Genomic DNA, 415,048 nt, shown 5'->3' with positions numbered 1-415,048 from the left:
GCTGACGCTGCTCGACAGGCTTGGCATAGCGCTTGAGCCAAACATAGATGCTGTGCGTTGAGACTCCCAGACGTTGCGCAACATCAGCCACCGACCTCTTGTATTCGGTCACTTGTTTGATGGCTTCTAGCTTGAATTCTTCGGTGAATCGTACATGACTCATAATCTTCTCCTCTGTGAGTATTATGAGGCTAAAGAGTATCTACTAAACCCTGGTCGATTCAATTCGGGATGATTTTCAACGTAAAGCGCGGAATGCTGATTATGAGGGTATTGAGTTTTTTACAGATCGGCATTTAAGTTTTCTGAGTGAGGGTGTTGGGTTTGGGGATTACACGGTGCTGGGTGCTACTTTTGAAGGAGGCGGCGGCCCTGCAGCGGCGGTTGCAATACATGGTACTTTCAAAGGCCAAGGCGGGGCTGTGTGGGTGGAGCATTTTGTTTCCGATGATACGGAGCGTAATGTGGGTACTGTGGGTGGAAAATACCTTCAGGCTGCGGGGAAGTTGGTTCTGCGAGCACGGCACGCCCCGGAGATGTTTGGTAATGATAAGGCGTTGCAGAGTTTTGCGGCAGATGTGGTTGCGTTGCATTATCCGGGTTTGGGGAAGAGTAAAGAGAGGCAGATTTATCATCACGTCGCTCTTATGTATCAGTTGCTTACAAACCGTCTTTGAGTAATGATGCTTACAATGTAATTGATTGCTTTTGGGTGTATAGAGTCATAAAAAAGACGAAAAAAAGACCGCTTAAAAAAGCGGTCTTTTTTAGTGTTCTTGGTGCCCGGGGCCGGAATCGAACCGGCACACCTTTCGGTATCGGATTTTGAGTCCGACGCGTCTACCAATTCCACCACCCGGGCAACTTCTAGGCGTGGATGTTTCGTTTGAAACATGTGCTAGGAAAGAAAAGAATTATAGCGCAAATTCCAAGATGATCAAGAGCCAAATGCAAAATAGTTCATTTTTCTTCAAAAAAATAACGTTTGGGCTTTTTGAGGGGTAGTTACAAGGGCGTATGGTCAAGTCATAACGATAAAAGTCACGACCCACTAGAGCCAATTATCGTTAAGGGTATAGCCGCTAGAAAGCGTGTAGCAGTGATATTGTTCTAGGGTTTGGCGACTACGTCAGGCGGTAAGAGTAAGGACTAGAGATACATGAGCATGAACAGCAGCCTAGAAACCCATGTAGCGCCTGTGCGCAGACCCATCGCCGCCACGTTGGGTGTGGTGTGTAAAGACGGTCAGGTGTTGATGATTCGACGACGCAATGCACCCGACGTAGGGCGGTGGAGCTTTCCGGGTGGCAAGATAGATTTTGGGGAGGCGGTGTTAGTGGCGACGGAGCGCGAAATTTCTGAGGAAACGTCCGTACAAGCGAAAGCTTTGCAGGTGGTGACGGCGGTAGATGTGCACGATATAGACGCTGATGGAGCGTTGCGCCAGCACTATTTATTGATTGCCGTAGCGTGTAGTTGGATAGCTGGCGATGCCTATGCCGGGGACGATGCCCTAGAGGCAAAGTGGTTCGATGTAGAGCAGTTAGCACACAGCGATATTGCTCGCAGTTTTGATGTGGTGGCGGTAGCGAAGTTGGCCTACCAGCGCTATCTGGAAGCCAGCTAATAGCATGGCTCTTGATATTTGGTTATGTGTCCCCAGTTACTAGATTAATGCGCTGGCGGCAGATGCCGCTATAGCTTGTTGATGACAACTGAGTAAATACGTAACCATGAGCCAAACCGAGAATAATGTTCAGGCAGCCGAGACCCTAGGTTTTCAGACTGAGGTCAAGCAGTTGCTGCAGTTGATGATTCACTCGCTGTATAGCAACAAAGAGATTTTTCTGCGCGAGTTGGTATCCAACGCGTCTGATGCTTGCGATAAGTTGCGCTTTGAAGCCATAGACCGACCCGAGTTGTTGGAAGGCGATAGCGAACTACGTATACGTGTCACCTACGACAAAGAAGGTAAGACACTGACCATTAGCGATAATGGTATTGGTATGAACCGCGACGAAGCGATTGCCAACTTAGGTACTATCGCGCGTTCGGGGACCAAAGAATTCTTTACGCAATTAACGGGCGACAAACAAAAAGATGCCCAGTTAATTGGTCAATTTGGTGTGGGTTTTTACTCCTCCTTTATCGTGGCAAACAAAGTATCGGTATTGTCACGTCGCGCTGGCGATGTGGAAACCGACGGTGTGTTGTGGGAGTCCGAGGGGTTAGGTGAGTTCACCGTGAGCCCTGCCGAGAAAGCCGATCACGGTACCTCCGTTACTCTGTACCTGCGTGATGACGCCGACGAGTTCCTAGACGGCTGGCGCTTGCGCGCCGTATTGCGCCGTTACTCTGACCACATTTCTTTGCCCGTGCAAATGCTCAAAGAAGAGTGGGACGAGAAAGAGTCCAAACAAATTACGCTTAGCGATTGGGAAACTGTTAACCAAGCTAATGCGTTGTGGACGCGCTCGCGCTCAGAAATCTCTGATGAGCAGTACCAAGAGTTCTACAAACACATTGCCCACGATTACGAAAACCCATTGGCGTGGACACATAACCGCGTAGAGGGTCGTAGCGAATACACGCAATTGCTGTATGTGCCTAAGCATGCGGCCTTTGATTTATGGGATCGCGATGCCAAGCACGGCGTGAAGCTGTACGTAAAACGCGTGTTCATCATGGACGATGCGGATCAGTTGCTGCCTAACTACCTGCGTTTTGTGCGTGGTGTGGTGGATTCTGCTGATTTGCCATTGAACGTGTCGCGTGAAATTCTGCAAGAAAGCCGTGATGTACGTGCGATTCGCGAAGGTAATACACGCCGCTTGTTGGTATTGCTGGAAGACTTGGCTGAAAACCGTAAGGAAGAATACGCTGAGTTCTGGGCTAACTTTGGCCAAGTGCTGAAAGAAGGTACAGGCGAAGATCAGGGCAACAAAGAGAAAATCGCGGCGTTGCTGCGCTTTGCCTCTACGCACAATAACAGTGCGGCACAAGATGTCTCGTTTGCCGATTACATTTCGCGCATGAAAGAAGGCCAAGACAAGATTTACTACGTCACGGCTGATTCTTACACCGCAGCCGCGAACAGCCCGCATCTGGAAGTGTTCCGCAAAAAAGGCATTGAAGTATTGTTGATGTCTGACCGCGTGGACGAGTGGATGTTGTCGTACCTGCATGAGTTTGACGGTAAAGCACTGGTGTCTGTAGCTAAAGGTGGCTTGGACTTGGCGAGCTTGGAAGACGAAGCCGAGAAAAAACACCAGGAAGAAGTCGCTGAAAACTTCAAACCTTTGGTAGAGCGTCTGCAAACAGCGCTGGGCGAAAAGGTCAAAGAAGTACGTGTGACATCGCGTTTGGTGGATTCCCCAGCGTGTGTGGTAGTGGATGAGAACGAACTAAGCCCACACCTGATTCGCATGTTGCAGGCGGCAGGCCAAGAAGTACCTACGGTTAAACCTATCTTAGAACTGAACCCCGAGCACGCGTTTGCAGCACGTCTGCAAAGTGCTGACGATAGCCAATTCGAAGATTTGGCGTTGGTGCTGTTGGATCAAGCCTTGTTGGCTGAAGGTGCGCACGTAGAAGACCCTGCGGCTTTCGTGAGACGTGTAAACAAGCTGCTGTTGGGCTAAGGTTTACCAGTCATAGCACCTACGTCAGTAGGTGCTGCAAAACGCCCCAAAGACTATTGCGGTCTTTGGGGCGTTTTTGTGTGGAACGCGCTTAGGCCTTACATGTGCCCGTGATAGGGTTTACGCACCAAGGAGTGGTATACGTAATCAATCATGGTGATGAAGTCGAATACGGGCAGTTGGGTGTCACGTTGTACGGCATGTGCGTAGGGCGGTAAATCGCTGCATTCCAGTAAAATGGCCCCTAAGTCTGGGTGTTGCGTCAGCATGTGGCGGGCAACGCTAGTGACTTCAGACTCAATGGTAGTCGAGCATAGGCTACCTTTTTCCTCCAAGATAGCGCTGCTGAATTCGGGTTGCTGTTCCATGCCCGCGATCACCACGGGAATACTGTCAGCAATACCTAATGCAGAAAAGTGCATGGGGCCAAGCTGGCAGGCATTGGCCGTAATAATGCCCACCGGCTTGCGTGTTAGGGCATGAATAAAGGGGATTTGCATCAGGCTAGATAAAAACACGGGAATGTTCACCGAAGCGGCCACTTCTTTTTGAAACAGTGCCATAAAGCCGCACGCACCAGTAATGGCTTTTATGCCACGGCGTTCTAGTTCTTGAGCGGCTTCTATAAAGGGCTTGATCAGTTCAGGGTCGCGTTGGTTGAGTAGCCTGTCTATAGACGCGCCGCGTACCTCTTGGTAGCACACGGGGTAGTCGAAGGTGGTGGCGTTGCCTACGTTGCCTGGAATGCAGGGGTAGGCTGCATCTAAAATCAAAATCCCTATGCTTTGGCCATACCAAGATTGGCTGGCTTTTTTGACGTGATACATGAAGCCGTTGTCTCCGTAATTGTTATGTTTCCAATGGGAAACTTTATGTGCGTAACCTGCTTTATGCCTAAATGCTAAGTAGCGCATTCCATAGCAGCTACGTTATAGTGCTTATTATCTCTTAAAAATTGAAAAAATCTACGATGGTGGAATCTACAAGCGACACAGTGGTGTCTAGGGCAGCAAAACATAACCCGCTGATTGAGCCAGCAGCGCCAATCAGTCGTAATGCTTTTGGCGAACGTTTGCGACATTTGCGCCGTGAGCAGGGTTGGACGCTGGAGCAAGCCAGTGCAGAAACTGGGGTAGCAAAATCTACGCTATCCAAAATTGAAAACGGTGGTATGTCGCCCACTTTTGATCTCATTCAGAAAATTGCAGCCGGTTTACGGCTGGATTTGGTGGACTTGGTTGGGGCAGGTGGTAGTAATCAAGGTGCGGCAGCGCGTCGTAGCCTAATGCAGGGCGAGCAAGGGCCATTGCTGGAAGGCAAAGCCTATGTGCATGAGTTGTTGGCTTCTGATTTGTCGCACAAGAAAATGCTGCCATTTCGTACGGTGGTACGGGCACGTAATTTGCGCGATTTCAACGGCAAGCTGATTCGTCATTTAGGCGAAGTGTTTTTGACCGTGCTGGAAGGCAGTGTGATGTTTATGTCAGAGTTCTACGGTCCTGTGGAACTGCATGCAGGTCATTGCATTTACTTCGACGGGCAAATGGGGCATGCGCTGATTTCTACCTCAGAACAAGATGCCGTCGTGATGTGGGTAAGCGATAACCACAGCTCCGTACCTAGCAATATAGGCGTGTAAGCAGGTTAGTCTAGTTCGAGTAAGTCTGGAAAATGCCGGCGTGGCCATGGGCTGTTGCTGGCATAGGACTCCCAATCAAAAAATGGGCCGGGGTCGGTTTTGCGGCCCGGTGCAATGTGCTCGTGCCCGCGTATGGCGTGCAGGTCGTGGCGTTCAGCCAAGGCTTGTGAAAGCTGGTTTAAGCGCTGGTATTGGGCGGCTTCAAAAGGGCAGGAGTCGCTACCTTCCATTTCTATACCAATAGAGAAGTCATTGCAGACTTCGCGGCCGTGGTGGTTAGAAACCCCCGCGTGCCACGCTCTATCTAGGGTAGAGACAAACTGCACAATCTCGCCATCACGGCGTACTAAAAAGTGTGCCGATACGGTTACGCCGCGTATGTTCTCGAACCACGGGTGGCTACTGATATCTAGCTTGTTTTGGAAGAAATCAATAATTGCGTTGCCTTCAAAGACATTGGGCGGCAAGCTGATATTGTGAATCACCAATAAATCTATAGGCCCACCTTCTGGGCGCGTATCGAAGTTGGGTGATGGTGCGCGTGTAACCCCCTCGGCTGGGGCTAACCAGCCGTCGGCTTGCAGGTGCAGTGCGTTATTACTTGCGGGGGCCATGTTTAGCGTGGTCCAAGCTGCACCAAGTATGGCCGTCGCTCATCAAGGCTTGTGAGCGAGGCAAGTGCACACCGCAGTGCTCGCAACGTACCATAGGCTCTGCTTTGCCTTTTGATGGCTGCGAACGATTGTGTTGAGACGTGCGGTTCTGTTGGTTCTGTCTGAGTTTTTGTGCAGCGATGACGCGCATCACCAGAATAACGGCCAGAATAACAACGACCCAGAGTAAAACCTTAACCAAGTGCGCCTCGCTGCAAAATAACGTCTAAAACAAAACGGGTACCGGAGTACGCCAAAATTAAGAAAGCTGACCCCGCTAGCATCCAGCGTAAGGCTGTGCGGCCGCGCCAGCCCCAAATGCGGCGTCCTAATAGCAAACCACCAAATGTGAGCCACGAGAGCAGCGTGAAGATGGTTTTGTGGTCCATGGGTAAGAGCTGGCCTACTAGATGCAGGTTGACGGCGCTACCGGAAACGATAGTCAGCGTCAGCATCACGAAGCCTATGCGTATTAAGCGAAACAGCAGCTCTTCCTGTACCAGCAGTGGTGGCATGGTGTCCAGTGCACGGTACAGTAGGGTAGGGGTTTCAGAGTGCGCAGCAGGGCGGTGCAGTTGCCTGTCTAGTGCCGTCATTAAGATGGCATGCAAGGCAGCTACAGTCATTAAGCCGTAGGCAGCAATCGCAATTAATAAGTGTATGCGCAGCCATTCGCTATCCCCGTGGGGGATAATAGAGCCGCCAGGCACCAAGGCGGCTAGTAAGCTCGCGATAGTTGCAACAGGCAATAGAATCAGCAGTAGGCTGTCTAAGCGCAAAAATAAACTTTCAAACCAGAACACCACCATTCCCAGCCATATGGCGGCTGAAAGTGCCAATGCCCACCCTAAGTGCAGGCCTTGTGGCAATATAATGGTGAGCAAGAGCCCGGCGCCATGTAGTACGATGGCAGCAAGCAGGGCGATGCGACATGTCCCGCTGAGTACAGGTTGCTGGCTGCCTCGAGTAATAGGACGCCATAAGACAATCGCTAATACAATATAAGCCAGAGGGGCCAGCAAGTGAAATACAATGCTTGCAGACATAAATATCCGACAGACGATTAAAGCTTTACAGGGCGCTTGGCCCTGAACCGGGTAGTAACCCCGACGAATCACTAGTTTAAGCGAAACCAGCCATATGTTCGAAAATCTTACTCAGCGCATGGCCCGTGTTGTAAAAACAATGCGTGGTCAGGCGCGTCTTACCGAAGCCAACACACAGGATATGCTGCGCGAAGTGCGCATGGCGTTACTTGAGGCTGACGTTGCGTTGCCCGTGGTGCGGGAGTTCATCGCAAAGGTCAAAGAAGAGTCTCTGGGCAGCGATGTTGCCGACTCCCTGAACCCTGGTCAGGCATTGGTGGGGGTGGTGCACAAGCAGCTGACCTCGCTGATGGGTGCCGACCTAGGTGAAGAAGCCAGTGAACTGTCCTTAGCCACACAACCACCAGCTGTAATTTTGATGGCTGGTTTGCAGGGTGCGGGTAAAACCACCACCACTGCCAAGTTAGCGAAATGGTTAAACGAGGGGGGGCATACCCAGCACGGTCGCAAAACAGGCAAGAAGAAAGTATTGGTGGTCAGTGCTGACGTGTACCGTCCAGCCGCGATCGAGCAGTTGAAGACCGTTGCCGCCCAAGTGGGTGTGGACTTCCTGCCTACCGACCCGTCTGAAAAACCAGTGGATATCGCGAATCGCGCGGTAGATCACGCCAAGCGTCATCACTACGATGTGCTGATTCTGGATACGGCGGGTCGCCTGGGTGTAGACGAAGCCATGATGCAAGAAATCCAGCAGTTGCACCAAGCGGTGAAGCCGGTGGAAACCTTGTTTGTAGTCGATGCGATGCAGGGTCAGGATGCGGTCAACGTCGCTAAAGCCTTTGGTGAAGCACTGCCGCTGACTGGTGTGGTGCTGACCAAGTTAGATGGTGACTCCCGCGGTGGAGCGGCGCTTTCCGTGCGCCACATCACAGGCAAACCTCTGAAGTTTGTTGGGGTATCGGAAAAAGTTGACGGCCTAGAGCCTTTCCACCCAGAGCGCATGGCGCAACGTATTTTGGGGATGGGCGATATCGTTTCGCTGGTAGAGCAAGCGCAACGCAATATTGATATCGCTGAAGCCGAGAAAATGGCGCAGAAGATCAAATCGGGCGACCGCTTTGATTTGAACGATTTCCGCGATCAGTTGCAGCAAGTGAAAAAAATGGGCGACATGGGCTCATTGCTGAAAAAACTGCCTGCGCAGTTTGCGCAAGCGGCTGAGCAGTTGCAAGGCGGCGAAGCCGAGAAACAACTGCGTCGTACCGAAGGTATCTTGAACTCCATGACTCCTCAAGAGCGTGCGAAGCCCGAGTTGCTGAAAGCCTCTAGGAAGCGTCGTATCGCAGCGGGTTCTGGTGTGCCGGTGCAAGAGGTCAATCGTTTGCTGAATCAATACGATCAGATGAGCGGCATGATGAAGAAAATGAAAGGCGGCGGTATGGCCAAAATGATGCGCGCCATGAGTGGTATGGGCGGCATGGCTAACGGCATGCGTAATATGATGGGCGGCTTTGGTGGTGGCAGTGGCAAAAAAGGCGGTTCTAAACGCCGTTAAGCTACAGCCGCAAAAAAGCCCTGCTTGTGTGTCCATGGTGGCAACAAGCAGGGCTTTTTTATATGTGCTGCGTTTAGAAACCGTACAAACGTGCTGGGTTGTCTACCAAGATTTGGTGGATGATTTTCTCGTCGTGGTTGGCCCAGGTGAAGAAGTCTTCCAAGAGTGTGGTGTCGTTAGGCATAGGCACACGTATGCACACGTGCGGCCAGTCGGTGGCCCACAGCATGCGCGACGCGTTGGCTTCTATCAGCGCGCTGGCGTAGGGGGCTACGTCTTGATAGGGCGTTGTGTCTTGGTTGGTGAAGCGATACGGGCCAGATAGCTTCACCCACACTTTGTTTTCGTGCAGCAAGCGTAGCAGCGCTTGGAAACCGTGGTGTGCAGTGCCAATGCTGGCAGGCATGTGGCCCATGTGGTCAATCACTACCTCTACAGGCAAGTAGGCCAAGGTGTCGTATAGGTCAGCAAACTCCGAGATATCTACCAGCAACTGCAAGTGCCACCCCAGTGGGGCGATGCGGTAGGCAAGGCTGGTGACGTCTGATACCTCTACGCCGCTCTTGTACAACAAGTTGATACGTACGCCTCGTACCCCTAGTGCGTGCATACGCCACAGTTCTTCGTCGCTGGTTTGTTGGCTAATCACCACCACGCCACGGTAGTTCTCGCCACCTTCTTTTAAAGCTTCTAGCAGCACGCTATTGTCGTAGCCGTACACGCTAGGCTGCACAATGACGCCACGGCTAAGCCCCAGTGTTTGCTGTAGGGCTTTGTAGCTTTCAAGTGTGGCCAGTGGCGGGGTGTAAGAACGGTGCGCCGTGAAAGGGTGCACAGACGAGTCGCCAATAATGTGGAAATGGCAATCGCACGCACCTTCGGGTAGCGTAATCGTCGGGGCGGTGTTGACCGGTAGTGGCGCAGGGCAGGGTGGGGCATAGGTTTCACCCAGAGAAGTCATGCGAGTGATTTCCCAGCCTTGCAGGCCTTGTAAACCGTTACGTTCAGCCGAATTAATCACTTGTTGCCAAGTTGCACGGCGCGCTAAGTCAGGGTCGCCCAACAAGATGGCATCAAAGATGGCTTGGTACTCTTGCAGCAGTGTTCGTTTCAGTGTGCTGGAGTGTTCTACGCGCCGTTCCAGAGCCGCCACTTCAAAGATGTGGGCGGTCAGGAATAGGATGAAGTTCTTGAAGTATTCGTTCGCAGTAGCTTCGGCAATGGCACGCTTAAAGGCCAAGCTTTTTTCAATCAATTCTTGGTTAAGGTGCAGGGCTTCGCGCAGTTCTAAGAAGGCATTTTGTATGGCTTCTAGCTGGCTGCGGGTGCGACGTCTAGCGGCCATGCCGGCGGCAGACACCTCTAGGTCTAAACGCATCTCATAGAGCTGGCGCAGCTTTGAGAGGGTTTTGAGCTCTTCATGATCTATCTTGAAACTGTTGTGTAGCCCGCGCTCGGACACAAAAGCGCCTAACCCCTGATGGCTTTCTACTAAGCCGTCAGATTTAAGCCGTGCTACGGCTTCGCGCACCACATTACGGCTGACCTCGAACATGGTGGTCAACTGTGATTCTGTGGGGATGCGATCGCCAGGTTTAAGGCGGCCTTGAGCAATCTCGGTTTCTAAATAACGCGAGATGTCTTCCGATAGCTGACGTCTAGAGGATGCGGGGCTTTTTTTCATGTGGCTATCATAACATCGGAGCTTGTTACTTGATAACAAGTTACCGTTACTTGTCTATTCGGCCCTGAAAAGTACCAGATTCAGGTCTTTTTTATGGAAGTTGCTACGCTTCTTGTTGGTCAAGTTGTCTGTTTTTTGAGTCTTTTTTCCTTGTTTTTACTACTTGGTAAACAGGTTTTATATAGGGTAAATCTATTTATTTTGTTTTGTGGCAAGGCTTTTGGTTGCAAAGCTCTATGTTTTAAATGTTATGATAAAAAAACTTGTAGTACAAGTAGGGTGTGCAAAGAGGAATAAAACCAGCACACGACATGAATATTTAGGAGCGATGTAATGATTGGAAGCAAACAGGGTAAATGGCGCGTAGCGCTGGCTTGTGCATTAACACTGGGTGTGGTCGGAGCAGCACAGGCTGTTACCAACATCCGTTTAGGTTGGACTACATCTGACAGTGCGGTTGATCCTTATGCGATTACTGCACATTACTTTCAAGAAGAGCTGGAAGCCGCTGCACCAGGTCAATTCAGTGTGAAGTTTTTCCCTAGCAACCAGTTAGGTAACGACACTGAAATGCTGCAAGGTATGCAAATGGGTACCTTGGATGCGGGTGTTATCACTGGTACACAAGTAGGCACGATTGAGCCTGCATTCCAGCTGACTGACTTGCCGTTCTTGTTTGCCAACAAACAGCAAGCACACGAGGTATTGGATGGCGAAGTGGGCCAAGACTTGTTGCAACGCTTGGATGCCAAAGGGATCGTAGGTTTGGGCTTTGCAGAAGCGGGTTTCCGTCACGCGATTAACAACCAACGTCCTATCACTGTACCTGCCGAGTTCAAGGGTTTGAAACTGCGCGTACAGCCTAGCAGCTTGTTTTTGACTAGCTTCAAAGCATTGGGTGCTAACCCAGTGGCACTGCCATGGAGCGATGCTTTCACCGCTGTACAACAAGGTACGGTAGATGGCTTGGAAATCCCATTGGCGGTGATTTACGCCAACAAATACGCCGGTGAAGTGAAATACCTGTCCTTGACTAACCACACCTACAACGCGTTGCCATTGTTGATGTCCAAACGTGCTTTCAACCGCATGAGCGCAGAAGAACAAGCCATTGTTCAAGCCGCTGCGCGTAAAGCGATTGAGCGTCAACGTGTTGCCGTAGCCCAGAACGAAGTGGACTTGCTGGAGCGTATTGCTGCTGAGGGTATGCAAGTGAATGAAGTGGCTGATGCAGCGGCATTCCGTGAAGCCGTGAAGCCTGTGTACGACGAGTACCGCGACAGCATCGGTGGCGACGTGTTTGATCGTGCTTTGGGTCAAGTGACTCAATAAGTCACGTAGCTAGTGTGATGTCTTTTTTCTCGTGAGCGGCGACATGAACAAGTATCTTGAGAATGTCAGCAAGTGGATAAGCAGAGGCACGGCCGTTCTGGCCGCGCTTTGCTTGTTGGTCATGGTTTTTTCCTTGCTGGATGGTGTGTTTTTCCGTTATGTGCTGAACGCTTCTCTGGCGTGGTCAGATGAGGTGGCGGTATTGGCATTTAGCTGGAGCATCTTTTTGTTTTCTAGTGTGATGGTGCAAGAACAGGGGCACGTACGTATTACGTTGCTATTGTCGGCACTGCCACGCCCACTAGAGGTTAGCCTGGAAAAAATCAGCTGCATATTGGTGCTGTTGTTTGGTGCGCTAATGGTATGGGCGGGTTGGCAATTTGTAGGGTTCACCGCTACACAGGTGTCGCCTGCATTGCGTTACCCGCTGTGGCTGCAAACGGCCGCGATTCCTGTGAGTGGGGCCTTAATTGTGCTGCATTCTGTGGTGCTGTTGTTTCAGCCCGTGCCTGCTAAAGCTTCCGAGGAGAAAACATCATGAGTGAAGTCGGCATCGTACTGATTTCAGGGCTGTTCATCATGCTACTGATGGGTGTACCCATTGCGTTTACGCTAGGGATACTGACCGCAGTGGGCTTGTGGATGGCCGATTTTGACCAGATGATTCTGGTGCAACGTTTATTGGCCGGTAGTGCCGTTACCAGCTTGATTGCTATTCCTGGCTTCATTCTGGCTGGTGACTTGATGACGGCGGGTGGCTTGTCACGACGTTTGGTGCGTATTGCCTCGTCGTTGTTTGGCCACTTCACGGGCGGTTTATCTATGTCCACCGTGGCGGCGGGTACGTTTTTTGGTGCGATCTCCGGTTCGGCTCCTGCTACCACTGCTGCCGTGGGTTCCATCATGATTAACGAGCTGGAGCAACGTGGCTATTCACGTGGCTACGGCGCGGCATTGGCTACCTCTATTGGCCCACTGGGGCAAATGATTCCACCGTCTATCCCTATGATTATTTGGGGTGTGTTGGCCGAGGAATCCATTTCCAAACTGTTCTTGGCAGGTGTAGTACCCGGTTTGTTGGCGGCAGGTGGTTTCTGCGTGGTCAGTGTGCTGTACGCCCGCAAGCACAAAATCCAACCCGAAAAACGTCCAAGCGGTAGTGATGTATTCAAGGCACTGCGTGAAGGCTTCTGGGCCATCATGGCACCAGTGGTGATTTTGGGTGGTATTTACGGTGGTGTGTTTACGCCTACCGAAGCCTCGATGGTAGGTGCGTTGTACAGCTTGATTATTGGCTTGTACGTGTACAAAGACCTTAAGTGGAAAGCATTGCCCGCTATTTTGATGGGTTCGCTGCGTACCACAACGGTCATCATGTTCATCATCGTAGTGGCCTACGGCTTTGCGTGGGTGATTGCGAGTGAGCAAATTCCATCACAAATCAGTGATGTATTGCTAAGCCTAACCTCTAACCCCTTTGTATTACTGTTGCTGATCAACCTGATGTTGTTGGTGTTGGGTGCCATCATGGACACCGTATCCGCCATGGTGATTCTAAGTGGTGTGCTGATTTCAGTAGGTTTACAGATTGGTCTAGACCCCATTCAGTTGGGTGCCATGGTGGTCATTAACTTTGCCGTGGGCATGGTGACACCACCTCTGGGGTATTCCTTGTTTGTGGCGTCTAGTATCAGTGGGTTAACAGTAGAGCAAGTAGCGCGTCACTTGTGGCCGTTCTTGGTAGTGTTGCTGGCAGTGGTGGCATTGGTGGCCTACGTGCCAGCCGTGACACTGTGGTTGCCAGGCTTGGTAGGTTGAACATAGATGGTTAGTTTGGTTGTAGAACAGGCAGCAATTGCTGCCCCCACCGTGCCCGGTCCTATAGTGGCGAGTCGCTTGCCCAATGAGGCGCTACCAATGGGGGCATGCGATTGCCACGCGCATTTGTTTGGGCCGCAAACGCAGTACCCGTATCAGGTAAATCGTAGCTATACACCACCCGATGCCAGCGAAGTGTCCTACCGTACGTTGTTGCGCCGTTTAGGCTTTCAGCGTGCTGTGTTGGTGCAACCTAGCGTATACGGCACAGACAATAGTTTGATGCTGGATACGTTGGCGCACTTACCCGCAGATGATGACATTGAATGGCGTGGTGTAGCGGTGGTGGATGCGTCAGTTTCAGACGCCGAGCTAGAGCGTATGCACCGTCTGGGCGTGCGCGGCGTGCGCATCAATTTGGTATTCCCCGGTGGTATTACCTTTGATGATGTACGCAGCTTGTCTAACCGTTTGCAAGGTTTGGGCTGGCACATACAGTTCTTAGTAGATGTGTCACGATTTGAGCATTTGGTCGATAGGCTGTCGGCATTGCCTACCCCTAGTGTGATTGATCACATGGGGCATGTTTCTACCGCCAACGGCACGCAAGAGCCGGGTTTTCAGGCACTGTTGCAACTGCTGGAAAACGATAAAACCTGGGTGAAATTAACCGGGCCTAATCGTATTTCTACATTGCAAACAGCACCGTTTACCGATGTGGATCCGTTCTTTCAGGCCTTGGTGAACAAGCGTGCTGATCGCTGTGTATTTGGCACAGATTGGCCGCATGTGCAGTTGCCTACACCCATGCCGCGTGACGAAGATTTGGTCAATGAGCTTTTGAGATTGCTGCCCGATGCGGCGTTACGCCAGAAGATCCTAACGGATAATCCGGCGCAGTTATACGGGTTTTAGTACTACACAATCGCCGCTGCATGCGGCGATTGTTGTAATAGCCATTCCCTAAAAGCGATGAGCGAAGGCAGCGATGCATTGCGGTTGGGGTAGACCAAGTAATAGCTGCGTGGGCTGATTAGCGCTGGGCCTACGGTTTGTAGTTCACCGCGTTGCAGTTCGTCTAAGATCAAGGCTTGAGGTACTAAACCTGCACCAATGCCCGCTCGCACTGCTTGAATTAAGTGCGACGTGAGTTCAAAGCTTGGCCCCATACGCATTTGAGTGTGGGGTAAATCGAAGTGTGAAAACCAGTCGGCCCAGGCTTGTGGGTTACTGTTAATGGTAAGCAGCATTTGTTTACCCAACCACTTCGGTGTGACGTCGTTTTGTTTGGCAACGTCAGGGTTAAGGATAGCAACCAACTGCTCATTTAACAGAGGGTGAGCCACACAGTCGGGCCAATAGCCGGTGCCAACGGTAATGGCGGCATCTAAATCGCCTTGGTCAAAGTTCAGATCACCAATACGCGAATGTAGGTGTATGGTAATACCTGAATTGGCGGTGTAAAACTCATGAATACGGGGTAGTAACCACTTAGAGCCAAAGGTAGGTAAGGTGGCTAATCGCAGGGTGCTACTACCGCTTTGATGCGACATGGCTTGTAGGGTAGCGCTGCGTATAGAACCCAACGCGTGAGTGAGCTCTATGTAGTATCTACGGCCCGCATCGGTTAGGCGAACAGAGCGGCCTTCACGCCTAAATAGCTGTAGTCCCAAATGGCTTTCCAGCGCCTGTACTTGTTTACTGATGGCGCTTTGGCTAAGGGATAAGTCTTCAGCGGCACGGGTATAGCTTTCGTGGCGTGCGGCTGACTCAAACACCAACAGCAACGACATGGAAGGAGTGAGATGTCTAGCGTTCATGAGTTTTGTTCACCATTAGGCGGTGAATATTTCGTTTGTAGTCTAGCCTGTAATCATTGAAACTATAGACTAGCCCTTTCTTATTAGTTTACATGAGTAAAACTCAGGAATCTGTGGTTTTGTTTTTATGAATATTGCTTCCGTCCAGACCCTTGATCCAGTAGCCCCCCGTTATGCCGATTTTTTGAAGGCGCTGGCGCAGCGTGGCTTCACGGGTGAGATTCAAGCCGACTACGCACACCGTACGGTGTTGGCTACAGATAACTCCATTTACCAGCGTTTGCCTCAAGCTGCGGTGTTTCCGCGCTCTATCGAGGACGTGCGCCGTGTGGCAAGTTTGATGGGCGAGAAAGCCTATAGCAACATTACGCTCACACCACGAGGTGGTGGCACAGGCACCAATGGTCAGTCGCTCACAGACGGCATTGTGGTGGATCTGTCACGTCACCTGAATCAGATACTGGAAATCAACGTTGAAGAGCGTTGGGTGCGTGTACGCGCAGGGGTAGTTAAAGACCAATTGAACGCGGCACTGAAACCGCATGGTTTGTTTTTTGCGCCAGAATTATCCACCTCTAACCGTGCCACCTTGGGCGGCATGATTAATACCGATGCCAGCGGGCAGGGTAGCTGTAAATACGGTAAAACGCGCGATCACGTCTTAGAGCTAGACATGGTATTGCTGGGCGGCGAAGACCTGCACGGCGAGCCTTTAGATAAAGAGCAATTAGAACAAGCCTGTGCGCAGCCAGGTCGCGTGGGCGATGTATTTAGGACTGCGCGCCAAATCAGCGAAGAGCGCGCCGAACAAATTGAAAAGGGCTTTCCTAAACTCAACCGCTGTTTAACCGGTTACGACTTGGCCCACCTGTGGGAGCAAGATGGTCGTTTCAACGTAAACAGTGTGCTGTGTGGGGCTGAAGGTACCTTGGGTTTTGTGGTTGAAGCCAAGCTCAATGTGCTTCCCATTCCTAAGTTTTCTACACTAATTAACGTGCGCTACGGCAGCTTTATGGATGCGCTGCGTGATGCGCATGCCTTGCAAGCACAAAACCCCTTGTCCATTGAAACGGTGGATTCCAAGGTGCTGATGCTGGCGATGAAAGATTTCGTCTGGAACAGCGTGTCGGAATACTTCCCCCAAGACGAACGCCCAACCTTGGGCATTAACTTGGTGGAATTCAGTGGCGACAGCGAAGCCGAAGTAGACGAGCAGGTGCAGACCTTTATTGCACATTTGCAGCAAGACCAAACGGTTACTCGGTTAGGTCATACCATTGCGCAAGGCTCTGAAGCCGTCACTCGCGTGTACGGCATGCGTAAACGTGCAGTGGGCTTGCTGGGTAACGTAGAAGGCGAAGCCCGCCCACAACCCTTTGTGGAAGATGCAGCCGTACCACCCGAAAATTTGGCCGACTTTATTGCCGAATTCCGTGCGGTATTGGATAGCCATAATCTGGAATACGGGATGTTTGGTCACGTGGATGCCGGTGTGTTGCACGTGCGTCCAGCGCTAGACATGAAAGACCCAGCCCAAGCGGCCATGATCCGTCCGATTTCGGATGCGGTAGCTGAATTGGCCCAGCGTTACGGCGGTTTACTGTGGGGCGAGCATGGTAAAGGGGTACGTTCTGAATATGCGCCTGCTTTCTTCGGTGATTTATACCCGGCATTGCAGCAGCTTAAAGCCGCGTTTGACCCGCATAACCAGTTAAACCCCGGCAAGATTGCTACGCCCGCTACTCAGCCTGAAGCGGCTTTGCTTAAGATCGACAAAGTGACGCTGCGTGGTGAATACGACAGGCAAATGCCGCTGCGCACGTGGCAAAGCTTTGGTACGCCCATGCACTGTAACGGTAATGGCGCGTGTTTTAACTACGACTTAAACGATGCCATGTGCCCGTCGTGGAAAGCCACGCGTGAACGTACCCATTCCCCTAAAGGGCGTGCATCGTTAATGCGCGAATGGCTGCGCTTGCAAGAGCAGTCTGGGGTAGATGTGTTGGCGGTAGAGCAAGAGCCACAATCGTTCTGGAAAGGGCTGTGGAAAAAGCGTGCGGCTAAACAAGACCCACGGGAAACACCCGATTTCTCGCACGAAGTGTACGACGCTATGTCAGGGTGTTTGGCCTGTAAGTCGTGTGTGGGGCAGTGTCCTATTAAAGTGAATATCCCTGAACTGCGCTCGCGCTTCTTGGGGCTATATCACCGTCGTTATGCACGCCCCATGCGTGATTATTTGATTGCCTCGCTGGAATACAGCATGCCTTACCTAAGCAAAATGCCGTGGTTGTATAACGGCATGCTGCGCCAGAAGTGGGTAAAAGGCCTACTGGAAAAACGCATAGGCATGGTGGACAGCCCGTTGTTCAGTTCTATGGATTTTGCTAAGGTATTGCAGCAGTGGAATGTGCGCCCGGCCACCCCATTGGCGTTAACAGCCCTGACTGCAGAGGAGCGCGCTCGTAGCGTGATCCTTGTGCAAGATGTCTTCACTCGTTATTTTGAAACGCCGGTGTTGGCTGCGCTAATAGAGCTGGCTTCACGGTTGGGTTACCAAGTCTGGTTAGCACCGTTAAATCCTAACGGTAAACCGTTGCATGTACAGGGTTTCCGTAAGGCTTTTGCAAAGGCTGCCATACACAATACACGCCAACTGCAAACGGTAGCGGGCTTTGATATTCCATTGGTGGGTTTAGACCCTGCCATGACCTTGGTGTACCGTCAGGAATACACCTCGGTGCCAGACATCGGTATCGTGCCGCAAGTGCAGTTGCCGCAAGAATGGCTGCTGAATGCGTTGCCGGAAGATGTGGCAGTGGCGTCTACCGAACAGCTATACCGACTGTTGCCGCACTGTACCGAAAAAACCAACGCGCCTAACAGCATTCAGCCGTGGGCACAGTTATTCAAACGTTGTGGCTTGTCGCTGACTATTCCAGCGGCGGGGGTTGCGGTATGTCGGGTACCTACGGGCATGAAAGCCGTAACCAAGAAACCTCTAAGACTATTTTCAGCCAATCGTGGGCTAAGCATTTAGAAGCACCTGCGGAAAAAGGCGAGGTATTGGCGACAGGGTATTCGTGTCGTAGTCAGGTGAAACGCTTGAACGAACAAAGCTTGCGCCACCCATTGCAGGTGTTGTTGGCACACATAAGCCAGCACGTTAAATAAGAAACCGCCGCAAGCATAAGGCTAGCGGCGGCTTACTTATACACAGGCCGTTTACGTAGTAATGCGTAAACGGCCTTGTTGTGTAGGCTTAGAGTTCAGGAATACGCAGAACTTGGCCTGGGTAGATTTTGTCTGGGTGAGACAGCATAGGTTTGTTGGCTTCAAAAATACGGTTGTATTCGTTGCCTTTACCTTTGCCGTAAACGGTTTCCGCAATTTTCCACAGCGTGTCGCCTTTTTGTACGGTAACCATACGGGCAGCCGTAGCAGGGGCGGTAACAGTCAGTTTGTTATCCACACCTGCAACACCCAGTGTGTTACCTAGGGCAAGTACGATTTTTTCAGCGGCTTCAGTGGTGGCAGCCGTACCGGAAACGGTCACGGTATCGCCACTAACACTAATATCCAGCCCGTCGGCATCCAGTTGGTGTTTGGCCAGTTCTTTATGTAATTCGTCTGGGGTAGCGGCTTTGGCATCGCTGGCACCCAGCAGTTTTTCGCCTACACTTTTCAGAAAGCTTAGTACGCTCATGGTGTCTGTCCTTGTGGTGAATAATGCAAAGAGCCTTCATTATTCACCACAAATGTGTAACAGACATGGCGCTGATTGTTAACGATTGTGAGAGCGGCTTAACCTCCGCCTACAGCCACCACAATTTCCAGCTGATCGCCGGCGTTAACTTGATGGGTTGCGTGCTGGCTTTTAGGCACGATGTCGCCGTTGATCTCAACAGCAATACGCTTACCAACGTAGTCCAGCTCTTGCAGCAGTTCTAGTACTGTGCAGGGAGTCTGTAACGGGCGGGTTTCACCATTTAACGTAATATTCATCGGTGTAGCTCGTCAAAAAGATGCGCATTAAATGCGACGGAAAATCAGATCCCACACACCATGTCCCAGTCGCAGACCGCGTGCTTCAAACTTGGTGAGGGGGCGGTAATCGGGCCTTTCAGCAAAACCGTCGCTAGTATTTTGCAGCAGCGGCTCGGCAGACAATACTTCCAGCATCTGGTGAGCATAATGTTCCCAGTCTGTTGCGCAGTGGATGTAGCCACCTTTAGCCAGACGGGTGCTTAGCAGATTGATAAAAGGCGATTGAACCAGTCTGCGCTTGTGGTGACGCTTTTTGGGCCAAGGGTCAGGGAAATAAATATGTACCCCAGCGAGACTGTTGGGTTCGATCATATCACGCACCACTTCCACAGCATCATGCTGGATGATACGGATATTCGAGACTTTACTGTCATCAATACGACGCAGCAGCGAGCCCACACCGGCGTCGTATACCTCTACACCCAAGAAGTCATCTTGAGGGCGTTGTTGTGCGATGCTCAGTGTGGTTTCACCCATACCAAAGCCGATTTCTAAAATCAGCGGTGCTTCGCGCTTGTACACAGAAGCGGGTTGCAGGATGTCGTTGCGGTAGTCTATAGACCAAATAGGCTTTAGGCGATCCAGCGCCAATTGCTGATTGGGCGTAATGTGAGAGCGGTGGTGTACAAAGCTCTTGATGTGGCCATAAGGGGACTCAGGCTTATCGTTATCGTGGGTATCTTGTGTCATGGTGTTCGGTATAGGGGGTAAGCCAGCACTAAAAAAATCTTGGTACTTTGTCAGTGCGGCGGTATACTTTGCTGCTTAGACAAAGTCTCTATTTTACGCAGCATTGCGTCATATCACCATGCGGGTGTAGTTCAATGGTAGAACGGCAGCTTCCCAAGCTGCATACGAGGGTTCGATTCCCTTCACCCGCTCCAGAATTCTGAAAAAGGCCCAAACGAAAGTTTGGGCCTTTTTCTATAGCGCGGTGCTCAATCGCTTGCATCGTTGTTGCTGCTATCTTCAAAAGCGGAACGGATAGCATCCAGGATACGTCCTGATCGGTATTCATTATCTAGTTGAGGGTACTGCTTTTTGAGCTTGGTTGAGATTTTCCAGCCATTTTCTCTTACGGAGCGGATGATACGATTGGCATCCAGATCAGGCATCTCCAAAATCTCTTTAAGTCGCTCCTGAGCTAGCTGGAAAATTACCAGTACTCTGGCTTCCTCAGCCATGTCTGTCTGAACTGTATGTGCGACAACCTTCGAGGTGTATAGCACATGCGAAGTAAGGTCTGGATAGTTCCAGGCAAATCGCGCGTCCTCGTAGTCGTCGAAGACAAAGTTGCTGAGTGTCCCATCTTCGTAGGTTAGCATTTCACCGAAGTGATAGGAGGTGGCGTATCGCCTCATAAAAGAGCGTGAGAACCCCTCTAGGGTACGGTCATAGCCAGCGCGGAACTCGGTCGAACTGGTGATAGTGGCCGAGACAGGCAAGATTACGCCGTCTGGCACGGCCTTGTCTCTGGCGAGGGTGTCGTTAATCAGGAAGCGGTGGATTCGGCCATTACCATCCCGCATCGGGTGGATATAGACGAAACCGAAAGCGAGTACAGCGGCACGAGCTAGTGACTCGGTTCCTCGGGTTGTTTGCTCAAATACGTTTAGTCCTTCAAGCATAGGTGCCAGATCGTCGAAGTGTGGTGCGATATAGTGCACAATGTCTTCGCGCATTGTGGCTTGCCCCACGAAAACGGGGGAGCGGCGCAGCCCCAACCCCAAAGCGTCGTTCCCTAAGATGGCAGCTTGCAAAGTATGCAGGCTCTGGTCGCTTAGCGGGTCTTGGACATGGCCGCAGTATTGTGCGATGACATGGGCAAAGCGTTGGATCCGATCAGTTTGGTCCGCCTCTTTCTCTATTAGAAAACTTGCGCGAGATTCCTTGAACGTTAACCAGCTAGCAGTCCGCATGAGAATATCAGCGCCGTAAGTGCGATCCAACTCGTTTAGTGCAGCGCCGAGATTGAATTGCAGTGCCTCCTGAATTTCAACTGTGCGGCGGATAATAGGGCAGAAGTTTGCTGTGCCGGGCAAATTATTGTTAATTCGCCAGCGCCGCACGCGAGTCGGTTCGGTGCGGGTGAGGTATTGATCTGAGGAGATCGCATCGATGTAACCGCCATTGGTAACGTCGGGGACGTCCAATTGTTTTCCTGTCAGCCACTCGTAGAGGAAACCTGTGCGGCGTGCGTACTGGCCGAAAGGCTCGTTTCTGCACCACGTCTCGATCAGTGCTGGATCGAGCGCAGCGAACAAGCGCGCAAAGAACTCCAGGTGGATTTCTTCGTACTTTAGGCCAAACTCGAAATGACCAGCGAAATCGTCAGTTGGTCTATAGGCAGGGGGGTAATGGTTTTCTATCTGCTCCCCAGTGTCGCGGCTCGCTCGCCCCGTACCGATTATTGAATCGATGCGCAATGGTTGCGCCAGCGTGATGCTGTGCTGTTTGGCAAGAGCTTTAAAACCAACCTGCATGACAAAAATCCTTTAACGGATAGCCAAAAATAGTAATATTTGATGGGTTTTAATATAAAACGATAATTCACATACTATCTTAAAAATGCTAGCGTCACCCATAAAACGTTAATAAAATGATCAAACAAGAATAAAACGTTAATATTTTTTGGTTTCCCGTGTTGATGAGGGCAGCATAGTTAAGCACCAAATTATGGTTGGTACATGGATGCTAAGTGCGGGTTTACTACGCTTACTACGGTCTGAGTTTCATTGGCGAAAGGCACGCGTACCGAGGTCGCTATGTCGTCTAGAAAACGTGAGACTAGTTCTACAGTGGTCGATATTTCCAGCTTGAGATAGGCATTTTTTCGATGTGTTTTGACAGTCTCGGTACTGATTTTGAGTTTCTCAGAGATTTCCTTAGAGCTGTAACCTTTAAGGATGAGTCCTACGATTTCAGCTTCTCGAGGCGAGAGAAACTCGCTGAGACTATGTATCCCCATTCGGTATAGACGCTCCCGAGGCGATGATTGCCGGTTAGCTAACCATGTACTCAGATAACGAGTGAGTAGCGACTGAACTAGTGGAAATAAGCCCGCTAGTTTTGACACCTCGTCAGATGTGAATGTCGCGTGGCCATGGCGGTATATCCCCACTTGAAGCGTCCGTTCAGCATCGAGTTGCAAGGTGATGTCCAACTCCGTGAGCGAGTTAGGAAAGCCCTGCGTGATATACCCGATTTCCTCATTTCCGCAGAGACGAATGCTATCGGATTCGTGCTCTGGTCGTTGTAGGAATGCGGATCGACTGAGCTCGCGCATGAAGTAAATACCGTTGCTTATACCCTTTAGATGATGTTGATAGAAAGGGTGGTAGCGGAATGTGTCGCTAGAGAAACGGTGTAATGATCGTTCACCCACCTCGGTGGGGAAGTTACTGCAAAGGTAAGTAGGGGCTGTGGTCTTGTCATAGAGGAACAAGGCATATAGGTCAAAGGAGACAATCGTGTTTAGGCAGTCCAACAGCAAGGTTGGTAAGTCCTCGTGGTCGAGTGCGTCCACTAACTGGCTCATTTGCATCGTTGAAATTGCGGCAGACATGCAGAACCTCTAGCGTATGGCTGGTTAGATACCCAGTGAAAATAGCAAATCGTCCTGTGGTGAGCAACGATATACCCGCTGATCGGTCCGAACCGAGGGTATTCTCTAGCACTAATGATTACTGCTAACAACGCGTGCTGTAACGGCGCATTGTTGAATGCTCCTTCCTCCCCCAAAGGGGGGATAGTCGACTTTGTAGACCTATTGTTACTTTAGGCCTGATTAATTAGAAAGTTAATAACAGGAGGAGAGACATGAGAACAATCTGGAGAGCATCGGCAGCAGCGGCCATTTTATCTTTGGTGTCCGCAGCGAGCCTGGCGGCAGATATTCGGGTAGCGGTGAATCAGGCCAACCCGCCATATGAGTTTGAGGACCAAAACGGGGTGTTGACTGGTTTTGAAGTTGAGGTTGTTAACACCGTGGCGCAGCGTCTGAATAAGTCCATCGAGTATTCATCGATGCCGTTTAATATGCTGTTTGCTGCTGTTCAGTCCGGCAGAGCGGATATTGCCCTTGGTGGTATTACTATTACGCCGAAGCGCTTAGAAAGCGTGGCCTTTACCCAGCCTTTTATCGATTCTAACCAGTGCGTCACCGCACTGTCCAAGGGAGATATCACACATATTGAACAGCTAGCGGGACACGAATTAGGTGTCATTACCGGTACTGTGGGCGAAATATGGGCCAGTAAGGCGTTGGAAGAAAACGGCTTCAAAGAGATTCGACGCTACGACGGCAACATCGAGCCAATGATGGATCTGGCCTCGGGACGAACCAGCGCGACAGTGAACGACTGCCCGATCACAGCTTGGTACATCCGGGACAAACCGCAGTTCAACATCATTTATGAAGTCTCTACGGGCGACAAGAATGCCCTGATGTTACCTAAGAATAGCCCCATTCTGACTGAGATCGACGGTGAGCTTGCCAGCATGAAGGCGGACGGCACCTTAGCGGCCATCTACAAAAAATGGTTCAACGTTGATGCAGGGGCGGACTCCAGCACGGTGAAGGTCGAGCCCATTCCAAAACTATAAAAAGAATGTGCTGAGCCACTCTGGCGCCTGTTGCAGGCGCCAGAGACATGCTGATGATGCGGCAATGTCGTGTATAGACTGGAGTTGTACATGGGTTTGATTGAGACATTTTTTAATCTTGAGGTATTGGCTGATTCCATCGGCTCGCTGCTGAGCGGCTTCAAGTTGACCATTCTTCTAGGTTTCACCAGCTTGATACTGGCGACTGTCATGGGGCTGATTTTGGTCGTGGTGCGGCTCTACGCCATCCGACCGTTGCAGTACGTGGCGATTATCTTGATTGATGTGCTACGCGCGATCCCACTGTTGGTGCTGCTGGTCATTGTTTACTACGCGTTGCCGTTTGTGGGGCTGCGGCTACCGCCATTCTGGGCGGCGACTACGGCGCTATCGTTGGTGGCTGCAGCCTATATTGCCGAGACGTTTAGGGCGGGTATAGAGGCTGTGCCAGCAGGGCAGATCGAAGCTGCCAAGGCGCTGGGTTTTTCGTGGTGGCGAATGATGACTGACATCGTGCTGCCACAGGCTGTGCGTTTCACCATTCCGCCGGGTACTGGCATTGCCATTAGCTTGATTAAGGACACTGCACTGGCTTCTGTTGTGGCTATGCCGGATCTGTTGAAACAGGCTACTCAGGCGCAGGCCTATTTCGCCAACCCCTCGCCCCTCATTGGCGCTGCGATTCTCTATTTACTGTTGCTGCTGCCGCTGGTGCGGGTGGTCAGTGTTATAGAAGCCAAACAGAAGAGACAGGGGGCACGGTAATGCACGCATCACAACATAGCTCGCCGCTGATCAGTATCAAGAACTTAGATAAACATTACGGCACTTTTCAGGCGCTGACTGATATTAACCTCGACGTGGCCCGTGGCGAGGTGATTGCTTTGATTGGTCCTTCGGGTTCTGGAAAGTCTACGCTGGTGCGCTGTATCAATCTGCTGGAGGAATACGAGGGTGGCTCGATTGATGTGGGTGGGGTGAGGGTATGCAATGACAGCAACCTTGCCAAAGTGCGCGCTGAGGTCGGCATGGTCTTTCAGCAATTCAATCTATTTCCGCATATGAGTGCGTTGAAAAACGTAGCATTGGCCCCCGTGCGTGTACGCGGTCTGTCTTGGGGGGAGGCCAATGCACGGGCCGAGGTGTTGCTGGAGCGCGTGGGCTTAAAGGCGCACCAGCATAAGCGTCCAGGACAGTTGTCGGGAGGGCAACAGCAGCGTGTGGCCATTGCTCGGGCGTTGGCGATGAAGCCTGAGCTGTTGCTGTTCGATGAACCTACGTCCGCATTGGATCCTGAGATGGTCCAGGAGGTGCTGGATGTGATTCAGGACATCGCAAAGACAGGCGTTACCTTGTTGATCGTGACCCATGAAATGTCGTTCGCCAGACAGGTGGCTGACCGGATCGTCTTTATGGAAGAAGGACAAATCGTTGAAATTGCGCCACCCAGAATTTTTTTTGAGAGCCCAGCATCGGATCGCGCACGAGCCTTCATCCGTACCTCGACGAGAGCATTGCACTCGCTTTCAACTTGAAATTTAGGAACTGTTACGATGACTACCAATTTTCAACTACTGCATGCTCGAGCCACCACTCAGTCTCTAGGTGCTTCGCCTATACGTGAAGTGGCCAACGCCGCCATGGGACGCAGCGATATACTGCCATTTTGGTTCGGTGAGTCGGATCAACCGACGGCGGCGTTCATTCGTCAAGCAGCCAAAGAAGCACTCGACCGAGGTGAAACCCGTTATGCGGAGAACCTTGGCCGCCCCTATTTGAGGCACGCCTTGTCCGACTATTTGAGTAAGCTCCATGGCATGGAGATTGGTGTTGATCGTCTGGCTATCTGTGGCTCTGGCGTGTCGGCAGTGATGCTTGCCGCCCAGTTGTTGCTTGAGCCGGGGGATCGTGTCGTAGCCATTACTCCGCTTTGGCCGAACCTGACCGAGATTCCGACGATTTTGGGGGCGAGAGTCACGCGGTTCCCGCTGTCGGTTAGCAATGATCGCTGGAGTCTGGATGTCGAGAGACTGCTGCAGACCTTGACTCCAGACACGCGGGTACTGTTACTGAACTCTCCGAACAATCCCACGGGTTGGAGTATTGATGAGGCGGAGATTGCTCCTATACTCGCCCACTGTCGCAAGTATGGCATCTGGATTATTTGCGACGATGTTTACGAGCGCCTTGTTTATGACCTGAGTGTGCCCTCTGCTCCTTCGTTTCTGCGGCATTACGAACCGGGTGATCGCATTATTTCGGTGAATAGTTTCTCGAAGGCTTGGTCGATGACAGGTTGGCGCATGGGCTGGCTGGTGGTCCCGCCAGAGCTTATTGCCGATTTGTCCAAACTGATCGAGTACAACAGTTCTTGCGTATTTGATCCAGTGCAGCAGGCTGGTAGGATAGCGTTGTCTCAAGGAGAGGCGGAGGTGGCGGCGTTGCGGGTGCGCTTGGTGGAAACCAGAAGCATGTTGGTAGGCGCTTTGCAAGTAATCCCCGAGATAGAGGTACCAGATGCTGGTGGAGCTATGTATGTGTTTTTCAGAATTGCTGGGTATGAGGATTCGAAGGCGTTAGCGCATCAACTGGTAGAAAAAGTCGGGCTAGGTCTTGCACCTGGTATTGCGTTCGGCACGGAGGCTTCAAGCTGGCTACGTTGGTGCCATGCCACCACGCAGGAGCGCTTGCAGGAGGGGGTTGAACGGCTGCGGCTATTTCTTTCTAGATAGTCGACAAAGGCAGGCAAGCCCAACCCTGATACCTCTTTAATATACTTCTTGCCTGTCCGCTATAGCAGGGATGCTGTATGGTAGTACCCAAACTTCATTCCGTATTTATAACCAGTATGCAAGACGATCTTTTCGGCAATGCGCTGCCGTTGCCCGAGGCTCCCGCCGCTACGCAGGCGACTTCACGTAAGAAATCTACGACTGCCGCACGCAAAGGCACAGCCAAGGTGCAGTTAGCTCCGGCAGCTCAAGAGTGGGAATCGCTTGCACAGCAGCTTCCAGAGCAATTGCGTTGTGGTGTGTCTACGTGGTCGTACCCCGGTTGGCAGGGGTTGATATGGGGTGACGAGTACGATCATAGCGTGTTGTCTAAGCACGGTTTAGGGGCGTATCATCAGCATCCGCTGTTACGCACCGTGTGTGTAGATCGCACTTTTTGGCGTCCGTTAACGGCTAGTCAGTATGCGGCGTATGCTGGGCAGGTGGATGATGATTTTCGCTTTGTGGTGAAATGCCCAGCCAGTATTACCGATGCGCAGGTGCGTAGCGAGGAAGGGCGGTCGCGCGAACTTAACCCCCGATTTCTTGATCCAGCGTTAGCCATACAGGATTTTGTGCGGCCTACCCTAGAGGGCTTGCGGGATAAGCTAGGCGTGTTGGTGTTTCAGCTAAGCCCACTACCTTTGGGGTGGCTAACTAGGCCCGCAGAATTGTTTGAAAAAATGGGCATTATGCTGGCGGCTGTGCGAGAGGCCTTGTCTGACGATGAACAGGTAATCATCGCGGTAGAGGTGCGAGACCCTGAACTTTTAGGGCAAGCTTTGGTGGACACATTAAAGGCGCATGGCGCCACGTTCTGCTTGGGGCTGCATGGAAAAATGCCACCCATAGAAGCTCAGTTGCCCATATTGCGTGCGCTATGGCCGGGGCCGTTGGTCTGTAGGTGGAGCCTGAACCGTATTTTCGGTGCCTACGGTTATGCTGATGCGCAGAAAAAGCACGATCCCTTCGATACTATTCTTAGCGAGGATATTGCTACGCGCGAGGTGTTGGCGCGTACGATCCGTGGGATTACTGGGGCAGGCCAGCCAGCGTATGTGACCATCAGCAATGATGCCGAGGGCAGTGCGCCGCTGTCTATCCAAAAGCTGGCGCAGGCTATTGCGACATAGCGTTAGCCGCTAGGCCAGAGCGATGTGTTGTATCCCTAAATGATGCGATAGCTCGCGCACGATCAGCAGATAGCTAAAGAAATTCTTATCGTCGGGAAACTCGCCCTCACGCATAGGGCTACCCGATACTACATCGGCCATCCTATTAAACAGGCGCTCTAACTCTAGTTGGCTAAGTGCCTGTTCGCTACCCACCCTACGAGCTATGTCTTGCAGATAAGCATCAGCACACACTTGATTTGAGGCTAGCTGTTGTAGCTCAGGCATGGCCTCAATGTAGTCTTCTACCGTTGCAATCGCCATTTCTACTTCGTATGGCGTTGGGGGCGTGTGATGAAAACAGTGCTGTGCAAGTGTGCGGTAGCCAATGGCTAAGGATAGCGCTGGCTGTGCGAACCTAATGTGATCTTCGCCAATAGAAAACATGGTATTTCCCATTTATTAGCGCTCTTTTTTCGATAGCGACTTTAGAAACTCAGAAAACTCATCTGCAGCGGGTGACGGTTTGACCTTGGGGCGTACAGTAGGCGGGTTATAGGGGTGAGGGGTTGGAGTATCGAGATGGAAATCAACAGGTATTGCAAAGGCTACGCTGTCTTTATCAGCCATTTCCTCAGGGAAGGGGGGGAAGTGCCTAACTCGTCTAATGGCGTTTAGTACAGCACTGTCCAAGTCTCGGCTTCCTGCGGATTCAACTATCTCAAGTGACTCTACAGAGCCATCACGCTTTAACGTTAGATGCACCACTACCTTACCCGACGCACCTTCGATGCGGGCGTTAGGGGGGTAGACTACATTTCTAGAGATAAGAGAGCGCACCTGATGTTGCCACCTCTGCTCTGCTGCAGATTCTTGGGGAGCAGTGGCGTGTGCTGCAGACGAAAGCGTGCAGAGCGAGAGGAAGCAGGCGTATAGCCAATGTCTGATTCGTGTAGACGCGTTGCCCATGGCTACCTTCAGAATAAAAACGGGGAGAAAGTACGATAGCTTACTTTCTCCCCGTTTAAAAATATAGCGTTGTGATGCTTCATTCACCTAACACGATGGTGAAGTTTGCGTTTGTTTACCAGCTATACCCCAGCTTCAACATGCCACCATAACCACGCTGGCTATGGTTTCCAGTTTGCCCAAACAGGTGAGCGGATACAGCGATGTTTTGGCTAACCTGTCCTTGTACGCCTACTTTTAGTTCCAGAGCATTGCGGGATGGTAGGGCGTTAAGGGTGTTGGTGCCCATTTTGACTGATGCGGTGTCGCCACTGTAGAGCCAGTTAGCCTCTACAAAAGGCAGCAAGCTAGGTTGATCTGTACCGGGTTTGGCATGTGGGTAGAGCCTGACGCCAACACGGGTGTCTACAGTGTTGTCTTTGCCACTGCGCAGTCTAGTACCGGCTAAGGTAGCGTCTTTGGCATCGTAGTGGTTATAGATAACTTGTGCATTGGGTTCCACGACTACGTTACCTAGCGCTGAATCAGCCGAGAAAGGCATAAAAGCATAGCCAGACTCTATGGATGCAGACCATAGGTTTGAGCGGTAGCTTTCAGAGCCCAACTCGCTACTGATGCGATTAGAGTAGCGTCCATATTGCAGCCACGCATTACCGTAAGCGCCTAAGCGGGTGCTGTCGTTTTGGTAAAGCGTGCCATACACGCCTAAGGAAAAGCCCGAGACTTTACCGCGTGAGCGTACCGTTGAACTTTGTCCAGAACCGGGGGCGTACATGGTAGAGGTTGAACGTGTGCTGGCATCACCATAGCCTGCCATAACGCCAGCATACAGCGCTGCATCAGTACCTACTGCGCTACGCACTACCTCGCCACCCAACTGCAGCACGGTGCTATCGGTTTTGACGCGTACATTACCTTCTGTCATACGTAGGCCGCTGTCGTGACGGCTTTCGGCGCGTGCCCACATGTTGCGACCATCGCTTAAGGCCGCAGAGTCGCTAGTCATTGCGGCGCGATCGTGCAGGGAGTGCCTGAACATTCGTGTTGTGGCGCGTACGTTACCTATATAGGCACCGCTTTCGGGCGATACATTTTTGAACGCGGGGCCTACGGGGGGAGAGATAACCGGTGGTTCAATTGGTGGCTCTACGGGTGGTTCGGGATCCACAGGTGGTTCTGGGTCTACAGGCGGCTCAGGATCAACGGGTGGTTCTGGGTCTACTGGCGGTGTGTACTCAGACGTTAAATACCAGTGGTCTTCAGTACCGCCGTTACCACCACGAATCAGACTGTAGTCATAGCCATTTACGGCAACGGTGGTGGTGCTAGACCTATATCCGGTGGAGCCACTGTCTAAGTGGAATGCATCGGTAGTGGTGGTCCCGCCGTTGATGGTTTCTACCAGTTTGATGCCTTCTACGGTTTGGCCGCCAGCCCCACCGGCGTTGATCACACGTAGAGCGGTGTTGCCCGAGGTGGTACCGCCATCAATGATGAGTTTGTCAGTGGGTGAGCTGTCATCCCCCAGTTTGGTGTTCATGACTAGTGTGCCGCCACCCACGTAGTCCTTGACGGTTAGGGTTTTGAAGTGGCCGCTCGCACCGGGCGACACAAAGGCCACCACGCCAGCGTTATTAAGCGAATCTACCGTTGAGTTACCACGAACATTCCATGTGCTGGATTGATCCACGGCCAAGCTGTTAACGCGACCACCATTGCGCTCGCGTAATGCGCCAGTGAGTACAGAGTTGTCGTTAAGCCTAATATCAACAACGCCGCTGTCCATGAGCACATCACCAGTTAACGTAGCTTTAGTGGCATCTATATTCACCTGCTCAGTGTCCAGTACGGTTTCTACACCGCCGCTAGTAATGGTCACTGCCCGGGCATGCAGTAGTATGCCGTCATCGTCTACGCCACCTGTGCGGGCGGTAATGCTCGCGTTGTCTAGCGTGATAGCATGACTACCACCGGTCAGTAATAAGCCAGCACCGTCTTGGGTGCTAATACTGGTACCGTTAGTGAGAGAAAAAGCATTGCTCACATTAGCAGCGGTGACGTAACTCCATATACCGCGTGCATCGGCACCCGATACATCAATGTGGGTGTTATCCAAGTTGATGTTGGTACGGTTACTCATATTAAGACCAGTGGCGTTATCACCATAGGTGGTGATGCGACTGTTGCGGGTGGAAAGTTTAGAGCCAATACCGCTTGCGAATAAACCATAGGCACCCTGGCCGTGTGTAGTGATGGTGCTGTCTTCCAAGTGAATTTCTGCACCAGATGCACGTGTAAGTGCTCCTACGGCGCTGGAGCCGAAGGTTTCTATCTGTACATTCTTGGTTTTGATGGTGGCGGAAGAACCGTACTCACGGGATACATAGAGTGCGTAGCCGTTTGTGTTCTGGGTGGTGATTTTTCCATCTTCTAAGGTGACATGGCCAGCACGGTTGTCGATGGCGATATCGGAAGAGTGAAGCTCGAATTTTTTGGCGTTTAACGAGGTGCCTACAGCAGGTAGCCATACACCGGTTCCGCTGGAGGTTCCCGTAGCTGACACAATCACGTTGTCTAAGGTAACGGCGGCATTGTTCGAATTGATATTGATACCGTAGATAAATTGGCCTGTGGCAGATAGCGTAGTATTGCGAAGGTCTGCTTTGCCATTGCTGCCGAGGTGAAGCGCAGTGCCTGCTGTGGAGGTAATGGAGCCGCCATCCATATACAGTTGTCCGGCGGTGATCCTCACACCTGCGTTGGCGTCGGTAGTGATGTGGGTGTTTGTGAGCGTTGCTACAGCGGTAGGGCCATCATAGATGTTAAGGCCGATCGCGTGGTTTGTACCGTTGATGTTGACGTTTTCTAGAGTTAGGTTGCCACTCTTTACATAGGCGCCATAAGAAAAGCTTCCGGTGACGGAAATATCTAGATTCTTGGCGATAATGCTTGAGCCTGCACCCTCAGAGCTTAAGCCGTAAGCACTGTTACCGGTCGTGATAGAGCCGCCCTCTAGCTCAATGAGACCACCATTGTAGGCCACTGCACCATGCGAGTAGGGGCTATCCGTAGAAAGCTGGGTGTTGGTTGCACGAATAAGGCTGTTTTTGCCCGTGGCATGTAATCCATGCATGCCTTGGTTGGGGCCTGTGGTGCTAATAGAACTGTTAGACAGCGTGACGGTACTACCTGCCTGAGCACGTACGCCCACGCTGCCGTTAGCTCCTTTCACGGTAATTTGGTCTGCACTTAAGCGGTTGCCTGCAACAGAAACGTCTATCGCGGCACCATAGCCAGAAAAAGTAACGGTATCACCGGGGTTAAGGGTGTGGGTTGTGCTGCCCGTGGGGTCATCAACAATGATTTGGCCGTAATCGGCTGCCCACGTAGTCGCAGGAACAGACGGCAAGAAAGCAGCAAGCAAACCCATCATGATGGGGCTTAGTCGTAGTGGCATAGGGTATCTTTAGTGAGTGAGCGGCACATGATCCAGATGGGCGTATTGCCTTATTGCCGTATGGCTTGGATGAGCTGCTCGAAGTTGTGTCGTGGCCCTATGATCTAAAAAAAAGAGAGCTTGAAATCTAAGACATTTCCTAAACGCTATCTACCTTGACGAAGGTTTACGTTTGTCGTTAGGCGACAATGCGGGCCATTTCGCTGGGGATTTGTTCGGATTGTGGCTGTTTGCTAGAAGGGCAGAAATAGGGCGCTAAATGCGGGTTGGTGTTGTAGGGATAGAACGCCGATGGCTTGATGAGGGGTGTTGCTCACTGTTGTAAATTTACTTTACTTGAAAACAGGAATGAGAATGATTGTTAATATATCGCCTTTGTCCGTTTAGCAGTCGTTTACTATGTCACGCTCCTTCACGCCTAAAAAAGGTCGGCTTGCTCACTATGGTGAGCTGGTGGCCGTGTGAACAAAATGGGCAGGAAACAAGCAGGATGCCGAGGACGCCACACAAGATGTGATGTTGCGTACTTTAGAGAATGAAGCCGGTACCTTAGTGAATACACGCGCGTATTTGCATCGCAGTGTGCATAATCGGTTGGTGGACGGCTACCGACGTGCCACTGTGTTGGATGTGGTGCCGTTACATGAGCTAGATGAAGCTGAGCACCCATTACTGACCGATCCCGATGCACAGGCTAGAACAACCGAGTTATTAGCTGCATTGAAAGTGGCCTTAGGAGCATTGCCGTTAAAGTGCAGGCAGGTGTTTTTATTGCACCGTTTAGAAGGTTATACCCAAGAAGAAATTGCAACAAAGCTGGGTATTTCAGTCAGCATGGTTGAAAAATACATGATTAGAGTTAGCCGGCACCTTAGGAAAGAGTTACAAAATCATGCGCCACATTAAGTCAGGGTTTTGCTCTTCTTGTACGTCTTACTTAATGAAGGGGTGATAGTTCTACTGATGGCGTTCCATCGGCTTCTTGCTTGTTATGCATACAGAAAACACGAATCTTCCAGATACTATTCCAGATGCTGCCGCTTATTGGTTTGCCCGTGTGCATTCCGGTAATTTGACGGCGGCCGAGCGTGAGCGCTCTATAGCGTGGCGTAGTGAGCATCCGCGCCACGAGCAAGAATATAGAGCGTTGGATCAGATTTGGCAGGCAACTAGCCTGCTGCCGGAAGACGACTTGCGTGAACTGCTAGAAGCGTCAGATACCGAGGTGTCTATACCTAACCCAACCCGACGACGATGGATAGTGGGGGCGGGTGTGGCCTGTAGTGCAGCGGTGGTGGGCGGTGTAGCGTTGTATGGGCACAAGTTAGAAACGGCAACTTCTGTCTTGCACTACGCCACTACCCAAGGGGAACAGCGGGATGTGGTGTTGCCTGACGGTTCGGTTGTAGCTATGAACGTACACAGTGAAATCACAGTACGTTATTACGAGAGTCGTCGCGTTGTAGAACTACTGCGTGGCGAGGCGGCGTTTGAGGTGGTGTCTAATCAGGGGCAGCCTTTTATTGTCGAGGCAGATGCCGTCAACGTTAGGGTAACGGGTACGGTTTTTACGGTACGTCGTGATCCTAGTGTAGTGACGGTGGCGGTGCAGTCTGGTTCGGTAGAGGTGTCTGCAGGGCAATGGTGGAGTCGCGACAGGGCGATGCTGGGTGCCAACATGGTGGCCAGTGCGTCCGAGGGCAAACCCATTAACGTGACACGCGCCGATGTGGCCATGATGACAGCCTGGCGTCAGGGCAAGGTGGTATTTAATGACCAGCCTTTAGATGAAGTCGTGCGCGAGATGAATCGCTACCTACAGCACCCCATTCGGTTAACTGACAGCAGGCTGAGGGCATTGCGTATGGCTGGGGTATTTACGATTCAAGATGCAGAAGGCTTCTTGCAAGCCTTGCAAACACATTTGCCTGTAGTGGTGGTACAGCGTCCAGATGGTAGCGTGAGTGTGTCGTTGCTGCGCTAAGTGCAGCGTGATGTCGCAGAGTATTCCTAATAAATAATAAGAATCGTTGTTGTTACAACTTTTTTTACGATTTGATTGAGGGTTTTCCTAGACTCGTCCGTCTTACTGAATAAGGGGGCTTCACATTGTGAAGAGGGCCTCATCAGGATCCTTTGGCCAAAGGGATAGGGCGTTCATACGCTAGGCATGTGTACCAAGAACAATTCTCGTGATTGATAGGAATACCACTACTGCTGCCCACGCGCACAGTAACCACCACCGTTCAACAGCGGTGCATTCTGCACGCTTACGCTGCGTAACCGTTGCTGTGTCTTTGGCCTTGTTGGGCGCATCGCCATTGCTGTATGCGCAATCTACGGCTGTTCCCATATCTATTCAGCAGCATTCGTTAAGTGATGCGCTGTTGCAATTAGGGCAGCAAACCTCGTTGCAGTTCATTTATACCTCGGACTTGGTGCGAGGGTATTCTGTGCAACCTATTACAGGTCGTATGTCGCCCGAAGAGGCCTTACGCCGTTTGTTGGCTGGCACAGGTATAGAGTATTCGCGTGATGGCAACACCATTAACTTATGGCGACCAGCCGATAGCGCCGCGCAGCTAGGTCCTATCACGGTAACGGGGCGTTCTCTGGCGACTACGGAGGACTCAGGCTCGTACGCGGCGCGTGATGTCACCATTGGTAAATCGGCGCAGTCGTTGCGTGAGATTCCGCAATCGGTGTCGGTCATGACCAGAACGCAAATGGATGACCAGGGTTTTACCCGAGTAGCCGATGCGTTGAACTACACCACGGGTATACGTAGTAGTAGCTATTCGGATACCGAGCTATTCACCAGCCGAGGCTTTAACACCAACATTCAATACGACGGTGTGCCTACGCAGCAAGGGGCATTAGGCCCCGGCGTACCGCATCACGATTTGGCTATCTATGATCGGCTTGAGGTGTTGCGTGGGCCATCGGGCTTACTGTCAGGTTCGGGAGAGCCGGGCGGTGTTATTAACTTAGTGCGCAAACGTCCTACGGATGAGTTTAGGTTTGAAGGGGCCGTCGGGGTAGGGTCCTGGGACAACTACCGAGTGGAAGCGGACATTGCAGGGCCATTAACCGAGGATGACAAGTTACGCGGTAGGTTGGTGGGTGTTTATCAAGATAAAAACCAGTTTTACTCATACGGTAAAAACAACCCACAGTTGTTGTACGGGGTACTGGAGTACGATCTGGGCGAGAACACGACGCTGGGCATTACTGGCTTATATAGCAAGATGAACTTCCGCGTGTTTAATGGTTTGCCGTTGTATGACGATGGCAGCTTACCCAGCTACGATACTTTTTTGGGCACGACCAAGCTTTCCGGTCATGAAACCTTTGAGCTGGGTGCAGACATCAAGCACCGCTTTGGCGATGGTTGGGAATTTAAAGCAAATTACAGCCACAAAGAAAACAACTACAAGGGTTATAGCGCGATGGCATTAACGCCCGTTTCAGTGGAAACAGGGCTCACCAGTGGGTGGGCAGGGCGTATTCATAACACCTTTACGTGGGATCAAATGGATGCCAATGTCAGCGGACCGTTTACGTTGTTAGGCCGTGAGCATTCGGTGACTGTGGGGTATAACTGGGCGCGCTACGACACCACCAGCAGTTCTAGATTTGGAGCTTTCCCTGATTGGGATGCCTACAATAATTTCAACTATGGTTCGGCGTTAGACCAGCCCTTATTGAATAAGAGCCAAGACATCACCACGCAGTCGGGCTTGTACGCGTCTACCCGTTTATCGTTAACGGACAACCTGACAGCCGTCTTGGGTGGTCGTTGGAGCAACTACGATCTTAAAAGCAGAGACCTAAAACCCGCCCGTTCGCCATGGCAGAAAAGCGATGCCAAAGCAGACGGCAAGTTCACGCCTTTTGCTGGGTTGGTGTTTGACGTTAATGAGCAGATCTCGGTGTACGGTAGCTATGCCGAAACCTTTGTGCCTCAGTCAGACAGTGATTACAGCGGTAAAACGTTGGAGCCACGTAAAGGCTGGCAGATGGAAGCCGGTATTAAAGGCGAGTTTCTGGATGGCCGTTTGAATACCTCGTTGGCGGTGTACCGACTACGTGATACCAACCGAGCCGTCGTGGATACAGATCATGTGGGTTGCGGTAACTCGGCAACCGGAACGTGCTACCGCGCGTCGGGCTTAGTACAAAGCCAAGGGTGGGAATTCGAGGTAGTGGGCAGCCCCATTGTGGGATGGGATCTAGGGGCAGGTTATACCTACACCGATGTACGCGTACGTGAAGACAGCGATAACGACGTCAAAGGCCAGCGTTTTAATTCCAACTTAATCCCCAAACATTTGTTCCACGTATGGAGCCAATACAAATTTGGTGCAGACGATTTTGGAGGTGGTTTGCGTGGGTGGTCGGTAGGGGCGGGTGTGCAATCCCAAAGCAACCTGTATACCAATTCGGTGTACCAAGGCGGCTACACCACGGTATCGACCAAGCTAGGTTACAAGCCTAACGAGCATTGGGAGGCCATTTTTTGTTAGGCCTGTCGCAGTGCCTCTACGTCACGCTATAAGTTTGACGCTGGCTTTGTGTGTTTTCAGAATGTTGGCTGCTTTTTTGTCGAAAGAAACAAAGGTTTTGCCACCTAGGGTCGTCCCTAGATGCCATAAAACGCCATCAGCAAAATCACCTCCGCTATTCATGAACATCAAGCCTGCATCCACTGCCAAGGCATCTGTGCATACGTTAGCTGCACTAACCAACCCTCGAATCGCAGTTTCAATGTCTGCGTCAGGTACCTTATACGCTCTGCTCAATACCCAATATAGTTCACACAGAGCAATAGGGGATACAGCGACTAGGCTTGCATCAAGCAATGCCTTTTGAGCAACTGCCGCTTGTTTAGGATCGTCAGCAACGATTGCACGAACCAACACGTTGGTGTCTGCAATGATTTCCATTACTTTTCACCTGCCCAGCCTGCGGCTACTGCCTGATTCATATCTTCTAGGCTGACTACCTTGCCGGAGGTCTTATCTTTGAGTAGGCCAAAAACGTTACTGATGGGCTGTATTTGCTGTTTGGCCTTAATGCGCAACTCACCATCAGGCAGCTTTACTACTTCAACTTTCTGGCCTTGTTGAATACCAATGTGCTGTAGCAAATCCCGTTTTAGGGTGATCTGGCCTTTTGCTGTCACGGTTAACGTTGTCATGCTGTCCTCCTGTAGAGTGTATCTATAAAGTAATGTTGATTTCCATTACCGTCAAGAGTGAAGGGACTATTCCATGACGCTACTTATTCGTCTTGCTCTAGACAACCAGCATGTTGGCAGTGCTTAGCGCAAGGCTTGAATGCTACGCACCGCTTTAGCCCCCACACCAGAAACTTGATTGTGTGTATGCGCGGCGCACAGTTGAGCAATGGATAGTAGGTGGGCAGCAGGGCGTTTGATGATCTCGTTTGCCAGCGCTTCACCTAGGTAAAAGTTATCACTGGTGGCGAGGCGTTGCAGCAAAGCAAGGTCGTTTAAGTCTATAGACGGTAATAGCGAGGGCAGTAGGTCTTCTGCTTCGTCATCGCCTGAATCCAGTAACTCAGTGATCAGCCCACTTAGCGCACGCTGGTCGTTTGCCAAAGGACTAAGAGCGGGGTGCAGTTCGCAAATCTCTTGCTCTGTTTCGTGCGCTTCTAATACCGCAGCCAAAAAGTCACTGGCGGAGGCAAACACCACGCGAGAATCATCGTCGTGCGACAAGTAATACACGCTGCTCGCCAATGGGCCAGTGGTAATCGATAGGTGATGGTTGCTGGTGTCTAGGTCGTCTACTACGTACCCACCTAATTGCCGCACCGCTGGATGAAACGAGAATTCGTCGCTGTACTCTTGTACTGCAATAGGGGACAGCAAGGCGGTCTGGCTGTAGTCGCCGTCGCTTAGTTGGTGGAAGTAGTCTTTAAGAATGGCGTTGTACGACATCAGCGGCAGTTATTACATACGTAAAAGAAGCATTGATTATACGGTGGTGATTATCGTGCTCTATATGTACAGCCAGAAAAAAGGCCCCATTGCTGGGGCCTTTTTAGCACCACTATTTATTCGTCTTGCGCTAAGAAACCGCCGCTTTGGTGGTGCCACAGGCGGGCATAGACACCGTTTAGTTTCAGCAGTTCGGCATGGCTGCCTTCTTCGATGATGTGACCTTGGTCCATCACGATCAGTCTATCCATAGCTGCAATAGTAGATAAACGGTGAGCAATAGCGATTACCGTTTTACCTGCCATGACTTCGTTCAAGCTGTCTTGAATGGCAATTTCCACTTCCGAGTCCAGCGCGCTGGTAGCCTCGTCCAGTAATAGGATGGGGGCATTTTTCAGCATGACGCGGGCAATCGCAATACGCTGGCGTTGTCCACCAGACAGTTTTACACCGCGTTCACCTACCATGGTGTCGTAGCCTGTTTTACCGTTTTGGTCGCTAAGCTGCTGGATGAATTCGTCTGCTTGGGCGCGAATGGCGGCCGCGCGTACGTCTTCGTCTGTAGCGTCAGGGTGACCGTAGGCAATGTTGTCGCGTATAGAGCGGTGCAACAACGAGGTGTCTTGCGTCACCATACCGATGGCGCTGCGCAAACTGTCTTGTGTAACGGTAGCGATATTTTGGTTATCAATACGGATCTGACCACTGTCCACATCGTAAAAGCGCAGCAACAGATTAATCAGCGTTGATTTACCAGCACCGGACCGCCCCACTAAGCCGATTTTTTCACCGGGTTTAATGTTTAGCGACAGGTTGTCTAGCACTTGGCGCTCGCCGTTGTAGTTGAAGCTCACCTGATCAAAGGCTACTTCACCACGCGTAACGTCTAACGATGTTGCCTTGGGGGCGTCTTGTACAGAAGCCGCACGGGTAAGTGTGCCCAGACCATCTTGCACCGTACCAATGTTTTCAAACATGGACGCCATTTGCCACATAATCCAGTGCGACATGCCGTTTACACGCACGGCCATCGCTGTTACTGCTGCCACAGCACCCGTACCGATTTCACCGGTATGCCAGAGTAGCAAGGCATAGCCACCGGCGCTGGCAATTAAGGCTGCAACCAGTATTTGGTTAACGATCTCAAAACCACTGATCAGGCGCATCTGCCTGTAGCCGGTCTCTTGAAAGTCTTCCATTGCAGCACGCGCAAATAGGGCTTCACGCTTGGTATGCGAAAACAGTTTGACTGTCGTGATGTTGGAGTAGGCATCGGTAATACGGCCCGTCATGGAGGATCTGGCATGGGCTTGTTCAGCACCTACATCACCCAAACGCGGCACGAAATACCACATGGTTAAGCAGAAGGCGATGATCCAAACCACAAAGGGAATGATCAGGCGTATATCAAAGCCTGCCGCCAAGGCCAGAATGGTTAAAAAGTACACCCCTATGCCCAGCACGATCTCGATGAAGGTGAATAGCACCTCTCGTACGGCTAACGCTGTTTGCATCACTTTAGTCGTGACGCGGCCCGCAAACTCGTCCGAGAAAAAGGACATGCTTTGGCGCAGCATCAGGCGGTGGAAGTTCCAACGCAATCGCAGCGGGAAGTTAATGGCCAAGGTTTGATGCTGCACGAAGGTATGTAGCGCAACCAGCACCACGCTGCCCGCCAGCACGCCACCTATGCTCCATAGCACGGTTTGTTCGCTGCCAGATAGGGGCTCGCCGGCTTGCCATACCGACAGTAAATCTACAACTTGGCCTAAGAAGGCAAACAGCCACGCTTCAAAAATGGAAACGCTGGCGCTGAAGATGGCCAATAAGGCGAGGTATTTGCGCGAACCCTGCGTGCAATACCAAAGAAACGGAAGTAATCCCTTGGGGGGGACGGCACTTTCCATTGGGGGAAAAGGGTCAACTAGACCCTCAAAGCGACGTAACACAATAACGCTCCGAAAGGGTAAGACGGAATTTTCAACAGCAGCGATCACCGAGTTGTGTGATGGCGTAAATGGTTGGTTTCAACCTAGCTGGTTAGCCAGGTTGGTGACATAAACGATGAAAAGATGGGCAGCCTGGAAACATACCGCGAGGGGGTACGGACTGCAGGGGCTCAGTAGGCCCCTAAAAAGGGATTATTGAAATTAGACTAAGTAGTCTATATCCGGATGCATGAAAGACGCAAAAGAAATCCGCAAAATGTCGTGTTTTCGCTAAGCCTAAAAGATGGGTGTACAGTACTGACGGCGGAGAGTAAAAGAGAGAGACGTTACATGAAGAATTGGTCGTTGTCGGCATGGGTAGCCGGCTTTTTGGCTGTGCTGATTTCCTATTGCGGGCCGCTGGTTATTTTTATACAGGCGGCAAAGGTCGGTGGCTTCTCGCAAGAAATGTTGAGCTCGTGGATTTGGGCAATTTCCATTGGCGCTGGGGTAAGCGGTTTAGCTCTAAGTTTGTGGTTGCGTATGCCGGTGATTACGGCATGGACAGCACCCGGCACGGCATTGCTGATTAACCTGTTTCCCGAGATTTCGATGGCAGAAGTGGTGGGGGCCTACTTTAGTGCGGCCTTGATCACGGCTGTGATTGGCGTGAGCGGCTACTTCGAGCGCATAGTGCACTACATCCCCAAAGGGATTGCTGCGGCCATGATGGCAGGAATTTTGTTCCAGTTCGGGGTGCAAGCTTTTCAGGCAAGCATGGAATTGCCATCGGTGGTGTTTGCCATGTTAGGCGTGTACTTAGTTAGCAAACGATTGTGGCCCAGCTATACGGTGATCTTGGTAGCTATTACGGGGTTTGCTATGGCATACCTGCAAGGCCATACGCAGTTAGATACCTTAAGTTTGCAATGGGGTACCCCCATTTTCACTATGCCCGAGTTTTCACTGAAAGTGTTTTTCAGTTTCACCATACCATTGGTAGTGGTAAGCCTGACGGGGCAGTTTTTACCCGGTATGGTGGTCATGCGCTAGGCGGGCTACAACATGCCGTCGCGTGCGGTGGTAACCGGTACCGGCTTGGCGTCTATGGTGGTGGCATTTTTTGGTGGTATTACGGTGGTCTTGGCCGCGATTACTGCCGCGTTATGTACGGGAAAAGAAAGCCATGCCGACCCCGAAAAACGCTATGTGGCGGGTATTGCCAATGGCGTGATCTATTTAATTGGCGGCACCTTGGCAGGTAGTATTGTGCTGATCTTTAATGCGATTCCGGCGGTGTTGGTAGCCGCGTTGGCTGGCCTAGCGTTAATAGGGGCGATTGTGGCCAACATACGGCTGTTGGCGGATGATCTAAGCTATATAGAACCCTCGGTGATTACCTTTTTAGTGACGGCGTCAGGCATGTCGCTAGGTGGTCTAGGTTCGGCATTTTGGGGTGTGGTGATAGGCTTGATTGCATACTGGGTATTGCGGGTAGGGCGGGTGACCAAGCGCACCACTCCTTAGTCGGCAACAGTAGCGCTACCGTTTTGTACAGATACCGGGGTTGTGCACGTACGCACAATATTATTTAGATTTCTTTGATGGTTTTTGCGTTGAAAAACACTACTGCATCGCCTGTTTCGGTGCCTTTATTTGCGATTGGTGTGTTGTTGGTGGCGATGGCTTCGCTGCAGTTTGGGGCAACGCTGGCGAAAAGCATGTTTCCTATGGTGGGTGCCTTGGGTACGACCACCTTGCGTCTGGCTGTGGGCGCGATGTTAATGATGCTGGTACTGCGGCCGTGGCGTACACCGGTGTCGGGTAGAGGGCAGTTTAAGGCTTTGCTGGCGTATGGCGTGTCCTTAGGCATGATGAACATGCTGTTCTACACCTCGCTGTCTACTATTCCGTTGGGCATTGCCGTTTCGCTAGAGTTTTTAGGGCCGTTGATTGTGGCATTAGCAGGCTCTAGACGAGTACGGGATATTGCGTGGGTCATTATTGCAGCCTGTGGGTTGATTTTGTTATTGCCCAGCGTAAGCGGCGTAGACCTAGATCCTATTGGTATGTTGTTTGCGTTGGCGGCGGGTGGCTGTTGGGCGCTTTATATTGTGTTTGGTAAAAAGGCGGGGTCCGCCTATGGCACTTCAACGGCGGCATGGGGTACCTTAATTGCGACCTTGGTGGTGTTGCCTGTCGGTATAGGGACGGCAGGCTCAGCATTGTTAAATGCGTCGTTAATTCCAGTGGCGTTGGCCGTGGGCGTACTGTCTACAGCGATTCCTTTCACCTTAGAGGTGATGGCCCTAACGCGTATGCCCGCTAGTGTGTTTGGCATGATGCTGAGTTTAGAACCCGCCTTTGCGGCACTATTTGGGCTGCTCTTTTTGCATGAGCAATTACAAGGCTTACAGTGGTTAGGTATTGCCGCTGTGATTTTAGCCTCGGCTGGCGCCGCCATGAGTTCTAGGCAATAACACAGTTTTTTTGCATCTACTAGATGGGCAATACCCCTAAGGGCTAAAAAACGCAGAAAAACGTGGTGTATATATCACGGTCACACCACGCTAAGCCCCATTTCATCGGCTTTATCAGCAAACGCAAGAAAACGCCCACAGGCTATAAGCGTTTGCATATTCCACTTATCAAACCGTACCACCTTTCGGTGATATCCCCCTTCCTTTAACTTTATGCGTGTGCTGCTAGACATCGCAGCATGTGCAGGCTGTGGTTGTGGTCATCGCAACCTTATAAGGGACTACACAATAAGCCCCATAGCCTGAACGACTCTCTATACCTGTTTGACTGCAATAGGCCATTCCTGGATTTGTTGAGAGTACGAAACATATATTAAAAAGGAGACCCTAGATGTCAGCTCAAACAGAGAAAAATCAGCCTGTTGACTGTGGTGGTGTAGATGAACGATTGCCGCTAGGTAGTCTGGCTACGCTGGGCATTCAACACGTGATGGTTATGTACGCTGGTGCGGTAGCGGTGCCATTGATTATTGGTGCGGCGCTGGGTCTGACCAAAGAGCAGATTGCTTTGTTGATTAATGCAGACTTGCTGTGCTGTGGTTTGATTACGATTATTCAAGCACGTGGGGTAGGCGTGTTTGGTATCAAGCTTCCAGTGATGATGGGTGTATCGTTTGCGGCGGTAAGCCCCATGATTGCCATTGGTTTAGATCCCAATCTAGGGTTGACGGGGATTTTCGGGGCCACAATTTTGGCCGGTATTTTTAGCGTGCTTATTGCCCCTATTTTCAGTCGCATGATGGGGTTATTCCCGCCTGTGGTCACGGGCATCATCATTACGGTGATTGGTATTACCTTGATGCGCGTGGGGTTAGAGTGGGTAGGAGGCGGTAAGCCTCAAATCCTAGACCAAGTGACGGGCCAAATGATCGCTAATCCCGAGTATGGCTCTATGCAAAACTTGGGGACCGCGCTATTGGTGTTGCTGATTATTTTGGGTATTACCAAGTTTGCTAAAGGCTTCTTGTCTAACGTTGCGGTATTGATTGGCTTGCTGGCGGGTTTTTTTATTGCATTGGTGCAAGGCCGCATTAACTTTGACGGTTTGGGCGATGCCAGCTGGGTTGCTATTGTTAAACCGTTTGCCTTTGGTGTGCCTACATTGAGCTGGAGCCTGTTGGGAGCCGCCGCGGTTTTGTCATTGATTATGGTAGTGATTATGGTGGAGTCGCTGGGTATGTTCCTAGCGTTGGGTTCCATCTGTGGTCGTCCGCCTAGCCGTGAAGACTTGGTACGCGGTCTGTCTACCGACGGTCTGGGTACTTTGATAGGCGGCATTATGAATACCTTTCCGCACAGCTCATTTTCGCAAAACGTGGGTTTGGTGAGTGTGACCGGTGTACGAAGCCGTTGGGTGTGTGTGATGGGCGGTGTATTTCTGATCACGTTGGGCTTGTTCCCCAAACTGGCATTCATCGTGGCTTCTATCCCTAACTACGTGTTGGGCGGCGCTGGGATTGTGATGTTTGGTATGGTGGCGTCCACCGGTATCAAAATCTTGATGTCTGCTGATCTGAACAGCAACCGTTACAACCCTTATATTGTGGCGATTAGCCTGGGTATGGGCATGATTCCTCTGGTGGCAGAGCACTTGCTGGACAAAATGCCTAGCGTGTTAGCCCCCTTGCTGCACAGTGGTATTTTGTTGGCGGCGGTATCGGCTATTACCTTAAACCTGTTTTTCAATGGCATTGCCCGCCCAGAGCGTAGCAAACACGAAAGCAGTGCACCTGCTACGGTTGCAGCCACGACTGAAACCGGACCTAGACTGGTCACTCAGCAGGATACGCCTGCGACTCAACAGCTGGCATCCCAGCACTAAACGAAAACACACAGAAGGCTGTCCGGTGGGCAGCCTTCTTGCTTTGCTGCGTACCCCGTCTACGGGTTAATGCCCAGTCAAAGTGAGAGTAGTCATTAAAGGAAGGTGAACACGACAATTTTTTTACACCAAAGGCGTGTCTAGAACGGACAAAGATCCAAGGCACGTTTATAACGAAGGGGAGACAATAATGAAAAAATTAAGCACGACGCTACTGGGATCATCGGTTCTGGCGATGGCAGCGTTTAGCACATCAGCAGAGGCGATCACGTGGAGCGATAACTTCATTAGTTACCGCTACGGCACACAGTTTCACGAGCCCATGAACGATAAGGATGTGACTAAAAACATTCTTAGCTTCACGCACGTAAGCGGCTATACCTACGGGCAAAACTTTCTGAACATAGACATGTTGCAGTCCAGTAAGGCGGATCCCTCGAATGGCAGCGGCAACAATGGGGCCACAGAGTTCTACGCTACCTACAGGCATCAATTGTCCATGGGCAAAGTGTTTGATACGGACTTAAGCTTTGGGCCAATTAAAGATGTGGCCTTAACGGCTGGTTTTGACCTCAACACTAAAAATACCGCCTTTGCTCCACGTAAGCGTTTGCTGGTGGTGGGGCCTACCTTAAAGTTTGATGTGCCACGCGGGTTCTTGGATTTGAGCTTGATGTACGGTAAAGAATGGAACCATTGCGGTTTGGGGGCGCCAGCGTGTCCTGATAGCAATAGATCATTTGATCCGCAGTTCATGGCTAGCCTAGCGTGGAACCTACCTTTCGATGTGGGTGCCGTGCCGTTCAAATTCCAAGGCTTTGCGAACTACAACAGCCCTAAGGGTCGTGATTACGCAGGTATTAGTACCAAATCCGAAGTGTTGGTGCGGGCGTCGCTGATGATGGACGTGGGTAAGGTGATGTTCGACACCAAGAACACCTTCTGGCTAGGTGTAGGCTACGAGTACTGGCATAACAAGTTTGGTAACCGCTACATGGCCAATGGCAACCTTAAACCCGGTATCAAAACTACCGCACCTATGCTGCAGGCCGAGTGGCACTTCTAAGGTAACAGCGTTACACACGTGGATAACGCAATGATTGACGCCCCATACACACGATAGATTCGTGTGGTGGGGTGTTTTTTATAGTGCTTACGTTATAGGTGGTGGCAGTCGTCCTGCGGCATCTAGCTGCGAGAGGCGTGTGCGGCAGAAATCTAAGAAGAGCTGTGCAGGCTTCGTGATCTGTGTGCGTTTTAAGCGTGCGCACACCAAACCAGAGCGGGCTACAGGCTCTTTAATGTCTACACACACAATACGTTTGCCATCGTAGGTGCGGTCTACCACGGGGCGCGTGACCAGCAACGAAAAGCCAAAGCCTTGTGCCACCATGCCGCGCACCATTTCTATGGAAGGTGACCCAAACACAATATTGGGGGTAAGGCCCAAGTCGTGAAACAGGCTGACAAAGAACGTACGGCTAGGTTGTATATCCAGCAAGATCATGGGTTCGGCACACAGATCAAACATAGAAATGCTTTCTTGTTGTGCAAAACGGTGGTTTTCAGGCAGCAGCACATACGGCTTTTGCGGCGGCATCAGTGGTTCTGTTTCAATCGTCCCGTCTAGTTCGTGCTCGTATAAGAACACCAAATCGAAGGAGCCAGCCGTAAGCCCTTGCACGAGGTCTTGCTGGTCGCCATCGCGTAGCCGCAAATTTAGCCCTGGATGGCGTTCTCTGAATTCCGCCAAGAGCATGGGCAGATACAGCGGTGCCACGGTTTCAAAACAGCCAATGTCTATTTTTCCGGTGACCACATCGTTGTCGGCCAGCGCGTTTTGTTCAAATTCGTATGACAGTCGTAATAGCTCTTCGGCTTTGCTGTAGAAGCGCTCGCCACTAGAGGTAAGTGATACGCCTTGGGCGTGATGGCGAATAAAGAGCTGCACCCCAAAACTGTCTTCCAAGTTCTTGATGGCATTGGAAATAGAGGGTTGTGCAATATGCAGTTGGCGCGATGCGCCTGCGACGCTACCGGCTTGCACGGTGGTCACGAAGTATTTGAGTTGTCGTAGTGTGTAGAAAGCCATACGGCCCTCCTGCTGGTGGTGCTTGTCCGGGCACCGGTGTACTTGCCTCTATTGTAGGGGCTGAAAAGCAATGCGTGAGGGCTTTTTACGTTAAATACCAGCAATTACAGGCTCATAACGCCCAGTTGAGGGCGGTTGTCAGTGCTGGGGTTTTCCCTAGAAGCCTAAAAGATCACGTTTTTTACATCTGCCTGAAGGCCAATCGTGGCGCGGCTTAGCGTGGCTAACGATATTTAGTTTATGGCTTGACAAGCTTTTTAGTAGTTAAGGATTCAAGCATCCCTGCGCTAGCATCACAACCTCATCAAGTCATCACACGAGGAGGGGTCATGACAAGACGTTTCTTGAGCCTACTAATAGGGCTGATCATTCCCTATGCCAGCATCATGCTGGGCATCTACCATTTTCGCTTTAGTACCGAGTTCATCTTAGGTTTTCCGCCTTTGTATTTCTGGGTGTTCTTGTGGTTCTTCCTGACCACCATCTGTATTTCCACAGCATGGTTCTTGGATAAAAAAGACTACCAAGACGAATAATAACGATCGCTAAGGAATACTCATGGCAGCTTTTATTTTTATTTCTATCATCCTGTTCTCGCTGTTGTTGGCCTTGATGGTCAACCGCAATGCCAAAAAAGGGGACGTGGCTGATTTTCTGGTGGGTGGCCGTTCGTTTGGCGTGATCATCCTGTTCTTCTTGGCGGTGGGTGAGATTTACAGCGTGGCGACCGTGATTGGTTTGCCCGGCAGTATTTATGCCAAAGGTGTGAACTACGGTATTTGGTTCATGGCGTTCTTGCTGTTGATTTACCCCGTAGGTTATTTCTTGGCCCCCAAAATCTGGCAAGCCGGTAAGCACTACGATGCGATGACTGCGCCTGATTTGTTTAAAAGCCATTTCAAAAGCCGTACCTTGGAGTTGGTAGTGGCCGTGTGCTACTTGATGTTCCTGATCCCTTGGGCACAAATGCAATTCCAAGGTTTGATCGTGGCGTTGAATGCCTTGGGCTACGAGATTGAGCCTGTGGTGGCAGTGATTATTGCTGGTGCGATTGCGTTTATCTACATCTCGATTTCTGGTGTGAAAGCGCCCGCCATGATTGCAGTGTTGAAAGACATCTTGCTGTTTGGCGCCATTGTGGGTGTGGGTTGGGCAGCGTTCCACAAAATGGGTGGTGTGGAAGAACTGTTTATTGCAGCACGTGACCAAGGTGCGTCTATTGCTTACGCCAACCAAGATGAAGTGGTGTTCTCTATGTCCACCATTGTGTTCCAGTCCATGGCGTTCTACTGCTTGCCATTCATGATCACGATTTTGTTCACCAGTAAGTCTGCGGGTGGTATTAAACGCGCCAAACGTTTTATGCCGCTGTACATGCTGATGTTCCCGTTCTTGATCGCAGCAGCCTACTACGCCATGGTGAAGATCCCGAATCTGCCAAGCCCTAACCACGCCTTCATCGCCACAGCGATTGATGTATTGCCAAGCTGGGCGGTAGGTTTCGTGGCCGCTGGTGCAGCACTGTCTGGTCTGATTTTGATCTCGGTAATTTCGTTGTCCGTAGGCGGTATCTTTACCCGTAACTTGGTGAGCAACGTACCACTGCAGTCACAGAAACGTTTGTCGCAGATCGTGATTCTGGTGTACCTGATCATCTCTATGATTTTGACCGTGGTGTTGCCAAGCTTGATGTTGAACCTGATGAACACCGCTTACGCTGGTTTTGGTCAGATGTTGCCAGGTTTGTTGTCGGTAGTGTTCTTCAAGCGTGCAACGGCAGCAGGTGTATTGAGTGGTTTAGTGGTAGGTATTGCAGCGGTATTTGCGATGTACTTCAGCGAATTCAACCTGTACGCCCTCAATATTGGTTTGATTGCCTTGGTACTGAACTCTATCACCGTGTTTGTGGTGAGCGCGTTGACCCAACGTAGTGCTGTGCCAGGTCTGAGCACCAAAACAGCGTAATTGTCCTCGCTAGTCGGGCCATGACTTCGCTCTGGCCTGACAGCAAGCACTGATAGAGCAGTGCCTACACAACTCTAGTTTTGACATTTAACGCAGCGCAAACATATACCGGGCAGGTGTGGTGGCAGCTGTAGCAGCGATAAACCGCTGCCGGACTATATCCGTTCAGAAGGAAACAGAAAAATGACTATTGAATCCATTGATACGCTGGTGATTGGCGCCGGACAAGCTGGTGTTGCGGCCAGTGAGCATTTGAGCAAATTGGGTGTAGCGCACGTGGTGCTAGAGCGTGACCGTATCGCCGAGCGTTGGCGCACAGGTCGCTGGGATTCGTTGGTAGCCAACGGCCCCGCATGGCACGATCGCTTTCCTGGTTTGACGTTCCAAGGCATTAGCCCTGATGCATTTGCCAGCAAAGACCAAGTGGCCGACTACTTTGAAGCCTACGCTAAACAAATCGATGCACCAATTCGTACTGGCGTGGAAGTGAAGAAAGCCGTGCGTAACGAAGGTCGCCCTGGCTTTCGCGTGGAAACCTCTGCAGGTGTGTTTGATGCTTTGAATTTGGTAGTAGCAACTGGCCCGTTTCAGTGTCCTGTGATCCCTGCTATTGCGCCTAAAGACGAGCGTTTGCATCAGATTCACTCGGCCGCTTACATGAATCCTGCGCAGTTGCCTGAAGGTGGTGTGCTGGTGGTCGGTGCGGGCTCGTCCGGTGTACAGATTGCAGAAGAATTGCTGCGTTCAGGCCGTGATGTCTACCTGTCAGTAGGCCCGCACGACCGTCCGCCCCGTAGCTACCGTAACCGTGATTTCTGCTGGTGGTTAGGTGTGTTGGGTTTGTGGGATGCAGAAAAAGTTACCCCCGGTCGCGAACACGTCACCATCGCGGTAAGTGGTGCGAACGGTGGTTACACCATCGACTTCCGCAAACTGGCTGCCCAAGGTATGAAGTTAGTAGGTCTGACTAAGTCTTTTGAAGAGGGCAAAGTCACTTTCCAAAACGATTTGGGTGACAACATTCGCGCTGGTGATGCCAACTTGATGGCCTTGTTGGATGCCGCTGACGAGTACGTCACACGCAATGGCTTGGATCTGCCTGAAGATCCAGAGGCGCGCGCGTTGTTGGCTGACCCAGAGTGCATGGTGAACCCCGTGTTGGAACTGGACCTGATCAAGGCGGGCGTACGTTCCATTATCTGGGCTACCGGCTACGCGACCGACTACAGCTGGTTGGAAGTGGATACCTTTGATGAAAAAGGCAAACCATTGCATCAGCGTGGTGTGTCTACGGAAGAGCGCGGCGTGTATTTCTTGGGCTTGCCGTGGCAGTCCCGTCGTGGCTCATCCTTTATTTGGGGTGTATGGCACGACGCTAAACACGTGGCTGGCCACATTGCTACCCAGCAAACCTACCGTGCTTATCACGAAGAAAACCCAACTGCTCAGGCTGTAACGGCTGAGTAAGTTTACTAATAGTGCATTCCATTGATGAGGAATAACGCAATGCCTACACATACTCGTATTCGTATGTTCAATACCAAAGACACTTACCCTAACCAGACGTTGGATAACGATCTGTGTCAGGCCGTACGTGCGGGTAACACGGTTTATGTTCGTGGCCAAGTAGGTACGGACTTTGACGGTAATTTGGTGGGTTTGGGCGACCCTGCTGCACAAGCAGAACAAGCCATGAAAAACGTGAAGCAACTGCTGGAAGAAGCCGGCAGCGATCTGTCACACATTGTGAAAACCACTACCTACATCATCGACCCGCGTTACCGCGAGCCGGTGTACCAAGCCGTGGGCAAATGGCTGAAAGGCGTTTACCCCATTTCTACGGGTTTGGTAGTGGTAGCACTGGGTCAGCCCCAGTGGTTGATGGAAATTGATGTAATCGCTGTAATCCCTGAAGGTTGGGAAGCCAGCAAAGCCTAAGTAAGGAGTCAGACCATGACCTTCTCTATTATTGGACGTTGTGCAGAAACCGGTCAGTTGGGTGTGGCCATTAGTTCTTCCAGTATTGCTGTGGGTGCGCGATGCCCATGGGTACGTGCTGGTGTGGGCGTGGTGGCTACACAGAACGTGACGTTGCCAGCGTTGGGGCATCGTGTGTTGGATCAATTGCAGCAGCATAATCTGAGTGCAACGGATGCGTTGAAGCAGGCGCTAACCACGGATGACTGGAACGACTACCGACAAGTGACGGTAGTGGATGCGCAAGGGCGTACGGCCTTGTTCAGTGGTAGTGAAGCATTGGGGATTTATCACGCCGTTGAAGGGCAGCAGTGTGTTGCTGCAGGCAACCTGCTGTCCAGCAAGGCAGTGATTGAAGCCATGACGGCGGCCTTTGAAACTACCACAGGTATGTTGGCAGATAGACTGCTGGCTGCGATGCAAGCGGCGATGGCTGCTGGTGGTGAAGCTGGCCCTGTGCATTCTGCCGCGATGAAAATTGCAGGTGACGTAAGCTGGCCTATGGTGGACTTGCGCGTAGATTGGGCGGATGAAGCTCCCATCGACAAGTTAGAAGCACTGTGGCACGCCTACAAACCGCAAATGCAAGACTACCTAACCCGCGCCTTGAACCCTACCGCAGCACCTAGCTACGGGGTACCTGGGGATGAGTAATCTCTCTAGCCGGGACGTGTTGGAGCGACTGATTGGCTTTGCGACCGTCAGTCGTGACTCCAACTTGGAACTCATCACGTTTGTGCGCGACTACTTAGCGAGTCATGGCGTAGAAAGTGAACTGTTTCACAACGCTGAAGGCACTAAAGCCAGTTTGTTTGCCACCATTGGCCCCAAAGACAGGGGTGGGGTGGTGCTGTCTGGGCACACGGATGTAGTGCCAGTAGATGGTCAAAACTGGACAGTAGAGCCCTTTCAGCTCAGTGAGCACGACAGCAAACTGTACGGGCGCGGCACAGCCGACATGAAGGGCTTTATTGCCTCGGTGTTGGCGGCTGTACCGATGTTCGTACAAACTGACTTGAAAACGCCCATACATTTGGCGTTTTCCTACGACGAGGAAATTGGCTGCTTGGGCGTACGCCCCATGTTGGCTGAGCTGGCAAAACGGCCTTTAAAGTACAGTTTGTGTTTGATTGGTGAACCTACCGAAATGAAACCCGTATTGGGTCATAAAGGTAAGTTGGCGATGCGCTGCTGCATTAAAGGTGCGGCCTGCCATTCCGCCTACGCGCCTTACGGTGTGAACGCGATTGAATATGCTGCTCAACTGATCAATCGTTTAGGTGAAATGGGTAAGCGTCAGGCGCAACCAGAATTGCACGATACGCGTTTTGATCCTCCGTACTCCACCATTCAAACTGGCGTGATTAAAGGCGGTAGGGCCTTAAACATCGTTCCTGCCGAGTGCGAGTTTGATTTTGAAGTGCGTGCTTTGCCCGACTTTGATGCCCAAACGGTGGCCGATGAGTTGCAGCAGTACGCACAAACTGAGTTGGTGCCGGCCATGCAAGCTGTGCAAGCGGATACCGGCATAGAGATGCAGCCGTTAAGCGCGTACCCAGGTTTGGTCACGCCGCCAGACAGTGCTGCAGCACAATTACTGGCCCTAATTAGTGGGTCGGACGATTTTGGTACGATTGCTTTTGGTACCGAAGGTGGGTTGTTTGAGCAAGCCGGAATCCCCACCGTGGTCTGCGGTCCAGGCAGTATGGACCAAGGTCACAAACCAGACGAGTTCATTCATGTGCAGCAGCTAGCCGCATGTGATGCCATGCTGGTGAAACTGGCAAATCACCTTGCCCAACATAGCGTCTAAACAATAAGTGGTGTTGTTGTGAAGAAGGGGGCCCTGAGGTGCTGGTGATGCGGCAATACCTCAGGGCTGCTCTATTTGTAGGGCAGTAGCAGTCTGCGCTAGGTTTTAGCGGCGCTGTAACCCCGTAAACGAAAACACAGGGGCAAGAGTAGGGTCGTCGTATACCGACCAGTTCAGGTTGGGGCCTTCAAACACAAAATCGGCGGTTGCCATGGTGTTTTCATTGTCACCATCGTTGGCTTGTCGTCGGTAGATAGGGTAAGTGTCGTGATTGCGGTTACCCAAAATGGCCAGTGCATCAACCGTGCTCGCGGCATGGGTACGCGGTTCAGCTAGCAGCTCTTCACCCTGTAGTTGCCTGTAACCCGATGAACCGGTGATTATCTGTGGATAGTTCCGTTGGGTGGCATGAATAGCGTGGTTAGCGTGAAATCCCAAGTGCTCTATCGTTTCTACGGATACCTCGGCGCGGTTGAACTCCACACTTTTAATCGCACTATATGGATCGCATAGGTTCAGGTGAAACGCGCCAGCGCGTTGGTGCGTTTTCAACAACCGAATAGCGAGTGCAACGGTGGGTTGGCTAAGTATCGCTCTACACAACACCATGCGAGGAATGCCAGGCTTTGCATCCAGTGAGCGAATATTATTCACTGTCATCACCAACTGATGGGCATTGGTTGCAAAGGTATGGCCGGGTATAGAGCCGGGGTAGGCAAAGGAAACAAAGGCGGTGTCGTCATTGGGTGAGGCATGAACAACAGCACAGTGGCCGTAGAAGCCAGGGTCGCCATCTTCGTTATGCGTGATACGACGTTGAGGGGGAGTGGCTTGCAACACCGTAGTGCAACCATCGGGTGCCATGGCCCATAGGTCGCCCCTACAGTTCCACATGAAGGTTTCTTCCACAGACAACTGTAGGCCTTCGGCTAAGCCTTCAATTTCTTGCCAAATAGTGGGGAAGTGAGTTTGCACCTGCTCTTGCATAGAGCGCAGCTCAGGCGAGCCTAACCATTTGCGCAGGTGCAGCCATGCATCGCTGTGTAGCAGATGTTGATGTACGGCCTGCGCACCAAATTTTCCAAGTTGCACACCAATATCATGGTGTGACCCGCTGATCTGAAGGTAGTGAAGACTAGGCATAATTCTGGTTACTAATAAAAGTGAGGGAGGGCTAGAACAGTGCTACAAGGCGATATCAGTGCTTAGCCCAGTAAGCACCCGTGTGATGCAGTTGTTGTTCCGCTTTAGCGATGTCGCTTACCGCGCGCATCCCGGTGCGAGCGAGTAGCTGTTCGGCTAGTACCTCTACCAATGCCGAAGCGGCGGTAATAGAGGGAAAAAATGAGGAGGTTTCGGTGTTAAACAGCAGCAAACCATTAGCCTCTAGGGCAATGGGGGCAACAGGGCTGTCGCACATGGCAACGATTTGGCTACCTGCTGCTTTAGCCGCCTCATACACACGCACAATTTCTTGAGAATACGGTGCAAAACCTATAAGCAGCACGACATCGTTAGGCCCTAGACTGCGCAATTCCATTTCCAATGTGCCGGCATCGCTGCGCAGCATATAGACGGATGGGCGAAATAACCGGTACAGGTAATGAAAGCCAAATGCAGGGGGGTAGGAAGCCCTAAAACCCGCCACATACACGCGCTTGGCTTTGTGAATCATATCGGTAATAGCAGGCAGCTTTTCGGTATTCAGGTTTTCTAATGCTTGGATGTTCAACATTTGTGCATCCAGCATTTTTTGCTGCTTGTTGGGCGAGCGTTTATTGCGCACAACGCGTTGAGCCTGTTCAGCATAACCCTTTACCACCGTTTGTGGCAGCGAATGCACAAACACGGTTTTTAGCCCCGCCCAGCCGCTGTAGCCCAACGATTGTGCCAAGCGCACCAGTGTTGCCGGTTGCACGCCTGCTTGGCTGGCAACCGTACGCATAGAGACCACAGGCACTTCCGCCGGATGGTCTAGCAAATAGCGTACAGCGACTTGAAATTGCGGCGGCAGGCTAGAGAATTCGGCCTGTAGGCGCTCTATCAAATCATCGAAAGTCGTAGGGGGAACAAGGTGTTTGCGCGTCATGAGCAAAGTATATCTCAACTGGCCTGCGGCAAAGAGGCCACAGAAAAAAGGCTTTTATGGGATTATGCACAGCAATTGATTTATTTGTTGTATTGTAATTATCATATTCAACAAATGTTGTTTTTATTGGTGCTGTTCCTATTACGGATTTAAAGGTAGCCGCTATGACTCACGTATTTCATCGCAACCCCAAAACACAGCTGCCACGTGCTGTGCGCGGTGAGGGTATATATCTTATTGATGCTGACGGTAAACGTTATTTGGATGCTTCGGGTGGGGCGGCGGTATCGTGCCTAGGTCACAGCCATCCTGATGTGGTGGCGGCTATCAAAAACCAATTGGATGTGTTGCCATACGCACACTCGGCGTTCTTCACCAACGATGCCGTAGAAGAACTGGCCGATTTCCTCGTTGAGCGCGCCCCTGGCGATTTACAGCATGTGTACTTTGTATCTGGCGGCTCGGAAGCGGTAGAAGCAGCGCTAAAACTCGCTAGACAGTATTTTGTAGATACGAATCAGCCCTCTAAACACATTTTCATTGCTAGACGTCAAAGCTATCACGGCAATACCTTGGGGGCGTTGGGCATAGGTGGTAATGCATGGCGTAGAGCGCCTTTCTTGCCACTCTTGACCGAGTCCTACCATGTGTCGCCTTGTTATGCGTACCGTGACCAGTTGGCCGGTGAAAGCGAAGACGCGTACGCACAGCGCTTGGCCGACGAGCTAGAAAACACCATCTTGGAACTGGGCCCAGAAAATGTAGCCGCCTTTGTGGCAGAGCCCGTAGTGGGGGCGACGGCAGGGGTATTGCCACCGGTGGCTGGTTACTTGAAGAAAATCCGCGACGTGTGTGATCGCCATGGTGTGCTGCTGATTTTTGACGAGGTCATGTGCGGTATGGGGCGTACAGGCCACCTGTTTGCCTGCGCCGAAGATGGCGTAGCACCGGACATTATTACCATTGCTAAAGGCTTGGGGGCTGGTTATCAACCTATTGGTGCGATGCTTGCCAGCGACAAAATTTACCAAGCGATTTTGGCAGGCTCTGGGTATTTTCAACACGGCCATACCTACATGAGCCATGCCACGGCATGTGCGGGGGCATTGGCCGTACAGAAAGTCATTGAGCGCGATAACTTGCTGCAAAACGTGCGTGAACGTGGTGAGCAATTGCATAGTGAATTACGTACTGCTTTGGGTTCACACCCTAACGTGGGCGATATACGTGGTCGTGGTTTGTTCACCGGTATTGAGTTGGTGGCTGACAAGCAAAGTAAAGCTACCTTAGACCCTGCGTTAAAAACCCATGCCAAAATGAAGGCAGTCGCGCAGTCGTTAGGTTTGTTAATGTATCCCGGTGGTGGCACGATTGATGGCGTGCAAGGTGATCACATCTTGTTGGCGCCACCGTTTATTTGTACCGCTGAAGATATCAGCCGTATTGTTGAACTGTTAACGCAGACCATTCATCAGGTACTGCCGGTTCATGCTTCTTGATGCACGGAGGAATATTGCATGGCTCGTATTGAGTACGCCGATTTACAAGATCCTGAGGTAAGCCCGCTGGTAGAACAGATAGTTGCCGAGCGCGGCAGCGTACTGCACTTGTATCAAATGCTGTTAAACAGCCCACCCATTGCCAAGGGCTGGTTGAATCATTTAACAGGCATACGTTTGAATAGCAGTTTGCCAGGCGATTTGCGCGAGTTAATTATCATGCGAGTAGCGGTGCTCAATAAAGCACCCTACGAAGCGGATCAGCACGCACCTATCGCCCTCAAAGAGGGGGTAAGCCAAGCGCAGCTCGACGAATTACACACGTGGAAAAGCTCAACACTGTTTGACGATCGTACCCGCGCCGTGTTGGCGTATACCGATGCGATGACACGTGATATTCAGGTAGATGATGCAGTCTTCGAGGCTATACGTTCGCATTTCAGCAAACGTGAAGTGGTAGAGCTTACGGCGACCATTGCCACCTACAACATGGTGTCGCGCTTCTTAGAAGCCCTGCAAATTCATAGTGATGACCACCGCTAGGCCGTGGTTTTTCAGTATGACAAGTCGTAAAAGAAGCATCGTTTGTATCCCGTAGGTTGGGCACTATACCTGCGTATAGTGAAGTGATGCTTTTAGATGCCAGACCTATGCCAAGGCAGTCTGGCTGTGGGTGTGGGGCGATGCGAAAATACGGGTAGTTCGTGCTACTTGATGGCTACGTCATTAAATAGCCTCGTATTTTCGCATCACTTGCAGGACAGACCCATGCAACATGTATACCAATCCCCCATTTTCTTCGACGGTTCCGCCGCTACGCCACTGCGTACTGTGCGTAGAGCCGACTGTCTGCTGTCCACCTACGCACACTTGTCTTTAGCGGCTGTGCTGAAAAAGTTGGATACGCAACATCAAGGGCTGTCTTTCTCTGACGTGCTAAACAGGCTAATGAAGCAGGGCCTAAACCGTGTGGCGGTGAAAAAAGGCAGCGCCCCAGACTTAGCGGCTTACGCAAAACTGATGTCACAGCAAAGCTGTACTGTGCGTAGACAAAACCCAGTGGCGGGTCACGAAGGCAGCTATCAAGGCAAAGTCTCTGCTAGCTTGCTGGTACCTGGCGATATGGTGTTATTGGCGGCAGGTGATTGGGTGCCCGCAGACGTACGATTAATTAACCAAGACAACTTGGTGCTAGAACGCATGGTGTTGCAAGCATGGCCTGATAGCTGTGCCATGGGCGATAAAGTGATTGCTGGGACAGCACAAGCTGTAGTGGTGGCTACCGGAGAACAGACGTTGTTGAGTTTATTAATGCAGATGCCGGCGCAGCAGTGCCGCGAGCAAGAGAATCGTGCATTGCTGGCAAACTGGCGTCATAGCTTGCTGCGCCTTGCAGGTAGTTGTGCCCTGATGCTTGCAGCAGGCGGTTTGGCCTTGCATTCCGCCGCTAGCCATGCCGAAACCGAGCTATCACTGTACGGTACTTTGGATACAGGCATGAGCTGGACGCGCATTTCAGGCCAAGGGCATCGCACAGGGTTAGAAGAGGGTGGTCAAACAGATTCACTGTGGGGCCTGCGTGGCCAAGAAGATTTGGGTGGCGGTACCTATGCCAACTTCAAATTAGAAGGAGGCCTGAATCTGCTAACCGGTTCGGCCGAGGAGCCTGATCGCTTGTTTAACTACCAATCGTGGTTAGGGTTAAGCAATGAGCAATGGGGTGAGCTGCGCTTTGGTCGCCAGTACACCGTGGGCCAAGAATTTGTGTCGGAGTTGGAAATTGCGGGTTGGAAAGATTTTGGGATGGGGGCGTTGATGCGTGCCTCGGACAACTATCAAGTATCCAGCGCGGCGACATGGGTTAGTCCTGAATGGTCTGGCTTCCAACTTGGGGTGACACACAATCGAGATGTGGGTGAGCGCGACTGGGAAAAGAACCGCAAGCAACTGTACAGCGTCGCCGGGCGCTATGAGAATGGGCCATGGCAAGTTGCTGCCAGCTTCGAACGCTTGCAACGCGTAAGCGTGAATAACAGCGATAAAGCCCGCGCACCGCAAGCTACGCAGTTAGCGTTGAGCTATGACTTCGGCAGCGTGCGCTTGGCTACGGCATGGAGTCGTCAACAAAACGGCTTTGTAGGTCGCAACGGTGAAGAAGCTCCGGCAAGTCTAGAAGACATTGGGCTAGATGGCTTAGGGCCAGAGGAATTCATTAACGGTGGCAGGCTAGACACATGGTATCTAGGCGCCGCGGTAGAGTTGGGTGGCGGCGAAGTGCAAATGCAGTGGGCACTAGGCAAACCCAACTGGACATGGGAAGACACTGGCAGCAAAGCCAAAAAAATGCAGGTTATGTCGCTGGGTTATGTGTACCCCTTGTCGCCACGTACCAGCCTGTATGCTTTTGCGGCACACGGTAAACGCTACGATCCAGAAAATGTAGTGACATCAGCCGAGCCAAGTTCAAACCGTGTGGCCGTAGGTTTGACGCACCACTTCTAAGCGCTTTGCTCGCGTTGCAACAGTTGTTGTTTGCGAGCCAAGCCCCATCGGTAACCGCCTAGCTCACCATTGCTGCGAACAACGCGGTGGCAGGGGATAGCAAAGGCTAATTTATTAGCGCCGCAGGCATTGGCAACTGCTCGAACCGCTTTGGGCGAGCCTATGCGTGTGGCCAGTTCGGCGTAGCTTACCGTAGTGCCTGGCGGAATTTCGCGCAGAGCTTGCCACACGCGTTCTTGGAAGGCTGTGCCTTGTACATCTAAGGGTAGGTGTATGCCTATGTTGGGTTGCTCTATAGCCCCCACAACGTGAGCCACCAACAGATCGAAGTCAGGGTCATCGCCTATCAGTTGTGCCTTGGGAAACAAGTCTTGCAGTTGTTGAAGCACAGTTTGTGGGTCGTCATCCAATAAAATGGCACAGACGCCATGCTGACTTTGTGCCACAGCAATGGCACCCAGCGAACACTGTCCTAATGCAAAACGAATATCAGACCCGGAGCCCCCGGTTTTGTAGTCTTTGGGTGGCATGCCCAGCAGTTGTTGTGACTGCTCATAAAAACGACTGTTGGAGTTAAAGCCTGCTTCGTAGATGGCGTCGGTCACGGTGTGCTTGGGGTCTTGCAGCGCAGAGCGTAGCCGTTGGGCTCGGCAAGCAGCGGCGTAAGCTTTGGGGGTTAAGCCGGTTTCCGCTTTGAAAACACGGTGAAAGTGGTAGGGGCTCAGCCCTGCGGACGCTGCCAGTTTTGCCAAGTTGGGGGCAGGGTCTAGTGATTGCAGTTGGCGGCAAGCCTCAGCAATCAGAGCAGTATGGTGTGTAGTAGTACGCATGGCAGAGCTTCATAAAAAGTCCTATGAGCCTTTAGCGTAAAGCCAAAGGCAGTTGGCCACACTCCGTTTCTTGCTGTGTATGGGCGTATTCATGTTGCAGTAGCCACTGTTTACGTGGCAAGCCGCCACCATATCCCGTTAAGCGCTGGTTACTGCCAATCACTCTATGGCAGGGCACCACAATACTAATAGGGTTTGCGCCATTAGCTAAACCTACCGCACGTACCGCTTTAGGGTTACCAATGCGGTTTGCCAACTCGGCATAACTAATGGTTTGCCCACAGGGAATAGTGAGTAAGCACGTCCACACTTGCTGCTGAAAAGCCGTACCGCCTGTTTGGGTGGGTAGTTGCTCAATGGCTTGCATGTCGCCCTCGAAATAACGCAGTACAGCACGCGCGGCATCCGAGCGTATGTGTGTGTTTTGCAGTGTGTAAGGCTGGTCTTTGTATTGGCGTTGCATCAGCGTCTGCAGACGCTCAGCATGATCTTCCCAGTCTAGCGCGCGTAAGCGCCCTTGTTCGTCAGTCACCACTAGCATTTCACCCAGCGGTGAGGCGGCGCGTTCGAGTAGAAAAAGGGTAGACATAAGGACAGCCATGCAAAAAATAGGTAGTGAGATAGTGTAGAGTTTTCGCGTCTGATTCGCATCCGCTTTAGGAAAAATACGCTGACGTATAATGACAGCCGGTGCCATTACGACCACACAGGAGAGGGTATGCAACAGCCAGAAATTCAGCAAACTAGGCCATCGTTGGTGCGTTTTGCTGTGCTCTCCATTGTGGGTGCTATTCTTACCATTGCCTTGAAAGCGGGGGCGTACGCCTTAACCGGTTCAGTGGGGTTGTTGTCTGACGCACTGGAGTCTATTGTCAATTTAGTCGCTGCTATTTTGGCGTTGATTGTGCTGATTATTGCGGCTAAACCTGCCGACGAAAAACACCCGTACGGGCACGAGAAAGTAGAGTATTTTTCCAGTGGAGCAGAAGGGATGCTTATCCTCTTAGCTGCACTGATGATTATCGTGACAGCCATCGATCACCTGTTGAACCCTACCCCGCTAGAACAACCCGGTTTGGGTATGGGGTTGGCGGTATTGGCGTCTATTGTGAACTTTGTATTGGCGCGAATCTTGTTGGGGGCCGCACGCCGTCATGATTCCATTACCCTAGAGGCTGATGCCCAGCATATTCTTAGCGATGTCTGGACTACCGGCGGTGTGCTGGTGGGCGTTGGGATTGTGATGCTTACCGGTTGGTTATGGGTGGATGCTGTGGTTGCCATTGGGGTGGGCTTGCATATTATCCGTACCGGCTGGGGCTTGGTGAAACGCTCTATTAATGGGCTGATGGATGCCGCCTTGGCTGACGACGAGATCGCTCAAATTACCTCTGTGCTAGACACTTACTGCGAACAAGGTGTGCTGTACCACGCCTTGCGTACACGACGCTCGGGCGCACAGCGCTTCATGTCGGTACATATCTTGGTCCCTGGCAGTTGGACAGTGCAAAAAGGGCACGACTTGCTTGAGCAAATAGAGCAGCGCATTGCCAATGTGGTGAGCCCCATCCAAATTGATAGCCACCTAGAACCTTTGGAAGACCCCGCTTCATGGGATGATGGCGAGTCTATGCCAGCTGAGTTGCGGCGGTGTGCTCGTCCATAAGGGCTGACAGTATTATCAGTTGGTAATTGCTGAGTTGTCAGAACACCGAATTGTGGACGATTTAGGCTTTAACTACAGTACATCCATGTTTGTAATGCAGGCATTCATGGAGGTAAACGATGAAAGATCCCATCGATTGTGCGGTAGTAAGGCTAGACGAAACGCATGAAAGGGCTCGTGCTTTTGTGGGGGAACATGCGCAGGGTAAACTACGGGTACAAATGCTAGAGCGTCATGATTCAGTCTTGGCGCAGCAGGTTGATGACACACAGGTGTTGCGTGCATTGGCCATGCCAGCCAGACGGTTCGATGCTTGTTTGTTATCCGTTGGTCAGCACAACTTAGCGTTTGTGCGCAAAAGCCTGTTTTTTGCACAACAAAGCTTTCAAACTCCGCTGTTTTGTTTGGTGGAAGATTTAAAAGCCACCGCCATGGGCGACTTGTTAACACTGGGTGTGGCGGATTTTCTACGAGCTCCCATGTGCCTAGAAGAGCTGCGTACGCGTATCTACATGTTGAAACGGGTGCGGCAGACTACCCATGCTTTGCACGATAAGGCAACTACTGCCTACTATGCGATGGATCTCGATAAGGTAGGCGCAGGCCACAGTGTCGAAGAAGACCATTTATGCGCTACCATATTGCAGCAGAGCGGGGCCACTCTTGAAGCCTATGCGGCGGCGGTTGCTACCCGGTATGCCACCTCGCGAGAGTCCTTCCAAGAAGCCAAAAATATTGTGGTTTCGCGGTTTGAAAAAGCGTATATACGTGCCGCATTGGGGCGTAGCGCTGGGAACATCGCCATGGCGGCGCGTTCAGTGCAAAAGCATAGGCGTGCATTTTGGGCTTTGATGCGTAAACACGATATCAAAGCCGAAGGCTTTAGGAACCCACCAGGGCCTCCAGTACACACCGACGATTAAACGTCGGGCATTTTTCTTATAGGGATTGCTGTGTCTTTACCACAACTTAAAAACGATATTCTGTTGCGTTCATTATTACGTGAGCCTGTGCCATATACCCCCGTTTGGTTAATGCGCCAAGCAGGTAGATATTTGCCAGAATACCGAGCAACTCGTGCTGAGGCCGGTTCTTTTATGGGGCTGGCGCAGAATCGAGAGTATGCGTGTGAGGTCACATTACAGCCGTTGCGCCGTTTTGATTTGGACGCAGCAATTCTGTTCTCCGATATTCTGACCGTACCCGATGCCATGGGCTTGGGGTTGGGTTTTTACGAAGGTGAAGGCCCGCGATTTGCCTCGCCTATTCGTACCGAAGCAGATGTAGATAAACTGCATGTGCCCGATATGGCCAAGCTGCAATACGTTTTTGATGCAGTAGAACTCATTCGCCAAGAGCTTGATGGTCGCGTACCGCTAATCGGTTTTGCTGGTAGCCCCTGGACCATCGGCTGCTACATGGTAGAGGGCCAAGGGTCGTCTGACTACCGCATGATTAAAAGCATGCTGTATGCCCGTCCCGATCTGTTGCACCGTATTTTGAAAATTAACGCAGAAACCACAATCGAATACCTGAATCAACAAATTCGTTCGGGTGCGCAAGCGGCCATGATCTTTGATAGCTGGGGTGGTGTGCTGGCCGATGGTTTATTCCAAGAGTTCTCACTGCACTACACAAAAATGGTGGTAGACGGTTTAATCCGCGAACACGACGGGCGCAAAGTGCCAGTAATCGTCTTTACCAAAGGCGGTGGCCAATGGTTGGAAACTATCGCTGAGTGCGGTTGTGATGCCATGGGCTTAGACTGGACAGTGAACCTGTCGCAAGCGCGTCAGCGTATTCAAGACAAAGTGGCCTTCCAAGGTAACTTAGATCCAATGACTATGTTTGGTGGCGAAGAAGCCATTCGTCGCGAAGTACGCCGAGTTATTGATGACTACGGTGTAGTGGGTAACGGTGGCCACGTCTTTAACTTTGGTCATGGGATTTCCCGCTTCACGGATCCCGACATGGTTAAAGTCTTGGTAGACGAGGTACATAGCTACAGTGCAGCCATGCACAAGTAAGCAAATAAGGGCCTCTGGGCCCTTTTTCACGGTTGGCCTACTGTGGTTGTGCACAGTTTTACAAAATAGCCAACTTAGAAGTCGTTGTTCATGGTAAGTCTTTGGTTTTTATCGTAAGTTATTGAAATTAAACTAATATACTTATTTTTCAACAGGGACTGTTTATTTTCACAGTAGGTTGTCCACATCAATCCCCACAGTTTTCTGGGCTTTTTCCCCAAAGTTATCCACAGGCTGGTGGCCATAGCATGCTAGACAACTTACTTCTCCCTGCGAGTCATCATGTCTAATCCAATTCCCGCACAGGTGGAGCCTAAACAGAGCACTGAGCCGGCTTCTAAATACTGGTTGCGTGTGGCATTGGATGTGCCATTGGATGACCTGTTTGACTATTACCATGATGCAGCAGTAGTCATAGGTAGTAGGGTGCTAGTACATTTTGGCCGTCGCCAAATGGTGGGTGTGGTGGTAGAAACGCCAGCACAACCAGTATTCGAGGCCAAACACGTCAAAGCCATCGATATGCTGCTAGACGACACGGCCCCACTCAGTGCTGCTAGCTTACAGATGGCACATTTTGCCGCCAGCTATTACCAGCGTCCTCTAGGCGAGGTGTTGCTGCCAGTACTGCCGTTAAGCTTGCGTAAGCCCGCAGCGTATACCGGTAAGCGAGCCGCTGGTGGACCTGTGGCCAGATTACGTAAACGACGTAAGGCCGCCGCGAAGACTGCTGTAGCTGATCCTGAGATCATTGTGTTAAATGCCGAACAGCAAGCAGCTGTACAGCATATTCACGCTGTTGATGGCCACCAAACAGTGCTGTTGCATGGTATTACGGGCAGTGGCAAAACCGAAGTGTATTTGGCAGCGGCCTTGAAGGTGCTAGAGCAAGGAAAGCAAGTCTTGTTCATGGTGCCCGAGATCAATCTAACGCCTCAGTTTGAGCAGGCGCTGCGTCGCCGTTTACAAAAAGATGGCGAAGCCTATCCAGTGGCTGTGCTGCATAGCGGGTTGTCTGAAGGCGAACGTTTACGCTCGTGGCTGTCCTTAGAGCAAGGTGAAGCACGGGTATTGCTGGGAACACGCTTATCCATTTTTGCCCCCTTAGCGTCATTGGGGCTGATTATTGTGGATGAAGAGCACGACACCTCGTATAAGCAGCAAGAAGGCTTACGCTATTCAGCGCGTGATTTAGCCATATGGCGAGGCCATACGGCGCAAGTACCTGTGGTATTGGGGTCAGCAACGCCTTCCATGGAAAGTTGGGCACACGCTAAAGAAGGGCGTTATCAACTGTGCTCGCTAACCCAGCGTGCTCGCACGCAGTCGTTGCCAGAAATACGATTGGTGGATACACGTAGGGCGCAGCTTGAAGAGGGATTCTCGCCGCAGTTTTTAGAAGCCATGCAACACTGCTTAGATAACAAACAGCAGGTATTGGTGTTCTTAAATAGGCGAGGTTATGCGCCAGTACTAAGCTGTACATCGTGTGGCTGGTTAAGTCAGTGCAAACGCTGTAGTGCTTACACGGTATTGCACCGTAGCAAGGGAGGCAGAACCTATTTGCAGTGCCACCATTGCGGGTATCAGGCGGCGGTGCCGCGTTATTGTCCCGACTGTAGAGACCAAGATCTTAAAGCCATGGGACGCGGCACACAGCGCGTAGAGGAATTCTTAGCTGAGCACTTTACGGGCGCGCGGGTCATGCGTATTGATGCCGACAGCACACGCTTAAAAGGCAGTGCCGAGAAGCTGTTTTCAGAAGTGCACGCGGGCAATGTGGATATCTTAGTCGGCACGCAAATGGTGTCTAAAGGGCATGATTTCGCCAACTTGGGCTTAGTGGTGGTGCTCAATGCTGACTCGCAATTATTTGCTCAAGACTTCCGTGCACCAGAGCGTTTGTTTGCACAATTAATGCAGGTGGCGGGTAGGGCTGGTAGGCACACGGCGGGGGCGCGGGTACTGATACAAACGGGTTATCCAGAACAGGTGGTGTATCAGTCATTATTAAGGCAAGATTACGCAGGTTTTGCGCGCGTCACCTTAGAAGAACGCAAAACGGTAGGGTTACCGCCGTACTCGTATCAGGCGTTGCTCACGGCAGATGCGCCAGAACTTGCGCGGGTGTTAAGTTTTTTAACGGTAGCCAAAGAGCAAGCGCAAACGTTAACGGGCATACAGCATGTGCAATTGTATGATCCTGTACCGCTGCGTATTGTTAGGGTAGCCAATAGCGAACGCGCGCAACTGCTGGCCGAAAGCCAGCATAGGCCTGCGTTGCAGCAGTTTTTACGTCATTGGCGTCATGTGCTGACGCCGTTGGCCAAAGAGTATCGGGTACGTTGGGTACTGGAAGTAGACCCCTTGGAGATTTAAGGATAACCCCCTATGACCGTGAGCAATCAAGTACCCACGGATTTGAATGCAAAACAGCGCGAGGCCGTGCTGTATCTAGATGGACCTGCGCTGGTATTGGCCGGTGCAGGTAGTGGTAAAACGCGCGTAATTACGCAGAAAATGGCGTATTTATTGCGTGATTGTGGCTATAGCGGGCGTAACGTTGTGGCGCTGACCTTTACCAATAAAGCCGCACGCGAAATGCGCGAGCGCTTAGAGCAAATTGTGGACAAGCGCCTGATGCGCGGTATTACGGTCAGCACGTTTCACTCATTAGGTTTGAAGTTTTTACGTGAAGAGTCTAAATGGGCAGGGTTAAAAACCAGCTTTTCCATTATGGACTCCAATGATTCGTTGGGCATTATCCAAGAGTTGTTGGCGACCACCGATAAGGGGCGCTTGCGTGCGGTGCAGCAAGAAATATCGCTGTGGAAAAATGCGTTGCTGGGGCCAGACGAGGCAGAACGCAGTGCGAGTACGCCCAGCCAAGTAGAAGCCGCGCGGGTGTATAGGGATTACTGTGCCACCTTGGCGGCGTACCAAGCGGTGGATTTTGATGACTTGGTACGTTTGCCTGCACAAATACTGCTGGATCACGCCGAAGTGCGTGAGCGCTGGCAAGCCCGAGTGCATTATTTGTTAGTAGACGAATATCAAGACACCAACCAATGCCAGTATCAGTTTTTGCTCAGCCTTATAGGGTCACGAGGCATGCTGACGGCAGTGGGCGATGATGACCAAGCTATTTATGCGTGGCGCGGTGCTACGGTAGAAAACTTAGAGCGCCTAGGCATAGACTTTCCCAACTTGCAGTTGATTAAGCTTGAGCAAAACTACCGCTCTGTGCAGCGTATTTTGTCGGCCGCTAATAATGTGATTGGTCACAATCCGGTGGTGTTCGGGAAGAAGCTGTGGTCAGACTTGGGCATAGGCGAAAGCATTTCTATCAAGGCGTCAGAAAATGAACTGGCCGAAGCGCAGTGGGCTGGCGTTACCATCTCGGCTGAGCGCTTTGACCGCAAAGCGCAGTGGAAAGACTTCGCCATTTTGTACCGCAGTAATCACCAAGCTCGCATACTGGAGCAAACATTACGTGATATGCGTATTCCGTATGTGATTGCGGGTGGGCAAAGCTTTTTTGATAAAGCGGAAATTCGCGATATTTTGGCGTACCTACGCATTATGGCGAATGATCAGGACGATCCTGCTTTTATTCGTGCTGCCACTACCCCTAGGCGAGGCATAGGCCAAACCACCTTACAAAGCTTAGGTGAGTACGCCGCTGCCAGCGGACAGTCGCTGTATGAGGCGGTGTTTGAAATAGGGTTAACGGATCGCTTGGCTGAGCGTCAATTACAACCACTACGTACCTTTGCTGACTTCATCCAACGTGTACGCGATAGGTCCGAGCAAGAGGGGGCAGATGCGGGCGAGCTGTTAGACGAAATGCTGCATGCCATTGATTATGAGCGCTATCTGTACGACATGTTTGATGAGCGCCCAGCACAATTGCGTTGGACCAACGTGTTAGAACTGATTGGCTGGTTAAAACGTAAGGCTGAAGAAGACGGGATGGGCCTGCGCGAACTAGTACAACACGTGGCGCTGATTACCATGCTTGAGCGTGGTGAAGACGACGAAGAACCCGATGCAGTACGCTTATCTACCTTGCATGCCTCTAAAGGTTTGGAGTACCCGCATGTGTTGCTCATCGGGGTAGAAGAAGGGTTGTTACCGCACTTAGGCCGTGAAGACGAAGATATCGTTGGCGATGAACAAGAAGTGCTGGCTAACCGCGTGCAAGAAGAGCGTAGGTTGATGTACGTAGGTATTACGCGGGCACAGCGTAGTTTGCGCTTAAGCTGGTGTAAACGCCGTAGGCGTGCACGTGAATACGTAGTGCGTGAGAAATCACGTTTTATAGAAGAAATGGGTTTAGAGGCTGTGCCTGAAGAAAGCCCTGAAGATAAAGCCTTAAGTCCCAAAGAACGTTTAGGCCGTCTTAAGGATTTACTGAACAAACCTAGCAATGCCTAGTCGAGTGTACGTGGGCTAGGCAGGCTACTTGCGCACAAAAAAAATCCCAAGCCGAAGGGAGATCGATTTGGGATTTAAGCGAAGTGATGCAATTTGCGGTAACTACATTACTGCCGATAACCGCAGGTATCGTAAAGCATTAGTACCAATGAGAGCGGTAGCGTGGGTCACGCATACGGGCTTCATGGATAGTATCTGCCAACGTCCACAGCATATGAACAGCGCCGTAGGAACAACGTTTCAATGTATGCAGTGCAGTTTTCATGGCAAATATTCCCCTAAATCAGTGGTACGGAATTCTGTAGGCTTATGCAGCCTGTCGTTTTACAAGATGGTGTCTTGAGCGGCTTGAACGCGTGCGTCTTTGATAATACGTTTCAGTGCAATCAATAGTTTTTTCATGGTGGATCTCTCTACGTAATGGGTGGGTGTAGAAATGTGCTGCAGTTTTGCTGCGTATCCAGGCTGTACATCATTCCAGCGCTGGCTGTATAGGTAAGACATTGCAGGAATCATGTACGTCTCTTCTTCATATCAGAGCAGATAAGTTAATTATAGGGTTTACCCTATGGTTGATGCAAGGGTTTACCCTAGGTGTCTCTAAAAGGTGTTGTTTTTCGTGTGCTTACGAGGTAATGCGGCGTAAACCCTGAGCGCTATTTGCACAATGATGTGTCAAAAAATAAAGAAGTATGGCGAGCATTGATGCTAACGTATGACTCTACTTCCCCTTATTTTTGGTAGGTTGTTTACCCCTTATGTCTACTCGCTTAGCTCCATTGGCAGGGATCCGTGTACTGGATTTGACTCGTGTTTTGGCGGGGCCGTGGTGTACCCAAAACTTGGCTGACCTCGGTGCTGAAGTCATCAAAATTGAGCGCCCAGGTTCTGGCGATGACACCCGTGGCTGGGGGCCACCATATCTGCGTGACGAGGCTGGTAACAACACCAGCGAAGCAGCGTATTACATGGCTGCTAATCGCAATAAAAAATCCGTAACCGTAGATATGGCTACTCCTGAAGGAGCCGAGCTAATACGTGATTTAGCATTGCGTTCTGATATCGTGGTAGAAAATTTCAAAGTAGGTGGTTTGGCTAAATATGGCTTGGACTACGAGTCACTCAAAGCCATTAACCCGCGTTTGATTTATTGCTCGGTGACGGGGTTTGGCCAAACAGGTCCCTACGCCCCACGCCCTGGTTACGATTTCATGATTCAAGCCATGGGTGGTTTGATGAGCGTAACTGGCGAAAAAGACGACATGCCTGGTGGCGGCCCACAAAAAGCAGGTGTGGCTGTAGCCGACTTGATGACTGGCATGTACGCCACAGTAGGCATCTTGGCCGCCTTACGTGAACGCGATCGTTCCGGTTTAGGCCAGCATGTAGATATGGCCTTGTTAGATTGCCAAGTGGCGATGATGGCTAACCAGAACATGAACTACCTGACCTCAGGCAAAGCACCGCAGCGCGCTGGTAATGCCCACCCTAACTTGGTGCCTTACCAAGTATTTGCTACTAGCGATGGGCACATCATTGTGGCGGTAGGTAACGACAGCCAGTTCCGTAATTTCTGCCGTGTAGCGGAATGTACCGAATTAGCGGAAGACCCACGCTTCATGACTAACCCACAACGCGTGATGAACCGTGAGGCTTTGATCCCCGTGTTGGCCGACATCATGCTGACGCGTTCATGTGCAACGTGGTTAGAGCAATTGGAAGCGGTAGGAGTGCCTGCAGGTCCAATTAACACATTGGATCAAGTGCATGACAACCCGCAAGTCTTGGCTCGCGGCATGAAAATCACGATGCCACATCCCACAGCAGGGCAGGCAACCTTGGTGGGTAGCCCTATTCGTTTGTCTGACACACCAGTGGAGTACCGTAATGCACCACCGATGTTGGGTGAGCACACGGAAGAAGTGCTGCGTGATGTACTAGGGTTAGATGCGGCGCAGATTGCTAAATTTACGGGCTAATGTTTGATAAGCCCACTGATCAATCACTGTCTGTCGTAGCCTAAGGCTGCGAAAGTATTTCCTTTGTTGCATGCCACGGTTTGTATGCAGAGGTAGCTGTTAGCTGTGTGTACTTCTGTGGCGAAGAACGCTGCTGCTAAAGAAAGGGCGGTAAGCCTATTCATTGAAATGCCTCAGGGGAGGCGGAGGAAAACTTTTTTGATTTGGTGTCTCAAATCACAAAAAGTTGTTCCGCAGTCCCCCAGCGAGAGCAATGGAAGCAGCCTATCTAGTTCAACGGATACCCGTTAAATAAGTGCTCTGCAGTGGCTGTAGAATACTTCTCAGCAACAACTCACTTACGACAGCCAGTTAATAGGCTCGTGATTCTGGCTAATCAGCCAATCATTGGTCTTGCGGAAATGCCCATTACCCATAAAAGGCACAGGCGGACGCAGAGCAGATAAAGGAGAAGGGTGGTTAGAGCACAGAATCTCTATAGGCCCTTTTTTCGCATGGCGCTGAATCAACGGTACCTTAGCTTGGGCATGATTGCCCCACAGCAAAAATACCTTAGGCGTATCGAAATTAAGCAGATGCAACAGCAATGCATCGGTAATGCTTTCCCAGCCTTGCTTCGCATGTGAACCCGCCTTGCCGTTCTCAACCGTGAGCGACGTATTCAACAACAACACACCTTGCCACGCCCAATGACTCAAATCATTGGTGGGGGGAGTGGTGATGTCGGGGTATTCCGCATGTAGCTCCTTGAACATATTACGTAGGCTAGGTGGCGTACGTACATGGTCGGGTACTGAAAACGATAAGCCTTGGGCTTGTTCAGGCCCGTGGTACGGGTCTTGCCCCAAAATCACCACCTTCACTTGCTCTGGTGCACTAAGCTCCAACGCCTTAAAGGGGTGTTTGGGGTAAATGGTGGTACCCGCTGCTACCTGAGGAATGAGCCAGTCATCCAACGCTTGCAGTTGTTTGTGTATGGCGGGTTCTGCCATGACCCCTTGCCAGTCGGCATGTAGGTGCGGCAGCTGCGTAAACAGACTTTGCTGTAAGGTGTTGGATGGCTGCATAGGCGTGTGTTAAGCAGTGAAGAACAGTTCTTCTAGGGCGACACCAGGATCAGGTTGGCGCATAAAGGCTTCGCCTACCAAGAAGGCATTGACGTTGTGGTCACGCATGATGGTGACGTCGTCACGCGTCAGAATACCGCTTTCGGTAATCACCAGTTTGTTGTCAGGAATGTCTTTCAACAGGGACAGGGTGTTATCCAGAGAAACATCAAAACTGCGCAGGTCGCGGTTGTTAATGCCCAGCAAGTCGGTTTTCAGTTCTAAGGCGATGTCTAGTTCGTCACGGCCATGTACTTCTACCAAGACGTCCATGCCCAGTTCCGTGGCTAGGGCTTCGTATTCTTTGAGCTGGCTAGCTGACAAGGCTGCCACAATCAGCAAGATACAGTCGGCACCAATCGCGCGTGAATGGATGACTTGGTAGGCATCCACAATAAAGTCTTTGCGCAGTACGGGCAGTGCACATGCGGCACGTGCTTGGCGCAGGTAGTCGTAACCGCCTTGAAAGTACTGCACATCGGTTAGTACAGATAAGCAGGCAGCGCCGTGGGCAGCGTAGGAGCTTGCAATCTCGGCGGGTTGGAAGTCTTCGCGAATCACACCTTTTGAAGGTGAGGCTTTTTTGATTTCAGCAATCACTGCCGATTTTCCATCGGCGTTTTTGTCGTGCAAAGCACGGGAAAAGCCACGTAAATCTTTGCGGTTTTTGGCTTCACGCAGCACTTCTGCTTCACTGCGCAGCTGGCGGGCCGTGGCAACTTCTGCTTTTTTAGTTTCCAGGATTTTGGCGAGAATATCGTTCATGGCGTTCAGCGTGTTCCGTCAGGTGGATGACGTCATTAAGAAAATTTAGGGCTACGATAGCATGAGCCGCCAGTATATGGCGACCATGCCTTGGTCGTAGCAGGTTAAACAAAGCGTTTGGTGTAGCGACAGAACTCTTCCAGTTTGTCGCGCGCTGCACCACTAGCCAATACTTCAGACGCTTTTTCTAAACCGGCTTTGATGCTGCTGGCACCGTTACCTGCATAAATGGCTAATCCCGCATTGAACATGACAATGTCACGTGCCGGGCCAGCTTGGTTATCCAGCGCTTGGTAAATCATGTCGCGCGACTCTTCGCTGTTATTCACTTTGATAGAGCGGTTGGATACCATGCTTAAACCGAAGTCTTCGGGGTGGATGTAGTATTCGCGTACTTCATCGTCTTTCAGTTCGCCTACCAACGTGCTAGCACCTAACGAGGCTTCGTCCATGCCGTCCATGCCGTGCACGATCAACACATGTTTGGAGCCTAAGCGCTGCATGGCGCGTACCTGAATACCCACCAAGTCTGGGTGGAATACCCCCATTAATTGGTTGGCCGCATTGGCGGGGTTGGTAAGTGGGCCCAAGATATTGAAGATAGTACGTACACCTAGTTCTTTACGTACTGCAGCGACGTTTTTCATCGCGCCGTGGTGGGCCGGGGCAAACATAAAGCCTATGCCTATTTGCTCAATACACTCGGCCACTTGTTCAGGGTTTAGGTTCAGGTTGGCACCCAAGGTTTCCAGTACGTCGGCACTGCCCGACGAACTAGAGGCACTACGATTACCATGTTTGGCGATTTTGACGCCAGCGGCAGAAGCCACAAACATGGATGCCGTAGAAATATTAAAGGTATTACTGCTGTCTCCGCCTGTACCACACATATCTAATAGATCAGAGGTGTCTGGTAGTACTACAGGGGTGGAAAACTCACGCATGACCTGAGCCGCGGCGGTAATTTCGCCTATGGTTTCTTTTTTGACTCGCAACCCTATTAGCAGTGCGGCAGCTAATGGCGCAGGCATTTCGCCACGCATCAACATACGCATTAGGTGCAGCATTTCATCATGGAAAATCTCACGATGTTCAATGCAGCGCACTAGGGCTTCGGTTGGCGTAATGGTTGTCATGATGGTCCTTTTTCTTTTTTCAAATTCAGAGGGTCAGGAAATTACGCAGCAAGGCGTGGCCGTGTTCGCTTAGTACCGATTCGGGGTGAAATTGTACGCCACTGATAGGCATGGTTTTGTGACGTACACCCATGATTTCACCGTCTTCCGTTTGAGCGGTGATTTCTAAGCAGTCAGGAAGGCTGGCGCGTTCTATCGCCAGCGAGTGATAACGGGTCACGTTAAAAGGGGAAGGTAGGCCAGCAAACACATCGGTGTTGGTGTGCGTGATAGGCGATACCTTGCCGTGCATGACGCGCTGCGCATGAACAATGTTGCCGCCAAAGGCTTCGCCTATGGCTTGGTGCCCCAAGCACACGCCCAAAATGGGCAGTTTGCCTGCGAAGTGACGAATCAGCTCGATGGAAATCCCGGCCTTGGCGGGCGTGCTAGGGCCAGGGGAAACGCAGATGCGCTCGGGGCGCAGAGCAGCGATTTCTTCAATCGTAATCTGGTCGTTACGTGCAACCGTGACCTCTTGTCCCAGTTCGTAGAAATACTGCACGAGGTTATAGGTAAAAGAGTCGTAGTTATCGAGCATGAAAATCATGGGGCACCTGATCTAAAAAGAGAACGTATGTAGTGGAAACTGAAATGAATTAAATGGGATCATCCAAGCCCAGCTGTACTTGCTCGGCTGCACGCAGCAAAGCACGTGCTTTGGCTTCAGTTTCTTGCCATTCCGCTTCAGGGCTAGAGTCAGCCACTACACCTGCCGCGGCTTGTACGTACAACATGCCGTTTTTGATCACACCGGTACGAATGGCAATGGCTAAGTCCATCTCGCCGCTGTAGCTCAGGTAACCGGCGGCGCCACCGTAGATGCCACGACGTACTGGTTCCAATTCATCAATGATTTGCATAGAGCGCACTTTAGGAGCACCCGTGAGCGTGCCGGCAGGGAAGGACGCGCGCAGCACATCCATAGATGACAAACCTTCTTTCACTTCGCCGCACACGTTAGAAACCAAGTGTTGTACGTGTGAGTAACGCTCAATTGTCATGGTGTCAGTCACTTGTACGGTACCGGCTTCGGCAATACGGCCAATGTCGTTACGTGCCAAGTCAATCAGCATCACGTGTTCTGCACGCTCTTTAGGATCGGCTAACAGCTCATCGGCCAACAGCTTGTCTTCTTCAGGGGTAGAGCCGCGTTTGCGTGTGCCAGCCAAAGGACGAATGGTAGCCACTTGTTTGTATTCGCCATCAATCATTTCTTTCTCTTGGCGTACCAAGATTTCAGGCGAAGCACCTACTACTTGGAAGTCACTGAAGTTCCAGAAGTACATGTAAGGCGATGGGTTTAACGAACGCAGTGCACGGTATAAGGACAGCGGCGCATCGCGGAACGGCTTGGCGATCACTTGGCCAACTTGCACCTGCATGATTTCACCGTCAGTGATGTACTCTTTGGCTTTTTCTACCGCTTTGATGTAGTCGGCCTTGTCGAAGTCGCGGCGCTCTTTGGTTTCCAAGCTGGCGTAAGCGTAAGGAATCACCACAGGCGTACGCAGTTTTTCGCGCAGGTCTTTCAGACGGCGTTTCGCACGTGAGTAGCTTTCTGGTTGGGTAGGGTCGGCGTACACAATCAGGTAGGTGCGACCCGCCAGGTTATCCACAATCACTAGCTCATCAATGTGCAACAACATGATGTCTGGCGTGCCTTCTTCCTGACCGGCAGGGAAGGGTTTTGTGGGTTGACCTAATGAGGGCTCAATGTGGCGCACGGTGTCGTAGCCAAAGTAACCAGCCAAACCACCTGCAAAACGAGGCATACCGGGGCGAATCGCTACTTTGTAGCGCGCTTGGTATTGTTCGATAAAGGTCAGTGGATCGCCTTCGTAGCGTTCGATCACTTCGTCGTTGTGCAGTACTTCGGTGACGTTGCCGGTGGCACGGATTACCGTTTTGGCAGGTAGACCAATAAAGGAGTAACGGCCGAAACGTTCTCCACCTACTACGGATTCCAACAAGCAACTGTTACGACCGCCTTCTGGGCCGTTGTGCGCAAGTTTCAAGTAGATGGAAAGAGGAGTGTCCAGATCAGCATAGGTCTCGGCAATGAGAGGAATGCGGTTAAAACCTTCTGCGGCAAGCGCTTTAAACTCAATTTCTGTCATGGTACGGCCTTTTTTAAAAGTTCTGTTGGCCGGGCCCTGAAAACAAAACAGCCCGGCTGTCATAGATTCCGGGCTGGTTTGACTGGGTGGTGTAGGTGCTGAGACGTTATAGGTACAACAGTATGCTCAACAAAAACACCGGGACAGTATGTTAGCTACCCGGAACACAAACGCCACCAGCGCCAATAGGCGCCGATCTGTGCATTGTGTGTCAAGGTTGCAAACATCATCTGTTAATTCGTCGTAGTTAACATTTAATCCGCTATGGAACTGCGTGTGGTTGCCCACTCAGCAGCGTGCTTAATGCTGGACACTATAGCATCAGCATCCAGAGTTTGTATATCTATTCCTTCGTTGTAGCCGTAAGGCACTAACAACACATCCATCTGTGCGCCGCGTGCAGCTTGTGCGTCGTTAATGGAATCTCCAATGACCAAACACTGTGCAGCTGGCACATGTAGTGTGTTGCTGGCGTGTATAAAAGGCAATGGGTGGGGCTTTTTCTGTTCTGTGGTATTCCCGCCAACCATCAGTTCAAAATAGGGCGACAAGTGCAGAGCATCCAGCAAAGGAATGGTGAACTCTATGGGTTTGTTCGTCACTACGGCGAGCTTGCAGCCAGCCGCTTTAAAGGCTTGCAAGCCTTCTACTACACCGGGGTAAATCGTGCTGTGCTGGCCGTTGCTTTGTGCGTAGTGATGCGCAAAAGAGGCTTTGGCGCGTTCGTACTCTGCGGGATCTATGTGCTCATTTTCGGAGGTATGGCGTAGCAGTCGCTGCACCAATACGTCGGAGCCTTTTCCAACAAAAGAACGAATCACATCTTCAGGTAGTGGGGCACGCGATAGGTCGCTTAAAACGCCATTGGCCGCGGCAGCAATATCAGGGATGGAGTCAACAAGAGTACCGTCTAGGTCAAAAAGTACAGCGGTGTATTGCATGATGGGCTCTGTTAGAAAAAGTAAAGCATTGCTTGGCATTGTAGAGCAGTTATGGCATGACAGTTGTTTTCTTGCATCAGCTGTCATCTTTGCTCTTTCAGGTAATTTTGTTGAGGTATGGTGTTGCTTGTAGCATAACGTGTCGATGATACAAAACGATACAGACAGGAGACGGCAGCGTTAAGGTGGAGAACATGCTGACTGCTTTTCAAGAAGTACTGCAGAATAAAAAATTAACACCTTTATTTCAGCCCATAGTTGAACTGCGACATGGCGCCATAGTTGGATATGAGGCATTAATTCGAGGGCCAGAAAATACGCCCTTGCATATGCCGTTAGCGCTATTTGAGCTTGCTGACCAACATGGAAAACGTTGCGAATTAGAATACTTGTGTTGCGAGTTACATTTAGTCCAGTTCAGAGCGCTAGGGCTGACGGGGAAATTGTTTCTAAATACTAGCCCCAGTTTGCACCAGAACGGCGAGAACGCATGTAGTTTAAGCACGCTATTTTCTACGTTGCATGACAGAGAATTCGAGCAAGTGGTCGTAGAACTAACAGAGGATTGCTCTGTGGGTTCGATGAATATGTTGCACGAGGTGGTGAATCAGTATCGTGCAACCGGGGTGCAACTTGCTATTGATGACTTAGGTCAGGGGTTTTCTACCCTTAAATTGTGGACAGAGCTGCGCCCAGAATACGTCAAAATTGATCGTTTTTTTATATGCGGCATACATGAAGACCCTATGCGTCAGCAGTTGGTGCGGTCTATCTGTGAAATTGCGTTTCAAGCGCAGTCTACGGTGATTGCCGAGGGTATAGAAACTCAAGAGGAATTGCAGACATTACGCCGACTAGGGGTGATGTGTGGGCAAGGCTTTTTCTTGGGTAGGCCCGAGAAAAATCCCAAAACCTGCCTTGATACGGCGACGTTAGCGTTATTTAGAAGCCCCTTTGGCACATCTACCTTAACGTCATTAGGGCGTGCAGATAAGCCTGTGACTGCGCATCGTTTGGTGCGGCAGGTTCCGGTGGTAGCCTTTGATGTGCCCACGAATGTGGTGTGTGAACGCTTCCAAAAAGATGCGTCGCTAAACACCTTGGTGGTGCTGCGAGGCGGCATGCCGGTGGGGCTATTACGTCGCGATAAGTTATTCGATAGATTGGCGAGGTTGTATCACCGCGAGCTGTATGGCAATCGCGCCTGCGGCGAGATGATAGAAAACACACCGTTGATTATCGATAGGAAAATGCCGCTGCAAGAGCTGGCTGCGTGGGTAACAGAAGGGCCTGAGCATTACATGACCGATGGCTTCATCATCACACGGGATGGTAGCTATTTAGGCGTAGGCTCTAGCACCGACTTAATGCGAGAAGTATCGCAGCTACAGTTACAAGCGGCTCGCTATGCCAACCCACTGACGCAGCTACCAGGCAATGTGCCTATTAATGAGCATCTAGAGCAGTTGCTGCGCGGGCAAAATCCGTTCGCGGTGTGTTACGGCGATCTGGATTACTTCAAGCCTTTTAATGATCTCTATGGTTATCGCAAAGGCGACGAGGTCATTCAGATTACCGCCGGCTTGTTAGTAGAGGCGAGCGACCCAGAACATGATTTTGTAGGGCATGTGGGTGGCGATGACTTTATTGTGATCTTCACCAGCCACGACTGGGAACAACGCTGCCAGCGAATTATTCAAAATTTGCCGTTGGCATTAAGCCATCTTTATAGTGCCGAGCACCTGCGCATGGGGGCTACTACGCTGAAAATCGCCAGCAAGTCGAAGAGTTCCATTCGCTCGTGGCGCTATCGCTAGGTGTGGTGGATGTCAGCCCAGTGCATCTGTATAACAGTAGCTTGGTGGCTGAGATGGCCGCTTCGGCCAAGACAATGGCGAAGAAAACCTTAGGTAGCTCGCTATTTATTGAGCGGCGTAAACCGATGTCGCCTGTAACGTCAGGCGACAAAGGTCAACGTGGTAACTGGTTGATGTAGTGCGTTTAGGCTTGGGAATCGACTTTAGCGATTTCCTGACGCATGGCATCAATCACGGCCTTGTAGTCGGGCTGGTTGAAAATAGCAGAACCGGCTACAAAGGCATCGGCACCGGCTGCGCGGATGGCACCAATATTTTGAACGTTTACGCCGCCATCAACTTCTAGACTGATGGGCTGGCCGCCTTCTTCTACCCAGCGGTCAATTTTTTGACGTGCTTGGCGTAATTTTTCCAATGCGTGAGGAATGAACTTTTGGCCACCAAAGCCAGGGTTCACGGACATGATCAGTACCAAGTCCAGTTTGTCCATCACGTGGTCCATCCATTCCAAGCCCACGGCAGGGTTGAATACCAACCCGGCCTTACAGCCTTGATCACGGATCAACGACAAGGTGCGATCGATGTGGCGCGAGGCTTCAGGGTGGAAGCTAATCAAGTTGGCACCCGCTTTCGCAAAAGGCTCTACTAAAGAGTCTACTGGCTCAACCATGAGGTGCACATCAATAGGTGCTTCAGTGTGTGGACGTAGTGCGCTACAGATCATCGGACCAAACGTCAGATTCGGTACGTAGTGGTTGTCCATAACATCAAAATGCACCCAGTCGGCTCCGGCCAGGACTACATTTTTGACTTCTTCACCCAAACGGGCGAAATCCGCGGATAAAATACTGGGAGCAATGCGGGCAGCTTGTTTGTGTGACATAGATCAGTGTGTAAGTTGGTTTGTGACGTAGATACTGCAATTGTGTCATGATTAGGGGTGATGTTCCATGACCCTGCAGTTTTGCAACTGATTTTTGAGGGAGACGGGTTTGAAGTCAGAACAGGTAGTGGTGAAAGTGGTACCACGCTATTTACCCGAGCAGTCTGAGCCAGAGCGCCAGCAATACGTATTTGCGTATACCGTGCAGATCACCAATCATGCTGAGCAGCCTATACAGGTCGTTAGCCGACATTGGATTATCTCGGATGCGAATCAAAATGTACAAGAAGTACGCGGATTAGGCGTGGTAGGGCAACAGCCGCTATTGGCTCCAGGTGAAACATTTGAATACACCAGCGGCTGTCCGCTCACAACCCCTGTTGGTACGATGAGAGGGTTTTATCATTGTGTCAGCGAAGATGGCATTCCCTTTGATGTGGCGATTCCTGAATTCGTCTTGGCTATTCCACGCACTCTGCACTAAACAACTATGACCGTAATTCATTTGACTGTGCTGGCTTCGGCGCTGGCTTTGCTTTCTGCATGCTCCTCTATAGACCTAGGGTCTTCTTCTGGTAGCACGGCGAGTTCAAGCAGCAGCGGTAGTAGCTCTGCTCCCGCAGATGATGTGGCGTTACGCCCCTTACAGGTGCCCGCGCTATCTGCTTTGCCCGAAACGTCAGCACGCCCTTTAGCGGGTCGCTATGTGGCTGTGAATTGGTCTATTTTGCCAGGCTGGCAACAAGATAATTTAGAGCATGTATGGAAAGCCTTTATCAATAACTGTAAGGGCTTGATGCGACCTGTGAGCGGTTCGCTGACTATGCCTGCGCGTGCAGCGCCGCGTGCGTGGCAGGGCGTGTGTTCGGCTGCAGCAAATAGCAATATTTCAGGCCAAGACACGGCGGCAGTACGTCAGTTCTTACAGCAACACTTACAACCATGGCGTGTGTTAGATGCCAATGGTGCCGTAGCGAGTAATACCGTTACTGGCTATTACGAGCCCTTGATTCAAGCCTCTACGACTCGCGGCGGTACCTACCAATGGCCGCTGTATGCTACACCCGACGATTTGCTGACCATTGATTTGGGCTCGGTATACCCGGAGCTGGCCGGTAAGCGCGTACGTGGCAAAGTACAAGGCAACCGTGTGGTGCCTTATGACACCCGCGCAGAAATTGCGGCTAATTCGTCCCGCCAGCCTCCAGCGTTGGTGTGGGCTGCTGATCCTGTAGAAGCCTTTTTCTTGCAGATTCAAGGTTCAGGCCGTGCGATTTTGCCAGATGGCTCAGCGGTGCGTTTAGCGTACGACGACCATAACGGTAGACCGTATGCCTCTATTGGTCAGTGGTTGGCTAAACAAGGTGAAATGCCGTTGGCACAAACCTCTATGCAGAACATTAAGGCATGGGCTAAACGTAACCCTAATCGTGTTCAGGAAATGCTTAATGCCAACTCGGCCATGGTGTTTTTCCGTCAAGAAACGATTACTGATCCGTTATTAGGACCTAAAGGGGCTTACGGCATCCCTCTGATAGCAGAGCGTGCTGTAGCAATCGATCCTACCTTTGTGCCATTGGGTTCACCTGTGTTTTTAGCAACTACCTATCCAGGTAGCCAAAAACCCTTGCAACGACTGGTGTTTGCGCAAGATACCGGTGCGGCGATTAAAGGTGCAGCGCGTACGGACTTTTATTGGGGTACGGGTGACGAGGCCGGTGCTCAAGCGGGTCGCATGAAGCAACGGGGCGAGATGTGGGTGCTATGGCCTAAATCAGCAGGAGCTCCGTCGGCACGATGACTCAGCAATCAATCCTAGTCTGTGGCGCAGGCATTGCAGGTATGGCATGCGCTTTGGGTTTAGCAAAAAAAGCATTTGCGGTAGAGGTGCTGGCGCCCGAGATGGTGCGCCAGTCACCACGTCGTGACGAGTATCACCCACGGGTGTATGCCATTTCTGGGGCTAGCCAGAAGTTTTTGGCATCGCTGGGGATTTGGGACTTAATGGATGCAGAGCGCATCACCCCCGTGCAAGCCATGGAAATCTATGGTGACGGTGGTGGGCGCTTGGCTTTAGATGCCTGGCAAGATGCACGCCACACCTTAACGTGGATCGTAGAGTCGGGCGAAATGGAACGCGCACTACGACAAGCCTTAAAAGTGTATGGGGTGCGATGGCATGACGACCAATTAGCCTCACGCGAGGGCGACACCATACACACGGCATCGGGTAAAAGCCTGCAGGCGCAGTTGCTAGTCGGTGCTGATGGTGCAAAATCAACAGTACGCCGAGTGGCTGACATCTGGCACGAATTTAAAGCCTATGGCGACAGCGGCTTAGTTACGCATCTCACCACCGAATTACCGCATCAAGGTGTGGCGTTGCAGTGGTTTACCGGTGATGCCGTGGTAGCGCTATTGCCCATGCCAGATACGGAAGAGGGGCCACAGGTGTCACTGGTGTGGTCAGGCCCTACTGAGCAAATTTCAGAGTTGATGGCGTTAGATGACGCGGCCAAAGTAGAGCGTTTGCAGACATGGCTGATGGGTGTCACGCAAGGACGTTTAGGCGCATTGCGCGTACGGTCCAAAATGTTTGCCTTCCCGTTGACCTTTGAGCGTACGGGAATGGTGGCTGAAGGGGTTGCGTTGGTGGGCGATGCAGCACACCGTGTGCACCCTTTGGCCGGTCAAGGATTGAACCTAGGTTTGGGTGATGTAGAGGAACTTATACGTGTTCTGGCAGCCAAACCTGTTCATCAGTCAGTAGGGGCATTGTCCATGCTGGAGCGGTATAAGCGGCGACGGGCAGAACCCATTGCCGCAATGCGTGTTGTGACAGACTCCTTACACAGTTTGTTCATGGCGCCGCAAGCCCCTGTTGTGTGGGCACGTAACGCAGGAATGTCCGTCGTCAATCAACTGCCTTTTATCAAGCGACGTTTAATCGCTAATGCAGCGGGAGAGTGGTTAGTTTCGCTATAACCCTGTCGCTTATTAATGGAGTCAACATGCAAGTAAAAACCACGTGGTCAAGCTGTCTTATTACTGCACTGGTATTCAGTGTGGGGTTAGGTGTGGCAGGTACCGCGCAGGCACAATCTACCGATTACCCCGAGGTGCGTCAGAAGCTGGAAGCGACGTTTGTCGATATTGCTATAGACGAAATTCGTCCTACCCCTTTTCCTGGTCTGCTGGAAGTGCGTATAGGCAACGAGTTGGTATACGTGAATCCCGAGGTGGACTTCCTGATGCAAGGGTCGTTGGTGGATGTAAAACAGCGTATTGATTTGACGTCCCAACGCAAAGAAGAATTAAACAAAGTCGATTTCTCGCAGTTGCCATTGGATAAAGCGATTAAAACCGTGAAAGGTGATGGCAGCCGTCAGATGGTGGTATTTGAAGATCCGAATTGCATTTACTGCAAAAAATTGCATACGGAAATCAAAGACATGGATAATGTCACGATTTACTCCATGATGTACCCCATTTTGAGCCCAGACTCTGCGACTAAAGCAGAAAGTATTTGGTGTGCAGAAAACCCCAATCAAGCGCTAAGTGACTGGATGTTGTCTGGCACCGAACCAACTGCCCGCACATGTGAACACCCTATCAAAGATATTTTGGCGGCAGGGATGAGCATGGATATTCGTGGCACACCAGCGATTATTTTTGAAGACGGATCGCGTATCAGTGGCTTTTTACCCAAAGCGCAGCTTGAGGCAAAATTGGCACAAAGCAGCAAGCCTTAAGCAAGTAGTTACACAGCGAACAGCACTGTTTTTTACAGTGCTGTTTTGCTACCTGTCGCCAATGCATGCAGTGGCGTAAGGTGGTTAAAAAATGGTGAATATCAGGCGCTTAAGAAACGACCGAAGTTGTAAATTGACAATGCTTGTCTTTGACTAGATGTGTAAAACGTTAACAATCTGAAAAGAAGAAGTGTATTGATGTAACGGTAACTCCTGTTGCCTACGCTAAGGCAGGGTAGAGATGAAGCACGCAAGGAAAGTAGTGGTGGTGTTTGATGACACCGCACAATGTCAACGGATGGAAAAAGAGCTGGCTTTGCTGGGCACCTCTGTTCAAGCAATGACGCAAGGCCCCTCTGTTTTCAGTACCACATTTGAAAGTCTAGAAACATCAGTGGACGTGGTTCTACTGGTGAGTGAACGCGCGCACCTTGCGTTGGTGGTGGCGAACTTACGTTCCATATTGCCTTATAGCGGCATTATTGTGATGTGCCAGCTAGGGGCCGAAGCGCAACGTACCGAACTCTTATTAGCCGGAGCGGATAGCCTGATGCCGCTGACGAGCAGCGCAACAGAACTGGCCGCGTACCGGCATGCGTTGCGTCGCCGAGTTGACCGTTTTCTGAGTCATACGGCAGAGGTTGCAAGCAGCGTCACCGAGCAACAGCCTCCCTCTTTTCAGGCCGATAGCCCCTGGGTATTGCAGGATAAAGGCTGGAGCATGGTGTCGCCCTCGGGAACGGTTATTGAGCTTACCTATGGTGAAAAACAGCTGATTGAACTGTTTAGCCAAAGCAGTGACGGCCGGGTCAGTCGCGAAGACTTCATACAGATTAAATCGGGCGGACTGCAAAGTAAGCGTGCTGTGGATTCGCTCATCAGCAGATTAAAGCGCAAGGCAGCAGAACTGCGCGTGGATTTGCCTATACGCTCTGTACATGGCTGGGGCTATAGCTTTGCGGGCCGTATTAACCGTGAAGAGCGTAATGCCGAGGTCTTGAGCGCACAAGAAGAGCAAGCGCAGTTACAGCAGCAAATTGAAGCCGCTTGGCAAAGCCCAGCGGGCATAGAAGGCCGCTTAAGCCTGCAGTTTCAAAGTCGCATACAGTTAAAAGATGCCGTGCAGCAAGGCGTGGAAATGCAGCTGTATTGGGATGGCACGCAACGTATACGTTCTGCGTTGCTAGAGCAGTTAGATACTCCAGTAGCGGTAGCCTTGCTTGAGCGCAGTATTCGTATGTTGTGCGAAGACATGCGCGAATGGCAGCAGGTGTACAGATTAAGTACTTCAGTGCAGTTAAGCATACCGGTAAATGTGCTGCCTACATTGCAGCCCATCCTGCTGAAATTACTGACGTTGTTTGCCGCTGAAGCGCGTAATCTAGAGTTGGTGTTACGTGCTACCGATCTGAAGGTAGAACGGGACTGGATCACGTTGTGTGAGCCGCTGCGCATCTTAGGCGTGAGCTTATGGTTAGAGCACGATGTGGAAGTGCCTAGTGCCCAGACCTTTGGGTTAACCATGTTAGAGGGCTTGAGATTCTGTTATCCAGATGACGATCAGGTCTTGTCGGATCAGGTGCAGCAAACATTGCTACAGGCCTGTGCAGTAGCCAGTGAGCATGGGTTTAAAACTATCGTGGGTAATGTATGGAATAAAGCCAGACGCGATGCCGCGATGCGTGTAGGAACGACCTACGTGCAAGGCGAGTTTATGGGCAGTCCCATGTCTAGGGATGGGGTGTTGCTGGGCTTGGCGAGCATTGAGAGTATGTAGCCAGAGTGGTGTTGTGTAGGCGGGGCCTAGTCAGTAAGGGGTGACGTTTGAAGGCTGTGTTCATCGCACACGCTGGGGAGACTGCGGAACAACTTTTTGTGATTTGAGACACCAAATCAAAAAAGTTTTCCTCCGCCTCCCCCGAGTGAGCCACTACTGGCAGATTTACAGCCCTTCTTTATGCGAACAAAGCCTGCACGTCTAGAAGGCAACCTTTTTGTAGCGCGTAAGCCGGTGTTTATTGATCTAGCGTAGCGCCGCCATCAATACGTAAATCATGCAGGGTGATGTGGCTGGCTTGGTCAGACAGTAAGAACAGTACGCCGTTCGCAATTTCTGCCGGTGTCGCAATTTTCTGTAGTGGAATGCCCAGTCGGTAATGCGGGCCTGAACCGGCAATCACGGTTTCGCGTGAGCTGCCTTGTTGCCACATGGCTTGTTGCATAGGGGTGTCGGTAGAGCCAGGAGAAACTACGTTTACACGCACGTTGTAGGCGGCAAGTTCTAGGGCTAAGCAACGCGACATTTGGGTTACGGCAGCTTTAGATGCCGCATAAGCACCCATGCTCATGCGTGGTGAGGTGGCTGCGTTGGAGCTGATGTTCACAATCGCACCGCGCTTTTGCGCTTTCATGCGCAAGCCCACGTGGTGACATAGATTAAACACACCGTTGGTGTTGGTGCTAAAGGTTTGTTGCCACTGCTCAGCAGTTAGGTCGGTAATATCACCCATTTGTAGACGGCCTGCTGCACACACCAGTTTGTCTATGGCGCCAAAACGAGCTTCGGCTTGGGCCACTACGTTGGCAACGGCATCAAAATCACCCACATCACAGCCTAGCGCTAGTACCTGCTCGGGGTATTGTGCGGCTAACGCATGTAGTGCGTCAGCATGTAAATCAATAATGGTGAGGCGCGCGCCTAGTGCGAGTAATTGTTGGGCTACTGTTTCGCCAATGCCACTGGCTGCACCGCTAATCAGTACGTGTTGCTGTTGAAACTCGGGGTACATCACTCTGCTCCTAATTGGGTCAGTAAGCGTTGGGTGTTCAGTACCACACCGCAGCGTTGGGATACATAGCGCAATGCCATGCGGTGTTCTTCTTCAGAGAAGTCAGCCACAGCATCGCTCACCATAAAGGCTTGTACGCCTTGCATGAATGCATCCAATGAGGTGGTCATGCAGCCTATGTGTGCGTAGATGCCGGTAACGATTAGTTGGTCGCGGCCCCACGCTTGCATTTGCTCGCGCATGGGCGAGCGGAAAAACGCACTGTAACGCCATTTGGTTTGTTCAATGTCGTTAGGGCTGGGGGCGAGTTCATCAATAATGGCTTCTTGACCAGCGTGCTCGGGTGCGCTTAAACCTAGGCCCCAGAAGTCGGTTAATAAGGCACGGTCTTCAGGGTTTTGTTCGGTAGGTTGGGCGGTGTAGATAACCGGAATGCCTAGCTTCGCACACTGCGCTTTAATGGCTTGTATGTGACGAATCAAGGAGGGAATGGGCTCGGCCTGCATGTCATACTTATTCAGAAAGTAATGCTGCATGTCGTGAATTAGCAGTACGGCGCGATCTGCCTGCACTTCCCATTTCACACGATTAGGCACAGAGACGTCTGGCATGGTGTAGCTGGGTAGTTGGTGTATGTGACTCATAATGTGATGGCTCCTTCAATCGTTGCTGGCTCAATATTCAGTGCATTGAGCATCGTTCGTAATTTGTTGCCCGTTTCGCGGCGTTCGCTGGCCGGGTCTGACGCGGCCACAATGCCTGCGCCGGCGTAAAGGCGTATCTGTTGTTGCTGGTATAGGCCACAACGTATGGCCACAGCCCATTCACCATCGCCCTTGTCGTCACACCATCCTGCAGCACCAGCGTAAAACTGCCGCTCGAAAGGCTCTAGCGTTTCAATCACATCGCGAGCCGCTAAGGTGGGGGTGCCGCACACAGCAGGGGTGGGGTGCATGGCTAAGGCTAACTGTAATGAGCTGGCATAGGGGGCACGCAACGTACCGTGAATGGGGGTAGATAAATGCCACAGCGTGGCAGTTTTGGCGAGTTCAGGGCCATCAGGAACATGCAGTTCACTGCAGAAAGGGCGCAGGGCTTGCACCACGCTTTCCACCACAATAGCGTGTTCGTGTAGGTCTTTGGCCGATTGCAGCAAGGTTTGTCCAATGCGGGCGTCGGCTTCTGGGTCGGCAACGCGGGCTGCCGTACCGGCCAAAGGGTTCACACTGACTTCTGAGCCTGAACGTCGTACCAGTAATTCGGGGCTGGCGCCAAAGAAGCAGGGGTTATCGCCTTCTTCGTCAGCCAAGTTAATGCCAAAGTTATACCCGTGGGGGTTAAGGCGTATGAGGTTGTGCAGCAGGTGCTGGCGCTGCAAAGGCTGTGCCAATTGCACATCCATGGTGCGAGCCAACACAATTTTGCTGATGGGGTTGGCATCTAGCAGGGGTAAGGCACGTTGCACGGTGTCTGCATAACCAGCGCCATCGGGAAAAGGCTGCAAGGTGGCGTCGGGATGCGGCTGTGCTGTGGTGGCCGTGTGGCTTGGCAGTATGGGGGCGCTGCGCAGTACCGAGTGCGGGACAAATAAATGGGCAGGCTGCGTGGTGTTAAAGGGAATGACCCCCATTAACAGAGCCGGCAGACCTTGTTCATGCGCTTGGGCAAGCAACTGTGTTGCGTGGGCATCCAAGTCATTGTTGGCGTTACTGGCCTGGCATTGTAGGGCTTGGCCATGCGCCATCAAAGCAATCGTAGGGGAACAAAAAAGACTACTACGGGAACGATGCGCCTTCAGCCAGTGCTGTAGAGGGGAATCGGTGCGGGCTGTGTCAGCGTTGTTATCAAGTAGAGAAGTAGGCGTCACGACAGTGCAGTAAGTAGCGGATGAATGACGCCCGGCCACGAGGAGGTAGCCGGGCGGGTAGGCACAGCTTATTTCACGTGCAGACGTGTTACTTGGTCTACAGCGTTTTTGTCAGTGCTTGCCGCTTTGTGAACGACAAACAAGTTACCTTTACCATCGGTGCTGATATGGTTAGGTTGACGGCCAGCTTCCAAATTAGCGACGGCTTCGCCTTTGGTGTTCAGTGCAGTTACTTGACCGTTAGCACGAACAGCCACAAACGCCAGTTTGTCTTTGTCGTCCCAAACGATGTTCAGTGGACCAGCACCCACTTTGATGTCTTTCACAACATCGCCGCTTTTCAGGTCTATCAACAGTACGTTGTCAGTACCTTGGGAAGCTACCCACAGCAATTGCTCTGTAGGGGCCACAGCAATACCGCTACCGGAACGTGTGCCAGGCAAGCTGATCACGTTTTCTTGTTTCTGCTCTTTCAGGTCAATCACAAACGCTTCACCTGTGTTGATGCTAACGGTGTAGAGCTTTTGGTTGCCTGCATCCAAGCTCAAGCTCATTGGCGATGGAGCCTGACGGCCTTTGGAGTTCAGTGCTATGGATGGCAATTGCTCCAGTGTTTTGGTGTCAAACACGGCCACTTCACCAGCGCCAAAAGCAGAAGCGTAAGCACGGTTGTTAGCCGCATCAACCACTACATCGCGGGCGTGAGCCACGGTGTTGTCATCAAACTGTTTCACCAAGCTTAGGTCGGACTGTTTGTACACGGCTACGCTGTTGTTGCGTGTGGTGGTTACCCAGATATTGCCGTTTACGTCATCCACACTTACGCCGTACAGCGCGTACACGTGGTTTTCACGGTTAGGGTCAGCAGCAGGGGTGATGCGTGCTTCAATTGCTAGCGTTTCTGGGTTGACTTTCAACAGCTCAGATTGCTGTACGGGAGGACGACCAACGGAAGACACCACGTACAGTTTGTTTTCTTTAGGGCTGTATGCACTTTGGTACAGGCCACGAGTCATAGGCGCAGACTGCTGTGTGAATTGCTCTACACCGAAGATTTCTGTTTTAGGAGAGATTTTCAGGTCAAACACGGCCGCTGCAGAAGGCTTAGCGGCTTGAATCACTACAGGGTGCAAGCCCACAGCAGCATTGGCTGGAATCGCTGCTTTGCTCACAAATTCGCCGTCTTGGTTAGCAACCAGTTTTTGGTCGCCCACAATGGATTGACCATTGCTTAGCAACAGAATTTCTTGGCCAGGAGTAAAGCCGCGACCTTGTAAGGTGGCTTCGCTACCGGGGGTGATCACACCCATGCTGGATACGTTGCCTTTAAAGTCTATGTCGGCTTGGTCAAAAATGCCTTGTGCATGTGCGCTACCCATAGCAACAGCTACGGCTAGTGCAATTTGCGATACACGTTTAAATGCTTTTTTATTACTAATGCAAAGAGTATTGATTTGCATTATGGCTCCTTGGTTAAAGTGAGCATGGGCTTTCCATGCTGTTTGACTCGTCATACGAAGTGTGGGATTCCAGCCCTAAGGGCTGGAAAGCGTATTGTGTTTAGGTACTGTTGGCGCTTTTCAGAGCGTTACGACGCAGCGCGAACAGGCCCGCACAGGCACTACAGGCTGCTCCGCCAATCAGTAAGGCGGTAGAGGGGCTAAACCAACGAGAAACGGCACCCATTTGCATATTCCCTAAGGCGGTTCCCATTGAGGATTGGGTCATCCACAGTGCCGACATACGGCCTAGCAGATGGTCAGGCGTATGACGCTGTACTAAGGTCATGCGCAACATTTTGGAAATGGTATCGGCGGAACCCATCACGGCTAACGCCACCATGGATGGGTACAGGTGTGTGCTAAACGACAGCGCTACCACGGCTAAGCCCCATACCAGCACCGCGCTGATAATGGTAATGCCGGGGCGTTCTAAACCACGAATCCAACCGCTGCTTAAGGCGGTAATAGCTGCGCCAATCGCGGGTGCTGCATACAGTGCACCGGTGACTTCGGCACCTTGCCCCAGCACTTTGTCGCCCCATTCTGGTAACAAGGCCAGTGGTGTGGCAAACACGACAGCACCTAGGTCAATCAACAACAAGCAACGCAGCAGCGGTGTGGTCAGCATGTAGCGAAAGCCTTCAATAAAGGCATGGTGCACACGGTTATTAGGCGTGGCAGCACCTGGGCGCTGTTGTGGTGGCAGTGGCGGTAAGGTAGACAGCAGGAAGGGGGTAAGCAATACACCCACCAACACAATGCTGTAGCAGGCTACTAAGCCTGGACCTGCAATCAATGCACCGGCAAGCAATGGCCCTAACACACCACCCAACTGCAGTGATAAACCCGATAAAGCTGCCGCTGCTGCCAGATTTTCGCGACCCACCAAGGCGGGTGTGGCAGACATCATGGCAGGTACGCTAATACCACTGGCTGCACCACCAATCATCGCCGCTAGGTAAATAACGGTGATAGAGGGGTTGGCAAATAAGCTGTTGATCAAGAACATCAGCACACTGATGACGTACACACTGCGTGACCACATCATGAGTTTGCGTCGGTCCATACGATCGGACAACACGCCACCTATTAACAGAGCAATAACCATTGGGGCCGACATGGCGACGCTAAGTGCTGCCACAGCCACACTGGATTTAGTCAGTTCGTACAGATGAATACTGGCTGCCACCAACATCATGCCGGTAACCAGTACCGAGGCAGTACGCGCCATATAGGCAAAGCGAAAGGCTCGGCTTTGCTTTAGTGGGGTGATATCGATAACAAAACGCTTCAGTGACATAGTTATTTTTATACCGTTTGTGCAGCGACGCTGCCTTGTAAGGCTGTTTGCAGCACAGGAAGTATGTGTTTCAACGCATCAGCACCGGTTAAATGGGCGTGCAATGAGGGCACGTCATGCACTTGCAGGCTACTGACCCATGGGTTCCACATAGCGGGTTCAAGGGTATCGCCCACATGATCCAAGGCAGCACGGAAGTACAGGACGGGGTGGTTCAAGGGTTGGTGCCAGTGTTGACGTACCAAGCGGTTGTTTAACTCTACCGAGCGAAATACCCCTTGTAACTGAGCATCACTTAAGGTGCCCAATGCATGGCCACTTTGACGTAAGAAACCAATCACGCCCTCTTGGGTAAGCGGTACATTCAAGCTGTCAGGGTCGTAACCGGCGATGTACAGCAGGGCTTTGTAGCTGGCCTCTAAGGCGGGTTCTTCGCGATTGCGCCAGACATCACTAGGGTACGCATCCAGCATAGATACTACGCCTAGTTCGGCATCGCGTGATTGCAAAATGCGAGCAATTTCATGCACCAACAAACCACCTACCGACCACCCCAGTAAGTGATACGGGCCATGTGGTTGCACGGCTTGGATTTGATTGGCGTAGTCTTCCGCCATGTCATGCAAGCTGGTGGGCACAATATTGGCGGCATCTAGGCTGCGTGATTGCAAGCCATATACCGGTTGGTCGCTGCCGCATTGGCGGGCTAGCAAGCTATAGCACCAACTTAAGCCACCCGCAGGGTGTATGCAGAACAGCGCAGGCTGTGCGGGTTTACCGTGTGCCGGTGGACGCAGGGTAAAGATGGGGTTAAAGCCCGCATTGGCGTCTTGTTGGCCTTCCAGTAAACGCTGCACATGGTTGGCTAATCTATCAATAGTAGGGTGCTCGAAAATAGCCCCTAACGTTAAGGTGATCTGGTAGTGCTCACGCAAGGTAGCGGCTAATTGTGCGGCTAACAGCGAATGCCCGCCCAATGCAAAGAAGTCGTCATCGGCATAGGGTAGATGTTGCAGTTGTAGCAACTGCTGGTAAAAATGGGCCAGCTGTTGTTGTACCTCGCCACGCAACGGTGCGCCCTCTTGGCGTTCACGTGTAGGGGCGGGCAGGGCTTTGCGGTCTAGTTTGCCATTTGCATTGATGGGTAAATCGTCCATCCAGACCACGGCGCTAGGCACCATGGCTTCAGGTAAGTGGGCGCGCGCAAAGGCTAATAACGCATTGCTATCAGCCTCTGCCTCTGTGCGAGCGACTGCATACACCGCAATGTAGAGGTCGCCGGGTCGGTCTTCACGCGCAATCACCGCTAAGTCACGCAAGCCGGGGTACTGCGCCAAGCAAGACTCAATTTCACCCAGTTCAATACGCTGTCCACGTAGTTTGATTTGATGGTCGGCCCTACCCAGATACAGCACCGCGCCGTCATCGCGCCAACGGGCTAAATCACCTGTGTGGTACAGACGTTGTTGGGCATCAAAGGGACTAGTGATAAAGGCTTTATCGGTCAGGTCTTGTCGGCCCAAATAGCCATCAGCGAGCTGTATGCCACCCAAGTACAAGGCACCGGCTACGCCTGGCGCAACCGGGCGCAAGCAATCGTCCAGAATGTACAGCTGGGTATTCCAAACGGGTAAACCAATAGGGATAGGGTCGTCTGGGTGTTCTTTGCTGACGGGCCAGTAGGTTACATCCACAGCGGCTTCTGTAGGGCCATAGAGGTTGTACAGGCTGCCATTCATGCGTTCGTAAAAACGGGCGGCCAAATGGGCGCTTAGCGCTTCACCACTACAAAATACGTGGCCAATGGTGAGCCCTTGGCTCTGGGGTTCGTTCAAGAAGGCCGCCAGCATAGAGGGCACAAAGTGCACCACACTGATGTTTTCTTGAAGAATAAGCTGAGCCAGAGCGTGTGGGTCTTTATGCTGATCAGGCTCAGCAACCGTGAGCGAGGCACCGCACAGCATGGGCAAAAACAGTTCCCACAACGACACATCAAAGGTGTAAGGGGTTTTCTGCAAAAAACGTGACGCTTCGGTAAAACCGTAATGGGTTTTCATCCACAGCAAGCGGTTCACAATGGCTTTTTGGCTAACCACTACACCTTTGGGATCACCGGTAGAGCCAGAGGTGTACAACACATAGGCAGCATCGTCTGGCTGTGTTTCAGGTAAGGCAATGCTGGTGTCGGGGTCTGTGCTGAACAGTTGTGTGGCGTTATAGGCTGGCACAGAAAACTCAGCGTTGGCGGTGCACAAACTGCTGTCGTGAATCAGTACAGCCGGTTTGGCTGACCCTAAAATACGGCAGATACGGTCGGCCGGTTGGGCAGTGTCTAGCGGCAAGTAGGCGGCACCTGCAGCCATCACGCCGTGTAAACACATTACCATCTGATCGCTGCGTGCCATACCTACGGCCACAATACTACCGGGGGTGACGCCAAGTGCGATCAAATGTTGGGCAATGCGCTGAACTTGAGTATCAAAACTACCAAAATCGGTGCTTTTACCCTTATAGGACAAGGCTTCTGCTTTGGGGCTGCGCAGGCTTTGTTCGCGTATCAGCTGCGTCAGCGTCGTAGCAGGAATAGGGTGTGCGGTGCGGGCTTGCCCGTCTACCCAGTGCTCGTACTCGGCGGGCGTGATGCTGGCCACCGTTTCTAAGCTGGACGCTTGCAAGGCTTGCTGTAGAAAGTACTGAAAGCGCTGCAAATGGGTTTGCAGGCCTTGTTGTGTGTACAGCGTAGGGTTAGCTTCAATTTCCAAACGCAGGTTTTGGCCATCAGGCGCTGCTCGGAAGTTAAAGTTCAGGTCTTCTACCGGCCCCGCACACAGCACACGCTGTTTGGCTTCTACGTCAGCAATCGTATAGGGCACATCAAAAGGCAAAATATTAATCAGTGGGCCATGCAAACGGCGTTGTCCGCCCAGTAAGCCTAAGTCTCGGCGCAGTTGTTCGCTACGGTAGCGGCCATGACGGCGCGCTTTAAGAATGGCGTGCGAACCTACACTCAGCACTTCACTTAGCGGTGTATGCTGCGGCACGGTCAGGCGCAGTGGGGCCACGTTCATGACCGTTGCAACACTGCGTGCACTCACATTACCCATGCGACCCATCCATGGCATACCGACTACTACATCGCTTTGGCCAGTATGGCGTTGAATGTAAGCGGCACTTAGCAAGGTCAGCAAGTCAGGCCAACTGATTTGCTGCTCGGTCTGTGTGGCGAGTAATAGCGCTAAGGTGTTAGACGCTATGGGGGCGTCTGCGCGTAGAAAATAGGGGGCGCTTTGGGCCACACCGCTGGTCAAACTACCTACATCGCCAATAGAAGCCAAGGCTTCGTGCCAGTAGGCGGCATCTTTTTGGCGTTTCTCGCTGTGTCGGTAGCGCTGATCGTCGGCCACTACCTCGGCAAACGAGGTCAGTGCGGCACTGGGTGTTTCATCGCTATTCAATTGTTCACGGTATAACGCTAAGGCACGTGATTCAATTAATGACATGCCATAGCCATCGGCGGCCAAATGGTGCACGCGCTGGTACCACTGGCAATGCGTGTCTGATAGCAAGAACAGAACTTGTCTAGACAGCGGGGCTTGCGTGGGGTCTAAGGGGTGGTTGTGATCCGCATGCATGAGTTCAGCAGCGTGCTGAATCGCATCAGGCTGATGGCGCAGATCAATCACCTCTAGCTGTACCCGGTGGGTAGCATCGAAGTATTGCAGTGGCCCCTGATCGCTATCAATCATGTGCAACGACAAGGCGTCAGCCTCTAGCAAGGCTTGATTAATAGCGTTTTGCAGCGCGGCCAGTTGTAAGGTGCCGATGAAGTCTGTGCAGTGTGCTGTATTGAAAATCGGGTTATCCGGCGATAAGCGCTGGGCATACCATAGCCCCTCTTGGGCTTCAGTCAGAGGAACAGCTTCCTCTGCCGTATGCATGCGAGGAATAACCAGAGTTGAATCATAACGAGCAGTAGACTTCATGAGTGGGTAACAACAGCGTGAAACAAATCAGGATGCAGTGTGGGCGCTAATCAGCGACCACCAGTGGCTTAGCGTGGCATCTTCTGCCATCTGGGAAAACTCGATGCGGGCACCCGCATCACGCCAGCGCGAAGCCAAGGTCATGGCGCGCATAGAATCCAAACCCCAGTCCATCAGATTGTCGTCATCGGCAATCTCGCTAGGATCTTCGTGTAGCATGGCCGCAATATCGGCACGCATGCGTTCTAAGGTAAGAGTTGTGCTCATGATTGAGAAAGTTGAGTGTGAAGTTGTGCTTGCAACTGTGCACGTAACGCCTTGCGGCTGATTTTGCCCGCAGCAGTTGCCGTAAACGCATCAACAAAGATAATTTGATCGGGTACTTTGAATTCGGCTACGCCACGCTCACGCACCCATTTTTTAAGGTCGATGGCGCGTGGTTTTTGTTCGCCTTTGGCGATCACAAAAGCGCAACTGCGTTCGCCCAAGTATTCGTCTGGAATGGAGACGACGGCGGCATCGAACACCTGTGGATTTGCCAGCAAATGGTCTTCAATTTCTTCCGCCGAGATTTTTTCGCCCGCACGGTTAATGTGATCGCCCGCGCGGCCCTGTACTACCAAGTAGCCTGCATCGGTTAAACGCACAATGTCGCCAGTACGGTAGTAGCCGTCTGCGGTAAAGGAACGCTCGTTTGCCGACGGGTTGTTGTAGTAAGCACGAATGGTGTAGGGGCCACGTGTGAGTAGGTGGCCAGCTTCGCCAGGCGCAACAGGTTTGTCGTGATCGTCTACCAGCAGGATTTCGTCGTCTGGGCTGATGGGGAAACCTTGGGTTTCCACGATGGTGTCTAGGTCATCGCCCAAGCGGGTGTAGTTCACCAAGCCTTCGGCCATGCCAAATACTTGTTGCAGGGTAACGCCTAGTGTGGGGTGTACGCGTTTGGCCACTTCGGGAATCAGCTTGGCACCACCTACTTGTATGACCTTCAGCGTTGATAGGTCAGGGGTGGAACGGCCTACGGCTTCCAACCACAGCAACAACAAGGGTGGTACTAGGCTAGTAAAGGTGACGCGTTCTTGTTCAATTAAACTGAAGCAATCTTCGGCACTAGGCGAGGGGGACAAGACCACGCGGCCACCTGCGTACAGCGTACCCATAAAGCCGGGTGAGCTCATGGGAAAGTTATGTGCCAAGGGCAGGGCACCCAAGAAAATACTGGTGTCGTCTAAGCCGCAAATGCGTGCGCTTTCACGCAGGGTGTAGATGTAGTCGTCGTGTGTACGCGGAATCAGCTTGGATAAGCCGGTGCTGCCACCCGAAATCTGCAAGAAGGCCACATCTTGGGGGGATGAGACGTTCACAGGGAAATCGCTAGGCACAGCCGTTTGCAGCAAGTCAGCAAAGGGTGTGTAGTCGCCAGCATCGCCCACTACAACGATGTCTTGTAGTTCGGGGTAACGTTGTTTTAGCTCTGCCGCGAGATCACGGTAATCAAAACCGCCATGGTTATCGGCACATAGGTAGGCTTTGGCCCCACCTGTTTTAGCAAAGTGCTCGATTTCGGTAATGCGGTGGGCAGGTAACGCATACAGCGGTATCAGGCCAGCACGGAATAAACCAAAAATCGCGCTAATAAACTCAGGGATGTTAGGCAGATGAACAATGACTCTATCGCCTTTTTTTAACCCTTTTTGTAGCAGACCGGCAGCAATGGCAGAGGCCTGTTTATCAAGGTCAGCGTACGTTAAACGCTGTGCACCACCTACTACGGCTACGCGATCAGGGTATTGTTCGGCGCGTTGGCGCAGCATCGCGCCAAAGGTTTCGCCGCGCCAATAACCGGCTTGCTGGTAGCGTTGTACAAATTCGGAAGGCCAAATCTGGGTAGGTAGGCTGTGACTCATAACGGTATCAGTGCAATAAACGATGAAGCTGTTCGGTCTGGAGGCAGGTGGCCTGCAACAGAGGGGCAGCTAGGGAAGAGGCTACCGCGCAGCAATAGCTATCGGGCGCTGGGCACAGGCTAACTTGATGTTGCTGCAAGCCTAGCGCGGGTGGGCTGCGTCGTAGCGATTGAAAATGTGATGCAGGTGGCAGAAGTTGTAGCTCAGCCGGGTCAGTGCGTAAGCCATTGCCATGCGCTTTAAGCACCGCCTCTTTACTGGTCCAGTACGCAAAGAAGCCAGCACCTTCTACGGCCGTGGCGTCGGCCTCTGGGCAGAAATGCTGTGCTAGTAGCGTGGTATCCGCTGCAGGGGATAGGTGTTCAACGTCTACGCCCACCGCTTGGCTGGAGACAGCGATGCTAATTAACTCGTGCGAATGGCTAATATTGAAGTAAGGCAGGGCAACATCACGATTAAAGCGCGCTTGTGGTTTGCCATAGGCATCGGGTTGTATCTGTAATGCAGCAGGGCTTAGCTGATTGTGGTGTGCCAACAGATGGTAGGCCGAGGCATACGCCAATTGGCGTATCTGTTGTTGTGCTGGTTGGCGTGCCGCGTGTATATGCGTCCAGTCCTGATCACGCAGACACGCAAAGAAGGACGATGGTAGCCCCTTCGCTGTGTGAGTGTGTAGGTGATAGACGTAAATGGTGTTCATTGCAGCAATGCTTACTACCGCCACGTGTAGATGCGTCCGTGCGGGATGCCCTTATAAATGATGTCTATATGGAATGAGGAAATGCATTCCATTTAATAATCATTCTCATTCTAAAGTGCTTTTGTAGTGAAAGCCAGTGCCAAGCTCGTAATTCGCGCTATAGCCGCATCACTTCAAAGGCGATTGTGGCCGAGTGGGCCAACATGGGGCCATGCGCCAGTTGCGGGCACAGTTCTAGCTGACAATGGGGCTGTAGCTGCTGTGGCAACGCATGCAACCATGCCTGTATTAACGGCAAGGTAGGCTCACCTGGTGGGCGTGTTTGCCCGGGCTGCTGCGGATGGGGGTGCCACTGTTCTTGCTCACCTAGCAGAATGTGCAAGGGGGCCGCGTGCGCTGATGTGGGGGGTGCTGCTGCAGCAAGTTGGTGCAAATAAGGCCAACGCCACCACACAGAAGGGCTAGCAACCACGTATTGGTCAAACAACGGTCGTTGTTGCAGCCACAGGTATAACGCATATAACCCAGCATAAGAATGGCCAAATAGCCCTAGTTTTGAGGTGTTGAGGTCTATGTGCTGAGCAAGCGTAGGGATGAGTGTTTTTTCTAGGAAATCACTAAATGCGGGTGCGCCACCATTTTTCCATTCTTTCACGCGAGGGTCTATGTCTAGGCCATCCGGGTGGGGAGGGGTAAAGTCATACGCACGCCGTATAACGGTTTTAGCGTGTGTGGTGCCATATCCCAAGCAGGCGATATTAATCGAGTTAGCGTGGCGCTTACGGAAATGCTGTATGCACTCTTGCAACCAGTCCCCATCCAACAACAGCAGGGTGGGGGCTTGTGGGCTGGTTAGCCATAATTGCAAGGTGTAGGGCTGACCAGCATCGTTGTGCAGCGTCAGGCTATGCGTGGGTGACAGAACATCAGACATTAGGGCTGCGCAGGTGTAGTGCTAGGCTGTAGTTCCACCATATAGGTGCCTTGCATGGGAACTGTTAGAAAGCGCTCGTTGATTTCGTTTAGCGTATCCAATGCCGATACCCCTTCAAATAGCTCAGGGTGTATCCACGCGGCCAGTGCTTCAATAAAGACCACATGCAGCGGGGAATCATTAAAGGCATGCCAAATACCGTAGGCTTTGCCGTTTTGCATTGCAGGTAAAGATTGCAAGCGGTTGCCATCAATAATGCGTTGCAGGCTTTCGCGGGCTTGGGTTTCTTCAACGCCAGTACCAATCACTAAACCTTTATCCGCACGCTTGCCTGCGCCTGTGCCTGTGGCTACGTAAACGCTAGGGTTACGCGCATTGATGTATTCAAAGTTGAGTTTTCCAGTGGCGGTTTTAAGCACGTCGCTGCCAATGTTGTGGCCACCTGCATAACTGATCATGTCGTTAAAGGTGCCGGTGCCAGGCGAGTTGCAGCAGTCGGTGCTACCTGCATGCGCGTGTACAAACACCGGAGGTCTGTCATCGGCGTCGACGTTGGCTAGGCGATCAGCCACGTTTTTCATGTGTGTTTCGTACAGCGTGATGAACTCTTCAGTACGCTCAGCTTCGCCTACCGCAGTACCCAATGCACGGATGCTGGGCACCGTGTTGTTGAGTGGGTCTACAAAGAAGTCGATCACAATAACGGGGATATTCGCCGCGGCAAAACGCTGTAGCAGCAGAGAGTTTTCAGGGTCTTCGTTAGGTTTAATGCCCGCAAAGTTGGTGGTTAGCACGACCAAGTCAGGGCGTTGGGCCATGGCTTGTTCTACCGAGAAACTTTCAGGGGTGTGGCGTCCTACAACGGGAATCTTAGCGATTTCAGGGAAACGTGCTTTGTAGGTTTCGTATTCGTTAGAAAACGAGGTGCGGAATTCGTCAGACCACCCAGCCACAATATTGGCTGGTTCTGGATGCACCAGTGCCAACACTGGCAGGTGGCGCGCTTGGGTCAGAATCAGGCGTTTTGCTGGGCCGGGTAGGGTAACGGTACGGCCCAATGCGTCGGTAACCACTATGGGGGTGGCAGCCTCGGTTTCGGTGGCGTGTGCGGGTGCTAACAGCAATAGGCTGCAGCAGCTAATGACCAGAACACGTAGGGTGTGCATGCAAGAACGAAACATGGGGCTACCTATAAAATGGGTTTGCGTAGGCCATCAATCAACACTTGATGTATGCCTTTAGAGCAGCTTTCTATGCGAGCAGAAACGCCATAGGCATCGCCTAGCGTTTGGGCATTGATCACGTTATTGGGCTCGCCTTCTGCTAACAGGCCACCACCTTTAATCATGACGGCATAGTCGCAATGGCGCAGGGCAATGTTCAGGTCATGCAGCACAATTAACGTGGTGAGCTGATGCTCGTGGGTTTCTTGGCGCAGCAAGTCCATGACATGGAACTGATAGTTCAAGTCCAAGGCCGACAAAGGCTCGTCTAGCAGCAGCAAACGGGGGCGTCGAATTAAGGCTTGTGCCAAACCCACCAACTGTTTTTGGCCACCCGATAACTGATCCAAGTAATGCAACGCCAAGTGTTCAATGCCTAAGCGTTTGAGCAGCGACAAAATCTCGTCTTCGTTGATCTGGCCGCTGTTGTCAGGGGCTAGGGCTGACGCTTTAGCAGCGACCAGCACCGATTCAAATACACGCAAGTGCACCGAGGCGGGTAAAGATTGCGGTAGGTACACCACATGCTGCGCGCGCTGCTCGAAGCTGCTGCGTGCGAGATTTTGGCCATCCAACACCACTTCGCCTTTGCTAAGCTTTAATAGGCCAGCTAAGGCTTTAAGTAGTGTAGATTTACCGCTGCCGTTTGGTCCCAGTAAGGCCACCAGTTGGCCGTTTTTTAAGGGCGCCAAACTAAGATCGGAAATAATCGTACGTTTGCCGTAGGAAAGTTGCAGGTTACTTACGTCTAACATGGGCAATTAACGGCTTTGGCGGCGTAACACCACCGACAGGAAGAAAGGCACACCGACTAACGACGTCACAATACCTACCGGTACGATGATGCCGCTGGACAGGTTTTTAGAAGCAATAGAGGCCAAGGACAAAATCATGGCACCAATGAGTGCGCTGCCTGGCAAATAGAAACGGTGATCTTCGCCAAACAGGCGGCGAGAAATATGCGGAGCAATTAGTCCAATAAAGCTAATCGTCCCTACAAACGACACGGCCAAGGCAGCGAGGAAGCTAATACGCAGCAGCGACGTTAAACGCAGGCGCTGTACGTTAATACCAAAACTGGTGGCGCGCTCTTCGCCCAAACGCAGTGCGGTGAGTTTCCACGAATCACGTAGTGCCAGGGGCAGAATAATGGCGACAGCCAAGAACATGGCACCCACTTTAGGCCACGTGGCACGAGACAAACTGCCCATGGTCCAGAACACTAAAGCTTGCAAGTCTTCAGCGCTGGCCACAAACTGCATTAACGACACTAACGCGTTAAATGAAAACACCAAGGCAATACCAAACAGCACCAAGCCCGAACTGCTCATGCCGCCCCAGCGGGCAACGGCATCCAATAAGAAGGCGGAAAGTAGGGCAAAAATAAAGGCGTTACTGGCTACCATCCAAGCGTGGGCTAGGCCGGGCAAAGAGAGGTCTAGAATAATGGCCAATGATGCGCCAAAGGCGGCAGCAGACGAAATCCCCAATGTAAATGGGCTGGCCAGTGGGTTGTTCAGGATGGTTTGCATCTCTGCACCCGCCAAACCTAGACCCAAACCAATGGCCACCGCCATCATGGAGTAGGGCAGGCGGAATTCCCACACAATCACACGCGTGGTGGGTTCTGCATCGGCAGGACTCAGTAGGGTTGTAAAGAGTTCTGACCAACTTAATGCTGACGGACCTAGCGTAAAATCAGCAAGCGTGGACAGTACAATAACAAAAACCAGAGCGGCGATAAGTAACCAGCGCGTGCGTAGCAGGCGGTGGTAGGTGTGGGCTGCAAGCGCAGGATTTGATGCGATGGACATCCTGGTGTAAATGAGAATGGTTTATGAAACTATGAGTATAGTGGATTGAGCCGCGAGTTGCTGGACTGAATCGTAATAGTAGGCGTTTATGAATCATGCAAAATTGACGGTGCAAACCGCTGAAGGCGATGAACTTCCCGTGTGGCTGGCGTGGCCAGAGGCTATTCCCCCAGCGGGTGGTTGGCCAGTGATCTACGTGCTGGACGAAAAAGAGTTTCGGTTGCTGTTGCAAATGCGGCGCGAAGCGGGAACGCAAAGTACAGCCGCCGTACTGGTGGGCATAGGCATGCCAGATGCCGAGCGACGCCACTATTTTTACACGCCCAAACTGGGGCGCATTACCGAGCAGCCAGCAGGCACTGGAGGAAGCGCGGTACTGCTACAGACCTTGCTTAATGTGGTGGTGCCCGAGGTAGAGCGATGGCTAACGGTGAAACCGTTGTCGTCAGCTACGTTGGTGGGCCATTCGTTAGGGGCTTTATTTGTGTCGCAATTGCTGTTGCAGGAGCCGGCACGCTTTAAACGTTATGTGATCTCTAGCCCCTCGGTGTGGTGGGGAGATTTTCATATATTGCGTCAGGCTGTAGAGTGGCGCTGTCGTAGCATGGAAACGCACCGGCCGTTGGTGCATGTGAGTGTGGGTGGGTTAGAGCAAGGTTTAACCCCAGCAGATCTGGCCTTGCCTATAGAAAAACAGCAAGAGAACCAGCAGCGACGAGAACGACGACGCATGGTAGAGGGCGCACGCCAGCTCTATGAAACCTTGGATGCGACGGGGTGTTTTGAACTGACGTTCAAAGTGCTTGAAGGGGCAGATCACGGCACCGCGTCTGCCCAAGCATTCAGTGTATTGATCGCCGCCGAATAAGGGCGACTCGATGTACGCCTACTTAAGCCGTAAAGCGCTGCAAAAACGCCAGTGATTGTGCATTGGCTTGTTGGGCAGCACTTTCTACAAAGTGCACGCCACCGGGGCGAGCAAACGCGTGATCGCAACCCTCATGTAGCACCACTTCCCACTCAGCGCGTTCTGCTACATTAGCTTCAATAACTTTGCGCACATCGCTAGGGACGTAATGGTCTAGCTCGGCAATGTGCAGCAAGGTGGGTGCTGCTTTAGCAGGCAACGTAGGCAACAGATCTTGTAAACCCACACCGTAGTAGCTAATCGCGCAGCGAATAGGGCTATGGGCCGCCATGAGCACCACTAATCTACCACCCATGCAGTAGCCTTGAGCAGCAATGTTTTGATGTCCAATTTGCTTAGCTAAAAAGCTGCGTGTGGCTTCTAAGTCGGCCAGTGTTTCGCTGTCTTGCATGTTTTGCATCAGCTCTACACCCAAGGCGAATTGAGTTTGGTTGGTGGGGTTAAGTTCTAGACCGGGTTCTTGACGCCAAAACAAATCGGGGCAAATAACGTTAAACCCTTGTGCTGCCCAGTATTGCGCCAGTTTTTGCATGGCGCCGTTAATACCAAAAATCTCTTGAATCAGCACCAGCCCCGGAGCATTTTTATCAGCGGCAGCAACATAAAGGGCCTTCATGGTTTGGCCCTGTCCTGTAGGTATCTGTACGTAGTTCATGCAAGCTCCTTGATGATGGTGTACTGACCGCTCTGTGAGTGAGCGCAGCAAAAAGTGTAGTGTAACAAAGCAGCTTGCTACACGGGATGGCATAGCCACAGGATAAAAAAAGCCCCAGTAACGTTGAACGTTACTGGGGGTGAAGAGCACCATGTTGTCATGGTTTGACGCAGGCGCAACTGCGTCGTGCGGTTTTATTAACCGCGGATAGCCGCTTCCAGAATATCCAGAGCCTCAGCCATTACTGCATCGGTGATGGTCAATGGGAACAGGAAGCGAATAACGTTACCTTCAATACCGCATGTCAACAGAATCAGTTTGTTGGCCAATGCGCGGTTTTGAATGTCTTTAACGAGTTGTGCTGCAGCTTTGCCAGTTTCTGGATCGCGGAATTCAACAGCAACCATTGCGCCCAAACCGCGGACTTCACAAATGGTTTTAACGTCTTTAGCGATGTCGTTCAGGCGTGCTTGCAACAGATCACCCAGTTCAGCACCACGTGCCAACAGGTTTTCTTCTTCAATGGTGTCGATCACAGCCAAAGCGGATGCAACAGCTAATGGGTTACCAGCGTATGTGCCACCCAGACCGCCAGGAGCCGCAGCGTCCATAACGTCTGCACGACCGCTCAGGCCGGACAGAGGCATACCACCGGCCAAGCTTTTAGCCATTGTGGTCAGGTCAGGTTGTACATCGTAGTGTTCCATGGCGAACAGTTTGCCTGTACGGCCGAAACCAGTTTGCACTTCGTCAGCAACCAACAAGATGCCGTGTTCGTCACATGTTTCACGCAAGAAACGCATGAATTCTGGAGGACATACGTTGAAACCACCTTCGCCTTGTACAGGTTCCAGAATGATGGCAGCAACACGTTTAGGATCTACGTCAGCCAAGAACAGGTGTTTCAGAGCTTCTTTAGCATCTTCAATGGTCACACCAGCTTGTGCGTTAGGGTACAGAGCGTGGTAGATGTCGCCAGGGAAAGGACCAAAGCCCAGTTTGTATGGGTTTACTTTACCAGTCAGAGCCATACCCAGCAGCGTACGGCCGTGGAATGCGGAGTTGAAAGCGATAACAGAAGGACGGCCTGTGAAAGCACGTGCTACTTTGATGGCGTTTTCAACAGCTTCAGCACCAGTGGTGAAGAAAGCAGTTTTTTTAGGGCCAGTGCCTGGGGACAGTTCGTTTACTTTCTCAGCCAGCTCTACGTAGCTTTCGTAAGGAACCACTTGGTAGCAAGTGTGTGTGAAACGGTCCATTTGCTCAGCAATGGCTTTCATCAGACGTGGGTGACGGTGACCGGTGTTCAGCACCGCGATACCGCTTGCAAAGTCAATGTAGCGATTGCCTTCAATATCCCACAGTTCAGCGTTTTCGGCGCGGTCTGCGTAGAAATCGCACATTACACCAACACCGCGTGGGGTGGCGGCATCTTTACGTTTTTTCAGGTCTGCGTTGCTCATGAGGTGACTCCAGGTCAATTCGTGTATTCAAGTATTCTGTTGTTCACGCGACAGAACACATAGGTTGCTGACAGGTAACCATAGAAAATTCTATGTCATCGTGAATAGGGTATAGCTTAAGTCTTAGCTGGTGCTTTCAAAAGAGCCACTTGTGATGGATTATAGAGAACCATTACCGTACCACTTGGCTGCCTCATATAAAAAAAGCACCTAAACAGCATTGCCGTTTAGGTGCACCAAGGGGATGTAAAAGAAATCGTGTGGTGTACAGACCTTATCTAGTGATTGTGTCTAGGTAGTGTCTGGCTCACATTGATAAAGGGCACGGCGCTTTCTAGTACAGCGCCTGTATTTAATTGGCCTACACCATCACGATAAATTTTTTGCCATGGTGTGGCGGTAGCGACGACAGGAGGGGTGAAATGCGCTTTGCGGCGAGCAATTTCTGCGGTCTCTACTAACGCATCGCAGCGGCCAGTATTTAAGTCCACCCGTATGATGTCGCCGGTTTGCAGCCATGATAAACCGCCACCGGCAGCGCTTTCTGGAGAAGCATGCAAAATAGAAGGGCTGTCTGAGGTGCCAGATTGTCGACCATCACCCAAGGTAGGTAGACCAGTAATGCCTTTTTTTAGTAGGGCTTTAGGCGGTTGCATATTGACCACTTCGGCAGCGCCAGGCCAGCCTAAAGGGCCGGTGCCACGAATTACCAGTATGCAGTTTTCATCAATATTTAGGGCCGGATCATCGATGCGCTGGTGGTAGTCTTCTGAACCCTCAAATACGATGGCGCGCGCCTCAAACACTCCTTCATGGCCGGGTTTTCGTAAGTACTGCTGGGCAAAGGCGTCTGAAATAACGCTGGTCTTCATGATGGCAAAGTCAAACAAGTTGCCCGAGAGCACTTTAAACCCGGCTTGGTGTTTAAGTGGTGCGGCATAAGGAAAAATCACTTTGCGATCGGTGCTTTCACGGTCACGTAGCGATTCGCTTAGGGGTTTGCCATTCACGTTGATGGGCTGTTCGTCTAGCTTTCCGTTTTGCCATAGTTCCCACATGATAGCGGGCACGCCGCCTGCTCGGTGGAAGTTTTCACTGAGGTATTCGCCCGCAGGTTGCACGTTAGCCAGTAAGGGAATGTCGTAGCCGTAGGTTTGCCAATCGGTGTCGGCAAGTTCTACCCCAGCATGGCGCGCCATGGCTACTAAGTGAGGTTGTGCGTTGGTGGAGCCACCGATTGCGGTGTTCACTCGTATGGCATTTAAGAACGCAGTACGTGTCATCACGTCTAAAGGCCGTATGTCTTCGTGTACCAGTTCTACGGCCCGTTTGCCTGTGCGGTACGCCATCTGGGATCGCTCACGGTAGGCGGCGGGAATGGCGGCGCAACTGGTGAGCGACATGCCCAAAGCTTCAGCCATGGCATTCATGGTAGATGCTGTGCCCATGGTGTTGCAGTGCCCTACCGAGGGGGCAGAGTCTAAGGCGCGTTGGAAGAATTCTTCTTTGTCTATTTCGCCTGCGGCGTAGGCACGCCGTGATTGCCAGATGACCGTGCCAGACCCTACACGTTTACCATCGTGCCAGCCATCCAGCATGGGGCCGCCGGACAGCACAATCGCGGGAATATTAACCGTTGCGGCGGCCATTAATGCAGAGGGCGTGGTTTTGTCGCAGCCTGTGGTGAGCACGACGCCATCAATGGGGTAGCCATACAAGATTTCTACCAAACCCAAATACGCCAAATTACGATCTAGTGCAGCGGTGGGGCGCTTACAGTTTTCAAAAATAGGGTGAGTAGGGAACTCCATTGGAATACCCCCTGCATCACGTATCCCATCGCGTACCCGTTTCACTAGCTCTATATGTACACGGTTACAGGGAGTAAGGTCGCTACCACTTTGTGCGATACCAATAATGGGTTTGCCAGAGCGTAGCTCTTCTGGGGTAATGCCGTAATTCATGAACCGCTCCATATACAGAGCGGCCAAGTCTATATGCTCGTGGTTATCAAACCAGTCTTGCGAGCGTAGGCGTTTAGGCGTGTGTGGGCTAGTCATGGTTGCTAACCTTCCTTAGGGTTCAGAGACTCAATCTGTAGCAGCAAAGCGCTGTGGTCTAAATCAGCGCCACCGTTTTCGCATAAGGTGCCGAACAGTTCGGTCACGCTAGAGGTAAGGGGGAGTTGCAGGTCATGCAAGGCCATTTGCGACTGTATATTGCGCAGGTCTTTATATTGGTGCTTGCATGGGCCGCCGGGCTCGAAGTGTCGTGTGATCATGCGTTCGCCGTGCAGCGCCAAAATGGTGCTTTCTGCAAAACCACCACGAATAGCATCTCGGAAGGCTGCGGCAGAACCACCCGAGCGTGACACTAATGTCATGGCTTCGGCAATGGCACCAATGGTGATGGCCACAATTTGTTGGTTAGCCAATTTGGCGACTTGGCCTGCACCGTGATCACCGACGCGGGTTAAGCGCCCTAACGCAGCGAACACAGGGGCTAGGGATTCAATCAGTGGTGCAGGGCCACCAGCCATTAAGGCTAGCGTGCCTTCTTGTGCGCCTTTTACTCCACCCGATACCGGGCAGTCTATAAATTGCAATTGATGCTGCGCTAGGGCTGTTGCCAGTTTTTTAGCTGTAGCAGGGCGCGTAGAACTGCTGTCTATAAAGACCGTGCCGGGTTTGGCGGCAGCGATCACGGCAGGATCTAGCACTAGGCTTTCTACGGCTTCGTCATTGCTGAGCATAGTGAACACCACATCGGCGTGGCTGACAGCTTCGGCGGCGTTGTGCGCAAGCGTGGCACCCAGTGGAACCAAGGCTTCTGCTTTTTCAGGGCTGCGATTCCATACCCAGAGATCAAAGCCTTTTTTACGTAAATTGGCACACATGGGTGCGCCCATTAAGCCTGTGCCCAAAAAAGCGATGCGTGGTTGTTGTGTTGTGGTCATGCTCCGGCCCTCATTTCGTCGTCAATGTATTGTTGAATGATCTCATCGAAATTTTGCTCGGCACTAAAGCCTAAGGCAAGTGCCCGTTTGGCGTCGAAGCCAGGAGCCCAGCCTGTGACCATTTTTTGAATGTCTGGATTGGGTTGGTACTGGATCAGACGCGTGGCCTCGTCACCTGCAATACGTCGCAGTGCTTGAATTTGTTCATCTACGGTGACGCTGACCCCAGGCATAAAGAGTGAGCGTCTAGCGCCCAGTGGTGTGGTGTCCATGGTGGCGGCATGCAGGAAGAAATTCACGGCAGAACGCGGTGACGCATGCCAGTGCCTGACGCTAGGGTCTACTGGCAAGATGGCTGTTTGGCCGTTTAATGGCTCACGGATAATGGACGAGAAAAAACCGGATGCTGCCGCATTGGGTTTGCCGGGGCGCACACAGATAGTGGGTAAACGTATGCCTACACCATCCATAAAACCACGACGGGAATAGTCGGCTAACAGCAGTTCGGTAATGGCTTTTTGTGTGCCATAACTGGTGAGTGGGGTGAGGTGAAACTCATCAGGAATAGGGAAAGGTAGGGGAGCACCCACTACCGCAATAGAGGATGCAAACACCATGCGAGGGTAGTAGCCATCGTGCTGGTGTGCATGGCGTATAGCCTCAAATAATTGATGGCTACCAGCCAAGTTAATGGCATAGCCTTTGTCAAAATCTTTTTCGGCTTCACCGGAAACAATAGCCGCCAGATGGATGATTAGATCAGGCCTATCACGCACAATTTTTTCTGCTGCCTGAGGGCTAGAGAAATCAATGCAGTGATACTGGTAGCGGTCTGACGCCAGCGGCATAGGCAGGGTAGGGCAGACGTCATACAGTTGCATAGACTGTATAGGCGAGTTGGCTGCTAAACCGTGCTGTAGCAAATGGTTGGCCAACTTAAAACCTATCATGCCAGCGGCACCAATGATGGCAATACGCATGTTGTTTGTCTCCTCTTAGGGTAAAACCCGATTAGAGTCATCAGGTTTTTTTTCTATAGTTTAGTTGTCTGACAATATGATGTCTGGTTTAAAAGTGCAGGTCAATCCCAAAATGACCACACCTCATCCTTACAGGAAAGAAAAAAATTGAACGCACACTCCTACTCGTCCGCGGCAGTTGAAAGCCCCGTAGATCGTCACGATGCAGCCACTGTATGTGAGCAGTTGCGGCAGCTAGTGGGGGGCGAGTATGTGTGGTCAGGAGAGGATCCACGCGCAGAGCCGTGTTTGCGTGATTGGCATGGTGATCATGTAGCCACTGCGTTAGCGGTGGTGATGCCTGCCAACACCGAGCAAGTGCAGAGCGTGGTGTGTTACTGTGCACAACAAGCGATTGCCGTGGTGCCACAAGGGGGTAATACAGGGCTAGTGTTGGGGGCGTTGCCTTTGGGTGCCGATGCGCGTGTCATCGTGCTGGGGCTAGGGCGTATGAATGCCATTAGAGATATGGACCACGACAACTATGCCATCACGGTAGAAGCGGGCTGCATTTTGCAAACAGTTCAAGATGCCGCCGCTGCACAAGGGTTTTTGTTTCCTGTGTCTTTGGGGGCAGAGGGAAGTTGCCAAATAGGCGGCAATATCAGCACCAACGCGGGTGGTGTGAATGTGTTGCGCTACGGCATGATGCGCGAGCAAGTGTTGGGGCTAGAGGTGGTACTGCCTGATGGCAGTGTGCTGCATAACCTTAAGGGCTTGCGTAAAGATAACCGTGGTGTAGATGTGAATCAGTTATTTATTGGTGCGGAAGGGGCATTAGGCATCGTGACCGCCGCATCTTTACGCTTGTCGCCTTTGCCGCAAAATGTGGTGACGGCTTTATTGGCCTTAGATTCTGTGCACGATGCGGTGCAACTGTATCTGCAAGCGCGTAAGCGCTGCGGCGACTTAATGACCGCCTTTGAGCTGATGCCGAAAAACGTGTTAACGCTTGCGCAAGAAGCATTGCCAGACACCACAGCGCCCATGTCGCTTACTCACTCTACCTATGTGCTGGTGGAGTTCTCGGGGGCTGAGTTGGTCGATGTGGCCGGTATTTTGGAAAGCTTTTTAGAGCGCGTCATGGAAGACGGCCTATTACAAGACGCCGTTATTGCGCACACACAAGCACAGGCAGCCACCTTATGGCGTTACCGCGAGGCAGTGAACGAAGCCCAAGCCTTACGTGGGTTGCATTTACGTTCTGATGTATCGGTATCTATTTCACGAATGGCCGAGTTTGTTGAAGAAGTGCATCAACAATTACAGCAGGCTTTCCCTAGCTCGCTAGTGGTGGGGTATGGCCACATTGGTGATGGCAATGTACACGTCAATGTATTGCCTCCCGCGGATTACACGACTGAACAGCGTATGGCTTTAATCGAGGCGGGAGGGAACATTATTACAGAATGCGTAATGGGTTTTAACGGCAGCTTCAGTGCCGAGCATGGCGTGGGACGTTTAAAGAAAAGTACGTTTGAACACTACGCCGATGCGGCACAGAAAATGTTGATGCACAAACTCAAGCAGTGTGTAGACCCAAAAAACATCATGAATCCCGGTTGTTTGTTGTCCTGACTGGACGCTATGTGCGCTTACAAGGCACACTCGCTATTTTCAGCTAGTGTCAGCCCAAGGAGAAATGTCAGTCATGGCTATTTTTGATCAGATCCAGCGTGTGGAAAGTTTGCCAGCGATGATTGCCCGCCAGATCTACGACAAAGTGGTACAGGGACAGTTGAAAGCGGGGGACAGATTACCCACGGAAAGTGAGTTGTCTGAGAGCTTTGGTGTGAGCCGCACAGTAGTGCGCGAGGCCATTGCACAGTTACGTCACGAAGGCGTAGTTGAAACCAGACGTGGGGTAGGGGCGTTTATTACCGAGCCAGAACGCCGACAGTTTTTACGTTTAGACGACTTGTCGCTCAATGAACCTGAGGCATTTCGCAGTCTGTTCCAGTTACGTAGTGTGCTGGAAGTAGAGGCGGCAGGTTTAGCTGCACAGCACCATACCGAGGAGGAGATGGCGCGCATAGATGATGCACTAAACCGCATGATTCATGCCGATAAGTGGAGTGACGATGGCGTTGTGGCAGACTTGGATTTTCACACAGAGGTTGCTAATGCAACGGGTAATGAATACTTCCCGCTGTTTATTGGTTTTATCAGTGAAAAGATGCATCAAGCCATGAATACGTCACGCAATTATTACGAGCGAGACGAGATAGTCAAAATCACTATTGATGAACACGTTGCCGTGCGTGATGCCATTGCTAGAAGGGATGTGGAGGGAGCCCGTAAAGCAATGGAAGCCCATATTTTGGGTGGTGCACAGCGTGTCAAATTGCAGGCAGAAGACAAAGCGGCACTCTATAAGCCGCGCGAGCTGTAGGTTTTCCTCATGCCAAGACGGTAGGGAGAAGCTGCAGATGCACCGATATAAACACAAAGGAGTCAAGGTACATGCAGTGGATAATAGATTGGTTTTACCGTTTTCTTGGCCTAGTGCTGACCGTTTTGCTTGCTGGCATGGTGGTCATGGTATTTGGCAATGTGGTGCTGCGCTACGCGTTTAATACCGGGTGGATGATTTCAGAAGAGTTATCCCGTTTCTTCTTCGTTTGGCTGACCTTCACTGGCGCTGTGCTGACTTTCAAAGAGCACAGCCATATGGGTATTGAAACCCTGACGTCCAGACTATCGCGTCGAGGTCAGTTGCTATGCATGGCAGCGACCAACCTCATCATTATGGCGTGTGCCTACATTTTTGCAGCAGGTGCATGGGAGCAATTAGAGGTGAATGCCACCATGTATGCTCCAGTCACCGGCCTGTCATTGGCGTGGGTGTATGGCATAGGCATGTTCACGGGGGCAGGGGTGTTTGTGATTGCCGGCTTCCGATTGCTAACGGTGCTGACTGGCAAAGTCAGTGACGCAGAATTAGACCGCTTTGCAGGCGGCCACGGGGCTAGCGCGGAGTAACCTCACCATGACATTACTGATTTTTGTGGCTTCATTATTGGGAGCCATGGCCATAGGCGTGCCTGTTGCCTTCGCACTGATCTTCTGTTCGCTGATGCTAATGCTGCAATTGGACATGTTTAATGCCCAGATCGTGGCACAAAACATGATCTCTGGCGCAGATACCTTTACCTTGCTTGCCATCCCCTTTTTCTTGTTAGCGGGCGAGCTAATGAACTCGGGTGGTCTGTCACGCCGCATCATTGATTTTGCTCTGGCATGTGTGGGGCATATTAAAGGTGGCTTAGGGTTGGTGGCCATTGTGGCAGCTGTGATTATGGCGAGCTTGTCTGGCTCTGCTGTTGCAGATTCTGCCGCTTTGGCAGCGATTCTGGTGCCCATGATGCGTGAAGCGGGCTATAACGTGCCGCGCTCTGCTGGAGTGATTGCCGCAGGTGGTGTGATTGCACCAGTGATCCCCCCCTCAATGGCCTTCATCATTTTTGGTGTGGCGGCCAACGTGTCTATCTCACGTTTGTTTATGGCGGGTATTGTGCCGGGTTTGTTGATGGCACTGACCTTAGTGGTGATTTGGATGGTGGTGGGGCGCAATAGTGCTAGCAAAACGCTACCTAAGCGATCCGGCAAAGAGCGTTTACAAGCTACGGCACGTGCGTCGTGGGCCTTAGGTATGCCCGTGATTGTGCTGGGTGGTATACGCATGGGTATGGTGACGCCTACCGAAGCGGCGGTGATTGCTGCCGTGTATGCCTGGCTAGTCGGTACCTTTGTGTATAAAGAGCTGCGACTACGTGATCTCTACACCGTATTGCTGCGCTCGGCTAAAACCACGGCGGTGGTGATGTTCTTAGTAGCGGCTGCATTGGTATCGGCATGGTTGATTACGGCGGCTGATATTCCTGCAGAACTAGGTGGTTTCCTAGAGCCTTTTATTGAGCATCCCAAATTGCTGATGCTGATCATGATGCTGTTGATCTTTGTGATTGGTACGGCATTGGATCTCACCCCTACGCTATTGATTCTGACCCCTGTGCTGTTGCCTATTGTGAAGATGGCCGGTATTGACCCGGTGTACTTCGGGGTGATGTTTGTGATGAACACCTGCATTAGTTTGCTGACACCACCCGTAGGTGTGGTGCTGAACGTGGTCAGTGGCGTAGCCAAAGTACCGTTAGGGAAGGTCATTGTGGGTGTGGGGCCATTCCTATTGGGCTATTTCCTGTTGTTAATGCTGTTCGTAGCTGTACCTGAAATCATTACCGTACCCATGAAGTGGCTGTATTGAAGCTTGCCCTAGAAGGTAGGCAGATTCTGAACTAAGGAGACAAAGACATGAAAAAACTCGTACTCAGCAGCATGATTGCCCTAATAGGTTTGAGCGCGGCCTTGCCTGCACATGCCGATTTTTCTAAACGTAATATCCGCATTTCTAACGGGCTGAATGCCGAACACCCTGTAGGTAATGGCGTAGAGGCCTTTAATGCCTGCCTGCAAGAAAAGTCGGGCGGTCAGATGAAATTGACGGCCTATTGGAGCGGTTCATTGGGGGGCGACATTCAGGCGACACAAGCGCTGCGCTCAGGCACTCAAGAAGCCGTGATTACGTCGTCATCACCCTTGGTGGGGTTGGTACCGGCACTGGGGGTATTTGACCTGCCTTTCTTGTTCGCCAATGATCAAGAAGCGGACGCAGTGCAAGACGGTGCGTTCGGTGACTTCATTAACGAGAAATTGGCCGAGCAGGGGTTGGTGAACTTAGCGTACTGGGAAAATGGCTTCCGCCAGTTTAGTAACTCTAAGCGTCCCATCGAGAAGTGGGAAGACTTTGATGGCATCAAACTGCGTGTGATGCAGAACAATATTTTCTTGGATACCTTTAATAACTTAGGGGCTAACCCAACGCCGATGGCATTTGGCGAGATTTTTTCGGCCTTGGAAACGGGTGCGATTGATGGTCAAGAAAACCCCTTCGTGACGATTGATACCTCGAAGTTCTTTGAGGTGCAAAAGTACGTGTCAGTCACTAACCATGCGTACACCCCTTTCTTGGTGTTGTTCTCTAAACGTATTTTGGATAAGTACTCGCCAGAGGAACAAGCAGCGTTGCGTGAGTGCGCGATTGTGGGACGCGATGTACAGCGTCAAGCCATTCGAGAGTTGTCGGCTCAGTCTTTAGCCACGATTAAAGATGCTGGCGTGTTGGTGAATGAACTCACTCCTGATGAGCAAAAGCGCATGCTGGAGAAATCACAGGTGGTGTATGACAAGCACAAAGCTGAAATTGGTGAAGATGTAGTGCAGCGCGTGCAAGAGTCTTTGGCCGCCATACGTAACCAGTAATCTATCCTAGGTAGCCGGTGGGTAACGCATCGGCTACCTGTGGGAGTGCAAAATGAGTCTACAAGGAAAAGTTGTACTGGTGACGGCAGCGGCACACGGTATAGGTAAAGCGTCAGCGTTGGCGTTGGCGCGTGCAGGCGCCACGGTGCATGCCACCGATATAGATGAAGATGCATTGCAGGTAGTGCGTGCACAGCAGTCCTCTATAACGATTCACCGCATGAATGTGCGTGACCGAAACGAAATTGATGCTGTAGTGAAAGGTATAGGGGCAGTGGACATCCTGTTTAACTGTGCGGGCTATGTGCAAAACGGTACGGTGCTACAGGCCACAGAAGAGGACTTTGACGTGGCGTTTGATCTCAACGTGAAGTCCATGCTGCGCACCGTGCAAGCTGTACTGCCTGGCATGCTAGAGCGTGGTGATGGCAGCATCATTAATGTGGCCTCGGTAGTCAGTTCATTAAAGGGAGTGATTAATCGTTGCTCCTATGGAACCACTAAAGCAGCGGTTATAGGGCTCACCAAATCCATAGCCGCCGATTTCGTAACCCAAGGCATACGTTGCAATGCGATTTGCCCGGGTACGGTGCAAAGCCCGTCGTTAGACCAGCGTTTGGCTGCTACGGGTGATTATGATGCGGCCATGAAAGCCTTTGTGGCTCGTCAGCCTATGGGGCGTTTAGGTACGCCAGACGAAATAGCCGATTTGGTGGTGTATTTGGCCGGCGCGCGCTACACCACAGGTTCTGTATATGCCATTGATGGCGGTATGTTGATCTAGCCATCTCTCTGGCCTGACCAGTTTCAGCCTTTTAGTCCGTAGTTAGGTTGCCCCACGACATCTGTTGTGGGGTTTTTTTGTGCGGTTTGCAGACGTATTGCAGTCAAATCTGCGGAGATTCTGCTTTTTTCGTTATGATTCTGACTCAGAGTGAGGTGAAGGGGCCATTAAGTACTGATGGTTAACCCTAGGTTTGGTTTTTTTTTCTTGATTAATTGCCGTGGTATCAGGTAGCTTAGTGGCCTGACCACTAGGCCAAAATAGTGTGGAACAATCATGAGCGTTTTTGAAGCCGTCGCAGTGCCGCGTTTGTATCGGGTTATCGCCGATCAAATCGCCTCGAAAATCCAGCAGGGAGAGTTCTCTGTGGGAAGCAGGCTGCCGTCTGAACGCGAGTTGGCAGAGCAACTGCAAGTTAGCCGCGCGTCTATACGCGAAGCGCTGATTGCGTTGGAGTTGGAAGGTTACGTAGCAGTACGTGTAGGAACCGGTGTGTTTGTGATCAGCGACCAACAACGTGGCTTGAACCAAAACACTGACATAAGCCAGCCCGCGCAAGTAGACAACGATTTTGGCCCCTTTGGTTTGCTGGAAACTCGGTTGTTGCTAGAGCCGGAAAGTGCCGAATTGGCTGCTGCGCTCGCCACAGAAGAACAATTGCAAGCCATTCAGGCTGCATACGAAAGCATGGAAGGTAGCTCTACCCCCGCGCGCGAAGACAGGGCTTTTCATATGGCCATTGCTGCAGCCTGTGGCAACAGCGCCTTGGCAGCCACGATCGCGCATGTATGGGAGCTGGCCTTGCACAGCCCCATGTTCTCGCGCATGGAAAAACATTTTGTAGACGCCAACGTTTGGGAAAAAGCCCAAGTGGAACATGGCCGTATTTTGGATGCCATCAAGTCTCGCGATAAGGTGCGAGCTCGATCTGCGATGCATGACCATTTGGTTAGCATCTTGGCGCGTTTACGCGTCGATTTTGGAAATGAAGGTATAGGTTAGCCGCCTTATTTAGGCTGTTCTTAGGAGAAGGGAATGAGACTGAAGAAATCCTTATTCGGTTTAGTCATGACAGGTGCCTCGCTGTTGGCGATGGCTCCAGCACACGCATTGGATATTAAATTGGGCCACGTGTTGGCACCCAATCATAGCTGGGGCGTAGCTGCAGATGGTTTTGCACAAGAAGTTAAAGAGCGCACAGATGGCCGAATCAATTTCGTGACCTATCCTAGTGGTCAGCTTGGCAACGAAAAAACCATGCTGGAAGGTCTGCAAATTGGTAGCCAAGGCGCAGCGATTATTGGTAGCGGTTCCCTGCAACCTATTGATGCCAAATTCGGTATCGTAGAACTGCCTTACACATGGGCTAACGTTCAGCAAGCGTACAACGCGTACGACGGTGAACTGGGCGAAAAATTGGCTGAATTGGCCGACAAACGCAACTTGGTCATCGTGTCCTGGTGGGAAAACGGTTTCCGTCACATGACGAACAACCGCGGTCCTATTAACACACCTGCTGATATGACTGGTCTGAAAACACGTGTTACACCAGACAAAATGCGTTTGGACACCTTTACGGCTCTAGGCGCAAACCCAGCTCCTTTGGCGTTTGGTGAGTTGTACTCCGCATTGCAGCAAAAAGTGTTTGATGCACAAGAGAACCCTCTGTCCATCATCTACACATCGTCTTTCTTTGACGTTCAGCAGTACGCATCACTGACAGGCCACGTTTGGGGTCCTGCTAGTTTGATCATCTCCAAACCAGTTTGGAAGAAAATCTCTGACGAAGACAAAGCCATCATTCTGGAAGCTGCCGCCACATGGCGTGATAAACAGCGCGAAATGGTTCAGGAAGGTGAGCAAGAGTACGTTCGTCTGCTAGAAGAAAAAGGTATGAAGGTTAATACGGTTGATCCAGCTCCATTCATGGAAGCGGTACAGCCAGTATGGGCTGAGTACGAGAAAGTATTTGGTCAAGACCTGATGGATACTTTGCAGCAATACCGTCAGGAGAACTAAATAATGGTTATTCGGCGACTAATCGCCGGTTTGTCCCAAGCCTGCCTGTTTTTGGCGGCGCTTGGGGCAGCCCTGATGGCGGTATTAATCAGTTATGTGGTGGTGCAACGTTTCTTCTGGCACCAAACACCCCACTGGGCAGAAGAGCTGCCTCGCTTCATCTTGGTATGGAGTGCTTTCTTAGGCGGCGTGGCGTGTACCTACCGTCGTTCTCATCTGACAGCAGGCTTGCTGTCCACCATCTTGCCTCCTGGCGCGTTGCAAAACTTTGTGCGCAAAGTAGGTGATGTGTCCATGATTTTTGGTTTGGCTGTATTGGGTTACGCCGGCTGGGAATTGAGTGAATTAACAATGGGACAACCCTTACCCGCTATTGGCGTGGACGCTGGGTTTGTCTATTTAGCATTACCCGTGGCATGTGCTGCCATGGTGATCGTTCAGCTGGGACAATTGTTCGGGCTGGTTTCGGATGAAGCGAAGGAGAGCTGATCATGTCGTTAGGTGCTTTAGCGCTTCTTGGGATTTTTGCAGTCACCCTACTAATCGATGTGCCCGTGGCCTTCGGTTTGGTACTGGCTTCTGTAGCCTATTTGCTGTTGTTTGATGCCGCGCCTACGATGGTTGCCGCCCAACAGTTCGTATCCGGTTTAGATAGTTTTACATTGCTCGCCATTCCGCTGTTTGTGTTGGCGGCGCAGTTGATGAACAGTGCTGGTCTGACGCAGCGTATCGTGCGCTTGTGTGCGGCTATCGTGGGTGACGTACCAGGTGGTCTGGCGATCGTAGCAGTTCTGGCTTGTATGATGTTTGGTGCGCTGTCTGGTTCTGGCGTGGCTGACGTAGTAGCTATTGGTAGCTTGATGTTGCCAACCATGGCACAGCGTGGTTACGACCGAGGCTTTAGTGCAGCGCTAGTTGGGTGTGCTGGGGCAAGCTCCACCATTATCCCGCCAAGTATTGTGTTGATTGTGTACGGCACAATTACCGATACATCCGTTGGCAAATTGTTCATGGCCGGTATTATTCCTGGCCTGCTGCTGGGCTTGTCTTTGATCGTGGTAGCGGTGTGGATGTCTCGCAAACACGGCTGGAGTGGTGGCCAACCTTTCAACGCTAAAGAACTGCGTGCATCGTTCTTTGATGCCTTGCCTGCGCTGATGGTGCCTGTGCTGATTATTGGTGGTATTCGGTTCGGTATCTTTACCGCTACTGAGGCAGCCTCTAGCGCCATTGTGTACGCGTTGTTGATTGGTGCTTTCTGGTACCGTTCTCTGTCTTTCAAAAAACTGTGGAATGACCTGAAAGTCACCGCCGAAATCAGTGCGTCTATCTTGCTGATCATCGGTGCTGCAGCGTTGTTTGCATGGATTCTGATTGCCGAACAATTGCCACACAGCTTGGCTCAGTTTTTGGTGAACTTCACCGATAGCAAATACGGAGTCATGTTGTTGATCATGGCTGTACTGCTGGTGTTGGGTACGTTCATGGAAGCGATCGCGCTGATCATTATCGTGGCTCCAGTTGTAATGCCTGCGATTCACCATTTTGGTATTGACCCTGTGCACTTCGGTATCTTGCTGGTGGTTAACTTGGCGATTGGTGCGAACACGCCACCGCTGGGTGTGGACTTGCTTGCCGCGTGTCGTATCGGTGGTATTCGCATGGTGCAAACGCTGCGTCCGCTTTCGTGGATGGTGTTAGCTATGTTGTCAGTCTTGTTGCTGTTGATGTTCGTACCATCCATCGTGATGTTCTTGCCGAACACCGTAGCGTAGGAGACTAAGCATGACACAAGCGTTCTCATTGTTACGTCGTCCGCCAGCATTGCGTCGTTCTTGGCAGTTTGTGCCGGGTATGGACCAAGCTGCCCACCAAGCTGCTGTAGAAGGTATGGCAGATGTGGTGGTGGCGGATCTGGAAGAGTTCACTCTGCCAGAAGATAGACCAGTAGCACGCCAACGTCTGCACGACTTGTTCGTCGCTTGTAAAGCGGCGGGCAAGGTTGCCGCAGTGCGTATTAATAAGTTGGAAGAAGACGGGCACGAAGACTTGGCCGGCATTATGGCTGCAGCACCACACGCTATTTTGTTGCCGCACTCTGAGCATGCCGAACAAATCGCAGTATTGGATGCAGCGATTAGCCAGTGGGAAGAGAAGTGTGGCCTGACAGCAGGTCAAACTGAAATCATCCCTACGTTGGAATCGGCCTTGGCGTTGGTGAACTGCACAGCAGTATTGCGTGCGTCACCGCGTGTGTCAGCATGTTTGTTGGCAGCAGAAGATTTAAGTGCTGACCTGTGGTTAGAGCGTAGTGCAACAGGCACTGCGTTGTACGCCATTCGTCAACGCTTTGTGATCGAATGCCGTGCAGCAGGTGTGTTGGCCATTGATTGCCCCTTTAACTTCAAACATGAAGACGCTTTCAAAGCAGACCTTGCGTGGGCGCGCAGCGTGGGCTTGCAAGCGAAGTGTGTAGTCAATGCACGTCAAACACCAGTAGTACACGAGTACTTTTCACCCTCTATGGCTGATGTAGCAGCAGCGGAAGCGTTGCTCGCAAAAGCCGCAAGCCAAGATGCGTCTACACCTGATGCAGAATGGGTGGATGGTCCAGTTGCTGCCACCGCTAGACGCGTTGTCAAACGTGCAGCGTTGTTTGCAGCATACGAGCAGGATACTAGAGGCGCCTAACTGGCCTGACCTCTAAGGCAGTGTAAACAGCAGCTTGTAGTCACCTAGTGCGTGGGTGCAAGCTGCGCAAGCCCCGCTATGCAGGGGTTTCAGCAGAATTGTCTGGCTTTTTTATACGTTGAAGCAAACAAACCTGCTATGATTGTAATTTAGGTGGTCAGGCCACTAGGCCGCTTGTAAGAATATGGAATGGCATACCGGATGAACAGTGGTAGCCATCATCGTTATAGGGAATGGAAATGAGCAATAAACTACACGCTGGTAGAGCTATCGCTGAGAGCTTGGCCCTTCACGGAGTTGATAGGGTTTTTGTAGTGCCAGGCGAAAGCTACCTGGCCGTGCTGGATGGTCTGTACGACACCAACATCCAGAGTGTGGTGTGCCGTCACGAAGCTGCTGCGGCTTACATGGCTGATGCCTACGGTAAATTCACTGGTAGACCTGGTGTAGCCATGGTTACACGTGGTCCTGGTGCCGCTCAGGCATTCACCGGTATTCACACCGCCTGGCAAGATGGCGTGCCAATGGTATTGTTCGTGGGCTTGATTCCCGTGGCAGACCGCGAGCGCGAGTCTTTCCAAGAATTTGATCCTAAAGCGTGGTTCGGTACACAGTGCAAACGCGTGTTTGTATTGGATAGTGCAGAACGTGCGTCTGAAGTTGTGGCTGAGGCATTCTTTGCTGCCATGGAAGGTCGTCCCGGTCCAGTGGTAGTTGGTTTGCCTGAAGACATCATCCGTGAAGAATTTACCCGTGAGTTGCAGCCTGTGTTGCCCGTAGCACAAGGTGCTGTAGGTCAAGATGAGTTGGCAGCACTGACAGCAGCGTTGGCATCCGCTAAAAAACCGTTGTTGTTTGTGGGTGGTCAGAACTGGGATAGCGAAGCATCCCGTCAATTGACACATTTTGCTGAGCAAAACCGTATTCCTGTGCTGCACGACTGGCGTGCTGCAGATCGTATTCCTTTTAACTCTCCAGCGCATGCCGGTTACTTGGGCTACGGTCGCGACGACGCGACTGCCGCGTTGTACGCAGAATCCGATGTGCTGGTAGCCGTTGGTGTAGTTCCCGGTGACGTTTCTACCGATGGCTACACACTGCGCCAAGATACATCTGCCATTACGTACCAAGTGAATTTGGACACTAGCTTGCGCGGTCGCAGCGGTTCCATGACTCACCATATCTTGGCAAACCCTAAAGTGTTTGCTCGTACGGTAGAAGCAGTGGAATTACCCGGCGCAGAACAACGCCAAGCGTGGTTTGATCGTTGCCATTCTGTGCAGCGTGAATACTCCCGTTTCCCAGCCGAGCTGCCACGTACTGCTCCCGGTACTGCTCACATGACTGCCTTGATGGAAGCCATTGTGAAACGTTTGCCAGAAGACGCGGTATACAGCTTTGGTGCAGGTAACCACTGCATCTGGGCACAACGTTACTTGCCTACCAATGTGTTCCCTAGCCAATTGAGCGCCCGTAATGGTGCGATGGGCTACAGCGTACCAGCCGGTATTGTGGCGTCGCTGCAATCACCAGAGCGTGTGTCGGTAGTGATTGCGGGTGACGGCGAGTTCTTCATGAACGAAGCTGAGTTGTCTACAGCGGTGACCTACGGTGCGCCTATTTTGGTGGTGATGATGGATAACCAAGAGTACGGCACCATCCGTTTGCACCAAGAACAACATTACCCAGGCCGTGTGTCGGGTACACAATTGAAGAATCCTAACTGCGAATTGTTGGCGCAAGCCTTCGGTGCATACGGCGCTCGTATCACTGACGATACGCAAATTGAAGCGGCTGTAGAAGCAGCTTTCAAAGCGATTCTGGAAGAAAAACGACCTGCACTTCTGCAGATCGTAACAGATCAGGCTTTGGCATTGCCCGAGTCTGTAGCATAAGGTGCAGCCAGTCGCCGCAGAGCGACGAACCTTGCCACACTACGGCTAAAAGCTGTTGAGCACCTAGGAATAGCCCGAGTCTGTGAAAGCAGATTCGGGCTTTTTCTTTGCCGCGCACGTACGTAAGCGCAACAGTGCCTAGTGGGGTAGCGCAGAGTAATGAAGGGGGGAAGGTGCAGCGAGGTGTGTGGCGTGCAGTACAGGCTCTGAATAGGCCTTAGAGGGGCATGCTTTCGTGCAGGCTAGCTGCACAAAAGCATGTGTAGACTTATACGGTCAGGTCAATCCAGGTGGATTTCAAGCTGGTGTATTTGTCGATGGCGTGTATGGACTTGTCGCGACCAAAGCCGGACTGTTTCACACCGCCAAAAGGCATAGCAATGTTGCCGTTGAAGTAGCAGTTCACCCAAACTAGGCCTGCTTCCAACTCACGTCCCATGCGGTGTGCACGGCTAATGTTGCTGGTCCACAAGCCGGCGCCTAGACCAAACTCGTGGTCGTTAGCCATGTGCAGTACTTCTTCTTCAGTGTCAAACACAGTAACGGCTAACACGGGGCCGAAGATCTCTTCACGAATAATGCGTACTTCTTGTGAAGGAACCTCGAAAATGGTGGGCTCAATGTAGTAGCCGCCAGTTTCGGTGCGAACTTGCTGGCCGCCTGTGAGCAGTGTGGCTTGTTCGCAGCCCGACGCGATGTAACTCATCACGGTGCCCATGTGCTGTTGCGTTACCATCGCACCCATGGCCGTTTTGGGGTCCAAGGGATTGCCCGGCTGCATGGTTTTGGCGTGAGCGATCAGCTTTTCTTTAAAGCTTTCGTAGATGCCACGCTGCACGTATAAACGTGAACCTGCAATACACACTTCGCCTTGGTTGTTGAAAATGCCCACGGCAGCCATCAAGGCCGCTTTATCCAAGTCTGGACAGTCATCAAAGACAATGTGGGGGGATTTGCCACCACACTCCAGCCAGATTTGTTTCAGGTTGGATTGGCCGGAGTATTGCATAAAGCGCTTACCGGTCATGGTAGAGCCGGTGAAGGTCAGGCAGTCTACGTCAGGGTGTAAGCCCAGTGCTTGACCCGCAACCGGGCCAGTGCCGGGCACAATGTTCAATACGCCTGGAGGCAAACCCGCTTCTAGTGCCAATTCGCCCAAGCGGATGGCTGTCAGTGGTGTGGCGTCAGCAGGTTTCAAAATCACGCTGTTACCAGCCGCCAGTGCAGGAGCTACTTTCCACGATGACATCATCAGTGGGAAGTTCCATGGCACCACAGCCGCTACTACGCCCAAGGCGTGACGTGTGATGGTGGCCAATGCATTGTTATCGGTAGGGGCGATTTCATCGTATTGTTTGTCGATGAGTTCGCCGTACCATGCATACGCAGTGGCAGATTCAGGGATATCAAACTGTGTGGTTTCGCTGATGGGCTTACCCATGTTCAGCGTTTCCAACAAGGCAATATCGTCCATGTTTTCACGAATCAATTCGGCCAAGCGTTGCAAGATTAACTTGCGTTGTACGCGAGGCATATTGCGCCACACGCCCGATTTGAAGGCGCGGCGTGCGGATTGAACGGCTACATCAATATCCGCTTCGTTGCAGGAGGCAACTTGAGCCAACACTTGGCCGGTAGCAGGGTTAACAATGTCCAGAACGTCGCCATTGCCTTGGTAGGCTTTGCCATCAATGATGGCTTGGCTGCGGAATGCCAACTGGGCTGCCCGTTGTTCCCAGTCCTGCAGGGTGAGGGGTGTAGTCATGTATAACTTCCGTAGAGCAAAAAGGGCTGCCGTGTGGGCAGCCCGAATAATTAGCAGACTTTAGCCTGCTCCAGCATCGCGCCCAGCAACACGTTGGCACCAATGGCTACGTGTTCAGGTTTGGCGTCTTCAATCTCGTTGTGGCTGATCCCGTCTTTGCAAGGAATAAAGATCATGGATGTGGGGTGCTTGCTTGCTACAAACACCGCATCGTGGCCTGCGCCAGTCACGATATCTTGGTGAGCATAACCACGAGCCTCGGCTTGCGCGCGCACGCTGTCGATCAGGTGTGGTGCAAAGGGGGTTGGTGGGAATTGCTGAATATCCGTAATAGCGATGTCGGTGGTGTAGCCTGTGTGCTCACCCTGAGCTACGTCGGCGCACAGTTTGCGGAAACGTGCTTCCATTTCGTCCAGCAGCGCGCTGTCTTCGTGGCGCAGGTCAACGCTGAAGCTGACTTTGCCAGGAATAACGTTACGGGAAGATGGGTATACATCCAACACGCCAACGGTGCCACGACCTTGTGGTGCGTATTCGCGGGCGATATCAATCACGCCTTGCACAATGTAAGAGGCCGAGTACAGGGCGTCTTTACGCAGTTCCATGGGGGTAGGGCCAGCATGCGCTTCCATACCGGTTACCGCTACGTCGTACCAACGTAGACCCAGAGAGCCAGTGACCACACCGATCACGTTGTCGTTGGCTTCCAGTACGGGGCCTTGTTCGATGTGAGCTTCGATGTAGCTGCCAAAGGCATGGCCAGGAACGGGGTAGTCGCCGTCGTAACCAATGTTTTTCAGTTCTTCGCGTACGGATTTACCGTCCAGATCCACAGCATCCAGTGCTGTTTCAATAGGGAATACTTCGCAGAAAGCGCCGGAACCCATCATCACTGGTACGAAGCGTGTGCCTTCTTCGTTGGTCCAGATGATCAATTCCATCGGTGCTTCAGTTTCAATGTTGTTGTCGTGCAAGGTACGCATAACTTCCAAGCCGGCCATTACACCGAAACAACCGTCAAACTTACCGCCAGTGGGCTGGGTATCAATGTGGCTACCGGTAGCAACGGGAGGGAGGCTTGGGTTACGGCCAGGGCGTCGACCAAAAATGTTACCTACTTGGTCGACGGTAATGGTCATCCCCGCCTCACGCATCCAGCCGCAAACCATGTCGCGGGCCTGACCATCCAGTGCTGTCAACGCCAAACGGCAGTTACCGCCTTTGGGTGTGGCACCAATTTTGGCCAGTTCCATCAACGATTGCCATAAGCGTTCGCCGTTGATGTTAAGGGAGGTGATGTCGGTCATGAGATTTTCCTTGCTGCAAAAAAAAGCGATGAGTCCTACCGTTTGAATTCGATTTCCACGAACACAAAAGGCTCAGGACCGGGATTAATAACATTGTGTTTCACACCGGCTTGCCGGCAGTAACTGTGGCCTTGCGTCAGCATATTGCTGTGTTGCGAGCCATCAGGCAGTTCTAGCTGCAGTGTGCCGGTAGTCATTGGTACGACTACATAGTCCATGTCGTGGCCGTGCCAGCCCGTTTCGGCGCCGGGTTCAAAGTACCATTCGGTGACACGCGTAAAGTCGTTGTCTATTTGTACGGTAGGGCGAGCTGCTGGTCGTTGCTGGGTCATAGACTTTCCTTTGGTAGGTAATCACTTCTACATGATGGTCATGGTGCTGAAGAAAAAAGCATTTTGCATTCAGTCATGGGGCCATTTGGGTGGTATGATTTTTATAACCTTCAACCATTTAGCGAAAACGTGCCTGTTACAGAACGCGTATTTCCTAATAAGGTGTTTGGGTTTAGTATTCAGGTGGTCAGGCCACAAGACCAGTTTAATGGAAAATCACCAAAAAAGGTGTACGGGGTTTTCCATAGTCAGTGCCTGCCCCAAAAGCGTATGTGTGATGAGACAGAAAAATGATCGCAAGCGTATTGCATGAGTTGCTTTTACAACGCATAGAGCGTGATAACGGGAAGCCGTTATCACGTCAGGTCTATGAGGCATTCAGTGCGTTAATTTTGCAGGGTGATTTGCGGGCAGGTACAAAGTTGCCCGCTAGCCGCGTGTTGGCTCGTGATATGGGCTTGTCCCGCAATACCATTATTGCGGCGTACGAACAGTTAAATGCTGAAGGCTATGTCATCACCATAACGGGCAGTGGTACGTTTGTGTCCGATACGGTGCCGGTGATGGTAGGGCAGGTGATGCCTTTAGATGCTGAGCTTGTGCAACCAGTCACGGGTGATGGGCTCTTGTCCGATCGTGGTGCGGCCTTGGTAAGTTCGGCGCAAGCTTCTAGACATCAATGGGGACCATTTATCCCCGGCGTGCCCGATGTGACCTTATTCCCCAGCAAAGTGTGGATGCGTTTACAACGCCGTTACTGGCGAGAGCCCATTCCTTCGTTAATGACCTATGCTCATGGTGCGGGTTACAAGCCATTGCGCCGTGCACTGAGTGAGCATTTGCGCTTGGCGCGTTCGGTGCAATGTGATCCCGAACAGGTGGTGATTACTTCAGGTATTCACCAGTCATTGGACTTGATTGCTAAATTGTTGGGTGATAAAGAATGTTTGGCATGGATGGAAAACCCCGGTTATTGGGGGGCAAGTACCGTGTTGACGTCGGCAGGCATTCATCTACGTTCTATTAACGTCGATGAAGAAGGGATGAGCCCTACGCCCGAACAAATGCAGCAAGACGTGCCTAAGTTTATTTTTGTAACCCCCTCGCACCAGTATCCATTGGGAACAGTGATGAGCTTGGCTAGGCGACGTATGTTGTTGGAATATGCCAATCAGTGTGGTGCGTGGATTATCGAAGATGATTACGACAGTGAGTTCCGCTTTGGTGGGCGTCCTATTGCATCACTACAAGGCTTGGACAGTTACGATCGCGTGATCTATCTAGGGACTTTCTCAAAAACGCTGTTCCCCAGCATGCGTATGGGCTTTATGGTGTTGCCCAAAGCCATCGCGCGTGCGGCGTCAGTAGCGCTGTCTGAGCTGTACCGTGAAGGCCGGTTAATGGAGCAAGCCGTATTGGCTGACTTCATCGCAGAAGGGCATTACGCGGCGCATATACGTAAGATGAAAGCCGTGTATGCACGACGCCAAACCTTATTACGGGATGCCATAAGTGAGCATTTCGGCCCACAGTGGCCGTTGTCTAACCAAGAGGCTGGTTTGCATTTGGTGATGCACTTACCAGAAGGTACAGACGACGAAGCCATTACCAAGGCGGCACACGAAGCGGGTATTTGGGTACGACCCTTAACGCGGTATTACAGTGGTGAACGTAAATCACCAGGCTTGCTTTTTGGTTACGCAGCAGTAGAAAATGAAAATGATATTCGTCCGGCTTTTGCACAGTTGGCAGAATTGATAAAAGCAGCGTTGTAAGGCTGACAGCGCATAGGTAGAAATATCAGGTACTTGGGAAATGGCACTGTAAATCGTTGAGCCAGTGGCTCTAGGTTATTTGCCTATTCTGGTGTATCAATGTAGGCCAGTTGCTCAATCCGCCAGTTGCATGCCATGTAGCTAGGGGGTGGTGGTAGTAAATAATGACATTGATTTTTGCTCGTGGAGTACACAAATGAAATTGACGCGTCCTGAGCTGTTTAAGCAGCAAGCGTATATTAATGGCCAGTGGGTGAACGCTGATTCCGGCGAAACGCTGGAAGTTCAAAACCCAGCAACCGCAGAAGTGATCGGCACTATCCCTAAAATGGGTGCTGCTGAAACACGTCGTGCAATTGAAAGTGCTGCTGAAGCCTTTAAATTGTGGCGTGCTAAACCCGCTAAAGCGCGTGCAAACATTTTGCGTAAATGGTTCGACTTGGTGATGCAAAACCAAGAAGACCTCGCAACAATTATGACCATCGAACAAGGTAAACCTATTGCCGAGTCCCGTGGTGAAATTGCTTACGGTGCATCTTACCTAGAGTGGTACGGTGAAGAAGCCAAACGTGCTTACGGTGATGTGATCCCTGGCCCAGCTGGTGACCGTCGTATCGTGATTACTAAAGAGCCAATCGGTGTATGTGCAGCGATTACGCCTTGGAACTTCCCATCCTCCATGATCACCCGTAAAGTAGCTGCTGCATTGGCTGCTGGTTGTTCTATTGTGGTGAAACCTGCTACACAAACACCGTACTCCGCATTTGCGTTGGCTGTGTTGGCTGAAGAAGCCGGTGTACCTGCTGGTGTGTTCTCTGTGTTGACAGGCTCCGCTTCCGCTATCGGTGGCGAAATGACCTCCAACCCAACTGTGCACAAACTGAGCTTTACAGGTTCCACAGAAATTGGCCGTTTGCTGATGAAGCAAAGCGCCGAGCAAATCAAGAAAGTGTCCTTGGAATTGGGTGGTAACGCTCCATTCATCGTGTTTGAAGATGCTGATCTGGATGCCGCTGTTGAAGGCGCGATGGCCAGCAAATACCGTAACACCGGACAAACTTGCGTATGTGCAAACCGCTTCTACGTTCACGACAGCGTGTACGATGCATTTGCCGAGAAATTCGTTGCTGCAGTGAAAAAACTGAAAGTCGGTAACGGGATGGACGATGGCGTGACCCAAGGTCCGCTGATCGAGCAAAGCGCTGTAGATAAAATCCGTGAGCACATTGCTGACGCAGTATCCAAAGGCGGTAAAGTGTTGACAGGTGGCGAGTCCGACGAAAAAGGCGGCTTGTTCTTCCAACCTACCGTTGTAGCTAACGCTACAGCAGACATGATCGTGGCAGGCGAAGAAACCTTTGGTCCATTGGCACCATTGTTCCGCTTCAAAACAGACGAAGAAGTGATCGCTTTGGCGAACAACACTATCTACGGTCTGGCAGCCTACTTCTACAGCCGCGACTTGAGCCGCGTATGGCGTGTAGCAGAAGGTTTGGAATACGGCATGATCGGTATTAACTCCGGCATCCTGTCCAACGAAGCTGCTCCATTTGGTGGCGTGAAACAGTCTGGCGTTGGTCGTGAAGGTTCCTTCTACGGTCTGGACGACTACATGACTGTTAAATACATGTTGATGGGCGGCATTTAAGCCTCCGTCACGGTATGAGTAAAAACCTGCTCGCTTAGGCGGGCAGGTTTTTTTGTGTCTGAGTGCTGGTCGTGGTGTGTGCGTCAGGATGTGGCATTCTGGCATCTGGGTTGCATAGCCTGTAGTGGGACACCATAATCAACGGCTTTACTACTGAATAATTGTTCAACAAGGTGTGTGGCGTGAGTACCCATAATCCAGCTTCTATAGCAGGCGTTATTTTCTCTATTTCGTCCTCCGTACTCTTTGGAGTGCTGTACTACTATTCCACCTTGTTAGCGCCATTAAATGGCATACAGATTTATGGTTGGCGTATCTTGCTTACCATCCCATGTCTGACACTGTTTCTGATCGCCACACGTCAAGCTAAAGACGTGACTGCCATTTGGAAGCGACTCAAACACGAACCTTGGTTGTGGTTGGCGTTGCCGGTATCGTCCTTCTTGGTGGGTGTGCAGTTGTGGTTGTTTCTATGGGCGCCCGTGAATGGCTATGCCTTGGATGTGTCACTGGGCTATTTCCTCTTGCCTCTGACCTTAGTGCTGACCGGCAGATTGGTATTTAAAGAGCGCATCACCACACTGCAAAAAATAGTGTGCGCGATAGCGGGTGTAGGCGTAGTAAACGAATTGCTTTTCGCCCCACAAGTATCATGGCCTGCGTTTATGGTAGCACTGGGCTACCCGTTCTACTTTGCGTTGCGTCGCATTCTTAAAACCAGCAACTTAGGTGGCATGTGGTTTGATTTGCTATTAAGTGCGCCAGTGGCTGCGTGGTTTATTGTAGAAACCAGTAAAGCCTTACCTGATGGCACCTTTACTGCCACCCTGTTGTGGTTGATTCTGGGCTTGGGTATTTTGAGTGCCACGTCGTTGGGCTTGATGGTATTGGCTAATCACAGATTGCCGCTGGGGCTATTTGGGCTACTGGCCTACGTAGAGCCTGCCTTGTTGGTGGTAGTGGCGTTGCTGCTAGGTGAGCGCATTGAAAACATGCAATGGATCACGTATGGGTGTGTGTGGACGGCGATATTGTTGTTGATCGTAGATGGTGTGCGGTCCATGCGGGGTGAGGCTGTGACTGGTTCTAGGCGGAAGCTATAAGCCCGCTTACTCACAACTGGACTACATGAGCCTAAGGCTGCGAAAGTGTTTTTAAATTTGTAAACCAAATTGAAAAATACTTCCCTCCGCCTTTCCTTCGTTGCATGCCACGGTTTTTATGTTTATTGCTACCCGAAGAATCTCGTACTTCTGGATAGAAGGGGCTGTAAATCTTTCTGTAGTGGCATATTCAGGGGGGGGGGGCGGAGAGAAAATTTTTTTGATTTGGTATCTCAAATCACAAAAAGTTGTTCCGCAGTCCCCCAGCATGTGCGATGAAAACAGTCCCTGCATGTGTTATGAACACAGCAAGCAATCAACCGTTCTTGGTAGCCGCCGCATGACACTGCCACCGCCACGCATCATCACACATTTTCTGAATACCAGACGATGCCGTCCAGCCCAGTTTCTTTCTTGCAAACGAGGTGTCAGCCCAGCATGAGGCAATATCACCCGGGCGTCTAGGAGCGATCTGGTAGGCAATGCGTCGTTGGCTGCTGCGCTCGAACGCTGAAATCATATCCAACACCGAATAACCGGTGCCTGTACCTAAGTTCACCGCCAGCAACTCGCTATCGTTTTCTAGGCAGTAATTCAACGCTGCTAAATGGCCTTCGGCTAAATCCATCACGTGAATATAGTCACGTACACCCGTGCCATCGGGAGTGTCGTAATCATCGCCAAAGACGCTTAATTGAGCACGCTCACCTACCGCGACTTGCGCAACATAGGGCATGAGATTGTTAGGTATACCTTGAGGGGCTTCGCCAATGAGGCCACTGGGGTGTGCGCCTACTGGGTTGAAGTAACGCAAGCAGGCAATACGCCAGCCGTCTTCACTTTTGTAGAGATTTTGCAAAATCTCTTCCACCATCAACTTACTGTGACCATAGGGGTTGGTCGTGGACAGTGGGTGGTCTTCTGTCAGCGGCAGGAACTTAGGATCACCATAAACCGTTGCGGACGACGAGAAAATAAACGTACGTACATTGGCGGCTTGCATGGCTTGTAATAGTTGCACCGAACCGTGCACGTTATTGTCGTAATAACGTAAGGGAAACTGTACGGATTCGCCCACCGCTTTGAGCCCAGCAAAATGCATCACGGCTTGTATGCTGTAGCGAGAGAACAGATCAGCCAATAGTGCGGCATCACGTATATCGCCTTGGATGAAGTCAGGGCGTTTACCGGTGATTTTCTCTATGGCATCCAGCACGGAAGGTGAACTGTTGCTGAGGTTATCCAGAATGAGTACGTTGTGGCCTGCCTCGAGTAGGCTGACAGTGGTGAGGCTACCGATAAAGCCGGTGCCGCCGGTAACAAGAATGTAGGGCGTCATAGTTTCTGTAATGCAGTTTTGTAGTGTGCAGAGCGGTCTTGGTACGTTTTGGCATTACGCTGCAAGTTGGCGACTTCTTCATCGCTGAGCGTACGCACGGCTTTGGCGGGCGAGCCAATAATCAACGAGCGTTCTGGGAAGGTCTTGCCCTCAGTCACTAACGCACCAGCACCTACTAGGCAGTTTTTGCCAATGACCGCACCGTTTAATACTACGGCTTGGATACCAATGAGGCTGCCGTCTTCTACCGTACAGCCATGTAACATAGCTTGGTGGCCCACGGTGACGTTGGTGCCTAGGGTTAGCGGGTAGCCAGGGTCGGTGTGTAAAACAGCGCCTTCTTGCACATTAGAGCCTGTGCCTACATGAATGAGCTCGTTATCGCCACGCAAAATAGCACCAGACCAGACGCTGGTGTGGGCATCAAGCTGCACCTTGGCGATCAATACGGCTTCTTCGGCCACATAGGCACTGTTATGTACTACAGGGCTGTTATCATCAAGTTTGTATTGTGTCATGCCTCGCTTCCCAGTTTGGACCAAACTACGATCGTAGCACCAACTGTATAAAAGCTGTATGGCACTACACAAAAGATGTTACAGTTTCTCGTGCCCAACTCTATAAAGGGCAGGCTGTTTTTTTAGTGTTTTTTGCCATGTCGTCTACTACTCCTTCTCTATCTACTGTATTGCTGGCAAGCGCCCAGCTCGTGCAAGGGGTATTAGCAGGTAAATCATTAACAGAATGCTTGACGCAAACGCCAGCTACGGTGCGTGCTGCTGCTCAAGCGGTTAGCTTTCATAGTTTGCGACGCTTAGGGTTGGCTAAGCAGTTATTAAGCCAATTGGTCAGTCGTAAAGCTCCCTCTGGTTTAACAGAAGCCTTGTTGCTAGTGTCGTTGGCAGTGTTAGATAGTGCTGTCGAGGTACAAGAAAACGAAGACGCCTTTTCTGATCAACCAGAAGTTCCTGTTTATGCTCCCCATACGGTAGTGAACCAAGCAGTACAAGCTGCTGCGGATCACCGTTTGTTGCGTGTGTATAAAGCCTTGATTAACGCTGTGTTGCGCCGCTATTTGCGTGAGCGTACCGCGTTATTGGAAGAGGCAAATAGCCACCCCGAGGCTCGTTGGAATTTCCCCAACTGGTGGATCAAACAGATTAAAAAAGCGTACCCACAGCAGTGGGAAGCCATTTTGCAGCACTCAAATCGCCCCGGTCCGTTAACCCTGCGTGTGAATCAGCGCCGCTGCTCTGTGGCCCGTTTGCAAGCGTTGTTTGACGAGGCTGGTATCGCATGCTGGGCGCCGGGTGGCGAGGCTGTGGTGTTAGCCGAAGCTCTGCCTGTGCAGCAATTGCCGGGTTTTGAGCAAGGCTGGTGGTCGGTACAAGATTACGCTGCACAGCAAGCGGGTGCTTTGTTGCCTATAGAAGATGGCATGCACGTACTGGATGCGTGTGCAGCACCGGGTGGTAAAACAGCCCATTTGTTAGAACGTGCTGATATTTCGTTGGTGGCTCTGGATGCCGATGCCACACGATTGCAACGTGTTCCTCAAAACTTGCAGCGTCTGGGTTTGAATTCTGATCAGGTGACTATACAAGCGGCTGATGCGGCGAATGTAGAACAATGGTGGGACGGTAAACCGTTTGATACGATTTTGGCCGATGTGCCATGTACAGCATCCGGTATTGTGCGCCGTCATCCCGACATACGCTGGTTGCGTCGCCCACAAGATGTGGCGGCAACAGCAGCATTGCAAGGCCGTATTGCTGATGCGCTGTGGCTGACATTAAAACCCGGTGGGTATATGCTGTATGTCACGTGTTCTATTTTCCCGCAAGAAGGTATAGAACAAAGCAAGGCGTTTTTAGCACGACACCCTGATGCGGTGGCGCTTCCTAGTCCCGGGCAAGTTTTACCTCAGCCTGTAGTAGCTGGGCAGCCCTGTGGCGATGGGTTCTTTTATCAGTTATTACGTAAAGAGGTGTGAGCGTAAGCCATGAAAGTAAGGGGTAGACTCAACCGGTTTGTACGCAAGGCAGGGCTAGCATTAGCGTTGTGTCTTGTGGTGCCTGTTGGTTCTGCTCAAGGTTTACGCGTTGCCGATGTGGCAACAGAAACAACACCTTCTATGGCCACGGTAGTCGATACCGGGCAACAAGGCACTACCGAAGAAGTAGTACGGGTAGAGCCAGTGATACGTGATGGGCGTCTGTACATAGATGCCGATGTGGATTTTGAGCTAAGTCCTGAACTACAGGACGTAGTCTATAAAGGGATTCCCCTGTACTTCACCGTTGATGTGGAGATACGTAGTACACGCTGGTGGTGGTTCGATAAAACAATAGTAGATGCCAATCAGACTTGGCGGGTCACCTACAATGCGTTAACCAGACAATGGCGTGTGGGCTCGGGGGAGCTGTTATTGCCGGAAAGCAGTCTAAATGAGGCCTTGGCGTCGTTGCGCCATATACGAGGCTGGGCTGTGGCACCAGTAAGTGATTTTGACCGAAACACCGAACTGTATGGACGCTTGCGTTTGCGTCTGGATACCTCTTTATTGACTAGGCCCTTCCAAGTTGATGCGATGAATCGCCGTGCTTGGACGTTGTCCACCCCATGGAAAAACTTCACTTTTTCGATTTCCGACGCCGAGCACCAGCCGTAATACGCTGGGTGCTGCGTATAGCCCTGATCATCGCTGCGATTAGTGCAGTGGCGTTGCTGGGCTTATTGGTGTGGTCCACGGCTAACGCTTCACGCTATAACGAATACTACGATGTGCTGTTGGTGCTGAATGGTATCTTGGCGGTCGCCTTAGTATTCTGGGTGGTGCTGTTAGGCGGTCGCTTACTGCGGCAAGTCAAGAAACGGCAGTTTGGCGCCAGGATGACTGCGCGCTTTGCCTTGTATTTCACCTTGATAGGTATTTTGCCAGGCACATTGATTTACGTGCTGTCGGTGCAGTTTATGTCGCGATCTATTGAGTCGTGGTTTAACGTGCGCGTCGATAGAGCGTTAGAGTCTGGTTTGGACTTGGGTAGAACAGCGTTAGACTCCCGGTTAAGCGACTTGAAAAAGCGCGCTGCTAGCCTTGCTGTGATGCTCAATGAAAGCCATGTGGATCCGGGCTTGGTGCTAAACAGTTTACGTGAGCGCACCAATATTGGTGATGCCATGATTTTCACCAGTGCCGGCAGATTGATCGCATACTCGTCTACGCGTTTTGATATGTCGCTGCCTGAAATTCCTAAGCAGAACGTACAGAACTATTTACGTATAGCAAAAGAGTATGCCTCGGCCGAATTAGACGATAGCCCGGGCGTAGGCTCTACCGGCTTGCGTTTACGTGTGGTGATTCCTCTGGATAGCAGCAATAGTTATCTAGGGCAGTTTACGCAATCCAGTGATAAGCGTTGGTTGCAGGTTACCGAGCCCGTGCCAGAGAATATTGCGCGTCATGCTATGTTAGTAGAAGAAGGTTATAGGGACTACCAAGAGCTTGCCTTGTCACGGCAGGGCTTGCGTAAGTTGTATGGCATTATCCTAACGCTGGCATTGATTCTGGCCGTGTTCGCGGCGATGGCTGCTGCGATTGCTATTTCGCGTCGGTTGGTACGACCTTTGCTGGCGCTGGCGGCTGGTACGCAGGCGGTAGGGGTAGGGGATTACCGTCCGCTCCCCGAAAGCTCTGATAAAGACGAAGTAGGGCAACTGACACGATCGTTTAATACGATGACCCGACAATTAGACGATGCAAGGCGAGCGGTAGAACGTAATAGGCAGCAACTAGAACGTTCCAACTTGTATCTGGAATCGGTATTAAGTAGTTTGTCGTCAGGGGTTTTGGTGTTTGATGATGCATTTTGCGTCACGATGTTTAACCAAGCCGCACAGAATATTTTGCGTGCCGATTTAAGTTTGGTGAAGGGAAAACCGCTGGAAGATGTCACGGATGACAACGGGTTTGCCAACCAGCTGCGTAACGCGTTTGCCGAACATTCGGCGGTGGGTGCACGAGAATATTGGCAGCAACAATTTGAATTAAGCTTTGGCAGTAAGCATGATATGCGTGCTGTTATTATTACCTTGCTAGCGCGGGGTATGGAGCTGCGCATAGGGCGAGATTCCAGTGGCTATTTGGTGGTGTTTGACGATATCAGTGATATTATTTCGGCGAACCGTCTAGTAGCTTGGGGAGAAGTCGCTCGACGCTTGGCACATGAAATTAAAAACCCACTAACGCCTATACAGTTGTCGGCAGAGCGTTTAGCTTTGAAGTTGGAATCTAAGCTGGATGAAACCGATGCGGCAATGCTGAAACGTGCCACTACCACTATTGTGAATCAGGTGGGGTCGTTAAAGCAGATGGTGGATGACTTCCGGGAGTATGCCCGGGTGCCACAAGCGCAGATGCAAGAATTGGATATAAATGCGTTACTGCATGAGGTGTTAACTTTGTACGGATGGGATCCGGAAAGTGCTTCTGCAGAAAACAGCGGACGTGTAAACTGGGAAGTATCGCTAGGGGCGGATGTACCCGCCGTAGAAGGTGATCCAACGCAGTTACGTCAAGTGATTCATAATCTGTTGGCCAATGCTGTGTATGCGGCCACTCAAGGGCGAGAGCCTAGCGAGGGAATCATCACAGTACGCACTACCTGTGCCATTCATGATGCAGAACAGGGCATACATGGGGTACGATTGGTGGTGGCGGATAATGGCCCAGGTTTTGATGAACAATTGTTGGCCCGAGTATTTGAACCTTACGTAACAACGAAGGCTACAGGTACTGGTTTAGGGTTAGCCATTGTGAAAAAGATCATAGAGGAACATGGCGGTAAGATAAGCGTGACGAATCAACGTGAAGGGGGCGCACGCATCACCATCCTCTTGGCCCGCTTGGCAGAATCAAAAGTAGTAGCTGATTCTGTTGAAGGTAATGATAATAGCGTAAAAAGCTCGTAGGGACGGTTTATGGCCAGAATTCTGGTAGTTGATGATGAAATCGGAATCCGTGAACTCTTGTCTGAGATTCTGTATGACGAGGGGCATACGGTGGAAGTCGCAGAAAATGCCGCACAGGCTCGTGCAGCTCGTTTAAGAGCACGACCTGATTTGGTACTTCTGGATATCTGGATGCCGGATACGGATGGCGTTAGCCTATTGAAAGAATGGGCTTCACAAGGTTTGCTAGACATGCCTGTAGTGATGATGAGTGGTCATGCCACCGTCGATACAGCGCTGGAAGCTACACGTATAGGGGCGGTGGATTTCCTAGAAAAACCCATCACTATGCAGAAGCTGTTGCAAACAGTGGCCTCCGGTTTGGAACGGGTGGTAGTACCACCTAAAGTACCCGCCATGGCGACAGCACCACGTGTTGGTGGTGTACCTGTAGCAAGTGCTGATGTAGGCGTGGTTGCCAATGCGCAGAATCGCATGCAAGCACCTGCTTCGGCCATTCAAGGCGAACAAGGTGGTTCACACTTGGGTAGCATTTCTTTGGAACTGCCACTACGTGAAGCACGCGATGAGTTCGAGCGTATTTATTTTGAATACCACTTGGCCCGTGAAAACTACAGCATGACACGTGTGTCAGAGCGTACTGGGCTAGAGCGTACTCACTTGTATCGCAAATTGAAGCAACTGGGTATTGATGCGTCGGCACGCCGTCGTAGCCACAATAACCAGTAAGCAGAGCCAGAATAACTGACCGCGCTACCTCCTTGTAGAGGTAGCGCGGTTGTGTACGTTATGTTTTGGTGTTTAGTTGCGCTTGCGACTAATGCTGGAAATCGGAATACGTACCTCACCACTCTGGGCATCACGCAAACTCGCGGCGCGCCACGCATGCCCGTAAGCAATTTCTAAACTTAGATGAATAGTGCCATCCATGTGGCGCTGGGCTTCTAATGCATCTATCAAACGTTGATGCCATGCCCTGCCGGTTAACGAACCGCGACGCAAGGTGCTGGCATTGCCGCCTAATGCATGCACTTCGTTCAGTAGCTTCTCGGCAGACTGGTAGGTGAGTGTAATGATCTCTTGATCCATGACGGGATCGGTAAAGCCATTTTGTAGCAATTGATCGCCGTAGTCGTGCATGTCCACAAACGACAGAGTTTGTGTGTGGGCATCTGCGGCATTGAGTGCGTTACGCAATTCAATGAAAGTGCCTGGCCCAGGTACAGAAAACATCACTAAGCCGTTGGCCGCCAACACGCGTCGCCATTCTTGAAATACCTTTTGCGGGTCGGGTTGCCACTGCAGCGACAAGTTAGACCAGATGAGGTTTTGGCTTTCTGGGGGCAGTTTTGTGTCGGCCATGTCAGCCAACACAAAACTGTTATTAGGGGTGGGTTTGTTGCGCAATCTGTCCCACAAGCCGGGACGATGCGTATGGCGTTCGGTAGCCACCTCTAGCAGGCGCGGGCTGATATCCACACCGGTGTACTGCATGTCGGGGTAACGTGAGCGTAGTGGGTCTATCGCATGACCAGCGCCGCAACCTGCATCCAATACGTTTTGTACGTCAACACGTACATAACCAAGGCGAGCCAACATGCGTTGGGCAATTTCGCCGTACAAAAACTGCGGAGCATCTAAGGGTGCACGACGGTCAAATTGCTGTCGTACATGCTGGAGGCTAAGAGGAAGAGGGTGTGACATGATTGCGCGATGTGGCCCTGTCAGCCATGGCTGGCCGGTAGAGTGTAAGTTTGGTTAGAGCAAGGCACTATTATGGCGCATGCTTTTCGCTTAGGCGACCTTTTGCAGTCTCTCAGTCAGGTTATACAGGTTCCTCGTCCGTGTGTGGTGTGTGAGCAGCGCGCATGGCGTTATGGCGTGTGCGAGTTATGTTTGTTGGAGTTAGCCCAGCAACGGCAAACAGGGCAGCGTTGCCCACATTGTTGCGTACTCTTACCCTCGCACGGTGGCTGTAGAGACTGTGCAGTGCGTCCTTTGCAGGTAGAGCAGGTCTTTGTGGCATGGGACTATCAGGGAGATGCTGAGGTGCTTATACAGGCGTATAAAGGCCGTCAGCAGCAGTGGCTGGCAAGCGTGATGGCAGAGGCGCTGTATCAGCAAATTGTTGCAGGCTGGCCCTCAAGGCCCGCTGTGGTGCAGGTGGTGGCAATTCCGGCATCTGCCACGGCATTACGGCAACGCGGTTTTAATCCCGCGGCGGAAATTGCCAAGCGGGTAGCCAAACAATTACAGCAACCTTATGCCATAGGTCAGCTTTGTAGTGTAGGCGGCCAACCGTCTACAGGGCAAAAGCAGCGTAGCAGACAACAGCGGTTAACGGGTCAGGCTCCTGCATGGCACTGCGCACCGTTGCCAGTAGGCAGCACCGTATTAGTAGTTGACGATGTACTCACCACCGGCAGTACACTTCAGCATGCCGCAACACTATGCCGGCAGGCTGGGGCGCAGCACGTCTATGCTGCCGTGGTTGCACGTACGCCGTGGCGTGATTATTTTTGAATTCATCAGGTTGTTATGTTCCACATTGTTCTGGTTTCTCCGGAAATCCCGCCCAACACGGGCAACGTTATTCGATTGGCCGCTAATACAGGTGCACAATTGCACTTGGTTAAACCTCTAGGGTTTGAGCTTGAAGACAGTAAGCTGAAGCGTGCAGGGTTGGATTACCACGAATGGGCACAAGTGAAAGTCCATGAAAACTTACCTGAAGCTTTAGCGGCTATAGGGGCTAGCGCTGACCGGTGCTTTGCGTTGACCACTAAGGGCCAAACATTGAATGAACCTGTGTTTAAGGCGGGTGATGTGTTTGTGTTTGGTTGCGAGACGGCAGGTATGAATGCCGAGCAAATGGCATTGTTTGCAGCCGAGCAACGGTTGCGGTTGCCTATGCGTCCCGATCAGCGTAGTTTAAATCTGTCCAATGCGGTGGCCGTGACGGTTTTTGAGGCATGGCGACAGTTAGGCTATGAAGGCGCAGTGTAAAGACAATAGGCATATCAGTGTGGAGTAAGCCATGAGCGTTCGTATTAGTGCGTTATACAGTTATCCCATTAAATCGTGTGCAGCGCTTGTGCTCACACGTAGTGCTATCTCGCCGTCTGGGTTAGCGTGGGATAGAGAATGGGTAATGGTGGATGCCGATGGCGAGAAAATGACCCAGCGCACCATTCCTCGTATGGCGTTAATACAGCCTACTATCGAGGCGGAGCACATGCGTTTACAAGCGCCCGGCATGCCAGATATTTTGGTAAGCCTGCAGCGTGTAGAGCAGCCCCCCATTGTGGATGTGCAAATTTGGGCTGATTGGACACGCGGCCAAGACGAGGGCGATGCTGTTGCTGAGTGGCTGTCTAGCTTCTTAGGCATGTCGTGCAGGCTATTGCGTGTGCACCCTACAGCGCACAGAGCGGTGAGTGCGACATGGTCACGGAAGTGGGCCGATAGGTCAGGCGAAAGTGCAGAGTTTTTACAGAAAGGGATGTTCGGCTTTGCTGATGGCTTCCCCTTCTTGATCTGCAATGAAAGTTCGCTAGATGAGCTCAATGCCGAGATACGCTCACAGCAAGGTAGCGATATACGCATCAACCGTTTCAGGCCCAATATTGTGGTGCAGGGGTTAGACGCGTACGAAGAAGATTACGTACAAAGTTTGCAAGGTGGTGGTCATTATTTCGCACGCCTGAAAAACTGTACCCGTTGCCCATTGCCTAACGTGAACCCCGAAACTGCCGAGGTGGGTGATCAACCAAGCAAAGCGCTGGCAAGCTCTAGGCGTTCAGAGGCAGGGATATTGTTTGGTATCAACATGGCGTTGTATCACGCCAGCGAAAGTCCGTTCATTGAAGTAGGGCAAACGCTGGAAGTGGAATACGAGGTGTAATTACGCGCTTTCTTTACGAGGGTCGCGGGACAGCAAGGTTTGTACAGCCTGACGAGGCGGCAAACCTTGTTGCAGCACTTGATACACGGCTTCGGTAATGGGGGCGTGTACCTGTAAGCGCAATGCAATGGTGCGAGCAGCTTCAGCGCAGCGTACGCCCTCGGCAGTCATGCCAGAGCTTAAAATTTTCTGTAAATCTTCACCTTGCCCAATAGCAAGGCCTACGCGTCTGTTTCTAGACAGATCGCTAGTAGAAGACAGTACCAAATCGCCTAAACCGGTTAGGCCTTGGAAAGTTTCGGGCAAGCCACCTAAGCCCACACCTAAGCGTTGGATCTCGGCCAAGCCACGGGTAATTAAGGCAGCCCTAGCATTTGCGCCTTGACCCAAGCCATCGCCTATACCGCAGGCAATCGCAATAATATTTTTCAGTGCACCACCCACTTCTACACCGATCACATCGTGACTACTGTAAATGCGTGCTTGTGTGCCGTGTAGCAGGCTTACAGCGCAGTGCATCAAGTCGGTGTTGTCGCTGGCAATGGTTAAGCCTACAGGCAAGCCTTTAGCCACTTCAATGGCAAAAGAGGGGCCCGAGAGCACACCGTGGTGTAGCCAGTCGTGATGAGGGGTGTGTTGCGCGGCGATGACGTGTGGTAAGTCGCCACTTTGGGCATCAAAGCCTTTGCAAATATGTACCAAGTGCACAGGGTGTCTGCGTGTGCTTGGTAAAAAAGCGGACAGTTGGGTACAGAGCTGCGCCAAACCCGCCACCGGTACGCCCAGAATAATAAAAGCAGGGCTTTCATCGTGACCTAAGGCGTGTTGCATCGCTGTTTCCAGCGATGCCGTGGCGGATAGCCCTTCAGGTAGCTGTACATCGGGCAGATAGCGCTCAAGGCTATGCTGCTGGTTAATCTCAGCAACGCTGGCGGGGTCGCGTGCCCAAAGCATAGTAGGTGCATTAGCATGACACAGCACAGCCAAAGCTGTGCCGTAACTACCGGCTCCTAATACGCTGACACGTGCAGGCGCAGAACTGTGCATCCTATTTACTGAATAGGCTGGTTTTGTGCTTCGGAAGCAGCTTGTTGCTGAGCTTCGGCTACGCGTTGCTCGTACATCTGCTGGAAGTTCACTTCAGTCAGGTGCAATGCTGGCAGTGTGGTGCGAGTGATGGCATCAGCAACCGTTGCACGCAGGTATGGGTACAACATGGTTGGGCACACAATGCCCAGTAATGGATCCAACTGTTCAGCAGGAATGTTGGCTGCTTCAAAAATACCGGATTGTGTTGCTTCGATCAGGTACAGCACTTTGCCCTGAATACGGGTAGTGACCGTGGCCGTTACAGAGGTTTCGAAAATGCTTTCAGCCAAGCGCTGAGCGCCTACTTTCAGTTCTACTTCAACGTTAGGAGCTTCTTGTTCCAAGAAGATCTGTGGTGCATTGGGCATTTCCAGTGAAAGGTCTTTCACGTAAGTGCGCTGCAAGCTGAAGCTAGGTTGTGCGGCCTGTTCGTTGGCGGCTGCGGCATTGTTTTCAGGTGTGTTCTGTTCGGACATGAAAGCTCCAGAAAAATGGTAGGTCAGATACCGTTAGATAATTAGGATTCCAGCAGCGGCACCAGTTCGCCAGCGCGATCCAAAGCAGCTAAATCATCATAGCCGCCCACATGGGTATCGTTGATGTAAATTTGGGGAACGGTGCGACGTCCGGTGCGTTCCATCATGATGGAGCGTTGTTCAGGGTCACGATCAATCAGGATTTTTTCAATGTGTTCTACACCGCGCTGTTTCAGCAGCATCTCGGCACGTACGCAATACGGGCAGACGGCGGTGCTATACATAAGAACTTTTGCCATGATAGTGTCAACAAGCGTTAAAAAGTGTTAGGACTTGCGCACTGGCAAGCCAGCTTGTATCCAGCCTTGAAGACCGTTTTCCAAGCTAAATACCTTATCAAAACCCAGTTTACGCAAAGTTGCAACAGCCTTAGAAGAGGTGCGGCCTTGCTCGCATACCACTACAATAGGCTTATCTTTGGCAAAGTGATTGCTACGGCTTTCCAGATCAGCAGGCTGAATGTTTTGTGCTTGCGCAATATGGGCAGCTTTGAACTGATCTGCAGAGCGAATGTCGACGATGATGGCATCGTGCTGGTTCATTTGTGCAACGGCTTCAGAAGGGCCAATGGCTCTACCATTACGGTTTTTAGTGAAGGCTGGTAATAGAAGCATGATGCCGGAAAGCACGGCAACGACTAAAATTAGCAGGTTGTTTTGACTGTATAAGAATTCCACGATAAATCCTGATGAAAGCCGGAAATGAATGGTTGAAGGGTTTAATTATAAAATGGACAGCAATTTTTAACTTAGAGGCTGTATTTTTACCATGTATAAACTTGTATTGATGCGTCATGGCGAGAGCCAGTGGAATCTGGAGAACCGTTTTACCGGTTGGACAGATGTTGATCTGACTGAAGCTGGCCGTGAACAGGCCCGTCAAGCGGGCGAGTTGCTCAAAGCCAATGGCTATGAGTTCGACATCGCATTTTGTTCTGTGCTTAAACGTGCCATCCGTACGCTATGGATCGTGCTCGACACTATGGATGCTATGTACACTCCAGTGGGCATGAGTTGGCGCCTAAACGAGCGTCATTATGGCGCGTTGCAGGGTTTAAATAAAGCAGAAACTGCAGAAAAGTACGGTGAAGAGCAAGTACATATCTGGCGTCGTGCCTATTCTATCGGCCCTGAGCCAGTGGCTGAAGACGATCCACGTCACCCACGTTTTGACCCACGTTACAACCGTTTGAAACCCGAGCAACTGCCCGCTACAGAATGCTTAGAGACCACTGTAGAGCGTGTGGTGCCGTTCTGGAACGAGTCTATTGCACCGGCTATTCGTGCTGGCCGTCGCGTGCTGGTTACTGCTCATGGCAACAGCTTGCGTGCGTTGATCAAGTACTTGGATAACGTGTCCGAAGACGAAATCGTGAACCTGAACATCCCTACAGGCCAACCACTGGTATACGAATTGGACGAAAACCTGAAGCCAATCCGTCACTACTACCTGGGCGATGAAGACGCTATTGCTGCGCAAATGCAAGCGGTAGCAGCACAGGGTAAGGCGAAATAATATGCGTCGTGGCGTGCTCTTGCTGTGGTCATTACTGGCTGCATCCCCACTAGCTTTTGGGGCAGAGGACTTACAGTCCCGACAAAATGAGGCTAGGCAACAGCAGCAAGAGCTACGCCAACGCATACAATCGCTACAGCGAAATATTGAAAAGTCAGAAAGCTCACGACAAGACGCAGCTCAAGCGTTGCGGGCGACAGAAAGTGCGATTTCTGACAGTGATAGGCGTTTATTAGAGCTGGAACAGCGTTCAAAGCAGGTACAAAAGCATTTGGGCGAATTGCGTGCCCAAACCAGTGAACAAGAAAAACTGCGAGATCAACGCCAGCAAGAGCTAGCAGAGCAATTACGGGCTATGTATGCCAGCGGTTTGTCGCCGTGGGCAGCGTTGTTGTCGGGCGATGACCCGCAAGCCATACAGCGCGAGTTGGGCTACTTATCGTATGTGTCCCAAGCGCAAGCAGACAAAATCCAAGCCTTACATGCCACCTTGCGCAACTTAGAAAGGTTACAGGCGAACGTGCAGTTGTCGCAGCAAGAGCTTGCACAACTCAGCGCCGAAAGTGAGCAAAAGAAACAAGAGTTGTTGGCACAGCAGACTGAGCGCAGCCAAGTGCTGGCTAGAGTGCAAACAGAGCTGAGTCAACAGCGTGGGCAAGCCACTCGCTTGCAAGGCAACGATGAGCGTTTGGGCCGCTTAATTAGCGGTTTGGACGTGGAAATTGCTAGGCAAGCAGAGCTAGCGCGCCAAGCTGAACAGCGCCGCCGTGAGGCTGCAGAACGCCAACGACGTGAAGCGGCTGAAGCCGCTCAGCGTCAACAAGTGGCAGAGCGCCAAGCACGTGAGTTGGCGGCGCGACGTGCAGCAGAGGCCCGTGTTGCGGAAGAACGCAGACGCGCTGAACAAGCACGAGAACCCCTGCAAGTGGTACGCGTACGACCTAGCGACGGTGTGGTGGCTGTGGATGCCGAGGAAATGCCGCGTGAACGCATACGTATTACGGAAGAGTCTGTAGTCAGAACACCGCCACCTCCGCCCCCACCAGCGGTACGCGAGGTGGTGCGTAGTGCACCGCCTGAACCTACACCGGCCCCGTCTGAGCCGGTGCGTGAGGTGCCCGCTGGAGGCTTTAATGGATTATCTAAAGGCTTGCCTATGCCGGTGCAAGGCACAGTGCAAGGGCGCTTTGGTGTAGATAGGCCTGATGGTGGCGGTAAATGGCGCGGCATCATGATTCGTGCCGAGCAAGGCCGAGCAGTGAAAAGCGTGGGCGCAGGGCAGGTGGTATATGCCAATTGGCTCAATGGCTACGGTAATTTGTTAATAATTGATCACGGTAACGGTTTGCTTACGGTTTATGGGCATAATCAGAGCCTATTAAAGCAAGTAGGTGATGTGGTTAGAGCCGGTGAGGACGTCGCACGCGTTGGTGCAACGGGTGGTCAGGTAGAGCCAGGGTTGTACTTTGAAATTCGTCAAAATGGGCAGCCTGTAAACCCTCAGCTATGGTTGCGGGGCTAGGCAGATGGCGGTATTCTTTACCTCTACGCAGGAAGTGTCTGTTGCTCAACCTTTTGTAAAACATGCTTGTACTGCCCAAATGGGCGATACCAATAATTCAAGATTACAGGAAACACATGGCTAATCGCAGGCTTCGCGGAATAGGATTAATAGGCTTAGGCGCTTTGGGTGGGGTATTAATTAGCCTAACCGTCAGTGCAGTAGCCCAACGAGGTGAGCCGCTACCATTGCGTGAGCTACAACAGTTCGCCAATGTGTTCTCAGCCATTAAAAGCAGCTACGTCGAGCCCGTTTCTGATCAAGCACTGATTGGCGATGCGATCCGTGGCATGTTTGCCGAACTAGACCCGCATTCCACGTACTTGGATGCCGAGGCATTCCAAGAAATGGAAAACATGACTCAGGGCGGTTTCGGCGGCTTGGGTATAGAAATTGGTAGCGAAGACGGTCGTCCTAAGGTGATTTCACCTATTGAAGACTCTCCTGCTGCGAAAGCTGGCATTATGGCGGGCGACATCATCGTGCAGATTGATGGTAAACCCACCAAAGACATGAGCTTGAATGACGCGGTGAAACTGATGCGCGGTGAGCCGCAAAGTTCAGTGAAGCTAACCATTCAACGTGCTGGTCAAGATAAAACAATAGATGTCACCATTGTGCGTGACCTAATTAAAGTACAAAGCGTACGCGGCAAAAAGCTGGATAACGACTTGATGTATGTGCGTATTGCACAATTCCAAGAGCGTACTGCTGCCGACCTGATTCGTCAGTTGCGTACCCTAAGCGAAGGCACAACCCCACGCGGTTTGGTGCTAGACCTACGTAATGACCCCGGTGGTTTGTTGGAAAGCGCCATTGGCGTGACCTCGGCATTTGTTGAGCCCGGTAAGCTGGTGGTATCTACCAAAGGGCGTATTCCTTCGTCCAACCGTGAGTACTTTGCTAAGCCTATGGCATCGGTACTGAGCGATTTACGTGGCGATCAAGAAGCCCTGCGCTCGTTGGGCTGGTTGCGTGAAATTCCTATCGTGGTGCTGGTGAATGCTGGCTCTGCTTCGGCCTCCGAGATTGTGGCGGGTGCATTGCAAGACCATAAACGTGCAACGATTTTGGGCGGAAGATCCTTTGGTAAAGGTTCTGTGCAAAGCGTACTGCCTTTGGGCGAAGACTCCGGTATCAAGCTGACTACAGCGTTGTACTACACACCAGAAGGCCGCAGTATTCAGGTTACCGGTGTAGAACCCGATATCTTGGTAGATGATACCGCTCAAGGTAATTTGTTCCGTCTACCACGCGAAGCCGATTTGCAGCGTCACTTGCATAACGAAAGTGGTGACAACGAAGACGCTCAGAAAGACACGCAAGAATACGTGGAAGAACCCAAAATGTTTGAGTTCGGTGGCGCAGATGACTTCCAGCTTATGCAAGCGGTTAACTTCTTAGAAGGCCGCGAGGTGAAGAAATCTGATCCAACAGCGGTAGTAGAGCCCGCTGCGGAAGGCAGTGCGGATGATGCTCAAAAAAAAAGAGTAACGCCGCGCAATAGTGAAGGGGCTGAGCGTTTTAGAGTGACGCCTCACGGACTAGAGCCTGCTAAGCCTTAAGCTACGTTAGCTATGAATGATCAGCATTTGATGCGCTACGCACGCCATATACTCTTAAATGAGTTTGGCGTGGAAGCGCAGGAACGTATTGTTTCTTCCCATGCGCTTATTGTGGGCGCAGGTGGTTTGGGCTCGCCAGCTGCGTTTTATTTAGCTGCTGCGGGTGTGGGTACCTTAACCCTCGTTGACGACGACGAGGTGGAACTGAGTAATCTACAGCGCCAGATTCTGCATACTACCGATCGTATCGGTATGCCTAAGGCAGAATCAGCCAAGCAAAGCTTGGCGGCGTTAAATCCGTCTATTGAGATCAATACGGTTTGCCAACGTTTAGACGAAGACGCATTGCAGCCTTTAGTGATGGCGGCCGATATCGTTTTAGATTGCACCGATAACTTTGCCACGCGCCATGCAATTAATCGCAGTTGCGTGCGCCATCACAAGCCGTTGGTATCAGGGGCGGGCATACGCTTTTCAGGCCAGATCAGTGTGTACGATCTGCGTGATACGACGGCACCTTGCTATAGCTGCCTATTTCCCGAGGCCGATGACGTAGAAGAGCTGCGTTGTGCTACTACAGGGGTGTTTGGGCCAGTTGTAGGTACCGTAGGCTGCATGCAAGCCGCCGAGGCACTGAAAGTCTTGGGTAACTTCGGAGAGCCGCTGGTAGGGCGTCTATTAAGCTTTGATGCACTAACAGCCAAATGGCACAGCATACGCTTTAAAAAAGACCCCGGTTGCGAGGTCTGTGGGCAGTCATCTTAGCGGTTGCTGTATTCCACTAGTTTTAAGCGACGATGGCGTTGTGCTAAGTCTCTGATGCTGTGAATACGTAAATCCACATAACTATTTCTACCTCGGTGCATGGCTGAATGCGGTGTGCCGGGGTTGAATATGTGCACAGTTTGCATCCCTAGCTGCTTTGCACTCTTCAAATTGCGCAGCGTATCTTCTACCAACACAAAGTGTTCAGCGGGCAGCGCAAAGCGTGCCTGTAGTTGCTGCATTAAGGCTAAGGATGGCTTGGGTCTGAAGCGGCCCTGAAGTTGCATGTGCTCAATGGCCCAAATCTCTTCAAATACCGAATGCATGCCTACCAGTTGCAGCACTTGCCTAGCGTAATGCTCGGGTGCATTGGTGAGCACGATTTTTCTGCCGGGTAAGCGATTTAGCTGATGGATGATATCGTCTTCAGCGCACAGCAGGGGTTGTAGCTCAAAGTTATGGCTACGGTGTAGAAATTCATGAGCATCCACGCCATGATGCCTATGCAGGCCTATCATGGTGGCACCGTAACGTTTCCAGTATTTCTGACGCAGCGCATTGGCTTCGTGCATGCCTACCTGCACGAATTCGGCCACGGCTTCAGTCATGCTGCGATCAATGGCTTGGAATATGCCTTGCGAGGCGTTGTGCAGCGTATTGTCTAGGTCAAAAAGCCAGACGGTTTGTGCTGTAGCGGTTTGAGGGTAATGCCGCCCACTGCGGGTGCGCAGCGGGCGTTGGGGCGCAGACTGCATTAGTGTGCGCTAATCATGGTGCCTACACCACGATCGGTCAAAATTTCCAACAACAAGCAGTGCGGTACACGACCATCAATCACGTGTACGGAGTTCACACCATTGCGGGCAGCATCCAGTGCCGAGGAAATTTTTGGCAGCATACCACCAGAAATAGTGCCATCTTGGAACAGTTCGTCGATGGTTTGCGCGGATAGACGACGCAGCAAATCACCGTTTTTGTTCAGCACACCGGGGGTGTTAGTCAGCATAATCAGCTTTTCAGCACCCAGTACTTCTGCCATTTTCCCCGCTACAACGTCAGCATTGATGTTGTAAGCACGACCATCTTCACCGTAACCAATAGACGAGATCACAGGAATGAACTGATCGTCTTGCAACGCTTTAACCACGGCAGGTTCAATGCGCGTGATATCGCCCACAAAACCAATATCAATCATGTTGTCAGGATCGTTGGCATCCGGTAGGAATTTTTTCTTTACCTGAATTAAACAACCGTCTTTACCTGTTAAACCTACCGCTTTACCGCCGGCTTCGTTGATCATCATGACGATGTCTTGTTGTACCTGGCCGCCCAGCACCCACTCCACCACTTCCATGGTCTCGGCATCGGTGACGCGCATACCTTGAATAAAGGTACCTTCTTTACCCACGCGTTTCAGCGCATCGTTGATTTGTGGTCCACCACCATGGATCACAATGGGATTTAAGCCCACCAGCTTCAGTAGCACCACGTCGTGGGCAAAACTGCGCTGCAAGGATTCTTCTGTCATGGCGTTGCCGCCGTACTTAATCACCACCGTTTTTCCGTGGAAACGACGGATGTAGGGCAGGGCCTCGGAAAGAACTTCCGCTTTAATGGTGGGGGAAGAGCTGGGGGATTCGCTGGAAGTGGTCATCTCGGTGTTCACATGCAAAGATGAAAGAAAACCCGGGCGCTAAACGCTTCCCGGGGTCTGAATGAATACTGTACTACCAAATGACGAAAATTTTAACTGGCAAGTGCTTTTTCAAGGGTATTGATGAAGGTTTGCTTGTCGTAATTTCCCACATAACGGCGCAGTATGTTCCCTTGCTTGTCAATGAGGAAGGCGGTAGGCGTGAGTCGTACATCGCCGAAAGCCTTCGCAATACTACCATCGGCATCACGGGCAACCGTGAAAGGGAGTTGGCGCGAACTGGTAAAGTTGCGCACGTACTCTTCAGGATCGTGCTTCATGGCTACGCCAATAACTTCAAAACCTTTATCGGCGTAGTCGCGGGCGTATTGGCTAGTGTCAGGCATTTGGGCAACACAGGTAGTGCAGTCTGTAGCCCAAAATTTCACCAGTACTACTTTACCTTGCAATGACGCCATACTGATGTCTTCGCCTTCTAGGCTGTGAAACGTGACATCAGGTGCTTTGGTGCTGGAATCTGACTCGGCGTCGCCGCAGGCAGCCAGAAAACCCAGTGCACCAATTAGCATGAATTTAGAGAGTAAGGAAAACAGCTTGCTCATTGAACCGGTATCGCTTCAGGGCCATTATCCAAAGAGGATGAGGCAGGTGGAGGGGAGGTGTTATTCCCCGTATTAGACACGGTTGAGCTGTTTTGGTTCTGCTCTTGCTGTACGCTTGCGGGGCTTACGTACTCAAACAGTTTTACTACCTTGTTTACGCCTTCCACACCCGCGGCCGCTAAGGCAGCGCGCTCACCTTCGGTGGTGGTGACCTTACCCTGCAAATACACCACACCACGCTCTGTCGTCACACTGATGGTGCGGCTAGGTACTTCTTTGGTGTTGATGAGTGCAGTGCGTACCTTGGTGGTGATCCAACTGTCGTTAGAGCGTACACTTAATGACGTGACGTCACCCACGCGCAAGTGGTTATACACCTTGCGTACTTTAGGGATTTTGCCAACGTTGCTTTCTACTTGCTGGCGCATTTCTTCGGTAGGTACATCACCTACCAACAGCAGGTGGCCAGCATAAGAGTTGGTGTTGATGCGTGCATCCTGTTCGCCAACCAGTTTACGGGCTTCTGCACCCGCTTTCATCTCGATGGTCTGGTCATCCACCTGTTCTCCGGCTGTACGTCTGTCGGTTGCGACAGTTGCCGTTGTCGCAGCAACGCCACCTACGGCAATAGCAGCACACCCACTAAGTGCGATGCTACCTGCTAAACCTAGCGCAATAAGAGAGAGGCGGGTAGTACGAACAGAAAAAAGCATTATTCAACATCTCCGAGTAGGAGCGCATCAATACCGTCACACATGGCATGCAGCATGAGCATGTGTACTTCTTGTATACGCATGGTGCGTTCATGGGGAACACACAGGTGAATATCGGTGTCACGCAACATTTTACCGATTTTGCCACCACCTTTACCGGTAAGGGCAATCACGACCAGATCACGCTCATGGGCGACCTGAATGGCACGCATGACGTTTTCTGAGTTACCGCTGGTAGAGATAGCAATCAGAATATCGCCGGTTTGTCCTAAAGCAGCCACTTGGCGCTCGAAGACAGCATCAAAACCGTAATCGTTACCCACCGCTGTAAGGATGGAGGTATCGGTATTGAGGGCAATACCTGCTAGGGGCAGGCGATCACGTTCAAAACGACCTACCAATTCAGCAATAAAGTGCTGGGCGTCAGCCGCCGAGCCACCATTGCCGCAGGCAAGTGCTTTGCCGTTATTCGTGAGCGTGGCAAATAAAAGTTCTACAGAGGCAGCCAGTGGCTCGGTGAGCTCCTGGGCACTGAGGTAAAGCGCTTCGGCAGAGTCGTCGAAGTGCTGGGTCATTTTAGCGATCAGATCCATGATGTTGATTATCGCATGATCAAGAATTGAGGTGAATGCCGTAGCACTGGTTCCCACGATTATGACACTTATGTCTGCATAATGGGGGATGCCCACGTATAGAGTGGGGGCGGTTTCTACCGGTTATAGCGTGAAAGTGCAAAAAATCGCAACCTTATGTAAAAGCATGACGAATCCAGTGCGGTTCAGCGTTGTGAAAGGCGATGACATCAAAACGGCATGAGGGCAGTTTTCCCTCAAAATGTTGGCGACATAGATGGGAAAGCAAAAAGCGGGCTGATAGGCGGATACGTTGTTGCTTGCTTCGGTTTACACTGGCGACTGCGCCGTCAAAGAGCTGGTGCTGGCGGTAACGTACCTCCACGAAAATTAAGGTGTGGTGATCCGTGGCGATAAGGTCTATCTCGCCAAAAGGTGTGTGCTGATTTTGGGCCAGTATGTGCAGGTTATGTGCTTGCAGAAAGCGTGCCGCTTGCTGCTCGTAATGCCTACCTAAGCGCTGAGTAGGCGAGAATGTACGACGTTGCGCTTGCGTTGCCACACGAGCAGGTCGCTTCTTAAGCAGACGACGTTGGGCAAGACGTGCCAGAGCGGTGGGCGAAAGAGGCTGGCTCATGGTGATCAATAATGTGAAAAGGTAAGAACCTAGTATGGATGAGAACAAGGTAGAACAGAGTATGGGTGTGACAGTTCAGAGTCTGTTGCAACGTACAGAAGAACAGTCATGGCCACAGGCTTGTCTGTACGTGGTGGCTACCCCTATAGGTAACTTAACCGACATGAGTCTGCGCGCGTGGCAGGCATTGCGACGTTGTGATGTGATTGCTGCCGAAGATACGCGCTCTACGCGCCCACTTCTGCAAGCATGGGGGGTGGATACGCCCTTAATGGCGGCACACCGTCATAATGAAGAACAAGCGGCACAGCAGATTGTGGCTAAGCTAGAGGCAGGTCAGCGTGTGGCATTAGTGTCCGATGCTGGTGCTCCTGCCGTCAGTGATCCAGGCTCACGCATTGTGCGTAAGGTACGCGAGGCGGGCTTTAGGGTGTTGCCATTGCCTGGTCCGTCAGCGGTGATTACGGCGTTGATGGCTACGGGTGTGACCACGGATGAAAACCCTGCGTTTGCGTTTGCTGGGTTCGTGCCGTCTAAATCCATGGCTAGACGTAAATGGTTGCAGCAGTGGGAGCGGTTTGATGGCCCGGTATTGATGTTTGAAGGGCCGCATCGTTTACGTGCGACGTTGCTGGATATGTTGGAAGTCTATGGACCAGATAAGCAGGTAAGCGTGGCGCGTGAACTCACCAAGCGTTTTGAGCAGGTACATACCTTGGCGTTGGGTGAGGTAGAGGCGTGGCTAGATTCAGATAGTCATCACGAACAAGGCGAGTTTGTGTTGGTGGTGCATGCAACCGTGCAGGTGGCCGCACAGGCTGAAACAGACATTGATGAGGTGACTCAGCAATGGATGCGAGTACTGCTGACGCAGTTGTCTGTGAAAGATGTGGTGAAGCTAGCAGGCCAAGCCAGCTCGTATAAACGCGATGCGCTGTATGAGTGTGCGTTGCAGCTCAAAGAGCAAAGCCACTAACGTATGGCCAAGCTGGATACGATGCCGGTCTCTTGCTCTATGCGACGGCCGGCTTCTAGGGCCTCACTGCGGCTGTCATAAGGGCCTATTTGTACACGGTACAAATCATTAGTAGGGGCCACATGCGCCTCGCGAAACTCTATGCTGCTGATTTTTTGGTTCAGGTGCTCCACTAAGGAGCTCGCACTTTGTTGTGCGGCAAAGGCCCCAAACTGCAAATACACTTGCGGAATGCCACTGCTGCTGTTGCTGATAGTGGTTAAGGTGCCACCAGTGCTACCAGACTGAACGCCGTTATCAACCGGCTGCAGTGTGGCTGGGCTTTGTACCGTAACAGGGGTAGGGCTAGCTTGAGCATAGGAGCCCGAGCGTATCTCGTCGTGAGTAATGGCTTCTACGATTACGGCACCACTGCCAGGCCCAATCAAACCAAGTTTGGTGGCAGCCACGTAAGAGAGGTCAATAATACGACCACCATGAAAGGGACCCCTGTCGTTGATGCGCACAATGATGCTTTGCCCGGTTTGGGGGCGTGTCACTTTGGCATAGCTGGGCAGAGGGAGAGTGGGGTGGGCTGCGGTCATGGCGTACATGTCGTAGATCTCGCCATTCGCTGTTTTTCGCCCGTGAAATTTCTTGCCATACCACGAGGCGGTGCCGGTTTGTCTAAAAGGCTTGCCGTCGGTTAAGGGTACGTATTGCTTGCCCATTACCGTATAAGGACGCATATTGGCGGGGGCATAGCGCTCAATGCGGGGTTCGGCGTTGGGAATGGATTGTAGATTTTTGGGTGGGTTAACGTCGGGGCCATCGTCTTGGTAATAACCACCGCCTCGTTTGACTGATGTGCCGCACCCTGCAAGGATGGCGCTAAGTAAAAGAACGAAGAAGAGTTTGCTACGTATCATGGCACCGGATTGATGGGTGGTTGATTGCGATGGCGTACTAACAACGGCGAGTGGTGTGAGAAGCGTCGGGCTAATTGCTCTACCACATAGACCGATCTATGTTGCCCACCGGTGCATCCGATGGCTACCGTCAGGTAGTTACGCGTGTCTTGCATGTACAGAGGTAGCCAGCGTTCTACAAAGCCAGCAATGTCATCTACCATGTTTTGTACGCTACCAAAACGGTCTAACCATTGGGCCACAGGTTCGTCGCGACCTGTGAGGTGGCGCAGCTCGGCATCATAGTGGGGGTTTGGTAAACAGCGCACATCAAACACTAAGTCAGCATCACCCGGTACGCCACGCTTGTACGCAAACGACTCAAAGGTCAGTACTACGGGGGCGCGATCTGCTTGCACTAAGTCGCGCACCCAAGCACGTAACTGGCCGGGGGCCAGATCACTGGTGTCAATCACATGTTCTTGTTCGCGCAAAGCAGCCATCATCTGGCGTTCAGCATCTATACACGCTTGTAAAGAAGGTGCTTGATTGTCTTGGCGTAAGCGGTCAGTGAGCGGGTGACGTCGGCGAGACTCAGAATACCGCTGCTTTAGCGTATGGTCGTTGGCATCCAGAAAAATGACTCGCACTGCAACGCCGCTATTGCGCAGTTGCGTGAGAATGCCGGGCAGGCTGTTCAAATCGCCAGGGGCGCGCACGTCAATAGCAATAGCGACGCGGTCCAGTTGCGTTTCTACAGATCGAGTGATGAACTCTTGTAAAAAAGGAACGGGTAAATTATCGACGCAGGTGTAGCCAGTGTCCTCGAGTAAACGTAGGGCAACGGATTTACCTGAACCAGAAATTCCGGTGATAAGTACAACTTTCAGCATGGATGATCAGCGACATACAGAAGGGAAAAAGGCCGGCATGACACCGGGCTCTCTAACTATCATACCAATTCTATACTACGCGCTGTTGACTGCTTTCCTGTATGGCTTGGGCCTGACGCTCAATAAAATCACGCATGGTGTCTATGCCACGAATTTTCAGGATAGTGTTTCGCACAGCCGCTTCTACCAGTACCGCCAAGTTTCTACCTGCTGCAACTTGTAGCATGACTTGCAAGATATCCACACCCAAAATGGACTGAGTACGGTCTTGCATAGGCAGGCGTTCGAAGTCGGCAGGGTTTGCTCGCATTAAATGCACAATGAGTTTTAAATTCATTTTTCGGCGTACCGAGGTCTCGCCGAAGATGGTGCGTATGTCTAGCAGGCCCAACCCACGTACTTCAAGCAGATTTTGCAGTAATTCGGGGCACTGTCCCTCGATCACGCTGGGCGCGGTGCGGAAGACTTCTACCGCATCGTCAGCGACTAAGCCGTGACCACGGGAGATAAGCTCTAGTGCCAGCTCGCTTTTACCCAGCCCAGACTCACCTGTAATTAATACACCTAAGCCTAGAACGTCTAAGAACACACCATGCAAGATGGTGCTAGGCGCTAAGCGTTTGTTTAAGTACACACGCAGCAGATCAATAATTTCTGCAGCATCCAGCGGTGAGGCCAATAAAGGAACGTGGTGATGGGCGCAAAAACTCACCAAGTCTTCAGGGGCCTGTGCATTGCTGGCAATGATAATGGCGGGAACGCCGCCTTGTGCAAGTTCTTCTAGATGATGCTGGCGTCGTTTAACATCGAAGCGATGGTAGTACGACAGTTCTTCCAGACCAAAAACCTGAATACGTGCGGGGTGTATCAGGTTTAGGTGTCCTAGTAGATCCGCAGCGGCCATGCCGGGATCCAGTAGGATATGGGCGGCGGATAATTCACCCGCCAGCCATTTGAAATTCAGACGTTCAGAGGTATCGCTAACAAGTTCCTGTATCGTCAACATGGTCTGGTTTGTCCACATGGCTGGTAAGAAGTTGGTGGATGACAGCCGGGTCGGTTTCTGTGTTCAGCGCGTGGCGCAGGTCTGGATCAGACATTAGACGGGCAATTTCGGCCAACAAGTCTAAGTGCACCTGAGTTGCATTCTCGGGAACGAGCAGAATAAAGAGTAGGCTGGCAGTGCGGCCATCGCAGGCATCAAAACGTACGGGTTCAGCTAAACGAACAAAAGCCGCTAAGGGCTCTTTTAAGTCTTTGATGCGGCCATGCGGAACAGCAACGTTATGGCCTAGCGCGGTAGAGCCTAGGCGCTCACGTGAGAAAAGGCTTTGGAAAACAACCGTACGAGCAATGCCCTGATTGTTTTCAAATAACAAACCTGCTTGTTCAAATGCACGCTTTTTACTGGTAGCTACCAGGTCCAGTACTACATTTGAGGGAGGCAGAATTCGCGACAGTAAGTTCATGATTTACAGTACAGAGACTAGTGCGGGTAAGCACCGTCACATAAATTGGAGTTAAGCGCCATTTAATACGAAACTGCGGGAATAATAAAGCCCCATGTAACGGGGCTAGGTAGATACAGCAGCGTAAGGCCTACTGATTATAGAGGAACTCTGACGCGAGCGCCTTTACAGTGAGGCGGATTCCATACGCTTGTGCGGCGTATGTGCGTGATTACCAACTTTGTCCTTGGCTTTGATGATTTGCCGTTCAACCTTGTCAGCCAATACGTCGATGGCAGCATACATGGATTCTTCGGCAGCTTCACTATGTAGGTCTTTACCTGCTAGACGCAGGGTAACCTCTGCTTTTTGCTGTACGCGCTCAACTGAAAGAACGACCTGAATGCCGATGACGCTGTCAAAATGTTTGGCGACGCGCCCAATTTTATTTTCCACGTATTCGCGGATGGCTGGAGTGATTTCTACGTTGCGACCGGTAATGCTCAGACTCATATAAAGCTCTCCTGTGAGGTCAATATGCACAGCGTACGTGTGCGAAGGACAGTAGGTAAGTCGTGTTCTCCATATCTGTTATTGATGACTTCAGTATACAGAAATGAAAGCCCTTGAGTATGATTCTGGTCAAAAATCCGTGTTTTCCCGTACCTACATTTTGAAGTGCTGACCCAAGTAGACTTGGCGTACTGCTTCGTTGTTAATGATTTCGTCAGGGTGGCCGCTGGTGAGCACTGTGCCATCGCTAATGATGTAAGCGCGATCACAGATGCCTAGGGTTTCACGCACATTATGGTCCGTAATCAGTACGCCAATTTGTCGCGAGCGTAAGTACTGCACAATGCGCTGAATTTCGATCACAGCAATAGGATCCACACCAGCAAAGGGTTCATCCAACAGAATAAAACGAGGTTGGGTGGCTAAAGCGCGGGCAATCTCTACGCGTCGGCGTTCCCCACCAGACAACGATAGTGCTGTGTTGGTGCGGATGTGACCAATTTGTAGTTCGTCAATTAAGCGCTCTAGTTGTTCTTTGATCTGAGCAGCGCTAAAACGCTTGCCGGTTTGGCGATCAATTTGCAGCTCTAGCACGGCACGAATATTTTGCTCTACGGTGAGGCGTCTAAATACCGAAGCGTCTTGAGGCAAGTAGGACAAGCCCAAGTGAGCACGCTTATGCATAGGCAGGCTAGCGATAGGGGTGTCGTCAATATCTATACGGCCACGGTCAGCAGCCACAATGCCTACAATCATGTAGAAACTGGTGGTTTTACCTGCGCCGTTAGGTCCGAGTAGGCCTACCACCTCACCGCTGTTCACGGTGATGGACACATCTTTCACTACAGTACGCTTACCGTAGGTTTTGCTTAGGCCGGTAGCGACCAGTTGGCCCTTAGGCTGATTGGAAGTAGAAGCGGTGGTTTCCATGATGTGTCTTAGGGTTTGGCAGTGGCCGAAGCGGCGGCAGGCGAGCGACGTGTGCAGTCGGCTAGAGCAGCATCTGATTTAGAGCGGTGACGGGTAACGGAGCGTACTCGTTGGTTAGGGCCTGCTGATTGTGGGCCGCCAAAGGCTTCGTACGTGTCGGTGTCTTGGTGGTACACAATGCGCTCACCGCGAATGTTGTCTTGTGGTTGGCCACAGACATAACGGGTGACCACGGCTTGCCCAATAAGAATCAGTTGCTTGGCTTTACCGTCGTATTCGGCACGCAAGCTTTCGGCTTTGATGTTTTCAAATTTTTCTGGTTTTTCTTGGCGTAAATGTACGCGGTCTGCTTGTTCTACAGTGGCGGTACCAAACTGGAAGCCATCGGCATCTTCGCGCATGGCCAAACGATCTGACGATAAAGTGAGATTGCCACGCGTCATGGTGACGTTACCCACAAAGATACTTTCGCGCTTGATGTCGTCGTAATGCAGCGTGTCAGACAAAATCAGGGTGTCAGGTTCTTCTGCTGGGGGCGTACTTTGTGCCGCAGCCAATGTGTTACCCAGTGCTAGTACGATTCCCGCACACCAGAGCAGAGGGCGCGAGCGACGTAGCGTAACAGTAGAAAGTGCAGGAGTCATAGGGGGCTTCATGGGTTGGAGGAAGACTGACGTTCTTGTCGGTCTTGACCAGATATTTTGACATCTGAGGCGGAAAACACCTCAAGTTGGCGTGTGGTGTTGTTGTAGCGCATGCCCTTGCCTCGCATGGTGGAGTTACCGTTCACCACCAAAGCGGGTTCTTCAGTGTGTACCACGTCTTCGTCAGGCAGAATGACTAAGACTTCACTGCGTACATCTAATGGCTTGCGCTCGGCATCTGGTAAGCGCTGAGCATGGGCATCACCAATCAGTGTGATGCGGCTGCCGTCTTGATCCATGATGGCGGTGTTCGAGGTGGCAATAATAATGGGCGAATCGGCTTGGTTGCTGACGGCACGGGCACTGGTGATCTCGTAGGAGTCGTCGTCTGGGTAGTGCAGCATGTGCTTGCCTTCCAAACGATTTAAGGCACGGCCTTGTTCGTCTGTACGCACCAAAATAAAGTTTTGTGCCCACGAATCAGGTTCGTGCGTAAAACGGCGGGGCGGATCCACTTCTAAAGAGCGCTGCGTATAGTCGGCCGCCCACCATGTGCCTGCTACCAAAATAAGCAGCAGCACCATGGCAACCAGAGAGGGCAGTTTTTCGCGCATAAATTCAGCCTTACTGAATAGAGCCAGCAGTATTAAAGGTGCGGGGTTGCAAACACGCTCCCAGCTTACCTTGCGCGGCCAAAATCAAATCGCAGCATTCACGTACCGCACCTGAGCCGCCTTCTTGTGTCGCTACCCAATGGGCTATTTGAGAAATATAGACAGGGGCATTGGGCACGCTGGCCGCAAAGCCTACGCGCTGCATGGCCACTAAATCAATGATGTCATCGCCCATGTAGCCTATTTCAGCAAGGTTTAGCCCCATTTTGGTGGCAATTTCTTGAATGACGGGTAGTTTGTCGCTGATGCCTTGGTGTACTTCGGCAATGCCTAGGTCAGCAGCACGGCGCGCCACAATGGCACCTTGCCTGCCCGTCACCAATGCAACGTGCACGCCATTTTCTTTAAGTAAACGCAGCCCTAAACCGTCCAGCGCATGAAACGCTTTTAAGGCTTCGCCGTGTTCGCCATACCAAAGTCGGCCATCTGTTAATACACCATCCACGTCAAATACCATGAGGCGTATGGCTTTTAGACGTTGCTGTAGGTCGGCATCTACTCGAGCCAGAATTAGGGCTTCTACAGGGTGTGGTGCTGTGAGTGGTGTGTTTTGGGACATGTTATATCACCTTCGCTGCCAGCAAATCGTGCATGTGCAACGCGCCCAATAGTTGGCCTTGCTGGTCTGTAATAAGTACTTGATGAATACGGTTGTCATCCATCATGCGGGCGGCTTCTATAGCCAGTGCATTAGCGGAAATTTGGCGCGGTGAGGGAGTCATGCCTACCGTCACTGTGGCTTGACGTATATCACCTTGTTTGGCGATTAACCTACGCAAATCACCGTCCGTAAAAATGCCTACCGGATGTCGCTGGGCATCCACCACAATGGTCATGCCCATACCTTTGGCTGACATTTCAGCTAACGCGTCGGTGACGAGGGTGTCGGTATGCACTATAGGTAAAGCGTCGCCTTGGCGCATCACATCGCGCACAAAGGTGAGCAATTGTTTGCCTAATGCACCACCGGGGTGAGAGCGCGCAAAGTCTTCGGCGCTAAAGCCCCTAGCTTCTAAACACGCAACCGCTAAGGCATCGCCCAGTACCAAGCACGCTGTAGTGCTGGTGGTAGGAGCCAGGTTTAGCGGGCAGGCTTCTTGTTCTATATGTACGTCTAGATGCAAGTCGGCACTTTGTGCGAGCTCAGATTGGTCGTTACCAGTCATGGCAATGAGCTTAATGCCTAAGCGTCGGGTCACCGTCAGTACGGTGATGAGCTCTTGCGCTTTGCCTGAATAAGATAGGGCGATCACAAGGTCGTCTTCAGTGATCATGCCTAAGTCACCATGCAGGGCTTCGGCAGCATGCATGAAGAATGCTGGCGTACCGGTGGAGGCTAAGGTTGCCGCGATTTTGCGTGCAATATGTCCTGATTTTCCGATCCCAGTAACCACCACTCGGCCTTTGCAGTTAAGCAACAAACCAACGGCTTTGACTAGGTTGTCGTTAAGCCTGCCTCGCAATTCTTGCAAAGCATGAGTCTCAATGTCGAATGTGCGCTGGGCCGAAGCTATAACGCGTTTTGGATCCGGTGTGATGAAGGCTCTCATAGCAAAACTCTACTCTAATCGCGTATTTTAGCCGGTCTTTGCTCGCTTGCGGAGAGTAATGAGTAAAGCTTGAGACTTGAATAGAGAATGCGATAGGACTATGATTCGTTCATTATCGCAATTTCAGTAATTACTGAAACTTCAGGAGCAGTTGATGATCTTAGACCCACAAGCCGAACGTTTTATTTTGCACTTTGGTGAGATGGGAGGACGTTGGGGAGTAAACCGCACCGTTGGGCAGATCTATGCACTGCTGTTCTTGTCTCCGGAACCTCTGCACGCAGAGGAAATTGCAGAAACACTAAAAATTTCACGATCAAACGTGAGCATGAGTCTTCACGAGCTGCAGTCTTGGCGGTTGGTGTTACTCAGCCACAAAGTAGGGGATCGCAGAGACTACTTTGAGTCCCCTAAAGATGTGTGGGAAATTTTCCGCCGTCTGGTAGAGGAAAAGCGCAAACGGGAAATAGACCCTACGCTGACATTATTACGTTCCATATTGATGGAGCAACCAGAGGACGCGCGGGAAGAGTACGAACATCAACGAATTGCGGCAATGTTAGAGCTGATAGAACTAGCTACGGGCTGGTTTGATGAAGTGCAGGACTTGCCGCCAGAGACCTTGCAGAGCCTGATGAAACTAGGCTCCAAGGTGCAAAAGGTATTGGGCCTAGTGGGCAAGGTCCGAAAAAGTGTGAAGTTATCCGGAGATCAACATGATTGATTTAGACGTGGTGTCATTGTCGAGGTGGCAGTTTGCCTCTACCGCAATGTTTCACTTCCTGTTTGTTCCCTTAACCTTGGGGCTATCGTTCCTGCTTGCCATTATGGAGAGCGTGTATGTCATGACGGGCAACGCTATTTGGCGGCGCATGACGATGTTCTGGGGCAAGTTGTTTGGTATCAACTTTGCGCTAGGGGTAGGGACCGGGGTAGTGATGGAGTTTCAGTTCGGAATGAACTGGGCTTACTACAGTCATTACGTAGGTGACATTTTTGGTGCACCGTTGGCCATTGAAGGACTGATGGCCTTTTTTCTGGAAGCAACCTTTGTAGGTCTGTTCTTCTTTGGTTGGGACAGGCTATCTAAAGTGAGCCACTTGGTGGTGACGTGGCTAGTGGCTTTTGGTGCAAACTTTTCGGCGCTGTGGATTCTGATTGCGAATGGTTGGATGCAAAACCCTGTGGGTGCTATCTTCAACCCAGAAACCATGCGTATGGAGATGACCAACTTTGCCGATGTGCTGTTTAACCCTGTGGCACAAGCTAAGTTTGTGCACACCGTGAGCTCGGGCTATGTGTTGGGTGCTGCCTTTGTGGTGGGTGTAAGTGCATGGTATGTATTGCGCGGTCGCCATATAGAAATAGCACGTCGCTCCCTAACCGTAGCAGCCAGCTTTGGTTTGGCTGCGTCGCTATCCGTTGTGGTATTGGGTGATGAAAGTGGTTACCTGACTACCGAGCACCAACAAATGAAAGTGGCGGCGATGGAAGCAATGTGGGAAACCGAGCCTGCACCTGCAAGCTTCAAGCTGTTTGCGATTCCTGACCAAGAAAAACGCGAAAACCTGATTGAGCTAGATATCCCCTGGGCAATGGGTATTATCGGCACGCGTTCATTGAGCACAGAAATGGCGGGCATTAATGATTTGGTAGAGCATGCACAAGTGCGTATACGCAATGGTTTGTTGGCCTACGATGCACTGCAGAAAGTACGTGCGGACAAAACCGACAGCGAAGCTCGCGCCGTGTTTGATGCACACTGGCAAGATCTGGGTTACGCCTTGCTGCTCAAACGTCATGTGAGCGATATGAGCGACGTGACGGATGAACAAATTGCGCAAGCCGCATGGGATACCGTTCCTCAAGTGGCCCCCTTGTTCTGGACCTTCAGGGTCATGGTGGCATTGGGCTTTTACTTTATTGCTTTCTTTGCTGTGGCTTTCTTCTTGGCCTCCAAAGACCGTATTACCCATAGCAAACGCTTTCTTAAAGTGGCGTTGTGGACCATTCCGTTGCCATGGATCGCGATTGAGTGCGGTTGGTTTGTGGCCGAGTTCGGTCGTCAGCCATGGATTATTGAAGGTGTATTGCCGACTTACTATGCCGCTTCGGGCTTAAGTGTGACCGATCTGGTGATCAGTATGGCTGTGTTTATGGGCCTCTACACAACGTTGGCCGTGATTGGAATTAAGGTCATGCTGCATTCCATTCGCAAGGGACCTGATGAGCAGAGCCCTGAGCCCAATGTATCGCTTACACCTACCCACAGTGTGTTAGGCGCAGAGTAATAAGGGGAAATACCATGGATTCATTTATTTTGCTTGATTACGATACGCTGCGCATTATTTGGTGGTTATTGCTAGGCGTGTTACTGGCACTGTTCGCGGTGATGGATGGTGCCGATATAGGTGTGGCGATGTTGTTGCCCGTCGTGGCTAAAAGCGACGATGAGAAACGTGTGTTGTACAACGTGATTGGCCCCGTCTGGGAAGGCAACCAAGTGTGGTTGATCTTGGGGGGCGGTGCGATTTTTGCTGCCTGGCCAGTGTTGTATGCGATGGCTTTCTCGGGCTTTTACTTAGCCATGCTCCTGCTGTTGGTGGCGCTGATTGTGCGTCCGGTCGCGATTAAATACCGCAGCAAAATGGAATCGGCCCAATGGCGTAATCGCTGGGATACGATTTGGTGCTTAAGTGGCGTGGTCTCTGCACTGGTGTTTGGTGTGGCGATTGGTAATGTGCTGCTAGGCGTGCCTTTCGGTTTTGATCCTGAAACTTTGCGTCCGCTGTACACCGGTAGTTTCTTTGGCTTGTTCACCCCATTTGCACTGCTAACCGGTGTGGTGAGTATTTTGTTGCTGGCCTTCCAAGGGGCGGTAGTATTGTCGTGGAAGACTGAAGGCGCTGTGGCTAAGCGTGCTGTACGTAGTGCAAAAATCACGGGTTTATTGATGTTGGCGCTCTTTATCGCTGCGGGCGTATGGGTAGCTACAGGTCTGGAAGGACAAGTGCTGACTTCCGCTATTGAGCCAGGTGCGTTCTCTAACCCACTGAGCAAAACAGTAGAAGTCACTCAAGCCGGCGGTTGGATGCTGAACTTTAGCCTTTACAGCTGGATGTGGTTGGCACCGATGATTGCCGTCTTGGCCGCGTTGGTCGCCATCGTGCTGGTGTCGCGTGGTTCGCTGTTCGCCGTATTCTGCTCGTCAGTCTCGGTCATCGCGGTGGTATTAACCTTTGGCTTCGCGCTGTTTCCTTTCTTGTTGCCATCGTCATCGCAGCCTGATGCGGGGCTGACTATTTACGATGCGTCGGCTAGTCATTTGACGTTATGGGTAATGCTGTTGGTCACTTGCATTTTCTTACCAATGATCATTGCTTACACCAGTTGGGTGTACAGCGTGATGCGCGGCAAGGTAACAACAGATCGCGTGCACAACGCTCCCCATTCCTATTGATTTGCGAGGGCTGTATTATGTGGTACTTTTCTTGGATATTGGGTTTGAGTCTAGCTTGTGCGTTCTCTATCCTGAATGCCATGTGGTTTGAATTAAGGGTAGTGAATTCACAGCAACGACAACAGAACGATACGTCAACGCTGTCTAATGAGTAACTGTGACTAAACCATTGGCTGTTTCTTCCCCCCGCAACAAACGTGGCGGGGGGTGGCTAGCGCAATCTTGGCGCCTAGCTCCCAGACGTATGCTCTGGGCATTATGTGCACCTTTGTTAGCAGGGGTGCTATTTTTGTTTCAGGCCTGGTGGCTGGCAGATATTTTAGACCGAGCTGTGATTGGTCATGCCGCACTACAGCAGCTATGGCCAGCGATTAGCATCGTGGCAGGCATACTGCTGGTGCGTGCGTTATTGGTGTGGTCAGGTGAGCGTGCCGCTAACTCGGGTACCGAACACATCAAACACTGGTTGCGCGCCACCCTGATGCAACGGTTATTAGACAAAGGGCCAGCTTGGTCACGCCTACACCCTTCAGGTGAGCTTACCACTGCGCTGATTGATCATGTCGAAGCCTTAGAAGGGTATTTACAACGCTATATGTCGGCGGCAGTAGCAGCGGTGTTTCTGCCGTTACTACTGGCTGTGGTGGCGATGGGTGTCGATATTGTGGTGGGGTTGCTGCTGTTGCTGACCGCGCCTCTCATTCCAATTTTTATGGCATTAGTAGGTTGGGGGGCAGAAGCCGCCAACCAGAAATACCACCAAGCATTGCAACGTTTATCCGGTGTGTTTGGCGACCGTGTTAAAGGCGTGTTTACCTTGGTGTTGTTTGGCAGGGCTAAAGAAGAAGTAGCCGCTGTACAGCAAGCTAGCCAAGACTTGGGCAAAACCACCATGAAGGTGCTGCGCATTGCGTTTTTGTCTTCAGCAGTGCTGGAGCTGTTCGCGGCGTTGGGTGTGGCCGGTGTGGCGGTATATATAGGCTTAAGCTACTTAGGCATGTTGGGTGATAATTTCACCGGTATGACCTTACAGCAAGGGCTGTTCTGTTTGTTCTTGGCCCCCGAGGTCTACCAGCCCTTACGCCAGATGGCAGCGAGCTATCACGACCGAGCACAAGCTAAATCGGCGATCACGTCGTTAGAAGCTATTTTCAAAACTTTGCCGGCGGTACCGAATAAAAAAACAGCGGAACACAGCCACGACGAGCCTTCTACAGAAAAGTGGGAAGGCGTAAGCGTGCGATTACCCATGACAGACTCTACCGGGGTTACGCCTATTTTGCAGGTAGAGGGTTTTAGTTTGATGGCTCCGGGTACCGATACCGTATTGCTAAAACCAGTATCGTTTACGGTGAATAAAGGGGAGTCCATCGCACTGCAAGGCAGTAGCGGTAGCGGTAAAACCACTTTGTTAGAAAGCGTGTTGGGTTTACGTGCCCGCCATAGTGGAGAAGTGCGCTTATATACGGCTGGCGCTTCCCAGGCTGATTCTGAACACAACTTTTTACCGGGTGTGTGTTTACTCAGTGCTCATCCATTTTTATCGGGTGAAACCGTAGAGCAAGTATTAAGGCTAGCAGCCCCAGAGGCCACCGAAGCACAGATGTGGCAAGCGTTGGCGAATGTGGATATGGATCACGTATTGCGTACACAGCATGCAGGTTTGCAAACCCTGTTGGGTACCCGTGGTTATGGTTTATCGGGTGGGCAGTTGCAGCGTATCGCTTTAGCGAGATTGTTCCTATATGAGGCTGATCTGGTGTTGATGGATGAACCTACCGCGCACTTGGATGCCCGTACACGCGATGTGGTGCTAGACGCTATTTTGGCTTTCTGTGCCGATAAAGCCTTGATTATTGCTACACATGATCCTGCTGTAGCAGCATGCTTGCAGCAGCAGTGGAGTTTGCAAGACCAAACATTGAGCGGGGTACAGTCATGACACTGTGGTGGGGCTTATGCCGTGATTGGTTAGTGCGACGCCGTTGGTTGGTGTTGGGTAGTATTTTGGTGGCCTTAGGCACGGTGGTGGCTGGGGTGGGGTTGTTAGCGGTAGCGGGTTGGTTCCTGACGGGAACCTTTATTGCGGCATCTATGCTTAGCTTTAACCTGTTTGGCCCTTCCGCGATGGTGCGCGGTTTATCAATGTGGCGTATTGCTTCACGCTATTTAGAACGCATCACTGGGCATACCGTCACCTTAGAGTTGCAGGCAGAGATTCGGGCGCAGACCTTTGCGCAACTGATGCAATTACCACCTTCCGAATTAGCCAAATACCGCGATGGCGACTTAGTTGCTAGATTGGTCAACGACGTAGAGCGTTTAGATAGCGTGTACCTGCTGTTGGTGGTGCCTACATGTACCGCATTGTTGGGTGGCGGCATGTACTCGTGGCTAACGGGATCACAAATGCCGTGGGGCGGGGTAGCGTTGGCGGCGGTGATTATTGTGGCGGCTGTATGCATCCCTTATATCGTGGCCCGTAAGGCGGCGGCGGGTGGTATGCGTTTGGCCGCACAAGTGGCGCAGGCGCGCAGTGTCTTGCATGACACCATTGCTGCACACGTAGACGTGGTTGTCTTTAACGCAACAGACAGCGCTAAGGCGCGGTTTGATCAGTTGAGTCAGGCTTTATCGTTACAGCGAGAAAAGTTAGCGGCTATCGCTAGTTTAGGAAGTTTATGGCAACAGTGCTGTATGGCTCTGACTATTGTGGCATTGGTGGCGATAGGTGTAGATGCTTACAGTAAAGAGCTATTAACCGGCCCAATGTGGGTGGGTTTGGTATTGGGGGCGTTAGGGCTATTCGAAATAATGGCACCCTTGATGCGTGGGGCGGCAGGGTTAGGCGTGGCCAGTGCAGCGGCTTCTCGCCTAGGCATGCTACGCAGCACGGACGAAAAAATGCCTTCAGGTGCTATAGCTTTACCCGCTCAAGGTGATCTGATTACGCAAAATTTGCAGGTGGGTTTTGATGCACATGTGCCGTTGCTACAAGACGTGAATTTGCACATCCAACAAGGCGGGCGTTGCTTGATCCGTGGGGTAAGCGGCTCGGGTAAAACCACCTTGTTGCAGACACTAATGGGCGTGCAGCCAGCCCTTCAGGGCGATGTGCGTTATGGCGATGTAGCGGTGACACAAAGCCCTGCCGAGCAACGTTTCCAGCGCTTTGCTTTACTATCACAGCACTCCACCGTGTTTATGGGCAGCTTACGCTACAACCTCAGTTTGGGTTGTCCTACTGCTACCGACGAACAACTGTGGGAGGCTCTGCAGCGTGTACGTTTGGCCGACTTCGTACGCAGTTTGCCCCAAGGCTTAGATAGCTGGATAGGTGAGGGCGGTAATACCTTATCCACAGGCCAAGCACGTCGTGTGTGCTTAGCACGTATTGTGTTGGCACCTGCTAGTGTATGGTTCTTAGATGAGCCTACCAGTGGCTTAGATAGAGCTAATGCTCATGCGTTGCTGCAAGATGTGCTGCAGTTTGCTGGCTCGCGTAGTGTCATCATGGTTAGCCATGACGAAGTACCGCAAGATAGCTTCGAGCAAGAATGGCAAGTGCAAGGTGAAACATTGCAGCGGGTAATGTAGGAGCGTTCCTTTTAGGATACGGTCACGGTTTTATTGGGTGCGATTGTGTACACTGCAGATGTGCCTGCAGTGCATCCTGCGCTGTGGCCTTTTTTGTGTCTAGAGTTAGTAGAAACATGCATACTGATCCCGCTAATTACATCCGTAACACGATACGCAGCGTACCGGACTGGCCAAAGCCAGGCGTGATGTTCCGTGACATTACGCCTGTGTTGCAAGATCCTCAAGCGTTCCGTGTACTGATTGATTTATTCGTGTACCGCTACATGCGCCAGCGTCTGGACCTGATCGCAGGTATTGATGCGCGTGGTTTTATCGTTGGGTCTGTGTTGGCCTACGAGCTGAACCTAGGCTTTGTACCTGTACGCAAAAAAGGCAAATTGCCCTTCCAAACTGTGGCTGAGGAATACTCCTTAGAATACGGTAATGCATCGGTTGAAATGCACACTGACTCGGTTCGTCCAGGCCAACGTGTGTTGCTGATCGACGACCTGATCGCCACAGGTGGCACCATGATTGCTGCGTCGCGTTTGTTGCAGCGTTTGGGTGCAAACGTGATTGAAGCTGCTGCTATTATTGATCTGCCTGATTTGGGTGGTTCGGCTGGTGTGCGCGAGACAGGCTTGCCGGTGTATACCGTGTGTGAGTTTGATGAGTCTTTACCTGATCCTGATGCCTTGCCCGGTCAGTAATATATAAGGTCGCCGGTATAGGCTGATCTGATATTCGCTGCTAAACCCCTGGTTTTACCGGGGGTTTATTGTTTGTGGTGGGGCATCACAGCCCTTGGCGTATGCGCTCACAAACTTCTTCCACCTGCAGGGTACGCGCTGCACCGAAACCTGCTACATGCCGTACTCATTGTAGGCTAAGGGCAAAGAAGTGGAAGTCAGTGAAGTCGGTCATGAAAGCCACGTCAGGGAAACGGGCTAGGTAGACGTCACGGGCGGCTTCGCGTTCTGGGGTGTTGCGCTCTAGTAAACTGGCCTCTATTTGTAGGGTGACGCGAGGCAAGTCGTGGACAGGGGCGTCGTCAGAAGGCGTTTGGCAGATCATGATTGAGGCTTGCGGGCGCTCTTTAAGGTAACGCGTGTGCGCTGCCATATCGCTAATGTGTATGAGTAACCTGCCGTGTGCAGCGTCTAAAGCAAAGGGCACCATGGACACAAAAGGAAGCCCCTGATTGGTCAGGGTGCCCAGTGAGCCATGGCGCTGCTGTTGTAGCAACTGATAGAGCGAATCCAAAAAAACCTGATGTGTAGACATAAGCCCTTGATGGAAAAGTCGCTGCGTTGTTATTGGTGGTGGTTAAACACCTGACGCAGGTAGGCAAGGAAGGTTTCGTCATCGCACATGGTTTTACCAGCGGAGTCAGAAAGCTTGGCGGTAGAAGCACCGTTACAGCTTACCAGTTTCATGACGATGTTCAGCGGTGTAGCGCCCATGTCGTTGGTCAGGCTAGTGCCAATACCAAAACCTACTTGTATACGGCTGCCAAAGTAGCGGTACAGCTCAATGGCGCTGTCCATAGTCAGGCCGTCAGAGAACACCAGACGTTTGGATTTAGGGTCTATACGCAACTTTTTGTAGTGCTGTATCGCTAAGTCACCCCACCAGAATGGGTCGCCTGAGTCGTGGCGCAAGCCGTCAAACAGCTTAGCAAAGTACAGGTCGAAGTCGCTGAGGAAGGCTTGCATGCCAACGGTGTCGGTCAGCGCAATACCCAAGTCGCCTCGGTATTCTTGTACCCAATCTTCCATAGCGGCTTTTTGGAAGTCGCGTAATCGTACCGAGCCAAAGGCTTGGAAGGATTGGAAGTATTCGTGAGCCATGGTGCCTATGGGCACAAGGTTGTGTTTGCGGGCGAGGTAGACGTTAGAAGTACCTTTGAAAAACTCAGGTACTTGGCGCGCTAGGGTACCGATGACTTCATCGTGCCACGCCGCGCTGTAGCGGCGGCGCAGGCCAAAGTCAGAGACGTCGAAGCTAAAGGTTTCTTGTTTTTCTTGGCCAAAATGCTTCAGGCGTTGGATTTTTTCTGCCAAGCGTTTGCGACCTTCCTCAAGCAATGCATGGGGGTCGAAGCGTCGGAAGTACAGTTCGTTAACAATGGCGAGCACAAAGATTTCAAAGCCCATCACGTGTACTTGAGGGCCTTCGGCAACGATGATTAAGCGTTCGCCATCAGTTTGTACGCGTATGAATCGACGTTGAAAGCGAAACAGCGATAGAAAGTCGATGAAATCAGACTTCAAATAACGCAGTTGGCTTAGGTAGTCTAACTCTTCTTGGCTGAAATGCAGGCTGCACAGATGATCCAGCTGAGCCTCTACCTCCTCGGCCAGTTCGGCCATAGGGTAGGCCGTTTGGTTACGGCACAAGAACTCGTAGCGGGCTTGAGTAGCCGGATGGCGATGCAGCATCGCTTGCCACATCGTAAATTTGTAGAGATCAGTTTCCAGTAACGACGTAATTACTGGGTGAAACGGGACTTTCATTGTTAACTACGCACCAAACGCATCATGCAGAGAACTACAGTCTACCTGCATTTCTGTAAATAATGCTCATTTTGTGCATAATTTCCCGGAAAACTCACAGCGAGTATTTCCGGGAAGTAGCGTGCTTATACCAGTACGCGCTCAATGCCGCCGTTGTTGGCTGATTTCACGTAATTAGGCAGCCAGTCGGCACCCAAAATATGCTTAGCCATTTCAACCACGATGTAGTCAGCATCTACGCCCGTGTCGTCTTCGTAACGGGATAAACCTTGTAGACACGATGGACAGGACGTCAGCATTTTGACTTCGCCTGTAAAGCCATCAGCACGGATGCTGTCTTGGTTTTTCTGCAGTTCTTCCTGTTTACGGAAACGAATTTGCGTAGAGATATCGGGGCGAGTGACCGCCAACGTACCGGACTCACCACAACAGCGATCGCTCTTGATGGTTTGGTCGCCCACCAACGCTTTGACCGTTTTCATAGGGTCTTGGCGTTTCATGGGGCTGTGGCACGGGTCGTGGTACATGTAGCGAGTACCGTTGATACCTTCTAGCTGAATGCCTTTTTCCAGCAGGAATTCGTGTATATCAATCAGGCGACAGCCGGGGAAGATATTTTCAAACTCGTACATGGACAGTTGGTCGTAACAGGTACCACAGCTCACCACTACCGTTTTGATGTCCAGATAGTTCAGCGTGGTGGCCATGCGGTGGAACAGCACGCGGTTATCGGTAATCATTTGGTCGGCTTTGTTTTTCTGACCACTACCACGTTGTGGGTAGCCACAGCACAAGTAGCCTGGAGGCAATACGGTTTGTACGCCGGCATGCCATAGCATGGCTTGAGTTGCCAAACCTACTTGCGAGAACAAGCGCTCTGAACCACAGCCAGGGAAGTAAAACACGGCTTCGCTGTCTGGGCTGGTAGCGGGATTACGGATAATAGGTACGTAATCCGCATCTTCAATGTCTAAGAGCTTGCGGGCAGTTTGCTTAGGCAGGCCGCCGGGCATTTTCTTGTTCACGAAGTGAACCACTTGTTCGCGAATGCTAGGTTTGGTCACCGAGGCGGGTGGTGCTTCGGTCTGTTTATGCGCCGCATTCCTCAACAGGTTGTTCGCCATACGCTGGGCTTTGTAGCCCACTTCTAATACCTTGCGTGTGGTGTTGATCACGCGAGGGTCTTTGGCGTTTAGGAAGAACATCGCTGCCGCTGAACCAGGGTTAGCGGATTTTTTGCCCATGCGGTTAAGTAGAGCGCGCATCGCCATGGTGACATCACCAAAGTCTATGTCTACCGGACAGGGGGTGAAGCACTTGTGGCACAGCGTACAGTGGTCTGCGACGCCTTCAAAGTCTTCCCAGTGTTTTAGGCTAATGCCGCGACGGGTTTGCTCTTCGTACAAGAAGGCTTCAATCAGCAGCGATGTGGCCAAGATCTTGTTACGGGGGGAGTACAGCAAGTTGGCACGTGGCACGTGGGTGGCACAGACTGGCTTGCACTTACCGCAGCGTAAACAATCTTTAATAGCATGAGAAATCGAGCTGATTTCACTGCGCTGCATAATCAAGGATTCATAGCCCAGCAAATTAAAGCTAGGTGTCCACGCACGACTTAAATCAGCGCCGGGCATTAATTTGCCAGCGTTGAAGTGGTTTTGTGGGTCGATGCGGCGTTTGTAATCCTGGAAGGGTTGCAGCTCTTCTTGGGTTAGGAATTCGTATTTGGTCAAGCCAATGCCGTGTTCGCCAGAGATCACGCCGTCTAAGCGACGGGCGATTTCCATAATGCGTACGACGGTTTCATTGGCCTCTTGCAACATGCCGTAATCGTCAGAGTTCACAGGGATGTTGGTGTGAACGTTACCGTCACCCGCGTGCATGTGCAGCGCTACAAACACACGGCTTTTCAGTACTTTGTCGTGTATGGCTTGCAGCTCTGCCAGTACGGCAGCACAGTCAGCGCCCGGGAAGTGTTCTTCTAGGCGGGCACGTACTTCAGTTTTCCATGAAGTACGCAAGCTGTGATCTTGCAGCATTTCTACAATACGTACTGCCGGTTGTTCGGCAATGCGTTCTTGCAGTACGGGGATAGCGGCTTCCAAGCCAATCGCACGTAAAGTGTCTAGGCTTTCAGCAACGGGGGCATCAAGGTTGTTCAGCAACCAGCTCCAACGCTCACGTACAGACTGCAAGGTCTCTAAGGCGTCGTGCCTACGGTTTTCCAGCACTTCTTCACGAGTGTGGTCAGCGTCGGCAGGATCGGCCAGTTTGCCAATGGGCAGATCACCTTGCAGGAAGTCTTGCAGCGCATCCAGCAAACGCAGTTTGTTGCGTGTGGAGAGCTCGATGTTGATGCGTTCGATTTCGTCGGTGTACTCGCCCATGCGGTTCAGCGGGATCACCACGTCTTCGTTGATTTTGAAAGCGTTGGTGTGGCGAGCAATCGCAGCGGTACGGGAACGGTCTAGCCAGAAGCGTTTACGGGCTTCAGGGCTAACGGCTACAAAGCCTTCGCCATGGCGGCTGTTGGCAATACGTACGACTTCGCTGGCGGCAAGTGCTACGGCGTCGGCATCATCACCAACGATGTCGCCAATCAATACCATTTTGGGCAAAATGCCGCGTTTGCTCTTGGTGGCATAGCCTACAGCGCGTAGGTAGCGCTCGTCCAAGTGCTCTAAACCGGCCAACAGGGCACCGCGTTCTTTACCTTCGGTGTCCAGATAGTTCTTTACTTCAACAATGGATGGCACCGCATTACGCGCGCTACCGAAGAACTCCATACAGACCGTACGGGTGTGTTCAGGCATGCGATGCAGAATCCAGCGAGCAGAGGTAATTAAGCCGTCACAGCCTTCTTTCTGTACCCCGGGTAAGCCAGCAAGGAATTTGTCGGTAACGTCTTTACCTAGGCCTACTTTACGGAAGGCTTGGCCCTTAACGCGCAGGGTTTCGGTGCGCAGTAGTTTTGCGCCGGGAGGCTGGCTGCCATCAAACCATTTCAGGTCAAAAACGGCTTCCTCTACTTCGTGAATTTTGCCTAGGTTGTGGTTAACGCGGGCAACTTCTAGCCAGTTACCTTCTGGGTCAACCATGCGCCACCACGCTAGGTTATCCAGTGCTGTGCCCCACAATACCGCTTTCTTACCGCCGGCGTTCATGGCGACGTTACCGCCCACACAGGAGGCATCTATAGAAGTAGGGTCAACGGCAAACACACGGCCAGCGGCAGTAGCAGCATCAGCCACGCGGCGCGTGACTACACCTGCACCCGATAAAATCGTGTGCACAGGGGTGTCTAGTCCGGGTAGGTCTATGGCTTCAACGGGGCCTAAGGCTTCGAGCTTTTCTGTGTTGATCACCGCAGAGCGTGGGCTCAGCGGGATAGCGCCACCTGTGTAACCTGTGCCACCCCCCCTAGGGATGATGGTCAGACCCAGCTCCATACAGCCGCGTACCAGCGCCGCCATTTCAGCTTCGTGGTCAGGGGTGAGGACGACAAAGGGGTATTCCACGCGCCAGTCAGTGGCGTCAGTAACATGGGAAACACGAGACAGACCATCGAACTTGATGTTGTCGGCAGCGGTAATCGCGCTCAAGCGTTTCACTGTGCGCTGACGCAGGTCGCGCATGGTGGCAAATTCGTTTTCGAAGTCTTTCACGGCCGCTTGCGCACTGTGCAGCAGCAGTTTTACTTTTTGATCGCGTTCAGCAACGTCTACATCACGACGCTTATCAATTTCGTTTAAGCGGTGTTGCAGCGCTTCTACCAACTGATGCAAACGTTTAGGGTTATGCAGCAGGTCGTCTTGCAAGTAGGGGTTGCGGCGTACTACCCAGATGTCACCCAATACCTCAAACAGCATCTTGGCAGAACGGCCGGTACGGCGTTCAGAACGTAGCTCACTGAGTTTGTCCCATGCTTCGTCCCCGAGTAGGCGCAAAACAATTTCGCGATCGGAGTAAGACGTGTAGTTGTAGGGGATTTCACGCAGGCGTGTATTGAGCACCGTGGAGGAGTGGGCGGCAAGATACTGGCTGGCGATGGGGGCGTTCATAAAATCTGGTGTGGCCTAAAAGGCGAACAAGGATTGACTGAACGTCTTAGTTTAATTCATTCGTCGATCTTAGGCGCGGCTAAGTGTGTGGATTGGCCGTTATACGGCCGAAAACGGGGCAAACTGTGGCTGCTTTACCATTAGGACTGGGGTACAGACCAGTCGCCCCAACCTAGCATGGGAAAAACCCACAGCAAGAAGGTGGTCATAATGATGTAGCGTAAACACTTGCCTATGGCCATGTAGGCGATGCTTGGCCACAACGGTAAACGTAGCCAACCCGCCACGCTACAGAGAGGGTCGCCCACTACAGGTAGCCATGACAACAGTAGGGCTGGCGGTCCCATTTTGTCTAACCAGCGTTGTACGGTGTGGTGCCAACGACTAGTACGGGCATTTTTTGATTGCTCATCGGTATCGGCTTGAGGGTGATTTTCTTGCCAAACTTCATAAGCGCGACGAGCACCAGAACCCATCCAATAGCTGACGACTCCACCCATGGTGTTGCCTGCTGTGGCAATGACGACGGCTGGCCAAAACATGTGCGGGGAAACAGAAACGTAAGCAAAAACTGCCGGTTCAGACCCTAACGGCAACAGGGTGGCCGACACAAAGCTGACGAGAAAAATGGCTGTTAGCCCTATTTCGGGCAGTGCCAGAGTTTGTAGCAACCAATTGATGGATGTTTGCAGCCAGACTTCCATAAGGGAATGAGTACCTTGTATAACGCGTGCCACGAGCGCTGATTTTATGGCACTCTATGTTATCCTTTTTTTCTTTTCTCTTTTATATCTGTCGCGGGGTTCCGGCAGTCAGTATTATGTCCAACGACTATCTTAAACGCATTCTAACTTCTAGAGTCTATGACGTGGTGCGCGAAACATCACTTGAGCATGCCCCTTTGGCATCGGCGCGGTTGAACAACCGAATTTTGCTCAAGCGCGAAGACCAGCTAGATGTGTTCAGCTTTAAGCTGCGTGGCGCGTACAACAAAATGGCTCACCTTACCCCTGCAGAATTGAAGCGTGGCGTGATTGCGGCGTCAGCGGGTAATCACGCTCAAGGCGTGGCTTATTCGGCTAAACGCTTGGGTACGCGCGCTGTGATCGTGATGCCAGAGACTACACCACAGTTGAAAATTGATGGCGTACGTCGTCATGGCGGTGAGGTTGTATTGTCGGGCGAAAGCTATTCCGATGCTTACGCACATGCACAAGAACTAGAAAAAAAAGAGAAGCTCACCTTTGTGCATCCCTTTGACGATCCGTATGTGATTGCAGGGCAAGGCACTATTGGTATGGAGATTTTGCATCAACACCCAGGTCCCATTGACGCTATTTTTGTGCCTATTGGGGGTGGTGGTTTGATTGCAGGTGTGGCGGCTTACATCAAACAGTTGCGCCCTGAAATCAAAATTATTGGTGTGCAAACCGAAGACTCAGCCGCCATGGCGCGTAGTGTGAAAGCAAACCGTCGTTTAAATCTCACGGATGTTGGATTGTTCTCAGATGGTACCGCCGTGAAGCAAGTGGGTCAGGAGACCTTCCGTGTGGCACGCGAGTATGTGGATGATTTCGTGTTGGTAGATACCGATGCGATCTGTGCAGCCATCAAAGATGTGTTCCAGGAAACACGTAGTGTGCTGGAGCCTGCTGGTGCGTTGGCCATGGCGGGTTTGAAGCGTTATGCCCAAGAGCATAAGCTGAAAAACAAAACCTTGATTGCTATTACCTCTGGCGCGAACATGAACTTCGACCGTCTGCGCTTTGTGGCAGAGCGCGCCGATGTGGGCTTGGCGCGTGAAGCAGTATTTGTGTTGAGTTTGCCCGAGGCGCGTGGGAGTTTCCGTCGCTTAACCGAGTCTTTGGGTGATCGCTCGGTGACGGAGTTTAACTACCGTATTTCCGATGCTAAAGAAGCCCATGTGTTTGTGGGTTTGCAGATTCAATCCGAAGCCGATATTGCCAAATTGGAAAACCACTTTGTACGCAAAGGCTTTCCTACGTTGAACTTGACGGATAACGAAATGGCTAAAACGCACATTCGTTACATGGTAGGTGGCCGTTCCCCATTGGCTGAGCACGAAGAGCTATACCGCTTTGAGTTTCCAGAGCGCCCGGGTGCATTGCGTCGCTTCTTAAGCAGCATGAACCCAGACTGGAATATCAGCTTGTTCCATTACCGTAACCAAGGTGATGACTATGGCCGTATTTTGGTAGGGCTGCAGGTTCCACCAGAAGACAAAAACGCATTCAAAGAATTTGTGAATGCGCTGGGCTACCCACATTGGCGTGAAACCAATAACCCTGTGTACAAAATGTTCCTGTAAGGGGTTGGTCGCCGCACGGTACAAGAAAAAACGCACCCAATTGGGTGCGTTTTTTTTATAGGGTACGGACGCGTAATGGTGCAAACCGTAGCGTGAACATACTGCCTGTACCAAACTGGCTTTGAATCAGTAGCTCCGCGTTATGACGCACGGCCACATGGCGAGTAATGGCAAGGCCTAGGCCTGTGCCACCCGTGGCGCGGGATCGGCCTTTGTCGGCGCGGTAGAAGCGCTCGGTTAAGCGCGGAATGTCTTGGGGGGCAATACCTATACCGGTATCTTGCACCGAATAACAGGCGCCGCCGTCTTCCGTGCTGTACCAGCTCACCGTAATAGTGCCTTCTTTTGGGGTGTAGCGTATGGCGTTGGTGAGCAGATTAGAAATAGCCGAGGTCAATTCGTTTTCAGAGCCCACAATGCACAGGGCAGGGTCTATGTTCTCGACGAAGTGGTGTTGGCCATTAGATAAGGCTTTAGCCTGTTCTAGCGCGTGCTGAATAATCAGGCTCACGCGTACTGGCCTGCCTTCGGTAGGGGGCGAAGATTCCAGTGTGGACAAGGTGAGCAGGTCGGCCACAATGGCTTGCATGTGCTGAGCTTGTTCCAACATCATTTGTTCGTAGCGTTCGCGTTGCTCTACGCTAAAGCTGTCGGCAGGGTGTTCGCGCAGCGTTTCCAGAAAGCCCAGCAGTACCGTTAAGGGAGTACGTAACTCGTGGGACACGTTCGCCACAAAGTCTTTGCGGGTGGTTTCTAGTTTTTCTACTTGGGTAACATCGCGGGTGACCAGCAAGAATTGCCCAAAACCATAGGGGCTAAGCTGAATCAGTAAGGATTTGTCTAAGCCGCCTTGCTCGGTGTGCAGCAGCAATGGGCTATCCCATTTGTTTTGATTCACATACTGTGTGAATTCAGGGGCACGCAAGATATTGAAGATACTGTGATGCTGGTCAGTATCCATGTTCAACCCTAGGTGTTCTGCAGCCGTTTGGTTACACCACTGCAGCCCCATGCTTTCATCTAAAGTGAGAGCGCCATCGGGTAGGGCCTCTGCTGCCAACATAATGGCTTCAATGCCACGGTTTAATGAGGTAATTTGTTCTCTATCGGCCTTGAGTTTGCGATACACCGGAGCAAGGATTTCATCCCACGGCCCGATGGAGACGGGTGGCGCTTGATGCAGGTCACGCACCCAGACTCGGATTTTTTGTAGTTGCATGCCGCTGATGAGCACCATCAGTAGCAGGCCTAGGGCAAAAACGGCCCAGCCTATAGTGCTGCCTAGCCAAGAACCTAATAACATGGCCAAGATGGCCCAAGCAGCAATGGAATAAAGGGTTTTGTTCATGATTTGCCGGAGCTGGCGGAAAGCACGGCAGAAAAGCGGTAGCCAGCACCACGTACGGTTTCAATATGAGCATCGTGACCGCTAGGCTCTAGTGCTTTACGTAGGCGGCGAATGTGTACGTCTACCGTACGCTCTTCTACGAATACGTGATCACCCCATACTTGATCCAGCAACTGAGTGCGAGAAAAAACGCGTTCAGTGTGAGTCATGAAGAAGTGCAGCAACCTAAATTCTGTAGGTCCGATGTTCAGTACCTGCTCACTACCCGTAACACGGTGAGTGGCAGGGTCCAGTTGCAGGGAGCCGATCTGGATGAGGTCATCTGTTAGCTGCGGCGCACGACGGCGCAATACAGCTTTGATACGAGCCAACAGCTCTTTTGGCGAGAAGGGTTTGGTGATGTAGTCATCGGCACCCGCTTCTAAGCCTTCTACCTTATCCAACTCAGCGCCTTTAGCGGTGAGCATAATAACAGGAATTTCACGGGTACGTTCATCTGTACGCAGCTTGCGGGCCAGACTAATACCCGAGGCACCTGGTAGCATCCAATCGAGTAAAATTAGGTCAGGCAATTCGGCATTAATTAGAGTTTGTGCTTGTTCAGCATCAGCAGCGCGCAGCACTTTGTGGCCTGCAAAACTCAAGTTAACAGCAATCAGTTCTTGGATCGCCGGCTCGTCTTCAACAACAAGAATAGTCGTACTCATACTCTTCATTCCAAACAGTGGTTTGCACGCATATAACGTGGATCATAGTCCATATGATATGGCGTCAATATTTCAGGTTTGTGACGAAAATCGAAGTCACTGTCATGAAGGGTTTTTTACGGCTTTTATTGGCGCAGGAGTAACGCCGGAAGTGCTTTTTGAGGTACGATACGCATCATGGAAAAAAATCACCAAACCCCTCCTAACGAAAGCACTACGCATTTCGGATTTCAGACGGTACGTGAAGCAGAGAAGGCTTCTCGCGTAGCCGAGGTCTTTCATTCTGTAGCCACTAAGTACGACGTCATGAACGATTTGATGTCAGGTGGTTTACACCGTATTTGGAAACATTTTACGGTGGGCCGAGCCGATGTGCGCCCCGGTATGAAAGTGTTGGATATCGCTGGGGGTACGGGTGATATTGCTAAGGCATTAGCTAAAAAAGCAGGCCCATCTGGTGAGGTATGGTTAACGGATATCAACAGTTCTATGTTGGGAGTAGGCCGTGATCGTATGCTGGATAACGGGCTGGTGTTGCCTGTAGCTGTGTGTGATGCCGAATTTTTGCCCTTTCCATCCGGTTATTTTGACCGCGTAACGGTGGCATTTGGTTTGCGTAACATGACGCACAAAGACAAAGCGCTGGCAGAAATGCGACGTGTCTTGAAACCGGGTGGCAAATTGTTGGTGTTGGAGTTCTCTCGCATCGCTAAGCCACTAGAAAAAGCCTACGACTGGTACTCCTTTAACATCTTGCCTAAAGTAGGGCAGGTGGTGGCTAACGATGCAGAAAGCTATCGTTATTTGGCTGAATCCATTCGCATGCACCCAGACCAAGACACCTTGGCTGAAATGATGCGATCAGTGGGTTTAGAGCGCGTACAGTATTTCAACCTAACCGCTGGTATTGCCGCGTTGCACGAAGGTGTACGTCTAGAGTAAGACGTACCTTCTACCTAGTGAGCTTAGTTACTTAACCACACGCTGGCATCAAGGCTGGCTTTGGAGTCAGCGGGGTTAAGCTCAGCAAATCTACGCATTTCTTGCATGGCGGCATGTACGATGGTGTTGGTCAATGACGCAATCACATCGGGTCGCCAGCTTGCTACTAAGCTCATGTCAGGTAAGTTGATATCGCATTTCAACTCGCAAAACCTGCCTTCCAGAAAACCGCTGCGATACGCTGCTAGCGGCACTGCTCCTACCCCAATCCCCGCTTCTAATAAATACATGCTGGCTGCGATCGACGATACGTGGTGGATTTTGGTGTGCTGTAAACCTTCTTGCTCCAGAATATTGAGCAGTAGTAAATGCGGTTGGGAGTGCCTTGGGAAGGTCACAATAGAACTGTTTTGCAGAATGTCGGCCAGCTTCACTGGCTGGGGCGGCAGTTGTGATACAGCAATAATCCAGCCCATTTTCATGGTGCCTACTGGTGCGTTATGCACGCCTTCAGCCAGAATGGGGTCCGTTTGCAGTGCTACATCAATTAACCCGCGTTTAAGCAAGTCGTGCAGCCGCATGCTGGATTCTACGGTCAGCTCAATCTCAATTTCGGGGTGATGTTCATGTAGCGTGGTGATAAACGACGTAAACCACGTGTGTACTACCGAATCAATAATGCCCAGTCTCACGCGACCACGTACGGTTACGGGGGCTTTAAGCTCTTTTAATAGCTCTTGCTCTAGGTGCAGCATTTGCTTGGAGTAACCCAGTAGCTTTTGCCCAGCCGATGTCAGCAGCAGGCCGCGTTTTCCACGCTCAAACAGTTGTTGCTCTAGGTCGCTTTCCAACGAGGCGATGCGGCTAGAAATGGCAGCTTGTGTGAGGTGCAGCTTATTGGCGGCGGCCTTAAAACTGCCTAGCTTGGCGATCCAGATAAACGTTTCTAGAAAACGTAAGTTCATGGTGATGCGGCATGATAAGAGTAGGTGAGCCGCTATTGTACGAAGTTGTAGTGCTTGCTGGGAGTTCTTTGCATGGTGATACGGCAAAGGGTGATAACGAAAAAGGGGAAAAGCAATGTTGCTTTTCCCCTTTTGTGTGGTGTGCAGTAGGCAATTAGCTGATGCGCATACCCGGTGTAGCACCGCTGTGAGGTTCTAGAATGAACAAGCCATTGTTTACTTTGCTGTCGTTATGGCTGGCAGCAAGTACCATGCCTTCAGACACGCCAAAGCGCATTTTGCGTGGTGCTAGGTTAGCGACCACCACAGTGAGCTTGCCAATTAAGTCTTCTGGTTTGTAAGCCGACTTAATGCCAGAGAAGATTTGGCGATGGCGGCCTTCATCCAGATCTAGCGTTAGGCACAACAGCTTGTCAGAGCCTTCTACTTCGGTGCAGTTCACAATCTTGGCGACGCGTAAATCCACTTTGCCGAAGTCTTTGATGTCGATGGTATCGGCAATCACTTCGCCACCAGGTTCTACTACAGGAGCCTCTGGTGGTGCGAGCAGCTCGTCAAGTTTGGCGGGTTCTACACGTTGCAGCAGGTGTTTGAATGCCGCAATGCGAGTAGGCAATTCAGCGGCATCTGTCCACACGAAGTCGCGGTCCATTTCAAACAGCTCGCTGGCTACTTTTTGACTCAACTGAGGCAAGATGGGGGACAGCATGACAGACAAGGCTTTGAAGCCAGCCAAGGCGCGAGAGCAAATATCTTGCAGCTCGGCTTTTTGTTCTGCAGAGGCGTCAGCAATGCCTTTAGCCAATAGCCACGGTTTAGCGTTGTCAAAAGCTTGGTTGATTTGGTCAGCCAAAGCCATGATTTGACGTACAGCACGACCGTATTCGCGGCGTTCTAGGTCGGCACGAATGGTGTTGGCGGTGTCGGTGAAATTTTGCTGCATTTCAGCGGTATCACCTACGTACGCTAACTGACCATCAAAGTGCTTGCTGATGAAGCTAGCAGCACGGCTGGCGATGTTCACGTACTTACCAACCAAGTCGCTGTTGACGCGAGCGATGAAGTCGTCTGGATTGAAATCCATGTCTTCAACGTGTGAGTTCAGTTTTGCGGCGATGTAGTAACGCATCCATTCGGCATCCATGCCGATTTCCAAGTAACGCAGTGGCGAAATACCGGTGCCACGGCTCTTGGACATTTTCTCGCCACTTACGGTGATGAAACCATGCACGTTCAGGGAGTCAGGCGTTTTGCGACCCGAGAATTTCAACATGGCAGGCCAGAACAAGGCGTGGAAGTACACAATGTCTTTACCAATAAAGTGCACTTGTTCGGTATCGCCGTTAGGGTCCATCAGCGCGTCGAAATCCATGCCTTTTACGGCGCAGTAGGATTTCAGGGAAGCCAAGTAACCCACAGGAGCATCCAGCCATACGTAGAAGTATTTGCCGGGTGCATCAGGAATAGGGGTGCCGAAGTAGGGTTCATCGCGAGAGATGTCCCAGTCATTCAGATTGCTTTCGCCATCTTCGCCTTTGCCCAGCCATTCACGAGTTTTACCCAGTACTTCAGATTGCAGACGTGGGTTGCCGTGACGATCTACACCGTTGGTCCATTCTTTTAAGAAGGCCACACACTTGGGATCAGACAAGCGGAAGAAGAAGTGTTCAGAGCTACGCATTACAGGCGTAGCGTTGGTCAGTGTGGAGTAGGGGTTGATCAGATCGGTGGGTGAGTACACCGAGCTACATACTTCACAGGAGTCGCCGTACTGATCTTTAGCTTTACAAGAAGGGCATTCGCCTTTGATGTAGCGATCAGGCAGGAACATGCCTTTGACTGGGTCGTAGAACTGCTCAATGGTGCGGGTTTCGATGAAGCCCGCTGCTTTCAGCTCTTTATAGATGTTCTGGGACAGTTCTTTGTTCTCTGGTGAGTTGGTGCGGTACCAGTGATCGAACTTGATATGAAACCCATTCAGATAGCGAGGGCGCTCAGACGCAATACGCTCAACCAGCTGGTCAGGCGTAATGCCTTCGGCTTCAGCCTTAAGCATAATGGGTGCGCCGTGCGCATCATCTGCCCCTACAAAGTGCACAGTGTGGCCCGACATTCGCATTGACCTGACCCAGATATCGGCCTGGATGTATTCCATGATGTGGCCGATGTGAAAAGAACCGTTGGCGTAGGGTAGGGCCGTAGTAACGAAAATCGTGCGTGACATATGCTTTATCTAGGGTTAAAGAAGGGTATACCCTCATGCTGCTGAGGGGAGCCCAGAAAGGATAGCAGATGCTGTGGTAAAAATCTGCTAGTTGAGTTCGCGCATCTCTATGTCGCTGACATTTTGTGGCTTGGGCGGTCTGGCCTTATTCTGCTGGCGCTCTTGAAACGCTTGGGCAGGATTAGGGCGACGGCGGTTTTGCCAATAGGAGCGAATACCAAATGGTCGGCCACTAATACGCGCAACTATATATAGGATGGCAATGGCAAGGGCTGTAGACGCCATGAAAATAACCGCCATAATCATGCCTATGACAGTCAGCATTGCGAATAGTACAGCTCGGAGTATTTGAGTAAATGTATTCATAGCATTAAGTATGACAGCTTTTGATGCAAAAAATTCCCTCGTCCCGCTATTTTAAATTGAGCGGTTGTTGTAGTGTTAGCACGTATCTGTGCAGGATGATGATTAAATGAATGTAAACACAGTTGATGTGGTGAATGCGTTACGTAACGTAACGGATCCCTATACACGTAAGAAATTGGAAGTCAGCCCAGAAAGCTGCTGTGTCACGTTGAATGGGCAAGTTGCAGATATCGCATTGAATTTGGGCTACACCACAGACAGCACGGGGCCAGAGCAATTTAAAGAACGCTTGGTTCCTGCTTTAGAAACCGTAGGGGTAACGTTGGGCAAACTTACTCTGGGTTTGAAAGTGGTGACGCACGCTGTGCAGCCAGACCTGCGCCCTATGGGCAATATACGCAATATTATTGCGGTGGCGTCTGGTAAGGGCGGTGTGGGTAAGAGCACGACATCGGTGAACTTGGCGTTGGCACTGCATATGCAAGGTGCGCGCGTGGGTTTACTGGATGCCGATATCTATGGCCCTAGCGTACCGACTATGTTGGGGCTAAGTGGCAAACCACAAATGACACCGGAAAACCTAATGAAACCCATGATTGGCCATGGTCTACAGGCTAACTCCATAGGTTTTCTGATTGACGACGATGCGCCGGCAATTTGGCGCGGTCCTATGGTGACGCAGGCCTTGCAGCAGTTGTTGACGCAAACGGCATGGGAAGATCTGGACTACCTGATCATCGATATGCCTCCCGGCACCGGTGACATTGCGTTGACCTTGTCGCAGAAGGTACCACTGACCGCGGCTGTCGTCGTGACCACACCACAAGACATGGCACTGATCGATGCCCGTAAAGGGTTGAAGATGTTTCAAAAGGTAGATGTGCCGGTGCTTGGCGTGGTAGAAAACATGTCGGTACACGTGTGTAGCCAATGCGGTCACGAAGAAGCAATTTTTGGTAAACATGGTGGCCGTGATATGGCAAGTCAGTACAATGTACCCTGGCTGGGGGCACTGCCTTTAGCAATGAGTATTCGGGAACAAACTGACTCGGGTTTACCTACCGTTTTGGCCGCTCCGCAAAGTCGTGAGGCAGCGATTTATCATGAAATCGCCAGTCGTGTAGCAGCGAACGTGGCGGTATTGCCCGTAGATACGTCGGCACAACGACCAAAGGTTGTGCCTCGAGCTTTATAAGATAATTCTGGTACAGGCGGGTTTTTATGGGTGTACGCACGGCGGGGTGGATGCTCGCTCTGGCATGTAGTCAGAGCGTAAGCGCCGCAATGGTGCCTGAGGTTGTGATTGATCCTGGTGGCGTTGGCCCCGATGCATTGCGTGTCATCCATGGTGCCGTGGAGGCCATTACCCGTCTGGCAGAAGACCAAGACTTATCTGAAGTATCGCGTCTGCGCCGTCGAGCGCACGACGCTACAGTTTCTGCTTTGCAAACCCAAGGCTACTACGACGCGGTTGTCACGGTAGAAATAGGGGAAATTGATGAGCAAGAAACGTGGGATATCTTAATTCAGCCCGGTGAACGCACGGTGGTGAACAAGGTAGATATCAAACTTACCGGACAAATAGAAAAGCCTGAATTCGCTGTGCGAGTGGAAGGCTTACGTGCCGATTGGCCGTTAAAAGTTGGTGATGTGTTCATGAATAATCAGTGGTCTAGTGCTAAGCAAGACCTGCTGATTGGCGTGAAAAGCAAAGATTTCTATTTTGCTCGTTACGAGCAAACACGTGCCGTTGTACATGCCGAAGAAGCTAAAGCTGACTTAGAGCTAGCTATACGTAGCGGCCCACGTGTACGTATGGGTGAAATGTATACCTCCGGGTTGAAGCGCGTGCCAGCCAGCCTCATCGAGCGCTATGTACGCTACAGTCCAGGCGACCCCTACGATCAAGAAAAACTCGATGAATGGCAGCAAGCGCTGCAAAACACCAGTTTCTTCATGGGGGCGTTTGTCACATTAGACGAGAGCTCCCCCAATCAGCGCGTTCGAGCCGATGGCGAGGTAGAGATACCGGTGAGCATTCGGGTAACGGAAGCACCAGCGTACCGATTTACGGGTTCGTTGGGGGCTGATAGCGATCACGGCGTGCGAGCAGAAGGTTTGTATAGGCAAAACGTGGTGTTTGGTCTGCCGGTGTGGACAGAAACAGGGATTGGTGTAGATAAGAATCGCCAGCGTTTCTTCACGGATGTGTACTTACCACCTACCATTGGCGGGTACCAGAATAGTCTGGGTGTACTCGTACAACATGAAGACGTACAGGGCTTGGAAACCACGCGTTTGGCTGCAGGCTGGAAGCTGAGTCACGAGCGTAAAAGCCGTGCAGGTGTGGACTACAAAGTGCAATGGAGCCTAATTGGCTCATGGGATGAAAACCGTATTGATGGCGGCAGAAGTTTTAAAACGCCATCGGTGATTGGTACATGGCAGTGGTTGCGTCGCGATGTGGATAGTCTGTATGACCCTACATCTGGCAACTTGCTAGATCTGAACTTGGCTACGGGTGTGAGCCTGAAAAAAACTGAACCTTTTTACCGCGCCAGTTTGCGTGCTCAGCAGTGGTGGCCAGTGGGCGACAATGATGTGCTGACCATTAGGGGTGAAGTGGGTAAAGTGTGGCGCGACAATGAAAACGTACCGCCTGATTTTGGTTTTAGAACCGGTGGCGCACGCAGCATTCGTGGTTATAGCTATCAAAGTATTGGGCGGCATCAAGGTGGTGCGGTTATTGGGGCACCTACCTTGGCAGTGGCTAGCGTGGAATATACGCATTACTTCACCAGCATGTTTGGTGTGACCAGTTTTGTGGATGTGGGTGATGCAGCCGAGTCGTTTGGGGATATGAAAGCCTATTTGGGTTACGGTTTAGGGGCTGCTGTGCGTACGCCAGCAGGTCCTATTTATGTGGACTTGGCCTATGGTCAACGTGACCACAAATTGCGCTTACACTTTTCTCTGGGGATCGCGTTTTGAGCAAACAAAGCAAGAAATCCCTATTATGGAAATTTGTATTTTGGGTAGGTCCCATTGTGGTACTGCTGCTTTCCATTGTGTGTGGCTTTTTGTATTGGGCCTTAGCGACACAACCAGGAACGCAGTGGTTATTGCGTACAGGGGTATCGTTTGTTGATGGTGAAGTTCGTGGCGTGCAGGGGTCTATCTGGGAAGGCGTGCAGATAGAGAGCCTAAACATTAATTTGCCAGGTACCGCCGTTGCAGTAACCGATGCCAAGCTGGAAATATTATGGCCAGCCTTGTTGCAGCGTAAAGTGCATGTGCGCGAGTTATCGGTAAAGGATTTAGCGGTTGCGCTGGAAACGCAGCCTGATGAACAGCCAGAGCCCCCCTCAGACACCCCCTTTGAAATGCCCAGTTTGCCTGTGGGTATTCAGGTAGATAAATTGGCCTTGGGTACCTTGGACTTTACGCAAGATGGTCAAGCCTTGCCTGTGACGGTAGGGGCATTAACGGCAGCAGCCAGCTTGAATGATGGTCAGGCCAACCTTTCTATTAGCAGTTTGGATGTGGTGTATGAGCAGATACGTGCTGCCGTACAGTTGCAGGCCAATAGCGATAAGCTAACAGCACCATGGCCAGTGCAAGCCGCGTTAAGCGTGAATGCAAGCAGCGCTCAGCATGACGCCATGATTTGTGCGCAAGAGTATTTGCCCGGTTTAGGCGAGACCGCCAAACCTACGGGGGCGGGCGATGCTGCTCCGGCGTGCGAGTTCACCTTGCAAGCGGGAATGGAAGGTTCGCTTGAAGGGGCGAAAATTAGTGTAGAAGGGCATGGTCAAGGCATTACCCTTGAGGCAGGTGCCGATTTGCTCCCCGAAGCCGCCATGCCATTGCGCCAAGCGTTGGTGAATTTGCAAATAGGCAGCGACACCGAATTGAAGGCCAACGTAGCATGGTCTGATGACACTGGTTTGGATAGGTTACAAGGCACAGTACACAGTAAAAATCTTGATGTGGCAGCGTTGCTAGACGATGCTTCGTTGCCCGCGTTGTTAAGCCTAGATGCTGACTACGATGTGCGCTTAAAACCAGAGATGGCGCTGGAAAATGCCAAGTTGAATCTGGCTTTGCATGATGGCTCTCGGTGGAATGCACAAGCGTTGAGTGGCAAAGTAGCGCTAGAGGCGCAAGCGGGGCCTGCACCTACTGGCATGCCAGACTGGGCGGGTTACCAACTGCTGAACAGTGATATACAGCTGAAGTTAGGTCGCAACTCTGTAGTGTTGGCTGGCGGCTTTGGTAAAGCGTCCGATGTGCTCACGCTAGATGTGGCGTTGCCGGCTGCAGAACAAATTCTAAGTAGTTTGAGCAGTGTGGGGGCAGCGTCGGTCAAAGGCCAAGTTAAGGGTGGTATTGTTCAGCACAGTTTGGCCCTGAAAGCTAAGTATGACTTAGGTGGTGATGCGGCTGAGCAAGAGTTAGGTCAAGGCCCTGTGGATGTGGACGTGGCATTGGATGGTGTGTTGACCTACGTGGCAGACCAACCTATACAGTGGCGTGCGGGCGTAGAGCGGTTAAAAGTAAACCACTCTGGTTTGGGTATCCAAACCCTAAGCAAATGGCCGCTGTTTTTACAACTGCCTGAAGGCGATAAGCCGTTGCAGTTCAAAGCTGAAGCCACACGCATACAAAGCTATTTGAATGACCAGCCGTGGGTAACGTTGGTGCATCAGTTGTCGGCACTAGACGGCGAGAATTGGCAGACGGCAGGTAAGTTAGAGCCTTTCTCTATTTCACCTGCACGCTTGAAGGTGTTGCAAACCAAATTAGGCTTAGATAATGCAGCCGAACAGCGGGGCGGTGTTAAAGATTTACGTGCGAGCAACCAAACTAACCGTTTGGAAGACTTGCGCATGGAGGCCGATTGGAACGTGCGTTTCCAAGGTGCCTTAGGTGGACAGATCTCAGTGCGCCACTTGGCAGGCGACATCATGATCCCTGCCGAGCCTTCTTTCCCGCTGGGGTTAACCGAGTTGGGTTTGCAGGTGAACTTGGTGCCTACAGGTTCTGATAGTCGGGTGCAGGCGAATCTGGCCATCAAAACCAGCAAAATGGGTCAAGTGGTAGGCAATGTGAATGCGTTGTTGCGCTTCACGCCTGAGCAAGGTTTCCACCTGCGTGACTCTGATCTGGTGAAAGCCACTATTGAGGCTGATGTAGCCGATTTAGGGTGGACGAATCTGATCTTGGGTGATGCCATGGAGTTGCGTGGGCGTCTGAATGCCAAGCTGGATATGGAAATGCGTCCGTCAGGCTATTTCTCTAGCCAAGGCCAAATTCAGGGCCGCGAGTTACGCGTGACTAGGCTGGATGACGGTATACGCTTGCTAGACGGTAGTTTAGATGCGCGTTTAGACAACCAGCGCTTTATTCTGGACCAACTGTATTTCCCTGCCGTGTTGCGTGTGGAACCCAAAGAATGGCGTACTGCTACATGGGTTACTGAAAACCCAGACGCTAAGGGCGGTTTCCTGAAAGTGTCTGGTGAGTGGGACTTAGAAAGCTCCACAGGCAAGTTCTTAACTGAGCTGTTCCGCTACCCCATTTTGCAGCGTGCCGATAGGTATGCGATGGTGAGTGGTAACATCGATGCTAACTTAGTGATGCCGCAAATTGCCTTAACCGGTAAGGTTACGGTGGATGCAGGTTGGTTTAACTTAGATATGCTGGGCGGTATTCCCACCATTGATAGCGATATTGTTATTCTGCGAGCAGGGCAAACCTTAGAAGAGCAACCGCCGCCAAGCACTACCGATTTAAGTATGAACGTAGAGGTAGATTTGGGCCCTCGTTTTTACTTAACCGGCTACGGCGTGAACTCGGGTTTGGTGGGGCAGTTACGAGTCAGTATGTTTGATGGCCAGTTGAACGGTTTTGGTGCATTGCGCACTCGTGGCGGTGCCATTGAGCAATATGGCCAACGTTTGCAACTGCGCCGAGGTTCTATTACGTTCCAAGGTGATATTACTAACCCTATCTTGGATATAGAGGCGTTGCGTACTGGTCTAGCCGTGCAAGCGGGTGTGAAAGTGGTAGGTACAGCGCGCCGGCCGCGTATTGATTTGGTATCGTATCCAGACGTCGATAACGTAGAAAAACTCTCGTGGCTGCTGTTTGGTCACGGTACCGATGACAATGGTAATGATTTGGCATTGTTGTTCTCGGTAGGTACCTCCTTTATTGGGGGCGATGATACGGGCGAGCCGTTCTACCGTAAGTTCGGGATTGATGAAGTCACCATGAAGTCGGGTGAGCTGGGAAGCGCAGGGAGTATCTTGCCTGTGGAAAGTACGATTGGTAGTTTGGACAGTGGTACTACCGATATGGAACGTCAGTTCTTACAGATTAGTAAGCAGATTGGTTCTAACATTACCTTAAGTGTGCAGCAGGCCTTGTCCGACACAGGAACAGTGGGTAGAGCCAGTTACCAGCTTACGCGTAGACTTACGGCGGAACTGAATGTGGGGACCATTAATGGCTTGGCTTTGGTGTACCGTTGGTTCTCTTCCACGGATTAAAGGTTATTCATGTTGTGATGCTGCATTTGTGCTGTAAAAGCATAAAATAGCGCCTTACATCATAGAGGGAAATATGAGTATTAAAAGTGATCGTTGGATTCGTGAACAAGCTGAACAACATGGCATGATTGAGCCGTATGAAGCAGGCCAGGTGCGTGCAGTAAATGGCGAAAAAATCGTAAGCTACGGTACCAGTAGCTATGGTTACGATGTGCGTTGTGCCAATGAGTTCAAGATATTCACCAACATTAACTCCACTATCGTGGACCCTAAGAATTTCGACGAGGGTTCGTTTGTGGATTTCGTGGGTGATGTGTGCATTATTCCGCCGAACTCTTTTGCATTGGCTCGTACCGTGGAATATTTCCGTATTCCTCGTGATGTATTGACCATCTGTTTGGGTAAAAGTACGTATGCACGTTGCGGTATTATCGTGAACGTCACACCACTGGAACCAGAGTGGGAAGGTCACGTCACTTTAGAGTTTTCGAACACAACCCCATTACCTGCCAAAATTTATGCGGGTGAAGGTTGTGCACAGATGCTTTTTGTTGGTGGCGATCAAATTTGTGAAGTGTCGTACAAAGACCGTGGTGGTAAATACCAGGGTCAGCGTGGTGTAACCCTGCCTCGCACTTAGGAGCTGTGGCATGAAATTTCGTTTTCCTATCGTCATCATTGACGAAGATTATCGTTCCGAGAACGCCTCCGGCCTGGGCATCCGAGCATTAGCCGATGCCATAGAGGCCGAAGGGGTGGAAGTGTTAGGGGTCACCAGTTATGGTGACCTTAGTTCTTTTGCGCAGCAGCAGAGTCGTGCTAGCGCATTTATTCTGTCCATTGATGACGAAGAGTTCAGTGTGGACTCGCGGGAAGACGTCGCAGCAGTCATTCAGAATTTACGGGAATTCATTGGCGAATTGCGCTTCCGCAATGAAGATATCCCTATTTATTTGTACGGTGAAACACGTACGTCGCAGCATATCCCTAACGATATCCTGCGCGAGCTACACGGTTTCATCCATATGTTTGAAGATACGCCAGAGTTCGTGGCGCGCCACATCATTCGTGAGGCACGTGCGTACCTGGATAGTTTGGCCCCTCCGTTTTTCCGCGAGCTGGTGAAGTACGCCTCTGATGGTTCGTACTCCTGGCACTGCCCCGGTCACTCCGGTGGTGTGGCGTTTTTGAAAAGCCCTGTAGGCCAAATGTTTCACCAATTCTTTGGTGAAAACATGCTGCGTGCCGACGTGTGTAACGCGGTGGACGAATTAGGTCAGTTGTTGGATCACACTGGTCCCGTGGCAGAGGCAGAACGTAATGCGGCGCGTATTTTCCACGCTGACCACTGCTTCTTCGTGACTAACGGTACTTCTACCTCGAACAAAATTGTGTGGCACGCGAACGTGGCTAACAATGACATCGTGGTGGTAGACCGTAACTGCCATAAATCCATTTTGCATGCGATCACCATGACGGGTGCTATCCCTGTGTTCTTGCGCCCAACGCGCAACCACTTAGGGATTATTGGTCCTATTCCTCTGGAAGAGTTCCACCCTGATAGCATCCAACGAAAAATTGAGGCCAACCCGTTTGCCAGCCTCGTTGCGGATAAACGCCCACGTATTTTGACATTGACGCAAAGTACCTACGACGGTGTGATCTACAACGTGGAGATGATTAAAGAAACCTTGGGCTCTACGCTGGATACGCTGCACTTTGACGAAGCGTGGTTGCCGCACGCGGCCTTCCACGAGTTCTATAGGGACATGCACGCGATTGGCCCAGGTCGTCCACGCAGTAAAGACACCATGATTTACGCGACACACTCTACGCACAAACTGTTGGCTGGTTTGTCGCAAGCGTCGCAAATTACCGTGCAAGATGCCGAAGACCGTCCATTGGATCGCAATGTATTTAACGAAGCGTACCTGATGCACACTTCTACATCGCCTCAGTACGCCATTATTGCCTCATGTGATGTGGCGGCTGCCATGATGGAGCCTCCGGGCGGTACTGCGTTGGTAGAAGAAAGTATTAAAGAAGCGTTGGATTTCCGCCGTGCCATGCGCAAAGTGGATGCCGAGTACGGTGACGATGAGTGGTGGTTCAAAGTGTGGGGCCCCGATCATCTGGTAAGCGAAGACATTGGTACACGCGAAGACTGGTTGCTGGCGTCTGACGACGAGTGGCACGGTTTTGGTGATTTGGCCGATGGCTTCAACATGCTGGATCCCATCAAAGCGACGGTGGTAACCCCTGGCTTGGATATTTCTGGTACGTTTGCCGATACCGGTATTCCTGCTGCGCTGGTCTCCAAATACTTGGCCGAACACGGCGTGGTAGTGGAAAAAACCGGTTTGTACTCCTTCTTCATCTTGTTCACTATCGGTATTACCAAAGGCCGTTGGAACACGTTGTTGACAGCGTTGCAGCAGTTTAAAGATGACTACGATCGCAACCAGCCGTTGTGGCGCATTTTGCCTGATTTCTGCAAAGAGCACCCACAGTACGAACGCTTTGGTTTGCGTGATTTGTGTCAGCGCATCCATGAGGTGTATCGCAAGTACGACTTGGCGCGTTTGACTACCGAGGTGTACCTAAGCGATATGGTTCCAGCAATGAAACCCTCTGACGCTTACGCCAAAATGGCACACCGCGAAGTAGAACGTGTAGGCATTGACGAGTTGGAAGGTCGTGTGACCGGTGTGTTGTTAACACCGTACCCACCCGGTATTCCACTGTTGATTCCTGGCGAACGCTTTAACCGCATGATTGTGGATTACTTGAAGTTCGCACGTGAGTTCAATGCCCAGTTCCCTGGCTTTGAAACCTACGTACACGGGTTGGCTCAAGATACGGATGCGGACGGCAATTCCCGTTATTACGTGGATTGTATTCGCGAGTATTAATGGCTGCTCTTGTCTATGATGTAGCCGTCATCGGTGCCGGTGCTGCCGGTATGATGGCGGCCAGTGTGGCTGGTCAGCGAGGGTTGCGTGTGGTCTTAATTGACCACGCCACCAAGCTGGGTGAAAAAATCCGTATCTCCGGTGGTGGGCGCTGTAATTTCACCAACGTGGGCACTACACCAGCTAACTATATTTCTAAGAATCCGCATTTCTGTAGATCTGCTTTATCTGGCTATACGCCACAGGATTTTCTGCGGTTGCTTAAAGACTATGGCATTGCGTGGCACGAAAAGCATAAGGGCCAACTGTTCTGTGATGACTCGGCAGAAGACATTATTCAGATGTTGCGCCAAGAGTGCGAGAAAGGCCATGTTTCGTGGCGTATGCCGTGCGCTGTAGAGTCTATCGCTAAGCAGGGAGATGATTTTTCCATACGCTCTAATCAAGGCACTATTACTGCCAGACAGGTGGTGATTGCAACGGGCGGTATGGCGATTCCCCAGTTAGGCGCTACTGACTTCGCACTGAAGTTAGCGCGCCAGTTTGATCTGAAGGTCATAGAGCCTAGGCCAGCGCTGGTACCATTGCAATTTGATGGTGGCGAATGGCAGCCTTTTGCCGCGCTAAGCGGGTTATCGGCTCCGGTGCGATTAAGCGTGCCGGCTGTAGCTAAACCCCGTATGAAGTTTGATGAAGACCTGCTCTTTACCCACAGGGGGTTATCGGGCCCGGGTATTTTGCAAATCTCCAGCTATTGGGACCCCGGTGAAGCTTTGGCGATTGATTTAGCGCCTGATGTGAACATGGAGAAACTGTTGTTAGACGCGAAGTCTGGCGGTAAACAGCAGGTAGGGAATTTGTTAGGGCAGTATTGGCCTAAACGTTTAGTAGAGCACTGGCTGCCGGCAAACCCAACGCTGCCAGCGGGTTTGTTGCAGCAACGTGTGGCCGATGTGCCAGATAAGGTACTGAAGCAATTAGCAGCCTCTATACACCGTTGGGAGCTAGCGCCTTCTGGCACAGCCGGTTATAAAAAGGCGGAAGTCATGCGAGGCGGTGTGGATACCGCAATGCTGGATCAACGCAGTCTGCAGGTGCGTTCGGTACCTGGGTTGTATTTTATTGGCGAAGCCGTGGATGTCACAGGTTGGCTGGGCGGCTATAATTTTCAGTGGGCTTGGGCATCGGGAGTGGCCTGTGGGCGAGCATTGCAGCCTGCCGCATGATGGCATAGCAACCACACATAAACACTATATCGAGAAAAAGGAACAGCATGAATCTGCCTGGAGATCGCAAGTATGCACCTACCCACGAATGGGTACTGGAAGATAACGGCCTATTGCTAGTAGGTATTACCGATCACGCTCAAGAACAACTGGGTGACTTGGTGTTCGTGGGTGACTTCGCGACAGGTAAAACCTTGGCAGCGGGTGAAACGGCTGGGGTGGTGGAGTCTGTGAAAGCGGCGTCTGATATCTACGCGCCTGTAGCGGGTGAGGTGGTGGAGTTCAACAGCACCTTGTCGGATCAGCCGGAGTTGTTGAACACGGATCCCTACCAAAGCTGGATCTTCAAACTGCGTCCAGACAATATCGCCGATGTGCAAAGCTTGCTGAACGCCGACGAATACGATGCGGTGAAAGACGAGAATTAAGTTCTTATTGCTAGAGCGGCCTGCAAAAAATCCCTACTACAAAAGCGTGGTAGGGATTTTTTTATGGCTAACAGCGCGTACTTAACGTTTGCGTGTGTAGTGCACAAAATCGTAGCTATAGCCGTTTTCTTCTGGCTGGGCGCTGCGCGAGACTTCTTGCCATTGGGTGGTATCAAGCTCGGGGAAGAAAGTGTCGCCAGCTACCTCGGCCTGTACTTCGGTGGCGTAGATGTCATCAGCGACTTCCAGACCTTGGGTGAAGATCTGTTCACCACCAATAATGCAGCAGTCTTCGGTATCTTGGCAGGCGGCTAGTGCAGCGCTTAGGCTGTCGTAAACGGTAGCGCCTTCCGCCATATAGTCGGCGTTACGGCTAATCACTAAATTAGGGCGGCCAGGCAAGGGGCGTCCTAAGCTTTCCCATGTTTTTCTACCCATGATGATGGGCAGGCCTAGGGTGAGCTTCTTAAAGTGAGCCAAATCGGCAGGTAGTCGCCATGGCAACTGGTTGTCCATACCTATGCTGCGGTTGCGAGCATAGGCAACCACCATGCGGATGTGGGGGCGTACAGAACTCATACGGCTACGGGTGCCTTAATGTGTGGATGTGGGTCGTAATCGACGATTTCGAAGTCATCCAGTTGGTAATCAAAAATAGACGCTGGTTTGCGTTTGATATTCAGTTTTGGATAGGCGCGAGGTTCGCGTGACAGTTGCAGTTCTACTTGCTCGTAGTGGTTGCTGTATAAGTGGCAGTCACCGCCTGTCCAGATGAAGTCGCCCACCTCTAGATCGCATTGTTGCGCCACCATGTGTGTGAGTAGGGCATAGCTGGCGATATTAAAGGGTACACCCAAGAAAATATCAGCACTGCGCTGGTACAACTGGCAAGAGAGTTTGCCATCGGCGACATAAAACTGGAAGAAAGCATGGCACGGAGGCAGGGCCATGTTAGAAATTTCTGCTACGTTCCATGCCGACACAATCAGACGGCGAGAATCGGGGTTGTTGCGAATTTGGTCTATCACTTGGCTGATCTGGTCTACATGACCGCCATCGGGCGTAGGCCAAGAGCGCCACTGCACACCGTACACAGGGCCTAAATTACCCTCTGCATCGGCCCATTCATCCCAAATGCTGACGTTGTTTTCTTTGAGCCAAGCAATGTTAGAGTCGCCACGCAAGAACCACAGCAGTTCGATGAAGATACTGCGTGTGTGCAGTTTCTTGGTGGTGATCATCGGGAAGCCCTGTTGCAGATCAAAACGCATCTGGTGGCCAAACACCGAACGGGTACCTGTGCCTGTGCGGTCAGCTTTCTCGGTGCCATGCTCGTACACATGGCGCATCAGTTGTTCGTATTGATTAGTGACCATAGCGATTAGACTTCGAGAATCTCAAAGGAGTGGGTGATCTCTGCTGTTTTAGCCAACATCGCCGATGCGGAGCAGTATTTCTCGTGAGAAAGTTTTACAGCACGTTCTACTGCTGCTTCGGTCAAGCCTTTACCGCTGACGATAAAGGTGAAATGAATGCGTTCAAATACTTTGGGGTCGGTGCTGGCGCGTTCGGCTTCCAGTTTGACTTGGCAGCCTTGAATATCATGGCGACCACGTTTCAGAATTAAGACCACATCATAGGCAGCACAGCCACCAGTGCCTGCTAGCAGCATTTCCATGGGTCTAGGAGCCAAGTTATGACCACCACCTTCGGGAGCGCCATCCATGGCTGTTACGTGTCCGCTACCTGTAGTAGCAACAAAAAGCATGCCTTCTGGGCCACCCCAGTTGATTGTGCATTCCATGTGTGAAATCTCCGAAAGTCGTCTGGCTCTGGCTGTGTTGCCTGCCGGCTGGTTATTGTACCGTTTCACACGCTACCCGTCAGGGTGGGTGCTGGCAGTAAGTAGCCACAGAAAATAGGCGGTAGGCGTGGGGGTTATGCAAAGCAGCATAGCAGGGCAGTGGTAAGATTATTGCTATTCGCGTAATGCGTTTAGGGAATATATAGATATGACAGAAAAGCTTGTAAATACGGATCAGGCGTTGGCGCCACACCACTCTGTGCAACCTACGCATACACCGTTGCGCCGACAAAATACTTTTTTCGACAGCTTGATCACTGAGTGCAATGCAGCCTTGTCGGTATTAAGTCGCTCAGCACAAGCGTCACGCCCTAATCCAGCCGGTAAAAGAACCGACTCGGACGGTACGTTAGATGCGCAGCAAACACGTCATGTGGCAGGCTTGATGCGGGTGAATCATGTAGGCGAGGTGTGCGCGCAAGCGTTGTATCGTGGGCAAGCGTTGTTAAGCGAGCAAGAGTCATTACGCCAATTATTGCGTGAAGCTGCAGTAGAAGAGGTGGATCACTTAGTGTGGTGTGATGAGCGTTTAAAAGAACTGAATAATAGGCCCAGCATTTTTAATCCTTTTTGGTATGTAGCATCGTTTGGGCTAGGTGTGATCGCAAGTAAAGCAGGGGCACCTTACAACTTAGGCTTTATGGCCGAAACCGAGCGCCAAGTTGAGCAACATTTAGACAGTCATTTACAGCAACTTCCCGCTGAGGATAACCGCAGCCGCCCAATTCTCGAGCAAATGCTTAAAGATGAAGCAGGGCATCGTATGAGCGCAGAAGCTAATGGGGCTGTAGCATTGCCGGGGCCTATACGCTTCGCGATGCGGTGTATGTCTAAGGTAATGACCGGTACGGCATACTACGTTTAGGCGTATGTTGCAGTGCCGCATTTTTACTACAGTGTGGTGGAAAATGCGCGTTGTTCTTGCAATGCACAAAACTAGGGTATACACTAATAACAAATGGATGTAGAACAGAACGCAAGAGTAAAAACCCTAACGTTCTAGGCTCAGGTTAATCCTTAGTAGCCCTACATGCCCCGGTTGTCTCCTCCACCCTCCTCCTTTGGTGGATTTGCCCGAGATCTACAGATCTCGGGCTTTTTTTTATGCAAAAAACGGGGGCTGATGATTCAGCCCCCGTTTCTATTGGCTATGTTGCTGATTTAATCAGTAATAGTCGCCACGTGCAGTAAGTTCGTGCTGCCACTATGCCCAAAGGGTAGGCCAGCAATAATCACCACGGTATCGCCCACTTTGGCAAACTCATAGCGTTGGGCTATGCGTGTGGCGTGGTGCACCATTTGAGACACATCGGATACATGTTCAAACGGTACGGGGTGTACACCCCATGCCAAGGCCAAGCGACGAGCGGTGTGCAGACTGGGTGTTAAGGCCATGATGGCCGCATGAGGGCGCTCACGGCTGGCACGCAATGCACTAAAGCCACTGGTGGTGTAGGCAATGGTAGTGGCTGGCGACAAAATGTCTGTGACACGACGCAGCGCACAACAGATGGCATCTGGTGTGTTTTGGTCAGGGTTGCTGTGGTTGTCATCCAAACCTTTACGCCATTCAGGGTCGTGCTCCACTTCCTGAATGATGTTGTCCATGATCTCTACTGCTGCCAGGGGGAATTGGCCAGAAGCCGATTCAGCAGACAGCATCACGGCATCGGCACCAGAGTAAATCGCGGTGGCGACGTCAGAGGCTTCGGCACGAGTAGGCACAGGCGAAGTAATCATGGATTCCAACATCTGCGTGGCGACCACTACTGGACGACCATGGGCACGGGCTTTTTTCACAATACGGCGCTGCAGTACAGGTACGGATTGTGGTGGCACCTCTACGCCCAAGTCACCACGTGCGACCATCACGCCATCGCTTAGGCGGATGATTTCGTCTAAGTGATCCAGTGCTGCAGGTTTTTCCAGCTTGGACATAATCCAGGCACGGTTACCAATCAGTTTGCGGGCTTCTTCAATATCACTTGGGCGCTGTACAAACGACAGCGCTACCCAATCTACCCCTAATGACAAACCGAACTCCAGATCTTTAAGGTCTTTTTCGGTCAGTGGGGAAATAGGCAATACCACACCGGGTACGTTCACCCCTTTACGGTCAGACAAGGGGCCGCCCACCATGACAGTGGTTTCCGCAAAGTCTGGGCCAAAGCTATCCACACGCAAACGCAGTTTGCCATCGTCTAGCAGCAGGTCGGTACCGTTTTCCAGTGCAGCAAAAATTTCAGGGTGTGGCAGGCAAGCACGAGTGCTGTCGCCCTCGCTAGTATCCAGATCAAGGCGGAATTTCTGGCCTTTCTCTAGCAGTACTTTGCCACCTGCCATGGCACCAACACGGAGTTTGGGGCCTTGTAGATCCATCAGGACGCCAATAGTGCGACCGCTGTTCATTTCTAGTTCACGGATGATACGCAGTCGGGCTGCGTGATCTTCATGGGTACCGTGGCTGAAATTTAAGCGGAAAACATCCGCACCAGCTTCAAACAGTTCACGGATTTTTTCCGGTGTAGAACTGGCTGGCCCTAGTGTAGCGAGAATGCGTGCACGTCTTTGACGTCTCATGATGGATCCTTTGATGAAAATTACAGGGCGTTTACGCCTGCAAGAGCGATACGGGCATCGTCAGCCGCCGCTACACCGGATACACCTACTGCACCAATGACGTTGCCATCAACAATGATGGGTTCGGCACCTTCTAGTGGTTTGATAGGCATAGCCAATGCAGCAACACGACCGCCGTTGACCATATCTTCCAATGCTTTGGTGGGTTTGCCACTCAATGCACTGGCGCGGGCTTTATCGGGAGCAATGGTGGCGCTCATTACAGGCGCGCCATCAAGGCGTTGCAGCCAAAGTAGGTGACCACCAGCATCACAAATAGCGATACTGACTTTCCACTGGTTTTCTTGGGCTTTTTGTTCAGCGGCCTGAGCAATACGTTTCAGGTCATCCAGTGTCAGTTGTTGAACAGTTTTCATGGACAGATACTCTCTTAGCAAAGTTAAAGAATTAGTATGGCTCGGAAATCGTTGACGTTAGTCAGGGTGGGCCCGGTAATCACTGAATCGCCTAGCGCTTCAAAAAAACCATGCCCATCGTTGTTGTCCAAGCTATCGCGAGGACGTATTTTGAGATTCCAAGCTCGTGCTAGTGTATCAGGGGTGCAGACTGCGCCTGCAATTTCCTCTTGTCCATCCACGCCGTCGGTGTCACCAGCTAGGGCGTAGACCTGTTCGGCTCCATTTAGAGCAATAGCGGTAGAAAGTAAAAACTCCACATTACGCCCACCTCGGCCATTACCTTTGATTGTGACGGTGGTTTCTCCGCCAGACAGTAAGACGCAAGGAGCGGCAACCGGTTGGTTGTGCGCACGTACACTTAGTGCAATGCCGGCCATGACTTTACCTACATCACGGGCTTCGCCTTCTATGCTGTCACCCAGCAATACAGGGGTGATGCCTGCTTCTTTGGCGACGTTGGCAGCGGCTTGCAGAGCTAGCTGAGGGGTGGCGATTAAATGGGTAGTGACTCTGGCCAGTCGAGGATCATCAGCTTTAATGCTTTCTCCTTCACCAGACTCCAAGTAGCGGCGCGCGCCTTCAGGCAGCTTTATGCCATAGCGACGCACGATTTCTAGTGCTTCTTCGCAGGTAGTAGGGTCAGGCACAGTGGGGCCAGACGCGATATCAATAGGGTTATCGCCGGGCACGTCTGAGATCAGCAGATTCACGACTTTGGCGGGGTAGCATGCAGCGGCCAAACGTCCACCTTTAATTTGGGACAGATGGCGACGCACGCAATTCATCTCGGTGATGTTGGCGCCAGAGCGCAGCAACTCACGGTTGATTTGTTGTTTGTCTTCTAGCGAAATGCCGGGGCCGGGCAAGGGGAGTAACGATGAGCCACCGCCCGAAATCAAACAAATCACCAGATCGTCTTCGGTTAAGCCACTTACGGTTTCCAGCAACGTTTTAGAGGCCTCTAGGCCAGCGGCGTCGGGAACAGGGTGAGCGGCTTCCAGAATACGAATATGCTCGCAAGGAACGGCATAACCATAACGTGTGACTACTACACCTTCCAGTTTACCTACCCAGTGTTGCTCTAGGGCTCTGGCCATTTCTGCTGACGCTTTGCCGGCGCCAATCACAATGGTTCGGCCTTTAGGCGCAGCGGGGAGAAATGGTGGAATGCAGGCGTCGGGCAATGCAGCTCGAACCGCAGCATTAAACATATTCTCTAGTAGTTGGCGTGGGGTGGTGGTCATGTGGCTTGTTCCTTGTTAGTGCTAGGTATATGACAAGTAGAAAAGGACCATAAATCCGAGTTAAGCAGGGATGAAAAAGGCGGGTGCTATACCCACCTTTTTCAAACAGCTAGTAGGGGATTATTGGCCGATTTCGTAGTTTGCCATGATCTCCAGTGCACGTACGAGTGCGGAGTGGTCCCACGCGCTACCACCATGTGCTGAGCAGGTGTTGAACAGCTCTTGTGCCGACGCTGTATTTGGCAGCGATACACCCAACTGTCGTGCAGTAGTCAGAGCCAAGTTCAGGTCTTTTTGGTGCAGTTCAATACGGAAGCCAGGGTCAAAGGTACGTTTCACCATACGCTCACCGTGTACTTCTAGTACGCGAGAGTTAGCAAAACCGCCCATCAGTGCTTCGCGGACTTTGGCAGGGTTGGCACCGGCTTTAGCAGCCAATAGCAAGGCTTCACCTACGGCTTCGATGTTCAGGGCCACGATGATTTGGTTGGCTACTTTGGTGATTTGACCATCACCGTAACCACCTACCAGCGTGATGTTTTTACCCATTAGGTCAAACAGTGGTTTTACCTGATCGAAAGTCGCCTCTTTACCGCCCACCATGATGGTTAGGGATGCGGCTTTAGCGCCTACTTCGCCACCGGACACAGGTGCGTCTAAGTACTCAGCGCCCAGTTCGGTAATACGTTTAGCAAACTCTTTGGTAGCAACGGGAGAGATGGAGCTCATGTCCACCACAACTTTGCCTTTGCTTAGGCCGGCAGCAACACCATTCTCACCAAACAGCACATCTTCTACGTGCGGAGTATCTGGCACCATTGTGATGATGACATCTGCTTTCTGAGCCACTTCGGTAGCGTTAGCGCATACCGTAGCACCAGCTGCTGGAATGCTGTCGGGGGTAGTGCCACGAGTGTAGGTATACAGCTCGTGTCCACCTTTAATCAGATTCAATGCCATGGGTGTGCCCATGATGCCTAAACCAATAAAACCAATCTTGGCCATAGTGTTCTCCTTAAAAATTCTTGTATGTCGTGCGCTTACTTCGTCAGAGCAGTGATCCAGCCCAAACCGTCGGCGGTGACGCCGGCAGGTTTGTATTCGCAGCCTATCCAGCCGTCGTAGCCAATTTGATCCAAGTAACGGAACAACCAGGGGTAATTGATTTCCCCTGTGCCGGGTTCATTACGGCCAGGGTTGTCGGCCAACTGAATGTGGGCAATGCGGGACTGGTGTGCTTTGATGGTGTTCGCCAGCTCACCTTCCATGCGCTGTGCGTGGTAGATGTCGTACTGAATGAACAAGTTGTCTGAGCCCACTTCGTCCAGAATGGCCGCTGCTTGTGCGGTGTAGTTCAGGAAGAAGCCGGGCATGTCAAAGCTGTTAATAGGCTCAATCAATAAACGAATATTGGCGGCTTTCAGCTCTGCAGCGGCGTAGCGCAGGTTTTCCACAAAGGTTTTGTGGGCTACAGCTTTGTCCAGACCTGCTGGTACTAAACCCGCCAAGCAGTTCACTTGTTTGCAGTTCAGTGCTGTTGCGTACTCAATTGCACGGGCTACGCCCTCTTTGAACTCGTCTACACGATCAGGTAAGCACGCAATACCACGTTCACCAGTCGCCCAGTTACCTGCGGGCAGGTTATGCAGAACTTGCGTCAAGCCATGTTGTTTCAACAAGTCTGCCAGCTGTTGCTTATCAAAATCGTAGGGGAATAAATATTCCACGGCGTTGAAGCCTGCCTGAGCGGCTGCTTTGAAGCGGTCTAAAAAGTCCACTTCGTTAAAAAGCATAGTCAGGTTGGCAGCAAATTTTGGCATGAGGGTCTCCAATGTAAAACAGTATTATTGAATGGGCAGAATGGCTGTAGGAGCGTCAGCAGAAGTCTCGGCCAACGCCTCAAATTCGTTAACGTTATGCAGCTCGGTGCCCATAGCGATGTTGGTGACACGTTCCAAGATCAGTTCAATGACCACAGGTACTTTGAACTCTTTCATCCAAGCGCGAGCTTGTGCAAACGCGGCTTGAATGTCTTCTGGTTTACGTACGCGGATGGCTTTCACACCCAGACCTTCTGCTACCGCCACGTGATCCACACCATACCCCTCGGTTTCGGGGGCGTTGATGTTATCGAAGGCCAACTGTACGCAGTAGTCCATGTCAAAGCCGCGTTGTGCTTGTCGGATCAAGCCCAAGTAGGCGTTGTTCACCAGTACGTGAATATAGGGTAGGCCGAATTGCGCACCCACCGCCAATTCTTCGATCATGAATTGGAAGTCGTAGTCACCAGAAATAGCCACCACTTCTTTACCGGGCAATGCGGCAACCGTACCCAGAGCAGCAGGGATAGTCCAACCCAATGGGCCTGCTTGACCGCAGTTGATCCAGTGACGTGGCTCGTACACGTGCAAGAACTGCGCTGCCGCAATTTGCGACAAACCAATGGTGGTGACGTAACGAGTGTCGCGGCCAAAAGCGTGGTTCATTTCTTCGTACACACGTTGCGGTTTCATAGGCACCGCATCAAAGTGTGTTTTACGTTGCATGGTGGCTTTGCGTTCTTGGCACTCGCCAGCCCATGCTGAACGGTCTTTTAGCTTGCCTGCCGCTTTCATTTCTTTGGCTACAGCCAGCAATTGTTCCAGTGCTGCGCCAGCGTCCGACACAATACCGAAGTCAGGGCCAAATACACGGCCAATCTGCGTAGGTTCAATATCAATGTGAATGAAGCGACGACCTTTGGTGTATTCCTCAACCGAGCCTGTGTGACGGTTAGCCCAACGGTTACCAATACCAATCACAAAGTCGGATGCCAATACGGTAGCGTTACCGTAGCGGTGTGAGGTTTGCAGGCCAGCCATACCCGCCATCAATGGGTGATCGTCTGCAATAGTGCCCCAGCCCATCAGGGTTGGCACAACAGGAATACCAGTGAGCTCAGCAAACTCTTGCAGTTTGTCGCTAGCGTTAGCGTTGATGATGCCGCCACCTGCTACGATCAATGGACGATCAGAGCTGTTCAGCATATCCATGGCTTTTTCGGCCTGAGCGCGTGTAGCGGCGGGTTTGTACACCTCTAGTGGCTGGTACGTGTCGATGTCGAATTCGATTTCAGCCAACTGTACATCAATAGGCAGGTCGATCAGCACGGGGCCAGGGCGACCAGAGCGCATGATGTGAAAGGCCTGTTGGAACACGAAAGGAACCAATGCAGGTTCGCGCACCGTTACGGCCCATTTGGTGACTGGCTTAGCGATAGACTCAATGTCTACTGCTTGGAAGTCTTCTTTGTACAGACGAGCACGTGGGGCTTGGCCTGTAATGCACAGCATAGGAATGGAGTCTGCAGAAGCAGAGTACAGGCCTGTAATCATGTCGGTACCGGCTGGGCCAGACGTACCAATACATACACCAATATTTCCAGGAGCTGCACGTGTGTAGCCCTCAGCCATGTGAGAAGCACCTTCCACGTGTCGAGCCAGAATGTGCTCGAAGCCACCGTTTTTCTTCATTGCGGAATAAAACGGATTGATGGCGGCGCCTGGTACGCCAAAGACTGTACTGATGCCTTCTGCACGCAGAACGGCGGCGGCGGCGTCAACGGCACGCATTCTGGCCATAGTGATCTCCTTTTGTTGGTTCTATGTGTAAACGATAGTTTTAGTTATGATAGATACCGTAGTCTTCGCTTAAAAGAGGTGATAATATTGCTTCTGCCGATACTAGGAGTATTGAATGAGCCGATATACGGAAATTCGTAGTTTTGTTTTGGTGGCAGAGAAGGGGAGTTTTGCCGCCGCGTCCATTATTGAAGGCGTCACGCCCGTGGTAATGGGGCGCAGGTTAGATGCGCTTGAGAAAAGGCTGGGTGTACGGTTGATGCACCGCTCTACGCGCGGGCTGACATTAACGGATTTAGGTGAGCAGTTTCTAGAGCAAAGTCGTCAGTTGCTAAAAGACTTTGATGCGGCCGAGGCCAGCATTAGTGCACAGCGTACTGTAGTGCGGGGACACTTGGTGGTGTCTGCACCAGCGGCTTTTGGTCGTCAACATGTGGCGCCGCATGTGATTAACTTTCGCAAGCGTTACCCCGAATTGAAACTATCGTTTAACTTCACGGATAGTGTGGTGGACTTGGTGCGAGAGGGCTATGACATGGCCTTACGCATTGGTGAGGTGACTGACCCTAACTATGTGGCGGTGCGCTTATTTCCTAACCGCCGCGTTGTGTGCGGAACGCCGGACTACTTTGAGCGCTATGGGGTGCCACGTGTGCCAGAGGACTTAGCGAATCACAACTGTTTAGCATTTAACCTGCAAGGTGGGCAGCAGCGTGGCTGGGCGTTTATGCGTGATGGCAGGCCCTTTGCCGTGCGTGTGGATGGCGACTTGGATTGCAATGATGGTGAATTGCTGTACGGGTGGGTGAAGCAAGGTTGGGGTATAGGTTGGCGTTCTACGTGGGAAATCCAAGCAGAGCTTAAGCGTGGAGAACTGGTCACTGTGTTAGATGACTATTCCCTGCCCAGTTACGACATTCAGGCGGTGTATCAGCAGCAGCGTTACTTGCCTGCCAAAGTGCGTGCGTTTATTGATTATTTGCGCGTAGTGTATAACCAGCCCGGCTATTGGGAGGGTGAGGCGCCACCTATGCGTTAATACGCTTAATCTGGTTGTGTGGGTGAAGGGGTAGGCTGTAGCCAGTTGTGCTGCGCCATTTCTTCGATGCGTACATAGACAGCCTTAGGCGGGCACTCAAACGCACGGCAGGCAGCGGCTGTGTACGCTTCGGCCAGTTCGCGTTTGGTGTGGGTGTCTAGTTCAGTGGGCACGCGTATTGTAATGGCGGGCATGGTGAGTCCTGTCAGTGTGATGAGTATGCAGGATAACGGGTTGAGGGTGAGAGCTCAATACTGGGTAGAGGCAACCGCTGTTTTCATCGCACATGCTTGGGGGACTGCAGAAGAATTTTTTGTAATTTGAGACATCAAATTAAAAAAATTTTCATTCCGTCCCCCTGAGTATTTTGCTATTGATAGGTGTACTGCCCTTTCTTCAGTAGCGTTTTAGTCAGGGGGGGCAGTAGTGGTTAGGTTCGTTTATGCTGTGTATTAATTATCTATCTGCCAAAGCGCGCCAAAGCTACAGTGATCGTCTACAACAGAAGTAGAAGTGCCTAGCAGCAACTACCAAAGCAAAGTCCGTTGCAAGCGACGGAGGAAAGGCGGATGGAAGTGTTTTTTTATTTGGTGTCTCAAATAAAAAAATACTTTCGCAGCCTTAGGCTCATGCAGCCCAGTCGTGAGTAAGTGGGCTTTGTAGCCTCTAAACGACCAAAAGCGTGTGCTATGCACACGCCTCTGTCTGGTAGCCGTCTAGTGAGTAGTAGCCTTAGGGCGCAGAAATCAGCGCGGGCTCTGCCAACGTGATGACATCACAGTTATCACCGGGGCCTTTACGGTCAATCACCAGAAAATCCACGACCTCATCTAAACCCAGCAAGGGGTGATGCCATACGCCAGTGGCGTAGTTCACGCCTTGGTTGCCTTGTGCGAGGAATAGACGCAGGTTTTTGGCTTCTGGTGTGGGGCCAGCTTCCGCTACAACGACTAAGTAAGGTAGGCCAGACAGCGGGATGAATGCTTGGCTGCCTTTGGGGTGGCGCTCCATCATGGTGACGCTAAACGGCAAGGTACGAGGTTGGCCACGGAAAATAGAGACAATGACTTTGCCATCAGGGCCTGGCTCTATGTTGGCAAGGTCGTGGTAGCGCTCGGTGTTACCTTCGTTAATAGAGAAGTGTTGGGCTTTGTCAGACACTTCAATCACGTCACCAAAAGGCGCAAAGGTGTCACGATCCAGTTTTTCTAAGCGTAAAGTAAGGGTCATGAGGTAATCCTAGAGTGAAGCTGCTCTTAAGCGAAACGGGCGTGTAGTCTGAAACCTGCGATTTTGCCTATCTCAGTTAAGCAGCGCTGAAATTCTTGTTCTTGGCTATTGTTTAGGCGCTCTTCAATTGAATCCATGATTTGGTGGCGCGTCATGCCTTTCACTGCAACGATGAAAGGGAACGTGAATTTCTCGTGATAGCGCGCATTCAGGCTGCGCAGGCGTACGAATTCTTCGTGTGTGCACTGATCTAGGCCGGCACCGCGTTGTTCACCAGTGGATTCTTTGGTCAAGGTGCCTGCTTCGGCCTCTTTGCCTGCCAACTCTGGGTGAGCCAGAATCAGAGCCAATTGTTCCGCTTTGGGGGCGTTTAACATGACTTCGCACATGGCGTGATGCAGAGCATCCACATCGGCGAAGGGACGTTTCTCCCAAGTGCGTTCAGCCACCCATGGAGAGTGCTCGAAAATACCATCTAGGCTAGCGATGAATTCAGCCTGAGATTGGTGCGATAACTGAGTGATAGCATGCTCAGGGTGGGCGTATGCAGTCATGGCGGTAAATCCCTGTATAAGACTTTATTGTATAGCGTCATAACAGTTTAAGTATTTTGCTTTCGTTTGAAATAGAATAAAACGTATAACATATATACGTCACCGATTATCTTGACGGATCAAGGAGTGGTCTGGCTGATAGTCATATATGTGGAGGAGGCAGCAATGGCAACCAAGCGAGATGATAATCCGCTGGATACCTACTTGTTACGCGTGTTTTGTTTGTTGATTTCTGAACGTAGCGTATCGCGTACAGCATTTAAATTAAATCAGTCACAACCCGCAGTCAGTGCGGCATTGAAGCGACTGCGAGACATTATTGGCGACCCGCTGTTAGTGCGGGAAAAAGGTGGGATGGTGCCCACCGAGCGTGCGTTGTCGTTGCTCGCGCATGCAAAAGGGGCCTTGGCTGAAATCGAATGCATGGTTAATGTGTCGGAAAACTTTGACCCTAAAACCAGCCGCAACGAATTTCATATAGGCTCTCCTGACTACTTGGCACCCGTGTTTGTGAGTCGAGTGGTAGAAAGTTTGCGTCGAGAGGCCCCCGAAGCGAGATTGAATCTGCATACCTTGGACGCACAGTCTGATTTTGAGCGTGCGTTGGCAGAGGGCGAATTAGACATCGTGATTGGTAACTGGCCTGAACCGCCAGATCGCATGCATTTGTCTATGCTGCTAGAAGACGAGATTGTGTGCTTGATGGCAAATAGCCATCCGTTAGCACGTAGAAAGGCGGGGTTAAGCTTAGATGACTACGTGAAGGCTAGACACGTCGTGCCGCTGCCGTACGCTATTAATCAACGTGGTGTGATTGATGCGACCTTGGCCACGCTGCGTGTGCGCCGCGAAGAAAGTGTGATGGTGCAATCTTTTTCAGTTGCTCCCTATTTGTTACAGAATACTGATCTGGTTTTCACCACCTCCCGCCACTTTGCGGAGTATTATGCACGTTTACTGCCGTTAACCATTTTAGAAGCACCCATCGAGTTCCCTCCCATGCGTTTTTATCAGCTATGGCATGAGCGTCATCAACACTCACCCAGCCATCGCTGGTTGCGGCGTTTGTTAGGGGAGTGCGGTGGAGCATTAAATGCAAAGAATGTTCAGGACCTCACTGCATCCGCCTAGTAAAGCGCGGTATGATGACGTCCCTAGCATAGACTCCCGAGGGAAATAGAAGTGAGCTCACTGCAAGTATGGGATCCGCTGACAATGCTATCGATTTGCGCTGTAGCATTTCTAGTGGGTGGGCTAATCGTAGTGTCCGAACGCTGGCATGGAAAACTGACCGGCGATAGCGACATGAGCAAACCGCAGGCAACGCATTTGCGTCCTACGCCGCGAGTGGGTGGCCTGGCTATTTTGGCGGGCACCTTGGCGGGTTTGTTGGTGCTGGGGCCAGCACACATGACCTTGGGTTGGCTATGGCCGGTGCTATTTGTGGCCGCCATGCCTGTTTTCGTTGCAGGCTTGGTAGAAGACATCACCAAAGACGTGGGTTCCATGAAGCGCCTGTTGGCCGCTTTTGCGTCAGCCGCTATTGCATGGTGGTTGCTGGGTGGCGTGTCCCGAGTAGGTGTCTTCTGGGTAGATTGGATTCTAGACTTCTGGCCTATCTCCCTGCTATTTACCATGATCGCCGTGGGTGGCTGTACGCACGCGCTGAACATCATTGATGGCATTAACGGTTTGGCTGGCATGATTGCCATCCTGATGGCCGCTTCATTATCGCTGGTGGCGTGGCAGGTAGGCGATTACCCTATTTTCTTGATTGCGGCTGCTCTGGCCTCGTCTACGCTGGGCTTTTTGGCGTGGAATTTCCCGTTTGGACGTGTGTTCTTAGGGGACGGTGGGGCGTATTTCTTAGGCTTTATGTTGGCCGAGTTGGCGGTGCAACTGGTGATTCGCAACCCTACCGTCTCGCCTTTCTATGCGCTGGCCGTATTGTTTTATCCCGTATTTGAAACCTTATTCACGATTTGGCGTCGAAAGTTCAAACGTGGTGTGCCCGTGGACAGGCCCGATGCGCTGCACTTGCACCAGTTGATTTTCCGTCGAATGGTGCGTGTAAGTGTGGTGGCGTCTGGACGTCGCCATGTGCCGCCTATGTCTAATGCGATGGCCTCACCTTATTTGTGGGGTATTGCGTTAGTGGGGCTGATTCCTGCCACCATTTGGTGGGACAACACGTGGATATTAGGGCTAAGTATTCTGGCCTTTGCCTGTAGTTATGTCTGGCTGTATGCTCGACTGGTACATTGGCGTAGACCTGCTTGGTTATTGCTGCCATCCGTTAGACGCGCACGTCGCGAACGACAGCAGTAAAATGACAACTATGTATTGATTATTGATCCTCTGGGGAGAACATCTTGCAAGTCAAGGACATTAAACTCGCCGTGATCGGGCTGGGTTACGTTGGGCTGCCACTGGCGGTAGAGTTCGGCAAAAAACGTCCGGTTATTGGTTTTGATATCAATGTGGCGCGTATCGCTGAATTGAATGCTGGCCAAGACCACACTCTGGAAGTGGAGCCTGAAGAACTGAAACAGGCCTCCCATTTGCGCTTTACACACGAGACGGCGCAATTGTCTGAGGCCAATGTGTTCATTGTGACGGTGCCTACCCCTATAGACGATTACAAGCAGCCTGACCTCACACCACTGGTACGCGCGAGCGAAACCATTGGTAAAGTGCTGAAAAAAGGCGATATCGTGGTGTATGAATCCACGGTGTATCCGGGCGCTACCGAAGAGGTATGTGTGCCAGTGCTAGAGCGCGTATCGGGTTTACGCTTTAATGAAGATTTTTACGCGGGTTATAGCCCAGAGCGTATTAACCCTGGCGACAAAGTGCACCGTTTGCCTAGCATTCGTAAAGTCACCTCCGGCTCTACGCCTGAAGTTGCTGACTTGGTGGACGCTCTGTATGGCGAGATTATCACTGCGGGTACGCATAAAGCCGCGTCCATTCGCGTTGCAGAAGCCGCTAAAGTGATTGAAAACACGCAGCGTGATGTGAATATCGCGTTGATTAATGAGCTGGCACTGATTTTCAATAAGTTGGGTATTGATACCCAAGCTGTGTTGGAAGCGGCTGGTACAAAATGGAATTTCCTGCCATTTAGACCCGGTCTGGTAGGTGGTCACTGTATTGGTGTGGATCCGTACTACCTGACGCATAAAGCGCAATCTATTGGTTACCACCCCGAAGTGATTTTGGCGGGTAGACGTCTGAATGACTCCATGGGTGCATACGTGGCTTCGCAGTTGGTGAAAGCCATGACCAAAAAGCGTATCCAAGTTCAAGGCTCGCGCGTTTTGTTGTTGGGGCTGACCTTTAAAGAAAACTGTCCAGACCTGCGTAACACACGTGTGGTGGACATTATTCGCGAATTGGCTCAGTACGACGTGAACGTGGATGTGTACGACCCATGGGTAGAGGCTGATGAAGCTCGCCGTGAGTACGGTGTAGAGGTAGTAAGCACACTAGACGAAGGTCAGTACGACGGTGTGATCATTGCTGTGGCGCATAATCAGTTTGTGGAAATGGGTGCTGAGCGTTTGCGCGCGTTGGGTAAAGCAGACCACGTGTTGTACGACTTGAAATACGTACTTCCACAAAACGCATCCGACCTGCGTTTGTAAGGCAAAGAGACGATTATGAGTGAAGCATTGCAAAAAGCATGGCAAACCCTAGAAGCTCAGCCACGTACGTGGCTGGTAACAGGGTGTGCAGGGTTTATTGGTTCCAACTTGCTAGAGGCCTTGTTACAGCATGGTCAGACGGTAGTGGGGCTGGATAACTTTGCTACGGGTCACCAGCACAACCTGGATAGCGTGCAGCAAAACGTAGGCCCAGAAAACTGGTCACGTTTTCGCTTTATAGAAGGCGATATACGCCATCCAGAAACCTGCCAGCAAGTATGTAAAGGCGTGGACTATGTGTTGCATCAAGCAGCATTAGGTTCGGTGCCGCGCTCACTCGCTAATCCTCTTACCACCAACGAAGTGAATATCAGCGGTGCGTTGAACATGATGGTAGCAGCACGTGATGCCGGCGTTAAAGGCTATGTGTATGCGGCGTCCAGTTCAACCTATGGTGATCACCCTGGTTTGCCTAAAGTGGAAGACACCATCGGCAAACCGCTGTCGCCGTATGCAGTGACTAAGTATGTCAACGAGCTGTATGCAGATGTGTTTAACCGTGCTTATGGCTTTAGCAGCGTAGGCTTACGCTACTTCAACGTGTTTGGCCGCAGGCAAGACCCTAACGGTGCTTACGCCGCCGTTATCCCGCGCTGGATTGCCACTATGGTGGCAGGCGAGGCCATCACCATTAACGGCGACGGTGAAACCAGCCGTGACTTTTGCTATATCGATAACGTGATTCAAGCCAATATTTTGGGTGCGTTGGCAGAAGGCGAAGCCCGTGCTCAGGTATACAACGTGGCGGTCAGTGGTCGTACTACCTTGAATGAGCTGTTTGGCTACTTAAAAAACGAGTTGAAAGCCAATGGCGTGGAATACAACTTGGATGCGGTATATGGTGATTTCCGTCCAGGTGATGTACGCCATTCACAAGCCGATATTTCTAAAGCAGCTCGTTTGCTAGGTTACGCACCAGCCTTCTCTATACAGCAAGGTTTGGCTGAAGCCATGCCGTGGTACCTACGGTTTTTGGGGTGATACCAAAACGATTACGGCAGCGGTGGAGTGCGATGCATGCAGACCACCACCGCATTGCTAGAGGGGCATTTCGCGTAGCAGTATTTTTACTGCTGGGAAAATTCGCGGGTGCGCTAAAAGAAATGGCGGTGGCTTACCGCTATGGGATCAGTGATGTAGTGGATGCGTACCAGTTCACCATGGTGATGGCGAATTGGTTGCCAGTTACCTTGGTGGGCGCACTGTCTGTTGTACTGATTCCGGTCTTAGTGCGTTCGCGTATCCAACCCGAAGCGCAGCGACGACAATTCCTAGGTGAGTTATTAACCAGCACCATGCTGCTGGGGCTACTGCTTAGTGCATTGCTATGGTGGTGTTGGCCGTGGGTAATGCAAATCATGGGTACGGGTTTAAATGCCGGTACCAAAGCCATGAGCATGGAGCTGATCCATGCGTTTGCGCCTGCCGCCTTGTTTACGTTGTTGATAGGTTTAAGTGCCGCAAGGCTGCGCGCCCGTGAACGACACATCAACACCTTGCTGGACAGTGTGCCAGCGTTTTCTATATTAATTTGGGTATTGCTAGCCCCTCCCGGAGCCATGGCAGGGCCTCTGCTATGGGGGACGCTAGTAGGTTATATCGTGCAGTGTGTGTGGCTGTACGTATTGGCGCAACGCGCCGATCAAATTTCAGTACGTCCGCAATGGGGCTGGCAGGCCGAGCAATGGCCAGCGCTAATGCAAGCGGCCACGATTATGCTGATTGGTCAGGTAGCCATGAGCTTTGTTGGGCCGGTGGATCAATATGCCGCCGCACAGCTAGGCGGTAATGCGAATGCTACTTTTGGCTATGCGAACCGTTTTATTTCGCTGATGTTGGGTGTGGGGGCAGCGTCTGTGGGGCGTGCCGCTTTACCTGTGTTGGCCGATATTATTAGTCAGGGCGATACGCAACGGGCGCGATCTATGGCGTTGCGATGGTCGTTATTGATGGTATTAGCAGGTTTGGTCGTGGCTCTGGTGGCGTGGGTGTTAGCGCCGTGGGGCATTGCGTTGTTGTACGAGCGTGGAGCATTTAGTGCGGCTGATACAGCGAAAGTGGCGGGTGTTTTACGCTGGGGCGTCATGCAGTTGCCCTTCTATTTCGGTGTGTTGGTACTGGTGCAGCTCTTAGCGAGCCAGCAGCGTTACCGATTAATGGCGAGCATTGCGGTATTGAATTTTGTAGTGAAGGCGATCTTGACCTTAACACTCGCCCCTCGCTTGGGCGTACAAGGTATTATGCTGGCCACAAGCTTGATGTATACCAGTTCGTTTATATGCTATTTCTTAGCAGCGAGTCGTCCGCTTAACGAGACGACTAACTAAATTTCTGTGACTTATTTCTGATCGCGCATGATGCATATAATGATTGTCATCCACTCCCTAGGTGGGGGTGGTGCGGAACGAGTGGCGGTAGACCTTGCCACGTACTGGCAAAAGCTAGGGCATAAAGTGTCGTTAGTGACGCAAAGTACACGTGAGTCGGATATGTATGCGCTACCTGAAAGCGTGCAACGCTTCGTGTTGGGTACTGCGGGTGATTCAGGTGGTGGATGGCGTGGTGCCTTAGCCAACTGGAAGCGCATTCGCAAATTACGCAGAATCTTCCGTAAACAAAAGCCTGATTGTGTGTTGGGCATGATGACCACTTCATCGGTACTGGCTGTTGCCGCAGCGAAAAAATTACCTTGTAAAGTGATTGCGTCTGAGCACACGCATCCCCCGTATCAAAAACTCCCTGAGGTGTGGCAGAAATTACGCCGTTGGGCATATCCCCGTGCGGATGCCGTGGTGGCATTAACCTCAGGTACAGCCAGTTGGCTGCAAAAAAATGTGCCCGGCTCGAATGTGGTGATTATTCCCAATTCGGTACGTTGGCCTTTGCCGGATGCTCAGCCTGTGGTGGCACCACCCGTACGTGAGGGTAGGCAGAGGTTATTGGCGGTAGGGCGTTTGCATCCCGTTAAAGGCTTTGATGTGCTCATACAGGCCTTTTCGTTGTTGGCCAAATACTTCCCCCATTGGGATTTGGATATTGTGGGTGAAGGGGCTGAGCGCGAAGCGCTGCAGGCGCAGATTGATGGCCTACATATGGGCCATAGAATCTCGTTGGTGGGGCGCGTAGGCAATATGCGTGACTGGTACGAGGCATCGGACTTGTACGTGCTAAGTTCGCGCACAGAAGGTTTGTCCAACACGTTGCTAGAAGCCATGGCATGTGGCTTACCCGCAGTAGCTTTTGATTGTGATACAGGCCCTAGAGAAATCATCCGGGCGGATCTGGATGGTGTGTTGGTGCAGCCTGTTGAAGACCCTGAAGCATTGGCGGCACATCTGTCCGATATGATGGCACACCCCTTGAAACGAGTGGCTTTTGCTAGGCGTGCTGTGGATGTACGCGACCGTTTTTCAGCGGCTAGGATCGTGGCACAATGGGAGCAATTGCTGAAGGCACCAAAGCGAAGCAAACGTTAAAAACTCTACGGGTACCAGAGTGAAAATACTTTTTTTTGTGGGCGCAATGAATGCCGGTGGTGCAGAGCGTGTCGCTGCAACGCTGGTGAATGCGTGGGCTGCCCGTGGTGATGACGTGGTATTGGTACCTACTCACCTAGGGTCTACACGCAGTTTTTATCCCATTAACGACAACGTGCAGGTGAAATGGCTAAAGCCCTATTTACCGGCATGGCCTGTGCCTAGTATGTTGCGTAAATGGTGGGCGATGCGCCGTGTAGTACGCCAAGAAAAACCCGATGTGGTGTTGAGTTTTCTGACGAATGTGAACGTTGCTACCTTAGTCAGCCTGCAAGGTGTAAATGTGCCTGTGATAGTGTGCGAGCGCACAAACCCAGGTTACGCGACGAATGTGGGCAAGGTGCTGGGGTGGCTGCGTAGACGGTACTACGGCAAAGCATCGGCGGTATGCGTGCAAACGTCAGATGCGGAACAGGCCTTGCGGAAAATGGTGCCACAGTTGCCTACAGTGGTCGCTATACCCAACCCGGTGCCTAGCGATATTTTTCATATCCAACGGCAAGAATCCGTAGAAAAAGAATCCCCTGCACGTATTGATGCCTTAGGCAGATTAGTGCCTGCTAAAGGTTTTGCTTTGTTGATTAATGCGTTTGCTGATGTTGCAGAAGCGCGGCCCGCATGGCATTTGTACATACATGGAGAAGGGCCTCAGCGTGCTGAACTTGAACGACAAGCTGAGTTGGTGGGGTTAAAAGATCGTATTCATTTACCGGGACGTACCGAATACCCGTGGCACGAGTTGGCACGTTCGCAACTGTTTGTGTTGAGTTCGCAGTATGAGGGTTTTCCTAATGCGCTATTAGAAGCGATGGCGTTGGGTTTGCCCTGCGTTGCCACCGACTGCCCTAGCGGCCCGGCGGATATTTCGCAGCACGGTAAAGATGCACGATTGGTACCCGCAGGCAATAAGCAGGCGATGTCTCAAGCGCTGGCCGAGTTAATGGATGACAGTCGTTTGCGTGGAGCCTTAGGGCAACGCGCAGCCCAATCAGTGCGCGACCGTTATGCGTTAGAGGTAGTGCTGCAGCAGTGGGATGCGGTTTTTAAACAGGTTATGCAAAAAGAGTAGTGCTATGAGCCAAGACGCTACACCTTCCTCGTTAGTCGTACACATTATTTCAGGTCTAGGTCAGGGCGGAGCTGAGGCTGTACTGTTCCGACTGGTCACGGCATCTAACCCTAATGTAGAGCACGTAGTGATCTCTATGGGGGGCGAGGACGTGTACGGCGAGCGCTTACGCCAAGCGGGGGTGACCTTATATTGCCTGCGTATGGGTGGTGTGCTTGGTCTGATGCCTGGTTTTTTTAAGCTACGTGATCTGCTGAAAAAGTTACGCCCCGACGTCGTACAAACGTGGATGTATCATGCCGATTTGATTGGCGGCATGGCGGCTCGAAGCGCGGGGGTGAAGCGCATCGTTTGGGGAATACGAAACTCAGGTGAAAACCTGCATAAAGGTAGTCCCAAATCACGCGTAGTGGCATGGGTGTGCGCCAAACTCTCTACGCGTATTCCTACCGAGATTGTGGCGTGTGCGGAAAATGCAGCGCAGCGCCATCAAGCGTGGGGCTACGATGCAGATCGCATGGTGGTGATACCCAATGGCTATGACTTACGGCGCTGGAAAGTCCCCGAAGGCACGCGTGTACATATGCGTGAAACGCTGGGCTTAGGCGAGGATCAGCCTGTTATAGGCGCTATTGCGCGCTGGAATCCGCTTAAAGATCATGCCAATTTGCTGGCGGCCTTTGCTCAAGTAGTGAAAAGCGTTCCTGATGCCCGCTGTGTGTTGGTGGGGGAAGGGTTAAGTCCTGATAACGCCAACCTGATGGCGTTGGTAGAGCGTCATGGTCTTGGCGATAAAGTCGTGCTGTTAGGGCGGCGGGATGATATTCCAGCCATCATGGCAGCGTTAGATATACACGTGCTGTCGAGTCAGGCAGAAGGCTTCCCTAATGTGGTGTGCGAGGCCATGGCAGCGGGTGTGAGCTGTGTGGTGACCGATGTGGGGGATGCTGCAAGTATTTTGGCCGGTACAGGTGTGGTGGTCCCACCTCGTAATGCGCAAGCTTTAGCGCAGGGTATTGTTCAGGTATTAGGGGATGTGCACTCTCCAGAGCGCCAACAACAGCGTGAGCAAGCGCTGGTGCGCGTGCAGCAATTTGGGCTAGATAAAATGGTGCAGCGTTACGTTACGTTGTGGCAGCAGGGTGCACCCAAAGTGGCGGAGCAATGTCGCTTATTGATGGTGGTCAATAACCCAGCCTTCTTTTTGTCTCACCGTGTGCAAATCGCCATCGAAGCCAAAAAGCAGGGCTATGCCGTACACGTTGCGACGATGGCCGGAGAGGCCGTACAGCAGATACGTGCCTTGGGCATGACGCACCACGTATTGCCCATGAGTCGCAGTGGCAAAAATCCGCTGCAAGAGCTACAAACGCTGCGCACGTTGTATGGTTTGTTCAGAAAAATAAAACCCGATGTGGTGCATGCTGTCACCATTAAACCAGTGATTTACGGCGGTATAGCAGCACGGTTAGCGCGCGTACCTGCGTTTGTCGCAGCGGTTTCCGGGTTGGGGTATGTGTTTATCAACACGCAAGCGGGTATAGAGCGCAAGTTAGCGATTTGGCTGTATCGCATTGCGCTAGGGCATAAAAATAGTCGTGTGATTTTTCAAAACACCAGTGATAGAGATGTGCTGCTGCAAGCCAAAGTGGTGCGTCAAAGCCAGGTAGTGATGATTAGAGGTTCAGGGGTGGAGTTGCAGAAATTCCCCCCACAACCCGCAGCACCTGAGCCGCCAGTGCAGGCATTGTTGGTAGCTAGGCTGCTCAACGATAAAGGGGTGCGCGAATATGTAGAAGCCGCACGTTTAAGTGCCGAGGCGGGTGATGCGATTGTTTGGCGTATTGCCGGTGGGCCCGATGCAGGAAACCCTGCTAGCGTCAGCAAAGAGCAGATGCAGGCGTGGCATGATCAAGGCATTGTCCAGTGGCTAGGTGAGCGATCTGATATTCCGGCACTGTATGCGCAAAGTCATATAGCTGTGTTGCCCTCATATCGTGAAGGTTTGCCTAAGTCGTTGGTAGAGGCGGCAGCGGCAGGTATTGCCGTGGTCACTACGGATGTGCCGGGGTGTAGAGATGCTATAGAGCCGGGCGTTAGCGGACTGTTAGTGCCAGAAAAAAATGCTCAAGCATTGTGGCAAGCCGTGCAAACCTTGGCTAACGATAAAGCCTTGCGTCAGCAAATGGGGCAAGCGGGTAGAAAACTAGCCGAAGAGGTGTTTGATGTGCACAAGATTGTGCTGCAGCACCTAGATGTCTATAAAGCACTAGGGGCCGATCCGACTACGCGTTCGACCCCTATTACACAACGTTTAGAAGGGTAGTGCTAGATCAGGGCGCAAGCGTTGGATAGCGGTACGGAATTCGTTTTGAATGCGTACTAGAGCCTCTTCGTTTTGAGCCTCAAAGCGCAATACCACTACCGGTGTAGTGTTCGATGCGCGAGCCAAGCCAAAGCCGTCTTCGTATTCAGCGCGAATGCCATCAATAGTGATGCGCTCTTGGGCTGTTTCGAAGGCGTCTGATTGCTGTAACTGTGCAACGAATAGGTGGGGCTCACCTTCTTGCATAGGCAGTTTCAGTTCAGGAGTAGACAGGTCTTGGGGCAGGGCTTCCAGTGTTTCAGAGGCTTCGTGGCTGCGTGCCAAAATTTCCAGCAAACGTGTGCCTGTGTATAGGCCGTCATCAAACCCGTACCAGCGCTCTTTAAAGAAGATGTGGCCGCTCATTTCGCCCGCTAATGGCGCACCGGTTTCGGCCAGTTTGGCCTTGATCAGTGAGTGCCCGGTTTGCCACATCAATGGCGTACCACCTGCTTTGCTTACTTCCAGACCTACGTGACGACTGCATTTCACATCATAAATAATGGATGCACCGGGTTCACGCTGCAAAATATCGCGCGCAAAAAGCACTAATTGACGATCTGGCCAAATAATCTCCCCTGATTTGGTGACCACACCTAAACGGTCGCCATCACCATCAAAGGCCAAGCCCAGTTCGCAATCGCTGTTTTCCACGTGGTGGATCAGGTCGGCAAGGTTGGCCGGATCGGCTGGATCGGGATGGTGATTGGGGAAATCGCCATCTACCTCACCATAGAGCATGTCTACTTTACAGCCTATGGATTGGAAAAGTGCTTCGGCCAAGACGGCAGCCGCTCCATTACCGCAATCAATAGCGACTTTCATAGGACGTACCAAGCGCACGCTGTTGTGGATTTCTTCTATATATTGATCCAGCAGGCTTTGTTGGGTGCACTCACCTAGCGTCGCTGCGGCCGTAAAGCCCGCTTGCATGGCGTGCTTTAACTGCTGGATATCGTCACCGTGCAGGGTACGACCAGCCATCATCATCTTAAAGCCGTTGTATTCGGGTGGGTTGTGGCTGCCAGTAATGGCAACGCCTGTACCCGTTTTTAGTACATGAGCGGCGTAGTACACCACCGGCGTGGGCACCAAACCTAAATCTATACTGTTAGCGCCTACGCTATTAATACCAGCGTGTAGTGCTTTGGCGAGATCGGGGCTGCTGTGACGGCCATCATAGCCAACAACAACGCTTTCAACACCGTTTTTCAATGCTTCTGTACCCAATGCTTGACCTAGCAGGTGAGCAAAGGTCGTATTGAGTTGCGCAGGGACGGTACCCCTGATGTCATAGGCCTTGAAAACAGCATCAGGCAAGAGTGTGGAGGTCATGAAAATCCTCATGAAAGGCAATGATTAACCCCTTATTATCGCTCAGGGGAGTATGCTATGAAACAGATAAACACAGCTTTGGTTTTTTTTAGAGGCATTGCATGCAAGAGTTGGCGAGCTTACGGTCTTTGTTGGGTACAGATAATGTAGTGGTGGGTGCTGATATGGCCCCCTATTTGACCGACTGGCGTGAGCGTTACTCAGGCGAGGCCGAGGCTGTAGTACGTCCTGGCACGACAGAGGAGGTATCCAAAATTGTGCTGTGGTGCCGTGAGCATGGTTTTAGTATTGTGCCCCAGGGGGGCAATACCGGGTTATGCGGTGGTGCTACGCCGGATCAGCGGGGACGACAAATTGTAGTATCACTGGCTAGGCTAAATCGCATACGTCATATAGACAGTGATAACGACACCATAGAAGTCGAAGCAGGCTGCATTTTGCAAAGCGTGCAAGAAGCCGCTGAGCAAGTAGGGCGATTGTTTCCCTTAAGTCTGGCAGCCGAAGGCAGTTGCACCATCGGCGGTAACTTAGCGACTAACGCTGGGGGCACGCAGGTGCTGCGTTATGGCAATACCCGCGAGCTGTGTTTGGGGCTGGAGGTGGTGTGTGCTGATGGGCAAATCTGGCACGGTTTACGGGCATTGCGTAAGGATAATACGGGCTATGATTTGCGTGATTTATTCATAGGCAGTGAAGGCACTTTAGGGATTATTACGGCGGCAACGCTAAAACTTTACCCCTTACCGGTGGCGCAGTGTACGGCCATGCTAACGCTGAATTCGCTAGACGATGCTGTGAAAACACTGTCCTTAGCCAGAGCGGGTTTTGGTGCCAGCTTAACGGGCTTCGAGGTCATGCGACGCAATTGTTTAGAGGGAGTGGTGCGTTGCTTTCCAGAACAACGCCTACCCTTTGATGAGGCCGGTTTGCAGTCGCCCTGGTTTGCTCTGTTAGAGCTGTCAGATAATGAAAGTGAAGCCCATGCGCGCGAGCGTTTTGAAGTGGTGCTGGGTAATGCAATTGAAGTGGGCGTGGTGCAAGATGCCGTCATCGCCGAAAGTGTGGCGCAAAGCAAAGCCCTCTGGCATTTACGCGAAAGTATTCCACTGTCTGAGAAAATCTTTGGCAAAAGCGTGAAGCACGATGTGTCCATACCCGTCTCGTCTATTCCTGCGTTTGTGGAAAAAACGAATGCCTTGCTGCAAGCAAATTTTGCTGGTGTAGAACACGTAATTTTCGGGCATTTGGGCGATGGCAACTTGCACTACAACGTGGCGCGCGGTACGGCTTATAGTGAAGATGAGCTGCTAGCTAAACAGCGTGAAATCTACCAAATCGTGCACGATAGCGTGCATGCTTTTCATGGTTCTATTAGCGCAGAGCACGGAGTAGGGCAGTTAAAACGGGATCTTCTAACACGTTATAAAGACCCCGTGGAACTTGCCTTAATGCACAAAATTAAACAAGCGCTAGACCCGGATGGTGTGATGAATCCGGGTAAGGTATTGCAAGAGTCCTAACGGCGTTGGCAGCGGCTACAAAAGTAGGTGGCGCGTTGGTTTTGTACTAGTCGTTGTATGGGCTTTTGGCACTGTGGGCAGGGCTTACCGGCCTTGTCGTAAACTTGTGCATGCAAATCGAAATACGCACCGGGTGTGCCATTGGCGTTTACGTAGTCTTTCAGTGTGCTACCGCCAGACTCTAAGGCATCGTTTAGTGTTTGCACGATGGCGGCATGTAGCTTAGCAACGCGTGTCCTAGAGAGCGTGTTGGCGGGAGCTTCTGGGTGTATGCCAGCTTTGTAAAGAGATTCCGATGCATAGATATTGCCAACGCCTACAACGATTTGACCGCTTAATAAAGTGGGTTTGATCGCCAGTTTGCGCTGCTGCAAATGGGCAAATAGCATAGCAGGAGTGAAGTCGGCTCCTAAGGGTTCTACGCCCAGTTTTTGTAACAAAGGGTGTGTCAATATATCGCCATTTTGGGCAGGGTGCCATAGCACAGAACCAAAACGACGGGGGTCATGCAGTAGAAATCTGGACTCGTCAAATAACCATTCCACATGGTCGTGCTTAAGGCGAGGGGCATCCAGCGGTACACGGCGCAATGAGCCCGACATACCTAAGTGTATAAGTTGTGTTCCGCTGGGAAACTGCAGCAGTAAGTACTTGCCACGCCTACCACAGGCGAGCACAGGTTGTTCATGCACGAGTTCGGGTAATTCTGCTGGAATTGGCCAACGCATTCTGGGTTCGTGTACGATCAAAGTACGTAGCGTATGGCCAGTCATAACCGTCGCAATTCCGCGACGAGTTGTTTCAACTTCTGGCAATTCAGGCATAGTGGGGTGCTAACATTTGGTGAACGGGGCGGCCTCAATAAGCCATCTGACTGCTTAATCTTACGCGCTTTTGCGACGGTTTTTCTGGATGAATCTGTATTCCTTAGTATTTGGCTCCTTTTTGCTTGCTCCTCTTTATTCGGGGCTGCTAAATGCTGCCCCCAACCCGCTAGCTTCTGACCAGCAGGTTGAACATATTTATTTGCGTAGTGGTGAGTTGCCCGAGGTCAGCTTAAGTGCTGACATTATGTATAGAGTATTGGTGGCAGAAGTGGCTGCGCAGGGGGGGGATTTTGACACGGCAAGTCAGACCTTCTTGGATTTGGCACGAGACACCTTAGATCCCCGTTTTGCTGAAAAGTCTTTCCAGCTTTCTATGGTTGATTACAACCAGTCTCGCGCATTACGTGCGGCACGCGAATGGAATAGCTTAGCGCCGGAAAACCCAGAAGCCAAAGCTACTGTGCTGGCCTTAGAGGCATCAGCGGGTAATACAAAAGGTATGGCGCAAGCATTGCGTCAACGTATTAATAGCGCGACGAATAAAGAGCAGGCCATTATTCAGGCTATGTCGTTGTCGGGGCGTATGGTGGACCCCCGTCTGGCGTTAGAGGTATTGGAAGAGGCTATTCCGCCAGAGTTGCGTCAGTTGCAGGTTGCGCATTTGGCGTTATCTGATGTGGCGTGGGCAGCTCAACGTCCTGCTAGAGCCTTATATGAGGCAAGACAAGCGCTAGAGCGCTCACCCGATTCCGAAGCCGCAGCACAACGTGTGCTGGAGTACGGCTTGCATGTGGATGTAGAAACCGCGCTGAAAGAAACCTCAGCAGTGGTGCAGCAGAATCCAGACATGCGCAAACTGCAACTGTTATTGATTAGCCGGTTTGTGGATCACCGCAAATTTAACGAAGCGTTGGCTCTGATTGATGCCATGCAGGTGCGTAACCCTGAAGATTTTGATTTGCTGTACACCAAAGCAGAAGTGCTCATGCGTGCTCAGCGCTACGACGAAGCGATTCAAGGCCTAGACGAGTTTATTAGCGTACAAAGCCAGCGTAGACGTAGTGTGAATGATGGCGTCAGCAATGCCTTGGCTGGTATCTCCGATGCGCGTCTATTATTGGTGCGTATTGCCGAAGAACGTAAAGACTACGCTGAAGCTATTCGTCAGTTAGACCTGATTGAAGAACCTATGCTGCGTTTTCAGTCTAGAGTGCACCGTGCCGTGCTAGAGGCTAGGTCGGGTGATCTGAAAAAGGCTCAGCGTACCTTGGATGCTTTAGGTACCCAAGACCGTCAAGAGCAGGCTGTTGTTGCATTAACGCGTGCTGCTATTTATCGAGAGGCAGGTCGCACCGATAACGCTATTACGGTATTAGAACGCGCTAACAAAGAATTGCCTGACACGGCCGAGGTAAAGTACGACTTGGGTATGCTGTACGAGCGCCAAGGTCGTTATCCCGAGTTTGAAAAGCTCATGCGTGAGGTGATCGAGTTGGAGCCAGGCGAAGCCAATGCCTACAACGCGTTGGGTTACACCTTGGCAGAGCAAAACCGCAACTTAGACGAAGCGCAAGATTTGTTGGAGCAGGCAATGGAGCTTGATCCCGCTAATCCGTATATCTTAGACAGTGTGGGCTGGTACTTGTTCCGAGTGGGTGACTACCAAGCGGCTGCAGAATACTTAGAGCGTTCGTACGCCATCATGCCTGTGGCCGATGTGGCAGCGCATTTGGGCGAAGTGTATTGGGTAGATGGCCGTCCCGAACAAGCTAAACAAGTGTGGGCAGAAGCGTTGGCGCAAGATCCCACTAACGAAGCGTTACTTTCTACCTTGAAACGCTTAGGCGTTACCTTGCCGTAATTCATCATGAAAGCTGTACTTTCCTTTTTGCGTTCTTGGCGTCACTTTGTGTGGATTGCCGTAGCGGCATTACTGAGCGCGTGTGCCACGACTACACCGTCTTCGACAGACGAAGGCGAAGTCGTGTTGTCGCAAAGCTTTGAGCGCGGTGGACGTTTTGCCGTTACGATGCAGGAGTTTGCTGGCGAGCGTCAGGCGGTACAGGGCGGTTTTACGTGGATGGAACGCCAAGGCATATTGCAGATTGACCTGACTAATCCGATGGGGACGGTACTGGCGCGTGTGCTGGTGATGCCTCAGGGGGCGAGTTTGCAACGTACTGATGGCAGTATGGAATATGCAGCCGGCCCCGATGAGTTGGTAGAGCAGTTGTTGGGTAGTCCCATTCCAGTAGCTTATTTGCGTACTTGGTTGCAGGGACAAACTCGTGTGGCAGCAGAGCGTGACGAACAAGGTAGGCCAGAGGCGTTTGTGCAAGATGGCTGGCGGGTGCGCTTGCAGCGCTACGACGGAAAAGGCCCACGTTTATTGCAATTGAATCGCAATGATGCACAGCGTGATATCAGTGTGCGCTTGGTGATAGATCAATAAGCAGCATGAGTAAGTATTTATACGATGTGCCTGCGCCGGCTAAGCTCAACCTTTTCTTGCATTTGGTGGGGCGTAGGTTAGATGGTTATCACCGCTTAGAAACGGTGTTTAGATTTATTGATCTGCAAGATACGCTGCATTTTGATCGCCGTAGCGACGGGAAGATTCTGCGCTCACAAGAAACGCTAGCCGGCCTAGAGGCGAATAATGACCTGATGGTTAGGGCAGCACGTTTATTGCAGCAGGCAACAGGCACCAGTTACGGTGTAGACATGGCGTGTATTAAGCGCATTCCAGCCGGTGGTGGTTTGGGGGGCGGTTCTAGTGATGCTGCCAGTACATTGATTGCCTTAAATAGATTATGGGATACCAGATTAACTAGGGCGGAGCTAATGCGTTTAGGTCTGCAACTTGGGGCGGATGTGCCTGTGTTTGTATTTGGGCAAAATGCGTTTGCTACCGGTATTGGCGAACAGCTACGTGCAGTCAGTCTGCCGCCTGCGTGGTACACCGTCGTGCAACCTAACGCTTTTGTCAGTACGGCAGAAGTTTTTGCAGATAAAGGGTTGACACGCAACTCTAAGAGTGTAATAATTACTTTCTTTGATGGATGGCAAGTTGCTTCCCATAAGAAAAGCGAAAAAGAAACATCTTCTTTGCTTTTTGGGAGGAACGACATGGAGCCCATCGCATGTAAAAATCATGTAGCGTTAGATGCAGTAATTAGGATCTTGCGAAACAATAATTTACATGCTAGAATGACAGGCTCTGGTTCGTGTGTTTTTGTAGAGTATGGCAATTTCACCACAGCCACTAGTCAAAACAGAAGTATTAGCGGTAAACTACTAAACCTGACACATGACAGGAAGTTGCTGATAAAAGGTCAATGGCTATGCCAAGGTCTTGATTATCACCCGTTATACTCCTGGCTAAAATAGAATTTGGGGAGTCGCCAAGCTGGTTAAGGCACTGGATTTTGATTCCAGCATGCGAAGGTTCGAATCCTTCTTCCCCAGCCACATTACTCAGGTTTACACCTGAAATCGTAAAGCTGTTGTGTCGTACCCGAAGGGCTGCGGCCAACAGCTTTGCTTTTTTGTTTGCATCACCTACACAGCACATCTCATGGCAAACGACCGCTTCATGATTTTCACTGGGACAGCTAACCCTCGTTTAGCTGTAGACGTTGTCAATCATTTGGATATGTCTCTGGGCAAAATGACAGTGGGTCGCTTCTCCGACGGGGAAGTGATGGTTGAAATCAATGAAAATGTGCGTGGTCGTGACGTTTTCGTGCTTCAACCCACCTGCGCGCCTACTAACGACAATCTGATGGAAATCATGGTGATGGTGGATGCACTACGCCGTGCTTCCGCAGGCCGCATTACTGCAGCAATCCCTTATTTTGGTTACGCCCGTCAGGACCGACGTCCTCGTTCGGCACGTGTATCTATTACTGCCAAAGTTGTAGCGAACATGCTGCAAGTGGTGGGTGTGGATCGTGTGATGACCATGGATTTGCACGCAGACCAAATTCAAGGCTTCTTTGATATCCCCGTAGATAACATCTACGCGTCCCCCATTTTGTTGGGCGATATCTGGCGCTGTAATTACCAAGACTTGGTCGTAGTATCCCCCGATATCGGTGGTGTGGTACGCGCTCGAGCTTTGGCTAAACAGCTAGAAGCTGATCTGGCAATTATCGATAAACGTCGTCCTCGTGCAAACGTTTCCGAGGTAATGAACATTATCGGTGATGTTAACGGCCGTACATGTTTGATCATGGATGACATGGTTGATACAGCAGGCACCTTGTGTAAAGCCGCCGAGGCTCTGAAAGAGCGTGGTGCAGGTGCTGTTTACGCTTACTGTACACATCCGGTGTTGTCTGGCGAAGCCATTGAGCGTATTAGTAACTCCCAGTTAAATGAATTGGTAGTAACTGACACGATTCCTTTGTCCGCCGCAGCACGCGAATGCAGCAAAATCCGCCAGTTGTCCTGTGCGCCTTTGCTGGGTGAGACCATGATGCGTATTTATAACGCAGAGTCGGTCAGCTCACTGTTTGTAGATTGATTTTTCTAGGGTTACTGGTCGCGGTAGCCCTAATTGTCGACGTTCTAACGACGTCATTGAATCGGCCTTTCAGGCCATATTGGAGTCTCTCATGAAATTTGCTGCTTCCTCGCGTAGCGTACAGGGTTCGGGTGCGAGCCGCCGCCTGCGTCGCGCTGGTCAGGTGCCTGCCGTTGTGTACGGTGGTAACGCTGAGCCACAAGTAATTGCTCTGGACCACAACCAGATTTACCACGACTTGAACAAACCTGCTTTCCACGCTTCCATTTTGACAATGGAACTGGACGGTAAAGCTCAAGACGTTCTGGTTCGTGCTGTGCAATGGCACCCATACAAACAGCAAGTTATGCACGTTGATTTCCAGCGCGTTATGGCTGGTGAGAAAATCACTACACGTGTACCACTGAACTACCTGAACGGTGATCAGTCCCCAGCAGTTAAACTGCACAGCCAAGTTATCAGCCACGTTGCTGTAGACTTGGAAATCACTTGCTTGCCAAAAAACCTGCCAGTTGAAATCACTGTAGATTTGGGCGGCATGGAAGCTGGTGCAAACATGCTGTTGAACCAAATCACATTGCCAGCTGGTGTTGAGTACGCCGGTACTGAAGAAAACCCAGTGTTGGCAGCTGCTCTGGTTGTTGGCGGTGCTAAGGCTGAAGACGAAGGCGAAGAAGGCGAGTCCTCCGAAGAAGCTTAAGTCTGTCCTTAGATCACAACGATCTATAGCAGTATCAAACCCCTGCCAGAGCGTCTGTCGGGGGTTTGTTTTTGTTGACCTAGTACTGTTTGTTGTAGGCCTATACACCTATGTCTAAAGCCATACGTTTGATTATCGGTTTGGGAAATCCCGGCCCTGAATATGAAGCTACCCGTCACAACGCGGGCTTTTGGCTAGCAGATCGGTGGGCGCAACAATTACATGCTTCGTTTACGCTAGAGAAAAACTTCAATGCGTGGGTTGCTAAAGGGCGATTTGATGGCGAAGCCGTTATTATTGCTAAACCTATCACGTATATGAATCGTTCAGGCCAGGCTGCTGGTGCTTTAATGCGCTTTTATAAGCTGACGCCTGATCAAGTGCTGGTCTTGCATGACGAGTTAGATTTGATGCCAGGCCAAGCAAAGATTAAGTTTGCGGGTGGGCATGCAGGTCATAATGGCTTACGCGATATACATCAAGCCTTTGGTACCCCCGATTATTGGCGTTTGCGCATAGGCATTGGCCACCCACGCACGTTGGGGCTTGCGCAACAAGTAGCCGGTTTTGTGCTGAATGCACCGCGTAAAGACGAATTAGCCCAGATAGACGATGTGCTGTATCGTTGCGATGCTATCTTGCCGGATATTTTGTCTGGAAAAATGGAAATCGCCACCAGCACACTGCATACAGAGAATCGCCCCTCATGATTGCTAAACCTGTGCGTTTCCGCGATGAGCTAAAGGATTTCTTCGTTTTTTTACGTAGACCTAACCTTAGTCGTTTGCGTGCAAGCCGCAGGGCAGGTAATGCAGTACAAGCTGAATGGTTTGCGGCATTACCGTTAAAACGCTTGTTATGTTGGGCGTTGTGCTTATGGGCGATTAACATGGCCTTGTTTGGGCCATTGGCGGCATCGGTAGCGGGAGCCACCGGAGCACAACATAAGCTAGATTTATCGAATCTACCGTGGTTGCAAGCCTTGATTTGGGCGCCCATAGTAGAAGAACTGGTTTTTCGCTACGGCTTGCGTAGACCGCTACAGTTTCTGTGGTTGGGCCCTATTGTTGTAGTGTGTTTGTTTAGTGGTCCAGTGTGGTACAGCATTGCCTTGGTAGCACTGCTGGTGTTTTTATTGATGCAGCCAGCATTAAGCAGTATGCCACTACATGGCTCGACTACAGCCACGGGCTGGCGGTTATGGTGGCAACGTTTAAGCGGTAAACAGGCAATGCCTATGAAGGTGGCGCGTTGGTATGTACGCTACTTTGGCTGGGTGATGTACCTATCTACCATCGCTTTTGCATGCTTGCATCTTTATAATTTTAATTTCGGTAATGGTCCGTGGTTATTGCTACCACTTTTGGTGCTGCCTCAGTTAGTCACAGGGTTAGTGCTTTCGTGGATGCGAGTACGACGTGGAATCGCTGCTGCAATGGCATTGCATGCCATTTTTAATAGTGGTCCGTTACTACTGGTTTGGGTGATTGTTAGCACTTTGCCCGAGCAGATGTTGTAAATGCCCGGAAGCGGCAACTAAGCCGCTACAATACACCTTTTAATTTTCTTGTTTTCGGAAACGTCATGTCACTTCAATGCGGCATTGTTGGCTTGCCCAACGTAGGTAAATCTACTCTGTTCAACGCCCTTACCAAAGCCGGTATTGCTGCAGAAAACTATCCTTTCTGCACTATCGAGCCTAACGTTGGGATTGTGGAAGTGCCGGATGCTCGTTTGGGTGAGCTGGCTAAAATTGTTAAGCCCGAGCGTATTCTGCCTGCGGTAGTAGAGTTCGTGGACATTGCAGGCTTGGTAGCAGGTGCTTCCGAAGGCGAGGGCTTGGGTAACCAGTTTCTGGCTAACATTCGTGAAACCGACGCTATCGTGCACGTGGTGCGTTGTTTTGAAGACGACAACGTGGTTCACGTAGCCGGCAAAATCGATCCACTAAACGACTTGGAAGTGATTCACACCGAGTTGGCCTTGGCAGACTTGGCCAGTGCTGAACGCGCTTTACAACGTAATAGCCGTACCGCACGTTCCGGTGATAAAGATGCTATCCGTTTGTGTAAATCGTTAGAGCGTATTATCGAAGCGCTAGGTCAAGGCACACCCGTACGCGCGTTGGATTTCGACGAAGCTGAATTGGTAGATTTGAAGCAATTCTGTTTCATTACGGCTAAGCCAGCCATGTACGTTGCCAACGTAAAAGAAGATGGTTTCGAGAACAACCCTTTCTTGGACAAAGTACGCGAGTACGCCAATAAAGAAAAATCGCCTGTGGTAGCAGTATGTGCCGCAGTAGAAGCGGAAATCGCTCAGTTGGACGACGAAGATAAAGCCGCCTTCTTAGAAGACATGGGCATGGAAGAGGCTGGTTTGAATCGTGTGATTCGCGCTGGTTACAATCTGCTGGGTCTACAAACTTACTTCACTGCTGGAGTGAAAGAAGTACGCGCCTGGACAGTACCTGTAGGTGCTACTGCTCCTCAAGCAGCGGGTGTGATTCACACTGACTTTGAGCGTGGTTTCATTCGTGCGCAAACTATTGCTTACGATGACTTCATTCAGTTCAAAGGCGAGCAAGGCGCTAAAGAAGCCGGCAAAATGCGCGCTGAAGGTAAAGAGTACATCGTTAAAGATGGCGACGTGTTGAACTTCTTGTTTAACGTGTAATGTTGATAGTGGGTGGCTCTCTAGCGGAGTAACAACCGTGATGTTTCGATACAGCCTGCCCTGTGGTTTACTGCCATAGGGAAGGCTTTTTATCAGGCTAAGCAGAATGGCCGAAATCAAGTGGTGTTGGCTGAGTCGTATATCACCTAAATAGCGGTAGCTAAGGCAAAATATAATCAAAAAGCGCTATAGTAATTTCTTATACATTAGCGATTCAAAAAACTATGTCTTCTTATTCTGCGTTGGTGTGGATACGACGTGATTTACGCTGTGATGACCATGCAGCGCTTTACGAAGCATTGCGCCGTTTTGAGCATGTGCATTGTGCTTTTGTCTTTGATACTGATATTTTAGATGTACTACCTAGTAAGCAGGATAGACGAGTAGAGTTTATTCATGGCAGTGTATTACAGCTACATGAAAACCTGCAGAAGTTAGCAGAAAGAGCGGGGGTGTTAGGCGGCGGTCTGATCGTACGTCATGGCTCTGCTGTTGAATGTATAGTGCAATTGGCGCAGAGTCTTGGTGTGGTCGAGGTACTGACGAATCGAGACTATGAACCTCAGGCTATTGCTCGTGATCAGCGTGTCAAAAATGCATTACAGCAGCAAGGTATAGCCTTTAGTGATTACAAAGATCAGGTCTTATTAGATCGAAATGAGGTTCTGACCCAAAAAGGGCAGCCATATAATGTTTTTACACCGTATAAACGTGCATGGTTGCAAAAAATGGATGCTTTTCAGCTTAAAGCGTACCCAGTAGAAAAATATGCACATCATTTAGCAATATTACCGAAATCAGAGGTTTTACCTACACTAGAGGATCTTGGCTTTGTTCGTACTAATTTGCAAAGTATAGACTTGCCTGTGGGGATGTTAGGGGCTCAGGATTTACTAAAGAATTTCTTACCTCGTTTACATGCTTATAAAGACGCACGTGACTATCCTGCTCGTAAAGGGGTTTCATACCTTTCTGTTCATTTGAGGTTTGGTACAGTATCTATACGTCAATTGGCTAGGTTGGCCCAGAAGCAGGCGCTTGAGGGTGATGAGGGGGCGCAGACATGGTTGTCTGAATTAGCATGGAGAGACTTCTATTTCATGATTTTGTGGCATTATCCGCATGTGGTGACACATTCGTTTAGGCCAGCATACGATGATATACAGTGGGATGATGCACCTGATTTATGGCAAGCTTGGTGTGAGGGGCGTACAGGGTATCCATTAGTGGATGCTGCCATGCGGCAGTTGCATCAGACTGGATATATGCATAATCGGTTACGTATGATTGTTGCCAGTTTTTTAACCAAAGATCTCGGTATCGATTGGCGTAAAGGTGAGCAGTACTTTGCTGCGCATTTGAATGACTATGATTTGGCAGCAAATAACGGTGGTTGGCAATGGTCAGCGTCAACAGGATGCGATGCTCAGCCTTGGTTTCGTATTTTTAATCCTATTACTCAGTCACAGCGTTTTGACCCAGATGGGAAATTTATACGGCGTTATGTGCCAGAACTAACAAAGGTTTGCAATAAGCACATTCATTTTCCCGCAGGGATGACATCTTTTGAGCTACAAGATTGCGGAGTGCAACTGGGAAGAGATTATCCTCATCCTATCGTGGATCATGCTGTTGCACGCCAACGCACGTTAATGCGTTTTAATCTTTGATTTATACACTCTCCAACTCTGTAAAGCCACGACTATAGTCACGTAAATAAACACTTCGTTCAGGTTGTTTTTACCCAATCGCATCCAGTAGAAGTGCAAAAGCGCTAACCATGCTGCTAGGTGTATGCAGCGATGTAGTCGTTGCCAATTTTTAGCACCCATGGCTTTAAGTACGCGTTTTGGCGAGGTGATAGCCATCAGTAGCAACAGAGCAAAGGTCAGCATACCTACCAATATAAAGGGGCGTTGCAGTACGTCGTGCCAGATATCACGCCATTGCCAGTACATGTCGAACCAGGCATAGCACACCGCATGTAACACCACATAAAAGAAGGCAAATAGGCCTATCAGTCTGCGAATTTTTGCCAGCGCATACAGGTTGAAGAGTTGCCGTAATGGCGTAATGGCTAGTGCAAGGCACAGCATGCGTAGCGACCAGTCGCCCGTGCTACGAATTAACGTTTCTGCCGGGTTAGGGCCTAGAGCATTGGTGAATACGCCATAGATCAACCATGCGGCAGGGGCTAGGCACAGCAACCACAGCACCGGTTTTGTGAGGCGATGCAGTAGCGCAAGGTTGAGGTTGCTGGTGAGGCTCATTAGAAATTACGTGCTAAATCCATGCCGGCATAGAGTTGCCCTACTTGTTCGGCATAGCCATTGAACATTTCGGTTTTGCGTTTTGGTCCAAAGAGGCCACTTTGCCCAATAACACGTTCAGAGCTTTGGCTCCAACGGCGGTGGGGCACGTCAGGGTTCACGTTTGAGTAAAACCCGTATTCATGGCGCGCGGCTTTATTCCATGCGGTGGCTGGCATCTCTTCCACAAAGCGAATACTGACGATGCTTTTAGCACTTTTGAAACCATATTTCCAAGGCACGACTAAACGTACCGGTGCACCGTTTTGATTCGGTAAGACTTCACCGTACATACCAAAGGTCAGCATGGTAAGTGGGTGCATGGCCTCATCCATGCGTAACCCTTCGGTGTAAGGCCAATCTAATACGCCACTGCGTAGTCCCGGCATGCTTTGTGGGTCAGCCATGGTGACGAATTCCACATACTTAGCGCTGCCCATGGGTTCTACTTTCTTAATAAGCTCGGCGAGCGAATAGCCCACCCAAGGGATCACCATGCTCCATGCTTCAACGCAGCGCAGTCGGTAGATGCGTTCCTCCATGGCTGAGAGGCCCAGCAAGTCCTCTAAGGACCAGACGCCAGGCTTGTGAACCAAGCCTTCTATATTGACGCTCCAAGGGGCTATAGGCATAGCGTCCGCATTTTTAGCGGGATCACCTTTATCTAGACCAAACTCATAGAAGTTGTTGTAGGTGGTGGCGTCGTCGTAGGGGGTAATGGCCTCATCCAGATTGGCGCCAGCAATGCTGCTGGGTGTGGAGCTGAGCATTTGGCGTCTGTTGGGCGGGGGCACCATGCTGGCTTGGGCATCACGCATGGCCCAATGAGCCAGAGCAGGGGTGCTGGCACCGACTGCCAATAATCGTAGTAGTTTACGGCGGTTAGCAAACACCTCGGGTGGCGTGATCTCGCTGGCGGCGGGTTGTGTAAACAGTGGGGTGACGTTTCGTTTTTTCATTACCGTGTCCCAGAATAAAACAACTGTGTTCTGTGTTTATAGAATAAGGGCTATTTTCCTTATTGTGCATAACCTGATGATTGCGTGGGCATTACAGTTTTGTAATGTATGTAATTTCTTATCTTAATTTCAGTAGAATCAGCCAAGAGCCTTACATAATGAGCCTATGAAAATCTTAATTGTTGAAGATGAAATCAAGTCTGCGCAGTACCTGAAGAAAGGTCTATCAGAGTCAGGCTATCACGTGGACATTGCCCATGATGGTATTGATGGGTTGTTTATGGCGCGTGCTGCTGATTTTGATTTGCTTATTCTAGATGTGATGCTACCGGGTTTAGACGGATGGGGAGTGCTTAGCCGGCTGCGTGAAACTAGCCAAGTGCCAGTGCTGTTTTTAACGGCGCGAGACGCGGTAGAAGACAGGGTTAAGGGCTTAGAGCTAGGTGCCGACGATTACTTAATTAAGCCTTTTTCGTATGCTGAGTTGCTTGCGCGTGTACGTACCTTGCTGCGTAGACAGCCTGTGCGGCAACAAGAGATTTTTGCATTGGCCGACTTAGAGGTGGATATATTAAAGCGCCGTGTAGTACGGGGCGGGCAACGCATTGATCTAACCAATAAGGAATTCGCGTTATTGCACTTGTTATTGCAGCACAAGGGTGAGGTGATGTCGCGCAGCCAGATTGCATCGCAGGTGTGGGACATGAATTTCGACAGTGATACTAATGTGGTGGATGTGGCCATTAGGCGCTTGCGGGCCAAGATGGATGATGGTTTTGACCTCAAACTAATCCAAACCGTACGCGGTATGGGCTATAGGATAGAGGACTAACGTTGAACACCAAACGAAATATTAGCCTGCGATTACGGCTGGCAATTATTTTCTCACTCATCAGTGCAGTGTTATTCGCATTGATGGGAGCGTATGTGTATGGCTCGCTGAAAAGTGAAGTGTCGTTGCGCGATGATCAGTCGTTGCTGGGGCGGGTGGATAGAATACAAGCCATTATTCAGGACAATCAAAATATAGAGGCTCTGAAGCGTCAGCCTGAACTGTACGACAACATGATGGGCAATAAAGAAAATTTACTGTGGATTGTGAACGCTGACGCTACAGTGTTGATTGCAGTGAACCCAGTGGGTGTGGCGATGCCTGACGTCAATACGTTGGTACCACCTAGGCTATTTAGTGTGGGGACGGAGCCACCAGCCCGCATGACATGGGCGACGGTAGGCGAGGGTGATACCGCATTGATGGTGATCGCGGGCAAGGTATTAACCGAGCGTAATAGCATGATGGCAGCATATAGCCGTAATCTCATGATGGCTTGGTTGCTAGGGGTATTACTAACTTTTGTAGTGGGGTGGGAAGCGGCCCGTCGAGGCCTAAAGCCCTTGCTCTATTTAAGCAAACAGGCTGCGGCCATAGGGCCTCATGAGCTGAAGTTACGCGTAGACGAGGGTAGTCAGCCGCAGGAGCTGCAGGCTGTTTCGGCCGCATTGAACTCGATGTTGGCGCGTCTAGAAGAAGGCTATAACAAGCTCTCGCAATTCTCTGAGGACTTGGCTCACGAAATGCGTACCCCACTGAATAATTTAATGATTCAGAATCAGTTGGCGTTGTCGCAATCACCCACGTTAACGGGGTACGAGCAGCTACTGGAATCACAGCAGGAAGAGTATGAGCGTTTGTCGCGCATGATTGATAACATGCTGTTTTTGGCACGGGCTGAAAAGCAGGACACCGTGCTGCACTATGAGCAGGTGGATCTGTACACGCTTTCGCAGCAGCTTGCTGAGTATTTTGAAGGTATGGCACAAGAGCGCGGCATGCGTATAGCGATACAGGCGACGGGTGTGCTTCAGGCCGACACTCTACTGCTACGACGCTGTGTGGCAAATTTGTTAGCCAATGCTATACGGTATGGGGAACCACATACTGTGGTGTTACTGCGTACCAGTACAGGAGCTTTGGGTACGGATGTGGTGGTGAGTAATCAGGGGCCACCCATAGACAGTCATCATTTACCTAAACTGTTCGATAGGTTCTATCGTTGTGATGCGTCACGCTCACGTCCAGATGATTCTGGTGGCTTAGGGTTGGCTATTGTGAAGTCCATCATGCAAATGCATGGTGGTGAGGTATTGGCCAGTAGTACGCAGACAGAAACTGAATTTACGCTGCGTTTTCCTACGTACACACAATAAAAGAAGCCAAGAGCGGACTCTGCTTCGCTCCTGGCCTCGGGGACTGCTAGGTTAGGCTGCTGGACGGTGCAAGGGGGCAACGCGTGTATCTAAATTATCGGCCAGCGGCACAAATTTCATGGACAACCCGTCATAGGCGTCTATAGAGCCGGTTTCAATATCGTAGATCCAGCCGTGTAGGGTTAGTCTACCTTCAGAAATGGCAAGACGTACAGAGGGGTGAGTTTGAATGTTTGCCAACTGGGCAATTACGTTCTCACGCACCATTGAGGCAACACGCTCACGGTCGCTTTTGTGTTCTTTGGCTTCGTTTACCAAACGCGCGGAATCAGCATAGCGCAACCAGTGTTCAACGGCGGGCATATGTTCCAAGCATTGGCAGTTAGCAATGGCGGTCATCGCGCCGCAGTCAGAGTGGCCGCAAATCACGACATCAGAAACTTTTAGGGCGGCAACGGCGTACTCGACGGATGCGGTAACACCACCGGGTTCTGGGCCGTAGGAGGGAACAATGTTTCCGGCATTACGGATGACAAACAGATCACCAGGCTCACGCTGGGTAACCAGTTCTGGTACTAAGCGACTGTCAGAACAGGAGATAAATAAAGCACGGGGGTTTTGCTGATGGGCCAGATCTTTAAACAAACCTGCACGCTTGGGGTAGGCGTCTTTTTGAAACTTGAGAAAGCCCTCAATGATTTCTTTCATGGCAACTATTATGGTTATTCGACAATGTAGGTGAAGCTTAACCTGTCTTATTTATAAGGTAAAATACTGATTTCTGATAAGTTCTATAATTACTGCTTATGGAAGGCTAATGATTTTACGGCATGTGACCTATTTTCTGGCGGTGGTACAGTACGGCAGCTTTACACGCGCTGCGAATGCTCTGCATGTATCACAGCCTGCGCTATCCCAACAAATACGACAGCTAGAAGAAAGTTTGGGGGCGCAGCTATTGGATCGTAGTAATAGGCAGGTCAAGTTGACGGATGCGGGCGAGGTGTATGCGCGTTATGCACGCCAAGCTATGCAGGATTTAGAAGAAGGGCGGCGAGCGATTCACGATGTGAGTGACTTAAGTAGGGGGTCGCTGCGTATTGCGATGGCACCTACGTTTGCGTCGTACTTGATTGGACCGCTAGTGGAATCCTTTCATAGGCGCTACCCCAACGTGACCTTAATGATTAGGGAAATGTTGCAGGAACACGTAGAAACTCAATTGGTGAAAGACGAGTTGGACATCGGTATTGCGTTTGATAAACCCACATCATCCGCTGTCGAGTCGCATCCGTTGTTGGTAGAGACCTTGGCGTTGGCGGTGAGCGTGACGCATCCCTTGGCTGAACAGCGCATGATAGACAGAAGTACCTTGGTGCAGCAGTCACTGGTGCTGTTAACGCCTGAGTTTGCAACACGTAGGCAGATTGAGCGCTATTGCCAGCAACATGAATTAGAGTTGCATGTACAAATGGAGTCCAACTCGTTGAATGCAGTGATGGAAATCGTGCGGCGTACTAGCATGGCGACCTTGTTACCCGCAGCTATTGCGATCAATGACGAGCATCTGGTGGCTATAGGTTTAGACCCAACACCACCACGCAGACGGGCCATTTTGATGCAGCGTAAAGGGGCCTATCAATCGGCAGCCATGCGTGCCTTTATTGAACTGGCTCAAAAATATGGGGCAGCCTCGGCGTCGTAGGGGCAAACTCAACTGGTTAATGGTTGATCAGTGGGTGGCAAAGGCTCATTGGTACTGGTGTACAGCATGATGCCCCATGCTTGTCCTCAACCTTATGCACAGCCTGTGGGGATAAATGCTAGTGGTTAAACGGGCATCACAAGTGTGTCATTTTTTAAACGATTCTCTAATCGCGATTTAATAATGAGAATTATTGTTATTATTGTTGATGTGATTGTCCGTTTTTAATTTCCTCATGTTGCCTGTTCCCTGCCATGCATAGCCGCTCTTTGTCAGTCAAAGGCTGGTTATCGTACTACACCGATCTGATTGGATCTTGGGTGAAAAATAATGCGTTAAAGCAGGATGCCGAAGATGCGGCTCAAGATGCCATCATGCGCGTTTTGGCAGATCAGCGTGACAGCATTCAAGATCCCAAAGCCTATTTATTCAGGGCGGCCCAGAATCAGTTGGTCAGTGAAATCCGTAGGCAGGCTCGTCACGAGCAAACCTCGCTAGATACCTTGCTAGAGCATGAACACCCACAAAGTCACGGTGAAGTGGATGCGTCATTACATACCACTGAGTTGCTGGGGGCATTATGCGAGGCACTGCAAGATTTACCATTGAAGTGCCAGCAAGTCTTTCTATGGAATAAGATAGAGGGTTATACACAGGAAGAGGTCGCTAGACGCTTGGGCTTAACGCCTAGCGCAGTGGAAAAACACATGAAACGGGCATTGCGCCACATCCAGCACCGACTACAGGACTATGGACCGCATCGCTAAGGGCAATGGGCTCTCGTACGAGGCAATTCAAGAGCAAGCATTAGACTGGTTCACCCGCAGTTGTTTGGGTGAGCTAAGTAGTGAGCAGGAGCAAGAGCGTGATCAGTGGCGTGCTCAGCATCCTGAGCACGAGCAAGCGTATCAAGCCTTAGCCTCAACGTGGAAACTGGCTGATGCGTTGCCTAAAACGGCGATGCATCACTGGTTGCGCCATAACGAACGCCAAGCAGCATTGCGCGCTAGACGTAAAGTGTTGGGGTGGGGCGGAGGCGCATTAGCGATGTTAAGTGTAGGGGCGATACTACCGTTAGTGTGGCCGGCACAGCCTTTATTTACGGATGTGGTGGCATCGGCCAAAGGGCAGCGTCGAGAAGTCATGCTACCTGACGGTTCCAAGATTGTGCTCAATACCGATTCAGAAGTGGCTATTGCCTACTATGCCGATAAGCGGGAACTGCAGTTTGTACGTGGTGAGGCGTTATTTAGTGTGCTGCATGATGTGAACCGGCCCTTCACGGTGAGTAGTCGCGAACTGAATGTCAGGGTGGTGGGTACGCAATTTAGTGTGCGCCAAGACCGTAATCAAACGGCAGTGGTAGTGCGGGAAGGGGTGGTAGAGCTATTTCCCAATAAAGCTGTAGCGCAGACAGGAGTGCGTTTATCGGCAGGGTATGCCGTATCGGCCTCCGCGACGACTATAGGTAATCCACAGCCAGTGGCGGTAGAAAGCGTATTGGCGTGGCAGCGTGGTAGGTTGGTGTTCCAAGACAATGCGTTGTCAGAAGTGGTGCGCGAGTTGAATAGGTATATGGCGCAGCCCATACAGGTACAAGACAAAGCATTAGGACGTATGCGGGTGTCGGGTACAGTGAGTGTAGAAAACCCAGATGCGATTTTGGATATTTTGCCCAAAATTGCTCCGGTCAGCGTTGTGCGCGTACCGGAGCGAGGGGTATTTCTCTTGCCTCTTGGTGGCTAGCTAGCGCTTAGGCGTAGCGTTTAGCGAGTGCCACACAAAATACCGCACCACACGTAGCCACAATCATGGCAGTGCTGACTTGCTCATGCAGCAGTACTGCAGCCAAACCTAGGCCCATAAAAGGTTGCAGCAACTGCAATTGGCCTACGGCTGCAATGCCGCCTAACACCAAGCCTTTGTACCAGAAAATAAAACCTATCAACATGCTGAAAATGGACACATAGGCTAGGCCTATCCAGGCTGTCGTGGATACATTGCTCAAATTGTCTGGCCAGTAAAACACCGTCAGCGGCAGCATCAGAGGTAGTGAGATCACCAGCGCCCAGCTAATGACTTGCCAACCACCTAAACGGCGTGACAGTTTTGCGCCTTCTGCATAACCTAAACCACACACTACTACAGCGGCCAACATCAGTAGGTCACCTTCCAGTGACATGGCAATACCACCTAATGCAGCATAACTGATCACTGATGCACTACCCAGGATCGAGAATAGCCAGAAGGCAGGGTGAGGGCGCTCACCACCACGTAGTACTCCAAAGATTGCCGTACACAAGGGCAGCAAGCCGATGAACACTATAGAGTGCGCAGCGCTAAGGTGTTGTAAGGCAAGTGCTGTTAGCAACGGAAAGCCCAGTACTACACCTAATGCCGTAATGATCAATGACGCGATGTCGCTGCGGTGCGGGCGGGGTTGCTTAAAGGCAGCTAGCAACAGCAGGCCCAGCGCTGCTGCAATACAGCCTCGAATGCCAGTCAGAAATAACGGCGGTATATCAATAACGGCAACGCGAGTGGCGGGCATGGAGCCAGCAAAAATGACGACGCCAATTAAGCCATTGACCCAGCCACGGGTGGATGTGTTCATAGGTACTCCTCAAGGATAGGAGTACAGTAAACCATGTGGTGGGGGGCTACTCCATATACGGAACAGTACAGTTTTTAATAACTGTATTGGTAAATTAAGCAGTACAGTAGGGCTATGACTACTGCCAAAAAACTCCCCAGCCGTATAGAGACCGTGATGCAAACCGTGCGCAGCCGTATTGCGGCACGCCAATATGTGCCTGGCACTAGGTTGCCCTCTGTACGTGCTCAAGCCAAAGCGCTGAACTGTTCTGTATCTACGGTAGTAGAGGCGTACGAGAGGTTAGTGGCTGAAGGTGTGGTACGTGCCAGAGCGGGGTCAGGGTTTTATGTGGCGGGTATAGCCGCTCCGTTAGAGCTGTCGGAGTTAGGGCCTAGGCTAGACCGCGAGGTGGATCCGCTATGGTTGTCGAGCCAGTCGCTGGAAACGGGCGTTAAGGCGCTAAAGCCTGGTTGTGGGTGGTTGCCACCTTCGTGGATGTACGAAGAAGGTATGCGACGCGCGTTGCGCCACATGGCACGTGCAGACACCAGTAGTTTGGTGGATTACGGCACTCCGCAGGGGTTGCCAGCGTTACGCCAATTGTTAGCAAGGCGTATGACGGGGCTAAGTATAGAGGCCACACCAGAACAAGTTATTCTGGTGGAGTCCAGTACCCAAGCCATAGACCTGATTTGTCGTTTCTTGCTTGAGGCTGGTGACACCGTGGTGGTGGATGACCCGTGCTACTTTAATTTTCACACTTTATTGCGCGCCCACAGAGTAAAGGTGGTGGGGGTGCCTTATACCCCGCAGGGGCCAGATGTTGCCGCGTTTAAAGCTATTTTGGACGAGCACAAACCCCGTCTGTACATTACCAATTCGGGTATTCACAACCCCACAGGCAGTGTGCTGTCTTCCGTAACCGCGCATAAGGTGTTGCAGTTAGCCGAACATGCCAACCTCACGATTGTAGAAGACGATTTATTTGCGGACTTTGAGTGGCAGCCTGCCCCTAGGTTGGCAGCCTTTGACGGGTTAGAGCGTGTGATACACATAGGCAGTTTTTCTAAGACCATTTCTGCTGCATTACGGTGTGGGTATATCGCCGCTAAACCAGAATGGATTAATGGCTTAACGGATTTGCGCATTGCCACCAGTTTTGGGGGCGGGCGCTTAGCCGCGGAAATTATGCTGCACGTGTTAACAGGCAGTGGTTATAGACGCCATATGGAAAGCTTGCGCACACGATTAGCACAGGGTTTAGAGCGCTTACTACCACGATTACGTAAGTTGGGTATTGAGCCGTGGTTAGTGCCTCAGGCTGGTATTTTTGTGTGGTGTACCTTGCCTAAAGGCGTGGATGCTGCGCGTATGGCACGCTACTGTTTACAACACGATGTGGTGCTGGCACCCGGCAATGCTTTTAGCCAATCACAGCAGGCGGAAAACTTCATACGCTTTAATATTGCGCAAACAGAAGATGAGCGATTGTTCGAGGTGTTAGCCCAAGCATTACGGTATTGATACAAATTATTACAATATAATAATGAGAATCATTGCGGAATAATTCTCGTTACAGCGTCTTAGTTATGACACCGCATTCCCCATCAAGAGGGAAGCGATGAGTGCAGTCACTACTACATGATGTCTGGAATGGGTGCAATGAACACGCAACACACAATAATTCAACATTGGTTTAAATCGTCAAGTAAGCTGGGGCAGGTAAGTAGAGGGGTGTGCTTAACCGCTGTTTTGTTAGGGGTATCGGCTGGAGTGGGCACGGTGCACGCACAGACAGCCGCCGTACACATTAACTTGCCAGCCCAGTCATTAAGCGAGGCCTTAATCGCGCTGGGTGAACAGGCTTCATTACAAATTTTCTATTTACCGGAAACGGTACGAGGGCTGCAGGCGCCTGCTGTGTCGGGTACTTTTACGCCCGACCAAGCATTGCAGCGTTTGCTGGCGGGAACCGGTATTGTGTTTAGTCGTGATGGCAGCCAAGTATCGCTATCGCGTACGTCACAAAGCCCAACACAATTAAGTGCGGTAGTGGTGAAAGGCAAAACCGATGCCACGACCGAGGAAAGTGGTGCCTATACGGCAACAGGCGACAGTGCATTGTCGTCGGCATTGGATTTGTCGCTGCGTGAAACACCGCAATCCATTAGTGTCATGACTAACCAGCGCATGAAAGATCAAAATCTGATGCAGCTGGAAGATGTGGCTAAAAACACGGCAGGTTTGACCTTGGCGGAGTCTGGCATGGGCGGCTCAGACAGAACCATCTATGCGCGGGGGTTTGCAGTAAACACCATCATGGTGGATGGCGTACGCATGGTCTCCAATTACAACAACTTGTTCTTGACCCAAGACATGAGCATATACGACCGGGTAGAGGTGGTACGTGGTGCTACAGGTTTGATGAACGGTATGGGTAACCCTGGTGGCGCGATCAACATGGTGCGTAAGCGTCCGCTGGACGAGTTCCGTACCGAAGTGCAACTGGATTGGGGTTCATGGGCAAACCGTCGAGGCATGTTTGATGTGTCATCGCCGTTAAATGAGTCAGGTTCAGTACGTGGCCGTATGATTGCCGTCGTACAAGATACCAATGCCTATGTTGAGCGCTTTAATGCCAAGCGTAAGGTGTTCTATGGCGTGCTAGAAGCCGATGTGGGTGATAACACGGTCATCCGAGGTGGTATCAGTCACCAACGTCATGATTTACGCGGTCAGTCAGACAGTGGTTTGCCTGCGTTTGATAGTAATGGTAACCCGCTAAGCTGGGGGCGTTCGCAGTCAGCCGCTGCTGAGTGGGCGTACTCTGAGCGACGTAGTACTACTTTGTTTGGCGAAGTAGAGCATCAGCTATCGGATAAATGGTCATTGCGAGTGAATGCGTCCAGAGTGTGGACGGATTCGGATGAGTTCTTAGGCTATGCGGGGCGAGGAAACCCAGATTCGGTAACGGGTGCTGGTAGTGGTATCTGGACTACCCGTTGGGCGTACAAACCTAAACAAGACTCCTTAGATGTGGCGGTTAAGGGCAGCTTCGATATGTTTGGGCGTGAGAACGAAGTAGCTATGGGTGTGGCTTGGTCATACTCTACAAACGAAGCACCGTCTTACACAAACTGGTATCCACCGGGCTGGGATGGCAGCATTGATAATATCTTTACTTGGGACGGTAGTAACCCCGGTGCGCCTTATAACCCTGCAATTGGAACTCACTCTATGAGTGAGAAAAACCTGGGCGCGTACGCCTCTATACGTTTACGTCCTACAGAGGACTTTTCGATTATTGCGGGTACTCGCTATGTAGACTGGCGACGTACTACGGGCAGCTTTAACTACGCTAAGCAATCGGGCACATCCCTGCGCCGTACAGAATATGAGTTGGTGCCGTACTTTGGGCTGACCTACGACTTGACGGATAACTGGACAGCCTACACCAGTTACACCACTATTTTCACCCCGCAGGACTACAAAAAAGTAGATGGTTCCTACATTGATCCCCTGTCTGGTGAGAGCTATGAGGTGGGTTTAAAAGGTAGCTTCTTTGACGAGCGCTTAAACGTGTCGGGGGCGGTGTATCAAGTTAAGGAAGATAACAAAGCCGTAGCCTTAATCGATCAGAAAGCACCCGATGGTTCACAAGCCTATGAGGGGAAGTCAGGTACACGTACTCGCGGTTTTGAGGTGGAAGTGGCTGGTATGTTGACCTCAAGTTGGGAGTTGGCTGCCAGCTTTGCGCAAAACAGTACCAAAGACCGGGAAGGCGAGCGCCTCAACACCAACTTACCTCGCAATACCTTCAAGCTATTTAGCACCTACCGGTTAGATAACGTAGGCGATGGGCTGACGTTAGGCGGGGGCTTGCGTTGGCAAAGCCGTATCTACAGTGACCTGACCGTAAACGGTAAGAAAGTAGAGTCAGAGCAGAAATCGTATGCCGTCGTAGATTTGATGGCGCGCTATGAGCTCACTAAATCCAGCACCGTTTCACTCAATATCAATAACGTTTTGGATAAGCGCTATCGCACTAGAACTGGCAACAGCTATTACGGCCAACCGCGTGCATTCATGCTGTCGTTTAGCCAGCGCTTCTAACTATTTATCGCATTTTCTTTAAGGAAGTACAGATGATGACATTTAAAAAAACCATGGTAGGTACCGTGGTAGTAGCTGCTATGACCGTCTTGGCGGGTTGCCAAAGTGTGCCTGAGCTACGTCAGCAGTCCGTTATTGAACAGTTGTCTAGCACGCCTATGCTGCGTCAAGACACGATTGCGGGGGCGTATGAAGTAGCGATCGCTCCTAGTGTGGACAGCGTGTTTGTAGCGGCGGTACCGGCGTTCGAGCCAAAATCGGGCGGTGTGGTGCATAGGCTAGACCCACGTAGCCTGCAAATTGTGCAGAGCATTCAATTGCCACGCCGTGCTTTTGCATTGGGCGTTAACCCCACAATGAATACGTTGTATGTAGGGAATACGTTGGATGGCTCATTGACGGTGATTGATGCCACCAATGGTGCAGTCAAAGGCATGATTCAGTTGGCGGAGCGTACCGAAGACGAGAAAGGTCAGGTGTCGGCGTCCCACACGCGTAAAGTTGTAGTGGATTCTCAGCGCAATCAAGTTTTTGTGACCAGCCCAGAAACCGAAGGCAAAGTATGGATTGTTGATGGCAATACGTACACCTTGCGTCATACCATCGCAACAGATGGTCCTTGGCCAGCGGGCGCGGCATTTGACCGTGCAAATAACCGCTTGTACGTCGGTCAAGGTGGGTTGAATGAAGTTGTGGTGATTAACCCAGAAAGTGGCGAGATCATCAACAAGTTCTCCACAGGTGATACCACCAGCTCTACCCCTAAAGAGTCTAAGCATTTCTTTGTGAACATGACGATAGACGAGGCGGGCCAGCGCTTATTTGCCGCAGATGCCAACACGGGTTCGGTGTATGTGCTTGATTTAGGTAATGGCAAGGTTGTGCAGACTATTCCCGTGGGCGATGGCTTGTTGGACGTGGCCTTCAGCGCGCAGCGTAATGAAATACTCGCCACTAACCGTGGTGTGTCGCGTGGTGGTAACCCAGCAGGCACCGGTAGCCTGACCATTATTGACGGTAACAATTACAGCGTTAACCGTCGTGTTGATTTGCCTGTGCACCCTAACAGCGTAGTGGTATCGGCGAACGGCCAAACTGCGTATGTCACGGTTAAAGCGCCGCATGGGGATGATCACCCTGCATGGCGTAAAAACGCACAAGACAGCATCGTACGTATTGATTTGCAAGGCGGTTAAATGCAGAACGCTGGGAAATGTGGGCGCTGGTGCAAGCGCATGTTGTTTGCTGCACCAGTGTTGCTGGTGGCAGGTGGGAGCTATATAGGGTGGCAATCTTCAACGGCGCAGCAGGTGGAAACTACCGTTGCTGAACGCGCCACTATAGCCATCACGGTAAATGCTATTGGTACCTTACAACCCAGCCAGTATGTGGATGTAGGTGCACAGGTGTCGGGGCAGATTATGCGCCTGCCTGTGCAGCCAGGGGCCAAGGTAGAACAAGGCCAGCTCTTGGTAGAAATAGACCCTAGTGTGCAGCAGGCCATTGTGGATGCTGGAAGAGCGGCATTGCGTGGGTTGCAATCGCAGTTGCAAGAGCAACAAGCTAAACACCTGTTGGCGCGACAAGTTTTAGCGCGTGAGCAGCGACTGAACAAAGTAGGGGCAACTCGCGAGGAGTCGTTGCAACAAGCACAGGCAGAGCTGTCGGTAACAGCGGCGAAGGTGGAGCATTTGCGGGCGCAAATCGCGCAAAGCGAAGCCAGCCAGCGCGCCGAAGAAACACGACTGGGTTATACCCGTATTTATGCGCCTATGTCGGGCACGGTGGTCAGTGTAAAAGCACGCGAAGGGCAAACCTTAAACGCCACCTATCAAACCCCTGATATTTTGCGTATTGCAGATTTGTCGGTGATGACGGTATGGACGGATGTGTCCGAGGCCGATGTGAGGCAGGTGCAGCCAGGGCAAGCCGTATCGTTTACGACCCTAGGGGTAGAAGAGGAACCACGACGCTGGCACGGCACAGTACGACAAGTATTACCAGCGCCACCACAGCCAGCCACAGAGAATGCCGAGGGCAAGTCCGATAAAGCCGTGACCTATACCGTCTTGTTTGATGTGGACAACAGCGATTCTGCGCTGATGTCTCAAATGACGGCGCAGGTCACCTTTACTGTGCTGCAGGCGGATGGCGTGCTAAGCATACCGGTGGCGGCGTTGCAGCGCGATGCAGGGCAAGCATGGGTATGGCGTATCACTGGAAGTGATAAGCCGGTTAGGCAAGATGTGACCTTAGGCGTGCGCAACCGCCACTTGGTACAGGTGGTAGATGGGTTATCTGAAGGCACACAAATCGTATTGCGTGAAAACGAGCCAGAGCAACGTTGGAGTTGGCTGCAATGGTAGAGGCAGCAACTGCGCTGATAGAGTTAAAAGCAATTCGTAAGCAGTATGGTGGGCAAGATGGCGCACCGGTGGTAGAGGTGCTGCATGGAATTGATTTACGCATACAAGCAGGCGAGTTTGTCGCGATTGTGGGGCAGTCGGGGTCGGGGAAGTCGACACTGATGCACATACTGGGATGCTTAGATAGCCCTAGTAGTGGTGATTATTTCTTCCAAGGTAAAGATGTTGCGCGCTTAGATGCAGATGCTTTGGCTAGACTTCGACGCGAAGCCTTTGGCTTTGTGTTTCAAGGTTATCACCTGATTCCTACGGAAAGCGCGCGCGAAAACGTAGAGGTGCCTGCGGTGTATGCAGGCATGCCTATGGAGCAGCGCCACGCAAGAGCCAGTGCGCTGCTGGAACGTTTGGGGTTGTCCGAGCGTCAAGCTAATAGGCCACATCAGTTGTCTGGCGGTCAGCAGCAGCGGGTCTCTATTGCTAGGGCATTGATGAATGGCGGCCACATTATTTTGGCCGACGAGCCTACCGGCGCGCTGGATTCCCAAAGTGGCAAAGAGGTGATGGCGCTGTTTCATGAGCTAGCTGATGCGGGCCACACCATTATCTTGATTACACATGATCGGTCAGTTGCGGCGCAAGCGAGGCGGGTCATAGAAATACGTGACGGGCAAATCGTAGACGACTCTGGCAGTAGTCAGCAGAGCGCGACGGCTATGCCTTCTACCCTAGAGAATTTTTGGACGCAAACTGAACAGGTTTCCAAAGCGGCGGTTCAAGGAGAGGAACTGCGCGAAGCATTGCGAGCGGCATGGCGCACCATGCGTGTGAACCGTGCTCGCACGTTGTTGACGTTACTGGGCATCATTATTGGTGTGGCGTCGGTGATTGTGATGATGGCAGTGGGTGAGGGCGCACGACAACGCGTGATGGCACAAATGGGCACCATGGGTACCACCATTATGTACATGAGTAGTGCCACGCCTATCACGGGTGGGCCCAGAGGGGTGCTCACTGATGAGGATTTTGATGCTATGCGCAAATTACCCGAAATCAGTAGAGTGATGCCCGTGATTGGCGACCCCATTACAGTGCGCTTTTTCAATGTAAGTTTGCAGGTGTATGTGTTTGCGGCGAACGAAGAGATGCCCAGCATGCACCATTGGCGTGTCGCTGAGGGGCGTTACTACACCGCACAAGAAGATAAAAGTCTGGCTCCCGTTGTGGTGCTGGGGGCGGCGATGCGTAAACGCTTCTTTGGTGATAAAAGCCCGGTGGGCGAGCTGTTGCTTATTGGTAATTCACCCTTCGAGGTGATTGGGGTGATGGAAGAGCGTGGGGCGGACTCCGGCGCACAAAGCTACGATGACATGGTGTTTATTCCGTATAGGGCAGGGCGCGCACGGGTGTATCAGGCGCAAACGCAGCCCGATTATGTGGTGATGGAAGCCGTGTCCTCAGACGTGGTGTTCGAGGCCGAAAGTGCTGTGCATGATCTGCTGTATGCCAGACATGGTGATAGAGAAGATTTCAGCATTGGTAACGCCGCCGCTCGTTTGCAGGCAGAAGCCTCTACCCGACGTAGCATGACCATTATGTTGGGGTTAATTGCAGCCGTGTCGTTGTTGGTGGGCGGCATAGGGGTGATGAACGTGATGCTGATGTCGGTAAAAGAGCGCACGCGAGAAATCGGTATTCGCATGGCAACGGGTGCCAGACAGCGCGATATTTTGCGGCAGTTTCTCACCGAGTCCATGGTGTTAACCGTTAGCGGTGGCATGATTGGCATTGCGTTAGCGGCCTTGTTGGGCGTGGTGCTAGCCATGGTGGGGATGGATATGGTGTTTTCGGTTAGCGCCATCGTGGGAGCTTTTGGGTGCGCCGTGATAACGGGGCTGGTATTTGGGTTTATGCCGGCACGTACCGCTGCCAGAATGGATCCTGTTGTGGCGTTGGCGGGTGAGTAAGCATGAAAACAGTGTATGGGCTATTGAGCGTGATCTGGTTGGCTGGGTGCAGCGTATTACCTACTGATCAAACCGAAAAAACCGTAAGCCTGCCCGAACAATGGCAGGTGGCTGCATCCTCTCAGCAGCCAGGTGAGTTGCCTAGTGAATTATGGTGGCAGAGCTTTGGCAGCCCAGAGCTACTTGCCCTACTGCAGCAGGTACAAACCCAAAATTGGGATATGGAAGCAGCGTCGGCTCGTATACGCCAAGCTGAAGCCCAAGCGCAGCAGGCTGGTGCGGCATTATGGCCTGATGTGAAGTTGGAAGTCTCGGCCTCTAGGGAAGGGCGGTTGGGTGGTGATGCTAACTATGCTGGTGAGCGTTATCGCACCGGTGTACGAGCGTCCTATGAGGTGGATTTATGGGGCGGGGTACGTGCGGGTAGCGATGCGGCCACCAGCAGGTTGGTACAGCAACGCGCACTATGGCAAGCCACACAATTACGGGTCAGTACGGACGCAGCTAAAGCATGGGTAGATGTGCTGAGCCTAAGTGAGCGACTACGTATTGCCGAACAAAATCAGGCCGTGGCTTACGACCTATTGCAGTGGATGACCGTACGCGCCGAAGCAGGGGCGGAAGACCAATTGGCAGTGGTTCGTCAACAGCAGTTGTGGGCAGAGCAGCGTCAGCGGGTAGAGTTGCTGACACAGCAACGTCAGCAAGCGCAGTCAAGGCTACAAATTTGGACGGGGGCGTTACAGCACACGGGCGTGCCAGTGGCGATGAGCATAGAGCACCTTCCTGTGCCCACTTTGGACAGTGGCGTGCCATCACAGCTATTAGTGCGTAGGCCTGACTTGCTAGCTGCTGAGGCTGAGCTACAGGCCGCTAAAGCGGATGTGACGGTAGCACGGGCAGCGATGTTGCCGCAATTGAATTTGTCATTGTATGCAGGTGGTTCAGCGGGTAGCTTAAGCCGCGTATTGCGTAACCCTCTCTATGATGCGGCCGCGAATTTATTGGCCCCCATCTTTAATGCGGGACGCTTACAGGCTGGGTATGCGTTAGCCGAGGCTAAGCAACAAGAGCTACTCATGCAGTATCAGCAGGCTATTGTGCAGGCGTTTGTGGAAGTAGAGGTAGCGCTTGAGGAAGTAGCAGGCTTGGCAAAGCAAGAAGCTATGCAGCAAGAAATCGTACGTTTGGCGTCTGATGCCTTGCAGTTGGCGCAGCAACGTTATGAGGCGGGGGCAGAAACAGTACAAAGCGTGTTGGAGACACAGCGCCAGTGGTTTAACGCACGGGATGTGGTGATTCAACACAAGGCAGCCCGTTTATGGGCAGTGATGGAGTTGTATAGGGCATTAGGGGGCGGTTGGCCAGTGGCGTAAAGCCCCCTAAGGCAGGGTGTTATTTCACCAGAATGCGCTGCAGGAAGTTGCTGATATCAGCCAGTTCTTCGGCGCATACTGAGTGCGGCATCATGGGGTAGCTATGCCACTCCACGTGGTAGCCCAAGTCTTGCAGGCGTTGGCGTGATTGCAGTGCGCGGTCGATGAGCACCACTGGGTCTTGCGTGCCATGCCCCATGAAAATAGGCGTATCTTGGTTAGCTTTGTGGCGCTCTTTGTCGATTTTGTCTATCAAGGGCAGGTAGCCTGATAAACAGATCATGCCGGCTAGCGACTCCTCTAAACGCAGGCCTGTTTGCAAGGTCATGGCACAGCCTTGAGAAAAACCGGCCAATACAATGCGCTCGGTAGGAATATCGCGGGCGTTTTCGCGAGCAATTAAGTCTTGTACTGAGCTTTGTGAAGCGCGTAGACCGCCTTCATCTTCATGACGCACCAAGTCCGAGGTGTAAATGTCATACCACGAGCGCATGTTCATCCCACCATTGATGGTGACTGGCTGTACAGGGGCATGAGGGAAAATAAAGCGTATCGCCAAATGCTTGGGCAGATGCAGTTCAGGAATGATGGGTGCAAAATCGTTACCGTCTGCGCCTAAGCCATGCAACCAGATAACAGAAAACTCTGGGTTGGGCGCGGTTTCGATTTCGATGCACTCAAGTAATGGGGTCATGACAGCTCCAGTTACGCAACAATGGATTTGATGGCTTGAAACAGGCTACGGAAATGTTTGCGAGAAGGCTCTTTGCCTTCGGGTAGCACAGCATTTTGTTCGGCTTCTTTACGAGCCTGACGTATGAGCGTGCGCAATTCTTGAGCCTGTTCTTGCCCGTAAGTGTTCAAGAACTCGGTTAAGGCATTATCATCACGCATAAGCAGGTCGCGTAATGCTTCTAGCTTATGCATAGACCTAGCCTGTTCCTTGGAACCGTTGGTCCAGATGTCCAACTGATGACGTATAGCATCAGCGTCCGCTTGGCGTAAGAGTTTGCCCACGTAAAGAATCTGGCGTCGCTTGCCTTCACGGGCGGTACTGATACGCTGTGCTTCTTTAATGGCAGCGTGCAGTTTTTCGCCTAAGTCTAGCTGGCGTAGCTTGCTATCCGGCAGCGTGATAAGCTCCTTGCCAAGATCCACCAGTTCATGCATTTCGCGTTTGACTTGGGATTTGCTGGGGCCATAGTAGCCGTTTTCATCGGGTTCCAGAGTAGGATCAGACATAATAGAGCAAAGAGTTATTCATTAATTGGCTATCATAACCGCCTGAGCGGAAAGAGTATCAATGACCACATCAACAATTTCCAGTTTGCCCATTGTGGAAAATCAGTCGCACTTCGCCCAATTGGCAGAAGAGGCGTTGAAATACGCGAAGAAACGCGGTGCTTCTGACGCTGCAGTCGAAGTTTCCGAAAGCAAAGGGCTTTCGGTGTCTGTACGCAACAGAGATCTGGAAACCGTAGAGCAGACTAGGGATCGTGGCTTGACCATCACAGTCTTTGATGGTCAGCGACGTGGCTCCGCCTCTACTTCTGACTTTGCCGCTAAGGCCATTGAAGAGACCGTAGAGGCAGCGTGGCATATTGCACGTCATACAGCCACAGACGAATCGGCGGGTTTGCCCGAGAAAAAACTGTTGGCGCATGAATACCCCGATTTGCAGTTGTATGTGCCATGGATGGTGGATGCCGAAGAGGCTAGACGCTTGGCATTGCGTGCGGAAATTGCAGCCTTAGAGCGTAGTCCGTTGATTACGAATAGTGAAGGTGCCTCGGTCAGCAGTTCTGAAGGCCACTTTGTATTGGCAAACAGTAAAGGTTTTATGGGTGGCTACCCGTACAGCCGCCATGGGTTGTCGGTGTCCCCTATTGCGGGCAGTGGCGATAACATGCAGCGTGATTACTGGTACACATCGGCACGTTGTGCCAGCCGTTTGGCTAGCCCAGAGTCCGTAGGGCAGTATGCTGCGGACCGTACGATGGCGCGTTTGTCGGCTCGTCCTATTAAAACCGGTCATTACCCTGTGCTGTTTGAAGCGCCTGTGGCTGTGGGTTTGTTGGGTTCGTTGGTGCAAGCGGCAAGCGGTGGTGCACTGTATAGAAAAACCTCGTTTTTGGTGGATGCTCTAGGCAAAGATATTTTTGCCAAGCATTTAAGTGTGATCGAAGACCCCTTCCGCGTGGGAGCGTTTGGTAGCTCGCCGTTTGATAGCGAAGGCGTTACGCCGCAGCGTCGCAAGATCATCAGCAAAGGCGAGCTTAAAGGCTATTTCTTGTCTACCTACACCGCACGTAAGTTGGGTATGACGACTACGGGTAATGCCGGCGGCTCACATAATTTGTCCTTGTTATCTAGCCTGACCCGGCCTGAAGATGACTTCAAAGCGATGTTGCGCAAGTTGGGCACAGGGCTGTTGGTGACAGAGCTTATTGGCCAGGGGATTAACTACGTGACAGGTGACTACTCACGTGGTGCTTTTGGTTATTGGGTGGAAAATGGTGAAATCAAACATGCTGTTGAGGAAATCACCATCGCAGGAAACTTGCAGCAAATGTTTAAAGATATTGTGGCTGTGGGCGCTGACGTATTTGATAAAGGCTCCAAGGCTACAGGCTCGGTATTAATCAGCAAAATGTCTATTGCGGGCAGTTAACGCGTGATGCTCGTCATGTCTGTGCAATAAAGTGCAGCCTAGACGTACAGAGAGTTTTAAGACAGTGTATTATCATCGAATCGGCAGATAAGGACGGCAAGTCATCTGCCTATGCTAAGAACGCCAAGGAGAAAGCAAACATGGAGCGTCGCTCATTTCTGAAGAAAGCGGGTGTAGGGGCCGTAGCAGGGACTACTGCTGCCTTTGCTGCACCAGCCATTGCGCAAAGCAATCCAAAAATTAACTGGAAGATGACTTCCACTTACGGGCCTTCACTGCCAGCACTGTTTGGCACAGCCCAACTGTTCACCAAAATGGTGGAAGAGGCGACAGAAGGCAACTTCCAGATCCGTCTGTACCCCGCTGGTGAAATTGTTCCCGGCTTTGAAGTGATGGATGCTGTGGGTAACGGTACAGTTGAAGCAGGTCAAACTGCCTCCTACTACTTTTACGGTAAAGACCCAGCCTTCAGTTTTGACACCGCTGTGCCATTTGGCCTGAACGCACGTCAAATGGAAGCCTGGATGTACGAAGGCGACGGGATGAAATTGATGCGTGAGCTGTTTGCTACACGTAACATCGTTAACTTCCCGCTGGGTAACACCGGTACGCAAATGGGTGGTTGGTACCGTAAGGAAATCAACTCAGTAGAAGACCTTAAAGGTCTGAAAATGCGTACAGCAGGTTTTGCTGGTGAAGTGTTGGCACGTTTGGGTGTGGTGCCTCAGCAAGTACCTCCAGGTGATATTTACCCATCCTTGGAAAAAGGTACGTTGGACGCCGTAGAATTCGTTGGTCCAGTAGACGACGAGAAACTGGGCTTCCACAAAGTAGCGAAATACTACTACTACCCCGGTTGGTGGGAAGGTTCTGCACAGGTTTCCCTGTACATCAACCAAGATGCGCTGGCTACATTGCCTAAGCATTACCAAGAAATCATTGCGATCTGCGCCCGTGCAGCCAGCGGTAAAATGCTGACTACCTACGACACACAAGGCCCAGGCGCATTGCGTAGATTAATTGCTTCCGGTGCCGTACTGAAAGCATTCCCACGCGATGTAATGGATGCGTCGTTTGAAGCATCCCAAGTGGTGTACAAAGAATTCTGCGACCAAAACGCGGGCTTCAAGAAAATCTACGACAACTACATGGCATTCCGCGACGAGCTGGTGCCTTGGTTCCGCGTAGCTGAAGGCGCCTACGATAACTACTTGGGTATGGCTCTGGCAAATCGCCGCCGCTCCTAATTAGCGTTGCGCTGATACGGCAAAAAGCCCCTTAAGTCTATGCTTTTGGGGCTTTTTTGTGCTAATATCTTCTGCTTTGGCTTATCTGCTTTTGGCACGGGCGAATAATAACGTCTTGGCTAGGGTGGAAAGCAGCACTGTTGCAAAAGTAATTTTGCGACCTTTTTATACTTAGGAACCATCATGAAAACCTTCGTGGCTAAGCCGCTGGAAGTTCGCCGTGAGTGGTTTGTGATCGATGCCAAGGACAAAGTCCTGGGTCGTGTGGCCAGCGAAGTCGCACGTCGCCTACGTGGCAAACACAAACCTGAATACACTCCTCACGTTGATACCGGTGATTACATCATCATCATCAACGCAGCTGATATCCGTGTAACGGGTAACAAAGCTCAGGACAAAAAATACTACCGTCACTCCGGTTACGTGGGCGGTATTAGCGAAACTAATTTCGAAACCATGCAAGAGCGTTTCCCCGGTCGTGCTATGGAGAAAGCGGTTAAAGGCATGCTGCCAAAAGGTCCTCTGGGTTACGCCATGGCCAAAAAACTGAAGGTATATGCTGGTGCAGAGCACCCACATACTGCTCAGCAACCTAAACCGCTGGAAATCTAAGGACAGATCATGATCGGTAATTGGAACTACGGTACAGGCCGCCGCAAATCTTCGGTAGCTCGCGTATTCATCAAAAAAGGCTCCGGCGCTATTGTGGTCAATGGCAAACCTGTAGACGAGTACTTTGCTCGTGAAACAGGTCGCATGATCGTTCGTCAACCTTTGGTACTGACAAACCACCTGGAAAGCTTTGACATCAAAGTGAACGTACACGGTGGCGGTAACAGCGGCCAAGCTGGTGCAGTGCGCCACGGTCTGACACGTGCATTGATCAATTTCGACGAAACGTTGAAAACAACTCTGAAACAAGCTGGCTTGGTAACACGTGATGCACGTGAAGTTGAGCGTAAGAAAGTTGGTTTCCACAAAGCACGTCGTCGTAAACAGTTCAGCAAACGCTAATCCTGTTTATGGCTTGGGCATGGCTTGCTATGCCCTCCTCAACAAAACCCCGGTTATGCCGGGGTTTTGTTGTATGGCAACAGCGTAGGGCTCTTTGGGCGCGCTTTGCCTCATTAGGCTTCAATTTACTGCATAATAGTTTATTGTCTTTTACGCATTTTTCAGGGTTAGTGATATGGCTGCATCCGATACGGCGACACGTATTAAAGTAGGGATTGTTGGGGCAACAGGTTACACAGGGGTTGAACTGCTGCGATTGCTCGCGCTGCACCCTAACGCAGAAGTTGTTGCGGTAACGTCGCGCCAAGAAGATGGCATGCCTGTAGCTGACATGTTCCCTAACTTGCGTGGTCATATTGATGCAGTGTTTCAAACCCCAGACGCTGCTCAACTAGAAAAATGCGATGTGGTGTTCTTTGCGACTCCGCATGGCGTGGCGATGAAAGAAGCGCGTAAGTTGCTAGAGCACGGTGTGAAAGTCATCGACTTGGCAGCAGACTTCCGTATTCAAGATACAGACGTATTTCAGCAGTGGTACAAAATGCCGCACGAGTGCCCAGATCTGTTGAAAGATCAGTCGGTGTACGGCTTGGTAGAGTTGAACCGCGAGAAAATTCGTTCGGCAAACATTGTGGGTAACCCCGGTTGCTACCCCGTGACAGTGTTGACGGGTTTGTTGCCAGTGTTGGAAGGCGGCAAAAAACTGGTGGATACCTCGCGCATTATTGCCGACTGTAAATCGGGTGTGTCGGGTGCGGGCCGTACAGCGTCCCAGGCAAATCTGTTCTCTGAGGCTAGTGATAACTTCAAGGCTTACGGTGTGGCGGGCCACAGACATCACCCAGAAATTTCCGAGCATCTGAAAACCATTCATGGTTCCGAGGTGGGTTTAACCTTTGTACCGCATTTGGTGCCGATGATTCGCGGTATGTTCTCGACAATTTATGCGCGTATTTTGCCAGAAGCGCTGGATACTGATTTCCAAAAATTGTACGAAGGGCGTTATGCCAACGAGCGTTTTATTGATGTGTTGCCAGCAGGTCGTTTGCCTGAAACGCGTACAGTAAAAGCCTCGAATAACGTACGTATCGCTGTGCAGCGTCCTGGTAACGGTGACCAGTTGATCATTTTGGTGGTGCAGGACAACCTTGTGAAAGGTGCGGCAGGTCAAGCGGTGCAAAACATGAACGTCATGTTTGATTTGCCAGAGTCTACAGGTTTGGAGCTGGTTGCGATTCTGCCTTGATGTTGCAAAGAGGTAGGGAACTAGTTCAATGAAAAGCGGTCTGTAAAGTATGCAAGAATCAGTTCCTCCCTCCGCACACACGGGCCATCACGGTAGCTTCGGTCGTATTCTTTCTTGGTGTTTTGCGCTCTTGTTGGGTGTGGCCGCTGGGATGGCAATCGACGACTGGATACTGCCAGAGCCTTCTACACAACAAGATTATGCGCCACAGGTTGCTATGCAACAATTGCAGCAGCAGTTGCTACAAGAGCAGCAGGTGGCCGATACCCTACGCGGCCAATTGCAAGTAGAGCAAGGCGCGATCAAAGGGTTAGAAGATGAGCTGCAAAAGATGCAGCAAGAAAAAAGTCGATTAGGTGAGCAGTTGGCTTTTTATGAAACCTTATTGCCACCAGGGCCGCAGGGTACGATTAGTATCCGGGCATTTGATGTGGAAATGGTGGGGCCTTTGCTGCGTTATAAGGTATTGTTGCAACGTAGCATGGTGAATGGGAAGCCTTTTGATGGGGCTATCTATTTCACAGCAGAAGGGCAGCAAGACGGCAAGCCCGCCACCATCACACTTGAAGAAGCGACCGCAGAATTACCAGAAGGCCAAGAGCCTGAGTCCACGCATGGCGTACCAACGGCTGGTAAAACTCAATTCCCCTTGAGCTTTGAACAGTTCAACCGAGATCAAGGTTGGTTAGTGGTACCCGATGGCTTTGAAATTCGGTCATTAACCATGAGTGTGTTGGAAGGCAAAACAGTGCGGGCATCCCGTAAAGTGGAGCTGAATACCACAGAGGCGACAAGCGGATCGTAAAAGCTTAAAATAAATGACAAAGGTCATTGCTGGAGTATTGTATGAGTACCCTTACCGAAACTATTGATTTGCAGGCGCCTCCTGCTCCATTGCTGTTTAGTGATTCAGCAGTAGAGAAAGTACGTGAACTGTTGTTGGAAGAAGGTAACCCCGATTTGAAACTGCGCGTATTCGTGCAAGGCGGTGGTTGTTCTGGTTTTCAGTACGGCTTTACGTTTGACGATGTAGTGAACGACGATGACACTACTATCGATAAAAGCGGCGTGCAATTGCTGATCGATCCCATGAGCTTCCAATATCTGGTTGGGGCCGAAATTGATTACAAAGACGATATTGACGGTGCGCAATTCGTCATTCGTAACCCAAATGCCTCCACCACCTGTGGTTGCGGGTCTTCTTTCTCGGTATAAGCAATAGGCGCAAAACCCACTACCTCGCCATCTAGGCAGGGTAGTAGGCGCCAAGCATTACTGAATGACGTGCCCCGGTTACCGCCGGGGCATTTGCTTTAATGCCGTGTACATGAGCATGGGCAAGCCATGCAAAAGCCAAGGCTTCTACATGCTGTGGGTGCAGGCCCAGCGCATCTGTGCTACGTACTGTGATGCTGCTTAAGTGAGCGATGCGTTGCAATAGGGCGCTATTGAATGCGCCACCACCACATACCAAGATTTCTGTTGTGCCAGCAGCGTAACGCTGTATGGCTTCACTGACGCTGCGCGCGGTCAATTCTAATAACGTGGCTTGTACATCGGCAGGAGAAGCGTGTTGTGCGTGGTGCTGCACTTGGTGTTCTAACCACTGTGCGTTGAATAAGTCCCGGCCGGTGGATTTGGGTGGTGCAAGTTGCAACCACGGTTCTGCCAGCATGGCGTCTAGTAATGCGGGGATGACAGTGCCGCTGTTAGCCCATGCGCCAGCAGCATCGTAAGGCAGGCCTTGGTGCTTGCCTATCCAGTAGTCCATTAGCATGCTGGCGGGGCCTGTGTCAAAGCCGCGTAGTGCTTCGGATGGGTGCAAGATGCTAATGTTCGCGATGCCGCCTAAGTTTAAGATCACGCGGGGGTGATTGCAGGCGAATAGTCCTTGGTGCACGCTGGGCACCAACGGTGCGCCTTGGCCGCCAGCCGCAATGTCACGGCTACGAAAATCAGCAATCACTGCAATATTGGTTAGCTCAGCCAGTAGGGCTGGGGCATTCAGCTGTATGGTGAAACCTAATTCGGGACGATGACGTACCGTTTGGCCGTGTGCGCCAATTGCGCGTATGGCGTTCGCTGATAATTGCTGTTGTTGTAGCAATTGATGGCAGACGTCGGCGTAGCAGTGGGTAAGAGCAATAGCCGCGAGATTGGCGCGTTCTAGCTCGTTCTCACCGGGATGGTTAAGGTCCAGTAGTTGCTGGCGCAGTGCAGCAGGAAGCTCGCACGACGCGGCATCCACAATCTGGGGTAAGTGTTGACCATCAAAGCGGGCAAGTACAGCATCCACGCCATCAGTGCTGGTGCCAGACATTAAGCCTATATACAGTTCGTTTTGTGACATGGTCATAAAAAAACGGCACCGTCTCGCGGTGCCGTTGAAGTAAGAATGTTAGTTGCTGTTAGCGGCTAGTAGTTCTTGGCGGCTTTGCAGTAGTGCCAATTGTGTTTTGTATTGGTCTACTTGTGTCTGGAAGGCTTGCAGTCGTGCTGGTTCCAGTTTACGCGCTACAGGCAAATCCATCGCCAGAGGATCTACGGGGCTACCATTTACACGGAACTCGTAGTGCAGGTGCGGGCCAGTAGACCAACCTGTGGAGCCTACGTAGCCAATTAACTGGCCTTGTTCTACGCGATCACCTTTGCGCAGTCCAGAGGCAAAGCGGCTTTGGTGGGCATAAAGCGTACTGTAGTTGCTATGGTGTTTCAGTATAATTACGTTACCGTAGCCATTTTGCACGCCTACAAACTCTACAACGCCATCAGCAGTCGCGTGAATGGGCGTGCCGGTAGGTGCGGCGTAGTCTACGCCTTTGTGTCCACGCCATTTACCACTGATAGGGTGGCGACGGCCACCAAAGGTAGAGCTAATACGGGTGAACTTCAGTGCGGTACGCAAGAAAGCGCCTTGTAGGCTTTGGCCGTCAGCGTCGTAGTAGCTGCCGCCATCGCTGGAGCCAGATTCGCTAAACCATAGGGCTTCGTGTGTTTTGCCTTGGTTTTCAAATTCCAACGCCAAAATGCGACCAGCGCCAACTTGCTGACCGTTTTGGTTGTAGGTTTCGTAAATGACGCGTAGTTTGTCGCCGCTGCGTAAATCTTTAATGAAGTCTACTTTACTGCCCAAAATTTCAGGGATCTGCAACGCGATACTGTCAGGAATGCCAGCAGTATCGGTGGCGCCAAATAGCGAGGTGCGAACTTCGGCTTCGGCGATTTGGATGTTGGGGGTAGCAATGGAGACTTCTTCGCTAGCGGTAAAGCCACCGGCCTCATCGGGGCGCACTTCTAGCCAGCGTGATGCAGGTTTACCGTTTTCGGTGCTGGAAGGGGTGTGGAAATAGCTTAGCGATTGCAGTTGATTGTTTTCGTCCAAGGCGGCGCGTACGGTGCGGCCGGGGTACAGCTTGTAGATTGAGCGCGCATCTTTGTTGTGCGTTAGAAACTGTTGCAGGCCTTCTTCACGAATACTCAGACGCTGCAATATAGATGCTAGCGTGTCACCACGACGTATGCGGGTTTCTTGAATAAAGGGGTCAGAAAAACTGCTGTCTAGTGACTCAACCGAAAAGGGCAAATCCAGTGTAGTACGTGCTTGATACACCAGCGGTTTGCTGTCGTCGTTGGATGACGGGTTCACAGCAATAGCGGCGGCGCCTGCGAACATGCCAAGGGCAAGTACTAACAGGCCTTTTTGTATCAGGCGAGCGGGTCTGGTTATGCGTGTGCTGCGGACAGTGGCGGTGGTGGTTCCGTTGATCTCTTTTTCTAGCATTGAAGCAAAACCTAGCGGTTGGCATTGCAGAAAATATGTCCTGTCGCAGGGCATATGGCCTAGCAATGCAAGTAACGTAGCAGGGAGCCAGAACGTTAAATTATTCTTCGTAGCGAAGCTGATTAGCGTTCTGTTAAGATATGGGGGTTTATACTGATCACTCGTGATGATCTGATAAACACTAGTATCCTAGCGCATTTGACTCAATTTATCGAGTATTTTCGAGAAAAAATTAGGCAGATTATGTCCTCCCCCGACTTTACCATTACTCCAGAAGTGCAAGCCGCACTTGATATTGCCAAACGTGGCTGTGACGAACTTATCGTAGAAACTGAATTTGCCAAGAAATTGGCTCGCAGCCAGGCTTCTGGTCAGCCTCTACGTATCAAGCTGGGTCTTGATCCTACCGCGCCTGATATCCATTTGGGCCACACGGTAGTGCTGAACAAAATGCGTCAGCTGCAAGACTTAGGTCATACTGTCATTTTCTTAATTGGCGATTTCACTTCCACTATTGGTGACCCTAGCGGTCGCAACACTACTCGTCCGCCACTGACCCCAGAGCAGGTCAAGTCAAATGCGCAGACTTATTATGATCAGGCCAAACTGATCTTGGACGAGAGCCGCATGGAAGTGCGATATAACTCGGAGTGGTGCGACCAGTTGGGTTCGCGTGGCATGATTCAATTGGCCTCGCGTTATACCGTGGCTCGCATGATGGAGCGTGATGATTTCACTAAACGCTTCCAGTCACACACACCTATTTCGGTGCATGAGTTCTTGTATCCATTGCTACAAGGCTATGACTCCGTGATGTTGAAAGCTGATCTAGAGCTGGGGGGGACGGATCAGAAATTTAACTTGCTAGTAGGTCGTGAGCTGCAAAAAGAATATGGACAAGAGCAGCAATGTATTTTGACTATGCCGTTGCTGGTGGGCTTGGATGGCGTTGAAAAAATGTCCAAATCCAAAGGTAATTACATTGGTATTACCGAAAACGCGGATTCCATGTTCGGCAAGATCATGTCCGTGTCGGATACCTTAATGTGGATGTACTACGAGCTGCTGTCCTTCAAGAGCATGGCTGATATCAATGCGTTGAAAGCCAGCGTTGAACAAGGTGCGAACCCACGAGACATTAAAGTGGCGTTGGCACAAGAAATTATTACGCGTTTCCATTCAGCTCAGGCTGCTGAGGATGCGCTGCGTGATTTCGAGGCACGTTTCCGACATGGTGAAATCCCCGAGAACATGCCAGAAGTTAGCGTAAATGGTGCACCAATTGGTATAGTAAAACTATTGCGCGAAGCAGGACTGGTTCCATCAAATAGCGAAGCCAATCGTAGTATCGAACAAGGTGGCGTACGCATTGATGGCGTTAAGGTTGAAGATAAGGCCTTAGAGCTTGTTGCCGGTACATACGTGCTGCAAGTGGGTAAACGACGTTTTGCCCGAGTAAGTGTCTCTTGACTGTGTGTGAGGGCGGATTATGAAGTTACGTAGTGACTCTTTTACTGATCAGGCTGTGATTCCAGAGCGTTTGGCTTTTGGCCGCGCTGATGCCACGACCAAAGTGGCATTGGCAGGTAATGCCAACCCGCATCTGGCCTGGGAGGATGTTCCCGAGGGAACCCGCTCTTTCCTTATTCTGTGTGTAGACCCTGATGTGCCTGCTGTGTTGGATGATGTGAATCAGCCGGGCAAAGAGGTAGCCGCCGATACGCCGCGTACGGATTTCTATCATTGGGTATTGGTGGATATTCCTGCTGATAGTCGCGATGTGGCAGAAGGTGCTTATTCGGATCGTGTGACCCCAAGGGGTAAGGCAGGTCCTTTGGCGCCGGGCGGTACACGCCAAGGGTTGAATGACTACAGTAAATTCTTTGCTCATGATCGTGACATGAGCGGGGATTACTTTGGTTATGATGGCCCATGCCCGCCCTGGAATGACGCGTTGCCACACCGTTATATTTTTACGGTGTACGCCCTAGATATAGAAGAACTGCCGCTAGAAGGTAAGTTTGGTGGGGCTGAGGCTAAAGTGGCGATGCAGGGCCATATTTTGGCGCAGGCCAGCTTGACAGGTACCTACACGCTGAATGCAAAGCTGCTATAAGCATTTTGGCTTCAGTAGGTTGAGAAAAATTCACCTAAAAGGTGGGACTCGTTCAAGCAACTGTCTTTTTTTGGAAGAAGCGTTGCGGTTTGAGTGCCACCTTTCTCTTATTTCAGCCCTAGGCAACGCTTAGGCGCTAAAATGACGGATTCATTTCAGTTTCCTTATTTTTTAGGATCTCTCATGTTTGATCGTTCACGTACGCTGGATATTGTAGACCCCGCTCTTTGGGACGCAATCCAGAAAGAAGACACCCGCCAAGAACAGCATATTGAGCTGATTGCTTCGGAAAACTACGCTAGCCCAGCAGTCATGCAGGCTCAGGGTACCCAACTGACTAACAAGTATGCAGAAGGCTACCCAGGTCGTCGTTATTATGGCGGTTGTGAGTACGTGGACGTAGTCGAGCGCTTGGCGATTGATCGTTTGAAAGAACTGTTTGGTGCTGAAGCAGCTAACGTGCAGCCTAACTCCGGTTCTCAAGCTAACCAAGGCGTGTACATGGCTGTGCTGAAACCCGGCGACACCGTTTTGGGTATGAGCTTGGCTGAAGGCGGTCACCTGACACACGGTTCCCCTGTTAATGCTTCGGGCAAACTGTACAACTTCATTCCTTACGGTTTGGATGCCAACGAAGAGTTGGATTACGACCAGTTGGAAGCGCTGGCTAAAGAACACAAACCAAAATTGATCGTGGGTGGTGCATCGGCTTACTCCCTGCGTATCGACTTTGAACGCATGGCACGTATTGCACACGAAAACGGTGCATTGTTCATGGTGGATATCGCTCACTACGCCGGTTTGGTGGCTGGTGGTGCATACCCCAACCCAGTTCCTCACGCTGACTTCGTTACTACTACGACGCACAAATCGTTGCGTGGTCCTCGTGGTGGCGTGATCATGATGAAAGCCGAGCACGAAAAAGCGATTAACTCCGCTATTTTCCCAGGCATTCAAGGCGGCCCATTGATGCACGTGATTGCTGCTAAAGCCGTAGCATTCAAAGAAGCATTAGAGCCTAGCTTTAAAGAATACGCAGCACAAGTCGTTAAAAACGCTGACGTGATGGCCAAAACATTGGTTAAACGTGGTTTGCGTATCGTGTCTTCCAGAACAGAAAGCCACGTTATGTTGGTAGACCTGCGTGCTAAAGGCATTAATGGTAAAGATGCTGAACGCGTATTGGGTGAAGCTCACATCACTGTGAACAAAAACGCTATCCCTAACGACCCAGAGTCTCCATTCGTGACCAGCGGTATTCGTCTGGGTGCACCAGCCATGACAACACGTGGTTTCAAAGAAGCTGAAGCTGAGTTGACGGCTAACCTGATTGCAGATGTGTTGGATAATCCGCATGATGCCGCCAACATTGAGGCTGTTCGCCAACGAGTCAATGAACTCACGGCGCGTTTCCCAGTGTATAGTGCTAAGTAATATTACTAGCGGCCCTTCGGGGCCTTTTTAGACGATGAAATGTCCGTTTTGTGGAAATGGTGATACCCAAGTCGTAGACTCCCGGGTATCAGAAGAAGGCGATTCTATTCGACGCCGTCGCCGTTGTGCGGCCTGCGATCGCCGATTTACCACATACGAGCGCATGGAGTTGTTGATGCCTGCGGTGGTCAAGCGAGATGGCAGCCGTATGGAATTTGATGACAAACGCTTGCGTGCCAGCTTAGATCTGGCGTTGCGCAAGCGTTCTGTCGCCAGTGCTGATGTAGATGCCGCAGTGCGTCGAATTATCGAGCGCTTAATGGTCAGTGGTGAACGAGAGATATCCACTGAGCACATTGGTGATCTGGCCATGGACGAGCTTAAGCAACTAGACCAAGTGGGCTATGTGCGCTTTGCTTCCGTCTACAAAAGTTTTAATGATATTCATGAGTTCATGCGTACCATCCAAGAAATGCAGGATGGCCCGGTGAACCATACCCCTGACTAACGAGACCGCGGTGAGTAGCGTGAGTGATGTGAAATGGATGCAGCTAGCCCTAGCGCAAGCGCAGTCTGTCATGCACCTAACCTCGCCTAATCCACGCGTGGGTTGCGTGATCGTACAAGGCGATCAGGCTGTTGCAATGGGGGCCACCCAGCAAGCTGGTGGGCCACATGCCGAAGTGATGGCGTTGGCTGCAGCACGTGCGAATAATGTAGATATCTCCACCTGCACGGTCTATGTCACGCTAGAGCCTTGCAGCCATTACGGCCGTACGCCACCGTGCGTACAAGCGCTGATTCAAGCTAGGCCGGCGCGGGTGGTTGTGGCATTGCTAGACCCCAATCCATTGGTGGCCGGGCGAGGCATACGTGCCTTGCAAGAGGCCGGCATTCCAGTGCAAACAGGGGTGTGCGCCGATGGCGCCTTAGAGCAAAACCCAGGGTTTGTCTCCCGTATGCTGCGCGAGCAGGCGTGGATATGGTTGAAGCTAGCGGGGTCGCTGGATGGCCGTAGCGCGCTATTGAATGGTCACTCTCAATGGATTACGGGACCTGAAGCTAGACAAGATGGCCACATCTGGCGTGCTAGATCGTGCGTAGTCCTAACCGGCATAGGTACAGTGTTGGCCGACAACCCGCTGTTGAATGTGCGTGGGATAGATACACCACGCCAACCTATACGAGCTGTGGTGGATACACACTTACGATTGCCAGTAGATGCTGCGTTGCTAAACGGCGATCCAGTATGGGTGTTCACAAGTACGCATAACCCCGTTAAAGCACAATTGCTTAGCGAAAAAAATGTCACCGTGATCCAGGTTGGGCGGGATGTAAACGGTCATGCCGATTTGACAGACGTGCTTGCCTACATAGATCAGCAGGACATTAATGAAGTGCATGTAGAAGCGGGTGGGCTCTTTAGTGGGGCGATGCTGCAAACGGGTAGGGTAGATCAAATCATCAGCTATGTTGCCCCTACATTGTTGGGACCGGGGCAGCCTTTAGTGGTATTGCCCGAGCTACAGCAGTTGGATGCCGCACGTCGCTTTGAGTTTCACGATGCATTGCGCGTGGGCAAAGATGTGCGTTTATTGCTACGCGACGCCCAACGTTGGGTGTCTTTACAGGAAGGTTTGCTTTTTTAGTAATCTTAGCTATAATAGCAGGCTTGGCAGTAACAGATAGGACAGGTGGCCGAGTGGTTGAAGGCGCACGCCTGGAAAGCGTGTATACGTTTATAGCGTATCGGGGGTTCGAATCCCCCCCTGTCCGCCAGAATTTTAAAAAGCCCTTGAGAAATCAAGGGCTTTTTTGCGTTTGGGCTTCGGGTTGCTGATGGAGAGCCATTTTTATTGTTGAATAAATTTCAATAGTGTTTATTAGATACTAGGCTTAATCGGCAAATATTAACTTGAGACAATGTCATCCATTGAAATACACACTGGATTGAAATCATGCCTCTTGCTTTGTTTGCCCTCGCCATTGGTGCGTTTGCCATCGGCACCACTGAATTTACCCCTATGGGTTTACTGCCTGTGATTGCTGATGGTGTGCAGGTCGGTATACCGACTGCTGGCATGCTGGTTTCGGCCTACGCTATTGGGGTGATGGTGGGGGCTCCTGTGATGACCTTGCTATTTAGTCGCTTTGGTAAACGTGGGGCGTTAATGGCATTGATGGTGCTGTTCACCATAGGGAACCTGTTATCCGCTTTTGCCCCTACCTACACAACCCTATTGCTTTCACGTTTAATCACCAGTTTGAATCACGGTGCTTTCTTCGGCATTGGTGCTGTAGTGGCGGCTAGTGTGGTGCCTAAAGATAAACAGGCGAGTGCTATTGCCATGATGTTTATGGGCCTAACGATCGCGAATGTGGGTGGCGTACCGGCTGCAACGTGGATTGGTCAGCAGGTAGGTTGGCGTGTGGCTTTTGGTGGTACGGCAATGTTGGGTTTGATTACTATTGCTGCGTTATGGGTGGCTTTGCCTAAAGGAGAGCCAGGTCAGCGCCCGGATGTGCGTCGTGAACTGAAGGTACTGAGCCGTCCCGAGGTGTTATTAGCCATGGGAACAACGGTGCTGGGGGCTGGGGCGATGTTCACGCTGTATACCTATATAGCGCCTGTTCTGGCTGATATTACCCATGCTGGTCCAAGTTTTGTGGCCTTTGCGTTGGTGTTGATTGGTGTGGGTTTCACTTTGGGCAATAGTATTGGCGGTAAGTTGGCGGACTGGTCTCTGGACGGGGCAACCAAACTTATTCTTGGTGCTTTGACTGCCATCATGATGGTGATGCCTTTTATGATGACGACGAAAATTGGTGCGGCTATTAGCTTAGTGGTGTGGGGCGCTGCTGCTTTTGGTATCGTACCGCCCGTGCAGATGCGGGTGATGCAGGCAGCAGCACAAGCACCGGGCCTTGCGTCGTCAGTGAATGTGGGTGCCTTCAATCTAGGTAATGCAGTAGGTGCTGCATTGGGTAGTGTGGTGATAGGGCAAGGGTTGGGGTATGTGGCGGTGCCACTGGCTGGTGCGGTGTTGGCTGCGGGTGGTCTAGGCTTGGTGTGGCTGGGCGGTGCTCGTCGTCGCGCTATACAGGGTGCCTAAGAATGCAGGGCTGTACCTACTTAACAGCCATAGCCTGTGGCTATAGTGTCAGTAAAAATAATTTACTGCAAATAAGATTTATTCTCATTAAAATGGAGTTCTAGTCTTAGGAGCAGAATGATGCAATTAATCGCCTTTAAAGCCAGCCAAATATGCCTTCACATGAGTGTGGCCTTTGCCGTGACGTATGCGTTCACAGGCTCACTGGCGGTGGGGGGCATCGCTGCCGTGGTAGAACCTATTTGTAATGTGACCCTGATGCCGTTGCACGATAAGTTGTGGGAACGAGTACGTCAGCGTCGCCAACAAGCGCACGTCACAGTGGACACCCATGCGCCAGTAGCCGTTGTATCCACAGCAGCATAACTTTATCAATGCAATCAGTAAGGTCTGCTGTGTTTACCTACGACCTTACTGACTGATGTGATGGGGGGCACTACGCTCTTTTAAGCTGGCTTTTAGCCAGCGACAAAAGTGGCGTGCGGTGTCTAAGTGCTGGGTTTGATGATTAATGTAGGCAGAGTAACAAGCGCCGGTGGAATGGATATCCACAGGGGCAACACGCAAACTGTTATTTTCTAATGCCTCCAGTACCAAGACCTTAGGCACCACCAGAAGGCCTAAGCCAGCGATGGCTGCTGATATCGCAAAAAACAAATGATCATAGGTGGCGCATACCTGTAGCTGATCAGGGCTGACACCGTAGGTGAGTGACCAATGAGTGAGTACATCGGGGCGAGATCTGGATGTCACTAAAGGCCATTGTGCAGGTGGTAGGTGCTGCACGCGATGAATCAACTCTTGCTGCCCAACACAAATCAAATCTTCCTGCAGTAACTCCCAATGCTCGCAACCCTCTAAGTGCAGGTCTCGGCTAATCAGCACGTCATAGTTGTCTTGCATGCAGGGTGCAGAGAGCGAGGTGATTAAATCTATTTGCACACCGGTTTGCTGGGTGTACGAACCTAGCATAGGCACGATGACGGTCATTGCCAAGCTGGGGGTAGAGGTGCGTACTTGCAGACGATTGTGATGCTGATTTTTTTGCGCCAGTTGTTGAGCCGTAAGCTCAATGGTCATCATGGCATCTTTGATGTTGTCATGTAATTGTTGCCCGATGATGGAAGGGCGTATACGAGGGCCTTGCCGTAAAAATAAAGGGGCTTTGAACACTTGTTCTAAGTGGGCAATGTGCCTGCTCACAGCACTTTGTGTAATACCCAATGCATGGGCTGCTTTGGTGAAGCTGCCGTATTGGTTAACAACCACAAAAACGCGCAATGCTGTGAGCGGTAGATCCTTCATCATGACTAAAACTCATCCTTGATAGCGCTGTGCGCATAGTTGGGGTGGGATGTAACTTCCTAGTCATATAGCCTATATAGCATGTATGAAAATCTCGTTTCAATTGCGAAAAAGGTAGCTTTTCATGCAAAAACTCACACATAAACTATCAGTTTTACTCATGGTAATGGCAGGTGCATTTGGCTCTGCTCAGGCTGGTGAGGTGGTGCTGTATTCGTCAAATAACGTAGAGGTAGTGAATCGCGTTATTGATGAGTTCACCAAAAAACATCCCGATATTTCAGTCTCAGTCGTACGAGCAGGTAGCGGCGCGTTGATGCAGCGCATTAAGGCAGAGGCACAAAATCCGTTGGGCGATATTTTCTGGTCGGGCGGGTTTTCTACCTTGTCGCAATATGCACCGTATTTTGAGTCTTACCAAACAGCCGAAGCTGGGAAAATTCCTGCCGCATTTCATGGCCCTGAGCAGTTATGGCTAGGCACCAATACGCATGTCAGCGTATTGATGGTGAATGATAAACAGCTCAATGGTTTGAAAGCACCCACGAGTTGGGCAGACTTAGCGCAGCCAGAGTGGAAAAACAAAATTGTTATTCCTGACCCCGAGCGCAGCAGTTCGTCGTATGTGGCGTTGTATGGTTTGAAAGTCTTGATGGGTGAAGAGCTCTACAAAAAAATAGTGCAGAACGCCGTATTTGTCGGCACTACAGCGGGTGCGTACGAGGGTGTGGCCTTGGGTGAGTTTCCGGTTGGTGTCACGATGGAATATGCCGCGTACCAATATGTAGATGGTGGCATGGACGAAATCCAGTTGGTGTATCCAGCCGAAGGCACTTTCTTATCACCTGAAGGCATGGCGCTGATTAAAGACGGTAAGAATACGGATGACGCTAAGAAACTGTATGACTACTTGGCCTCTAAAGATGCACAAACTTTGGTGTTGAGTACCGCCTTCCGTCGTCCATTACGTGACGATATCTCGGTGAACAGCGTAGTGGATTTACCTGATCTGGGCAGCATCAAACAGTTTGAGCTTAGCGACCAACAAATGGGCGCAGAGCGTGAGGCCTTTTTGGCTGAGTGGCGTGCTTTGGTTGCTGCTCGCTAATTTGAGGAAAGTATGGAACTTGTTTTTTCCTCGATTTCGCAGTCTTACGGTCGTCAGCAACTGTTTAATCAGTTGCAGTTGACCATTCCCAGCGGCTCCTTTTTCACCTTGTTGGGGCCGTCTGGGTGCGGCAAAACCACCTTGCTACGCATGTTGGCTGGTTTTGTGCGCCCTGATGCGGGGCAGATCTATTTTGGTGATCAAAACGTCACGCGTATTCCTGCCCACAAACGTAATGTGGGAATGGTGTTTCAAGATTACGCTTTGTTCCCCGACAGGTCGGTGTTGGATAACGTGAGTTATGGCTTAGTGGCGCGGGGCTACAGTAAGGCCGATGCGAAAGCCGCGTCTGTGCAAATGTTGGGTAGAGTGGGCTTAGCAACCTTGTCAGACCGTATGCCGTCCGAGTTATCGGGTGGGCAGCGCCAACGAGTCGCTATGGCACGAGCCTTGGTGATTAAGCCCAGTATTTTGTTGTTAGATGAGCCCCTATCCGCACTGGATGTGAAGCTGCGCGTAGAGCTGCGCGACATGGTGCGTGAGTTGCAAAAAGAGGCTGGTTTAACTACCGTTTTTGTCACCCACGATCAGGAAGAGGCGCTATCTATTTCGGATCATATTGCGGTGATGCGCAGTGGTGAAGTGGTGCAAGTAGGTACACCTAGTGCAATTTATGCACAGCCAGAAACACGCTTTACGGCAGATTTTGTAGGCGGCGCGAACATTATTCCTCTGCAGCAAGAGCTGATTAAAAACGTGGCGGAAATTAGGCGCTTTAGCAGCAGTGCGGGGGTGCTGCACTCTAACCATTCCAGAGCGTGGGAGCCGGGTTTGTGCTTGGCTGTGCGTCCAGAAAAGCTGCGTTTTGTAGAGCGTTCAGAGTCGCAAGAGGCTGTCATTGCAGGGCAGATTCTCACGGTGGAGTTCTTGGGCGCACTCACGCGTTACAAAGTTCGCACTGAATGTGGTGAGCTGTGGTTGAACGCATGGAGTCACACTTATGGTTCCAGTAAAAAAGCCCATGATCAGGTATGGGTGGCCGTGCCTGCTGATGCGGTACTGGTAAGGGGTGAATGATGGCGTCAGCTCTATTAGGCTCTTTGCGTCGTGATCCGGTTTGGTTGGCGTGGGCGCTGTTGAGTTTGCTGGTATTGGGCTATTTTTTATTGTGGCCCATTCTGGGCGTGATGGTAGATGCTTGGCAAGATGAATCGGGCCAATTTTCGTTGACGGGGTTTCAGCGCTTTTGGTCAGAAGCCTCCTACCGTGACGCGTTGGTCAATACACTGATTTTAGGCGTGGCTGTTACCGTAACGAGCGTGCTATTGGGTGGTGCGCTGGCGGTAGTGTTGGCTAGGTTGTCTTTCCCCGTGGCGGCGCTAATTGGTGCGTTGCCATTACTCACCTTGGTGGTGCCTGATGTGGTGGTAGCCGCGTCGTGGATAGTGGTGTTGGGCAAGCAAGGTGTAGTGAACAGTTGGTTAAGCACCTGGGATGTACAACTGCCTTCCTTGTTCTCATGGTGGGGGCTGATCTTTGTGATGACGCTGACCAACTATGTGTATGCGTTTGTGCCCATTTTGGCTGGTTTGAAAAGTATGGACAGGTCGTTAGAAGAGGCGGCCACTAGCCTGGGTAGACCACCGCTTCATGTGCTGCTGACCGTTACGCAACCCTTGATGTTGCCGGCTATTGGTGCAGGCGCACTGATTGTATTCATGCATGTGATTGGTGACTTTGGTGTACCGGCGTTGCTGGGTGCGCATACTCCTGTTTTAGCGGTGAAGACGTACAACGAATTTGTCAGCGAAATGGGGGGCAGTCCTCAAATGCAAAGTACGTTGGCAACCGTGTTGATTATGTTGGGGTTGTTGGTAGTCATCGTGCAAAAAACGGTGGTAGAGCGCCGGCAATATCAAATGGAATCAGGCCGTGCACCGGTGGCTATTCGAATTACAGGTATATCGGCAGCGTTGGCGGTGACTTTTGTCAGTAGCGTGGTGCTGGTGTCATTAGTGCCTGTCATTGTGGTGTGCATTACGGCTTTCACCCAGTCGGTAGGGCCTGTTTTGCGATATGGGTCATGGACATTGAAGCACGTGGAGTACGCATTGATGCGTGCACCAGAGCCTTTGTATAACTCGTTATTTTTAGCCACCATTGCCACCGTAGTGGGGGTGGTGTTCTCGGTGTTAACGGCGTACTTAATCACCAAGCGACCTTCGTGGTTAACCCACTGTTTAGATGCTGTGGTGATGTTGCCGTTGACCATTGCTGGCACGGTGTTGGGTATAGCGTTAATTAATGCGTTTAACAGCGGTTGGTTAGTGCTAACTGGTACATGGATGATTATGGGCTTGGCGTATTTCTTGCGCCGTGTGCCCACCAGCGTACGTGCGGCGATGGGCCCCATGTTCAACCTGAAGTCGTCTATAGAAGAAGCCTCTATTAGCTTGGGTGTATCGCCATTTCGTAGCTTTGTGCGGGTGGTGTTGCCCTTGGTAATGCCTGCGGTATGGGCAGCAGCTGTGCTGATGTGGATCACAACGTTGTCAGAGTTGTCTGCAACCGTGGTTTTGTATTTTGGTGGCATGAACACCATGCCTATTGAGATTTTTCAGTTGGTGGATAGTGGGCGACTGGCCCAAGCTAGTGCATACAGTGTGATCTTGCTGCTAAGCATATTTATCCCCTTATTGTTCGCTCGTTTTGTTTGTAGATTAAAAATATAGGACTCCCATGGACCATAGCTCCATTTATCAGGACCACGGCTTTTTTGCTCAGCGGGTGTTATCTGCCAAGCCGTCCGCAACCAAAGAAATGACCCGATTGGCGAATCAGTTGCGTAGAGAAGGGCGCGATGTGATTACCTTGAGTCAGGGGGAGCCTGACTTTGCTCCTCCGCAGCATGTGCTGGATGCCGCTAAACAGGCTATTGATGAAAATAAGTCCTACTACACGGAAGTGGCTGGGTTGTTGGCGTTACGTGAAGCCGTCAGTAGACAGTTTGAACGTGATTACGGCTTGCGTTATAGCCCCGATCAAATCCAAGTCGGTTGCGGGGCCAAGCAAACGCTGTACAACGCGTTGCAAGCTACCGTACAAGCGGGCGATGAGGTGGTGATTCCCGTACCTGCGTGGGTGTCTTACTCGGAAATGGTGGTGTTGGCGGGTGGCAAACCCGTGCTAGTACGTTGTGGTGCAGATACCGGATTTAAGCTCACTCCCGAACAGCTAGAAGAGGCCATTACCCCTAGAACCAAATGGTTGATGTTGAACTCACCATCAAACCCTAGTGGTGCGGTGTACAGCGTAGACGAATTGAAGGCGTTGGCTGAAGTACTACGTCGTCATCCGCATGTGTGGGTGATGGCCGATGATATTTACGAGAAAATCCGCTATGAAAACGTGGCCTTTGCCACACCAGCAGCGGTTGCTCCCGATTTGGCCGAACGTACCTTAACCATTAATGGCGTGTCTAAAGCCTTTGCGATGACAGGGTGGCGTGTGGGCTATGCCGCAGGCCCGCTTGAACTGATTAAAGCCATGAACTTGGTGCAGTCGCAGGCTACCTCGCATACCTGCACCATCAGTCAGTATGCAGCCATTGCAGCCTTAGACGGTCCTATGGATTTCTTAGAGAAATTTGTCAGCCATTACCAACGTCGACGCGATAATTTGTTGGCCTCTGTAGAGCAAACCCCAGGGTTGTCCTGCCTTAAACCAGATGGTGCGTTCTATGCGCTGATTGATTGCCAAGCATTACTGGGGCAACGTAATGCCATTGGTCAGTTGATCGCGACGGATCAAGATTTTGCGTTGTACCTGTTGCGCGAGGCGGGTGTGGCTGGTGTGCCGGGGTCTGCCTTTGGTTTGCCAGGTTATCTACGCTTATCGTATGCCGCCTCAGATAGCGATTTAGAGGTGGCATTAAGCCGCATTAAAACGGCTTGCGAATCGTTCTAGGAGACAAAAAATCATGACTAAACATCAGCGTTTACGTTCAGCATTAGAAAACGGTACTTTGCAAACCGCTATGGCGGCACACAACCCTTTAGCGGCACTGTTAGCTGAAGAGGCTGGTTTTGATGCCATCTGGGGTAGTGGCTTTGAACTGTCGGCAAGTTTTGCAGTGCCTGATGCCAATATTCTGTCTATGGGTCAGCACCTAGACATGATGCGTGCGATAGCCCAGCGCACCTCCATCCCGTTGATTGCTGATATTGATACGGGTTTTGGTAATGCCATTAACGTTAGCTACGTCGTGCCACAGTACGAAGCGGCGGGTGCTTCAGCCATTGTGATGGAAGATAAAAGCTTTCCAAAAGATACCAGCTTGCGCAGCGATGGCCGTCAAGAGTTGGTGCGCATTGAAGAGTTTCAAGGGAAAATTGCCGCAGCGTGTGCTGCCAGGCATGATCCTGACTTTGTGGTGGTGGGGCGCGTAGAAGCACTGATAGCCGGCTTGGGGCAGGCCGAAGCCTTGCGCCGAGCAGAGGCCTATGCGGAAGCAGGCGCTGATGCCATCTTGATTCATTCTAAGCAAAAAACGCCAGACGAAATCATCGCATTTACTGAGGGTTGGTCAGGCAAGGTACCGCTGGTGTTAGTTCCAACCGCCTATCCACAACTTACCGAACAGGCCATTCGCGATCTAAAAAAAGTGGCTGTTGTGATTTACGGTAATCACGCCATTCGTGCTGCGGTACACGCCATGCGTTCGGTGTTTGCGCAAATACGTGCGGATGGCGGCATACAAAACGTGAATGCGCAGTTGCCCACAGTGAAAGATATTTTGGATCTGCAAGGTGATGCAGCGATGCGTAAGCTGGAGAGCGAGTTTTTACGCTAAACCCAAACACTGATGCCCGCACCCAAGAAAAAAGCCCTACACAAACTGTGAGGGCTTTTTTCTTATTCTTCCGGTAGTTCCAACTGCTGGCCTGGCATATCAAACTGCAATTGCACAGGGGCTTTGGTGATCCGGCATTCTATGGTGATCGCTTTGGTAACGCGACAGCAGCAGGGTAGGATTTCAGATGGCCCTATAAAGGCCAAAGGTGGATCTGGGTATTCCACCTCGCCATCTATTAATGGCACCCTGCACATGCCGCAGTAGCCGCTGCGGCACTGGAATTCGACCTCGTGGCCGGTGCGTTCCAGTGCTTCCAGCAAGCTTTCTCCGTCCAGTACATGTAGAACTGTACTGCTGGTGGTGACGCTGGTCACAGTTCGATATTGCTCAGGTCGTCAACCGATACTTCGGCGTTGATCTGGCCCACCAAGTACGAGCTCAGCTCTACTTCTTGTGGGGCTACTTGTACTGTGTCTGACGACAACCACGTGTTGATCCAAGGAATAGGGTTGTTTTTGATGCGCTCGAAGGCGGGTTTCAAACCTACTGCTTCCATACGGATGTTGGTGATGTACTCAACGTATTGGCTTAGGATGTCTTTGTTTAAGCCGATCATGGAGCCGTCACGGAACAGGTACTCTGCCCATTGTTTCTCTTGGTTAGCGGCGTCTTTGAACATGTCAAAACATTCTTGTTCGCAATCTTGAGCGACTTGAGCAAATTCTGGGTCATCTTGGCCGGAGCGCATGATGTTCAAAATATGCTGTGTACCAGTGAGGTGCAAGGCTTCGTCACGCGCAATTAAGCGAATGATTTTGGCGTTACCTTCCATCAGTTTGCGCTCGGCAAAAGCAAAGGAACACGCAAAGCTCACGTAGAAACGGATGGCCTCAAGAATGTTCACATTCATGATGCACAGGTACATGCGTTTTTTCAGCGCGTAGAGATTGATGTCATGCTCTACACCGTTGATCATGTGTTTGCCTGTACCCAACTGCGAGTAGAACATGGCATCACGGATCAAGTCATCGTAGTAGGACGAGATATCGGCTGCACGCAGCTTGATGTTCTCGTTACGTACGATGTCATCGAACACAACTGATGGATCATTCACAATGTTGCGAATGATGTGAGTGTAGGAACGTGAGTGAATGGTTTCGGAAAACGCCCACGTTTCAATCCATGTTTCTAGCTCAGGCAACGATACCAATGGCAGGAAAGCCATATTAGGACTGCGGCCTTGAATGGAGTCCAGCAGTGTTTGGTACTTCAAGTTGCTGATGAAAATGTGTTTCTCGTGCTCGGGCAGCTTTTGGTAGTCGATACGATCTTGAGTGATATCAACTTCTTCAGGACGCCAGAAAAACGAGAGTTGCTTCTCGATCAGTTTCTCAAAAATGGGGTATTTTTGCTGGTCGTAACGCGCAACGTTAACGGGCTGCCCAAAGAACATAGGTTCTTTGAGCTGATCGTTATCGTTGCGAGAAAACGTACTGTACGTACTGTGAGTACTGTCATTCATGTTTGGTACATCCTCTGTATCAAATCTTGCAAGCGCCACTCGCGCAGTCGTCTTCGGCTGCCACGCCCTGAGCATCGTCTGCTCCATCACGGGTGTTGTGGTAATACAGTGTTTTCACGCCCAGCTTGTAAGCGTGCAGCAAGTCTTTGAGCAGCTGTTGCATTGGAACCCTACCATCGGCAAAGCGTTGTGGGTCGTAGTTAGTGTTTGCAGAAATGGACTGATCCACAAATTTCTGCATGATGCCTACCAAGCGCAGGTAGCCATCGTTGTTTGGCATTTGCCATAGCAATTCGTACTGGCCTTTCAGCTTGTCCAGATCGGGTACTACCTGACGCAAGATACCGTCTTTGGATTGCTTCACCGATACCACGCCACGAGGTGGCTCAATACCGTTGGTCGCGTTAGCGATCTGGCTGGAGGTCTCGGACGGCATCAGTGCGGTCAGTGTGGAGTTACGCAGACCGTGCTTCAGAATCTCGGCACGCAAGGCATCCCAGTCGTATTGCAGGGCTTCGTTGCTGACGGAATCCAAGTCTTTTTTGTACGTGTCGATGGGCAACAAGCCAGCAGCGTAGTTGGTCTCGTTAAAGGCTTCGCACGGACCAAACTCTTGAGCCAACTGCATAGAGGCTTTGAGCAGGTAGTACTGAATAGCTTCAAAGGTGCGGTGTGTTAGGCCCAGCGCGCTGTTGTCAGAGTAACGCGTGTTGTTCTTTGCGAGGTAGTAGGCGTAGTTGATCACACCCACGCCCAATGAACGGCGTTTGTCTGTGGAAATTTGCGCAGCTTTAACGGGGTAGTCTTGGTAGTCCAGTAGAGCATCTAAAGCACGTACGATCAGGTCGGCCAAGCCTTCCAGTTCGTCTAAGGACTCCAAGGCACCCAAGTTGAAGGCCGACAATGTGCACAGTGCGATCTCACCATTTGGATCATTGATGTCTTCCAATGGTTTGGTAGGCAACAAAATTTCCATGCACAGGTTGGACTGACGTACCGGCGCTTGTTTGGCGTCGAATGGGCTGTGTGTATTGCAGTGGTCTACGTTCTGAATGTAGATACGGCCAGTGCTGGCACGTTCTTGCATCATTAACGAGAACAGTTCTACAGCAGGCATGCTGCGTTTGCGAATAGAACTGTCTTGTTCGTACTGTTCGTACAGGCGCTCGAATTCATTTTGATCAGCGAAGAAGGCTTCGTACAGATCAGGTACATCGTGCGGTGAGAACAGAGTAATGTGCTGGTTTTTGATCAGGCGTTGGTACAAGGTGCGGTTAATTTGCACGCCGTAGTCCAAGTGGCGGATACGGTTTTCTTCAATACCACGGTTGTTTTTCAGTACCAGCAGCGACTCTACTTCCAAGTGCCACAGTGGGTAGAACAAGGTAGCTGCGCCACCACGTACACCGCCTTGTGAGCAAGACTTCACAGCAGCTTGGAACATTTTGAAGAAGGGCAAGCAACCGGTGTGCTGTGCTTCACCACCACGGATTTCGCTACCCAACGCACGGATACGTCCACCGTTAATACCAATACCGGCACGTTGTGATACGTATTTTACGATTGCACTGGTTGTGGCGTTGATGCTGTCTAGGCTGTCGTCACACTCGATCAGTACGCAAGAGCTGAACTGGCGCATTGGGGTACGTACACCAGACATAATCGGTGTAGGCAGCGAGATTTTGAACAGCGAGATGGCTTCGTAGAAACGACGGATGTAGTCCAGACGGCGGTCTGCAGGGTACTTGGCAAACAAGCACATGGCGACCAGCACGTACAGCATTTGGGGACTTTCGTAGATTTGCTTGGTAACGCGGTTTTGTACCAAGTATTTACCTTCCAGCTGTTTGACGGCTGCGTAGGAAAAATCCATATCGCGCCAGTGATCAATGAAGTCATTGATCTGGTCAAACTCTTCGCGGCTGTAGTCAGCCAGCAGATGCGGGTCGTATTTACCAATTTCAGTCAGGCGCTTCACATGATCGTACAGGTGAGGCGGCTCAAACTGGCCGTAGGCAATTTTACGTAGGTGGAAAATAGCGAGACGAGCAGCCAAGTATTGGTAGTCAGGCGTCTCTTCAGAGATCAAGTCGGCTGCTGACTTAATGATAGTTTCGTGGATGTCGTCTGTACGGATGCCATCGTAAAATTGAATATGCGATTGTAGCTCTACTTGAGATACGGACACATTGTTCAGATCTTTGGCAGCCCAATCAATCACACGATGGATTTTATCCAGATTGATGGGTTCCTTTCTTCCATCACGCTTCGTTACCATCATTTGTGCGGTTTGATTCATTTGGCGACCCCAGTTCGTTACAGTGGTTGTACCTCAAAATAGAGGAAACAATTACGCTCAAAAAAACGCGAGGGTTTGGTGAAACCTGCGCGTTAGAGCCATTTTTGTGAAAATTGCAGATCCATATATAAGTCTATATATGGTGTTTTAGGAAGAAGTATACCACCAGATATAGTGCTATGTAATGGCATTCTGCGAAGATGAGTTGGATTCTGCACAGGCCTTATTGAACACCTTGACGATTACAAATAAGACATTTTTAGTAGCAGTTGAATACTTTATATGTAAGTAAATATGACTAACTCTCGCCCTTGATAGTGGCTAGAAAATAAGCCCTTTGTACGGCAGATTTTAGCTCTTACTTTTTACAATCACACACGATTATGGGTCCTTGGGGGCTGGTTTATAGGGTTGTGGGAAGCTCAGTCCTGTGTTTTCATTTACGGTTCCCGTCCAACGTAGCTCCTGTCACCGCAGTGCGAAGAGCACGATGATACGCCAGTAACCTAGGGTAATCCACTGGTTTTTGGCATGTGAAATGTTGCTAAACCGGCCACTGCAAACGTAGCTGGGCACCATTGTTGGCAGAGGCTACACAACACGCCGTACCACCATGCGCTTCTGAGATGGCTTTGACCACGGCCAGGCCTAAACCGGTGCCACCGCCACCACTGTGGCGCGTGCGTGAAGGGTCTATACGATGAAAAGCATCAAAAATATGTTCGGTTTGTGTGGACTCTATGCCAGGCCCGCTGTCTGCCACACTAATACTACAGTGCTCATCGGTGGCTGCCACGGTGACCAGTACCTCGCCGGGTAAGGCATGTTTTTGTACATTCTCTAGCAAGGCAATCAGCGCTTGACGTATTCGTACAGGGTCGCAGCGTACGTGTTCAACACGATGGCAGTGCACACGTACACTAAATCCACGAGCTTCTAAGCTGGGAGCGAAAAGCTGTACGACGGATTTCACTTCATGATCTAGGTCGGCCATCTGTATGTCTAGCTCTAAATGCCCACTCTCTTTAAGGCTGAGGATACGCAAATCATCGATCAGTCTATTAAGGCCTTCTACTTGATGTAGTAAGCCTTCAAATAGCTCTGCATCTGGTGCAAAGACGCCATCTGTAAGCCCTTGTAGGCGGCCACGCAAAATGGTGATGGGGGTACGTAGCTCATGGGCAATCGCAGCATTCCAAAATGAACGCTGTGTTTCCATGGTGTGTAAACGCTCAGCCATGGAGTTAAAGTCATCCACTAATTGGGAGGTTTCGTTTGGGGCGCTTTTGCTAGCAATAGCACGTACGTGTAAGTTACCTTCTGCGACTTGGCGTAGGCTTTGAATTACAGACTCTAAGGGCAACAAGATACGACGTGATAGTTTGATGGCCAGTAGAGTAGCGCTTGCGAACGTAATGATGAAAATCACGCCTAGCCACGCTAGATCTACACTGGTGAACATGCTGTCTTCATCAATGCTGTCGGGAGAGTAGATAGCCAGTATGCTGTAGAACACGTAGGAACCTACAAAGCACAGTAGGAGCACGCAAAATACCAGCAGACTGAGCGATAAGATGGCTAGGCGGCGTAGCCCAAAGCGGTGTGGGTTCATGAACGATTCCCAAATCGGTAACCTATGCCTCGTACGCTGGCCGGTACGCCTACGATGCCCAGTTGTTCGATTTTCTTGCGCAGCTTACTGATGTGGCTATCTACGGTGCGCTCCAATGAGTCGCCTTCAGGCAAGCAGGCTTCCAGTAGCTCTACACGGGAAAAGGCACGGTTAGGCGTACGCATGAGGCACTCTAGTAATTTGAACTCGGTAAGGGTGAGATCCAAGGTGGTGGGTTGATTAGCGATGAAGACACAGGCTTCGTGGCTTTCTATGTCTAGCTGGAAATCGCCTACACGGAAGATTTGGCGGGTGTCGGAAGCTTGGGTACGAGTACGGCGCAACACGGCTTGCACTCGGGCTACCACTTCTGCGGGGTTAAAGGGTTTTACGATGTAGTCATCAGCGCCTAGGCGCAAACCCATTAACTTATCCACATCCTGATCTAAGGCGGTGAGCATAATGGTAGGGGTATGGCTCTTATGGCGTATTTCGTTTAACACCTGCCAACCGTCTAGTTCTGGTAGCTGTATGTCTAGTAAGACTAAGTCAGGTTTTAGGCTTTGATGTAAGGCTAGCGCGCGTAGTCCATCAGGCGCATGTGCTGTACGCAAGCCGCTACGAGTCAGGTAGGCCTCGAGAATAGTGGCGATTTCATGTTCATCTTCAACAATCAACACTAAAGCTTGGGGTAAGGCCTTGGCTGAAGAGCGTATAGGTTGTGGCAGCACAAAAATCTCTCTTAGGATGAATGCTTCGCATTTTATACCTGCGGCTCAAGGGAAATACTAGGGTGTAGATGTCAGAAAAAGATAGCGATAGTAAAAGGGCGCGCCTACTACGTTGACGACAACATAATCAATGTAGTGAATGATATGTTTAGATAATGACTGTAGCAATTTGAATTAATGGCGAGCAGGCTTCGTGCTACTGTGCTGCCATAGTATGAATGGCGCTCTATGCGCGTTAAGGAGCAGTAGCAGTATGAAAGTTTTGACACGATTTGTAGTGTTAGGAGGTTTCTCCTTGGCGTTGGCTTCACCGGTATGGGCTGTATCCGATAAAACGGTCAATACGGTTATCGGTGCAGGGTTGGGGGCGGCAGTAGGCGCTGTGCTGTCGGATGGTGATACGGGTGTGACCTTAGGGGCTGCCGCTGCTGGTGGGCTGCTGGGGAATGTGCTTACCGAGGAGTCTCACCGCGACCGTCGTGGCAATCGTCATGGTTACCGGCATGACAACAGTTGGCATAAACACAACCACAACAAACACAAAAGACGTCATCATCGCTAGAAGGCTGTGTTTTACAGCGTGTTTTTGTTGATGATGAAGAGTAGTTATGAGGATTCAAATCATAGAATCTGCTAATTGGGCTGATATTTTGCGCATCCAAGCCCAATCGTACGCAGCAGATATTCTTGAGGATGAAGCGGTGTTGCGTAGCAAGTGGGCCTCTGCACCAGAACACAACGTCGTGTGTGTGGATGACCATAATACCGTTCTAGGGTATTTATTGAATCACCCTTGGCATACCGAAGAACCACCAGGCTTGCATGAAAACCTAGAAGCTGGTCTACCTATTAAAAGCTGGCATTTGCACGATTTGGCGATTTCGCCGTTGGCGCGTGGCCAAGGGGTGGCTAACCTGTTGGTGCAACATGTGATGGATCAGGTGCAACGCTTACAGATCTCGTCAGTCAGTTTAATTGCCGTACAGGGGTCTACCCCATTTTGGTCTCGTTACGGGTTTGAAGCACAAGCAGCCTCTAGTTCGGTATGCGAAAGCTACGGCGGCGAGGCGATCTGGATGAAGCGCCGCTTCCTATAAGGTGGTCAATCAGTGACCACCTACTAGCTACCTCGCGAGTTTCATAGTGTTGGCGCTATTACCCCCGCCTTGTCCTCAGTGTTATACACAGGGGCGGGGGATAACCTCATTTATCCCAAACGCATCTCGTTCATATCAAGACGGTGTGCCATTTCACGTGCCAGCTCGTCGGAGATTTTTTGCTGTCTAGCCAGTTTGAAAATAGTGCTGCGTGCCGCATGTAAAGCGGCTTTCGTTAGGCGTATTTCCATTTCATACTGCTGACGCGTGACGCTTTGTGTGTCGGCGTTGTCGGGATTGCCTAGTGCGCCATGTAAGTTATCGAGCACGCGTTGTAAGGTATCTTCGCCGTATTGGGCAAAGAATTCCTGATGCAACTCTTTTTCTTTCTCTACTAGGCTGGCTAATGTACGGTTGGCTTCATCGTGGGCGCTATGCCAGGCAAGCAGGCGTTGCTCTTCGCGTTCGGTATAGTTGGCTTTAGCTTGGTTTCTAAGAAAGTAGGGCAGGGCAATGCTGGCGGTGATCAATGACACAATAATTACACTGGCGGCAAGGAAGATGGCTAAATCACGCGCTGGAAACGGTACTCCAGGGCTAAGCATGAGTGGCAGCGACATCACCCCCGCTAAGGTGACGGCTCCCCGCACCCCACCAAACGAAATTAGCCACAGCACACGTGAACTTAGTTGTTCAGGTAAATTTTGGGGTCTGTAGCGTTTAGGCAGTTTATTCAGCACCCACAAAATCATGGCTACCCAAACAAAGCGAAATAGCGACAGTACGATACAAATCACTAACGCATAGACCAGCATCCAGCTGGGATTCTGGTGCCCTGTTTCACGTACTACATCCATGGCTCCACGGAAAATACCGGGCAACTGCTCCCCTAGTAAGACAAACATGGTGCCGTTTAAGGTGAATTGCAGCATGTCCCATACTACGTAGCGGCGCACACGGGTCATAGCGCCTTCTAAGCCTGATAGGTCAGAGTGCGCCAACGTAATCCCAGCAGCGACAGCGGCCAAAATCCCCGAGGCCTCAAGGTGCTCAGCCAGCATGTACGCACAAAACGGCATGAGCAAGCTAAACAGAATTTCTGAACCGGCCTCTTCGCCATAGCGTCGTATGAATTGGTTGCGCAGAAAAATCAGTACGCGAGCCACCACTACACCCGCTAGCAGGCCAACAATGGCTACCCATAAAAAAGATAGTGTGGCGGATGACAGCACAAAGGTGCCTGTAGCGGTTGCGGCAACGGCTAACCTAAAAGCCACCAAACCACTGGCGTCGTTAAATAGCGCCTCGCCTTCTAATAGCGACATAATGCGTTTGGGTACTGGCAGTTTACGGGTAATGCCAGATACCGCTACGGCGTCAGTGGGGGACACAATCGCTGCCAATGCAAACGCCACCGGTAAGGGCATGGCAGGAATCATCCAGTTGATTAAGTAGCCCAGCCCCACCACGGTAATCATGACCAAGCCAAAAGCGAGGTGAAAGATACCTAGCCTATCTCGGCGTAAGTTGTCTTTGGGGATACGCCAGCCATCCATAAATAGCAGTGGCGGTAGAAAAAGGAAAAAGAATATATCTGGATTCAGCGTAATCCCTTCGTTGAATACGCCAGAAATGAACATTCCTAACATTATTTGAATAAGTGGCAATGGAAACGGGATTGGTAAAACCCGTAGAATGGCACCACTTATTAACACAGCAATAAAAATGGTCAGAATAAGACTGATCAGTTCCACCGTATTTCCTTTGTTGTCTTTATTCTACTGAAAGCCCAATGCTTCATCGTTTCCTAAGCAGGGGCAGTGTTACTATCTGATTTGCATTTTACGAGTTTGTCGTGTCCTGGCTCAAAGGTATTGTGAATGAATCCCCTTAAGCTGTTGTTTCTTTTTTGTATCGCGACCTTAGCTGGGTGCAGCCAGGCTAGAGCACCATCCTTTCTTTTATTCGGCTCATACTTCCCGTCGTGGTTAATAGGCGTGGGGGTGGCGATTCCTATTGTGTTGCTGATTAGAATGGTGCTGATACGCACAGGTATAGAAGACTATTTACCTGCGCGATTATTGGTTTATGTGTCCATGGTGGTGTTGTGCACCATGGCCTTCGCTTTTATTTACTCTCCGCGTTGAACGTTATGGCTGATACCAGACAGCATCCTGCAAAAAAGAATCTGGCACGGGTAATCGCTGTGCTGGTGGTCGTCCTGGCAATAGTCATTGGTTATATTTTCTGGGGGTTTCTTAAAAATCATCCCGTCTCAGAAGATGCCACCATTCAAGCAGAAATTGTGCACATTAGCTCTGCTGTGCCAGGAAAGATCATAGAGTTAAATGTAAAAGAGGGCGATCGCGTAGCAAGAGACTCTGTACTCTTTAAGTTAGACCCGGAAGTCTATGAGCTGCGTGTGCAACAAGCCAAAGCTGAAGTGGCCGTTGCCACCGCGACATTGGCGACGATTAAACGCCATATTCGTGCAGAAACCTCTAATGCCTCTATTGCCGACGAACAGATACGTCGTGCACAAACGAATTTAGAATTGGCGAGCCGAACCGTGCAACGTTTACGTCCGTTAGCGCAAAAAGGCTATGTGACTAAACAAGAGCTAGATACTGCGGTGACGGTGGAACGTGATGCGCGCGTTAGTCTTACCCAAGCACAGTCACAAGCCGAAGCGGCTGAGGCCTTAATAGGTGAAACCGCTGCGGCAGAGGCAACGTTAGAAGTAGCACAGGTAGCCTTGGCATTGGCCCAAAAAGCCTTAGATGACACAGTGATCCGTGCGCCTAACGATGGCTTGGTAGTAGGCTTGCATGTATCAGAAGGCGAGCGTTTATTGCCCGACCAATCGCTGTTTACCTTAATCAATGCCGAGCATTGGTTTGCTACGGCCTATTACCGTGAAACCGATTTACCAGCGATACAGTTGGGGTCGTGTGCCACGGTCTACACCATGATGGCACCTAAGCGCACCATTGAAGGCAAGGTCGTAGACATAGGGTGGGGCGTGAGCACCGAAGACATGCTCTCGTTGCCACGCTCACTGCCTTTTGTGCAGAAATCGCTGAATTGGGTACGTGTGGCACAGCGCTTCCCCGTACGTATACAACTGGATAATCCACCGCCTGAACTCATGCGCATGGGGGCATCGGCATCGGTATCCATACGCGCTGGCGATGCGTGTCAGGAGCCCTGATGTCGGCGGCAGCACTGTGGCAAGCCATCAAAGTAGAGTTAGTCCCCTTTGAGGGCAGGCTAGGCATGGCGTGGCGTGTGGCAGCGATTTGCTCGCTCACCGCCATGATGTTCATGATCTACCAAATTCCTTTGGTTGCCATAGGCTGCTATTTGGTGCTGTTTTTGATACGCCCTAATACCGCAGAAAGTATGTTGATGGCTCTGGGTATTTGTGTGTTGGTCTCCGTAGCAGTGGTGATGCTGTTTATGCTCACGCGCTTGGCGGTAGAAAGCCCTTTGTGGATCATGACGATCATTGCGGTGGGGTCATTTCTATTTTTATACCTAGGTGTAGCCAGTAAGCTTGGGCCAGCAGGCAGTATTGTGGCGTTGGTCGTGGCCTTTATCATGACCTTGGTGGGGTATGTGCCGTTTGGTGAAGTGGCTACTCGTGCCATTTTGTATGCGTGGTTAATGACCTTAGTACCCATGGGGGTGCTATTGGCGTTCTTGGCTGTGGTAGGGCCGTCGCCACGTAAGTTAACGCGGCAACGCTTGGCAGAGCGCTTGCGATTAATTGCGGCAGCATTGCGACAAAAGGCTGATCCCACTGCATTAGAAACGGCACTGCGTGAGGGAAATGATTTCCTCACCAAAACCATTATCTTCGTCAAACTGTTCAGCCTAAGCGCACGTGCTGAATTGCAGCGCATGCAAGCGTTGCAACACAATAGTTATCAGTTGCTCTTGGCATGTAAAGCCTTGGCCAGATCACCGCAGCGTGATGACGCCAGTGCTGAGTGGTTGGCACAGCGTTGCGAGGCGTGGGCAACCGCTGTAGTAGAAGGGCAAGCTGCATCAGATATAGAGGTGCCTGCACTGGTGCTACCTACTACTGCTTGGAAGCGTGTGGGGTATGTGGTTGAGCGCATGGCTGAAGCTATGCCACCACAAGAAAAAAGCCCTACATCAGGCTTCTTTTTGCCCGATGCGCGTACCAATCCCACCTATCAGTATTACGCACTAAAAACCACGGCCGCCGCCATTATTTGTTATTTGGTGTATACCGCCTTGCAGTGGCAAGACATACACACCGCAATGATCACATGTTATGTGGTGGCTTTAGGGACTACAGGCGAAACAGTACACAAACTGACCCTACGTATAGTGGGCTGTTTAATCGGTGCGGCGCTGGGTGTGGGGTCGATTTTATTGCTAATGCCCTATATGACTTCCATAGGCCAACTGATGTTGTTGGTGTTTGCTGGCACCCTTTGTGCAGCGTGGGTCTCGGTAGGCTCTGAACGTATTTCCTATGCCGGTGTGCAAATAGGATTGGCATTTTTGCTGACGGTATTGCAGGGCTTTGGCCCCGATGTAGAGCTATCCGTTGCCATGGACCGGATATTAGGTGTGCTGCTGGGTAATGCCGTGATGTATGTGATGTTTACACGAGTGTGGCCATGGAGCACCTCTAAAGCAGTGACGCAGCGTCTACAGCAATTGTTAGGTTGGTGGAAGGAACAAGCCGCACGGCAACCCACGTGGCAAGCTGCGCAGTGGCAGGATGTGGGCGAATACATTGTGGGTGAGATCGCTACAGTTCGTGAGCAATTGGTAATGCGACATTTTGAGCCTACTGCTCTGCGGTTAGCGACACAGCAGCAACAGGTGTTATTGGCCATGCCAGATGCCTTGGAGGCCTTGTATTTGCAAATGGCTTTTCCACCTACTGATGTAGCGTCTGAACAGGGCAGCACTATAGAGCAGGCTTTGGATGCGTTGGAGCAACAGTTGCAAGACAGCGCGACGGAGCAAGAAGGGACATGGGGTATGGCAAAGGGACAAGAATGAGTAAGCCGTTAAGAACGCAAGCGATGAAACCGCTGGCTGTAGCCTTGTTGGGTGTTTTGCTGAGTGGGTGTGCGTATACCAGCATAGATCTTGCCCCGCCCCGCCACGATCAACCGTGGAAAAACACCTCTACCCTGACCGCGACTATGGCGTATCAGCCTGCAGGGGTCAGCCTACAAGAGGGGCATGAATACACGTTGGCTGAGCTCATAGACTTAGGTCAACGCAATAATATAGAAACACGACAAGCGTGGAATAGGGCGCGCGAGGCAGCCCTGTCGGTGGGGTTGGTAGAAGCCACCTTTTTGCCTGTGTTAAGTGCAAATGTGATTGCTGGGCACCAGCGTTCAACACGTCCTTCACCCTTGTCTAACTTGGGTGGTGGGGACCGTATTCGTACCTCGGTTGAGGGAGTGGTGCCGGCGTTAACGCTGGGGTGGTTGCTGTTCGATTTTGGTAAACGTGAGGCGTTATTGGAGGGGGCAGAGCATATCTCGTTTGCCAGTAATGTGCTCTTTAACGCTGTGCATAAAAAAGTCATACGTGATGTGACGGATCAGTTCTATCAGTACAACACGGCACGGCATCGCACAGTCTTGGCAGAGGAAGCCTTAAAAAATTACCAAGCGGTAGAGGCGGCTGTTAATGCACGTTTGGCAGCAGGCGTGGCAACGCGTTTGGACCAAGTGATGGCACAGCAGGCTGTAGCACAAGCCAAACTGTATGTGGTAACTAGCCAAGGTTTAGCCAAAAACTCGTACCTGACCTTATTGAAAGTGGTGGGGGTGAACCCTGCAGAGCAGGTCAAGATTGCAACCTCAGTTGATCACCAATTGCCGGCACCTTCGGATCCCATGACCGAACAGGTGCTGCAAAAGGCAATATTGGAACGCGATGATGTCGCCGCGGCTTACGCGGCGTTAAAGGCAGCAGAGGCGGGGGTAAAAGTAGCAAAAGCCGATTTTATGCCTAGCGTGTTTATGGGAGCAGTGCTGGCAAAAAACCGTAGCCAGTTTGATGTACAAGACGTGCCCATTCCCTTGCCTGATCTCACCAACCGCTCAACCTCTACAGGGGTGTTGGTGGGGGTGAGTATTCCCATTTTTGATGGCGGGCTGCGTAGCTCTTTATTAAGTAAGGCAGAAATACACAGGCAAGAAGCCGAGAACACCTTACAAGCGTTGCAGCGAGATGCATTGCGCGAGATTATTGCCGCTGAAACCATGCTGGACTCTGCGTTGCAAAGCTATCAAACGGCTACCGACTTAGTGAATGCAGCTGAAACTGCGTACGATGCCGCATTAGATGCTTATCAAGTAGGCGTGGGTACGATTACGATGGCTACCGAAGCGGCCAGTGCGGTGTTGCTGGCTAAGCAAGCACAAGTGGATGCGCAAAGTGCGGCTCTGATCGCTGCAGCTAATCTGGCGTTTGTGATGGGTGAGTAAAAAAAGCCACACTACTGTGGCCTTTTTTGTGCAGTACGTACCGCTTTAGAGAGTAGGTACCCCCAAAATTTGTCTACCTGTACCCAGCTGTTTTTCAATTGCACGACCAATGGCTAGCAGACGGCGTTCTTGGCGGTTCGCGCACATTAACTGTAAGCCTACTGGCAAGCCTAAATTGTCTGCACCCACAGGCATGCTGAGTGCACACAGATCCAACAAGTTGGCGATAGAGGTATTGCGCAATGTCAGCAGGTTAGCGTGACGGTAGGCATCGGTGTGGCGCATCGCTTCAATCGTAGGGGGCGCAATGGCGATAGTGGGGGTCATCACCACATCAACCTGTTGGAACAAGGGTTTAACCAGTTCGGCACCCGTTTGCAGTACGCTGCGTCTACGCAAGTATTCGTTAGATGTCATGGTGCTGGCTGCTTCTACACGCATTTGCACCATGGGGTCTAAGCGTTCAATCCACTCTGGCAAGTGGTTATGTAGCAAGGCCGATAATTCAGGCGCACCCAAACCACCTACTTTGAACACATCGTAAACGTCATTGCAGTGTGGAATGTGCACAGGCACCAAGGTGGCACCGCTTTGCTCAAACGTGCTTAAGGTTTGGCGTATCAGTTGCTCAATATCAGGCGATACCTCGTCCCAGAAAAAGTGTTCAGGTACACCAATGCGCAAGCCTTGTAGATCGTGCACTACAGGCAAAGGTGTGGTGTCATTGTTGATGTGTTTGTCCATGGCGCAGAAGGCAAACGCCAAGTCTTCTACACTGCGTGCTAGCAAACCGGGGGTGTCCAGCGTGGGGGATAGCGGCACTATATGTTGGTTTGGCCACAATTGTGCGCTGAGTTTCAACCCTGCGGTGCCAGTAAAGGAGGCCGGAATACGTACCGAGCCTGCGGTGTCTGTGCCCAAGGCAAGTAAGGCGCTGCCTTGAACTAGGCTTACTCCAGCGCCTGAGCTAGAGCCGCCCGGAATACGGTGCTCGCCCTGTACAGACCATGGGTTGACGGGCGTACCCCAGTGCGCATTGGTACCGATGCCACCAAAGGCGAACTCTACCGTATGGGTTTTACCTGTAATGGGAGCCAGTTGTGCCAGTAAGCTGCGTACTACCGGGCCAGCTTGTTGCCAGTTGCTAGGTAATGCATGCGATGTGCCGGCAAATACGGGCATGTCTGGCACGCCGTATAAATCTTTTACCGAGGTAGGAATACCCATTAATGGGCCCAGGTCTATGCCTTGCTGAAGTAGGCTATCAATAGCACCTGCCTGCTTTTGTGCAGCGTCGCCATTCCAGTGCTTGTAGGCGTGCAGTGCGGGCTCGTACTGTGCATAGCGTTGTGCACACTCTTGCATCAAAGCGTAGGCGCTGAGTGAGCCATCGCGTAGTTGCTGATGTAGGGCCTGCAAGGAGTGATTATGGATAGTCATGGGTAGTCTCGTATTCTGATTGTTGCTGGTTTAATGCGTATGCTGCGTGGACGCAATTGCTTGATGGCGAATGCGCCAATCACTGAGGGCTAAGCAGGCGAGTTGGCGTTTACCTTGTGCGACCAATTGGGCAGAAGGTGTATTGGTAGGTACTAAATTGCCTTCTTCTGTCCAGTGTAAGTAGTGGGGGTGCCAAAGATTGCTAATGGCACCTACTTCACTTATGGCGACACCATTACCGCCGTCAGAGGCGGATAACGAGACAGCCATTGCATCTTGAACTGGCGGGCTATAAAGGTTGCGTCCCGATGAGCGTGGTAGTTGTTGCTCAGGCAAGGAATGTGCCCACAGCGTGGGGAAAATATCTTGATGGCTGCTCCACGCGTGTAGGTCTACAGGTGACTCATTCTGTTTGTAGGCAGTGGGAATGTAAAACAAGATAGGCACACCAAACTTGTAGGCAAGCTTAGTGCTATCTGGGTACGCAAACAGGGTGCGTCCATTGTGATCGCCTGATGCTGCAAACAGGGTGTGATCCAGCAACTGCTGTTGCTCCAGTGTATTTAAAAACTCACCTAACGAATTGTTGGCGTATTGGTAAGTTTGCAAAATGGACAACCCCATCGCGGGGTCAGTAGCCATATCGGTACCCAAGGCGGTGGTATCCAGTGGGGCTGGTGTGTAATGAGCTGGAATGCGGTAAGGCGGGTGGTTGGTCACCGACAGCATAAACAACATGACTTTCTCACCCTGTTCATCGGCTTGCTTCAGCAGCTCTGCAGCGTACTTAAACATCCATTCGTCATCCAGCCCCCACGTATGGGAGGACGCATCTGGAAAACGGGTAAGGATATCCGTTTCGTCGAGCACTTCATCAAAGCCTTGACGCAATAACACCGTATTTAACTGTCTCCAACTACCCGGCCCGGCTGTTAAGAATACTGTGCGATAGCCTGCATCTTTATAGGGCTGTATGCGAGAGGTATCGTAGCTGTGATAGCCGTATAAGCTCTGTGTAAGCGGTGAAATAGGGGTGTCTAGCAGTACTGCCTCTAGGCTGGGGTGAGTACCGTTTTCAGATGAGATAGCGTTGTCGAAGTAATCCGCCTTGCCGTCTATCCAAGGGCGAAGCTGGCCTAATACATCATTACGTTGCGGATCGTCGTAATTCATCAACTGACGGCCCCAGGACTCCATCAACGCCATGACCACATGCGGGGCAGGGGTATCAGCCGCTAAGCGAGCTGGTGAGGACTGGAAGAGCAAGCTTTGGTCATCGGTAGTAGGGGTGACGCCGGCATAGCAGTGTTGTGCTGCTTCTTGCCATGTGGCGTAGCCTGCTAGGTCTAGGGCTTTGTTGGGGTCTTTACCCAGATTATTACTACTGCGCTCTTTGCGGGCTAAATCTAAAGCGTGTAGCCCACTGGGTACCATGCTGTTCACAAACGCGTCTTGGGAGACGGTCATGTGCATACTGCGTAAGGGAAATTTACCCACGCTGCCACGCCCAAGTAGCGCCAACAGAGCCACGCTGATTATCACGATTACGGTAAGGCCCATGGCACTACTGTGTTCTAGGGGATGGTTCAGTCGCCATTGTCCCCAGCGTTTTGCTAACCACCATTGCACACTGCTACCAATAAAGATGAGTGCTAACAACGAGACCACAGGGAAGTCTTGCCACATGGTTTGCACAATGGCAGAGGTGTCATCTTCACCAAAGCCAAAGATCAACGCATTGATGGGGCCTTGGTAAAAGGTGAGGTAGTAGAAGTTCACCACGCTCAGTAAGTTCAGTGCGACCAGCAGCACAAACGCATACAGTAAGAAAAAGGCATAAAAACCTTTCCAAAGCGTGGCGGAAGCCTTATAAAACAAGAGGCTTAGTAAAATAAAGGGGCCTACTAGTATCGCCAGAAACTTCAGATCGAAGCGTAATCCTATCCAGAATGCTTTTCCTACATCGGCTTGCAGTAAGGACACCGTGGCTGGAGCTTGAAAATACAGCAGGGCAAAACGGGCCAAGGCCAAACCTAGAGCTGCAAGAAGAATGAGCATCCATACTGTGCGGAAAACACAGGACCAACGGGTGCGGTAGGACAAATTTGTGGAGGACTGAGAGGCGATGCGCATGAAGAAGGGGCTATTTTAGGCTTGAATATGTTGTCTGTATGCGATGGATACAGTATAGCTGGGAAGTGTGCGGACAAATGGCCCCTTGCATGAGTACAATTCACTAAGATGTGGTTCTATGATAATTGCATCGGTTTTATAGCAAGCGTTCCTGTATTGTCGAGTTGAACGCATGAATCCTGAGGATTTTCAATAATGTTTGAACATATTGACGCATATGCGGGCGATCCTATCTTTAAGTTGGTCGAGCTTTTCCAAGCCGATCCACGTAAAGATAAGGTGAACCTGACCATCGGCCTTTACTATGATGAAGAAGGTAAAATTCCCTTACTGGCGTCCGTCCAGGAAGCGGAGAAACGCGGCGCGGCGCTGAAAAAGCCACGAGCGTACCTACCCATGGAAGGCTTGCCCAGCTACCGTCAAGCTGTTCAGCATTTGTTGTTCGGTGCCGATAGCGCAGCCGTAAAAGAAGAGCGTGTTGTGACCGTGCAAACGCTGGGTGGTACAGGCGCACTGAAAATTGGTGCTGACTTCCTGCACAAAGCATTTCCTGCTGCTGAAGCACGCGTAAGCGATCCAGCTTGGGATAACTACTACGCTGTGTTCCAAGGTGCTGGCGTACCTACATCGTCGTACCGTTACTACGATGCTACAACACAGGGTCTGAACTTCGCAGCCATGATGGAAGACATCGCGGCGTTGCCTGCACACACGATTGTTGTGTTGAATCCTTGTTGCCACAATCCAACTGGCGTTGATCCTAGCGCCGAGCAATGGGCACAATTGATTCCTGTGTTGAAAGAGCGCAATCTGGTTCCATTCGTGGACATCGCTTACCAAGGTTTTGGTCGTGGTCTGGAAGAAGATACCTCGGTTATCCGCAGCATGGTAGACGCTGGCCTGACTTTCTTGGTAGCAAGCTCCTTCTCTAAAAACTTCTCTTACTACGGTGAGCGTTGTGGTGCGTTGTCTATCGTTTGCCAAAGCAAAGAAGAAGCCAGCCGCGTACAAGGTCAATTGAAAGCGACTATTCGCCGTGTGTACTCCAACCCACCTACACAAGGTGCACAAGCTATTGCGGGTGTATTGCAAGATCCAGAACTGTACAAACAGTGGGATGCGGAAGTTGCTGAAATGCGCGACCGTATTGCGAGCATGCGCAAACTGGCACACGAAAAATTGAAGCAAAAAGCACCGAATTACGATTCCAGCTATTTTGTGGATCAGTTCGGTATGTTCTGCTACACGGGTCTGACTAAAGAACAAATTCTGCGCTTGCGCGACGAGTTTGGCGTATACATGCTGGAATCGGGTCGCGTATGTGTGCCTGGTTTGAACAACAGCAATATCGATTACTTCGTGGACGCTGTAGCCGCTGTAGTAGCACCCTAATTACCAATCAGGTACATGGTGCTGTATGGCGCAAGTCTATTTTTAAGGTCCATTTCATGGGCCTTTTTTTTGTCTGTCGCATTTAGGGGATTGTTACGCCAAATGTGACAAAGTTTTAGCGCAACTTGAGTTGGCTCAAAGGACGACCTGTGTAAGAGGGCTAGAGTAGTTGTGACAGCAGTAGGGTTTTACCAAAACTTTAGCTGCCGTCATTCTGGCACTACTTATTTGAAGGAAGTCATTATGAAGCCATTAAGAGCCTCTGTACTTGCTTTGTCGATTGCACTGGGAATGTCTAGCTTTGCCATGGCGCAAAGTAATGAACCTGTGCAACCAATTCCCGAAGCAAAAGCAGGCGATCCAGCCAAAATCGAGTTGGGTAAAAAGCTGTTCTTTGAACCACGTTTGTCCAAGTCTGGGTTTATCTCCTGTAACTCGTGTCACAACATGAGCCGTGGTGGTTCAGATAACTTGCCTACCTCTATCGGGGATAAATGGCAGCAAGGCCCAATTAACTCGCCTACCGTATTGAACTCCAGCTTGAACCTGGCTCAATTCTGGGATGGTCGTGCTGGTGATTTGCGCGAACAGGCCGGTGGCCCTATTGCCAACCCAATGGAAATGGGTTTTACCCACGAATTGGCGGTAGGCATGCTGAACTCTATTCCTCAATACGTTGCTGAGTTTCAGGCGGTGTACAACAAGCCTGTGATCGGTATTGATGAGGTGACTGATGCAATTGCTGCATTTGAAGAAACGTTGGTGACACCTGATTCACCCTTCGACCTATGGTTGAAAGGTGATAAAGACGCCATCACTGAGCAGCAGTTGGCCGGCTATCAGCTATTTAAAAATAGTGGTTGTATTGCCTGCCACAACGGGCCTAACTTGGGTGGTAGTTCCTACCAAAAAATGGGCTTAGTAGAGCCTTACCAAACGGCTAACGCGGCCGAAGGTCGTGCAGCGGTAACGGGTATTGATGCGGACCGCTTTAACTTCAAAGTGCCTACCCTGCGTAACGTAGAAATGACCTACCCGTACTTCCACGACGGTGCTGTGAATACGCTGCCCGAAGCGGTGGACATCATGGGTAGATTACAGTTGGGCAAGAAATTCACGCCTGAGGAAAATGCTCAGATCGTGGCGTTCTTGAAGTCGCTGACTGGTAAGCAGCCACAAATCGTGTTGCCTATTTTGCCGCCATCGGCAGATGACACACCACGCCCTACACCGTTTGATTCCTAATCAGCGGTCATGTGTAGAAAGCCCGGCATTAGCTGGGCTTTTTTGTGGGTGTGGCGTAGCTGCACAGCAGTGCGATGCACTTGCCAGCAGGTTCAGGCAGGGTTTACGATATAAACAGTACTATTTTTATCCTATTTGTTCTGGGAACTCTCATGAAGCGTATTGTTCTGTTCGAAAATATTCACCCCAGTGCTCGCGAAGTCTTTGAAGCAGCCGGCTATACCGATATTGTGACGTATAAGTCTGCGCTCAACGGCGAAGAGCTATTGGACGCGTTGTCTGGCGCGGAGATTGTGGGTATACGCTCTCGTACTCAGTTGGATCAGAATGTGTTGCTGGCAGCGCCTTGGGTGCAAGCCATAGGGTGTTTTTGTATTGGCACCAACCAAGTAGACCTGAACGTAGCGGCCCAAGCCGGTATTCCTGTGTTTAACGCGCCGTTTTCCAATACCCGTTCGGTAGCCGAGTTGGTGCTGGGCGAAGCCATTTTGCTGTTGCGCCGTATCCCTGAAAAAAATGCCCGTGTACACCAAGGCTTCTGGGATAAGTCGGCCGACGGCGCCTATGAGATCCGCGGTAAAACACTGGGGATTATCGGTTACGGAAACATTGGTTCGCAAATCGGTACGCTGGCAGAAGCTCTGGGTATGCGTGTGCTGTTCCACGACGTAGAAACAAAATTACCATTGGGTAACACCAAACCCTTTGTGTCGTTGAAGCGCTTGTTGGAGCAATCCGATATCGTGACCTTGCACGTACCAGGCGGCGAACGTACCAAGAACATTATTAACGAGCAAACGCTGGCACAGATGAAGCCAGGTTCCATTTTGATTAACGCATCGCGCGGTACCGTGGTAGACATTGATGCCTTGCATGCGGCATTGACTAGCGGCCATTTGGCGGGTGCAGCGCTGGACGTGTTTCCGGTTGAACCTAAAGGCGTGAACGAGCCTTTAGATAGTCCATTGCGTGGTTTAGATAACGTGATCCTGACTCCACACATTGGTGGTAGCACGCAAGAGTCTCAAGAAAACATTGGCCGTGAAGTGGCCGAGAAGCTAGTGCTGTTCTCACGTAGTGGTGCGACTAAAGGGGCGGTGAACTTCCCTGAAGTGCCTTACGTGGAGTGTGCAGGTGCGGCGCGTATTTTGCATATGCACCAGAACGTGCCCGGTGCGATGGGGGCGCTTAGCAATGTGCTGGCTGAAAGTGGCTTGAACATCGTGGGGCAGCAATTGCAAACACGTGGTCAGTTGGGGTATGCCGTGACGGATGTGGATGCTGAGGTGTCGGATGAGGTGTTAGACAAGCTGCGTGTGCAACCGGGTACAGTGCGGTGTGATAGGCTGAAAGGGGCGTAAATCCCTTCTGAGTGCGTGTATTCATGCACCGGTAGTAGAGACTGAAAAACCTCTGGCGTAGTTGCTGGAGGTTTTTTTGTTTTTGCGTACTCGTGGGTTTCTACGCTCGGTCTTGATCAGGGTGAAGGCTGTATCCATCGCACGCGTTGGGGAGCTGCAGAAGAATTTTTTATGATTTGAGAAACCAAATCAAAAAAATTTTCTCTCCGCCCCCCTGAACATGCTGCTACGGGTAGGTTTACAGCCCTTTCTTGTGAGGCAGTCAGTACGCTAGCCTCGAAATACTCTGCTAAGGATAGATGTAGACCTCTATGCGTAGCGTTGGTTAGCACATATAAGAGGCTGTTTCGTATTAGCGTAGTGGTTGGCTACTGCTCTGTGCTGAATTGGGTGCCTTTTTGTAAGGTATTTCTAAGGCACATCAGGCAACTAACGACAGCATTGAATAAGAAATACAGCGCGACACTATGCGTTTGTACAGAAGTAAGTACGCCTACAGAAATCATCGGCCTAAAAACCTCTGCAGGCGACGAGCAAAAGGCGGATGGAAGTGTTTTTTTATTTGGTGTCTCAAATAAAAAAATACTTTCGCAGCCTTAGGCTACGGCAGACCAGTCGTGAGTGCGTGGGCTTTGAAGTTCATGCAGCCCAGCAGTGAGTAAACGGGCTTTTCCAAACCTCTGCGGTGAGTTAGCAATCCAGTTGATTTGCCACCCTAGAAGACTCTGCCTTCTTACTATGTAGTTGCACCACCTGAGGCTGCAGTATTTGCCGTAGACCTTCGTCACGGACCAAATCAGCCAACGTATAGCGATCCAAATACGCAAAGAACGCTTGCAACGCTCCATAAAGAATGCCGGTCAATTTACAGCAACCTTGCAGTACACAAGCAGACTCAGCCCCCATGCATTCAACAAGCTGACAATCAGACTCTGTTTGGCGCAGTAGTTGGCCTAAGGGCAGGGCGTGGGCAGTGGATGCTAGTTGCAGCCCGCCACCTTTACCTCTGCTGCTGTCCACCCAGCCTAATAGGCTTAGCTGGTGAGCAATCTTCATTAGGTGCATGCGAGAGATAGCATAGTGCGCGGCGATATCAGCGATGGTGTGGCGTTGCTCAGGGTTAGCAGCCAAATACATCAGTAAACGCAGCGCATGGTCGCTGCTGCGGTTTAAGCGCATGATTCACCACAATTCAGCTCCTTAGGGGGCTGATCTGGGTTTTTGTCTATTTGATAGCCCATCCACAAACTACGGGCAATGCGCTTGGAGAACTCACGAGCATGACGCGCGAGTTGTTGGTTGGGGTGGCGTGCGGTGCTGACCTCAAACTGAGCCAGCCATGCACAGAATAGCTCGGCGCTAAGCTCAGGGAGGCGAGCGTGCTTCATCATGGGGGAACCAGAGTAGCGTGCACTGCGACACAGCAGCGATGACCAGAAGTCCACCATGATGGCTAAGTGATGATCCCAATCGCTAATGTGTTTGTTGAAAATAGGCCCTAACACAGCATGTACGCGTATGTCGTCGTAAAAGTCGTGTACCAACTGATGGATTTCACTTTCTTCGTAGGTGTCTAAAGTCATGGCTAAGGCATACGGTTTATAAGATGAATATAAAAGTCATCTTATGATGCCTACTGAAGTAGGGTCAAGTTAAACGCTGTGACAAGTTTTTCAAGCTAAAAGGGCTATCACAAAGTGATGACTACTGTTTACTATAGGGACTTAATGATTTTCAGTATTTTCGGAGTGTAGGATGGCATTTGACTTTCACCGTATCAACGACGACTTTGCCGTGGCACCTCAACTGTCAGCAGCTGACATGCAGGCAGTGGCCGAAGCCGGATTTAAAAGTGTGATCATTAATCGTCCAGATGGCGAAGGTGGTGTGGATCAGCCTGCTTCTGACGATGTGATGATTGCGGCTAAAACTGCAGGTTTGCAAGTGGTGTATCAGCCTGTGATTAGTGGCCAGATGACAGTAGATAATGTGGAAACCTTCGCTGGGTTGCTGCAAAGTATGCCTCAACCTATCTTGGCATATTGTCGTACTGGCACTCGTTGTGCCAATTTATACTACGCGGCCACTGAAGCCTGATATAGCTCAAGTATTGCGGTAATTCAGTATTGCCGCATCAGAGTAATAGGCTTAGGCTATTGCTAATCGTATTTATTCAATGGGGAGTACTCTCATGTTCAAAAAAATTCTGATCCCTACAGATGGTTCCGCGTTGTCTGCTCAAGCAGCCAACAAAGGTGTGTGTTTTGCTAAGCAAATCGGTGCAGAAGTGGTGGCGTTGCACGTAACCCAACCTTTTGCTGCAACAGTAGGTTTTGATGGTATGGCAGCAGCGTATGCCATTACCGACGAAGACTACGAAAAAACAGCGTCTGAGCAAGCGAATAAATACTTGAAAGCCGTTCTGGACCGCGCTGAAACAGCGGGTGTACCGGTGACATCGCGTTCGGTTTCTAATTTCAACGTGGCTGACGGTTTGGTGAAAGCCGCCGAAGAAGAGGGCTGCGACTTGATCTTTATCGGTTCCCACGGCCGTAGCGGTTTGTCCCGCTTGTTGCTGGGTAGCGTAACAGCCAAAGTATTGAACATGGCACGCTGCGCCGTATTGGTATACCGCGTGAATCACGATAACGACTAATATCGTGTTTGTTGCTACGACACTAAAAAAGCCACGTTAAGTGGCTTTTTTAGTGTGTCTACGCAGACAAGACAGGTAGTTAGCCATGCTACTGTGCTGTGCACAGTAGCATTTTTCATGTTTATTTAAACAGGGCGCTCGCTTTTAGCAGCGTTTCCCATACACCAATAACCAACGGAATACTGACATAGAGCCAGAACAACGCCAGCAATACGGGTGAGGTTTTTTTGACCGTAGTAGAGGTAGGTTGTGTCATCGTGGTCTCCGGTTATTCCGCAGGTTGCATAGAGCGCAGCGATGCATCGGCTGGCTTTTCTGAGGGCATGTGGTGTTTAGCATTCACAGGGCGCACCATTAGGTTGCACAGGAAGCCTACCACTAATAAGCCCGCCATAATGTACATGGTGGTGGTGTAGGCCTGAGAGGCCGGCACACCGTTGTCCACTTGGTACTGGCGAATGTAGTTAACCAGTACAGGGCCTAACACGCCCGCTACCGACCACGCGGTTAATAAACGGCCATGTATGCCACCAACAAAACGCGTGCCAAACAAGTCAGCTAAGTAAGCAGGAATCGTAGCAAAGCCACCGCCGTACATAGACATAATTACGAAGTAGGCAATTACAAATAGCGCTACATTGCCGGCAGAGCCAAAGCCTGGGACCGTGAAGTACAGCACAGAGCCCAACACAAAGAAGATCATGTAGGTGGTTTTGCGACCAATGTAGTCGGATACTGATGACCAGAAGAAACGCCCCAACATGTTCGCTAAGGAAAGCAACCCTACAAAGCCTGCTGCAGCGGCTGGTGTAATGCTGGCAAAGCTATCTTGAATCATTACTGATGCTTGGCCCAGCACACCAATACCTGCCGTCACGTTTAAGCACAGAATCCACCATAGCAGCCAGAACTGAGGTGTTTTCAGGGCTTGGTCAATGTGCACGTGGTCGCGGGAAATCAGCGCGCTTTGTACCACGGGTGGTGTCCAACCTTCTGGCTTCCAGTCTGGCGCAGGAATACGCACAGCCAGTGAACCAATGCTCATGGAGATAAAGTACAAACATCCCATGACGACAAAGGTCTGGGTGACACCCATGGATGTAGGAGAGGCGAAGTAGTCCATCAGGCCTACCGACAATGGCGAAGCAATAAATGCCCCACCACCAAAGCCCATGATGGCCATACCGGTTGCCATGCCGCGCTTATCGGGGAACCATTTAATTAAGGTGGACACAGGCGATACATAACCTACCCCCAACCCTATGCCCCCAAGCACCCCATAGCCTAAATAGACTAGCCAAATTTGGTGCAAATGTATGCCTAGTGCGGCCACCATGAAACCACCACCAAAACAGCAGGCTGCTGTGAACATGGCTTTGCGGGGGCCTACTTCTTCCAGCCATTTACCGGCAAACGCAGCCGATAAACCGAGAAATACGATGGCTAAACTAAAGATCCAACCTAGGGTAGGCAGGCTCCAGTCATCCGGTGCCGAGGAGGTAATCCCCAACAGTCGGGTCATGGGTTCATTAAAGACAGAAAACGCGTATGCCTGACCAATACACAGGTGTACGGCGAGCGCGGCGGGGGGGATCATCCAGCGATTAAAACCAGGACCTGCTGTAATGCGGGCTTTACTGAAAAAGCCATTGGAAGCTTGAGCGTTGGATGTGCTCATGTTTGTCTCCTTATGCGCCTTATGCTTGTAATAGGCGTTTCGTACTATTGTTTTTAAGAGGAGGGTTGCCGGGGGATGAGTGCCCCGGCTAGGTAATACAAACAGCTCAGGCGGTCAGTGCGGCAGGATCCAGTTTGGTCCTGTAGCGGGTAATTGACTCCATAACAATGGCAGAAAGTTCGCCCTCGTCACTTTTGCCATCAGGGTGTTGATCTACGTAGCTATACAGCGACTGCCGCATGCGGGGATCCCAAAACAAGCGGATGTGATTGGCAATACCTTCTAGAGACTCTTCACGGTTAGGTTGAGACTCAAAAAAAGTTCCTATGCGATTGATCATCGGTATCAGGCTTTTACTTTTCATACTCTATCGCCCAAAATTAAAAAGAAGTTAAACGGTGTGGGTGACTGTAAACATTGAAATGCTGTTCACGTCCAAAACCTATGAGCAATAGGTTGAGCTCTTTGGCGAGTTGTGTGGCAAGGGTAGTGGGTGCGGACACTGCAACCAAGGTAGGAATACCGGCTGCGGCTGTTTTTTGCACCATCTCAAAGCTGGCTCGGCTGGATACCAGAGCCAGACTTTGTGCCGCTGTTGCCAACGCATCATGACGCAGCAGGTGGCCAATAAGCTTGTCTAGCGCATTGTGCCTGCCTACATCCTCACGAATAACTTGAATCTCTCCTGCTTGATTAGCCAGCGCTGCAGCATGTGTTGCACCGGTTTTTTGGTGCAGCACTTGCTGTTGACGTAGTTGATGCAATGCCTTCGCTACAGCGGCTGGTGCCACATTGTAGAAAGGTTCAGGCAGTGCAGGTAACGCGCGTTTCACGTCTTGTAAGCTTTCCAATCCACACAAGCCGCAGCCAGTACGGCCAGCCAACTGCCGTCTGCGCAGTTTTAGCTGTTGCAAACAGGCGCTAGCGATATCGAGATCAATCACGATACCGTCAGGGCTGTGCTGCACTTGTACATCGTAAATATCACTGTGTGTGCGTACGATGCCTTCGGTATAGGAAAAGCCTACGGCTAAGTCCTCTAGGTCCAAGGGGGTGCCCAGCAGTACAGCGTGGCTAATGCCATTGAACTGCAGTGCAATAGGCACCTCTTGGGCGATGAGGTCTGGCATCTCGTGCAGCGCAAGACTGGGTGTCTCGCACCGCACGATGTGAAATGTTGCCAGACCCTCTTCGGTCTGAGGTAGCGAGATGCATTCATCCGTAAGCATGACGCCTCCCGCGATTAGCTCTGGGTACTCAGTGCAGGTTTTTTGTCTTGGCTGACAGGTGCTGCCGCAGCAACACTTTCTTCTGCCTCTGGTGCTCTAGCTTCGTCCAGCAATTGTTGCTGAATTTCGTTAAAGCGTGACCAGCGAGATTGCCAGTCTGAGACTTGGCCAGACGTTACCTTACTGATTTGTACCGCTGTGACTTTGTACTCTGGGCAGTTAGTGGCCCAGTCAGAGCTGTCAGTGGTCACCACGTTGGCACCCGATTCTGGGAAGTGGAAGGTGGTGTAGACCACGCCCGGTTGCATACGCGAGGTAACGGTGGCACGCAGTACGGTTTCGCCCGCACGGCTTTTCACTGCTACGTAGTCGCCCGTGCGAACGCCACGGTCCTCGGCGTCGTGTGGGTGCAGCTCTAGGATATCTTCTTTGTGCCATGCCACGTTTGCGGTACGGCGGGTTTGAGCACCCACGTTGTACTGCGACAAGATACGGCCGGTAGTTAGCAGCAAGGGGAATTTGCGCGTACTACGTTCGTCTGTGGGCACGTACTGCGTAATGATGAACTTACCTTTACCGCGCACAAATTCGTCTATGTGCATGGTTGGGGTGCCTTCTGGCGCTTCTTCGTTACATGGCCACTGTACGCTGCCGCCCAGTTCGTCAATGCGTTGGTACGACACACCGGTGAAGGTAGGTGTCAGGCGTGCGATTTCATCCATGATTTCGCGTGGGTGGTTGTACAGCATGGGGTAACCCAAAGCATTGGACAATGCGCAGGTAACTTCCCAATCGGCCATACCGTTTTTGGGTTCCATTACTTTACGTACACGCGAAATACGACGCTCGGCGTTAGTGAAGGTGCCGTCTTTTTCCATAAAGGAAGAGCCGGGCAAGAACACGTGGGCGTATTTAGCGGTTTCGTTCAGGAACAAGTCTTGAACGATGATGCACTCCATCGAGGCCAATGCCGCAGCAACGTGCTGGGTATCGGGGTCAGACTGAACAATGTCTTCACCTTGGCAGTACAAACCTTTGAATGAGCCGCTAAGTGCCGCATCAAACATGTTAGGAATGCGTAGGCCTGGCTCAGGCTGTAGGGTGACGCCCCATTCTTGTTCAAACTCGCTACGAGCTTCATTGTTGGAAATGTGACGGTAGCCAGGCAACTCGTGTGGGAAGGAGCCCATGTCACACGAACCTTGCACGTTGTTCTGACCACGCAGCGGGTTCACGCCCACACCTTCGCGGCCAATGTTGGCAGTTGCCATTGCCAAGTTGGCAATAGCCATCACGGTTGTAGAACCTTGGCTGTGCTCGGTTACACCCAGACCGTAGTAAATGGAGCCATTGCCGCCTGTGGCGTACAAGCGTGCAGCACCACGTACCAGATGCGCCGCCACACCGGTGATTTCTTCGGTGGCTTCTGGGGAGTTCTCGGGACGGCTAACAAACTCACGCCAGTCGTTAAAGGATTGGTCTTCACAGCGCTCGCGTACAAACTCTTCAGCGATTAGGCCTTCGGTGGCAATCACGTGTGCCAAGGCTGTCAGCATGGCGGTGTTGGTACCGGGACGTAGAGGCAAGTGGTAGTCTGCCTTGATGTGTGGCGAGCTTACCAGCTCAGTTGCGCGAGGGTCGATCACGATCAGGCGTGCGCCTTCACGTATACGACGCTTCAAGCGTGATGCAAACACAGGGTGAGCATCGCTTGGGTTAGCACCAATCACAATGACCACGTCTGTGTGCATGACGGAGTCAAAGGTTTGTGTACCTGCCGACTCGCCTAGGGTTTGTTTCAGCCCATAGCCGGTAGGTGAGTGACACACACGAGCGCAGGTATCCACGTTGTTGGTACCGAATGCGGCACGTACCAGTTTCTGAACCAAGTAGGTTTCTTCGTTGGTACAACGTGAGGAGGTAATGCCCCCTACAGAGTCACGGCCGTATTTGTCTTGGATACGGCGAATTTCTGATGCGGCGTAGTTGAGCGCCTCTTCCCATGACACTTCGGTCCATGCATCTTGAATGCTTTTACGGATCATGGGTTTCAAAATACGGTCGGCGTGTGTGGCATAGCCAAAGGCAAAACGGCCTTTCACACAAGAGTGACCACGGTTGGCTTTACCGTCTTTCCACGGCACCATGCGGATGACTTCTTCGCCTTTCATTTCGGCTTTGAAACCACAGCCCACACCACAGTAAGCACAGGTAGTGATTACAGCGTGTTCAGGTTGGCCCAAATCGATAACCGAGTTTTCCATCAAGGCAGAGGTAGGGCAAGCTTGCACACAAGCACCACAGGACACACAGTCACTGTCGATGAAGTTGTCGCTTTGGCCCGCTGCAATACGGGAGTCAAACCCGCGGCCTTCAACGGTAAGCGCAAACGTACCTTGAACCTGCTCACAAGCACGCACGCAGCGGCTACACACAATACAGTGCGAGGAGTCGTAGGTGAAGTAGGGGTTAGAGGTGTCTTTGCTTTCGTGTACGTGTGTAGCACCTTCAAAGCCGTAACGTACGTTACGCAGGCCTACCACACCAACGGTGTCTTGCAGTTCGCAATTACCGTTAGCTGGGCACATCAAGCAATCTAGTGGGTGATCCGATACGTACAGCTCCACCACGTTTTTGCGCAGTTTGTTCAGGCGTTCGTTTTCAGTCGTGACCACCATGCCGGCTTCGGCAGGTGTAGTACACGATGCTGGGGTACCGCGGCGGCCTTCAATCTCAACCAAACATACGCGGCAGGAGCCAAAAGGCTCTAGCATGTCCGACGCACACAGTTTAGGAATGTTGATGCCACCTAAGGCAGCAGCGCGCATGACTGATGTGCCTTCAGGAACCACCACGGTTTGACCATCAATGGTCAGTTCGATCATGGTGGTGCTTAGGGATGCCGGAGTCCCTAGATCGCGTTCGCGTACGGCAACAGTTTCTAGCATAGTGGGCTCCTTAGGCGGGTTGCTGACTGGCGTCGGCAGAGGCCTTGGTTTCCAGACCAAAGTCGGTGGGGAAGTGCTCAAGCGCTGATAGCACAGGCACAGGGGCCATGCCGCCTAGTGCACACAACGAACCAGCAAGCATGGTGTCGCACAGGTCGCGCAGCAGTTCTACGTTGTCTTCGCGTTTCTCGTTGCGGCGGATTTTTTGAATCACTTCTACGCCACGCGTAGAACCCACCCTACAGGGGGTGCATTTACCACAGGATTCGATAGCACAGAATTTCATGGCGTATTCGGCCATGTGACCCATATCGACGGATTCATCGAAGGCCACAATACCACCGTGACCTACCATGGCGGATACGGCTGCATAAGCCTCGTAATCCATGGGTACATCCCAGTGTTTTTCAGGCAGGTACGCACCCAATGGGCCGCCTACTTGAGCAGCACGCAACGGTAGGCCGCTAGCAGAACCACCGCCGTAGTCATACAGCAGTTCACGCAACGTAATACCAAAGGCTTTTTCAACCAGACCGCCTTGTTTTAGGTTGCCGGTTAACTGGAAGGCCAAGGTACCACGTGATCTGCCCATACCGTAGTCACGGTAGTATTCGCCGCCTTTAGCCAAAATAGTAGGTACAGAGGCCAACGAAATAACGTTGTTCACCACGGTAGGTTTACCCAAGAAACCTTGCAGCGCAGGCAGAGGGGGTTTGAAACGAATCACCCCACGTTTACCTTCTAAGCTTTCTAGTAAGGAGGTTTCTTCACCGCAAATATACGCGCCAGCGCCTTTACGTACTTCTAGGTCAAAGGTTTTGCCGCTGCCAGCAATATTGTTGCCTAACCAGCCCGCCTCATAGGCGCGTTTGATGGCGTGGTCTAGGGCTTGAATCGCCAATGGGTATTCTGAACGCACGTAGATATAACCGGAGGTGGCTTCTACCGCCAAACCAGCAATGGCCATACCTTCAATCAGGGTACAGGGGTCACCTTCCATTAACAGACGGTCAGAAAACGTACCCGAGTCACCTTCGTCGGCGTTACAGACTATGTATTTTTGGTCAGCTTTGGCGTTAAGTACCGTATTCCACTTGATACCGGTAGGGAAGGCCGCACCACCACGACCACGCAGGCCAGAGTCTGTCACCATTTTGACAATCTCGGCAGGGGCCATTTGCAGGGCGCGTTTCAACCCCTCAAAGCCGCCATGTGCTTGGTATTCATCCAAGTTCAGTGGATCAATTACCCCAACGCGAGCAAAGGTCAGGCGTTCCTGATTTTTCAGGTAAGGAATTTCTTCGGTTAGGCCGTGGCACAGTGGGTGTGTTTTCCATTCGGCAGCAAATAAGCTGGCGACATCGTCAGGCGTAACAGGACCAAACGCAACGCGACCTTCGGGCGTGCTTACTTCCACTAAAGGCTCTAGCCACAACATGCCACGCGAGCCGTTGCGTACCAGATCAATGTCTATATTTTTTTCAGCAGCCTGTTGCTGAATGGCTGCAACTACCTCATCGGCACCCATGGCGATGGCGGCTGTGTCGGCGGGTACATAAATTCGTAATGGTGCTGTACTCATTTTTGTACTCCTTCCTTAGCAAGCAGCGCATCCAGACGATCTGGGCTCATACGCGCGTGCGGTTTTCCATCCAGCATTACTGCTGGAGACTGCGCACAGAGGCCCAAGCAATACACGGGCTCAAGCGTGACTTCGCCATTAGGCGACGTCTGGTGGAAATCACAGGAAAGTGTTTGACGAGCGTGCTCAGCCAAGGCTTCGCTACGCATGGCCTGACAGGCCTCGGCCATACAGACTTCCAGCACGTGTTTACCGGCAGGTTTCTGGCGGAAATGGCTGTAGAACGTGATCACACCGTGTACTTCGGCGCGCGACAGGTTCAGCGCGCGGGCAACAAGCACCACAACGTTATCTGGTAGGTAACCGATCTCATCCTGTACATGGTGAAGGATGGGCAGCAGATTACCCTTTTTATGGGCGTGGGCAGCGATGGCTGCATCCACAATTGCCTGATACTGGCCGTCAGCAGGATCAAACTGACTGACATGGGAGGGGATATGCATGGCGTACATCCTAAAACGTCAGAATTTGGGTATTCTGAGGTTGCTTATATGAATTTATTTGCATAATATAAATAATGTTTTTCCTTAATCTACAAAGCAAACACAAATATATCAATAGGAAAACACTTGCATATTAAACAAGCGTAATATGCAATAAATTACATAATTAAGGGTTACTACTCATCAAAAGGACAGTAGATGAGCAACCAATTTAAGGCCCAAATTGAGGCCGAATGGGTATTGGAAAACCATGATGGCGTCGCCTATAAATTAGGCGATGTGTTGAATTTATTGGGCGCCATCGAAAGCACCGGAAATATTACGGGGGCGGCCAAGGCCTGTTCACTCTCGTATAGACATGCGTGGGGGGTGTTGCGTCAGGCCGAGCAACAGTTCCAAGCTACCCTTATTGAAACATCGCGTAGGCAAGGGACAACCCTGACACAATTTGCCAAGCGTTTGTTGTGGGCAAACCGCCGTGTGCATGCTCGATTAATGCCTATGCTAGAAAGTATGGCATCCGAGTTACAAGAAGAGCTTGCCCGCTTATATGCGACAGAACCCCCGCGCTTGCGCTTACATGCTAGCCATGGTTTTGCAGTAGAAGGGCTGATGCGCTTAGCCAATGATTTGTCTTACCTGCCTTTAGAGCTACGCTACCGTACAGCGATAGAAGCGCTGAACTCGTTGCTACGCCGTGAGTGCGATATTGCGGGTTTCCAAGTACCTTTAGGTAAGTACCAGTCTCAAGCCTTACACCATTACAGTGCTTGGCTGCGGCCTGATCAGCATCAATTGATCTTTTTAAGTGATCGTAATACCGGCTTATTTGTTCAGCACGGCAACCCTAAAGGGGTGCGCGGTGTAGAAGACTTGTTGCGTCCTGATGTGCGATTTGTGAACCGGCAGATAGGGTCTAGCACCCGTCATCTGTTAGGGCTGATTATTCAAGACCTGAATTTGGACCCCAACAATATTCAGGGCTATGACAGCACCGAGCTTACACACATGGCAGTAGCGGCGCACGTGGCAAGTGATATGGCTGATGTGGGCTTCGGAGTGGAAACAGCCGCCTGTAGGTGTGGGCTGGACTTTATCCCTATTGCCCGTGAACGTTACTTCTTTGCCGTACATAAAGATGTTCTAGAGTCCGAACTGATTAAGCGCTTTTTGGCGTTGATCCGTGGTGATGATTACCGTGGTTACATGAGTCAGCTTATTGGTTATCAGGCTGAAGGCATAGGTACGGTGATGTCCTTAGACGAAGCCTTTGGTACGGAGAAGTTGCCCGCTATATCGTAGCCTTGCGAACGGTATGCGCAACACTTCCCTGCAAAAGCGGTTCACTATCAGTGTGATGGCTGATAATGAAACCATAAAGTAATTTCTCCGTTACGGTACTGCGGAGGGGCAATGCATAAAAGCCTACTAGAAACTACACAGCACACAACAAGCATGACAAGCAAACCACTCAACAAGGCGGCACCACGAGTGATCCCCCTTGCGCAAAGCGGGGTGCAGGATCAATTACAAAGGCCGCTGCATGATCTGCGTATTTCGGTAACAGATAAGTGTAATTTTCGTTGCACCTACTGTATGCCACGGGAAATCTTTGGGCCTGAACACGAATTTTTGGCTCAAAAGCAGTTGTTGAGTTTCGAGGAAATCACCCGTGTGGCCAGTTTGGCTGTGAACATGGGTGTGCGCAAAATACGCTTAACCGGTGGCGAGCCATTATTGCGTCGGCATATAGAAGATCTGGTGCACATGTTGGCGCAACTACGCACCGTTGATGGACAGCCGGTAGAGCTGGCTATGACCACCAATGGCACTTTGTTGGCCGCTAAAGCTCGTGCCTTAAAACAAGCGGGCTTACAACGTGTGACGGTCAGTTTAGATGCCTTGGAAGATGCTCGTTTCGCGCACCTTAGCGACAGTAAGGTGTCAGTTAAACAAGTGTTGGATGGCATAGAAACGGCCAGCGTTGAAGGCTTGTTTCCCGTCAAAGTAAATATGGTGGTGCGCAAAGGTTTAAACGATGACCAAATTGTGCCCATGGCAGAATACTTCAGGCATACCCCGCACATCTTGCGTTTCATCGAATATATGGATGTGGGTAACAGCAATGGCTGGAATCTAAAAGAGGTGCTCACTGGGGCAGAGATCGTTTCTCGCATACATCAGCATTACCCACTAGAGCCTGTGCAAGCGAATTACAAAGGCGAAGTCGCGGGGCGCTATAGGTATCTGGATGGAGCAGGCGAGGTAGGGATGATTACCAGTGTGTCCCAACCTTTCTGTGGTGACTGTTCTCGCATACGCCTGTCCCCAGAAGGGCGGTTCTTCTTGTGCTTGTTTGCGTCTAAGGGGGTGGATATTCGTGCGCCTTTGCGCGCCGGCGCTACCGACGATGTGTTAGCGGGGTTATTGGCCGGTACATGGCGTGCTAGGCAAGATCGCTATTCTGAAATACGCGGTGCGGTAGAGCGTAGCGCCGATAAAGTAGAAATGAGCTACATAGGTGGGTGATATGCGTATAGATGGGCTCATTCTGGCAGGCGGGCAATCCCGTCGCATGCAGGCATTGGGCGCGATAGATAAAGGTTTGCTTAACCTAGAAGGTCTGTCTTTCGCAGAGCTGGCAGCCCAGCGTTTACGGCCGCACTGCCAACAATTATTTATTAGTGCCAATAGCCATCAGGCGGACTATGCCGCGTGGGGTGATGTGGTGGGCGACGATACTGCCTACGCAGGCCAAGGACCGTTAGCGGGTATGTTGGCGGTGATGCGTCGTAGTCAGGCCGATTACTTGTTAACCTTGCCTGTAGACAGCCCCTTTGTCTCGGCTCAGGTTATTCACACTCTGATCGAGCAGGCTAAGCAATCACCGACTACGTCTGTGCATTATGCATGTGCCGCACAAACACATCCCTTATGCGCTATCGTTCGCACCGACTTGGCGTCATCGTTAGAAAGCTATTTGGCGGCAGGCCAGCGCAGGGTACAAAGCTGGTATGCGGACGTACAGGCTAAAGCCGTACATTTTGGCAAAGCGGTAGAAGCAGAGTTCTTAAATGTGAATACGCCAGAAGATTGGCAGCAAGCGCAATCGTATTGCCGCTAGCTGCCAATAGTGTGCGGCTTAGGCGCACCAGTGGGCAAAGTCGTAGTAACGCACTTGTGTGCCTGGCGTGACATTGGTATCGGCCGGTACGCGGGCCAATCCCGTTGCCCATGCTAAGGAACTGATAATGCCTGAACCTTGCTGAGGGTATGGCAACAAATGCAGTGAGCCATCGTCTTGAGTGATGGCTTGTACACGCAAAAACTCTTCACGGGTACCATGCAAGGTGGTTTCGCAATCCAGTTTGCCATAGCTGGTACGAGGCAGTGCGTGGGAGCGGCCTTGCAGCACACGCACCAACGGCGTCACCATTAACGCAAATACCGCATACGCTGATACAGGATTACCGGGTAAACCAATAATAGGTGTGTTGTTCAGTTTGGCGAGTGCAACCGGCTTACCGGGTTTCATACGCACTTTCCACAGTTGCAATTCCCCACCTGCGGCTTCAATGGCGGGTTTCACCAAATCTTTATCACCTACCGACACACCTCCTACGGTCAGCACCAAATCGCATTCATGGCTTAGCTTTTCCAAAGCGGCTTGAATAGCCTCTAAGGTGTCAGGCGCATGGATAACATGTGTGACTTCTGTGTGCATTTCCTCTGCTAAGGCACGCAACATGGACGCATTGGAGTTGTAGATTTGACCGGTTTTTAGTGCTTGGCCGGGTTCGGTTAGTTCGTTTCCGGTAGTCAGAATACCCACACGCAAGCGACCATATACAGGTATGTCAGTGATGCCTTGTGCCGCCAGCATCGCAATGTGGCTACTGTCTAGCAAGGTGCCACGTTGCAAAATAGGTTGTTGCTGGGCCATGTCTTCACCGGCATAGCGCACGTGCTGCCCTTTGATGGGGGCTTCCAAAATGCTCAGTTGGTTATTCTCTTCCGAGCACAGTTCTTGGATCACAACCGTATCGGCGTTGGCGGGAATCAGGCTGCCTGTAAACAGACGGGCAGCGTAGCCAGCTTGCAGGGCTTCCGGTACGTCACCGGCATAAACGCGTTGCTGTATAGGCAATGCTTTGCCTGCTTGATAGTCGGCAAAGCGGATAGCGTAGCCATCCATTGCGCTGTTGTCCGCAGGGGGAATGTTCAACGCCGCGTTTAGTGTTTCAGCCAGTACTCGTCCACGAGCCAGTGGGAGCGACACCGATTCTGTGCGTTCCAGTGCTTGTCCAGCATCCACTAAACGTTGTTGGGCAATATCAAAGTCGAGCAGGCTCATGATTAGTCGTTATCCCATAAAGCAGTTTTTTGGGCATCAGACTCGTGTTGCTGTACCCAGATTTTTTGACCGTCTTGCAGATGTTCGCGCTTCCAAAAAGGGGCGCGAGTTTTGAGCGCATCAATAATGTATTCACAGGCTTTAAAGGCCTCGCCACGATGGATGCTGCTGACGGCTACAAACACAATTTGTTCGTCGCGATGAAGTGTACCAACGCGGTGTACCACGCGAGTAGCCAGAATGTCCCAGCGTTCTTTGGCTTGGCTACAAATGGCTTCTATCTCGCGCTCACACATACCCGGGTAGTGTTCCAGTATCAAGGCATCGGTAGGATGTTCTGGCTGGTAGTCACGCACGTAGCCAATGAAGCTTAGCAAGGCTCCTGTGTGGCCAGCATGTCGTTCATACAGTTGTTGTATAAGCGCTTGTGCGTTGAAGTCGGCTTCTTGTACGGTGACCATGCTTAGCCTCCGGTAACAGGCTCAAACACGGCAACTTCATTGCCGGCGTGTATGACGGTTTGTTTGTGTGCGTACTCTTGGTTAACCGCAATTTTTAGACGGCGGTGTAAGGGCGAGAGCTGTGGGTAGCGAGCAATTAATTGCTCTAGCCAATGTTCTACGGTCAGGCTTTCTGATAGCGGCCAAGTTTCTTGGCGCGTGCCTACCAGTTCTGCCACTTGGGCAAAGTACAGCACGGAAATCGAGGAAGTATTAGTCATGAGAGGACTCCGAAGCGTGCCATTCACCGCTTTTGCCGCCAGACTTGTGCAGCAGGCGCAGGGTTTCGATCACGATGCCTTTATCGGCCGCTTTACACATGTCGTAAATGGTGAGGGCAGCGACGCTACACGCGGTCATGGCTTCCATTTCCACCCCAGTACCGTGTGTGGTTTTGCAGGTGGCATGAATAATGACACTGCGGCTGGGGGCGTCTACTGTGAACTCAATCGTCACCACAGCCAAGGGCAAACTATGGCATAACGGGATCAGGTCAGCACAACGCTTGGCGGCTTGAATACCAGCAATGTGCGCGGTGGTGAGTACTTCGCCTTTGGCGTTGTCTTGGGCTGAAAGTAGAGCGAAAGCGTGCTCACCCAAACGCACACGGCCATAAGCGGTTGCCGAACGTGCGCTGAGGTTTTTATGGCTGATATCCACCATGCGAACACTGCCACTTTCGTCAAGGTGACTCAAACGGGCGTCAGAGCCGGGAATACCGAAACCGGTGGGGGAAGAAGAATTCGCCATGATGTGAAACAGATACTAGAAGTTAATCTACAGGGTTGCCCTATTATAGGCATGTCATTTCAGTAGAGCATTGAAGTCGCTCATGATTCGAGGTTATCTTCAATCAAGAAGCTTTCGTTCCCACAGATGCGTGCAAGTTCTAAGAGATTTTTGGTGCCGGTTTTTTCTAAAATACGGGCGCGGTGCACTTCGATGGTGCGCATGCTCACGTCTAGCATTTCGGCTATTTGCTTGTTCAGCATGCCTTGCAGTGCTAGCTGTAGTACTTGTTTTTCGCGTGATGATAATGAGGCTAGCTTATCGTTCCATTGTTGCTGACGTTGTTGTTCGTCACGGTTAAGCTGGTAGGTGTGCAGCACCTCTAGCACTCTATCCACCAGTTCATTGTCGTTGAACGGCTTTTCAATAAAATCCACCGCACCACGCTTTAACGATGCTACTGCCATGGGTAAATCGCCGTGCCCTGTCAGGAAAATCACCGGTTGGGTGGCCCCTTTTTCGCAAAGTTGATCAAACACTTCTAAACCCGATAAGCCTTCCATACGGATGTCTAACAGTAAACAGCCGTTGAGCTCTGGGTGCCAAGCTTGTAAAAAGCTCTCGCCTGAGTCCCACTGTTCGGTAGGAACTTTACGGGTTTTAAACAACCATGCTAGGGCATCTCGTATAGCCTGATCATCATCAATAATGTGTACGATGGCTGGTGAACGTGCGTCAGTCATGTTTGGCAAGCGGTAAGGTAAAGACAAAGGTGGCACCGTGAGTGGCAGGCGTTTCATACCACAGCGTGCCACGGTGAAGTTCGATAATGGATCGGCAAATATTTAAGCCTATACCCATTCCGTTGGTTTTATTGGTAGAGAAAGGCTGGAACAGCAAAGGCACCATGTCAGCAGCAACACCAGGGCCTTGATCGCTGACGGCAATTAATGCGTGTTGGCCTCGTGTTTGTACGTTGATATCTATTTTACGCTGATCCATTGGTTGGTTCTTGAGTGCCTCTAGCGCATTTCGTAATAAGTTGAACAGTACCTGTTCAATCATGATGCGATCCGCCATGACATAGAGGTTAGCCTCGGGGAGGTCTAGGGTGGTGCGTACTTTATGTTTCAGCAGCTCGTTATGAATAAAGCTTAGGCTATCCAAAATAATGGGGCGCAGTTCCTCGAGTTTCAGCAACGGGTCACGCTTGCGCACAAAGTCGTTCGTGCGGCGCACGATTTCGCCAGCGCGTCGGTTTTGGGCTGCTAGGCTTTCTAATCCGCTACGTAAGTCATCGTGACTGATTGTCTCGCCGTCTTCTAATAGGTTTAGGCAACCCGCCGCATAACTGGCCACAGCAGATAAGGGCTGGTTGAGCTCGTGAGCAAGGGTAGAGGCGACCTCTCCCATACTCATTAAGTGTGCTGTCTTTTGTAATTGCTCGGCTTGTTGGCTGGTGCGCTCTTCCTGCGCTTTACGCGAAGAAATATCAATAATGGAACCCATCCAACCCATGTGTCTGCCTTGATTGTTAATCAAGGGGGCTTCATGCACTTGTATGTCTAAGATAGAACCATCACGGTGCTGGAAGCGTGTCTCAAAGCTTTGAGCGGTAGGCATGCGGTTTTGTTGATAGTGCCTATCTAGGGTCTCGTTCACCATATCGGGCGGCCACCAGGGCATGGGGGGCGACAGACCAATAATTTCGTCAGCTTTCCAACCCACTAACTGACAAAAAGCCGGATTCACATACAAAATGCGGCCATTGAGATCGCGAGCACGCATGCCCGTGGTCATGGAGTTTTCCATGGCTCGCCGGAAGTTTTGCTCATCCAGTAACGCTTGTTCGGCTTGCTGGCGCTTACGGGCATAGTAGTACTGCACCAATAAACTGATGATGGCAAAAATGGCCAGCCCCACAATCACAATGATGAGTAGGGTTTGGGTAGAGGTAGAGCCAGAGGTGTAGGGTTTTAACTGTAGGCGAACGCCATGTAAGGGCGGATCTACCGACATGCTGTAGCTGAGTTCGCTGGTTTTAAGTGCCGTGTTCACGCGCCGTGCAATAACTCGGTCGCTGTTGTTGTCCACCAAGACAATCTCGTACTGACCGGCCACCCACCAGGGTATTTGGCTAGTGAGTAGTTGGTTGAGCGACAGCGAGGTACGCAGCAAGCCCGTAGGCTGGTTGTTGGCCCCAAAAATAGGTGCTTGGAAATCGACTAGGACTTCGTTTAATTGGTCGTCTTTACGAGCAGGAAACCAGCTTTTAAAGCGCGGTAGAGGGTTGGTAGGTGATTGAGCGTTATAGCCACGCGGCAAGGTCAGCGGTTCGTCACGCTGCACGTCAAACCAACTGATGATTTGCAACTCAGGGTGTATGTCTTTGACGTGCTGCAAGCGGGTAAGCAGGACGTCGGGGTCTTGGCCTTTGCTGATTTCTTGGGCAAGTCGTTCTACGTTTTCTTCATGCGTACGTAGCTGGAAAAACAAGTTTTGTTCTACCCATAATGCATCTTCAATCAGTTTGGTACGTAATTCATCCACCCTATCTTTGCGTAATAACAGAATAAACAGCGTAATTAAAATCACGATAATGACTATAGCCAAAATAGGCGCGTAGCTCATAAAGGCATTAAACCTGGATGAACCGCTTAGGTGTTTACCCTGAAAAGTGCTGCTAAAAATACGCATATAGGTGCTTACTTCGGATTTCCACAATAGAGGAAGGGGAAAAATATTTTTACTCTGCGGGTTATCTGTTTTTTATAACACTTGCAAATAGACCTGCAGGGTCATGGAGGAGAAAGAATGAAAAAGATCTTTACGCTGACACTGGTTGCTTCAGCACTAATGGCTACCAGCGCATGGGCGGCTGATCCGCTGGTGATCAAATTCAGTCACGTTGTAGCTCCTGACACACCTAAAGGTAAGGGTGCTGATCGTTTCAAACAACTGGCCGAAGAGTATACCGGCGGTAACGTAGTGGTTGAGGTCTATCCAAACTCGCAGCTTTACAAGGATAAAGAGGAACTGGAAGCCTTGCAATTAGGTGCTGTACAAATGTTGGCTCCTTCCTTGGCTAAGTTTGGTCCGTTGGGCGTGCGCGAATTTGAAGTATTCGATTTGCCTTTTATCTTTGAAAGCAAAGACGATCTGCGTAAAGTCACTAATGGTCAAGTAGGTAAAGACTTATTGGCTAAGCTAGAGCCAAAAGGTATTAAAGGTTTGGCCTATTGGGATAACGGTTTCAAAGTCATGAGTGCAAACTCTCCTTTGCACACACCGGATGATTTCCTAGGCCTGAAAATGCGTATTCAGTCTTCCAAAGTATTGGAAGCCCAGATGCAAGCATTGGATGCCGTGCCACAAGTAATGGCGTTCTCCGAGGTGTACCAAGGCCTGCAAACCGGTGTGGTAGATGGTACCGAGAACCCACCATCCAACATGTACACCCAGAAAATGCACGAGGTGCAAAAGCACGCTACCAACTCTAATCACGGTTACTTGGGTTATGCCGTTATCGTGAACAAGAAGTTCTGGGAAGGCTTGGATGAAGAAACACGTACTCAGTTAGAGCGTGCGATGGAAGAAGCCACCGAGTACGCAAACGAGATCGCTCAGCAAGAAAACGATGAGTCGTTGGCAGCGATGAAAGCCTCTGGCAAAACCACGTTCTACGATTTGACCGACGAAGAGCGTCAAGAGTGGATCACACAGTTGCGTCCTGTGCATGAGCAAATGGCTTCCCGTATTGGTCAGGAAACCATTGACGCGGTTTACAAAGCTGTTGAATAAAAACCAAATGATGAGCTGGCGCGAGACAGCGCCAGTTTTTCTGGTTTTCAGGTCGGTGGTATAGACCACATCTTATAGGCTTGACCACACCCCGCGATGGCAGTGCTACGCGGGGTATACAGGTCTCGGAGAAGCCATGTTTCTACGTTTTTTAGATAAGTTTGAAGAGATTTTTATCTCTTTATTAATGATTGCGGCCGTGCTGATTATTTTCGTCGCCGTGACGCAGCGTTACTCAGTGTCTTTGCTGGCGGATATGGTCGCGTGGTCCAGATCACATGATTATCCACAGTTGGCATCCATGCTGCGCTCTGCCTACCGTTCGGTAGTGAGCGTGAATATGCTGTGGGCGCAAGAGTTGTGTATTTACCTGTTTGTCTGGATGGCAAAGTTTGGTGCAGCGTACGGTGTACGTACAGGTATTCACGTGGGTGTGGACGTGCTGGTGAACGCGGTGTCACCCAGCAAACGCAAAGTATTGATCGTGATCTCGTTGCTGGGCGGTGTGCTGTTTACCGCGTTGGTGGCATGGATTGGTGGCAGCTTTGTGTATGACATCAGCCAAACAGCCCAGGTATCGGCTGACTTAGAAGTACCAGTGTGGATTGTCTACCTTGCTGTACCAGCGGGTTCCGCGTTGATGTGTTTCCGTTTCTTGCAGGCGTTGTACGCATTCTTGACCAAGGGTGAGTACGAGCATGAAGAGCCTGGCGAAGAGTGGTTGGATGATATGAGGAAAGACGGAGAATCCGCATGACCAGTTTTATTATTTTCGCGTTGCTAGGCGTACTGCTGCTCACTGGGATGCCGGTATCCATTGCGCTAGGTCTGACGGTGATGACGTTCTTGTTCACCATGACCAGCGTGCCCATGGACAGTATTGCTCTCAAGCTGTTCACCGGTATTGAGAAGTTTGAGATCATGGCGATCCCGTTCTTTATCTTGGCGGGGGGCTTTTTAACGCATGGCGGGGTGGCGCAGCGGATGATCCGATTTGCGTCCTCAATGGTGGGTCACTTGCCCGGTGGTATGGGGTTGGCTGCCGTATTGGCATGTGCTCTGTTTGCATCCATTAGTGGTTCGTCTCCTGCGACGGTTGCTGCGATTGGTTCCATCATGATTCCCGCGATGGCCAAACAAGGTTATCCACTGCAGTTTGGTACCGGTATTGTGTCTACCTCAGGCGGTCTGGGTATCTTGCTGCCACCCTCTATTGTGATGGTGATGTACGCGGTAGCGACCAGTGGCATGATGGTTGAAGGCCCAGATGGTGTGCGAGTAGGTACAGCGTCAATTGGTCAGTTGTTTATCGCGGGTGTGGTGCCCGGTTTGATCTTGGCATGTATGCTGGGTATGACCACCATGTATCGTGCATGGAAGTTGGATTACCCACGTATGCCTAAAGCCAGCATGCGCGAGCGTTGGGCTGCCTTTAAAGATTCCGTTTGGGGTCTGATGCTGGTGGTAGTGGTGATGGGCGGTATTTACAGTGGTGTGTTTACACCTACTGAAGCTGCGGCCATCAGTGCGGTATACGCGTTTGTGATCGCTGTCTGGGTATACAAAGACGTTAAGCTTAAAGACGTGCGTAAGATTGTGTTGGAATCGGCAGCGATGAGTGCGATGCTGCTGTACATCATTACCAACGCCGTGATGTTTGCCTTCATCTTAACCTCTGAGCAAATTCCGCAAAACATTGCGGCATGGATTGTGGATCAAGGCATGGGCTTGATTGCATTCTTGCTGTTCGTGAACGTGTTGCTGCTGATTATTGGTATGGTGATGGAGCCGTCTGGTCTGATTCTGATCATGGCGCCTATTTTGTTCCCGGTAGCCATGAAGCTGGGCATGGACCCTGTTCACTTCGGGATCATGCTGGTGGTCAATATGGAGATTGGCTTGGCTACACCGCCGGTGGGGTTAAACCTCTATGTGGCGTCGAGTATATCGAAGCTAGGGTTAACGGAAGTCACCAAGTCCACCATTCCATGGCTGTTAACAGGGCTAACCTTCTTGATGATTATTACCTTCATTCCTGAAGTAACCTTGTGGTTCCCACGACTGACTGGCTGGCTATAGCAATCTCTATATAGAGGTTATGACTGGATACAAACAAGACCTGGTAGGTGCCTGACACCACCAGGTCTTGTTGTATCATGTAGACGAGTGAGTGGATGTTTTGACGCCGTCTACCGGTTTGTCACGCAGAATGCGGCATCATACTCATTGGTGAACGGCATGGCCGTAATTTATGCAGGTTTATGAGGTGGAGAAACCATGACAATTAAAGTTGGCGACAAAGTCCCTAACGCAACATTGGCAGAATATGTGCTAACAGCGACAGATACATGCGCGCTGGGCCCTAATAGTTTTCAGGTAGCTGATGCCGTAGCAGGTAAAAAAATTGTACTGTTTGCGGTACCGGGTGCTTTCACTCCTACGTGCTCTGAACAACACCTGCCAGGCTTTATTGCTAAAGCGGCTGAATTCAAAGCTAAAGGCGTAGACGAAATCTGGTGCGTAGCGGTAAACGATGCATTTGTAATGGGTGCATGGGCTAAAGACCAAAACGCGGAAGGCAAAGTACGCTTGCTAGCGGATGGTAGCGGCGACTGGACAGCAAAATTGGGTCTAGAGCTAGATTTGACAGCCAAAGGTTTGGGTGTACGTTCACGTCGTTATTCCGCATTGCTGGAAGATGGCGTAGTGAAAATCCTGAATCTGGAAGACGGCGGTGGCTACGAGCGTAGCGATGCCGACACGCTGTTGAAACAGCTGTAGGGCAGACTGCTTTCCCCTTGGTTTTGCGTAAATCAAGGGTGAGAGATGAAGTGAATCTGCCGACCTCAGGGTCGGCAATTTTTTAGAAAATGGACCGTGGCATGGCAGGCTCTGTAGGCGCATTTTTCTCCTTGTATCTGGCAACGTTGGTGTTGTTAACAGGTTCTGGCTTGTTCAATACCTTTATTGGTTTGCGATTGTCAGAGCAGTCCGTATCCGAAGTGTGGATTGGTGGATTGATTGCGGCGTATTACTTCGGTTTGGTGGTGGGCGCGAGGGCTGGTCACCGGTTGATTATTGGCGTCGGGCACATACGTGCTTATGCAGCCAGTGCGGCGATGCTTACCGTCTGTATTCTGGCGCAGATACTGGTAGATAACATGTGGCTATGGCTAGGATTGCGATTCCTAGCGGGGGCGGCCATGGTTACCCAATACATGGGTATAGAAAGTTGGTTAAACGAACAAACAGATAACGAAAAACGCGGCGTGGTATTTGCGTTTTATATGCTGATGTCCAGTTTAGGTACGGTGTTAGGGCAGGTGGTGCTGACCCTGTTCCCTGAACTGGATTACAAGCCGCTGGTATTTGTGGCTATATGTTCGGTGTTCAGTTTGGTGCCTATAGCGCTAACTCGACGCATGAGCCCAGCGCTGCAAGTGCCAGCTCCCATTAATGCACGCTACTATCTTGAGCGCGTTCCCATGTCTATGGTGGTGCTCTTTGTCTCGGGCATGATTACCGGTTCGTTTTATGGTTTGGCACCGGTATATGGGGTACGGGTAGGTTTAGGTAACGACGAGGCCGCTTTATTTGTGGCGGTATCCGTGGCGGCTGGTGTGGTAGCACAGTGGCCCGTGGGGTGGTTGGCTGACCGTTTTAATCGCGTCGCGCTCATACGTATTAACGCGATTAGTTTGACGGCGCTGGCGATTCCGCTGTGGGGCTGGTTGGATATCCCCTTTCAGGTCTTGCTAGGCTTAGGAGCCGCTATAGGTGTTTTGCAGTTCACGCTATACCCCTTGGGCACAGCGCTCGCGAACGATAACGTAGACCCCGAGCGTCGGGTGGGCTTAAGCGCCATTTTGTATATTATGTATGGCTTAGGCGCCTGTATTGGCCCCTTAATGGTAGGGGTGTTAATGAACAAGGTTAGCAGTGCGCTCTTCTACGTATTTGTAGCAGCGTGTAGTGCAACGTTGGTGCTGGTGGTACGTCAGCAGAAAGTGACTGGCGAGCATTTAAGCCCCGACGCACCTACCGAGTTTGTGCCTATGCCGGAACTACAGGGTTCCAGTGTGGCTGGGGTGCTAGATCCACGGGTGGATATCAGCAGTGATATCTCTCACGACCCTGTGATCGAAGAAGAGGGCCCCGAGTTAGACGAGTTTACGCCACCGGAGCCCATGGAATCACCTAGCGAGGAAACAGCAGCAGAATCGCCCCAATCGCTAAGATAATCCCGACCATATTTAGCCAAGAGAGCTTTTCTTTAAAGAACCCCGCCCCTATAAGTGTGCCTAAGCTGATGACGCCAATGTTCATGGCAGAAAACACTAAGGTGGGGTTCTCGGAGTAATGCTGGTGGGCACGTATATAGAAGTAGATGTTGCTGAAGTTCAAGGCGCCCAGCAATATGCCTGAAAGCAAACTACGTCGTGACCAACGAGTGCGTTGTAACAGCAGCCAAGCTAGCATTACTACGCCTGCAATCGCAAAGCTGACCACCAAGCTGCCTGCAAATTGAGCCCCTGCTTTAGATAACTGTTTAAACAGGATATCGATGATCCCGAAACCTAACCACACCACCAGCAACCACGTTGTGGCGTGCTGAGTCGTGGGCTGAGTAAAGGCGGCGGGTGTGTTTAGCACTTTAGGGCGTGATAACAAGCACAGCAAGGCTACTAAGGCTAAGGCTATACCGTAGCCTTTATAGCCAGTAATGGACTCGTCAAAAATAAATACAGCAGCCAGCAGTGGGATCAGCAGGGACAGGCGCTGCGCAGCATCGCTACGAACAATACCTGCTTGCTCCACGGCTTTGCTCATGATGACAAACACACTAGGCAGCAGTAGCCCCAAACTTCCCAGTACCCAGAAGGGGGTATTACCAGATAGCACGCTCATAGGATCTGGGCGTAACAGCAGCACACAGAGGGTAATAGCGGTCAGGTAGTTGATGGCAACGGCCTGACCCACATCCAATTGATATCGACGTGCCAGTTTCAGAAAAATTGAAACGCCTACACTGCAGGCAATACTGAAAAGAAGTAGGTGCATGATGATACCGGTTACAGGGCCTCTAACACGGCTTGTGGGCCTGCTGCAGGCGCTACAGCGTGCGGTTCATGGGGTTGAGTGTAGCAGTGGCTGTTTAGACCTAAGGATTGCAGCAACTGCTTGTCTGCCATGAATTGTGGGTTTTCAGTGGTAAGTAATTGGTCACCATAGAAAATAGAGTTAGCGCCGGCCATAAAGCACAGGGTTTGCATGGTGTCGCTCATGCTAGAGCGACCGGCCGATAACCGTACGGCAGCGGTGGGCATGGTGATGCGGGCAATGGCAATGGTGCGCACAAACTCTAGGTCATCTAAGGCGGCATTGTCTGCCATCGGTGTGCCGGGGATGGGGGCTAGCTGGTTGATGGGCACGGATTCAGGGTAAGGGCGCCGATTGGCGAGTTGAGCGATGAAGGCAGCGCGTTGTTCGCGATCCTCGCCTAGGCCCACAATGCCGCCACTACAGGTGTTTAAACCTGCTGCATGCACACGATCCAAAGTGTCTAGCCTGTCTTGGTAGCTACGCGTTGTAATGATTTTGCTGTAGTAGTCTTCCGACGTATCTAAGTTGTGGTTGTAGTAGTCCAAACCACCTTCTTTTAGCCGTTCGGCTTGGCCGGGTTTGAGCATACCCAAGGTTACGCAGCTTTCCATGCCTAGCGATTTCACAGCTTGAATGAGCTCAATGACTTTATCCAGTTGTGCCTCACTGGGCGAACGCCATGCTGCACCCATACAAAAACGGGTTGCGCCATTGGCTTTGGCATTTAGCGCGGCTTCGATGACGGCTTCTTTATCCAACAGCTTTTCAGCTTTGATGCCCGTGTCATAGCGCGATGATTGGGAGCAATACGAGCAGTCTTCAGGGCAACCTCCCGTTTTAATGGAAAGCAAGCTAGAGAGCTGGATACGATTGGCATCGTGATGTTCGCGGTGCACGGTTTGGGCCTGCCATAGCAAGTCCATGAAAGGTTGTTCGTATAGGGCTAAAACAGCTTTTACTGACCACGGGGCAGTGTGAAGGGAGGTCATGCTCAATCTCCTTGAAAAAGTAGACCTCACTATAGGTAAGTGTGTAGCAAATAAAAGCAGCGCCCATTCTTAAATTACGAGCAAAAACAATGTGTAAACCATGGAAATAGCCATAAATACCCATTTTTTTGACCTTACTTCGCGCTAATACTGTTATCTTTTGTTACACGTATCGGTGTAAATAAATACTACATACGCACGTAGAGAGGTAAGTAAAGGGCAAAATGGCTACGAGCTAAGGTGGTTTTGATAGGATAAACATCAGGGGTTATAGGTGCTTCATCATTACGGGGGAATGGCATGCTCAATCTAGTAGTGACACCTGAGGATGCGGGTATTGATGTGCCACGGCAGATTTCGTTGCGTGGTGCGGTTCCCGGTGAAAAAGTGGCGATTAGCGCGTCCACTGTGAGAAGTGGTGTGCGCTGGACCAGTTATGCCGAGTTCATGGCAGATGACAGAGGGATGGTGGAGCTTGCCAAACAAGTGCCAGATGCCGAGGCCAGTACGTATGATATGGCCGATGCTATGGGGCTGATTTGGTCGCAATTGCCGCAGGTAGAGTCCGCGCGTGAGGTATTTAATCAGTCTGTATTTGACCCGCTAGTCACCACTATTGGTGTGCGTAGTGGTGTGAATAGTGTCAGCGCTACGTTGGTGCAGCGTATAGCGGTAGAGGTGAAGCGTATAGAGGTAGAAGAAGATGGGGTGTATGGCGTGCTGTTTTTGCCTGATGACCCTACACCTAAGCCTGCTGTGATTGTGCTGGGTGGTTCAGAGGGCGGGCTGCAAGAGCATCAGGCTGCGCTCTATGCTTCGCATGGGTATGCGGCGTTGGCATTAGGGTATTTTAGGGTGCCTGGGCGCTCAGATTACATCTCGTACACCGATCTCGAATACTTTACGCAGGCGATGGCATGGTTGCGCCAGCGAGTGCAGCCTGCGCACGATTTTGTGGCAATCAGTGGCTTTTCTAGGGGAGCGGAGCTGGCGCTGCTATTAGCTGCCACGTACCCCAATGCCGTGTCAGCTGTCATTGCGTTTGCGCCCAGCGCTTTTGTGCACAGCTCACAAAATGCGGCTGACCCGGAAATGGGTAGGGAGGCCCCTACTTGGTTGGTGGATGGCGAGCCGCTGTGTCACTTATGGCAGAACAATAGACATGCATCGTGGGAGGCTTTTGATAGCAGCGTGCCGCATAGGCACGAGCTCGCTATACAAACAGCGCTGCAAGATATTGCAGCGATGGATGCGGCACGTATTCCAGTGGAACGCATTAAAGGGCCGGTATTGCTACTGTCAGGGACGGACGATGGTGTGTGGCCTGCTAGTCGTTTTTGTAAGATGGTGGTAGATCGTTTGGCGTCAAGGTCTACCCCGTCATTAGTGCAGTGGGTGAATACGCCGCATGCAGGGCACGCGATACGCTTCCCTTATGTGCCTACCTCGCAAGCGACGTATTTGCATCCTGTCTCTAGATTGCTGTGTACCACGGGTGGGCAGCCCTATGCGGATGCTCAAGCTGGGCGTGAGTCGTGGAAAGCGGTATTGCAATTTTTACGTACAGTGAGTGCAAAGCCTCAAGGCTAAAACGACTACAGCCCTTCACATGAAGGGCTGTAGAGGCTGAGCAGCAAACACTCAATAAGTGATTATGCAAACACTTGGAAGCGTTCTGCGTCATCAATAAAGGATTTATCGCCAATTTCTTGCTCGTGCGAACCAAATGGCATTTGCGCACGTAGTTTCCACGACGCAGGCAAGTTCCATTCTTTAGCGGCGGCGTCGTCAGGCAGCGGGTTGTAATGCTGCAGGCTGGCACCGATATCGGCGTCTGCTAAGGCAGTCCATACTGCCAATTGAGCCATACCGCTGGCTTGCTCGGACCAGATAGGGAAGTTTTCGGCGTAAGCAGCAAACTTTTCTTGTAAGCCACGTACGGTGTCTTGGTCTTCGTAGAACAGTACAGTACCTGCGCCAGCGGCGAAGCTATTGATTTTAGCTTCGGTGGGAGCAAATGCCTCGGCGGGAACAATGCGACGCAATTCGGCTTTGACGATTTCCCAGAATTTCTCGCTTTCCTTACCAAACAAGATCACAGCGCGTGAGCTTTGTGAGTTGAAAGAAGAGGGAGACAAGCGGATGGCGTCTTGAATCAGCGTGGTGACCTCTGCTTGTGACAGAGGCAGTGTTTTGCCCAAAGCGTATTGTGTACGACGATTTTTTAGTGCGGCAAGGTAGCTGTTACTCATTTGAAAATTCCTGTTTTTATGTTGGGTCAAAATAGCGGGTAATAATAACGTTTTAATTTACGGCTGGAGCATCTACCACTACGAGCTCTGCGTCTTCTATAGCCGTAATACGTACTGTTTTTTCTTGGTGAATGGCGGCGCCATCGCGAGCGTTCAATACCAGCTTGTCATTCACTTTTGCTTGGCCGCTGGCCAGTACCAGATAGCCATAACGCTCTGGTGAGGCAAAGTCATAACTAATGCTCTCACCAGCTTTAAGGGTAGCGCCTACGACTCGGGCATCCGACCTGATAGGCAGGGCGTCAGTGTCTTCTGTAAAGCCGCTGGCGAGCACAACAAAGCGGTTGGCACGGTCATCTTTAGGAAAAGGTCTAGAGCCCCACGACGGTGCAATACCTCGTTGGTTAGGCATAATCCAAATCTGAAAGATGCGGGTGGTGGTGGGTTCTAGGTTGTACTCGGAGTGCACGATACCTGTACCGGCACTCATTACTTGCACATCCCCTGCTTCGGTACGACCTTGGTTGCCCAAGTTGTCCTGGTGCGTGATAGCGCCTTCACGTACATAGGTAATAATCTCCATGTCTGCGTGAGGGTGGGGTGGAAAGCCAGTGCCGGATTCGATGGTATCATCGTTCCAAACACGCAAGGCACCCCAGTGCATACGTTTAGGGTCGTAGTATTCCGCAAAGGAAAAATGATGTTTGGCGTCTAGCCAACCGTGGTTGGCGCCACCTAAACTTGTAAAAGGACGATGCTCAATCATGGGCGGCTCCTAGTCAGAACAATCTTTATCATGTGTCTAGTGTACGGGCTGAGAATGGGGCTGAGAATCCAAAATTGGGAATAGCATCCTTTCCATTTTTGATGTGATCACTGGCTGAACCAGCCTATATTCGTGAAATTTTTGCTGTGAGATAAATGAGAAAACTACCAGACCTAGAAGCGTGGGCTATTTTTGCTACGGTGGCTTCCACAGGGTCATTTGCGCGCGCGGCAGAGGAGTTATCGCTTTCCCCAGCAACCGTTTCCAAAGCGATTACACGGTTAGAGCAGCGCATGAAAACTATGCTGTTTCATCGTACGTCGCGCAGTATGTCACTGACGGAAAGTGGTCATGTGGCACTAGAACGGGCAAATCGCATCTTAGAAGAGGGTGAAGCGGTAGAGGCCGAGATCACTGAGCAATCCCAGAGTTTGCGAGGCATGATACGGGTGTCGGCGCCTATGTCGTTTGGTCTGAGCAGCTTAGCGCCCTTGTTGCCTACCTTTTTAAAAGCTAACCCCGAGGTAGAGCTAGACATACAGTTCAACGACGAACATGTAGATCTGGTGTCTGAGGGCTTTGATCTGGCGGTACGTATTTCAAACTTGGTGGACTCCAGCTTGTTGGCGAGGAACATCTGCAAAATACGTATTTTGCTGGTGGGGGCGCCAGCGTATTTGGAAGCGTATGGTGAGCCTAAGCATCCTATGGAACTGGCACACCACAAAGCACTGCTTTACACCTACTCTAAAGCTGGCATGAGCTGGCGGTTCCAGCACCCCGTTAAAGGCGAGTTTGTGCAGCATTTGCCGCCGGTGTCGTTGCGGGCGAATAATTCGGATGGTTTGCAGCCTGCATTGTTAGCGGGGATGGGCTTGGCGTTGCTGCCCGATTTCTTAGTGTGGGATCACTTGCAAAGCGGCGCATTGCGTCATGTGATGCAAGATTGGTCAGCCGGGTCTGTGTCGCTGTCATTAGTCACGCCACCAGGCCGAAAACGTCCTGCACGGGTGCAGGCATTTATGGATTATTTGGCAAGTAGTTTGGCCAAGGCACCGTGGGTGCGGGCAGAGTAACCAGAGGGCGCACATGGCTAGGCATGCTTTTGCTGTGAAACGTATCGCAGACCTTGGTGTGGAAATCATCGAGGCAGAAAGCGGCCGTACCTTTGCTAAGCATGTGCACGAGCAATATGGCATAGGGTTAGTAGTGCGAGGTGCGCAGCGCTCGGCAAGTGGTAGGGGTCAGGTAGAAGCTAGTGCGGGGGATGTAATCTCGGTGAATCCTGCCGAAGTGCACGACGGCGTGCCTATTGATGATGTGCGCCGTTGGCATATGCTGTATTTTGATCCTGCTGTCATTGCGCGTCAGTTTACGGATATCACTACCGATGCGCCATTTTCATTACAGGAGTTTGCCTATCCTGTGCTGCGTAGTCGCTTGGCGGCAGGCGTATTTAGCCAGCTATACAGCAGTGTGTTAGCGGCGGGGGCGCCGCAGACTGTGTGGCCTTTGAGGAAAACTTGCTGCTGTTATTGCCGTTACTAGTGGACCGCAATGTACCATCATCGCCAGTGCTAGGAACAGCGGCAGGTACTGCTAAAACGATGATTGATGATAATCCGCTAGGCGATATCTCGCTGGCGGCATTAGCAAAAGAATCTGGGTTAAGTCGCTTTCAGTTAGTGCGTGCTTTTTCGCGCCTGACCGGGCTTACGCCTCATGCGTATGCCGTGCAAAAGCGGGTGCAAATAGCCAAGCGACTGATTGGCGAGGGAAGGGCATTGGCGGATGCCTCATACGCTAGTGGCTTTGCTGATCAAAGCCATATGACGCGGCATTTTGTGCGTAGCTTTGGTTTTTCTCCTGGCTTATATGCACGGCACTGCTCGTAGTTGCGCTGCAATTTTGTTCAAGATACGCTGAATCTGTACTGACATAGTGATAGCTTTTATGTGGCTGGAGACTATGAATGAGTATGGAATTTGTGTTGACCTCACTGTTGATTGTTGTGTCGCCGGGTATTGGTGTGATCTACACCATTGCAGCAGGCTTGTCGGGTGGGCTGCGTGCCAGTGTGGTAGCCGCAATAGGTTGCACCTTAGGAATAGTTCCACATGCGGTGGTGGCGATCAGCGGATTGACGATGGTGCTGCATGCTAGTGCCATGGCCTTCCAACTACTCAAATACTTGGGTGTGGTGTATTTGATTTACATGGCTTTGTCCATGTTGCGCGAAAGTGGGCCGTTGCGTTTCGAGGCGGATCAAACCAAGGCAAACCATAAAGAGATCATTGTGTCGGCGGTGTTGATCAATCTGTTGAACCCAAAATTATCCGTGTTCTTTTTTGCTTTCTTACCGCAGTTTATACGTAGCGATGATGTATTGCCTGTCTCGCAAATGCTGTGGCTAAGCGGTGTCTTTATGCTGATGTCGTTGGTGGTTTTTGTGTTGTATGGTGCCTGTGCTGTCAGTGTCAGGCGATACATTATTTCCAATGTGCGTGTGCAATTATGGATGCGCCGTTTATTTGGTGCGGCTTTTTTGGGGTTGTCGGTGCAGTTAGCGCTAAGCAAGCAGTAGAGGCTTAGGCTTGTATAGTGAGTAGAAAGCAAAAAAGCCTTTGATTTCTCAAAGGCTTTTTTTGTATTCTTGGCGGAGCGGACGGGACTCGAACCCGCGACCCCCGGCGTGACAGGCCGGTATTCTAACCAACTGAACTACCGCTCCAGCAGTAGTGTGTTTAAATCGTTGCCAAAAAGTTTTGGCGTCCCCACGGGGATTCGAACCCCGGTACCTACCGTGAAAGGGTAGTGTCCTAGGCCTCTAGACGATGGGGACTCAGGACTTAAACCAGCTAAGAAAAAGAGTATAGCAACACTTTATTCTAGTTGTCAACAGTATTTGATCATGTTGCTGTGAATTTTATGAGAAATAGGAAAATCTAGCTCGTTAGCTGGTGTGGGGCAGGTTTGTGAGGACGTGGCTATTGCCAGAATGAGTGCGGTGTAAACAGCTAAGCAGCCAGTATAAGTGGGATAATGTTATGTATTGCTCCCATCTGTGGTGGTGATTTTAATAAGGCATAACGAAGGATATGGGCGAATGAGGAAAAAGTACGGCAACCAGCGAGCAGCGACTACACGCACGCCGGCCAAATCTAGTCGCTTGGTTGTACTGAATAAGCCCTATGGTGTCTTAACGCAGTTCAGTGATGATCAAGGTAGGACAACGCTGGCTGATTACGTGCCGATTAAAGATGTGTACCCTGCAGGGCGTCTGGATAGAGACAGCGAAGGGCTGTTGCTGCTGACCAATGATGGCCGCTTGCAAGCGCAGATTGCTGAGCCTCGCTATAAAACCTCTAAAACATACTGGGCACAAGTGGAAGGGGCGGCAACAGAGCAGCAATTGCAGCAGTTGCGTCAGGGGGTGTTGCTCAAAGATGGGATGACGCTACCTGCGGAAGCTGAGTTATTGGGCGAACCTGAGTTGTGGTTGCGTGATCCGCCTATACGTTATAGGGCGAGTATTCCTACTAGTTGGATTAGCCTAACGATTAGCGAGGGCAAAAATAGACAAGTGCGTCGTATGACGGCTGCGGTGGGGTTGCCTACATTGCGGTTGGTGCGAGTGCGCGTGGGGCAATGGCAGTTAGATGGGTTGCAGCCAGGGGAATGGCGTGAAGTGGCGCTGAGCTAGTCTGCTAGAAAATGTGCTGTATTCATGGTGAATGCAGCTATTTTTCTGGCGGTAGAAAAGCGAGGTGCGCTTAGCTTACTGTGTGAGCTGTGATGCAATAGCTATGTAGTGAGTAGAAAGCAAAAAAGCCTTTGAGAAATCAAAGGCTTTTTTTGTATTCTTGGCGGAGCGGACGGGACTCGAACCCGCGACCCCCGGCGTGACAGGCCGGTATTCTAACCAACTGAACTACCGCTCCAGCAGTAGTGTGTTTAAATCGTTGCCAAAAAGTTTTGGCGTCCCCACGGGGATTCGAACCCCGGTACCTACCGTGAAAGGGTAGTGTCCTAGGCCTCTAGACGATGGGGACTCAGGACGTAAACTACTTCTTCGTTTTTCTTGGTGGAGGTAAGCGGGATCGAACCGCTGACCTCTTGCATGCCATGCAAGCGCTCTCCCAGCTGAGCTATACCCCCCTTGGATGTCGCATTTAACTGCTGCATCAACGAAGAAATGAAATTATGCACGACTTTTAGGTTTGGTGCAAGTCTTTTAGGAAAAAGAGTCAAAACACCTATAAAAAAATCGCTCTGTAGCTTTTTGACACGTTTTTTAGAGTTAAGACACGAATTCTGACAAAAAAAGTTAAGAAACCACTATTGAGGCCGTTATTAGGTGGAGTTCGCTCTTTTGACTCGTATAGGCTGCTGTATCTTTTGTGCTCCGTTTAAAAGCTACGTTCAGCAAGTGCTGGAGTGCATAGCCACAGCCCTGATATATGCGTATCTTTCTTCTCCGCGATTTTGTGCATCACGAATGAAAAACCTAGATTCTTGCTCTGATGATTACTCCACCACAACACTAGAAGAACTGGTGGGGCTGTTGCGGCACCAGGCGTCGGCTCAGAGTGGCTTAGAACATATGATGTCAAAGCTCTTGAGTACGGCATTACTGGGCGTAGCAGTGGTTCAGAACGATCAGTTCTTGTTTGCGAACCCAATGCTACAACAAATGCTAGACAGCGCAGAGGGAGTATTGCGGCAATCCGTCCCTTTTTCTTCGCTACGGTTATTGCCGTATGCCTTACCGTCGTGTGCCGGTAATACCGAGAAAGTAGCAACCTCGCAGATAGATGTGCATTACGAGTGCCGTTGGCAAACGCCCAAAGGCAAATTATTGGATGTGGATATCTATGCTGTGGTTGTGCCGTGGGGGGAAAGCAAAGCGACTATCGTGCTAGTCAACGATATTAGTGTACGTAAACAGTACGAGGCATCAGCCCGTTTGGCGGGTTTGGTGTATGAAACTACCTCGGAAGCCATAGTCGTTACAGATGAAGACGGTGTGGTGGTAGATGCCAATCCGGCATTTAGTGCGATTACGGGCTATACCTTAGAAGAGGTTCTGGGCCAACGCTTAAACATGCTGGCTTCAGGCAAGCAAAGTCCGCAGTTTTATCAAAAAATGTGGGCAGAGTTGGCAGAGTCGGGCCAATGGCAAGGCGATATATGGAACCGACGAAAAAACGGTGAAGAATACGCGGAGCGCTTACACATTAGTACTAGCTGGAATCCTGATGGCAGCGTGTATAGGCGTATTGGGGTGTTTTCAGACATCACTAGTCATAAAAAACGTGAAGCGTTGGTGTGGCGTCAGGCTAACTATGATCATTTAACCAACTTGCCAAATAGGCAGCGTTTTCATGGGCGTCTGCACGAGGCCATGCAGCAGTCTATACAAAAGGGCAGCCCTTTTGCATTGATTTTTCTGGATCTGGATATGTTCAAGGATGTGAATGACACCTTAGGGCATAACGTGGGCGATGAGCTGCTTAAAGAGGTAGGTAGACGGCTACAAACATGTGTGCGAGATAGCGATGCCGTGGCACGCTTGGGCGGTGACGAGTTCACCGTGATCGTATCGGGAGTGGAGGATCTATCGGTAGTAGAGCGCATTTGCCAGCAAATACTTGGCACATTGGCTAAGCCTTACAAGTTGGGCGAAGAGGTGGCCATGATTTCCGCCAGTTTAGGGGTGACGATGTACCCTGCTGATGCAAATGATGCGGGCGAATTGTTGAAAAATGCCGATATGGCCATGTATGCCGCTAAAGAGTGTGGCCGTAATCAATACTGTTTCTTCTTGCCGGCGATGCGTGAGGCAGTGCAGGCACGAGTGCAGTTTTCACGCGACTTACATATTGCGCTCGCAGAGAACCAATTTAGGTTGTATTACCAACCTATTATCGACGTGCAAACAGGCAAGGTTTGCAAGGCAGAAGCTCTGATCCGCTGGTTGCATCCCGAATTGGGCTTAGTGCCGCCGTCGGAGTTTATTCCCTTTGCGGAAGACTCGGGTCTTATTGTGGAGATAGGGAATTGGGTATTTAATGCAGCGGTAGATCAGGCAGTGAAGTGGCGTTCGTTTGGCAAGGATTTCCAAATTAGTGTGAACGTATCGCCTGCGCAGTTTTATGCCAACGGTGTGAACCCTAAAGACTGGTTGCAGCGTATAGAAGATGCTGGCCTAGATATGTCTAGCATCGTGATAGAAATTACTGAACGTTTGCTGCTAGATACCAATGCCAACGTCACTAAAATTTTGCGTGTATTTAGAGATGCGGGCATTGCCATTGCACTGGATGACTTTGGTACCGGTTTTTCGTCACTGACGTATTTAAAGCGTTACCCCATTAACTTCATCAAAATCGACCAATCCTTTGTGCGCAACATCGAGCCTGGTTCCGAAGATCAGGCATTATGTGATGCCATGATTGTGATGGCCCATAAGTTAGGGATGGAAGTGATTGCCGAAGGCGTGAGTGCTGAGGTGCAACTGAGCTTGTTGCAAGATGCAGGATGCGATTATTTGCAGGGCTTTTTATTCTGCCCGCCCGTGCCCGCAGAGCAATTTCAAACATGGATGCAAAACTGGCGTTATCCAGAAACGCCAGCGTTAAGCAATAAATAGCTAGGTATTAGCAGTGCGGCGGCGTAAACGGCTGGCGCCTGCGATAAAGCAAACCAGCAACGAGAAGGCAATAATAGGGGTGTTCCCCCAACGTACATAGGGTGTCAGGCCGCTCATGCCTTGCACTTCTACATCTAGAATGGCGCGTTGGTTGGGTGTCACCATCGCCAAAATAGCACCGGTATGATCAATGGCAGCCGTCGCACCTGTGTTGGTAGCGCGTAGCATAGGGCGTGCGCTTTCCATCGCGCGCACCCTAGAAATTTGCAGGTGTTGGCGCAATGCCCACGAGTCCCCAAACCATGCCAAATTACTGCTGTTAATCAGAATATTAGCGCCGCTATCTTGTTGGGCAGGACGTACCGCACGAATGATTTCTTCACCGAATACGTCTTCGTAGCAAATATTGGGGGCAATCAGCAGGTTGTTTAAGGCAAAGTTTTGTTGACGTGTATCGCCGCGTGCAAATTCACCCAGTGGGATTTGCATCATGTCGATGAACCAGCGAAAACCTTGGGGTACAAACTCACCAAAGGGCACCAAGTGAAACTTGTTGTACTGCATGGTTTGGCGTTGCAGTATGTCTTGGGGCGTAGTGGTGGGGCTAATCGTAATCAGGCTATTCGTGTAGTACGACGGATTGTCTGGGTCGGACATGGGAACGCCCAGTATGACAGTGGCTTGCTGGCGCTTTGCGATATCAATCCAAATTTGCCACTCTTGTTCAGAGAGCAAATACTGCATTAACGGGACAACGGTTTCAGGCAGCACAATTAATTCTGGCTGTGCTCCCGCTTCTTTCTCAGGTAACGCACTCATGTATTGGTAGGTGCGAATACCTTCTAGCAAATACTGTGGGTCAAACTTTTGAGACTGTGGAATATTGCCTTGTACCAGTCTGGCCAGTATGGGTGAACCTTCCGGTTTGGCCCATTCTAGCTGTTGCCAGTACAAGCTTAGAGCTCCCAGCACTGCACTGACTAACAGCGCTACGGCGGGTGGTTTGCTGTGCATGTGTGCTGGGGTAAGCAGGCTAAGTGCGGCTGCACAAAATGCAGCGCTCCAACTAATCGCATAGCTACCTAGTATGGTGGCCCAGCCAGCAAAGAAACCATCCACGTGGGCGTAGGCAATGTTTAACCAGGGGAAGCCGGTGAGCAGACTGCCACGCAGCCACTCAAATAGTGTCCATACCGAGGCGGTAAGTGTAGCGAGCAGTAGTGCTTGCAACCACGGGCTGCCACGGCGGGGTTGTAGCACGCGTATCAACCAGATAGCGGCCACAACAAAACCTGCTAGTGCAGCAGCAAGTAAAGCAACGGCGAGTGCGGCAAGAGCAGGATGCAAATTGCCGAAGTCGTGCATGCTGATGTAGAGCCAATAAAGTCCCGTCGCAAAGTTACCCACACCAAATAACCAGGCTTGTCCTAAGGCTTGTCGTGTGCTGGAAGCATGCACACTGCATGCAAACAGAACGGCTAGCGTAATGAGTTGAACAAAAGGTAAGGCTTGTAAGGGGAGGGGATCCGGAGCATAGCTGGTGGCGTGTACTACGCCAGCCAGCAGCACCAGAAAGTAATTGGATTGCCGTGACTTTATTGGACTAGCGCTCATAGCGTTGCGGTAGAGGAATCTTCCAGGTTGGGAAGCTCACGCTGTACGTGTAGCCAGAGCGCCCGTTTTGGGTCGGCTCGTAAAACGGTAAAGCGTAAGCCTTGACGTTCAATGGTTTCGCCGCGACGTGGGATGTGTCCCAGCTCGGCACCTAGCCATCCACCCACAGTATCGAACTCATCGTCTGTGAGGTGTGTGCCAAAGGCATCGTTGAAATCTTCAATCTCGGTGATAGCCATGACGCGCCAACCATTGTGTCCGGTTTGGAAAATGGTTTGTTCGGCTTCGTCATCGTATTCGTCTTCGATGTCACCAACGATCTGTTCTAGGACGTCTTCCATGGTGATTAGCCCTGCAGTACTGCCGTGCTCATCAATCACGATGGCAATGTGATTACGGCTGCTACGGAATTCGTGCAGCAAGACGTTTAGACGTTTGGTCTCGGGAATAAATACCGCAGGGCGCACCAAGGGGCGTAGATCAATACCTGGGTTGGCGATAGAGAGTAAGAGGTCTTTGGCAAGCAAAATGCCAATAATGTTGTCTCTATCGTTTTCATACACCGGAAAACGGGAACGACCTGTTTCGATGATGATTGGCAGCAGTTCTGCCAAGGGGGTAGAGATATCGAGTAAATCGATTCTTGCGCGGGGAACCATGATGTCTGCCACGGTTTTGCTGGCAACATCCAGTGCGCCGGAAATCATGGCAGCGGCTTCGCTGTCGATGATGCCACGTTCTTGGGCACTTTGAAGTATCGCTTTAATATCTTCGCGATCTTCGGGTTCTGGGCGGCGTTTAAATATGCCGCTTAAACGAGAAAGACGTTTCTTCTTTCGGGGCTCAGGGTCTGATGAATGTGAGTCTGACATTGTCCAGTGGACGCTTGATGAAAACACTGAGCATAACCGAAACAGCGCGCAAGTAATAGTTATTTTGCCAGATAAGGATTAGGGATTTTCAATGATTGAAGAATCTCAATTTCCAAACCTTCCATATCTTCGGCGTCTTCCGCGTCTATATGGTCGTAGCCCAGCGCATGCAATACGCCATGGATAGTGAGGTGTGCTGCGTGTTGTAAAAGTGTTTTGTTTTGCTCTACGGCTTCGCGTTGCAAAACTTCATCACAAATGATGATGTCTGCGCTAAGGCGTTGATCTTCATCGACGCCGTACTCGAAGGTCAGCACATTGGTGGCGTAGGCTTTATCGCGATATTGGCCGTTTAGCTCGGTCATTTCTTCTGGGCCTACCAAGCGTAGAGCCAGTTGGGCGCAGGTAAAAGGAGCTGCTTCACCGGCTTCGTGATAAACGGCAACGGCGCTGTCTAGGGCTTTTTGTACCCAGTTACGTAGACGCCAGCGAGGCAAGGTGTCTTGGCAATCGCTAGCGTATTGAATGCTGAGGTGTAGTTCAGTTTTCATCGTTCTGATGGCTTTCGTAGGCATCAATAATGCGGGCGACCAAGGGGTGGCGCACCACATCTTTGCTGGTAAGTTGGGTAATGGCTATGCCGGGTACAGACTGCAATACGCGCACGGAATGCTCTAAGCCGCTGCGTTGTCCGCGAGGTAAGTCTACTTGTGTAGGGTCGCCAGTAATCACTGCTTTGCTGCCAAAGCCTATACGGGTCAGGAACATTTTCATTTGTTCTGACGTGGTGTTTTGGGCTTCGTCTAAGATCACAAAGCTGTGGTTCAGTGTGCGGCCACGCATATAGGCCAATGGGGCGACTTCGATCATTTGTTTTTCAAACAAACGTTGTACTTTGTCGTAGCCCATTAAGTCGTATAGCGAGTCGTACAGTGGCCGCAGGTAGGGGTCGATTTTCTGGTTCAGATCGCCCGGTAAAAAACCTAAGCGTTCGCCAGCTTCTACCGCAGGCCTGGTGAGTACAATGCGTTGTACGGCTTCGCGTTCCAATGCATCAATAGCGCAGGCTACTGCTAGAAAGGTTTTACCCGTACCGGCTGGGCCAATCCCAAAACTGATGTCGTGGCTGAGTATTTGGCTTAGGTAGTCGCGCTGGCGTGGTGTGCGTGGGCGTAGATCTCGTCGGCGAGTACGTAGGCTGAGCTCGTCATCGTCCAATGTGGGGGCGGGCGTACTGGGGTCTGCCAGCAAAGGCTTGCTACGTTGCTTGCCTTTGCCGCTGTTTTGAGTATGTTGTACACGACTTTTAAGCTCAACTAACCCTAGCTGAATATCATCAATGCTAAGGGCTTTGTGCACGGCGCGGTCATGAAACCATTCAATGGCTTCGGTGGCGGGGCGCACATCTTGCCCTTGTAGTGTGATGTGATTGCCGCGGCGTTTGAGCGTTACTTCAAAGGCGTGAGCAATCTGTTTCAGGTTTTCATCTATTGGCCCGCAAAAGTTGGCCAGATGGGTGTTATCACCCTCTAGATGAATGGTATGGATTGGGTCTGATGGCGTGTCGTGTTGACTCATGCAGTAGTAGTGCTTTCAGAGGTCACCATTTCACCACGTAGCGTGTTGGTCATCGCTTGTGTGATGCGTACAGTTACCATTTGGCCAATGAGGCGGGAGTTTGCCGGGAAGTTCACAATACGGTTGTTTTCGGTACGGCCCATCACTTCGCTTTCGTCACGACGCGACAAACGCTCTACCAGAACGCGTTGTTCTGTTCCCACCATGGCTTCGCCAATGGCGGTTGCTTGCTCGTTAATCAGAGCTTGCAAACGGTGCAAACGCTCGAATTTCTCTTCCTTGCTGGTGGTGTCTTCTAGGTCGGCAGCGGGTGTGCCAGGTCTACGAGAATACACAAACGAGAACGAGGTATCAAAGCCCACATCTTGAATCAGTTGTAGGGTTTTCTGGAAATCTTCCTCGGTTTCACCTGGGAAGCCCACAATAAAGTCAGAGGACAGCGTGATGCCAGGGCGTGCGGCACGCAAACGGCGCACGATAGATTTGAACTCCAGCGAGGTATAGCCACGCTTCATGGCGGCCAGAACGCGGTCACTACCAGCTTGTACTGGCAGGTGCAAAAACGGTACCAACTTAGGCAGTTTGCCATGCGCTTCGATCAAGCGGGTAGTCATCTCTTTAGGGTGAGACGTGGTGTAACGGATACGCTCAATACCAGGGATGTCGTGCACGTATTCCAGCAGCATGGCGAAGTCAGCAATGTCTGCGCTGTCTTGCATAGGGCCGCGATACGCATTCACGTTTTGGCCTAGTAGCGTGACTTCCTTGACACCTTGGTCTGCCAAATCGGCAACTTCAATCAGCACGTCTTCGAAGGGACGAGAAACTTCAGCACCACGGGTGTACGGTACCACACAGAAACTGCAGTATTTGCTACAGCCTTCCATAATGGACACAAACGCTGTTGAGCCGTCGATACGGGCAGGTGGCAGGTGATCAAACTTCTCGATTTCAGGGAAGCTAGTGTCTACCTGTGAGCGACCACTGTTACGGCGCTGTTTAATCAGCTCAGGCAAGCGGTGCAGGGTTTGCGGGCCAAACACTACGTCCACAAAAGGTGCACGCTCTACAATGGCTTTGCCTTCTTGGCTGGCTACACAGCCGCCAACGCCAATCACCAAGTTCGGGTTTTGTTGTTTAAGGTGACGAACCCTACCCAAATCAGAAAACACTTTTTCTTGCGCTTTTTCGCGCACAGAACAGGTGTTAAATAAGATGATGTCTGCTTCGTCCGGGTTGGACGTTAATTCTACCGGGCCTTGTTGATTCAGTACGTCGGCCATTTTCTCCGAGTCGTACTCATTCATCTGGCAACCAAAGGTGCGAATAAACAGTTTGCGGGTAGGAAGCTGCTCGTCTTGGGCAGCAATAGAAGTAGGGTTGGTATCTTGCATGATGGGTGCCGTGACGGGTGTAGACCCCGGGGGCAAAAATTGAAAGAGAGTAGTATAACGCGTCCCACGTGCTGAGCGAGGTACCGCAATAGCGGGTGTGGTGTATGTGTGGAAAACGCCAAGAAAAAAGCCAGAGTAGAAACTCTGGCTTTTTTGTTTACCCTAGCACTTCGGCTTCGGTGTCGTCGTCTTTTTTGACGGGCTTGATCAAGTCTTCGCGTTTGATGCCTAGCCACATAGAAATGGCAGCCGCTACGAATACAGAAGAGTAAATACCAAACCAAATACCGATGGTCAGCGCTAACGAGAAGTAATGCAGTGTTGGGCCACCAAAGAACAGCATGGACAACACCATCATTTGCGTGGAGCCGTGAGTGATCACGGTACGCGAAATGATTTGAGTAATAGAGGTGTCGATCACATCTGAGGTGGACATACGGCGTTGTTTGCGGAAGTTCTCACGAATACGGTCCATTACCACCACGGACTCGTTCACGGAGTAACCCAATACCGCCAGCACCCCTGCCAATACTGCCAGCGAGAACTCCCACTGGAAGAAGGCAAAGAAGCCCAGAATGATCACCACGTCGTGCAAGTTAGCCAGCGCACACGATACAGCCAGCTTCCACTCAAAACGGAAAGCCAAGTACACCATGATGCCCACAACCACGAACAACAGGGCCATCAAGCCATTGTGTACCAGCTCTTGCCCTACTTGTGGACCCACAAATTCAACGCGGCGCAGTTCAACTTTGTTGCTGCTCGAAGCATCTGCTGCTTGCAGTGCACTCAGTACAGCACGGCTTTGTTCTGTACTGGCGTTAGTGTCGCCATCGCCATGAGTCGGAAGGCGGATCATGACGTCACGTGGTGTACCGAAGTTTTGCACTTGGAAATCACGGTAACCCAAACCACCAATGGTCTGACGAACATCGTCCAGCGACACGGCTTCTTCGTAATTGACCTCAATGACAGTACCGCCAGTGAACTCAATAGACAGGTTGAAGCCTCGGGCAACAATAAAAAATACGGCTGCAACAAAGAAGATGACACTAATCAGGTTCAGCACCAACGCGTGGCGCATGAAAGGGATAGTGCGGGAAATTCTAAAAAATTCCATGTTATTCCAGGCTTACTGTTTGTTATCAGGTTTCCAGACCTGGCCAATAGCCAGACTCTGCAGACGACGGCGTCGGCCGTACCACAGGTTCACGAGGGCGCGCACACCAACCACGGAGGAGAACATGGAGCTCAAAACCCCCAGAATGTGCACTACAGCAAAACCTCGTACAGGACCTGAACCAAATGCCAGCAACGCGATACCCACAATCAAACTGGTTAAGTTGGAGTCGAAAATGGTTGCCCATGCTCGGTCGAAACCAAGGTTAATCGCTTGTTGGGGACTAGCACCGTTACGTAGCTCTTCACGAATACGTTCGTTAATCAGTACGTTGGCGTCAATCGCCATACCCAGTGTCAGTGCAATCGCGGCAATACCAGGCAGGGTCAACGTGGCTTGTAGCATAGACAGCATCGCTAGCAACAAGAGCACGTTAAAGGTCAGGCCTAGCGTGGAGAACACGCCAAACAGCTGGTAGTAAATAATGATGAAAATAGCAATGGCAATAAAGCCGTACAAGGTAGAGTCAAAACCCTGTTTGATATTTTCTGCACCCAAGCTTGGGCCAATAGTGCGTTCTTCGATGATTTTCATCGGGGCAGCCAACGAACCTGCACGAAGCAACAGAGAAATATCGGTGGCTTCTTGAGCATTCATGCTGCCAGAAATTTGTACTTGGCCATTAGGGATTTCGCCGCGAATAACGGGAGCCGTTACCACTTCGCCTTTACCTTTTTCAAACAGCACAATGGCCATGCGCTTGTTGACGTTGTTGCGGGTCACGTCACGGAAAATACGTGAGCCTTTGTTGTCCAGCGTCAGGTTAACGGTGGGCTGTTGTGTTTGCTGATCGCGGCCAGGTTGGGCATCTTGCAGGTTTTCACCTGTCAGTACCACTTGACGACGCAGCAGCAAGGGGCGGCCATCACGATCGGTGTAGCGCTCTAAGCCAAACGGTACAGTACCTGCCATCAAGGCGGCTGTAGCCGTAGGGGAGTCGTCTACCAAACGGATTTCCAATGTAGCGGTACGGCCTAGAATTTCTTTGGCTTTCGCTACGTCTTGTACGCCAGGCAACTGTACAACAATACGGTCAGCACCTTGTTGTTGGATTACCGGCTCAGAAACGCCCAGCTCGTTAATACGGTTGCGCAGCGTTGTGATGTTTTGGCGTAAGGCGTTGGTTTGTGCTTGGATCAGTGCGGTTTCAGATAGCGTACCCACTAACTCAAAACTACCTTCTTGGCCTGATGCGTTCACGAACTGCAAGTCAGGTATTTGGCGACGCAATGCAGTGAGGGCATCAGAGCGTGCTTCAGCGGAACCTAGATTCACAACCAATGACAGGTTCTGACGTTCTACGCCTTTTTGCGCAATATCCGCTTCACGTAAAACAGTGCGAACTTCAGATGCCAGTGACTCATAGCGGCCGGTTAGGGCGCCTTGCATGTCTACTTCCAGCAGGAAGTGCACGCCACCGCGCAAGTCCAGACCCAAGTGCATAGGTTGTGCACCGATGGCAGTTAGCCAACTCGGCGAAGCGGGCATTAGGTTCAGGGCGACGGTGAATTCAGGGTCTTCGGCATTAGGAACCAGTTCACGCTCGATAACGTCTTTAGCTTTGAACTGTGTGTCGGTAGAGTCAAACCGTACACGAATGGTGCCAGAGGTACCGTGCTGCTCGAAATAGGACCCTGTGGACGTAAGGTTGTGACGTTGCAGTATGCTTTCAACGCGCGACAAAGTGCTCAGATCCACTTTAACCGTGGACTTGGCGGAGGCTATCTGCACGGCTGGCGATTCGCCATAGAAATTAGGCAGTGTGTAGATCACGCCTATGACCAGTGCGACCAGTACAGTGAGATATTTCCAGATAGGATAACGGTTCATGGGTACTTCGGCAGAAACGGTACACAAAGCCCGAACGGATGTTCGGGCTGGAGAGAGAATTACAAGCTTTTGATTGTGCCTTTAGGCAGAACAGAACCAACGGCTTGACGTTGCAACAGGATTTCCACAGGCTTTTCTGCCAAGGAAGATACTTCCAACGTAATGTAGTTGTCTTGTACTTTGCTGATTTTGCCCAGCAGACCACCAGTAGTGATCACTTCATCACCTTTACCCAGATTAGCAACCAGATTGCGGTGCTCTTTCTGACGTTTCATTTGAGGACGGATCATCAGGAAGTACAGGATGACGAACATCAGAATGATAGGCAGCATACCTACCAAAGCGTTTTCGCCACCAGCGGCTTGAGCGGGGATAACTGTCAGAATGTCAGTAATAGACATAGGGGCTCCTGTGTGATCGGAATTGTTCTTAAAAAAATTAAGGTTTATGTAAGCAAAGCGTTATTGTAGCGACATCTTCTTCGTCTGTAAGACTTATTCTATACCGCGAGAACGGTCGCGTGCGAAAGCTGCTTTCCACTCTTCAAAACGCTCAGCTTCGATAGCATCGCGCATTTCCTGCATGATTTGCAAATAAAAATGCAGATTGTGATACGTATTTAAACGTGCACCCGCAATCTCGTTAGAACGTTGTAAATGATGTAAGTAAGCGCGAGAGAAATTCTGGCAAGTATGGCACTGGCAAGACGGATCCAGGGGGCGCGTGTCATCGCGATAACGCGCATTGCGGATTTTTACATCGCCAAAGCGGGTAAATAGCCAGCCGTTACGCGCATTGCGGGTAGGCATGACGCAGTCAAACATATCCACACCCTGACTCACGCCTTCAACTAAGTCTTCCGGTGTGCCTACGCCCATTAAGTAGCGGGGGGCATTCTCGGGCAGGCGTGGGGTGGTGTGCTGCAAAATGCGGAACATGTCTTCTTTGGGCTCACCCACAGACAAGCCACCGATGGCGTAGCCTTCAAAGCCAATATCCGTTAGGCCTGCCAAAGACTCTTCACGCAAGTCTTCGTACATACCGCCTTGCACAATGCCAAAAAGGGCATTGGGGTTTTCTAATGCATTGAACTCATTACGCGAGCGTTTGGCCCAGCGCAGTGACATGCGCATGGATTGGGCGGCTTCTTCGTGTGTGGCAGGGCGCTCATCAATAAGATAAGGTGTGCATTCGTCAAACACCATCACGATATCGGAGTTCAGGGCATGTTGAATGCGCATGGACTCTTCAGGTGTTAAGAACATTTGGTCGCCATTGATGGGCGACGCGAACTTCACACCTTCCTCGGTGATTTTTCGCATGCCTTTAAGGCTAAACACTTGAAAGCCGCCGGAGTCTGTCAGGATGGGGCCATTCCACTGCATAAAGCCGTGCAGACCGCCGTGCTCTTTGATGACCTCGGTGCCGGGGCGTAGCCATAAATGGAAGGTGTTGCCCAGAATGATCTGTGAACCGATCTCGGTCAGTTCGTGTGGCAACATGCCTTTGACGCTGCCGTAGGTACCTACCGGCATGAATATGGGGGTTTGAACCACGCCGTGGTTTAGGGTGATCTGGCCGCGACGGGCTTTGCCATCACGTTTAAGTAACTTGAAATCTAATCCACTCATGATTGCGGGGCGGCCTCAATAAACATGGCGTCGCCATAACTGAAAAAACGATAATGTTGCTTTATAGCATGGCTATACGCCTGCTGAATAAAGGGGAGCCTGGAGAGTGCTGAGACCAGCATCAACAGTGTGGATTGCGGCAGGTGAAAGTTAGTCACCAAGGCATCTACCCACGTAAAAGTGTAGCCGGGGGTAATAAATAGGCGGGTATCGCCTTCTATGCTGCCGTCAGGGTTTTGGTGGCCATTGCATTCGTGATAACGCACGGCAGATTCCAACGCACGCACACTCGTAGTACCTACAGCAATAATGCGTCCGCCTTGGGCGCGAGTACGCTGCAGTTTTTCCAGTGTTTCAACCGGCACAAAAAAGCGTTCAGCATGCATTTGGTGCTCGCTCAGTTGCTCACTGCGTACCGGTTGGAAGGTACCAGCGCCAACGTGCAAGGTGACAAAGGCTTGATCAACGCCCAATTCGCTAAGGCTGTTTAACAAGGTTTCATCAAAGTGCAGACCAGCAGTAGGCGCCGCTACAGCACCAGGGGCTTCTGCATAGACAGTCTGATAGCGCTGATCATCTTCGGCGGTGGGAACCTGCTGAATGTACGGAGGCAAGGGTGTAGCACCGTACTGTTCTAAGGCGTCGAGCGCGGGTTGTACAAACTCTAGTTCAAACAATGCATCTTGTCGGCCAGTAACGATCACCTCAAGTTGCCCATCTGCCAACAGTAAACGCGTGCCAGGCTTTGGGGATTTACTGGCGCGTATATGAGCCAATGCCTGATGGGCTGAGGTGATACGTTCTACCAGTACTTCTACTTTGCCGCCGCTTTGTTTTTCGCCCAACAGTCTGGCTTTGATGACTTTGGTATTGTTAAACACCAATAGATCGCCTGGACGTAAGAGCTGGCTGATTTGGCTGAACTGCATGTCCGTCAGTTGGCCTTCTGCATTTAAGTGCAAAAGACGGCTGCCGGTACGAGTGGCTGCAGGAGTTTGGGCAATGAGCTCCTCAGGCAGATCGTAGTCAAACTGGGAGAGTTCCAAAGAGGGATCAACGGGCATAACAGAAACTTTGGCCGTGCATGGTAGAAAACCCGCCATTTTAACGCTGTTGCAGAAAAAACGTTTGGTTTTGCACTTTTTCAGGGGAATTTTCGTTATGCTGATGCTTTGTTTTTTGCTGCCAGGGCATGTTATGAAAGCCATGTATCGTCTGTGTCAAAGCCTATTGTGTTGTGTGGCATTGTTGATGCCGTTCTCTGCTGTTCAAGCGCGTATAGAGGGATTACCTGACGATCTGGAAAAGATCTGGAAAAGTACAGGTTTGCCTGAAAGTGCGTTGTCGCTAGTGGTGCAAGATGTAGACGGTAATGTGCTGATTAACCATAACCCAGCGGTGCCGCGAAACCCAGCTTCGGTGATGAAGATGGTAAGTACCTGGGCTGCATTGTCTACTTTGGGGCCCGAGCACACATGGCGCACTAGCTTGATGGCTCAACAAGGTGGTGTGGTAGATGAACAAGGGTCGTTGCAAGGGCCTTTGTATATCAAAGCGGGCGGCGACCCGTTTCTAACCATTCCTGACCTGTGGAATATGCTGCGCGAATTGCGCATGCGCGGTATTAAAAATATTGGCGATGTAGTGATAGATCGCTCGGTGTTTGGCTCTATCTCTACAGACCCCTATGCTTTTGATGGCGCAGGCGACCGACCTTATAACGCTAGTCCAGACGCCTTGGTAGTAGGCTTGGGTGCTTCTCGTATTGTGTTGCAACCGGATGCCAATGCTAAACAGTGGCTAGCTTTTGTGGACCCACCTTTGCCGGGCGTGCGTGTCGAGGGCAACGTAGAGTGGGCCAATGGTAGCTGCCCTGGTTCACCTGCAATTAACACACGCGTCGCGCAAACTGCCGGTAATGTGGTGATTTCATTAAGCGGCAGAGCAGCGGGTTCGTGTGGCGAGTTCAGTGTGTATAGACTGTCGCATTCGCAGCCCGAGTTCTTTGAAGCGATATTCCGCATGCTGTGGAAAGAGTTGGGTGGTACGTTAGCGCGCGATGTTAAAGCAGGCAGTATCCCTGGTAGTGCGAAGGCCGTGGTGTGGCATGATTCTCGTCCTTTGCTTGAGCAAATTCGTATGATCAACAAGCAAAGTAATAACCTGATGGCGACGATGGTGCTGCTGTCCGCGGGTGAAAGTATGCAAGGTCGTGGTGCAACGACGGCTTCGGCAGAGCGTGCCGTAGAGCAGGTATTAAACCGACAAGGCATTAATACACAAGGCTGGCGCATTGATAACGGCTCAGGCTTGTCTCGTGACGCACGATTGACCGCCCAAGGGTTGGCGCAGATGTTGCAGCAAGCATGGCGCTCTAATTACATGCCAGAGTTTATTTCGTCGCTGGCTATTGCGGGCGTAGACGGAACAGTAGGTAGGCGCTTTCGTGACAGCGATGCCGCAGGTCGTGCTCACCTGAAAACGGGTACCTTGCGTGATGCCCGAGCATTGGCTGGCTATGTGTTAGATAGTCAAGGTAAGCGTTATGTGATGGTCAGCATGGTGAATGATCCACGCTCAGATGTGGTGCGTCCTTTTGATGATGCGTTAGTGAAATGGTTGGCAGGACGTTAGTCTCTTGCAGTTTGGTTTAAAATAGAGAGCTGGTGCGGTGTCAGACTGGCACCGTGTCAGGATTCTAACGATAAGGAATATAGTTTCCATGCCCATACATGAAATACGCCACCCTTTGATTCGCCATAAACTGGGCTTAATGCGCCGAGCGGATCTCAGCACCAAAAATTTCCGTGAAATGTCACAGGAGATTGCGGCGTTGCTGACGTACGAAGCGTGTAAAGATTTACCGCTGGAAGATACCGTAATCGAAGGTTGGTGTGGCCAGGTTAATGTAGAAAAACTGGCAGGCAAAAAAGTGACTGTGGTACCTATTTTGCGTGCAGGCATAGGGATGCTAGATGGTGTGTTAAGTCTAGTGCCCGGCGCTAAAGTATCTGTAGTGGGTATTGCGCGTAACGAGGAAACCCTAAAGGCTCAAACTTACCTAGAGCGTTTAGTGGGTGAGTTGGATCAGCGTTTGGCATTGATTATCGACCCTATGTTGGCTACAGGCGGTTCTATGGTTGCGACTATAGATATGCTGAAAAAAGCAGGCAGTAAGAATATTCGTGCTTTGGTGTTGGTTGCTGCACCAGAAGGTATTAAAGCCGTAGAAGAGGCGCACCCCGATGTGCACGTATACACAGCCTCTATTGATGAGCGCTTAGACGAGCACGGTTATATCGTGCCTGGTTTGGGTGATGCGGGTGACCGTATTTTCGGTACCCAACAGAAAATCGAATAAAGTTTGATCTGTATCTGTTTTTTACAAATCTTGTTAAAGCAGCGCTAAGGCTGGGTGTGAAAATCAGGTAAGCTAGAACGTAGACGTAGTGAGGTAGGCGCTATGAAAATAGGGCCTACTACATGTTCAATTTTTGCTTTTCAAGGAGCGAACTATGGTGACTAGAAAACGTGTACAAGCAGTGGAAGAGAACTTCATCGACGATGTGAAGAGCAGCTTGGACGAAGCAGAGAAACTGCTGCGTGAAGCCGCTTCGGCCTCCGGTGACAAAGCAACGGAATTGCGTGAGAGCGCATTACGTGCACTGCGCAACACACGTGAAGTCTTGCATGATACGCAGGAAGCCGTTGTGGAGCGCGGTCGTCAGGCTGTTAAGGCTACCGATCACTATGTACATGACAATCCTTGGCAAGCCATTGGCGTGGCTGCAGTAGTAGGTTTGTTGTTTGGCATGCTGGTAAGCCGTCGCTAATCTCCTCCGGTTGTTCACTACGGCTGCCTGTGTACAGGCGGCCGTTTTATTGCAAAGGGGTCACATGACATTACGACAATCTGTGGGTGACATAGGTTGCACCGTTCTGGCTATTTTCCGTACCCGTCTAGAACTCGCGGCAGTAGAAGCTGGTCAGCAGAAAGCCAGACTGGCAAAAATAATGGTGTTGCTGTTTGGTGCGCTGTTATTTAGCACCTTGGCATTGCTGGTGTTTACGCTGTTTATTGCGCTGCTGTTTTGGCCTACGGAATATCGCTACTGGGCAATTGCCAGTTTATTCGTGGTGTATGCCGTATTGGGCGTAAGCTTTGGCTTGATTGTGATGCGACGTTTGAATTCAGGCTCGTATCCGTTTGAAGCGACGGTAGAAGAAATCAAAAAAGATATACAAGTGATTGAAAACTTACGCCAGTCCAGTCGTGACGAGGCGAAGGGGGGCGATCGTGAGTAGACGTAATAAAGAGTTAGATGCGGAAATTCGTGTTGAGCTATTGCGTGCACGTGCAGCGATAGAGCGCGACGATTTACGCAAACATGTGCAGCAGTTCAACGAGAAAATCCAACCCTCTAGTATTGTGAGCTCGCTAGTTGGAGCAGGTCGCAGTAGCTTTTTAGGTGGTTGGGGAAATCTGCTGTTTTCAGCCTCTACACGTTATCCACTACTGCTATCGTTGGCTTCTTCGATGCTAGGTAGTGTGGGCGGCAAAAAACTGAAAACTGGCGCTGTAGCGCTGCTAGGCTGGAAGTTATTTCGTTTGTTTACTTCGCATTCGGCTAAAAAACGCCAACATGCAGATGACGCTAATGATCGCGTCATGGGGCCCTGAGCAGTATTGCTCAGGGCTTTTTTGTAGGGCTGATTACAGCTTCAAATCAGCCCACAAATCATCCACACGTTTTTTCACGTCGTCACTCATGGTGATAGACCTACCCCATTCACGGTTGGTTTCGCCAGGCCATTTGTTGGTGGCATCCATCCCCATTTTGCCGCCTAAGCCAGACACCGGTGACGCAAAGTCTAGGTAGTCGATGGGCGTGTTTTCCACCAACACCGTATCGCGCACAGGGTCCATACGTGTGGTCATGGCCCAAATCACTTCTTTCCAGTCGCGGGTGTTGATATCCTCATCTACTACAACGATGAATTTGGTGTACATAAATTGACGCAAAATACTCCACACCCCAAACATGACGCGTTTAGCATGGCCTGCGTATTGTTTCCGTATGGAAACTACGGCTAAGCGGTAGCTGCAGCCTTCGGGCGGTAGGTTGAAGTCTACGATCTCTGGCAACTGGCGTTTCAGCAGCGGTACAAACACTTCATTCAACGCCACGCCTAGTACCGCAGGTTCATCAGGTGGTTTGCCAGTGTAGGTGCTGTGATAGATGGGGTTACGGCGCATGGTGATGCGTTCTACGGTAAAGACGGGGAACCAGTCTTGCTCGTTGTAGTAACCGGTATGGTCACCGTAAGGGCCTTCCAGTGCTTGTTCGTACGCACTGTTATGCGGTGCAGGTGCGCCTTCGGGCACTACAGGTGGTAGTGCGTCGGGGTGGTCGGCCGGCAGAATATGGCCTTCCAATACGATCTCGGCGTAAGCGGGTACAGACAGGTCGCTGCCTATGGCTTTAGCGAGTTCGGTACGTGAGCCACGTAGCAGCCCAGCAAACTGGTATTCAGACAAGCTATCGGGAACCGGAGTAACCGCGCCCAGAATAGTGGCTGGATCGCAGCCCAGTGCTACAGCAATAGGAAAAGGCTTACCGGGGTTCGCCAGCGCATGGTCACGGAAATCCAGTGCGCCACCGCGGTGTGATAGCCACCGCATAATTAGCTTGTTGCGGCCTATTTGCTGTTGGCGGTAAATACCTAGGTTTTGGCGTTTTGCGTGTGGGCCTTTGGTGATTACCAAGCCCCATGTCAACAGCGGCGCAGCGTCTTCAGGCCAGCAGTGCTGTAGCGGAATATCGTTTAAGTCTACGTCGTCACCTTCCAGCACAATCTCTTGGCAGGCTGGGTTACGAATCATTTTTGGGGCCATGTCCCATAACGCGGACTTCAGCATCGACACTTTAGAGAAAGCATCGCGTAGCCCACGAGGGGCTTCTGGCTCACGTAGGGTGGCAAGTAGTTCGCCTACTTCGCGTAATGCGGATACCTCTTGGGCTCCCATACCCCACGCGACGCGCTTGGGTGTACCAAATAGGTTTGTGAGTACCGGCATTGTGGCTTTTTTGCCCTGATGCATGGCGTTCTCAAAAAGCAGGGCGGGGCCTTCTGCGTTCAGAACGCGGTCGCCGATTTCTGTCATTTCTAGGTGTGTAGACACCGGCGTTTGTATGCGTTTTAGCTCGCCATGTTGTTCAAGCTGGGCGATAAAATCTCGTAGGTCGCGGTATTTCACTGTAAAGAGATACTCCGGTTTTCTGGGGTAAAGGTTGTTAAGATTATACCTATAGGATTATGAAGGAGTCCGGGTATGAATCCAGACTGGGCACATCAAGGCCTCAGGTTAGTACGTTATCGCATTAGCGAGTTCGTACACATGTGTGCGATTTACTTAGGTATTGCCGTGTTGGTTACCGTTGCGGCGGGGCTGGTTGTGCCCTCTATACGGGAACAAGCTAGGCAGCTGTACTCTGTGATGGTAGATGCATTGCGGCCAGAAGTGTTGAATAACGATAATTTCGCTCAGTTTGCCTGGATGATTCCGGATGCCACGAGTGGTGCAGTGGCTGTAGAAGAGGGGGAAGAACCCCCGCCTCCTATAGAGGAAGAAGAAATTGAGTATTCAGCGTATCAAGGTTTTGTGGATACGTTGCAGCGTACGGTAGCTGGCACTAACGTAGGCGGTATTTCTAAAACACAGTTTCAGGCATTGCGCAGTTATATTGCGCGCAAATATAAAATTGCCCACAGCGTGTCAGGAGCCTTGGTACAAACTGCATTCACGGTGGGAGCCGAGAAGCGTATAGACCCGCAATTGATTCTGGCAGTGATTGCGATTGAGTCCAGCTATAATCCCTTTGCTGAAAGTCATGCGGGGGCGCAGGGCTTGATGCAAGTCATGACACGTGTACACCGTGACAAACTAGAAAACTACGTAGAGCGAGAGCTGGCGGTATTTAGCCCTGAGGCTAATATACGTGCTGGTACGCAGATTCTCTATGACTGTAGAAAGCGTAGAGGTTCGCTGACCGGAGCGCTAGCGTGCTATGTGGGGGCAACTGGCCCTAGCGACGGCGGCTATGGTGCCAGGGTGTTGGCCGAGCGCCGTCGTATGGCGTTGGCGTCAGGTATTCCCATACGTGATTAAGTGCATATAAAAAATGCCCCACTACCGTAGATCATAGTGGGGCATTTTTTTATGTTTGCTGACTTACGCCAAGAAACGGCGCATGCGCTCTACGGCTTCATGCAAGCGTTCTAAGGATGTGGAGTACGAAAAGCGTAATGAGTGATGGGCCATAGTAGGACCAAAGTCGCGCCCAGGTACAGCTGCTACGCCCGCTTCGTGCAGCAGGCGTTTAGAGAAGTCTTCGCTGTTATTACTGTGCGCTTTGATGTCGGCATAGATATAGAAGGCGCCATCAGGTTTGACAGGGACGTCCAAGCCAATCTGTGCAAAGGCAGACAGTAGGAAGTCGCGGCGGGCTTTAAAGGCCAACCTACGTTCTTCATAAATCGCCATGCTTTCATTGGTAAAACACGCTAGTGCAGCGTGCTGTGCTAAAGAGGGAGCGCAAATGGCTAAGCTCGCTGCCAGACGATCAATGGTAGGGATCAGTGCTGGGGGAACAATCATCCAGCCTAAGCGCCAGCCTGTCATGTGAAAGTACTTAGAGAAGCTGTTGATGATGATAATGTCATCATCCAACGTGAGAGCACTAAGAGGCTTGTCTTCGTAGTAAATACCCAGATAAATTTCATCCATGATGATAAAGCCATCACGTGCACGTACTTCGGTAATCAGTGCTTGCAGCGCTTCGCGGCTAATTGTGGCACCAGTAGGATTGCTGGGGGAGGCAATTAGCACCCCACGCGTGCGTTCGTTCCAGTGCTGGCGTACGTGTTCGGCATTTAATTGAAAGCGTTGCTCTGCCGTGGTGGGCACCAGAATGGTTTTACCGCCAGCCGCCGTGACAAAGTTTTGATTTGCTGGGTACGACGGATCAGGCATGAGTACTTCATCGCCTGGGTTAATCAGTGCCAGCGCGGCCAAGGTCAGTGCGCCCGAAGCACCCGCGGTGACTACAATACGATCAGGGGTGACGTTGGTCGCGCCAAAAAAGTGTTGGTAGTAATGGCTAATGGCGGCGCGTAAGGCTGGCTCGCCCAGTGGGGGTGTGTATTGGCTGCGTCCCGCTTCACTGGCTGCTTGTAGTGCGTGTACTACAGCGGCTGGCGCGGTGAAGTCTGGTTCACCTATGCCCAGGCTGATAATATCTTTGCCTTGGGCAATCAAGGCGTTGGCTTCTTTGAGCAGTTCTACCGCATGAAATGGAGTGATGTGTGCGGTTCGATGCGCTGGGCGAAACATAAAGCAGGGATCTCGGTATAAAGGGCCGCGTTATGGCGGTGGCTGAGTCAGGATTAACCCTTTAATCATAAGCATATGGCAGGAAAATACAATGCATTCTGAATCGCGTAGGGCTTTTCTGTCTGGTCGTAGGCAGGTTGAGCAGGTAAGTGCTTGGGATCAGTTTTGTTTGCAACTTAGCCAAAAAGCCGAGGGTGAGAAGAGCATCACGGGCGAAGAGCAGATGCTGTTTGTACCGGAAACCCCTGCTGATGTGCATCATGCTCGTCATCTGTGTGGGCAGCATCAGGTGGTGATGGGGTTGGCGGAAATACCGCATCGCCAGCAAGAAGATGTCTTGCCTACCTTATGGATAAATCCTAAAAAGCTGAAGCAGTTTCAGATTTTGCAGCCTGAAACGGGGCAATGGTTTGTGCAACCAGGGTGTTTATTGGGCGAGTTAAGCCAAGCGGGTTTACATGCTTTAGCGGCATGGCCTGCGGAATGGAGCATTGCTGCTTGGTTGTTAGATAGGCACTCACAAAGCTGGCGTACTGGCTATACGCATTTATCGGGTGTGGTCCATGCCTCGTTGTTGATGGATGATGGGTCGGTGTCTAGCTTGGGGGCGTTTGGACAGAACAATACTAAACCCTTAAATACCGCCCGCTTACGTCAGTTGGTGCCACAGCTGTTTCAATTGCAGACTAGCCCTGTGGGGCAAGCGTGTTTAGCGCAGCCCACATGGGAGGCGCGTTACCGCTTAGATGCCTTACAACCAGCGCAGGCTGATCGTGATTTGAATTTGGCACATCTGCTGTTGGGAAGTGGCGGCGACTTGGGGTGGTTGGAATGGGTGGTGTTGGATGCGCGTGTTTTAGCGGATGCTACGCTATATGAGCAGGCGCAGCTAGCTGCGGGGCGTGAAAAAAGCCTACAGGTTGCCGCCATGGATAGTGACATGGAAATGAAGCAATGCTTTGATCCTAAAGGATGTTTCACACACCCAGCACAAGAGTGGGATAGTATAAAAGCGTAGGGCCACACGTTTTGTTGCCCTGCAGCATGTGTTCCGTATGGGCTAGAGGATAGAATGGTCTTCTTTAGGGTTAGCCCTGTATTTAGTTGTTGAATTTCTAGAGTAAGTGGTTGAACGTTATGGATGAAAATCTTCGCAAGGCAGCGCTCGAGTATCACGAGCAAGGTCGCCCTGGCAAACTGTCAGTGACACCTACCAAGCAGTTATCCAACCAGCGTGATCTGGCGTTGGCGTACTCTCCAGGCGTTGCAGCCGCTTGTGAGGAAATTGTGGCTGATCCCCAAAATGCCTTCCGTTATACCGGGCGCGGTAATTTGGTGGGTGTTATCACCAACGGTACTGCTGTGCTGGGGCTGGGCAATATTGGTGCGTTGGCATCCAAGCCTGTGATGGAAGGTAAAGCGGTTCTGTTTAAGAACTTTGCCGGTATTGATGTGTTCGATATCGAGATCAACGAAACAGACCCAGAAAAACTGGTAGATATTATTGCTGGGTTGGAGCCTACTTTTGGTGGGATCAACCTAGAAGATATTAAAGCGCCTGAGTGCTTTATCGTAGAGAAAAAGCTGCGTGAGCGCATGAAGATTCCTGTTTTCCACGATGATCAGCACGGTACTGCTATCTGTGTAGCTGCCGCATTCCTGAACGGTTTGGCTGTGGTAGACAAAAAACTCGACAACGTAAAAGTAGTGGTTTCCGGTGCGGGCGCTGCGGCGTTGGCATGTTTGGAACTGCTGGTAGACTTGGGTTTGCCAAAGAAAAACATCTGGTTAACGGACATCGAAGGTGTGGTTTACAAAGGCCGTACCGTATTGATGGACGAAACCAAAGAGCGTTTTGTACAAGATACTGATGCACGTAAATTGGCCGATGTAGTAGACAACGCTGACGTGTTCTTGGGCTTGTCCGCCGGTGGTGTACTGAAGCAAGACATGCTGAAGCGTATGGCTGCTCGTCCACTGATCTTGGCATTGGCTAACCCTAACCCTGAAATTCTGCCTGAAGATGCACACGCAGTACGCGATGACGTAGTGATTGCAACAGGTCGTTCTGACTACCCTAACCAAGTCAACAACGTACTGTGCTTCCCGTACATCTTCCGTGGCGCATTGGATATTGGTGCCACTACCATTACACGAGGCATGGAAATTGCAGCTGTGCACGCGATTTGCCAATTGGCCCGTGAAGAGCAAGACGAAATTGTGGCAGCTGCCTACAACATCGAAAGTTTGGAATTTGGTCCTGAGTACCTCATTCCTAAGCCTTTTGATTCCCGTTTGATCGCACGTATTGCGCCTGCCGTTGCTAAAGCCGGTATGGAAGAAGGTGTGGCTACACGTCCTATCGAAGACTTCGACGCCTACGTGTACCAGTTGCAGCAGTTTGTGTACCGTTCTGGCGCGTTCATGAAACCGGTGTACGGCTCTGCGAAGAACATCGTGAAAAACGGTGGTAAATCACGCATTGTGTTTGCCGAAGGTGAAGATGAGCGTGTTCTGCGTGCTGTACAGGTGATCGTAGACGAGAAATTAGCAACGCCTATACTGATTGGTAGGCCTGCTGTGCTTGAGCAGCGTATAGAGCGTTATGGTTTGCGTATGCGCTTGGGTGTGGACGTAGATGTTACCAACCCAGAGCAAGATGATCGCTTTAACCGTTACTGGACAGCGTACTGGGAAATGCGTTGCCGCGATGGCGTGACCAAAGAAATGGCTCGTGTAGAAATGCGTAGGCGTTTCACTTTGATTGGTGCCATGATGCTGCACCTGGGCGAAGCGGATGGCATGATCTGCGGTACGGTAGGGAGCTACGCGAATCACCTGCGCTTTATTGATGAAGTCATTGGTAAACGCCCTGGTGCAAAAACATACAGCGCCATGAACATCTTGTTGCTGCGTGAGCGTACGGTTGCATTGGCGGATACCCATGTAAACGACAACCCTGATGCAGCCCAGATTGCTGAAATCACTATCGCAGCGGCTAATCGCATGCGTGAACTGAACATCGAGCCTAAAGCAGCTTTGTTGTCACGTTCTAACTTCGGTACAGGCAGCTCGTCTTCGGGTGGCAAAATGCGCGAAGCATTGAGCTTGATCCGTGAGCAAGCTCCTGCATTGCAAGTGGATGGTGAAATGCATGGTGATTGCGCGTTGGATGAAAGCTTGCGCAAACGCATCTTGCCGCAAACTACATTAGACGGCGCAGCGAATTTGCTGATTTGCCCTAACGTAGATGCCGGTAATATTGCTTACAACCTGTTGAAGACAGAAGCAGGTGGTAACGTGGCGGTGGGGCCATTCTTGCTAGGCGCTAATGCACCTATCAGCATCATGACCTCCAGTTCATCAGTGCGTAGAATTATTAATATGACCGCACTGACGGTGGTGGATGCAAACACCACACGCGACTAAGTTTCGCGACTGGCCTGCCTCTTAACAGAGCGCAGGCCATTTTTTAATGCGTATGCTATTGTAGGTATTTTGCAATATTAGAATTGAAGTGTTGAGTGAAAGAAACGGTTTCTTCGACCGCTTGCGCAGAGACTGCTAAATGGATTAAAAACCCATCGCTACGTCTACATATCGCCTAAGATAAAAACGTTACGGGTTGTGTCTGTGCAGGCTGCACGATTCTGACCGTAAACGGTAAGTTCTCAGTCATGACGAATGTACTGGCGATAGGCAAGTTTCTAATTTATTGTTCGGATTAGCCGTAAGTAAAGGGCTAATCGGTTCAGATTGAGCAGGTATTATGTATAGCCAGGAAGTCAACGTTTTTAGAAGGGCATCGCAATGAGTCAAAGCCTCAATTTGCAAGAGCTGTTGCAGCAGGGTGGCCTGATTAATGCAACCGATGCACAAAAAAGTAAAATTTTAGCCATGGCACAAGCGGCCGAAATCACAGTAGGTGAAGTAGATTGTGATCGTGCTCGTAGTTGTTCAGCTGTGCTGCGCGCTATTGTGAAAGCAGTGGATTACCCCGATTTTTTCGGTAGTGATCTGGATGCACTGTATGATTGTTTGTGCGATACCGTCTTGGATCAAAAAACAGGGCTGTATTTATGGTTTGATAAGTTACACACAGGTGACCCAGCGTTGGAAAGCCACGCACAGGCCATCTTGAGTGTGTGTAATGATGTGGCCGACTTTGTCAGTACCAAAGACAAAATGTTTGCCTACACGGTTATTCATGCAGGCAAGCACCCTGAGCCAGAGCCAGGTGTAGCGCCCACCCCTTACTCAGGTGGTGATGTAGAACCCGAATATCAGGATTGATGTCTACAGCCAGCCCAATCTGGCGCTGGCTGCTGAAACCAATGCTATAGCAGCAGTTTCGGTACGTAAAATACGAGCGCCGAAACGCATTGACAAGGCCCCAGCAGCTAATGCTTGGGCCTTTTCTTCTTCTGACCACCCGCCTTCAGGACCGATTAAAAACACCAGATGGGCGTCTGGCCACGTGGCGACATTGCTCAGAGCGCTGTCTAAATCGTGTTCGGCATCGGGGTCGCAGAAAATGACACGCGTGTGGGGCGTAGCAGGCAGGCTTTGCAGGAAGGCGGCCAACTGCTGTGGGGGCGATACGTGCATTACCTTATTACGACCACATTGTTCGCTGGCAGAGCGTGCCACTTTTTGCCAGTGTTGTATGCGCTTTTGCAGCCTGTCACCTTGCAGTTGTAGAACGCTGTAGCGTGCAGCAATAGGCGCTAAGGCGCTAACACCTACCTCGGTACACTTCTCGGCAATCCAATCCATTTTGTCGCCAGAGGCCAAGCCTTGGGCAATGGTGATACGTTGTGGAAGCTCTCGTTCCAGTGCCTGAAATTCCAGTATGTGTGCGAGCACACCTTTACCTTGATGTTGTAAAGATGCCAAAAATTGTCCGCCTTGGCCATTAAAAAGCCAGACCGTAGATTGATCTTTGAGGCGCAAAACACGGAGCATATAGTGGGCCAGCTCGGTGCTAAGTTCAACGGTAGTGCCTGTTTGCAGGTCTATTTCACAAAAAAAACGTGGCAGATTCATATGCTTGGCTAAGTTTGAAGTGTCGTGCTTGTTACAGCATAACCGAGCTCTGGAGTGCTTGGGTGGCGGTGCTGCGGGCTTTGCGGTGGTAAAATGAATGGCTTTACTAACTACCTGTAGATGATAGGGCGGGACATCGTGTCATTTGCCCTGCAAGAGTTTCCAATGGACTTATCCTCTTCTTCCGTATCGCCCATGGCGAATGCCATTCGTGCACTGGCGATGGATGCCGTGCAACAAGCTAAATCGGGTCACCCTGGTGCGCCTATGGGGATGGCAGAAATTGCCGAAGTGCTGTGGACACGCCACCTCAAACATAATCCAGCTGATCCTGCATGGTTTGATCGTGACCGTTTCGTGTTGTCTAACGGCCATGGCTCGATGCTGATTTATGCATTGCTGCACTTGACTGGCTACGATCTGCCTATGGAAGAATTGCGTAATTTCCGTCAGTTGCACTCGCGTACAGCGGGTCACCCGGAAGTTGGCGAAACAGCCGGTGTGGAAACCACCACAGGTCCGTTGGGACAAGGTATTTCTAACGCTGTGGGTATGGCGCTGGCAGAAGCCTTGTTGGCTAAAGAATTTAACCGCCCAGGCCACAATGTTGTGGATCACAATACCTATGCGTTTGTGGGCGACGGCTGCTTGATGGAAGGTATTTCCCACGAAGCATGTTCGTTGGCGGGCACACTGAAACTGTCCAAACTGATTGTGTTCTACGACGACAATGGCATTTCCATTGACGGGAAAGTAGAGTCTTGGTTTGGCGATAACACACCAGAGCGCTTCCGCAGTTACGGTTGGAACGTGGTAGAAAACGTAGACGGCCACAGCGTAGAGGCACTGGAAAAAGCAGTACAACAAGCTAAAGCCTTTGTGAAAGAGGGTAACGGCCCAACCATCATTTGCTGTAAGACAGTGATTGGTAAAGGTTCCCCTAAGTTAGCTGGCTCTGAGAAATCTCACGGTGCGCCTTTTGGTGCCGAAGAAATTGCTGCTACACGTGCAGCCATTGGTTGGCCTCATGCAGCCTTTGAAATTCCCGCCGATGTATACGAATACTGGGATGGCCGTAGCAAAGGTGCTGCAGCGCAAGCCGAGTGGGAACAGCGCTTTGCAGCTTACCAAGCTGAATATCCTGAATTGGCTACAGAGTTGGCCCGTCGTTTGCGTAGCGAATTGCCCGCTAACTTCGACGAGTTGGCACAAGAGTTGCTGAATAAAACCCAAGCTGCTGCACAAACAGTAGCAACACGCAAAGCGTCCCAGTTGGCTATTGAAGGCTTGGTAGATGGTTTGCCTGAAATGTTGGGCGGTTCAGCTGACTTGACTGGCTCTAACCTGACTAACTGGCCTGGCGTTGTTGCTGTACGTGCAACAGACGATGGTGTGCAGTTTGGTCGTCACATCAACTACGGTGTGCGTGAGTTCGGTATGGCTGCCGTGATGAACGGTATGGCCTTGCACGGTGGTTACTTGCCATTTGGCGGTACCTTCCTGACGTTCTCTGACTATTCTCGTAACGCCATTCGCATGGCTGCACTGATGAAGCAGCGCGTAGTACACGTGTTTACCCACGACTCTATTGGTTTGGGTGAAGACGGCCCTACACACCAATCTATTGAGCACGCTTCCAGCCTGCGTTTGATTCCTAACCTGCATGTATGGCGTCCTTGCGACACCACTGAAACAGCAGTGGCATGGATTGAGTCCGTACGTCGCCCCGCTAGCGTTGGTCTGAATGTAAAAGACGGTGGCCCAAGTGCATTGCTGTTGTCGCGTCAAAACCTGCCATTCATTGAACGTGATAGCAAAACTGTTGCGGCGATTGCGCGTGGTGGTTATGTATTGCGTGACGCTGATAATGCACGTGCCATCATTATGGCAACAGGCTCCGAAGTAGAGCTGGCATTAGCTGCTCAAGCGGAATTGGCGAACAAAGGTATTGCTGTGCGCGTGGTATCCATGCCTTGCACCAATATTTTTGATGCCCAAGACAAAGCATGGCGCGACGAGGTGTTGCCTGCTGGTTTGCCACGTGTGGCAATCGAGGCTGGCTCCACAGGCTTGTGGCACAAATATGTAGGCCTAGATGGTGCCGTTCTAGGTATAGACAGCTACGGTGCGTCTGCGCCGGCTGATGTACTGTTCGAGCACTTTGGGCTGACCGCTGCGAAGCTGGTCGCTGCTGTAGAAAAGATTTTGTAAATTAGGAGATCCAAGATGACGATTCGCGTCGCTATCAATGGTTATGGTCGTATTGGACGCATGACACTGCGCGCTCATTACGAGTACGGTAAAAAACACGGTATTGAGATCGTGGCGATCAATGCTCCTGGCCAAGACGAAGTGGCTAGACACCTGACTCGCTTCGATACAGTACATGGCCGTTTCAACGCCGATGTAGAGTTGGAAGGTAAAGAGTACTTGATCATCAATGGTGATCGTATTCGTTTGTTGTCTGAGCGTGATCCTACTAAATTGCCTTGGGGCGAATTGAATGTAGACGTGGTCATGGACTGCACAGGCCGCTTTACCACCAAAGAAGCTGCTAGCGCACACTTGCAAGCTGGTGCTAAGAAAGTGTTGATTTCTGCACCAGGCGGCAAAGATGTAGACGCAACGATTGTGTACGGTGTGAACCACAACGTACTGAAAGCAACTGACACGGTGGTGTCTAACGCTTCTTGTACAACTAACTGCTTGGCACCATTGGCACAGCCTTTGAACCAAGAGTTGGGGATTGTGAATGGTTTGATGACCACTATTCACGCCTTCACTAACGACCAAGTGCTGATCGACGTTGCTCACAAAGACTTGCGTCGTGCACGTGCAGCAACCATGAGCATGATCCCAACCAAAACTGGTGCAGCGGCAGCAGTAGGTTTGGTGTTGCCTGAGTTGAACGGCAAGTTGGATGGCTACGCTGTACGCGTACCTACCATCAACGTGTCTATGGTAGACCTGACATTTGTAGCAGCTCGTCCTACTAGCGTAGAAGAAGTAAACAGCATTCTGAAAAAAGCCTCTCAAGGCGCATTGAAAGGTGTGCTGGATTACAGCGACGAACCTCTGGTGTCCATGGATTACAACCACAGTACAGCGTCTAGCACTGTGGATTCCATGTTGACCAAAGTATCCGGTGGCAACTTGGTTAAAGTGGCTGCATGGTACGACAACGAATGGGCTTTCTCCGTGCGTATGCTGGATACGGCTCATGCGATGATGACCGCAAAATAAATACAGCGGCTCAAAAAGGCGGGGGTTCCCCGCCTTTGTCGTGCCTAGGATAAAGCAATCATGATTACTACGATTAAAACTTTGAGCCAGCTGATCGCCGACGGTCAAGTTGCTGGCAAGCGCGTGCTGATTCGTTCCGATATGAACGTGCCTATGGCGGGCGGCGCTATTACAGAAGACACACGTATTCGTGCGTCCTTGGAAGCCATTCGTATGGCTCTGGATGCGGGCGCTGCCGTGATGGTAATGAGCCATTTGGGCAGACCCAAAGAGGGCGAAATCATGCCTCGCGATACGCTGACTCCTATTGCTGAACGCGTAAGCGAATTGCTGGGTATTTCGGTACCTCTGCAACGCGATTGGATTGAAGGGGTAGATATTGCTCCTGGTCAAATCGTGCTGTTGGAAAACTGCCGTTGCAATGTGGGCGAAAAAGCGAACGATGAAACCTTGGCACGTAAAATGGCGGCCTTGTGTGACATCTACGTGAATGACGCCTTTGGCGCAGCGCATCGCGCACAAGCCTCTACTGAAGGTGTAGCTCGTTACGCACCTATTGCTTGTGCAGGTCCATTGCTAGAAGCGGAACTCAATGCATTGAGCCGTACCTTGACTGATCCTGCTCGTCCTTTAGTGGCGATTGTGGGTGGTGCCAAAGTGTCTACCAAGTTGTCTATTTTGTTGGCATTGGCCGGTAAAGTGGATCAACTGATTGTGGGCGGTGGTATTGCTAACACTTTCATGCTGGCAAAAGGCTTGAAAGTAGGTAAGTCATTGGTAGAAGAAGGCCAGCTAGAAGAAGCACGCCAAGTGATTGCGCTGATGAAAGAGCGTGGTGCAGAAGTGCCTATTCCAGTGGATGTGGTATGTGCTAAAAGCTTTGCTACCGATGCAGAACCTACCGTAAAAGCGGCTACAGACGTAGAAGAAGACGATCTGATTTTGGATATTGGTCCAGAAACCGCCCAGCAGTTGGCAGGTATTTTGCGTAAAGCCGGTACGATTGTGTGGAACGGCCCAGTGGGCGTGTTTGAGTTCCCCAATTTTGCAGGCGGTACACGCGTGTTGGCACAAGCTATTGCTGACTCAGATGCTTTCTCTATCGCTGGCGGTGGTGACACCTTGGCCGCGATTGCCGCGTTTGATGTGGCCGATAAAATTGGCTATATCTCTACGGGTGGTGGGGCATTCCTGGAGTTCTTGGAAGGTAAAAGCCTGCCAGCAGTCGCCGTACTGCAGGAACGCGCCGCAGAGTAATTCCCTATATAGGGCGTTATAAAGCACGCAAAATGGCCTGATATCCTGCTAGGGTGTTAGGCCATTTTGGTGTCCAGCCTAGTTGTTTGAGGCGCTGATTCTGCAGCCGTTTCCCTTGAGCCGGGGCTTTGTCATCACGTAGCGGTGGGGCGATGCCTAGAAACTCTGCTAGCTGGGTGTATAGCTCAATTTGTTCTAATGGCGTGTCGTCGGTGCCTACATAGATGCCGTGTGCCTCTGGATGTTGCAGTAGCGCGCAGCAGGCTTGTACTACATCGTCAATATGTATGCGGTTGGCCCAATTACCGGCCGATGCAGGTACCACCCAACCTGGTTTACGCAAGCGTTGTAGCCACTGCAGGCGTTCAGGCCCATAAATACCGCTGAAGCGCACGATGACGAGTTTGTCGCCTAGGCGTTCGCGTAAACGCGTTTCAGCATCTAGCAGGGCTTGGCCATTAAACTGGGCTGGATGAGTGGGGCTGCTTTCGTCTAGCCATGCCTCGCTGGCACTATAGACGGCGGTGGATGATACAAATACAAAGCGTTGCAGGGCGTCTAGATCTAACGCATTGAGTAGATTGTTTAGGCCTGTTTCGTAGATGGCCGCATAGCCTGCGGTAGAGCGCTCGCTAGGTGTGGCGGTGTATAGCACATGACTCACTGTAGGCAGGTTTTGTAGGCTGCTGGCTTGGGTGAGGTCGGCGTGTATCGCTGGAATGCCGTTGTCGTTAGGAGTAGGGGAGCGGCGTAATGCCCATTGCGGGATAGCGAGTGGGTGTAAGTGCTGATAGCAGCGTTTGGCGATGTCTCCGGCACCCGCGTATAAAATCCCTGAGAGTGATGGGGTAGGCATAACAAAAGCTCCTAGCAATAGTGTGGGCTATGCGTTTGCACTGAGGCTGGTTTTTAGGCATAGTGAATGGTTTGTTCCATTGTACTGTGAGGGACTTGTGAAAAAATTACAGCGTACACATCCAGATGAGTTACTCGTAGGAGTAGTATCGGTTTCTGATAGAGCCTCGGGTGGGCAATATCAAGATGAGGGCATTCCTGCATTGCTAGCTTGGCTAGATAGCGCGTTGGTACAACCTGCACAGTGCGTATCACGTTTGGTGCCTGATGATGCCGACACGATCTCGGCGACGTTAACAGAGCTGGTAGACGAGTTAGGCTGTGATTTGGTATTGACCACAGGGGGCACAGGCCCTGCGCGACGCGATGTTACTCCCGAGGCAACCTTGGCCGTAGCAACCCGCGAAATGCCAGGTTTCGGCGAGCAAATGCGCCAGATTAGTCTGCGTTTTGTACCTACGGCTATTTTGTCTAGGCAAGTGGGGGTGTTACGCGAAACTGCGGATCATGCCGCGCTGATTTTAAATTTGCCGGGTCAGCCTAAAGCTATACGTGAAACCTTAGAGGGGTTGCGCGATGATCAAGGTAAAATAGTGGTGCCCGGTATTTTTGCGGCCGTGCCTTACTGTATTGATCTGATTGGTGGGCCATATGTGGAAACGCATGAGCACATAGTGTCGGCATTTCGCCCAAAATCGGCTCGTAGGCCCAAACAATAATACGCAAAACAAGCAAGAATTCGTTTTCACCCGTAAAATTACGGGTGATTTAGTTATTTTATTCAAGTACTCAGGAGATCTTCATGGCCTTGGTTTCCATGCGTCAGCTGTTGGATCATGCGGCTGAAAATGGCTACGGCATTCCCGCATTTAACGTGAACAATCTGGAGCAGGTCCAGGCAATCATGGAAGCGGCAGCTGAGACTGATAGCCCCGTTATCATGCAAGCTTCGGCAGGCGCCCGCAAATACGCAGGCGAAAAATTCCTGCAAGGTTTGATTCGTTCCGCCGTTGAAAGCTACCCGCATATTCCTGTGGTAATGCACCAGGATCACGGCCAATCCCCCGCTGTATGTAAAGGCGCCATCGAGATGGGCTTCAGCAGCGTGATGATGGATGGCTCACTGGAAGAAGACGGTAAAACCGTTGCCGATTACGAGTACAACGTAGACGTTACTCGTCGCGTCGTAGAAATGGCCCACAAACTGGGTGTTACCGTTGAAGGTGAGTTGGGTTGCTTGGGTTCATTGGAAACCATGCAAGGCGACAAAGAAGACGGCCACGGTTTTGATGGCGTTCTAACACTAGACGAATTGCTGACTAGCCCAGAGCAAGCGGCAGACTTCGTACGTCGCACACAACTGGATGCGTTAGCGATTGCTATTGGTACTAGTCACGGTGCATACAAGTTCACTCGTGAACCCACAGGCGATATCTTGTCTATTCAGCGCGTAAAAGAAATTCACGCACGCCTGCCTAACACTCACTTGGTGATGCACGGTAGTTCCAGCGTGCCACAAGAGCTGCTGGCTGAAATCCGTGAATTCGGTGGTGACATGAAAGAAACCTACGGCGTGCCCGTGGCAGAAATTCAAGAAGCCATCAAATACGGTGTACGCAAAGTGAACATCGATACTGACATCCGTTTGGCGATGACTGCTGCGATCCGTCGTTTCTTGTTTACGAACCCAGACAAGTTTGATCCACGTGAATACCTGAAGCCAGCTCGTGCTGCTGCCAAAGCAATTTGTGTAGCGCGTTACGAGCAGTTTGGTACCGCAGGTAATGCATCCAAAATCAAACCTATAGCCTTGGATGAAATCGCCCGACGCTATGCTTCGGGTGCACTGTCCCAACAGGTACAGTAAGGCTGAAATCAGGCCATCCCTTGGATGGCCTGATTTGTTTTGTGGGACTAGCCACCCCTCTTTTACTTGCTGCACGTCCGCCCGCAGCAAGGCGCTTTTTAAGGAAAACATGGTGCAACAGGCGCTTTACGAATCCACTCTGAAATCCTTACCTTTGTTGGCACGCGGTAAAGTGCGCGACATGTACGCGGTAGGTGATGACAAACTTTTAGTGGTAGCTTCCGACCGATTGTCAGCTTTTGATGTGATCTTGGATGATCCTATCCCTGGTAAAGGGGCAGTGTTGACGAGCATGACGGAGTTCTGGCTAAAGAAGCTGGCGCATATCGTACCTAATCACTCTACTACTGTGCGTGCAGTCGATGTGGTGGCTGCCGATGAGCAGACACAAGTGAAAGACCGTGCTGTAGTGGTAAAGCGTTTAAAACCTATTATGGTAGAGGCCGTTGCACGCGGTTATATCATTGGTTCGGGTTGGAAAGAATATCAACAAACAGGCGCAATCTGTGGCATTGCTTTGCCAGCAGGTTTGCAACAAGCTAGTCAGTTGCCTGAGCCTATTTTCACGCCTGCCGCGAAAGCAGAAGCGGGCACCCACGATGAAAACGTAGACTTTTCACATGTGGTGGCTGAAGTAGGGCAGTCGCTGGCTGAGCAAATCCGCGATATTACGTTGCGTCTGTACAAAGAAGCCGCGGCGTACGCAGCCACGCGCGGCATCATCATTGCTGACACCAAGTTTGAGTTCGGTCTGGACGAGGACGGTGTTTTGCACTTGATGGATGAAGTGATTACGCCAGACTCTTCCCGCTTCTGGGATGCGAGCAGCTATCAGCCGGGTACTAGCCCAGCGTCGTTTGATAAACAGTTTGTACGTGATTGGCTGGAAACCCAAGATTGGGATAAAACAGCGCCAGCACCCCGCCTGCCTGCCGATGTTCTGGCGCGCACGGCAGCTAAATACCAGGAAGCTCTGGATAAATTGACTAAGTAATACGTGGAGTAAGGTAAGGACATGAACACAGTAGCACCCGTAACAGTAGGGGTAGTCATGGGGTCTTCCAGCGATTGGCCGGTGATGCAAAATGCCGCCGCCATTCTGGAAGAGTTTGGTATTGCCTTTGAAACCCTAGTGGTATCGGCTCACCGTATGCCGTTGGATATGGTGGAATATGGTCGCAAAGCCAGTGAAACTGGCATGAAAGCCATTATTGCTGGTGCGGGTGGTGCTGCTCATTTACCAGGTATGTTGGCTGCGCTAACAGAAGTGCCTGTGTATGGTGTGCCTGTACCTTCACGTTATTTACGTGGTGAAGATTCGTTGTTGTCTATCGTGCAAATGCCCAAAGGCGTGCCTGTAGCCACCTTTGCTATTGGTGAAGCGGGTGCTGCCAATGCGGCTTTGCATGTAGTGGCTAACCTAGCCATGTATGACGATGCGTTACGCACCAAATTAAACGCATTCCGTGCGCGCCAAACTGAGGCAGCACGTAACATGCAAGTACCACCACCTGAGCAGGCTTAAATTTTCAGCTAAAGAGCAGTATATGAACAAGGTTACAAACGAGGCTGTGATCCAGCCTGGCGATTGGTTGGGCATGATCGGTGGCGGTCAATTGGGGCGCATGTTTTGTCATGCGGCTCAAAGCATGGGCTATAAAGTGGCGGTGTTGGACCCCGATGCCAACAGCCCTGCCGGTGCAGTAGCAGACAAACATATTCGTGCAGCCTACGACGATGAAGAGGGTCTGCGTGCGTTATCGGCACAGTGCAAAGCCATTACAACTGAATTTGAAAACGTACCAGCTGCTAGCTTGCAGTTTTTAGAGCAAGGCAGTCGCGTTACACCGTCGTCGTCTGCGGTGGCGGTAGTGCAAGATCGTATTGCTGAGAAAGCCTTTATTGTGTCTGCTGGTGTGCCGGTAGCTCCTTATGCACCTATTCAAAATAAAGCTGATCTGCAAAATGCGGATGCTGCTTTATTCCCCGGTATCTTGAAGGCAGCCCGCTTGGGTTACGACGGCAAAGGCCAAGCGCGTGTGAGCAGTCGTGAAGAGGCGTTGGTGGCATTCGAACAGTTTGGTGAAGTGGCCTGTGTGCTGGAGGCATTGCAGCCATTGAAAGATGAAATTTCGGTGGTAATGGCAAGGTCGCTACAGGGTGATGTAGCCGCATTCGTGCCATCACATAATGAACACCGTGATGGTATTTTGGCTGTTTCTACTGCGGCATCTGCATCGTTGCCGGTGTACCAGCAAGCCATTGCAGCTGCCGAGAAAATTGCCCAAGCTTTGGGTTACTACGGCGTGTTTTGTGTGGAATTCTTCATTCTGCAAGATGGTTCGTTAATTGCTAACGAAGTGGCGCCACGTCCGCATAATAGTGGGCACTTCACTATGGATGCCTGTGTCACTAGTCAGTTTGCTCAGCAAGCACGTGTGATGGCCGGTTTGCCATTGGGCGCACCTACGTCGCACAGCCATTCCGTGATGCTGAATCTGTTGGGCGATTTGTGGTTTGACGAACAAGGCACGTACCGCGAACCCGATTGGGCTGGTGTATTAGCAGTACCGGGAGCATGTTTGCACCTGTATGGTAAAGCTGAAGCCCGTAAAGGCCGTAAGATGGGGCATATCAACGTTGTGGGTAGTACGCTAATCGAGGCACAACAGCGCGCTGCTCAAGCGGCTGCTCCTATAGGTTTTGTGTACCATGCATGAGACTGTAATCAGCCCGTCTGATGCGCAGTCTGTGCAGCAGGCTGCTGAGTTGCTGTATGCCGGTGAGCTGGTCGCCTTTCCTACGGAAACGGTGTATGGCTTAGGTGCCGACGCAGAAAATCTCGCTGCTTTAGCAAGCATTTATGAGGCCAAGGGGCGTCCTAGCAATCACCCGGTGATTGTGCACGTCGCCCCCGGTGCCGATCTGTACTACTGGGCTAAGCAAATCCCGGACGAGGGTTGGCGCTTGGTGGAATGCTTTTGGCCGGGGCCGTTAACCTTAATTTTGCCTAAGGCAGACCACGTACCGTTGCAAATTACCGGTGGGCAAGACAGCGTCGGTGTACGGTGTCCGTCGCACCCCGTGGCGCAAGCGTTATTGACAGCTTTTGCACAATGCAAAGGTGGTCAGGGTGGTGTGGCAGCACCGTCAGCAAATAGGTTTGGGCGTATTTCTCCTACACAGGCTTACCACGTACAACAAGAGTTCAAAGGCTGTGTGCTGCAACCTAAGATGATCTTGGAAGGTGGTCCAGCCGAGGTAGGGATTGAATCCACCATTGTGGATGTATCCCGTGTCGCACAAACTGGTGAAGTAGCAGTGTTGCGACCCGGTGGTATTAGTGTGGCGCAAATAGAAGCGGCCTTAGGTCGTTCAGTACAAATAGGGGCTAAGCACCATGCGCCCCGTGTATCGGGCAGCTTAAAAGCCCATTACGCACCAACCACTCCGCTGTATAGCTTGCCGCGAGCAGCCCTAGTGGCTAAGGCTGCTGTAGCGGCTGCACCCCAGAAAGTAGGGGTGTTGGGCTTTGGATCTGCGCCTCAGGCGTTAGCGGCAGGTGTGCAATGGGTAGAGTTGCCGGCTCAACCTACACATTTCGCCCATTCGTTGTATGCGTTGCTGCGCGAGTTAGACGCACAAGATTTTGACGCGTTTTATATTGAGCAGCTACCGACTACACCAGAATGGCTAGCTGTGGCGGATAGGTTAAATCGTGCCGCAGCCGCCTTTGAAGCCTAAGCCAACGTTAGTCCAATAGCCCCATATCTTGTAAGAAGCGCAAGCAGCGTTTTTTAAGGCGATCCGGTTGCTCGAAATGAGGGCTATGCCGGACGCCTGTCATGACCAACGCTTGGGCATGGGGTACTAAACATTGCACGCCGTATATTTGGTGCAGGGATGAGTACTCATCCTCGTCGCCTTGTACCAGTAGCGTAGGGCATTGGATGTGTTTAACATCGCGCTCAATATTCCAGTTCTTTTGAAAATAAGGGCTGCTCCATGCGCGGCTCCACGGTTTGAAGGTGCCATCCACATCTTGATGGTAGCGCGCCAAGCGTTGACGCAAGTCGCCGCTGTCATACCAATTGATGCAGTGCTCTAGCCCGTGGTGCATGAAGGGTTCCACGTTAATGTGCGGAGCCACGCAAATAATGGCGCTGGCAGCACTGTTTTCCATCGCAGCATGCAAAAGGGCTATAGAGCCGCCATCGCTGTGTCCAAACAAAATAGGACGTTCGTCGGCTAGCCCCAAGGCGGCAAGCACGGCAGGTAAGCGTTGCTGCGCTTCGCGGTGCAAGTAGTTGACGGGCAAGTCTTCGTTGGGGTCGCGTGGGGTGCTTTGGCCATAGCCGGGGCGGGAGTACAGTAGGCCTCGGCAGCCTAGAAACGAGGCTAATTCTTCAGGCCAAAACGACCAGTGATTAATGCTGCCTAAGCCTTCGTGCAGAAATACCAGTAGGGGAGCCTGAGGGTCTTGGCTACCTACCCATTGATATTCAATGTCCAGCAAGTCGCCATTTTCAGTGATTTGCAGCGTTTGATGTGTAGCAGGTTGACGCATAGAAAAAGCCTAGCCTAACGAGGGAAAACCTTTTGAGTATACGTGAAAAAACGTGTGACTCGCAGTTAGCCCCGTTAGGCTGTGCGGGCTTCTTAGACGCGTTCAATTAGCATGGTAATGCGCAAAATGGTTAGCTATCTTTGTGGTCGCCTTCGCCTGCTTTCCAGTAGCCTTTGGCGCTTACACGATGTTTGGGTAAGGCTAAATCTTGCAGGTAGTGCAAACGCAGTGTGCGTATCGCTGTAGACTCACCCGCGATCCAGATATAGCCCGGCCCCGAAGGCAACGACTGTGATAACAAGGTTTTGCATAAGGCTTGGCATGGCTCAGACAATGCGGTGACCCAGTGGGTACGCACAATGGCTGGGCTAGGTATGGCTTGTTGTTCGGCCTTGTTGGCAACTTCTACAAAAATCTTGGTATCAATGTCCGGGGGTAATTGCGCGGCAATGCTTTGCATGCCGGGCAGGGCGGTGGTGTCACCGGCTATCAGTACCCACTCGGCATCATGAGGTAGCGAGAAACCGCCACTACGAGGGCCTGCAATACCTAAGTGCTCGCCAACCGAAGCTTGTGCGGCCCACGCTGAAGCAGGGCCAGAGTCGGCATCGTTGCCATGCAGCACAAAATCTAAATCAATAGACCCTGCTTCATGGTCTATGTGGCGAATGGTATAGGCCCTACCTTCACCCGAAGGTAAAAACACTTTGACCCAAGCGGCAGGTTCTGCCACACCTTCAACAGTTAAAAAATCGGTAATTTCGTCACCGCTCACAGTAATGCGTTGCATCATGGGGGTAACGTTACGTACGGCTTGCACGACGCCCACGGCGCGGGCGGTGCGAGGTTTTTGTATCACTTCAGACATGTTGTGTTCCTTTGGGTGCGGAGATCAACAGGCGTACAGCCACCAGTACAGAGGACGCTACCGCAATAGCACCTACAAGGTAGACAGCATCAACGCCCCAGGCACCGGCTACAGCACCCAATACAGGGCCGGTGATTCCCAATGAGATATCTAAGAAAGCCACGTAAGCACCCATGGCAATACCACGGCTTTGTGGTGGTGTGCGGCGTACGGCTTCCACACCAAAGCCAGGGAAGGCTAAGGAGTAGCCAAAACCCGTTAAGGCAGCGCCTACATAGGCGATGACAGGGGTAGGGGCACCCCAGATCAACAGTTGACCCAAGGCTTCGATCAGTACGCAGACTAGGGCGACACGGGCACCGCCCAGTTTGTCGGGCAGGTGGCCAAAGAACAGTCGTGCACCAATAAAGGCTAAACCGAAGGCGGTAAAGGCCAGTGACGCATTGCCCCAATCATGGGAGGCAAACATCAGTGCGATAAACGCAGTAATCACACCAAAACCAACGCTGGATAAGGCAAGTCCCAATCCTGCACCCCACACTAATCCCAGTACTTTGTAGAACGGTGTGCGGCGGTTGGCAGTAGGTGGGAGCGCACGTAGGTTTGCAATCACGGCTAAGGAAATAATAGGTAAGACAGCAGCCACGACGGAAATGCCAGCAAAACCTTGTTGGTCATTAATCGCCACCCCCAGAGGAGCACCGACGGCATAGGCGCCATACATGGCAATCCCTACCCAGGCCATCACTTTGCCTGCGTGTTGTGGGCCTACTAAGCCTACCCCCCCAGCTAAGGGCTCCGGTGACGACCAAACTTTCACCGCAGCCTAGTAACACACGACCGAGTAACAGCACCCATACCGAGGTAGTGGGGGAGTGTATAAAGGCGAGTGACACCAGATAGGCAATACCTGAGCTGGAGGCTAAAAGAAAGCCCATGACTACCGCGCGTTTGGCACCGCGGGTATCGGCTAGGTTACCCGCCCATGCGCGGGAAAGTAGGGCGGCAGCAAATTGCGTACCAATCACAATACCTACCACCAGAGTGCTCATACCCAAGTTGTCATGCACATGCAAAGGCAGAATGGGTAACGGTAAACCGATGATTAGAAAACCAATAAATACTGCCAAGGTAATAGGCAGCAAGGTAACAAAAACATTGGCTACAGGAGAGGCCGCCGTAGCGGCTGCCGTAGCCCTTGAACGATCAGACATGAATGTCTCCAAACGTGAGTATTTACTCGATATTTGATATAATATGAGGGATTGCTCACGTTGAAAACTCATGTTTGGATGACGTATATGGAAGCCCTACCTCAACCACGGCGCGTACCGCGTCAAGCCCGTTCTAGGGCCATCGTAGAAGCAATTTTGGAAGCAACGGCTCGCGTTTTAACCGAGCGTGGCTATGCCGGCACCAATACAAATCTGGTGGCGGAACGGGCTGGAGTGAGTGTGGGGTCGGTGTATCAGTACTTCCCAAATAAGGATTCACTGATCACGGCGTTGCATGAACGGCACGCTGCGGAAATGCAGGCAGCCATAGAAACGGTACTGGTTGCCGCGAAGCCGTTAAGTTTGTACGAACACCTTAGGGCTATTGTGCATGCGCTATTAGCGGCGCATCAGGTATCGCCGGAGCTGCACAGGGTGCTAGAGAAAGAATTTCCATTTTTTGATGCGCCACGCGATCAAAGTCCAGCAGACCAAAGCATTTTTTTGCGTATACGCCAATTATTGGAAGATCACCGCGATGAAGTTGCCCCCAGCAATCTGGATTTAGCCACATGGGTGGTCTTGCAGACGATGGAGGCGTTAATTCATGCGGCGGTGATTACGCCATTACCGCAGCACTCTATGGAAGACGTAGAGCAGGCGATTGTGGATACCTTGGCTGGCTACCTGTTGGGCAGGCAGCCGCGCCCCTGTTAATACGCTGAGCCGGTGTCTTGGCAGTAGCTGACTAAGTCAGCAATGGCCAGTACAGGCAATTGGTTGCGCTCAGCGTAATCAAACACATCGTCACCACGCATCATGGTGCCATCTGGGTTCATCAGCTCGCACAACACCCCCATAGGGCGTAAGCCTGCCAAAGCAGCTAAGCACACGGAGCCTTCGGTGTGCCCTTGGCGAGCCAGTACGCCGCCGGGATGGGCACGCAGTGGAAACACGTGGCCGGGACGAATCAGGTCATGGGGTTTGGCATCAGGGGCTATGGCAGCTTGAATAGTCGTTAGTCTATCGCGGGCGCTTACGCCTGTGCTTACCCCTACGCGGGCTTCAATGGTAACGGTAAAGGCTGTGCCATAAGGGCTTTCATTGTTAGGCACCATCTGTGGCAGCCCTAACTGAGCCAATGTATCTTCGGTTAAGCATAGGCACACAATGCCGCTGCCGTCTCGGATCATTTGTGCCATGCCGCTTTCCGTTAAGCGTTCGGCAGCAAAGATAAGGTCAGCTTCATTTTCGCGGTCGTAATCGTCCATCACAACGACAGGGATACCGGCGCGAATAGCAGTCAAAGCAGCTTGCACACGTTGGTGTACTGCTTCTGGAGTGGAAGGAAAATGGTCAAGCGTAGGCGCAGCGCGCTCAGCTAAGGTGGTATGAGACATAGAAACGCTCCTCGGTCATAACAAAATTGAGAAGACGTTTTCGGGGCATGCAGCGGCACACCATACCCATTTCACAGGCGCATACCTGCAGCATGAGTTTGTGTTTACCGCACATCTTCTTTCATCCGGACTATGACCGTCGGCTCTGGAGTGTGTGCCAGATCTGCTGACCCCACGCATTGCTGCATGGGCGCTCGCGGGCTTGCAAAGACCAATCAGCGCGTTGCTGTTACTTTGCCTACCGCCGGTGGGGAGTTACACCCCGCCCTGAAGACGCTTATGTTGATAAAAGTACCAACTCTTGAAGTTTATAGCGTTGCTGAACTGGCTTCAACTCACGTTTGGTTATAAGCAAAAAAAAGCACCCTTGGGTAAGGGTGCTTCAAAAAAGCGGATCTTCACGTAAAAAAGATCAGCACTGCTTTTGATCAATAGAAGGCTTGCAAACCTGTTTGTGCACGACCCAAGATCAGGGCGTGAACGTCGTGTGTACCTTCATAGGTGTTCACAACTTCCAAGTTCACTAAGTGACGGGCTACGCCGAATTCGTCGGAAATACCGTTACCACCCAACATGTCACGAGCCAAACGAGCGATATCCAAGGATTTACCGCAAGAGTTACGTTTCATAATAGAGGTGATTTCTACGGCAGCAATACCTTCGTCTTTCATGCGGCCCAAGCGCAAGCAACCTTGCAGACCCAATGTGATTTCTGTTTGCATGTCGGCCAGTTTTTTCTGGATCAACTGGTTGGCTGCCAATGGGCGACCAAATTGTTTGCGATCCAGTGTGTACTGACGTGCAGTGTGCCAGCAACTTTCTGCAGCACCCAGAGCACCCCAAGCAATACCGTAACGAGCAGAGTTCAAGCAGGTGAATGGACCACGCAGACCTGTTACTTTAGGCAGCATTTGAGCATCTGATACAGGTACTTCGTCCATGACGATTTCACCAGTAATGGATGCGCGCAAACCTACTTTGCCGTGGATGGCAGGAGCGGACAAACCTTTCATGCCTTTTTCCAAAATGAAGCCACGGATTTTGCCGTCGTCTTCGCCACCAACTACTTTAGCCCACACCACAAACACGTCAGCGATAGGGGAGTTAGTGATCCACATTTTGGCGCCTGTCAGCAGGTAACCGTCGCTGGTTTTAACAGCGCGGGTTTCCATGCCGCCTGGGTCGGAGCCGTGGTTAGGCTCGGTCAAGCCGAAACAACCAATCCACTCGCCGGAAGCCAGTTTAGGCAAGTATTTCTTTTTCTGCTCTTCGCTACCGAATTCGTTAATAGGTACCATCACCAACGAGGACTGTACACTCATCATGGAACGGTAGCCGGAGTCTACGTATTCCACTTCTCTAGCGATCAAACCGTAACACACGTAGTTCAGGCCAGAGCCACCGTATTCTTCAGGGATGGTTGGTCCCAGCAAGCCCAGCTCACCCATTTCACGGAAAATGGATACATCTGTTTGCTCATTGCGGAAAGCCTCCAGCACACGAGGTGCTAGTTTTTCCTGAGCATACGCGTGTGCTGCATCGCGCACCATACGCTCTTCTTCCGTCAACTGCGTGGATAGCAAGAGAGGGTCTTCCCAGTGAAAAGAAGGCTTGCTGGACATGTGATTCTCCTAGTGTTCTAACGATGTTGAGTGTTTAGTGCATGCTCGCGGATCTGGTCTAAGCTCATACTTGGTGTAATGGCTTGGGGGTCCTGCAAGCAGTGCAAAATTGCGGGTTTGCCGCTTGCCCGTGCACGCTCGAAAGCAGCAGGGAAGTCAGCGCTATTTTCTACCCGCTCGCCGTAGCCGCCAAAGGCTTCAGCATAACGGGCGAAGTCGGGGTTTTTCAATACCGTGGCTGATACGCGGCCCGGGTATTCACGTTCTTGGTGCATACGGATGGTGCCGTACATACCGTTATCAATCAGTAAAACGATAATAGGCAGGTCGTATTGCACCGCTGTGGCAAATTCTTGGCCGTGCATCATGAAGCAGCCATCGCCTGCAAAGCAGACAACGGTAGATTCGGGGTTGATGCGTTTGGCGGCAACCGCCGCAGGCAAACCATAGCCCATAGAGCCAGAGGTAGGTGCTAGCTGTGTGCCAAATTCGTTAAAGCGGTGGAAGCGATGCAGCCATGTGGCGTAGTTGCCGGCACCATTGCACATGATGGCGTCAGCAGGCAAGGCTGTACGCAAGTAGCTCATGACATCTGCCATGTGGAACTTACCCGGGCTACGAATAGCATCCGGTGTGCTCCATGCTAAATAGTTTTGGTGCAAGGTGTTGACACGTTCGGCGTCGGCGGAAGTGCGGCTCAGCTTGGCAGGTAATGCTGCTACAAAATCGCTAGGAGTCAAGGCAATACCTAGCGTGTTCTGGTACGTGCGGTTGAGCTCGCTGACGTCAGGGTGCACGTGTATCAGTGTTTGCTGGGGGGTTGGTATATCAAACAACGTATAGCTTTGGCTAGGTACCTCGGACATGCGTCCGCCCAACAGCAAAATGGTATCGGCCTCTTTGATAGCGGCAATCAGTTTGGGGTTCACGCCCAAGCCTACATCACCAATGTAATTAGGGTGGTCGGCAGAGAACAGGGCTTGCCGCCTGAATTGCACGGCAACAGGTAGATTGTTTTTTTCTGCAAAATCCTGGAAAGCCTTGCGGCTTTCAGCTGTCCAACCGCTACCGCCTAAAATAGCCAACGGTTTTTTGGCGTTAGACAGTAGTTCATCTAAGGATTGCAATTGACTACTACTTAAACCGCCACTGACGGGTTCTGGAATACGTGCATCTGTGGCCGTGCTGGTTTCAATTAGCATGTCTTCAGGCAAGGCAATGACCACAGGGCCAGGACGGCCGCTGGTAGCAATATGAAACGCACGAGCTACAATTTCAGGAATACGATCAACTTGATCAATTTCTGTCGCCCACTTGCACTGCGTACCAAACACAGCGCGGTAGTCCATTTCTTGGAATGCTTCACGCTCACGCATGCCACGTTCAATTTGGCCTACAAATAAAATCAGTGGTGTGGAATCTTGTTGAGCAATGTGTACGCCAGCCAGTGCATTGGATGCACCGGGGCCACGTGTGACCATGCAAATCCCTGGTTGGCCCGTAAGTTTGCCGTAAGCATCAGCCATCATGGCTGCGCCTCCTTCTTGACGGCATACGGTAATATCAACCTTGGCGTCATGCAGCCCGTCTAATACGGCCAGGTAACTTTCACCTGGCACGCAAAAAACGTGCTGAACACCTTGTTTGACCAACTGGTCTACCAGCAGATGGCCACCTAAACGGGAGTGTTGCATATGTGTTTTTGTAGTAGTAGTCATAGTTGCAGGTTATGTGCGTTTGTGGCACAAATCAATTGATAAAATTGCACATCATCGTGTGTTAAATGCACGACCAAAAAATATAGTAGAGAATGTTTGGTGCAGCAGATAGTTGCAGCGCAACATTTGTAATCAGATACGGGTAAACCATGAGACACGGAGTACCAAGTTTAGGCGCGCTACAAGCCTTCGAGGCCACGGCACGACTGGGAACATTTTCACGGGCGGCGGAAGAGCTGTCGCTCACGCACAGTGCGGTGTACCGACAGGTAGCTGGGCTGGAAGAAAGTTTGGGTGTGCAATTGCTTACCCGTGTCAGACGCCGTATTGCCTTGACGGATGCGGGGGCAGAATACGCCGCGCGGGTACGTTTGCACCTAGAGCAATTAGAAAAAGATACGCTTAGCCTCATGACGCGTTCAGCCATGGGGCGTAGCTTACACTTAGCCGTGCTGCCCACCTTAGCTACCGTGTGGCTAATGCCTATCTTGGCAGAGTTCGGCAAAGTTAGGCCAGATATTACGATTAACCTGTCTATACGCACATTGCCCTTCCAGTTTGCCGACAACCCCTTTGATGCAGCCATTTACCACGCGGCACAACTGTGGCCACGCACGCAGGGTATCAAACTCTTTGATGAAAACGACTTAGTACCCGTTTGCACACCTGCAACCCTGGCAACCGCACAGGGGCAAATAGCGAACATGGTGCACTTGCACATGATCTCTAGACCCGATGCGTGGCGCATGTGGTACCGAGAGCAAGGCTTAGAGCACACACCCACAGCCGAAGCTGGGCCACGCTATGAGCTGTTTTCCTTAACCTTGCTAGCGGTGCGAGCAGGCATGGGCGTAGGTTTAATTCCCCGTTTTTTGGTGGAAAGCGAACTGCAAAACGGCAGTTTAGTGACGGCGCATGATGGTACTTTGGCAGGGCGTGAAGCGTACTTCTTTAGTTACCCTGTGGATAACGAAAATATGGAAGCGTTGGTGGCGTTTCGGGATTGGATCAAGCGGAAACTGGGGTTACCGGCTAAAAGCTAACAGCCTGATTGCTCACGATTGGACTGCATGATTAAGGCTGCAAAGCCCGCTTAGTAACCACCTGCTGCCATAGCCTAAGGCTGCGAAAGTATTTTTTAATTTGTAAACCAAATAAAAAAACACTTCCATTCGCCTTTCCTTCGTCGCTTGCCACGGTTTATATGCAGAGGTAGTTGTTAGCTGTATGTACTTCTGTGGCAAATCATACTGCTGCTTAAGAAAAGGCTGTAAGCCTATTCATTGAAATAGCTCAGGGGAGGCGGAGGAAAACTTTTTTGATTTGGTGTCTCAAATCATAAAAAGTTGTTCAGCAGTCCCCCAGCGTGTGCGATGAATACGGCATCTCATCTGCCACCTCATCAGCAATAAGCAATACACACGTCACAAACAAAAAAACCTCTGGCATTACACCAGAGGTTCTTCAGCACAGCTAAAAAAGCATCCCAAATTAACGGAACACAATAGTACGTTGGCCGTTCAGCAAAATACGATGTTGCACGTGGGCAGCCACAGCACGGGACAGCACCAGTGACTCCACATCACTACCGACCTGAGTCAGTTGATGCGCACTCATAGAGTGATTCACACGCTCAATATCTTGCTCAATGATTGGGCCTTCATCCAGATCTTCAGTCACGTAGTGAGCCGTAGCACCAATAATCTTCACGCCGCGAGCATGCGCTTGGTGGTAAGGACGTGCACCTTTAAAGCTAGGCAAGAAACTGTGGTGAATGTTGATGGCACGACCAGACAATGCACGGCACAGCTCTGGAGACAAGATCTGCATGTAGCGCGCCAACACCACCAAATCTACACCCAAGGTATCCACAAAGCGCAGAATTTGTTGTTCTTGTTCGGCTTTGGTTTCAGGCGTAACTGGTAGGTGGTGGAACGGAATGTTGTACGACGATGCCAGCGTGGCGTGGTCTTGGTGGTTGGACAATACCGCTGCAATCTCTACTGGCAACTGACCGCTGTGTGTACGGAACAGCAGGTCGTTTAAACAGTGGCCCTGACGGCTAACCAGAATCAAAATACGAGCTTTGCGGCTGGCATCATGGATATGTGCTTCCATGTTGAACTCAGTAGCCACGGGTGCAAACGCTTCGTTCAGTTCGGTTACGTTGGTTTCCTTGCCTGACACCGAGAAGTGAATGCGCAGGAAGAATCGCTGGGTTTCGGCATCACCAAATTGCTGGGCTTCTACCACGTTGCCGTGTTGTTGTAGCAGCCAGCCAGTAACAGCGTGGACGATACCTGTGCGATCAGGACAGGAAAGGGTCAGGATGAAGTCGGACATTGTGAGGTGTAGAGGGTAATTAAAATTGTTGGGTAATGCTTAACGCGGTGTCAGCGCAAATTTGCTGGCATGGTAAATCAGTGGGGAGTTATCACTGTGGGTACAGTGCTCCACCTGTCCGATGAACAGGTAATGATCACCAGCCTCATGCTGGCTGACATTGCGGCATTCAAACCAAGCGCAGAAGCCTTGGTCTTCTAGCATCAAGGTGCCACCCGGTGCACGACCTAGAGTATGGCCGTGAAAACGTTCAGCTTGAGGGCCCATGGCGAAACGTTTAGCCATTTTTTCTTGGGCAGCGCCCAGCACATGGATCACATAGCTGGGGGCGTGCAAAAAGTGCGGCAATGATCGCGCTTGCTTGTCTAGTGACCAGACAATGAGCGGTGGATCTAGCGATAGCGTATTGAATGAACTGGCCGTGAGCCCCCAGGGCTCGCGCTCAGGGGCCAGCCCTTCAGTGGTAATGATCGTGACACCTGTTGCAAAGCGGCTAAGCGCAGACTTGAAAAAAGGCGTATCAAATGCGGGGGGAGAAAGCTGTTCAGACATGGCGGCATACACTACCATATCAAGGCGCTAAACGCGATACAGTCCATGCGGAATCTGTGAGATTAAATGCAAACCTATCGTGTAAGCGGCAAGCACGGCCTTGCCAAAATTCAATGTAATCAGGCACCAAGACGTAACCACCCCAATTTTCTGGGCGTGGTGGTTGGTCGCCAAATTCTTTTTCCAATTCTTGTACGCGTTGTTCTAACTCTGCACGGTTGCGTACGGGATGGCTTTGCGGCGAGGCAATCGCACTGATACGTGACTCTACCGGACGGCTGTGAAAGTACTCGTCGGCAATGTCTGCACTTAGCTTTTGCACACTGCCTTCAAAGCGTACTTGGCGGTGCAAGGTAGGCCAGAAGAACATCAGGCAAGCGCGATTGTTTTGTGCCAGCTCTTGCCCTTTACGCGAATCAAAGTTGGTAAAGAAACGCAGGCCATCGTCTTCATAGCCTTTAAGCAAGACAATACGCGATGTAGGTTGTCCCGCTGCGTTCACTGTAGACAGTGTCATGGCAGTAGGTTCTACGGCGTTGTCATCCATGGCTTCTTTTAACCAGTGATGAAACTGTACGCGAGGGTTGGGATCCAGCCCGCTTTCGTCTAACGTGAAACGGGTGTACTCATTGCGGTAGTCAGAAAGGCTCATGATGTCAGGCTGTGTGTAGTGCAGAAGAGGGAAATAAAGACGAACTACTTTGCAAGGCTTGTACTAGGCTTTGCAGACGTTTGTCTTCAATTTTAGACCTTTTTAGGGCTTCAGCTGTTTCCATTACGTACTCAATGCAGGGCCCATTAATGCCATGGGCACCATAGATGACATGAATCAGCTGTTCAAGCGGCATACGGGGCACATAGCCTTGGTAACTGCGGTTCATCACAAATACCAAGGCATTCACCATACCGTGTTCGGTATGGCAAGGCAGCCAACGGGGAATGTACGCGCCGCTGGGCATTTCTCTGCGCCATAGCGCGTCAAAGGCTTCAGGTACTTCGTGACCAGCAATTCTAAATGCCATGCCACGGCAAGAGCCGCCATTGTCCAGACCAAATACTACCCCTGGGCGCTCGGGTGTGCCGCGATTAATATGCGACCACAAACACAACGAGCGGTGGTAACCATGCAATCTGGCATGACGTTGCTCCAGAAAATCGAATTCTGGGCGCCAGATTAGCGAGCCATAGCCATAGACCCAGACATCCGTGCCGGGTGTCCAGTGCTGCAAGCTATGCTGCATGGATTCATTACGTTCAGCGTCACTAAGCTGCTTAAAAGAAGCGGGAGTGGGTACGTCAGAAACAGGGTAGGTGTTCACGGTAATGGCTTAGTAGAAGATTCCATTGACAGAAGATAGTCTTATATTGTAGAACAACCGGCCACTACTGGCGAAACCACGCGTTAAAATGTGGGGTAATTCACGCAAGCCTGTAGTTTTGAATGCAAAGGATAGTAGCTAATGAGCGAGAGCTTTGAACGGCGTTTTGGTGCGCTAGACCGTTTATATGGTGCTGGCAGTACGGCAGGGTTTTCTGCTGCGCATGTCATGATCGCGGGTATAGGCGGTGTAGGCAGTTGGTGCGCGGAAGCCGTTGCACGTCATGGTGTAGGCAAGATCACGTTGATTGATTTGGACCACATCGCCGAATCCAACATTAATAGGCAGTTGCCTGCCTTGGGTAGCACTATTGGTAAGGCGAAGGCCGTGGCGATGGCTGAGCGTATTGCTGACATTAATCCTCAGGCTCAGGTAGAGATTGTGGATGATTTTGTCAGTGCCGAGAACATCGTCAGCCTGCTGCAAATGCAGCCGGATGTGTTCATCGATTGTACGGATCAGATCAGCGCCAAACTGGCTATGGTGGTAGAGGCTAAACGTCATAAGGTGCCATTGATTGTGTGTGGGGCAGCAGGCGGTAAGCGTGATGTATTGGCGTTACGCAGTACTGACTTATCCCAAACATCGCACGATGCGCTGTTAGCGAGACTGCGTAATCAGTTGCGTAAGCAATATGGCTTTCCTAAGCCTAAACCCGAAAAAGGCTCGCGAGTGCCCAAAATGGGGGTGACCTGTTTATGGGTAGAGGAAAGTGCCGTGATGCCCGAGTTGTGGCGTCAAGGAGAGGCCACAGAGGCACCACAGGGGTTGTCGTGTGCGGGGTATGGTTCGGCGGTGACGCTAACAGCCAGCATGGGGCTAGCTGCTGCTCAGTTGGCAATTAACCGTATTTTGAGCAGCGCTCAGAAAGCTTAAGCCTGAATGTTGGCGTCTAACCAGCCACGTAGTGCGTTGGATACGCGTATGGCGTCTGCATTTTTGAGATCAGAAGGGTAGAGCACCGCTTCGTGTGCTTGCCCGCTTTTCAGTAACTGCGAACGCATCACACCAGGCAACAAACCGCAGGATACAGGCGGTGTGAACCACTGGCCATCGCGTTGGAGGTAAATATTGCTGCGGCTACCTTCGCACACCTCACCCGCTTGATTGCAAAAAATCACATCAAATAACTGCGGTTGCATACGTAGGGTTTGGTTGGCCGCTTGATACCACGGGCGGTGGCTGCTTTTAATGCTCAGCCATGGGCTTTCGGGCAGTGGGGTATCGGCTAACAAGATACTCACAGGCTGCACATCGGGTTCCAGTGCGGAATGCTCTAGTACTGGCTGCCCTTCGTTATCTAATGTCAGGCGCAAACGCCATACGCCAGACGTTAGCAGTGACAGGTATTCGGTAATGTGTTCACAAACGGTGTTGTGGCAGAAGGTGTAATTCAGTTGCTGGGCGGAACGAGCAAGACGCTCTAGATGGGCATCCAGCAGGGCGATCTGGGCATGTTCTACGCGCATAGTTTCAATTAGCGTGGGATGTATGCTCATGGTTTCGTCCTTATGCAGTAAGAATAGGGCTGCCCAGAATACGTGCTTTCCACAGCAGTTCTTGCCATTCTAATTCTGGATCAGAATCGTACACAATGCCACCACCCACACCAAACACCGCATCATGAGGTGTGTGGAATTCTAAGGTGCGTATAGCGACGTTGAAGCGAAAATCGCCATTAGGTGCTATCCAGCCTAGGCTGCCGCAGTAAATGCCGCGTTGACGCTGCTCTAGGTGTTGCAAGGCGTGCATGGCGGCTAGTTTAGGCGCACCTGTAATAGAGCCACACGGAAAAAGGGCCACAAGTAGCGTTTCAATATCGTAGTCGTCGCACTGCGCTTGTACGGTAGAGGTCATGGTCCAGACGGAGGGGTACTGCTCCACGTTTAGTAAGGATTCCACTTTTACGCTACCAGGGCGCGCCAAGCGGCCTAAGTCATTACGCAGCAAATCCACAATCATCACGTTTTCTGCACAGTCTTTTTCGCTGTGACGTAGCGCGTGCGCCGAGGCTTGGTCTTCTGCTGCGTCGGCAAAACGGGGGCGTGTGCCTTTCATGGGGCGTACCCGTAGCGTATCGCCAGAGCGCTCTACGAATAACTCGGGTGAAAATGACGCGATTTGGCGTTCGCCATCTACCACAAAGGCCGAGTAGGCCGTGGGGTGACTGTGGGCGAGCGCCCGATACACCTGCTCAGCAGCTAGATCGCTTTGTACTGTGATGGGCACGGTGTAGTTGGCTTGGTAGTACTCACCGTTGTGAATGTCGCTGCGTATGTGTTCTATAGCCTTAACGTAATGCGCTTTTTCTTGGGCTAGTGTGCAGCGTAAAGTAGGCGTTTGCGTGGGAGCATCCCAAGGTAAAGTCTGCTCTGCAGACGAATAAAACTGGGCAGTGAGCAAGGGGGTAGCTCTAGGCGCAGCGCTTTTTGCCTCGCCGTTGCATAGCAGGGCAGCACCTAGCTCATAGTCCAACAGTAAACTTGTCCACAGGCCTTCGTGGCGTGCACGGTTAATGGCCTCAAAGGCGGCAGGCAGCTCGTGAGCGTGCCATACCGCTACCCGATGAACGGGGTTTTCTAGTACTAACGCCTGATGGGTCAGGCGGTTTTCAAAACGACAATACATGAATCAGGGGGTTAAGAATTCGTTAAGCGCAATACCAGTATGCGATTTCGCGGTGTTGCGCACTACATCAGGGTCGGCTTGTACCACTAAGCGGCCGCCGCCCGAGCCACCCTCTGGGCCTAAGTCTACAATCCAGTCAGCTTCGGCGATCACGTCTAAGTTATGCTCAATAACGACCACGGTGTTGCCCGCATCGGTTAGGCGGTGCAGTACATGAATCAATTTTTCGGTGTCGGGAATAGACAGACCCACAGTAGGTTCGTCCAACACGTACAAGGTGTGCGGCAGACGGCTGGCTCTACCCGTACGGGTTAAACCCTCATCCAAGCGTGCTTTGCTCAGTTCAGTCACCAGTTTAACGCGTTGTGCTTCTCCGCCAGATAAGGTGGGCGACGCTTGGCCCAGCGTTAAGTAGCCTAATCCTACGTCTTGCATCAGCTTTAAGGGGCGGGCGATTTTGGGGCTGGTGGCGAAGAACTCTACCGCCTCATCCACTTCCATTTGCAGAATTTCGCCTGCATTTTTACCTTGCCAACGAATACTTAAGGTGTCGTCATTAAAACGTTGGCCGTGACAGCTTTCGCAGGGCACTTTAATGTCGGGTAGGAAGCTCATTTCCAGCGTCAGCATACCTTGACCACCACATGCGGAGCAGCGGCCATCACCGGTGTTGAAGGAAAAGCGCGAGGCATTCCAGCCGCGCATTCTGGCGTCACGGGTATCGGCTAATAAGCGGCGAATGTTATCCCAGAAACCAATGTAAGTGGCAGGGCAAGAACGCGGTGTTTTACCAATAGGGGTTTGATCTACCTCTAGCACGCGATCTAAAGGCTCCCAGCCTTTGATGCTGGTGCAACCTTGCCATGGGCCATCTTCACGTTTAGGCAGCGTACGTAGCAGGTTATCCAGCAGTACTTCACGGGCAAAGGTGGATTTACCTGAACCTGATACACCGGTTACCAAGGTTAAGCGTTCTAGTGGTACTTGGGCTTCCACGTTACGCAGGTTATGCAGATGCGCACCCATCACTGTTAGCATGGCATGGTCTTTTTCTATAGGGCGACGTGGCTGCATGGGGTGCACTATAGGCTGGCGCAGGTAGCGGCCAGTGAGTGAGTCGGGGTTCTGCATGATTTCATCCACAGACCCTTCTGCCACCACACGGCCACCACGTGAGCCTGCGCCTGGCCCCATATCAATAATATGCTTAGCTTGCCTAATGGTGTCTTCGTCGTGTTCAACCACCACCAAGGTGTTGCCGTTGGACTCTAAGCGCTGCATCGCATTTAGCAGGATTTTATTGTCGCGTGGGTGCAGCCCGATGGTGGGTTCGTCCAGTACGTAACACACACCTTGTAGGTTTGAACCTAGTTGCGAGGCCAAACGAATACGCTGTGCTTCGCCTCCAGATAGGGTGGGCGCGGCACGGTCTAAGGCCAAATAGCCTAAGCCCACTTCTTCCATAAAGTGCAGGCGGCTACGTATTTCAGCCAGTAAGTCGCGAGCAATTTCTTCTTCGCGGCCTTTGGTGTTGAGGCCTGTAAAGAAAGAACATGCTTCGTCTACCGGTAAGGCAGCCAGTTCAGCAATAGAGCGATCACGCCACGAGAATGCCAAGGATACGGGGTTTAGGCGTTTGCCTTCACAGCTAGGGCAGGTGTGAGCCTCGCCTTCGTACTGGGTGGTCCAGCTGGCTTCTTCACCGTTTTGCTCGCTGGTGAAACCTTTAAGTTGTACACCTGTACCAAAGCAGTCTGGGCACCAGCCATGCTTGGAGTTGTACGAGAACATGCGTGGATCAGGCTCAGGGAAGCTGGTGGCACAACATGGGCAAGAGCGTTTAGTAGAGAAGCGTTGGCTATGGGCCTGCAGTTGCAGGCCGCTTTCACGTCGACTTTCTACAGTGCCGCTCAGTGCTTGGCTGATAGGCGATAACACGATCACACTGCCTTTGCCGTGATCCAGTGCCGTATGCAAGGCGTGGCGCAGAGCCAATTCGTCTTTAGGGTCCACAATCAGATCGGCAATAGGCAAATCGATGTTGTGCTCTTTATAGCGGTCTAGACGTGGCCATGGCGAAACGGGAATAAACTCACCGTCCACGCGCAGGTGTGTATAGCCCTTGCTGCCTGCCCACGTGGCTAAGTCGGTGTAGTAACCTTTACGAGCACTCACCAAGGGGGCCAGAATACCAATGTGCTCACCACGGTGCTGCGTCATAATTTGCGCCACAATTTGCTCGGCCGTTTGCGGCTCTACGGGCACATGGCAGGTGGGGCAATATTGCGTAGCCAGTTTCACATACAGCAAGCGCAGGAAATGGTGAATCTCTGTCATGGTGGCGACAGTAGATTTACGCCCCCCACGGCTAGTACGCTGTTCAATCGCTACGGTAGGGGGAATGCCATAAATGGCATCCACATCAGGTTTACCAGCGGGTTGCACAATAGAACGCGCATAAGCGTTTAGCGATTCCAGATAACGGCGTTGGCCTTCGTTAAATAAGATATCAAAGGCCAAGGTGGATTTCCCTGAGCCCGACACCCCCGTAATCACGGTAAAGGTATCACGGGGGATAGAAACATTAATGTTTTGCAGGTTGTGTTCTTTGGCGTTCAAAATGCTGATGGCATTGTTACGCTCGTAGGCTAAGGTGGGTTCTTTAATCACCGGCAAGGGGATAGCACCTTCACCCACAATGCTGGCTTGGTATTCTTTTAATGCTTTACCGGTGTAAGACCTAGCGTTTTGCATCAAGTCGGCAGGGGTACCCGTGGCAACCAACTCACCACCGTATAGCCCACCTTCGGGGCCTAAGTCTAGTACCCAGTCGGCCGCCAATACCATGTCTAGGTTATGCTCAATCACCACTAAGGAATGGCCTGCTGCCAGCAGTTTTCGAAAAGCCAGCATCAGTTTGGCGATATCGTCAAAGTGCAGACCAGTCGTAGGTTCATCAAAGAGGAACAGGTTGCCTTTTTTGGCGACTCTGGCTTTTGAAAGACGGCTTTTCGCCGCTTCGGCCAAGTGACCAGCTAGCTTCAAACGTTGAGCTTCACCGCCGGATAGTGTGGGGACGGGTTGGCCTAGTTTCAGGTAATCCAAGCCTACATCACACAAGGGGGTCAGTGCAGTTTGTACATCCCGTAGGCCAGTGAAGAATTCCAAGGCCTCATGGATGGTCATGTCTAGTACATCAGCCACATTGGCACGTTTGCCTAGGTGTTCTACTTCCACTTCTAGTACTTCAGGACGGAAGCGTTTACCGTCGCAGTCGGGGCAGCGTAAGTACACGTCCGACAAGAACTGCATTTCTATGTGTTCAAAGCCTGTACCGCCGCAGGTAGGGCAGCGACCGTCACCACTGTTAAAGCTGAACATGCCCGCTGTGTAACCACGCTCTAGAGCCACAGGGGCGCGAGCGAACAGCTTACGAATAGGGTCAAACGCACCTACGTAACTCGCCGGGTTGGAGCGAGCCGTTTTACCGATGGGGCTTTGGTCCACCATAAAGACTTCGGCAATTTGTTCGGCACCCAGCAGCGCACCAAAGCTACCGGGGGCTTCTGTGGCCAGCCCTTTATGTTTGAGTATGGCGGGGTACAGCACGTCTTGGATTAGGGTGGATTTCCCCGAACCCGATACGCCAGTCACACACACCAAGCGCCCCAACGGAATAGAAACATTAATGTTCTTGAGGTTGTGAGCGCTGACGTTTTCCAACAGCAGGCGCGGTGTGTTGTCTTGCACCGGCATAGGGTTGGGGGCGTGAATGCGTTTGCGGCCGCTTAGGTAGTCGCCGGTTAGTGTGGTGGCATTGCGTAAGTCTTTGGGGGCACCATCAAACAAGATTTGGCCACCACGCTCACCGGGGCCGGGGCCTATATCCATAATGCGGTCGGCGGCCACCATCACTTGTGGGTCGTGTTCTACCACCACTAAGGTGTTGCCATTATTACGCAGGCGGTGCATGACCTCGACAATGCGGTGCATATCGCGGGGGTGCAGGCCAATAGACGGCTCATCCAGCACAAATAGCGTATTGACTAACGATGTACCCAACGCCGTAGTCAGGTTAATACGCTGTACCTCACCGCCCGATAAGGTGCGGCTTTGTCGGTCTAGCGATAAGTATCCCAAGCCTACGTCGCATAAGAATTTTAGGCGTGAGCACACTTCATCGCGTAGTAACGCGGTAGCGGCATCAAAAACGCTACCCGTTTGAAACTGTTGGAAGTAGGCGTAAACCTGATCAATGGGCATACGCATGAGGTCATGTATATGCAAACCGGGTAAGGCGTTAAGTTGTGCAGGGCTCCATAGTGCATGCACGGGCTTAAAGCGTTGGTAGCTGCCTTCTTCTGAATGAGGTTCAGTGCCCACGCGCCATAACAAAGCATCCGGTTTTAGGCGTGAGCCTTGGCAGTGGGGGCAGGGCGTGTAGCTGCGGTATTTAGATAGCATTACACGTACGTGCATACGGTAGCTACGGCTTTCTAACCAGTCAAAGAAACGGGCCACACCATACCATTGGGTTTCCCATGCTTTGCGGCCTTCTTTCCAGTCATCAGCACCATAAATCACCCAGTGTTTTTCTTGTGAACTTAAGGTGTTCCATGGGGCAGATAAGCGCACGCCAGCCGCTGGGGCGTATCGTTGCATGTCGTCTTGGCACTGTTTATTAGAGGCGCTTTGCCATGGGCGTATAGCGCCTTCTAACAAACTTTTGTTTTCGTCGGGGATGACCAAGCCGTAATCAATGCCCATTACTCGGCCAAAGCCGCGGCAGTGTTCGCAGGCACCCAGCGGGGAGTTAAACGAAAATGTGCTGGGCAGCGGGGTTTGGTAATCAATGTCGCAGCGGGTGCAATGCAGTCTATTGTTGTAGCGCCATTCTTGCTCGGGGCCGTCGGCGGTGTTGGATGCAAACACACTAATTTGCCCATTACCGTGAGTAAGGGCTGCGTCTAACGCTTCCATTAACCGTGCCGGTTCGGCTTTGCTCAGACGGAAGCGGTCTTGCACTACATATAAGGTACGTAATGAGGCAGCGCTTTCTGGTGTCTCTTTATGCAGGCGTGTGTAGCCCTGTTGCGCGAGAAAGTTTTCTACTTCGTCTTGGGTGAAGTTGGCTGGCACGGTCACAGCAAAGCTAATGACTAGACGAGGATCGTGTTCGGCGCAGCGCTGTTGTAAGTCTTCTGCTATAGACTGGGCGCTATCCGGTTTTACTTCATGTGCACAACTGCGGCAGTACAGCGTGCCTAAGCGGGCATACAACAATTTCAAGTAGTCGTTTAGCTCGGTCATGGTACCTACCGAGCTACGCGAGTTACGCACAGGGTTAACCTGATCAATAGCAATCGCAGGCAATACACCTTCTATGCGGTCTACTTGCGGTTTATCCATACGATCTAGGAATTGCCTAGCGTAAGGAGAAAAGGTTTCTACGTAGCGTCGCTGGCCTTCGGCATACAACGTATCAAACGCCAATGAGCTTTTCCCTGAGCCCGATACGCCGGTCAGTACTGTCAGTTCGCCCGTATTAAAGCTGACATCCAGGTTTTTGAGGTTGTTTTGGCGGGCGCCATAAAGGCGTATTTGAGAGCTCATGGTGCAGAGAAAACGACAGTTAGGAAGGAAAGTAACGAAGGATTAGCCTGCGGTTCTTTGTATCTTAGCGCGGTTTACGGTAGAATTTCGGATTGTCCCTAATGGCGGCTTTTTATTTGTCGCCAGGTTATCGAATTCGGAGATCATCATGGCAGAAATTAAACGCACTCGCCGCAACACGCTTGAGCGTCGTTGCCTGGGTAAAGCTTTCAAACGTTTGTTTATTCGCTCCCCTAAGGGCGTATTCAAAATGCTTGAGAAAGTAAAACGCGCCTAAGTGTAGTGTTGGCGGTTCTGCCGCTCAGTATGCTTTAGCATAAAAAAACCACAGCCTAATCTTGCTGTGGTTTTTTTATGCCTGTTTGTAGCAAACTAGTCGGTGTGTAATTAACGCTTCCCTTTAAGAGAGGGTGTATGGCTCCCGCACCTGCTTGGGCATACCGGTTTACGGTACTGACCCCTTCTTACAATCGTGCTCATACGCTAGAGCGTGTGTACCGTTCGCTATGCGCGCAAACAATACGAAATTTTGAATGGATCGTCGTAGACGACGGCTCTACGGACGACACGCGCGCGTTGATACAAGCGTGGCAAGCAGAGGCTAACTTTCCCATTGTGTATCACTGGCAGCCTAACCAGCATAAGAAAACGGCCTTTAATACCGGTGTGCGCTTGGCGCAAGGCGAGTTGATTGTGGCTATAGATAGCGACGACAGCTTGGTAGCGGATGCACTGATACAGTTAGAGCAAGAATGGCTCAGTATTCCTTCTGATGAGCGCTCGTACTATGTTGCCGTGGTAGGGTTGTGCCAAACGCCAGATGGGCGCATTGTGGGTGACAGCTTTCCTGAGGATCCCTTAGACGTTACGTCGTTAGACCTCAATTTTAAATACCGCGTGAAAGGCGAGAAATTCGGCTGTTTAAGTACTGTAGTACTGCGCCAATTTCCATTTCCGGAGCAGGTGGATGGCTTTGTTCCTGAAAGCCTAGTATGGCGGGCCATTGCCAGAGCTGGTTTTCTGACACGTTTTGTGAATCAGGTATTTAGGGTGTATTACGACAGTGCAGACTCCTTGTCGCAGCAAGGACGTCAACGCAGTCAGCAACATGCATTGGGATTGTGGCTATTGGCAAACGATACGTTAAGCAACTGTATGCCGTGGTTTAGGTACGCACCCGTCGAGTTTGTCAAAGCAGCGGCGCGCTACACACGATTTAGATTGCACTGTAATGCCAAACATATAGTAAGGCCGCCGTGCTACAGCTTGAAGGGGGTAGCAGCCCATCTGCTGGTGGCGGTGATGTGGCCAGTAGGATGGGCGCTGTATTGGCGCGATAGTAGGCGCTAATTAATGCAGGGTGCGGTTTGGTGCATCAGGAATGAAAATCTGAGCATCGCCTGCGTCGCTTTCTTCCTCGTCGGGCTCATCGTCTACGCTAAGGTCAAAAGGTAGCAGCTCGTTAAGAGTTTCGCTCCAGCCTACATCATCGCCTTGCTCGTCAAGTTTGACGTAACGTATGCCTTCCATGTCTATGCGCTGTACAGCCCATAAAAAGCGGCAACTGTAGGTTTCGTTTTCAGCAAGCTGTACGCCACCTTGACTGCCCAATAGGCGTGCGTTGGCACCGCCTATTTGTACGACGGTCATATCGGTGGAGTCTTCTTCCACGTTCAAAGGTATCGCGAACACCACCCATTCAAAACCAGTTTCACCAGCATCCATGACTTCGGCGAGCACTGGCTTGCCCAAGTAGGAACTTAAGGCGTCAGCAGTACGTGCCAAAAGGTCTATATCGGCTTCAGTGAACAACAGGGAAGCGGAGTCTGTCATGGTCATGTCGTAAAAGAATAAAAAATCATTTTAAAGCAGATGCAAAGGTTTGGCTCGTAGGTGGTTGCAGCTTTCCCGCATTGTTGCGTCTGGTATTAGCGAAATGAGCCATGCCTGGCCTACAATTGGGGCTTTGCTATTTCCCCTTTTTCTTAGCATCGAGTATTTATGGCTCAGTTTGTATACACCATGAACCGGGTGGGCAAGATTGTCCCTCCTAAACGTCAGATTCTACGTGATATCTCCCTGTCTTTCTTTCCTGGTGCCAAGATTGGTGTGCTGGGTTTGAACGGGTCAGGTAAATCTACCTTGCTGAAAATCATGGCAGGTGTGGATAAAGAAATTGAAGGTGAAGCCATCCCCATGCCGGGGTTGAACATTGGCTACCTGCCGCAGGAACCTAAGTTAAACCCAGAGCACACCGTGCGCGAAGCCGTTGAAGCGGGTTTGGGTGCTGTGTTTTCCGCTAAACAGCGTTTGGAAGAAGTGTACGCTGCCTATGCCGAGCCCGATGCCGATTTCGACGCATTGGCCGCTGAGCAGGGTGAACTGGAAGCAATTATTGAAGCGGCTGCAACTAGCGGTAGTGATGACATTGCTACGCAGATGGAAATTGCGGCAGATGCACTGCGTTTGCCACCATGGGATGCAAAAATCGCCAATTTGTCTGGTGGTGAAAAACGTCGTGTAGCGCTGTGCCAATTGTTGCTGTCTAAACCTGACATGCTGTTGCTGGACGAGCCTACTAACCACTTGGATGCGGAAAGCGTACATTGGTTGGAGCAGTTCCTGAGCAAATTCCCTGGTACGGTTGTGGCGGTAACGCACGATCGATACTTCTTGGATAACGCTGCTGAGTGGATTCTTGAACTTGACCGTGGACATGGTATTCCATGGAAGGGTAACTACAGCTCCTGGTTAGAACAAAAAGAAGACCGCTTGAAGCAAGAAGAAGCCACTGAAAGCGCACGCCAACGCACTATTCAGAAAGAGTTGGAGTGGGTGCGCCAGAATCCTAAAGGCCGTCAGGCTAAGTCCAAAGCACGTTTGAACCGCTTTGAGGAATTGGCATCGCACGAATACCAAAAACGTAATGAAACTCAAGAGATCTTCATTCCTGTATCCGAGCGTTTGGGTAATGAAGTGGTTGAGTTCAAAAACGTCAGCAAGTCCTTTGGTGACCGTCTGCTGATTGATGACCTGAGCTTTAAAGTACCACCCGGTGCGATTGTGGGGATTATTGGTCCTAACGGTGCTGGTAAATCTACCTTGTTCCGTATGATTGCTGGCGAAGAGCAGCCTGATTCCGGTAGCGTAGACATTGGTCAAACGGTGAACTTGTCGTACGTTGATCAGTCACGCGACTCCTTGCCTAACGACAAGTCTGTCTTTGATGCCATTTCTGAAGGCTCTGATATCTTGACCGTAGGCCGCTTTGAAATGCCTGCACGTGCGTACGTGGGTCGTTTCAACTTCCGTGGCTCCGATCAGAACAAGATTGTGGGTGAGTTGTCGGGTGGTGAGCGTGGTCGTTTGCACTTGGCTAAAACTCTGATCTCGGGCGGCAACCTGTTGCTGCTGGATGAACCCTCTAACGACTTGGACGTGGAAACTCTGCGTGCGTTGGAAGACGCGTTATTGGAATTCGCCGGTTGCGTCATGGTGATCAGCCACGATCGTTGGTTCTTGGACCGTATTGCTACCCACATCTTGGCGTTCGAAGGCGATTCGCATGTGGAGTTCTTTGCTGGTAACTACCAAGAGTACGAAGAAGACAAACGTCGTCGTTTGGGTGAGGAAGCTGCCAAACCTACACGTATTCGTTACAAAGCCCTGAAATAATCCTTTAAGGAGTCCTCTATGGCGCTACTGACAGCACATCAGTGCAGTGTGTTATTGATAGATATGCAGGAGAAATTACTGCCTGCTATTGCGGATCACGAGGCATTGTTGGAGCGAGTACAGCGCTTCATAGAGGGGGCAAAGCTATGCTCGGTACCCGTAGTGGCTACCGAGCATTGGCCTGAAAAAATAGGCCCTACGCATCCTGCGTTGTTGCCTCATGTGGAGTCGGTGATTGCTAAAACGCATTTTGATGCGCTGCGAGAACCTGCTGTACGTGCTAACTTACCTACGCATAGGCCTAAAGTGCTGTTGCTGGGGGCTGAAGCACATATTTGTGTACTGCAAACAGGGTTAAGCTTGCATCAGGCGGGCTATCACCCAATATTGGTGCTAGATGGCATAGGGTCGCGTTTGTCGTCCAGCTACGAAGCTGCATGCAAGCGTTGGCAGTATCACGGCCTAGAAAGCGTCACCATGGAAATGGCGCTGTTTGAGTGGCTGGAAACCCCTGCACACCCCGCTTTTAAATCTGTACTAAAATTAGTAAAGTGAAATACGTTGGATCAGGTTGTAGTGTTTGCATACAACTTGTCGTAAATCGTACACGTTCCTAAGGCTGAAGTCCGTTAAGCTATATTTATCTGACTAGGATTTTGAAGGAGTAACGTCATGAGAGTTCGCAGCCGTATTGCTAAAGTAGGTGTATTGGTAACTTTGTTAGCATCTGTGGCAGGTTGTACCGCGTGGGATGGCATGACTAGCCGTCAAAAAGGTGCGGTATCCGGTGCAGGCGTAGGTGGTTTAGCAGGTGCTGTGATCACAGATGGCGGTGTACTGGGCACTATTGGTGGCGCTGCATTGGGTGGCCTGATTGGTGACCAAATCGGTAAACAGTAAAATGACTAGTTAGTCGTGTTTGGCCTTATTTTTCTAGGCTAGATACATTAAAAAGCTTGCCCAATAGGCAAGCTTTTTTTACGCCAGTACCAGCAAAAAGGCCTGAGTCCCACAGGGAGACTCAGGCCTTTTTAATGTAGGTCCAAGGACCATACACCAAGGGAGAAGAAGGCTAGGGGTTAGCTAGCTTTCTCATTTTCCGCTTGTGGCATTTCAATTTTCACTTCCAGCACTTCAAGATCATCTTGGCGTTCAAGATTCACTTTGATGTCGTCAGGGTTGATGCTGACGTAACGGGAAATCACCTCAATCAACTCTTTTTGCAAGCGAGGCAGGTAATCAGGTGTAACGCCACCTTTGCCTCGTTCGTTAATCAAAATGAGCTGTAGTCTATCCTTGGCGACATTGGCTGAAGTTTTTTTCTTGCCCAGTAGCACAGACAGGAAGGACATATTACTTTCCTCCGAAAAGGCGTTTAAACAGGCCCGGTTTCTCGTAATCAACAAAACGCAGGGGTTTTTCGTCACCTAAAAAACGATCAACCACATCTTGATACGCTGCTGCTGCATCGCAGCCGCGATCGTGGATCACGGGCACACCTTGGTTGGAGGCTTGCAAGACTTCTTCGGATTCTGGAATCACACCAATGAGTTTGATGCGCAAAATGTCTTCCACATCTTTAAGGGAAAGCATTTCACCATCTAGCACACGTTTAGGGTTGTAACGTGTGATGAGCAAGTGCTCTTTAATGGGTGATTGGGCGGTTTCTGCACGCAGAGACTTGGCAGACAAAATACCCAGCATACGGTCAGAGTCGCGAACAGAGGATACTTCAGGGTTGGTGACCACCAATGCATCGTCTGCAAAGTAGGAGGCCATCAACGCACCTGTTTCAATCCCAGCAGGCGAGTCGCAGACAATGAACTCAAAGTCCATGGCTTTCAGATCATCCAGTACCTTGCGAACGGTATCCTTGCTTAGCGCATCTTTGTCACGCGTTTGTGACGCAGGCAGGATATACAGGTTTTCAAGCTGTTTATCGCGAATCAGGGCTTGGTGCAGCGTGGCTTCACCCTGGATGACATTAACAAAATCGTAGACTACACGACGTTCGCAACCCATGATGAGATCCAGGTTACGCAAGCCTACGTCAAAGTCGATTACTACGGTTTTGTGGCCGCGCATGGCAAGGCCGGAAGCAAAACTGGCGCTAGTGGTGGTTTTACCTACACCACCTTTACCGGATGTCACCACAACAATTCGCGTCATGATAGAGCTATTCCTCAGGTTTTTGATCGGTTATACGGCTAGGCCGTACGGGACGCATCTGGCAAGTGTAACTGCTTGGCAGACTTCGTTTGTAATCATCTGTTAAGAAAGTAAATGAATACTGAGATTCTCACCTTCTAACTGGATCACAGCGGGTTGCTTGTGCAGCGGTTTTTCCAGAGGCTCATCTACTATACGGTACACACCCGCAATGGCGATGAGTTCTGGATCCAGTTCGGTCGTAAAAATACGCGCATTGGTATCGCCACGAGCACCAGCCATCGCCTTGCCGCGCAAGGGCCCATACACGTGAATGTTACCATCAGCGATCACCTCAGCACCTTGACCTACCACACCGATCACTACTAAATCGGTATCGCGTGCATAGACACGCTGACCAGAACGCAATTGTCTATTGATGACCATGGCGGCTGGCGCGATTTGGGTAATAACCTCGGGGGCAACTTCGGCAGGTGTTGCGGTGTTTTGTTCTTGTGCTGTAGACAGGGTAGGAACCTCTGCTTCTGGCACGTTGGGGCTGGCGGTAGGGCGCGTAGGGGCGTTAGAGAGATCTACCTCATGTAAGCCCGCAGCAGTGGCTGCTTGTAGCAATGCGCCATTAGCCACCACGCCTACTGCGTTTAGCTTGTGGGTGTTCAGGGCTGCGAGTAACGCCGCCCAGTCTAAGGTGGTGTCGTCATCCAACTGGCTGGCGTCTACCACTACTGGCTCATTTTCGAAAAAAGAGCCAGCGTCGTGCATGCGTTGTGCCAAGGCAGACAGCAGCTCGTCTAACTCACTGCTGTGCAACACCAAGCGTACGGTGTACAGGGTGGCGCTTTTGAAGTCTAGCGCCTGTGGACCTTTACGAGTTCCTGACATGCTTATACCCATGTATCACGCAAGGTTGCTGTACGGTTCAGTACAGGTTTTTCTGGCGTGGATTCTTCACGGTCGGCGATAAAGTAGCCCAAGCGCTCAAACTGCCAGTTTGCACCGGGTTCTGCCACCAAGCCGGGTTCTACCCATGCTTCTACGGTAGTCAGTGAGTTAGGGTTCAACAGTGCCAGGAAGTCTTTGTCGCCAGTATCTGGGTGTGGATCGCTGAACAAACGGTCGTACAAGCGTACGGTGGCAGGAATAGCGTGTTCTACGCTAATCCAAGTGATGTTGCCTTTTACTTTTACCGAGTCAGCACCAGGGGTACCGCTTTTCGTGTCTGGCAGGTATTCCACATACACTTCAGTGACGTTACCTTGGTCGTCTTGTTTGTAACCTGTGCAGGTAACAACGTAGCCGTATTTCAGGCGCACGGTGTTGCCGGGGTACAGACGGAAGTATTTTTTCTCAGGTTCGATGCGGAAGTCATCGCGTTCAATCCACAACTCACGCGTCAGTGGGAAGGTACGTTGGCCAGCATCTGGGTCTTTAGGGTGCGCGGGTGCCGTGCACTCTTCGCTTTGACCTTCTGGGTAATTGGTGATGATCAGTTTGATAGGATCCAGTACAGCCACGCTACGTGGTGCTTTAGGGTCTAGATCGTCACGCAGAGCTTGTTCCAGAATGCTGTAGTCAATGCGGGAGTCAGCTTTGGACACACCAATGCGTTCGCAGAAAAGGCGAATGGATTCAGGGGTGTAACCACGGCGACGCAAACCTGCCAAGGTGGGCATGCGTGGGTCGTCCCAACCGTTTACATGGTTTTCTACGACCAACTGACGCAATTTGCGTTTGCTGGTGACCACATAGCTTAGGTATAAGCGTGCAAATTCGTACTGTTGAGGCAGTGGGTCGGCCAAAAAGCCTAAGTCACGCAGACGCTCTAGTGTCCAGTTATAGAAAGGGCGTTGATCTTCAAACTCAAGCGTACAGATACTGTGCGTGATTTGTTCCAGCGCGTCTTCTACGGGGTGAGCCCAGCTGTACATAGGGTAAATGCACCATTTGTCGCCAGTGCGGTGGTGTTCAGCATGGCGAATACGGTACATCACAGGGTCGCGCAAGTTGATGTTGGGCGATGCCATATCAATTTTTGCACGCAATGCCATGCTGCCATCGGGATGTTTACCATCACGCATTTCGCGCAGCAGGGTCAGCGATTCGTCGGCTGGGCGATCACGCCATGGCGAATTAGTGCCTGGCGAGGTTAATGTGCCGCGTGTTTCACGCATTTGCTCAGGGCTTTGTTCATCTACGTATGCAAAGCCACCTTGGATCAAGGCTTCGGCAAAGGCGTACATGTCTTCAAAGTAATCGCTGGCAAAGTACAAGTTAGTTTCATTTTGGAATTTCCAATCGAAGCCTAACCAGTGCACCATATCAATAATGGCGTCTACGTATTCCTGTTCTTCTTTTTCAGGGTTGGTGTCGTCAAAACGCAAATGGCAGGCGCCTAAATAGTCGCGAGCCAAACCGAAGTTCAGGCAAATGCTTTTGGCGTGACCAATGTGCAAGTAGCCGTTGGGTTCGGGGGGGAAACGAGTGCGGATGCGGGCAGGGTCTACGTCTGCAGTAGCGTGCACCTGCGCAGGGCCTGGTTTTCCGCCCCAGCGTTTGGACGCATGACGCTGAGCCTTCAGATCTTGGTCGATAATGGAGCGTAGGAAATTCGAAACAGGAGCCGTTGTAGATTCAGTGGTCATACGTAAAATACAAAGAAAATAATCGGGTAATCACCCATTTTGCCATGTTCTGTCCACATCATGCGCTTTTCATCAGCACAATTCATAAACACGTTCTAAACTAGCTGACATTATGACGCATTCTGCCCTTTGGTTATCACAGTTGCAGTTTTTTAGCAGTCTGAGTTTTATGGCAATTTTCTTTGCTATGGAGCTAGGGCTAGCGTGGCTGTTGCTGATATTTAGGTTACGTACGTTATCAGGCCTGCATTCGGTCTGGCTGGCCAGTTACCGCTTTTGGGTACGGGTGTTTGCGTTAACCGTGGTGCTTGGCTTTGCCTCAAGCTTACCCATGCTGATACAGCTAGGTAGCTTATGGCCGGGTTTTAGTAGCCGTACTAGCGAGGTCTCAGGACCATTAATTGCCTTAGCATTGGCAGTAACGCTGCTGTTTAAAAGTGGCTTCTTAGGCTTGATGCTGTTTGCTTACAGGTCGTTGCCGCATTGGTTGCATACCATCATTGTGGGTGCTGTGGCGGTAGGCAGCACGCTAACAGTCAGTGTGCTGATCGCTTTGTCTTCATGGATGCAAGCGCCAGTAGGGGTGACATGGCAAGACAAAGGGTATGTGGTCACTGATTGGTATGAACTGCTAACGGGTTCCGCTTTTGTATGGCAGTTAGCGTTGTTTTTGCTGTTAAGCATGGTGGTGGCATGTTGCTTTGTTATGGCTGTTACGGCTGCAAAAAGCCTGCGTAGGCCAGCCGATGAAAGCGAACGTCGCGCCTTCAGATTAGTGCTGTGGGTGTTGTTGCTAAGCACAGTGCTGCTCGGGGCAACTGTCTGGGGCTATGGGCAAATGGTGGTGCAGTACGAACCCTTAAAAGCCTTAGCCACGATGGCTCGTTGGCAACCTGATGCTGCTGTGTTCTGGCCGTTTATTGCGTACCCGGCAGGCGCAGAGCTAGGTAACCTGTATAGCTATGGATGGCATGGTCTAGGGGCTATGTGGATTCCACAATCAGAAACCGGTGAGTATTTGGGCTTGGCAGGGCAAGACCTGTTACCCCCCGTAGCGCTGGTGTTTTTCAGTTTTAGAATAGCGTTGCTGTTGGGGCTGGTAATTTTGCTGGTGACCATCGTGACATGCTGGCGTGTGCGTCCACTGCATTATGACCCTTCATCTTTATCCACAGGCTGGCGTCGCGTGTTGATCGCGATGGGGGCGGCTGGGTGGCTGCTGTTAATCGTGGGCTTGCTGTATCACTTTGCGGGGGCTTTGCCGTATATGGTCAATGGCACCGTGAAATACACAGACGTGTTTTCTGATGTGCCTTTTGAGTCAGCCTTAGCATCGTTGGTGAGCTACGCCGTTGTGTACGGGTTTTGTCTGGTAGGGTTTTTCATGTTGGTGCGCTACATCGTTAGGTACGGTGTGGTACCAGTGGCTCGTAGAAGGGGACGTGCATGATCGAAGTCTTAGCCAATGCGATGGGGCTTGCTATCACCGATCCCGTGTTCTGGATGCCTTTAGTCTTTTTGGGGCTGTTCTTTATTGTGGTGCTTGCCGGCACCATTTTGGACGGCTTTGATATTGGGGTAGGCAGCCTGTCACTTATTGCGCCGGCTGCGCTGCGCCCACGTATGTTGTCGTTGCTTAGCCCATGGCGGGATGCCAATGAGTATTGGTTGTTCTTAGGCATGGTGCTGTTCTTTTGTGCCTTTCCCCACGCGTGGGAAGCCGTGATGGGCAGTTTGTACTTGCCGTTGTGTGGCTTGGCCTTAGGGGTGTTGTTGCGCTCAGTCAGCTTTGAGATGCGTTTGCGTGCCCCAGCCGAGTTACAAGCCAAGTGGCAGGTAGCGTTCGGTGTGGGCTCGGTGATTACCGCGTTTGTACACGGTGTGTTGCTGGCTAAAGTAGTGGTGAGCTTTAACACCGGAGCAGGTTACTTCTGGTTCAGTATTTTCATGGGGCTGTGCTCTGTTGCGGCGTATGCGTTGCTAGGAGCCAGTTGGTTGATTATGCGTGAAGCAGGCGAGCTGCGCGCAAGGGCGGTACGTTGGGGCAGTGTGACCGTACGTTGGTTTGCATCGGGGGCTATTGCGGCATCAGTGGTGTTAGCGTTGGCTAACCCAGGCGTGTTGTTGAAATGGAGCGAAGGCCTACAGCGTGTCGTCGTGTTAGTGCTATGGGGGGCATTGTTGCTGTGCTTTATTTCACTAGAAATGTGTTTGCAGCGCATGATCAATAGTAGCTACCGAACCACCGCACTCCCTTTTATGCTGACCTTGATTGTCTTTGTGGCGGTGATGTCGGGCTTGGCATTTAGCTTCTTCCCCTTCTTGGTCTTAGATGAAATCACCATTTGGGATGGCGCAGCGTCATTACCTGTATTGCAGATAGTAGGAGGGGTGGCAGTGCTGATCATTCCTATTATGTTGCTGTTTAATATTTGGGTATATAAGGGCATGTTTGGCTTATCTAAGCCTCCTCAGCCACCCGAGTTCAGAGGCTAACAGTGCAGGAAAACCCACGCTCGTCTTCTGTGCTGATGTCTACCCGACAAAAGCTGGGGCAAGCTTCTTCTATGTTGTGGGTACTAGGTTGGGCGGTGCTAATGGGCATCGCTGGAGCCTTATCTATTTGGCTTTTTCATGAAGCCATGTTCTTGGTTCAACATTTACTCACAGGGCAATCCGGCGAAATTTCGGATGTCATGCACGACCTATCGTGGTGGTGGCGTTTGCTGCTGCCTACTATAGGTGGGTTAGTGGCTGGTATTTTGCTGTGGTTGGCGAAACGACGAAAAAGCGCCATGGCCGAAGATTACATGGAAGCGGTCACCTTGGGCGATGGGCGTTTGTCTATTCGCCAAGGTTTGCTGCGCACCTTATCGTCGTTGTTTACGGTGGCTACGGGTGGCTCTATAGGTAGGGAAGGGGCCATGATCCACTTGGCGTCGTTAGTGGCGTCTATGTTGGGACGATTGCTACAGGTGGGGGCGACGCATTTGCGGTTGTTGGTAGCGTGTGGTGGAGCGGCGGGTGTTAGTGCCGCTTATGGTACCCCCTTGGCAGGCGCCGTGTTTGTGGCCGAAATCGTATTAGGTACGTTGAATATTCAAAGCTTAGGCCCGTTGTTGGTGGCGGCAGCTGTAGCAAACCTCACCATGCGTATTTTGGGTATTTACCAACCCTTATACGAAATGCCTGATGTGCAAAGTGTAGTCGGCATTGATATCTGGGTGTTTGTGCTGCTGGGCGTGTTGGTAGGGGTTGCGGCACCGGGTTTTCTAAAGCTGATGACCTTGTTTAAAGACCGGTTTGCCCGTACAGGTATTCCGCTGTATTTGCGCTTAGCGGTGGGTGGGTTGTTATTAGGGCTGTTGCTCATCGCTATTCCAGATGTGGCGGGCAATGGCTACAGTGTAGTGACTGCGTTACTGCATGAACCGTGGGCATGGTACATGGTAGTAGGCATGCTGTTTGCCAAAGTGTTAGCCACAGCGTTAACAGTAGGTTCTGGGGCTATAGGTGGGGTGTTTACGCCGGCGCTCTTTGTGGGGGCCGCCTTTGGTACCTTGTGCGGACAATTGTTGTTGTCAGTGGTACCCGGTTTATCTATTCCCCTGCATTTGTTTACGCTGGTGGGGATGGGGGCATTTTTGGGGGCGGCTACCAGTGCGCCGCTGATGGCAATATTGATGCTGTTTGAAATGACGCTGAGCTATGCGTTGGTGTTGCCGCTGATTATCGCGACAGTAGTGGCGTATTTTGTGGCCAGGTTGCTGGCGGAAGTCGCTATGTACGATGTGGTGCTGGTGCGTGAGCAAAACGAACGTTTGCGCAGTACGCTTAGACATACGCAGTTAAACGAGCTAGTGCGGCCAGCAGAAACAGTGCTGCACGATGACGCCAAAATTGCCGATGCCTTACAGATGTTTTTGGACTACCCCGTGAAGTATGTGTATGTGGTGAATGCCAATAACGTTTTCCAAGGGGTGGTAGCCCAACAAGATTTAACCCGTTTGCTCTTACACCACTCGGATACGGATAATTTGTGTTTGGCCGATGTGTTGCGTCCCGATTTTGTGAAAACCTTAACGCCTAGCCTAAGTTTGGACGAGGCCCAAGATTATTTCGTGAATTTCAGTGGTGAACGTTTGCCGGTGGTCAGTGAAGAGGCAGAGCCTCGCTTACTGGGTGTGGTGTATAAATCGGCGCTATTGGAAAAATATACGGCGATCAAACGCTCCTTGGATGGGGCAGAAGTCACAGCGGTTTTTAACAGCACCAAAGCGTGAGTGGCCTAGGGTTTTCTGGTACAGTCTATTGGCTGTAGTAAAAGCGCTGCCACTTCTAGCGCGCGCTTCTTCCTTGTTTTGATTAAAGTTCTTCATGTCTGATCCCGCTCTGGAAACCCTGCAAAATGTGTTTGGCTATGATGCCTTCAGGGGAGACCAGCGCGCGATTATTGAACAAGTCGTGAGCGGCGGCGATGCGCTAGTGCTGATGCCTACTGGCGGTGGTAAGTCGTTGTGCTACCAAATTCCCGCGTTAATTCGTCCCGGCACAGGTATCGTCATTTCCCCGTTAATTGCCTTGATGCAAGATCAGGTAGATGCGTTAACCGAGCTAGGGGTACGTGCTGCCTATCTGAATTCCACGCAAGAATGGTCACAAACCCGCGAGGTTGAGCGTGCCTTTTTGGCTGGCGAACTAGACTTGCTATATGTGGCGCCAGAGCGACTGATGACCGACCGCTGCTTGGATTTGTTAGCGCGTGGTCGTATTGCTTTGTTTGCTATAGACGAAGCGCACTGTGTATCGCAGTGGGGCCATGATTTCAGACCCGAATATTTAAAGCTGTCGTATTTGGTGGAGCGCTGGCCCGATGTGCCGCGTATTGCGTTAACGGCAACAGCTACCGCCGAAACGCGCCATGAAATTGCCGAACGCTTATCGCTGCACCATGCTGAGCAGTTTGTCTCCAGCTTTGACCGCCCTAATATCTGTTACCGTATCGTAGAGAAAAACGATGTGCGACGCCAACTGATGGCGCTAATACGTGACGAACATGAAGGCGACAGCGGGATTGTGTATTGTTTGTCTCGTGCGCGGGTAGAAGATACCGCAGCTTACTTGGTGCGAGAGGGCGTGAATGCCTTACCGTATCACGCCGGGTTAAGTGCTGAGGTGCGCGCGCAGAATCAGTCCCGCTTTCTACGAGAAGAGGGCGTGGTGATGGTAGCCACCATTGCTTTTGGTATGGGGGTGAATAAGCCCGATGTGCGTTTTGTAGCGCACATAGATTTACCTAAATCTATTGAAGGCTATTACCAAGAAACGGGGCGAGCAGGGCGAGATGGCGAACCGGCTACCGCGTGGTTAGCCTATGGGCTGCAAGACGTGGTGCAGTTGCACCGCATGATTAGTGATTCGCAAGCCGAAGAAAATCACAGACGTACGCAAGGGCGTCAGTTGGACTCCATGCTAGGGCTGTGTGAAACCGTAAGTTGTAGGCGTCAGTCGTTGTTGGCCTATTTTGGTGAAAGCATTCACAACTGCCAAAACTGCGATACCTGCATGACACCGCCTGAATCGTGGGATGGTACGGTGGCGGCGCAAAAGCTGCTATCAGCCGTGTATAGGTTATGGCGCGAACGTGGGCAACGCTTTGGTGCTGGCCATTTAATTGATATTTTGCGTGGCAAAGAAACCGATAGGGTCAAAGAATACGGCCACCAAAGTTTAAGTGTATTTGGCGTAGGCGTAGCAATTAATGATCAAGGGTGGCGCAGTGTGTTGCGTCAGTTGTTGGCCTTGAATGTGCTGGCGGTAGATACCCAAGGTTATGGCACCTTGGGCCTAACGGAAAAAGCACGGCCGGTGCTAAAAGGCGAGCAGCAACTGATGTTCAGGCGTGAAACCACTATTGCCAGCAAGTCTACACGTAGCTCTAAAGCTGTAACTCAGGTACCACCAGAGGCACAGCCGTTGTTCCAAGCATTGCGCGAATGGCGCTCTGCCGTGGCAAAAGAACACGAAGTGCCCGCATTTATTATTTTTAATGACGCAACCTTGCGCCAAATTGCCATTGAGCAGCCGCAGGATCTAGACGATCTGCGCTGCATCTCGGGTATAGGGGTGCGTAAGCTGAAAGCCTACGGTGATGATTTGCTAGCTTGTGTGGCTAACGTGGCGGCATCGTCAGTCGAATAAGGCACCACTGCCTACGGCATTGGCGCTAGGGGTAAGGCCTAGGTGTGTCCATGCCATGCGTGTGGCGGTACGTCCGCGCGGGGTGCGTTGCATAAAACCGTGTTGAATCAGGTAAGGCTCGATGACATCTTCAATGGTGTCGCGTTCTTCACCTATAGCGGCGGCCAAGCTGTCTACCCCTACGGGGCCACCATCAAAACGATGAATAATCGCTTCTAATAATTTGCGGTCCATGAGGTCTAGCCCAGAGGGGTCTACTTCAAGTAGCGCCAAGGCATTGCTGGCGGTTTGTGAGCAGATGGTGCCGTTGGCTTTTACATCGGCATAATCGCGTACACGCCGCAGCAAGCGGTTAGCAATGCGTGGCGTGCCACGTGAGCGACGGGCGATTTCTTGAGCGCCGTCTTCTACGCATTCCACGTTAAGTAGGCGGGCACTGCGTTCTACAATGTGTTGTAAGTCGGCCGTGTTGTAGAACTCTAGTCTAGACACAATACCGAAACGGTCGCGCAGGGGGTTGGTCAGCATACCGGCACGGGTGGTAGCACCTACCAAGGTGAAGGGCTGTAAGTCGATTTTGACACTGCGTGCAGCGGGACCATCACCAATCATGATGTCTATTTGATAGTCTTCCATGGCGGGGTAGAGAATTTCTTCTACTACGGGCGACAGCCTATGGATTTCATCAATAAACAATACGTCGTTTTTATCCAGATTCGTGAGTAGCGCGGCTAAGTCGCCGGGTTTTTCTAGCACGGGGCCAGAAGTTTGGTGCAGGCGTACCCCCATTTCTTGGGCCACGATGTGTGCCAAGGTGGTTTTACCCAAGCCTGGTGGGCCAAATAATAGAACGTGATCCAGTGCCTCTTGGCGTCCGCGAGCCGCCGCAATAAAAATTTCGAGTTGATCGCGTACACGCTGCTGACCTACATAGTCATGCAGCGTTTTTGGGCGTAACGCACGCTCAATAGATTCTTCGTTGGGAGACTGTGCTGTAGCCTCAACCATACGGGGTGCGGGGGATGATTCGCTGCGAAGAGAGTCTGAATAAATAGCCATAGCAGTTTCACTGAATGAATACACAGTATGGTACACCAATCACAACCTTGCGTGGGAGTGTCGCACAAGGCTGGCTGGTGGCATAATGTTTTACTTATTCTGTCAGCTCTCTGACAGAGCCATGGGAGAACTGTCGACGATGTATGCTGTGTCAAATGAGCTCGATTTTGAAGAGGTAGAACGAGCTGAGCAGCGTTTGCGAGGTGTTGCGCACCGCACCCCCGTTTTGCAATCCTCTACCCTGAATGCATGGTTGGGTGCAGAGGTTTTTTTCAAGTGTGAAAACTTTCAACGTGTGGGCGCGTTTAAGTTTAGAGGTGGCTACAACGCTGTGGCACGCTTGACTCCCGAGCAGCGAGCGCGGGGGGTGATTACGTACTCTTCTGGCAACATGGCACAAGCAGTCGCCTTGGCGGCGCGCATGTTAAACGTTCATGCCACTATTGTGATGCCTGCTGATGCGCCACAGGCTAAAAAAGCAGCGACTCAAGGCTATGGTGCCACCATTGTGGAATACGATCGCCACCGAGACGACCGAGAAAGCCTGACGCGGCAATTGGCCGAACAACAGGGGTTGTACTTTATCCCGCCGTTTGGTGATGAGGGCATTATTGCCGGCCAAGGTACGGCGGCTAAAGAATTATTCGATGACGTGGGCGAGCTAGATCGTCTGTATGTGCCCATCGGTGGGGGCGGGTTATTGTCTGGTTCGTTATTATCGGCCAAGGCCTTGTCACCAGCATGTGAAGTGTTTGGGGTAGAACCTGAGTTAGGTAATGATGCCCAGCAGTCCTTACGACTAGGGCAACTGGTGCGTATTGCGACCCCTCAAACCATTGCGGATGGGGCGCAAACGCAGGCCTTGTCTTCCACCACCTACAACATCATCCGCCACAACGTCACAGATATCGTGACGGTGACTGATCAGCAATTGCTAAATATGCTGCGCTTTTTTGCAGAGCGTATGAAGATGGTGGTTGAACCCACAGGCTGCTTGGCTGCAGCAGCAGCCGTGCAGGCCGCTGAGCAGATTCGTGGTAAGCGTGTGGGGGTAATCGTGAGTGGTGGCAACTTGGATAGCATTCAGCTATGCAAGTACTTAGCGCTTGGACAGGCTTTGCAGTGCCAACCGGATGCCGTCTGATACGTTGACGTCTTCAGGCAGTGCTTTCAGGGCTTTGCTGGCTTCGGTGTTGTTGTAACCCAGGGCCAGCAGCGCATTCAAAATGTCGCTGCGTTCGTTATGGGCTTGCTCTGGCAGGCTGGCAGCAATAGCGCTATCGGCCCCAAATTTGCCACGTAATTCCAAGAGCAGTCGTTCGGCTGTCTTTTTACCAATACCCGGAACGGTCGTTAACAGGCCAGCATCTTGCTGCTGAATAGCCGTGGCTAAGTCTTGCACGCTCAACCCCGACAAAATCGACAACGCAGTACGTGCGCCAATGCCACTGACTTTAATGAGGGTACGGAAAGCCGCGCGTTCAGCCGCATTGCCAAAGCCGTACAGTACATGGGCGTCTTCACGCACGGTGAGGTGAGTAAACAGTGTGATCTTACTGTGTATGTCACCCAGATCGTAGTAGGTGCTCATGGGCACATCAATGTCATAGCCCACACCATTTACATCCACACAGATGGTAGGGGGCAATTTTTCAATCAAGGTGCCTGTAATGCGTCCAATCATGAGGACTCCATTAAGAAATCAGTCGGCCTCCGCGTAAGCGGGGTGTAGCGCTAGCTTGTTCAAGCTGAATGCCTAAACGGCTGGTCAGCGGGTAGTGGTGAGCATGGCAAATAGCGCATGCTAAGGCATCAGCCGCATCGGGGGCGGGAGCCCCATCTAAGCGCAGCAGATGTTGCACCATCATTTGCACTTGTTCTTTGGCGGCGTGTCCGCGTCCTACGGTGGTTTTCTTTATTTGTAGGGCGGTGTATTCCATCACGAGTAGGTTTTTATCGGCTAGGGCGCACAGTGCAGCGCCACGGGCCTGACCCAGTAATAGCGTAGATTGCGGGTTGGCATTGACGAACACTTGTTCAATGGCCGCCTGATCAGGCGTATACAGGCCAACGACTTCGCGTACGTTATCCAGAATCACCTTTAACCGCTCCGAGAGGGGCAGTTCAGTGGGCACCACGATGGTGCCACTGGCTACATAGGTTAAGCTGGATCCCTGGGCTTCGATCACACCGAAGCCGGTGCGTCGTAAGCCAGGGTCAATGCCAAGTATGCGCATTAATGATAGAAGTGGCGTGTGCCAGTGAAGATCATCACAATGCCGCGCTCGTTAGCGGCGGCGATGACTTCGTCGTCACGGATACTGCCACCGGGTTGAATCACGCAGGTTGCACCAGCGTCAGCAACCACATCCAAACCATCACGGAAGGGGAAGAAAGCATCCGATGCTACGGCGGAACCTTGCAGGCTCAACCCTGCATTAGAGGCTTTAATAGAAGCAATACGTGCGGAGTCTACGCGGCTCATTTGACCAGCGCCTACGCCCAATGTCATCCCGCCAGCGGTAAACACAATAGCGTTGGATTTCACGTATTTAGCTACGTTCCATGCAAACAGCATGTCTTGCAGTTGTTGCTCTGTAGGTTGCTTCTCGGATACGACTTTGAAGTTTTCCACCGCATCACGGTAGGTGTCTGGTGTTTGTACCAACCAGCCGCCGCCCACACGCTTCACGTTGAAGTCGTTGTGGGATTGACCATCAGGTACTACCAATACACGTACGTTTTTCTTCTGAGCCAGAATATCCAGCGCTTCTGGGGAGTAAGAAGGAGCCAGCAATACTTCCAAGAACTGGGCGCTAATCGCTGTTGCAGCGGCTGCGTCTACAGTACGGTTCAGCGCAATAATGCCGCCAAATGCCGAGGTAGGGTCAGTTTTCAGTGCTTGTTGGTAAGCAGCCAAAGGTGTTTCGCCCAAGGCTACACCACAAGGGTTGGAGTGCTTAACAATCACACATGCACCCGCGTCAAAACTGCGTACACATTCCCATGCTGCATCGGCGTCAGCAATGTTGTTGTAAGACAGTTCTTTGCCTTGCAGCTGCTGGTAGTTACCCAACAAACCACGGCCAACTTCTTGGTCTTTGTAGAAGGCAGCGCTTTGGTGTGGGTTCTCGCCGTAACGCAACGCTTGGGATTGGTACAGTTGCAGGCTCAATACCTGTGGCCATTCCTCGCGCTCGGGTGTGCTCTCTGCTGCAGGCTCAGGGTTGGTGAGGCTGCTGAGGTAGGAAGCGATAGCGCCATCGTAAGAGGCGGTGTGTGCATACACTTTACCGGCTAATTCCAGACGCAATGCGTAGCTGGTTTTGCCCTCGTCTGCATCCATTTCAGCCAAAATGCGGCTGTAGTCCAATGGATCAATCACAACGGTTACGCCACCCGCTGGGCTGCCGTGGTTTTTAGCGGCAGCACGCAACATGGCTGGGCCACCAATATCGATGTTTTCGATGGCGTCGCCAAAGCTACAGTCTTTTTTCGCAATGGTTTCGCGAAATGGGTACAGGTTCACAGCCAGCAGGTCGATGCGGCTAATACCGTGCTCGTCCAGAGTTTGCAGGTGAGCTGCATCATCACGTCTGGCCAACAAGCCGCCGTGAATTTTTGGATGCAGAGTTTTAACGCGGCCATCAAGAATTTCTGGTGAGCCGGTGTGCTCGGCTACTTCGGTGACGGACAAGCCGGCTTCTTTTAGCAGTTTAGCGGTACCACCTGTAGAAAGTAGGCGTACACCACGACTGGCCAAGGCTTGGGCGAAATCAACAATGCCGGTTTTGTCGGAAACCGAAAGCAAAGCGGTCTGGATTTTCATGAGAGTAGAACGAGAGTAGTTAAAAATCAGGGTTGTAGATTATGCGATTGCAGCTTTTTACGCAGAGTGCTGCGGGTAATGCCCAGCATCTCGGCAGCTTTGGACTGGTTGCCCTGGGTACGCTCCAGTGCCACTTGCAGAACAGGGCGTTCGACACAACTGATGACCATGGCCAGCATATCGCGCGGCTCAGATTCGCCCAGGTCAGCAAAATAACGTTCCAGGCGGTCTCTGACAGATTGTTCTAGTGGGTTGGTAGTAGACATATTTTCTAAATTGGGTGTAACAGGCAACGCTGTTCCGATCAGGCAACAGCAGGTTCGTTTACAAAAGGTGCAGAGGGATCGTGTTGATCAAACCACTGCGATATAGCGTGAAACTGTTCGTGGGTAGTTTCGATTTTGTTAATCTGATCTAACCACGTCCGGATATCCGGAAGATGGGCAAAATACCACCCTATGTGTTTACGGGCAGTGCGTACGCCCGTGAACTCTCCGTAGAAGGCGTAATGGTCTTCTAGGTGTTCCAACAACACGTTACGCAACTCACCAAAGGTGGGTGGGGCGAGGTGCTCGCCATGTTGTAGGTAATGATTGATTTCTCTGAAAATCCAAGGGCGGCCTTGTGCGGCACGGCCAACCATGATGGCGTCTGCTTCAGTGTACTGTAGTACGTATTTGGCTTTTTCGGGACTATCGATATCCCCATTAGCAATAAGGGGTATATCTACCTCTTGCTTAACTTGGCGAATCGTGTCGTATTCTGCTTCCCCTTGGTACAGGTCACAGCGTGTGCGGCCATGTAGGGTGAGAGCAGCGATGCCGCTTTCGCGTGCCAAATGCGCAATGCGTATGGCATTTTTGGATTCGCGGTCCCAGCCTGTACGGGTTTTAAGCGTAACCGGTACATCTAAGGGGGTGCAGGCTTGCACCACACTTTCCAAAATGGCGGCAATGCGCGGCTCATCACGCAATAACGCGGAGCCAGAGGCCACATTGCACACTTTCTTAACAGGGCAGCCCATATTGATATCAATGATGCGCGCGCCTTTTTCTACATTGAAGCGGGCGGCTTCAGCCATCATTTCAGGGTCAGAGCCAGCAATTTGTACGGCGATAGGAGCCGTTTCACCTTGGTGATCAATACGGCGCGAGGTCTTTACACTGTTCCACAGCTTGGGGTTGCTGGCAGCCATTTCGGACACCGCATGACCTGCCCCCAACGCTTTGCATAGGCGTCGGTAAGGGCGATCCGTTACCCCTGCCATAGGGGCAACAAAGACGGGGTTAGCGAAGGACCAGGAGCCTATATGCATAAAACAGAGAGAGTGAAGCCTGCTTAACGCATGCAGGCCAAGGTTCAGATTCGGGTGCCTTGCAACAGGTGCGTGGCTAAAGAGTTTTTCGTTGCAGCAAACAGGTCCATGCCCAGCAAACCGAGACCACAGGCATGTTGTACGAGTGGGTTGGTGGTGCTGAAAACGCGAGGCAGCATGTCGGTGACTCCGAGGGTCAGCCAACGGTCTTGTCGTCGCGTCGTGGCATAGTGGGCAAGTACGGGCGCAGCATCATGGGTGGTACAGGCCAGCCAAGGGCGTAGCACTTGCGCAAGCTGCGCTGCGTCGCGTAGTCCTAAGTTTAACCCCTGACCCGCAACTGGGTGCAAGGTTTGCGCCGCATTGCCAATGGCTACAGTGTGGTGGTCGGGCAACGTAGGTCCGGCGTATAGGCTTAATGGAAAGACCGAGCGCTTCTCTATAACGCTTAATAAACCTAGTCGTGAACCAAAAGCCTGTTGGGCTTGTTGGTTGAACTCATGCTCTGGCATCGCGGCAAGATCAGCGGCGATTTCAGGTGGGTTACACCACACTAAGGCGTAGAGATCTTCGCCATCGGGGTGGGGTAGCAGAGCAAAAGGCCCGTTTTTAGTAAAGCGCTCGTAGGCCCAACCCTTTTGCGGTAGTTGGCTGCGTAGGGTGCTAATCACGCCGTGCTGCTTATAGTTACGGTGCAGGCCTTGCGGACGTATGCCATCAGACAGTACGCGAATACGGGTGGTGAACGTCCTTTGGTCAGTCACAATTACGCCCGGCTGCTGCAAACTTTGCGCGGCATCAATCTGGGCGTGGATGAACTGTATAGGGCTGCGCTCTACCGCGTGATGTAACTTACGAACAATAGTGTCGTAGCGGATCACAGCACCTAAAAACGGCACATGTAATTGCGATGCTTCAATTAACGCTCTACCTAATCGGCCTTGCTGGGAAACGTGCACGGTTTCCATCGTAGCTAAGCCAGAATCTGGCCACGCTTGCAGGCTTTTTAATAGCATGGCGCTGCCATGATTTAGCGCTAGGGCACGCGGGTCTCCGGGCGAAACCGAACTGTGTTCAGGCAACGGGCGGCCAACAAGGGCAATACGGCTGGGGTCTGGTGCCAGTTGAGCCAGCTGTAGTGCTAGGGCGCAACCCACCGGCCCGGCGCCGCAAATGACGATATCGTAATCAGTTGCGTGCATGGCATTGAATCAGAACAAAGGGTGCTGGCATTGTACCGGATGCCTGTAGGCCTAGCCTTGATAATGCTAAATCCGAATGGCTTTTTATCTCTTGTGGTGTTGATGTTGCGCATAGGGAGCGTTCCCGGCCTATGGCTTGAGTCCTAGGCCCAGATTGGCTAAAATGTTGCCACCTCAACTTTAAAAGGACTGTGTGGTGAATCCAGACCCCGGTGAAAGTAGCAGCCAGCATTGGCTGGCAACTTATTAACCAGGCGCGTTAGGCAAGAGCCTTCTCTACACAGCCACGCCCTGGTGCTTAAACGAGCAAAAGGGCGTGTTATTCCTTATCGAATCTCACGTCATTACTGTCCCTCTATGGTTTTGATCCTGGGCGCGTGCTGCGCTATCAGGTGATGGGAGATGGCGATGAAAATCTTCAATCTGTTTTTACGTCGGGCTGGTGTACAGCAGCCTGTGGTTCGTGCCGCATCAGCTTCTGAGTCGCGGTTGTCTGTATTGTGCATGCGCCAAGATATGGCGTCGGTGCGCAAACGCATTTACACCGACTTCCAAGCGGCTGGGCTGCGTGTGAGCAACCTAAGTGTTGAACATGCATCGCATGAAAATGCGAAAGCGTGTGTGACCATTAGCTGCCCGCCAGAGATGCGTCCCGAACTGATGACACAAGCGCGCCGCCTGCGCGATCATCCTTCTATCTTGAATGTGCAATGGGAGCCGCGTCAGCGCAGTAATGCATTAAACTAGAGCCTGTTATGTGGAATACGGGCTCTCATGATCGTTATTGACTGGCTTACTCCCTGGGAATTCTCTCCTACACTGGTGGCAGTATTTATCGCCAGTGCATGGTTGTTCTGGCGTGGTGCCAAGGTGCACCACGTAGGCAAGTTCAGGCAGTGGTTGTTTTGGCTAGGCCTGATCATGCTGTATCTTTCACTGCATACACGGGTGGATTACTATGCCGAGCGCATGTTCTTTATCCACCGGTTGCAGCACTTAGTATTGCACCACCTAGGGCCACTGATCATCATGGGGGCATACCCCGGGCAAGTGATGCGGGCAGGTTTGCCCATGTCGTGGCGCTACAAATTACGCGATTTCCGTCTTACAGGCCTAGGTAAGGTAACAGAACGTGTGCTGACGCACCCGGTGCTGATACCTTTCTTGTTCGTCTTCTTTGTGCTGATTTGGTTGCTGCCCATTCCGCAGTTCTATTCCATGATTGATTGGCGCTTGTACCGTTTCATGAATTGGTCTGTGGTCATTAGCGGCGTGCTGTATTGGAATTTGATTCTCGATAGACGCCCCAGCCCGCCTGCCGCGATGCGGCCTGTAGGTCGCGTGTTGTCACCCATTATTACCATGACACCGCAAATTATTGTGGGTGTATGGATTACATTCTCTACTAGCGATCTTTACCCTATTTTTGACCTATGTGGCAGGGCAATGCCATCTATTAATGCCTTAGAGGATCAGGGCATGGGTGGGTTGATTATGTGGGTGCTCGCAGGTTTGGTAGAAACTTTTGGTGTGATTTATGCGTTGGCGACGGTCATGAGGCTTTCTAGTCGCAACCGCTTGTCTTTACCTACCCGTAAAAGTCCCGCTGTGGCGAGACTCAATAAAAGCGCCTCCTAACTCAGAAGGAATGGTTATGAGTTTCAAGCGAACATTGCTGTCATCAGCGCTGGCGCTTTCTTTATTGGTGCAGCCTACCGTAGGCGTGCAAGCACAACCTGTAGGTATTCCTTCTATGGGAGCCGCATCCGGTGCCGAACTAACACCGGGTTTAGAGAAATTGCTGGGCGATGCCATCATGGAGCAAGGCCGTCGTGACCCTACTTATATTGCTGACCTATTGGTAGAGCAATATTTAAGTGAGGTAGGGCAACGGTTGGCGCAGCATGCTCCTGACTCCTTGCAGCAAAACATCACAATCTTTGCTCTACGCGATCCTGAAATTAACGCTTTTGCACTGCCCGGCGGCTACATAGGTATTAATAGTGGTTTGGTGCTAGCTTCACAAAGTGAAGCAGAGTTGGCGTCAGTGATCGGGCACGAGATAGCCCACGTTGCGCAGCGTCACATCGCTAGGGGGATGACGCAGAACTCACAGTCTGGCCACATTATGATCGCGGCGATGGTGGGCGCATTGTTGGCTGCTTTATCGGGTAGTGCCGATTTGGCGATGGGGGTAGCAACCTTTGGTCAGGCCGCTGCTATTGATAGGCAACTGGGCTTTTCTAGACAGGCCGAGCAAGAGGCTGACCGAGTAGGCTTTCAAATGCTGCAAAAAGCAGGCTATGACCCGTCTGGTATGGCAGCTATGTTTAAGCGCTTGATGGAAGTGTCGCGTTTAAATGAAGGTCCGCGCAATGTGTACGCCAGCACTCACCCGCTGTCGTTGCAACGTATGTCGGATGTGGAAAGCCGTATCGCCTCGCTAACAGGCCAGAACTATTATCAAGACCCTACTTTCTGGTATGTGCGTGCAGCCTTACGGGTGTTGCAAGCTAAAAGTGGCATTAATCTACAAAACGCTATGCAAACGATGCGTAGCGAGGCAGAAAGCGGAAGTGGTGTGCAGCGTTCCGCTGCGGAGTACGGCTTAGCTTATGCTGCTTGGCAGCGTAAAGATTTTGCGGTGGCCGAGCAGCACTTGGCGGCGGCTCGGGATGGCGGCCGTTATCAATCCAGCGCGCTGGATGTGTTAGCCATTGATCTCGCGCAGGGCCAAGCCCAGTTTCAGCAGGCGGCCACATTGGCTGATCAAGCACGACGTAAGTGGCCTGATAGTCAAGCGATAGCGTTGGTGTATGTGCAGTCGTTGCAGCAGCAACGCCAAGATCAGCAAGCTGTGGATTATTTAAAAACGGTACTGCGTAAGTGGCCGCATATTCCGCAGTTCCAAAAGCTACTGGCCGAGGGCTACGAACGTTTGGGTGAGCCTATTGCGGCGCGTAAAGCCATGGCCGAGTACTATCAAATGATTGGTGCGTTGCCTACTGCGGTAGAGCAATTGCAGCAAGCGCGTTCACGCAGCAAAGACTTCTATGAACAGTCACAGTTAGATGTGCAGATTAGAGAGCTGCGTGGCCGTTTGGAATCTGAGCGCTTGCTATTAGAACGCTTCCGTTCTTAAGCTTTTATTGACCAGTTTCGAAGAACAAAGCCAGTCTAGCGGGCAACCAATTGATGTTGCCCGGAAAAGCACCCGTTGTGAATCCCACATGCCCGCCTTGAGCGGGCTGGTGCAGCACCACGTGCTCGGATACATCTTGCAGCGTTGGCAGTGAGCTAGGCGGCACAAAGGGGTCGTTTCTGGCGTTGAGCACCAGCGTAGGGATTTTGATGTACTTTAAAAACTGTTTGCTGGATGATTTGGTCCAGTACTCCAATGCATGTTTGAAGCCATGCATGGGGGCTGTGTACACATCGTCAAAATCACGCAAAGTGCGGGCATGATTTAACCGCAAGATGTCGATCATGCCGGGGAAACGGCGTGACTTATCGAAAATCTTACTTTTCATGCTGCGCAGAAAATACGGGCAATAGAGATAGCGCCCTACAAAACCATCGGATAGTTTCTCGCCACAGGCTACTAAATCGGTAGGTACAGACACGGCTGCACTGGCTTTGATCCAGTCGGTTTGCTCGGCGTGCTCTCCCAGATGCTTCAACATGGCATTACCGCCTAACGACACCCCCACAGAATGCCAATTAGCATTGGGTAGGCGTTGGCGCACGGTTTGCAAAATGAAGGCGATTTCGTCGCTATCACCCGAGTAGTAGGCACGAGCCATACGGTTAGGAAAGCCGGAGCAGCCACGAAAGTGGGCGACCACGACTACCCAGCCACGGGCACGAAAATATTGCGCTACGGCTTGGGCGTAATGACTGTTACTGCTGCCTTCTAAACCATGAAACAGAATCAGCGCTTGCAGATTCTGGTGTTGGGCTAGGCTTTTCCAATCTTCAGGTTGTAACCAGCGGCGTGCTGCTGTTTTTTGCAGATGCGCGTCTTTGCCAGCCATGGTGCCATCGGCAAGCCTATCGGCAAATAAACCGGGGCCAGCCCAGTCTAGGTCTATAAAGTCGCCATCTGGAGTGTCCACGCGCTCTCGTACAAACGCAATATTGTGGTGCTGAGCACAATAGGCGCTGTAAATGGTTTGCAGGTGTCCTCCGGGTAACCAGACGGGTAGAGGGCACGGCGAGAGATCGAGTTTGGCTGTCACAGGATGAAGCGTAAAGGAGATAAACCTAAGCGGGCAGTCAGGTTAGGCAGCAGTAAACGTGAAAGATTAGTGGTGAGAATGATCACCAATGACTTTGTACGTTGTACCGCAGTAAGGACAGCTGGCTTCACCAGTTTTGCTGGTATCAATAAACACGCGAGGGTGCATATTCCACAAAGGAGTGTGTGGACCTGGGCAGTGAACGGGAAGGTCTTCGCTAGGTACTTCGATGATGTCGTTTTGGTGTTGCGTGTTGCTCATGGTGCTATCCTGTCTCAACAAGGTGATTTTTCCATGGCGTCTATTGTAGCAAGCCCATGCGGCCTTAGGCGGTTCAGTAAGATTCTGTTTGGTTTCTGTTTGGTGTATGAGCAGTTTGTTGTTTTGATCCCATAACTCGCCGCGCACGTATGGGGCGTCTAAGTGATTTGCGCTACCATTTGTTCAGATGTAAGCATAAAAAAACTGCGTGTAGAGAAGGGTTGTGGGAGCGATTACAAAAATAAAACGGCACTGGCCGGATGCAACGCGGCGGGCGTGGTTTATGCAAGGAGTGCAAGACCTATTGCCCACCATGATCGCTACCTCCGTGTGGGGGTTTGTGACAGGCGTAGCTATGCTTAAATCAGGCCTCACAGAAGCCATGGCGTCGTGGATGACAGTGTTGGTGTATGCGGGTTCAGCACAGCTCACGTCGTTGCCCCTGATCGAATCGCGCTCACCCCTATGGCTGGTGTTTGTGGCCGCCTGTGTGGTGAATATACGCTTTGTGATTTTCTCGGCAGCCATGTACCCTTTCTTTAGGCATTTAAGCTGGAAGAAGCGTCTGGGCTTGGGCTACCTGACCGGCGACATTAGTTTTGTATTGTTTATGGCGCGCTTTGGTGAAAGTGCCCAACGCGGTATCCCTCAGCATGTGTGGTACTTAATGGGCGCGGTCGTGCCAGGGTGGATATCGTGGCAAGTGGCGTCTATTGCCGGTATCTTTTTTGGCACCTTTATTCCCGACGCATGGTCACTGGAATTTGCCGCTGTCTTGGCATTGTTGGCGGTATTGTTACCCTTGGTTGCGACGCGTCCGCTCTTCGCCTGTTTGGTGGTGGCAGGCGTGGTGGCGTGGGCCGGACAGCAGTTGCCATTACGCTTGGGCTTGCTCGCGGCAGTGATCTGCGGCGTCATCGCGGGCGTGGTAGTTGAACAACTGCAACGCAAGAGGACGACCCCATGAGCACGCAATGGCAGTATGATTGGTATGTTTTAGCGGTTATAGGATTGCTATTTGTATGCAGCCTAATAACCCGCTCCGGTTATTGGTTGATCGGTGATCACCTACCTTTACCGGACTCGGTACGCCGAGCGTTGCGTTACGCACCAGTGGCCGCATTGATTGCAATTATTGTGCCCGAACTACTGCCCTGGCGAGCAGGCGGGTCCCCTGAAATTGATATCAAGGCAATTGCAGCAATTTTTGCAGTACTGGCTTATTTGCGTACACGTAACACGCTTGTCGTGATTATTGCGGGTATGGTGATGTTTTGGCTGTTGAAGTACTTCTTTGCCTGATTACCGGCCTGCCTCGGGCCCCTATAATGAACGGGATGGCGTCGTGATGATGCTACCTTGCCCTTGCATTCACCTGATTACATGCCAATCAGGTCTTATACTTTTTCCATGAAAGAAGCCACAAGTTTCGACGTTACACAATCTTTTTCTGACTTTGGCCTGCATCCAGCCATTCTGTCTGCCGTCTTAGGTGCTGGCTATAGCCAACCTACGCCTATACAAGCACAAGCTTTGCCGCCCGTCATGGATGGCAGAGACGTGATGGGCGCGGCACAAACCGGGACAGGTAAAACCGCTGCGTTTTCGCTGCCCATTTTGCACCGATTGATGCCCTTGGCAAATAGCAGCGCTTCGCCTGCTCGCCATCCGGTACGTGCACTGATTTTGACTCCTACCCGCGAATTAGCTGATCAGGTGGCCGCTAGTGTGCGCCTGTACACCCAAGGCACGCCATTGCGTTCAGCTGTGGTATTTGGTGGGGTAGATATTGCGCCTCAAAAAGATACCTTACGTCGTGGGTGTGAAGTGTTGGTCGCCACTCCAGGGCGCTTGTTGGATCATATTGATCAAAAAACGGTGAACTTGTCCCAAGTGGGCATTTTGGTGCTGGATGAAGCCGACCGAATGTTAGATATGGGCTTTATGCCCGACTTGCTGCGCATTGTGCAAATGTTGCCTAAGCAGCGCCAAAGCTTGTTGTTCTCGGCAACCTTTAGCCCAGAAATTCGCAAGTTGGCATCGAACTTCTTGCGTGACCCAGTCACGATTGAAGTCGCGGCACGTAACGCTACGGCCGATACCGTGACCCAAGTGGTATATGCGTTGCGCCCAGAACAAAAGCGCGCTGCTGTTAGCCATATTGTGAAGTCCAAAGGTTTGAAGCAAGTGATTGCTTTTACCAACACCAAAGCGGGTGCGGCACGATTGGCGCGCGAGCTTGAGCGCGATGGTTTAAAAGCCGAATCCATTCACGGTAATAAAAGTCAGTTGGAACGCATGAAAGTGTTGGATGCGTTCAAGGCCGAAGAACTGGATGTGCTGGTGGCTACGGATGTGGCGGCTCGCGGTCTAGACGTGGCGGGTGTGCCTTGCGTGATTAACGTAGACTTGCCATTTAATGCCGAAGACTACGTACACCGTATTGGTCGTACCGGTAGGGCGGGCGCAAGCGGTGAAGCGTTTTCGTTGTATTCTCCAGCCGAACAACAACTGCTAGATGCGATTGAAAAATTGATCGGTAGAAAGATCAAACAAGAAACGCCACAGTTGGCCGAGCCAGAGCGTAGTCATCGTAGCAATAACAGTACTAGCAGCACGAATAGACGTAGTCATCACAGCCGTGGTCAAGCGCCGTTGGATGACTTCTTCACCAAACCGTACCAACCACAGTCTGCTGCATCCAGTACAGCAACAGAGCCCCGCAACTCTGGTAATGGCGAGACTCGTAAACGCTCTGTGGGCGTGTTGTTAGGTGGCGGACGCTACTAATTCTGTAAAAGACCCAGGGCCCGTGTCAGTGAGCACGGGCATTTCTGCGGCATGATCCAGCAGTCGTTGTAAGTGCTCTATATGCGGCAATACACTGCCGAAAAATAGTGTGCCACGGCTGCTTTGCACCAGCAAAGTAGGGAAGTCGTCTACATCGGCATCACCTAGCAGTTCTTCATTCTCTTCCACATCTACCCATACAAATACCGACTGCGGATACTGTTTGCTTAACGATTCAAACAGAGGTTGGTAGGCGGTGCACGTCTTGCACCATGCGGCGCAATAGCAGACCACCAGTAGGTCTGGGTGCGGTTCCTGCAAGCGTTGCTGTAAGGCGGGTAGATCGTCAGGTAAAAAATGCATGACCATTGAACGTTACAAGTTAGAAGTGTCTAAGTATGCATTATCATAGCCCCATTCAACCTTTGTAGATGTTTTGATGACAACGCAACAACCTTTTTCCTCTAGCGTGGGACGCGTGCTGTTTACCTTAAAACAAGCCGTGGTTTCGCAAATGCACCCCAAAATGCTGGCCGCTTTATTGCTTCCTATTGCTGTGGCATTGATAGGGGCTTTGGTGATGATCTGGACATTATGGACACCCTTAAGTCTGTATGTGGGCAATTGGATGGATCATTCTGAATGGTTGAATCAGACCGATGGATGGTTTGCCGCACAGGGGTGGTTAAGTTGGTTTAGCTTAAGTGCGAGCCTGATCCCTATTATTGTGGTGTTGATCATTCTTCCTGCCTCGGGGGCATTAGGCATGATTGTGGCATCTATTTTTGTGATGCCTTTGGCACTAGGGCATGTGCAGCAAAAGTATTACCCCGACTTAAAGCAAGAAAGCAGTAATGCGACGTTGTTAAGCGTGTCCAACGCCATTAGCGTGGGCATTATGTTTATGGTGGGCTGGGTGTTAACCATGCCGCTATGGCTGATCCCTGTGCTGGGATTCCTAGTGCCGATCTTCTGGGGTAGCTTTTTGTTTACCCGCTTGCTACGTATGGACTCGTTGGTAGAGCATGCTGACGGCGCAGAGCGCGATGAAATTATGTCCAAAAACAGGCGTGAGTATTGGTTGCTAGGGTTGGCGATGGCACTGTTGAATTTCCTGCCACCAGCATGGTTAGTGCTGCCTGTATTTTCTGCCTTGGCCTTTGCGCACTTCTCGTTACAGCAATTGCACCAGTTGCGTTCTCAAGAGCGACTAACTAGGGGATAATGGCGTATTGTCATTGATTGGATAGTGCGTAGCATGTCAGAACAACAAGCAATCCGCCTGATTATTATCGGGGATGAAATACTGTCAGGGCGTAGACAAGACAAGCATTTCGCTAGTTTGGTAGAAATGCTGGCGCAACGTGGTATGAAGCTTCACGGTGCTGAGATTATCTCGGATGATCCAGACCACATCGAAGCCACTTTACGCCGCAGTTTTGCAACCTCTGATATTGTGTTTTGCTGTGGTGGTATTGGTGCTACGCCCGATGACCAAACACGACAAGCTGCCGCACGAGCTCTGGGTGTGCCATTATGCCTACACCCTGAAGCGGCTGCGTTAATTAACGAGCGCAGCCAAGAAATGGCAGCGGCAGGTAAAGGCAGTGCCGATCCCAACCACCCTGAAAACCAGCAGCGTTTACAGATGGGTGTGTTTCCTGAAGGGGCAGAAATTGTCCCTAACTCGTTTAATAAAATTCCTGGGTTCTATATACAGAACCATACCTTCATGCCCGGCTTCCCCGTGATGGCGTGGCCCATGATGAAATGGACGCTAGACACGCGTTATCAGGCATTGCAGCACTTGCAGCCTGCAATGGAGTATTCGTTTTTGGCCTTTAGTTTGCCAGAATCGCGTATCACTCCTGCGTTGGAATCTGTTGAACAACAATGGCCAGGCATTAAAGTCTTTAGCTTACCTAGCGTAGGTGAAGAGGGTGGTCGCCCCCATATTGAATTGGGTGTAAAAGGCGAGGCCCAAGCTGCAGCGGCTGCCTTGCAGTTCTTAAGGCAGGAAGTGGAACGCTTAGGTGGCGAGTTATCAGCCTCCTAAAATGACTTGCTTTCATTGATACATTTCCATAATATGGGAATGTTGCGCTGCATCAAATAATCTTATGTCACGACCAGCTACTACTTCCTCTTCCAGTTCTCCGTTTGGCTCAGGTGTAATCACCATTCAAGTACTGGAACGCGCCATGATTCTTCTGGATGAATTGGCTCGCCAATCTGAACCTGTTGCATTAAAAGATCTTTCTAAGGCTACCGGCCTACACACGTCTACAGCTCACCGAATTCTGAATGATTTGGTTGTTGGGCGCTATGTAGAACGAGTGGACAGCGGTTTGTATCGTTTAGGTATGCGTCTGCTAGAGCTAGGTTCATTGGTGAAAGGGCGTTTAGATGTACGTGCCGTGGCATTAGAGCCTATGCGTGAGTTGCATCGTATTACGGGTCAAACCGTGAACTTGTCGCTGCAACAAGCTGACGAGATCGTTTACGTAGAGCGCGCGTGGAGCGAAAACTCAGGCATGCAGGTGGTACGTGCGATTGGTGGTCATGCGCCTTTGCACTTAACCTCTACTGGTAAGCTGTTTTTGTCTAAGTGGGAAAGCCGCCAAGTACGCGCCTATGTGATGCGTACGGGCTTGTCTGGCACCACACGTAATAGCATTACGCAAATAGAAGACTTAGATCGCGAACTGGCACTGGTGCGCAGACACGGCTACGCCCGTGACAACGAAGAACTAGAGTTGGGTGTGCGTTGTATTGCCGCTGGTATTTACGATGACACGGGCAAATTGCTGGCAGGTTTATCGTTATCCGCGCCGGCAGAGCGTATGCGGGATGATTGGATTCCCGTACTAATGAGTACGGCTAAAACGATCTCGCATGCATTAGGGCACGGTCACTAAAATAAAAACCGGACATACCACGTTGTAGTCCGGTTTTTTTATATCTATATAACTTACTGATAATAAAAAGCTCTCTGTTGTGCTGGCAAACCAACTATTTGGTCGTATGTACTTGACCACGTTGGCGTAAGATGTAAAATGATTGTTATGTTGCATTGCAGCATGAAGGTAACCGTAGGGTAGCGTTAACGGTCAGCCTTCCTCGTAAGCTGTCTCCTTACTCTTTACTCCACCAGAGGTTAACGACATGAGCACCCCACAACAGCAATTCATCGCCACCGGTAAAGCCAATTTGGATAACTTGGTTGCAGCACAAAATCGCATGTTTGCTGGTTTTGAAGCATTGATTGATTTGAACCTGAACGTATTCAAATCCTCTTTGGAAGGCTTGGCCGAGAAAAGCCAACAAGTTGCTAACTTGAAAAATCCAGAGCAGGCTTCTTCTTTCGCTACAACCTTGTTGCAACCATCCGCTGAAAGCGCGCTGAACTACAGCCAGCAAGTGTTTGACATCATTGCCGGTTTGCAGCGTGATCTGGGCAACCTGACCGAAGCACAAATTAACCAAAACCAACAGCAAGTTAGCCAGCTGATCGAGCAAGCTGAAAAGAATGCTCCTGCTGGTAGCGAAAGCCTTTTCGCTGTATTAAAAACTGCTGTATTGAACTCCACTCACGTGGCTGACAGCATGATCAAAGCAGGTCGCCAAGTTAGTGATGTAGTAGACTCCAACATTACTGCTGCACGTAATGCTGCTGTGAAAGCAACTGAAAAAGCGGCTGAAGCCGTAGAGAAAACAGTAGGTCGTGCTACACGTAGTGCTTCTACACCAGCCTAATACGCTGCATGGCAGCCCATGATTGGGCTGCCAGAACCTCATCTGCGTTGTATATTTTCCCCCAACTAGGTTGGGGGATTTTTTTTGTCTACTTACTTTGCAAGCCGAGCAGTAGTAAATCTAATGCAGCCGTGCTTTGTGCCAGCCGGCTATTGCCGTCTTCACCGTCAGCAATCCAAAAAGCCGCTTCGGCCAAACTGCCATAGATCAACGCGGCCAAAGCTTGTGGGTCTACCTTAGCAACCGTGCCTTGTTGTATCAGGTGTTGAATCAGGTTCTGCATAGAACCTATACAGTGGCGCTGTGACTCAGGCGATGCGCCCCCCAAAACAGACTTGGCATCACGCAGCACAATACGCTGTATCTCAGGTTCTAAAGCCATTTCGAGGTAAGCCCTGCAACGGGCACAAAAACCTTCCCAGGCGTCTTCTGCTGAGCTAGAAATGGCGTGTAAGCGGGCATCCATCTCGGCATCTATTTGCTCTACCACCGCCTGTAGTAAGCCCTTCTTATCCCCAAAATGATGATAAAGCGCACCCCGAGTGAAACCGGCTTGGGCGGTTAACTCGTCCATAGACGTGCTGGCATAGCCATGCTCGCTAAACGCTTGCCTGCCAGCAGCCAGTAGTTGCAGGCGGGTTTCTTCCATTTCGGCGCGTGTGCGTCTAGCCATTGCGATCTCCTTACATACGGTATGCATGTATTGTCGCTGGTTGGTGGGGGGCTGACAAGGGGGGGGGGTGGGGGGCTGACAAGGGGGGGGG

Annotated in this window: 378 protein-coding genes, 9 tRNA genes, 5 pseudogenes and 1 riboswitch; of the genes and pseudogenes, 208 read left to right on the top strand and 184 right to left on the bottom strand. The window is 51.3% G+C overall.

Annotated elements, in window-relative coordinates; translation table 11 throughout:
• Positions 1-163, bottom strand: a 163-nt coding sequence (locus tag GY634_RS05135; RefSeq protein ID WP_166407492.1) for a transposase, incomplete at its 3' end; no start/stop codon positions are given.
• Positions 164-212: 49 nt separating this feature from the next.
• Here GY634_RS05135 and GY634_RS05130 point away from each other — a divergent pair.
• Entirely contained in the window at positions 213-677 is a 465-nt protein-coding gene (locus GY634_RS05130; protein WP_166407517.1) for a sce7725 family protein, read from the top strand.
• A gap of 100 nt (positions 678-777) precedes the next feature.
• On the opposite strand, the gene GY634_RS05125 is transcribed toward GY634_RS05130, so the two are convergent.
• Positions 778-862 (bottom strand) — tRNA-Leu (locus GY634_RS05125).
• 297 nt (positions 863-1,159) lie between these two features.
• Between GY634_RS05125 and GY634_RS05120 the strand changes: the two genes are divergently transcribed.
• Positions 1,160-1,627: an NUDIX hydrolase gene (locus tag GY634_RS05120; RefSeq protein WP_166407491.1), complete on the top strand. Its 468-nt coding sequence runs from the start codon at positions 1,160-1,162 to the stop codon at positions 1,625-1,627.
• 106 nt (positions 1,628-1,733) lie between these two features.
• On the top strand, positions 1,734-3,641 hold the full coding sequence (htpG, locus tag GY634_RS05115) for a molecular chaperone HtpG (protein WP_166407490.1): 1,908 nt from the start codon (positions 1,734-1,736) through the stop codon (positions 3,639-3,641).
• Between the two features lie 98 nt (positions 3,642-3,739).
• Here the strand turns inward: htpG and GY634_RS05110 are convergent, their stop codons facing one another.
• The gene (locus tag GY634_RS05110) at positions 3,740-4,468 is read right to left on the bottom strand and encodes an aspartate/glutamate racemase family protein (RefSeq protein ID WP_166407489.1); all 729 of its coding nucleotides are present in this window, start codon (positions 4,466-4,468) and stop codon (positions 3,740-3,742) included.
• Between the two features lie 143 nt (positions 4,469-4,611).
• On the opposite strand from GY634_RS05110, the gene GY634_RS05105 reads away from it, so the two are divergent.
• Positions 4,612-5,280: a helix-turn-helix domain-containing protein gene (locus GY634_RS05105; RefSeq protein ID WP_166407488.1), complete on the top strand. Its 669-nt coding sequence runs from the start codon at positions 4,612-4,614 to the stop codon at positions 5,278-5,280.
• A gap of 5 nt (positions 5,281-5,285) precedes the next feature.
• On the opposite strand, the gene ampD is transcribed toward GY634_RS05105, so the two are convergent.
• From ampD to GY634_RS05090, 3 genes are read right to left on the bottom strand one after another with little or no spacing between them, the layout of a single operon-like run.
• Positions 5,286-5,894, bottom strand: a complete 609-nt coding sequence (ampD, locus tag GY634_RS05100) for a 1,6-anhydro-N-acetylmuramyl-L-alanine amidase AmpD (RefSeq protein ID WP_166407487.1) — start codon at positions 5,892-5,894, stop codon at positions 5,286-5,288.
• Positions 5,878-6,135, bottom strand: coding sequence for a PP0621 family protein (locus tag GY634_RS05095; RefSeq protein ID WP_166407486.1), 258 nt, complete (start codon positions 6,133-6,135; stop codon positions 5,878-5,880). The genes ampD and GY634_RS05095 overlap by 17 nt, the downstream gene beginning before the upstream one ends.
• On the bottom strand, positions 6,128-6,979 hold the full coding sequence (locus tag GY634_RS05090) for a cytochrome C assembly family protein (RefSeq protein WP_166407485.1): 852 nt from the start codon (positions 6,977-6,979) through the stop codon (positions 6,128-6,130). Before GY634_RS05090 ends, GY634_RS05095 begins: the two co-directional genes overlap by 8 nt.
• 94 nt (positions 6,980-7,073) lie before the next feature.
• Here GY634_RS05090 and ffh point away from each other — a divergent pair, with 94 nt between their 5' ends.
• A complete protein-coding gene (gene ffh, locus GY634_RS05085) occupies positions 7,074-8,534 on the top strand; it encodes a signal recognition particle protein (protein ID WP_166407484.1) in 1,461 nt (486 codons plus the stop codon).
• Positions 8,535-8,607: 73 nt separating this feature from the next.
• Here ffh and GY634_RS05080 read toward each other — a convergent pair whose 3' ends face one another.
• Positions 8,608-10,218, bottom strand: coding sequence for an amidohydrolase family protein (locus GY634_RS05080; protein ID WP_166407483.1), 1,611 nt, complete (start codon positions 10,216-10,218; stop codon positions 8,608-8,610).
• Between the two features lie 333 nt (positions 10,219-10,551).
• Between GY634_RS05080 and GY634_RS05075 the strand changes: the two genes are divergently transcribed.
• Genes GY634_RS05075 through GY634_RS05060 form a run of 4 tightly spaced genes read left to right on the top strand, consistent with a single transcriptional unit; the run spans position 10,552 to position 14,283 of the window.
• On the top strand, positions 10,552-11,550 hold the full coding sequence (locus GY634_RS05075; protein ID WP_166407482.1) for a TRAP transporter substrate-binding protein: 999 nt from the start codon (positions 10,552-10,554) through the stop codon (positions 11,548-11,550).
• Between the two features lie 43 nt (positions 11,551-11,593).
• Complete coding sequence (locus GY634_RS05070) at positions 11,594-12,091, top strand: TRAP transporter small permease (protein ID WP_166407481.1); 498 nt, start codon at positions 11,594-11,596, stop codon at positions 12,089-12,091.
• Positions 12,088-13,368, top strand: coding sequence for a TRAP transporter large permease (locus GY634_RS05065; protein WP_166407480.1), 1,281 nt, complete (start codon positions 12,088-12,090; stop codon positions 13,366-13,368). The genes GY634_RS05070 and GY634_RS05065 overlap by 4 nt, the downstream gene beginning before the upstream one ends.
• Positions 13,369-13,374: 6 nt before the next feature.
• On the top strand, positions 13,375-14,283 hold the full coding sequence (locus GY634_RS05060) for an amidohydrolase family protein (RefSeq protein ID WP_207625505.1): 909 nt from the start codon (positions 13,375-13,377) through the stop codon (positions 14,281-14,283).
• A gap of 2 nt (positions 14,284-14,285) precedes the next feature.
• Here the strand turns inward: GY634_RS05060 and GY634_RS05055 are convergent, their stop codons facing one another.
• A complete protein-coding gene (locus GY634_RS05055) occupies positions 14,286-15,188 on the bottom strand; it encodes a LysR substrate-binding domain-containing protein (RefSeq protein ID WP_166407479.1) in 903 nt (300 codons plus the stop codon).
• A 127-nt stretch (positions 15,189-15,315) separates the two neighbouring features.
• Here GY634_RS05055 and ydiJ point away from each other — a divergent pair.
• A pseudogene (ydiJ, locus tag GY634_RS05050) lies at positions 15,316-18,362 on the top strand (D-2-hydroxyglutarate dehydrogenase YdiJ).
• An 88-nt stretch (positions 18,363-18,450) separates the two neighbouring features.
• On the opposite strand, the gene lysM reads toward ydiJ, so the two are convergent.
• The 3 genes from lysM to trmB all read right to left on the bottom strand — a co-directional run bounded on the left by lysM (position 18,451) and on the right by trmB (position 19,925).
• On the bottom strand, positions 18,451-18,894 hold the full coding sequence (gene lysM, locus GY634_RS05045; RefSeq protein WP_166407478.1) for a peptidoglycan-binding protein LysM: 444 nt from the start codon (positions 18,892-18,894) through the stop codon (positions 18,451-18,453).
• Positions 18,895-18,992: 98 nt separating this feature from the next.
• Positions 18,993-19,193, bottom strand: a complete 201-nt coding sequence (gene thiS / locus GY634_RS05040) for a sulfur carrier protein ThiS (RefSeq protein WP_166407477.1) — start codon at positions 19,191-19,193, stop codon at positions 18,993-18,995.
• A gap of 27 nt (positions 19,194-19,220) precedes the next feature.
• The gene (gene trmB, locus GY634_RS05035) at positions 19,221-19,925 is read right to left on the bottom strand and encodes a tRNA (guanosine(46)-N7)-methyltransferase TrmB (protein ID WP_166407476.1); all 705 of its coding nucleotides are present in this window, start codon (positions 19,923-19,925) and stop codon (positions 19,221-19,223) included.
• Positions 19,926-20,045: 120 nt separating this feature from the next.
• Between trmB and GY634_RS05030 the strand changes: the two genes are divergently transcribed.
• Positions 20,046-20,119 (top strand) — tRNA-Gly (locus GY634_RS05030).
• 54 nt (positions 20,120-20,173) lie between these two features.
• Here GY634_RS05030 and GY634_RS05025 read toward each other — a convergent pair.
• Positions 20,174-21,718 carry a Fic family protein gene (locus tag GY634_RS05025; protein ID WP_166407475.1) on the bottom strand — a complete coding sequence of 515 codons (1,545 nt, stop codon included), beginning with the start codon at positions 21,716-21,718 and terminating at the stop codon, positions 20,174-20,176.
• A gap of 191 nt (positions 21,719-21,909) precedes the next feature.
• Entirely contained in the window at positions 21,910-22,800 is an 891-nt protein-coding gene (locus GY634_RS05020; RefSeq protein WP_166407474.1) for a response regulator transcription factor, read from the bottom strand.
• Between the two features lie 254 nt (positions 22,801-23,054).
• On the opposite strand from GY634_RS05020, the gene GY634_RS05015 reads away from it, so the two are divergent.
• The 5 genes from GY634_RS05015 to GY634_RS04995 all read left to right on the top strand — a co-directional run bounded on the left by GY634_RS05015 (position 23,055) and on the right by GY634_RS04995 (position 27,744).
• Complete coding sequence (locus GY634_RS05015; protein WP_166407473.1) at positions 23,055-23,840, top strand: ABC transporter substrate-binding protein; 786 nt, start codon at positions 23,055-23,057, stop codon at positions 23,838-23,840.
• Between the two features lie 90 nt (positions 23,841-23,930).
• A complete protein-coding gene (locus GY634_RS05010; RefSeq protein WP_166407472.1) occupies positions 23,931-24,605 on the top strand; it encodes an amino acid ABC transporter permease in 675 nt (224 codons plus the stop codon).
• Positions 24,605-25,375: an amino acid ABC transporter ATP-binding protein gene (locus tag GY634_RS05005; RefSeq protein ID WP_278249009.1), complete on the top strand. Its 771-nt coding sequence runs from the start codon at positions 24,605-24,607 to the stop codon at positions 25,373-25,375. Before GY634_RS05010 ends, GY634_RS05005 begins: the two co-directional genes overlap by 1 nt.
• A gap of 18 nt (positions 25,376-25,393) precedes the next feature.
• Positions 25,394-26,572, top strand: coding sequence for a pyridoxal phosphate-dependent aminotransferase (locus GY634_RS05000; RefSeq protein WP_166407471.1), 1,179 nt, complete (start codon positions 25,394-25,396; stop codon positions 26,570-26,572).
• Positions 26,573-26,688: 116 nt separating this feature from the next.
• Positions 26,689-27,744: a DUF72 domain-containing protein gene (locus GY634_RS04995; RefSeq protein WP_166407470.1), complete on the top strand. Its 1,056-nt coding sequence runs from the start codon at positions 26,689-26,691 to the stop codon at positions 27,742-27,744.
• A 9-nt stretch (positions 27,745-27,753) separates the two neighbouring features.
• Here the strand turns inward: GY634_RS04995 and GY634_RS04990 are convergent, their stop codons facing one another.
• The 3 genes from GY634_RS04990 to GY634_RS04980 all read right to left on the bottom strand — a co-directional run bounded on the left by GY634_RS04990 (position 27,754) and on the right by GY634_RS04980 (position 32,149).
• Complete coding sequence (locus GY634_RS04990) at positions 27,754-28,182, bottom strand: hypothetical protein (RefSeq protein WP_166407469.1); 429 nt, start codon at positions 28,180-28,182, stop codon at positions 27,754-27,756.
• Positions 28,183-28,185: 3 nt separating this feature from the next.
• Positions 28,186-28,692 (bottom strand): energy transducer TonB, encoded by a 507-nt coding sequence (locus tag GY634_RS04985; RefSeq protein ID WP_278249008.1) that lies wholly within the window; start codon positions 28,690-28,692, stop codon positions 28,186-28,188.
• 115 nt (positions 28,693-28,807) lie between these two features.
• Entirely contained in the window at positions 28,808-32,149 is a 3,342-nt protein-coding gene (locus GY634_RS04980) for an autotransporter family protein (protein WP_166407467.1), read from the bottom strand.
• A 480-nt stretch (positions 32,150-32,629) separates the two neighbouring features.
• On the opposite strand from GY634_RS04980, the pseudogene GY634_RS04975 reads away from it, so the two are divergent.
• The 3 genes and pseudogenes from GY634_RS04975 to GY634_RS04965 form a co-directional block, all read left to right on the top strand.
• Positions 32,630-33,055, top strand: a pseudogene (locus GY634_RS04975) (RNA polymerase sigma factor); the annotation flags it as partial.
• Between the two features lie 85 nt (positions 33,056-33,140).
• Positions 33,141-34,133 carry a FecR family protein gene (locus tag GY634_RS04970; RefSeq protein WP_166407466.1) on the top strand — a complete coding sequence of 331 codons (993 nt, stop codon included), beginning with the start codon at positions 33,141-33,143 and terminating at the stop codon, positions 34,131-34,133.
• 208 nt (positions 34,134-34,341) lie between these two features.
• Positions 34,342-36,675, top strand: a complete 2,334-nt coding sequence (locus GY634_RS04965; RefSeq protein ID WP_166407465.1) for a TonB-dependent siderophore receptor — start codon at positions 34,342-34,344, stop codon at positions 36,673-36,675.
• Positions 36,676-36,696: 21 nt separating this feature from the next.
• Here GY634_RS04965 and GY634_RS04960 read toward each other — a convergent pair whose 3' ends face one another.
• From GY634_RS04960 to GY634_RS04945, 4 genes are all read right to left on the bottom strand, one after another.
• Positions 36,697-37,095: a type II toxin-antitoxin system VapC family toxin gene (locus tag GY634_RS04960; RefSeq protein ID WP_166407464.1), complete on the bottom strand. Its 399-nt coding sequence runs from the start codon at positions 37,093-37,095 to the stop codon at positions 36,697-36,699.
• Entirely contained in the window at positions 37,095-37,349 is a 255-nt protein-coding gene (locus GY634_RS04955; RefSeq protein ID WP_166407463.1) for an AbrB/MazE/SpoVT family DNA-binding domain-containing protein, read from the bottom strand. Before GY634_RS04955 ends, GY634_RS04960 begins: the two co-directional genes overlap by 1 nt.
• A gap of 123 nt (positions 37,350-37,472) precedes the next feature.
• Complete coding sequence (locus GY634_RS04950; protein WP_166407462.1) at positions 37,473-38,114, bottom strand: hypothetical protein; 642 nt, start codon at positions 38,112-38,114, stop codon at positions 37,473-37,475.
• Positions 38,115-38,230: 116 nt separating this feature from the next.
• Positions 38,231-40,063 carry an ABC transporter ATP-binding protein gene (locus GY634_RS04945; RefSeq protein ID WP_166407461.1) on the bottom strand — a complete coding sequence of 611 codons (1,833 nt, stop codon included), beginning with the start codon at positions 40,061-40,063 and terminating at the stop codon, positions 38,231-38,233.
• Between the two features lie 330 nt (positions 40,064-40,393).
• Between GY634_RS04945 and GY634_RS04940 the strand changes: the two are divergent.
• From GY634_RS04940 to GY634_RS04925, 4 genes and pseudogenes are all read left to right on the top strand, one after another.
• Positions 40,394-41,569, top strand: a pseudogene (locus GY634_RS04940) (benzoate/H(+) symporter BenE family transporter).
• A 155-nt stretch (positions 41,570-41,724) separates the two neighbouring features.
• Positions 41,725-42,522: an EamA family transporter gene (locus GY634_RS04935; protein WP_207625512.1), complete on the top strand. Its 798-nt coding sequence runs from the start codon at positions 41,725-41,727 to the stop codon at positions 42,520-42,522.
• 391 nt (positions 42,523-42,913) lie between these two features.
• Positions 42,914-44,404: a nucleobase:cation symporter-2 family protein gene (locus tag GY634_RS04930; RefSeq protein ID WP_207625503.1), complete on the top strand. Its 1,491-nt coding sequence runs from the start codon at positions 42,914-42,916 to the stop codon at positions 44,402-44,404.
• A 190-nt stretch (positions 44,405-44,594) separates the two neighbouring features.
• Positions 44,595-45,470 carry a hypothetical protein gene (locus tag GY634_RS04925; protein WP_166407459.1) on the top strand — a complete coding sequence of 292 codons (876 nt, stop codon included), beginning with the start codon at positions 44,595-44,597 and terminating at the stop codon, positions 45,468-45,470.
• Between the two features lie 87 nt (positions 45,471-45,557).
• Here the strand turns inward: GY634_RS04925 and GY634_RS04920 are convergent, their stop codons facing one another.
• Complete coding sequence (locus GY634_RS04920; protein WP_166407458.1) at positions 45,558-46,496, bottom strand: LysR substrate-binding domain-containing protein; 939 nt, start codon at positions 46,494-46,496, stop codon at positions 45,558-45,560.
• Between the two features lie 329 nt (positions 46,497-46,825).
• Between GY634_RS04920 and GY634_RS04915 the strand changes: the two genes are divergently transcribed.
• The 6 genes from GY634_RS04915 (at position 46,826) to argE (ending at position 52,251) form a co-directional block, all read left to right on the top strand.
• A complete protein-coding gene (locus GY634_RS04915; protein ID WP_166407457.1) occupies positions 46,826-47,032 on the top strand; it encodes a DUF3311 domain-containing protein in 207 nt (68 codons plus the stop codon).
• Between the two features lie 22 nt (positions 47,033-47,054).
• The gene (locus tag GY634_RS04910; protein WP_166407456.1) at positions 47,055-48,461 is read left to right on the top strand and encodes a sodium:solute symporter family protein; all 1,407 of its coding nucleotides are present in this window, start codon (positions 47,055-47,057) and stop codon (positions 48,459-48,461) included.
• A 183-nt stretch (positions 48,462-48,644) separates the two neighbouring features.
• A complete protein-coding gene (locus GY634_RS04905; RefSeq protein ID WP_166407455.1) occupies positions 48,645-49,928 on the top strand; it encodes a flavin-containing monooxygenase in 1,284 nt (427 codons plus the stop codon).
• Between the two features lie 39 nt (positions 49,929-49,967).
• Positions 49,968-50,399, top strand: coding sequence for a RidA family protein (locus tag GY634_RS04900; protein ID WP_166407454.1), 432 nt, complete (start codon positions 49,968-49,970; stop codon positions 50,397-50,399).
• 15 nt (positions 50,400-50,414) lie between these two features.
• Positions 50,415-51,092, top strand: coding sequence for a DUF1028 domain-containing protein (locus GY634_RS04895; RefSeq protein ID WP_166407453.1), 678 nt, complete (start codon positions 50,415-50,417; stop codon positions 51,090-51,092).
• Positions 51,085-52,251 carry an acetylornithine deacetylase gene (gene argE / locus GY634_RS04890; protein ID WP_166407452.1) on the top strand — a complete coding sequence of 389 codons (1,167 nt, stop codon included), beginning with the start codon at positions 51,085-51,087 and terminating at the stop codon, positions 52,249-52,251. The genes GY634_RS04895 and argE overlap by 8 nt, the downstream gene beginning before the upstream one ends.
• A 105-nt stretch (positions 52,252-52,356) precedes the next feature.
• Here the strand turns inward: argE and GY634_RS04885 are convergent, their stop codons facing one another.
• Both GY634_RS04885 and GY634_RS04880 read right to left on the bottom strand, forming a co-directional pair.
• A complete protein-coding gene (locus GY634_RS04885; RefSeq protein WP_278249007.1) occupies positions 52,357-53,394 on the bottom strand; it encodes a C45 family autoproteolytic acyltransferase/hydrolase in 1,038 nt (345 codons plus the stop codon).
• 55 nt (positions 53,395-53,449) lie between these two features.
• Positions 53,450-54,340 (bottom strand): MurR/RpiR family transcriptional regulator, encoded by an 891-nt coding sequence (locus tag GY634_RS04880; protein WP_166407450.1) that lies wholly within the window; start codon positions 54,338-54,340, stop codon positions 53,450-53,452.
• Positions 54,341-54,504: 164 nt separating this feature from the next.
• Here GY634_RS04880 and GY634_RS04875 point away from each other — a divergent pair, with 164 nt between their 5' ends.
• From GY634_RS04875 to GY634_RS04865, 3 genes are all read left to right on the top strand, one after another.
• A complete protein-coding gene (locus GY634_RS04875; protein WP_166407449.1) occupies positions 54,505-55,839 on the top strand; it encodes an aspartate aminotransferase family protein in 1,335 nt (444 codons plus the stop codon).
• An 18-nt stretch (positions 55,840-55,857) separates the two neighbouring features.
• On the top strand, positions 55,858-56,382 hold the full coding sequence (locus GY634_RS04870; protein WP_166407448.1) for a carboxymuconolactone decarboxylase family protein: 525 nt from the start codon (positions 55,858-55,860) through the stop codon (positions 56,380-56,382).
• Positions 56,383-56,607: 225 nt separating this feature from the next.
• On the top strand, positions 56,608-58,341 hold the full coding sequence (locus tag GY634_RS04865; RefSeq protein WP_166407447.1) for a porin: 1,734 nt from the start codon (positions 56,608-56,610) through the stop codon (positions 58,339-58,341).
• Here the strand turns inward: GY634_RS04865 and GY634_RS04860 are convergent.
• Complete coding sequence (locus GY634_RS04860) at positions 58,338-59,171, bottom strand: methylated-DNA--[protein]-cysteine S-methyltransferase (RefSeq protein WP_166407446.1); 834 nt, start codon at positions 59,169-59,171, stop codon at positions 58,338-58,340. The two genes, GY634_RS04865 and GY634_RS04860, sit on opposite strands and share 4 nt — an antisense overlap.
• Before the next feature lie 31 nt (positions 59,172-59,202).
• Positions 59,203-59,760, bottom strand: a complete 558-nt coding sequence (ogt, locus tag GY634_RS04855) for a methylated-DNA--[protein]-cysteine S-methyltransferase (protein ID WP_166407445.1) — start codon at positions 59,758-59,760, stop codon at positions 59,203-59,205.
• Positions 59,761-59,889: 129 nt separating this feature from the next.
• On the opposite strand from ogt, the gene GY634_RS04850 reads away from it, so the two are divergent.
• The 5 genes from GY634_RS04850 to GY634_RS04830 all read left to right on the top strand — a co-directional run bounded on the left by GY634_RS04850 (position 59,890) and on the right by GY634_RS04830 (position 67,301).
• A complete protein-coding gene (locus tag GY634_RS04850) occupies positions 59,890-60,837 on the top strand; it encodes a cation diffusion facilitator family transporter (protein ID WP_166407444.1) in 948 nt (315 codons plus the stop codon).
• Between the two features lie 119 nt (positions 60,838-60,956).
• On the top strand, positions 60,957-61,760 hold the full coding sequence (locus GY634_RS04845) for a hypothetical protein (RefSeq protein WP_242683606.1): 804 nt from the start codon (positions 60,957-60,959) through the stop codon (positions 61,758-61,760).
• A 30-nt stretch (positions 61,761-61,790) separates the two neighbouring features.
• Positions 61,791-62,864, top strand: a complete 1,074-nt coding sequence (hemE, locus tag GY634_RS04840; RefSeq protein WP_166407443.1) for a uroporphyrinogen decarboxylase — start codon at positions 61,791-61,793, stop codon at positions 62,862-62,864.
• A 282-nt stretch (positions 62,865-63,146) separates the two neighbouring features.
• Positions 63,147-65,243, top strand: coding sequence for a primosomal protein N' (locus tag GY634_RS04835; protein ID WP_166407442.1), 2,097 nt, complete (start codon positions 63,147-63,149; stop codon positions 65,241-65,243).
• Positions 65,244-65,255: 12 nt separating this feature from the next.
• On the top strand, positions 65,256-67,301 hold the full coding sequence (locus GY634_RS04830; protein WP_166407441.1) for a UvrD-helicase domain-containing protein: 2,046 nt from the start codon (positions 65,256-65,258) through the stop codon (positions 67,299-67,301).
• A 324-nt stretch (positions 67,302-67,625) separates the two neighbouring features.
• Here the strand turns inward: GY634_RS04830 and GY634_RS04825 are convergent, their stop codons facing one another.
• Positions 67,626-67,817 carry a hypothetical protein gene (locus GY634_RS04825; RefSeq protein WP_135864979.1) on the bottom strand — a complete coding sequence of 64 codons (192 nt, stop codon included), beginning with the start codon at positions 67,815-67,817 and terminating at the stop codon, positions 67,626-67,628.
• A 242-nt stretch (positions 67,818-68,059) separates the two neighbouring features.
• On the opposite strand from GY634_RS04825, the gene GY634_RS04820 reads away from it, so the two are divergent.
• Entirely contained in the window at positions 68,060-69,280 is a 1,221-nt protein-coding gene (locus GY634_RS04820) for a CaiB/BaiF CoA transferase family protein (RefSeq protein ID WP_166407440.1), read from the top strand.
• 338 nt (positions 69,281-69,618) lie between these two features.
• On the opposite strand, the gene GY634_RS04815 is transcribed toward GY634_RS04820, so the two are convergent.
• The 6 genes from GY634_RS04815 to GY634_RS04790 all read right to left on the bottom strand — a co-directional run bounded on the left by GY634_RS04815 (position 69,619) and on the right by GY634_RS04790 (position 75,387).
• Positions 69,619-70,347 (bottom strand): uracil-DNA glycosylase, encoded by a 729-nt coding sequence (locus GY634_RS04815; RefSeq protein WP_166407439.1) that lies wholly within the window; start codon positions 70,345-70,347, stop codon positions 69,619-69,621.
• Positions 70,348-70,356: 9 nt separating this feature from the next.
• Positions 70,357-71,151, bottom strand: coding sequence for an indole-3-glycerol phosphate synthase TrpC (gene trpC / locus GY634_RS04810; protein WP_166407438.1), 795 nt, complete (start codon positions 71,149-71,151; stop codon positions 70,357-70,359).
• Positions 71,152-71,255: 104 nt separating this feature from the next.
• Positions 71,256-72,287: an anthranilate phosphoribosyltransferase gene (trpD, locus tag GY634_RS04805; protein ID WP_166407437.1), complete on the bottom strand. Its 1,032-nt coding sequence runs from the start codon at positions 72,285-72,287 to the stop codon at positions 71,256-71,258.
• Between the two features lie 25 nt (positions 72,288-72,312).
• Positions 72,313-72,876, bottom strand: coding sequence for an anthranilate synthase component II (locus GY634_RS04800; protein ID WP_166407436.1), 564 nt, complete (start codon positions 72,874-72,876; stop codon positions 72,313-72,315).
• A 49-nt stretch (positions 72,877-72,925) separates the two neighbouring features.
• Complete coding sequence (gene trpE, locus GY634_RS04795; RefSeq protein WP_166407435.1) at positions 72,926-74,446, bottom strand: anthranilate synthase component I; 1,521 nt, start codon at positions 74,444-74,446, stop codon at positions 72,926-72,928.
• 254 nt (positions 74,447-74,700) lie between these two features.
• Complete coding sequence (locus GY634_RS04790) at positions 74,701-75,387, bottom strand: phosphoglycolate phosphatase (protein ID WP_166407434.1); 687 nt, start codon at positions 75,385-75,387, stop codon at positions 74,701-74,703.
• Positions 75,388-75,581: 194 nt separating this feature from the next.
• On the opposite strand from GY634_RS04790, the gene GY634_RS04785 reads away from it, so the two are divergent.
• Both GY634_RS04785 and GY634_RS04780 read left to right on the top strand, forming a co-directional pair.
• The gene (locus GY634_RS04785; RefSeq protein WP_166407433.1) at positions 75,582-77,204 is read left to right on the top strand and encodes a GGDEF domain-containing protein; all 1,623 of its coding nucleotides are present in this window, start codon (positions 75,582-75,584) and stop codon (positions 77,202-77,204) included.
• On the top strand, positions 77,189-77,383 hold the full coding sequence (locus tag GY634_RS04780; RefSeq protein ID WP_166407432.1) for a hypothetical protein: 195 nt from the start codon (positions 77,189-77,191) through the stop codon (positions 77,381-77,383). Before GY634_RS04785 ends, GY634_RS04780 begins: the two co-directional genes overlap by 16 nt.
• A 5-nt stretch (positions 77,384-77,388) precedes the next feature.
• On the opposite strand, the gene rpe is transcribed toward GY634_RS04780, so the two are convergent.
• Positions 77,389-78,087, bottom strand: coding sequence for a ribulose-phosphate 3-epimerase (gene rpe / locus GY634_RS04775; protein ID WP_166407431.1), 699 nt, complete (start codon positions 78,085-78,087; stop codon positions 77,389-77,391).
• Between the two features lie 109 nt (positions 78,088-78,196).
• Between rpe and apaG the strand changes: the two genes are divergently transcribed.
• The 5 genes from apaG (at position 78,197) to GY634_RS04750 (ending at position 83,616) form a co-directional block, all read left to right on the top strand.
• A complete protein-coding gene (gene apaG, locus GY634_RS04770) occupies positions 78,197-78,571 on the top strand; it encodes a Co2+/Mg2+ efflux protein ApaG (protein ID WP_166407430.1) in 375 nt (124 codons plus the stop codon).
• A 6-nt stretch (positions 78,572-78,577) separates the two neighbouring features.
• Positions 78,578-79,888, top strand: a complete 1,311-nt coding sequence (gene mltA, locus GY634_RS04765) for a murein transglycosylase A (RefSeq protein ID WP_166407429.1) — start codon at positions 78,578-78,580, stop codon at positions 79,886-79,888.
• Positions 79,885-81,072: an FAD-dependent monooxygenase gene (locus tag GY634_RS04760; RefSeq protein ID WP_166407428.1), complete on the top strand. Its 1,188-nt coding sequence runs from the start codon at positions 79,885-79,887 to the stop codon at positions 81,070-81,072. Before mltA ends, GY634_RS04760 begins: the two co-directional genes overlap by 4 nt.
• Positions 81,073-81,098: 26 nt before the next feature.
• Positions 81,099-81,839, top strand: a complete 741-nt coding sequence (locus GY634_RS04755) for a DsbC family protein (protein ID WP_166407427.1) — start codon at positions 81,099-81,101, stop codon at positions 81,837-81,839.
• Between the two features lie 241 nt (positions 81,840-82,080).
• Positions 82,081-83,616 carry an EAL domain-containing protein gene (locus GY634_RS04750; RefSeq protein ID WP_166407426.1) on the top strand — a complete coding sequence of 512 codons (1,536 nt, stop codon included), beginning with the start codon at positions 82,081-82,083 and terminating at the stop codon, positions 83,614-83,616.
• A 238-nt stretch (positions 83,617-83,854) separates the two neighbouring features.
• Here the strand turns inward: GY634_RS04750 and dhbA are convergent, their stop codons facing one another.
• The 13 genes from dhbA to GY634_RS04685 all read right to left on the bottom strand — a co-directional run bounded on the left by dhbA (position 83,855) and on the right by GY634_RS04685 (position 99,858).
• Complete coding sequence (dhbA, locus tag GY634_RS04745) at positions 83,855-84,628, bottom strand: 2,3-dihydro-2,3-dihydroxybenzoate dehydrogenase (RefSeq protein ID WP_207625501.1); 774 nt, start codon at positions 84,626-84,628, stop codon at positions 83,855-83,857.
• A complete protein-coding gene (locus GY634_RS04740; protein ID WP_166407424.1) occupies positions 84,628-85,272 on the bottom strand; it encodes an isochorismatase family protein in 645 nt (214 codons plus the stop codon). Before GY634_RS04740 ends, dhbA begins: the two co-directional genes overlap by 1 nt.
• Positions 85,269-86,495, bottom strand: coding sequence for an isochorismate synthase (locus GY634_RS04735; protein ID WP_242683605.1), 1,227 nt, complete (start codon positions 86,493-86,495; stop codon positions 85,269-85,271). The genes GY634_RS04740 and GY634_RS04735 overlap by 4 nt, the downstream gene beginning before the upstream one ends.
• Positions 86,496-86,563: 68 nt before the next feature.
• Positions 86,564-87,955 (bottom strand): YncE family protein, encoded by a 1,392-nt coding sequence (locus GY634_RS04730; RefSeq protein ID WP_166407423.1) that lies wholly within the window; start codon positions 87,953-87,955, stop codon positions 86,564-86,566.
• 100 nt (positions 87,956-88,055) lie between these two features.
• On the bottom strand, positions 88,056-89,297 hold the full coding sequence (gene entS, locus GY634_RS04725) for an enterobactin transporter EntS (RefSeq protein ID WP_166407422.1): 1,242 nt from the start codon (positions 89,295-89,297) through the stop codon (positions 88,056-88,058).
• A gap of 8 nt (positions 89,298-89,305) precedes the next feature.
• On the bottom strand, positions 89,306-93,280 hold the full coding sequence (locus GY634_RS04720; RefSeq protein ID WP_242683604.1) for an amino acid adenylation domain-containing protein: 3,975 nt from the start codon (positions 93,278-93,280) through the stop codon (positions 89,306-89,308).
• A gap of 27 nt (positions 93,281-93,307) precedes the next feature.
• Positions 93,308-93,547 carry a phosphopantetheine-binding protein gene (locus GY634_RS04715; protein WP_166407421.1) on the bottom strand — a complete coding sequence of 80 codons (240 nt, stop codon included), beginning with the start codon at positions 93,545-93,547 and terminating at the stop codon, positions 93,308-93,310.
• Positions 93,544-95,187 (bottom strand): (2,3-dihydroxybenzoyl)adenylate synthase, encoded by a 1,644-nt coding sequence (locus tag GY634_RS04710; RefSeq protein ID WP_166407420.1) that lies wholly within the window; start codon positions 95,185-95,187, stop codon positions 93,544-93,546. Before GY634_RS04710 ends, GY634_RS04715 begins: the two co-directional genes overlap by 4 nt.
• A 7-nt stretch (positions 95,188-95,194) precedes the next feature.
• Entirely contained in the window at positions 95,195-95,887 is a 693-nt protein-coding gene (locus tag GY634_RS04705; RefSeq protein WP_166407419.1) for a 4'-phosphopantetheinyl transferase family protein, read from the bottom strand.
• Between the two features lie 157 nt (positions 95,888-96,044).
• A complete protein-coding gene (locus GY634_RS04700; protein ID WP_166407418.1) occupies positions 96,045-96,821 on the bottom strand; it encodes an alpha/beta hydrolase in 777 nt (258 codons plus the stop codon).
• Positions 96,821-98,002, bottom strand: a complete 1,182-nt coding sequence (locus tag GY634_RS04695; RefSeq protein ID WP_242683603.1) for an ABC transporter substrate-binding protein — start codon at positions 98,000-98,002, stop codon at positions 96,821-96,823. Before GY634_RS04695 ends, GY634_RS04700 begins: the two co-directional genes overlap by 1 nt.
• 8 nt (positions 98,003-98,010) lie before the next feature.
• On the bottom strand, positions 98,011-98,799 hold the full coding sequence (locus GY634_RS04690; protein ID WP_166407417.1) for an ABC transporter ATP-binding protein: 789 nt from the start codon (positions 98,797-98,799) through the stop codon (positions 98,011-98,013).
• A 6-nt stretch (positions 98,800-98,805) separates the two neighbouring features.
• Positions 98,806-99,858 (bottom strand): FecCD family ABC transporter permease, encoded by a 1,053-nt coding sequence (locus GY634_RS04685; protein WP_166407416.1) that lies wholly within the window; start codon positions 99,856-99,858, stop codon positions 98,806-98,808.
• 88 nt (positions 99,859-99,946) lie between these two features.
• Here GY634_RS04685 and GY634_RS04680 point away from each other — a divergent pair, with 88 nt between their 5' ends.
• On the top strand, positions 99,947-100,726 hold the full coding sequence (locus GY634_RS04680) for an alpha/beta hydrolase (protein WP_166407415.1): 780 nt from the start codon (positions 99,947-99,949) through the stop codon (positions 100,724-100,726).
• Between the two features lie 22 nt (positions 100,727-100,748).
• Here GY634_RS04680 and GY634_RS04675 read toward each other — a convergent pair whose 3' ends face one another.
• The 5 genes from GY634_RS04675 to denD form a co-directional block, all read right to left on the bottom strand.
• A complete protein-coding gene (locus tag GY634_RS04675) occupies positions 100,749-101,441 on the bottom strand; it encodes a dienelactone hydrolase family protein (RefSeq protein ID WP_166407414.1) in 693 nt (230 codons plus the stop codon).
• Between the two features lie 197 nt (positions 101,442-101,638).
• Entirely contained in the window at positions 101,639-102,904 is a 1,266-nt protein-coding gene (gabT, locus tag GY634_RS04670) for a 4-aminobutyrate--2-oxoglutarate transaminase (protein ID WP_166407413.1), read from the bottom strand.
• A 278-nt stretch (positions 102,905-103,182) separates the two neighbouring features.
• Positions 103,183-104,964 carry an IlvD/Edd family dehydratase gene (locus tag GY634_RS04665; protein WP_166407412.1) on the bottom strand — a complete coding sequence of 594 codons (1,782 nt, stop codon included), beginning with the start codon at positions 104,962-104,964 and terminating at the stop codon, positions 103,183-103,185.
• A 5-nt stretch (positions 104,965-104,969) separates the two neighbouring features.
• Entirely contained in the window at positions 104,970-105,860 is an 891-nt protein-coding gene (locus tag GY634_RS04660; protein WP_166407411.1) for an NAD(P)-dependent oxidoreductase, read from the bottom strand.
• On the bottom strand, positions 105,857-106,840 hold the full coding sequence (gene denD / locus GY634_RS04655; protein ID WP_166407410.1) for a D-erythronate dehydrogenase: 984 nt from the start codon (positions 106,838-106,840) through the stop codon (positions 105,857-105,859). The genes GY634_RS04660 and denD overlap by 4 nt, the downstream gene beginning before the upstream one ends.
• 147 nt (positions 106,841-106,987) lie before the next feature.
• On the opposite strand from denD, the gene GY634_RS04650 reads away from it, so the two are divergent.
• The 12 genes from GY634_RS04650 (at position 106,988) to GY634_RS04595 (ending at position 119,590) form a co-directional block, all read left to right on the top strand.
• Positions 106,988-108,457, top strand: a complete 1,470-nt coding sequence (locus GY634_RS04650) for an FAD-binding oxidoreductase (protein WP_207625499.1) — start codon at positions 106,988-106,990, stop codon at positions 108,455-108,457.
• A gap of 73 nt (positions 108,458-108,530) precedes the next feature.
• Positions 108,531-109,271 (top strand): FadR/GntR family transcriptional regulator, encoded by a 741-nt coding sequence (locus GY634_RS04645; RefSeq protein WP_207625493.1) that lies wholly within the window; start codon positions 108,531-108,533, stop codon positions 109,269-109,271.
• A gap of 71 nt (positions 109,272-109,342) precedes the next feature.
• Entirely contained in the window at positions 109,343-109,861 is a 519-nt protein-coding gene (locus tag GY634_RS04640; protein ID WP_166407409.1) for a TRAP transporter small permease, read from the top strand.
• A gap of 7 nt (positions 109,862-109,868) precedes the next feature.
• Complete coding sequence (locus GY634_RS04635; protein WP_166407408.1) at positions 109,869-111,146, top strand: TRAP transporter large permease; 1,278 nt, start codon at positions 109,869-109,871, stop codon at positions 111,144-111,146.
• Between the two features lie 47 nt (positions 111,147-111,193).
• Positions 111,194-112,201 carry a TRAP transporter substrate-binding protein gene (locus GY634_RS04630; protein ID WP_166407407.1) on the top strand — a complete coding sequence of 336 codons (1,008 nt, stop codon included), beginning with the start codon at positions 111,194-111,196 and terminating at the stop codon, positions 112,199-112,201.
• A gap of 52 nt (positions 112,202-112,253) precedes the next feature.
• Positions 112,254-112,985: an SDR family oxidoreductase gene (locus GY634_RS04625; protein WP_166407406.1), complete on the top strand. Its 732-nt coding sequence runs from the start codon at positions 112,254-112,256 to the stop codon at positions 112,983-112,985.
• Between the two features lie 276 nt (positions 112,986-113,261).
• Positions 113,262-113,987 carry a FadR/GntR family transcriptional regulator gene (locus GY634_RS04620; protein ID WP_166407405.1) on the top strand — a complete coding sequence of 242 codons (726 nt, stop codon included), beginning with the start codon at positions 113,262-113,264 and terminating at the stop codon, positions 113,985-113,987.
• Between the two features lie 33 nt (positions 113,988-114,020).
• Positions 114,021-115,004, top strand: coding sequence for a TRAP transporter substrate-binding protein (locus GY634_RS04615; RefSeq protein ID WP_166407404.1), 984 nt, complete (start codon positions 114,021-114,023; stop codon positions 115,002-115,004).
• Positions 115,005-115,007: 3 nt separating this feature from the next.
• Positions 115,008-115,493 (top strand): TRAP transporter small permease, encoded by a 486-nt coding sequence (locus tag GY634_RS04610; protein ID WP_166407403.1) that lies wholly within the window; start codon positions 115,008-115,010, stop codon positions 115,491-115,493.
• Between the two features lie 2 nt (positions 115,494-115,495).
• A complete protein-coding gene (locus GY634_RS04605; protein WP_166407402.1) occupies positions 115,496-116,779 on the top strand; it encodes a TRAP transporter large permease in 1,284 nt (427 codons plus the stop codon).
• Positions 116,780-116,789: 10 nt separating this feature from the next.
• Positions 116,790-117,695: an HpcH/HpaI aldolase/citrate lyase family protein gene (locus GY634_RS04600; RefSeq protein ID WP_242683602.1), complete on the top strand. Its 906-nt coding sequence runs from the start codon at positions 116,790-116,792 to the stop codon at positions 117,693-117,695.
• 239 nt (positions 117,696-117,934) lie between these two features.
• Positions 117,935-119,590, top strand: a complete 1,656-nt coding sequence (locus tag GY634_RS04595) for a thiamine pyrophosphate-binding protein (protein WP_166407401.1) — start codon at positions 117,935-117,937, stop codon at positions 119,588-119,590.
• 268 nt (positions 119,591-119,858) lie between these two features.
• On the opposite strand, the gene GY634_RS04590 is transcribed toward GY634_RS04595, so the two are convergent.
• The 3 genes from GY634_RS04590 to GY634_RS04580 are packed head-to-tail and all read right to left on the bottom strand — an operon-like array spanning position 119,859 to position 122,994.
• On the bottom strand, positions 119,859-121,355 hold the full coding sequence (locus GY634_RS04590; protein ID WP_166407400.1) for an aldehyde dehydrogenase: 1,497 nt from the start codon (positions 121,353-121,355) through the stop codon (positions 119,859-119,861).
• Between the two features lie 50 nt (positions 121,356-121,405).
• Positions 121,406-122,662, bottom strand: coding sequence for a Zn-dependent hydrolase (locus GY634_RS04585; RefSeq protein WP_166407399.1), 1,257 nt, complete (start codon positions 122,660-122,662; stop codon positions 121,406-121,408).
• 35 nt (positions 122,663-122,697) lie between these two features.
• Positions 122,698-122,994, bottom strand: coding sequence for a cupin domain-containing protein (locus GY634_RS04580; RefSeq protein ID WP_166407398.1), 297 nt, complete (start codon positions 122,992-122,994; stop codon positions 122,698-122,700).
• A 290-nt stretch (positions 122,995-123,284) separates the two neighbouring features.
• Here GY634_RS04580 and pdxR point away from each other — a divergent pair, with 290 nt between their 5' ends.
• From pdxR to rarD, 3 genes are all read left to right on the top strand, one after another.
• The gene (gene pdxR / locus GY634_RS04575) at positions 123,285-124,769 is read left to right on the top strand and encodes a MocR-like pyridoxine biosynthesis transcription factor PdxR (protein ID WP_166407397.1); all 1,485 of its coding nucleotides are present in this window, start codon (positions 123,285-123,287) and stop codon (positions 124,767-124,769) included.
• Positions 124,770-124,965: 196 nt separating this feature from the next.
• Positions 124,966-126,417: an NAD-dependent succinate-semialdehyde dehydrogenase gene (locus GY634_RS04570; protein ID WP_166407396.1), complete on the top strand. Its 1,452-nt coding sequence runs from the start codon at positions 124,966-124,968 to the stop codon at positions 126,415-126,417.
• A 182-nt stretch (positions 126,418-126,599) separates the two neighbouring features.
• The gene (rarD, locus tag GY634_RS04565) at positions 126,600-127,520 is read left to right on the top strand and encodes an EamA family transporter RarD (protein WP_166407395.1); all 921 of its coding nucleotides are present in this window, start codon (positions 126,600-126,602) and stop codon (positions 127,518-127,520) included.
• Between the two features lie 316 nt (positions 127,521-127,836).
• Here the strand turns inward: rarD and galE are convergent, their stop codons facing one another.
• A complete protein-coding gene (gene galE, locus GY634_RS04560) occupies positions 127,837-128,859 on the bottom strand; it encodes a UDP-glucose 4-epimerase GalE (RefSeq protein ID WP_166407394.1) in 1,023 nt (340 codons plus the stop codon).
• The gene (locus GY634_RS04555) at positions 128,856-129,377 is read right to left on the bottom strand and encodes a gamma carbonic anhydrase family protein (protein WP_166407393.1); all 522 of its coding nucleotides are present in this window, start codon (positions 129,375-129,377) and stop codon (positions 128,856-128,858) included. The genes galE and GY634_RS04555 overlap by 4 nt, the downstream gene beginning before the upstream one ends.
• Before the next feature lie 137 nt (positions 129,378-129,514).
• Here GY634_RS04555 and rsmB point away from each other — a divergent pair, with 137 nt between their 5' ends.
• Genes rsmB through GY634_RS04535 form a run of 4 tightly spaced genes read left to right on the top strand, consistent with a single transcriptional unit; the run spans position 129,515 to position 134,559 of the window.
• Positions 129,515-130,852: a 16S rRNA (cytosine(967)-C(5))-methyltransferase RsmB gene (rsmB, locus tag GY634_RS04550; RefSeq protein ID WP_166407392.1), complete on the top strand. Its 1,338-nt coding sequence runs from the start codon at positions 129,515-129,517 to the stop codon at positions 130,850-130,852.
• Between the two features lie 9 nt (positions 130,853-130,861).
• A complete protein-coding gene (locus tag GY634_RS04545) occupies positions 130,862-131,530 on the top strand; it encodes a DUF4390 domain-containing protein (protein ID WP_242683601.1) in 669 nt (222 codons plus the stop codon).
• Entirely contained in the window at positions 131,530-133,830 is a 2,301-nt protein-coding gene (locus tag GY634_RS04540; RefSeq protein ID WP_166407506.1) for a sensor histidine kinase, read from the top strand. Before GY634_RS04545 ends, GY634_RS04540 begins: the two co-directional genes overlap by 1 nt.
• Before the next feature lie 9 nt (positions 133,831-133,839).
• The gene (locus tag GY634_RS04535) at positions 133,840-134,559 is read left to right on the top strand and encodes a response regulator (protein WP_166407391.1); all 720 of its coding nucleotides are present in this window, start codon (positions 133,840-133,842) and stop codon (positions 134,557-134,559) included.
• Between the two features lie 72 nt (positions 134,560-134,631).
• On the opposite strand, the gene GY634_RS04530 is transcribed toward GY634_RS04535, so the two are convergent.
• Positions 134,632-135,534, bottom strand: a complete 903-nt coding sequence (locus GY634_RS04530) for a methyltransferase domain-containing protein (RefSeq protein ID WP_166407390.1) — start codon at positions 135,532-135,534, stop codon at positions 134,632-134,634.
• Between the two features lie 72 nt (positions 135,535-135,606).
• Here GY634_RS04530 and GY634_RS04525 point away from each other — a divergent pair, with 72 nt between their 5' ends.
• From GY634_RS04525 to GY634_RS04515, 3 genes are read left to right on the top strand one after another with little or no spacing between them, the layout of a single operon-like run.
• Positions 135,607-136,353 carry a ComF family protein gene (locus tag GY634_RS04525; RefSeq protein WP_166407389.1) on the top strand — a complete coding sequence of 249 codons (747 nt, stop codon included), beginning with the start codon at positions 135,607-135,609 and terminating at the stop codon, positions 136,351-136,353.
• Positions 136,354-136,368: 15 nt separating this feature from the next.
• Positions 136,369-136,836, top strand: coding sequence for a tRNA (cytidine(34)-2'-O)-methyltransferase (locus GY634_RS04520; protein WP_166407388.1), 468 nt, complete (start codon positions 136,369-136,371; stop codon positions 136,834-136,836).
• 31 nt (positions 136,837-136,867) lie between these two features.
• Positions 136,868-137,734: an MOSC domain-containing protein gene (locus GY634_RS04515; RefSeq protein ID WP_166407387.1), complete on the top strand. Its 867-nt coding sequence runs from the start codon at positions 136,868-136,870 to the stop codon at positions 137,732-137,734.
• Here GY634_RS04515 and GY634_RS04510 read toward each other — a convergent pair whose 3' ends face one another.
• The 4 genes from GY634_RS04510 to GY634_RS04495 are packed head-to-tail and all read right to left on the bottom strand — an operon-like array spanning position 137,735 to position 140,036.
• Entirely contained in the window at positions 137,735-138,781 is a 1,047-nt protein-coding gene (locus tag GY634_RS04510) for an NAD(P)H-dependent glycerol-3-phosphate dehydrogenase (protein ID WP_166407386.1), read from the bottom strand. It lies immediately after the preceding gene.
• Positions 138,782-138,786: 5 nt separating this feature from the next.
• The gene (gene secB / locus GY634_RS04505; RefSeq protein WP_135867041.1) at positions 138,787-139,299 is read right to left on the bottom strand and encodes a protein-export chaperone SecB; all 513 of its coding nucleotides are present in this window, start codon (positions 139,297-139,299) and stop codon (positions 138,787-138,789) included.
• Positions 139,300-139,340: 41 nt separating this feature from the next.
• Positions 139,341-139,598 (bottom strand): glutaredoxin 3, encoded by a 258-nt coding sequence (grxC, locus tag GY634_RS04500; protein WP_135867043.1) that lies wholly within the window; start codon positions 139,596-139,598, stop codon positions 139,341-139,343.
• Between the two features lie 27 nt (positions 139,599-139,625).
• A complete protein-coding gene (locus GY634_RS04495) occupies positions 139,626-140,036 on the bottom strand; it encodes a rhodanese-like domain-containing protein (protein ID WP_166407385.1) in 411 nt (136 codons plus the stop codon).
• 91 nt (positions 140,037-140,127) lie between these two features.
• Between GY634_RS04495 and gpmA the strand changes: the two genes are divergently transcribed.
• The 4 genes from gpmA to GY634_RS04475 all read left to right on the top strand — a co-directional run bounded on the left by gpmA (position 140,128) and on the right by GY634_RS04475 (position 144,765).
• Entirely contained in the window at positions 140,128-140,874 is a 747-nt protein-coding gene (gene gpmA / locus GY634_RS04490) for a 2,3-diphosphoglycerate-dependent phosphoglycerate mutase (RefSeq protein ID WP_166407384.1), read from the top strand.
• Position 140,875: 1 nt separating this feature from the next.
• Positions 140,876-142,396, top strand: coding sequence for a murein hydrolase activator EnvC family protein (locus GY634_RS04485; protein WP_166407383.1), 1,521 nt, complete (start codon positions 140,876-140,878; stop codon positions 142,394-142,396).
• Positions 142,397-142,512: 116 nt separating this feature from the next.
• On the top strand, positions 142,513-144,000 hold the full coding sequence (locus GY634_RS04480) for a S41 family peptidase (protein ID WP_166407382.1): 1,488 nt from the start codon (positions 142,513-142,515) through the stop codon (positions 143,998-144,000).
• 12 nt (positions 144,001-144,012) lie between these two features.
• A complete protein-coding gene (locus GY634_RS04475) occupies positions 144,013-144,765 on the top strand; it encodes a HesA/MoeB/ThiF family protein (RefSeq protein WP_166407381.1) in 753 nt (250 codons plus the stop codon).
• On the opposite strand, the gene GY634_RS04470 is transcribed toward GY634_RS04475, so the two are convergent.
• From GY634_RS04470 to GY634_RS04445, 6 genes are all read right to left on the bottom strand, one after another.
• On the bottom strand, positions 144,762-145,520 hold the full coding sequence (locus GY634_RS04470) for a pyrimidine 5'-nucleotidase (protein ID WP_166407380.1): 759 nt from the start codon (positions 145,518-145,520) through the stop codon (positions 144,762-144,764). The two genes, GY634_RS04475 and GY634_RS04470, sit on opposite strands and share 4 nt — an antisense overlap.
• Complete coding sequence (gene argB / locus GY634_RS04465) at positions 145,520-146,419, bottom strand: acetylglutamate kinase (RefSeq protein WP_166407379.1); 900 nt, start codon at positions 146,417-146,419, stop codon at positions 145,520-145,522. The genes GY634_RS04470 and argB overlap by 1 nt, the downstream gene beginning before the upstream one ends.
• Positions 146,420-146,511: 92 nt before the next feature.
• Positions 146,512-147,021 carry a peroxiredoxin family protein gene (locus GY634_RS04460; RefSeq protein ID WP_242683600.1) on the bottom strand — a complete coding sequence of 170 codons (510 nt, stop codon included), beginning with the start codon at positions 147,019-147,021 and terminating at the stop codon, positions 146,512-146,514.
• Positions 147,018-147,734, bottom strand: a complete 717-nt coding sequence (locus GY634_RS04455) for a BON domain-containing protein (RefSeq protein WP_166407378.1) — start codon at positions 147,732-147,734, stop codon at positions 147,018-147,020. The genes GY634_RS04460 and GY634_RS04455 overlap by 4 nt, the downstream gene beginning before the upstream one ends.
• Entirely contained in the window at positions 147,734-148,327 is a 594-nt protein-coding gene (locus GY634_RS04450) for a phosphoheptose isomerase (RefSeq protein WP_166407377.1), read from the bottom strand. The genes GY634_RS04455 and GY634_RS04450 overlap by 1 nt, the downstream gene beginning before the upstream one ends.
• A gap of 154 nt (positions 148,328-148,481) precedes the next feature.
• Entirely contained in the window at positions 148,482-148,943 is a 462-nt protein-coding gene (locus GY634_RS04445) for a YraN family protein (RefSeq protein WP_166407376.1), read from the bottom strand.
• 34 nt (positions 148,944-148,977) lie between these two features.
• Here GY634_RS04445 and rsmI point away from each other — a divergent pair, with 34 nt between their 5' ends.
• A complete protein-coding gene (gene rsmI / locus GY634_RS04440; protein WP_166407375.1) occupies positions 148,978-149,919 on the top strand; it encodes a 16S rRNA (cytidine(1402)-2'-O)-methyltransferase in 942 nt (313 codons plus the stop codon).
• On the opposite strand, the gene GY634_RS04435 is transcribed toward rsmI, so the two are convergent.
• The 10 genes from GY634_RS04435 to GY634_RS04390 form a co-directional block, all read right to left on the bottom strand.
• The gene (locus GY634_RS04435; RefSeq protein WP_166407374.1) at positions 149,916-150,827 is read right to left on the bottom strand and encodes a septal ring lytic transglycosylase RlpA family protein; all 912 of its coding nucleotides are present in this window, start codon (positions 150,825-150,827) and stop codon (positions 149,916-149,918) included. The genes rsmI and GY634_RS04435 overlap by 4 nt on opposite strands.
• On the bottom strand, positions 150,824-151,699 hold the full coding sequence (rapZ, locus tag GY634_RS04430; protein WP_166407373.1) for an RNase adapter RapZ: 876 nt from the start codon (positions 151,697-151,699) through the stop codon (positions 150,824-150,826). The genes GY634_RS04435 and rapZ overlap by 4 nt, the downstream gene beginning before the upstream one ends.
• Before the next feature lie 70 nt (positions 151,700-151,769).
• Complete coding sequence (gene hprK / locus GY634_RS04425) at positions 151,770-152,705, bottom strand: HPr(Ser) kinase/phosphatase (protein ID WP_166407372.1); 936 nt, start codon at positions 152,703-152,705, stop codon at positions 151,770-151,772.
• Positions 152,680-153,168 carry a PTS sugar transporter subunit IIA gene (locus GY634_RS04420; protein ID WP_166407371.1) on the bottom strand — a complete coding sequence of 163 codons (489 nt, stop codon included), beginning with the start codon at positions 153,166-153,168 and terminating at the stop codon, positions 152,680-152,682. The genes hprK and GY634_RS04420 overlap by 26 nt, the downstream gene beginning before the upstream one ends.
• A 165-nt stretch (positions 153,169-153,333) precedes the next feature.
• Positions 153,334-153,660 carry a ribosome hibernation-promoting factor, HPF/YfiA family gene (gene hpf / locus GY634_RS04415; RefSeq protein WP_166407370.1) on the bottom strand — a complete coding sequence of 109 codons (327 nt, stop codon included), beginning with the start codon at positions 153,658-153,660 and terminating at the stop codon, positions 153,334-153,336.
• 153 nt (positions 153,661-153,813) lie between these two features.
• Positions 153,814-154,590, bottom strand: a complete 777-nt coding sequence (lptB, locus tag GY634_RS04410) for an LPS export ABC transporter ATP-binding protein (protein WP_166407369.1) — start codon at positions 154,588-154,590, stop codon at positions 153,814-153,816.
• Positions 154,591-154,598: 8 nt separating this feature from the next.
• The gene (lptA, locus tag GY634_RS04405) at positions 154,599-155,234 is read right to left on the bottom strand and encodes a lipopolysaccharide transport periplasmic protein LptA (RefSeq protein ID WP_166407368.1); all 636 of its coding nucleotides are present in this window, start codon (positions 155,232-155,234) and stop codon (positions 154,599-154,601) included.
• Positions 155,235-155,242: 8 nt separating this feature from the next.
• Positions 155,243-155,848, bottom strand: a complete 606-nt coding sequence (gene lptC / locus GY634_RS04400; protein WP_166407367.1) for an LPS export ABC transporter periplasmic protein LptC — start codon at positions 155,846-155,848, stop codon at positions 155,243-155,245.
• Between the two features lie 10 nt (positions 155,849-155,858).
• Positions 155,859-156,467, bottom strand: a complete 609-nt coding sequence (locus GY634_RS04395) for a KdsC family phosphatase (protein ID WP_166407366.1) — start codon at positions 156,465-156,467, stop codon at positions 155,859-155,861.
• Position 156,468: 1 nt separating this feature from the next.
• The gene (locus GY634_RS04390) at positions 156,469-157,458 is read right to left on the bottom strand and encodes a KpsF/GutQ family sugar-phosphate isomerase (RefSeq protein WP_166407365.1); all 990 of its coding nucleotides are present in this window, start codon (positions 157,456-157,458) and stop codon (positions 156,469-156,471) included.
• Between the two features lie 154 nt (positions 157,459-157,612).
• Between GY634_RS04390 and GY634_RS04385 the strand changes: the two genes are divergently transcribed.
• From GY634_RS04385 to GY634_RS04355, 7 genes and pseudogenes are all read left to right on the top strand, one after another.
• Positions 157,613-158,182 carry a GbsR/MarR family transcriptional regulator gene (locus GY634_RS04385; protein WP_166407364.1) on the top strand — a complete coding sequence of 190 codons (570 nt, stop codon included), beginning with the start codon at positions 157,613-157,615 and terminating at the stop codon, positions 158,180-158,182.
• A complete protein-coding gene (locus GY634_RS04380) occupies positions 158,175-159,749 on the top strand; it encodes a cytochrome ubiquinol oxidase subunit I (RefSeq protein WP_166407363.1) in 1,575 nt (524 codons plus the stop codon). The genes GY634_RS04385 and GY634_RS04380 overlap by 8 nt, the downstream gene beginning before the upstream one ends.
• A gap of 14 nt (positions 159,750-159,763) precedes the next feature.
• Positions 159,764-160,918: a cytochrome d ubiquinol oxidase subunit II gene (cydB, locus tag GY634_RS04375; protein WP_166407362.1), complete on the top strand. Its 1,155-nt coding sequence runs from the start codon at positions 159,764-159,766 to the stop codon at positions 160,916-160,918.
• A gap of 17 nt (positions 160,919-160,935) precedes the next feature.
• Positions 160,936-161,016, top strand: a pseudogene (gene cydX / locus GY634_RS17425) (cytochrome bd-I oxidase subunit CydX); the annotation flags it as partial.
• 146 nt (positions 161,017-161,162) lie between these two features.
• Complete coding sequence (cydD, locus tag GY634_RS04365; protein WP_278249011.1) at positions 161,163-162,860, top strand: thiol reductant ABC exporter subunit CydD; 1,698 nt, start codon at positions 161,163-161,165, stop codon at positions 162,858-162,860.
• Positions 162,857-164,515 (top strand): thiol reductant ABC exporter subunit CydC, encoded by a 1,659-nt coding sequence (gene cydC / locus GY634_RS04360; protein ID WP_166407359.1) that lies wholly within the window; start codon positions 162,857-162,859, stop codon positions 164,513-164,515. The genes cydD and cydC overlap by 4 nt, the downstream gene beginning before the upstream one ends.
• Positions 164,516-164,631: 116 nt before the next feature.
• Positions 164,632-165,207 (top strand): adenine phosphoribosyltransferase, encoded by a 576-nt coding sequence (locus tag GY634_RS04355; protein WP_135865071.1) that lies wholly within the window; start codon positions 164,632-164,634, stop codon positions 165,205-165,207.
• Between the two features lie 166 nt (positions 165,208-165,373).
• Here GY634_RS04355 and GY634_RS04350 read toward each other — a convergent pair whose 3' ends face one another.
• From GY634_RS04350 to GY634_RS04335, 4 genes are all read right to left on the bottom strand, one after another.
• Positions 165,374-165,781 (bottom strand): HugZ family pyridoxamine 5'-phosphate oxidase, encoded by a 408-nt coding sequence (locus GY634_RS04350; RefSeq protein WP_166407358.1) that lies wholly within the window; start codon positions 165,779-165,781, stop codon positions 165,374-165,376.
• Between the two features lie 29 nt (positions 165,782-165,810).
• Positions 165,811-167,013 (bottom strand): nicotinate phosphoribosyltransferase, encoded by a 1,203-nt coding sequence (pncB, locus tag GY634_RS04345; RefSeq protein ID WP_166407357.1) that lies wholly within the window; start codon positions 167,011-167,013, stop codon positions 165,811-165,813.
• Between the two features lie 125 nt (positions 167,014-167,138).
• Positions 167,139-171,074 (bottom strand): DUF3683 domain-containing protein, encoded by a 3,936-nt coding sequence (locus GY634_RS04340; RefSeq protein ID WP_166407356.1) that lies wholly within the window; start codon positions 171,072-171,074, stop codon positions 167,139-167,141.
• 140 nt (positions 171,075-171,214) lie between these two features.
• On the bottom strand, positions 171,215-171,778 hold the full coding sequence (locus tag GY634_RS04335; RefSeq protein WP_166407504.1) for a YqaA family protein: 564 nt from the start codon (positions 171,776-171,778) through the stop codon (positions 171,215-171,217).
• A gap of 116 nt (positions 171,779-171,894) precedes the next feature.
• Between GY634_RS04335 and ilvA the strand changes: the two genes are divergently transcribed.
• Complete coding sequence (gene ilvA / locus GY634_RS04330; protein WP_166407355.1) at positions 171,895-173,403, top strand: threonine ammonia-lyase, biosynthetic; 1,509 nt, start codon at positions 171,895-171,897, stop codon at positions 173,401-173,403.
• 55 nt (positions 173,404-173,458) lie between these two features.
• On the opposite strand, the gene phoR is transcribed toward ilvA, so the two are convergent.
• Positions 173,459-174,751, bottom strand: coding sequence for a phosphate regulon sensor histidine kinase PhoR (gene phoR / locus GY634_RS04325; RefSeq protein WP_166407354.1), 1,293 nt, complete (start codon positions 174,749-174,751; stop codon positions 173,459-173,461).
• Positions 174,748-175,458 (bottom strand): phosphate regulon transcriptional regulator PhoB, encoded by a 711-nt coding sequence (phoB, locus tag GY634_RS04320; RefSeq protein ID WP_135863195.1) that lies wholly within the window; start codon positions 175,456-175,458, stop codon positions 174,748-174,750. Before phoB ends, phoR begins: the two co-directional genes overlap by 4 nt.
• A gap of 177 nt (positions 175,459-175,635) precedes the next feature.
• On the opposite strand from phoB, the gene ubiE reads away from it, so the two are divergent.
• Complete coding sequence (ubiE, locus tag GY634_RS04315; protein ID WP_135863193.1) at positions 175,636-176,400, top strand: bifunctional demethylmenaquinone methyltransferase/2-methoxy-6-polyprenyl-1,4-benzoquinol methylase UbiE; 765 nt, start codon at positions 175,636-175,638, stop codon at positions 176,398-176,400.
• Positions 176,401-176,423: 23 nt separating this feature from the next.
• Here ubiE and GY634_RS04310 read toward each other — a convergent pair whose 3' ends face one another.
• The 3 genes from GY634_RS04310 to GY634_RS04300 all read right to left on the bottom strand — a co-directional run bounded on the left by GY634_RS04310 (position 176,424) and on the right by GY634_RS04300 (position 179,955).
• Positions 176,424-177,365 (bottom strand): LysR family transcriptional regulator, encoded by a 942-nt coding sequence (locus GY634_RS04310; protein WP_166407353.1) that lies wholly within the window; start codon positions 177,363-177,365, stop codon positions 176,424-176,426.
• Between the two features lie 154 nt (positions 177,366-177,519).
• Positions 177,520-179,589, bottom strand: a complete 2,070-nt coding sequence (gene metG / locus GY634_RS04305; protein ID WP_166407352.1) for a methionine--tRNA ligase — start codon at positions 179,587-179,589, stop codon at positions 177,520-177,522.
• An 87-nt stretch (positions 179,590-179,676) separates the two neighbouring features.
• Positions 179,677-179,955 (bottom strand): hypothetical protein, encoded by a 279-nt coding sequence (locus tag GY634_RS04300; protein ID WP_135863187.1) that lies wholly within the window; start codon positions 179,953-179,955, stop codon positions 179,677-179,679.
• A gap of 106 nt (positions 179,956-180,061) precedes the next feature.
• Here GY634_RS04300 and apbC point away from each other — a divergent pair, with 106 nt between their 5' ends.
• From apbC to gcvH, 7 genes are all read left to right on the top strand, one after another.
• Complete coding sequence (gene apbC, locus GY634_RS04295; RefSeq protein ID WP_166407351.1) at positions 180,062-181,150, top strand: iron-sulfur cluster carrier protein ApbC; 1,089 nt, start codon at positions 180,062-180,064, stop codon at positions 181,148-181,150.
• A 26-nt stretch (positions 181,151-181,176) separates the two neighbouring features.
• Entirely contained in the window at positions 181,177-182,946 is a 1,770-nt protein-coding gene (locus tag GY634_RS04290; RefSeq protein ID WP_166407350.1) for an autotransporter assembly complex protein TamA, read from the top strand.
• Positions 182,943-186,509, top strand: coding sequence for a translocation/assembly module TamB domain-containing protein (locus GY634_RS04285; protein WP_166407349.1), 3,567 nt, complete (start codon positions 182,943-182,945; stop codon positions 186,507-186,509). Before GY634_RS04290 ends, GY634_RS04285 begins: the two co-directional genes overlap by 4 nt.
• 73 nt (positions 186,510-186,582) lie before the next feature.
• Entirely contained in the window at positions 186,583-187,149 is a 567-nt protein-coding gene (gene dcd / locus GY634_RS04280) for a dCTP deaminase (protein WP_166407348.1), read from the top strand.
• Positions 187,150-187,159: 10 nt separating this feature from the next.
• On the top strand, positions 187,160-189,421 hold the full coding sequence (locus tag GY634_RS04275; RefSeq protein ID WP_166407347.1) for an arginine/lysine/ornithine decarboxylase: 2,262 nt from the start codon (positions 187,160-187,162) through the stop codon (positions 189,419-189,421).
• Entirely contained in the window at positions 189,421-190,647 is a 1,227-nt protein-coding gene (locus tag GY634_RS04270) for a BaiN/RdsA family NAD(P)/FAD-dependent oxidoreductase (protein WP_166407346.1), read from the top strand. The genes GY634_RS04275 and GY634_RS04270 overlap by 1 nt, the downstream gene beginning before the upstream one ends.
• A gap of 47 nt (positions 190,648-190,694) precedes the next feature.
• The gene (gene gcvH, locus GY634_RS04265) at positions 190,695-191,075 is read left to right on the top strand and encodes a glycine cleavage system protein GcvH (protein WP_166407345.1); all 381 of its coding nucleotides are present in this window, start codon (positions 190,695-190,697) and stop codon (positions 191,073-191,075) included.
• An 81-nt stretch (positions 191,076-191,156) separates the two neighbouring features.
• On the opposite strand, the gene GY634_RS04260 is transcribed toward gcvH, so the two are convergent.
• From GY634_RS04260 to GY634_RS04250, 3 genes are read right to left on the bottom strand one after another with little or no spacing between them, the layout of a single operon-like run.
• Entirely contained in the window at positions 191,157-191,654 is a 498-nt protein-coding gene (locus GY634_RS04260; protein WP_166407344.1) for a dihydrofolate reductase, read from the bottom strand.
• Positions 191,651-192,451, bottom strand: coding sequence for a thymidylate synthase (locus tag GY634_RS04255; RefSeq protein ID WP_166407343.1), 801 nt, complete (start codon positions 192,449-192,451; stop codon positions 191,651-191,653). The genes GY634_RS04260 and GY634_RS04255 overlap by 4 nt, the downstream gene beginning before the upstream one ends.
• A gap of 5 nt (positions 192,452-192,456) precedes the next feature.
• A complete protein-coding gene (locus GY634_RS04250) occupies positions 192,457-192,879 on the bottom strand; it encodes an OsmC family protein (protein WP_166407342.1) in 423 nt (140 codons plus the stop codon).
• A 208-nt stretch (positions 192,880-193,087) separates the two neighbouring features.
• On the opposite strand from GY634_RS04250, the gene coq7 reads away from it, so the two are divergent.
• A complete protein-coding gene (gene coq7, locus GY634_RS04245) occupies positions 193,088-193,804 on the top strand; it encodes a 2-polyprenyl-3-methyl-6-methoxy-1,4-benzoquinone monooxygenase (RefSeq protein ID WP_166407341.1) in 717 nt (238 codons plus the stop codon).
• Between the two features lie 296 nt (positions 193,805-194,100).
• Here the strand turns inward: coq7 and pyk are convergent, their stop codons facing one another.
• From pyk to gcl, 6 genes are all read right to left on the bottom strand, one after another.
• Positions 194,101-195,519, bottom strand: coding sequence for a pyruvate kinase (gene pyk, locus GY634_RS04240; protein ID WP_166407340.1), 1,419 nt, complete (start codon positions 195,517-195,519; stop codon positions 194,101-194,103).
• Between the two features lie 20 nt (positions 195,520-195,539).
• Positions 195,540-195,935, bottom strand: a complete 396-nt coding sequence (locus GY634_RS04235) for a GlcG/HbpS family heme-binding protein (RefSeq protein WP_135865005.1) — start codon at positions 195,933-195,935, stop codon at positions 195,540-195,542.
• 23 nt (positions 195,936-195,958) lie between these two features.
• Entirely contained in the window at positions 195,959-197,221 is a 1,263-nt protein-coding gene (locus tag GY634_RS04230) for a glycerate kinase type-2 family protein (protein WP_166407339.1), read from the bottom strand.
• A 120-nt stretch (positions 197,222-197,341) separates the two neighbouring features.
• Entirely contained in the window at positions 197,342-198,226 is an 885-nt protein-coding gene (gene glxR / locus GY634_RS04225) for a 2-hydroxy-3-oxopropionate reductase (protein WP_166407338.1), read from the bottom strand.
• Between the two features lie 35 nt (positions 198,227-198,261).
• Positions 198,262-199,041 carry a hydroxypyruvate isomerase gene (gene hyi, locus GY634_RS04220; protein WP_166407337.1) on the bottom strand — a complete coding sequence of 260 codons (780 nt, stop codon included), beginning with the start codon at positions 199,039-199,041 and terminating at the stop codon, positions 198,262-198,264.
• Between the two features lie 24 nt (positions 199,042-199,065).
• A complete protein-coding gene (gene gcl / locus GY634_RS04215) occupies positions 199,066-200,841 on the bottom strand; it encodes a glyoxylate carboligase (RefSeq protein WP_166407336.1) in 1,776 nt (591 codons plus the stop codon).
• A 115-nt stretch (positions 200,842-200,956) separates the two neighbouring features.
• Here gcl and GY634_RS04210 point away from each other — a divergent pair, with 115 nt between their 5' ends.
• On the top strand, positions 200,957-201,880 hold the full coding sequence (locus GY634_RS04210) for a LysR family transcriptional regulator (protein ID WP_166407335.1): 924 nt from the start codon (positions 200,957-200,959) through the stop codon (positions 201,878-201,880).
• A gap of 5 nt (positions 201,881-201,885) precedes the next feature.
• Here GY634_RS04210 and GY634_RS04205 read toward each other — a convergent pair whose 3' ends face one another.
• From GY634_RS04205 to uraD, 3 genes are all read right to left on the bottom strand, one after another.
• Positions 201,886-202,074 carry a tautomerase family protein gene (locus GY634_RS04205; RefSeq protein WP_166407334.1) on the bottom strand — a complete coding sequence of 63 codons (189 nt, stop codon included), beginning with the start codon at positions 202,072-202,074 and terminating at the stop codon, positions 201,886-201,888.
• Positions 202,075-202,612: 538 nt separating this feature from the next.
• Complete coding sequence (locus GY634_RS04200) at positions 202,613-203,110, bottom strand: ureidoglycolate lyase (protein ID WP_166407333.1); 498 nt, start codon at positions 203,108-203,110, stop codon at positions 202,613-202,615.
• A 26-nt stretch (positions 203,111-203,136) separates the two neighbouring features.
• On the bottom strand, positions 203,137-203,664 hold the full coding sequence (uraD, locus tag GY634_RS04195) for a 2-oxo-4-hydroxy-4-carboxy-5-ureidoimidazoline decarboxylase (RefSeq protein WP_166407332.1): 528 nt from the start codon (positions 203,662-203,664) through the stop codon (positions 203,137-203,139).
• Positions 203,665-203,829: 165 nt separating this feature from the next.
• Between uraD and GY634_RS04190 the strand changes: the two genes are divergently transcribed.
• The 8 genes from GY634_RS04190 to GY634_RS04155 all read left to right on the top strand — a co-directional run bounded on the left by GY634_RS04190 (position 203,830) and on the right by GY634_RS04155 (position 214,302).
• Positions 203,830-204,795, top strand: coding sequence for a LysR family transcriptional regulator (locus tag GY634_RS04190; protein ID WP_166407331.1), 966 nt, complete (start codon positions 203,830-203,832; stop codon positions 204,793-204,795).
• A gap of 78 nt (positions 204,796-204,873) precedes the next feature.
• Complete coding sequence (locus GY634_RS04185) at positions 204,874-205,992, top strand: MraY family glycosyltransferase (RefSeq protein WP_166407503.1); 1,119 nt, start codon at positions 204,874-204,876, stop codon at positions 205,990-205,992.
• A gap of 44 nt (positions 205,993-206,036) precedes the next feature.
• The gene (gene tviB, locus GY634_RS04180) at positions 206,037-207,311 is read left to right on the top strand and encodes a Vi polysaccharide biosynthesis UDP-N-acetylglucosamine C-6 dehydrogenase TviB (protein ID WP_166407330.1); all 1,275 of its coding nucleotides are present in this window, start codon (positions 206,037-206,039) and stop codon (positions 207,309-207,311) included.
• A 15-nt stretch (positions 207,312-207,326) separates the two neighbouring features.
• Positions 207,327-208,352: an SDR family oxidoreductase gene (locus GY634_RS04175; RefSeq protein WP_166407329.1), complete on the top strand. Its 1,026-nt coding sequence runs from the start codon at positions 207,327-207,329 to the stop codon at positions 208,350-208,352.
• Between the two features lie 32 nt (positions 208,353-208,384).
• Positions 208,385-209,698, top strand: a complete 1,314-nt coding sequence (murJ, locus tag GY634_RS04170) for a murein biosynthesis integral membrane protein MurJ (protein ID WP_166407328.1) — start codon at positions 208,385-208,387, stop codon at positions 209,696-209,698.
• A 39-nt stretch (positions 209,699-209,737) separates the two neighbouring features.
• On the top strand, positions 209,738-210,847 hold the full coding sequence (locus tag GY634_RS04165) for a glycosyltransferase family 4 protein (RefSeq protein WP_166407327.1): 1,110 nt from the start codon (positions 209,738-209,740) through the stop codon (positions 210,845-210,847).
• 19 nt (positions 210,848-210,866) lie between these two features.
• Complete coding sequence (locus tag GY634_RS04160; protein WP_166407326.1) at positions 210,867-211,976, top strand: glycosyltransferase family 4 protein; 1,110 nt, start codon at positions 210,867-210,869, stop codon at positions 211,974-211,976.
• A 4-nt stretch (positions 211,977-211,980) separates the two neighbouring features.
• A complete protein-coding gene (locus tag GY634_RS04155) occupies positions 211,981-214,302 on the top strand; it encodes a glycosyltransferase (protein WP_166407325.1) in 2,322 nt (773 codons plus the stop codon).
• Here the strand turns inward: GY634_RS04155 and GY634_RS04150 are convergent.
• Positions 214,291-215,676: a phosphomannomutase/phosphoglucomutase gene (locus GY634_RS04150; RefSeq protein ID WP_166407324.1), complete on the bottom strand. Its 1,386-nt coding sequence runs from the start codon at positions 215,674-215,676 to the stop codon at positions 214,291-214,293. The genes GY634_RS04155 and GY634_RS04150 overlap by 12 nt on opposite strands.
• A 101-nt stretch (positions 215,677-215,777) precedes the next feature.
• Here GY634_RS04150 and GY634_RS04145 point away from each other — a divergent pair, with 101 nt between their 5' ends.
• The gene (locus GY634_RS04145; RefSeq protein ID WP_166407323.1) at positions 215,778-217,196 is read left to right on the top strand and encodes an FAD-binding oxidoreductase; all 1,419 of its coding nucleotides are present in this window, start codon (positions 215,778-215,780) and stop codon (positions 217,194-217,196) included.
• Here GY634_RS04145 and mutM read toward each other — a convergent pair.
• A complete protein-coding gene (mutM, locus tag GY634_RS04140) occupies positions 217,193-218,020 on the bottom strand; it encodes a bifunctional DNA-formamidopyrimidine glycosylase/DNA-(apurinic or apyrimidinic site) lyase (RefSeq protein ID WP_166407322.1) in 828 nt (275 codons plus the stop codon). The two genes, GY634_RS04145 and mutM, sit on opposite strands and share 4 nt — an antisense overlap.
• Before the next feature lie 88 nt (positions 218,021-218,108).
• On the opposite strand from mutM, the gene GY634_RS04135 reads away from it, so the two are divergent.
• The 10 genes from GY634_RS04135 to GY634_RS04090 all read left to right on the top strand — a co-directional run bounded on the left by GY634_RS04135 (position 218,109) and on the right by GY634_RS04090 (position 227,597).
• Positions 218,109-219,884 (top strand): tetratricopeptide repeat protein, encoded by a 1,776-nt coding sequence (locus GY634_RS04135; RefSeq protein ID WP_166407321.1) that lies wholly within the window; start codon positions 218,109-218,111, stop codon positions 219,882-219,884.
• A gap of 6 nt (positions 219,885-219,890) precedes the next feature.
• The gene (locus tag GY634_RS04130; protein WP_166407320.1) at positions 219,891-220,475 is read left to right on the top strand and encodes an outer membrane lipoprotein LolB; all 585 of its coding nucleotides are present in this window, start codon (positions 219,891-219,893) and stop codon (positions 220,473-220,475) included.
• Positions 220,476-220,480: 5 nt separating this feature from the next.
• The gene (gene ispE / locus GY634_RS04125) at positions 220,481-221,413 is read left to right on the top strand and encodes a 4-(cytidine 5'-diphospho)-2-C-methyl-D-erythritol kinase (protein WP_166407319.1); all 933 of its coding nucleotides are present in this window, start codon (positions 220,481-220,483) and stop codon (positions 221,411-221,413) included.
• 4 nt (positions 221,414-221,417) lie between these two features.
• A tRNA-Gln gene (locus tag GY634_RS04120) sits at positions 221,418-221,494 on the top strand.
• Positions 221,495-221,600: 106 nt separating this feature from the next.
• Positions 221,601-222,551, top strand: a complete 951-nt coding sequence (locus GY634_RS04115) for a ribose-phosphate pyrophosphokinase (RefSeq protein ID WP_166407318.1) — start codon at positions 221,601-221,603, stop codon at positions 222,549-222,551.
• 91 nt (positions 222,552-222,642) lie between these two features.
• Entirely contained in the window at positions 222,643-223,251 is a 609-nt protein-coding gene (locus tag GY634_RS04110; RefSeq protein WP_166407317.1) for a 50S ribosomal protein L25/general stress protein Ctc, read from the top strand.
• Positions 223,252-223,361: 110 nt separating this feature from the next.
• Complete coding sequence (gene pth / locus GY634_RS04105; RefSeq protein WP_166407316.1) at positions 223,362-223,961, top strand: aminoacyl-tRNA hydrolase; 600 nt, start codon at positions 223,362-223,364, stop codon at positions 223,959-223,961.
• The gene (locus tag GY634_RS04100) at positions 223,958-224,770 is read left to right on the top strand and encodes a CPBP family glutamic-type intramembrane protease (RefSeq protein WP_166407315.1); all 813 of its coding nucleotides are present in this window, start codon (positions 223,958-223,960) and stop codon (positions 224,768-224,770) included. The genes pth and GY634_RS04100 overlap by 4 nt, the downstream gene beginning before the upstream one ends.
• A 65-nt stretch (positions 224,771-224,835) precedes the next feature.
• Positions 224,836-225,927 (top strand): redox-regulated ATPase YchF, encoded by a 1,092-nt coding sequence (ychF, locus tag GY634_RS04095; RefSeq protein ID WP_166407314.1) that lies wholly within the window; start codon positions 224,836-224,838, stop codon positions 225,925-225,927.
• 224 nt (positions 225,928-226,151) lie between these two features.
• Positions 226,152-227,597: a cryptochrome/photolyase family protein gene (locus GY634_RS04090; RefSeq protein ID WP_166407313.1), complete on the top strand. Its 1,446-nt coding sequence runs from the start codon at positions 226,152-226,154 to the stop codon at positions 227,595-227,597.
• Here the strand turns inward: GY634_RS04090 and GY634_RS04085 are convergent.
• Together GY634_RS04085 and msrP are read right to left on the bottom strand one after the other, a co-directional pair.
• Positions 227,577-228,197, bottom strand: a complete 621-nt coding sequence (locus GY634_RS04085) for a protein-methionine-sulfoxide reductase heme-binding subunit MsrQ (RefSeq protein WP_166407312.1) — start codon at positions 228,195-228,197, stop codon at positions 227,577-227,579. The genes GY634_RS04090 and GY634_RS04085 overlap by 21 nt on opposite strands.
• Positions 228,197-229,195 carry a protein-methionine-sulfoxide reductase catalytic subunit MsrP gene (gene msrP / locus GY634_RS04080; protein WP_166407311.1) on the bottom strand — a complete coding sequence of 333 codons (999 nt, stop codon included), beginning with the start codon at positions 229,193-229,195 and terminating at the stop codon, positions 228,197-228,199. Before msrP ends, GY634_RS04085 begins: the two co-directional genes overlap by 1 nt.
• Positions 229,196-229,361: 166 nt before the next feature.
• Here msrP and GY634_RS04075 point away from each other — a divergent pair, with 166 nt between their 5' ends.
• Together GY634_RS04075 and GY634_RS04070 are read left to right on the top strand one after the other, a co-directional pair.
• Positions 229,362-230,027, top strand: a complete 666-nt coding sequence (locus GY634_RS04075; RefSeq protein ID WP_166407310.1) for a heavy metal response regulator transcription factor — start codon at positions 229,362-229,364, stop codon at positions 230,025-230,027.
• A gap of 2 nt (positions 230,028-230,029) precedes the next feature.
• Positions 230,030-231,403, top strand: coding sequence for a heavy metal sensor histidine kinase (locus GY634_RS04070; RefSeq protein ID WP_207625491.1), 1,374 nt, complete (start codon positions 230,030-230,032; stop codon positions 231,401-231,403).
• 51 nt (positions 231,404-231,454) lie between these two features.
• Here the strand turns inward: GY634_RS04070 and GY634_RS04065 are convergent, their stop codons facing one another.
• A complete protein-coding gene (locus GY634_RS04065) occupies positions 231,455-232,111 on the bottom strand; it encodes a carbonic anhydrase (protein WP_166407309.1) in 657 nt (218 codons plus the stop codon).
• 109 nt (positions 232,112-232,220) lie between these two features.
• Between GY634_RS04065 and cynR the strand changes: the two genes are divergently transcribed.
• The 3 genes from cynR to GY634_RS04050 all read left to right on the top strand — a co-directional run bounded on the left by cynR (position 232,221) and on the right by GY634_RS04050 (position 234,854).
• Positions 232,221-233,108 carry a transcriptional regulator CynR gene (gene cynR, locus GY634_RS04060; RefSeq protein ID WP_166407308.1) on the top strand — a complete coding sequence of 296 codons (888 nt, stop codon included), beginning with the start codon at positions 232,221-232,223 and terminating at the stop codon, positions 233,106-233,108.
• A 254-nt stretch (positions 233,109-233,362) separates the two neighbouring features.
• A complete protein-coding gene (locus tag GY634_RS04055) occupies positions 233,363-233,875 on the top strand; it encodes an RNA polymerase sigma factor (RefSeq protein ID WP_166407307.1) in 513 nt (170 codons plus the stop codon).
• Positions 233,859-234,854 carry a FecR family protein gene (locus GY634_RS04050; RefSeq protein ID WP_166407306.1) on the top strand — a complete coding sequence of 332 codons (996 nt, stop codon included), beginning with the start codon at positions 233,859-233,861 and terminating at the stop codon, positions 234,852-234,854. Before GY634_RS04055 ends, GY634_RS04050 begins: the two co-directional genes overlap by 17 nt.
• A 7-nt stretch (positions 234,855-234,861) precedes the next feature.
• Here the strand turns inward: GY634_RS04050 and GY634_RS04045 are convergent, their stop codons facing one another.
• A complete protein-coding gene (locus GY634_RS04045; RefSeq protein WP_166407305.1) occupies positions 234,862-235,722 on the bottom strand; it encodes a DMT family transporter in 861 nt (286 codons plus the stop codon).
• 114 nt (positions 235,723-235,836) lie between these two features.
• Here GY634_RS04045 and GY634_RS04040 point away from each other — a divergent pair, with 114 nt between their 5' ends.
• The 6 genes from GY634_RS04040 (at position 235,837) to GY634_RS04015 (ending at position 245,523) form a co-directional block, all read left to right on the top strand.
• Entirely contained in the window at positions 235,837-237,228 is a 1,392-nt protein-coding gene (locus GY634_RS04040) for an aminotransferase-like domain-containing protein (RefSeq protein WP_166407304.1), read from the top strand.
• Positions 237,229-237,366: 138 nt separating this feature from the next.
• Positions 237,367-239,817: a TonB-dependent siderophore receptor gene (locus tag GY634_RS04035; protein ID WP_166407303.1), complete on the top strand. Its 2,451-nt coding sequence runs from the start codon at positions 237,367-237,369 to the stop codon at positions 239,815-239,817.
• 32 nt (positions 239,818-239,849) lie between these two features.
• Positions 239,850-241,013 carry a PQQ-binding-like beta-propeller repeat protein gene (locus GY634_RS04030; protein WP_166407302.1) on the top strand — a complete coding sequence of 388 codons (1,164 nt, stop codon included), beginning with the start codon at positions 239,850-239,852 and terminating at the stop codon, positions 241,011-241,013.
• 39 nt (positions 241,014-241,052) lie between these two features.
• Positions 241,053-242,183: an efflux RND transporter periplasmic adaptor subunit gene (locus tag GY634_RS04025; protein WP_166407301.1), complete on the top strand. Its 1,131-nt coding sequence runs from the start codon at positions 241,053-241,055 to the stop codon at positions 242,181-242,183.
• Positions 242,177-244,147, top strand: a complete 1,971-nt coding sequence (locus tag GY634_RS04020; RefSeq protein WP_166407300.1) for an ABC transporter permease — start codon at positions 242,177-242,179, stop codon at positions 244,145-244,147. The genes GY634_RS04025 and GY634_RS04020 overlap by 7 nt, the downstream gene beginning before the upstream one ends.
• A gap of 2 nt (positions 244,148-244,149) precedes the next feature.
• A complete protein-coding gene (locus GY634_RS04015; RefSeq protein ID WP_166407299.1) occupies positions 244,150-245,523 on the top strand; it encodes an efflux transporter outer membrane subunit in 1,374 nt (457 codons plus the stop codon).
• Positions 245,524-245,542: 19 nt separating this feature from the next.
• Here GY634_RS04015 and GY634_RS04010 read toward each other — a convergent pair whose 3' ends face one another.
• Together GY634_RS04010 and yjgA are read right to left on the bottom strand one after the other, a co-directional pair.
• Positions 245,543-246,217 (bottom strand): alpha/beta hydrolase, encoded by a 675-nt coding sequence (locus tag GY634_RS04010; protein WP_166407298.1) that lies wholly within the window; start codon positions 246,215-246,217, stop codon positions 245,543-245,545.
• 11 nt (positions 246,218-246,228) lie between these two features.
• On the bottom strand, positions 246,229-246,765 hold the full coding sequence (yjgA, locus tag GY634_RS04005; RefSeq protein WP_166407297.1) for a ribosome biogenesis factor YjgA: 537 nt from the start codon (positions 246,763-246,765) through the stop codon (positions 246,229-246,231).
• Positions 246,766-246,826: 61 nt separating this feature from the next.
• On the opposite strand from yjgA, the gene pmbA reads away from it, so the two are divergent.
• From pmbA to erpA, 7 genes are all read left to right on the top strand, one after another.
• Positions 246,827-248,194 carry a metalloprotease PmbA gene (gene pmbA / locus GY634_RS04000; protein ID WP_166407296.1) on the top strand — a complete coding sequence of 456 codons (1,368 nt, stop codon included), beginning with the start codon at positions 246,827-246,829 and terminating at the stop codon, positions 248,192-248,194.
• A 140-nt stretch (positions 248,195-248,334) separates the two neighbouring features.
• Positions 248,335-249,441, top strand: a complete 1,107-nt coding sequence (locus GY634_RS03995) for a TRAP transporter substrate-binding protein (protein ID WP_166407295.1) — start codon at positions 248,335-248,337, stop codon at positions 249,439-249,441.
• A gap of 183 nt (positions 249,442-249,624) precedes the next feature.
• Positions 249,625-250,053 (top strand): 50S ribosomal protein L13, encoded by a 429-nt coding sequence (gene rplM / locus GY634_RS03990; RefSeq protein ID WP_166407294.1) that lies wholly within the window; start codon positions 249,625-249,627, stop codon positions 250,051-250,053.
• 9 nt (positions 250,054-250,062) lie between these two features.
• The gene (rpsI, locus tag GY634_RS03985; protein ID WP_135863725.1) at positions 250,063-250,455 is read left to right on the top strand and encodes a 30S ribosomal protein S9; all 393 of its coding nucleotides are present in this window, start codon (positions 250,063-250,065) and stop codon (positions 250,453-250,455) included.
• A gap of 175 nt (positions 250,456-250,630) precedes the next feature.
• A complete protein-coding gene (gene argC / locus GY634_RS03980; protein ID WP_166407293.1) occupies positions 250,631-251,701 on the top strand; it encodes an N-acetyl-gamma-glutamyl-phosphate reductase in 1,071 nt (356 codons plus the stop codon).
• A gap of 49 nt (positions 251,702-251,750) precedes the next feature.
• Complete coding sequence (locus tag GY634_RS03975; protein WP_166407292.1) at positions 251,751-252,506, top strand: DUF6776 family protein; 756 nt, start codon at positions 251,751-251,753, stop codon at positions 252,504-252,506.
• Positions 252,507-252,547: 41 nt separating this feature from the next.
• Positions 252,548-252,916 (top strand): iron-sulfur cluster insertion protein ErpA, encoded by a 369-nt coding sequence (gene erpA, locus GY634_RS03970; protein WP_166407291.1) that lies wholly within the window; start codon positions 252,548-252,550, stop codon positions 252,914-252,916.
• A 31-nt stretch (positions 252,917-252,947) separates the two neighbouring features.
• On the opposite strand, the gene GY634_RS03965 is transcribed toward erpA, so the two are convergent.
• Positions 252,948-254,057: an anhydro-N-acetylmuramic acid kinase gene (locus GY634_RS03965; protein ID WP_166407290.1), complete on the bottom strand. Its 1,110-nt coding sequence runs from the start codon at positions 254,055-254,057 to the stop codon at positions 252,948-252,950.
• Positions 254,058-254,099: 42 nt separating this feature from the next.
• On the bottom strand, positions 254,100-255,482 hold the full coding sequence (locus GY634_RS03960; protein WP_166407289.1) for a M23 family metallopeptidase: 1,383 nt from the start codon (positions 255,480-255,482) through the stop codon (positions 254,100-254,102).
• A 243-nt stretch (positions 255,483-255,725) separates the two neighbouring features.
• Here GY634_RS03960 and tyrS point away from each other — a divergent pair, with 243 nt between their 5' ends.
• From tyrS to GY634_RS03920, 8 genes are all read left to right on the top strand, one after another.
• Complete coding sequence (gene tyrS, locus GY634_RS03955; RefSeq protein WP_166407288.1) at positions 255,726-256,952, top strand: tyrosine--tRNA ligase; 1,227 nt, start codon at positions 255,726-255,728, stop codon at positions 256,950-256,952.
• Positions 256,953-256,971: 19 nt separating this feature from the next.
• Positions 256,972-257,598 carry a YbhB/YbcL family Raf kinase inhibitor-like protein gene (locus GY634_RS03950; protein ID WP_166407287.1) on the top strand — a complete coding sequence of 209 codons (627 nt, stop codon included), beginning with the start codon at positions 256,972-256,974 and terminating at the stop codon, positions 257,596-257,598.
• Positions 257,599-257,781: 183 nt separating this feature from the next.
• Complete coding sequence (gene glyA / locus GY634_RS03945; protein ID WP_166407286.1) at positions 257,782-259,032, top strand: serine hydroxymethyltransferase; 1,251 nt, start codon at positions 257,782-257,784, stop codon at positions 259,030-259,032.
• A 34-nt stretch (positions 259,033-259,066) separates the two neighbouring features.
• Positions 259,067-259,540, top strand: coding sequence for a transcriptional regulator NrdR (gene nrdR / locus GY634_RS03940; protein ID WP_166407285.1), 474 nt, complete (start codon positions 259,067-259,069; stop codon positions 259,538-259,540).
• A 19-nt stretch (positions 259,541-259,559) separates the two neighbouring features.
• Positions 259,560-260,681, top strand: a complete 1,122-nt coding sequence (gene ribD / locus GY634_RS03935; RefSeq protein ID WP_242683597.1) for a bifunctional diaminohydroxyphosphoribosylaminopyrimidine deaminase/5-amino-6-(5-phosphoribosylamino)uracil reductase RibD — start codon at positions 259,560-259,562, stop codon at positions 260,679-260,681.
• A 39-nt stretch (positions 260,682-260,720) separates the two neighbouring features.
• Positions 260,721-260,811 (top strand) — tRNA-Ser (locus GY634_RS03930).
• 179 nt (positions 260,812-260,990) lie between these two features.
• Positions 260,991-262,145: an MFS transporter gene (locus GY634_RS03925; protein WP_166407284.1), complete on the top strand. Its 1,155-nt coding sequence runs from the start codon at positions 260,991-260,993 to the stop codon at positions 262,143-262,145.
• 117 nt (positions 262,146-262,262) lie between these two features.
• On the top strand, positions 262,263-262,511 hold the full coding sequence (locus GY634_RS03920; protein WP_242683596.1) for a DUF2061 domain-containing protein: 249 nt from the start codon (positions 262,263-262,265) through the stop codon (positions 262,509-262,511).
• Between the two features lie 45 nt (positions 262,512-262,556).
• On the opposite strand, the gene GY634_RS03915 is transcribed toward GY634_RS03920, so the two are convergent.
• Positions 262,557-263,453, bottom strand: coding sequence for a LysR family transcriptional regulator (locus GY634_RS03915; protein ID WP_166407283.1), 897 nt, complete (start codon positions 263,451-263,453; stop codon positions 262,557-262,559).
• Positions 263,454-263,574: 121 nt separating this feature from the next.
• Between GY634_RS03915 and GY634_RS03910 the strand changes: the two genes are divergently transcribed.
• The 5 genes from GY634_RS03910 to GY634_RS03890 are packed head-to-tail and all read left to right on the top strand — an operon-like array spanning position 263,575 to position 269,410.
• Entirely contained in the window at positions 263,575-264,558 is a 984-nt protein-coding gene (locus GY634_RS03910) for an ABC transporter substrate-binding protein (protein WP_166407282.1), read from the top strand.
• A gap of 12 nt (positions 264,559-264,570) precedes the next feature.
• Positions 264,571-265,635, top strand: coding sequence for an ABC transporter ATP-binding protein (locus GY634_RS03905; protein ID WP_166407281.1), 1,065 nt, complete (start codon positions 264,571-264,573; stop codon positions 265,633-265,635).
• A complete protein-coding gene (locus tag GY634_RS03900; RefSeq protein WP_242683595.1) occupies positions 265,632-267,290 on the top strand; it encodes an ABC transporter permease in 1,659 nt (552 codons plus the stop codon). The genes GY634_RS03905 and GY634_RS03900 overlap by 4 nt, the downstream gene beginning before the upstream one ends.
• 7 nt (positions 267,291-267,297) lie before the next feature.
• A complete protein-coding gene (locus GY634_RS03895; protein WP_166407280.1) occupies positions 267,298-268,524 on the top strand; it encodes a pyridoxal phosphate-dependent aminotransferase in 1,227 nt (408 codons plus the stop codon).
• Positions 268,525-268,537: 13 nt separating this feature from the next.
• Positions 268,538-269,410: a phosphonopyruvate hydrolase gene (locus GY634_RS03890; protein WP_166407279.1), complete on the top strand. Its 873-nt coding sequence runs from the start codon at positions 268,538-268,540 to the stop codon at positions 269,408-269,410.
• A gap of 62 nt (positions 269,411-269,472) precedes the next feature.
• On the opposite strand, the gene yfaE is transcribed toward GY634_RS03890, so the two are convergent.
• The 5 genes from yfaE to GY634_RS03865 all read right to left on the bottom strand — a co-directional run bounded on the left by yfaE (position 269,473) and on the right by GY634_RS03865 (position 275,577).
• Positions 269,473-269,787, bottom strand: a complete 315-nt coding sequence (yfaE, locus tag GY634_RS03885) for a class I ribonucleotide reductase maintenance protein YfaE (RefSeq protein WP_166407278.1) — start codon at positions 269,785-269,787, stop codon at positions 269,473-269,475.
• Entirely contained in the window at positions 269,784-270,935 is a 1,152-nt protein-coding gene (gene nrdB / locus GY634_RS03880) for a class Ia ribonucleoside-diphosphate reductase subunit beta (protein WP_166407277.1), read from the bottom strand. Before nrdB ends, yfaE begins: the two co-directional genes overlap by 4 nt.
• 19 nt (positions 270,936-270,954) lie before the next feature.
• The gene (gene nrdA, locus GY634_RS03875; protein WP_423227287.1) at positions 270,955-273,216 is read right to left on the bottom strand and encodes a class 1a ribonucleoside-diphosphate reductase subunit alpha; all 2,262 of its coding nucleotides are present in this window, start codon (positions 273,214-273,216) and stop codon (positions 270,955-270,957) included.
• A 562-nt stretch (positions 273,217-273,778) separates the two neighbouring features.
• On the bottom strand, positions 273,779-274,846 hold the full coding sequence (locus GY634_RS03870) for an ATP-binding protein (protein WP_166407275.1): 1,068 nt from the start codon (positions 274,844-274,846) through the stop codon (positions 273,779-273,781).
• Complete coding sequence (locus GY634_RS03865) at positions 274,843-275,577, bottom strand: response regulator (RefSeq protein ID WP_166407274.1); 735 nt, start codon at positions 275,575-275,577, stop codon at positions 274,843-274,845. The genes GY634_RS03870 and GY634_RS03865 overlap by 4 nt, the downstream gene beginning before the upstream one ends.
• A 253-nt stretch (positions 275,578-275,830) precedes the next feature.
• Between GY634_RS03865 and GY634_RS03860 the strand changes: the two genes are divergently transcribed.
• Positions 275,831-276,139 (top strand): hypothetical protein, encoded by a 309-nt coding sequence (locus GY634_RS03860; protein ID WP_166407273.1) that lies wholly within the window; start codon positions 275,831-275,833, stop codon positions 276,137-276,139.
• 46 nt (positions 276,140-276,185) lie between these two features.
• On the top strand, positions 276,186-276,674 hold the full coding sequence (locus GY634_RS03855) for a GNAT family N-acetyltransferase (protein WP_166407272.1): 489 nt from the start codon (positions 276,186-276,188) through the stop codon (positions 276,672-276,674).
• A 110-nt stretch (positions 276,675-276,784) separates the two neighbouring features.
• Here the strand turns inward: GY634_RS03855 and GY634_RS03850 are convergent, their stop codons facing one another.
• Complete coding sequence (locus GY634_RS03850; RefSeq protein ID WP_166407271.1) at positions 276,785-278,428, bottom strand: Na+/H+ antiporter; 1,644 nt, start codon at positions 278,426-278,428, stop codon at positions 276,785-276,787.
• Between the two features lie 126 nt (positions 278,429-278,554).
• Between GY634_RS03850 and GY634_RS03845 the strand changes: the two genes are divergently transcribed.
• From GY634_RS03845 to GY634_RS03830, 4 genes are read left to right on the top strand one after another with little or no spacing between them, the layout of a single operon-like run.
• Positions 278,555-278,821, top strand: a complete 267-nt coding sequence (locus GY634_RS03845; protein ID WP_166407270.1) for a YtcA family lipoprotein — start codon at positions 278,555-278,557, stop codon at positions 278,819-278,821.
• 5 nt (positions 278,822-278,826) lie between these two features.
• Positions 278,827-279,885: a multidrug transporter subunit MdtN gene (gene mdtN / locus GY634_RS03840; protein WP_166407269.1), complete on the top strand. Its 1,059-nt coding sequence runs from the start codon at positions 278,827-278,829 to the stop codon at positions 279,883-279,885.
• Positions 279,885-281,720: an FUSC family protein gene (locus GY634_RS03835; RefSeq protein WP_166407268.1), complete on the top strand. Its 1,836-nt coding sequence runs from the start codon at positions 279,885-279,887 to the stop codon at positions 281,718-281,720. The genes mdtN and GY634_RS03835 overlap by 1 nt, the downstream gene beginning before the upstream one ends.
• Positions 281,717-283,168 carry a TolC family protein gene (locus GY634_RS03830; protein ID WP_166407267.1) on the top strand — a complete coding sequence of 484 codons (1,452 nt, stop codon included), beginning with the start codon at positions 281,717-281,719 and terminating at the stop codon, positions 283,166-283,168. The genes GY634_RS03835 and GY634_RS03830 overlap by 4 nt, the downstream gene beginning before the upstream one ends.
• 45 nt (positions 283,169-283,213) lie before the next feature.
• Here GY634_RS03830 and GY634_RS03825 read toward each other — a convergent pair whose 3' ends face one another.
• Positions 283,214-284,608, bottom strand: a complete 1,395-nt coding sequence (locus GY634_RS03825) for an amidase (RefSeq protein ID WP_166407266.1) — start codon at positions 284,606-284,608, stop codon at positions 283,214-283,216.
• Between the two features lie 30 nt (positions 284,609-284,638).
• Positions 284,639-286,666, bottom strand: coding sequence for an LTA synthase family protein (locus GY634_RS03820; protein WP_166407265.1), 2,028 nt, complete (start codon positions 286,664-286,666; stop codon positions 284,639-284,641).
• Positions 286,667-286,936: 270 nt separating this feature from the next.
• Here GY634_RS03820 and GY634_RS03815 point away from each other — a divergent pair, with 270 nt between their 5' ends.
• From GY634_RS03815 to serA, 3 genes are all read left to right on the top strand, one after another.
• On the top strand, positions 286,937-288,133 hold the full coding sequence (locus tag GY634_RS03815) for an amino acid aminotransferase (RefSeq protein WP_166407264.1): 1,197 nt from the start codon (positions 286,937-286,939) through the stop codon (positions 288,131-288,133).
• Between the two features lie 291 nt (positions 288,134-288,424).
• The gene (locus GY634_RS03810; protein ID WP_423227286.1) at positions 288,425-289,378 is read left to right on the top strand and encodes a cytochrome-c peroxidase; all 954 of its coding nucleotides are present in this window, start codon (positions 288,425-288,427) and stop codon (positions 289,376-289,378) included.
• Between the two features lie 152 nt (positions 289,379-289,530).
• On the top strand, positions 289,531-290,739 hold the full coding sequence (serA, locus tag GY634_RS03805; RefSeq protein ID WP_166407262.1) for a phosphoglycerate dehydrogenase: 1,209 nt from the start codon (positions 289,531-289,533) through the stop codon (positions 290,737-290,739).
• Positions 290,740-291,429: 690 nt separating this feature from the next.
• Here serA and GY634_RS03800 read toward each other — a convergent pair.
• Positions 291,430-291,918 (bottom strand): RrF2 family transcriptional regulator, encoded by a 489-nt coding sequence (locus tag GY634_RS03800; protein ID WP_166407261.1) that lies wholly within the window; start codon positions 291,916-291,918, stop codon positions 291,430-291,432.
• A complete protein-coding gene (locus tag GY634_RS03795; RefSeq protein ID WP_166407260.1) occupies positions 291,909-292,322 on the bottom strand; it encodes a group III truncated hemoglobin in 414 nt (137 codons plus the stop codon). Before GY634_RS03795 ends, GY634_RS03800 begins: the two co-directional genes overlap by 10 nt.
• A 172-nt stretch (positions 292,323-292,494) precedes the next feature.
• On the opposite strand from GY634_RS03795, the gene GY634_RS03790 reads away from it, so the two are divergent.
• Together GY634_RS03790 and GY634_RS03785 are read left to right on the top strand one after the other, a co-directional pair.
• On the top strand, positions 292,495-292,836 hold the full coding sequence (locus tag GY634_RS03790) for a protein tyrosine phosphatase family protein (protein ID WP_166407259.1): 342 nt from the start codon (positions 292,495-292,497) through the stop codon (positions 292,834-292,836).
• Positions 292,837-292,930: 94 nt separating this feature from the next.
• Positions 292,931-293,395 (top strand): universal stress protein, encoded by a 465-nt coding sequence (locus tag GY634_RS03785; protein ID WP_166407258.1) that lies wholly within the window; start codon positions 292,931-292,933, stop codon positions 293,393-293,395.
• A gap of 121 nt (positions 293,396-293,516) precedes the next feature.
• Here GY634_RS03785 and GY634_RS03780 read toward each other — a convergent pair whose 3' ends face one another.
• The 7 genes from GY634_RS03780 to GY634_RS03750 all read right to left on the bottom strand — a co-directional run bounded on the left by GY634_RS03780 (position 293,517) and on the right by GY634_RS03750 (position 301,335).
• Positions 293,517-293,651: an MFS transporter small subunit gene (locus GY634_RS03780; RefSeq protein ID WP_166407257.1), complete on the bottom strand. Its 135-nt coding sequence runs from the start codon at positions 293,649-293,651 to the stop codon at positions 293,517-293,519.
• A gap of 12 nt (positions 293,652-293,663) precedes the next feature.
• Complete coding sequence (locus tag GY634_RS03775) at positions 293,664-295,073, bottom strand: L-lactate MFS transporter (protein WP_166407256.1); 1,410 nt, start codon at positions 295,071-295,073, stop codon at positions 293,664-293,666.
• Between the two features lie 106 nt (positions 295,074-295,179).
• Positions 295,180-295,437, bottom strand: coding sequence for a formate dehydrogenase subunit delta (locus GY634_RS03770; protein WP_166407255.1), 258 nt, complete (start codon positions 295,435-295,437; stop codon positions 295,180-295,182).
• A gap of 16 nt (positions 295,438-295,453) precedes the next feature.
• On the bottom strand, positions 295,454-296,302 hold the full coding sequence (gene fdhD, locus GY634_RS03765; protein WP_166407254.1) for a formate dehydrogenase accessory sulfurtransferase FdhD: 849 nt from the start codon (positions 296,300-296,302) through the stop codon (positions 295,454-295,456).
• A 14-nt stretch (positions 296,303-296,316) separates the two neighbouring features.
• On the bottom strand, positions 296,317-299,250 hold the full coding sequence (gene fdhF / locus GY634_RS03760) for a formate dehydrogenase subunit alpha (RefSeq protein WP_166407253.1): 2,934 nt from the start codon (positions 299,248-299,250) through the stop codon (positions 296,317-296,319).
• Positions 299,251-299,260: 10 nt separating this feature from the next.
• Positions 299,261-300,832 carry a formate dehydrogenase beta subunit gene (locus tag GY634_RS03755; protein WP_166407252.1) on the bottom strand — a complete coding sequence of 524 codons (1,572 nt, stop codon included), beginning with the start codon at positions 300,830-300,832 and terminating at the stop codon, positions 299,261-299,263.
• Positions 300,829-301,335: a formate dehydrogenase subunit gamma gene (locus GY634_RS03750; RefSeq protein ID WP_166407251.1), complete on the bottom strand. Its 507-nt coding sequence runs from the start codon at positions 301,333-301,335 to the stop codon at positions 300,829-300,831. Before GY634_RS03750 ends, GY634_RS03755 begins: the two co-directional genes overlap by 4 nt.
• Before the next feature lie 198 nt (positions 301,336-301,533).
• Here GY634_RS03750 and GY634_RS03745 point away from each other — a divergent pair, with 198 nt between their 5' ends.
• The 3 genes from GY634_RS03745 (at position 301,534) to mobA (ending at position 304,459) form a co-directional block, all read left to right on the top strand.
• Positions 301,534-302,637, top strand: a complete 1,104-nt coding sequence (locus tag GY634_RS03745; protein WP_166407250.1) for a substrate-binding domain-containing protein — start codon at positions 301,534-301,536, stop codon at positions 302,635-302,637.
• Positions 302,638-302,790: 153 nt separating this feature from the next.
• On the top strand, positions 302,791-303,864 hold the full coding sequence (gene moaA, locus GY634_RS03740) for a GTP 3',8-cyclase MoaA (RefSeq protein WP_166407249.1): 1,074 nt from the start codon (positions 302,791-302,793) through the stop codon (positions 303,862-303,864).
• A gap of 1 nt (position 303,865) precedes the next feature.
• Positions 303,866-304,459: a molybdenum cofactor guanylyltransferase MobA gene (gene mobA / locus GY634_RS03735; protein WP_166407248.1), complete on the top strand. Its 594-nt coding sequence runs from the start codon at positions 303,866-303,868 to the stop codon at positions 304,457-304,459.
• A gap of 18 nt (positions 304,460-304,477) precedes the next feature.
• On the opposite strand, the gene GY634_RS03730 is transcribed toward mobA, so the two are convergent.
• The 6 genes from GY634_RS03730 to GY634_RS03705 all read right to left on the bottom strand — a co-directional run bounded on the left by GY634_RS03730 (position 304,478) and on the right by GY634_RS03705 (position 309,549).
• Complete coding sequence (locus GY634_RS03730; protein WP_166407498.1) at positions 304,478-305,683, bottom strand: molybdopterin molybdotransferase MoeA; 1,206 nt, start codon at positions 305,681-305,683, stop codon at positions 304,478-304,480.
• Between the two features lie 8 nt (positions 305,684-305,691).
• Complete coding sequence (locus GY634_RS03725) at positions 305,692-306,150, bottom strand: molybdenum cofactor biosynthesis protein MoaE (protein WP_166407247.1); 459 nt, start codon at positions 306,148-306,150, stop codon at positions 305,692-305,694.
• Between the two features lie 2 nt (positions 306,151-306,152).
• A complete protein-coding gene (gene moaD, locus GY634_RS03720; RefSeq protein WP_166407246.1) occupies positions 306,153-306,410 on the bottom strand; it encodes a molybdopterin converting factor subunit 1 in 258 nt (85 codons plus the stop codon).
• Complete coding sequence (gene moaC, locus GY634_RS03715; protein ID WP_166407245.1) at positions 306,403-306,939, bottom strand: cyclic pyranopterin monophosphate synthase MoaC; 537 nt, start codon at positions 306,937-306,939, stop codon at positions 306,403-306,405. Before moaC ends, moaD begins: the two co-directional genes overlap by 8 nt.
• A gap of 80 nt (positions 306,940-307,019) precedes the next feature.
• The gene (locus GY634_RS03710) at positions 307,020-307,661 is read right to left on the bottom strand and encodes a response regulator transcription factor (RefSeq protein WP_166407244.1); all 642 of its coding nucleotides are present in this window, start codon (positions 307,659-307,661) and stop codon (positions 307,020-307,022) included.
• Positions 307,654-309,549, bottom strand: coding sequence for a PAS domain-containing sensor histidine kinase (locus GY634_RS03705; protein WP_166407243.1), 1,896 nt, complete (start codon positions 309,547-309,549; stop codon positions 307,654-307,656). Before GY634_RS03705 ends, GY634_RS03710 begins: the two co-directional genes overlap by 8 nt.
• A 183-nt stretch (positions 309,550-309,732) precedes the next feature.
• Between GY634_RS03705 and GY634_RS03700 the strand changes: the two genes are divergently transcribed.
• The 5 genes from GY634_RS03700 to GY634_RS03680 all read left to right on the top strand — a co-directional run bounded on the left by GY634_RS03700 (position 309,733) and on the right by GY634_RS03680 (position 314,960).
• Positions 309,733-310,719 (top strand): TRAP transporter substrate-binding protein, encoded by a 987-nt coding sequence (locus GY634_RS03700; RefSeq protein ID WP_166407242.1) that lies wholly within the window; start codon positions 309,733-309,735, stop codon positions 310,717-310,719.
• A gap of 136 nt (positions 310,720-310,855) precedes the next feature.
• The gene (locus tag GY634_RS03695) at positions 310,856-311,476 is read left to right on the top strand and encodes a TRAP transporter small permease (RefSeq protein WP_166407241.1); all 621 of its coding nucleotides are present in this window, start codon (positions 310,856-310,858) and stop codon (positions 311,474-311,476) included.
• Complete coding sequence (locus tag GY634_RS03690) at positions 311,473-312,798, top strand: TRAP transporter large permease (RefSeq protein ID WP_166407240.1); 1,326 nt, start codon at positions 311,473-311,475, stop codon at positions 312,796-312,798. The genes GY634_RS03695 and GY634_RS03690 overlap by 4 nt, the downstream gene beginning before the upstream one ends.
• 198 nt (positions 312,799-312,996) lie before the next feature.
• Complete coding sequence (locus GY634_RS03685; protein WP_166407239.1) at positions 312,997-313,500, top strand: peroxiredoxin; 504 nt, start codon at positions 312,997-312,999, stop codon at positions 313,498-313,500.
• 101 nt (positions 313,501-313,601) lie between these two features.
• Positions 313,602-314,960, top strand: coding sequence for an MFS transporter (locus GY634_RS03680; protein ID WP_166407238.1), 1,359 nt, complete (start codon positions 313,602-313,604; stop codon positions 314,958-314,960).
• Here GY634_RS03680 and GY634_RS03675 read toward each other — a convergent pair.
• Positions 314,917-315,780 carry an EamA family transporter gene (locus GY634_RS03675; protein ID WP_166407237.1) on the bottom strand — a complete coding sequence of 288 codons (864 nt, stop codon included), beginning with the start codon at positions 315,778-315,780 and terminating at the stop codon, positions 314,917-314,919. The genes GY634_RS03680 and GY634_RS03675 overlap by 44 nt on opposite strands.
• Before the next feature lie 11 nt (positions 315,781-315,791).
• Positions 315,792-316,811 (bottom strand): biotin synthase BioB, encoded by a 1,020-nt coding sequence (gene bioB, locus GY634_RS03670; protein WP_166407236.1) that lies wholly within the window; start codon positions 316,809-316,811, stop codon positions 315,792-315,794.
• Positions 316,812-317,111: 300 nt separating this feature from the next.
• Between bioB and GY634_RS03665 the strand changes: the two genes are divergently transcribed.
• On the top strand, positions 317,112-318,401 hold the full coding sequence (locus GY634_RS03665) for an acyl-CoA thioesterase/bile acid-CoA:amino acid N-acyltransferase family protein (protein ID WP_166407235.1): 1,290 nt from the start codon (positions 317,112-317,114) through the stop codon (positions 318,399-318,401).
• 62 nt (positions 318,402-318,463) lie between these two features.
• On the opposite strand, the gene GY634_RS03660 is transcribed toward GY634_RS03665, so the two are convergent.
• Entirely contained in the window at positions 318,464-319,063 is a 600-nt protein-coding gene (locus GY634_RS03660; RefSeq protein WP_166407234.1) for a nitroreductase family protein, read from the bottom strand.
• Between the two features lie 52 nt (positions 319,064-319,115).
• The gene (locus GY634_RS03655; protein ID WP_166407233.1) at positions 319,116-319,829 is read right to left on the bottom strand and encodes a pirin family protein; all 714 of its coding nucleotides are present in this window, start codon (positions 319,827-319,829) and stop codon (positions 319,116-319,118) included.
• Between the two features lie 155 nt (positions 319,830-319,984).
• Between GY634_RS03655 and GY634_RS03650 the strand changes: the two genes are divergently transcribed.
• The 4 genes from GY634_RS03650 (at position 319,985) to GY634_RS03640 (ending at position 322,413) form a co-directional block, all read left to right on the top strand.
• Positions 319,985-320,905 carry a LysR family transcriptional regulator gene (locus GY634_RS03650; RefSeq protein ID WP_166407232.1) on the top strand — a complete coding sequence of 307 codons (921 nt, stop codon included), beginning with the start codon at positions 319,985-319,987 and terminating at the stop codon, positions 320,903-320,905.
• A gap of 13 nt (positions 320,906-320,918) precedes the next feature.
• Positions 320,919-321,377, top strand: a complete 459-nt coding sequence (locus tag GY634_RS17375; RefSeq protein WP_341352809.1) for an AraC family ligand binding domain-containing protein — start codon at positions 320,919-320,921, stop codon at positions 321,375-321,377.
• Positions 321,335-321,724 carry a helix-turn-helix domain-containing protein gene (locus tag GY634_RS17370; protein WP_341352808.1) on the top strand — a complete coding sequence of 130 codons (390 nt, stop codon included), beginning with the start codon at positions 321,335-321,337 and terminating at the stop codon, positions 321,722-321,724. Before GY634_RS17375 ends, GY634_RS17370 begins: the two co-directional genes overlap by 43 nt.
• Positions 321,725-321,801: 77 nt before the next feature.
• Positions 321,802-322,413 carry a LysE family translocator gene (locus tag GY634_RS03640; protein WP_166407231.1) on the top strand — a complete coding sequence of 204 codons (612 nt, stop codon included), beginning with the start codon at positions 321,802-321,804 and terminating at the stop codon, positions 322,411-322,413.
• Between the two features lie 70 nt (positions 322,414-322,483).
• On the opposite strand, the gene GY634_RS03635 is transcribed toward GY634_RS03640, so the two are convergent.
• Together GY634_RS03635 and GY634_RS03630 are read right to left on the bottom strand one after the other, a co-directional pair.
• Positions 322,484-322,560, bottom strand: a tRNA-Asp gene (locus GY634_RS03635).
• 35 nt (positions 322,561-322,595) lie between these two features.
• Positions 322,596-322,671: transfer RNA gene (locus GY634_RS03630), tRNA-Glu, on the bottom strand.
• Positions 322,672-322,935: 264 nt separating this feature from the next.
• Between GY634_RS03630 and GY634_RS03625 the strand changes: the two genes are divergently transcribed.
• A complete protein-coding gene (locus tag GY634_RS03625; protein WP_166407230.1) occupies positions 322,936-323,532 on the top strand; it encodes a pseudouridine synthase in 597 nt (198 codons plus the stop codon).
• 161 nt (positions 323,533-323,693) lie between these two features.
• Here the strand turns inward: GY634_RS03625 and GY634_RS03620 are convergent.
• The 3 genes from GY634_RS03620 to GY634_RS03610 form a co-directional block, all read right to left on the bottom strand.
• Positions 323,694-323,770: transfer RNA gene (locus GY634_RS03620), tRNA-Asp, on the bottom strand.
• Positions 323,771-323,805: 35 nt separating this feature from the next.
• Positions 323,806-323,881, bottom strand: a tRNA-Glu gene (locus GY634_RS03615).
• 30 nt (positions 323,882-323,911) lie between these two features.
• Positions 323,912-323,987, bottom strand: a tRNA-Ala gene (locus tag GY634_RS03610).
• 340 nt (positions 323,988-324,327) lie between these two features.
• On the opposite strand from GY634_RS03610, the gene GY634_RS03605 reads away from it, so the two are divergent.
• On the top strand, positions 324,328-326,481 hold the full coding sequence (locus GY634_RS03605; protein ID WP_166407229.1) for a sensor domain-containing protein: 2,154 nt from the start codon (positions 324,328-324,330) through the stop codon (positions 326,479-326,481).
• On the opposite strand, the gene lnt is transcribed toward GY634_RS03605, so the two are convergent.
• The 10 genes from lnt to queA all read right to left on the bottom strand — a co-directional run bounded on the left by lnt (position 326,482) and on the right by queA (position 337,644).
• Positions 326,482-328,095: an apolipoprotein N-acyltransferase gene (lnt, locus tag GY634_RS03600; protein ID WP_166407228.1), complete on the bottom strand. Its 1,614-nt coding sequence runs from the start codon at positions 328,093-328,095 to the stop codon at positions 326,482-326,484.
• Positions 328,092-328,967, bottom strand: coding sequence for an HlyC/CorC family transporter (locus tag GY634_RS03595; protein ID WP_166407227.1), 876 nt, complete (start codon positions 328,965-328,967; stop codon positions 328,092-328,094). Before GY634_RS03595 ends, lnt begins: the two co-directional genes overlap by 4 nt.
• Before the next feature lie 59 nt (positions 328,968-329,026).
• Complete coding sequence (gene ybeY, locus GY634_RS03590) at positions 329,027-329,518, bottom strand: rRNA maturation RNase YbeY (protein ID WP_166407226.1); 492 nt, start codon at positions 329,516-329,518, stop codon at positions 329,027-329,029.
• Complete coding sequence (locus GY634_RS03585) at positions 329,508-330,545, bottom strand: PhoH family protein (protein ID WP_166407225.1); 1,038 nt, start codon at positions 330,543-330,545, stop codon at positions 329,508-329,510. The genes ybeY and GY634_RS03585 overlap by 11 nt, the downstream gene beginning before the upstream one ends.
• Entirely contained in the window at positions 330,542-331,939 is a 1,398-nt protein-coding gene (gene miaB, locus GY634_RS03580; protein ID WP_166407224.1) for a tRNA (N6-isopentenyl adenosine(37)-C2)-methylthiotransferase MiaB, read from the bottom strand. Before miaB ends, GY634_RS03585 begins: the two co-directional genes overlap by 4 nt.
• A 157-nt stretch (positions 331,940-332,096) precedes the next feature.
• Entirely contained in the window at positions 332,097-333,059 is a 963-nt protein-coding gene (gene secF / locus GY634_RS03575) for a protein translocase subunit SecF (RefSeq protein WP_166407223.1), read from the bottom strand.
• A 12-nt stretch (positions 333,060-333,071) separates the two neighbouring features.
• Positions 333,072-334,949 carry a protein translocase subunit SecD gene (gene secD / locus GY634_RS03570; RefSeq protein ID WP_166407222.1) on the bottom strand — a complete coding sequence of 626 codons (1,878 nt, stop codon included), beginning with the start codon at positions 334,947-334,949 and terminating at the stop codon, positions 333,072-333,074.
• 59 nt (positions 334,950-335,008) lie between these two features.
• Positions 335,009-335,350 carry a preprotein translocase subunit YajC gene (gene yajC / locus GY634_RS03565; protein ID WP_166407221.1) on the bottom strand — a complete coding sequence of 114 codons (342 nt, stop codon included), beginning with the start codon at positions 335,348-335,350 and terminating at the stop codon, positions 335,009-335,011.
• A 93-nt stretch (positions 335,351-335,443) separates the two neighbouring features.
• Entirely contained in the window at positions 335,444-336,580 is a 1,137-nt protein-coding gene (gene tgt, locus GY634_RS03560) for a tRNA guanosine(34) transglycosylase Tgt (RefSeq protein WP_166407220.1), read from the bottom strand.
• Positions 336,577-337,644: a tRNA preQ1(34) S-adenosylmethionine ribosyltransferase-isomerase QueA gene (gene queA / locus GY634_RS03555; RefSeq protein ID WP_166407219.1), complete on the bottom strand. Its 1,068-nt coding sequence runs from the start codon at positions 337,642-337,644 to the stop codon at positions 336,577-336,579. The genes tgt and queA overlap by 4 nt, the downstream gene beginning before the upstream one ends.
• A 133-nt stretch (positions 337,645-337,777) precedes the next feature.
• On the opposite strand from queA, the gene dacB reads away from it, so the two are divergent.
• The 5 genes from dacB (at position 337,778) to GY634_RS03530 (ending at position 341,261) form a co-directional block, all read left to right on the top strand.
• Positions 337,778-339,214: a D-alanyl-D-alanine carboxypeptidase/D-alanyl-D-alanine endopeptidase gene (gene dacB, locus GY634_RS03550; RefSeq protein ID WP_166407218.1), complete on the top strand. Its 1,437-nt coding sequence runs from the start codon at positions 337,778-337,780 to the stop codon at positions 339,212-339,214.
• 88 nt (positions 339,215-339,302) lie between these two features.
• On the top strand, positions 339,303-339,941 hold the full coding sequence (gene upp / locus GY634_RS03545) for a uracil phosphoribosyltransferase (protein ID WP_166407217.1): 639 nt from the start codon (positions 339,303-339,305) through the stop codon (positions 339,939-339,941).
• Positions 339,942-340,095: 154 nt separating this feature from the next.
• Complete coding sequence (locus GY634_RS03540; RefSeq protein ID WP_135861684.1) at positions 340,096-340,413, top strand: ElaB/YgaM/YqjD family protein; 318 nt, start codon at positions 340,096-340,098, stop codon at positions 340,411-340,413.
• Between the two features lie 64 nt (positions 340,414-340,477).
• Positions 340,478-340,885 (top strand): phage holin family protein, encoded by a 408-nt coding sequence (locus tag GY634_RS03535; RefSeq protein WP_166407216.1) that lies wholly within the window; start codon positions 340,478-340,480, stop codon positions 340,883-340,885.
• Positions 340,878-341,261 carry a hypothetical protein gene (locus GY634_RS03530; RefSeq protein ID WP_166407215.1) on the top strand — a complete coding sequence of 128 codons (384 nt, stop codon included), beginning with the start codon at positions 340,878-340,880 and terminating at the stop codon, positions 341,259-341,261. Before GY634_RS03535 ends, GY634_RS03530 begins: the two co-directional genes overlap by 8 nt.
• Before the next feature lie 33 nt (positions 341,262-341,294).
• Here GY634_RS03530 and ubiD read toward each other — a convergent pair whose 3' ends face one another.
• Positions 341,295-342,839, bottom strand: a complete 1,545-nt coding sequence (gene ubiD, locus GY634_RS03525; RefSeq protein ID WP_166407214.1) for a 4-hydroxy-3-polyprenylbenzoate decarboxylase — start codon at positions 342,837-342,839, stop codon at positions 341,295-341,297.
• 75 nt (positions 342,840-342,914) lie between these two features.
• Here ubiD and GY634_RS03520 point away from each other — a divergent pair, with 75 nt between their 5' ends.
• Complete coding sequence (locus GY634_RS03520) at positions 342,915-343,751, top strand: lytic transglycosylase domain-containing protein (RefSeq protein WP_166407213.1); 837 nt, start codon at positions 342,915-342,917, stop codon at positions 343,749-343,751.
• A gap of 63 nt (positions 343,752-343,814) precedes the next feature.
• On the opposite strand, the gene GY634_RS03515 is transcribed toward GY634_RS03520, so the two are convergent.
• Positions 343,815-344,975, bottom strand: coding sequence for a pyridoxal phosphate-dependent aminotransferase (locus GY634_RS03515; protein ID WP_166407212.1), 1,161 nt, complete (start codon positions 344,973-344,975; stop codon positions 343,815-343,817).
• Positions 344,976-345,066: 91 nt separating this feature from the next.
• Between GY634_RS03515 and GY634_RS03510 the strand changes: the two genes are divergently transcribed.
• The 3 genes from GY634_RS03510 (at position 345,067) to GY634_RS03500 (ending at position 349,268) form a co-directional block, all read left to right on the top strand.
• On the top strand, positions 345,067-345,993 hold the full coding sequence (locus tag GY634_RS03510; RefSeq protein WP_166407211.1) for a hypothetical protein: 927 nt from the start codon (positions 345,067-345,069) through the stop codon (positions 345,991-345,993).
• Positions 345,994-346,112: 119 nt separating this feature from the next.
• Complete coding sequence (locus GY634_RS03505) at positions 346,113-348,404, top strand: NADP-dependent malic enzyme (RefSeq protein WP_166407210.1); 2,292 nt, start codon at positions 346,113-346,115, stop codon at positions 348,402-348,404.
• A gap of 381 nt (positions 348,405-348,785) precedes the next feature.
• The gene (locus GY634_RS03500) at positions 348,786-349,268 is read left to right on the top strand and encodes a barstar family protein (protein ID WP_166407209.1); all 483 of its coding nucleotides are present in this window, start codon (positions 348,786-348,788) and stop codon (positions 349,266-349,268) included.
• 3 nt (positions 349,269-349,271) lie between these two features.
• Here GY634_RS03500 and GY634_RS03495 read toward each other — a convergent pair whose 3' ends face one another.
• Entirely contained in the window at positions 349,272-350,021 is a 750-nt protein-coding gene (locus GY634_RS03495; protein ID WP_166407208.1) for a 16S rRNA (uracil(1498)-N(3))-methyltransferase, read from the bottom strand.
• Between the two features lie 165 nt (positions 350,022-350,186).
• Between GY634_RS03495 and tkt the strand changes: the two genes are divergently transcribed.
• The 3 genes from tkt to GY634_RS03480 are packed head-to-tail and all read left to right on the top strand — an operon-like array spanning position 350,187 to position 354,521.
• Positions 350,187-352,232, top strand: coding sequence for a transketolase (gene tkt / locus GY634_RS03490; protein WP_166407207.1), 2,046 nt, complete (start codon positions 350,187-350,189; stop codon positions 352,230-352,232).
• Positions 352,233-352,247: 15 nt separating this feature from the next.
• Positions 352,248-353,264: a type I glyceraldehyde-3-phosphate dehydrogenase gene (gene gap / locus GY634_RS03485; RefSeq protein WP_166407206.1), complete on the top strand. Its 1,017-nt coding sequence runs from the start codon at positions 352,248-352,250 to the stop codon at positions 353,262-353,264.
• 60 nt (positions 353,265-353,324) lie between these two features.
• Positions 353,325-354,521 (top strand): phosphoglycerate kinase, encoded by a 1,197-nt coding sequence (locus GY634_RS03480; RefSeq protein WP_166407205.1) that lies wholly within the window; start codon positions 353,325-353,327, stop codon positions 354,519-354,521.
• Positions 354,522-354,537: 16 nt separating this feature from the next.
• On the opposite strand, the gene GY634_RS03475 is transcribed toward GY634_RS03480, so the two are convergent.
• The gene (locus GY634_RS03475; RefSeq protein WP_166407204.1) at positions 354,538-355,377 is read right to left on the bottom strand and encodes an NAD-dependent epimerase/dehydratase family protein; all 840 of its coding nucleotides are present in this window, start codon (positions 355,375-355,377) and stop codon (positions 354,538-354,540) included.
• A gap of 97 nt (positions 355,378-355,474) precedes the next feature.
• Here GY634_RS03475 and mog point away from each other — a divergent pair, with 97 nt between their 5' ends.
• From mog to GY634_RS03445, 6 genes are all read left to right on the top strand, one after another.
• Entirely contained in the window at positions 355,475-356,095 is a 621-nt protein-coding gene (mog, locus tag GY634_RS03470; protein ID WP_242683594.1) for a molybdopterin adenylyltransferase, read from the top strand.
• Between the two features lie 83 nt (positions 356,096-356,178).
• Positions 356,179-357,243, top strand: coding sequence for a class II fructose-bisphosphate aldolase (gene fba, locus GY634_RS03465; protein WP_166407202.1), 1,065 nt, complete (start codon positions 356,179-356,181; stop codon positions 357,241-357,243).
• Positions 357,244-357,355: 112 nt separating this feature from the next.
• Entirely contained in the window at positions 357,356-358,237 is an 882-nt protein-coding gene (locus GY634_RS03460; protein ID WP_166407497.1) for a phosphoribosylaminoimidazolesuccinocarboxamide synthase, read from the top strand.
• Positions 358,238-358,258: 21 nt separating this feature from the next.
• Positions 358,259-358,768: a 5-(carboxyamino)imidazole ribonucleotide mutase gene (gene purE / locus GY634_RS03455; protein WP_166407201.1), complete on the top strand. Its 510-nt coding sequence runs from the start codon at positions 358,259-358,261 to the stop codon at positions 358,766-358,768.
• A gap of 22 nt (positions 358,769-358,790) precedes the next feature.
• Positions 358,791-359,963 carry a 5-(carboxyamino)imidazole ribonucleotide synthase gene (locus tag GY634_RS03450; RefSeq protein WP_166407200.1) on the top strand — a complete coding sequence of 391 codons (1,173 nt, stop codon included), beginning with the start codon at positions 358,791-358,793 and terminating at the stop codon, positions 359,961-359,963.
• Entirely contained in the window at positions 359,956-360,987 is a 1,032-nt protein-coding gene (locus tag GY634_RS03445; RefSeq protein WP_166407199.1) for an L-threonylcarbamoyladenylate synthase, read from the top strand. Before GY634_RS03450 ends, GY634_RS03445 begins: the two co-directional genes overlap by 8 nt.
• Before the next feature lie 7 nt (positions 360,988-360,994).
• Here the strand turns inward: GY634_RS03445 and GY634_RS03440 are convergent, their stop codons facing one another.
• The 3 genes and pseudogenes from GY634_RS03440 to GY634_RS03430 all read right to left on the bottom strand — a co-directional run bounded on the left by GY634_RS03440 (position 360,995) and on the right by GY634_RS03430 (position 363,892).
• A complete protein-coding gene (locus GY634_RS03440) occupies positions 360,995-361,810 on the bottom strand; it encodes an alpha/beta fold hydrolase (protein WP_166407198.1) in 816 nt (271 codons plus the stop codon).
• A 130-nt stretch (positions 361,811-361,940) separates the two neighbouring features.
• Positions 361,941-362,678 carry a siderophore-interacting protein gene (locus tag GY634_RS03435; RefSeq protein ID WP_166407197.1) on the bottom strand — a complete coding sequence of 246 codons (738 nt, stop codon included), beginning with the start codon at positions 362,676-362,678 and terminating at the stop codon, positions 361,941-361,943.
• Positions 362,671-363,892: pseudogene (locus GY634_RS03430) on the bottom strand (arabinose transporter). The gene GY634_RS03435 and the pseudogene GY634_RS03430 overlap by 8 nt, the downstream one beginning before the upstream one ends.
• 87 nt (positions 363,893-363,979) lie before the next feature.
• Between GY634_RS03430 and GY634_RS03425 the strand changes: the two are divergent.
• On the top strand, positions 363,980-364,609 hold the full coding sequence (locus GY634_RS03425; RefSeq protein ID WP_166407196.1) for a TetR/AcrR family transcriptional regulator: 630 nt from the start codon (positions 363,980-363,982) through the stop codon (positions 364,607-364,609).
• Here the strand turns inward: GY634_RS03425 and ribB are convergent.
• From ribB to GY634_RS03410, 3 genes are all read right to left on the bottom strand, one after another.
• Positions 364,606-365,292 carry a 3,4-dihydroxy-2-butanone-4-phosphate synthase gene (gene ribB, locus GY634_RS03420; RefSeq protein WP_166407195.1) on the bottom strand — a complete coding sequence of 229 codons (687 nt, stop codon included), beginning with the start codon at positions 365,290-365,292 and terminating at the stop codon, positions 364,606-364,608. The two genes, GY634_RS03425 and ribB, sit on opposite strands and share 4 nt — an antisense overlap.
• Before the next feature lie 109 nt (positions 365,293-365,401).
• Positions 365,402-365,571, bottom strand: a riboswitch (FMN riboswitch).
• A 149-nt stretch (positions 365,572-365,720) separates the two neighbouring features.
• Entirely contained in the window at positions 365,721-366,914 is a 1,194-nt protein-coding gene (locus GY634_RS03415) for an acyl-CoA dehydrogenase (RefSeq protein WP_166407194.1), read from the bottom strand.
• A gap of 17 nt (positions 366,915-366,931) precedes the next feature.
• On the bottom strand, positions 366,932-368,632 hold the full coding sequence (locus GY634_RS03410) for a thiamine pyrophosphate-binding protein (RefSeq protein ID WP_166407193.1): 1,701 nt from the start codon (positions 368,630-368,632) through the stop codon (positions 366,932-366,934).
• A 149-nt stretch (positions 368,633-368,781) separates the two neighbouring features.
• On the opposite strand from GY634_RS03410, the gene GY634_RS03405 reads away from it, so the two are divergent.
• On the top strand, positions 368,782-369,675 hold the full coding sequence (locus GY634_RS03405) for a LysR family transcriptional regulator (RefSeq protein ID WP_166407192.1): 894 nt from the start codon (positions 368,782-368,784) through the stop codon (positions 369,673-369,675).
• Positions 369,676-370,123: 448 nt separating this feature from the next.
• Here GY634_RS03405 and purU read toward each other — a convergent pair whose 3' ends face one another.
• The 4 genes from purU to GY634_RS03385 are packed head-to-tail and all read right to left on the bottom strand — an operon-like array spanning position 370,124 to position 372,768.
• Positions 370,124-370,975 (bottom strand): formyltetrahydrofolate deformylase, encoded by an 852-nt coding sequence (purU, locus tag GY634_RS03400; RefSeq protein WP_166407191.1) that lies wholly within the window; start codon positions 370,973-370,975, stop codon positions 370,124-370,126.
• A gap of 39 nt (positions 370,976-371,014) precedes the next feature.
• On the bottom strand, positions 371,015-371,527 hold the full coding sequence (locus tag GY634_RS03395; RefSeq protein WP_166407190.1) for a flavin reductase family protein: 513 nt from the start codon (positions 371,525-371,527) through the stop codon (positions 371,015-371,017).
• 19 nt (positions 371,528-371,546) lie between these two features.
• Positions 371,547-372,182: a pyridoxamine 5'-phosphate oxidase gene (gene pdxH, locus GY634_RS03390; RefSeq protein ID WP_207625506.1), complete on the bottom strand. Its 636-nt coding sequence runs from the start codon at positions 372,180-372,182 to the stop codon at positions 371,547-371,549.
• 1 nt (position 372,183) lies between these two features.
• Positions 372,184-372,768 (bottom strand): gamma-glutamylcyclotransferase, encoded by a 585-nt coding sequence (locus tag GY634_RS03385; RefSeq protein WP_166407496.1) that lies wholly within the window; start codon positions 372,766-372,768, stop codon positions 372,184-372,186.
• 219 nt (positions 372,769-372,987) lie between these two features.
• Here GY634_RS03385 and GY634_RS03380 point away from each other — a divergent pair, with 219 nt between their 5' ends.
• The gene (locus GY634_RS03380; RefSeq protein ID WP_166407188.1) at positions 372,988-373,782 is read left to right on the top strand and encodes a tRNA threonylcarbamoyladenosine dehydratase; all 795 of its coding nucleotides are present in this window, start codon (positions 372,988-372,990) and stop codon (positions 373,780-373,782) included.
• Here the strand turns inward: GY634_RS03380 and GY634_RS03375 are convergent.
• Genes GY634_RS03375 through uvrA form a run of 3 tightly spaced genes read right to left on the bottom strand, consistent with a single transcriptional unit; the run spans position 373,779 to position 381,147 of the window.
• Entirely contained in the window at positions 373,779-374,405 is a 627-nt protein-coding gene (locus GY634_RS03375) for an aminotransferase class IV (RefSeq protein ID WP_166407187.1), read from the bottom strand. The genes GY634_RS03380 and GY634_RS03375 overlap by 4 nt on opposite strands.
• A gap of 10 nt (positions 374,406-374,415) precedes the next feature.
• On the bottom strand, positions 374,416-375,534 hold the full coding sequence (gene pabB / locus GY634_RS03370; protein WP_166407186.1) for an aminodeoxychorismate synthase component I: 1,119 nt from the start codon (positions 375,532-375,534) through the stop codon (positions 374,416-374,418).
• 3 nt (positions 375,535-375,537) lie between these two features.
• Positions 375,538-381,147 (bottom strand): excinuclease ABC subunit UvrA, encoded by a 5,610-nt coding sequence (gene uvrA / locus GY634_RS03365; RefSeq protein ID WP_166407185.1) that lies wholly within the window; start codon positions 381,145-381,147, stop codon positions 375,538-375,540.
• A 148-nt stretch (positions 381,148-381,295) separates the two neighbouring features.
• Between uvrA and GY634_RS17315 the strand changes: the two genes are divergently transcribed.
• Positions 381,296-381,424 carry a hypothetical protein gene (locus tag GY634_RS17315; RefSeq protein ID WP_278249003.1) on the top strand — a complete coding sequence of 43 codons (129 nt, stop codon included), beginning with the start codon at positions 381,296-381,298 and terminating at the stop codon, positions 381,422-381,424.
• Positions 381,425-381,561: 137 nt separating this feature from the next.
• Positions 381,562-382,497: a glycosyltransferase family 2 protein gene (locus GY634_RS03360; RefSeq protein ID WP_166407184.1), complete on the top strand. Its 936-nt coding sequence runs from the start codon at positions 381,562-381,564 to the stop codon at positions 382,495-382,497.
• Here GY634_RS03360 and GY634_RS03355 read toward each other — a convergent pair whose 3' ends face one another.
• Positions 382,498-382,980: a hypothetical protein gene (locus GY634_RS03355; protein ID WP_242683593.1), complete on the bottom strand. Its 483-nt coding sequence runs from the start codon at positions 382,978-382,980 to the stop codon at positions 382,498-382,500.
• 168 nt (positions 382,981-383,148) lie between these two features.
• Here GY634_RS03355 and ettA point away from each other — a divergent pair, with 168 nt between their 5' ends.
• The 3 genes from ettA (at position 383,149) to GY634_RS03340 (ending at position 385,722) form a co-directional block, all read left to right on the top strand.
• The gene (ettA, locus tag GY634_RS03350; protein WP_166407182.1) at positions 383,149-384,822 is read left to right on the top strand and encodes an energy-dependent translational throttle protein EttA; all 1,674 of its coding nucleotides are present in this window, start codon (positions 383,149-383,151) and stop codon (positions 384,820-384,822) included.
• A gap of 18 nt (positions 384,823-384,840) precedes the next feature.
• The gene (locus tag GY634_RS03345) at positions 384,841-385,377 is read left to right on the top strand and encodes an isochorismatase family protein (RefSeq protein WP_166407181.1); all 537 of its coding nucleotides are present in this window, start codon (positions 384,841-384,843) and stop codon (positions 385,375-385,377) included.
• A gap of 117 nt (positions 385,378-385,494) precedes the next feature.
• On the top strand, positions 385,495-385,722 hold the full coding sequence (locus tag GY634_RS03340) for a glycine zipper 2TM domain-containing protein (protein ID WP_166407180.1): 228 nt from the start codon (positions 385,495-385,497) through the stop codon (positions 385,720-385,722).
• A gap of 179 nt (positions 385,723-385,901) precedes the next feature.
• Here GY634_RS03340 and minE read toward each other — a convergent pair whose 3' ends face one another.
• The 4 genes from minE to GY634_RS03320 all read right to left on the bottom strand — a co-directional run bounded on the left by minE (position 385,902) and on the right by GY634_RS03320 (position 389,633).
• Positions 385,902-386,174: a cell division topological specificity factor MinE gene (gene minE, locus GY634_RS03335; RefSeq protein ID WP_166407179.1), complete on the bottom strand. Its 273-nt coding sequence runs from the start codon at positions 386,172-386,174 to the stop codon at positions 385,902-385,904.
• A gap of 1 nt (position 386,175) precedes the next feature.
• Complete coding sequence (gene minD, locus GY634_RS03330; protein ID WP_166407178.1) at positions 386,176-386,991, bottom strand: septum site-determining protein MinD; 816 nt, start codon at positions 386,989-386,991, stop codon at positions 386,176-386,178.
• A gap of 102 nt (positions 386,992-387,093) precedes the next feature.
• The gene (gene minC / locus GY634_RS03325; RefSeq protein ID WP_166407177.1) at positions 387,094-387,873 is read right to left on the bottom strand and encodes a septum site-determining protein MinC; all 780 of its coding nucleotides are present in this window, start codon (positions 387,871-387,873) and stop codon (positions 387,094-387,096) included.
• A 2-nt stretch (positions 387,874-387,875) separates the two neighbouring features.
• Positions 387,876-389,633: a glutamine--tRNA ligase/YqeY domain fusion protein gene (locus tag GY634_RS03320; RefSeq protein ID WP_166407176.1), complete on the bottom strand. Its 1,758-nt coding sequence runs from the start codon at positions 389,631-389,633 to the stop codon at positions 387,876-387,878.
• 112 nt (positions 389,634-389,745) lie between these two features.
• On the opposite strand from GY634_RS03320, the gene GY634_RS03315 reads away from it, so the two are divergent.
• The 4 genes from GY634_RS03315 (at position 389,746) to recQ (ending at position 395,834) form a co-directional block, all read left to right on the top strand.
• Positions 389,746-391,083: a cytochrome ubiquinol oxidase subunit I gene (locus GY634_RS03315; protein WP_166407175.1), complete on the top strand. Its 1,338-nt coding sequence runs from the start codon at positions 389,746-389,748 to the stop codon at positions 391,081-391,083.
• A complete protein-coding gene (locus GY634_RS03310) occupies positions 391,080-392,129 on the top strand; it encodes a cytochrome d ubiquinol oxidase subunit II (protein WP_166407174.1) in 1,050 nt (349 codons plus the stop codon). The genes GY634_RS03315 and GY634_RS03310 overlap by 4 nt, the downstream gene beginning before the upstream one ends.
• Positions 392,130-392,131: 2 nt before the next feature.
• Entirely contained in the window at positions 392,132-393,916 is a 1,785-nt protein-coding gene (locus GY634_RS03305; protein WP_242683592.1) for a ClcB-like voltage-gated chloride channel protein, read from the top strand.
• A 94-nt stretch (positions 393,917-394,010) separates the two neighbouring features.
• On the top strand, positions 394,011-395,834 hold the full coding sequence (gene recQ / locus GY634_RS03300; RefSeq protein ID WP_166407173.1) for a DNA helicase RecQ: 1,824 nt from the start codon (positions 394,011-394,013) through the stop codon (positions 395,832-395,834).
• On the opposite strand, the gene ruvB is transcribed toward recQ, so the two are convergent.
• Positions 395,823-396,893, bottom strand: coding sequence for a Holliday junction branch migration DNA helicase RuvB (gene ruvB, locus GY634_RS03295; protein WP_166407172.1), 1,071 nt, complete (start codon positions 396,891-396,893; stop codon positions 395,823-395,825). The genes recQ and ruvB overlap by 12 nt on opposite strands.
• A gap of 139 nt (positions 396,894-397,032) precedes the next feature.
• Between ruvB and GY634_RS03290 the strand changes: the two genes are divergently transcribed.
• A complete protein-coding gene (locus GY634_RS03290) occupies positions 397,033-398,037 on the top strand; it encodes a threo-3-hydroxy-L-aspartate ammonia-lyase (protein WP_423227284.1) in 1,005 nt (334 codons plus the stop codon).
• On the opposite strand, the gene ruvA is transcribed toward GY634_RS03290, so the two are convergent.
• Genes ruvA through GY634_RS03260 form a run of 6 tightly spaced genes read right to left on the bottom strand, consistent with a single transcriptional unit; the run spans position 397,993 to position 403,239 of the window.
• Positions 397,993-398,577 carry a Holliday junction branch migration protein RuvA gene (gene ruvA, locus GY634_RS03285; protein ID WP_166407171.1) on the bottom strand — a complete coding sequence of 195 codons (585 nt, stop codon included), beginning with the start codon at positions 398,575-398,577 and terminating at the stop codon, positions 397,993-397,995. The two genes, GY634_RS03290 and ruvA, sit on opposite strands and share 45 nt — an antisense overlap.
• Before the next feature lie 10 nt (positions 398,578-398,587).
• Positions 398,588-399,130, bottom strand: coding sequence for a crossover junction endodeoxyribonuclease RuvC (gene ruvC / locus GY634_RS03280; protein WP_166407170.1), 543 nt, complete (start codon positions 399,128-399,130; stop codon positions 398,588-398,590).
• Positions 399,130-400,722 carry a bifunctional phosphoribosylaminoimidazolecarboxamide formyltransferase/IMP cyclohydrolase gene (gene purH, locus GY634_RS03275; RefSeq protein WP_166407169.1) on the bottom strand — a complete coding sequence of 531 codons (1,593 nt, stop codon included), beginning with the start codon at positions 400,720-400,722 and terminating at the stop codon, positions 399,130-399,132. The genes ruvC and purH overlap by 1 nt, the downstream gene beginning before the upstream one ends.
• A 26-nt stretch (positions 400,723-400,748) precedes the next feature.
• Positions 400,749-400,988, bottom strand: coding sequence for a helix-turn-helix domain-containing protein (locus GY634_RS03270; protein ID WP_135861587.1), 240 nt, complete (start codon positions 400,986-400,988; stop codon positions 400,749-400,751).
• A gap of 38 nt (positions 400,989-401,026) precedes the next feature.
• The gene (dusB, locus tag GY634_RS03265) at positions 401,027-402,037 is read right to left on the bottom strand and encodes a tRNA dihydrouridine synthase DusB (protein ID WP_166407168.1); all 1,011 of its coding nucleotides are present in this window, start codon (positions 402,035-402,037) and stop codon (positions 401,027-401,029) included.
• Positions 402,038-402,081: 44 nt separating this feature from the next.
• Positions 402,082-403,239: an FAD-dependent monooxygenase gene (locus tag GY634_RS03260; RefSeq protein WP_166407167.1), complete on the bottom strand. Its 1,158-nt coding sequence runs from the start codon at positions 403,237-403,239 to the stop codon at positions 402,082-402,084.
• 408 nt (positions 403,240-403,647) lie between these two features.
• Between GY634_RS03260 and GY634_RS03255 the strand changes: the two genes are divergently transcribed.
• Genes GY634_RS03255 through GY634_RS03245 form a run of 3 tightly spaced genes read left to right on the top strand, consistent with a single transcriptional unit; the run spans position 403,648 to position 406,381 of the window.
• Positions 403,648-403,986 (top strand): hypothetical protein, encoded by a 339-nt coding sequence (locus tag GY634_RS03255; RefSeq protein WP_166407166.1) that lies wholly within the window; start codon positions 403,648-403,650, stop codon positions 403,984-403,986.
• A gap of 27 nt (positions 403,987-404,013) precedes the next feature.
• Positions 404,014-404,877, top strand: coding sequence for a cytochrome c oxidase assembly protein (locus tag GY634_RS03250; RefSeq protein WP_166407165.1), 864 nt, complete (start codon positions 404,014-404,016; stop codon positions 404,875-404,877).
• Between the two features lie 16 nt (positions 404,878-404,893).
• A complete protein-coding gene (locus GY634_RS03245; protein WP_207625489.1) occupies positions 404,894-406,381 on the top strand; it encodes a M48 family metalloprotease in 1,488 nt (495 codons plus the stop codon).
• A gap of 4 nt (positions 406,382-406,385) precedes the next feature.
• Here the strand turns inward: GY634_RS03245 and GY634_RS03240 are convergent, their stop codons facing one another.
• Together GY634_RS03240 and GY634_RS03235 are read right to left on the bottom strand one after the other, a co-directional pair.
• Positions 406,386-407,477, bottom strand: a complete 1,092-nt coding sequence (locus tag GY634_RS03240) for a YheT family hydrolase (protein ID WP_166407164.1) — start codon at positions 407,475-407,477, stop codon at positions 406,386-406,388.
• Between the two features lie 66 nt (positions 407,478-407,543).
• A complete protein-coding gene (locus GY634_RS03235) occupies positions 407,544-407,738 on the bottom strand; it encodes a zinc-finger domain-containing protein (protein ID WP_135862239.1) in 195 nt (64 codons plus the stop codon).
• 283 nt (positions 407,739-408,021) lie between these two features.
• Between GY634_RS03235 and GY634_RS03230 the strand changes: the two genes are divergently transcribed.
• From GY634_RS03230 to GY634_RS03220, 3 genes are all read left to right on the top strand, one after another.
• Positions 408,022-408,705 (top strand): AzlC family ABC transporter permease, encoded by a 684-nt coding sequence (locus GY634_RS03230; protein ID WP_166407163.1) that lies wholly within the window; start codon positions 408,022-408,024, stop codon positions 408,703-408,705.
• Positions 408,702-409,040: an AzlD domain-containing protein gene (locus GY634_RS03225; RefSeq protein WP_166407162.1), complete on the top strand. Its 339-nt coding sequence runs from the start codon at positions 408,702-408,704 to the stop codon at positions 409,038-409,040. The genes GY634_RS03230 and GY634_RS03225 overlap by 4 nt, the downstream gene beginning before the upstream one ends.
• A gap of 108 nt (positions 409,041-409,148) precedes the next feature.
• Positions 409,149-410,528: a DEAD/DEAH box helicase gene (locus GY634_RS03220; RefSeq protein WP_166407161.1), complete on the top strand. Its 1,380-nt coding sequence runs from the start codon at positions 409,149-409,151 to the stop codon at positions 410,526-410,528.
• Here GY634_RS03220 and GY634_RS03215 read toward each other — a convergent pair.
• Positions 410,508-410,891, bottom strand: coding sequence for a thioredoxin family protein (locus GY634_RS03215; protein ID WP_242683591.1), 384 nt, complete (start codon positions 410,889-410,891; stop codon positions 410,508-410,510). The genes GY634_RS03220 and GY634_RS03215 overlap by 21 nt on opposite strands.
• Before the next feature lie 76 nt (positions 410,892-410,967).
• Here GY634_RS03215 and GY634_RS03210 point away from each other — a divergent pair, with 76 nt between their 5' ends.
• The 4 genes from GY634_RS03210 to GY634_RS03195 all read left to right on the top strand — a co-directional run bounded on the left by GY634_RS03210 (position 410,968) and on the right by GY634_RS03195 (position 414,284).
• Complete coding sequence (locus GY634_RS03210; protein WP_166407159.1) at positions 410,968-411,753, top strand: EI24 domain-containing protein; 786 nt, start codon at positions 410,968-410,970, stop codon at positions 411,751-411,753.
• 33 nt (positions 411,754-411,786) lie between these two features.
• Entirely contained in the window at positions 411,787-412,584 is a 798-nt protein-coding gene (locus GY634_RS03205) for a competence/damage-inducible protein A (protein WP_166407158.1), read from the top strand.
• 64 nt (positions 412,585-412,648) lie between these two features.
• Positions 412,649-413,446 (top strand): IclR family transcriptional regulator, encoded by a 798-nt coding sequence (locus GY634_RS03200; protein ID WP_166407157.1) that lies wholly within the window; start codon positions 412,649-412,651, stop codon positions 413,444-413,446.
• A 247-nt stretch (positions 413,447-413,693) separates the two neighbouring features.
• Complete coding sequence (locus GY634_RS03195; protein ID WP_166407156.1) at positions 413,694-414,284, top strand: phasin family protein; 591 nt, start codon at positions 413,694-413,696, stop codon at positions 414,282-414,284.
• A gap of 88 nt (positions 414,285-414,372) precedes the next feature.
• Here the strand turns inward: GY634_RS03195 and GY634_RS03190 are convergent, their stop codons facing one another.
• Positions 414,373-414,957, bottom strand: a complete 585-nt coding sequence (locus GY634_RS03190) for a TetR/AcrR family transcriptional regulator (RefSeq protein WP_166407155.1) — start codon at positions 414,955-414,957, stop codon at positions 414,373-414,375.
• Positions 414,958-415,048 lie beyond the last annotated feature (91 nt).

This window comes from Paenalcaligenes suwonensis (genome assembly GCF_011290505.1).
GTDB lineage: Bacteria > Pseudomonadota > Gammaproteobacteria > Burkholderiales > Burkholderiaceae_B > Paenalcaligenes > Paenalcaligenes suwonensis.
The sequence above is the reverse complement of the archived record's forward strand: the minus strand, read 5'-3'. Positions and strand labels throughout refer to the sequence as shown.

What these genes read in the sequence shown, in the direction of transcription:
- GY634_RS03585 (WP_166407225.1), bottom strand. Translation starts at nt 330,545, where the DNA reads ATGAGTCAACACGACACGCCATCAGACCCAATCCATACCATTCATCTA.
- recQ (WP_166407173.1), top strand. Translation starts at nt 394,011, where the DNA reads ATGTCTGATCCCGCTCTGGAAACCCTGCAAAATGTGTTTGGCTATGAT.
- GY634_RS04680 (WP_166407415.1), top strand. Translation starts at nt 99,947, where the DNA reads ATGAATCATGCAAAATTGACGGTGCAAACCGCTGAAGGCGATGAACTT.
- GY634_RS03950 (WP_166407287.1), top strand. Translation starts at nt 256,972, where the DNA reads ATGAAGTTACGTAGTGACTCTTTTACTGATCAGGCTGTGATTCCAGAG.
- uraD (WP_166407332.1), bottom strand. Translation starts at nt 203,664, where the DNA reads ATGACTGCATACGCCCACCCTGAGCATGCTATCACTCAGTTATCGCAC.
- GY634_RS04705 (WP_166407419.1), bottom strand. Translation starts at nt 95,887, where the DNA reads ATGAACACCATTTACGTCTATCACCTACACACTCACACAGCGAAGGGG.
- GY634_RS03845 (WP_166407270.1), top strand. Translation starts at nt 278,555, where the DNA reads ATGAATCCCCTTAAGCTGTTGTTTCTTTTTTGTATCGCGACCTTAGCT.
- gabT (WP_166407413.1), bottom strand. Translation starts at nt 102,904, where the DNA reads ATGAGCAACGCAGACCTGAAAAAACGTAAAGATGCCGCCACCCCACGC.
- GY634_RS04635 (WP_166407408.1), top strand. Translation starts at nt 109,869, where the DNA reads ATGACATTACTGATTTTTGTGGCTTCATTATTGGGAGCCATGGCCATA.
- GY634_RS03345 (WP_166407181.1), top strand. Translation starts at nt 384,841, where the DNA reads ATGGCGCTACTGACAGCACATCAGTGCAGTGTGTTATTGATAGATATG.
- minE (WP_166407179.1), bottom strand. Translation starts at nt 386,174, where the DNA reads ATGTCCTTCCTGTCTGTGCTACTGGGCAAGAAAAAAACTTCAGCCAAT.
- GY634_RS04610 (WP_166407403.1), top strand. Translation starts at nt 115,008, where the DNA reads ATGGTTATTCGGCGACTAATCGCCGGTTTGTCCCAAGCCTGCCTGTTT.
- GY634_RS04050 (WP_166407306.1), top strand. Translation starts at nt 233,859, where the DNA reads ATGGACCGCATCGCTAAGGGCAATGGGCTCTCGTACGAGGCAATTCAA.
- GY634_RS04915 (WP_166407457.1), top strand. Translation starts at nt 46,826, where the DNA reads ATGACAAGACGTTTCTTGAGCCTACTAATAGGGCTGATCATTCCCTAT.
- GY634_RS05080 (WP_166407483.1), bottom strand. Translation starts at nt 10,218, where the DNA reads ATGAAAAAAAGCCCCGCATCCTCTAGACGTCAGCTATCGGAAGACATC.
- GY634_RS03520 (WP_166407213.1), top strand. Translation starts at nt 342,915, where the DNA reads ATGAATCCAGACTGGGCACATCAAGGCCTCAGGTTAGTACGTTATCGC.
- secD (WP_166407222.1), bottom strand. Translation starts at nt 334,949, where the DNA reads ATGAACCGTTATCCTATCTGGAAATATCTCACTGTACTGGTCGCACTG.
- GY634_RS04445 (WP_166407376.1), bottom strand. Translation starts at nt 148,943, where the DNA reads ATGAGCCAGCCTCTTTCGCCCACCGCTCTGGCACGTCTTGCCCAACGT.
- bioB (WP_166407236.1), bottom strand. Translation starts at nt 316,811, where the DNA reads ATGACCTCCCTTCACACTGCCCCGTGGTCAGTAAAAGCTGTTTTAGCC.
- GY634_RS05000 (WP_166407471.1), top strand. Translation starts at nt 25,394, where the DNA reads ATGACTACCAATTTTCAACTACTGCATGCTCGAGCCACCACTCAGTCT.
- GY634_RS03680 (WP_166407238.1), top strand. Translation starts at nt 313,602, where the DNA reads ATGGCAGGCTCTGTAGGCGCATTTTTCTCCTTGTATCTGGCAACGTTG.
- GY634_RS04820 (WP_166407440.1), top strand. Translation starts at nt 68,060, where the DNA reads ATGTCTACTCGCTTAGCTCCATTGGCAGGGATCCGTGTACTGGATTTG.
- queA (WP_166407219.1), bottom strand. Translation starts at nt 337,644, where the DNA reads ATGCCCGTTGATCCCTCTTTGGAACTCTCCCAGTTTGACTACGATCTG.
- GY634_RS03320 (WP_166407176.1), bottom strand. Translation starts at nt 389,633, where the DNA reads ATGACCACTGAATCTACAACGGCTCCTGTTTCGAATTTCCTACGCTCC.
- GY634_RS04590 (WP_166407400.1), bottom strand. Translation starts at nt 121,355, where the DNA reads ATGACTACACCCCTCACCCTGCAGGACTGGGAACAACGGGCAGCCCAG.
- GY634_RS04535 (WP_166407391.1), top strand. Translation starts at nt 133,840, where the DNA reads ATGGCCAGAATTCTGGTAGTTGATGATGAAATCGGAATCCGTGAACTC.
- rpsI (WP_135863725.1), top strand. Translation starts at nt 250,063, where the DNA reads ATGATCGGTAATTGGAACTACGGTACAGGCCGCCGCAAATCTTCGGTA.
- GY634_RS05020 (WP_166407474.1), bottom strand. Translation starts at nt 22,800, where the DNA reads ATGTCTGCCGCAATTTCAACGATGCAAATGAGCCAGTTAGTGGACGCA.
- denD (WP_166407410.1), bottom strand. Translation starts at nt 106,840, where the DNA reads ATGCGTATTGCCATCATTGGTGCCGCTGGCATGATAGGTTTTAAGTTG.
- GY634_RS03870 (WP_166407275.1), bottom strand. Translation starts at nt 274,846, where the DNA reads ATGAACCCACACCGCTTTGGGCTACGCCGCCTAGCCATCTTATCGCTC.
- lptC (WP_166407367.1), bottom strand. Translation starts at nt 155,848, where the DNA reads ATGCGCGAAAAACTGCCCTCTCTGGTTGCCATGGTGCTGCTGCTTATT.
- GY634_RS04995 (WP_166407470.1), top strand. Translation starts at nt 26,689, where the DNA reads ATGCAAGACGATCTTTTCGGCAATGCGCTGCCGTTGCCCGAGGCTCCC.
- GY634_RS04615 (WP_166407404.1), top strand. Translation starts at nt 114,021, where the DNA reads ATGAGACTGAAGAAATCCTTATTCGGTTTAGTCATGACAGGTGCCTCG.
- GY634_RS04675 (WP_166407414.1), bottom strand. Translation starts at nt 101,441, where the DNA reads ATGAACTACGTACAGATACCTACAGGACAGGGCCAAACCATGAAGGCC.
- GY634_RS03515 (WP_166407212.1), bottom strand. Translation starts at nt 344,975, where the DNA reads ATGTTTCGCCCAGCGCATCGAACCGCACACATCACTCCATTTCATGCG.
- GY634_RS04165 (WP_166407327.1), top strand. Translation starts at nt 209,738, where the DNA reads ATGATTGTCATCCACTCCCTAGGTGGGGGTGGTGCGGAACGAGTGGCG.
- GY634_RS03830 (WP_166407267.1), top strand. Translation starts at nt 281,717, where the DNA reads ATGAGTAAGCCGTTAAGAACGCAAGCGATGAAACCGCTGGCTGTAGCC.
- ychF (WP_166407314.1), top strand. Translation starts at nt 224,836, where the DNA reads ATGTCACTTCAATGCGGCATTGTTGGCTTGCCCAACGTAGGTAAATCT.
- thiS (WP_166407477.1), bottom strand. Translation starts at nt 19,193, where the DNA reads ATGAATATTACGTTAAATGGTGAAACCCGCCCGTTACAGACTCCCTGC.
- GY634_RS03965 (WP_166407290.1), bottom strand. Translation starts at nt 254,057, where the DNA reads ATGACCATGTCACAAAACGAACTGTATATAGGCTTAATGTCTGGCACC.
- mdtN (WP_166407269.1), top strand. Translation starts at nt 278,827, where the DNA reads ATGGCTGATACCAGACAGCATCCTGCAAAAAAGAATCTGGCACGGGTA.
- GY634_RS03920 (WP_242683596.1), top strand. Translation starts at nt 262,263, where the DNA reads ATGATGCAATTAATCGCCTTTAAAGCCAGCCAAATATGCCTTCACATG.
- ffh (WP_166407484.1), top strand. Translation starts at nt 7,074, where the DNA reads ATGTTCGAAAATCTTACTCAGCGCATGGCCCGTGTTGTAAAAACAATG.
- GY634_RS03415 (WP_166407194.1), bottom strand. Translation starts at nt 366,914, where the DNA reads ATGTCCAGCAAGCCTTCTTTTCACTGGGAAGACCCTCTCTTGCTATCC.
- GY634_RS04760 (WP_166407428.1), top strand. Translation starts at nt 79,885, where the DNA reads ATGACTCAGCAATCAATCCTAGTCTGTGGCGCAGGCATTGCAGGTATG.
- GY634_RS04920 (WP_166407458.1), bottom strand. Translation starts at nt 46,496, where the DNA reads ATGGCTTTCTACACACTACGACAACTCAAATACTTCGTGACCACCGTG.
- GY634_RS04340 (WP_166407356.1), bottom strand. Translation starts at nt 171,074, where the DNA reads ATGAACGCCCCCATCGCCAGCCAGTATCTTGCCGCCCACTCCTCCACG.
- rsmB (WP_166407392.1), top strand. Translation starts at nt 129,515, where the DNA reads ATGTCGTCTACTACTCCTTCTCTATCTACTGTATTGCTGGCAAGCGCC.
- GY634_RS05010 (WP_166407472.1), top strand. Translation starts at nt 23,931, where the DNA reads ATGGGTTTGATTGAGACATTTTTTAATCTTGAGGTATTGGCTGATTCC.
- argE (WP_166407452.1), top strand. Translation starts at nt 51,085, where the DNA reads ATGAGTAATCTCTCTAGCCGGGACGTGTTGGAGCGACTGATTGGCTTT.
- GY634_RS04850 (WP_166407444.1), top strand. Translation starts at nt 59,890, where the DNA reads ATGCAACAGCCAGAAATTCAGCAAACTAGGCCATCGTTGGTGCGTTTT.
- GY634_RS04460 (WP_242683600.1), bottom strand. Translation starts at nt 147,021, where the DNA reads ATGAGCAAGCTGTTTTCCTTACTCTCTAAATTCATGCTAATTGGTGCA.
- GY634_RS03650 (WP_166407232.1), top strand. Translation starts at nt 319,985, where the DNA reads ATGAGAAAACTACCAGACCTAGAAGCGTGGGCTATTTTTGCTACGGTG.
- ettA (WP_166407182.1), top strand. Translation starts at nt 383,149, where the DNA reads ATGGCTCAGTTTGTATACACCATGAACCGGGTGGGCAAGATTGTCCCT.
- GY634_RS04660 (WP_166407411.1), bottom strand. Translation starts at nt 105,860, where the DNA reads ATGACCACAACACAACAACCACGCATCGCTTTTTTGGGCACAGGCTTA.
- hpf (WP_166407370.1), bottom strand. Translation starts at nt 153,660, where the DNA reads ATGAGTCTGAGCATTACCGGTCGCAACGTAGAAATCACTCCAGCCATC.
- yjgA (WP_166407297.1), bottom strand. Translation starts at nt 246,765, where the DNA reads ATGTCTGATCCTACTCTGGAACCCGATGAAAACGGCTACTATGGCCCC.
- GY634_RS03960 (WP_166407289.1), bottom strand. Translation starts at nt 255,482, where the DNA reads ATGCTAGAAAAAGAGATCAACGGAACCACCACCGCCACTGTCCGCAGC.
- apbC (WP_166407351.1), top strand. Translation starts at nt 180,062, where the DNA reads ATGAATGTAAACACAGTTGATGTGGTGAATGCGTTACGTAACGTAACG.
- GY634_RS03425 (WP_166407196.1), top strand. Translation starts at nt 363,980, where the DNA reads ATGGAAGCCCTACCTCAACCACGGCGCGTACCGCGTCAAGCCCGTTCT.
- GY634_RS03495 (WP_166407208.1), bottom strand. Translation starts at nt 350,021, where the DNA reads ATGAATCTGCCACGTTTTTTTTGTGAAATAGACCTGCAAACAGGCACT.
- GY634_RS04935 (WP_207625512.1), top strand. Translation starts at nt 41,725, where the DNA reads ATGGCTTCGCTGCAGTTTGGGGCAACGCTGGCGAAAAGCATGTTTCCT.
- GY634_RS04645 (WP_207625493.1), top strand. Translation starts at nt 108,531, where the DNA reads ATGGCTATTTTTGATCAGATCCAGCGTGTGGAAAGTTTGCCAGCGATG.
- murJ (WP_166407328.1), top strand. Translation starts at nt 208,385, where the DNA reads ATGCATGCAGACCACCACCGCATTGCTAGAGGGGCATTTCGCGTAGCA.
- GY634_RS03190 (WP_166407155.1), bottom strand. Translation starts at nt 414,957, where the DNA reads ATGGCTAGACGCACACGCGCCGAAATGGAAGAAACCCGCCTGCAACTA.
- GY634_RS03410 (WP_166407193.1), bottom strand. Translation starts at nt 368,632, where the DNA reads ATGACTACTACTACAAAAACACATATGCAACACTCCCGTTTAGGTGGC.
- GY634_RS04885 (WP_278249007.1), bottom strand. Translation starts at nt 53,394, where the DNA reads ATGCCTAGTCTTCACTACCTTCAGATCAGCGGGTCACACCATGATATT.
- GY634_RS04055 (WP_166407307.1), top strand. Translation starts at nt 233,363, where the DNA reads ATGCATAGCCGCTCTTTGTCAGTCAAAGGCTGGTTATCGTACTACACC.
- GY634_RS03260 (WP_166407167.1), bottom strand. Translation starts at nt 403,239, where the DNA reads ATGCACGCAACTGATTACGATATCGTCATTTGCGGCGCCGGGCCGGTG.
- ybeY (WP_166407226.1), bottom strand. Translation starts at nt 329,518, where the DNA reads ATGAAAACTGAACTACACCTCAGCATTCAATACGCTAGCGATTGCCAA.
- GY634_RS05105 (WP_166407488.1), top strand. Translation starts at nt 4,612, where the DNA reads ATGGTGGAATCTACAAGCGACACAGTGGTGTCTAGGGCAGCAAAACAT.
- GY634_RS03480 (WP_166407205.1), top strand. Translation starts at nt 353,325, where the DNA reads ATGATTACTACGATTAAAACTTTGAGCCAGCTGATCGCCGACGGTCAA.
- galE (WP_166407394.1), bottom strand. Translation starts at nt 128,859, where the DNA reads ATGACGCCCTACATTCTTGTTACCGGCGGCACCGGCTTTATCGGTAGC.
- GY634_RS04905 (WP_166407455.1), top strand. Translation starts at nt 48,645, where the DNA reads ATGACTATTGAATCCATTGATACGCTGGTGATTGGCGCCGGACAAGCT.
- GY634_RS04065 (WP_166407309.1), bottom strand. Translation starts at nt 232,111, where the DNA reads ATGAAAGAAATCATTGAGGGCTTTCTCAAGTTTCAAAAAGACGCCTAC.
- GY634_RS04625 (WP_166407406.1), top strand. Translation starts at nt 112,254, where the DNA reads ATGAGTCTACAAGGAAAAGTTGTACTGGTGACGGCAGCGGCACACGGT.
- GY634_RS03895 (WP_166407280.1), top strand. Translation starts at nt 267,298, where the DNA reads ATGGACCATAGCTCCATTTATCAGGACCACGGCTTTTTTGCTCAGCGG.
- GY634_RS05070 (WP_166407481.1), top strand. Translation starts at nt 11,594, where the DNA reads ATGAACAAGTATCTTGAGAATGTCAGCAAGTGGATAAGCAGAGGCACG.
- glxR (WP_166407338.1), bottom strand. Translation starts at nt 198,226, where the DNA reads ATGGCCAAGATTGGTTTTATTGGTTTAGGCATCATGGGCACACCCATG.
- GY634_RS03810 (WP_423227286.1), top strand. Translation starts at nt 288,425, where the DNA reads ATGTCTAGCTTTGCCATGGCGCAAAGTAATGAACCTGTGCAACCAATT.
- GY634_RS05120 (WP_166407491.1), top strand. Translation starts at nt 1,160, where the DNA reads ATGAGCATGAACAGCAGCCTAGAAACCCATGTAGCGCCTGTGCGCAGA.
- GY634_RS03675 (WP_166407237.1), bottom strand. Translation starts at nt 315,780, where the DNA reads ATGCACCTACTTCTTTTCAGTATTGCCTGCAGTGTAGGCGTTTCAATT.
- GY634_RS04695 (WP_242683603.1), bottom strand. Translation starts at nt 98,002, where the DNA reads ATGTTTCGTTCTTGCATGCACACCCTACGTGTTCTGGTCATTAGCTGC.
- GY634_RS05075 (WP_166407482.1), top strand. Translation starts at nt 10,552, where the DNA reads ATGATTGGAAGCAAACAGGGTAAATGGCGCGTAGCGCTGGCTTGTGCA.
- mutM (WP_166407322.1), bottom strand. Translation starts at nt 218,020, where the DNA reads ATGCCTGAATTGCCAGAAGTTGAAACAACTCGTCGCGGAATTGCGACG.
- rsmI (WP_166407375.1), top strand. Translation starts at nt 148,978, where the DNA reads ATGGATGAGAACAAGGTAGAACAGAGTATGGGTGTGACAGTTCAGAGT.
- GY634_RS03825 (WP_166407266.1), bottom strand. Translation starts at nt 284,608, where the DNA reads ATGACTATCCATAATCACTCCTTGCAGGCCCTACATCAGCAACTACGC.
- dhbA (WP_207625501.1), bottom strand. Translation starts at nt 84,628, where the DNA reads ATGTACCCCGAGTTTCAACAGCAACACGTACTGATTAGCGGTGCAGCC.
- GY634_RS03925 (WP_166407284.1), top strand. Translation starts at nt 260,991, where the DNA reads ATGCCTCTTGCTTTGTTTGCCCTCGCCATTGGTGCGTTTGCCATCGGC.
- GY634_RS04270 (WP_166407346.1), top strand. Translation starts at nt 189,421, where the DNA reads ATGGCTGCTCTTGTCTATGATGTAGCCGTCATCGGTGCCGGTGCTGCC.
- GY634_RS03200 (WP_166407157.1), top strand. Translation starts at nt 412,649, where the DNA reads ATGTCACGACCAGCTACTACTTCCTCTTCCAGTTCTCCGTTTGGCTCA.
- GY634_RS04150 (WP_166407324.1), bottom strand. Translation starts at nt 215,676, where the DNA reads ATGACCTCCACACTCTTGCCTGATGCTGTTTTCAAGGCCTATGACATC.
- glyA (WP_166407286.1), top strand. Translation starts at nt 257,782, where the DNA reads ATGTTTGATCGTTCACGTACGCTGGATATTGTAGACCCCGCTCTTTGG.
- GY634_RS04235 (WP_135865005.1), bottom strand. Translation starts at nt 195,935, where the DNA reads ATGAAAACTGTTCAACAACTGACACTGGATGACCTGAAACGTATTGCT.
- GY634_RS03395 (WP_166407190.1), bottom strand. Translation starts at nt 371,527, where the DNA reads ATGTCTGAACAGCTTTCTCCCCCCGCATTTGATACGCCTTTTTTCAAG.
- GY634_RS04205 (WP_166407334.1), bottom strand. Translation starts at nt 202,074, where the DNA reads ATGCCCGCCATTACAATACGCGTGCCCACTGAACTAGACACCCACACC.
- GY634_RS04075 (WP_166407310.1), top strand. Translation starts at nt 229,362, where the DNA reads ATGAAAATCTTAATTGTTGAAGATGAAATCAAGTCTGCGCAGTACCTG.
- purE (WP_166407201.1), top strand. Translation starts at nt 358,259, where the DNA reads ATGAACACAGTAGCACCCGTAACAGTAGGGGTAGTCATGGGGTCTTCC.
- GY634_RS04970 (WP_166407466.1), top strand. Translation starts at nt 33,141, where the DNA reads ATGCATACAGAAAACACGAATCTTCCAGATACTATTCCAGATGCTGCC.
- coq7 (WP_166407341.1), top strand. Translation starts at nt 193,088, where the DNA reads ATGACAGAAAAGCTTGTAAATACGGATCAGGCGTTGGCGCCACACCAC.
- GY634_RS03435 (WP_166407197.1), bottom strand. Translation starts at nt 362,678, where the DNA reads ATGTCTGAAGTGATACAAAAACCTCGCACCGCCCGCGCCGTGGGCGTC.
- serA (WP_166407262.1), top strand. Translation starts at nt 289,531, where the DNA reads ATGAAGCGTATTGTTCTGTTCGAAAATATTCACCCCAGTGCTCGCGAA.
- GY634_RS04555 (WP_166407393.1), bottom strand. Translation starts at nt 129,377, where the DNA reads ATGACACAATACAAACTTGATGATAACAGCCCTGTAGTACATAACAGT.
- lptB (WP_166407369.1), bottom strand. Translation starts at nt 154,590, where the DNA reads ATGGAAACCACCGCTTCTACTTCCAATCAGCCTAAGGGCCAACTGGTC.
- GY634_RS04595 (WP_166407401.1), top strand. Translation starts at nt 117,935, where the DNA reads ATGAGCAATAAACTACACGCTGGTAGAGCTATCGCTGAGAGCTTGGCC.
- GY634_RS04200 (WP_166407333.1), bottom strand. Translation starts at nt 203,110, where the DNA reads ATGACCCTTACTTTACGCTTAGAAAAACTGGATCGTGACACCTTTGCG.
- GY634_RS04835 (WP_166407442.1), top strand. Translation starts at nt 63,147, where the DNA reads ATGTCTAATCCAATTCCCGCACAGGTGGAGCCTAAACAGAGCACTGAG.
- GY634_RS04880 (WP_166407450.1), bottom strand. Translation starts at nt 54,340, where the DNA reads ATGACGCGCAAACACCTTGTTCCCCCTACGACTTTCGATGATTTGATA.
- lnt (WP_166407228.1), bottom strand. Translation starts at nt 328,095, where the DNA reads ATGAGCGCTAGTCCAATAAAGTCACGGCAATCCAATTACTTTCTGGTG.
- GY634_RS04015 (WP_166407299.1), top strand. Translation starts at nt 244,150, where the DNA reads ATGAAAACAGTGTATGGGCTATTGAGCGTGATCTGGTTGGCTGGGTGC.
- GY634_RS04930 (WP_207625503.1), top strand. Translation starts at nt 42,914, where the DNA reads ATGTCAGCTCAAACAGAGAAAAATCAGCCTGTTGACTGTGGTGGTGTA.
- argC (WP_166407293.1), top strand. Translation starts at nt 250,631, where the DNA reads ATGGCTGCATCCGATACGGCGACACGTATTAAAGTAGGGATTGTTGGG.
- GY634_RS04210 (WP_166407335.1), top strand. Translation starts at nt 200,957, where the DNA reads ATGAGCCGATATACGGAAATTCGTAGTTTTGTTTTGGTGGCAGAGAAG.
- GY634_RS03215 (WP_242683591.1), bottom strand. Translation starts at nt 410,891, where the DNA reads ATGCATTTTTTACCTGACGATCTACCCGCCTTACAGCAACGCTTGCAG.
- GY634_RS03195 (WP_166407156.1), top strand. Translation starts at nt 413,694, where the DNA reads ATGAGCACCCCACAACAGCAATTCATCGCCACCGGTAAAGCCAATTTG.
- ampD (WP_166407487.1), bottom strand. Translation starts at nt 5,894, where the DNA reads ATGGCCCCCGCAAGTAATAACGCACTGCACCTGCAAGCCGACGGCTGG.
- minD (WP_166407178.1), bottom strand. Translation starts at nt 386,991, where the DNA reads ATGACGCGAATTGTTGTGGTGACATCCGGTAAAGGTGGTGTAGGTAAA.
- GY634_RS03310 (WP_166407174.1), top strand. Translation starts at nt 391,080, where the DNA reads ATGATCGAAGTCTTAGCCAATGCGATGGGGCTTGCTATCACCGATCCC.
- purH (WP_166407169.1), bottom strand. Translation starts at nt 400,722, where the DNA reads ATGAAAATCCAGACCGCTTTGCTTTCGGTTTCCGACAAAACCGGCATT.
- GY634_RS03780 (WP_166407257.1), bottom strand. Translation starts at nt 293,651, where the DNA reads ATGACACAACCTACCTCTACTACGGTCAAAAAAACCTCACCCGTATTG.
- fdhD (WP_166407254.1), bottom strand. Translation starts at nt 296,302, where the DNA reads ATGCTTACGGATGAATGCATCTCGCTACCTCAGACCGAAGAGGGTCTG.
- GY634_RS04955 (WP_166407463.1), bottom strand. Translation starts at nt 37,349, where the DNA reads ATGACAACGTTAACCGTGACAGCAAAAGGCCAGATCACCCTAAAACGG.
- GY634_RS04580 (WP_166407398.1), bottom strand. Translation starts at nt 122,994, where the DNA reads ATGACCCAGCAACGACCAGCAGCTCGCCCTACCGTACAAATAGACAAC.
- pmbA (WP_166407296.1), top strand. Translation starts at nt 246,827, where the DNA reads ATGACCACATCAACAATTTCCAGTTTGCCCATTGTGGAAAATCAGTCG.
- GY634_RS03445 (WP_166407199.1), top strand. Translation starts at nt 359,956, where the DNA reads ATGCATGAGACTGTAATCAGCCCGTCTGATGCGCAGTCTGTGCAGCAG.
- GY634_RS04475 (WP_166407381.1), top strand. Translation starts at nt 144,013, where the DNA reads ATGAATGATCAGCATTTGATGCGCTACGCACGCCATATACTCTTAAAT.
- GY634_RS04960 (WP_166407464.1), bottom strand. Translation starts at nt 37,095, where the DNA reads ATGGAAATCATTGCAGACACCAACGTGTTGGTTCGTGCAATCGTTGCT.
- GY634_RS04690 (WP_166407417.1), bottom strand. Translation starts at nt 98,799, where the DNA reads ATGTTAGACGTAAGTAACCTGCAACTTTCCTACGGCAAACGTACGATT.
- GY634_RS05055 (WP_166407479.1), bottom strand. Translation starts at nt 15,188, where the DNA reads ATGAACGCTAGACATCTCACTCCTTCCATGTCGTTGCTGTTGGTGTTT.
- GY634_RS04145 (WP_166407323.1), top strand. Translation starts at nt 215,778, where the DNA reads ATGCAAGAGTTGGCGAGCTTACGGTCTTTGTTGGGTACAGATAATGTA.
- dacB (WP_166407218.1), top strand. Translation starts at nt 337,778, where the DNA reads ATGAAAGCCATGTATCGTCTGTGTCAAAGCCTATTGTGTTGTGTGGCA.
- GY634_RS04525 (WP_166407389.1), top strand. Translation starts at nt 135,607, where the DNA reads ATGGCGCATGCTTTTCGCTTAGGCGACCTTTTGCAGTCTCTCAGTCAG.
- GY634_RS17375 (WP_341352809.1), top strand. Translation starts at nt 320,919, where the DNA reads ATGGCTAGGCATGCTTTTGCTGTGAAACGTATCGCAGACCTTGGTGTG.
- GY634_RS04830 (WP_166407441.1), top strand. Translation starts at nt 65,256, where the DNA reads ATGACCGTGAGCAATCAAGTACCCACGGATTTGAATGCAAAACAGCGC.
- GY634_RS03975 (WP_166407292.1), top strand. Translation starts at nt 251,751, where the DNA reads ATGCAAGAATCAGTTCCTCCCTCCGCACACACGGGCCATCACGGTAGC.
- dcd (WP_166407348.1), top strand. Translation starts at nt 186,583, where the DNA reads ATGAGTATTAAAAGTGATCGTTGGATTCGTGAACAAGCTGAACAACAT.
- GY634_RS04470 (WP_166407380.1), bottom strand. Translation starts at nt 145,520, where the DNA reads ATGCAGTCTGCGCCCCAACGCCCGCTGCGCACCCGCAGTGGGCGGCAT.
- GY634_RS04300 (WP_135863187.1), bottom strand. Translation starts at nt 179,955, where the DNA reads ATGAATACATTTACTCAAATACTCCGAGCTGTACTATTCGCAATGCTG.
- ispE (WP_166407319.1), top strand. Translation starts at nt 220,481, where the DNA reads ATGAGTAAGTATTTATACGATGTGCCTGCGCCGGCTAAGCTCAACCTT.
- GY634_RS03835 (WP_166407268.1), top strand. Translation starts at nt 279,885, where the DNA reads ATGTCGGCGGCAGCACTGTGGCAAGCCATCAAAGTAGAGTTAGTCCCC.
- pabB (WP_166407186.1), bottom strand. Translation starts at nt 375,534, where the DNA reads ATGTATTGTCGTTTTGAAAACCGCCTGACCCATCAGGCGTTAGTACTA.
- GY634_RS03640 (WP_166407231.1), top strand. Translation starts at nt 321,802, where the DNA reads ATGAGTATGGAATTTGTGTTGACCTCACTGTTGATTGTTGTGTCGCCG.
- GY634_RS03665 (WP_166407235.1), top strand. Translation starts at nt 317,112, where the DNA reads ATGCTCAATCTAGTAGTGACACCTGAGGATGCGGGTATTGATGTGCCA.
- rplM (WP_166407294.1), top strand. Translation starts at nt 249,625, where the DNA reads ATGAAAACCTTCGTGGCTAAGCCGCTGGAAGTTCGCCGTGAGTGGTTT.
- ogt (WP_166407445.1), bottom strand. Translation starts at nt 59,760, where the DNA reads ATGTCTACCCTTTTTCTACTCGAACGCGCCGCCTCACCGCTGGGTGAA.
- GY634_RS04115 (WP_166407318.1), top strand. Translation starts at nt 221,601, where the DNA reads ATGGCAAACGACCGCTTCATGATTTTCACTGGGACAGCTAACCCTCGT.
- GY634_RS04875 (WP_166407449.1), top strand. Translation starts at nt 54,505, where the DNA reads ATGACTCACGTATTTCATCGCAACCCCAAAACACAGCTGCCACGTGCT.
- GY634_RS04600 (WP_242683602.1), top strand. Translation starts at nt 116,790, where the DNA reads ATGACACAAGCGTTCTCATTGTTACGTCGTCCGCCAGCATTGCGTCGT.
- GY634_RS03890 (WP_166407279.1), top strand. Translation starts at nt 268,538, where the DNA reads ATGACTAAACATCAGCGTTTACGTTCAGCATTAGAAAACGGTACTTTG.
- GY634_RS04520 (WP_166407388.1), top strand. Translation starts at nt 136,369, where the DNA reads ATGTTCCACATTGTTCTGGTTTCTCCGGAAATCCCGCCCAACACGGGC.
- GY634_RS04230 (WP_166407339.1), bottom strand. Translation starts at nt 197,221, where the DNA reads ATGACCACCACCCCACGCCAACTACTAGAGAATATGTTTAATGCTGCG.
- GY634_RS04310 (WP_166407353.1), bottom strand. Translation starts at nt 177,365, where the DNA reads ATGAACTTACGTTTTCTAGAAACGTTTATCTGGATCGCCAAGCTAGGC.
- GY634_RS03220 (WP_166407161.1), top strand. Translation starts at nt 409,149, where the DNA reads ATGAAAGAAGCCACAAGTTTCGACGTTACACAATCTTTTTCTGACTTT.
- msrP (WP_166407311.1), bottom strand. Translation starts at nt 229,195, where the DNA reads ATGAAAAAACGAAACGTCACCCCACTGTTTACACAACCCGCCGCCAGC.
- GY634_RS04485 (WP_166407383.1), top strand. Translation starts at nt 140,876, where the DNA reads ATGCGTCGTGGCGTGCTCTTGCTGTGGTCATTACTGGCTGCATCCCCA.
- GY634_RS04790 (WP_166407434.1), bottom strand. Translation starts at nt 75,387, where the DNA reads ATGCAATACACCGCTGTACTTTTTGACCTAGACGGTACTCTTGTTGAC.
- phoR (WP_166407354.1), bottom strand. Translation starts at nt 174,751, where the DNA reads ATGAACAAAACCCTTTATTCCATTGCTGCTTGGGCCATCTTGGCCATG.
- GY634_RS03210 (WP_166407159.1), top strand. Translation starts at nt 410,968, where the DNA reads ATGACAACGCAACAACCTTTTTCCTCTAGCGTGGGACGCGTGCTGTTT.
- GY634_RS04815 (WP_166407439.1), bottom strand. Translation starts at nt 70,347, where the DNA reads ATGCAGCCATCCAACACCTTACAGCAAAGTCTGTTTACGCAGCTGCCG.
- GY634_RS03710 (WP_166407244.1), bottom strand. Translation starts at nt 307,661, where the DNA reads ATGACTGACGCACGTTCACCAGCCATCGTACACATTATTGATGATGAT.
- uvrA (WP_166407185.1), bottom strand. Translation starts at nt 381,147, where the DNA reads ATGAGCTCTCAAATACGCCTTTATGGCGCCCGCCAAAACAACCTCAAA.
- GY634_RS04260 (WP_166407344.1), bottom strand. Translation starts at nt 191,654, where the DNA reads ATGAGTTCTGTACGCCCCCACATCCGCATGGTGGTTGCCTATGCTCGC.
- GY634_RS03655 (WP_166407233.1), bottom strand. Translation starts at nt 319,829, where the DNA reads ATGATTGAGCATCGTCCTTTTACAAGTTTAGGTGGCGCCAACCACGGT.
- GY634_RS04825 (WP_135864979.1), bottom strand. Translation starts at nt 67,817, where the DNA reads ATGATTCCTGCAATGTCTTACCTATACAGCCAGCGCTGGAATGATGTA.
- GY634_RS04895 (WP_166407453.1), top strand. Translation starts at nt 50,415, where the DNA reads ATGACCTTCTCTATTATTGGACGTTGTGCAGAAACCGGTCAGTTGGGT.
- yajC (WP_166407221.1), bottom strand. Translation starts at nt 335,350, where the DNA reads ATGTCTATTACTGACATTCTGACAGTTATCCCCGCTCAAGCCGCTGGT.
- GY634_RS04980 (WP_166407467.1), bottom strand. Translation starts at nt 32,149, where the DNA reads ATGCCACTACGACTAAGCCCCATCATGATGGGTTTGCTTGCTGCTTTC.
- hyi (WP_166407337.1), bottom strand. Translation starts at nt 199,041, where the DNA reads ATGCCAAAATTTGCTGCCAACCTGACTATGCTTTTTAACGAAGTGGAC.
- GY634_RS04720 (WP_242683604.1), bottom strand. Translation starts at nt 93,280, where the DNA reads ATGAAGTCTACTGCTCGTTATGATTCAACTCTGGTTATTCCTCGCATG.
- GY634_RS03775 (WP_166407256.1), bottom strand. Translation starts at nt 295,073, where the DNA reads ATGAGCACATCCAACGCTCAAGCTTCCAATGGCTTTTTCAGTAAAGCC.
- GY634_RS03995 (WP_166407295.1), top strand. Translation starts at nt 248,335, where the DNA reads ATGGAGCGTCGCTCATTTCTGAAGAAAGCGGGTGTAGGGGCCGTAGCA.
- GY634_RS04395 (WP_166407366.1), bottom strand. Translation starts at nt 156,467, where the DNA reads ATGTCCCAAAACACACCACTCACAGCACCACACCCTGTAGAAGCCCTA.
- GY634_RS03795 (WP_166407260.1), bottom strand. Translation starts at nt 292,322, where the DNA reads ATGACTTTAGACACCTACGAAGAAAGTGAAATCCATCAGTTGGTACAC.
- GY634_RS03360 (WP_166407184.1), top strand. Translation starts at nt 381,562, where the DNA reads ATGGCTCCCGCACCTGCTTGGGCATACCGGTTTACGGTACTGACCCCT.
- GY634_RS03800 (WP_166407261.1), bottom strand. Translation starts at nt 291,918, where the DNA reads ATGCGCTTAAACCGCAGCAGCGACCATGCGCTGCGTTTACTGATGTAT.
- GY634_RS05065 (WP_166407480.1), top strand. Translation starts at nt 12,088, where the DNA reads ATGAGTGAAGTCGGCATCGTACTGATTTCAGGGCTGTTCATCATGCTA.
- fba (WP_166407202.1), top strand. Translation starts at nt 356,179, where the DNA reads ATGGCCTTGGTTTCCATGCGTCAGCTGTTGGATCATGCGGCTGAAAAT.
- upp (WP_166407217.1), top strand. Translation starts at nt 339,303, where the DNA reads ATGCCCATACATGAAATACGCCACCCTTTGATTCGCCATAAACTGGGC.
- GY634_RS03375 (WP_166407187.1), bottom strand. Translation starts at nt 374,405, where the DNA reads ATGAGCATACATCCCACGCTAATTGAAACTATGCGCGTAGAACATGCC.
- mltA (WP_166407429.1), top strand. Translation starts at nt 78,578, where the DNA reads ATGACCGTAATTCATTTGACTGTGCTGGCTTCGGCGCTGGCTTTGCTT.
- GY634_RS04135 (WP_166407321.1), top strand. Translation starts at nt 218,109, where the DNA reads ATGAATCTGTATTCCTTAGTATTTGGCTCCTTTTTGCTTGCTCCTCTT.
- GY634_RS04785 (WP_166407433.1), top strand. Translation starts at nt 75,582, where the DNA reads ATGCTGACTGCTTTTCAAGAAGTACTGCAGAATAAAAAATTAACACCT.
- GY634_RS03755 (WP_166407252.1), bottom strand. Translation starts at nt 300,832, where the DNA reads ATGAGTACAGCACCATTACGAATTTATGTACCCGCCGACACAGCCGCC.
- GY634_RS03695 (WP_166407241.1), top strand. Translation starts at nt 310,856, where the DNA reads ATGTTTCTACGTTTTTTAGATAAGTTTGAAGAGATTTTTATCTCTTTA.
- secB (WP_135867041.1), bottom strand. Translation starts at nt 139,299, where the DNA reads ATGTCCGAACAGAACACACCTGAAAACAATGCCGCAGCCGCCAACGAA.
- GY634_RS04010 (WP_166407298.1), bottom strand. Translation starts at nt 246,217, where the DNA reads ATGACCCCATTACTTGAGTGCATCGAAATCGAAACCGCGCCCAACCCA.
- GY634_RS04950 (WP_166407462.1), bottom strand. Translation starts at nt 38,114, where the DNA reads ATGTCGTACAACGCCATTCTTAAAGACTACTTCCACCAACTAAGCGAC.
- trpC (WP_166407438.1), bottom strand. Translation starts at nt 71,151, where the DNA reads ATGAACGATATTCTCGCCAAAATCCTGGAAACTAAAAAAGCAGAAGTT.
- GY634_RS04715 (WP_166407421.1), bottom strand. Translation starts at nt 93,547, where the DNA reads ATGAGCACAACTCTTACCTTAGAACGCATGCGTGCCGATATTGCGGCC.
- trmB (WP_166407476.1), bottom strand. Translation starts at nt 19,925, where the DNA reads ATGACACAAGATACCCACGATAACGATAAGCCTGAGTCCCCTTATGGC.
- GY634_RS04865 (WP_166407447.1), top strand. Translation starts at nt 56,608, where the DNA reads ATGCAACATGTATACCAATCCCCCATTTTCTTCGACGGTTCCGCCGCT.
- GY634_RS05090 (WP_166407485.1), bottom strand. Translation starts at nt 6,979, where the DNA reads ATGTCTGCAAGCATTGTATTTCACTTGCTGGCCCCTCTGGCTTATATT.
- GY634_RS04530 (WP_166407390.1), bottom strand. Translation starts at nt 135,534, where the DNA reads ATGTCACACCCTCTTCCTCTTAGCCTCCAGCATGTACGACAGCAATTT.
- GY634_RS04740 (WP_166407424.1), bottom strand. Translation starts at nt 85,272, where the DNA reads ATGAGTCACATACACCAACTACCCAGCTACACCATGCCAGACGTCTCT.
- GY634_RS04685 (WP_166407416.1), bottom strand. Translation starts at nt 99,858, where the DNA reads ATGTCCATCGCATCAAATCCTGCGCTTGCAGCCCACACCTACCACCGC.
- GY634_RS03270 (WP_135861587.1), bottom strand. Translation starts at nt 400,988, where the DNA reads ATGTCTACTACCAACCCACTAGAACAATCTGTCAGAGACCGCCTGGAA.
- GY634_RS03790 (WP_166407259.1), top strand. Translation starts at nt 292,495, where the DNA reads ATGGCATTTGACTTTCACCGTATCAACGACGACTTTGCCGTGGCACCT.
- lptA (WP_166407368.1), bottom strand. Translation starts at nt 155,234, where the DNA reads ATGACTCCTGCACTTTCTACTGTTACGCTACGTCGCTCGCGCCCTCTG.
- hprK (WP_166407372.1), bottom strand. Translation starts at nt 152,705, where the DNA reads ATGTTGACGATACAGGAACTTGTTAGCGATACCTCTGAACGTCTGAAT.
- GY634_RS05060 (WP_207625505.1), top strand. Translation starts at nt 13,375, where the DNA reads ATGGTTAGTTTGGTTGTAGAACAGGCAGCAATTGCTGCCCCCACCGTG.
- GY634_RS04730 (WP_166407423.1), bottom strand. Translation starts at nt 87,955, where the DNA reads ATGCAAATCAATACTCTTTGCATTAGTAATAAAAAAGCATTTAAACGT.
- GY634_RS04380 (WP_166407363.1), top strand. Translation starts at nt 158,175, where the DNA reads ATGATTGATTTAGACGTGGTGTCATTGTCGAGGTGGCAGTTTGCCTCT.
- GY634_RS03625 (WP_166407230.1), top strand. Translation starts at nt 322,936, where the DNA reads ATGAGGAAAAAGTACGGCAACCAGCGAGCAGCGACTACACGCACGCCG.
- nrdR (WP_166407285.1), top strand. Translation starts at nt 259,067, where the DNA reads ATGAAATGTCCGTTTTGTGGAAATGGTGATACCCAAGTCGTAGACTCC.
- GY634_RS03595 (WP_166407227.1), bottom strand. Translation starts at nt 328,967, where the DNA reads ATGTCAGACTCACATTCATCAGACCCTGAGCCCCGAAAGAAGAAACGT.
- GY634_RS03700 (WP_166407242.1), top strand. Translation starts at nt 309,733, where the DNA reads ATGAAAAAGATCTTTACGCTGACACTGGTTGCTTCAGCACTAATGGCT.
- argB (WP_166407379.1), bottom strand. Translation starts at nt 146,419, where the DNA reads ATGACCACTTCCAGCGAATCCCCCAGCTCTTCCCCCACCATTAAAGCG.
- GY634_RS03505 (WP_166407210.1), top strand. Translation starts at nt 346,113, where the DNA reads ATGGATGAAAATCTTCGCAAGGCAGCGCTCGAGTATCACGAGCAAGGT.
- grxC (WP_135867043.1), bottom strand. Translation starts at nt 139,598, where the DNA reads ATGGCAAAAGTTCTTATGTATAGCACCGCCGTCTGCCCGTATTGCGTA.
- GY634_RS03440 (WP_166407198.1), bottom strand. Translation starts at nt 361,810, where the DNA reads ATGCGTCAACCTGCTACACATCAAACGCTGCAAATCACTGAAAATGGC.
- GY634_RS04350 (WP_166407358.1), bottom strand. Translation starts at nt 165,781, where the DNA reads ATGTCTACACATCAGGTTTTTTTGGATTCGCTCTATCAGTTGCTACAA.
- nrdA (WP_423227287.1), bottom strand. Translation starts at nt 273,216, where the DNA reads ATGATGGTAACGAAGCGTGATGGAAGAAAGGAACCCATCAATCTGGAT.
- GY634_RS03910 (WP_166407282.1), top strand. Translation starts at nt 263,575, where the DNA reads ATGCAAAAACTCACACATAAACTATCAGTTTTACTCATGGTAATGGCA.
- trpE (WP_166407435.1), bottom strand. Translation starts at nt 74,446, where the DNA reads ATGACAGAAATTGAGTTTAAAGCGCTTGCCGCAGAAGGTTTTAACCGC.
- dusB (WP_166407168.1), bottom strand. Translation starts at nt 402,037, where the DNA reads ATGCATATAGGCTCCTGGTCCTTCGCTAACCCCGTCTTTGTTGCCCCT.
- GY634_RS04085 (WP_166407312.1), bottom strand. Translation starts at nt 228,197, where the DNA reads ATGAGCCTCACCAGCAACCTCAACCTTGCGCTACTGCATCGCCTCACA.
- GY634_RS04155 (WP_166407325.1), top strand. Translation starts at nt 211,981, where the DNA reads ATGAGCCAAGACGCTACACCTTCCTCGTTAGTCGTACACATTATTTCA.
- GY634_RS04275 (WP_166407347.1), top strand. Translation starts at nt 187,160, where the DNA reads ATGAAATTTCGTTTTCCTATCGTCATCATTGACGAAGATTATCGTTCC.
- GY634_RS03745 (WP_166407250.1), top strand. Translation starts at nt 301,534, where the DNA reads ATGAGCAACCAATTTAAGGCCCAAATTGAGGCCGAATGGGTATTGGAA.
- GY634_RS04020 (WP_166407300.1), top strand. Translation starts at nt 242,177, where the DNA reads ATGGTAGAGGCAGCAACTGCGCTGATAGAGTTAAAAGCAATTCGTAAG.
- GY634_RS04100 (WP_166407315.1), top strand. Translation starts at nt 223,958, where the DNA reads ATGATTGCTAAACCTGTGCGTTTCCGCGATGAGCTAAAGGATTTCTTC.
- GY634_RS04335 (WP_166407504.1), bottom strand. Translation starts at nt 171,778, where the DNA reads ATGGAAGTCTGGCTGCAAACATCCATCAATTGGTTGCTACAAACTCTG.
- GY634_RS04480 (WP_166407382.1), top strand. Translation starts at nt 142,513, where the DNA reads ATGGCTAATCGCAGGCTTCGCGGAATAGGATTAATAGGCTTAGGCGCT.
- GY634_RS04620 (WP_166407405.1), top strand. Translation starts at nt 113,262, where the DNA reads ATGAGCGTTTTTGAAGCCGTCGCAGTGCCGCGTTTGTATCGGGTTATC.
- GY634_RS03660 (WP_166407234.1), bottom strand. Translation starts at nt 319,063, where the DNA reads ATGAGTAACAGCTACCTTGCCGCACTAAAAAATCGTCGTACACAATAC.
- GY634_RS04435 (WP_166407374.1), bottom strand. Translation starts at nt 150,827, where the DNA reads ATGATACGTAGCAAACTCTTCTTCGTTCTTTTACTTAGCGCCATCCTT.
- GY634_RS03900 (WP_242683595.1), top strand. Translation starts at nt 265,632, where the DNA reads ATGATGGCGTCAGCTCTATTAGGCTCTTTGCGTCGTGATCCGGTTTGG.
- GY634_RS04545 (WP_242683601.1), top strand. Translation starts at nt 130,862, where the DNA reads ATGAAAGTAAGGGGTAGACTCAACCGGTTTGTACGCAAGGCAGGGCTA.
- miaB (WP_166407224.1), bottom strand. Translation starts at nt 331,939, where the DNA reads ATGCAAGATACCAACCCTACTTCTATTGCTGCCCAAGACGAGCAGCTT.
- pncB (WP_166407357.1), bottom strand. Translation starts at nt 167,013, where the DNA reads ATGAAAGTCCCGTTTCACCCAGTAATTACGTCGTTACTGGAAACTGAT.
- GY634_RS04665 (WP_166407412.1), bottom strand. Translation starts at nt 104,964, where the DNA reads ATGACTAGCCCACACACGCCTAAACGCCTACGCTCGCAAGACTGGTTT.
- entS (WP_166407422.1), bottom strand. Translation starts at nt 89,297, where the DNA reads ATGTCACTGAAGCGTTTTGTTATCGATATCACCCCACTAAAGCAAAGC.
- GY634_RS04040 (WP_166407304.1), top strand. Translation starts at nt 235,837, where the DNA reads ATGACTACTGCCAAAAAACTCCCCAGCCGTATAGAGACCGTGATGCAA.
- GY634_RS04990 (WP_166407469.1), bottom strand. Translation starts at nt 28,182, where the DNA reads ATGGGAAATACCATGTTTTCTATTGGCGAAGATCACATTAGGTTCGCA.
- mobA (WP_166407248.1), top strand. Translation starts at nt 303,866, where the DNA reads ATGCGTATAGATGGGCTCATTCTGGCAGGCGGGCAATCCCGTCGCATG.
- GY634_RS03725 (WP_166407247.1), bottom strand. Translation starts at nt 306,150, where the DNA reads ATGGTCACCGTACAAGAAGCCGACTTCAACGCACAAGCGCTTATACAA.
- GY634_RS04130 (WP_166407320.1), top strand. Translation starts at nt 219,891, where the DNA reads ATGAAAGCTGTACTTTCCTTTTTGCGTTCTTGGCGTCACTTTGTGTGG.
- GY634_RS04570 (WP_166407396.1), top strand. Translation starts at nt 124,966, where the DNA reads ATGAAATTGACGCGTCCTGAGCTGTTTAAGCAGCAAGCGTATATTAAT.
- GY634_RS04845 (WP_242683606.1), top strand. Translation starts at nt 60,957, where the DNA reads ATGAAAGATCCCATCGATTGTGCGGTAGTAAGGCTAGACGAAACGCAT.
- trpD (WP_166407437.1), bottom strand. Translation starts at nt 72,287, where the DNA reads ATGACAACCATTACGCCAACCGAAGCCCTAGTGCGCTGCATTGAACAT.
- GY634_RS04255 (WP_166407343.1), bottom strand. Translation starts at nt 192,451, where the DNA reads ATGGTCACTAATCAATACGAACAACTGATGCGCCATGTGTACGAGCAT.
- gcl (WP_166407336.1), bottom strand. Translation starts at nt 200,841, where the DNA reads ATGGCCAGAATGCGTGCCGTTGACGCCGCCGCCGCCGTTCTGCGTGCA.
- purU (WP_166407191.1), bottom strand. Translation starts at nt 370,975, where the DNA reads ATGTCCGACTTCATCCTGACCCTTTCCTGTCCTGATCGCACAGGTATC.
- GY634_RS04630 (WP_166407407.1), top strand. Translation starts at nt 111,194, where the DNA reads ATGAAAAAACTCGTACTCAGCAGCATGATTGCCCTAATAGGTTTGAGC.
- GY634_RS03770 (WP_166407255.1), bottom strand. Translation starts at nt 295,437, where the DNA reads ATGAAAAGTAAAAGCCTGATACCGATGATCAATCGCATAGGAACTTTT.
- GY634_RS04190 (WP_166407331.1), top strand. Translation starts at nt 203,830, where the DNA reads ATGGCAACCAAGCGAGATGATAATCCGCTGGATACCTACTTGTTACGC.
- erpA (WP_166407291.1), top strand. Translation starts at nt 252,548, where the DNA reads ATGAGTACCCTTACCGAAACTATTGATTTGCAGGCGCCTCCTGCTCCA.
- GY634_RS04800 (WP_166407436.1), bottom strand. Translation starts at nt 72,876, where the DNA reads ATGATTTTCATGCTCGATAACTACGACTCTTTTACCTATAACCTCGTG.
- cydD (WP_278249011.1), top strand. Translation starts at nt 161,163, where the DNA reads ATGCTCTGGGCATTATGTGCACCTTTGTTAGCAGGGGTGCTATTTTTG.
- cydB (WP_166407362.1), top strand. Translation starts at nt 159,764, where the DNA reads ATGGATTCATTTATTTTGCTTGATTACGATACGCTGCGCATTATTTGG.
- GY634_RS04755 (WP_166407427.1), top strand. Translation starts at nt 81,099, where the DNA reads ATGCAAGTAAAAACCACGTGGTCAAGCTGTCTTATTACTGCACTGGTA.
- GY634_RS04910 (WP_166407456.1), top strand. Translation starts at nt 47,055, where the DNA reads ATGGCAGCTTTTATTTTTATTTCTATCATCCTGTTCTCGCTGTTGTTG.
- GY634_RS05025 (WP_166407475.1), bottom strand. Translation starts at nt 21,718, where the DNA reads ATGCAGGTTGGTTTTAAAGCTCTTGCCAAACAGCACAGCATCACGCTG.
- GY634_RS04515 (WP_166407387.1), top strand. Translation starts at nt 136,868, where the DNA reads ATGAGCGTTCGTATTAGTGCGTTATACAGTTATCCCATTAAATCGTGT.
- GY634_RS03380 (WP_166407188.1), top strand. Translation starts at nt 372,988, where the DNA reads ATGAGCGAGAGCTTTGAACGGCGTTTTGGTGCGCTAGACCGTTTATAT.
- tgt (WP_166407220.1), bottom strand. Translation starts at nt 336,580, where the DNA reads ATGAGTGGATTAGATTTCAAGTTACTTAAACGTGATGGCAAAGCCCGT.
- GY634_RS04455 (WP_166407378.1), bottom strand. Translation starts at nt 147,734, where the DNA reads ATGCTTTTTTCTGTTCGTACTACCCGCCTCTCTCTTATTGCGCTAGGT.
- GY634_RS03500 (WP_166407209.1), top strand. Translation starts at nt 348,786, where the DNA reads ATGAGTCAAAGCCTCAATTTGCAAGAGCTGTTGCAGCAGGGTGGCCTG.
- GY634_RS04510 (WP_166407386.1), bottom strand. Translation starts at nt 138,781, where the DNA reads ATGCACAGTTCTGCGCCTGCACGTGTCAGCGTATTAGGAGCCGGTAGT.
- GY634_RS03290 (WP_423227284.1), top strand. Translation starts at nt 397,033, where the DNA reads ATGTATGCTGTGTCAAATGAGCTCGATTTTGAAGAGGTAGAACGAGCT.
- GY634_RS03605 (WP_166407229.1), top strand. Translation starts at nt 324,328, where the DNA reads ATGAAAAACCTAGATTCTTGCTCTGATGATTACTCCACCACAACACTA.
- fdhF (WP_166407253.1), bottom strand. Translation starts at nt 299,250, where the DNA reads ATGCTAGAAACTGTTGCCGTACGCGAACGCGATCTAGGGACTCCGGCA.
- secF (WP_166407223.1), bottom strand. Translation starts at nt 333,059, where the DNA reads ATGGAATTTTTTAGAATTTCCCGCACTATCCCTTTCATGCGCCACGCG.
- GY634_RS04420 (WP_166407371.1), bottom strand. Translation starts at nt 153,168, where the DNA reads ATGAACTTACTGTCGCGAATTCTGCCTCCCTCAAATGTAGTACTGGAC.
- GY634_RS04355 (WP_135865071.1), top strand. Translation starts at nt 164,632, where the DNA reads ATGCATACTGATCCCGCTAATTACATCCGTAACACGATACGCAGCGTA.
- GY634_RS03245 (WP_207625489.1), top strand. Translation starts at nt 404,894, where the DNA reads ATGAGTTTCAAGCGAACATTGCTGTCATCAGCGCTGGCGCTTTCTTTA.
- GY634_RS03535 (WP_166407216.1), top strand. Translation starts at nt 340,478, where the DNA reads ATGACATTACGACAATCTGTGGGTGACATAGGTTGCACCGTTCTGGCT.
- GY634_RS04900 (WP_166407454.1), top strand. Translation starts at nt 49,968, where the DNA reads ATGCCTACACATACTCGTATTCGTATGTTCAATACCAAAGACACTTAC.
- minC (WP_166407177.1), bottom strand. Translation starts at nt 387,873, where the DNA reads ATGTCAGGAACTCGTAAAGGTCCACAGGCGCTAGACTTCAAAAGCGCC.
- GY634_RS03860 (WP_166407273.1), top strand. Translation starts at nt 275,831, where the DNA reads ATGAAAGTTTTGACACGATTTGTAGTGTTAGGAGGTTTCTCCTTGGCG.
- GY634_RS03690 (WP_166407240.1), top strand. Translation starts at nt 311,473, where the DNA reads ATGACCAGTTTTATTATTTTCGCGTTGCTAGGCGTACTGCTGCTCACT.
- GY634_RS03540 (WP_135861684.1), top strand. Translation starts at nt 340,096, where the DNA reads ATGGTGACTAGAAAACGTGTACAAGCAGTGGAAGAGAACTTCATCGAC.
- GY634_RS05005 (WP_278249009.1), top strand. Translation starts at nt 24,605, where the DNA reads ATGCACGCATCACAACATAGCTCGCCGCTGATCAGTATCAAGAACTTA.
- GY634_RS04045 (WP_166407305.1), bottom strand. Translation starts at nt 235,722, where the DNA reads ATGAACACATCCACCCGTGGCTGGGTCAATGGCTTAATTGGCGTCGTC.
- phoB (WP_135863195.1), bottom strand. Translation starts at nt 175,458, where the DNA reads ATGAGTACGACTATTCTTGTTGTTGAAGACGAGCCGGCGATCCAAGAA.
- GY634_RS04585 (WP_166407399.1), bottom strand. Translation starts at nt 122,662, where the DNA reads ATGACCGACATCACCTCCCTTAACATCAACGGCGAACGCTTATGGCAA.
- GY634_RS03450 (WP_166407200.1), top strand. Translation starts at nt 358,791, where the DNA reads ATGAACAAGGTTACAAACGAGGCTGTGATCCAGCCTGGCGATTGGTTG.
- GY634_RS17315 (WP_278249003.1), top strand. Translation starts at nt 381,296, where the DNA reads ATGGCAGAAATTAAACGCACTCGCCGCAACACGCTTGAGCGTCGTTGC.
- GY634_RS03205 (WP_166407158.1), top strand. Translation starts at nt 411,787, where the DNA reads ATGTCAGAACAACAAGCAATCCGCCTGATTATTATCGGGGATGAAATA.
- GY634_RS05015 (WP_166407473.1), top strand. Translation starts at nt 23,055, where the DNA reads ATGAGAACAATCTGGAGAGCATCGGCAGCAGCGGCCATTTTATCTTTG.
- rapZ (WP_166407373.1), bottom strand. Translation starts at nt 151,699, where the DNA reads ATGCTGAAAGTTGTACTTATCACCGGAATTTCTGGTTCAGGTAAATCC.
- GY634_RS03235 (WP_135862239.1), bottom strand. Translation starts at nt 407,738, where the DNA reads ATGAGCAACACGCAACACCAAAACGACATCATCGAAGTACCTAGCGAA.
- GY634_RS03510 (WP_166407211.1), top strand. Translation starts at nt 345,067, where the DNA reads ATGCATTCTGAATCGCGTAGGGCTTTTCTGTCTGGTCGTAGGCAGGTT.
- rpe (WP_166407431.1), bottom strand. Translation starts at nt 78,087, where the DNA reads ATGTCACACAAACAAGCTGCCCGCATTGCTCCCAGTATTTTATCCGCG.
- moaA (WP_166407249.1), top strand. Translation starts at nt 302,791, where the DNA reads ATGACAAGCAAACCACTCAACAAGGCGGCACCACGAGTGATCCCCCTT.
- GY634_RS03475 (WP_166407204.1), bottom strand. Translation starts at nt 355,377, where the DNA reads ATGCCTACCCCATCACTCTCAGGGATTTTATACGCGGGTGCCGGAGAC.
- GY634_RS04030 (WP_166407302.1), top strand. Translation starts at nt 239,850, where the DNA reads ATGATGACATTTAAAAAAACCATGGTAGGTACCGTGGTAGTAGCTGCT.
- GY634_RS04035 (WP_166407303.1), top strand. Translation starts at nt 237,367, where the DNA reads ATGAACACGCAACACACAATAATTCAACATTGGTTTAAATCGTCAAGT.
- ubiE (WP_135863193.1), top strand. Translation starts at nt 175,636, where the DNA reads ATGGAAAAAAATCACCAAACCCCTCCTAACGAAAGCACTACGCATTTC.
- GY634_RS03250 (WP_166407165.1), top strand. Translation starts at nt 404,014, where the DNA reads ATGATCGTTATTGACTGGCTTACTCCCTGGGAATTCTCTCCTACACTG.
- GY634_RS03855 (WP_166407272.1), top strand. Translation starts at nt 276,186, where the DNA reads ATGAGGATTCAAATCATAGAATCTGCTAATTGGGCTGATATTTTGCGC.
- ruvB (WP_166407172.1), bottom strand. Translation starts at nt 396,893, where the DNA reads ATGGCTATTTATTCAGACTCTCTTCGCAGCGAATCATCCCCCGCACCC.
- GY634_RS03815 (WP_166407264.1), top strand. Translation starts at nt 286,937, where the DNA reads ATGTTTGAACATATTGACGCATATGCGGGCGATCCTATCTTTAAGTTG.
- GY634_RS04290 (WP_166407350.1), top strand. Translation starts at nt 181,177, where the DNA reads ATGGGTGTACGCACGGCGGGGTGGATGCTCGCTCTGGCATGTAGTCAG.
- GY634_RS04385 (WP_166407364.1), top strand. Translation starts at nt 157,613, where the DNA reads ATGATCTTAGACCCACAAGCCGAACGTTTTATTTTGCACTTTGGTGAG.
- GY634_RS03255 (WP_166407166.1), top strand. Translation starts at nt 403,648, where the DNA reads ATGAAAATCTTCAATCTGTTTTTACGTCGGGCTGGTGTACAGCAGCCT.
- tyrS (WP_166407288.1), top strand. Translation starts at nt 255,726, where the DNA reads ATGTCCTCCCCCGACTTTACCATTACTCCAGAAGTGCAAGCCGCACTT.
- nrdB (WP_166407277.1), bottom strand. Translation starts at nt 270,935, where the DNA reads ATGAATGACAGTACTCACAGTACGTACAGTACGTTTTCTCGCAACGAT.
- GY634_RS03915 (WP_166407283.1), bottom strand. Translation starts at nt 263,453, where the DNA reads ATGATGAAGGATCTACCGCTCACAGCATTGCGCGTTTTTGTGGTTGTT.
- lysM (WP_166407478.1), bottom strand. Translation starts at nt 18,894, where the DNA reads ATGAGCGTACTAAGCTTTCTGAAAAGTGTAGGCGAAAAACTGCTGGGT.
- htpG (WP_166407490.1), top strand. Translation starts at nt 1,734, where the DNA reads ATGAGCCAAACCGAGAATAATGTTCAGGCAGCCGAGACCCTAGGTTTT.
- pth (WP_166407316.1), top strand. Translation starts at nt 223,362, where the DNA reads ATGTCTAAAGCCATACGTTTGATTATCGGTTTGGGAAATCCCGGCCCT.
- GY634_RS03385 (WP_166407496.1), bottom strand. Translation starts at nt 372,768, where the DNA reads ATGCAGCATAGCTTGCAGCACTGGACACCCGGCACGGATGTCTGGGTC.
- ilvA (WP_166407355.1), top strand. Translation starts at nt 171,895, where the DNA reads ATGTCCAACGACTATCTTAAACGCATTCTAACTTCTAGAGTCTATGAC.
- GY634_RS04985 (WP_278249008.1), bottom strand. Translation starts at nt 28,692, where the DNA reads ATGGGCAACGCGTCTACACGAATCAGACATTGGCTATACGCCTGCTTC.
- GY634_RS03355 (WP_242683593.1), bottom strand. Translation starts at nt 382,980, where the DNA reads ATGACAGACTCCGCTTCCCTGTTGTTCACTGAAGCCGATATAGACCTT.
- moaC (WP_166407245.1), bottom strand. Translation starts at nt 306,939, where the DNA reads ATGGCGAATTCTTCTTCCCCCACCGGTTTCGGTATTCCCGGCTCTGAC.
- GY634_RS04925 (WP_166407459.1), top strand. Translation starts at nt 44,595, where the DNA reads ATGAAAAAATTAAGCACGACGCTACTGGGATCATCGGTTCTGGCGATG.
- GY634_RS03750 (WP_166407251.1), bottom strand. Translation starts at nt 301,335, where the DNA reads ATGCATATCCCCTCCCATGTCAGTCAGTTTGATCCTGCTGACGGCCAG.
- GY634_RS03820 (WP_166407265.1), bottom strand. Translation starts at nt 286,666, where the DNA reads ATGCTCATTCTTCTTGCAGCTCTAGGTTTGGCCTTGGCCCGTTTTGCC.
- GY634_RS04605 (WP_166407402.1), top strand. Translation starts at nt 115,496, where the DNA reads ATGTCGTTAGGTGCTTTAGCGCTTCTTGGGATTTTTGCAGTCACCCTA.
- GY634_RS04750 (WP_166407426.1), top strand. Translation starts at nt 82,081, where the DNA reads ATGAAGCACGCAAGGAAAGTAGTGGTGGTGTTTGATGACACCGCACAA.
- GY634_RS03230 (WP_166407163.1), top strand. Translation starts at nt 408,022, where the DNA reads ATGCAAGGAGTGCAAGACCTATTGCCCACCATGATCGCTACCTCCGTG.
- GY634_RS04025 (WP_166407301.1), top strand. Translation starts at nt 241,053, where the DNA reads ATGTTGTTTGCTGCACCAGTGTTGCTGGTGGCAGGTGGGAGCTATATA.
- GY634_RS04860 (WP_166407446.1), bottom strand. Translation starts at nt 59,171, where the DNA reads ATGCGTACTACTACACACCATACTGCTCTGATTGCTGAGGCTTGCCGC.
- ribB (WP_166407195.1), bottom strand. Translation starts at nt 365,292, where the DNA reads ATGTCTCATACCACCTTAGCTGAGCGCGCTGCGCCTACGCTTGACCAT.
- cydC (WP_166407359.1), top strand. Translation starts at nt 162,857, where the DNA reads ATGACACTGTGGTGGGGCTTATGCCGTGATTGGTTAGTGCGACGCCGT.
- GY634_RS04710 (WP_166407420.1), bottom strand. Translation starts at nt 95,187, where the DNA reads ATGAGTCACAGCCTACCTACCCAGATTTGGCCTTCCGAATTTGTACAA.
- GY634_RS03705 (WP_166407243.1), bottom strand. Translation starts at nt 309,549, where the DNA reads ATGAGCTACGCGCCTATTTTGGCTATAGTCATTATCGTGATTTTAATT.
- moaD (WP_166407246.1), bottom strand. Translation starts at nt 306,410, where the DNA reads ATGACTAATACTTCCTCGATTTCCGTGCTGTACTTTGCCCAAGTGGCA.
- cynR (WP_166407308.1), top strand. Translation starts at nt 232,221, where the DNA reads ATGATTTTACGGCATGTGACCTATTTTCTGGCGGTGGTACAGTACGGC.
- GY634_RS04640 (WP_166407409.1), top strand. Translation starts at nt 109,343, where the DNA reads ATGCAGTGGATAATAGATTGGTTTTACCGTTTTCTTGGCCTAGTGCTG.
- GY634_RS04090 (WP_166407313.1), top strand. Translation starts at nt 226,152, where the DNA reads ATGTCTTCTTATTCTGCGTTGGTGTGGATACGACGTGATTTACGCTGT.
- GY634_RS03225 (WP_166407162.1), top strand. Translation starts at nt 408,702, where the DNA reads ATGAGCACGCAATGGCAGTATGATTGGTATGTTTTAGCGGTTATAGGA.
- ruvC (WP_166407170.1), bottom strand. Translation starts at nt 399,130, where the DNA reads ATGCGCATACTTGGCATTGACCCTGGCTTACGACGCACCGGCTTCGGT.
- GY634_RS03340 (WP_166407180.1), top strand. Translation starts at nt 385,495, where the DNA reads ATGAGAGTTCGCAGCCGTATTGCTAAAGTAGGTGTATTGGTAACTTTG.
- gcvH (WP_166407345.1), top strand. Translation starts at nt 190,695, where the DNA reads ATGAATCTGCCTGGAGATCGCAAGTATGCACCTACCCACGAATGGGTA.
- GY634_RS03315 (WP_166407175.1), top strand. Translation starts at nt 389,746, where the DNA reads ATGACGCATTCTGCCCTTTGGTTATCACAGTTGCAGTTTTTTAGCAGT.
- GY634_RS04250 (WP_166407342.1), bottom strand. Translation starts at nt 192,879, where the DNA reads ATGGAATGCACAATCAACTGGGGTGGCCCAGAAGGCATGCTTTTTGTT.
- pdxR (WP_166407397.1), top strand. Translation starts at nt 123,285, where the DNA reads ATGATCGCAAGCGTATTGCATGAGTTGCTTTTACAACGCATAGAGCGT.
- GY634_RS03685 (WP_166407239.1), top strand. Translation starts at nt 312,997, where the DNA reads ATGACAATTAAAGTTGGCGACAAAGTCCCTAACGCAACATTGGCAGAA.
- GY634_RS04450 (WP_166407377.1), bottom strand. Translation starts at nt 148,327, where the DNA reads ATGGATCTGATCGCTAAAATGACCCAGCACTTCGACGACTCTGCCGAA.
- GY634_RS05110 (WP_166407489.1), bottom strand. Translation starts at nt 4,468, where the DNA reads ATGTATCACGTCAAAAAAGCCAGCCAATCTTGGTATGGCCAAAGCATA.
- tkt (WP_166407207.1), top strand. Translation starts at nt 350,187, where the DNA reads ATGGACTTATCCTCTTCTTCCGTATCGCCCATGGCGAATGCCATTCGT.
- GY634_RS04390 (WP_166407365.1), bottom strand. Translation starts at nt 157,458, where the DNA reads ATGAGAGCCTTCATCACACCGGATCCAAAACGCGTTATAGCTTCGGCC.
- GY634_RS04700 (WP_166407418.1), bottom strand. Translation starts at nt 96,821, where the DNA reads ATGTCTGATGTTCTGTCACCCACGCATAGCCTGACGCTGCACAACGAT.
- gap (WP_166407206.1), top strand. Translation starts at nt 352,248, where the DNA reads ATGACGATTCGCGTCGCTATCAATGGTTATGGTCGTATTGGACGCATG.
- GY634_RS03905 (WP_166407281.1), top strand. Translation starts at nt 264,571, where the DNA reads ATGGAACTTGTTTTTTCCTCGATTTCGCAGTCTTACGGTCGTCAGCAA.
- gpmA (WP_166407384.1), top strand. Translation starts at nt 140,128, where the DNA reads ATGTATAAACTTGTATTGATGCGTCATGGCGAGAGCCAGTGGAATCTG.
- GY634_RS04175 (WP_166407329.1), top strand. Translation starts at nt 207,327, where the DNA reads ATGAGTGAAGCATTGCAAAAAGCATGGCAAACCCTAGAAGCTCAGCCA.
- pyk (WP_166407340.1), bottom strand. Translation starts at nt 195,519, where the DNA reads ATGAGACGTCAAAGACGTGCACGCATTCTCGCTACACTAGGGCCAGCC.
- GY634_RS04110 (WP_166407317.1), top strand. Translation starts at nt 222,643, where the DNA reads ATGAAATTTGCTGCTTCCTCGCGTAGCGTACAGGGTTCGGGTGCGAGC.
- ruvA (WP_166407171.1), bottom strand. Translation starts at nt 398,577, where the DNA reads ATGATTGGACGCATTACAGGCACCTTGATTGAAAAATTGCCCCCTACC.
- GY634_RS03405 (WP_166407192.1), top strand. Translation starts at nt 368,782, where the DNA reads ATGAGACACGGAGTACCAAGTTTAGGCGCGCTACAAGCCTTCGAGGCC.
- GY634_RS03785 (WP_166407258.1), top strand. Translation starts at nt 292,931, where the DNA reads ATGTTCAAAAAAATTCTGATCCCTACAGATGGTTCCGCGTTGTCTGCT.
- GY634_RS04870 (WP_166407448.1), top strand. Translation starts at nt 55,858, where the DNA reads ATGGCTCGTATTGAGTACGCCGATTTACAAGATCCTGAGGTAAGCCCG.
- metG (WP_166407352.1), bottom strand. Translation starts at nt 179,589, where the DNA reads ATGTCACGCACGATTTTCGTTACTACGGCCCTACCCTACGCCAACGGT.